This is a genomic window from Limnobaculum xujianqingii, from assembly GCF_013394855.1.
Lineage (GTDB): Bacteria > Pseudomonadota > Gammaproteobacteria > Enterobacterales > Enterobacteriaceae > Limnobaculum > Limnobaculum xujianqingii.
On record NZ_JABMLK010000002.1, the window covers coordinates 748,967 to 1,210,339 of the forward strand.

The following is a 461,373-nucleotide window of genomic DNA, read 5'->3' on the forward strand; positions in this document are numbered from 1 at the left end:
ACGTTCATGGTACTTCCACTCCGGTTGGTGATGTGAAAGAGCTGGGTGCAATTCGTGAAGTGTTTGGTGATAACACACCGGCAATTTCATCGACTAAAGCGATGACCGGTCATGCATTGGGCGCAGCTGGCGTACACGAAGCTATCTATACTTTACTGATGGTAGAACACGGCTTTATCGCTCCAAGCATCAATATTGAAAACCTGGATGAACAGGCTGCCGGTATGAACATTGTGACCAAGACAACTCGTCGTGAATTAACTACGGCAATGTCTAACAGTTTCGGCTTTGGTGGTACTAACGCCACTCTGGTAATGCGTAAATACAGCAAATAATCTTTTCAGTTTATCTGTTAAAAAACAGCCGGTGAGATAATCACCGGCTGTTTTTATTTTATCGAATGGGGTAAAACCCCTCAGGTTATTCAGGTATCATAGTGGCTATTCTGGCCCAGCCATCCTTAGTTTATAAAAGCTCTTTCGGTTAATTGGATTACCGAAGGACGGTTAATTATTCCTATGTCTTTGAAAGATAAAAAATCATCTGTATTAGTGCCCATTATTTTGCTGCTTATTGCCATGTTATCTATTCAGGGCGGTGCATCGCTGGCGAAAACCCTTTTCCCTGCGGTTGGTGCTCAGGGCGTAACGGCTTATCGTCTGTTTTTAGGTACTATTATTCTGATGATATTTTTACGCCCGTGGCGTAAGCAAACAACTCGTACACCTGCTCCCGGTGCGCGTTGGTGGCTGGTGGCGTATGGCCTGTCTCTTGGTGGGATGAATTTGCTGTTTTATATGTCTTTGCGGACGGTACCGCTTGGGATTGCTGTTGCATTAGAGTTTATCGGACCGCTGGCAGTAGCCATGTGTTCTTCCCGTCGTGTGGTGGACTTCCTGTGGATTGGCTTGGTGATTGTCGGGCTGGGCTTACTGCTCCCGCTACGTCAGTCGGTGAACGGTATTGATCCGGTAGGTGCCTGTTATGCGTTAGGCGCTGGTTTCTTCTGGGCGTTGTATATCATATTTGGTCAACGCGCCGGGGCTAACTACGGTACCCGTTCTGTTGCGTTAGGCGCACTGGTGGCAACTATTATCGCAGTACCTATCGGCGTTGCTCATGCGGGCAGCGATCTATTTGCCTTATCGTTATTGCCGGTAGCGATTGGTGTGGCGATTCTTTCTACCGCACTGCCTTATTCATTAGAGATGGTTGCTTTGACCAGGCTTCCAGCCCAAACCTTTGGTACTCTGACCAGCCTGGAGCCAGCAATTGGTGCGCTATCCGGTCTGATTTTCCTTAATGAAACTCTTTCCTGGATGCAGTGGATGGGGCTGTTTGCGGTCATTGTTGCTTCGATGGGAGCTTCGTTGACGATTCGCCGTAAGACGAAGCTGGAGACGGTGGAGATAGAGAAGGGCGATCCTTTATAAACCTGGTTCCTTTTGAACGAATACCCATGGTGTGGGGACAAGTGGCGTTGGTTTTTTAACGCCTCTTGCCCGGCCATTAGTATAACGTCTTAAAGATCCAGCAATAATCCCTGATATTCACTTAAATCCCCAAGATTCTGCTTCACCCACTCAGGATTATAATAAGTATCCAAATAGCGTTCCCCACTGTCACACAGCAGAGTCACTATTGCGCCGGTCTCGCCTTTATCGCGCATCCGTTTCATCAACTGTAACGCACCCCAGACATTGGTGCCGGTAGAAGCACCGGTTTTACGGCCGAGGATCTTTTCCAGCCATAGAATGGTGGCGATGCTTGCGGCATCAGGAACCTGTATCATTTCGTCAATAACTTGTGGAATAAATGAAGGCTCAACACGTGGGCGACCAATACCTTCGATGCGACTACCACAATGGCCGGAGGTAGTACGATCTCCGGTTTGGTAATAGTTGTAAAACACTGAGTTTTCCGGATCGACTACCACCAGTCGGGTATCGTGTCCCTGATACCGAATGTAGCGGCCTAATGTTGCGGAAGTACCACCGGTACCGGCACTCATTACAATATAGTCAGGGATGGTATGGGGCTCGCGTTGCATCTGACGAAAAATACTGTCGGCGATATTATTATTACCACGCCAGTCGGTTGCCCGTTCGGCATAGGTAAACTGGTCCATATAGTGACCATTAAGCTCTTTCGCTAAGCGTTCTGATGCTTCATAAATTTCGGAGGGATGTTTCACAAAATGGCAGCGGCCGCCGTAAAACTCAATTAACTCTATTTTACGTTTGGCGGTACAGTCCGGCATCACGGCAATAAACGGCAGGCCCAACAAGCGCGCAAAGTAGGCTTCAGATACCGCAGTGCTGCCCGATGAAGCCTCAATAATAGTGGTGTCCTGTTTGATCCAGCCGTTAGACAAGCCGTATAAGAACAGAGAACGAGCCAGGCGGTGTTTCAGACTACCGGTAGGGTGGGTACTCTCATCTTTCAGATAGAGATGAATACCCGGAAATTGTGGAAGCTGCATACGGATTAGATGCGTATCGGCGGAGCGTTGAAAGTCTGCTTCGATTTCGCTGATAGCCTGTTTTACCCATTGGCGATTCATATTTTTTGTCCTTTGACAGCCTGTAAATAACCTGCCAGGCAGGTTTGATTCTATACTGATAGATTAACTGTGATGACAGAAAAAATTATTGCTATTTTTTCTGTATAATAGACATATGGTAGAAAATATTTCTCTCTGAGGCTGATGTGTTAGATAAAATTGACCGAAAAATGCTGACTTTGTTACAAAAGGATTGCACCTTGTCACTTCAGACGCTGGCAGATGAGGTCAGTCTGACTTCCACGCCCTGTTGGAAACGCCTGAAAAGGCTGGAAGATGAGGGATATATTCGCCATAAAGTTGCACTGCTGGATGCAGAAAAACTGGGGTTGAGCCTGACGGCTTTTGTATTGATAAAAACCCAGTGTCACAGCCGTGACTGGTATCAAAGCTTTGTGGATTGCGTGGAGGATATGCCAGAAGTAATGGCCTTTTACCGCATGGCCGGTGAATATGATTATCTGATGCGCGTTCAGGTTGCCGATATGAAGAGCTTTGACAATTTTTATAAGCGTCTGGTCAATAGCGTCAGCGGGCTTAGTGATGTGACTTCCAGTTTTGCAATGGAAGAAATCAAGCTGACCACCTGTTTACCTATTACTGAATAGGATAATTTTAGCAGCCAAATGAGAAATAATTTCATTTGGCCTGGCTGGAAATGGTATCCTTTCGCCGCTGATTTTATTGAATTTAAACTAATGCAGTCACCCTCCGATGATTGCCTGATGACCGGATTAATATAGTGAAACTGTTCTCTCAATTGCGCTGGTTTTTTGTTTTACAGTGGAAACGCTATTTAGGTGCAGTGACACTTCTTATCACCATTGCCCTGATGCAGTTATTGCCACCCAAGCTGGTAGGTACGATTGTCGACGGCATCACACATCGCCAGATGGATGGTTATACCGTGATGATGTGGATTGGTCTGATTGTCGGCACCGCGGTAGTCATCTATTTGCTGCGTTACGTATGGCGCGTACTGCTATTTGGTGCTTCCTATCTACTGGCTGTTGAGCTACGTAATAAATTTTATCGTCAACTGAGCCGTCAGCATCCCAATTTTTACCTGCGTCACCGTACCGGCGATTTAATTGCCAGAGCAACCAATGATGTGGATCGGGTGGTATTTGCCGCCGGAGAAGGGGTGCTAACACTAGTGGATTCGCTGGTGATGGGTTGTGCGGTATTGGTGGTAATGAGCGTTCAAATCAGCTGGCAATTGACCCTGCTATCCTTATTACCGATGCCAATTATGGCGATTTTTATTAAACGCTATGGCGATGAGCTGCATAACCGTTTTCGGGTCGCTCAGGCCGCATTCTCATCATTAAACGATCGTACTCAAGAGAGCCTGACCAGCATTCGAATGATCAAAGCATTTGGTTTGGAGAATTATCAGTCAAAGCTATTTTCTGATGTTGCTACTGATGCAGGCAACAAGAATATGCACGTTGCCAGAGTGGATGCTCGCTTTGATCCCACTATTTATCTGGCCGTTGCCTGCGCCAACATGCTGGCGATCGGCGGTGGTAGTTGGATGGTGATCCATAATCAAATGACATTGGGGCAGCTAACCAGTTTTGTGATGTATTTGGGCCTGATGATTTGGCCGATGTTAGCGCTGGCATGGATGTTTAATATTGTTGAACGGGGAAGCGCTGCCTATGGGCGTATTTCCAGCCTGCTGGAAGAAGCACCGGAAGTTGTGGATGGGGATTTAGATTTACCTCCCGGTCGTGGTGTACTGGATATTAACATTCAACGTTTTCACTATCCGCTGACAGAAAAAGCATCGCTGGAAGATGTGCATGCCCGACTGGAACCCGGAAAAACTCTGGGTTTATGTGGTCCAACCGGTTCCGGTAAAAGCTCACTATTATCACTGATTCAACGCCAGTTTGACGTTACCGAAGGGGATATTTGTTATCACTCATTACCGCTGCGGCAGGTCAAGTTGGACGAATGGCGTGCTCGTTTATCTGTGGTGAGCCAAATGCCGTTCCTGTTTTCCGCCACCATCGCAGAGAATATTGCGCTGGGCTATCCGCAGGCTACACAGGATGAGATTGAACAGGCTGCGGCGTTGGCCTGTGTACATGAAGATATTTTGAATCTCACGCAGGGGTATCAAACCGAGGTCGGTGAGCGTGGGGTTATGTTATCTGGCGGACAGAAACAGCGTATAGCTATCGCCAGAGCGTTATTAATGGAAAGTGAAATACTGATCCTTGACGATGCACTTTCTGCGGTAGATGGCCGTACCGAATATCAGATCCTGCAGAATTTACGTCAATGGGGGAAAGACCGTACTTTAGTCATCAGTGCGCATCGACTCTCAGGATTGCTGTATGCCAATGAAATTCTGGTTCTGCATGATGGTCGTGTAGCTCAACGAGGCTCTCACTCAGAACTGGCGGAGCAGGCTGGATGGTATCGCAATATGTATCGCTATCAGCAACTGGAAGCTGCACTGGATGAGTAATATGACAACCAGCAAAAATCAAAAATTCCGCCAATTATGGCCAACGTTGAAACGCCTGTTGGCTTATGGTGCTCCTTATCGTAAACCATTAAGTCTTGCCGCTTTATTGTTGTGGTTAGCCGCAGGGGCGGAAGTTTGTGGGCCGGTATTGATCAGCTATTTTATTGACCATATGGTGGCAAAAAATATTATGCCGCCCGGCAAAGTAGCTGCGTTGGCGATAGTGTTTTTATTACTGCAAATACTGGCAGCAACGCTGCGCTACAATCAAGCTTTACTGTTTAACCGTGCTGCCGTTGGTGTAGTACAAACTATCCGTAGTGATGTGATGGACGCCGCGCTAAAACAGCCTATCGCTATTTTTGATACCCAGCCGGTAGGTCAGCTTATTTCAAAAGTAACAAACGATACCGAAGTGATTAAAGACTTATATGTCACCGTGGTTGCGACAGTATTGCGTAGTGCGGCATTAATCAGCGCGATGCTGATTGCTATGTTTAGTCTGGACTGGCGTATGGCGCTGGTCGCTATGGCGATATTTCCGGTAGTACTGGTTTTGATGAGTATTTATCAACGCTATAGTACGCCAGTTATACGTCAGGTGCGCAGTCTGTTAGCGGATATCAATAATCGCTTTAATGAAGCTATCAGCGGCATGGTGGTATTGCAGCAATTCCGTCAACAGGTCCGTTTTGGTGAGCAGTTGGGAGAAACTAACCGCGCTCACTATATGATGCGCCTGAAGACCTTACGTCTGGAAAGCTTGCTGCTGCGCCCGCTACTAAGTTTGATTTCTGCACTGGTTTTGAGTGGGCTATTAATGTTGTTTGGCTTTAGTCCTGAAGGTTCTATCGGTGTGGGGGTGCTGTATGCCTTTATTAACTATTTGTCGCGGCTGAATGAACCACTGATTGAGCTGGCCTCTCAGCAGGCGATGTTGCAACAGGCCGTTGTTGCCGGTGAGCGTATTTTTGAGCTGATGGATGGTGAACAGCAGAAATACGGTGATGATAATCAGCCACTGCTGTCAGGAAAAATTGATATTTGCGATCTGAGCTTTTCCTATAACCGAAGCAAAACGGTTTTAAGCGATATTAATCTGTCCGTTGCATCCCGAGATTTTATTGCTTTGGTTGGCCATACCGGCAGCGGAAAAAGCACATTGGCTAATCTGTTGATGGGTTACTATCCGCTTGCTAAAGGTGAGATTTGCCTTGACGATCGTCCTTTACAAACCCTGAGTCATCAAGTACTGCGTACCGGTGTGGCGATGGTACAACAGGATCCTGTGGTACTGGCCGATACGGTTTATGCCAACGTGGCTTTGGGGCGAACAATTAGCGAAGAGCAGGTATGGGAAGCGTTACGTATTTCCCAATTGGAAACGCTAGTGAAAGCCATGCCCTCTGGTATTAACACCGTGCTGGGTGAGCAGGGGAATAATCTTTCGGTAGGGCAGAAGCAGCTTCTGGCCTTAGCTCGGGTTTTAGTGCAAACACCAGAAATTCTGATTCTGGATGAAGCTACAGCAAATATCGACTCGGGTACCGAGCAGGCTATTCACCGTGCTTTAAGTGCTATTCGGCATAAAACCACACTGGTGGTAATTGCTCACCGTCTTTCTACTATCGTGGAAGCTGATCAAATAGTGGTACTCAATAGAGGCCAAATTGTTGAGCGTGGCACACATCATCAATTATTGATGCAAAAGGGACGTTATTATCAGATGCATCAGTTACAACTGGCCGCGACGGAATTAGAAACTCAGGCTTAAATATAAATGTATAAGTGGGGGAAGAAATAACTAACCCACTTATACATTGTATTATTTATTAGGTGATTAGTTGAGATGAATACCTTTTTCTTATTTTTCGCAATGGGAAAATAAACTTAATATATCGACAAACTATTAATACAGTTACATTTTAACTTTATTTCTGTAGTTTTATTTTTCTATGAATAATCAATGAGTAATAAATATCTCGCATATTAAACAAATGACTGAGTTTACCGTTTTTTCTTCTGGTTTGACCTGATATTTTATAACAAAAATATTCAATCAAAATTCTTTTATTATTTGATTTTTAATGTTTTTTCTCCTCTGGCTGTATGAATGGAAAGTGACGGTTATTGGTTACATTTAATTTACATTGCAATTACTTAGCTCTTACTCTCACTGACAAAATAGAGATTATATTTATTTCAGATTTAACGAGATACGAAGCTAAATCACCAATAAGCATCCGGTTCGTTTACGCCTGCTGAGTTATCAAACGCAATTGAATTAACAATCCTGAGGAATTATCAAATGAAAAAATTATTACCTTTAGCCGTTGCTTCTATGTTTGTTCTGTCTGGTTCTGTATTTGCTGCTGATACTGTTGCAACTACCCCAACTAATTCTGCACCAACTGCTACTGCGCAACACAAAATGGCAGATAAGAGCAAACAGCATAAAAAACATGCTAAAAAAGCTGAAACTAAACAATCAACTCAAGAACCAGCAGCTAAGTAATTAGCACTGATAACGGATACCAGGGTGTACCAAATGAAAAAATTACTCTCAATGGCCACAGTCGCTTTATTTGTTCTGTCTGGCACAGCCTTTGCGGCTGGTAGTAATACTCAACCGGTAAAAGATGCTCAGCAGGTTTCCGCTACTGCACATAAAGCAAGTAGCAAGGCGAAGCAGCATAAACAACATGCTAAAGCTCAACCTGGCACCAAATCAGTAGGCCAACAGCCGACGACTCCGGCGGCCTGATATCAGGTTTGTCACATGCGTTAAAAACCCCGGTTTCCGGGGTTTTTTTATGCCCTCAGAAATAGATCAATTTTGTGCAATAGAGAATAGTTAAAAATTAGATTGCATCAAATTACTCTTTATTACGCACTGTTTTAGTGCGAGCTAATAATCCGGTTAATTTTATTTTTGTTGATTGAATGAGTTTCTCCTTATTATTCAGCCGTTATATTTATTCTTTTATTGATCATTTTTTAATGGTGAAAATCTCTCTGGAAATATCTTCATTTTCTCCTGAAAAAACCATGTGTTGGATATATTTATTGACGTATTTTTAAATCTGCTTTAAGACCCTAATGTTTTTTTAATAAGTATATTTATTGAAAGAAAAGTAGGGTTCATTTCTATTTTGGCATGCTAATTGCTCCTGTCTGATTGTGGATCATTTATCAGTTAACCATGACTAATCGTTAACCCTTAATCGAGGAGAGGCATATGAAACTTGTCACCGTAGTGATTAAACCCTTCAAGCTGGAAGATGTGCGCGAAGCCTTATCTTCAATAGGAATCCAGGGATTGACGGTTACAGAAGTTAAGGGATTTGGCCGTCAGAAAGGTCATGCGGAGCTATATCGTGGTGCAGAATACAGCGTTAACTTTTTGCCAAAGGTGAAGATTGATATCGCAATGTCTGACGATCAGGTTGAGGGCGCGATTGCGGCAATAACTCAGTCTGCTTATACCGGCAAGATTGGTGATGGAAAGATTTTTGTTACTGAATTACAGCGAGTTGTACGTATACGCACCGGCGAAACAGACGAAGACGCTCTGTAAGTCATAAATACTCAACATGTGAGAAGGATGAATAGAGATGAAAAGATTTTTATCCGGAATAGCGATGAGTCTGCCGGTTATGTTTCCTGGTTTTGCCATGGCTGCCGAGAGCGTCGCCGATAAAGCTGATAACGGCTTTATGATGATAAGTACTGCACTGGTTCTGTTTATGAGTATTCCTGGTATTGCGCTGTTCTATGGCGGATTACTGCGTTCTAAAAACGTACTTTCTTTGATGACTCAAGTGATTGCGACTTTTTCTTTAGTCAGTGTGCTTTGGGTGATTTATGGCTATACCCTGGCTTTTGGTGAGGGGAATGATTTTTTTGGTAACTTTAATGGGTTACTGCTGAAAGATGTTCACTTAACCGATGTGACAGGTACGTTTTACAAGTTAATTCATGTTGCTTTTCAGGGATCGTTTGCCTGTATTACCGTAGGATTAATCGTTGGAGGATTCGCGGAGCGGGTTCGGTTTTCTGCGGTAATTCTTTTTGTTTTCATCTGGTTTACGCTGGCCTATCTGCCAATGGCTCATATGGTATGGGGAGGCGGTTACCTGTTTAAAATGGGTGCTATCGATTTTGCTGGTGGTACCGTGGTACATATTAACGCGGCGATTGCAGCTTTAGTGGGTGCCTACATGTTAGGAAAACGCAGCGGGTTTGGTCGTGAAGCGTTTAAACCTCATAACCTGCCAATGGTATTTATTGGTACTGCGATCCTCTATATCGGCTGGTTTGGCTTTAACGCCGGTTCTGCCAGCAGTGCGAACGAAATTGCAGCACTGGCCTTTGTTAACACCGTAACCGCAACAGCAGGGGCGGTACTGGGTTGGTTAGCCGCCGAGTGGATGATTCGTGGTAAACCTTCTTTACTGGGTGCCTGCTCCGGTTGTATTGCTGGTCTGGTTGCCATTACGCCTGCTGCCGGTTCTGTTGGTATCGGTGGCGCACTGATTCTGGGCATTATCGCAGGCATTGCTGGCCTTTGGGGCGTGGTAGTACTGAAGTCATGGTTGAGAGTCGACGACACCTGTGATGTGTTTGGTGTGCATGGCGTATGCGGTATCGTTGGTTGCATCGGCACCGGCATATTGACCTCTGCCGCTTTGGGGGGAACAGGCTACGCTGAAGGTGTGACTATGCTGAAGCAAGTGGGTGTTCAGGGAATAAGCATTGTAGTTTGTCTGCTGTGGTCAGGCATCGTCGCTTTCGTAGCCTACAAAATTGCCGATATCCTCCTTGGTCTGCGAGTACCGGAAGAAGTGGAACGCGAAGGTCTGGACGTCAACTCGCATGGTGAGAGTGCGTATAACCAGTAATCATACTTATAGAGTTATTAATATAGAAAAAGACGGCTAATGCCGTCTTTTTCCGTTTAATAGAGCCAATTGTCGGGAGGGGCTCCCGTGGGGGTCGACTTGGCGTAAGCCAACGAAGTGCCCGTAGGGAGACCAGGCCCGACACGCACTGAAGCCAAATACAAACGATCTTCCGGTCGAGCACAAAGCTAATATAAGCACTTAATATTTTACGACCGGAATATACATTAATGTCGATTTAAACCATTAACCAACAAATCAGCTATGCAAACAGCGTATACAAAATCGCTGAAATCGCAACCAGCCCCATCAACACCACAAAAACATTGCTCATATGGCCACGGTATTTCTGCATAGCCGGAACTTTATAGATCGCATACATCGGCATGATAAACAGAATCATGGCGATAACCGGGCCACCTAAGGTTTCAATAATACCCAGAATACTTGGGTTTAGCGTAGCGATGATCCAGCAGGTAATAATCATAAACACTGCAGTAATGCGTTCCAGTTTTTTGATTTGTACCGGCTTGCCGTTAGAGCGCAGTGACTTAATCATTAGCCCTTGCATACCTTCGCTTGCACCAAGATAGTGCCCCAGGAATGACTTGGTAATCGCCACAAATGCAATAACGGGCGCAACATACTCAATAAGCGGGGTTTGGAAGTGGTTAGCCAGGTAAGACAGAATAGAAATATTCTGTGCTTTAGCTTCTGCCAGGTTTTCAGGAGACAGGCTTAACACACAGCTGAATACGAAGAACATAACGGTAATAACCATCATCAAGTGTGCATATCTTAAGATACGGCCACTTTTCTCATCGGCATTTTTACCATAAGTTTCTTTTTGGCTAACGGCAAATGAAGAGATGATGGGGGAGTGGTTAAATGAAAACACCATGGTTGGAATAATTAACCACAGCGTTAACAGCAGTGTTTTAATGCTGCCTGCATCAAAGCTGGTGTTAGCCTGTTCAAAGATGGCACCGCTCCACTGAGGGATCAGATACAGCGCCAGCAGCATCAGAACAGTAACAAACGGATAAACCAGAATGCTCATGGCTTTAACTACCATATCACGACCAAAGTGAACGATAGTCATCAGGCCAAGGATCAGAACGATAGACAGTAACCAGCGCGGCGGTGCCGTCATACCCATCTGAACTTCAATAAAACTGATAGTAGTATTAGTAATACCCACGCTATAAATCAACAGAATAGGGTAGATAGCAAAGAAATAGAGCAGGGTAATTAATGCCCCGGCAAATTTACCAAAATGTTCTTCTACTACTTCTGTAATGTCACCACCGCGTGATGAACCAGACAGAACGAAACGGGTTAAGGCACGATGAGAGAAATAGGTCATTGGAAAGGCGATGATCAACATGATCACCAAAGGCCATATACCACCCAGACCAGCGTTGATCGGCAGGAAAAGAACCCCTGCTCCGATAGCCGTGCCGTATAAACCCAACATCCACGTTGTATCTTGTTTTTGCCATTTAGATGTTTGAATACCCGTGTCCGTATCAGGTATCGATACTGAGATGTCTTTAACCGACATTTATAACCCTCATATGAGTAAAAAGTAGAATATTAAAAAACGCGCGTATTCTAGGGGCAGTTATTGCAGGAGGATATGTGTTTGATCACACAATCAGCATTTAAATCGCCCTGAGAGGCTGAATAGCAGTGAATTAGTTTATCATTTAACCAATCGGCATTGTGAAGTTTTTTGATGAAAAATTAATCAAAAACTAACGACCTGAATTCAGGCCGTTAGTTTCCAGTAAGTTATCAGAATAAAAAGCTTCAGTTAGCCTTTATGAAAGCGCATTACGCCTTCCTGGCAGGTAGAGGCAACTAACAGGCCGCTACGGGTAAAAAATTGACCACGCACAAAGCCTCTGGCGCCTGATGCAGAAGGGCTTTCTACCGAATACAGCAGCCAGTCATCCATCCGGAAGGTACGGTGAAACCAGATCGAATGATCAATAGTAGCTACCTGCATACCGGGTTGCAGTAAAGCGATACCATGGGGCTGAAGAGCGGTTGGCAAAAAGTTAAAGTCAGAGGCGTAACCCAGTAGATACTTATGAATACCCGGATCGTCTGGCATGGTGCCATTAGCCCGTAGCCAAACGTGACGAATCGGCTTATCTATTTCTGCTTTCAGCAGATTATGGTATTTAACCGGCCGCATCTCGATAGGCATTTCATTACAGAAAACGCTTTTCATTGGTTCTGACAGTAAATGCGCAAATTTTCTGGCGATATCGGTTTCTGAAACCAGCGATTCCGGCGGTGGAACATCGGGCATAGTGGCAGCCTGATGGTCAAAACCTTCTTCATAACTTTGGTACGATGCAGTCATATAGAAAATGGTGTGGCCATTCTGTATGGCGCTGACTCTACGGGTGCTGAAGCTGTTACCATCGCGGATGACTTCTACTTCATAATCAACAGACTGATGGCTATCGCCGGGGCGTAAAAAATAACTGTGACAGGAGTGCACCTTACGCTCGGGTAATACGGTTTGTTTCGCTGCAGAGAGGGCCTGACCGACAACCTGCCCACCAAATAGCTGCTTTAGCCCAAGATTCTGACTCTGTCCTCGAAACCGATGCGTATCAATTTTTTCCAGATGAAGTAGCGTTAGTAGATTTTGTAAAACGTCGCTCATGGCGGGGAAGTCCTGTCTGATGGCCTTTTGGCTTTGATTTGTATAAATAATGTAATGGTTTAATGGATCTATTTTAGTTGGGAATGCTTCGAAAGGGGAGTTTTTATCAAGGAAATACAAACTCAGATTATAATGGTGATAAATTCCTACAATACCAGTGTTTAGGTGGTCTTTGTTAAAATAATTAGATGACTAAACTGATTTTTTGATGATTTTGAGTTAAAATTATGTTTGATACCGACAATGTTCAGGAGGTAAATATGAGTTTTTTAAAATTATTGAGTAGTGCGGCTTTGACCGTTGCATTGGTTGGGTGTAGTAGTTCTGCTACACAAAATGAGAAGGAAAACGCTATCAATAGTGCAACCACCGTTAGCGGTAGTGTGATCTATCGCGACAGAATGGCTTTACCTGAAAAAGCGACGATTACTGTCACGCTGGCCGACGTATCGCTGGCTGATGCGCCTGCAAAAGTCTTATCGACGGTCACGATTCCGTCAGAAGGTAAGCAGGTTCCTTTTATGTTTAAACTACCTTATAACAATCAACAGTTAGCCGGAGCTCAACGAGTTTCGCTGTTTGCTACCATCTCTGTTGATGGCAAGTTGTTATATACCACCACCTCAATGAATGAGGTTCTTACCAATGGACAGCCTGCCCATGCGGATCTGATTCTGGATCGCGTTCAGCATTAATTGCTCTGTCTGTTGGCGGCTGGCACAACCTGATATTGAAGTATGTTTTGTACTTATGGCTGTGTCAGCCAACCATAGATTTTAAAATTGATGCGATCTGAGCGAGTAAAAAGAACGCCATCGGCCAGCAGCGCCTGTTTCTGGCGAATATAATCCGGTCCGGTCAACGATATTTTCCCCTGGGAATTAACCACCCGAAACCAGGGCAGTGTACTTCCCTCTGGCAAACGACTTAAGATGATCCCCACATGACGAGCAGCTCCAGCCGCTCCGGCTAAACGTGCAATCGCACCGTAGGTGGTTACTTTTCCCGGGGGAATTGAGGCAACAACGGTATAAATTCGGGTTGGGAGCGATGGTTCATCGTTTTCCATCCGCAGGGTTCCTTGTATAGTTGATATTGCAGATTTTTAGCATAAAGAGTCGGCGACTAATTCTGCCATAAATTGGAGAACTGGGTAAGAAAACATCGCTTAGTGTCAGGAGCCTTGCAATTGAACGGCCCATCCACGATAATGCCTGCGCTTCATGAGAATGAAGCCGTCAATGGGGGCTCTGTTGGTTCTCCCGCAACGCTAACTTGTGAACTCGGTCAGATCCGGAAGGAAGCAGCCGCAGCAAGCGTCGTGTGTGCCGGGATGTAGCTGGCAGGGCCCCCACCCAATTTTGGGGAACCCTTTCTCAACAATCTTAATATCCCTTGCTGTAATGACTTTGGTCGTCAAGATGATAAAAAAGATCCTTCGCAGGCTATTTTGCACTATTGCTCTATTATTCTCAGGCATCATTTTTGCTTTATGTGGCTATTATTTAGTTGAGATCGAACCCCATCGCAGTGAAATTACTTCATTATCTCAGTCTCTGAATCAGGCTCCACACCATAATCCTCAGGTTGATCCATTGCTTTCTGTTATTTATCCAACGCAATCGATTTATGCCTCTGCGTCCCGGGACCTGTTTTTTCATTTCCATCAGGGGCAACGAATTTCTCAGGGAAAATACCATCTGCACCATGCGCTATGGCAGTTGTGGTTAACGGTTTTGTACAATCAGTCGGAGATAAATTCTATCTGGCTAGCTGAGGCCTATTTCGGCTCTGATAATGGAAACCCTGTTTATGGTTTAGAGCATGCGTCACAGGTGCGTTTTTCTGCACAGGTCTCTACATTGAATTGCTCACAGCTCGTTGAGCTGTTGGCAATGTTGCATGCCCCTTCGTTATACAAGGCGAAGCCCGAGTTATTTAAGAAAAGGGTGGAGAAATTGGAGATGAAGGGGTGTTCAGAGCAGAAAGTGAAGCAGGAATAGCAAAACTGTTGACGGGTTAATTATCCGGGCAGGATCATGATAATAGCTTTGCCTTATGAGCTTGTTGGTTTTTGCTAAGTATATATTTAGATGTTGCTTAGTTTTAATCGTATGGTAGCTGCAAGGAGTGGCTGATACTATAAGCCTGATGGTGTAGTTTTAGATTGATGGGTAACCATTGGTTATTTTGTTGTTTAACGATGGATAGCAATACTGGAAATTATCTGCATGTATCTTTCTTATGGAAAAAGTGAGTAATGAACTATGTTGCCTATTTTCAAAAAATTAATTCACTCTCCGTTTCCACTCGACAGCGAATGGCCGCCATCTATTTTCAATGTTATTCCGGTAGTGATACTGAACGGTTTTTCCTCGATTTAGACAATAAAGATGAAGTCCTGATTTTAGAGCACAATCAGGAGATCGTCGGGTTCAGCAGCCTGCAATTTTATCCTTATCAGCATTCAATGATTGTTTACTCAGGCGATACTATTGTGATGCCAGAACACTGGCAACAGCAGGTATTACATAAGGCCTGGATTCAGCGTATGGGGTTGTTTAAACAACAGCATCCCGGGAAGCCCTTATATTGGTTTCTTCTGGTAAAGGGATATCGGACATATAAATATTTGGTGGTGTTTGCCAGACAGTTTTATCCACACTGGCAGTTACCACAACCTGAACTTAAACAGCTTGCAGACCAACTGGCCGGGCAAAAATTTGGCACATTATATAACTCACAACGGGGTGTTGTTGAATGCCCTCCTGATTATGGTTTTCTGGCGGCAAAGCTGGCTACAATACCGCCAGTCAGCCTGACAAAGCCAGATGCACAGTTTTTTCTGGCTAAAAATCCTTATTATGCAGATGGTCATGAACTGGTGTGTTTATGTGAAATTAGTACAGAGAACTTGCCCTTACGCTGTCGTTCTTTGTTATTAAACCCTATGGTTGAATATCGTGAATAACGCTCCCTGGGATCAATTTCGTCGCCATGCGCGACATGAAAATTTGTCGGTAACAGAACGGCAAACTACTTGGTTGCATGATTGTCTGAAACACAACCAAAATTCTGCCTATGGTCAGTTATATGGTTTTGAGCATATCCAGAGCGTACAAGATTTTCAGCAACAGTTACCCATTGTGGATTATGACAACCTGAAACCCTGGATTGATAAATGTGCCTCAGATGAACGCTATCAACTGTTTGCGGGTGAGGTCATTGCGTTTGAAAAAACCGGGGGAAGCCATAGCGGTGGAAAACTGGTCCCTTACTCTGAAAAGGGGTTGGATGATTTTCGGCATGCACTGTCAGACTGGTTAGCTCAGTTGGTTGAACAATTTCACATAGATCGGGGAACTGCCTATTGGGCACTGAGCCCGGCGATGACTCAGTCGACAGAAACTATAGAAGGGATTTCTGTTGGAGGTGGAGATGCGCTCTATCTAGGTGCGGAGTATTTAAGCGCATTTGCACAAATTTCAGCCGTTCCTTTGACATTATCGCAGGTAACTAATGTTGATGACTGGCAACTGCTTACTCTCTACTATCTGGCATGTCGCCGTGATTTAAGATTATTTTCAGTCTGGAGCCCCAGTTTTTTAACTCAGTTATTGGAAGGGTTACAACACCGTCAACGTAGCCTGTCAGAGCTATTGCAATATGGAGGCGAGATAGCAGGTCATCAGCTACAAAAAGATCAGGCAACTGCGGATATTTATCAATGTTATCTGGAGTCTGGTGACACCAGTATTTTATGGCCCCAGCTTGATGTTATTAGCTGTTGGGCTGATGCTTCATCAACAACATTAGCGTCTCAATTGATGGGCTATTTTCCCTCAATTACTTTACAGCCGAAGGGACTGCTGGCAACAGAAGCCATTATTACCGCCCCAAATCGACAAAATCAGCCACAGCTGTGTGTTGATAGTAACTTTTATGAGTTTATCGATGAACAGGGCGATATTCAGTTAGCAGATAGTTTAAAGATTAACCATAACTATCAGGTAATCATCACCACCAACAGCGGGCTATACCGGTATCGTATTGGTGATATGGTGCAATGTATTGGATTTCAGGGCGATGTGCCGTTGTTGTGTTTTACCGGCCGGACGGGTGTTGTCAGCGATTTAGTTGGTGAAAAGCTTACGGAGAGCTTTGTGAATTACTGTCTGTCACCTCTAAAAGGTTTTGCCATGCTATGTCCGGATAGCAAGTCATTAGGGTATTGTTTGCTGCTGGATAAACGATATTTGCAAGACAATAAAAATGCTGTTGGCATAGTTGAACAACGATTAAATGAAAATCCCCAATATGCCTACGCCAGAACATTGTCTCAACTGGTGCCATTATCCTGCTTGCCGCTTGAACAGCCTGAACGCTGTTATTTGGCCTGGCAGTGTGCGCAGGGAAAACGTCTGGGAGATATTAAAATACCCAGCCTGATGCATAACGATAACTGGCGAGAAATATTTCAAATAGTGGAATAGGTACCGATATGGAATCTCATGTATTTACTCACGAACGTAAAATGAAACTGGTGCTTATTTCACCAAAAGGGCCACTGTATCGCAAACGCGGCGGTATTTTTAAACGTTCTTTACGCTATCAGCCCCTGACACTGACTACTCTGGCGGCTCTGACACCCAAAGATTTACCCATAGATGTGACGTTGATTGATGAAAGCGTCACGGAGATTCCGGCAGATTTAAAAGCCGATTTGATTGGTTTAACCGTTATTACCGGCACTGCTTCACGAGCTTATTTTCTGGCCGATCGGTTTCGGGCAAAGGGAATGAAGGTAGTGTTGGGTGGTCCACATGTGACACTACTGCCCGACGAAGCGGCAGAGCATGCGGATACGATTTGTGTTGGTTATTCTGAACAAAGCTGGCCGCAGCTATTACATGATTTTATCTCAGGTCAGCTGCAAAAGCGCTATCAGCAGGCACCAGACTTTAATCTTGATGACCCCAATATGCCTTTCCCTGAGCGACATCGTTTTAACAGCGAAGATTTCCTGACTCAGGCAGTATTTGAAGCGACGCGAGCCTGTACCCATAACTGTGAGTTCTGCGTAGCGCCAACGGCATGGGGACGAAAGCAGTATCAGCATCCGGTTGAATGGGTAGTCAATGATATTCGTCAGTTTGTGGAACGTACCGGCAAGCGAAAGTTAATTTTTGTTGACCTGAATCTGGTATCGGACATTGGCTATGCTAAGGCGCTGTTTACCGCGCTGATCCCTCTTAAGATTAAATGGTTTGGTCTGTCGACAGTATTGATTGCCCATAATGAAGAGCTGATGGAATTAATGGCCCGAAGTGGCTGTAAAGGCTTATTGCTGGGGCTGGAGACAGTAACTACCGGTAGTCTGGGTGATGCTGGCAAGAAGTTCAACTCATCAGTTAACTACAAAGAGCTGGTGGCTAAATTACATAAACTGGGTATTTCCATTCAGGGCTGTTTTGTCTTTGGCCTGGACCACGATACGGTAGATACTTTTGATGCTACGGTTGAACTGGTCATTGATGCCGGTATCGATCTTCCCCGTTTTTCTATTCTGACGCCTTTTCCGGCTACGCCGCTGTATCAACGACTGGAGCAGGAACAGCGTATTCTGACTAAAAACTGGGAGTTATATGATGCCCAGCACGTAGTGTTTCAGCCCAAATTGATGACGGTAAAAGAGCTGGAAGACGGGCATGAAAGAGCCTGGAAAAAAATCTATCAGTACAACAATATTGTTCGTCGTTTATGGAATGCAAAAAACTTCCAGCCATTAGCGATTACTGCGAATCTGGGATATCGATTCTATGCTCACAATCTGCATAAATTTTATACCTGTGACTGGCCGATTGAACATCATCCGGCGAAAAGCAGAGGGTAGAAAATCATGCGTTTAACCTTTATCCACCCGGCGATTGGTCATCGAGCAAATGAATCTTATTTGCGCTCCTGGCAAATGGAACCCCTTCCGATTGCAACCCTAAAGGGGCTAACGCCAGCGCATATTGAAACGCGTTTTTATGACGATCGTATGGAGGTTATTCCCTACGATGAACCAACGGATGCGGTAGCTATTTCGGTAGAAACTTATACTGCTAAACGAGCTTATCAGATTGCCAGTGAGTACCGCCGTCGTGGCGTGCCGGTGATCATGGGTGGATTTCATGTAACGTTGGTGCCTGAAGAGGCGGCTCGTTATGCCGAAGCCATCATGACCGGTGAGGCGGAATCCATATGGCATGAGTTATTAGACGATTTACAGCATCAAACCTTAAAACCTCATTATCGTGGAGAGCAAACAGATCTCAGCCATGTACGTGTTGACCGAAGCCTGTTTCGCAACAAACGTTATTTACCGATAGGGCTGGTAGAAACGGGACGAGGTTGTCGTTTTCCCTGTGAATTTTGTGCGGTACAAACTTTTTATCAACGTAAGTATCGTCGCAGGGATCCTGATCAGGTGTTAAGTGAGTTAACAGAACAGAAAAAATATAAGAAATTGTTCTTTTTTGTCGATGATAACTTCGCTGGTAATATCAACGAAAGTCGCTTATGGCTTCCTGATTTAGCGAAACTGAATATTCGCTGGATTACTCAAATGAGCATTAATGCTGCTCATGATGAGAGTTTCTTAAAGCAACTGGCTCAATCCGGCTGTAAAGGTGTGCTGATTGGTTTTGAATCGCTTAATGAAGCCAACCTGAAGCTGATGAATAAAAACTTTAATACCATGAAAGGCGGGTTTGTTCAGGCGTTAGCCAACTTACGCAAATATGGTATTGCGGTATATGGCACCTTTGTTTTTGGTTATGACCACGATAATGTCGACTCTTTCCAACAGGCGGTGACTTTTGCTCAGCAACAGGGAATGTATATCGCTGCTTTTAACCATATGACACCATTCCCCGGCACGCCACTTTATGCTCGTCTGCAACAGGAAAATCGCCTTCGTTACCAAAGCTGGTGGTTAGATGATAGTTATCGTTATAACGAGCTGCCATTTTTCCCTACCCAGTTAACACCCCAGCAGGTCACTCAAGGCTGCGTTGAGGCTCGTAGAACGTTCTATGGCTGGCGGTCTATTGCTAAACGTAGCTGGAATAATCGCCATGACTTCTTTATGTTTCGCAACTATTTTCCCATTAATGCGTTACATCATAATGAAATCAGTGCCCGTAATGGCTATCCACTAGGTGATGAAACCTGGCAAGGCTCTCTGCTGGAGGTGAGATAGTGCGTTTCCAGACAGCATCGCGACAACACAGCTGGTCGTTATTACAACTGCTGGAAGAGAACGCGATGCAGGGGGCGATAGACATGGTGATGACCCGACGGCCTGACTACTTCGCTAATCTGCACTATTTTGGTACAGAGTATCCGGTGTTGGCAGAGGAGCACGATCGGGTAGTGGGAATGTGCCAACTCACCAAACATAATGGATTTATCAATGGGCAATTACAGCCCTTGGGATATCTGAATAGCTTACGTATTAGCCATAGCTATCGAAATCGTATTCGCGTATTGAAATCAGGCTTTGACTATCTTAAACAACACCTGTCACCGCCGCAGTATTGTTACACCAGTATTGCCAGCGATAACCTGACGGCAAGAAAACTGCTGGAAAAAGAGAATACCGGATTGCCCCGTTACCACCCATTAGGCGAGCTCAATACGCTGGCAATAAGCACTCAGCGAGGCCGTTATTTGGGACTGTGGCAAAATCAGACAGTAGAACAATACCCGGAAGTAGTAGAGTTCTACCATCAACAGGTAATGGACTATCAGCTTAGTCCACAGTTAAGCGTTGAGTGGCTGATAAATTCAGGTTTACCGGTATGGGGCTATCGGGTGAACGGTAAGTTGCAGGCCTGTGCTGTGTTATGGAATCAACAGGCGTTTAAACAAGTGATGGCACTGGATTATCATTCAATCTGGCGTGCTATTAAACCGATTTACAATGGTTATGCCAGTCTGATGAAACGAGTTGCACTACCAGCAAAACAGCAGACTCTGGATCAGAGTTTGCTGGCTTTTTTTGCCGTCGCAGATCGTCAGGATATGCTTTCTCTGATTGATGATGCCTTGTCCCGCTGTACCACGAAAGTTTTAACCTTTGGACTCGCCAGCAGCCATCCGATGTTGAAGGCGGTGATAAAACGTTTCCGCCCGCTGAGTTATAAAACCTGTTTATATGGCGTTGATTTAGCTGCCAGCCCCGTATGGCCTCAACAGACAATTGCCCCTGAAGCGGCTATTCTATGAAAATTGTTCTGTTGCGCCCCAATATGGGAGATTATCGCACGACTGATGCCATGCCGCCTTTGGCTATGGGGATTTTGGCCGCGCGTTCTGCGGGACATAAAATCATTTTTTATGACGATCGGGTAGAAGAAATTCCTGATACTTTGCAGGCTGATTTGATAGCCATTTCGGTAGAAACTTTTACCGCATTGCGAAGTTATCTATTAGCCGATCGCTATCGTGCTCAGGGAAATACGGTAGTTATGGGGGGATATCACCCTACGTTTTTGCCGGATGAAGCACTGGAGCATGCCGATAGCGTCATTATTGGTGATGCAGAAGGTGCCTGGGAAACGTTATTACAGGATAAGCAACAGGGAACATTACAGCGTTATTACCATGGTGACCATAGTTTACCGCTGAATGATTATCTTCTCGAACGTACTATCTTTAGCAGTAAAAAATATGCCCCGATTGAACTGGTCCAATATACTCGGGGATGTCGTTTTGCCTGTGATTTCTGTTCTATTCATGGTTTTTATCATTCCACCGTTCGGGCTCGCCCTGTAGCACAACTGCGTGAAGAATTGATGGCGCTTGATCCCCGTCGGTTTATTGCATTTGTGGATGATAATTTGTTTGGTAACCGGCTTATCCTCGAAGAGCTGTTGACCATGCTTAAACCACTGAAGCGGCGTTGGGGCTGCCAGATCAGCATTGATGTGGCAAGAAACACCCAACTTTTGGATCGGTTGGCACAGGCGGGATGTCGTTTTGTACTCATTGGTTTTGAGAGCCTGAATACACAAAATTTGAAGCAGATGGGTAAGTCGTGGAATCGTGTAGCCGGTGATTATGATGAGGTAGTGAAAGCACTACATACCCGGGGTATTAGTATCTATGGCACCTTTGTCTTTGGTTATGACGAAGATGATGAACAAACTATTCAGCAATCTATTGATTTTGCTCTGCGCAATAAACTGGAAATTGCCAATTTTAATCTGTTAATTCCTACGCCGGGGTCAAAACTTTACCAGCGGCTGAAAGAAGAGGGGCGGCTGATATCACCGTTGTGGTGGAAAGATCCTGACTATCGTTATGGCGATCCAATTTTCCGGCCTAAAAAGATAACGGCGGAGCGGCTAACGGCTCTTTGTTTTTCAGCTAAAAAGCAGTTTTATAGTTACCCTTCAATCGCTAAACGGTTATTGAGTTGGAGCAAACGGACCTATTGGAAGGATAGAGGTGTTGCGCTGTTAGCCAATATTATTTCGCATCGGGAAATTATCAGGAAACAGGGTAAACGGTTAGGGAAAAGGGATGAAACTAACGCTAATTAAACCAACCATTGGGCGTATGGAGCACAGTCTCTATATTGATGAAGGCCGAATGGAACCGCTGATGCTGGGGATTTTAGCTGCGCTGACGCCGGATGACGTAGAAGTGGTGATGTATGACGACCGTATGGAACAAATCCCCTTTGATGAACCTACGGATTTAGTGGCTATTACGGTGGAAACCTATACCGCCCGCCGTGCTTATGAGATAGCCAGTGAATACCGTTCTCGTGGAGTTAAAGTTGTCATGGGCGGGATCCATGCCAGCCTGTTGCCGGAAGAGGTGATGCAATATGTGGGGAGGTGATTAATTCTGCATAGGTGGAATGGTGGTCCTGATGGCGCGCCGGGCGCTTGTGATAAGGGATAGCGGTAATTTAACTATTTTGCATAACTTTTTTAAGAATGGTCAAAAATATGATTTTTTGCACTATATTTTGCATAGGTATAATCATAGATTAACTGACTTTTAAACACCTTTTAAAAATTATTACCATAAAGGAGCAAAAACGGGAAAAGAAGGTTATTTCATTATCTTTCTTTGTGGTAGCTCCCACCTCAAAAATAAATGAATGTTAAATGTTTAGCCACAGGCTACGCGTTAGCCCGCCTTTTTATTATGATCTTGTTTGTCATTTATGGCATCCTGGGACGTACCATCGCGTTCATGTGTCGCGTGCTGAGATAATATCTCTCTCGCTTGCGCCTCCGGCAACGAAAACAACATACTTATTGTGGATATTCGTTTTCTATCGAATCCCATGCTTATGAGTGTTTCTTTTAATTGACCTCGCATTTCCTCATTAACCCACGGCACACTTGAATCTGAAGTTTCTATGGATTGGCTATAGTGCGTCCCTATCTGCATACGCTCTGAAATCAGCCGTAAAAGGCTGTTTAACCCTTCTCTCTGAACAAAATCAACGATAAGTTTTTTTTCTGCCTGAGTTAATCTATTGAAAACAATGTCAATTTCTTCAATATCTCTTATATCGTACTTTTCGACAGTCTCTCTTGTGTTTTTTTCGCTATATATTGCGAATTCATTGCCGGTTACAAGCCAATCCACAGGGCATGTACACGCCTCTGAAATCGATAAAACCTTATCTAATCCAGGGTAGCTTCTCCCACTTAAATAGCTTCTGATTGCCGATTCTGAAATATCACAACGTTTAGCTAACTCAACATTTGTAAGGCCGTTCATCGCAATTTTAAGACGCTCTGGAAAACGGTTTATTCCCGGCATAGGAATAAACCGTTTTACTGCATCTTCGGTTTTTTCGGTTTTTTCCATGTAACACCATGATAAATAATGTTTATTTTAAAAAATAATTAACCAGTACAATTTTGCGAATAAACCGTAAAAATAACTTGCAATCGGTTTATTGTGCGATTACATTTATCATTATCGATAACCGTTTTTGATTATCGAAAACGATATAAAACCATAGAGGATCACACAGTGTTAGCGCATAAACAATACCTCACGCATTTATTTGTCGATAGTGGCCGGGATTGGTCTAGCAAGGCGATTCATGCTGCGCTCGACCAGTGCGGAGTGGACCTTAGTTCACTGGAACAGGAACTAGGTCTTAAAGCTGGCTCAATGCGTAACGTGTTTTATCGCCAGTGCCGGAGCTATGAAAAAATTATCGCGAATCGTATCGGTGTTTCCCCCGCGATAATCTGGCCTAGTCGTTATTCGGATAGGGTAGCGTGATATGACTATGTTCTGGGTGACAGCAAAAGAATGTGTCGATTTACCAGGTATGCCCGGTAGAGAACACAATGTGCGTAACCGCTTGGATAAAGTGGTTGCTGATAATACTGAAATGCGTCGTCGCCGTAAGGGAGGCAAAGCCTTTGAATATCATATTGATTGTCTGCCAACGGAAACCCGCGAAGCGGTACTGGCTCGCCACTATAATTCAGTGTTAGCTGATGTTAAAAGCCCTGTTAAACCAGTTATTAAAGCAAGATGTGCAGTTGGCCATAATGAAAGTTTGGCGTTAATGCGCCAGTGTCCGGCTTTACTGGAACAGCAAACCGCACAATTAAACGATAAACAACGGGCGATTGCTGATGCTCGATGTGCCCTGGTTAATGAGGTGTTACGTCTTGAGTCTGCCGGTATGTCTCGGATTAAAGCAATCCATTTTTTGTGTACGCAAATTTCTTCGAGTAGCCTGCCTGTCGTGCTTCAGGCTCACGCCGATGCCGCGAACGCTAAAAAAGGTTCCCGCGTTGGTATCAGTGCCAGGTCGCTGAATGGTTGGGTTGTAGATTATTGTCGTGCCGCAGACGGCGCAGAACGCCTGGCACTTTTAGCCCCCGGTCATCGTAAACCAGTGAAACCAGAACAGATCGGCTAGTTTCCTCTATTTCTTGCACACTGGCGCAATCTAAACGGGCCAAGCCTCACCGCAGCATACAGCTCATTTTGTGATGAATGGGCGGAAATATACGCTGACCAACCGGCAATGATTGCGGCTTGCCCCTCTTATATGAGCGTTCGCCGGGCTATGAACAAACTACCCCGCCGCGAAAAAGCACGCGGCCGTCTTACTGGTTCTGCCGCTAAGGCTCTAGAAACTTATAAAAAACGTGATTGGTCGACCATGCCTGTTAACGGCTGTTGGATAGCTGATGGTAAATCTTTGAATATGAAAGTAGCTCACCCTATCCACGGTCGCCCGTTTACACCTGAGCTAACGCTGGTTATTGATGGCCGTAGCCGCTACGTCGTTGGTTGGAGTCTGGCGCTATCCGAAAACGCTATCGCTGTTGCTGACGCCTACCGTTACGGAATGGAACGTCACGGTAAACCCCTGTTTGTCTATTCAGATAACGGCGGCGGTGAGACTAACAAAATGTTAGATGCGGATATAACCGGTATTTTTCCGCGACTGGGAATTACTCACATGACGTCCATCCCCGGCAACCCGCAATCGCGCGGTATTATCGAGCGCTTAAACGGCGTAATACCCCGTGCTATAGCACAAAAGTTTCCTACTTATAACGGCCTTGGCGCTGACCGCGAGAGCGTTCGCGTTACCGGTCGTACTATTGAGTCAGCGGTTCGCGCTATTGAAAACAAGCGCGACCTGAAAGCGGTACAGAAAAACGCGATCGTTAAACTACCATCCTGGAATCAATTATTAGATGTGATTACCGAGGAGGTAGAAAAATACAACACTCAACACCGGCACAGTGAACTACCCAAAATTGACGGACATCACCTGACACCTGCCGAGGCGCGGCGACTGGCGCTGGAAACCGAGGGGGATGATATCGAATATCTGACCGAGGTTGAGTTACGCGATATGTTCAAACCAGAACAGGTTCGTGTAGCTCAGCGCGGCTGGCTGGAACTAATGAATAACCAGTACTTTTCTGAGGCGCTAATTAATGTGGACGGTGAGGAAGTCCGAGTAGCGTATGACATTCACGATGCCAGCCGGGTGATTGTGCGCCGTATGAATGGCGACTATGTCTGTGATGCTATCTGGAACGGTAACAAACAGGCTGCAATTCCGGTTAATGCAATGCAGGACGCGATGGAAAAACGCCGCATTCGTCGCCTGAAACTCAATGACGACCACCGCCGCGAGATTGAGGCCGAAGGCCGTCCAGTTCTGGAATCTAAACCAGTCCAATCCTTTAGTGAGTTCCTGGGTACGCCTGAGCCGGTACCTGTCGAAAAACCTTTCTTTTTCTTAGAAACCGATCGTGATGAATATCTGAGAAAAAACGGCACGCATCATAAATAACGGGGTAACACCATGATTAAAAATGAATTATCTGAATTAATGAGCGCTAAGGGCTGGTCTCAGTCTCAAATAGCGCGTGCGATTGGCAAATCACCCGCCGTGATTAACCAATATTTGCAGGATAAATATCAGGGCAATATCGCCGCGTTGGAGGAAGACCTTCGCCAGTTTCTGAATCGTGAGACTGAAAAATCACGTTCTCAGAAGTTGTGCGCTTGTTTCGTGCCAACAGTTACCGCACGCCGGGCGCTGGAGGTGATTCGTATGGCTCACCTGGACGGTGAAATCAACGTTATCTATGGTGATGCCGGTATGGGAAAAACCATGATTATGCGCCAGTACGCTGCCGAGAACCGCGATGCAGTGCTGATTGAGGCTGACCCTGGTTATACCGCTCGCGTAGTGCTGGAAGAGCTGTGCTCTAAATTAGGACTAAACCGCCGTGGCAACATTCATGAGCTGAGTGATTCCTGTGTTAACGCATTGCGTGATTCCGGTCGTCTGCTGTTGATTGACGAAGCTGAAAACCTGCCCTATCGGGCGCTGGAAATGATTCGCCGTATTCACGATAAAGCCGGTATTGGTGTCGTGCTGGCGGGGATGCCTCGTCTGATTATCAACCTGAAGGGAAAGCGAGGTGAATATAAGCAGCTCTACAGTCGCGTGGCCTTCGCACTACCTCTGGGTGATGTACTGCCGCGTAATGATATCAACGATATCGCCGTTAGCGTCCTACCCGATGCCGCAGAGCCTGCCGTCAGTGATGAACTGTTTAACGCCTCTCGCGGTAATGCACGGCGGTTATTCAAACTACTGCGTGGTGTTCACCGTCATAGTCTGATTAGCGGCGAAACTGTCAGTACTGAAGCAGTACGTAAGATGTCAGAAATGCTGATTAATTAAGAGGTTGCTATGCAAGTTTATTTAAGTAATGAAGCGTTAATTTCTGCGGTCATTCGTATGAAATTGGTGATGGAATCACTGAGCGAAAACGGTGTGACCATCAAAAATGTCATGCTGAATGGTGGCTCTCCTGTTATTCGAGTAGCTCGTTGTTCGTACTGTGACCAAATGGTACGCGATGGTCGCGCTCAGTTTGTCTCATTTGGTTGTGGCCCCTGTGGGCATTTCAAACAGGGTATTTTCATTCTGGACGGCTGTAAGGTCGTGTGGTCGGAGTCGTTACATTGAGGAGGAAACGTGGCCGGAGTCCTGGAAATCGAGGTCATTTGTGATGAAGAAACAGGTGCAGTCATGGTGAAGTACCGCCAGGGCGGAACGGAGGATATCAACAAGTTAGAACTTAACTTAATCAACAAATCACAAGCCCACTGTGAATATCTTTTTCAGCAGTTATCGAGTGGGACATATCAACTGATAGACGCAAAAATCATTCAATAGGAGTTTATTATGTCAGAAAAAACCAGTATTCCGGTCGTTGCCATTCCTGAAGGCTATATGATGGACCGTAAGCAACGCCTTGTTCTTATCTCTCAAGTACCAGCCTACGATTTAGAAATGGATGCATTTGTCCGTGCTCAGATTGCTGCTGCTAAAAAAATCCAGGTGCAATTAATGGATTTCAAAACATCAGCCTTCTCCGATTGTTATGCCTGGTTAGATTTAGTGGCTGAGAAATATAACCGTCAGATGGGCGGGGTTAAGGGGAACGTCACGTTTTCCTCTTATGATGGCTCTCAGCAAATTCAGATAAAAGTTCAAGACACCTTAGTGTTTGGGCCGGAATTACAGGTTGCGAAAGAGATTATCGATGAGTGTTTGCACGAATGGTCAGAGGGTGCGAACGCTAACCTACGCGCTCTGGTTACAGATGCGTTTGCCGTTGATAAAGAAGGTCAATTGAACACTGGCCGCATTCTGTCGCTACGTCGTATCAAGATTGATGATGAACGTTGGTTACAGGCTATGGATGCAATTGCGGACTCTCTACTGATAGCAACGTCAAAAACTTATATTAATTTTCGTGAAAAAGCAGCTGATGGCAAATTAATTGCGATCCCATTAGATATTGCGGCGGTGTGATATGGCCGCTCAGGAATTTAATAAGAAATATCCTGTTGGTTCGGGCTTTATTTATCAACCTAATAAAATCTTGCGTGGTGGTCGTGCTGTCCGAACGCTTGATATTGCAAGAGATTTAACGGATTCCACAGTAGTCGAAATAAACTGTGAACCACATTGGGTAAAAATAGAGACGCTGACTCCAGCGGGTTAATTTAAAAACTTATTAATAACTCTTTAAATATGGCGTAAACCCGCCGGGGCGGCGTTACGCCTAAAACAGGAGGTTTTATATGAAATTATTTATTTATGGTAACGAACCTGGAGATATTGCAGCACACGGTGAGTATCAACATGGTGTCGATGCATCTCTGTTGCCATGTCCATTTTGCGCGTCAGATGAATTAACTGTTGATAATTCATGGACGCCTTACTACAGCGTTGAATGCCAGTGTTGTGGCGCATCTATTCCAGGTAATTTTGAACCTAATACTTTCCGTTTTAATAGTAAGGAAGAATGTCGCTGCGCTCATGAGCAAGCGTTTAATTCTGCAATCAACTGCTGGAATAGTCGATTAGAAGAGGTACCTACCAATGGTTGAGAATTTATCTAAAACAGAATCTTTACGCCAGTCGTTACGGATATTCGGCGAGTCTACTGGTTACGAGTTATTTCAGTATACCGGTATACCGGTGGATTGCGTGGCATCGCTTTTACAGTATGACGTAGCGCAGGGATTAATCGTCAAAGGCTGGAAAGGCAAGCGTCGCAGCTACCAGTTGGCTCTTAGTTCGCCGAAGAAAGTTAAAAAGTATCACCGCGATCCTGCGAGTTATCGAAATGCCGTACCGGTATTGGTTGAATCAATCGAACGCCGTTTTATCTACATCGCGGTTCAGGCGACGGAGCTGGAGAAAAACGATGATTTTTTTGAGGCCATCAAACTGTGGATGAAAGCAGCCGGTTTAGCAGCATTAGATATCAATGCTGATTATTGTCGCCGCCGTGCGAATTACTGTCAGGCGGCAGTTGATCGTGGCTGGTCAAATTTGAATAACGGAGGCACAGCATGAGCGATAAAAAGCCTGTTGTATTTATTTCCGGACCAATGACCGGAATAGCCAATTTTAATCGTACAACCTTTAACTCATTGGCTGAAGTGCTAGAGGAACAAGGGTTTGTTGTTCTTAATCCTGCCGTTCTTCCCGATGGTTTAGCTCATGAACAGTACATGAAAATCACGTTAGCAATGCTTGAAGAGGCGGATGTGATGTTTCTGCTTGATGGATGGGATAACAGCAAAGGTGCAAAGCAGGAATTTATTAAGGCTAAACGCTTAGAACTGCTTTTTATGTATGAATCAAACGTGGCGCTAAAAGCCGCCGTAGAGAGTAGCCGCCATTTTAACGCGGTTGCGCGTGAGGCAAAAGTGGAGAATTCAATATGTTATTAAGCGTAACCGGCTGTGAGTACCAGCAAGATGGTGCAAAACGGATTTATACCATGACCAACAAATCCGTCGCCATAGAGTATCCGGCATACCCGAAGAAATCACAACTTCGCTTCTATGACTCTCGTGGCTATGCCATCAATAAAGCCAGTCTTAAAACTGAGATGAAACAGGCGGTCGAACGCCATAAAGCTAAATTCGGAGTGAAACCATGAAAAACGTATTACGTAATGTTACGGCTGCCCGTTTTAACGAACGTTTTCCTGTTGGCTCTCTGTTTCATTATTACCCGATGATGGGTATCCCGGACTATGAAGAAGTCATCACGCGCTCTGAGGCTTGGGAGCTCGGTCACGGTGCCGCAGTAGTATCGGTTATTGGTCGTGCTGGCGGTCTTTCTGTTGACCATCTTGAACCTATCAAAGCCGCAACCTGTAGCCAGTGTGGCTGTGATGACCATCATGCTTGTGTAAGCGAGCAGGGACAACCATGCCATTGGGTACAGGTCAATCGCGTTACGGGTGTAGGTATTTGTTCTCACTGTGCGGAACACCTCAACCAAATTAATACATTTGGTGAACCAAAATAATCGGATTGGTGCTGTATGAAAAACGAATTGGTAGGAATGGCAGGTTTTAGGCAACTGGTGGAGAGCGGCGGTATTGATGAGTTCGTGGTCCAGCGCTTTAACGGACTATATCACCTGTTCGCAATCAACCGCAACTGTGGTGTGTCGTATTACCTGCGCGAACGGCGTGGTGATTACAAGACCTGGACAACGTTGGACAGAGCCGCCGCGTTTTTGTACAGCATCAATATTACCTGTTTTTCTGTTCGCTGTGCCTGATTGATAAGGGAACTGAAATGAAAAATACACTTGAAGACCTTAATAATCATCTATTCGCTCAAATAGAGCGACTTGGAGATGAAGACCTAACGAGTGAGAAACTGGAAACTGAGTTAAAACGCTCTCGTGAAATCGCCAATATAGCATCAAAAATTGTGGATAACGGCCGATTAGCGCTGGATGTTCAAAAAGCGTTAGGTTCTGGTTCGGCTGAGTTCGCCCCTCGCTTTCTGGAGGTCACGAAAAAATGAAACGCTTCGTTTACACTCCCGCGATGCGAGCATGGCTGAGAATTAATTATATGTTACCTCTGCCACAGTTAACATCCATGTTCAATACAGCATTTGGAACGAATAGAACTAAAGAAGCTATAAACGGTTTTCGTAAAAACTTGAATCTCAAAACAGGCCGTTCAGGGCAGTTTGCTACAGGGAATAAACCGTTTAATGCTGGTACTAAAGGGGTTATGAAAGCCAATGCCGGGTCATTTAAAAAAGGTCAGTTGCCACATAACCATTTGCCAGTTGGCTCGGAAATTCTCAACAAAGAAGGATATCTGGAAATCAAGATAGCTGAGCCTGACCAGTGGAAATTTAAGCATCGTCTACTGTGGGAACAGGCTAACGGCGAAATACCCGTAGGAATGATTGTTTCCTTTTTGGATGATAACCGCCTGAACTGCCGCCTTGATAACTTGGAGTTAGTATCACGTCAGGACCATGCTGTCTTTAATCGCTGGTACGGTAATACCCCAACTGAATATAAAAAGATTGGCCGTTCTATTGTTGCACTGCGTAGAACTGTAGCCCAAAAACAAAAGGAGACAGACCGATGAAACTATCACTGGGTGCTAAATTGTTTGTTATCAGCTTATTTATTGCATTGATTGGTCTGATTATTTTATTACTGGCGGTTATATGAAAAAGAAACTAATCAGCGCAGTTAAAGCCGGTCAAGCTGCATTAGGTTGGGACGATGCAACCTACCGTTCAGTTATCTCCCGTTTAACGGGCGGTAAAACCAGTGCAACAAAATGTACTTTTGAAGAACTGGAGAACATTAAAGAGTACATGCACGGACAAGGGTTCCCGCGTAAATCATCAAAAAAACATGGTCGTACACCTAATGTGGCCATGAGCCGCAAGGCGATTCAGGGAAAGATTGAAGCCCTGTTATCAGAAGCTGGTCGCCCGTGGCAGTATGCTGAGAGTATGGCTCTCCATATGTTTAAACGACAGGCTATTGAATGGCTGACCACGGCGGAATTAACCAAACTGATGCAGGCATTAATTATCGATGCTAAACGTCACGGCCGGAGAACATCATGAAGCTATCATTCAATCGTGACGAACTGGAACGGTTAGAGTCGCTATTACCTGAGTCTGCGAAGTCATTAGTATTAATCCTTGGTTATGCCGCCACTGCACGTTTGATTAGCCGTTTTGGTGGTGTTACGCTGTCAGCGAAAACGGGGCTGGCTAAAGAGCGTAGCGGTGGTGTTCATTCTATGCTGCGTGATGTGCTCAACGATGATGAGTTGAAAAAATTGATTGATTATTTAGGTGGCGATCAGTTTTATATTCCTCGTTGTGAGGTAGCATTCAGGAAGTTACGAGACGCCAGATTTGTTGCGGCCATTGCTGAAAATCTGGATAAAGGGCTATCAACTCGCCAGGCAATGGCTCGACTCTGCCCTGAGTTTAATATTAGCGACCGTCAGGGCTGGAAGTTGATACATCAATACAATGCAGATAGCAGTAATCATCAACAGAATTTATTTTAAGGTGAATAATCCATGATTAAAAAATTGATACTTGCAACTATTGTTGTTGCTTCATTTTCAGGTCATGCAGTCAGTGCTGAGGAATTTCCTGGTGCACTATCATTACTACCTAAAGCACTTGCTGGAGATTATATTAGCCAGAGAAATTTAGCTTACGCATATATGAATGGTTGGGGAAAAGAAGGTGATGGTAGTTATATCCCTAAAGATCAAATTAGTGGTTGTGCATGGCGCAAACTTATTTTATTAACCAATAAAAATGCTGATATTGGTGACGCAGGAAATGAATCTATTGATTGTAGTAAAATACATCCAACAGATAATGCAAAAGTATGGGAAAAAGTTCATGCTGGTATCCAATTAATGTCTAAATTGAATGATATTAACAATAAAGGGCACTGATGGTAGGTTACTATTGGTTAATTAAATCCTATTGAACATTGTTCTTGGTTAAGTCAATATCCAATCTTGTAAGATAAATTAGAAAGCGCTGAACCCCTTCCACCGCTTCATTAAATAGTAATCCCCCATGATAACTCCATACTGAAACTATGGAGTTTTTTTATGGCTGACCCAATTGGAACCTCTACGACAGCCACTGCTAGCGTATTGACCGGTGCGACCCTTGCAGGATTGTTATCAGGTATTGATCCGGGCGTTATCATCGCCGCGTTCGCAGGGTCTGTTATCTTTGTTCTGTCGGCTATTGATTTCCCGCTATGGCAGCGTGCATTTCTGTTTTTTGTGTCAATGGCGCTGGGTATTTATGGCGCAGATTTTGTTGCTCACATCATTTCTACCATTCTGTCAGTACCTCTACGTTCTCAGATAACGGTCTCAGCGCCTGTCGGTGCTGCTGTATCGTCAGCGTCCTCGGTTCGGATACTGATGGTTTTCAGTAAAAAACCGAATGAAGGGGAATCAATTTGGGACAGATTTCGATTTAAGAAGAGTAGTAAAGGAGAGGATGAACAATGAGCCCACTTCTCACCCTTAATGTTGTGATTTGCCTTCTAATCATTATCCGCCTGGCTACGTTCCGTCGGCGTGGTAAATCACATAATCAGACTCAATCGTATCTGTCCTATTTTCTGATAGTGGCCTGTTTTGTGGTGATTGTTCGCATTGTCTTTAAACAGTACGTCTATATCGACTGGGCTGAAACCTTATTGAACTCGGTTTTATGTATCGCCATTTATGCTGCTCGCGGCAATGTCTCCGAGCTGTTTAAAACACGTCGCAGAGGTGTGAAATGACTAAGAAAACTGAGCCGCGCTGGTTAACCCTGGCTCGTCAATTTCTGGGGTTACGTGAAATCAAAGGTGCTAAACATGCGCCTGAAATCGTCCAGTTCTGGCGGGACATTAAGCGTGGCGGTATCAAAGATGATGAAACGCCCTGGTGCGCCGCTTTCGTCGGTGCCGTACTGGAACACTCTGGTATTAAGTCAAGCCGATTCGAATCGGCCAAATCCTATTTAAGCTGGGGCGTTAAACTGCAACAACCTGCTGTGGGTGCTATTGCGGTCCTTAGCCGCACTGGTGGCGGTCATGTGGCGTTTGTCGTAGGCCAGAATAGCAATGGCGATCTGTTGTTACTGGGTGGTAATCAAAACGATGCGGTTAATATCGCCGCGTTTTCACGTAATCGCGTGGAAGAGTACCGATGGCCTACGGATGAACCGTTGCCTGTTGGCGGTCCATTACCGCAGTTTAATGCTGCGAACTCAACACGGGAGTCGTGATGTCGTCGTATCGCTATTTATTGCTTATTGGCGCGTTTCTTTTACTGGCGCTGGCGGCGTTTACCTTTTTCAGACAGTCACAACGACTGGCTGATGAAGTGCAGCAGGTAACACGCGAACGGGACGCGGCAAAGGCTGCGCAGACCGCACAGGCAAAACAATTCAATCGGGAAGCGGAATTTTCAGCGCTGGCAGGATTATCAGCGTTATCAGGCGAGATTAAAACGGAGCGGGTAAAAATTGAAATTCGAGAAAAAGTCAAAACTCAGCCATGTGCCAGCGAGCATATTAATAGTGATGCTGCTCGCCAGTTGTGGGATATCTCAGGACGGGGCCGCGCCGCCATACACACCACTTCCCGCAAATCTGACAGCAACAATATTGCCACCGCAACCGGGAAGTGAACCGGGTGCATTAACCTGGGGTGAATCGCTGGAGTTAAACGTGGTGTTATACGGCGTTATTACACGGGTAAATTGCGAGAGAGCGTTAATCAGGCAAATTGAAAAACAGCGGCAAGACCCTGCCGCAGACAAACCAGTCGTATTACCGGTTGAGTGTGAGGAATAGAACACATGGCATGGCCGCAGGAAATCAGGGAAAGCGTAAGACACAAGTACATTTTTAATCAACTGACGCTTGAACAAGTGTCGGCTGACTGCGGCGTACCATTTGACACGGTTAGACGTTGGAAAGCTCAGGCTTTGGCTAAGGGCGATGATTGGGAAAAACTCCGTACAGCTCACACCATTGCCGGTGGAACGCTGGAAGATATTACCCGGACCGTATTAACCAGTCTGGTGATTAAGTTCCAGAGTGTGATTGAACGCATTAATAGCAATCCCGACTTGCCTCCGGAACAAAGTGTAGAACTGTTAACCAGTATTGCAGACGCATTCAGTAAGGCTACGGCAGCAAGTCGCCGTGTATTACCGGAGACGGACCGATTAGCAACAGCCCTGGAAGTTGTTCAACTGTTGGGTACGTTTATTCAGGAACGGTACCCCGCGCTTCACGTCCAGTTTCTGGAAGTTTTAGAGAGCTTCGCCCAGAAAATGGAGAATGAATTCAAGTAAGGGCTGACGATGCAGATTCAAACTATTGGTAACGCAACGCTCTATTGTGGCGACGCATTAGAGATTCTACCGACCTTAACACCGATGTACGACGCGTTAGTGACCGACCCGCCATACAGTAGTGGCGGGCTACATGCCAGTGCCAGAACGGCATCACCCGGTGCTAAATATATGGGACATCAGCATTACGCCGATTTCAGTGGTGATAATCGTGATGCCCGTAGCTGGGCTTTCTGGAGTGTTCTGTGGATGAATCAGGCCAGTCGCCTCATTAAACCAGGCGGCTATGTCATGGTTTTTACTGACTGGCGACAGTTACCTGCAACAACCGATGTATTCCAGGCCGGTGGCGCTATCTGGCGCGGAATTATTCCCTGGGATAAAACGTTATCGTCCCGCGCTCCACATACCGGCTATTTCAGACATCAGTGTGAATATGTTGTGTGGGGCAGCATCGGTGCGTTAGGTAAGTGCGCTCATGGTGGCCCGTTCCCTGGTCTAATGACTCAACGTGTTATCCCTGCTCAAAAGTTACATCTTACCGGTAAGCCTGTACCACTGATGAATATGTTGACAGGACCACTGGCTAACGATGCGCATGTGCTCGATCCGTTTATGGGTAGCGCATCAACCGCTATTCCTATTTTAAAGCGCGGTGGATCATTTACCGGCATTGAGCTATCGCAGGAATATTTTGATATCGCTTGTGCGCGTATTGAGCAAGCGCTGAACGAAAACAGATAAGGTGCCCTGTGGCAAAGAATAAAATATCCCTGAAAGAATTTAGGGAGTCCTTACAAGAGTATATTGCCAGCCTTCGACAAACGATTGAGGCCGAGTGTATTGGTTTTGATACGGATGTCAGGGCTTCGGCTGAACGTCGCGCCAGGGTTATTGATAAGGAAAATGGTTTTGCTTTCTTTGTTCAGACTTATTTCCCACATTATATTCGTCATGATTCGCAGAGTGAATTACATCGCTATCTGTTTAAGCGTCTGCCACAGATTGTGGCTAGCGCTAAAGGCGAAAGCGACGCGATAGCTGCACCACGTGGTGAAGCCAAATCGACACTGGTCAGCCAGCTATTTTCGCTGTGGAATATCATTATCGGAGCCAAGCATTACCCGGTCATCATAATGGATTCTATAGACCAGGCTTTCCCCATGCTGGAGGCCATCAAAGCGGAACTGGAATTTAACCCCCGTTTAAAGCTGGATTATCCTGATATTTGTGGTCAGGGCCGCGTCTGGCAAATGGGGACCATTGTCACCCGTAATAATATTAAGGTGACGGTAGCCGGTAGCAATAAGAAACTCCGGGGATTACGGCACGGCCCATATCGACCAGATCTGGTTATCCTGGATGATATAGAGAATGACGAATTGGTTCGTAATCCGGACCAGCGAGATAAGCTGCAAAACTGGTTAACGAAGACGGTAATGCCACTGGGTGAAGCCGGAGGTAAAACGGATATCGTCTATATTGGTACCATTCTGCACTACGATTCTGTCCTTTCTCGTACCCTGAATAATCCATTGTGGACGATAGCCAGATTCAAGGCGATCGTTCGCTGGCCGGTCAATATGAAACTTTGGGATACCTGGGAAGAGTTGATCCGTAACCGTCAACCGGAAGCAGCAGAACAGTATTACCAGGATAATGAAGTTGAAATGCTCGAAGGTGCGGTGGTGTCCTGGGATGCCCGACCATTATTGGCATTGATGCTCATTCGGGCACGGGATGGTCACTCTACGTTTGATTCAGAATATCAAAACGACCCGGTAAGCGGTGAGGATGCCATTTTCACCGGCTGTATTAATTTTTGGGTTAATCGTCTGAATGAGTGGATATTTTACGGTGCCTGTGACCCCAGTCTGGGTAAAGCTGGTGCAAGTCGTGACCCTTCCGCATTACTTGTGGGTGGTTTCAATCGTTACACCGGCATTCTGGATATTGTTGAGGCAGACATTCGTCGCCGTCTACCGGATAAAATTATTGAAGATATTATCCGGTATCAGGGGCAATACCATTGTCTGGCCTGGTCATTTGAATCCGTTCAGTTTCAGGAATTTTTAAGAACCGTATTAGTCCAGCGCTCAGCCGAGCGTGGTATTCCGGTTCCGGCCATCCCGGTTATCCCCAGTACCGATAAATTGTTGCGCATAGAATCATTGCAGCCTCATATGGCCAACGGTCTCATTCGATTACACCCGTCACAGCAAACGCTGATTGACCAGTTACGTCATTTTCCTAAAGCCGATCATGATGACGGTCCGGATGCGCTTCATATGCTGTGGTCTCTGGCCGTTTCTCGTGCCGCCAAATTTGAAATTCATACACCGAACCGTAGCCGTGATAACGATGCCGGACGATTTGACAGAGGAGCGTGGTAACAATGCCACAAATCGTAGATCAGTATGGGCGTCCGTTAAAATCAGAGACGCTGAAAACCCAACAAACGGTGAAGACCGCCGATATTTCGCGAGTCTATCCCGATCATCCGTCCCGTGGATTAAATATCCGCAAGCTGCCGCGTATTTTACAACAGGCGGAACAAGGCAATTTAACGGCGCAAGCCTGTCTATTCGGCGATATGGAAGAGCGTGACGGCCATTTGTTTGCGGAAATGGAGAAGCGTAAAAACGTCCTGCTGACATTAGATTATTCCATTGAGCCTCCGGAGAACGCCACAGCGGAAGAAAAGAATCTGGCGGCCGCCGTCAGCGAATGGATTAAAGGCATTCCCAATCTGGAAGACGTTATTTTAAATGGTATGACCGCGATTGGTTATGGATTCTCGTGTCAGGAAATCGCCTGGGAAATGCAGGAAAAAATCTGGGTGCCTGAGTCGCTCATGCTACGTCCTCATTACTGGTTCAATACTCGACCAGAGGACGGGGATAAAATCGTACTGGATGATGGTACCTACCAGAACGGCCAGAGTGGTAGCGAGTTATGGCCGTTTGGCTGGCTGGTTCATCGTCATAACGCTCGCTCCGGGTTTATTGGCTCTTCCGGATTATTCCGGGTATTAGTCTGGCCATACCTGTTTAAAAACTTTGCGTTACGTGACCTGGCTGAATTCCTGGAGATTTATGGTCTACCGGCTCGCATCGCGTATTATGCTCAGGGTACCAGTGATGAAGACCGGGATAAGATATTAAATGCCCTGGTTCGTTTAGGCCATGACGCGGTAGCCGCACTCCCGCAGGGAAATGAAATCAAGTTTGAAAGCGCGGCCTCCGGAGGGAGTGAGCCATTCCAGGCGATGATTGACTGGGCTGAACGCACGGTTTCTAAAGTGGTATTGGGTAGCACACTCACGACTCAGGCCGATGGTAAAAGCTCCACCAATGCATTAGGAAATGTTCATAACGAAGTGCGCCATGACCTGATGACATCGGATGCTCGCCAGTTAGAAGGCATGTTTAAGAGCCTGATATCTATGCTGGCGGCATTAAATGGTTATGGTGATATCAGTTACCGCCGTTTACCTCGACTGGTATTTGATACGCATGAAGAAATTGACCTGTCTGATTTTGCGGATAGCGTGGCGACATTGGTTAATGATGTTGGCATGGACGATATTCCGGTTTCATGGGTGAGGAAAAAAACCGGTATCCCGGCGGCGAAAAACGGCGAACCGGTATTAAAGCCACGGGTGACCATGACACCTATCCCGGCCGCACTGAATCAGTCCATTTTAAAACTGGCCGCGCTGAACTCTCCGGTATCAGAGAATGACGACCCCGCCATGATAACGATGGAGAACGCCCCATTACCGGCTGAACAGATTAACCAGGCGATGAGCGAATTACTCACCCCTATGATTGAGGCGTTAAGTGCAGGTAAAAGCGCTGACGAAGCCATGAATATTATTGCGGCCAGCTACCCGGCGCTGGATGATTCAACATTACGTCAGGTTCTCAGCCAGGCATTTTTTGTTGTTGATATCTGGGGGCGGCTCAATGCCAACACTTAATGCGGCTGAACTGGGATATGCATTTACGTTAAAACCCGAAGAGGCTATCCAGTATTTTGAAAGTAAGGGGTATGTCATTGGTTTTAACTGGCATGATGTTGAAGCTGATGCACATGCCCGTGCGTTCACCGTTGCTGGTGTCATGAAGCTGGATGTTTTAGAGGATATTAAAACAGCATTAAATGAGTCGTTAAAAAACGGTGAAACCTACGAAGAGTTTAAAAAGAACCTGTTACCTACCCTGGAACAAAAAGGCTGGATAGGTAAAGGACTGGTCTCCGACCCGGAGACGGGAGAACTGCAAGGTAAGCAGCTTACCCCTCGGCGTTTGAAAACCATTTTTGATACCAACAATGCCACTAACTATAACGCGGGTCGCTATGTTCAGCAGATGGGGGATGTGGCTAACCGTCCATACTGGGAACGCGTAGAGGTCATGGATAATCGTACCCGCGCCTCGTGTGCAGCTGTTCATGGATTTACTGCGCGTTATGATGATCCTGTCTGGAACTTCCTATACCCACCCGGCGGTTTCGGTTGTCGTGGACGAGTCAGAGCGCGTTCAGAGTCAGATGTAACGCAGTATAATCTAACGGTTCAGTCCAGTGATAACCGCCTGGTTGAGGTCGAGCAACCCTATGGTAATACCACTATCCAGTCAACCGGGCTACGACTGACCAGTAACAAGGTGTATGTTCCCGATCCGGGTTTTGGGTTTAATCCTGGTAAGGTGGCCTGGCAACCTAATTTAGAAAAGTATGATTACCAACCCACTCGCCAGTATGTTTCCCGTTCGTTAGCCGGTCCGGATTTTGCCAGAGGACTCAATAACGTTTCATCACTGGCTCCGCAACAGCAGTACCCCGTCGGCGTACTCTCTCCGGAACAAATGAAAGCCACCGGTATGCAGCAGCAAACTGTTACGGTAGCAGCGCCACAGATGCAGCAGTTTGCTGAACAGGACATGACACGGGCCGATTACATTTGGGTTCAGTCTGTTATTGATGAACCAGACCAGGTGATAAGCACCGGTACCGGCGTTAAGTTTTACCGGAAAAATGGAAACCAGTGGGATGTTGCAACCGTCATCAATAATCTTCTGATGGATTTCACCCGCGTTAACAGTCCGGAGCCGGGGAAATAACCCGATGTTTCATTTAAAAATCGATGTTTCCCTGTACGAAAAATCCCTGGCTAAATTACTGGAAGGTACCCGTAACCGCCGTGAGCTGATGGGTCAGTTAACCGGTGATATGTTGGATGCGGTAGAGGAAAACTTTAAACAACAGGGTCGTCCGGCCTGGCTGGGATGGTCTCCCGCTTATGCTAAAAAGCGTGAAGGCGGAATGATACTGCAAAAGTCAGGACGACTGGCTGCCAGTATTCGCGGTATCCATGATAATGACCGCTCAGTTGTGGGTACCAATGTTAAGTACGCCAGGATTCACAATCAGGGCGGCGATATTAGGCAGAAAGCCCGAACCACGTCACTGTATTTTAAGCAGTCTAAATCGGGTGAGGTTGGAAATCGGTTTGTCCCGAAACGCCAGTCTAACTTTGTGCAGAACGCCCATGTTGGTGCGTATACGGTCAGTATGCCAGCACGACCATTTTTACAGTTGATTGATAGTGATATAGATAGAATGAAAGAAACGGCACAGCGGTACTTTAGAGGGCTGGTTGACTGAGTAGGTGAAAATGCGCTGTAATCTCTCTGGTGCGTTTCTTCGTTTTTTCTGTATCATGGTTGCACTGTGTTTGTTTAAATCGCTTTTAAACGTTTTTAAAAGGGGTTTAACAGCGGTTGTATCATTACCCCATATTCATTGTTTATTTTCTCCTGATATTCCACTTATCGCTGAACCCTGTCACCCGCTCGTTGCTGTGTAATATCGCTATTTTTGCGGTATGAAAACACGTATTGCAGCACTCACCCTTAAAATTAATCAGGCTACTGCGAATGAGATCCAGCTTTTTCCGGCGGGTGAATTTGCAGCGGTAGACGGCCGTCCCCACGATGTTGAAGGTGGTCAATGGACATTAACGGCTGAGCTGGCATCCGTACTGATTGAACAGGTGGCCGCATCAACAAACCCGTTCGTGATTGATTATGAACATCAAACATTACGTGCCGTCACTAACGGACAACCTGCACCGGCCGCCGGTTGGTATAACGCGCTGGAATGGCGCGACGATGGTTTGTATGCCATCAACGTCACCTGGACAAAAACAGCCGCTACCATGATTGATAACGGTGAATACCGTTTTATCTCCCCCACTTTTTTATACAACAAAAAAGGCGAAGTCGTGCGCCTGTTGCACGCGGCTTTAACTAACACCCCCGCGCTGGATGGAATGGATGAGGTGATGTTAGCCGCAGCCAGTCGTCTGGCATCCCTATCAACTTCACCGGAGAACCTCACCGTGGATGAAGAACTACTGGCGAACCTGCTGCAATCATTGCGCTGGACGCTAAATCTACCAGCAACCGCGACCGCCGAAGATATTGTGGCGGAACTGCAAAAAATCATCGATGCCGTCTCTGCGGGTCAGGGTATGGCAGCGACCAGTGTTGGTCTGCTAGCTCTGCTGACGCAAAAAGACGAGCAGATTGCCGCGCTGACCGCATCGGCTTACGACCCGGAGAAGCACGCGCCAATTGAAGTCGTTAACGACTTGCAAGCCAAACTGGCGGCGGTATCAATCACTTCCACCGATAGCATCGTTGATGGTCTGGTAACCGCCGCATTGTCTGACGGCCGTCTCCTGCCGGTTCAGGAAGCCTGGGCAAAAGACCTGGGTAACAAAAGCGTCGACAGTCTGAAAAGCTTTTTAGCTAAAGCGCCCAAGATTGCCGCACTAACCGGACAACAGTCTGATACCCAGACTAAACCGGACGTGGATAAAAAGAACCTGATTATGACCGAACTGGATGCAGCGCAACTGGCTATCTGTAATCAGTTCGGTAATGACCCGGCCGAAATCGCCAAGTTGCTACAGGAGGAATAACCCATGGGCGACAGAAATACCTGGATTAAAGATGGCGTTCTTATCGCCGTTCCTGTTGATGCCGGAGCACTCATTCACGCCGGTAATATCGTGTGTGTTAAGTCCACCGGATTTGCTACCGAAGGTGGCGACGCTAATACCACCGCTATTGGTATGGCACACGAAACCGTTGATAACAGTACCGGTACGGCCGGTGAGCGGGCTGTAGTGGTCATGCGTGGCAAATTGTTTTTCCTGGCGAATGACAGTGCTGCACCCGTCACCGGGGCATTAATCGGCAAGTCCTGTTATCTGCTCAATAGTGTCACCGCCACGGCGACCGCAACCGGGCACCCGGTTGCCGGTAAAGTTTTTGAAGTGAATCCCGATGGGGTGTGGGTGCTGATTGCGTAAACCTTCGCGTCAACCGCTCAATTTTTAAGGAACAATCAAATGATCGTGAACAAGAAAAATATCGCCGTTTTCTTTTTGAATCTGAAAACGACGTTTCAAAATGCGCTAAAGAGCGCACCAAGCCAGTGGCAAAAAATTGCCATGAAAGTCCCATCCAGCGGCAAGGTGAATGATTACAGTTGGCTGTCGAATTTCCCGGCTATGCGTAAATGGGTCGGTGATAAAGTGCTCAAGGCGTTGTCCGCGTTTAAATACACGGTCGTTAACGACGATTGGGAGGCAACTATCTGGGTTGACCGCAACGATCTCGAAGACGACCAGACGGGCCAATATGCGCTACAAGCTAAATCGGCCGGAGAATCAGGGGCTCAATTACCTGATGATATCGTTTTCGATTTGGTGAATACCGCATTTAACAGTGTGTGTTACGACGGTCAGTACTTCTTTGATACTGATCACCCTATGGGTAGTGGCACCTTCTCCAACCGCAGCACGAAAGCGCTGTCCACTGATAGCCTGGCCGCAGCAAAAGCATCATTTGGTGCAGCTCGCACCCAAATGCAAAAAGTAAAGGATGACGATGGCCGTGCGCTGAACGTTCGCCCTAATATTTTGTTAGTCCCCGTGGCCCTTGAAGATACGGCGCGTGCATTGATGACGGTTGAACGTTTAGAAGATGGTAAAGCCAATATCTATAAAGGTGCCTGTGAAGTAGTTGTCGAACCACGATTAACGTCAGACACCGCCTGGTACCTGCTGGATACCAGTAAACCGCTGATGCCGTTTATCTACCAGGAGCGTAAAGCGCCACAGCCGGTCGACACAGCAGACGGAATGACTGACGACGAGTTTAATCGCCGGTTATTAAAATTCGGCGTCGAAGCGCGTGCGGCAGGTGGTTACGGCTTATGGCAGCTCGCGTATGGTTCAACCGGAACAGAGGCGTAATCAGTCATGGAAAAAGTTATTCAAATTACCAGTAAACGTGACGGATTCCGCCGCTGTGGTATTGCTCACAGCGAGGCGACAACCTCCTACCCGTTAGACCGGTTCACCAAAGATGAACTTGAACGACTTCAGAATGAGCCGATGTTGATTGTGCATATTACCGAGCCAACCAACAACGCCAAAAACGATGAGTTAGCTGAACTGAATGCCAATGTACAGGCGCTTTATCAAGACGTTCTGGATGGTCAGTCTAAGAACGATGAGCTGACGCAAAAACTGGCTGATGCGTTGCGTGAAAACAACGACCTGCAAGCACAGTTGGCGGCCGGTACTAAGACTCTCACCGATGCTGAAGCTGAGATAGCGCGGCTTCATGCTGAACTGACAGCATTAAAAACACCCGAGTCCGACAAGCCGGGCACTAAGGCGAAGTAATGAGCTACGCAACCGGAGATGACATGGTGACAACGTTCGGTGAGCGCGAATGTATTTCGCTCACCGACCACAATCACACCGGCGAGATTGACCAGATCGTCATGGATAACGCGCTATCGCGTGCCAGTGCAGAAATTGATGGTTATCTTGTTGGTCGTTACGCCACTCCCTGGCCGGATGCACCGCGTATTTTAGTCGGGCGATGCTGTGATATCGCCCGCTATCAACTCGCCAGTGCGGAACGGACTTTATCGGATGAGATTAAGTTGCGCTACGACGATGCCATCCGTTTCCTTGTTCAGGTCGCCAGCGGCAAGATTAGCCTGGGACGTACTGATACGGGTTCAGTTATTCAGGGTTCGTCTCAGGTGAAAATCTACTCTGGCTCTCGCCAGTTTGGGCGTGACTCGACGGGAGGCGGCGCATTTTGATTACGGATATTGAAACAGCGTTGGTTGCCCGACTACAGGCGGGTCTGGGTAAGATGGTCCGGGAAGTCGCCAGCTATGCCGGTGAGCTGGACGATGATGTTGGCCGTATCGTCAGCGTCTTCCCGGCTGTCTGGGTGACGTTTGGCGGTATTACAAAAACTGAACCGTCGGGAACATCGCACCAGAAGTATAAAACACATGGCCGGTTTGTTGTCGTGGTGGGTGATTATAACCCCCGCAGCGAAGCCTCTACCCGCCAGGGTGGAGTCAATAAAAACGAAGTTGGCAGCAACCTTCTGGTGCAGTCTGTTCGCCGACTCCTTATCGGTCAGGACTTAGGACTTGCGGTTAAGGAGTTTATGCCTGGTCGGGTGAAAACCTTGTTTAACACCGCAACCCGTGACCGGGGGTATTCCGTTTATGCGTGTGAGTTTGACACCTACTGGATGGAGAGCGCACTGGAAAATGGTAAATGGCCGTTACGTACTGATGACCCCAACGACCAGGATGCACCATTTAATACGTATCACGGTCGTCTATCTGACCCTGACCCGGATTTAACGAGCATTGGTACTCGCTATCATCAGCCAGGAACAGACACCAGTGCTGACGTGTTAGGCAATATCAAATTAGGAGAGCAGGATGACAACGCTACTGGTTAAGGCTCGCGCCGGGTTAAAAATCCCGCTGGAGCATAATCCTAAAAAGTACATTACCACCGAGCCGGTACCCGTGGAGAGCTCCGCGTATTACCGCCGGGCATTGAAAGATGGTGATTTGGTTCTCTGCCAGCCGGAGTCTACCAAGCCGGTCAACGAGCCCGCACCCGGTGAACCCGCTCACGAGGAATCAACGCCTACGGTAAACCGAGGAAAAGCAAAATGACCCAGATTGATTTCGATACCATTAAAAACAGCATTCGTAAACCGGGTGTATACACTGAGTTCAATACCCGAACGGCGGTAAATACACTGCCCGGTAATCCTCAGCGTATGTTAGTTATCGCCCCCATGCTGGTTTCCGGTAGTGTTCCGTCATTAAAACCGGTACCGGTATTCTCTGACGTTGAAGCAGAGAACTACTTCGGTGCCGGTTCTCTGGCGCACATCATGACGCGAGCGGCTATCAAGGCGAACGCCTATCTGCAATTAGATGTGATTGGTTTGCCAAATGATGGCGCAGGCCAGGCCGCTACCGGCACCCTTAAAATCACCGGTACGGCAACGAAAAGCGGAACTCTGAGCGTGTGGGTATCCGGTGAGCGCGTGGATATCAGCATTGATAATGCAACAACGGCGGCAACGGTCAGCGGCGCCCTGGTCACTGCGTTAACGCAAAAGACCGACCTGTTAGTATCCGCCGCGCTGGCAACCGATACCATTACTCTTACGTGTAAAACTAAAGGCGCATGGGGTAATGATATTCAACTGCGAGCCGTCACAACCGCCACCGGATTAACGCTGACAGTGGCCGCAATGACGGGTGGCGAACTGGACCCGGATATTCAACCGGCGTTGGATGCCGTTTTTGCTGCCGGTCATCACGTTCTGGCCTGTCCGTTCAGTACCGAAACCGCATTGAACGCGCTTAGTGATCATCTTACTTCCACCGGTAGTGCGATGGAACAACGTGGTGCAGTCGGCTGTGCCGGGTGGACAGGTACGTCAGGTACCGGTATTACCCTTGCCAGTTCGGTCGATGATGGCCGTATCAGTATGCCCTGGTATCGCGGCTCTGAAAAACTACCGGCCATCCTGGCATCGGCTTACGCTGCCGTTCTGGCCGCTGAAGAAGACCCCGCCCAGCCCTTCGATAACGTTGAAATCGTCGGTATGGATGTGGTGGCGCTGGAAGACCGTATCAGTCGTAACGAGCAAGAAATGGTGCTGTATAACGGCCTGACACCCATTCAGGTTGGTCCGGGCAATGCGGTGCAGATTGTTCGCGCCATCAGTACCTATACCGTTAACCCTGCGGGTATAGCAGACCCGGCGTTACTGGATATTACCACTATCAGGACGCTGGATTATGTTCGTACATCCTGTAATACCCGTCTGGGATTACGGTTCCCGAACAGCAAAAAGACAAACCGCACGCGTGCTCGTGTCTGGTCTGAACTCTACGATGTGCTGCTGAAGTTAGAAGATGCAGAGATTATCGAAAATGTGGAGGCCAATAAAGGTTACCTCATCGTGCAGGAAAATGGTCAGGATGTCAGCCGTTACGACTGCGTTATTCCGAGTGATGTGGTTAACGGGTTGCATGTTATTGCGTCCCGCATCGATTTATACCTGTAACCCAGGGAGATAAAAAATGGCTATTGAAGAGTATATCGGCTCCATTGTGATGGAAGTCGATAGCCGGGAGGTTGAAATAACTGACCTGGGCGAACAGATTAATACCGGTAAGAAAATCGTTAAGACCATGAACAGTAAAGGCGTGGCAAAGGGATTTTCGCGGGGTATTGCAACGTATGATCTGGATATTTCCGCCGTGGTACCGCTGGACGGTGACATTGACTGGGAAAATCTGGAAGGTGTGAAAATTACTATCACCCCACTCAGTGGTAGCGGTGGTCAACGGTACTCTTATCTGGACTGTTTCACGTCTGAAGTCGGGCGTAAGTATACCGTCGATAATGAAGCCAAGATCGACATCAAAATGTCGGCAATGCGTAAGGTGTATGAGTCATGACCGAAAACAAGAAAACCGAAAGTGGCCGTCTGAAAAACGACATTCTTTATAATGATACGCTTCATTATGAGTTTGAAATCCGTCTGCCGGTGATGCGCGATACCAGTAGTGCATTAGAACAAACTGAAGAGGCGTATGGCCAGATTGAAGGTTATACAGCAAATACCTTCTACCGTCAGGCGGTTCTGTCGTCTGCCATCGTTAGCCTGGGCGATATTCCGAAAGACGATATCACACCGGTATTGTTCATGGAGGAGCTAACGGAGGACGATTACGATGAGTTTCAGTCCGCGATTGCTCGTCTTAAGGTAAAGCGCAACGGCGGGAATCCAGCCTCGCCGGACTCCGTATAGCGGTTCTGGCATTAGGTCGCTGCGGATTGTCTGAGGAACGGGTCATGAATATGACCCGTACTGAGTTAGATGGTTTTATCGCGGCGCTGGGTGTACTAAACGGGAAGAAACCACCGGCGGATAAAACCGCTGTCCGTAAACTGAAATCAATGCGTCAGAAGCGGCCTAAAAAGAAGAGGAATAAATAGATGTCCGGTGATTTTAAAGCCTCCATGACGCTAACGGCCGATGACCAGGCATCAAAACAACTGAGCACGGCCATTAAGGGCACCACGAAAGCGGTCACTGACGCTGAAAAAGCGGCCGCGAAAGCGGGTAATGTTCAGAAGAAAACCGCTGAACAATCTGTCCGTTCTACCCGTACTGCTGCTGAAGAGTTTCGCCGTGCTGCCAAGGCGCGCGAAAATCTTGGTATCCGCTCCGAACAAACCATTCAACGCGAAATCGCCCAAACTATTGCCAGTTATAATCGCCTGGCTAAAAGTGGCGTGATGTCTGCACGCGAGCAGGAACGTGCGTACGGCAGCATGAAACAGCGCGTCCGTGAGTTAAAAAGTGAAATGCAGGGTGTGGGCCGTGCCGCTCAACGGATGGGAAACCTTAAACGTTGGGGTGGAAACGCGATGAGTTTAGCGGGCGGTTTAGCAGCCGGTGCGGCGGTCATTGCCAAACCAATCTCAAATCAGATGACCTATGAACGCTCGCTTACTTATATGGCAAACACCGCATTTGGTGATGAAGACCTTGCGGGGCGACGCACCGGACGCCAACGGATCGGTAATTCTATCCGTAATGCCGTTACTTCCGGCGGCGGGACAAAAGAGGATGCAGCAGATGCATTAAATACCATGCTGGCTTCGGGTGCGGTGACGTTTGATACCGCAGAAAAATGGCTTCCATTAATTACTAAGTATGCAACAGCAAGTGGCGCATCATCCACTGAACTGGCTGGAATAGCTGTTAAAGCTAAGCAAGCGTTTGGTGTTAAAGATGAAGATATGGACTCCGTCTTTAATATGGCGTTCTCAGCCGGTAAAGGCGGTAGTTTTGAATTACGGGATATGGCGAAGTGGCTCGCGCAACAAATGGCTAATGCCAGCAAGGCCGGGATGAAAGGTCTTGATGACTTTAGTCAAATTCTGGTGGCTAACGAAATGGCTGCTATGACAGCGGGTTCCAATGATGAGGCAGGTAATAACGTCGCTAACCTGTTAGCCAAGTTAACGAGCGCGGACACGATTAAGGCGGCTGAAAAAATAAAGGTTAATGGTAAAGGTATTGATTTAGTCGGGACATTGGTTGGCGCTCGTGAGAGGGGTATTAACCCTTTAGAAGCATTCTCATTTTTGATTGATGATATTGTCAAACAGGATAAGCGTTTCCAGGCACTTCAGAAAAAACTAGCCGCTGCTAAAAGTGATGAAGAAAAGACGGCAACGTTGGAATCTATGAGTGCTATCGTTGAAGGTTCTGCATTAGGGCAATTGATAGCTGACCAGCAGGCAACTAAAGCCCTGGTGGCATATCGTTATGATGATGAATACAAAAACCGTCTTAAGGCGGATATTAATGCTCAACGGGGTTTAAAAGAAGGTGAGCGAGCCGGTGATCTGGACTTTCAGATGATAGCTGAAACCCCAGATTTCAAAGTCGAACAAGCCAAGAACGTAGCTGACTTTGCTCAGATGGACAGTATCAAGCCGTTATCAGATGCTATCGGTAATGCCTCCAGTCGCCTGACTGAACTGGGTGTGGAATATCCTGAATTGGCCGCAGCCGCTGCCGGAGCGGCAACGGCCATTCAGGCGATGACGGCTGCTGCACTCGCCTTTGCCGGAATGAAGTTCTTAACCGGTGGTGGTGGCCTTGGTGGTGCCGTTTCCGGTGCGGCGGCGGGGGCTGGTGCGGAATCCGTTGTAGACAGTCTGGGTGATATGTCTGATGTGGCCGGAGCTGGCGCGGTTTTAGGTGGTGTGGTGAAACTGGGTGGTCTGGCATTGGCGGTCACCTCAATGGCAACCTTTAATACCGATGAAGAAGAAGACGAGTTAAAAAGTGGTGAGGCAAAATGGGCTGAACTCCGCGCCAAATATGGTCAAAATACGATTGATGCGGCGCGTGAGAAGTATCAACCCTGGTACCAAATCGGCAGTGGCTACGCGGCTGAAAACGAGCAATGGATTCAACAGTACCTTCAGGATAGCGATTCTCCACTCTCTCCCAATGCCGCCAGTGTTTCATCAGATGCCATTGTGGCCGCATTGAATGGCGAAAAATCGGCAAATGCTGCATCAACCCAGGCACCACCACCGGCACCGTTAAACCTGACCACGCAACTGATGATAGATGGTCAAATGGTTGCAGAACTCGTTAATCAGTACAACGTGCAGGACGGTACACGTACTACCGGGGGAGCAAATTACTAATGGCCTGGTCAGAAAATTTACAGCGAGCCTCATTTCGCGGGGTAAGGTTTGAGGTTTTAGATGTCACCGATTCTATTGGCCGCGCTCATGCTACCTATGAATATCCGTTTGTTGATGGTGGTGACCTGAAAGATTTAGGCCGAAAACCGCGCCGTTATAAGTTCACCGCCTTTTTTTGGGGCGATGATTATGATGCCCGGTTGCAACGTTTTACTACCGCATTAGATGAGCCTGGGCCGGGTGAGTTAGTCCATCCGGTTTACGGCTCTATTCCTCACGCACTGGCAATTGAATATGAAATTAAGCATGAGGCGGATAATGTTGATAGTTGTGTTGTGGACCTGACGTTCCTGGAGGACCGTACCGGTACAACATTATTTAATCAGCAGCTTCCGGAACAACTGGGTGCGGCTATCTTCGATCGCCTGGATGAATTAGTCGAACAGGTGGCCAGTTTTTTTGATGCCATAATGGCCCCGATTAATAAGGTTAAAAGCCTTTTAAAACGAGGTCGAGCTATTGCTAACACCTTGTTAAATACGCTGTTCATCTTTAAATCTGACATCCTGACGAGTATTGATGATTTTGAGGGTTTTCTTAAATATCCGTCTCAGTTTGTCCGGGAGTTCCAGCGCCTGCTGGAGATGGACACCAGTAAAACCGGCAGTAGTATTCCGGCTCTGCGTAATAACACAACGTCAATTACAATAGCAAACCAACCCTTACGGCCAGTTAGTCCGGGCATGAATACCGCTGCACCTACTGATATCACCGCCACACCAACCACGGTTATCCCTGTCTGGAACAGTATCCTGGAAAGTATGGATGCGGTGGTGACGTTACCGGCGGACCTGATTAATGGTGATGTTCCGGCAACTATCCCGGTACCCGCCCAATCGGCTCCGGAGGACGTTATTGATGTTACCGTACTCTATGCCGTTCAGTCTGTCGGCGAGCTGGCGAACGCGGCAACCGCCATTTTGAGTGATGATATTCAGACGGCGGTGTTATCTCCGGATGATATTGAAACCATTGTTGACAGTGTTCGCGAGCGTATGCAGGGCACTATCGACCGGATACGTCATCAATATGAACCCGCGCAGGAAACGATTAGCTCGGACACCACGCCGATCGGTCTGCTGTGGCAGCCGGTCGTGGCTCAATTAAAAAATGTGGCATTAGACCTGCAAAACTTAGGGTTAACGGTTATTGCTAAACGTCCGCCACTCACTAAAAAAACCGTGATAAGCGATAGCTGTTTGCGTTTATTAGCGCATCAATGGTATGGCGATCATTCCCGCGCCGTCGAATTACAGCGTCTGAATCCCCAATTACGTAACCCGAATAAGGTGAATGCCGGAGACGTTATTAATGCCTACACCCGATAATAGTCAGAACAGCCAGGCCAATGAAGCGGCGGTGAGTGACGATAAAATCACCCTGCTGGTTGGCGGTAAGGCTCACAGCGACTGGTCAAATTACCGTATCGACAGTGATTTTCTGAAAGCGGCGGATGCCTGGCAACTGACATTAGGGCTTCCGGATAGCGTATTTCCTGAGAATGTGGCCCGTGGTGCGCGTGTTTCTGTCCGCGTGGCTAATGATACGGTATTGTCCGGCCGTATCGATACCGTCACCCGGACGGTATCTCGCGGTGCCTTTTCGTTGGCGCTGAACGGCCGTGATGATGCCGGTATCCTGGTTGACTGTGCCGCACCTATTTTTTCAGCCGCACAGTTAGCACTGGAGGAAGTCATTGCCAGGATAGTCCGACCGCTGGGTATCACTAAAATTCGCATCCAGGCAGAAAGTTCATCACGTAATGATAAGGCATCCATTAATCCTGGGGAGCGTGCCTGGGATGCATTAGCGAAAGCCGCCGCCGGTCGCGGCCTGTGGCCGTGGTTTGAACCGGACGGCACTCTGGTTGTAGGTGGCCCAGATTATAACGCGCCACCGGTGGCCACATTAGTGATGAACCTGAACGGTGAAGGAAATAACCTGTTATCACTGGAAGAAAGCAGCTCTATTCAGGGGTGTTATTCCGAGTTAACCATTTTAGCGCAAGGACATGCCCGAACTGTCACCAGTACGACCGGTGAGTCAGTGGATATCTGGGATGATGAGTCCGCCGGTAAAACCGGGCAGAACGATTTTAAATCAGTGGCCGGTGACCCGACGATACCGTATTACCGTCCACAAATCATTGTCGTGGGCGATGCCGATTCATCAGAACAGCTTAATTACCGGGCTAAAAAAGCAATGGCTGACGCCAGATTGTCCGGGCTGGATTTGGTTGCTGAGGTTAAGGGCCATCGCACACCTGATGGTGTTCTTTGGGCTCCAGGTCAGCGGGTCAGAATAAAGAGCGAGCCACACGGTATTGATGGTATTTACTTTTTGATGGGGCGGACGTTCAGCTTGAGTCGCCAGGATGGCCAGCGGACCTCTTTGCGCTTTAAAGAGGATGGTATCTGGCTTCCGGATGCGTACCCACGCCGGAAAACCCGCCACAAAGGCGGTCGCAAAGGTAAAGATGATATTGCTGTTGTTCCAGTTTGGGAGAGAAAATAATGTGGAATCAGGTAAACCAAAAAATTAACCAGGCATTAAGTGGCGTTCGCCAGGCATTTCGAGTCGTACTGGGGGCCAGTAATAGTAGTGCAAAAGTTCAGACAAGTCAGGTTAAAGGGCTTTCCGGTGAAGATGTTCCAAGCTGTGAGTTGTTTCAACATTATGGTTTTACGTCTAACCCGCCAAGTGGAACAATGGGTATTGCGATTCCGTTGGGTGGTGTAACATCACACTCCATCATCGTGGCCACCGAGCACGGCACATACCGATTAAAATCATTAGTCAGTGGTGAAGTGGCTATTTACACCGATGAAGAGACCCGGATAGTATTAAAACGTGGACGCATTATCGAAACCGATTGTGATGTTTACCGAATCAATTGCAAGTCATTTGAAGTGAATGCCGAAACCAATGCCGATTTTAATACTCCGATGGTGACGGCCAGTCAGGAAGTAACTGCACAGGCTAAAATTACGGGTAACGGCGGCATGGCCATCAGCGGCAGCGGTGGTAGCGGCCCAACTGCCACTTTCACCGGCACCGTTCAGCAAAATGGCGGGGATTATCTGACCGATGGCGATGTGAAAGCCGGTACTGTGTCGGTCGTCAGCCATCAGCACCCTAATGGTGAAGGTGGAAGCCCAACCGGCGAACCCATTAAGTAGTCGCTGAACCCTGTCATCCCCTCCTTATATTGACATCCTGCCACACTGAGCATCATGGACCAGTTAATATCAGCATCAACCGGTGATTACACCGGTACCCGCAGCCAGTCATTAGAGAACCCGGTTTATCTGCGACTAAAAACTCCTGTCGGCAGTTACTGGGCCGACCCGCTTTTAGGGTCCAGATTACATGAGTTGGCGCAGGAAAAGGACGTGAACCGTGTCTACATGCTGGCGCGTCAGTACGCCGAACAGGCATTACAACCTTTACTTAATGATGGTCGAGCCAAAACCATCACAGTGACCGCCCAGCGCATCCGCTCCGGATTCCTGTTATTGCTGATTGATGTAGTGGATGCTTGGGGAAAAAACAGACGTTTAAACATTCGGTGAGGGTCGTCTGATGCCGTTTAATGTACCTACGTTTGAACAAATCCGCGATGCGCAACTGCGTGATATTAAAAACCAGCTACCTGATGCGGATACCGGAACAGATTCAGATTATGGCGTTCGTGCTGCATCCGTTGCCGGTGTTGCCGATGGCCTGTATCAGAATCAGAGCTATATTGTCCGTCAGATATTCCCGGATACGGCCGACTCTGACAACCTGGAACTTCACGCCAAAACCCGTAACGTTGTGCGTAAAAGCGCGACATATGCAACCGGATTAGCGGATATCACGGGTACGCCGGGTAGTACCTTGACTGCTGGCGCAGAAATGCGCGGCGCAACCATCGCCTGTTCGACGACAGAAAATGCGATCATTGGTGATGATGGTACGGCAACCGTTAAGGTTCAGGCCGCAACAGCCGGGGCCGCATTTAATGTAGAAACCCCCAGTAGTGTCGTATTAGTGAGCCCACCTTATGGCATTAACTCTGCGGCTAATGTGCAGTCGTTAGCCGGTGGCACAGATGTCGAAACCGATGCCAGTCTGTTATCACGTTATCTTGAATTACTCAGACGGCCACCGGCCGGTGGCAATAAATACGATTATAAACGCTGGGCGTTGGAAGTGGATGGCGTTACCGCTGCGTATGTTTACCCCTTACGTCGTGGACTGGGAACGGTTGATATCGCCATTACGTCATCGAACGCGTTACCATCACAAGACTTGATTAATACCACCCAAGCCCATATCGATGATGTCCGCAACGTCACGGCCAAAAATGCACTGGTACTGGCCCCCTCCATTAAACTAGTCGATTTTACTGTGTTAGTTAGCCTGGACGGACTGACACTGGCAGAGGCTACACCGTATGTTATACAGGCGGTGCGAGATATCACCGACAGAATTGAACCAGGGCAACCCTTGATTTTGTCACAGGTTGAAACTCAGGTATCACTGGTTGCTGGTGTTACCGATCGGGATATTATCGAACCTGTCGGAAACGTTGAAGCTATCGTGAATGCAGAGACGTTAGAATGGATACAGGCTGGCAATATCATCGTGAGGTTAATAGGCGATGAAGACCAGTAATCTGTTAAAAACGTTATTACCACCGGTAAGTTATGAACCAAATGGTGAGCGCCTATCGGTTGAAATTGATGTTCAGGCTACCGTATTGGATGCCGTTGAACTTTCAGCACAACAGGTGGCTGATGCGGTAACGCCGTTCTCTGCGGGTAATCTGTTAGCTGACTGGGAACGCGTTTACGCAGTACCCGTTCGTGCCGGAGCAACCTATCAAGAACGGTTATCGAATGTTTTAACCAAGATGGCCGAGACGGGTGGCGTATCCATTCCTTATTTCATTCAATTAGCAGCCTCAATGGGCTACACCATAACGATTGATGAGTTACAGCCATTTATCGCTGGAGTTAACCGTTGTGGGGACACGCTTTATACGGAAGATATTATCTGGGTATGGCGAGTAAATGTGTTTAATTCACAAACGCCGCTTTATTACTTCAGAGCAGGAGTATCAGGTGCCGGAGAACGCTTGTTGGCGTTTGGTGACTCGCAAATTGAAACGGTTTTTAATGACTTAAAGCCAGCCGAAACACTGTGTATTTTTACGTATCCAAAATTACCAGATTTATCTCCGATTGATTTAACTACAGTAATATTAGACCGTCGGGTCAGCTATCAATGTGCCAGCGAACATGCATGTATGGGAGCTGATGGGCTAATTCACTATGTTGGTCCCAATGAGTATCCTGTCGAATATATTAATGGTGTAGCAGTTGGCAGGCATGAACCGGAGGCTCAGAGTACAAACTATTTTCCCAAAACAGCCACGCCGGAAAAAGCGCCAAGTTCTAGTTCCGGTGCAGGTTCGGCTTTTTCTTCATCAAGAAAGGCTATCGAAGGAATTCCTACTGCGACATATAACTTTACGACTGCATCAAACTTAACGACCTCATATTCGTTAATTGGTGGCACTAATTTTTTATCTGGTGGTGGAAAAATAATATATTCAGTTTTCGTCAGCACGGGACAGACAAATAAATCTATCGTTATGTATGCTGACATAACCGATTACACCCCCATCCCTATATCGAGCACCCAACAGCGGCTTATTATTAAGCGCGATCGACCAGAAGGGCAACAGCGCTTCTGTTGGTTAGGACTTCGTGGAATAGCAAGCACAGTAACGGTGGATGCGGCTGGTTTTCAGATTGAGGCCGGGGATATATGTACCTCTCCTATCCTGACGAGCTTATCAGCAGCAACACGTGAACAGGCTGATGTTTTCATCCAGGCCGTTGGTGCCAAGGGTATCCGGCTGATTTTCACCAATGGTGACGTAGAAGAACACCCACACGATGGTGAGAATGAGTTCCAATTACCTCACTCCACTCTCGACTGGGGAACCAGATACTGCAAACGAGTTGAATTTATTACGAATTAAGCAAGGAGTATCATATGAACAATATTATGCCACCTATTAACACCCCAGACAGTAAATTTCACGATGGGAATCCATTAACAGGCGTTCAGGGAACGATAGTCACCGCTGAATTTATGAATAACACACAATCATCAGTGATTAATGTTCAAACCGAATTAAAAAGTATATTAACAGCCGCAAATATCCAAATTAATGATAACCAAACAAATCAAGTATTGCAATCGCTGCAAGCGTTATTTATGCAACGTAGTAATAATTTAAATGATATTCCTGATATTCCTGTGGCTCTACAAAATCTAGGTTTAAAAGGCGCAGCTAAACGAGATGTTGGTAATGGTGTCAACCAAATTCCCGACATGTCCAGTTTTACATCAAGTAGGTCTACAAATGGATACATCAAGCTTCCAGGAGGTTTAATTATTCAGTGGGGAACTGCAATACCTGATTCGGGCGGAGCAGCAACTATTTTGTACCCCTTAGCATTTGTGCAAACCCCGTATTCAATTTTATTTGGTTATCGTCAAAATCAGGCTCCTAATGGTATGCAGTCTGTAATTATAAATGATCCAACGAGCACTAATACAGGGTGTGCAGTAAGGGCTTATAGATACGATTCAGGCGGTTTGGCTGTTAGCCAGAGCGCATTTTATTGGTGTGCATTGGGGGCAATTTAATGATCTATTACAGCAAAACGACTAATGCTTTTTATCTTGAAGAGAGTAAGGAAAATTATGAGACCGCCGGAACATGGCCTGCTGATGTGGTCGATGTTCCTCTCGATATTTTTAGTGAATTTTCAGGTTCGCCACCGGAAGGTAAAATTCGCGCGGCCGGTGAGGATGGTTTACCAGTATGGCAAGCCACCCCCTCTCTCACGAAAGAGCAATTGTTATCACGTGCCGAAGAGGAAAAACAGCATCGTATTATCACGGCAAACGAGTATATAAACAATAAACAATGGCCAGGTAAAGCAGCTATTGGACGTCTGAAAGATAATGAGCTGATACAATATAACTTGTGGTTAGATCACCTTGATGAGTTGGAAGCAACCAATACCTCTGGCTACCCCGATATCGATTGGTCTACCCCTCCGGAAACATAAACTTATTAATGTTTTTGGTTAAAATATGACTATTTACGATTTATTTTGCATTGTGCAAAATGCATGCTGTTTGTATTGTGCGATTATGCAAAATATTGTGTAAATCTATGCAAATAAAATCGGCGCGCTACAATATGCGGATAGTCTGTTTACCGGTGATGCGGAAACGCTCTGGCATGAACTGATCAATGATGCTCGCCACCATCGCTTAAAAGCACGTTATGATGCACCAGTTGGCACCGGGCAAATAACTCATTGTGGATCAAGCGTACTACCGCGGCGTGATATCTTTCGGGGAAAGGATTACTTGCCTATTTCTCTGATGCAGTTTTCTCGCGGTTGTCGTTTTGCCTGTCAGTTTTGCGCGGTAACTCAATATTTTGGACGTAAGCATTACTTAAGAAAAATTGATGATGTAGTGCGGGAAATAGAACAGCAGGAACGCAAATTTATCTTCTTTGTGGATGATAATATCGCTTCAGATCAACCAGCCCTGATAGAACTCTGTCATGCGCTCACGCCTTTAAAAGTAAACTGGATTAGCCAGGCCAGTTTAGATGTCACTAAGAACCGTCAACTGATGTCTCTGATGCAAAAAAGCGGCTGTTGGGGAAATGTGATGGGTTTTGAATCCATCAATCCATTGAGCCTAAAGGATGCCAGAAAATCACCTAACATGCGGAACTTCTCGCATTATACTGATGAGATTGCAGTACTACGGGATCACGGCATGCAGACCTGGGCTGCTTTTACGCTGGGTTACGACCACGATACTCTGGAAAGCATTGAACAAACGGTGGAGTTTGCATTGAAAAACCGTTTTGCGTTTGCTGCATACAATATTCTGATGCCTTATCCCAATACCCCACTTTATACTCAGCTCGAACAGCAGGGCAGGTTACTTTACGATCAGAAGTGGTGGCTGCATCCTGAGTATCGTTTTAACCAGGCAGCGTTCAATCCTAAATTAATGACGGCAGAACAACTGACAAATGCTTGCCATCAGGCCCGCAGCCAGTTTAATAGCTTACCCTCAATTATCCGACGCTTTTCCGATATCAGAATGACTCTGCAGTCTTTATCAAGAATGGCTTCATTCTGGCGTTATACGCTACTATTCCATAAAGAGGTGCATAAAAAGCACCAGATGAGATTTGGCCTGAAGTAACAAGTAATTCAGGTTATTTAGCCGGGAGTTATGAGACTATAACGCTATGATTATTTATTCGATTTAGATAAATGGAATTACCCCTGGAACCTTTTACCAAACGCCTGAAGACGTATTTAATTTACTCTTGTTGGGTAGGCGTGTTCTTTTTTGGGCTGTATCCCACCATAAACTGGTTTACCAGTACGCGTAGCGATTTTTTTGCACTGTATATGCAGGCAGAACTGGCAATTCCCTTTATTCCTGCTTTTGTCTGGTTTTATCTCTCAATGTACCTGGTGTTTATGCTGCCGGTATTTTTCCTGAACTCCCCTGAGCTAAAGCGATTATCCAGTGAACTTATTCTGGTAACTATTGCTGGTGCGATAATTTTTTTGTTGTTTCCTGCACAGTTAGGATTTACCCGTCAGCTACCGGAGAGTGGCCTTTATCGGGGGATATTTGAATATATTTTTGCATTAGATAAACCTCATAATCTGGTGCCCTCACTCCATGTGGCCTATTCTGTCACTATTGTTCTGGCAATCGTACGGAATAGCCGATCTCTGGTTCGTTATGGTCTGATAATTTGGCTATCAGGTTTAATACTTTCTACGCTATTTACCCATCAACATCATCTGTTGGATGTTTTCTCGGGTGGACTGCTGTCGTTTTTCATTTATCAACTTATGGACAGACGTTATGAAAAAATTACTGATTCTTGTCGTGATGCTGTTTAGCATTAATGTACAAGCAGAAGAGCAGGACAAAGTTATTCATGATGAGCTACGTCAAACGTTAAAAACGGTGACCGATGCCATTAACAGCGGTGAATATGAAAAGATGCTTCCGGTATTGAGTAAAGAGATTAAAGCTACACCGATTACTCAGGAATTTATCAATGGACAGCAGCAGGTTGTACCCTATTTTCATAAGTGGTTTGGCCCTGAACGTTTTTTAAAGAAGTTAAATATTACGTTTGTGCCTGATGTTGTTACGGAGCTATCACCGGATAAAACCTGGGGTGTGGTTTATGGAACCGGTATAGAGAAATATAGCCTGAGCGATGGGCGTAGCTATGATTTTCATACCCGTTGGACAGCTACTCTGGTAGTAGAAGATGGGCGTTGGAAGATAAAAGCCATCCATATTGGTACTGATTTTATGGATAATCCTCTGTTAAATGAAGCCCGCGACACCATCATGAAAAGTGCGATTGGTGGTGCCGTAGGCGGGATATTATTGGGGGTATTATTTGGTTTCTTTGTTTTCCGGAAAAAGAAACGCTAAGTCTGCCGGGGCACCCATCGGTGGTGCCGGGCGAATACCTTTCCACAGGCTAAAATAGACGCGCCAGAAACTGGGTTGTTGTGCCTGATGGTCAACTAACGAGGGTAGTTGATACCACGGGGCCTCCGGTTTCTGGTGGTGGGCCAGATGATAATGGTAATTTAGCGCAAGCCAGCGTGAAACAGGTAGTACCTTTAAATTCCAGGCCCCATTTTTGACATCTCTGCTACTCCAGGCGTGGTCAACGTACTGTAATGCTGACCAGTGAAGGGCAAAAGCAATTTGGCAGGCGAGATAGCCAAGCCAGTTTAAATCTAACAGCCAAAACAGTAGCACCTGATAGCCAAACGACATGGCAATTTCATACCACACCCGAAACGCAGGTAATTTAACCAGTTCTGCAACCTGGGGGCCAAAGCCTAATACCGGCGCTATCTTATGAACGAACAGGTTTGAACGGTAGAATCCGCAGGCGAACAGGTATATGACGTTGCCTAATACCACGAAAAACCAATAAAAACCTAACAGGTTTCCCATATAAAGCCAGGTACTACGTAGCCATTTTGACTGTTGAGGCAGGTAATAGTCATATAGTTCTTCATCAGTTCTGTTACGGCGGTGATGGTCAAGATGAGCCTGTTGCTGTAATAAAAAAGAGGTGGGGAAAGCCCAACTGGCGATGGTACCAATAATACGATTTCCTCGTTCGGATTTGGCTGCGACACCATGCACAGCCTCATGCATCACGGCAAATGGCATATTATTGATGAGTGAGAAAAACCAAATGGCGGCAATTGCCCAATACCATTGGCTATGACTGGCAATCCATAGACAAGCAGCCGAAATGGCTAACGATATCAGTAATAAGCTAAAATTTAAGGCAAATCTCATCCGGTGTGATCCAATCCATATTTAACTATTGGCGGATGATATCGAATATTGGGAGAAATCATCAGGGGATTGATCATAAAAAAAGTAAATATCAACGGGAATAATATCTGTCAGCAATAATTACTCTGTTGGTACTTCAATCTGTGGCGCATAGGTAACCACTCGATCTTTTCCGGTTGTTTTAGCATGGTACAGTGCTTTATCTGCGCGATTAATCGCATGATTAATGCTGGAGCGATCGGCAAGTTCGGTAGTACCAATACTGATAGTGAAATAGACTTTTTCTTTTTCTGATTCAGGAACAATAACCGAGAGATAGCGGGTTTTCTTACATAGCCGTTCAAGGGTTTTTTGCGCCTGCTGATTATCACAATCGTACAGTAAGATGGCGAACTCCTCTCCACCATAGCGGCAAAACAAATCTTCTTTTCTAAAAAAAGCTTTCAGCAGTCGGGAGAATTTCATTAATACTTCATCTCCACAGCTATGACCAAAGCGATCGTTAATACGCTTAAAGTTATCAATATCTATCAAGGCCAGAGATGCTTTGTATTGCTGTTCTGCGGGTAAATATCGAATAGCATCCAGAAATGCCCGACGGTTAGAGATACCGGTGAGATAATCAGTGGTGGCACTTAGCTGTAGCTTGCGGATTAACTCTTTATTGCGATTTTCCAGTCGATACTTTTCTATCTGAATTTTTTTCAGTTTAGTCAGTGATTGAATAATGGATTCCAGCTCAAAACTAAAGCGGCTTTGATTTTCATTAAAATTAATATTCAGGTCATTATTGGAAAGCTGTGTAACGGCTTTCTGAACCAGTGTAAATGCACCACTAAGTTTAAAGATCATGACTGAAATAGGCAGAATGGCAAACAGAAAGAAGATCGCCAGAAAGCACACTATGCTATAGATTTTGATTCTGGACAGGTAAATTTGATTAGCCGATATTTCAATGGCCTCGCTCAGTAATATTTTATTTAAGGCTGAAAGATGGTCTTTTGCCTGAAAATAGGAGTGATTAACCCGTTGCAACCCAATATCATTACTATCAGTATGATCAAAATTATTGTAAATAAGATGGTTTATTTTAATGGTGTCATGGCTGAAAACTTCGCTGACTAAGGCGTCAATTTCTTCACTCTTATTGCTGTGCTTAAGATAATTTTTCTGTATCGAGACCAGCCGGCTCTCTGTTTCATCAATCGCACCCAGCAGTTTGATGGCTTTAATTGCCGAAGATTCATCCATGCTGTGAGATACCTCAATATCGATCAGTTGATCGATAAGCTCGGTAAAAAAACTATATAACTGAGTGGTTAATCTGACGCCTTCAATGGCAATCATAAACTCAGCCGAATGGTTTTGAATCTGAATAATCTGATATTCAATAATCGATTCCAGTCGATTAAAAGAGTAAGAGCTGGCAAAGCGTTTATCTTTTCTTATTTCTTCCGATAACCGGTTAACTTCTAAAGCTGCATATTTATCGTGAGGGAATTCATTTTTTTTAGGTTCTTGTTCAGTGAATTCGAGCAGATTATTAATTGCTGTATTAACCGGGTGATAATTTATCGGGCCGGCAATTTGATAAAAAGAGGCCATTTTTGATGTCTGGTGTTCATCGTAAATACGTTCACCGGCTATCAATAATAGCTGGAGATATTTAATTTTATTTTGTTCTTTGATGTTAGCTCGAAGGTCGGATAAATCACCGCTAATGGTAGAAACGAAAAGAATACTCAGTGATGTAATTATGAATAAGATAATAAAAATAAAGAAATTTCTAATTTTCATCATTAAGGTTCCGTATGAAACTCACAACCTCAATGTCATGATAACTAATTGATTCCATTTTAGCATAGTTTAACAGCGAGGCAATTTGCCTGCCGTTACTGAATTATCGCCAGATAAAGGCACGATTGTGATTTATCAACAATACTTTACCGGTAGCTGGCTGGCATCGTTAAACCAAAAATGCATTTTCCGGCTACAGAATAAATCCATTTTTACAGTATCAGGTAATCACAATGAAAAAATCTATTTTGGTCTCGTTATTCTTGTTCTTCATATGGGGAGCGGTTATTGCAGCAGAACCGGTTAGCCATAGTGTGCATCAGCAAGTAAGTGCAATGGACAATAGTTCTCTGACTCCGGCAGGCAAAGAGTATGCCGCCGCCATGAGCATGATGCATGAGCCAATGATGGCTGCGATCAGGGAGTCTGATCCAGACGTAGCATTTGTGAAGGGAATGATTCCCCATCATCAGGGAGCGATTGAAATGGCCCGTATTGAGCTGAAATACGGTAAAAATCCTGAAATTCGTAAACTGGCGGAAGCGGTGACTAAAGCTCAGGAAGGAGAGATCGAGATGATGAATCGTTGGTTGGCAGAGCATAATAAAAGCGTTAAATAATGATAAGAATAACCATAACGCGGCCTGTTTTGGGCATCGTTATGGTTATCTCAAAATGAAAAAGTTACGAACTACCAATAACCAGTCCGGTGGCGAAAACCAGCAATCCACCTACAACTACCTGAAAAGCAGCCTGTAGAAACGGCGTATCCATATAACGATTGCGGATCCAGGAGATAGCCGCCAGTTCGAATATCACCACCACGCCTGAAACGATCATTGCCGTCCAAAAGTCACTAATCAGGAAGGGAAGGGTATGTCCCAGTCCTCCGAGCGTTGTCATAACCCCACAGGAAGCACCACGTAACCATGGATTTCCCCGTCCGGTTAATGAACCATTGTCTGAAACTGCTTCAGCAAATGCCATAGAAATGCCTGCACCAAGGGATGCGGCTAAGCCAACCAGAAAGGCCTGCCAACTGTCTTTGGTTGCCAGCGCTGCTGCAAATACCGGTGCCAACGTAGAAACTGAACCATCCATTAAGCCGGCCAGCGAAGGCTGCACAATCTGAAGTACAAACAGGCGATGGGCAGACTTATTCTCTTTTTCCTGCACTTTCGGATTAATTAGCTGCTTTTCCAGCTGTTCTGCCCGCAACTGATGGCGGTGCTCTTCTGCTGCAAGATCGTCTAACAGCTGACGAACGGCAGCATCCGTAGTTCTGAGAGCAGCCTGATAGTAGAAGTTCTGGGTTTCTATCTCCATCACTTCTGACTGTTTTCTGACTTTATCAATACTTAATGGACGGCTAAGCCAGATAGGTTTGCGTTCAACAAAGCCCTTTACATCCTGTCGACGAATTAAGGGAATGTGGTTACCAAACTTTTCCTGATACAGCTTAATTAAACGGTGGCGGTGTCCATTTTCTTCCAGAGACATAAGCTCGAAAATTTTTGCCGAATCGGGGTAGGTTTCCCGTAATCCTTCTGCAAATTCGTTATATATCTTGTGATCTTCTTCTTCTAACGAGATGGCCAGAGCCAGAATTTCCTTTTCTGAAAGCTCGGAGAAATTCTTCATGATGCCTCCGGAAATTTACCTGATGTGTAGCTAAGATATTAATCCCTTATTTGTACGATGTAAAAAACAGGGGCCGCAATTGCGGCCCCTGAGGAGAAGTTAATTCAATCTTAACTTAGGATTTATGTTCAACTGCATGTGAATGCTCGATATCTTCACCGCGCTTACTAAAGCGGCGACGCACTACCACAAAGAACACCGGTACGAAGAAGATTGCCAGTATAGTCGCACTGACCATACCACCCAGAACCCCGGTACCTACCGCGTTCTGAGAGCCGGAGCCCGCACCGGAACTGATTGCCAGAGGTAGAACCCCGAGCATAAAGGCTAAAGAAGTCATCAGAATTGGACGTAAACGCATACGTACCGCATCCAGAGTTGCTTCTATTAAACCCTTACCTTCTTTATCCATCAGGTCTTTGGCGAACTCTACAATCAATATGGCGTTCTTCGCCGAGAGTCCGACGGTGGTTAACAAGCCTACAATAAAGTAAACGTCGTTCTCCATACCGCGTAAGGTAGTTGCCACCAGAGCACCGATAACCCCAAGTGGAACAACCAGCATAACTGAGAACGGAATCGACCAGCTCTCATACAGAGCAGCCAGACACAGGAATACCACAATCAGTGAAATGGCATACAGTGATGGTGCCTGGTTACCTGACAGACGTTCCTGATAGGACATACCGGTCCAGTCATAACCGATACCAACCGGCAACTGGGACGCTAAGTCTTCCATCAGTTTCATGGCATCGCCACTACTCTTGCCTGGTGCCGCTTCACCCAGAATTTCCATGGAAGGTAAACCGTTATAACGTTCCAGACGTGGAGAACCATACTGCCAGTGTGCGCTGGAGAAGGCAGAAAGAGGAACCATCTGACCATTTGTACCGCGCACAAACCAGTTATCAATATCCTTTGGCACCATACGGAATGGTGCGTCAGCCTGTACGTAAACTTTCTTCACACGACCACGATCGATAAAGTCGTTTACGTAAGATCCACCCAGAGCGGTTGACAGAGTTTGGTTGATATCACTAATGGATACGCCCAATGCCTGTGCTTTTTCCTGATCGATAGTCAGTTTAAACTGAGGCGTATCTTCCAGACCGTTTGGACGAACCCCAACCAACATATCAGGATGTTTAGCGATCATGCCTAATAGCTGATTACGTGCTTCAGTTAATTTTTCATGTCCTAAACCTGCCTGGTCAATCAACTGGAAGTCAAAACCAGAAGCGGTACCCAATTCGACAATAGCCGGAAGGTTAAAAGCAAACACCATACCATCTTTAATCTGAGAGAATGCTTTGGATGCCCGACCTACAATGGCTGACACTTTATTATCAGCGCCCGGGCGTTCATCCCATTCTTTCAGTTTAATAAATGCCAGACCGGTATTCTGACCTTGTCCGCTGAAACCGAAGCCACCAACGGTAAATACCGAAACAACGTTGTCTTTCTCGTTGGTAATAAAGTAGTCGCTAACTTCATCCAGAATTTTTTGGGTTCTTTCCTGAGTTGCGCCCTGAGGCAATTGAACTGCCGCCAGGAATACACCCTGATCTTCTTCTGGTAAGAAAGAAGAGGGGAGGCGAATAAACAGTAATGCCATACCCACAACAAGAACCAGATAGATCAGAATATAACGACCAGTACTACCCAGAATGTTAGAGACACTATTGGTATAGTGGTGGGTATTCTTCTCAAACATATTGTTGAACCAACCAAAGAACCCGGTAGTAGCGCCATGGCTACCTTTTGCTACCGGCTTCAGAATGGTGGCACACAACGCTGGGGTCAGAATCATCGCTACCAATACCGACAGCACCATCGCCGAAACAATTGTAATCGAGAACTGACGGTAAATCGCACCGGTAGAGCCGCCGAAGAAGGCCATTGGTACGAATACTGCCGACAGCACCAGAGCAATACCTACCAGAGCTCCCTGAATCTGCCCCATGGATTTCCGAGTGGCTTCTTTTGGTGGTAAGCCTTCTTCCACCATGATCCGTTCAACGTTTTCTACTACCACGATGGCGTCATCAACCAACAGGCCGATGGCGAGCACCATGGCGAACATCGTCAGGGTGTTTATCGAATAACCAAATGCTGACAGTACCGCGAAGGTTCCTAATAACACCACTGGTACTGCCATGGTAGGGATCAGGGTCGCACGCAGGTTCTGCAGGAACAGGTACATTACGATAAATACCAGTAGAATTGCTTCTACCAGCGTTTTGATTACTTCGTTAATAGAGATCTTAACGAATGGTGTTGTATCGTACGGATAAACGATTTTCAGGCCAGCAGGGAAGTATCTTTCCAGCGCGGTTAATTCAGCTTTAACCGCCGCTGCTGTGTCCAGTGCGTTAGCACCGGTCGCCAGCTTAATACCCAGACCAGATGCTGGTTTGCCATCGAAACGTGCGACCACGTTATAGCTTTCACCACCTAACTCAATCGTTGCCACATCTTTCAGACGAACCTGTGAACCATCGGTATTAATCTTTAACAGAATCTGACCGAATTGCTCCGGGGTTTGTAAACGAGTCTGCACGATAATAGATGAGTTCAGTTGCTGGCCTTTTACTGGTGGTGTACCACCTAACTGACCTGCAGCAATCTGGTTGTTCTGAACTTTAATGGCGTTATTAACGTCAAGTGGTGTCAACGAATAGTTATTCAGCTTATTAGGATCTAACCAAACGCGCATTGCGTATTGTGAACCAAACAGCTGTATGTCCCCAACGCCGTTGGTACGGCTGAGAGGATCTTTAACGTTAGAACCCACATAGTCAGCGATATCTTCCTGACTCATGGAGCCATCTTCAGAGATAAAACCGGCAACCATTAAGAAGCTACTGGTGGCCTTTTTAACGCTGATCCCCATTTGCTGTACTTCTTGCGGTAACAGTGGTGTCGCCAGTTGCAGTTTATTCTGAACCTGTACCTGAGCGATATCTGGATCCGCTTTAGAGTCAAACGTTAGGGTGATAGAGGCGTTACCGGCCGAATCACTGGTGGAGGACATATACATCAGGTTATCGATACCATTCATATTCTGTTCGATAACCTGTGTGACAGAGTCCTGTACTGTTTGCGCATCGGCACCCGGATAAGATGCAGATATAGAAACAGCCGGTGGTGCAATCGTAGGATATTGCGATACCGGTAGTTGGACTAACGCCAGAGCCCCCGCCAACATAATGATTATGGCGATTACCCAGGCAAATATAGGGCGATCAATAAAAAATTTAGCCATCTGCTACACTCAATCTCGTTTATGATTTCGCTGCTGGTGCGTTTGGTGCATCATCTTTCGATTTTTCTGCATACTCTTTAGCACTGACAGATGCGCCTGGTCTGATCTTCTGTAGGCCCGTTACAATCACACGATCGCCAGGCTCAAGGCCTTGGGTTACCAGCCAGTCAGCGCCAATAGCCTGACCGGTAGTAATAACGCGTGATTCAACTTTTTCCTCTTTGTCGATAACCAGCGTTGTGGCTTCACCACGTTGGTTACGAGTGATTCCCTGTTGAGGAACCAGCATCGCGTTAGGTTTTACCCCTTCGTCAACACGAGCACGAACAAACATGCCTGGAAGTAGTTGATTGTTTGGGTTCGGGAAAACAGCACGCATGGTAATAGAGCCAGTGGTTTCATCAACAGTGACGTCTTCAAACTCCAGAGTGCCTTTTTCCTTATAGACGCTACCGTTATCAAAAACCAGACTTACCGCTGCTTTGCTTTCCTTTTTCAGTGAACCGTCAGCCAGCTCTTGCTTCATACGCAAGAAATCATTGCTGGATTGGGTGACATCAACATAAATAGGGTCTAGCTGTTGTACGGTTGCCAGAGCATTTGCCTGATTTGCATTAACCAATGCACCTTCGGTGACGCTGGATTTGCCAATCAAACCGCTGATAGGGGACATCACCTTAGTGTATTCCAGGTTGATGCGGGCGGTTTCCACTGCAGCTTTTGCTGCCTGTACGCTGGCTTCGCCCTGACGTGCATTAGCTACGGCAGTATCGTAGTCCTGGCGGCTAACAAAGTTATTTTTCAGCAGTGGTTGATAGCGTTTCACCGTTAAACGTGTCAGGGTCGCGTTAGCTTCTGCTTTAGCCAGATCGGCAACGGCACTGTTATAAGTCGCCTGATAGGTTGCCGGATCGATTTGATAAAGAGAATCGCTCTCTTTGATCATGCTGCCTTCAGTAAACTGACGTTTAAGTATAATTCCGCTTACCTGAGGGCGTACTTCTGCAATACGGAAAGCAGATGTTCGACCAGGAAGCTCAGTAGTGATATTGATTGGTTGTGTTTTTACCTTTACAAATTCAACTTCTGGAGCTGCGTGTTGGGCGCCCGCGTCGGATTTATTATCGCATCCTACGAGTACTAAACCGCTTGAAAGCATTAGCACCGCTGCCAGAGGCATCACCCCTCTGTTTCTACTCATAGATCAACCTCAACTCAATATTTCAATATCAGTTACCGTTATAGTTAAACTCAGGTAACCACACGGTTATTCTCAAAAATTTAGTGTGCTATAATACAAACATTCATGTATGTATGTAAGTAATTACACAACACACCGCACATAAAGCATAAAAATTATGGGCCGCAAAACTAAGCAACAATCCCTGGAAACCCGTCAGCATATTCTTGATGCCGCCATGCAGGAATTTGCCCGGCGGGGAGTATCCAGTACATCGCTGAATGATATAGCCCTGGCGGCAGGAGTGACGCGGGGTGCTATTTACTGGCATTTCAAAAATAAGGTCGATATTTTCAATGCAATGTGGACTCAAATAGAGTCTAGCATTGATGACGTAGTGCTGCGATACAGAAATGAATTTCCCTCTGAACCGCTGTTAGCATTACGTCATACACTTATTTTTGTTCTCCAGGCGACTGTAACGGATCCTCGCAGAAGAACTTTACTGGGTATATTATTTCATAAGTGTGAGTTTGTCGGAGAATTGCTCTCATTACAACAAATTCATCAATCTTTATACCTTGAAAATTATGAAAGAATTGAGAAAGATCTGCGATTGTGCGTTCAGCATAAACAATTGGATGAACAGCTGGATATCAGCCTTGCAGCCATCACTTTACGGGCATATATTTGTGGTCTGATTGAGAACTGGCTTTTTATGCCGGAATCTTATTCATTAGAACAGGAAGCCCCACGGCTAGTAGATGCTTTTATTGACTTAATGAAACATAGCCCCTCGTTAAAGAAAGAGTGTTTTTAGCCTCAGGGTGAGTTTATCCCATCACAGGAAATAACAGATGCAACGTATACTGGTTATCGCTAATGGCGCGCCTTATGGCAGCGAACTCTTATTTAATGCTTTACGCCTGTCTATCGCTATTCGCGAGCAGTCGCCAGATTGTGAATTAAAACTATTCCTGATGTCAGACGCGGTTAGCGCCGGAATTCGCGGTCAGAAACCTCATGAAGGTTATAATCTTCAGCAAATGCTGGAGATCCTGACGGCTCAAAACGTCGAAGTGAAATTATGTAAAACTTGCACTGACGGTCGTGGTATCAGCCAGTTACCTCTGATTGAGGGGGTAGAGATAGGTACATTAGTCGAGCTGGCCCAGTGGACACTGGCAGCAGATAAAGTGCTGACATTCTGATGAGTGATATCATTTATCAGAACGGGTCTAATTAATGACCCATTCCCGTTCTGTTTTTCGTTCTTCGCCAGTGGCATTCATCCTCTTACTATTGATGCTGGTAGGGATTTTGCCGTTGTTAAGTCAGGTACTGGCTTATTTTTGCCTGTTACTGATGGATTCCAGCGCCTGGTTTAGTCGTGACTTAGTACTGAGTGAAGGATTTACCATTAGCCGGGTAAGCCTGCTTCAAATAACTCGCTGGTTTTGTCTGGCGGTTTTTTGTCTGGGATTATTGGCGATGGGGCATGTTTATGGCCGCTATATGCCTTTACCCCGGCAGCGGTTATGGCGTTATATTCTTTTTTTACTTTTTATTCTCTACGCACAGGTCGTTTGCACGCTGGTGTTATCGGCAGGCGGAGAACCGATTCTTGGTTACCAGCCCTATGATTTTGCTTTGCTGGTCTGTTTTTCTTTTCATTGGGTAGCCCCTTACCTGAAAGAGCCGCAATGGTTGCCGGTGTTAATCATGCTAACTTACACTCTGTTTAGTGCGGGAGTATTTACTGCCCATCAGCAAAATAAGTAATACGGGCAATTTCAGTCATGCAGCTGTTCTTGTTCTGCTTTACGTAAAAAGTCCTGTTCAACAATTTTCAGTGCAGCCAATACGGTTTTTGCATCAATTTGGTTGCTCTCCAGCAGATAAATAAGGTCGACAGCCAGCTTGACCTCTTCAGGAGCTTGTTCCAGTGACATCGATAAACGCCTCGGATAAGAGTTAATGGTGTTGCTATTGTAGCGACTTTTTCTACAGTCAGTTATTCCTGATATCGATAACCGGTACCGTGTATGGTTTTAATCAGTATGGGAGTAACCGGATCTAACTCAATAAGTTTACGCAACTTAGATACGTGCTGGTCGAGCGTGCGGCTGTTAGGCAAATGGTCATATCCCCAGGCACAATCAAACAGCATATCGCGAGTGACAACTTGATTTTTGTGCTGCCACAGGCACATCAGAATTTTAATTTCACGCAGCGATAACTCAATGATCTGTTGTCCGCGTTTGGCGCAGAGTTCTGCCGGAGATACCTGCAGATCGCCAAATTGAAACATTTGATCGGGTGAGTTTTGTTTGGCTTTCAGGCAGCGGCGAGCAATGGTTTTAATTCTGGCGCGTACTTCATGAATACCAAAAGGCTTATTAATATAATCATCAGCACCCAGTTCCAGACCCAATACTTTGTCGATCTCCTCTCCTTTGGCAGAAAGAAAGACGATTGGCGTATGTTCATCACTTTTTCTGATTTCTTTGCACACCGAGTAGCCATCCAGCTCTGGCATCATAATATCCAGAATAATGAAGTCAGGTTGCTCTTGTTGATATTTCATTAATGCAACTTTACCGTTTTCAGCGGTAATAATGCTGTAGCCTTCGCGGGAGAGCATATCGCTCAATCCATTGCGAATATGAACGTCGTCTTCAGCAATTAAAATTTTCATGGTTATTTATCCGTATTATGTTGCCCGTTGCTTTTCAGGTACGCGGAATACATAAAGTAAATTCCAGTCCGCTATCACAATTTTCAGCTATCAGGGTGCCAGACAAGCTCTGAGCCAACTGAAGTGCGATCGTCAGGCCAATACCGGTTCCGGTAACCCCTTCGGTAATCTCTGATTTCACTCGATAGAACGGCTGGAAGATATGTTTCAGCTCTTTGTCAGACAGGCCTTTGCCATAATCCCGCACGCGGATATAAATACTTTCATCATCCTGGCTGGCACTGAGCTGGACTTTCTTGCCTTCGGCGGCATACTTTTCCGCATTGCTAAGCAGATTGCTGATGATTTGCGTGATCCGGTCAATATCGCTGTGGGTATTCAGGTGTCCTTCAACCGTCAAGGCCAGATGAATTCCTTTTGCCTCAAATACTGGCGTGAAGATAGTATGAATTTGTGCCAGTAACTGGTTGATATCCACCGGCTGTAGATTGATTTTCGGTGATTTGGTAAACGTCAGCACATTTTGGATCAGGCGTGACAGGCGTCGGCTTTCACTGATGATCACTTCCAGATAGTGAGTATTTTGACTATCTTCTTCCTGCTCCATCTCTTTAAGCATTTCTGCGTACAATGTGATATTGGTGAGCGGAGTTTTAAGTTCGTGGGATACTTGACTGACAAAACTAACCTGTTGACTGGCCAGACGGGTTGCCCGGTTAAATTCACGATACAGCGATAACGCAATAGCACCTACCGCCAGAATGGCGATAGCTAACAGACCAATGGTGAAATAATAGAGTGAGTAGTTACTGTTGTTACTGGCGTAATAGTCAATCTTCCAGGCATGAAGCGGGAAGGGCAGTGCCTGATTATAAGTTGGCTGTTTGGTTTTATCATAAGCACGGGTCAGTGACTGATACAGCACCTGACCGTTATCGGAGATCACCAGACTGTCTGGCTCATAGTTGAAATCGATGCTGGAAACGATATCTGACAGCAATTTTACATAGGACAGTTTAAACCCGATAGTTCGGTCGTTGAGGCTATGCCAGTAAATCAGTACCGGTTGTTGTTGCTCTTGCATCACATACCAGCCGGAATCAGGTCGTTTATCGTCAGACTGATGCTGTTTAGCGATAAGAATGGCCGGATCCTGAATAATCGGTGTGATTAGCTCAATAAAACGGGATTCTTTTTGATTTAGCGGGTTGTAGGCATCCGGAAATACCAGTTTGTTATGTTCCAATACAAACAGTGCTTCAATATCACTATCCTGAGCAATCAGCGTATTGAGCGACAGTGGGTCCAGTTTCAGGTAGGCCAGAATGGCACTAAAGCGAATTTGTTTTTGTCCCAACTGCTGCAAAATGAAATCCTGAGTTTGCGCTACCCGGGTTTTCGCCAGTTGTTGGGTTTGGTATTCATTTAAGGTACTTTCCTGTGACAGAGTACGGTATCCAAAATAGCCAATCAGTCCAATAATCAGGACAGTGACGACCATAAACAGATAAAGAAACTTTTTAGATTTCATTCCATACCCAATTATTTAATTGATAAACCTGAGATTAGATTACCTAATCTCAGGCTGCTGATAAACCAAATAAATTAGCACCTACTCATATTCCGACCGTAAAAACAAAGTGCTTATATCTGCATCGGTAATGGTCGGTAAACCATCGGTACTTAGCTGTGGAGTGCGTCGGGCCTAAGCTGCCTACGGGCACTTCGTTGGCTTACGCCAAGTCGACCCCCACGGCACCTTCTCCCTCCGATTGACTATCTTAAGGTACAAAACTCAACCAACAGACTTTGTAATCAATTGGAGATTAGATTACCTAATCTCCGGTGAAAAAAGTGTTACTTAGTTTTTAGATTGCTGTTTTTGTGTCTTATAGGTGCTCTCTTTCATACTCTTACGGGAAACTGCTTCAGACTTGCTATCTAAATCTTCAGATAGCTTTTTATTCTCAACCGCACCTCCGCTGGCTTTAGCTCTGGCTGACGGGCTGCTGACAGAACTGGATAATGCGTCCAGAGTAGAGGCGTTTTGTTGAATAATTCTGTTAGCTTCGTCTTTTTTGCCTTCATCCAGTAATTTAATCGCTTTCTCATTTTCAAGGTTGGCTTTTTGAATTGCCGAGTCAACCACGATCTCTTCCTGAACCGCTTGCTTCACTGCCTGTTCTGATTTGCTGTAAGCAATATCGATACGGTTTTCCAGATTATCTTTTTTGCTGGTTTGTAAGTTGTCGTAGCTGATAACCACATCGGCTAATGGCTTCTTCTCATTCTCTTTGCCTTTAGGCGGAATAACTTCTAGCAGGACATATTTTTCCTGATTGGAGTACAGCTGGTTCATTTTGACCGTAACGTTATTGCCTTTAATATCACCTTCACGGCCCAGTAGACGAACTGGTTTAACGCCGTCTTGCAGACGAATGGTGACAGTCACTTCCTGAGCAACAACCGACATGACATCTTTAAATTCACGCACAAATGCAGCTTCCAGATCGGCCGATTTCTCAACAAAAGCATGGTTGCCATCACTATAGCTGGCCAGAGCGGTCATCAGATCTTCGTTATAGCTGGCTCCTAAACCAATGGTAGTAACGGCGATACCTTGTTTAGCCGCAACAATACCTAAGTCCGCCAGCTCTTTGGTGCTGCTTGGCCCTACGTTAGCCTGACCATCAGACAGCAGAATAATACGGTTTACCTGATCTTTTTTATGGAACTTGTTAACTTCTTTAATGCCTTTGCTGACGCCGGCAAACAGGGCTGTCCAACCCTGAGGGGTGATTTTGTCATTAATGGTTTTAATCAGCTTTTGCTTGTTATTGGCTTTGGTAGCTGGGATAACCACATGGGCATCGTTGTCATAGGCAATAATTGAAATGATGTCATCATCTTTTAGCATATTGATTGCCAGTATTGCGGCTTCACGTGCTTTTTCGATGCGATCGCCGGACATAGACGTAGAGCGGTCAATAACCAATGCCAGATTGATTGGGGTGCGTCTGTCGGTGTCTTGTTTGGTACCCGTCAGTGAAATCTTCAGATAGTTATGCTCCTGTGAGCCTTCCAGAATAATGGGGGACGACAGTTCACTTTTGGTTATGACATAAGGCGTTGGGGTAATCGATGTGGCAAAAGCCGAACCGGATAAAAGGGCCAGGGCAGAAAACAGATACTTTATATTCATCACATAACTCCTGTAATTGGTGGTGTTCCGTCATTATTGGTGAATTAATTTTTGAGTTGTGTGTTTAATGCATAAGAATGTAACAAATTGTAACTTACGCCTGAAGGCGCAATTACAAACCTGATTCCCGACGTTCAATCTGTTTTTCAATTCGTTTAAGAGCCTGCCGACAACGCATCAAACGACCTTCCAGCGCAGCCAGCTCTTTTTGAATTTGCTGCTGAGCCTGTAAAGTAGTTTGCTGAATAAGCTGGCTTTCTTTGTCTCTCAACATCTCTTGCAGACGCCGCTCATAGTCCTGATGCTGGGCCAGGGTTTGGTAAATATCGCTGTTGGTTTTTATCGCCGTAGTATTGCTTTTACGTAGATTGAGGGTTGCCAGTTCACGCTGAAGTGCAGTGATTTGCGCCACGATCCGCTCGGCCAGAAAGGCCACCTGTTCCAGACGATTTTTATCCACTTCCTGTTTTAGCTGCTGCAAATTTTTCTCTACTTCAGTCAGGTAGTGGCTCAGACGTGAGTCGCGCTGGTTAAAAAGCTGGTCGTCAAAACGGGGAGGCATCACGCCAGAGGCCGGGGCATCAGCTATGGCCTGAGCCAGTTGCTGTACCTGATGCTGTAAAGCCTGTAATAAAGCGCCGGTGTTCATAGGCATCCCTGATTGGTGTAAGGTGGCAATAATGTTCAGACGATAGTTTTTGCCGGAGATCGTGATGACATCTTATATCAGCGGGCGTTTGAATAAAAATGGGATAGAGAACTTGGCTGAAATTGCACCGATTGTGCGAGAATGACTATCATTACGTTGGGGTGAGGGCTATTTTTGATTAGACTAGCTTCAGGGTTTTCATAACGGGCGGAATTATGTATCGATGGTTTCTTCTCTGCCTTGGCTGGCTGGCGATGGGGTTAGCCTGTCTTGGCGTTATATTACCAGTGTTACCAACAACTCCCTTTTTACTGTTGGCGGCCTGGTGTTTTGCCCGTTCGTCACCACGTTTTCATGACTGGTTATTGTATCGTTCATGGTTTGGCCCTTATCTACGCCACTGGCAGACCTATCGCGGGTTACCTCCGGGAGCGAAGAGTAAAGCGATTTTGTTGATCGTTATTACGTTTGCAGTGTCATTATGGCTGATCTCATTGCTGTGGGTTAGAGTGCTGTTACTGGCAATTTTGCTGGTGTTGCTAATATTTATGTTGAGATTGCCGGTTATTGATCCATTGCAGCAAAAAAGTGATTAATTCCTTTATTGTGACAACTACCAGTTGCATTTCCTGCGTGCTTTGCATAGATTTGAGCGTTTTTCGCCGCTGTCCCCGCGTTTATTGATGGAAAAATAGACCCCGACACCGGCGTTATGGAATAGAACCGTTAGTTAACCGGGTATATATTTATGACGACGACAGAACAGCAGCTAACGCTGATCAAAGATAGCATTATGACTATCCCTGACTATCCAAAAGCAGGAATCCTTTTCCGTGACATTACTACGTTACTGGAAAACCCGGCTGCTTTTGCCGCAACCATTCAGATGATGGTTGATCACTATAAAGATAAAGGTATTACCAAGATTGTGGGTACCGAAGCCCGTGGTTTTCTGTTTGGTGCTCCGGTAGCCTTAGCATTAGGTGTTGGTTTCGTTCCGGTACGTAAAAAGGGCAAACTGCCTCGCGAAACGCTGCAAGAAACCTATGATTTAGAATACGGCACCGACGTGCTGGAAATTCATACCAGCAGCATTCAGCCAAATGATAAAGTGCTGATGATTGATGATTTGCTGGCAACCGGCGGCACTATTAGCGCTACGGTAAAACTGATTCGCCGTTTAGGTGGTGAAGTAAGCGATGCGGCTTTTGTTATTGAATTACCTGAGCTGGGTGGCCGGGCACGTTTAACCGCTCAGAACGTTGAAAGTTATAGCCTTGTCTCGTTTGACGGTCATTAATCCAGAACAAACGTCGTCGCGAATCATCGGCTGTGGTAAGATGTTTCACCTATTTTAATCGACTTTTCTGGTACCAATGAGCTATCAAGTTCTGGCCCGTAAATGGCGCCCACAAAGCTTTGCAGATGTTGTCGGTCAGGAACACGTTCTGACCGCCATTTCTAATGGTTTGTCCTTAGGACGAATCCATCATGCTTATCTTTTTTCTGGCACCCGTGGCGTAGGCAAAACTTCGATAGCTCGTCTGTTGGCGAAAGGTCTGAATTGCGAAAGCGGTATTACCGCCACTCCCTGTGGTAAATGTGGTAATTGCCGTGAAATCGAAGAAGGGCGCTTTGTCGATCTGTTAGAGATTGACGCCGCTTCGCGTACTAAAGTTGAAGATACCCGCGAATTACTGGATAACGTTCAATACGCGCCAGCGCGTGGTCGTTTCAAAGTCTATTTGATCGATGAAGTTCATATGCTCTCCCGTCACAGCTTTAACGCACTGCTGAAAACGCTGGAAGAGCCGCCAGAGCACGTCAAATTTCTGCTGGCAACTACCGATCCGCAAAAACTACCGGTAACCATTCTCTCCCGTTGCTTACAGTTTCATCTGAAAGCACTGGATGTGGAGCAGATAAAAGGTCAGTTAGATAAAATTCTTCAGGCTGAACACATTCAGTCCGAACCCAGAGCTCTGCAACTGTTAGCCCGTGCAGCGGAAGGCAGTATGCGTGATGCTCTCAGCCTGACGGATCAGGCAATTGCCATGGGTGATGGCGTCGTTGCTACCGAATCCGTTAGCATGATGCTGGGTACACTGGATGATGAACATTCGCTGGCGCTGGTTGAAGCATTAAATCAGGCGGATGGCGAAAAATTGATGTCATTAGTGACTCAGATTGCGGCCAAAGGCGTCGACTGGGAAACTCTGCTGGTGGATATGCTGGCCTTGTTACATCAGGTAGCCATGGTACAGTTATTGCCTTCTGCGCTAGATCCGCTACAGCAAAATGAACAGCGGATGCGTGAGTTAGCACGGCAAATGGCTCCGCAAGATCTACAGCTCTACTATCAGACCCTATTAGTGGGTCGTAAAGAATTAGCCTATGCGCCAGATCGGCGAATGGGCGTTGAAATGACGCTGTTGCGGGCACTGGCTTTTCACCCTAAAGCGGTGATAAAAGTGCCAGAAACAGTAGCGCAAAATACCAGCGCGCCTGCATCTCCGGTTTCCCGACCGACTGTACCAGCTTATGAACCGCGCCACGAATCACAAAGCGTACCTGTTTATACCCCTCGTGATATGCCTACTTCTGCTACATCAGAACCGCCTGCAACAGTAACGACTGTGCCTGTAGCGCAAACGTCAGCTCCGGATCCGCAAGAGGATCAGATCGCGGCAGGTTTGTCAGAAACTACTGCACAGATGTTACAGGCTCGCAATCAACTGCGACGAAATCAGGGGAACCCCGAGTCAAAAAAGGGTGAACCGGCGGCACCATCAAAAGTGAAGCCGGGATCTTCGGTGCTGGAACGTCTCGCTTCGGCAACCGAAAAGGGGGCTGTCGCCCGTAGTAAAGCGCCGTCATCAGCTCCGACCAAAAAAGATAGTTATCGTTGGAAAGCGCAAAACGATTTTGAAGCGGTTAATGAGCCGGTGGCAACACCAAAAGCTTTGCGTTCCGCCCTGGAACATGAGAAAACCCCTGAACTTTCGGCTAAGCTGGCGCAGGAGTCATTAACCAGAGATCCATGGGCGGCAGAGATAAATCAAATGCCGTTGCCTAAACTGGTTCAACAACTGGCATTGAACGCCTTTAAACAACAGCTGTCTGAGAATGAAGTCTGTCTGCATTTGCGACCTTCTCAGCGTCATTTGAATTCGGAGTCTGCTCAGCAGGTATTAGCTCAGGCTATCAGTCAATTAGCCGGACATCCGGTTACGCTGACCATTGTTGAAGATGAAGATATGACGGTTAAAACGCCGCTGGAATGGCGTCAGGCTATTTATGAAGAGAAATTAACTCAGGCTCGGGAATCAATAGCCGCAGATCAGCATATACAGACGCTGTGCCGCTATTTTGAAGCCGAGCTGGATGAAGACAGTATTCGACCCGTATAACCGATCGCCGTGAGCATAGCGAACGACGATGATTGATTTTTACCCATAGCAAAGAGAGAGATAACCATGTTTGGTAAAGGCGGCCTTGGCAATATAATGAAGCAAGCTCAGCAGATGCAAGAGAAGATGCAGCAGATGCAGGAAGAGATTGCAAAGATGGAAGTTACCGGTGAGTCTGGTGCAGGTATGGTTAAAGTCACCGTAAATGGCGCTCATAACTGCCGTCGCGTGGAGATCGATCCAAGCCTGATGGAAGATGATAAAGAGATGCTGGAAGACTTGATTGCTGCCGCATTTAACGATGCAGCTCGTCGTGTTGAAGAGACACAAAAAGAGAAAATGGCTCAGGTTTCTGGCGGTATGCAATTACCCCCTGGCTTTAAGATGCCGTTCTGATGCAAACCAGTCCACTGTTAGAATCTTTGATGGAAGCCCTGCGCTGTTTACCCGGCGTAGGGCCGAAGTCTGCACAACGTATGGCTTTTCAACTTTTGCAGCGCGAACGCAGCGGCGGTATGCGTTTAGCTCAATCCCTGACCCGAGCCATGTCTGAAATTGGTCATTGCCGGGACTGCCGTACTTTCACGGAAGAAGAAGTTTGTACTATTTGCAGTAATCAACGCCGTCAAAATAGCGGCCAAATCTGTGTGGTGGAAAGCCCAGCAGATATTCACGCCATTGAGCAAACCGGTCAGTTTGCTGGTCGATACTTTGTGTTGATGGGGCATCTTTCTCCACTGGATGGTATTGGTCCGAATGATATTGGCCTTGATCGTCTGGAAGAACGTCTGGCATCAGAAAAAATTAATGAAGTGATTCTGGCGACTAACCCAACGGTGGAAGGTGACGCGACCGCTAACTTTATCGCTGAGATGTGCGGTATGTATGGCGTGATGGCCAGCCGTATTGCCCATGGGGTACCGGTGGGTGGTGAGTTAGAGATGGTGGATGGCACCACACTTTCGCATTCGCTGGCGGGAAGGCAGCAGATTAAGTTTTAGATTTAGCTCTGAGATAGTTTCGTCCACCATTAGTCCTGTGCCTGAATCAGCGCTTGTGCGGGTGGCCGAGCAAGAGGCGCTATGGCGAGCGCCTCCTGCACCTCCGCGCCTTCGCACACGAATCCAGGTCGCCTGATGGCGACTGCCTTCCTTCTTCATTCGGGCTTACGCACCGGCGCAGAGCCGCTCCTTACGTCGCTGCGCCTCGACTGACATCCATGTCAGTCGTGCTACCCTCATTCAGTCGTCAGCTGAATTCCAGTGCTCCTGAAGGTCAAAAGCTTAAAATCAAAAGACTAAGGTCAAAATATTAAAGGCGGAGGGACAAAAGCAGCTTCGTTGTTGTTACTTTAGCCGCGGTTATTATGTTTTTTCACCAATAATCTCATCATTCTCTTGAAAAACCTCACTATGATCCCCATCTGTTAACCATTCCCATAGAGTCCAGGGCATGTAGAAATCTGCCTGAGTAAAACCAAGTAATTGAGGTAAGTAATGAGCATGAAAAGTCAGGAAACCAGAGGGTTTCAGTCAGAAGTTAAGCAGTTACTGCATTTGATGATCCACTCTCTCTACTCCAATAAAGAGATCTTTTTACGTGAATTGATATCGAACGCCTCCGATGCGGCAGATAAATTACGTTTTCGTGCGCTTTCTAATTCGGATTTATATGAAGGTAACGGCGAGCTTTGCGTGCGGGTGTCAGTTGATAAAGAGAAACGTACTCTGACGCTGAGTGATAACGGTATCGGTATGACCCGGGATGAAGTGATTGATAACCTGGGTACCATCGCTAAATCAGGAACTAAAGCGTTTCTGGAGTCGATGGGTAGCGATCAGGCAAAAGACAGTCAATTGATTGGTCAGTTTGGGGTTGGTTTCTACTCGGCTTTTATTGTTGCGGATAAAGTAACTGTTCGTACTCGTGCGGCGGGTGCAGCAGAAGATCAGGGCGTTTTCTGGGAATCTGCAGGCGAAGGTGAATACACCATTACTGATATCAGCAAAGCCGATCGCGGTACTGAAATTACTCTGCATCTGCGTGAAGGTGAGGATGAGTTTCTCGATGACTGGCGCGTGCGTTCCATTATCAGTAAGTATTCCGATCACATTGCTTTACCGGTAGAAATTCAGACTACTGAAGAGAAAGAGGGTGAAGAGCCAGTTGTTACCTGGGAAAAAATTAATAAAGCTCAGGCACTGTGGACCCGCAATAAATCAGAAGTGACTGACGAAGAGTACAACGAATTCTACAAGCATGTTTCCCATGACTTTAGCGATCCGCTAGCCTGGAGCCACAATCGGGTAGAAGGTAAGCAAGAGTATACCAGCCTGCTGTATATTCCTTCTCAGGCTCCGTGGGACTTATGGAATCGTGACCATAAACACGGTCTGAAACTGTATGTACAACGCGTATTCATTATGGATGACGCCGAACAGTTTATGCCGAACTATTTGCGCTTTGTTCGCGGCTTGATTGACTCTAATGACTTACCGTTAAACGTATCTCGTGAGATTTTGCAAGACAATCGTATTACTCAAAGCCTGCGCAGTGCCTGTACTAAGCGAGTTCTGCAAATGCTGGAAAAACTGGCTAAGAATGATGCTGACAAATATCAGCAGTTCTGGCAGCAGTTTGGCCTGGTGTTGAAAGAAGGCCCGGCAGAAGATGGCGCTAATATTGAGACCATTGCCAGCCTGTTGCGTTTTGCCTCTACTCATAGTGACAGCGATGCGCAGACCGTTTCTCTGGCTGATTACATCGGTCGTATGCAGGAAGGTCAGGAGAAGATTTACTACATTACCGCGGATAGTTACGCAGCGGCGAAAAACAGCCCACATCTGGAACTGTTCCGTAAGAAAGGCATTGAAGTTCTGCTGTTATCCGATCGCATTGATGAGTGGATGATGAGCTATCTGACCGAGTTTGATGGTAAATCTTTCCAGTCGGTTAGCAAAGCTGATGAAGCACTGGATAAACTGGCGGATGCGGAAACCGAAGAGCAGAAAGAGGCTGAAAAAGCGCTGGAACCTTTTGTTGACCGTACCAAAACGCTGTTAGGCGATCGGGTAAAAGAAGTTCGTCTGACTCATCGCTTAACCGATACTCCGGCTGTGGTGACGACTGATGCTGATGAAATGTCGACTCAAATGGCTAAATTGTTTGCCGCCGCAGGTCAGAAAGCGCCAGAAGTTAAATATATCTTTGAACTGAATCCGGACCATGCATTAGTTAAGCGCGCATCAGAAGTTACCGATGACGCAACGTTCGGCGAGTGGATTGAATTACTGTTAGATCAAGCGCTACTGGCAGAGAAGGGCAGTCTGGACGATCCAAACAGCTTTATCCGTCGTATGAACCAACTACTGTTGAAGTAATGATGACAGAACGTTAGCAGTACAAAACAGGCCGATAGTCCATGTCGGCCTGTTATTTTTTACTCATTTGAAAACCATACGGGCAATAAAACCGGTAAGAAATTCAAAAATAGTATATTTATTTCAGTAAGTTAATATGTGTTTTTGTTTGTCAGGGCCTTTATCTCTGCGCAATCTGCCTCTTGAGCATCCTGACGTAGGGTGATAAGGTTCGCTGGTTTTCCATAATTTATATATAAAAGCTAAAATTCTAGGGGATTTACGCAATGCGTATCATTCTGCTTGGCGCTCCCGGCGCCGGTAAAGGCACTCAGGCTCAATTCATCATGGAGAAGTACGGTATTCCGCAAATCTCCACCGGCGACATGCTGCGCGCAGCAGTAAAAGCAGGATCTGAATTGGGTAAGCAAGCAAAAGAACTGATGAATGCCGGTAAGTTAGTGACCGATGAACTGGTTATCGCTTTGGTGAAAGAGCGTATCGCTCAGCCAGATTGTAAAAATGGCTTCCTGCTTGACGGGTTCCCTCGCACTATTCCTCAGGCAGATGCGATGAAGGAAGCGGATATTCAAGTTGATTACGTGCTTGAATTTGATGTTCCGGATGAAATCATTGTTGAACGCATTGTTGGTCGTCGTGTACATGCTGCTTCTGGCCGTGTTTATCATATTAAATTCAACCCATCTAAGGTTGAAGGTAAAGATGATGTTACCGGTGAAGAACTGACTATTCGTAAAGACGATCAGGAAGATACCGTGCGTAAACGCCTGGTGGAATACCATGCGTTAACCAAGCCACTGATTAATTACTACAGTGCTGAAGCAAAAAGCGGCAACACCAGCTATTTCAAAATCGACGGTACTCGTAAAGTAACCGAAGTTAGCGACGAACTGGCTAAAATTCTGGGATAATTCCTGAATGATTTGAAGAACAAAGGCGACTCAGGTCGCCTTTGTTGTATATTAAACTGGATGTGTGTCAGATAATTTAAGGATAAATTAATGGCTCAATATATTCGTCTGCTGATCGTTGTCGTATTGTTAGCCGGTACCAGCGCATGCAGTTCCGATTCTGAAGACGGACTAACGGAAGCGTTACCCGAGGTGTCGTCTTGTGTATCCCCTGAAGAAGATGATAGTACCGCTGACTGCGTTAATTATGCTGATCCGAATGAACGTTATAGTAGTGATTCTGTTGGGGTACAGGATGCGGTGGCAGATGCTGCAGTAGCTGATGCCGTCAATTAAATTAACCTCAGACTATCGCAACGGGTGTCATAATCAATCAAAACAGGACAGCAAGTCGTTGAGCGAGCCAGTATAATCTTAACTATTCGCTGCTAACCATTATCCCAGGAAATTATGTCATCAGAATTCATAACAGATCGCACTAATTCCCCGCTGAATCAGCCTAAAACAGGCATATTACTGGTTAATTTGGGTACGCCTGATGCGCCAACTGCTGCGGCGGTAAAACGATATCTAACCCAATTTTTACAGGATCGCCGGGTTGTCGATCTTAATCCACTGATATGGTCGTTGATACTGAAGGGTATCATTCTGCCGCGTCGGGCTCCCAGAGTGGCGAAACTCTATCGTGAAGTATGGATGGAGGAAGGTTCCCCACTATTGGTTTACAGCCAACGCCAGCATCGAGCATTGGCCGCTCGTTTACCACAGGTGCCGGTAGAGCTGGCAATGACCTATGGCTCTCCTTCCGTTAAGCAGGCTCTCGACCGACTCCAAAGCCAAAATATCAAGCGGCTGGTGGTCTTACCGCTCTATCCACAATACTCCAGTTCAACAACAGCAGCTGCCTGGGATGCGCTTTCAGCCGAATTGGCTAATCGTCGTGACCTGCCAGAAATTTCGTTTATTCGTGATTACGCTGAACATCCTTTATATATTGCGGCATTAGCGCGTTCTATTCAGATGTCGTTCGAACTTTATGGCAAACCAGATTTGCTGTTGTTCTCTTATCACGGCATTCCACAGCGCTATGCGGATGAAGGTGATGATTATCCTCGACGCTGCGAAGCGACGACTGCTGCTGTTGTTACGGCTCTGGGACTGAAGCCTTCACAGTACAAAATGACTTATCAATCGCGCTTTGGTCGTGAAGTCTGGTTAAAACCCTATACCGACAAAACCATGCGGTTGCTACCTTCGCAGGGCGTTAAATCCATACAGGTAATTTGCCCGGGCTTTGCGTCGGACTGTCTGGAAACCATTGAAGAGATTGAACAACAGAACAGGGCTTTCTTTCTGGAAAATGGAGGAGAGAGCTATCACTATATTCCTGCATTGAATGATAGTGCTGACCATATCGATTTATTTGAGGCCTTGGTTACTGAACGCCGATTGTAGCTAATGGTGTATAAAATAAAGGCCAGTGCGTGCCAAACGGCAGGTCACTGGCCTGATAGTCATGGTAGAAGATTAGATCGGGCAGCCTTCCATAATGGTATCTTTTTTACTTTCTCTGTCCTGCTTTAGCTCATCAAGCATGCCTTGCGCAATTTCACGCTCACCCATAATCACATGGTTTGCACCACGCTCCGAAATGTATTCCACTTCGTCATCATAATGGGCGCGGGCAATAATCATCAGGTCAGGGCGTTGAGAACGGGCATAAGCCACAATCTCACCAGCCTCATAACCATTAGGCGTGGTCACCAGCAGACAGCTGGCGCAGTCCAGTCGTGCCAGTGTCATAATTTCATGATTACCGGCATTACCCAATACGGTACTGATATCCCGCTCCCGCAAAATTTCTACTCGTGACAGCGAATTCTCAACCACCACTAATGGAATATCTTTATCGTGCAGGCGCTCGCAAAGAATATTACCAACCCGGCCATAACCAACCAGAATCACATGATTACACATATCCACCGGAACCTGTGCCACTTCTTCTTCCACCACTTCTTCAATAATTTGATCTTCAATGGTTTCAGTTTTCGCCAGATATTTCCCAATCAGGTTAAACACCAGTGGGTTAAGCAGAATAGAAAGAATTGCACCGGCCAGAATTAAACTCTGACCATCTTTGTTCAGAACCCCTAACGCAACCCCCATACTTGCCAGAATAAAGGCAAATTCCCCAATTTGCGCCAGACTGGCAGAAATGGTCAGCGCGGTACGTTTTGAATGGCCAAACATACGTACAATCAGGAAAGCAGCGATAGATTTACCCAGTACGATAATCACTAATGTACCGAGTACGGCTAATGGTTGATAGATGAGCGTCATTGGCTCAAACAGCATACCGACGGAAACGAAGAACAGTACCGCAAACGCATCGCGTAACGGCAGGGTGTTTTGTGCAGCCCGGTGGCTCAGCTCAGATTCGTTAAGCACCATACCGGCAAAGAACGCGCCAAGGGCAAACGAAGCACCAAACAGCTGTACAGAGCCGTAGGCGATTCCCATAGCGATAGCCAGAACTGAAAGGGTAAACAGCTCGTTAGAGCCGGTACCGGCGCTTTTTGCCAGTAACCATGGCACTACCCGACGGCCCACGACTATCATCAGTACGATAAAGGCAATCACTTTACCAAGGGTTATGCCCAAAGAAATGGCCAGGTTGGTAAAGTCACTGTGTCCTTGCTGCATAATGCCAGTGATTGCGGGTAATAATACCAGCGCCAGCACCATGGCTAAATCTTCTACAATCAGCCAGCCAATTGCTATTTTCCCCCGCTGGCTTTCAATCAGTTGTCTCTCTTCGAGCGCTCGTAATAGCACCACGGTACTGGCGGTAGAGAGACAAAGCCCAAACACGATACCCGTCATCATATCCCAGCCTAATCCATAAGCCAGGCCCATACCGAGTAGTGTTGCGACGGCTATTTGCACAATAGCGCCAGGAATGGCGATCTTTTTAACTGAAAGAAGGTCTTTGAGCGAGAAGTGCAAACCTACACCAAACATCAGCAGGATAACGCCAACTTCGGCTAACTGATGGGCTAGGGCTTCATCAGCGACAAATCCTGGAGTGTGTTTACCTGCGACAATCCCTGCAATCAGATACCCTACCAGAGGGGAAATTCGCAGACGATTAGCAATGAGGCCGAAAATAAAGGCCAGTACCAGGCCTCCGGCAATGGTGGTAATGAGTGGTGTAGAATGATCCATCAACGCTCCTTTTTGTTGTGGGGGAAAAGGGGACGTTTTAATTTTATGGTATTTATCGTACTTTTGCTTGGGAATATTTGCTATTTATGAAAAAAAGTATCAATTAATTACTGAATCGATTAAAGAGAGGCGTTTATACAATATTGAACCATTATCATCATGCTCCATAAGGTTTTTCCCTGCGCAGAAAAATTTTTTCTACGCAGGAGTCAGCCAGATTACTACACCTTATGCTCAATATTTGGTAACAGAGCGGTCAAAATACCCAGCAGAGGAAGGAAAGCACATATATGGTATACCGTCTCGATGCTGGTCTGGTCAGCTACATATCCTAGTGCTGCGGCTCCCAGACCTCCCATGCCAAAAGAGAGGCCGAAGAATAAACCGGAAACCATACCTATTTTCCCCGGAATCAGCTCTTGTGCATACACTAAAATGGCGGAAAAGGCAGAAGCCATGACCAGACCAATAATCACGGTCAAAATGCCGGTCCAGTAGAGTGATGCATAGGGTAAAATGAGGGTGAATGGCGCTGCACCAAGGATAGAGGCCCAAATAACATATTTACGCCCAATCTTATCACCAACAGGCCCGCCAATGATGGTTCCGGCGGCAATAGCAAATAAGAAAACAAACAAATGTATCTGAGCATTTTGCAGAGTAACGCCAAATTTATGCATCAGATAAAAGGTGTAATAACTACTTATGCTGGCCAGATAGAAATATTTTGAGAAAATCAGTGAAAGTAGAATAAACAGCGAAAAGGCAATGGTGCTATTGGGCAGTTTCTGTGCAGTTGACGGTCGTAATGGTTTTCCGCCATTACTGCGTTGCTGAGCCTGATACCAGCGACCGATTTGTAATAACACCACAATAGCCAGTAAAGGCGCGATAGCGAACCAGGTTAATGTGCCTTTGCCATATGGGGCAATAAATGCTGCCGCCAGTAGAGGCCCCAGCGACGCGCCAAAATTGCCTCCAACCTGAAAGATCGACTGCGCCATGCCGTGGCGACCACCGGAAGCCATGCGGGCAACCCGCGATGATTCAGGGTGGAACACTGAAGAACCTGTACCAACCAGCGCAGCAGCTAATAAAACCATATGAAAGTTTGAGGCATAAGCCAGCAATATCAGGCCAACCAGGGTAAATGCCATTCCCACCGGCAGTGAGAAAGGTTTAGGGTGTTTATCAGTATAGAGCCCGATTAACGGCTGTAATAATGAAGCGGTTAATTGGTAGGTCAGTGTAATTAAGCCTATCTGACCAAATGACAGTGAAAACTCCCCTTGTAGCATCGGGTAGATAGCAACAATCAGCGATTGCGTCATGTCATTAAGCAAATGGGAAACGCTGATAGCGCCTAATATGCGAAATGATGTCTTGCGTGAATTATCCACTGCGGGTGGCAATGTATCGGTACTGGTTTGATTTGTCATGGTATTCGTTACTTTTGCTAAAGATGCCCTGGAACATAGCCCTAACCCAAAGCACAACCGATAAAGCCCAAAGCTGGACTTTATCGGTTGTGCTTATGTTAAATGGGTGTGAAGCCAGTATAGCGTGGTGGCGGTGAGCAATAAAAGCGTTATTGTGTGCTAAATAGCCATGTTGCCGAGGACTAACGACCTTCGGCTGCAATAGGGGCGAAAGTGGCAGAGGTCAAATGACACAGGTCTGCTGGTGCCAGTTCAATATCTAACCCACGTTTTCCACCAGAGATATACATGGTAGGAAACGCTTCTGCTCCCGCATCGATAACAGTAGGCAGTCTTTTCTTCTGCCCCAGTGGACTGATACCACCAATCAGATAGCCGGTAACTCGCTGGGCCTGCATCGGGTCGGCCATTTCTACTTTTTTAGCCGACAGCGCTTTGGCCATTTTCTTCAAATCCAGCATACCGGAGACTGGTACCACCGCTACGGCTAACTGTTTGATGTCACCATTTATGCTGACTAACAGGGTTTTGTACACGCGTTTAGCATCCAGACCCAATTTATTTACCGCTTCATCACCAAAATTGGTTTCGTTAGGGTCGTGATCGTAAGGATGCAGTGTATGACTTACTTTTTGTTTTTTTAACAAATCAACGGCGGGTGTCATAGAAAATACCTTTCAAGCTAACTATCAGTAAAATCAAAATAATGGGTTAAATTTGAGTGGCATTATCATAACTTGTAACGCCAGCATTTTCTTTTAATAGCTGTAGCAAATTATGTTCACCAAACAGGTGTAAGGCTCCAACCACCACCACATATTTTCCTTTCGGCAAAGCCAATAGTTGCCGTTCCCACTGGCGATTACGATCGGCAACCATCAAATCGTAAAGATCGCCGCTCATACCATAGGGTAAGCTAAGGGGCGTATTGCTGGGATGTTGATTTAACCACCAGCCAACCATGATTTGCATCAGCTGTTCGTTATCCTGCCAGTGAGTCAGTGAATCCTGCAATAAGGGCATACCATTATTGGGAAGCTGTTCTAAAAGGTCGAGCTGCTTTTGGGCGCCTTCCAGTTCAATAATCGGGATATCATGCTGGTTTGCCAGCTGTATTACCTGATAGTCAATACCATACTCACCTTGAAGGCCAAACTGTTGAGCCTGGGTATTTTGTAATACCAGTGCTGCCTGCCAACCTGATTCCGTGGCGATATGCTTAATGTCGAGTTTTAGCTGCTGGCTGATTTTAGTCAGTTCCAGATACTCTGGCTCACTTAGCCGTTCAGAGAGATGGGGATAATCGCTACGGCCGTTAAAATTAACCGGTTTGGAGATATCGACTTCAACAATTATTCCATCAGCCTGTTTTAACTGTTTCATCAGGGAGGCAGGGAGGGGAGACATATCTTTAGTTCCCATATGAATACTCCCTACCAGATGCAGTTGGCTACCGTTGGGCATCGCCATATCATAAGCCGGATAAGCACAGGCCAGCGGCGGCGCTAAACCCAAAATAATAGCCAGTTTTCGCAAAGTTTTAATCATTAGCACTCTCAAACAGGAATGACATAAGTTTATTAAGCATTAGCTTTGGAGGTTAATCAACAACAGGGTGATATTTCTTGTTTTTCCTGCTGAATAGCCTTGTCAGGTAAAATTAGAAGCGTTGGTTTTATCTGATGTATCTAAAATAATTCAGGGTAAGTTCGGAGTAATCGCCTCTGTTACTGGCTGCGAGTTACGTCTGGTTAGCCTTTACGGAATGGGTTACTCTCTGAGTCAGATAAATAACGATACTATTAATAGAATCAGCTTTGGTAGTGGAAGATATAGCCCAATGCATTCAACGGTAAATAATAAAAACGGGTACTCATGAAACGTAAAGATGCAGTTTGCCAGGAGTTAGAACGACTGACGCTTACTCTGAAGCGCGAGGCTTTGGGTGGTACGGTGGGATTTGATGCGGACACTATCGGTTTTAATCTTGGGCTGGCCCGAAATTCAGTCAGTAAAGAGCTAAACCAGCTCTGTACTGAAAAAAGAGTGATTAAAATTAAATCCCGACCGGTACTGTTCTTGCATCTGGCGGTGATTGAGAAACTGCTGAATATTAGTTTTAGTCATGATGCACTATTGGAAGTCAGAACCTTAGCGGAACTGCTGCCAATAGCGGAAGAAGAAAACTCAACGGATACCGATCCTTTCCATTCATTAATTGGTTATGACCGTAGTTTGAGACTGGCGGTAGAAAAAGGCAAAGCGGCAGTGCTTTATCCGGGAGGGTTACATGTGCTGCTTACCGGACCTTCTGGTGTAGGTAAAACTTTTTTTGCTGAAATCATGCATCAGTTTGCTGCTGGTCAATTAACTCATTCGACGGTTCCTCTGGTCTATTTCAACTGTGCTGAATACGCCAATAACCCGGAATTACTCTCTTCCCATTTGTTTGGTCATAAACAAGGGGCATTTACCGGCGCCAGTGAAAATAAACGAGGATTGATAGAGCAGGCTGACGGTGGTTTTTTGCTGTTGGATGAAGTGCACCGTTTGCCCTATGAAGGGCAAGAAAAACTATTCTCCATTTTGGATAAAGGGGAATATCGTCCGTTGGGGTCAAGTGAGAAGGCCCGTTCTATAAGCGTTCGGTTAATTTGTGCTACTACAGAAAGCGCCGATTCAACGCTATTACGTACTTTCTTGCGTCGAATTCAGGTGACGATTGCCATTCCTGCGCTACGAGATCGTTCGCTGGAGGAACAGGTTGAAATCATCATTGGCTTTATTCAACTTGAAAGTCGAAAAATTGACAGAACCATTCGTCTTGATAAGGGATTATTGCTGTATCTGCTGGAGAAACCGTTGGCAGGTAATATCGGTCAGCTAAAAAGCGATATCCAATTTTTGTGCGCTCAGGCCTGGGCAAGTGGCATGGGATCTCCACAACAGCATCCAATACTGATTCTGGATAAACGCCTGACCGATAGCCATGTTTCTGCTAACGCCAGCAGCCGGTTACTGGTTGATGGGTTATTTGGTCAGAAAGAATTTATTGATATCAACGCCCAACCATTCGCTCAACTAAAGCAGCATCTGATTGCGCTGAGTTCTGAGCAGGATAGCGATCTGTTTTATACCTATCTGACACGTGAGTATGTCAATTTACGCAATAGCAATGTGCCGCCACAAGAAACGCTATCCATTCTGAAAAATAAGTTACGTACTATTTTTGAGTATGGGCTTTACAGCCATAATGCCGGGGATGCGGACGAACGCTATTACGGTGGTCAGATTGAGCAGAGAATTGCGCTACTTACCGGCTGTATTGAACAGGTTCTGGGTTTTCCATTGCCGCAGAATATGGTCGGGCATCTGCGTAAACACTTTCTGGCGCTTCTCTCCTATGTTCAAAAAGGGCTGATCCCGAATCTTTATTCTAATAGCCTGATTTTGGATTACTGCAAAGATGAGTATGAAAATGCCACTCAGCTATGCCAGAAGATTAATGAAATTTTCCATATTCAGTGCCCATCAACTGAAATCGTCTATTTATGCCTGTTCTTAAAAGAGTGCCGTAGTTTTCGTCAACGTAAAGATGTTAATCCGGACTGTGGTGTGATGCTGATCGGTCATGGCTCCACCACGGCAAGCAGTATGGCGAACTATGTGAACCGGGTACTGGAGCGAGAACTGTTTACCGCTATCGATATGCCATTTGAACAATCGGTTCATGACACTCTGGAATTGTTGATTAATGAGGTGCGTGAAAAACATTACCAGCGATTGGTGTTGATTGTTGATATTGGTTCTCTGGTTCATTTTGCCAGTACGGTGAATAAACTGTTTCATATCGATGTATTGCTGATTCAAAACATTACGCTGTCATCATTGCTGGAAATAGGTTTGGACTTAACTTATGAAACCAGTGAGTTTGAGCCGTTAATGGCTCTGATGAACAGTAAAGGCATTCCTTTTCATCTGTGCGATCGGCATGAGGAAGAGAGCGGAAAAGTACTGGTTATCTCCTGTATTACCGGTATGGGTACCGCAGTGAAAATCAAAAAGGTGCTGGAAGAAAGCTTTGGCACGTTAATGTCAGATGATACCAAACTGATTGTGGTTGATTATAACGAGGTTCGTAGTCTGGAACGATTGCGTAATGCCATTGGTGGCAATGAGCGTTTAGTAGGTATTGTGGGTACTTTCCAGCCAGGATTGCCTGATATACCTTTTATCTCGCTGGAAGAGCTGTTCTCTGAACAGGGGCCTGAGTTAGTGCTGAGTTTACTGACTCCGGATTTGAATAGTGCAGAGCGCCAGTTAGAAGTTGAACGTAGTTCAATGCGTTTTATCAGTGCCCTGACGCTGGAAAGTATTATCAACCATATTTCTGTGCTGAATCCTCAACGAATTTTGCAGGAAATGGAAGGCGTATTGCATTTAATTTGCCGTACACAGGATATCCATCCAACCCGTCAGGTGACACTTCGTTTCCTCATCCATTGCTGTTGTATGGTTGAGCGTATCGTTTTAAGCCATAAACCGTTACAGATCGCATTGGATGCCGAGCAGGATTTAGACCAACAGGCGTTTTCTGTCATCAAGAATGCTTTTTTACCCATAGAACAGGCATATTCCATTCGCCTTTCTGACGCCGAATACTTTTATATCTACGAGCTGCTTTACCGCTAACCCTTCTGTAGCGGGGATTTAATGCCCCGCACCTCCATGATGATCCCTGACGTGCCACAAAGCTGGCACGTCAATTGCTATATCCAGAGTAATACTAAATTTAGCAATTTATTTTCAGGGAAAATCAGGAGGTTCTTTTGTCTTTAACACCACAAATTTTACTGCTTACTCACGGTGGCTGGGGAGCGCAACTACGTGAAAGCGTTCGCATGGTGATCGGTGAAACCGACGGTGTGTTTGATATCGCTTTAATGCCGGTTGATACCCTTGATGAGTTTTATCAAAAAGTTAAGCAACAGGTTTCTGTTATGCCTGCGGGCTCAGTGATTCTGACGGACTTTATTGGTGGAACCACCTCCAATGTCGCTGCCCGTCTGAGTGCAGACTACCAAATTGGCGTGATCTCTGGCTTGAACGCCACGTTACTGCTAGCGGCTATTGATTTACGCGATCGGGGCGCACTCACTGACTCTATTGATGAGTTAGTCGAGTTAGGTCAGAAGAGCTGTATTGACGTCGTTAAGCATATTAAATCAATAACATCAGAGGAATAACATCATGGCTAAAATCGTACTGTGCAGAATTGATAGCCGCCTTATCCACGGACAGGTCGTTACTAAATGGGTTGGACAATCTCAGGCTAATCGTATTGCCGTTGTCAGCGATGAGCTGGATGCCGATCCTTTCATGAAAAGTATTTATTTAATGGCTGCGCCTCCTAATGTGAAAGTGGATTGTTATAGCAACCAAAGCTTTGCAGCAGCCTGGAATGAAAATCAACTGGGTGTGGGCAACGTGCTGGTGTTGTTCCCGAATCTGGCATCAGTACAAAAAGCGGTAATCGATGGTTTTAACGTTACCGGCATTCAGGTTGGCGGATTAGGTGGTGGGCCAAACCGCAAAGCGGTATTCCAGAATATTACGCTGGATGAAGCCGATGTCATCGTGTTACGTGACCTGCAACAACGTGGCGTGAACGTTATTTTCCAAACTATTCCTGAGGACAAACCTCAGGCGTTGGAAGATGTATTAAAAAAATTCTGACTCCACGATAGCCAAAGTAACAGAGGTTGCCGCTAACGCTGATGCAACTTCAAACAATAAAAATAGAACATCTTAGGAGTAACACTATGGATAACTTAACTGTTGCCATCTGTATGGGACTGTACTACTGGTTTGCCCGTTTGCGTTTGGGGTACACCTTATCGGGCATGTTAATTCAGCCTATTGCGATTGCCGTATTTGTTGGTTTGTTACTGGGCGATATGAAAACTGCGATGATTATTGGCGCAGGAATGCAATTGGTTTATCTGGGCGTAACCTCCACTCCCGGTGGTAATGTGCCATCAGATCCGGCATTAGCTGCCTGTATCGCTTTACCGATTGCGGTTAAAGCCGGCATGGACCCTAATCTGGCCATCGCACTGGCAATACCGTTTGGGGTGATCGGCGTGTTTATTGACCAGCTACGTCGTACGTTGAACGCTATCTGGGTTCATATGGCGGATAAGTATGCTGAACAGGCAAATATGCGCGGCATCATGATGTGTGCATTCTTGTATCCGGCGTTGCTGGGATTAGTCATTCGCTTCCCGGTCGTGTTTGCCGCCAACTATTTTGGTCAGGGCGTAGTCGAAAAATTCCTGGCATTAATGCCTCACTGGTTAACCCATTCCTTTGAAATCATGGGCGGCATCCTGCCAGCACTTGGTTTTGCTATCACCATTATGGTTATCGGTAAAAAGAGTTTACTGCCGTACTTTATTGCAGGTTTCTTCGCCGTTATTTACTTAAAGGTCGACATCATGGCTATGGCGATTTTCGGTACCTGCGCGGCGTTCTTAGTAAAAAACATGGCGAAGAGTGAAGGAGCATAATCATGAGCACCACAGATAACGCAATGATGGATCATGAGCTGGTTGAAAGAGCTCGTCAGACGAATGTACTGACCAAAAGAGATATCACTAAAGCCTGGTTTCTTTACTGGCTGGGGGCTGAGGTTTCTAACTCGTATGAACGTCTGCAAAGCCTGATTTTCTGCGCCTCCATGACGCCGATTATTAAAAAACTGTACCCACAAAAAGAAGAGCAGGTTGATGCCCTTAAACGCCACCTGAATTTCTTTAACAGTGAACAGACCTTTGGTGCCGTGATTCAGGGCGTTGCCATTGCAATGGAAGAACAAAAAACCCGTGGTGAAGCCATTACCGACTCTTCTATTACCGGTATTAAAACAGGTCTGATGGGACCATTAGCAGGTATTGGTGACTCAATCGTATGGGCAGCTATTATGCCATTGCTGATTGCTATCTTTATTCCTTTTGCCGCAAGCGGTAGCGCATGGGGCGGTATTATGCCGGTAGTACTGTATACCGGTATTACACTGGCAATTAGTTATGGTTTAGCACACAAAGGCTACACCCTGGGGCGTGAGTCAATAATTAGCTTACTGCAGGGGGGGAACATCAAAGAACTGATTTACGGGGCCAACGTACTGGGCCTGATAATGATGGGTGCCTTGTCTGCCAGCTACGTTAAGATCACCACACCATTGAAAATCAGTGCCCTGGAAGGCTCGGAAATTGTCGTTCAGCAGATTCTGGACTCGATTGCTCCCGGTCTGTTACCTCTGGCGGCGGTATTCTCTATTTATCTGTTCTTACTGAAGAAAGGTCCTCGCTATACCACTATTTTATTCTCGGTAGTGATACTTAGCCTGTTCTGTTCTTTGACTGGCCTGCTATAAGGAAATCTGGATGAATATCTACCAACGACTGGGGTTGAAGCGAGTGATCAATGCCAGCGGGAAGATGACGATTCTTGGTGTCTCCTCCGTTGCGGCGGAGGTGATGCAAGCCACCGCCGAAGCCGCAGCTTCGTTTGTTGAAATTGATGAACTGGTCGATCGCGTCGGCCAGTTAATATCGCAACATACCGGAGCAGAAGACAGTTATGTCACTTCATGTGCGTCAGCAGGAATCGCTATTGCCGTTGCCGCTGCGGTTACCCGTGGGGAACCCGACTTGGTTGCTCAACTTCCTGACAGTCAGGGATTGGCTAACCAAATCGTTATGCTACGTGGACACAATATCGACTATGGTGCTCCGATTACCACCGCGATTCGCCTGGGTGGCGGTAAAGTGATTGAGGTAGGGCAAAGTAATCTGTCTTATCGCTGGCAGTTAGAAAAAGCCATCAGTTCCGATACCGCCGCTTTGCTATACGTCAAATCTCATCATTGTGTACAAAAAGGGATGGTAGCGCTGAAAGACTTCGTCGAGGTTGCTCAAAACCACCATCTCCCATTGATTGTTGATGCAGCCGCAGAAGAAGATTTACGCGCCTATGTAGCTGCGGGTGCCAGCATGGTGATTTACAGTGGCGCTAAAGCACTGGATGCACCTACTTCAGGATTTATTACCGGGCAGGAGCAATGGATTCGCCACTGCAAAGCTCAACATAACGGTATTGCCCGTGCCATGAAGGTCGGCAAGGAAAATATGGTCGGACTGGTGATGGCAATGGAACGTTATCAGACTCATCAACCTGACTGGGCGCAGCAATTGCCCGAGCTTAAGCAGGTTGCACAAAAGATATCTGCTATTGCTGGCTTTCAGGCAGATATTGAACAGGATGAAGCCGGGCGTGCTATTTATCGCATTCGGGTAAAAGTCGACGCCTCCCAACTGGGGCTAAATGCTGTAGAGGTTGAAGAACTGCTGCGTACGGGAGAAGTTGCCATTTATACCCGTCACTATTTTCTTCACCAGGGAGTATTCAGTTTTGATCCACGTGGATTAAAAAATGATGATTTCGCCCTGATTGTGGCTCGTTTGCAGGAAATATCTCAATTATCCGGAGCTCAGCATGCAGCAAATTAATTTTTATCAGCAACGGGTTGCCCTTAATGTGCTGGCTAAAGATGTGGCAAATGCGGTTGATGTGTATCGGGCTGCGGAAGGTCATGCCGTAGTGGGAATTATTTCCGCACAGTTCAATACGGTTGAAGAGGGAGTTGCGGAAGTAAAACGATGGATGGAACAAGTGCCTGCTATTTCCGTTGGTTTGGGTGCCGGGTCAGCACAGCAGTTTTATAAAGCCGCGATGATTGCAGCGCAAACTGCTCCAGCTCACGTTAATCAAACCTTTACCGGCTGTGGTTTTGCTGCGGGTGCACTGGCTGCGCGTGGTGTAACCAATACTCGTATTAATGCATTAATTTCGCCTACAGGTACACCAGGGAGCGTGATTATTTCTACTGGTGTGCATAGCAGTCAGGGATTACCCGCCATTGTCAGTTGTGATACGGCAGTAAAAATGATTCAGGATCTTGGTGGTCACGCGGCGAAATTCTTCCCGATGGGAGGGATGAAGTCATTACCAGAGCTCAAAGCACTGGCTGAAAGCTGTGTACGTAACGGTATGACGATGATTGAACCTACGGGGGGCATTGACCTGAACAACTTTCGTCCAATTCTTGAAACTTGCCTTGAAGCTGGCGTTGAGCAAGTTATGCCGCATATCTACAGTTCAATTATTGATGCTGATAGTGGTAACACGCGTATACCAGATATGGTGAAGTTACTGGATATAGTGAAATCCGTCATGAAGTCGTTTTGACCGCATTGGGTAATATGTTGAATCAGCCGGTCATTAAAATTGCTGATTATCAGTAGCTTTAATGACCGGAACTGAGTTTTAGACTAATTCGTTTTCGGCTTAGGTATTCAGCCATCCACGATGATTATTTTTTAGGCTTAAACCGCAACAAACGGTTGGCATTGCCCACTACAGTAATAGACGATAACGCCATGGCTGCACCGGCCACCACCGGACTGAGTAACGCACCGGTCAATGGATAAAGCACACCCGCTGCAATCGGAATACCCAGAGAGTTGTAAATAAAGGCACCCAACAGGTTCTGCTTCATATTGCGTAATGTCGCTTTAGATAATTCCAGCGCATCGGCAACGCCGCTCAGGCTATGGCGCATCAGGGTGATAGCAGCGGTTTCAATGGCAATATCGCTGCCGCCTCCCATGGCAATACCCACATCGGCACAGGCCAGTGCCGGCGCATCATTAATGCCATCACCTACCATGGCAACTTTATGTCCTGCCTGCTGTAGCTGTTTAATGGCATCGGCTTTACCATCAGGTAATACGCCAGCGATAACTTTATCAATGCCAGCTTCTTTAGCGATGGCATTGGCAGTAACATGATTATCTCCGGTTAGCATCACCAGTTGATAACCCTGTTGATGTAAGCGCTGCAATGCCTGAATGCTGTCGTTTCTTAATGGATCGCGAATGGCGAACACGGCGACTAATATGCCGTTTGCTGCCAGCAATACCGGTGTTGCCCCTCGTTCTGCTTCAGTGCGGATAGCTTCAGTTGCGGCGCTGATATCGACTTGCTGTTCTGTCATCAACCGATCGTTACCCAGCAGTAACACAGCCTCACCAACGGACCCACTAACCCCTAAACCTCGCAGAGTGCGAAATTCACTGACCTGCGGCAAACTTATTGCTTCAGCTTTAGTGATGATCGCGTGAGCTAATGGATGGCTGGCACCTTGTTCTAAGGCTGCTGCCCATTCCAGTACCTGAGCTTCAGTTGCCTGATTAAAGGTATGAATGGCGGTAACCTGTGGTTTACCTTCGGTTAGCGTACCGGTTTTATCAAAAATCACCGTATCAACGGCACTGGCCTGTTGCAGCGCATCGGCATCACGTACCAGTACTCCTAATTCAGCGGCACGACCAACGCCGGAGATAATCGACATTGGCGTAGCCAGACCCAGCGCACAAGGGCAGGCGATAATCAGTACCGTGGTAACAATCACCAGGGTATACACCAGCTGTGGTTGCGGCCCAACCAGATACCAAATCAGTCCGCTGATTAATGCGATAGCAACCACTACCGGTACAAATACCGCGGAGATACGGTCAGCCATACGGCCGATTTCTGGCTTACTGCTCTGAGCCTGACGCACCAGCTTAATAATACGAGCCAGCGTGGTTTGGTTACCGATAGCACCTGCACGGAACAGGGCACTACCATCCTGAACCACAGTACCTGCATGAACGCGATCCTGTGCTGATTTCTGCTGTGGCATGGCTTCACCGGTCAACATAGCTTCATCCAGCCAGATCTCGCCCTGTATCACTTCGCCATCCACCGGAACCCGATCGCCAGTGGTCAGTCGAATTGACATGCCCACCTGAACTTCAGACAGCGGGATGACTTTTTCACCCTGTTCGGTAACCACTTTGGCGGTTGGTGGTGTCAGATCCAGCAATCGTTCCAGCGCTTTTGACGAGCGTTGTCTTGCCCGCTGTTCCAGCGCATGGCCTAAATTGATCAGACCGATAATCATAGCGCTGGCTTCAAAGTAGATATGCCGGGCAGCCATTGGAAAAATCTGTGGCCAGATAGCAACGCTGATGGAGTAAATCCAGGCGGCACCAGTACCCAATGCAATCAGGGTATCCATAGTGGCGCTGCGGTTCATCAGGCTACGCCAGGCATTCACATAGAAATGCCCTCCGGCAGCAATTATCACTGCCAGCGTGATCAGTCCGGTCACAATCCAGTAAGGTTGGTTATCAGCCGTCACCATCATGGTGCCACCAAAAACGCCCCACAGCATAAGTGGAACACCTAATGCCAGCGCCAGTGCGGATTGCCAACGGTATTTACGAATGCTTTTTTGTGAAGTTTCGTGCTGACGGGCGCGGCGTTGATCTTCATCCTGAATGATCTCCGCACCATAACCCGCTTTTTGTACTGCATTGATCAGCTCAGCTTGCTGTGGTTGACCAAACACCATGGCGCTGCGCTCTGCCAGATTGACCCGAGCCTGTTCAACGCCGGGAACACTTTCCAGCGCTTTCTGAACTTTGTTAACACAACTGGCGCAGCTCATACCGCTAAGCAGTAGCTGCACGCTATCATCATTATCGTCTGGCACTATCGTTGGTAATGCGTCTGCCGGATGGCTGTTCTCCGCCGCTGTCATTGGCTCCGGCTTTTCTGATACTGACAGCGGCTCAGTTTTTGGGTGAGCGGTACCGGTACTCAGGCTGGCTTCATAGCCAGCTTGTTTAACGGCTTCGATTAATACCGAAGGTTCCGCACTACCGTAAATCTCGGCTTTATCTAAAGTTACATCCGCCGCCAGTACACCATCAACGGCTTCCAGCGCTTTGGTGGTTGCGCCGGTGCAGTGACCACATGAGAGGCCTGACAGATCTAACGTCACGTCTGGTTTGGCAGTCTCAGCCTGATAGCCAGCCTGCTCAACCGCAGCAATTAACTCAGCGTCAGACAGTTCACTGACTACTTTAGCCTGAGTAACATTCACATCGCTGGACTGTACACCGGGCAGGGCATCCAGTGCTTTTTTAACTCTGCCGGCACAACCCATGCAGGACAAACCGGTCAGTTGCAGAATAGTAGTGTGTTGCATAATAGACTCCTGATTACTTGCTCAGATTTTTCTACCGTAATTGGCTTTTCTTAGCTGTAATGAAGTTTAAACCTTCCAGCAACGGGAAGGTCAAGGGTTGTTTTAAATCTGTTGTGATTAAAATTCCGGAATGATTTTTTAGCCGTATACAACCCAGGCAGAATAAGTACACTGAGTACCAGGTAGGGGTAAACGATGATAAAGCGTCCCCGGACAGGCTAATAGTGATAAGGATATTTGATGAATACCGCTAATATTTTGAAAGCGTTAGAAAAGCTCGATCATGATCAACGTTGGAAATATATGATTGAGCTGGGGAAAAAGGCTAAAAATTATCTAACGCTATCTCAGTCATTAACTTCCCTTTCTGTTTCTGATGTTCACTATCACCGGGTGATAGCTCTGATGTCGGCTCACGGTTCTCACGATCGTGCCATGATAGCCAGAGCGCTTGAGGATGCTTCCAACTTACACTTATCCTCCGCCATTACTTTAGCCGCTCAACACTTAGATGCTGACCAGATAGTGGATTTGGTTCCCGGACTATCAAAAAAGCGCCGCCATTTGATGTTTATGGCGTTATTACGCGTCAGAAGAACAGAGGTTAACGATCGTTTGTATAACCTGTTGGGTATTCATGAGAAACGTCAGCTTATCTCTTATACTTCTGAAACCTTTGTTCGCAGTCTGGATGCTTCACATTTTGACGGACTGGATTCATCACAGTGGGCGCGTTTAGCCTCGCGTTTTCCTTCTCTGACACAGCAGCTATTATCGGAACGTCTGAGTTCAACCCTTGAACCTTCGTGGTTATTGCAATCTTCGGTGACATACGTCTTGCATCGAATGTTTCGTTTTTCTCCAGATACCGGTCTGATATTACTGAAACAGGCCATGACACGCATGGAGCCACGACGCTTGCCCTTTAGCCTTTATGCTAAGCGGTTTGCTTCAGACATATCTACGCTGGTGCTGGCTAATCAGGGTTCGCTAAGCGTCACTTTTCCGCTCAATGCGTTAAAGCGTTTAGACAACGGTACATTGTGCCAACTAGCTCAGGCCGGTACGCTGACAAATCTGAGTCATGTATTTGCGAAGTTACTGCCTGAGCAGCGTATGGCGCTCTATGCGTCAGTGGGTGAGGCATGGCGAGATGCCAACGGAGCCTTGCCATTAAGCTATGTTAAAGCGTTATCCGAAAATCAGCGTGAAGCGGAAGCAAAACACGTATTTTCCTTGCCGCTGCTGGCTTCTCAACCTCTGTTACGTCTGCCTTATCTTGGGGTGTTATCTTTTCCTCAGGCTCTGGTGCTGGCGGAACCTTATCTGTCTCAGCCGGAAGGTGACTTGCGGGCAGCTGCAGTGAAATCATTGGTAGAAGGGGGGCGCTATCATTCGGATCGGCTTGGTGCCATTCTGGATTTCTGTTTAAAACGTGAAAACGAGCAGGACCCGGTACGATTAGCCATGATCGATGCGCTGGCCAGCCTGCCACCATCCCGCTGGTCATCTGCTCATCTTACGCAGCTTAAGGGCATTATTGATGCCGCTCTGCGTGCCCGTGACTGTTCTTTCCAGAGCATGGCCGAAGCTGCCCGTCTTCTGATGAGCATGGTTGTCTATCAGACGGACTTCGTGGTAGCGGAGCTGCCGGGGTTGGTAGAACGTATGGGGCGGCTTAACACCTTATCGTTGGAATCACGCATGACAGATGCGCAAATGATTCGATTGGCTCCGGTGTTAATTCCTTTGATGAAGGTATGGATAGCGCGTAATCATCACGAGCTGGCGCTGGGGTTAATATCTTGTTTTGGGCGACGGGCTAAGGCAGTACCTGAGTTTGCTCAGATGATGATAAAAATGACCTCCGATCAACGAGGCCATGTGGCTCGATCCGGACTGAATAGTTTGATCCGAATGGAGTTTAAGCCGCAGGTTGCAGAACTTATCCCGGCGTTAATTAAACAGGATGAAGGCTGGATTCAAGTCAGAGAAGTGGCTGAATACTTGCATCGTTATCGCCAGAGTTTATTAACGCCATTTTTAACTTATCGCGTTTATAAAGGGCGTTTTAGTTCTGGTTCAACGGCAACCATCCCCGGGTTCTATAATGGCTTTGCCCGCTGGACCGAGAGCCAACAGCAGCAATACGCTAAAGCTTTGCAGGGAATTATTAACAGCAGTAAACGCAATGCCTGGGAGCTGTATCAGGTGGTTAATCAGTTAGCAGCAATGCCATCCATTGATTTATCACCTTTGATTAAACTTGCGGATGTAAGAACCAGCGATGCTGCCTTACGGGATAAATCCCTTGAGGCATTAGGGCGTGCAGATGCTGGTCGCGGTGTGGCTGCATTGCTTGATGCATTAGACGATGCTCGTGCCCGGGTTGCTATTTATGCTTTGCGGCGTTCATTGCTCAATATGCCAGGCCGACAGGCATTAAACCTGTTGAGCGCGGTAACCAGTACTAAGATTACTGTAGTAAAAGAGGTTATCCGCCTGGCGGGTGAATTTGAAGGCGAAGAAACCTATACTTTTCTTCGTCGCTTTGCCAGAACAGAAAACTTGCATCCTGATGTTGAGATCGCTCTGCTACGCGCTTTCTGGGGATATCTCAATCATGATGAAGTCTGGGCAGATTTTCATGCCGCAGCGCGTAATCCGCGGGCTGCACTGGCTCGAAGTACTATTCGTATACCTCAGGAAGGACTTTCAGTTAAGGGCCAACAGCAATTAGCCATACAGATGATGCTGCTACTTGGACATACGGATGCTCAGGTTCAGCGTGAAACACTGGAACGTCTGGTGTTTATGCCGTTAGGATTCCCTGATACAGGGCTACGCAATGCATTAATTCCTCTGCTGGAAAATATCGACCCATCAATTTGTCAGCTTGTCGCGCAGGCTTTGCTGGCAATGTATGCCAGTGATAACGATGCTGAACTGGTGAATACCTTTGCCGGAGTGACTCAGGCGCAGTCGCTGGTGGCGATTGTCAGTGCATATGCGCAAAGAAAACAGATTAATTCATATGGTTTAGCCTGGTCAGCTCAGCAGTTAGGGGAGCGATTGTTAGCCCGCCGCTGGCAGCCAGGGCAGGCAATACGGCTGGCCATAATGATGCTTAATCCTTCTGTCAGTCTGGCTTTTATTCAGCAGATTCAACAGTCTGAGTTGTTGCATCCCGGAGCGGTAGAAGCCGGTTTAACCACGCTGAGAAAGATGGCGATAGCCAATACCCGACGGGAGTTAGAACTGATTGAGTTTGCATTGCGGTCAGCTTCTGATACGGGATTGCGTCGCCTTGGGTTAGGATTATTGTGTGAATTAGCCGATAAATATGGCTGGAATAAAGCGCTGCGGGAGTCTCTTCAGGGCTACCGGATTGACCCATCTCTGTGGATATCCGATGTGGCCGAGCTGATTATTCCACCACCAACACTGCCTGAGGCTGAAAGTATAAATTGATACGGTTAACCATCAGATAAGTTACTAATAGCGCCATTGGATTAAGATATCCAGTGGCGCTACCTCCCCATATGCCTTTTTATTATTTGTTATGTCTATCCATTCTTTAATCTAATGAAACCAGCGGGATACTCTTAGACAGAATAATTCTAAAGGATCCGCATACCCATGTCAGATAAGGCTTTACCTGTCCCGGTTTTACCGTTGTCACAGGAACAATTAGAACGGTTGAAGACTGCTACTTCCGGCTTGACGCCAGTACAGCTTGCCTGGGTATCAGGCTATTTGTGGGGATTAACCGATCGGGAGATCAATACGCTTACTGCGGCAATACCGTCATCAACCTCTGCTGCTACAGCTCGTCCGGTCACGATTTTATCCGCCTCGCAAACCGGTAATGCACGCCGACTGGCAACCCAGTTGCGTGACGATCTTAGCCATGCCGGATTATTTGCAACCTTAGTGAATGCCGGTGAGTATAAGTTTAAGCAGATCGATCAGGAACGGCAGCTTATTGTGGTGGCCTCAACTCAGGGAGAAGGTGATGCGCCGGAAGAGGCGATTGCATTGTATAAATACCTGTTTTCCAAAAAGGCTCCGGCGTTGAGTCAGACGCAGTTTGCGGTTTTTGGTCTGGGGGATACTTCTTATGAAAACTTCTGTCAGACCGGTAAAGATTTTGACCGTCGTCTGGAAGAGCTGGGAGCTAAACGCTTGCTGGCGCGAGTGGATGCAGATGTTGATTATCAATCGCTGGCTGAGCAATGGCGCCATCAGATTGTTGAACGCCTAAAGGCCGAAGTGCCTGCTTCGCTGCCGTCATCCGCTGCCCATACGCAGGGTATCAGTGAAAACCACAGTAAATACACCAAACAACAGCCGCTGATCGCCTCGTTATCGGTTAATCAAAAGATTACTTCACGGAGTTCCGATCGCGATGTGCGCCATATAGAAATTGATTTGGGTGACTCAGGGCTAAGTTATCAGCCAGGGGATGCGTTAGGCGTCTGGTTTCAGAATGATGCTGAATTAATTGAAGTTTTACTGTCAGAGCTGAGCATTGACGGTGATACTCAGGTTGAAGTTCAGGGCAAGCCACAACCGCTGAAAGACGCGCTCAAATATCACTATGAGCTGACACAAAATACTACCGCCATTGTAGAGTTTTATGCCAATTACAGTGGCGACTCACGTTTGGTTGAGTTGTTAACGAATAAAGCCCGACTACAAGAATATGCCCATAACACACCAATTGTAGATATGGTTCGCCATGCGCCTTCATCAATGGATGCTCAGACTTTGTTAACTATGCTGCGTCCTATTACTCCACGCCTTTACTCTATTGCTTCATCACAGGAAGAAGTTGGCAGTGAAGCTCATCTCACCGTTGGTGTGGTGCGCTATAACGTGGATGGAAATTCTCGTACCGGAGGCGCATCGGGTTATCTGGCAGATCGTCTGGAAGAAGAGGGCGATATTGCGGTGTTCATTGAACACAACGATAACTTCAGATTGCCAGACGATCCTTCTACCCCAGTGGTTATGATTGGGCCAGGAACCGGTATCGCACCGTTTCGTGCTTTTATGCAACAGCGTGAAGCGACCGGAGCAGAAGGCAAAAACTGGCTATTTTTTGGTAATCCTCATTTTACTTCTGATTTCCTCTATCAGGTGGAATGGCAGCGCTATGTAAAAAGCGGCTTGCTAAACCGTATTGATTTAGCCTGGTCAAGAGATCAACAACATAAAGTGTATGTACAAGATAAGCTGCGGGAAAACGGCAGCGAACTGTGGCAATGGATTCAGGATGGCGCCCATCTGTATGTCTGTGGTGATGCCAATCGCATGGCAAAAGATGTGGAACGTGCATTACTGGACGTTGTGTCAACGCACGGGGCTATGGACCCTGAGCAGGCCGACGAGTTTTTAAGCGAACTGCGTATCGATAAACGCTATCAGCGAGATGTTTACTAATGAGCAATGATTCAGAGATTAAACTGTCTGACAACGAGCGGCTAAAACGTGAGAGTAATTTTTTACGTGGAACCATTGCCGATGATTTGAAAGATGGCCTCACCGGCGGATTTCGCGGTGACAACTTTCAGCTGATCCGTTTTCACGGTATGTATCAGCAAGACGATCGTGACTTACGCGCAGAGCGAGCGGAACAGAAGCTGGAACCACTATTAAATGTGATGCTGCGTTGCCGCCTGCCGGGGGGGATTATTACTCCTCAGCAGTGGTTGGGTATCGACCGCTTTGCCGCTGAAGATACGCTGTACGGCAGTATTCGCCTGACGACACGGCAAACTTTCCAGTTTCATGGCGTCCTGAAAAATGATATCAAACCAATGCATCAATTGTTGCATCGGTTAGGTATGGACTCCATTGCCACGGCCGGTGACGTCAACCGCAATGTGTTATGTACCTCTAATCCCGTTGAGTCGGAACTGCATCAGCAGGCATACGAGTGGGCAAAGAAAATTTCTGAACACTTACTGCCAAAAACTCGCGCCTATGCTGAAATCTGGCTGGATGGGGAAAAGCTGGAAACTACCGACGTAGAACCGATTCTCGGTGCGACTTATTTGCCGCGTAAATTTAAAACCAGCATAGTGATTCCACCGGATAATGATGTGGATCTGCATGCTAACGATCTTAACTTTGTTGCCATTGGTGAGAATGGTCAGTTGGTCGGTTTTAACGTACTGGTAGGTGGTGGTTTGGCGATGACACACGGGGATAAACTGACTTATCCGCGTAAGGCCTCCGAGTTTGGTTATATCTCGTTAGAACATACTTTGGCGATTGCGGAAGCTGTGGTGACCACCCAGCGCGATTGGGGCAACCGTTCTGAACGTAAAAATGCCAAGACCAAATATACTCTGGAGCGGGTGGGTGTTGATGCCTTTAAGCAAGAGGTAGAGAAACGGGCCGGGGTGAGTTTTGCTCCTGTTGTTCCTTATCATTTCACTCGCCGTGGCGATCGAATTGGTTGGGTAGAGGGTATTGATAAACAGTGGCACTTAACGCTGTTTATCGAAAATGGTCGTCTGCTGGATTATCCCGGTAAGTCGCTAAAAACAGGCATGGCTGAAATTGCCAAAATCCATAAAGGGGATTTTCGCCTGACTGCCAATCAAAATCTGATTGTGGCGGGAGTTGCTGCTAAAGATAAAGCCAAAGTAGAGAAACTGGCTCGCCAACATGGATTAATTAATGATGGAGTATCGGAGCAGCGCAAAAATTCTATGGCCTGCGTTTCGTTTCCGACTTGTCCGTTGGCGATGGCTGAAGCAGAACGTTTCCTGCCAGATTTTATTACTCAGGTAGAGCAGGTAATGGAAAAGCATCAGTTGCCTGATGAACACATTATTCTGCGAGTGACCGGCTGCCCTAACGGCTGCGGACGGGCAATGCTGGCAGAAGTCGGGCTGGTGGGCAAAGCGCCGGATCGTTATAACCTGCATATTGGCGGCAATCGTGAAGGTACGCGGATTCCGCGTATGTATCGTGAAAATATTACTTCAGCACAAATACTGTCTGAGCTGGATGGTTTGATTGGCCGTTGGGCCAGCGATCGTCAGGAGCAGGAAGGGTTTGGCGATTATGTTATCCGCGCCGGAATTATCAAACCGGTGGTTGATTCGGCTCGTGATTTCTACGATTAAGGAGACATTATGTCGCACCTGAATTTAGCCCGGTTAAATCAGCTAACGGCAGATGAGCAGAAAGCTGAACTGGCGGAGGTGAACCGCCAGTTAGAATCGCTATCTGCTGCCCGGCGTGTTGCATGGGCGCTGGAGAATTTGCCAGAAAACAAAGTGCTTTCTTCCAGCTTTGGTATTCAGGCGGCGGTTTGTCTTCATTTAGTGACCCGACAGCAGCCAGAAATACCGGTGATTCTGACGGATACCGGTTATCTGTTTCCTGAAACTTATCAGTTTATCGATAGCCTGACGGAGCAGCTTAAGCTTAACTTGCAGGTTTATCGTTCTCCTTATTCTCCTGTCTGGCAGGAGAGCCGCTACGGCAAGTTATGGGAGCAGGGTGTTGAAGGCATTGAGCGTTATAACCAGCTAAATAAAGTTGAGCCAATGAATCGGGCGTTAGCGGAATTACAGGCACAAACCTGGTTTGCTGGTTTGCGTCGTGAGCAATCCAGCTCCCGGGCTCAATTACCGGTACTCGCTATTCAGCGTGGGGTATTCAAATTTTTACCGATTATTGATTGGGATAATCGTCAGATTTATCAATATTTGACGGATAACGGTTTGAATTATCATCCTTTATGGGAGCAGGGCTATTTATCGGTGGGGGATACTCATACCACTCGTAAATGGGAGCCTGGTATGAGTGAGGAGGAGACGCGGTTTTTTGGGTTGAAGCGGGAGTGTGGGTTGCATGAGGGGTGATGACCAAGAACTGGTGAATCTCATTTATCGAATTCAGAGGACATTCCGGTCGTAAAATCTGAAGTGCTTATATAGGATTTGTGCTCGACCGGAAGACCGTCTGTACTTGAAATCGGAGTGCGTTGGGCCTGGCCGGGCTACGGGCACTTCGTTAGCTTACGCCAAGTCGACCCCCACGCCCGTCCCTCCCAACGATTGGCACTGCTAACAGACAGATAGAGCACTCCGTTGGCTTACGTAAAGTTGACCTTCACGCCGTCCCTCCCGACAATTGGCACTGCTAACAGACAGATAAAGCACTTAGTTGGCTTACGCCAAGTTGACCTCCACGCCGTCCCTCCCAACGATTGGTATTGCTGACAGATAGGGCACTTCGTTGGTGTGCATCAAGTTGATTCCCTTGGTATTTTTATTGCGTATTGCTTCGCAACTTAATGATATGTGAATGGATTGCGTCAGGCTGTTTGGATAGCATTGATGGCAGTTAATGGAATGGTTTAATAATCAATTCATTGATTGTGTTATCGGGGTTATAGATAAGCAGGGTTCTTTACATCCCAGTGTTAATCGGTCAATATATGTGCCGATAGCACGTGTTTATTACAGGGGTGAAAAATGATAAAGACCCATGCAAAAATAACTAAAAAGACGGTCAGTGTGACGTTGGATCCAATCTTGTATCAAAAGGCTCGCGATATGGGTATTAATTTCTCAGCAGTATTGACTCAGGCTATTGAGGTGCAGTTGCAGGCAGCATCGGTTGCTCAATGGAAGCATGAAAACCAACAGGCGATGGAAGAGCTGAACCGGATTAGTGAAGAGGGTGGTTTACTTTCCGATGAGTATCGGGCGTTTTAATGGTGCAATATACCGTCTATCGTAATACGGGTAATAACAAGGATTACCCGTACTTATTGAATGTACAAAGTCATCTGATTGATGCGTTAACCACGCGCTTGGTGATTCCTCTTTTCCCTCGTAGTCGGTTTAAGGGGAAGGTGCCTCAACATCTGTGTCCGATATTAACCATTGGGGAGGCTGAGTATCTTTTGATGACTCATGAAATGGCCAGCGTGCGTCAAAGTATGCTGGGTGACGAAGTATGTCAGGCCCAGCATTATCGTGAGGTGATTAAAGCTGCCATTGATTTTATGATTGATGGGTTTTAGTGCCATCAGCAGATATTAAATACTTCCTGAACCAGGCCAGGGTTCTTTCCCAGGCAAGTTCTGCTGCATCTTTGTCATAGCGTGGCGTTGAGTCATTGTGAAAACCATGATTAACGCCGGGATAAATATAGGCTTCATAAGTTTTATGATTGGCTTTCAGTGCAGCTTCATAAGCTGGCCAGCCTTCATTAATGCGGGAGTCTAACTCCGCATAGTGCAACAATATTGGCGCTTTGATGTGCGGTACATCTTCCGTTTTGGCCTGTCGGCCATAGAACGGAACCGCAGCTGCCAGTTCCGGATAGGCCACTGCGGCAGCATTAGCCACACCTCCACCGTAGCAGAAACCGGTCATACCTACTTTTCCTGTTGTTGCATCGTGATGCATTAAAAACTCAATGGCGGCAAAGAAGTCATTCATTAATTTTGTGGGATCGACCTGCTGCTGTAACTCACGTCCTTTATCATCGTTTCCGGGGTAGCCGCCTACTGAGCTTAACCCATCCGGAGCTAGTGCTATGAATCCTGCTTTTGCCAGTCGTCGTGCTACATCTTCAATATAGGGATTGAGTCCACGATTTTCGTGTACCACAACTACTCCGGGTACTTTACCGCTGGCTTTCGCCGGACGGACGAAATAACCCCGAACGCTGCCGTGCCCCAACGGTGATGGATATTGGATATATTCAGCGATAATCTCAGGATCGGTAAACTCCACCTGTTGTGCATAACTGTAGTCGGGCATCAGCAATGACCCTAATGCAGCTGCCGATACGCCCCCTACCACCATCTTAGTCGCCAGATCGAGGAACTCACGTTTACTGATGCGCCCATGTACATAGAAATCAAAATACTCAAGTAGTGCAGGGGGAAAATCTTTTGCGGTGAGACGAGTCATATACTGGCTCCATGTTTGATAGTATTTGGTAAGTATAAATAATGGTCTGTTATTGGCTGTTTTGTAAACATAAGGTCCAATAATCTTTTCCCTATTCCATTCAGCTATATCAAATTCCATTTGGTGATTTCATTCGTTAGCAACGACTCTCTATAGTCAGGTTATTGTTTTGTTAAGAACCTGAAGGTCATTGTGGATTATTTACCCCTGTTTGCCGATTTGAAACACCGTCCGGTACTGGTTGTTGGCGGTGGTGAAATTGCTGCCCGTAAAATTGGCCTGTTATTAAGTGCCGGAGCGGAAGTGTTTGTGGTGGCTAAAGCGCTTGGTGCTGAGGTAAATAAACTGTATCAGGAAAAGGCGTTGCACTGGCTGGCTCAAGAGTTTGACACCCATCAGTTAGACGACATTTTTTTAGTGGTGGCTGCAACCAATGACAGCACGTTGAATGCCAGAGTATTTCAGGCGGCTAATCAGCGCCGTCGTTTAATTAATGTGGTGGACGATCCTGCGCGTTGCTCATTCATTTTTCCTTCAATTATTGACCGCTCACCGTTGGTCGTTGCGATTTCTTCTGGTGGTAAAGCACCGGTATTAGCCCGTTTGTTACGGGAGAAGCTGGAGGCGTTATTACCCGCCAGTCTCGGTCAGGTTGCTGATATAGCCGGTAACTGGCGTACCAGGGTTAAACAACAACTTCATTCATTAAGTGAACGCCGTCACTTCTGGGAACGTCTGTTTGATGGTCGCTTTGCTTCGCTGATAGCGGCAAATCGAGTCGAAGAGGCAGAGGTTGAGCTTGAACAACAGCTCTACCATCCCGCGTCAACAGCAGGTGATGTTACCTTGGTTGGCGCTGGTCCCGGAGATCCAGGGCTACTGACATTAAATGGGTTACGAGCCATTCAACAGGCCGATGTGGTACTGCATGATGCGCTGGTTACGCCAGATATACTGGAACTGGTACGTCGTGATGCCACGCTAATTAGCGTAGGAAAGCGTGCCGGAGCGCATTCAGTACAACAGGAAGAAACCAATCAATTACTGGTTGAATTAGCCCGACAGGGTAAACGCGTTGTACGCCTGAAAGGTGGCGATCCCTTTATTTTTGGTCGGGGGGGTGAAGAACTGGAAGTACTGGTAAATGCAGGAATTCCCTATCAGGTTGTTCCGGGTATTACTGCTGCTGCGGGAGCGGCAGCTTATGCGGGAATTCCTCTGACTCATCGCGATTATGCTCAGAGTATTACGTTTATTACCGGGCACTGTAAGCCTGAATCTGACGGTCTTAACTGGTCTCAATTGGCTCAGGGTCACCAAACACTGGCAATTTATATGGGAACGGTAAAAGCCAGCGATATCCAACAACAGCTGATAAATCATGGTCGTTCAGCGTCTACTCCGGTGGCAGTCATTAGCCGGGGAACACGCAGCGATCAGAAAGTACTAACCGGCACGCTCTCACAGCTGCATGAGCTGGCCCGTGAAGCACCAACTCCCGCATTGCTGGTGATTGGTGAGGTTGCGGCACTGCATCAGCGGCTGAACTGGTTCGGTGAATCTGCTCAACCATCATTAACATCACAGAATAGTCCGGCGCAGTGGCAGTCGGTAGTCAATCTGGCCTGATGGCCTTCAGACAGAGAATTGAGGTATTGAACGTGGACCAAAAACGACTGACTCACTTACGCCAACTGGAAGCAGAAAGCATTCATATTATTCGGGAAGTGGCTGCTGAATTTGCTAATCCGGTCATGCTTTATTCCATTGGAAAAGATTCATCGGTAATGCTGCATCTGGCGCGTAAAGCCTTTTTTCCCGGTAACTTGCCGTTTCCTTTACTGCATGTGGATACCGGCTGGAAATTTCAGGAGATGTATCAGTTCCGCGATCGCACGGCCAAAGCTTATGGCTGCGATCTGCTGGTGCATAAAAATCCGGAAGGAGTAGCCATGGGAATTAACCCCTTTGTGCACGGTAGTGCGAAGCATACCGATATTATGAAAACCGAAGGGTTGAAACAGGCGCTGAATAAGTATGGTTTTGATGCCGCCTTTGGCGGTGCCCGTCGCGATGAAGAGAAATCCCGGGCCAAAGAGCGTATTTATTCGTTCCGCGATCGTTTCCATCGCTGGGACCCTAAGAATCAGCGCCCTGAACTGTGGCATAACTACAACGGGCAGATTAACAAGGGAGAGAGCATTCGTGTATTCCCGCTCTCTAACTGGACTGAACTGGATATCTGGCAATACATCTTTCTGGAAAATATAGAGATTGTTCCTCTGTATCTGGCAAAACCTCGGCCGATTCTGGAACGTGACGGCATGCTGATGATGATTGATGACAACCGCATTAACCTGCAACCGGGGGAGGTGATTGTCAAACGTAAAGTCCGTTTCAGAACTCTGGGATGCTGGCCGCTAACCGGAGCGGTTGAGTCCGAAGCGGAAACCCTACCGGAAATTATTGAAGAAATGCTGGTATCAACCACCAGTGAACGTCAGGGGCGGGTTATCGATCGGGATCAGTCAGGCTCGATGGAATTGAAGAAACGTCAGGGTTATTTCTGAGGAATAGATGATGAGTGAAGTAATTAATCAGCCTGTTAACGTGAATGAGGCTATTGCCAGACAAATCGCGGAACAGGGCGGCGTTGAAGCTTATCTTCACGCTCAGCAAAATAAGAGCCTGTTACGTTTTCTTACCTGCGGCAGTGTTGATGATGGTAAAAGTACCCTGATTGGACGATTACTGCATGATACCCGCCAGATTTATCAGGATCAGCTTACAACACTGCATAATGACAGCAAACGTATCGGTACTGCCGGTGAAAAACTGGATTTGGCACTGTTGGTCGATGGCTTACAGGCAGAACGCGAACAGGGCATCACCATTGATGTGGCCTATCGCTATTTTTCCACTGAAAAACGTAAATTCATTATTGCCGATACTCCAGGGCATGAACAATACACGCGTAACATGGCAACCGGGGCATCCACCTGTGATGTCGCCATTTTGCTAATTGATGCACGTAAAGGCGTTCTGGATCAGACGCGTCGCCATAGCTTTATTGCTACGCTACTGGGGATTCGTCATCTGGTGGTGGCGATAAATAAGATGGATTTGGTGGAATATCAACAGTCGGTTTTTGAGCAAATACGTACCGATTACCTGACGTTTGCGAATCAACTTCCGCAGCAAACGGATATTAAGTTCGTACCGCTCTCCGCTCTGGATGGGGACAACGTCGCCAGTGTGGGAACTAATATGCCATGGTATTCCGGCGCTACATTGCTGGAGATTTTGGAAACGGTAAATGTGGTGGCAGAACAGCAGCAGAAGCCACTGCGTTTTCCGGTTCAGTATGTTAATCGGCCTAATCTGGATTTTCGCGGCTACGCGGGTACCTTGTCTTCTGGCGTGATTGAAACCGGGCAGGCAATTAAAGTGCTACCTTCCGGGGTAACCAGTCGGATTAAATCCATCGTTACTTTTGACGGTGAGCTGCAAAAAGCCTGGCCGGGAGAGGCAATAACTCTGGTGCTGGAAGATGAGATTGATATCAGCCGGGGGGATCTGCTGGTGGCAGCAGAAGATAACAGTTTACAACCGGCTACCGGAGCTACGCTGGACGTGGTTTGGATGGCGGAGCAGCCACTGCAGGCTGGTCAGAGTTACGATATCAAAGTTTCCGGTAAAAAGAGCAGAGTACGTATAGAGCGTATTGTGCATCAACGGGATATCAATTCTCTGGAACAGCGTCCATCAGAGAGCTTGCCTCTGAATGGTATTGGTGTGGTTGAAGTGCTCTTTGATGAACCGCTGTTGTTTGATAGCTATCAGACCAATCAGGAGACTGGGAGCTTTATCTTTATCGATAGATTAACCAACGTAACCGTAGGTGCCGGCCTGGTTCAGAAAACCGACACCGCCCAAAAACAGCAGACAAACTTTAACAGTGAATTTGAACAGGAGCTGTTCGCCCTGATTCGTCGTTATTATCCTCACTGGGATATCAATGGAACCACGAACAAAGGGTGATGGCAGATGGAAAATAATATTGTCTGGCATGCTCATCCGGTTACCCGGATTGAGCGGGAACGGATGAATGAACATGGTGCCGTCGTGGTTTGGCTCACCGGGCTATCAGGCTCCGGTAAGTCTTCTATTGCCGGTGCACTGGAGCAGGCGCTACATCATCTTAATGTTCATACCTATTTGCTGGATGGGGATAATGTACGCCACGGTCTTTGTCAGGATTTAAGCTTTTCCGATCGGGATCGGAAAGAGAATATCCGTCGGGTGGGGGAAGTATCCGGCCTGATGATGGATGCCGGATTAGTGGTGATTACGGCTTTTATCTCCCCTTATCGTGATGACCGCGAGAGCGTCTCTTTACGGTTACCGGCAGGGCACTTTATTGAAGTGTTTGTTGATACGCCGATTGAGATTTGTGAACAGCGCGATCCGAAAGGGCTGTATAAAAAAGCCAGAAAAGGAGAGATCGCTCAGTTTACCGGTGTTGATTTACCCTATGAAGCACCGCTAAAACCAGATGTGCATTTGGATGGTCAGCGGCCAGTAGAAGAGCTGGTTGTTCAGCTTATTGGTTATCTGAAAGGGCGAGGAATTATTCAAAGCTAAATTCTTTGTTTTTTGATAGAAAACAAGGCCAGTATGGGTTCTGATTCATACTGGCCTTGTTTGCTGATAACCTGATAATTCAGCCCCCGCCAAAACTTCATTATCTTTTTAGGCCTGTATATGCTATTCCCTTCAAGCTATTGATTCTGTATTTTAGATCTCATCCATCAGCGTATCCCCCGCTAATTAAGGAATATCATGAAAGACTGGAATCCTGACCTCTACTTGCAGTTTGAAGCAGAAAGAACACGTCCTGCAGCAGAACTTCTGTCACGTATTTTTCATCCGGAAGCAAAACATATTAGCGATCTCGGCTGTGGGCCAGGGAACAGTACTGAATTACTCTATCAGGCCTATCCAAGGGCGAATGTGATCGGTGTGGATAGCTCTGAAAGTATGCTGATACAGGCTAAACAGCGCCTACCAGCCTGCCATTTTCAACTGGCCAATATGAGTACCTGGCGACCGGATATCCCTCAGGATATTATTTACGCTAACGCATCATTGCAGTGGGTACCGGATCATGATGAATTGCTTCCCCATTTATTGCAGCAGCTTTCCGATCGTGGCGTTCTGGCCTTTCAGGTGCCGGATAACCTGGAGCAGCCTTCCCATGCATTAATGCGTAAAGTGGCAATGGAGGGAGTCTGGTGGGAGAAATACAATGAGCAGGTATTTAAACGCAGCCCGCTATTGAGCACGGAAGGATACTACGACTTGCTGGCTGGTCATGGCTATCAGGTTGATATCTGGCGTACTACCTTTTATCACGTATTGCCATCGGTCTCTTCCATTGTTGAGTGGGTGAAATCAACCGGGCTTCGCCCGTTTCTTTCGCCTCTGAATGAGATGGAACAACAGCTGTTTTTACTACAGTATCAGGCAGAGCTGGAGAAGGTGTTTACATCCCGTCAGGATGGGCATGTTTTGTTGCCTTTCCCAAGGCTGTTTGTCATCGCCAGTAAAAAGCGGTCGGTGATACATTAATTAAATAGTTAATCGCCTGAGGCAAAACAAATACCTCAGGCGATAATGATTAGCGCTTGCTGATTTGATCGAAAATACCATCCGTTGAAAAATGTTCTTTTTGTGCTTTTTGCCAGCCGCCAAAAATCTGGTCAACGGTAAACAGGCTTAACTGTGGGAAGTTAGCAGAGAATTGCTTCAGTACTTCCGGATCCCGTGGTCGATAGTAGTTTTTAGCGGCAATAGTCTGACCTTCTTTAGTGTAGAGATACTTCAGATAGGCTTCTGAGACTTCACGAGTGCCATTTTTATCCACCACGCTGTCTACCACGGCAACCGTTGGCTCAGCCAGAATAGAGACGCTTGGCGTGACGATTTCAAACTGATCTTTGCCTAACTGCTCAATGGCCAGTAGCGCTTCATTTTCCCAGGCAATCAAGACATCACCAATACCGCGTTCAACGAAAGTAGTAGTAGAGCCGCGAGCACCGGTATCCAGTACCTGAACATTGCTATACAGCGCTTTAACGAATTCCTGTGCTTTAGCCCGATCGTTATTATTATGCTTCAGTGCATAACCCCAGGCAGCCAGATAGTTCCAGCGAGCACCGCCGGAAGTTTTAGGATTTGGTGTAACTACATTCAGGCCTGGTTTAATTAAATCGTTCCAGTCATGTATTTGTTTTGGATTTCCTTTACGTACCAGGAAAACGATGGTTGAAGTATAGGGAGCGGAGTTATCCGGTAAATGGGTGAGCCAGCTCTTATTTAATTTGCCATGTTCTGCAATAGCATCAACATCATAGGCCAGTGCCAGAGTCACTACATCGGCTGAGATACCGTTAATCACGGACGATGCCTGTTTACCTGAACCACCATGGGATTGCTTAATCGTTACCGTATCGCCTGTTTTATCTTTCCAGTAGGTAGAGAAAGCTTGATTGTACTGCTGGTATAGCTCTCTGGTAGGATCGTAAGAGACATTAAGCAGATGTATATCTTTTGCAGATACGCCTGTCGCAGTAAGAAAAAGCAGTATGCCGATATTCCAGTTACGCATGGGTGGTTGCCTCATTAAGTGGTTAGGTAATTGACGTATTGAGACTGCCAGAAAATGTAATTAGACAATAAAGAATAAAAAGATACTTTTTATAACAATAAGGAATATCTCATTTATTTACTTTTAGCCTACGGGGTAGCATGGTAGTGACCATGACAAATTGGGGGTGGGATGAATGAAAGGATTTCTGCGTATATTACGCTATCTGGTTTTGGTGATAGCGGTGGTTGCAATATTTTTTACCTGGCAATGGTATTCATTGAAGAAAGAAGCTGAAGCGGCGTTCAACCATAATCCAGTGATTGAGCAATATTTAGGCAAAGTCAGCGTTGAAAAAATGGGCTTAAGCGTATTTGCAGCCCAGTGTCCTAGCGGCTGTGAGCATTACCTGATGAAGTTACGCGGTGAAAAGGGCAATGCGATGGCAGTATCGGATTTATCTAAAGGAAGTGAAGAGCTTTCTTATGCCATTTTGTGCCTGTCCAGCGGTGAGAATATTGCGCTAACTAAGGATGCGGAGCTGATTGTGGCAAATGGACGTGAGTCAGCCTGCCAATAAGCAATACTGACTGGAAAAACATAAGTTAACTGAATAGAAATAATGAAGAATAAACAATGGTTATATGCGGTGGTGTTTTCAGTTTTTAGCCTGAATGCTTATGCTGAACTGGATTGTAAAAATGCCAGAAATACACTGGAAATTAATGCTTGCGCCGAGCAAGAGCAACAAATAGTAGAAAAAAAGCTGAATCAAACTTATCAAGCGGTGATGCAGATGATGAGTCAGCCCGATTTGCCGAGTATGTCTTTTGCTGCGGTGAAGAAAGATTTGCTGGAGAGCCAGAGAGCATGGATAACGTTCCGCAAAAAAGATTGTGATGCGCTTTATGATTTCTATATAGACGGTTCAATTCGCAATGTGGTGTATATCTCCTGTATGAAAAAGCATGCTGAAAGGCGAATTGATGATTTAGATCGTTATCTTACCGGCTCCACTCTGAAGTAACGAATTGATAAGCGAGTGATGTTATGAATATCAGTCAGGTTGCAGAAAAAACGGGTTTAAGCAGCAAGGCGATTCGTTTTTATGAAGAGAAAGGGTTGATCACTGCGCCCAATCGCTCACTGAATGGCTACCGAACGTATAATTTGCGCAATATTGAGGAACTGACGTTATTGCGTCAGGCCCGGCTGGTGGGATTTACTCTGGAGGAGTGCAAAGAGCTGCTGGCACTATTCCATAATGCCGATCGCCGTAGTGCAGATGTGAAAGCGCGCACGCTGGAAAAAGTCGCTGATATTGATAACCATATTGCTGAGTTGACGCAGATGCGGGAGCGATTGATGGAGTTAGTTGAGCTTTGTCCGGGGGATAATGGGGCGGATTGCCCGATTATTGATAGTTTTACAGGGTGTTGTAAGCAGGGTAAGGAAGAGTAGTTTAAAAACAAAATTTAGCCTTGAGCCAGTTTCGTCCACTATAAGTGCAGTGTACGAATAAGCTATTGCGCAAGTGGCCGAGTTAAGGGGGTTAGCGAACCCCCTTAACAATCCCGCGCTTTCGCCCCCAAATTCAGGTCGCCGTAGGCGACTTCCCTCCGCCTTCATTCGGGCTTACGCACCGGCGCAGAGCCGGAATACTCGCCTCATCCATGAGGCTCGGCCCTTTGGGCCAGCACTTCGTGCTGTTCAAAATTGCTCCTGCAATTTTGTCCGGCGTCGCTGCACCTCGACTGGCCTCCATGCCAGTCGTGCTACCCTCGTTCAGTTGTCGGCTGAATTTCAGTGCTCAATGGGCAGGTCAAGGGCCAGATAAATAGCAAAAGCTAATGACTCTGGTTATCTTTGGCTGCTTCAACAATCAGTATGATGCTTTCTACCGCGATGATACGAATTTCTGTTCCCTGCGGCAGGTCTTCTGAACAGCGAACAGGCCAGCTGCCGTCTGCCAGGTTGATTCGGCCTGCGCCGTTAATAATCGGGGAACTCAATACCATCTTCCGGCCAATTAACAGTTTGTCTGGCTGATTCAGGTGTTGATTTTCACTGACTGTTCGGGTTTTTAGCCAGTACCACCAGATAATCGCTGTCACCATGGTCAGGATGGCGAAGTTAACCCATTGCCAGCTCCAGTCCATTGGAACTATCCAGGTTACTGCACCAATAATAATCGCAGATACGCCACTCCAGAGCAGATAACCATAGGTTCCCAGCAACTCAGCGGCCAGCAGCAGGCCACCGAATATTAACCAGAAACGGTATGGGTAAGCAGCCATGTCCTGAATAATATCCATTATTTTTTCGGCTCGCCTTTAAGTAACTCAGTGATACCGGCAATACTTCCCAGCAGGTTGCCAGCTTCTAATGGCATCATCACCACTTTGCTGTTGTCCGCAGAACCAATAGATTGCAGTGCATCGGTATATTTCTGCGCCACGAAATAGTTGATTGCCTGAATGTTACCGTCGGAAATAGCATCAGAGACCATTTGGGTCGCTTTTGCTTCGGCTTCTGCAGCACGTTCACGAGCTTCCGCCTGTAGAAATGCGGCCTGTCTTTCACCTTCAGCTTTCAAAATTTCAGACTGCTTTTGACCTTCAGCGCGCAGAATGGCTGCCTGACGAATACCTTCCGCTTCCAGAATATCAGCACGCTTATTACGTTCGGCTTTCATTTGGGCGTTCATAGCAGCAATCAGTTCTGCTGGTGGGCGAATGTCGCGAATTTCAATACGGGTGATTTTGATACCCCATTGGTTAGTGGCTTCATCAACCACCTGCAATAATCGGGTATTAATATGGTCGCGCTGGGAGAGCATTTCATCCAATTCCATGGAGCCCAGAACAGTACGGATATTGGTCATGGTCAGATTGAGAATGGCTGCTTCAAGATTACTGACCTGATAGGCGGCCAGTGCAGAGTCTCTAACCTGGATAAAGCAAACGGCATCAATAGTTACGTTGGCGTTATCTTTGGAGATAATCTCCTGAGAGGGGACATCCAGCACTTGTTCCATCACGTTAATTTTACGACCTACCCGATCCATAAATGGAATAATCAGGTTCAGGCCCGGCATTAACGTTTTGGTATAGCGACCAAAGCGTTCTATCGTCCATTGATAGCCCTGTGGCACCACTTTAATGCCGGCAAACAGCACAAATAGAACTAACAATACCAGAATGGCAATCACAATGGCTGAAGCGTTAGGCAACATAATATCCATCCTATAATCCTTTAAAGTTTGTATAAGTTAAGTCTACGCGAAAATTAGTATTAGGGAAGTCGGAATGCGTTAGGGAAGAGCTGTTGGGCTAAGATTATTTCTGAAGGTTTTTATAAAAATAGTCATAAATAATGATGTGAATAAATTTTTTCAACCATGAATGAAAATATTTATATCAAAATTATTCGTATTGGTTATAATCAGAAGGTTTGACTACACCTCTTCAAAAATCAATAAATTTGTTTTGTTTTCTATCGCCTTTGGTCGTTAAACCAATAGGTGCTCCTATTCCTGCGCCCAAAAAATGAGGCGAGAGGGTAGTGAGAGGGCTAAATACAAATGGCTTAGCCTAAACAACTCATTGATTAATTTAAAGTCAGGGTAGGAAAACGTCCAAATAGTAATAACTGATGACGATATAATTAAAAGGCGGAATTAACAGTGACCAACGAAGTGATTAACCTGACAGAAAGCCAAAAAGTGCCGGTTGTCGAAGAGGCAAAAAGAAGAAAATATGCCTATAAAGCGGTTATCGCTTCTACTGTCGGTTATGCGATGGATGGATTTGATTTACTCATTCTTGGTTTTATTCTCAATGCAGAAGCGCTGGGCTTAGGGTTAACTACCAGTGAGGCCGGATCGTTGGTCACCTGGACGCTAATCGGCGCGGTAATTGGTGGTCTGGTATTCGGTGTTTTGAGCGATTATTACGGTCGGGTAAAGGTACTTACCTGGTCAATCGTTTTATTTGCTGGTTTCACCGGAATGTGCGCTTTGGCACAAGGATACTGGGATTTACTGATTTATCGTACCATCGCGGGTATAGGCTTAGGCGGTGAGTTTGGTATCGGTATGGCGCTGGCTGCTGAAGCATGTCGACCCAATGAGCGGGCGCGTATGTCTTCATATGTAGGTATCGGATGGCAGGCAGGTGTTCTGGCGGCAGCACTGTTAACTCCGCTGTTACTACCGGTCATTGGCTGGCGCGGAATGTTTGCAATTGGAGTGATTCCGGCACTAGCCTCTTTCGTTATTCGCCACTACATTGGTGAACCAGAAATCTTTGTTAAAAAGAGCAAAGAAAAACGTAAAGGAAATCCATTTAAAGCGCTGGTCTCCGATCGCGAAACCATCAAAGCCAGCATAGGTATTTCGATTCTTACCTCAGTTCAAAACTTTGGCTACTACGGCATCATGATTTGGATGCCATCTTACCTGAGCCAGCAGTTTAACTACTCCTTAACCAAATCAGCCATGTGGACCGCCGTAACCGTAGTAGGTATGGCTTTCGGTATCTGGCTGTTTGGTCAACTGGCTGACCGTTATGGCCGACGCCCGATATTTCTTATCTATCAGGTTGGTGCAGCACTGATGGTATTAGCCTATTCACAGCTAACCGACCCGTTTAGCCTGTTGATTGGTGGCGCAGTAATGGGAATGTTCGTTAACGGCATGATGGGAGGATATGGCGCATTGATATCAGAAGTCTACCCAACTGAAGCCAGAGCAACTGCACAAAACGTCCTGTTCAACATCGGACGCGGCATCGGCGGCCTGGGACCACTGGTAGTCGGATTGATAGTCTCCCTTTACTCCTTCCAGACAGCCATTGCACTACTGGCTTCACTATACGTACTGGACATCCTTGCCACACTATTCCTGATCCCAGAAAAAGCCGGCAAACCGTTGGAGTAATTTTGGTCACGAATTGGATCTTTGCAAAGGCCAATTGTCGGGAGAGGGTGCCGTGGGGGTCGACTTGGCGTAAGCCAACGAAGTGCCCGTAGGCAGCCTAGGCCCGACACACTCCAGACGCCAGTACAAATGGTCTTCCGGCCGGGCACAAAGTCTATATAAGCACTTTACCATTACGGCCGGAATATCCTCTGAATCTAATTAAATTCAATCTAACCAACATCAATACAACAACGAATACAACCGACGCCTAAACTTCGCCGCCAGTGCATCACCGGTTCCCAGCGCCGCCAGAATATCCAACATGGTTTTCTTAGCGCTACCGTCTGCCGCATCCAGCGAATGAGTCAAATGTTTCATCAGCAGAATTAATGCTTCTTCATTACGTCCAACGGTATGCAACTGCAACGCTAATTGAACTGCCAGTTCGGCATTATCAGGCTGAGCTTCAACCTGCAGCTGTAGCTGCTGAATTTCCGGAGTATCAGCCGCTTGCTTCAACAGTTCAATTTGAGCTACCAGCCCCTGATAGCGGGTATCACGGTCCTGAAGTGGAATCGTCGCCAGCACGCTTTCTGCTTCATCGCTGCGATTCAGAGCAATCTGTGTTTCTGCCAGCATCAGACCAATATCGCTGCGTTGATTGCTTAGCTGCCAGGCATCTTTCAGTAATGGCAGCGCATCAATGTATTTACCTTCACGCATCAGCTCATCCGCTTCAGCGGCTTTCAGCTCTTCTTCTTTAGGCAGAAAACGGTTCAACAATTCACGGATAGCTTCTTCCGGCTGCGGCCCCTGAAAACCATCGGCAGGCTGACCGTCTTTAAACAGATAGACAGTAGGAATAGCTCGAATACCAAACTGACCTGCAATCATCGGCTGAGTATCACAGTCAATTTTTGCCAGCGTAAACTTACCGGCATATTCAGCCGCTAATTTTTCCAGAACCGGGTCCAGCAGCTCACAATGTTGACTGCGGGGTGACCAGAAATAGAACAGTACCGGTATCTGCGATGACTGCTCCAGCACTTGCTGAAAATTAGACTCGTTGACGTCAATGATGGCATTAGTGGTCATAATAGATTCTCTTTAATCGCTTCTTCTGTGAGAGTTATTAAGCAAATATATATGGGCATTATTACTAGCTTCAAGCGTTGCTAACCTTTATTTGCCAAAATCTTATCCATTAAGCGATCGGGCAACAGGCGTTTGCAAATTGCCATAACTTTTGTCACCAAAGTAACCCGATAGCGAATTTTTGCACGTGGGCTTTCCAACGCATGACGAACGATGGGAATCAGCGCCTCCGGAGGCAGCGTAAAACGTTTAGCCACCGGTGGATTTTTTACCGGACTATCGCTTCGGGTTTGGTTAACGTTATCGCTAAAAGCGGTGCTAATAGGACCAGGTTCAATCAGACTAACCTGAATACCACTGCCGTATAGCTCAAGCCGCAGCGCATCGGACCAGGCTTCCAGCGCATATTTACTGGCAGCATATAGCCCACGTCCCGGAGTGGAGATAACTCCCATTACTGAACTGGTTTGAATAATGCGACCTTCACCCTGTTTCAACATCGATGGCAGAAGCAATTGGGTCAGCTCATGGGCACCAAATAAATTGGTGGAAAATTGCTGCTCAAACTGACGGCGTGAAATGGTATTCAGCCGCCCATAGACACCATATCCACCATTATTGAACAGTGCATAAAGTTTACCCTCAGTCATGGCCAATACTTCGGCGGCAGCTTGCTGAATACTTTCACTGTCATCTAAATCCAGCCTGACCACTTCAAATCCTTTTTGCCGAAGCATGTCTATATCTTCTGGTTTCCGGCAGGTAGCAATCACCCGATAGCCACGCTGTTTGAGAGCGGTTGCCGTCACTAAACCAATGCCGCTGGAACAGCCGGTAATTAAAATCGCCTTTTGCATAACTTTACATTCTCCGTAATCGGGCTTATTTCGCCTGTTTTTCAGCAGCAAGACCAACATAGGGAGCCAGGGTTTGCTCCATTAAATCGGTAATTTCCGGCTGTGCTTCGGCAGTAGGGTGCAGGCCGTCAGGCTGCATCAATTCAGGCTTAATGGCGATTTTTTCCATGAAGAAAGGAAGTAACGGAATTTGATGTTGTTGTGCTAATTTAGGGTAAATTGCTGTAAAGGCATCGGTATATCGACGGCCATAGTTTGGGCTGATACGTATTTGCATTAACAGCGGCTGTGCATTAGCTTGTTTCACTAATGTAATAATATGTGTTAAATCCCGTTCAATATCGGCCGTCGGAAAACCTCGTAAACCATCATTTGCGCCCAGTTCAATCAGAACCCAGCGCGGTTGGTGCGTTTTCAGTAATTCCGGTAAGCGGGATAGCCCTTGCGCAGCGGTATCACCACTGATGCTGGCATTGATCACCGCGGGAGCTTTTGGATTCAATTTCCAGCGTTCATCCAACTGTGTGGCCCAGGCCTGTTGGATAGGAAGCTGATAACCGGCGCTTAAACTGTCGCCCAGAATAAGTAGCGTATCCGCAGCTGCGATACGTATTGATGACAATCCCAGTAATAAAAGGATCGGGATATGCCTGAGAATAATGTTCTTGAAGTTCATCATTTAAATAAATTTGTTGGTGAAGGAGAGCATAAGCTCAACATCCTTACCGGAGTTGAGTTAGTTGTCAAATCTGCTGAAACAATAGCACTAATTGGTGAGTCAGGTTCAGGTAAATCGACATTGCTGGGTATTCTTGCTGGCCTGGATGATGGCAGCGATGGGGATATCAAGCTATTAGGTCAGTCACTGCCAGGGCTGGATGAAGAGGCCAGAGCCGCATTGCGCGCTCAAAATGTGGGGTTTGTGTTTCAATCATTTATGTTGGTACCAACCCTGACCGCGTTAGAGAATGTTCAATTACCTGCATTGTTGCGCGGGGATAATGAACGCAGCAGTAAAGAGCAGGCGACTCAACTGCTGGAACAGCTTGGATTAGGTCAGCGTATTGGACATTTACCCGCGCAACTTTCCGGTGGTGAACAGCAACGGGTGGCCATTGCTCGCGCTTTTATTGGTCGTCCTAAAATTCTGTTTGCTGATGAACCTACGGGAAACCTTGACCGTCAGACAGGAATAAAAATTGCCGACCTGTTGTTCTCTCTGAATCGTGATTATGCCACTACGCTGGTATTGGTTACTCATGATGAAACGCTGGCAGCACGCTGCCAACGCAGACTGCGCTTACGCGACGGTAAGCTGTGGGAGGAGTCATGATTTGGCGCTGGTTTTGGCGGGAGTGGCGTTCCCCCTCGCTGTTGATCGTCTGGTTCTCTCTGACTTTGGCAGTAGCCTGTGTACTGGCTCTGGGCAGTATCAGCGATCGAGTGGAAAAGGGGCTAAGCCAGCAGAGTCGTGACTTTATCGCAGCCGATCGCGTTTTAACCGCCAGCCGTCCAGTATCGGTTGAGTGGCTGCAGCAGGCAGAAAAAAATAAGTTGACGGTAAGTCGCCAACTGTCATTTATGACTATGGCTTATGCCAACGATGTGCCTTTGCTGTCATCGGTTAAGGCCGTCGATCTGAATTATCCGCTGTACGGTAAATTAGAAACAGCACCCGATAATCTGCGTCCGGAAGTGGGTAGTGTTTTAGTGGCACCGCGTTTGTTGGCACTGCTAAATGCACATCCGGGAGAAATGCTGGAAGTGGGTGATGCGACTTTTCGTATTGCGGGGGAAATTCGTCAGGAACCGGACTCAGGATTTAATCCTTTCCAGACGGCACCGCGTATTTTAATGAATTATGCGGATATTGAGAAAACCGGAGCAGTTCAGCCGGGCAGCCGGTTAACTTATCGTTATCTGTTCGCGGGTGCAGAGCAGGATCTTAACCGTTTTGGTGATTTTATAGCTCCTCAGCTTCGTCCGGATCAGCGCTGGTTTGGTATGGAACAGTCCGGAACTGCAGTTGGTAAGTCGCTGCAGCGGGCTCAAAACTTCCTGTTACTGTCGGCTATTTTAACCTTGTTATTGTCCGTTGCCGCGGTAGCCGTCTCAATGAGCCATTACTGTCGTAGCCGTTATAACCTGATTGCCGTGTTGAAAACTCTGGGTGCCGGACGACAGTCGCTGCGCAAATTGGTGATCGGGCAATGGTTATCGGTACTGCTTTTGGCTGCCGTAGTGGGTTGCTCTATTGGTCTGTTGTTTGAAAGAGGCTTAATGGTGCTGTTGGCACCGGTTCTGCCAAAAGCATTGCCTGCGGCAGGTTTATGGCCATGGTTATGGAGCCTGGGAACATTACTGTTTATTTCAGTGATTGTTGGGTTACGTCCTTATAAGCAGTTATTAGCAACCCGGCCTTTACGAGTACTGCGTGAAGATGTGGTTAGCAATGTCTGGCCACTGAGGTTCTATTTACCGATTATTAGCGTGGTAGTGGTGTTATTGCTGGCTGCGCTGGTTGGGTTTAACCCTATGTGGTGGGGGGCGCTGTTTGGTATTCTGGTGCTATCTTTGCTGCTGGGAGCCCTTGGTTGGTGCAGCTTGTTACTGTTACGGCGCATTACGCTCAAGAGTCTGGCATTGCGTTTAGCGGTTAATCGTTTATTACGCCAACCCTGGATAACAACCAGTCAGCTTTCTGCTTTTTCATTCTCGTTTATGCTATTGGCTTTGCTGTTTATGTTACGGGGCGAACTATTGGAGCGTTGGCAGCAGCAGATCCCACCGGGTAGCCCAAATTACTTCGTAATGAATATGACTAAGCAGCAATTGCCTGAGCTGGAACAGTTCTTTACCAGCCATCAAATTGCGCCGGGCGAGTTTTATCCGATTGTACGGGTGCGGTTAACCCAAATAAATCAGCAGGAAGCGACTAAACTGGTGAAAGAGGACGATCCGGGAGGTGAGGCGGTCAATCGTGAACTGAACCTGACCTGGCTGTCTATTAATAAGCCATCACCAAACGAGATTACTAAAGGAACCTGGCCGCCGAAATCGGGTGAAGTGTCCATTGATGACGGTCTGGCGGAACGTTTGAATCTGAATATTGGTGATAAGCTGACTTTTAGTGGTGATACCCAAACCTTTGAAGCTACGATCTCCAGCCTGCGGCGGGTTGACTGGGAGAGTCTGAAGCCTAACTTCTATTTTATCTTCCCGGAAGGCTCACTGGATAGTTTACCGCAAACCTATTTAACCAGCTTCCGCTATCAGCAAGAGGGACCGGCACTGGTTCAACTAAACCGCCAGTTCCCAACTTTGAGCCTGATGGATATTGGCAGCATTCTTAAACAGATTTCTACCGTATTCCAGCAGGTAGCTCAGGCACTGGAAGCAATGGTGGTGTTGGTAGTGGTTTGTGGTGTGTTACTGCTGTTAGCTCAGGTACAGGTAGGAATGCGTCAACGGCGACAGGAACTGGTGGTCTACCGTACTCTGGGAGCTGGCAAACGCCTGCTGCGACGTACGCTGTGGAGTGAATTTGCTTTACTGGGATTAGCTGCGGGTATTACGGCTGCTATCGGCGCTGAAGTCTCTCTGTGGTGGTTACAGTATAAGGTGTTTGATTTTCCATGGCAGCCAAACTACCTGATGTGGATTGTACTTCCGCCTCTGTGCGCAGCATTGTTATCGTTATGCGGTGGATGGTTAGGGATAAGTTTGCTGAAAGGAAAGGCGCTGTATCGACGCTACCAGGAGTAGCAATTTCTGATAGTTAAGAGGGTTTCGTTCTGGTGTGAACGAAGCCCTCTGTTAAGCGATTCTGGTTAACTTAATTTATCTAAAGCCCAGTCAATGCCGGACCAGTAAACTTCGTCCATCATCGGTTTTAACTGCAATAATGATTGTTTTAATACCTTAGTGTCAGGATGATTCAGGTTTAAATGTCCAACCTTTCTACCTTCCCTAACTTCTTTGTCGTACCAGTGCAGATGAACCAACGGCAGCGATAGCCACTGTGGATTGACGCCGGTACCGATCAAATTGACCATTATCGATGGTGTCGCTACATCTGGTTGCGGCATTGGCAGGTCCAGAATTGCGCGTAAATGAAGCTCAAACTGGCTAATGGAGGCACCATTTTGTGTCCAGTGTCCACTGTTATGCACTCGGGGAGCCAGCTCATTAATCAGCAGATTATCACCAACAATAAAGCACTCCATTGCCATCACACCAACGTATTTTAGCTCATTGAGGATAGCGCTAAGCATCTCTTCAGCCTGCTGCTGTAAGTGAACATTGGGTTCTGGTAACGCAATGCTGGTACGCAAAATACCTTCTTCATGCAGGTTGTGAGTCAATGGATAGAAAACGCATTTCCCCTGATGGTTACGGGCACCAACCAGAGAAACTTCTCCGCTAAAGTAGATGCCTTGTTCAACAATGCACTCGCCATAAACTTCATCAGGTAGATGTTGTTCGTCACCGGGTTTTACCCGCCATTGGCCACGACCGTCATAACCACCAACCCGGCGTTTAACGATGGCCAGTGACCCAAGGCGGTTGAGAACCGCAGGCCATTCGGTTGCCGCGTTTAGCGGCTGCCAGGGAGCCGTTGCCAGATTAAGCCTATCCAGTAATTGCTTTTGCGTCAGGCGATCAGCCAGCAGAGGAAAGATATCCCGATTAACAAAACCACGGTGGTTTGCCAGTACCTGAGTTAATGGTGTATCTGGCCAGCGTTCGATTTCAGCAGTAATCACTGCATGCTGGTAAGGAACGGCTTCGGGTTCTGCATCCAGTCCTACGGGATAAACGGCAATTCCCAAAGGTTCTCCCGCCTGACGTAACATTCGGCCTAACTGACCATTACCTAATACGCAAACGGGTTTCATGCCGGTTCCCTCGGATCGGGATTATCCAGTACTTCATCGGTTTGTTTACGTCGCCATTCTGCCAGACGAGTAGCAATGGGCTCATCATGTAGTGCCAGTATCTGAGCGGCCAGCAGGGCGGCATTGGCTGCACCAGCTTTACCAATCGCCAGCGTACCAACCGGAATGCCACGTGGCATCTGAACGATGGAGTACAGGCTATCTATACCGCTTAAGGCCGCACTTTGCACCGGAACACCAAGTACGGGCACCAAAGTTTTAGCCGCCAGCATTCCCGGTAAATGAGCTGCACCGCCAGCACCTGCGATGATTACATCAAACCCATTGTTTTGCGCTTGCTCAGCAAAACTGAATAGCTTATCAGGGGTACGGTGTGCAGAAACAACTTCGGTATGAAAAGGGATATTTAAAGCGGTCAGAATATCGGCGGCAAATTGCATGGTAGCCCAGTCACTTTTGGACCCCATAACAATAACAATTTTGGCCTTGGCAGCGTTGGCTGGCATAGGTGTGATGCTCCTGTGTTAGTGCAGGCAGTAATTGAAATCTTAGGATAAAACATAACGCGACGACATACGGTTATCAACCAACGAGCGACAATATGTTGATACTCTCGGTATGAGGGCGTAGAGGATACCACGGCTTGCGGGTAAGGAAAACGTTTGCGTGGTGTAATTTGTTATAATTATTGTGGAAAAATCAGCAACAAGATGACGGGAGTGTCGGTTTCAAAAAATCAGAGGGGGAAGCTTGCCAACTCAATCTGGTCGTCAGGATTGACGCGTAATACTGAACCACTTTCATGCCAGGCTCCCAGAACTGCACGTTGAGATAATCGCCCGCCAATGGTCATATCATGAATAGCAGGTCGGTGGGTATGACCATGTATCATATGTATCACCTGATGATCTTTGAGTGCTTTAATGACCGCCAGTGGGTTGACGTCCATCATCAGTGAAGATTTGGTGCGGTTACTTCTTTTACTTTGACGACGCAGCTTTCCCGCAATTTTTTGACGTAAAAACAGCGGCATAGACAGGAAAATTCTCTGAATAATTGGATTGCGAATATAACGGCGAAAACGCAGATAGCCGGGGTCGTCTATACACAGGGTATCACCATGCAGAATCAGTACTTTCTGACCATAAACGTCGATGACGCACTCTTCCGGCAATAACACCATTTTGCTACGTTTGGCGAAATCTTTACCGATAAGAAAATCACGGTTGCCATGAATAAAATAGCACGGGACTCCTTTATCGTGCAGTTCGGCCAGCGCCTGAGCTACAATATCGTGGAGTTCATTAGGGTCATCATCGCCGATCCAAAACTCAAACAGGTCGCCCAGAATATAAAGCGCATCTGCATGAACAGCCTCTCTTTGCAGAAAGGCGAGAAAACCGGCAGTGATTGCCGGCTCATTGTCACTGAGGTGAAGATCGGCGATAAATAGTGTGGTCATCGATGGCTATTATTCTTCGTCTACGGTGACGCTATTAATAATTACATCTTCAACCGGAACGTCCTGATGCATGCCAGAGCGTTTAGTTTTAACACTTTTGATCTTATCAACCACGTCCATACCTTCAACCACTTCAGCAAATACACAATACCCCCAGCCGTCGCCGCTTTCTGAACGGAAATTCAGGAAGTCATTATCTACCAGGTTAATAAAGAATTGTGCTGTTGCAGAGTGAGGTGCAGCGGTACGAGCCATTGCCAGAGTACCTCGGGTATTTTTCAGCCCGTTGTTGGCTTCGTTTTTGATGCTGTCGTTAGTATTTTTCTCATCCATACCTGAGGTGTAACCGCCGCCTTGAATCATAAATCCATTGATCACGCGGTGAAAAAGGGTTCCGTCATAGAAACCACTACGGCAATAATCTAAAAAATTTTGCGCAGTAGCTGGTGCTTCTTTAGTGAAAAGCTTTATCGCAATATCGCCGTGGTTGGTATGAAGAGTAATCATTGAATATCCTGAAATTTAGTAGTTAATCAATCAACTGTTTATTGTATCTCAAGGTGCTTATTGCTGCACCCATTGGTTTATAGCATTTTGAAATTGTTTACCAGTACTTTATTCTGGTTTTGTCACTAAGACTGAATTATTAATTTATTAACCGACGATTAATATCGATAATTGTGACTGTCTGCATATAAATATGGGAATTTCGAGGCAATCTTCCCATTAAAACTATCCGCCAGTCACCTGATTAATAGTTAATAATTATAGTTTTATCTCGCGTATTGTAGAAAGAAGTTGAAGGGCTAAAGGATGTAACTCTTTCTGCGTATCAGGCAAAAAACCCATCATCACGGCTGCGCCAATCAATCGTCCCGATGCACTAAATATAGGACAAGAAATTGCTCGAGCGCCGGGAATACCTTCAGTTTCTGTTAAACGGATTGAGTAACCCGATTGAATTATTTGCTGTCGTTCTTCTTCGCTTAAGACTTTTTCATACTTATAGCTTTCGTCATAAGTTAAAAAGATTTTTCCTGCCGCGCTATTGGTCAGTGGGATAGGGGTATTATCTTTATAGTCAATCTCAATATTCTTATTGCTACGATTGTACTGAACCAGACTGATCGAGTTGCCCTTTTGGATAGCGAGGCCGGTGGAGATATTGAGTTTATCCCTGAGTAAGGATAACGCATTATTGATGGCTGTTAATGTACCATTCTGCTTTTGAGCAGCAGTGCCCAAAACGGATAGTTTATTACCAAGAGAGTAGAGGCTGGTTTCTGGATCCTGATAAATCATATCGCACCGACTTAATGATACCAGATACTTATGTAATCGACTTTTTGACAGTCCGGACAGGCGTGCAATATCAATTGCTCTGGCTGGCTTATCGTGTTCAGCCAACGCTTCCAGAATAGTAATTGCAATTTCTACAGAGTTTATACCCTGGGTATCTGACATCCGAAATGCGCCTCAACAAACATATGAATACAAAATGACCCGAGAGTTTACCTTTTTTTAGCCGGTCTGACCAGAATAACCCCTATAACACTAACTCGAAAGGGTAGTGACCACGTTTTCCTATGCCTAATGCTAAGTAAGCATAAAGAGGTAAATTGATCTCGATCAGTACACCATAAATTAACTATGGTTAATTTATGGTGTCTTTCTTGCGTTATTTAATAGAAAGGCGGGCAAATGTGAGGATGACCATAAAACATAAGATGTGGCGGAAACATCATGAAAAACATATCGGATATCAGACTGAATCGTCGAACCTTATTAAAAGGATTGGGGGTTATTGGCCTGGCCAGTATTTCGCCTTGCGCGTTTTCACTGGTTAGTGAGGATAAAAAGCCATTACCACGAGTTCGCTTGAAGCTCAGCGATTATCAGACTTTTCGCTCCACCTGCGCGATGGAGTGTTTACACTGCAATTTAACGGCCTATGTCTATCAGGGTGAGCTGAAGAAGATTGAGGCCAGTAAAGATTTCAATGTGAAGTGCTGCCTACGGGGAATGAGTCGTACTAAGTGGGTTTATCATAAACAGCGAATAAAAACACCGCTGCTTCGGGTTGGTGAAAAAGGGGAAGGCAAATTTAAACCGATCTCATGGAATGAGGCGCTGGACCTGATTGAGAAAAACATTCGTGACACTATTGCTACTCATGGCAACAAAGGAATGTTGATTTCTACCCATGCAGGCAATATGGACTCGATCAAAAATGACATGGGAAAAGCGTTTTTTGACTATCTGGGTGGTTCAACTAAACAAGCAGGCTCTCTTTGTTGTTCTGCGGTAACCGCAGCCATGATGCCAATGGTAGGGCTGCGTTATGCGGATATGCGCGATACGATTGCAGATAGTCGCTATATCCTTTGCTGGGGGAATAACCCGGCAGTGACCATGCAGGCCTATTTTAAAGAATACATTAAGGCACAGGCCAATGGTGCCCGCCTGGTGGTAATTGATCCACGTTTTAATGAAACGGCGGCGAAAGCCGATGAGTGGATCCCTATTATACCGGGTACTGATACCGCGCTGGCGCTGGGTATGATAAAAATCATTATGGATGAGCAACTGTATGATGCTGATTTCTTACGTCAGCATACAGGTGCCGTCTATTTAGTTGATGCTCAGAAAAAACAGCTGCGGGAAAAACCAGATGATGCGGAAAGCTATCTGGTATATGACACCTTAACGCAAAGCACCGTTCGCCATGATGCGCCAGGCATTGTTCCTGCGCTAACCCAAACCGAGCTACCTGCTAATGCTGAATACACCACGGTATTTGAGCTGATCCGCACCGAGTCACAACAGTGGGATTTAGCTAAAGTAGAAGCTGAAACCGATGTGCCAGCGGCCACAGTACTTCGTCTGGCAAGAGAGTATGCCAGTAATAAACCGTCGATGATTGTACAGAATATGTCCGGGGCACAACGTACTGAATTTGGTACTTATGTGGCAGCGGGTCAGTTCTATCTGGCATTGTTGACCGGCAACATGGGTAAAGCCGGTGGTGGAGTATGTGATGCCGGTGGTGTGCGTCAGATGATGAAAATCAACGCACCGTTACCAGCACCAAAAGACGTACAAAAGATCCCACCAATTCCGGTATCAAAAGTGGGCGATTGGATTGTTAACGATCGGCCGCATCCAATCAATTTCTGGTGGATTATGACCATGGGCGTACTGACCCAGTTGCCTAACACCAATATGGTGAAAAAAGCGCTGAAGAAAGTGCCTTTCGTGGTGGTTGCCGACAACCTGATGACATCAACTACGTTGTATGCTGATTTAGTCTTACCTGTGACTACCATTTTTGAAGATGTCAGTCTGATGGCTGGGGTTCGTAGCCACTATGTGCAATTGATGGAAAAAGCGGTAGAGCCAGTCGGTGAGGCAAAACCAGATTATTGGATTTTTGCCCGACTGGCAGAACGTTTTGGCTTTGGTGAAGTGTTTAATCAACCGATTGAGCATTACATTGAAAACTGTCTGGCTGGAACCGGAATCACTATTGAGCAACTGCGCAAGGGGCCGATTAAGCCCGTTGATGCGCCATGGATTCCATTTAAGGACGGTATTTTCCGTACACCAACTAAAAAAGCTCACTTCTTTATTGAAGAGTGGCAGAAAAAGAACTTCGCACCCATTGTCACCTATATGCAGGTGAAAGAGTCGCCAAAGGGATCCCCTGATCTGGCTCAGAAATACCCACTAATGGCAGTTCAACGCAAACTGGCGCGTAGCATTCACTCCAGCCACGGTATGAATGAGTGGATCCTCGAGGTTCAGCGTAATCAGCCTAATATTCTGATTCATCCGGATGACGCGGCCAGCCGTAATATTCGTGATGGTGAATGGGCAATTGCTTTTAACCATCGGGGAGAACATCGGGCACTGGCGGTTGTTACCCGTCAGATTAAACGTGGTGTTGTCAGCCTGGATAACGGCTGGTGGGAACAGCAGGGGGGCAGCAGTAGCCATGTGACTAACGATTTGATTGAAGTACTGGGAACAGGTCATAGCTGTAACAGTACCTTAGTCGATGTCAGAGCGGAGGCGTAATCATGGTCAGACAATATGGATTTTTAGTCGATATGCGCGGCTGTTATGGCTGTAAAACCTGTTCAATGGCCTGTAAGTCAGAAAATGCTACACCTACCGGTGTCTTATGGCGTCGCGTCAGGGAGTTCAATTTTGACGATCCTAATGGCATGGCATTTATCAGCATGTCATGTAACCACTGCGACGATCCTCAGTGTATGAAGGTATGCCCTGCAGATACCTACAGTAAGCGGCCTGACGGCATTGTGGTTCAGGACCATGAAAAATGTATTGGTTGCCGGATGTGCATTATGGCTTGCCCGTATAACGCACCGGTATTTGATCCGGTGGAAGGGAAAACCAGCAAGTGCAACCTGTGTGCAGAACGGCTGGATGAAGGATTGAAGCCTCGTTGTGTGGAGTCTTGTCCGGCTGGTGTATTGCAGTTTGGTGATATTGATGAGTTACGTAAACGCTACAGTGCTGATTTATCACGCATTGAAACGCGTTATAAACTGCCGGATCACCGTATCAGTCATCCGAACATTGTAATCATCCCCGCTGGTGATAAGGAATAAGGAGATACCATCATGTCTGAATATGAACTTCCTTTAGTCTTTTTCACCGTACTGTGTCAGTGGGCCGTTGGCTCCATTATTGCTATTACGGCATTAATGACGGTTCAACCGGTATGGTTGAATGAAGAGACGCGTTTTAACCGGTTGCGCTATATGGCACTGGTTATTTTAGTTATTAATATTGTTGGTTCGTTTTTGTCACTGTTACATCTGGGGTCTCCGCTGGGAGCCTATCGCGCCATTTTAGGTCTTGGGCACTCATGGCTAAGTCGTGAAGTGGTGGCCTTCTTCTTACTGAATGGCGTGGTATTCATCTGGGCTGTTGTGATGTTTCGTTTTAACCGCAATCGCTCTCTGGTAAAAAGTGCCAGCTTTGTCGCTTCTCTGGCGGGTATTGCAGCGATTCTGGTTTCGGCTCAGGTTTATTATCAAATGGCCAGCCACCCAATGTGGCATTCACTGGTAACACACCTCAGTTTTATTGCTACGGCATTATTATTGGGATTTGTCACCATTAGTCTGATGGTGGCGGTCTATCATTATCGTCAACAAGCGCAGCAAAGCAAGATTCCGGGACTCATGCTGACCGGTATTCTGTTGGGTGTGTTGCTTATGTTATGCGTGGTGCTGTGGTACAGCCATGGTCTGAATGGACAAGGCCAGATGGTTGGTAGTGCTATCGCTGTATTAGGCTCAGGTCTGATGGGATGGTTAATCTTTGGTGGCTTAATCACCGGAACCGGCGTTGCTACATACCTGTATAAGCAATCATCTGTTTCCATGGCAAAAGCTACACTGTTGATGTTGGTGGTGCTCTCTGCCGCCGTTTGCGGACGGATGCTGTTTTATAGCGGAGTAATGAGCCAATCACCCTGGTTTTAATTTGTACTAACTGAAGCTGCCCGATAATGTAGCTCGGGCAGCTTTTTCATTATCAAATTGAGAAATAACCTATAAGGATATTTTGATGCTGAAGAAAACCTGTTTGTCTGTTGTGATGGCGACCGTATTGCTATCTGTTGGTGTGGCTCAGTCTGCGGAACGTAATGTGGTGATGCCTGAAGGTACTAAACCTTCAGCGCTTTTCTCTCCGGCTATTGAAGCTAATGGCTTTGTTTTTACTTCCGGCCAATTACCTATTGATCCTGCAACTGGAAAAATGGTGGAAGGTATTGAAGCGCAAACCGAGCAGGCGATAGCTAACTTGCGTGCGGTATTGGAAGCGGGTGGTTCATCTCTGGATAAGCTGGTTAAGGTTAACATCTATCTGAATAATATTGATGATTACGCCAGTATGAATAAGGTTTATGCCAAGGCATTCAAAGGTACTCCTCCAGCGCGAACTGCTTTACAGGTAGGTAAGATCCCTCTTGGTGCTTCGATTGAAATTGAAGGTATTGCGGTAAAATAGTGCTTTCTGATTAGCTGAACTTTGTTAGCAGCGGAGGAGGTAACCCTCTGCTGCAACCCACCATAGTGATATATACCTCATGAATCATGGGGTTCCTCTTGCAATGCCCTGATAATCAGGTTTCAATATATCTTTCCAATCAACTAATCAAACGGTAACAGGCTTCCAATGCTAAAGATTTTCAATACCCTGAGCAGACAAAAAGAAGAATTTAAACCCATTCATGCGGATAAAGTCGGCATGTATGTATGCGGGGTAACCATTTATGACCTGTGTCATATCGGGCATGGACGTACTTTTGTTGCCTTTGATGTTGTGTCTCGCTACCTGCGTTTTTTGGGTTATAACCTGACTTATGTAAGAAATGTGACGGATGTTGATGACAAGATTATTCGTCGGGCGACAGAAAATAAAGAGAGCTGCGAGCAGCTAACAACCAGAATGCTGGCCGAAATGCATGCCGATTTTGATGCATTAAACATTGCTCGTCCTGATTTAGAACCGCGTGCGACTCATCATATCGCTGAAATTATTGAGCTGGTTGAACTGTTATTGCAGCGTAATCATGCCTATGTGGCAGATAACGGTGATGTGATGTTTGCGGTCGATACCGATCCTGATTATGGTTTGTTATCCCGTCAGGACTTAGAACAGCTTCAGGCTGGTGCCCGAGTTGAAATCGCCGATGTAAAACGTAATCCAATGGATTTCGTACTGTGGAAAATGTCTAAACCGGGTGAGCCAAGCTGGGAATCTCCATGGGGTGACGGCCGTCCGGGTTGGCATATTGAGTGTTCAGCTATGAACAGTAAACAGCTAGGCGAGCACTTTGATATTCACGGTGGTGGTTCTGACCTGATGTTCCCTCATCATGAAAACGAAATTGCTCAGTCGACCTGCGCTCACGATGGTCCTTACGTTAATTACTGGATGCATTCCGGTATGGTGATGATCGATCGGGAAAAAATGTCTAAATCACTGGGTAACTTTTTCACTATCCGTGATGTGTTGAAACATTATGATGCTGAAACAGTGCGTTATTTTCTGATGTCTGGTCACTATCGCAGCCAACTGAATTACAGCGAAGAAAATCTTAAGCAGGCAAGAACGGCGCTTGAACGTTTGTATACCGCGTTGCGTGGTACGGATGAGGCGGTAAAAGCACAGGGTAACACTGAGTTTGAGGCTAGATTCCGTGAAGCAATGGATGATGACTTTAATACCCCGGAAGCCTATTCCGTACTGTTTGATATGGCTCGGGAAATTAATCGCCTCAAAGCGGAAGACATAACTGCAGCCAATCAACTTGCTGCAGAACTGCGTTGTTTATCGGGTGTATTGGGCCTGTTGGAACAATCACCGGAATCTTTCCTGCAGGGCGCAGGCCAAAATGCAGATGACAGTGAAGTTGCAGAGATTGAAGCATTGATTAAGCAGCGTAACGATGCTCGTCAGACAAAAGATTGGGCTATGGCGGATGTAGCGCGTAATCGCTTAACCGAGATGGGCATCATTCTGGAAGATGGTCCGCAGGGTACGGTTTGGCGTCGTAAGTAACTATTTGAATAGATATAAAAAAGCGCCTGAAGGCGCTTTTTTATATCTGTCAGCATCACATCGGATCGTGATAAAGCTCGCAAGCCTGTAAGGTATTTTGCATTAGCGTAGCCACTGTCATAGGGCCAACACCACCGGGGACCGGGGTAATCCAACTTGCGCGTTCAGCAGCGGCTTCATATTCCACATCACCGACCACTTTTCCGCTTTCTAACCGGTTAATACCCACGTCAATAACGATAGCGCCAGGTTTAATCCACTCTCCGCGCACAAAGCCAGGACGACCAACGGCGGCAACAATCAAATCAGCCTCTCTGACTTTCTTTTCCATGTTGGTGGTAAAGCGATGGGTGATTGTGGTGGTACAGCCAGCAAGCAGCAATTCCAGCCCCATTGGACGACCAACAATGTTTGAGGCTCCAATAACCAGTGCATCTAAGCCGTAAGTATTGATCTCACAACGTTGTAGCATGGTAATGATACCGCGAGGTGTACAAGGACGAAGTTTTGGCGTGCGTTGGCACAAGCGACCGATATTATAAGGATGGAAGCCATCGACATCTTTTTCCGGAGAGATACGTTCCAGAATCTTGATGTTATCAAAGCCCTGTGGCAGAGGTAATTGAACCAAAATACCATCAATCAGCGGATCGTTATTCAGGGAGTCAATGAGTTCAAGCAACTCATTTTCAGTGCAGGTCATATCCAGATTGAATGAGCGAGACAAAAAACCAACCTCTTCACAGGCACGGCGTTTGCTATTGACATAAATCTGCGATGCGGGGTTCTCACCAACCAGAATAACAGCCAAACCAGGAGCGCGTTTACCTGCCTGAAGGCGTTGTTGAACACTTACGGCAATTTCAGTTCTTAGTTGTTGAGCTATTGCCTTACCATCAATAATCTTTGCTGACATCTGAGAATAGATCCATTTTTTAACAACGGGTGTCATATTCTGTCAGAAGCGAAGCGTTCTGTCAGGGAGAAGTTGTGATTAATTAGAAAAGTAGGGAAATCACTGATGCTGAAGGGTATCGAACCGTTTGGATTTGCATATCATCACCTGACCCAGCCCATCCAGATGGCTACCATATAGAAAACCGTGCAGAGAATAATAAAAGAGGCTGCATATTTGATCTTTTCCATACCTGACTTTCACTCCTTATTATTTTATTTCGAAGTAAAAGATAGCATTCAAATCTTAACTAATTCTTAAATGATGGGATTGCTCAGGAACAACAGCCATTTATTAGAGGACTCAGTGCGAAAAGAATGGTTTCGCACTGAGTTATCAATAAAAACTTAATGTGAGCTATAAATAGTACGTTTATCGTTAGCATCAAAGGTCATGACTGAATAAGCCTCTTTCTCATAACCGTCATCCATCCCAGGACTGCCGCCAGGCATTCCAGGTGTACTCAGGCCAATAATATCCGGGCGTTCTTTCAACAAACGCTTAATATCATCTGCAGGTACGTGACCTTCAATCACATAACCATCAACCATAGCGGTATGGCAAGACATATACTCCATAGGGATCTTATGCTTTTGCTTAAGCTGATAGAATTCGCGGTCGTTGTTTATCATTACCGTTTCTACTTTAAATCCACCTTCCTCCATCTTTTTAGCCCATAAAGAGCAGCAACCACAGGTAGGCGATTTATACATAGTTATGCTGGTTGCCAGCGCAGAGCCTGAACTGAACAGTAAAATTAAAGCTAATAAGCCAGATTTCATTGGGATCTCCAAAAAATATTTATCACATTAATAAATCAAGTAACGAACTTAATTGAGCGAAAAATATCCGGAGCTATTCTCGAAAACGGCAAAAGCGAATCTCAGCCGTCAGCTCCTGTATTGGTGGAGCAAGGCAGTTTAATGAGGGAACTGATTTTGTTAATGGTGAATAAACCAGCGGCTGGGTAGTTTCAGGTATCAGTGCGACAACGACATGGTTACCCGAATCGATTTGTGTTGCGTCAGGTAAACAATGTTTTTCACATAGAGGAGAAAGATGCTCATTACTCTGTTTTTCAGATAATGATTGCACATGTTGGCTGTGTAGTGCCTGGACTGTAGTTTCAGGATCTGCCACCCGGCAATCATGACTGGCAATAGCAAGCTGTGTGCTTAACAACAAGCAGGAAAAAGTAAGTATCCATACAAGGGAACGTTTACTTAAGCGACTTATGAGTCGTAACAGTGAATGATTTTTAGTCATTATTTGATTCATGTTATAGGGGCTTCAAAGCCAACTAAGCCGAAAAGCTATAGTAAAGTAACTTAAATAGCAATCATGTCTGGCCTCAATAAATCAAATACTATGCAGTAACTTAAATATATGACGAACTTAAGGAAGTAAATGAGAGAAAACAGATGCGATTTATTCAACGTTAAAAATGCATGTTGTAGGTAATGGTGATGATAATCTAAAGTGGCGCCCCCAGAAGGATTCGAACCTTCGACCTACGGCTTAGAAGGCCGTTGCTCTATCCAGCTGAGCTATGGGAGCGTAGAAGAAATTGCTATAACTAAAAACACCTTCAGATGCTTTAGTGGGGTCGAATTATACGGCTCTTGCGAACTCAGTCAATGGGTTTTACGCGTTAATTCGGGTGGAATGCTATTTTCATCAGTATATTGAATATATATTAACCAATTACCTTGATTTTCATTATATAATTTCTTGCAGCAGCACAATAAAGTGAGGGCTATTGGTTAAATTAGTTAGCTATTTTTGAACGGTATTTAAAATAAGGAAGGTAATATATTTACCTTTTGTAATACCAAGTAATGTATCACCAGTCAGAGCTAATGTTACTGCTTTGTTAATTTGTTTTTTATATGATAAACATGCAATTGGTTAATTATATTGTGAAATTGAATTCGAATACCTTTATCTGAATTTTTGATTGAGTTATAAAAATAATTAATAGTGAAATTTCAAAGTCAATACAACTAATTTATTAAACTATCAATAAAAAATTAATTTCATAGTTAATTGTTTTTGTGGTGTTTTTTCTGGTTGGTTTCCGTGACTCCACTTATGGTTTTATTATGATGTTTTTTTAAATTATTGTGTAACATATTTTCACTCCTATTATTTACATCATGATAGCTCTGATTAATATCATCATGATTTTTTTGTTTTTAATTTTTAAGCTATAAGAATTAGTCATACATTCGTGTGATTATGAATATTCAGGTTATATTATTTTAAAAAATAAAATCCGTTTAAATGAACTAAATTAATAGTGTTGCTTGATATTGGGTGATGAAGTGCTTGTCATATGTATTTACTTATTAAGGTAAGAGGTAACACTATGCATTTAAAAAAATAAAAATTATAGGGGGGACTTACTGCTGCAATAGTATTCAGTACGTTCTCTGCTCATGCGGTACTTCAGGTAACCAGTACTGCAACGCCATATACGATTAATGCCAGCGACCTGGACAAAAAGGAAAAGGAGCTGACTAAAGATCCATTAATGCAGAAAGTGAAAGAGTCCATCCGTACCGCCAGCAATGATGTTGTGGATCAAATTGCGGCAGGGCGATCTACTAACCCGGATAACGTGAAACGCGTAGAGAAAATTATTTCTCCGGAAGCCTGGAATTACCTGTTTCCTTTGCGTGCGCCAGAATATACCTATGAAAACTTCCTGAAGGCTATTGGTAAGTTTCCTGCTGTGTGTGGGACTTACAGCGATGGGCGTGACTCTGATGCCATTTGCCGTAAGGGGCTGGCAACAATGTTTGCCCACTTTGCTCAGGAAACTGGCGGGCATGAAAGCTGGAGGCCTGAAGCTGAATGGCGGCAGGGGTTGGTTTGGTTACGTGAAATGGGCTGGAAAGAAGGAGAGCCAGGTGGCTATAACGGAGAATGTAATCCGGATGTGTGGCAAGGGCAAACCTGGCCCTGTGGTAAAGATAAGAATGGTCAGTTCCTGAGTTATTTTGGTCGGGGAGCTAAGCAACTTTCTTATAACTACAACTATGGACCATTTTCTGAGGCCATGTTTGGTGACGTTCGTACACTGTTAGATAAGCCTGAACTAGTTGCCGATACCTGGTTGAATCTGGCCAGTGCAGTTTTCTTTTATGTTTATCCGTAGCCACCAAAACCAAGTATGTTGCATGTTATTGATGGAACCTGGCAACCAAATGCTCATGATAAAGAGAGCGGGCTTGTTCCGGGATTTGGTGTAACGATCCAAATTATTAATGGTGGTGTAGAGTGCGGTGGCCCAACTGAAATCGCTCAGTCATTAAATCGTATTGCTTACTATCAGGAGCAGACTAAATATTTGAAAGTACCGGTTCCGGCATCGGAAGTTCTTGGCTGTAAAAATATGAAGCAGTTTGATGCTGGTGGTGCGGGTGCCTTACCTATCTATTGGGAACAGGATTGGGGGTGGAGTCCCGATACGCCTGATGGAAGTACTTACGCTTGCCAGTTGGTTGGATACCAAACACCATTTACTGCCTTTAAAGAAGGCGATTATAGAAAATGTGTTGAGCATTTCTTTAATGTAAAAGTTGTTGGTGGTAGCGAGCCAACTCCGGAACCAACCCCAACTCCAATACCGGAACCAACACCGACACCGGAACCAACACCAGAACCAACTCCAACACCAGAACCAACTCCAACACCGGAGCCAACTCCAACGCCTGAACCTGAGCCAGAACCAATACCGAATGCAGCACCTGTTGCGGTTTTAACCGGGCCAACTGGGCCGGTAACCAGCGGAGCTCATGTTGTATTGAATGGTGCAAACTCCAGCGATCCTGATGGTGATAAGTTGACTTACAGCTGGATTATACCTGATGGTCAAATTATCAGTGGAGAGGATAAACAGAGCCTGTCATTTGTTGCTCCAGAATTAACTGAAGGAAAACAATATCAGTTCACCCTGACGGTTACGGATGGCAAACTGAGTAGTGCAGCAGAATATACACTGACAGTAATGCCAGTGGCTAAACCTGATCCAGTTCCTGAACCAACACCGAGTCAATATCCTGCATGGACTGCGAAAAAGACCTGGAAACCAGGTGATATGGCGACTAACCGCGGGAAAACTTATCAGTGCCGCCCGTTCCCGAATGGAGCGTGGTGTAATGTTGCTCCTGCCTATTATGAGCCTGGAAAGGGCTTAGCATGGCAAGATGCCTGGACTCTGAAATAAGTTACTTTCGGTCATTGTTATTTAACCTTTACGCCAGCAATATTGCTGGCGTGAATTTAAACGTCAGATAGATTAGGGCAATAAAACGATGAAGATTGATGCAGAATTTTTTTGTTTTAAAAGCTAATTCCAGTACCTATACCAATACTTGCACCAGAACTACCGCCGGAGCCGCTGACACCAGCTCCCTGATATGAGGAACAAGCCGTAAGCAATAGGGCTAGTATCACTGGCATAATTCTCTTCATCTGTTTGCCTCTGTTTAATTACAAAGTTTGGTGGTGAATTTTTGGCTTCTGTAGTGAGTTATGCATAGATTTTGTCATGACAGAAGTTGTCGAGTCATTTAATAATTTTTAACTTATTTTGTATAGGGGGCAGGCGATCATTTTGCCTGGTTGGTGTTATAACCTGAATAGATACTATTAAGACACGATTTTATTTTATGTGTATCACTATATAGTCGGGAAATTTGGATGTAAATGTTGAATTTCTATCTAATCAGAGATGGTAGTTAAAGAGAATAATTAAGAATTTCGAATGAATAAAGTTAGTTAGAATAGCTCATTCGCTCGGTACTGAGGTACTAGTGAACTATTCTGACATTGAGATTGAGTTGGCTTGTTTCAACACTTTATTTTTATATAACTCATGGTGTAGTTCTACGATAGCTATCATGTTAGATATTGATGCTTTATAAGGGCCATAGGGGCCATAAGGTCCAATTTGGGTCCCTGGAGCATACATTTTGTCTAATGCCCATATAGCACAACATTGGTTATTGAATTCAAAGACGATGGCCTCTTCAGTCGTGTCAATAACACATCCTTTGTTCAGTAAAGTAGTGATAAACTCGTCATAATCACGATCATATTTCTGTTTGTATCGACACCCATATACAAGGTGGTAGAAGATTTTTTTTAACATAGTGTTTCTATACTGTATTGATTTTTCTTAGCATAGTTAACATTTTCATATTATCAACTATGGATGGAATATTTTTTTATACGGTTAATACAACGTCCTACGTTCTGATATACCCAGTATGTGTTGTATACAGGCTAAAAGTGAGTTTGTTCTCTAAGCTCAACTTGAAAGATTACACTGTAAAGCGTTGCTGTTTATATAATAAAAAAACAAATTGTAAAATTAAATTTGTTTGAAAAAACTCTTTATGGTAATTATTTTATAAATTATTGCCCATCGTCAGGTAAGAGAAGTCTGGTTGTTATTAAAGTGTCAATTTAGTTAAAAATATGTAGTGAATCTTTAAGTTTTTTGACTGGTACTAAACATTCAAATTATAAATAGACTAATCAATTTAATTGAATAACTAAATAAAATATATCCTTATTATGATGAAGGTATAACATTTACATACCATTCAATTCTTTTTGGTTTTTTACTAAGCAATATGTTATTCATATATTAATTTACTGAAAATATACTTTGAGAGATAATTTTATATAAAACAGCAGGCAATCTTAATTACCTGCTGTTTGACTATCTATTATTTCTTAAATGCACCAAATGGATCTTTTAGCATATTAACAATAGATGCACCAATCCACGGAAGTTTACCTAAAGTAGCCTCAATGATTTTGTTTTCAAAATTATTGATAGATTCTGCAGCAGCACCCAGACCTAGTTTGCCTAAAGCTGAACCGAAGATGCCAGCACCATTGACTTGTTCAATTTCTTGTTCTGTCAGATTTCTCATTGTCATATCCTTATATTTTTCGGAGAGAAAAATTATATTAAGATTTATATTTAATTTAACAAAAGCGTTTTAATGATTCATGCAGTTTTAATTTCTGCACAGGTGTAATTTAATGGCTATAGAATATTAGTCAATGGTGTATTTATACGATCGTGTTGTTTATTTATCGTTGGTTACTTTTATTAAGTCTTATCTTATTTTTATTTTATATTAAATTGAGTATTGTTTTATTTTTATCTAAATTATTAGATTGCAACAATATTATTAGTAATGAAATTATTTTAATTTTTATTGTTGGAGCTTTTTGATTTGGAAAAGTGAAGAGGTAATAGAATAAAACCCAAATATAATTAGCGGATATAGTTAATAATATCCGCTTTAAGCAAGAATTAAACGATACTAATCCCAATCAGGCGCCAGTCCTTCCGGGCTTACCAGACGGCCTGAACAATCTAAATTGGCTATTTCAGCCATATCTTTTTCTGACAGGCGAAGCTGTTGGGCTAAAAGATTGCTGGCCAGATTTTCACGTTTTGTCGAAGAAGGAATAACGGCGTAACCTGATTGCATGGCCCAGGCAAGGATAACTTGCGCTGAAGTAGCGTTGTGACGAGTCGCGATATTTTTGATGACTTCATCTTGTAATGCTTTGCCGTAAGCTAGTGTCATGTAGGAAGTAATACTGATGTTATTCCTTTGGGCAAATTCAACAACTTGCTTATTTTGTAAATAAGGTGAGAGTTCAATTTGGTTAGTGGCAATATTTTCTGCACCAACGGCATCTATCGCATTTTGCATTAGTGCAATAGTAAAATTGGATACCCCAATCTGGCGAGTTAACCCCAGCTCTTTTGCCTTAATCAGCTCTGCCATATATTCAGCCACTGAAACTTCATCATTGGGAGAGGGCCAGTGAATCAATGTGAGATTGACATAGGAGGTTTTTAATTTTTCCAGGCTTTCACGCAGACTGGGAATTAGCTTTTCTTTACTCAGGTTAGCTATCCATATTTTTGTAGTAATAAAAAGCTCTTCGCGGTTGATGCCACTTTGGCTGATGGCCGTGCCAATTTCAGCTTCATTCTCATAAATTTGTGCTGTATCGATAACGCGATATCCTAAATCGAGCGCATTACGGACTGAATCAATGACCACTTCATTTTGAAGACGGAAAGTACCTAATCCAAATACAGGAATATTCATATCATTTTCTCTTTTGTACGATAAGGGGAATGTAATAATTTTGTTACTATTTGGTCATCATGGCAAAAAAGAGAGAGTAGAAAAAGTTACTTTGCAGCATAACTGTTTTGCTTTAGCAGCAAGGATCGTTTGAGTTAAGAAGATATATCAGGATAAATTGAAAAAATAAAAAATATCCCCGTCAACAGACAGGGATAATCATCTTGGTATCTAAATATTTTGTTATTGTAATAGTAGCAGTGACATGATGAACGCCGCTTTGATTACAATGGCATATGCCGGTTCGAACACCAAATTAATAATAGTGATAATAAATTCTTTTTGTTAAGCACTTCTTAATTCTCTGACAATAATAAACAAACTAAAGTAAATCATTTTTACTAATCATAGATAAAAAATAAAATCATAGATCTTATTTTTATCCTTTTAATTCAATGGAATAAGTCTTTTTGATTTTGTCTTTATGATTTTTTCTCGTTAAATTAAGGTGTTGTTCATTTATCAAGGCTGTTTTTAAATCATAAAATGTCATCTTAGTGAAAATAAATGGAAGAAATGATTGTGTAATCTAACTAAGTGTGGCTTAATGATTACCGGTTTGTAGTACAGACCTATTTATGTATAGTAATTTAAAGCAGTTCGCCATTTAGCGTTATCTCTGATATCACTTCTTCAAGAATTCCTTCTAATTAGTTCCCATAAGTAAAACTGACAAACAGACCATCAAATAATTTATGGTAATTTAATAAGAGTTAGAGGAATACACGATGTCTAATACAATGACTGGTTTAGTAAAGTGGTTTAACAGCGATAAAGGTTTTGGTTTTATTTCTCCTAAAGATGGCAGCAAAGATGTATTCGTACATTATTCAGCTATCCAGGGTACAAACTTCAAAACTTTGGAAGAAGGTCAAGAAGTATCTTTCTCTATCGAGAACGGTGCTAAAGGCCCATCAGCGGTTAACGTTGTTGCTTGCTAATCAGCATTTCTGATAATTCATTATGTAGATTGGCCCGATGGCTTAACGCATAACGAGTTATTAATAAAAACCTGGGATAATTACCCGGGTTTTTTTATGCTTGAAATTCATTATATCTCCGTAAAATCCCCTCATGTTACCGCACAAAAAGACTAAAAAATGGCGTTTATAATCCCCGTTTTAGCACAACCTGTTTGTCATTAGATGAAATATTGAGCTATGTTTAAAAAGTAAACATAAATTTGATAACAGAAAATCATCTGAAGATGAGCATGATAGGGGAAATTGAAATGATTAAAAAATTAACAATGATTTTATCGAGTCTGGTTTTAGTATTTGGTCTTTCTGCATGTGCCAGCGACTATGTAATGACGACCAATACCGGTCAAATTATTATTTCACATGGAAAACCAGTTTTAGATAAAGAGACGGGCATGACCAGCTATGTCGATCAGGATGGGAATGAACATCAAATTAAATCAGACGAAATTTCAGAGATGGTCGAAAAATAGAGCTTTATAGCTAATTCAGTGAGTTTATATAACATCAAGGCCCCGGCATTATACTGGGGCCTTGATGTTATATAAGTAAATAATCACCAGCAGTAATTGATTGTGTGATTTATAGTTATTAATGTCCTGTCAGGTTGAGTTGGTGATTTACCGGCTTGAGAGATATCAGTGAATAGGGGTCTATTGATGAGAAAAATGATAAAGGTAGCGTGTATTACATCAGGGCTATTTGTCGCTGCACTGATTCAAGGGTGTTCTACTGGCTCAAAAACACAGGATGTTTCTGCCATTGGTGGGCAAGGAAATCCCGCTGATACATATTGCACCAGTGTTGGTGGCAAAGTTCAGCCAAGGCAAAATGCCAAAGGCAGCTATTCAGTTTGTTCTTTTAAAGACGGTTTACAGCTTGATACATGGGAACTCTATCGTGCCAATCATAAGAGTTAATGCTGACTTTCCACATGGATATAAGGATCAATTCGGCTGTCGTCAGGGTTATACCTCAAATTTGTTATTGACTTAATATATCGTTGTATATTAATTTATATAGCGATTGAGCACATCCTCACCGAATGGCTTGATTAGATGTACTGTTAAATTGCTCGCTTCGCCCTGATCGCCATCAGGGCTTTTTCTTTTCTGAGTTCAGCTAAAGCTATTTCCTTTGTTATTTGAGTTCTGGATAGCGCGTTCTTGCTAAAAATTCATATCAAAAAATTAATCTCAGCAATGTGTCCTGGAAATTTCGCTGTAACGGAATTCTTGCCGAAGATATCTGGTAAATATTTTTTTCAACATGCTAAAGTTAAAGCGTTTGAACAGGAATAATTGTTAACAAGGGATATTTTATGAAAAAAGCCGTATTTGCATTAGCTATGTTTATGAGTTTGCCTGCACTGGCTGAAGACAGCTCTGTGGTGAAAGACAGTATTAAGAGTACTGTTTCCGGAGTGATTGCTGCGGGTAAAGATGCGCTTAGTGGTGTGAAAGATGGTGTCGACGATGGTCGTCAGTCAGGTAGCAGCATTGACGGTGCTGTTATTGTGACAGATAAAGAGAATCTGACTAAATATGTTACTGTCTCTGTTTTGTCAGCGGAAAAAGTAGCAGACCAAGAGTATAAATTGACGCTGGCTTTACGTAATAACACCGATAAAATTGTTCGGCTGTCGAATCTTAATGAAAGTAAATCACTCATTCTTATCGATAAGGACGGGTTCATTTCCTCTTTAAAAACGCCCCTAACACCAGGTGAATTTGATATCACGATTCCGGAAAATGCTGGTGTTAAGCAACGCTATGTTTTTGGTGGTGTTGAAGATGTTCCGGCAACACTGCGTCTTTATGGTATGGATATCGCAGTACCAGCCCCCGCTGCTAAGTAAACTTTTCTAATTAGTATTTTCTGTTTTACTATTCAGTACATCATGTTTCCGACGATATTATAAAATATCGTCGGAGTCTTTCTGTTTTGAGTAATCATAGCGATGACATTTGATCTGTTTGAACATCTTGAACCACCAGATGTAGTCCGGGAAGAATTGGCACCTGGTGCTGTGATTTTACGTCATTTTGTTCTTCCACAGGCGAAAGTGATACTTGCTCAGGTAGCGACAGTTGTTGGATGTTCACCATTTCGCCATATGACTACGCCAGGTGGCTATGGTATGTCAGTCGCAATGACTAATTGTGGCGATTATGGTTGGGTAACCGATCGTCAGGGATATCGTTACAGCGAAGCAGATCCCCTCACCGGTAAAGCATGGCCACCAATAGCACCATTACTTTATCAACTGGCTGTAGAAGCGGCTGAACAGGGTGGTTTTTCTGATTTCCAGCCGAATGTTTGCTTAATTAATCGTTATGCTATTGGCGCGAAGATGTCGTTACATCAGGATAAGGATGAAAAGAACTTTAATTATCCTATTGTTTCAATGTCGTTTGGTTTACCCGCCGTATTTCAATTTGGTGGGCTTTCACGCAGCGATAGCGTACAGAAATGTTCACTTACCCAAGGGGATGTGGTGGTTTGGGGCGGCGTTTCACGTTTGGCCTATCATGGGATTTTACCGGTAAAATCCGGTCATCATCCTGATACGGGCGATTGCCGCATTAACCTTACTTTCCGCCAGATAGACTGAGGTGGCTTTTCTGCTGGTTGAGTGAGTAATGCACTTTACTTGAATAAGCCTTTTTTAGGTCAATAGTGAATACAATTTATGAAATGGCAATATTTATTTCTTGTAAACCTGACGTATATTAATTAGTCAGTTACGAAAGTATGAAGAATAGCGCTAATTAACTCAAGGGTGATAACGTGTCAGATGTATTCAATGCCTGGTTAAATGGGTACCGACAGATTTTTGACTATAAGGGTAGAGCGAGACGACGAGATTTTGCCTGGTTTCTGCTATTACAGTTAGTCGCCTTTTTTGCTGTTGCCAGCGTAACCAGTATCCTGTTTGGTAATAGTGGAATGATAACGGAAACTGTTGCCAGCGCGCTAATGATGGTAACAATCTTGACTACCTTGTCGTATAACGTACGTCGTTTACATGACTGCGATCAGAGCGGGTGGTGGTGTTTTGGCTATTTGATTCTTGCCGGAGTCTTCATTGTTGCCTCGCTAATGCTCAGGCCAACGGACGGAAGTAATCAATATGGTCCGGATCCCAGAGCTACAACTCGTTAATTTTACACTATAATAAAAGAGTAGCTTAAAGTTGCTCTTTTATTACAGGTGTTTCAGATGGCCGGTTTACCGCTATTAATTTTTATTATTTTTCCTGCCGGGTTGGCGTTGTTGATACGTTTTTTTTCCCGGTTAGCCGGGAAAAATGTGCGATTTTTTCCGATTTTTTTATTACTGGTAATTATCAGTTTTTCCCTGTCGGTGGCTTATATGGTTTATCACTATGGCTTCCACAAACTCAACTGATATTGATAGACAATCACCATCAATTTCTATTTTTATATAGAAATGCGTAGCAATACCTTAGTGAAATTTGAATGTATAAAGTTTCAGGTGGGGGAAAGGGTAGCAAACAGACTAACTAATGAGAGTACAAGAATGCCTAACAGGATCTCCAGTACGGTAAATAACACGAAATATCGCATCGCATTACTGCCTTGCTGATTCATTTCTGGCACTAGTCTATAGCGGTTATACAGGGCAATCATAACCATCATCATTACCAGAAAAACTTTAATGCCGAGTAGTTGCAGATAAGCCGATGACCAGTTAACTGGCCAACGTTGCAGAATCAGGACGCTATTGATGATGCCGGTGAATATCACCAGTATGACGGCCAGATGACCTACCTGAGAAAATCGAATTAATGTGCTAATAGCATCAGAACGATAGTGTTCAACGGACAAATAGCGCAGGCAAACTAATAAAGGAATCAGCGCACCTAACCAGTATCCAGCGGATATTAAATGCAGAGCATGATTTGCCCGATGTAACCAGCCAATAGCACCGCTATGTAGAGTGGTATGACCTACAAATCCCAGTGAGATTAATAATAAAAAGGCCAATAGGGTAATCAGGCTAAAACGCCAGTAGATGGGAAGAAGCAGGCAAATAGTCGCAGTGAATGTAAATATGATTTGCCAACGCCAGGCCATACCAAATGAGGTTGAGAGCACATCAGTGATAATGCTTCCTTTAATGGTATCTGGCCAACCATCGCCCATTAAGCCACTCTGTATAGCGATTATCCCGACTGAGGTTAACAGTGCTATTAACAAGCTATAAGTCAATAACCTGCGGAGATCGTACTGAAGTGATAGTCGAAACTTTCCATGGCTCAGACAACTGACGAACAGGGTGATACCAAACAGCAATGTCACCGCAGAAAAATGCAATAATCTGAAAAATATATGAAAAGCGTCCAGGCTCATTAATCAGGCTTTACTATAAACTGAAATTTGCCTTTAGTCTTATGGCCATCAACAGAGACTACGTGCCAGTTGACAGTATATTGCCCAACTGGCAGTGAGGCTTTTAGCGGTGCGACCATACGGGTGTTATCAGTAGCATCCAAAAACAAGTTATCAGTAGGTATTACTTTGTTATTTGGATCGAGTAACTCAATTTTGCTGAATTTTACTTCGATACCTTCTGAATACTTTAATGATATTTCTTTTGGTGACGTTGTCAGGATACTTTCTGCTGCGGGCATTTGCTGTTTCAGATGGGCATGGGCCAGTACCAATGGTGAGGTTAAACTGAATAATATAACTAACAGGGAAGCCAATAAGTGGGGCAAACGAAGATACATAACTAACCTCAAAGGCAAGAAACCAAATAATGGATCAAAATGTTAACATTGTTCATTTTGTCTGTATAGAATTGATAACAATTCTCATTGATTGTAAACCAAAGAGTTCATAAAACTTTCCATAACTATCCAATAAATCATTATTTATTTTTTAGAATGAGCAATTCTTCTTTTTTATCTGAAATTAAATTTAAATTGGATTTTTATTCTGTATTTTAAGTTTAATTTATATCTTAATTGCTGGTTTTTTATTTAATTTATGGTTTTAAATTCTTTTTATAGAATTTGATTTTAGTTTATTTGTCTGTATATTTCTAATTCAAGGCATTCTGGCTGTTATTACCTGGATAGATATGGGGTTGAAGGTTTGTCCGGGCAAGTTTTCTGTTTGGTGGAGCGGATACGAAAATGCTTGAAAATTTAGGTGTAATAAACCTCTGGACTTATGTTATTGGTGTAATTTTCATTACATTAATACCCGGACCTAATTCTATTTTTGTACTGACCAGTAGCGCTAGACATGGCGTAAAAGAAGGCTATAAAGCTTCTTTTGGCGTGTTTTTGGGCGATGCTACCTTGATTTTTCTGGCATTTATTGGTGTCGCTTCACTGGTTCGCACATCACCACTATTCTTTAGCATTGTTAAATATGCCGGAGCGGCCTATTTACTCTATCTGGGTGGACGCATTCTCTATACGACTTTAATCAAAAGAGAAGGGCATACCGTAGCTGAAACGCCAAAAGCGACCAAAGAGCATACTTTTAGAAAAGCGCTGTTATTAAGTTTAACCAATCCTAAAACGATTATCTTTTATGTTTCCTTCTTTGTTCAGTTTGTTAGTCCTGACTATCCCAATACGGCAGTTCCTTTCTTTATTTTGGGTAGCATATTAGAAGCATTTAGTATGTTGTATCTTTCTGTCTTGATTTTTGGTGGGGCTACACTGGCTTCTATGTTCCGCCAGCGTTATGGACTGGCTAAACTATCCAACGGATGTATCGGTACATTATTTTTGGCATTTGGACTTAAGTTAGCATTAGCAACTTCCTGATTCTAAAGGGCATATCAGCACTTAATGTCAGTTCTCATTTAACCATGAGAATTGACATTTTTTTGTTAATAAATTGAAAGTCTGCTTGAGATAAGGGAGATTAGCTGATATCAAAGATTAATGTGTTGGATAACGGGAAGTTATCTAAAATATGATCGGTTTTGATAACAGATAATCAGTAAGCGAAAGGGAATCATTAAAATGAAATATAATTTGCAGACATTGCTAGCCATTACTGCTGTGGCAGTAATCTTTAATTTGCCAATGGCTCAGGCCGAAAGCTATCAGGTTTGTGTTGATAAATATACTGATGCTTCAGGTAATAGAACTGCATCCCTCAGTGATTGTCATGGGAATGACTATGTTATTCGTCCTCAGTCGATGAGGCCTAACTCGGTTGTTTCCGGTTCCGATCGCCGTATGTATTCTTCAGGCAGAGAACGTTCATCTGGTCGTTATCAGGTTGATGAGTCTACTTATGCCAGCGATCGTTGGTGTGATGATAGTGGGTGTTACCGTATCCAAAATAAGCGTAATCTTTGTGTGCTGGAAGTCACGGGTGAATTGGTCGACTGCAATTAATTTATCTGTATTGATAAGCTGCAATTGCGGTGGCCTGGTTAATAAGGAAGAGGGCAAAATGGTTAAGAAGATTATGGTATTGGTTATGCTCTCTTCATTTCTCTGTGGTTGTGGTAGCTTTGCCAGTCGCTTTGAGGGCGGATACCATGATGAATATTATTCAGGCGTGAAATATTCAGTACATCAGGCTGACAGAGGTTATGGGTTTTACTATCTTGACGTTCCCTTTTCTTTTATCTTTGATACTGTGATGTTACCAGCAGATATTATTCGGATAGAATCAACTCATTAACTGTTTGTAAAATGATCAATTCATTAAGTGCTCCTGATGCAAAAAAATTATTTTTAGCACACTTTCATTTTTCACAAAAACATTGTTATGAGATTGATAAATAATTTCACTCGAATAGTAAAATAACACTATGAGTTTTTATATTTCTCTATTTTTAGCGTAAAATAATTAGATAGTTATCTTTTGGCTATATGGAAAAAATGGGTAAGAGACCGGTTGATATCGGATTGGTATAACATAATAAAATTAATTGATATCTATTATCATCAAGGTGTTGGAACGCTTGGGATTACTTTTCTTTGTATAATCAGTTGAATACGCTTTATCTTATGCTCGGTAATATCATGAATACCTACAGGTTTATAGCATTCAGAACATATTGAGCCATAAATATCATCGAAAGATTCTACCTGTTGGTTGGAGCGAAATGATGTGTTGCCACACCTTGAACATTGAAATTTAAAGTCAGGACACATAATCGCCCCCAATAGGTTTAGCTAATAATTTCTTAAATAATTTATACCATATTTATTATATTAAAATAGGTGTTCTTTAGTACACTAAATTAAGATAACTGTTTCAGTTTGTGTTTTATCTTATGTTTTAGTTATCTTTATAATGTTCATATAATATTTAAAATAAATTTGATTGCGTTTTTATGTTTGTCTAATTAAAAATATATAAAAATAATGTTATAAAAGTTAATTGTTAGTTAATTAATGTATTGTAGTGATTAAAATGGTGATGTTTCATCTTCTGTTATTCACTCTTTTTCTGGCATTATTTTTGTTTGTCTCCTTACCGGGTATCCGTTAACCTGCGGGCCTGATTCAATGACTTCAGATACAGAACAATATGATTGGGTATAAATGGTGGGTTAGTACCCTCAGTCTGCTTTTTTTTCCATTATATGGGTTGGCAGCAAAACCAGACGCAGTAGAGCCTATTAGCTTTAGTAAGGCAAAGCAGCTGGCAATAGAGATCCACCGGGATGCAAGCCAAAGCTTTTATTGTGGTTGCTCAATTCAGTGGTTTGGCCGCAAAGGCGTACCCGATCTGGAAGGGTGTGGATATCAAATTAGGAAAAATGTTGAACGGGCGGGTCGTATAGAGTGGGAACATGTGGTGCCTGCCTGGCAGTTTGGTCATCAGCGGCAATGCTGGCAAAAAGGCGGTAGAAAAAATTGCACGCAAGATCCGGTATATAACGTAATAGAAACCGACCTGCATAATTTACAGCCAGCCATTGGCGAAATTAATTACGATCGTTCTAATTTTCAGTTTGGCCAGTGGAATGGTCCTGCAACTCAGTATGGACAATGCCAAATGAAAGTAGATTTTAAGAACAAAACGGTGGAACCACCAGAGAGAGCACGGGGTATGATTGCCCGAACCTATTTTTATATGCGCGATCGCTATCATTTCCGTTTGTCAAAGCAACAAACAGAACTGTTCGAAGTTTGGAATATGTTTTATCCCGTGACAGAATGGGAATGCGAACGGAATCAACGCATATTGAAGGTTCAGGGTAATGACAATCCATATATCTCGACATTATGTGAAAAAAACGAGATAAAATTACTTAAATAGATTATCGATAGTGTTTAGTTTTTATATTTTAAATTTTGGTAAGATTTTGTTTTATTAAGCATATAAAAAATTTAAAAATAAGAAATCAGTGTGTTGCTTTTTATTTTTTATCACGCCGTTAAAAACTACTCATAGATATTTTTTGATGATACAATTTAGGCTGAACAATCATGATGTTGTTCCAAGTTGTTGTTATTTTTATAATTAAATTTCAAGGAAATGAATAAATGAAACCTTCCCGCGTTCTTCTTTCTTCCGTTGTTGCTTTTTCTTTACTGGCTTTAAGTGGTTGTGGTGAAAAAGAGCCTGCTAAGGCTGCGGATAATGGTTTACCAGCTGAGTGTAATGAGTATGTTAATACCATTACTACTTGTGTAAACAAACTGGGTAAAGACAACAAGGCTATGGCCGATCAGTTTAAAACTCAGATGGATGCTGCAACTGAATCCTGGAAACAAATGAGTGACAAAGAAGCTCTGAAAAACAGCTGTAAAGCTGCTATGGATGCATTCAAACCTACTCTGTCTCAATTAGGTTGTTAATCTAATTAATATCACGCCGTAGTTATATAATTACGGCGTGGTGTTGTAGAAATTAATTTCCTAATAGTTCAATTAATTCCACTTTCTTCTATTTCAAACTATCAGTTTTTATACCTCATTATACTGATTTAAAATTCATTCCTTTAAATACGCGCAGGGGATTTCCCCGTTCTATTTGATGATGGAACATACGGCGCTCCGCTTTTAGTTCAGCTCCGGCCTGCTGGCGCAACTGTTCCAGACGGTGTGCTATCAATAATATCGCCAGGCGTTTATTAGCATGTTGACTTCTTTCTGATTGAACTTTGACGCTGATTCCTGTCGCAATATGAGTTGCCCGAATTGCTGAGTCAGTCTTATTAACGTGTTGTCCGCCAGGGCCTGAAGCACGTAATGATTCAAATTGAATTTCACTCTCCAACTTCGGATTGTTTTGTTCAAATTGAGCAATGCCAATAAACCAATTCTTACGTTCATGGTTAGGTCGATAGGGACTACTACATATCCATAATATCGAACCGCACCAGTTATCAGCCAACTGTGTCGCAGCCGTTCCGCTAAGGGAAATCAGTACTGAACGAAATCCATCTGGTCGTCGGGAGGGCTCAGTTTCCAGACATTCAACCTGCACATTTATCGCATTAGCTTCTTTTATCAATTGTTTTAGCGCTTTGCCAACGGCCAGACAGCATTCATCTGGCCCCTGAGCAGAAGAGATCTGCAATAGTATCATTCGCTTTTCCCTCCACTGGTTTTATAGGTTAAAACAGGTTTCAGCCGCGCCAGAATTTTGATTAATCCTGCTCCAACCATGCTATCGATCACAGTCTCAATCGATTTATAAGCCTGTGGCGCTTCTTCATAAATCAGTTGGCGATCCTGACAGATAACCCGGCTTCCTAATTCAGTACGGCTTAACTGAATCGGAGAAAAACGCTCAGACAAGCGGCCTTTACACTCAGTCCGCATCCATTTTCTACCCGCACCGTGAGCCAGTGAGTGAAGACTGATATCTGATAATGTTGGCATGACCAGGTAGCTATAATTGCCGCGTGAGCCCGGTATAATCACCGGTCCCTTATTGGCAGGGCTGGCACCTTTACGGTGCAGCCAGCCATTAGCCCCATTAATCTGTGCTGCTTCAACCAGATTATGGTTAATATCCAACAGACATTCTCCGGTTGTCTTGATTTGTTCCAGCAGTCGTTGAGCTATAAGGCGGCGATTTAGTTCGGCAAAGCTTAGAGCCTGATGATGCTCATTCAGGTATTCTTTCGCTTCGGGAGAACCTGTTATTACACCCCCATGGTTAAAGCGTTCAACATGACGACGTAAAATTGCCTGACCTAATCCTCGCGATCCGCTATGCACTAATAGCTGAAGTTGTTGTGGGATCAGCCCTAATTGATTGGTTATATCAGGATGATAAACCTGATCTACCTGCTGTAACTCTGCAAAGTGGTTTCCACCGCCAACAGAACCGAGAGCATCAGAAAAAGGCGAGTTCATCATTTCATCAGGGAGATGCTGCTGTAGCCATTCTGAGCTGGCAAAGTCTCTCATGCGAGAAATACTTTTTTCTAACTTATCCAGATTTGGCCGTTTAGTTTGTATGGTGGTTTGCCATAAGCCCATTCCACAGCCAATATCATTACCCACTAAAGCGGGATAAAAACGGTTTACTGAAAAAAATGCTGCACCAACCGGATAGCCTCTGCCGGGATGCAGGTCTGGCATGCCTACTACCTGAACCATATCCGGCAGTGAGGCGGTTGTATTTAATTGTTGGATCGCGTTGCTTTCGATCCAGGTGTCATCCGACGCGATATAAGATACGCGTTCAGATAAAGGACGAATAAAATTGCCCATATACCAATCCATATATTGGAGAAAAAATAAAATCGAATTGGCAGGCCGAAGCCAGGGAGTATAACGGGTAGGGTTAGTCCTGGGTACGCCTGCAAAGGGTATTTAATTGAATTTGTTGCATGATATACCTCCTTTGTCAGTGAATTGTGGGTTGAGTAAAAACGGCGGCATCATAGACCCCCCTCTAATAAATAGCAATATCTATTATTTTAAATTTACGACGTCATTTCTTTCCCACTAGCGTTAAAAGTGGTGAGTCAAATATTGCATCGGGAGATATAACGGTCTCATCCAATGGAATCGATGAACCGTATCGTTCTGCCAGTTTCTTTTTCACCGGGGAGGAGGTGAGATCAAATTCTCGTAATTTTTGCAGATCGCCAATTTTCATGCCAAGCGCATTAAAATAGATTTTCCATACCAGTTCAGAGCAATATAGCCGCTCATCTGACCATGAAAAACTCAAATCATAGGGGGCATTGGCATATCGCTGTGCGGTTTTTTGTATTTGTTGCTGTTGTTCGACCGTCAAAGGGTGCTTGAGCCTTTTTATCACATATTTACCGTTGGTACCTCGTTCAATCCATTGATTTAACGGTGTGTATTGCACTTGTTTAGATGCTTCATATACATAAGGTTTTTTATTTTTAAACAGAATGATCCCCATATGGCTATAAGGCGAATGCGTTGCTAATTGAATAGCCTGACTTTGAGATGACCGGGAGGTGTGAAATATGATGTCTCCTGACTGTGGCTGATAACCATAGCTTTTTGGCAGAAAGATAAATAGCGACGCTACAATAATAATAGCTAGCGCTGTCAGTAAGATAGGAAGTCTGGTTCTGGTCATAGATTAACGAAGCTCAGTAAAAGGATAGACTCAGAATAACGGGGATTAATGAAGTGAGTGTGAAGTGATTTACAGGACTCATAACAGGCCCCATGCAGAGAAATGTTACAAATTAATTTATGCTACAACATAAGATCCGGGTAGTTTTTGGTTGATTAGCATCTGGGGGTACTGTAGCGTGACTCACACATAGTAAGGTGTTGTTATTAGCGGTCACAGGGATTTATGACTCTATACGATCTTAAGCCACGGTTTCAGGCTTTATTGAGACCTCTGTTAAAGCGTCTTTTTCGCGCTGGTGTAACGGCTAATCAGGTTACGCTGGCCGCCTTGATAGCATCGGTTGCTATCGGAGTGCTGCTCTTCTTTTTTCCTCGTCCGGTTCTATTTCTGATTCTTCCCATATTCCTGTTTATTCGTATGGCGCTAAATGCCATTGATGGTTTACTAGCTCGGGAATATAACCAAAAATCAAAACTGGGCGCATTGCTAAATGAAACTGGTGACGTGATTTCTGATGCTGCGCTCTATTTGCCTTTTGCGCTGTTGCCGGGTGCAACGCCGTGGCAGGTTTTGCTGGCGGTATTGTTGTCTATTCTGACCGAATTTTGCGGCGTACTGGCTCAAACGATTGGTGCCTCAAGACGTTATGATGGGCCAATGGGGAAAAGTGACCGAGCACTGATTTTTGGTGCCTATGCTCTGGCTATTTTTATTTGGCCAGTGTGTATGGAATGGAGTTGGATACTGTTTTCTGTGGTATCTGTTTTATTGGTATGGACCTGCCTGAATCGCTGTCGCAGAGCATTGGCAGAGGTTAACTCATAACCGGGGAACCATAATATGAGCCCAATACTCATTCGTGCGTTAATCATCATGTTTGCTCTGCTGATTATCGCCAGCATTACTATCCGAGTGATGTCTCTACGTTCACCAGAACGTGACTGGATAGAATTGCGTCAGAGAATTAACACCTGGTGGTGGATTGTTATTGTTTTTGCATTGGCGATTTCCACCCCTCGGGTAATCTCTCTGACGATTTTTGCCATTATTAGTTTCCTGGCGTTAAAAGAGTATCTGACGCTAATACCAACCCGGCGTACCGACCATATGCCTTTATTATGGGCTTATATTGCGATCCCTATTCAGTATTACTGGATTGGCATTGAATGGTACAGCATGTTCCTGGTATTTATTCCGGTTTATGTTTTCTTGTTCCTGCCAATGCGTATGGTGCTGATTGGTAATAATAAAGATTTTCTCCATTCGGCTTCGATGTTGCATTGGGGAGTAATGACAACGGTATTTGCTATTAGTCACGTAGCCTATCTGACAGTGCTGCCCGGTAAGCCTGAAACCGGGCCTTTATTAGTTATTTTTCTGGTGGTTTTGACCGAGTGTAATGACATTGCTCAATACTTATGGGGCAAATCGTTTGGTCGTATCAAAGTGATTCCAAAAGTCAGCCCGAATAAAACCCTGGAAGGTTTAGTGGGTGGGGTGATGACAACCATGTTTTTGGCCTGGTTATTGGGTGGAATATTAACGCCTCTAAGTGGCTGGGAATCAGTGCTGGTTGGATTATTGATTGGTATTACCGGCTTTATAGGTGATGTAGTAATGTCCGCGGTTAAGCGAGATATCGGCGTAAAAGATTCGGGTAAATTACTGCCAGGACATGGTGGTATTTTAGACCGTCTGGATTCACTGATTTATACCGCGCCGCTGTTTTTTCACATTTTATACTATTTACACTATTAACTCGCGATGGAGGTCAGAATGAACCGACTATTGCGTTTACTGTTTGTGGTGGTAATTGCTTATCCGGTGGTGTTGGCATGGTTGGGGGTTTCCGTTGCTAATCGTAAACGCCTACCAACAAAAGGACCGGGAATTATCATTGCTAACCATAATAGTCATTTGGATTTATTAACGTTATTAACGCTATTTCCTCTATCAAAGGTGCATCTGGTGCACCCGGCGGCGGCAGCTGATTATTTTCTGAAAAACCGCTGGGTAGCCTGGTTTGCTACCCGAGTGGTTGGGATAATTCCTGTCGTACGGGGTGGCGATCCAAAACAGAGCGATCCTCTGGCTGGATGCGTTCAGGCACTACAGGAAGGAAAGATATTAGTATTGTTTCCCGAAGGTACCCGTGGAGAACCTGAACGTTTATCTGAATTTAAATCCGGGCTCTGGTATTTGTGTCAGCAATTTCCAGAAGTACCGGTAACCCCAGTATTTATGCATGGGCTGGGGCGAGCTATGGGGAAAGGACAATGGATACCGGTACCTTTCTTTATTGACGTCTATGTTGATGAGCCTGTTTATTGTCGCTCAGACAAGTCGGTCTTTATATCGGATTTAAAACAGCGATTTGAATCGCTGCAAAATAATGCACAAGGGAGATAGTCATGAGTTTAGCGCAACCTCGGACCGCAACGGAGAATTGGTTTAAAACTTCTGATGGAACGGAATTATTCTATCGTTGCTGGCCTCAGCATGAAGGCATTGCCGATAAAGTCATTGTGCTTTTCCATCGTGGACATGAACACTCCGGCCGTTTACAGCACATTGTTGATGAACTGAATATGCCAAATGTTCCGATGTACGCATGGGATGCCCGAGGCCATGGTAAAACAGCGGGGGAGAGGGGCTATAGCCCAAGCATAGGAACGTCAGTACGAGATGTGGATGAGTTTGTACGCTATGTTTCCGCAGACAGCGGTGTGCCGATGGAAAACGTCATCGTGATTGCACAGAGTGTTGGTGCGGTACTGGCTGCTACCTGGGCTCATGATTATGCGCCAAAAATTCGGGGACTGATTCTGGCTTCTCCGGCATTTAAGGTCAAACTGTATGTTCCGTTTGCCCGGGCTGGATTGGGGTTAATGAAGAGCTTCCGCGGTTTGTTCTATGTGAACTCCTATGTTAAAGGAAAATATCTGACTCACGATCAAGAGCGGGTTGACTCTTTTAATCAGGATCCGCTGATCACCCGGGCTATTGCGGTCAATATACTGTTGGAGTTGTACAGCACTTCTGAACGCATTGTAGCAGACGCCTCTGCGATCACTATTCCAACCCAGTTACTGATCTCCGGCGATGATTATGTGGTACATCATAAGCCTCAACATCAGTTCTATCAGCGCTTGAATACCTCGGTTAAAGAGAAGCATATTCTGAGTGGATTTTATCACGATACATTAGGTGAGAAAGATCGCCATTTGGCATTTGATAAAATTCGGGCCTTCATCGATAAGTTATTCACTATAGCACCCCAACGCCACGATTATAGTGAAGAGGATCGCTGGAGTGCCAATGCGGACAAGTATCGTGAGTTAATGGCTCCATTGCCGCATTATTCGATAAAACGTTACTATTATCGCGGGCTCACGTCAGCCATGTCCTCTTTGGGCAAAGCATCAAAAGGTGTACGTCTCGGTTTTGAAACTGGTTTTGATTCAGGCAGTACGCTGGATTATGTTTATCGTAATCAGCCGGAAGGCAGTAATAGCTTTGGGCGTTTTATTGATAAACAGTACCTGAATAGCATTGGCTGGCGAGGAATTCGTCAACGTAAGATAAATATTGAAACCTTAATTCGTCAGGCCATTGGCGATCTTAAACAGCGTAATATGCCGGTACGTATTGTTGATATTGCCGCAGGCCACGGTCGTTATGTATTGGATGCGATAGGGGATGCGCAGGATGTTGAGTCTATCCTTCTGCGGGATTACAGTGAATTGAATGTGGAACAAGGCAAAAAGATGATTGCCGAGCGCCATCTGTCAGAGAAGGCTGATTTCGTCGTGGGTAATGCTTTCGACCGTCAAAGTCTGGCTGAATTGAATCCAAATCCAACACTGGGAATCGTTTCCGGATTATATGAGCTATTTCCTGAGAATAAAGATGTTCAGGCTTCATTATTAGGGCTGGCAGATACCATCCCTGAAGGTGGATTGCTGGTATATACCGGTCAACCATGGCATCCACAGCTTGAAATGATAGCTCGCTCCCTCACCAGTCATCAAAGCGGGAAGCCTTGGGTCATGCGTTGTCGTACACAGGGAGAGATGGACAGTATGGTAGAACATGCCGGATTTGAGAAAAAAATTCAGTTGATTGATGACTGGGGAATTTTCAGTGTTTCAATTGCAGTACGGGTTAAATAGTCTTTAAATAATATATTTTTCTGAGGCCCTTATTTAAGGGCCTTTTTTATTGCCTGAATTTTATTTTTTAATAAGTAATGGCTCGTATTTAATGTCCATTTCATTATGGGGTAATGCGCTTTAATTTATTTCAACTTAATTCTAAGTGGTGTTATGTGCATAACTTAACAAAAAACATTATTTTGTGAAAAAATTGTTTATCTTAATATGTTTTATATGTTAAAAAATAAATATACAAAACGAAGCTTGCTAACTTAATTAAAAGAATTATTTGTTGGTTGAATTTCCACCAAATAATAATGGGTGATTATTCTTAATAAATAATCATTAATATTAAATAAATAGTTAGTAACTAAGATAGATCGCATACAGCGATTTTGTATATGAAAGGAGATTTACCATGAGAAAATTAACCGTAGCAGAAATTGAATCTGTATCTGGCGCAGGAATCTTTACTGATGCTTTTCGCGATTTTGGTCAGGGGATCGGCGATGCTATTGATATCGGTAATACTCCAGGAAATAAAGGTGAATACGGTGCCGCTATTGGAACTGCGATTGGAGCATTAGCCGATGGTGGACTGAATTTAATCAAAGGTATTGGCGATTTTGGTGTGAATGGTATTGCTCAAATAGGCGCACCAGTTATTGATTCGGTTTTTAATGGTGTTGCGGCTATTATTAAAGCTATCAATCCATTAAAAATTGGCTAATTAAATAACCATGACTCTCACCGGGAAGATACAGTTTTATTTCCCGGTGGGGGCAGGATAATAGTTCCTTTCTCTTGCTTTTTTCTCTTTGTTTTTTATATCAACTTTGTAGTTTTTCATTAATCACTTTAGTTTTAAGTAAGGTGCTATTGATATAAATAATATGTACCATCTTTAATCTTAAAAATTAAAGAAAATATAGTGCTATTTGGATAATAGCTACGTGAAATATTTTCTGACAAAGGAAAACGACAAACATTATCGAAAGAACTTTCTAAATCAGCATGATTGGTTATCATAACGCCAGAACAACGCAATAAAAACGTTGAGAATGCAAACGATAGTGCCGGGTGACGGCGTATCATGGACTGAGTGCGTCGAATGAATGAACTAACGTTAAATCCAGACTCTCGCCGGCAGCTTTGGTTACGTGCTGGTATCTGGCTGCTGTTTTTGGCACCTTTCTTCTTTTTAACCTATGGACAGGTGAATCAATTTACTGCAACGCGAGATGATGTTGGAGTACTGGCATTTAGCTGGGAATCATCAATTCCTTTTTGGCCATGGACCATTGTTCCTTACTGGAGCATTGATCTGTTGTATGGCATTTCACTGTTTATTTGTACTTCTCGTCGTGAGCTGATGGTGCATGGCCTGCGTCTGGCTGTTGCTTCCGTTGCGGCTTGTGTCGGTTTTTTGCTTTTTCCGTTGAGATTTAGTTTTGTCAGGCCGGTAAGTGACGGTATGTTCGGTTGGCTATTTCAGCAATTGGAGATGTTCGATCTTCCCTATAATCAGGCCCCGTCACTGCATATAATTCTGCTTTGGTTGCTCTGGTTGCGCTTCTATCCCCATACTTCTTCAAAGTGGCGTTGGCTGTTACACAGTTGGTTTACCTTAATCGGTATCTCAGTGTTGACCACCTGGCAGCATCATTTTATTGATGTGATTACCGGATTATTTGTCGGCGTTATTATTAGTTATGCCTTACCTGTCGCTTCCCGTTGGCGCTGGCAACCAAGTCAGGATCCTTTTGCCCGTCGATTAGCGGTTTATTACTCTTCCGCAGCCTTAGTTTTAACAACTCTGGCCTGTTGGTTGGGAAGTGGTTTTTGGATACTGATATGGCCAGCGGTTGCATTGCTGATGGTGGCATTAGGCTATAGCGGGTTGGGAAGTGCGATTTTTCAAAAAAATGCGGCGGGTAATATGTCACCTTCGGCACGTCTGCTACTAGCGCCTTATCAAATTGGAGCATGGTGTTCATTCCGTTATTTTAGTGCTAAATACGATCGAAATAATCAGATTACTGAAGGGATCCTGCTAGGCAGTTATCCACGCCACAATGTGTCGGCAAATGCCGTGCTGGATATGACTTCGGAGTGGCAAAGAAGTGCTCGTATTCCAGCGGTTGCCTATATTGCTTGCCCGCAGCTTGATTTACTGGCACCGAGTGAAGAGGAACTACAGCATTCCGTACAGGCGCTTAATGAGCTATATCCCCATGGACAAGTGTTAGTACATTGTGCATTGGGGTTATCACGTAGTGCAATTGTGATAGCAGCCTGGTTGTTACAGCAACAGAGAGTGACCAGTGTTGAAGAGGCTGAGGCGATGATTCGTCAGGCACGCCCAAAGATTATTTTTAGAGAGTCTCACCTGAATGTTCTGAATTGCTGGGCTAAGCGTTACTTAGTTTAATAACCGGAAAGGTAACTGAATGATGATTGAGCATCCGATAGCAGGAAAAGTGTTAGTCATTACGCTAAATAGCTGGCGTTATTTTGCGGCGCTTTCTGCATTTGCCATGTTATTTACATTGCTTATGCTATTTTTCGCTGATTATTCAGTGGTGATACTGGCTATTTCTTTAGTGTCTGGACTTGCTTGCCACTACTATTGCTGGCGCCTGTGGATGGACTCTCATCTGTTCAATATTCTTTACCGTTTTCCTGAAAAAACTGAGGTTTTTGATACGGCGATCAATATGTGCTGGGGAAAGAAAGGAGAGAATAACCGCAGTCTGGATTCCCGCTGGACAGGTGCTCGTCAATTGCTGCACCGGGCAGCGCTTTTAGTATTAGTTCAGTGGAGTATGGTTATTCTGACGGTTCTGTTTTCGGGTGTTGAGTAGATATCAGCAAGTTGATAAATACGGATTGTTTTAATCTGTTACATTTCAAAATTGTGATTGCCTGATATTTATCGTACAAAGAAAGTAGGGTTAATTATGTCGACGAAATCGACAGCAGATAAAGTAAGAAGGTTTATATGGCTGGTATAAGCATTACTAAATTGTTGATCATCGGTGCGCTGATTGTTCTGTTATTTGGTACTAACAAGTTACGTACATTAGGTAGTGATTTGGGTGCGGCAATTAAAGGCTTTAAAAAAGCGATGGATAATGATACGCCATCCGCAGATGTAACCAATGAAGCGGCTCCACAGGTAGAAAATAAAAAGTAATTATCTGATTGGCCTGTTTTCCAGGGTTAATAAATGAAAAAGCGTGCAATGAATTGCACGCTTTTTTATGAGATTGTTTTGCTGACTTGGCGTGGCTCAGCCAATTATTTTACTTCTTCACCTTTTGCTTGCATGTCGGCATGGTATGAAGATCGAACAAAAGGTCCACAGGCTGCGTGGGTGAAGCCCATTGCCATAGCTTCAGCCTTCATCTCATCAAACTCAGCAGGGCTCACATAACGCTGAACCGCAAGATGGTGGCGGCTTGGCTGCAGATATTGTCCCAGGGTTAACATGGTTACACCATGAGCTCGTAAATCACGCATAACTTCGATGATTTCCTGATTAGTTTCTCCCAGACCTACCATTAATCCTGATTTGGTTGGAATATCAGGATGGGCCTGTTTAAAGCGTTCTAACAGCTTTAGTGACCAACTGTAGTCAGCGCCCGGACGTACCTGCCGATAAAGGCGAGGAATGTTCTCCAGATTATGGTTAAACACATCTGGCGGAGTAGCTGTGAGTATGTCTAATGCACGATCCATTCGGCCGCGAAAATCGGGGACCAGAGTTTCAATCTTAATGGTGGGGTTTTTATCACGAATTGCGCTGATACAATCAGCAAAATGCTGTGCTCCGCCATCCCGTAGGTCATCACGGTCAACTGAGGTGATAACTACATAGCGTAGTCCCATATCCTGTATGGTTTGTGCCAGTTTTTGTGGTTCATTAGCATCTGGCGCCATTGGGCGACCATGGGCTACGTCGCAGAAAGGGCAGCGACGGGTACAAATTGCACCGAGAATCATGAAGGTTGCCGTACCGTGGTTAAAACATTCTGCCAGGTTAGGACAGGAAGCTTCTTCACAAACAGAATGTAATCCGTTCTTGCGCATTGCGGCTTTGATTCCCTGAATACGGCTTGAATCTGCGGGTAACTTAATTTTCATCCATTCAGGTTTGCGTAGCATCTCCTGACGCTCAGTCTCCACCGACTTCACTGGGATTAGTGCCATTTTGTCGGCATCACGATACTTGATGCCGCGTTCCATCTGAATTGGTTTACTCATAATCGTTAATATTCCAATAGATTGGCTCGGGGTGCTGATAACCGAGTAATTGTGTAAATTCCTGTATCAGGACAGGATGAACATGTTCAAAGCGGACTGATTCAGTTAACTGTTTTACCTGCGTCATTTGCATACCGGCGTAGCCGCAGGGATTAATACGGGTGAATGGTTCAAGGTCCATATCGATATTCAAGGCTAATCCATGCAGAGAGCACCCACGACGGATACGTAATCCGAGGGAACAGATTTTATCATGATTGACATAAACACCGGGAGCATCCGGGCGGGCCTTCGCCTGAATATCAAAATGAGCCAACGTTCTAATGACCGTCTGTTCCAGGGCAGTAACCAGCTCTCTGACACCCATCTTTTTTCGCTTTAGATCAATCATGATATACATCACTTGCTGGCCCGGCCCATGATAGGTGACCTGGCCCCCGCGATCGCTCTGTATTACCGGAATATCACCGGCAGCCAGAACGTGTTCGGCTTTGCCTGCCTGACCCTGAGTAAATACCCGAGGATGCTGAACTAACCACAGCTCATCAGATGTCGTATTTTCTCTACGGTCGGTAAAGGTATGCATCGCCTGAGATACGGGTAGATAAGGCTGTACCCCAAGTTGACGTAATATAATGGTGTCTTGTTGCAAGGAGGTCATCATAACGTTGCAAAAATGGTAAAAACATTATACCCACCGTTTTGGGAGACCACCAGACGAAATAGGAAGATTCGGTCTTTTAAAGCAATAGGAGGGAGCCACACTATCGAAGTGTTGAGTATTATTGGTGTTAACCCGGCACCAATCAGGTGCCGATTTCGCTCATTATCATCCAGCCCACGCCATATCGATCGGTGAGCATGCCAAAACCACTGGACCAGAAAGTGCGCTGAAACGGTAAATTGACTTTCCCCCCTGAGGAAAGTGACTTAAATAAGCGTTCAGCGTCGGTTTTACTGTCTGCTTTCAGGGAGAGGCTAAAGCCGTTGAACTCAGGGTGCATGCGATCGCATTGACCATCCGAGGCCATAAATTGTGTATGGCCCACGTTGACATTGGCATGCATAATCTTATCTTTCCATTCATCGGGAACCGGGGTAAGCAGTGCATCGGGCGATTCACTGTAACGCATGATCAGAGTGATTCTGGCACCAATGCTGCGCTGGTAAAACTGTAATGCCTCTTCACAGTTACCAGCAAAAAACAGATAAGGCTGGACTTCCATCATATATCCTCTCTCTATAGTTTGAAGTAAAACGGTCGATGGTTTTCCTTATTTCAAGAATAGTGTTGACGACTCAGTTCTGCCACTGATAGCTGAGGTAGCTATGACAAGATATTTAATAGAAGAATAAAGCGCTTAATATAAAGAAGAGAGGATCTGTTACGGAGAGTTACATAATGGGCTATTTGACCCAATAAAAAACGGACAGAAATATTCTGTCCGTTTTATTCATTACGTATTTTTGTTGGCTAATTACAGCACCATACGCACAATCTCGATATCACCCAGCTCTTCATATAGCGTTTCTACTTGCTCAATATGCGTTGCGTTAATAGTGATAGAGACGGAGTGGTAGTTTCCTTTGCTACTGGGTTTAACCTGAGGGTTATAATCGCCAGGCGCATGGCGTTGTACCACTTCCACTACCTGGTCGACCAGCTCAGGTTGTGCCAGGCCCATCACTTTATAAGTAAAAGAACATGGGAACTCGAGCAGTTCATTCAGTTTCGTTTTCATGGTTGCTCCAACAAAAATTAAAAAAGAGTGTGGCCTATAAAAATTATAGCTCCCGCTGTGAGGGGAGCTATATATCATCAGGCTTATTTATTATATGGGGCCTGAAATTTGTATTTCAAGGGGACTAGCCGAACCAGCGATGGAACAGCAATTTGATATGGTCAACCATGCGACCAAAGAAACCGCCTTCCTGAACTTCGTTTAATACCACTAATGGACGCTGTTCAATGGTTTTGCCATCCAGTTGGAAATTAATAGTACCAACAGCCTGACCTTTCGCCAGAGGAGCGTTAATTTCACTGTTAGTCAGAGTATAACTGGCTTTCAGGTCGTTAAGACGTCCGCGCGGAATGGTTAATGAGGCATTTTTGTCTACGCCTAATTGAACGCGATCGGTATCACCAAACCAGACAGGTTCTGAAGCAAACTCTTTGCCTACTTGCAGTGGAGTAACGGTTTCAAAGAAACGGAAGCCCCAGGTCAGTAATTTTTTACTTTCAGCTTCACGGCCTTTAAAGGTACGTCCACCCATAACAACGGAGATTAAACGCATATTACCTTCGGTCGCAGAAGCAACCAGGTTATAACCTGCGGCTGAAGTATGACCGGTTTTTATGCCATCAACATTCAGGCTGGTATCCCACAGTAAACCATTACGGTTTGGCTGTTTGATATTATTGAAGTAATACTCTTTCTCTTTATATACCGCATACTCTTCCGGTACATCACGAATCAGCGCCTGACCGATAATGGCCATATCCCGGGCCGAACTAAACTGACCAGCAGCATCTAAACCATGTACGGTGCCAAAGTGGGTATTTTGTAATCCCAGAGCCTTTACATAGTTGTTCATGATATTAACGAAAGCATCCTGGCTGCCGGCAACGTGTTCAGCCATGGCTACACAAGCATCATTTCCTGATTGAATAATAATACCGCGATTAAGCTCAGAAACTTTAACCTGAGTTCCGGGTTGTAAGAACATCAGGGACGAGCCTTTAAATACCGGATTTCCAGTAGCCCAGGCTTCTTTACTGATGGTGACATTATCATTCAGGCTGATTTTTCCCGCTTTAATACTCTGACCGATAACATAACTGGTCATCATTTTAGTCAGGCTGGCCGGGTCTCTGCGGGTATCCGCATTCATTTCTGCCAGTACCTTGCCTGAGTTATAGTCCATCAGAATATAGGCTTCAGCATCGATTTGAGGAACGGCTGGAATGATAGTGGTAAGATTTACATCATCAGCTTTAACGACGGAAGTCGTACCCAGAGCGATGAATGCGCCCAAAGTCAGACTTTTGAGCAGAGTATGGCGAAATGGTTTTGTAGATAGCGTCTGTTTCATAAGCGGGACAACAATATCCGTAGAAAGTTAATAACGGCCACAGTATAACAGGTGACCAGCCAAGGGGCACCCAACGCGTGTTGTTTTATGGGTATCCGGTGCCGCTGAATTTTTCCATGTCTGTAAGACGATAAGGTGACAACTCGCTGATTAGCGTGATGCTACCAAGATAATACTATTAGGCTGTCCCTGGCTTGCTAAACGTTGTTGCAATTCTTGAGCTTGTTCTCTGGTACTGAAAGGGCCTAACTGGATGCGATAGTACGCTCCGCCAGCAGACACCATTCCTGGTACGTTCAGTTGGCTACTTAATCTTTTTTGTACTTCAACGGCTCTCTGGTGGTCATTCACTGCGCTAACCTGAACCAAAAAACCAGTAGAAGTCGCACTCACCGATTGAGCATTATCCCTGTCGGGAGATGCCGGTACGTTGACGGTTGAATTTGGTGTTGCAGGAATACTTACTCTTTCAGACTGTGCTGGCGCACTAAGCAATAGGTTATGGTTATTATCCGCAGGGGTAGGTATTGCTATCCGATTGTCCGGTTGTGCAGGAATATTCACTTGCACTTCCTGCTGAGCGCTCAGACTTTGTTGAGGTGTTGAAATTACCTGATTGCCAATTAATGGACGGTTTTGAAGCTCATAGGAGCGTTTTGCAACCGTTGAGCCGATAGTTCCCGGACCAGATAGCTGACCGTTTGGTGACACGACGATGACATCCAGCCTGACTTTAGTTTGGCCGGTAATATTCAGACGATCGGCTGCAGCTTTAGATAAATCGATGACCCGGCCTTTAGTAAAGGGACCACGATCGTTCACGCGCACAACTAACTGACGACCATTACTTAAATTAGTTACTCGTACATAGCTGGGAAGAGGCAGAGTAGGATGTGCAGCGCTTAACTCGTAGGCATCAAAGATTTCGCCGGTGGCGGTTTTATTTCCGTGTAACTCCTGACCATACCAGCTTGCCAAACCTTCTTCGCTGAAATTCTCCGGCTGAGTGATAATACGGTAATTTTTACCTCTCACCTTATAATCTTTCATTGTGCCAATATTATAAGGTTCGTAGCGGGGTTCAACACCGCTAATTTCTGTTGCTGGTCCGGAATGAGGCAGCGGTGGCAATGTCGGTGTTTTAGGTGGTGGGGGCGTTGACTCACAGGCCGCCAGCATGAAACCCATTGCACAAATCCATAGCCACTGTTTACGCATCAACTCGTCCTTAAACGTTTTTCGAAAGTAGTTTTCTGTGGGTATGTATCGACATAACAATACCCATCCCGGCCATCAGCACAATTAATGCAGAACCACCGTAACTGATGAACGGTAACGGTACGCCAACTACTGGCAAAATTCCACTAACCATACCGATATTGACAAAAACATACACACAGAGAATCATCACTATCCCGCCAATCAGCACACGGCCAAAACTGGTCTGGGCATGAGCCGCCAGCATAAATCCACGGATAATGACGCATAAATAGAGCGCTAGCAGTACCAGCACGCCAATTAATCCCAGCTCTTCAGCCAGAACGGCAAAAATAAAGTCAGTGTGACGTTCTGGCAGAAACTCCAATTGTGACTGAGTTCCATGTAGCCAGCCTTTACCCCATAACCCACCAGAACCAATGGCAATCTTTGACTGAATAATATGATATCCAGCTCCCAGGGGGTCACTTTCCGGATCGAGCAACATCATCACTCGCCCTCGCTGATAATCATGCATCAGGAAGAACCAGAGAACCGGAATAAAGGCGGCCACGGCCAGAGCGGCAACAAGTATTAGTCGCCAGCTCATACCTGCCAGAAACAGAATAAATAGGCCAGATGCGGCAACCAGTATTGATGTTCCTAAATCAGGCTGGGCAGCCACCAGCAGAGTAGGGAAGAAAATTATTACCAGAGCAATACCGGTGTTTTTCAATGAGGGAGGGCAGGAGTCACGGTTTATATAGCGGGCAACCATCAGTGGAACCGCTATTTTAGCAATTTCTGACGGTTGGAATCGCACCACCCCCAAATCTAACCAGCGCTGTGCTCCTTTACTGATCTGACCAAAAACGTCTACCAGAATCAGTAAGATAACACAGAAAATATACAGGTAAGGAGCCCAGTTTTCATACACTCGGGGGGGAATTTGAGCCATCACCAACATCACACCAAACCCAAGAATAGTCTGGCTGATTTTACGTTCCATCATCTCCGGATCTTGCCCGCTGGCGCTCCACAGTACAAAAAAGCTATAGGCCAGCAGCACCAACAGTAAGAAGGTCATAATGGGGTCAATATGGATTTTGGTCCATATCGTTGGTTTTTTGTTATCGCTCATTGGTTATTTATCAGCCACTGTCAGTCACCATCACTGTGTGATGCATTAAGTTCAGGCATTGCTGTGTTCTGATCGTTCAGCAATATATGGTCAAGAATACGGCGTACAATTGGACCTGCATTACCGCCGCCGCCGCCGCCGTTTTCAAGAATCATTGAAACAGCCACTCTCGGACTATCATAAGGAGCAAAGCCAACAAACAGTGCGTGGTCACGCAGGTGTTCTGAAATCTTTTTAGCGTTATAGACTTCATTTTTCTTCAAACCAAAAACCTGTGCGGTTCCTGATTTACCTGCCGCTTTATAAGGTGTACCCGCAAATACGCGGCGAGCCGTACCGTTAGGACGCGATACCACTCCATACATACCATCTTTGGCGATTTCCCAGAAACCAGATTTTATGTCACCAATATGGACATTTTCTTTCTGCTGATAGGGCACTAATTTACCATTAATCTTTGTGCCGCTGAGCAAATGAGGTGTTTTAACTAAACCATCGTTAATCAGCGTCACCAGTGATTTGGACATTTGAAGCGGAGTGGCGGTCCAGTAGCCCTGACCGATACCCACAGGAATAGTATCACCCTGATACCACTGTTTTTTATGGCGTTTCATTTTCCATTCGCGGGTTGGCATTACGCCAGGATACTCTTCAGCAATATCAATACCGCTATATTCACCATAGCCAAATTTTCTCATCCAGCCTGATAGACGGTCGATTCCCATGTCATAGGCGACCTGATAGAAATAGGTATCAGCAGACTCTTCCAGTGCACGAGTAACGTCCAGATGACCATGGCCAGAACGTTTCCAGTCGCGATAGCGTTTATCCGTGTTAGGGAGTTGCCACCAACCGGGATCGTAAATCGAGGTTTTCTTAGTAATAACCCCTTCAGATAGTGCAGCGACGGCAATATAGGGTTTCACTGTTGAAGCTGGAGGGTAGGTACCCTGAGTGGTACGGTTGATAAGCGGTCTGTCCGGATCGTTTAACAGTTTTTGGTAATCACTGTAGGCAATGCCATCAACAAACATATTTGGGTCATAGCTTGGGCTGGAAACCATAGCTAATATTCCACCATCGCGCGGATCGCTGACAACCACAGCGGCACGACGGGTACCCAGTAATTCTTCAATATATTTTTGCAGACTTAAATCAACGGTCAGATAGATGTCTTTACCCGCCTGAGGTGGCTGTTCATTTAGCTGGCGAATGACCCGACCACGGCTGTTAACTTCAACCTCTTCATAACCGGGTTTACCATGCAGCACTTCTTCGTAATATTTCTCAATACCCTGCTTACCAATATCATGTGTGGCAGAGTAATCTTGCAGCTGGTTGCTGGCAGCCAGACGCTCTAAATCTTGCGTATTTATTTTTGAAACGTAACCAACAACATGGGTCAGGGCAGAACCATAAGGATAGAAGCGGCGCTGATATCCTTTTATCTCAATACCAGGGAAACGATATTGATTAACGGCAAAGTGAGCAATCTGTAGCTCTGTAAGTTTAGTTTTTAACGCGATGGGTGTGAAACGGCGTGAGTTTTTACGCTCTTTTTCAAAGTTAGCTATATCATCATCATCTAAATCAACAACGGAGCGTAGTTCTTCCATTATGCCTTTTAGATTACTGATTTTTTCCGGAACTAATTCAAGCTGATAGATAGTTCGGTTTTCTGCTAACACTACACCATTACGGTCATAAATTAATCCGCGAGTAGGGGCAATAGGAACCAGCTTAATCCGGTTGTCATTAGAACGGGTCTGATAGTCTTCAAAACGTTTAATTTGGATGTTGTAGAGGTTAGCAATAAGAACAGCAATAAGAATAATGACACCAATAAGAGCAACCAGTGCCCGGCGTATAAATAAAGCAGATTCTGCCGTGTGGTCACGGAAGGCGTTAGGTTCTTTTTTCATCCAAAAACTATTTCATTCAATTTGCTATTCACGGTGATAAGGATGATTTGTTGTGATACTCCATGCACGATAAAGGCTCTCTGCCACCAAAACCCTTACTAATGGATGAGGTAAGGTTAATGGTGATAAGGACCAACTCTGCTCGGCAGCACTTTTACAGGCAGGGGCCAAACCTTCCGGCCCACCAATCAGTAAACTCACATCGCGCCCATCCTGCTTCCATAACTCCAACTGTTGTGCCAGTTGTGGTGTCTCCCAAGGTCGACCGGGAATGTCTAAAGTGACAATTCGGTTACCTTTACCCACAGCAGCCAACATGAGTTCACCTTCTTTTTCCAGAATGCGTTTAATATCTGCATTTTTACCGCGCTTTCCAGCGGGGATTTCTGTTAATTCAAAGGGCATATCTTTGGGGAAACGGCGGATATAATCATTAAATCCGGTTTGCACCCAGTCGGGCATTTTTGTCCCTACTGCGATAAGCTGCAGTTTCACCCGTTAACTCCAGAGTTTTTCTAGTTCATACAACTGGCGACTATCAGCCTGCAATACATGAACTATGACATCGTCCAAATCAACTACCACCCAATCACCGGCATTTTGACCTTCAATACCAAGAGGTAACATACCCGCCTGACGAGCAGATTGAACAACATGATCGGCAATAGACTGAACGTGTTTGCTGGAGGTGCCGGTACAAATAATCATACAGTCAGTAATACTGGATATTTTACTGACGTCAATTCTGACAATGTCCAGACCTTTCAGATCTTCTATTTTATCAATAACAAATGATTGGAGCTCACTACCTTGCAAAGGTTCCCCCTCCGGATAAAAATCTCTTCATATTATAAGGAATAATCTACTATTTTACGGACATGACAACATCAGTGTTAATCACCGTAATATAATAAAGTGAATTTAACGGGTTTTTGTATTTTTAACCGATGGCGGATAATAGCATGGTTCCAGCCTTAACGGTATAAGCCCTGTTGTTCTATATACTGTTGTACTGTTGGTGGCAGTAGGTCATCGAGACTAATACCATTATGCTTGCGTCGGCGAATATCGGTGGCAGAAATATCTAATAGTGGCGTATGGGCAAGGTAGATTAAACCGTTAGCCTGTTGCTTTAAGTTATCAATATTGGTGGTGCGATGTTGTTCCAGCCAATACTCCAACTCCGGAGTATCCAGCTTATCGGTATATCCCGGGCGGGCACAAACCAAAAGATGGCAGTAATCTAAGAGTGATTGCCAGCGGTGCCAGTAGTGCAATGTCAGCAGAGAGTCCTGACCGATAATAAAAGCTAACGGAATCTTTTCCCCTTGTTCATGGCGAATTTCTTCCAGAGTATCGATGGTATAAGACGGAGCGAGGCGATGTAACTCTCGTTCGTCAACGGAAAACAGCGGATTACCAGCCACTGCCAGTTTAACCATTTCCAGCCGTTGTTGAGTATTGGCTTCCGGCTGTGGTCGATGAGGCGGTACATGGTTAGGTAATAGCGTAATACGATTAAGACCCACTTCCTGAGCTAAAGCTTCAACGGGTTTTAAATGCCCGTAATGAATGGGATCAAAGGTACCACCAAATAAGGCGTGAATAGCCTCGCCGCTTTCTATCCTGTCAGACATCTAAACGCGCCTCAGATAAAGGTTTACCGCATAGCAGCATCATCAGACTTTCCAGACCATCCCAGATAGACTGCCCAAAGTCCTGTTTTACAATTAACTCAAGCTGAGTGAGCAGGGCAACAGCTTGGTTCAGTTGAACCGCCGTTAACCGTTGTAACGCTTGCGTTAACAAAGGGCGCCGATTTTGCCATATCTTTTGTTGATCGAATAGTGTTCTGAGGGGAGTTTGCCGCATTTTTCTTTGTAAATTCAAAAGATGCAGTAATTCTCGTTGCAGGGTGCGAATCAAAATCAGAGATTCGGTCTCTTCCAGACGTAACTGGTGGAGAATATGAAACGCTCTTTTGGCTTTTCCTGCCAGAATGGCATCAATCCAATGGTAAGGGGTAAAGTGAGCAGCATCGTTAACCGCCTGTTCAACCCTTGGCAAAGTGAGCTTCCCATCGGGATAAAGTAGAGAAAGGCGTTCAAGTGCCTGTGAAAGCGCCAGCAGGTTGCCTTCATAGCAGTAGGACAAGAGTTGGATTGCTGCTTCATCGATTGTTAACTTAAACGTTTTTGCCCGTTGAGCAACCCAGCGAGGTAAGTGGGCCTGTTCCGGCGTTAAGCAACTGACATAAACGCTATGTTCACCCAATGTTTTAAACCAGGCGCTGTTTTCCTGAGCTTTGGTAAGTTTAGGTCCACGCAAAATAAGCAAAATGTCAGGATTCAGCAGCGTTGCTAATTGTTTAAGTTGTTCACCAATAGTCGCATTAGCGCCATTCTCAGGAAACTGAAGGATAAATATTTTTCGGCTGGAGAAAAGACTGAGCGACTGGCATTCGGTGAAGATAGATTCCCAATCAGTTTGGGGGCCAATATCGTAGCTAAAACTTTCACTAAAACCTTGAGCTAATGCCGCGCGACGAATGGCATCCTGACTCTCTTCCAGCAATAAAGGTTCGTTACCATACAGTTGATAGCAACTACGCAGCCCCTCATGGAGCTGCGCATTAAGTTGCTCAGGATAGAGTCGAATCATTGAACCGTAACGGCACCGCGAGCAGGTGTGACCGGCTGGCTGTCTGATTCATCTTCTGGTTGTTCGGTGGTTTGAACAGTGATCAATTTACGTACCAGCTGTTGCGCCAGTTGTTCTCTCATTTCCTGATAAAGCATATCCTGCTCAGCATCTTTTGCTAATGCGGTTAATGGGTTATCAAAGAAAGAGCGGAATACTTTTGCATTAATTGGATAAATACCTTTTCCAGGGATCATTACTTGAGCGCTGGCAGACATAACCATTTGATATTCAGCAGTGGTACCGTTTTGGAAAATAGAAACGGTATCCTGACCAGAAGCTACACCGCCCAGCCGTAAAGATGGCGTACTTTTTAGCGTATCTTTGTCAGTCGTTGAACTATCAACAATAGTTACACCATTTTGGCGTAACTGGCTGCGTACCGCTCTGGTCATTGGGCCATAAGGGTCGGATGTATCCAGAATCAGCGTTTTTAACTCGCCGGGGACACTGGTCGTACCGCGTAAGTTAAACCCGCATCCGGCAGTGACCAGCACTGCCATAGCAACGATGATTGTTACAATAGGATGTCGCACATATACTCCTTGGCTTAACCTACAACCAGATTTAAAAGTTTCCCTGGAACATAAATCACTTTACGAATAGTGACGCCATCCAGATATTTAGCAATTTGAGGATCGGCCATCGCAATCGCCTTAACCTGTTCTTCGGTAATATCGGCGGCTACGGTGATTTTGCTCCGGACTTTACCATTAACCTGAACCACCACCAACTTCTCGTCTTCAACCATAGCGGCTTGGTCCGCAACTGGCCATGGTGATGAATCAATATCACCCTGACCACCCAGCGATTGCCACAGAGTGAAACAGATGTGTGGGGTAAATGGATAAAGCAGACGAACAACTGCCAGCAGCGCTTCTTGCATCAGTGCACGATCTTGTTCACTCTCTTGCGGCGCGCGGGTTAACTTATTCATTAACTCCATTACGGCAGCAATCGCAGTGTTAAAAATCTGACGGCGACCAATGTCATCATTCACTTTAGCGATGGTTTTATGCAGATCGCGACGCAACGCTTTTTGCTCGTCGTTCAGAGCGCTAACATTCAGCTCTGCAACAGCACCTTTTGACAGATGGTCATAAGCCAGACGCCATAAGCGTTTCAGGAAGCGGTTAGCGCCTTCAACGCCAGACTCTTGCCATTCCAGCGTCATTTCTGCAGGAGAAGCAAACATCATGAACAGACGCACGGTGTCCGCACCGTATTTTTCAACAATATCCTGTGGATCAATACCGTTATTTTTAGATTTCGACATTTTAGCCATGCCACTGTAAACCAGTTCACGACCCTCTTTATCGAAAGCTTTAATGATGCGTTGTTTATCATCACGTTCTACGGTGACTTCGCTTGGTGCAATCCAGATACGCTCACCAGTACCAGATGTGTAGTAAAAGGCATCGGCTAATACCATTCCCTGACATAACAGGCGTTTAGCTGGTTCATCGGAAGTAACCAGACCAGCATCACGCAGCAGTTTATGGAAGAAACGGAAATACATCAGGTGCATGATGGCATGTTCAATACCACCAACATACTGGTCAACTGGCAGCCAGTAGTTCGCTGCTGCCGGGTCCAGCATGCCTTTATCATATTGAGGGCAGGTATAACGTGCGTAATACCAGGATGACTCCATAAAGGTGTCAAAAGTGTCGGTTTCACGCAGAGCTGGTTGTCCGTTATAGGTTGCTTTAGCCCATTCCGGATCGGCTTTAATTGGGCTAGTGATACCATTCATGGTGACATCTTCTGGCAGGATAACCGGCAGTTGATCGTCAGGTGTCGGTACCACGGTACCGTCTTCCAGCGTCATCATTGGAATTGGTGCGCCCCAATAACGTTGACGGGATACACCCCAGTCGCGTAAGCGATAATTGATTTTACGCTCACCCACGTTCATTGATACCAGCTTATCTGCAATGGCATTGAAACCGGCATCAAAATCCAGCCCGTCGAACTCACCAGAGTTAAACAGTACGCCTTTTTCAGTGCTTGCCTGTTGGCTTAGATCTGGCTCAGTGCCTTCGGCGGTTAAAATAACCGGTTTAATCGGCAGATTATATTTGGTGGCAAATTCCCAGTCGCGCTCGTCATGTCCCGGAACTGCCATAACGGCACCTGTGCCATAATCCATCAGCACAAAGTTAGCGATCCAGACAGCCAGTTTTTCACCCGTTAAAGGATGAATAACATATAAACCAGTAGCAACCCCTTTTTTCTCCATGGTGGCCATTTCGGCTTCGGCTACTTTGGTATTCCGGCATTCATCAATAAATGCATTCAGAGCAGGGTTATTTTGCGCTGCCAGAGCAGCCAGTGGGTGACCAGCGGCAATAGCAACATAGGTCACGCCCATAAAAGTATCAGGGCGAGTGGTATAGACAGACAGACTGTCAGCAGAACCCTCAACAGCAAACTTGATTTCCACCCCTTCAGAGCGGCCAATCCAGTTACGCTGCATGGTTTTAACCTGCTCAGGCCAGCTTTCAAGGGTATCCAGATCGTCTAACAGTTGATCGGCATAGGCCGTAATTTTAATAAACCATTGCGGGATTTCTTTACGTTCAATCGGCGTATCACAACGCCAGCAGCAGCCATCAATAACTTGTTCGTTAGCCAGTACCGTCTGGTCATTTGGACACCAGTTTACTGCGGAGGTTTTTTTGTAAACTAAACCTTTTTCATACAGCTTGGTGAAGAACCATTGTTCCCAACGATAATAATCAGGATCGCAGGTGGCCAATTCACGACTCCAGTCATAACCAAAACCTAACAGCTTTAACTGGTTTTTCATGTAGGCAATATTTTCGTAGGTCCAGGGTGCCGGAGCAGTGTTATTTTTAACCGCAGCACCTTCAGCAGGAAGACCAAACGCATCCCAGCCAATTGGCTGCAGTACGTTTTTGCCCTGCATACGCTGGTAACGAGAAATTACGTCGCCGATAGTGTAGTTACGTACGTGGCCCATATGTAGTCGCCCCGAAGGGTAAGGCAACATGGAGAGGCAGTAATATTTTTCTTTTGTTGGGTCTTCAGTGACCTGAAAGGTTTTGTTTTCTTGCCAATGGTTTTGTACGTGAGATTCAATATCTTCCGGGCGGTATTGCTCTTGCATGGCGACGCATCGTCCTTCTGTTTTAATTTGCTAAATGACTAGCAGTAGCATTTATCTGCAATTGGGAAATAGATCCCCATAGGATAGCCGATAAGCGTCGGCCTCAACAATACTCAAAAGCATGGTAAATGATTTTTATGTTAAATATTTATCGCAAAGCAGGGGATGACCTTCAGTTATGGGGTACTGAAGGTGAGTTTATTGATGATGTGCGATGTTCCTGATAGTAAAACAGGCTGGAAATCAGGCAAAGAGAGTAGCCAAATAGTTCCGCACCTTCTTCAACGGCTGCTTTGATGTTATACATTAAGAAGCGCGACTCTTCCGGATGAAGGTTGTACCATAAGAATTTCATGCCAAATAGCCGGGAAAAAATCAGAATACATACCAGACCGGAGATCATAAAACCATAGTTGGACGACCGGGTGAAGTTAACCAACTGCACCAGTGTGCTTTTGATATTAAAAGCGGCGTAAAGTATACAGATGGCGGCAACCAGTAAAGCAGGATAAAGCCAAAATCCGTGATGAATCATATCTAAAACACTATCGAATTCACGAATAAGCATACAGCTAAAAAAACCAGCAATCAGTACACTCGAATTTCTGATATCAATTCTCTTCCATGCCAGCCGCAGAAATAACAGAATGCTAATCAGCAACATGCTTTCCTGAGAGATCTCAACAAATGAGAGCTCATCTAATTGATTACCTACCAGAGTAATGTCGAGAAACATCATTCCAGTCGCTATTGCAGCAGCCAGAGAGTAAAGCAGAAATTGTTGTATGGCACGATACAAGATCGAGAGTTCAGTTTGCATAGAAAATCACAATCATTAATGGGCGCTTTGGCATGATAAGAGAAGGCGAGAAGTGTATCAAAGTGGTGTGTTTATACAGGACTTAATGTGCTGTTAGGGATGTTTTGTAGGCTGATTGTATAAAGGCTCTGCAAATTGCAGAGCCTTTAAGTATTGAGAAATCATCTTAATGCAGGATTTTCGCCAGAAAATCTTTGGCACGATCGGATTGAGGATTATTAAAGAAGTCATCTTTTTTGGTGTCTTCGATAATTTTGCCTTCATCCATAAACAGAATGCGGTGCGCAACTTTTTTAGCAAAGCCCATCTCGTGCGTAACCACCATCATAGTCATTCCTTCGTAAGCCAGCTCAACCATAACATCCAGAACTTCATTAATCATTTCCGGATCGAGTGCAGAGGTTGGTTCATCAAACAGCATGGCAATTGGATCCATACATAAAGCACGGGCAATAGCTACACGCTGCTGTTGCCCACCAGAAAGCTGGCTTGGAAACTTGTTAGCATGGCTGGTTAATCCAACGCGATCTAACAGTGCCAACCCTTTCTTTTGTGCTTCATCTTTACTGCGATTGAGCACTTTAATTTGAGCCAGCGTCAGGTTTTCAATGATTGACAGGTGGGGGAACAATTCAAAATGTTGGAACACCATACCAACCCGGGCACGTAACTGTGCCAGATTGGTTTTAGGATCGTTAACCGCAATACCATCAACCAGGATAGTACCTTGCTGAATTGGCTCAAGGCCGTTAACCGTTTTAATCAGGGTAGATTTACCGGAACCGGAAGGGCCACAAACTACGACCACTTCACCCTTGTTCACTTCGGTTGTGCAATCTGACAACACCTGAAAACGGTCATACCATTTAGAAACATGTTTTAAGGAAATCATCAAACTGTCGTCCTTTTTTTCAAATAAGTTACAAGTAAGGAGGCGGATAAACAGACAATAAAGTAGACGAAACCAGCAAATAAAACCATCTCAATTTCGGTACCAGAGGTCTTACCAACGTTAGTTGCGCTACGGAAGAAGTCTGCCAGGCCGATAACGTACACCAGTGCGGTATCCTGAAACAGAATGATGCCTTGAGTCAGCAACAGTGGCGTCATGGCTTTAAATGCCTGAGGCAGAATGATCAAACGCATGGATTGCCATGGGGTCATGCCTAATGCCAGTGCAGCGGAGTTTTGTCCGCGGGCAACACTCTGTAAACCAGCACGAATAATTTCTGAGTAGTAGGCCGCTTCAAACAGTGAGAAGGCGATAACAGCAGAAATAAAACGAATATCCGTTTGTGGTGACAGTCCCAGAAACTTTTGTAGTATCTGAGGCACAATCAGGTAAAACCACATCAGAACCATAACCAGCGGTACGGAGCGGAAAGTATTAACGTAAGCCGCAGCAATCCAACTAATCCAGCGGAAAGGTGGAGGTGCCAGTCGGAAAATCGCTAATGCGGTTCCCCAGGCGATACCAAAAACGATCGCGCTGATAGCTATTTTCAGCGTAACCCACATGCCCTCCAGCAGATAAGGCATGCTTGGAATAATAGTACTCCAGTCAAATTCAAGCATCATTATCCTCCAAAGGTGCCAGGCAGACGGGTTTTCTTCTCAACCAGCTTCATCAGTCGCATAACTACGATGTTAATCAATACGTAAGCGACGGTGACAGCAAGGAAGGATTCGTAAGCGTAGCCGGAGTACTCCAACAGCTTGTTTGCCTGCGCAGAAAGTTCAATCAGACCAATGGTTGATGCCACAGCGGAGTTTTTCACCATGTTAAGCATTTCAGAGGTCAACGGTGGAATAATAATGCGGTAAGCGTTAGGTAACAGCACGTGGCGATATGCCTGAGGCAGGGTTAGCCCTAATGCCAGCGCAGCGCCTCTTTGTCCACGAGGAAGTGACTGAATAGCAGTTCTGACTTGTTCACACACACGGGCACCAGTAAAGAAGCCCAGACAGCAGACAGAGACCACAAAGAATTGGATATTTGGATCCAGATCGCCTTTAAACCAATCACCAATAGATGCCGGTAATAACTCAGGCACCAACAGATACCAGATAAAAAATTGTACAATTAATGGAACGTTACGAAATAGTGCAACGTACAGGGTTCCCATACCGGAAAGTACACGGTTAGGAACAGTGCGTAAAATACCAAACAGCGATCCCAGAATAAACGCCAGAATCCATGAGCATATGGACAGTGCTACCGTGACCTGAAAACCAGCCCACAGCCAATCCAGATAGGTAGTATTTCCAAACGGGGCTTGTTCTAAGAATATTCCCCAATTCCAGTTTCCAAACATAACTTAGCCCTTATTATTTCTTTTTATCGGCATCCCTTTACGCCGAATTGAGCGTAAAGGGAGCCAACCTAGAGCCGATAACTGCGATGTAACTCTGTTAGTTCAGGGCTTTATCGTTCGGTGCTTTAAACAGTTTCTTCATATCTTCTGACAGTTCGAAGTTCATGTTCAGATTCTTCGGTGGAATAGGCTGTTTGAACCATTTGTCATAGGATTTTTCTGCTGCGCCAGAGGTTTGCGCTTGAGCAATAGTTTCGTCCATCAGCTTTTTAAACTGAGCGTCGCCTTTGCGCAGCATACAACCGTAGGCTTCAAATGATTGTGGTTTGGCAACAATTTCCCACTGATCCGGTTTCTTAGATTTTGCTCTTTCACCGGCCAGTAATGCGTCATCCATCATGAAGGCAACTGCACGACCGCTTTCCACAGTACGGAATGCATCACCATGGTCTTTAGCACTGATGATTTTCATGTTTAATTTGTCGGAATCGTTCAGCTTGTTCAGGATAGTTTCTGAAGTGGTACCTGAGGTTACCGCAACATTTTTATCTTTCAGATCGGCAAACTCTTTAATGCCAGAATCTTTTTTGGTCAGAAGACGAGTACCGACGACAAACAGAGTGTTAGAGAAATCAACTTGCTTTTGACGCTCTACGTTATTGGTGGTTGAACCACACTCGAAATCAAAAGTACCGTTCTGCAACAATGGAATACGGTTTTGAGAGGTAATAGGAATTAATTTGACCTGAAGGTTTGGTAAGTCCAGTTTCTTTTTAACCGCATCAACAATCAGGTTGGAGTAATCTTGTGAATAACCGACAACATTCTGCTGATTATCATAGTAAGAGAAAGGAACAGAAGATTCCCGGTGACCAACGGTGATGACTCCCGTGTCTTTAATCTTCTTCAGTGTACCGTCCAAATCCTCTGCGTGGAGCGCCGTACTTGTCAGACCCATTAAAACTAGCGGTAGTGCTAACTTGCGTAATTGCATGACTTACTCCTTCATTGTTATCAGTATGATGTTGTAACCGTTTTTTGTTGCCCATCAGTCAGTCTGAAGACTGCCAATGATGTAATTAAAATGTAGTTTAATGCTGTGTTTGTGTAAAACAATTAACACCTTGTTTACCAGTAATTTGCACCATTAGTGAGCGAATTCACAGATATGCTTGCTTTTAGTGCAAATTTGCACCTTATTGGTGCATTCCATCCTTAACAACCAGAAATTTCAGGATTATTTTCACCTTTTATCTGGCCTCAATAGATATGTAGCAAGGTACGTGCCAAGTCTGAGATATGTTAATTTTTTGTATAACAGAGGTGGGATTGATAAAAATGACCAGAAACGGATTGATTACAGAGACAAATATCAAAACGGAGCTGGTCAATATTTGATCTGATATATGATGTACTGAGATATCATATATCAGCTCAAGCAAGGGGAGGTTTTTTCAATTAGTTTGGTATCTCATTTCCTGACAATAAGAAAGAGGATAGTGAGATATGGAGAGACAAACTGATATTCAGATCGGCAGGGATACATTAAAAACCATAGGAAGGCATATTATTCCTTTTGCCTTTATTCTTTATTTTTTCAACTATATGGACCGAGTTAATATCGGTTTCGCCGCTTTACAAATGAATGTCGATTTGGGGATTTCCAGCGTTCAGTTTGGACAACTTGCATCGGTATTTTTTATTTCTTATCTGGTGTGTCAGATACCCAGCAATATGATGATTCAGAAGTTAGGAGCCAGAAGATGGATTGGCTTTATTCTGATTGCATGGGGCGGGGTAACAACACTGCTGTTTTTTGCCCAAAGTTTCGAACACCTGCTGGCGGCACGTTTGCTGTTAGGGGTATTCGAAGCCGGTTTCTTCCCCGGGATGATTTACTATCTTGCCTGTTGGTTTCCAGCCAAAGAGCGTGCACGTGTCACTGCGCTATTTATGATGGCAATCGCGGTTTCGTCTGTGGTGGCTGCACCCATGTCCGGATGGATTATCCAGCATGCCAATTTCTTTGATCATGCCGGTTGGCGTTGGTTATTTGCCATTGAAGGAATACCGACTGTTCTGCTTGGGGTTCTGACCTTTTATGTACTTTATGATCGCCCTCAGGATGCCCCTTGGTTAACTGACAAACAAAAATCATGGCTGGTTGCTGAGTTAAACACGGAAACTCAGGGACAACCTGCGGGCAATTCAATGACGTTTTGGCAAATTGTTCGTAATCCGATTTTATGGCGTCTGTCGTTTGTTTATATGTTTGTTCAGGCTGCTTCTCAGGCCAGTAATTACTGGTTGCCGGGGCAGGTAAAGGGATTTACCTCCGGCCTGACGGATACTCATGTTGGTTTGATTATGGCGGTACCTTTCCTGTGTGCCATGTTTGCTATGCCTTTATGGGGAGCGCATTCAGATAAGCAAGGTGAACGAAAATTCCATGCGGCACTTCCTATGCTACTGGCTGGCGCGGCGTTTTTAGTTATCGCTACCGCTGATTCTATGTCGATTCGTATGTTCGGTATGGTGTTGTTTGGTGTCGGTATCCTCAGTTATTACGGTCCTTTCTGGGCTATCCCTTCCATGTTGTTATCACCAGCCGGTTTAGCTATCAGCATTGCGGTTATTAACTCTTGCTCCAGCCTGGGAGGATTCTTCGCCAATTTAGGATTGGGGTATGTGGCTAAATCCTATGGTTCTTATGGTGTCTTTGTGGTGGAAGCAATCCTGTGTGTTATTTCCAGCGTGTTGCTCATCACCATGCGAATTCCTCGGGTGAAAGCCAAAGAGGCTAAAGCCGTAACGGCATAAATTCCCCTGTAACCCATTATTTATATGACAGGACGGAGAGTTGTATGAAAATTACCAGCGTTGAAATTTTTGATTGTGAGGTTAATCGCCGGGATCCGAGAATGGCGCGTTTTAATCCGGTAATGGTACGTATCAACACCGATGCCGGTATTAGCGGTATCGGGGAAGTAGGTTTAGCTTATGGTGCAGGGGCTAAAGCCGGTGTCGGTATTTTGCGTGATTTGGCACCGAGAATAGTAGGCAAAGATCCCATGAAGTCAGAGGCTATTTGGGAGAATTTGTTTAGAGCTACATTCTGGGGAATGGGCGGCGGTAACGTCTTCTATGCCGGTATGAGCGCCATTGATATTGCATTATGGGATATCAAAGGCAAAGTACTGAATGCGCCGATCTATCAGTTGCTGGGAGGCAAGACCAATGAGAAATTGCGCGCCTATGCCAGCCAATTGCAGTTTGGCTGGAGTGATACTTTCCAGATGTTAACCACGCCGGAACAGTATGCCGATGCGGCCCGTAAAGCTATTGCAGAAGGGTATACCGCGATTAAAGTCGATCCATTACAGGTCGATCGTAATGGGGGGCCACCGTTAGATTGGGAGATTAACCAGAACTATTTTGGTCTGTTGCTTACCGATCAGCTGCGTATGGGGGAAGAGCGTATTGCTGCTATGCGGGAAGCCGTTGGACCCGATGTGGATATCATCGTGGAAATCCATTCTCTGTTGGGAACCAACTCTGCCATTCAATTTGCCCGAGCTATTGAGAAATACAATATCTTCTTTTATGAAGAGCCGGTTCATCCACTTAATAGCGATAATATGGCGCTGGTTGCTCGTAGTATCAATATTCCTGTGGCCACGGGAGAGCGTTCATATACCCGTTGGGGATATCGGGAATTATTTGAGAAACAGAGCGTAGCCGTAGTACAGCCTGATTTGTGCCTGTGTGGAGGCATTACCGAAGGTAAGAAGATTTGTGATTATGCCAACATTTATGATGCAACGGTTCAAATTCACGTTTGTGGCGGGCCTGTATCGATGGCGGCATCATTGCATATGGAAGCGGCTATCCCTAACTTCATTATTCATGAGCACCATACCCATGGTTTGAAAGCCTGTATTCGTGAGCTTTGTACCAACGACTATCAACCGGTTAATGGCTATTACTCTATTCCCGATCTACCCGGGTTAGGGCAGGAGCTTAATGAGAATATTGTGAAGGATTATCTGGCCTATACCATTACGGCTTAGTTGCTTGTTTATCATCTGCCCCGCCCGGATTCTGTGGGTGGGGCGCTTATTCTGAAAGTATGATGCCATCGCTATATTTTCTTATCGCATAGTATATGATTCGCCTGATTGACAGATAAGAAGATAGTTTCGTTACAGGTCTTGGCGATCCAACCAGTCGGACGGCTTCAAGGCTGAAACATAGCAATCATTGACAAGATAGCTACAGCGAGGTCGACTATGCATTTAGAGATCCCAAAAACGTTAACCGAAATAGCTGCGGATAAAATTCGTCAGATGATCATCTCCGGCGAGTTTGAGTTTGGGCAACAGGTGACGGAAAGCCAACTTTCAGAACTGTTTGGATTAAGCAAAACTCCTGTCCGCGAAGCATTATTACGCCTTTGCTCTGAACATTTAATTGAGATTCGTCCACGCTGTGGCACTTTTATCTGTCGTTTGACTGCGGAAGAAATTGATAATATTAGCGAATTAAGAATTGCCCTGGAGACTTGTGCGATTCAAAGTGCGTTAAATAAGAACCGCGAAAAGTTGCTTACCGAACTACAACAAAATATTCAATGTTGTGAACCTTTTTTACTAAAACCCGATCGTGAAGCTTATCTGGCTTTAGATACCGCTTTTCACCGCTCATTGCTTAAGTTTGCCAATAATCCCTATTTAATGGATATGCATCGCAACACCACCACCAAGGTATTAGCCATGCGTAACCGGCTCACATTCTCTCAGGAATATATAACCCGATCGATTCAGGAACATAAGGAAATTGTTGAGGGATTGAGCAGTAATGATTCAGAGCAGGCATGTAGGGTACTTAAACAGCATATCAACAGCGGTTTTACCGTACGGGCTAAACGATTATTGAGTGATGTTGCAGAATAGCGGGCTACAGAAATAACGAACCTGTAGCCCGCTGAGGCATTCTACTTTGAACGGCGGGACAACAGCCAGGAACCACCAGCCAGCAGTAAAGTTATTAACCATACTGGTAATGATCCCCAACGGGCATAAGGTGTCATACCCGTTGTTGGTGCGACCTTCACTTCCAGTACCTGACGTTTAAATTGTGGAATCTGGTCAATCACATCACCGCTGGCATTAATTGCCGCAGTCACGCCATTGTTAGTACCACGCAGCATTGGACGACCCAATTCTAATGCTCTCATGCGCGCCATCTGGAAGTGCTGTAATGGGCCAATAGAGTCGCCAAACCAGGCATCGTTGGAAATGGTTAACAGGAAGTCGGTATCCGGTGTGAAGTTATCTCTTACTTGCTGACCAATGATCACTTCATAGCAAATAACGCTGGTGATTTTATATCCGGCGACATCAATCGGGGCTTGCAGATAATTACCTTCGCTGATTGATGACATCGGTAAATCAAAGAAAGCGGCCAGCGGGCGAAGAATTGACTCAAAAGGTACATATTCGCCGAAGATAACCAAATGGTGCTTATTGTATCGGTTAGTACCGCCGTACTGATAAGGCTGCTGGTTGCCCAATACAATCAGGGTATTGTAGTAATCAGAACGCTGTGGCGTGGTTCGATAATCGATAATACCGGTGATTAGCGTTGAGTTATTTTCACGGAAAGTCCTATCCAACGTGGATAAGAATGAAGCCTGTCTGGTTTCTATATCCGGAATTGCCGCTTCAGGCCAAATAATAATTCGTGATTTGCCAATATAAGGTCTGGACTCATTTACATAAGCTTCCAGAGTAGGCAGCAGATGGTTAGGGTTCCATTTTAATGACTGGGCAATATTTCCCTGCACTAAAGCGATATCAACGGCACGTTCCGGCTGTTCGGTAAACCATTGCACCTGCTTGAGAGGCCAGGGTAGCAAAATGCAGAGGATGGCGATAATGGCGGGCAAAATCCGCCGCTGACAAATAGCCAATACCAGCAGGCCGCTGGTAGCAACCATCAACATATTGATAGCATCAACACCCAGCAGTGGTGCAATGCCTTTCAGCGGTCCATCGACCTGACTGTAGCCAAATTGTACCCAGGGAAATCCGGTAAAAACCCAACCGCGTAAAAATTCGGTAACCTGCCAGAGAGCAGGGGCCGCCAAAGCCAGACGCCAGACGGTAGTTTTTGGCCAGAAACGTGCCAGTAACCAACCAAATAGCATCGGATAAAGGGACAGATAGGCTGCCAGCAGTAATACCAACCCGATACTGATTGGCATCGGCAGACCACCAAACTGGTCAATGCTGACGTAAACCCAGTGAATGCCGGACAGGAACAGACCCAATCCCCAATAAAAACCAACCGACATGGCCTGCCTGGGCGTACGGTTTAGCGTCAGGGCTAATAAGCCACATAGCGAAATCAGCGCCACAGGCCACAGGTCGAAAGGGGAAAGTGAAAGGGTGCCACAGGCACCTAAAATTAACGCCAGCGGTAATCTAATCCGCTGGCGGTCAAAAATATGGGCTACAGCCATGTGATATTTAATCTTCTAACTGTGGTTGTGGTGATTCATTAGGAATCGTGACGTGTACCTGAATAATGCGCCGGCTATCAGCCATAGCGACTTTAAACTGGTAACCCTCAATAGAGATGATCTCTCCCCGTGATGGCAGATGACCAAAGGCTTGCATCACCAGACCACCGATAGTATCGACCTCTTCATCACTGAAGTTGGTAGAGAAAACCTCATTAAACTCTTCTATCGGCGTTAAGGCTCTGACGGTGAAAGTATGCTTGCTCAGTTGGCGCACATCCCGGTCTTCCACATCATCATATTCATCCTCGATTTCACCAACAATCAACTCAAGAATATCTTCGATGGTAACCAGGCCAGAAACGCCGCCGAATTCATCAATCACAATCGCCATATGGTAGCGTTGTGAACGAAACTCTTTCAGCATGCGGTCAACACGCTTACTTTCTGGCACCACTACCGCCGGGCGAAGAACCTGATCGATAGTAAAAGGCTGAGAATCTTTACTCATAAATGGCAATAAATCTTTTGCCATTAAAATGCCTTCAATATGGTCTTTGTCTTCGCTGATCACCGGGAAGCGGGAGTGGGCTGATTCGATAATCACCTCCAGACACTCTTCCAACGGTTGATTACGTTTTAAGGTAATCATCTGGGAACGTGGGATCATAATATCGCGAACGCGTTGTTCAGCGATATCCATGACACCTTCCAGCATATCGCGGGTATCAGGATCGATAAGATCGTTTTGTTCTGAATCGCGGATAAGTTCGACTAAGTCGCCGCGGTTTTTAGGCTCGCTATGAAAAAACTGGCCAAGAATCAGTGAAAAGAAGCCCTTTTTGGGTCCAGGGCTATCGTTACTTTGTGAATGATCGTCGCTCATGCATTCTTTATTAGTTAGTTAGACTGCGTCTTTTTCTGAGGCATAAGGGTCAGGATAACCTAACTCTTGCATAATCTCAGTCTCTAAAGACTCCATTTCTTCTGCATCATCATCAATGATGTGATCATACCCTAACAGATGGAGGCTACCATGGACAACCATATGAGCCCAATGTGCGAGTAAAATCTTATTTTGTTCACTTGCTTCCTTTTCGACTACCTGGCGGCAAATGATCAAATCCCCCAACAGCGGCATTTCCATGCCGGGTGGAGCCTCAAAAGGAAATGATAGCACATTGGTCGGCTTATCCATGCCTCTGTAAGTATGATTCAGCTGGTGGCTCTCTTCAATATCCACCAGACGGACGGTGACTTCGGCTTCTAACTGAAAAGGAAGCACCGCTGCATCCAGCCAGCGTTGAATCTCTTGCTCATCAGGTAGCCCCTGAGAGTTCTCACAGGCTACCTGCAAATCTAAAATTACATGATCCATATCTGCCTTCAATTATTGCGCACCAGACTCAGAAGTTTGCTGATATTCGCGTTTACGCTGCTCTGCCAGTGCGTCTTTACGTTTTTGGTCTTCTGCTTCCCATTCTTCATAGGCGATAACGATACGGGCAACCACCGGGTGTCTGACCACGTCTTCGCTATGAAAGAAATTAAAGCTGATTTCATCAACGTTGGATAATACCTCAATCGCATGACGCAATCCGGATTTTTGATTACGCGGCAGGTCGATTTGCGTTACGTCACCGGTGATCACTGCTTTAGAGTTAAAACCGATGCGGGTCAGGAACATCTTCATTTGCTCAATGGAGGTGTTCTGGCTTTCATCCAGAATAATAAACGCATCGTTCAGCGTACGACCACGCATATAAGCCAGAGGAGCAACTTCAATAACGTTACGCTCCATCAGCTTTTCGACCCGTTCAAAACCTAACATTTCAAACAGTGCGTCATATAATGGTCGCAGATAAGGGTCAACTTTCTGACTTAAGTCACCGGGCAGAAATCCCAGTTTTTCTCCCGCTTCAACCGCAGGGCGGGTGAGTAATATTCTGCGAATTTCCTGACGTTCCAGCGCATCAACTGCGACAGCAACTGCCAGATAGGTTTTACCGGTACCGGCAGGGCCAACACCAAAGGTAATGTCGTGATCGAGAATATTAGCAATGTACTGAGCCTGATTTGGCGTACGTGGTTTAATCATTCCCCGTTTGGTTTTGATGATCACCGCTTTGCCGTACTCAGGTACCGAATCGGCAATTTGTTCTAAAACGCCGGATTCTTTAATGGCTAAGTGTATTTGGTCGGGTTCAATATCAGCAATGAGCCCACGCACCGGTGCGGTATCCACATAAAGCGTGAGAAGAATATCTTTAGCAACTTCAACACAGGCGGCTTTTCCAACCAGAGTGAATCTATTATCGCGACGGTTGATTTCAATACCAAGGCGTCGTTCCAACTGTTTGATATTGTCATCAAATGGACCACATAAGCTTTTCAGGCGCTCATTGTCTGCGGGTTCCAGTGAAACTTCCAGAGTATCAATCTTCAAGTAGTACCTCTTAATCTCGCGATGTGATTAATGAATAAGAACAGTTTTTGTACAGCTCTATTTATCTTTAATTATAGATAACTTACATCATTATTCATGTGGGATCTCAAATTCGCAACTATTGAGATAAATTCGATGAAATCACGTTTATCGGGGGAGTGAAGCAACTTAATGACCGCCGCCGGTAGCCGCTATGCATTGATAGAGAAACCAGCCAACTGAGCAGGCGGCGGCGGCAGCCAGAATAAACAGAATGACCAGCACAGGGGATGAACGTTTATTTATGTAGAACAGAAGAACACCCAGAATCAGGATTAGAATACACAGTAAGCCGATGGTTGGTAGAATGATCATGCCCATTTTTTACTTTCCCTGTGTCTGATTAATACTAATCGCAATGAAGATAGCGTTTGTTTTTCATAGCATCATGGTAATCAGGTTTACTGTTTACCATGATGCTTTCATATGAAAAATTGACTTTATTGAGGCTGGTAAACACCTACACCTAAATCATCTTCTTTACGGGTACGAACGATCATCTCTTGCGGTGAAGCCTGAACCCGCAAGTTCATCTGATCTTCCGTTCTTACCAGCTTGCCGCGCAGGGAGTTGGTATAAACATCGACAATTTCAACGTCAACGAATTTACCAATCATATCCGGAGTACCTTCGAAGTTAACCACGCGGTTATTTTCGGTGCGGCCAGACAGTTCCATAACGCTTTTACGCGATGTGCCTTCCACTAAAATACGCTGAATGCTGCCTTGCATACGTCGGCTATACTGCATGGCCTGCTGGTTGATTCTCTCTTGTAAAATATACAGACGCTGTTTTTTCTCTTCTTCTGGTACATCATCTACCATGTCGGCAGCTGGTGTTCCCGGACGAGCAGAGAAGATAAAGCTATAGCTCATATCAAAATCAACATCGGCAATCAGCTTCATGGTCTGTTCAAAGTCTTGCAGGGTTTCCCCCGGGAAGCCAATGATAAAGTCAGAGCTGATTTGCAGGTCCGGACGTGCCGCACGCAGCTTGCGAATAATGGCTTTATATTCCAGTGCGGTATGTGTTCTGCCCATCATATTTAACACGCGGTCAGAACCGCTTTGTACCGGCAGATGCAAGAAACTGACTAATTCAGGCGTGTCTTTATAGACTTCAATGATATCGTCAGTGAATTCAATCGGATGGCTGGTAGTAAAGCGAATACGGTCAATGCCATCAATGCTGGCGACTAAACGTAACAGGTCTGCAAACGAGCAGATGCCACCATCAAAAGCAGGTCCACGGTAAGCATTAACGTTTTGCCCCAGCAGGTTTACTTCCCGCACGCCTTGTGCCGCAAGCTGTGCAATTTCAAATAATACGTCATCGCTTGGACGACTCACTTCTTCACCACGGGTATAAGGCACCACACAGTAAGTACAATATTTATTGCAGCCTTCCATAATGGAGACAAAAGCGGTAGGGCCTTCGGCTTTAGGTTCCGGTAAACGGTCGAACTTCTCGATTTCCGGGAAGCTGATATCAACCACCGGACTACGCGTGCCGCTGGCTTTATTGATCATCTCTGGCAGGCGGTGCAGGGTTTGTGGCCCAAAGATGACATCGACAAACGGTGCGCGTTGACGAATGTGATCCCCTTCCTGAGATGCCACGCATCCACCTACGCCAATAATAATATCGGGTCTGGTATCTTTAAATGACTTCCAGCGACCAAGCTGATGGAATACCTTTTCCTGCGCTTTTTCACGAATTGAGCAGGTATTCAGCAATAGAACATCCGCCTCTTCAGCATCTTCAGTCAGCTGATAGCCATGGGTACTTCCCAGTAAATCGGCCATTTTAGATGAATCGTACTCGTTCATCTGACAGCCCCAGGTTTTTATATACAGTTTCTTGGTCATAGATTCGCTACTCAGTACAGGTTAAAACCCTATGCAGGGCGCGTATTGTAATGGTTTGTTGTTCCCGTGACCAGCTTAAGCATCGCTTCAACGCTGAAGGAATTGTAAAAATCCGGTACACTCTGTGACAGTAAGGATTAGCGCGGTGTGATAACAAGATGAAAAAAACGATAAAACAGTATGATGCGATTGTTGTCGGCGGTGGAATGGTTGGCGCAGCGGTTGCCCTTGGATTAGTACAGGCAGGCTGGTCGGTCGCGGTGATAGAACATGATAGTCCGGTAGCTTTTTCCTCAAATAGTGAGCCTGATGTGCGAGTTTCTGCCATTGGTTGTACTTCGGTTAATCTGCTAAAGCGATTGGGTGCATGGGATAATATTGCGTCAATGCGAATTACACCTTATCGCAAGCTGGAAACCTGGGAATGGAATGAGTCTAAAGTGGTATTTGATGCCGCCTCGTTATCGTTGCCTGAATTGGGGTACATGGTAGAGAACCGACTTATTCAACTGGGTTTATGGCAACAGTTTGAACATTGGCCGTCATTAGCATTGCATTGTCCGGCACGTTTAGTGTCGATTATGCCATCAGAGTCTGACGCTAAATTAAAGCTGGTAACATTGGATAATGGTGAATGCCTGAGTGCGCCATTGATCATCGGTGCGGATGGTGCAGATTCTGCGGTAAGAAAGTTTGCCGGTATCGGATTAACTGGCTGGCAGTATCGTCAGTCCTGTATGTTGATAACCGTTGAGACTCAACAACCTCCGCAAGATGCGACCTGGCAGCAATTTTATCCTTCAGGCCCTCGTGCGTTTTTACCGCTATTTGGCCAATATGCTTCGCTGGTGTGGTATGACTCACCGTCCCGCATTCGCCAGTTACAGTCTCTTTCTCTGCCTGAATTAGAAAAAGAAGTGCTGCGTGAATTTCCGGAACGTTTGGGGGCGGTAAAAGTAAAAGCCGCAGGTTCATTTCCGTTAATTCGCCGCCATGCTCAACGTTATTATCAATCTGGCATGGTGCTGGTGGGGGATTCAGCACACACCATTAATCCTCTGGCTGGTCAGGGAGTTAATTTAGGCTATCGTGATGTGGATTGCTTATTACAGGTGTTACTGGAGGCTCGTAAGCAAGGGGAGGAGTACGGTTCTGATAAGGTTTTAAGCCGTTATCAGCGCAGGCGCTATCCGGATAACTTACTGATGCAGTCCGGAATGGATTTATTTTATAAAGCGTTTAGCAATCAGCTGCCACCGCTGCGTCTGATGCGTAATCTGGCGTTAATGGCGGCGGAACGCTCTGGCAAACTCAAGCAATGGGCATTGAAATATGCATTGGGGCTGTAATTAGTGGCAAAGTTATGCCGAACGTGAACGACAGATATAAAAAAACTCGCTAATGCGAGTTTTTTTATATCTGGATAACCATACCCGATAAGAGAATGGCTGGGGTACCAGGATTCGAACCTGGGGATGACGGGATCAAAACCCGTTGCCTTACCGCTTGGCGATACCCCACCAGTTATATTGTCGCTGAAGGAAAATGGTGCGGAAGGCGAGACTTGAACTCGCACACCTTGCGGCGCCAGAACCTAAATCTGGTGCGTCTACCAATTTCGCCACTTCCGCAAAATGGTGGCTACGACGGGATTTGAACCTGTGACCCCATCATTATGAGTGATGTGCTCTAACCAGCTGAGCTACGTAGCCAAATACTTTTTGCTTAACCTTCAACGGCGTTAAGGAGCGCATTATGCGGATATGTGTCGTTTTCGTCAAGGTTTTGATCTGCTCATCAGGTCGAAAACAGGCAGATTTAAGGATTAAACTATTTGATTGATGAATTTTTAAACAATAAGTGAAGATAGGGTCAAATTAAAATAGGGATCAAAACAATGGGAGAAAGATAAAGCTGCTAAAAGGAGGGAAGGAAATGGCTGGGGTACCAGGATTCGAACCTGGGGATGACGGGATCAAAACCCGTTGCCTTACCGCTTGGCGATACCCCAATAGGAGATAATTTCCAAAATAACTTACAAATATAAACAGAAAAATGGCTGGGGTACCAGGATTCGAACCTGGGGATGACGGGATCAAAACCCGTTGCCTTACCGCTTGGCGATACCCCACCCGAGCATTGTCATTGAAGGAAAATGGTGCGGAAGGCGAGACTTGAACTCGCACACCTTGCGGCGCCAGAACCTAAATCTGGTGCGCCTACCAATTTCGCCACTTCCGCAAAATGGTGGCTACGACGGGATTTGAACCTGTGACCCCATCATTATGAGTGATGTGCTCTAACCAGCTGAGCTACGTAGCCAAATACTTTTTGCTTAACCTTCAACGGCGTTGCGGGGCGCATTATGCGTATCTGAGCCACGATCGTCAACTAGTTTTTTCTCATAACGCACTCAGTTTTGTCTGATTGTTTGGCTAATAACCGATATGTCGATAAAAGCGACAAAAAAAGCACCTGTTTGATGAAAGAACGGTTAAAAATGTTTTTTATTTGAGACTGCTGACGAGGTCTCATTTGCTCAATTTCGTGTTTAAATATAGTCCATTGTCGGGAGGGGCTCCCGTGGGGGTCGACTTGGCGTGAGCCAACGAAGTGCCCCTAGGGAGACCAGGCCCGACACGCACTGAAGCCAAGTACAGATTGTCGTCCGGTCGAGCACAACGTCAATATAAGTATTTTAGATTTTACGACCGGAATATTTACTGAAGCTAATTTATCTGGTTTGTAAGCAGGCAGGGTTAAAAATATTATTTATTTCCATAGCAAAACGGACCGAAGTGGCCCGTTTTTTTAACCATAGATTAGCGAGTAGTTTTATACAACCAATTAGCTTTTATACGCGGATTGGTGAACTCCTACCGCACGACCAGATGGGTCATCCAGTTTTTTGAAGGATTCATCCCATTCAATGGCTTTAGCTGAAGAGCAAGCCACTGAAGGGCCACCTGGAACGCATTCTGCAGCGCTAGGCAGTGGAAATAGCTCTTCGAAGATTTCACGGTACAAATAGGCCTCTTTAGAGGTTGGCGTATTATACGGGAAGCGGAAGCTGGCATTCTGCAATTGCTGGTCGCTGATTTGTTCGGCAGCAGTGGCCTTCAGGCTGTCGATCCAGCTATAGCCAACGCCGTCAGAGAACTGTTCTTTCTGACGCCACGCCACGCTGGCAGGAATATAAGACTCAAAGTTCTTACGAATAACGTATTTTTCCATCTTGCTGTTACCGCACATTTTATCTTTTGGATTAATACGCATAGCAATATCGAGAAACTTTTTATCCAGGAAAGGTACCCGAGCTTCTACACCCCAAGCCGCCATAGCTTTATTGGCGCGGGCGCAATCATACATATGCAAAGCCAGAAGTTTTCTCACGGTTTCTTCATGGAATTCTTTTTCATTTGGCGCTTTATGGAAATAGAGATATCCACCAAATACTTCATCAGCACCTTCGCCGGATAGCACCATTTTGATCCCCATCGCCTTAATTTTGCGTGCCATCAAATACATTGGAGTTGATGCGCGAATAGTGGTCACATCATAGGTTTCGATGTGATAAATCACATCGCGAATGGCATTCATTCCTTCCTGTACGGTGAAGTGAATTTCATGGTGAACTGTACCCAAATGACGCGCTACCTCTTGTGCAGCAGCCAGATCGGGAGAACCTTCCAGACCAACGGCAAAAGAATGAAGCTGAGGCCACCAGGCTTCGCTACGCTCATCATCTTCGATACGGCGAGCGGCATATTTTTTGGTAATTGCAGAAATAACTGAAGAGTCTAAACCACCGGACAGCAACACACCATAAGGTACGTCGGACATCAGATGGCTTTTTACTGACTCTTCCAGCGCATTGCGCAGTTCATATTCATCGGTGGCATTATCTTTGACGTTATCAAATTCCATCCAGTCACGCTGATAATAGCGGTGGATTTTATGGTCGCTACTGGACAGATAGCTACCGGCAGGAAATTCTTTAATCGTCTTACAAACGGGCACCAGAGCTTTCATTTCTGATGCGACATAGAAGTTTCCATGCTCATCATGACCGGTATACATCGGGATAATACCAATATGGTCACGACCTAGCAGATAACTGTTATTGGTGCTGTCATACAGAATAAAGGCAAACATTCCCTGAAGGTCGTCGAGGAAATCGATACCTTTTTCCTGATACAAAGCCAGAATAACTTCACAGTCTGACTCGGTCTGGAATTCATATTTATCTTTTAGCTGACGACGCAGTTCCTGATGATTATAAATTTCACCGTTAACTGCCAGTACATGGGTATGTGCTGCGTTATACAGAGGCTGTGCGCCATTATTGACGTCGACAATGGATAAACGTTCGTGAGCGAGTATTGCCGTGTCAGATGCGTAAACGCCAGACCAGTCAGGGCCACGATGCCGCATCAGGCGAGACATCTCTAATGCTTTTTTACGCAGCTCAATTGGATCGGACTTAATATCGAGTACACCAAATATTGAACACATTGTTATCTCTCTTATTCCGTTGTCATTGAAGTTACTTAAATTCGATCATATTTACTTAAGCAAGAATTAAGCCAGATTTTTGGTCAGGTGGCAGAGCAAATACCGCCTTAATTCAGGGCGATACTTTTTAGCATAGCAGCAGTTTTGCACCAGGTTAGTGCGAAGACAGGTTTATTTCAGTGCAATGCTTTTGAATAAAACATTACACTGATTTCAAGATGATGTGACAGACGTTAAGCAAAAAAACTTTTAGAACCGTAATCAATATTAGTCGTTACTGTCACCCAGCAAATGCTGTAACAGGACACCATTAAGCATTGAGCGTTTTACCAACGCAAAAGAGCCAATGGCAGACCGATGGTCCAATTGAGTTGTCACCAGAGGTAAGTTTTGTCGGAAGTTAATCAGAACCTGATTATCAATACAGCGCTGAATTGAGGATAACAAAACTTTTTGTGCTTCTGTGATATCGCCGGAAATAACGACTTTCTGTGGATTAAACAGGTTAACGGCAATAGAGATCGCTTTACCCAATTGATGACCCACATAATCAATCACATTAACGGCTAAATCATCGCCTTTATTGGCAGCTTTGCAAATAGCAGAAATGCTACAGTCATCCAGCGTTAACTTACTGTTATAACCCTGACTGAGAAGATTACGTACCCGCTGTTCAATGGCAAAGTTCGAGGCTACGGTTTCCAGGCAACCGAAATTACCGCAATAACAGCGCTCACCCAATGGATCGATCTGGATATGACCGATTTCACCAACGTTACGATTTTTTCCCAGAAAGATTTGACCGTTGATAATAAAACCGGCGCCAGCACCACGGTGGACGCGGATAAGCATTGAGTCTTCACAATCCTGAGTGGCACCAAAATAGTGTTCTGCCAGTGCCAGGCTGCGAATATCATGGCCAATAAAACAGCTGATATTAAACCGTTCGTGAACCACTTTACCCAGTTGCCAATCCGATACTGAAATGTGCGGCATGTATTTCACCACGCCATCTTCAGGGTCTACCAGACCAGGAAGGGAGATAGCAATTGCAATTAATTCACGGATTTTACTGCTGAAGGTGTCAATAAAATGGGCAATAGCCTGAAGGAGACCCTTTTCCAGTGCTTCCTGAGTACGTTCAGGTAAAGAGTAGGGCTCTTCTATCAGTGCTTTACCGCTGAGGTTATACAAAGTGATAGTGGCGTTATTACGCCCTAAACGCACAGCAACAGTATGAAAGTTTTTGTTTTCAGTAACAATAGAGACCGCCCGACGTCCTCCGGTTGAAGCCTGCTGCTCAACTTCTTTAATCAGACCTCGATCCAGAAGTTGTCGGGTGATTTTGGTGATGCTGGCTGGGGCCAGTTGGCTAAGTTCAGCAATCTGAATACGCGATATGGGACCTTGCTGATCGATTAAGCGATAAACTACCGCCCCATTTAACTGCTTTACCAGATCGATGTTACCAATTTGACCGCCTGTCGTCATCGTTACCTCTGTTACTATTGTTGAATCATGGTTATTGCTTTTTCAATAATCCATTGACCCATGTATGTGTGATTTTAAAATCATGAGTAAACGCGGTGAGATTGGCAACCTTACCGGTTTCAATGCTGCCTAAAGCGTTAGAGACACCCATTGCCCGAGCAGGGTAGAGTGATGCCATACGAAGCGCTTCATCAAGAGGTATACCAATAAATTGAACGCTGTTGGCTACGGCTTCAATCATGGTTAAAGCGGAGCCGCTTAGGGTTCCATTTTCATCTACGCACATTCCGTTGCGGTAATATACTGGTTTACCTGCGAAAATAAAATGATCAATATTGGCACCGGCTGGTGCAGTAGCATCAGTCACCAGTACCAGTTTGTCACCTTTCAGACGCTTAGCATTACGAATACTCGCCCAGGCAACGTGGTGACCATCAGCAATAACACCAGTATAGATTTCAGGCGTATCGAAGATAGCTCCCATCAAACCAGGTTCACGACCGGTTATATAAGGCATGGCATTATATAAATGTGTCGCAAAGCTGATGCCGGCAGCAAATCCGCTGCGAGCCTGCTCGTAATTGGCATTTGAATGGCCAGCAGAAACAACAATTCCTGCTTCAGTAAGCTGGCGAATAACCTGACTGTCAACCTGCTCTGGTGCCAGAGTAACCTTAGTAATGACATCTGCATTTGCACACAGATAATCAATCATTGCTGCATCAGGTTTACGGATGAAGTCAGGGTTATGTGTCCCTTTCTTCGCTACGTTGATATAAGGACCTTCCAGATGGAGACCCAAAGCCTGATGATCATATTTACCAAGATAACTACGCATTACTTCAATAGCATGCTTCATCATCTCATCACTGGAGGTGATAAGTGTCGGCAGGTAGCTGGTACAGCCTGACCTTTCGTTAGCCTGCTGCATGATTTCAAGAGTTTCAACAGAAACGGCTTCCATAGAGTCGTTAAACTGAACGCCTCCACAACCATTAAGTTGAACATCAATGAAACCCGGTGCCAGAATGGCACCTTGTAGATCCTGAACTTCGATATCTGATGGCAACTCACTTTGCGGGCATACACGCTGGATCAATCCATTGGCAATAATAACCGCGTGATTATCCAGGATATCGTGGCCGGTATAGATCCGGCAGTGGGTTAAAGCATACATCACACACCCTCGCAGTAGTGGCTTAAAGAGCTTTAATATTTTCCGCCTCTAATTCACGGAAGTATTTAACAGTTTTAATTTTTAGTTCCATAGTGGAAGGCTCATCACAAACCATAATGGCTTTTGGATGCAATTGCAGAGCAGAAACAGTCCATAAGTGATTCACATAACCTTCAACGGCGGCCTGCAACGCCTGAGCTTTGTTCAGACCAGTCACCAGAATCATCACTTCTGCTGCATCCATCAAGGTACCAACACCAATGGTTAAGGCATATTTCGGTACTTTGTTCATATCGTTTTCAAAAAAACGCGAGTTAGCAATACGGGTCTCTTCCGTCAATGTTTTAATACGGGTACGAGATGACAGGGAAGAAGCAGGTTCATTAAATGCAATGTGACCATCATTACCCACACCGCCCATAAATAAGTTTATCTGGCCGTATGACTTAATTTTATCTTCATAACGCTTACATTCAGCCTGAACATCGCTGGCGTTACCATCCAATAAATTAATATTCTCAGGTTGAATATCGACATGGATAAAGAAGTTATTATGCATAAATGAATAATAACTTTGTGGATGATGTTTCTCTAAGCCAATATACTCGTCCATATTAAATGTAACGACCTGTTTGAAGCTAACTTCCCCGGCCTTATAGAGTTCAATCAGGCGAACATAGGTGTTCAGTGGCGTGCTTCCTGTTGGCAAACCTAATACAAAAGGGCGATCGGCGGTGGGTTTAAACGCATTAATGCGGTTTGCTATATGGCGGGCGGACCATAACCCAACGTCTTTTGCACTTTCTAATGGAATAAGTCTCATGTCAAAACCTCTTGGTTACATAACACTGGCTATACTCATACGTGAAGGATAACGTGACATATTGAAATTAATGACTATAACTATAACGCACGTTAATGCAACACGCCTCTGATACTCTGTGAAGCTGATATTTTATATGATAAAATAAGTTGCGGTGTATAGCTAGTATTGTCATCCCGATATTAATCTTTTTGGTGATAATTATCACAAATCTGGAGGTTTTAATTTGCGATGCGAAATATATTTTTTACACTATGAATTAGATTGTGCATGAGTTGTGTCTTGTCTATCGACGGTAGCAGAGTTGTACGGTAGGCGCCTTATTGTTGAGTATAAAAAATAAGTCCTTTCTTAAGGACATGCAGGGGGAAACAAGGTGAATATACTTGGATTTTTTCAACGACTAGGGCGATCGCTACAGCTACCGATCGCCGTATTACCCGTAGCGGCATTGATGTTGCGCTTCGGTCAACCCGATTTACTGAACCTGGCGTTTATGGCTCAGGCCGGTGCGGCAATCTTTGACAACCTGGCGCTGATTTTTGCTATCGGTGTGGCAGCAACCTGGTCTAAAGACAATGCGGGTTCTGCTGCATTAGCGGGTGCGGTTGGTTTCTTTATCTTAACTAAAGCAACGGTCACCATCGAAGCCACCATTAATATGGGCGTGTTAGCCGGTATTATTTCTGGTCTGGTTGGTGGTGCTGTTTATAACCGCTGGTGTGATATTAAATTACCAGACTTCCTGTCATTCTTCGGTGGTAAGCGTTTCGTTCCTATCGCAACAGGTTTCTTCTGTCTGATTCTGGCAGCTATCTTTGGTTATGTATGGCCTCCAATTCAGGCAGCAATCCATAGTGGTGGTCAGTGGATCGTTGAACAGGGCGCATTAGGTTCTGGTATCTTCGGTTTTGTTAACCGTCTGTTGATCCCAACAGGTCTGCATCAGGTTCTGAATACCATTGCATGGTTCCAGATTGGTGAATTCACTAACGCAGCAGGTCAAGTATTCCACGGCGATATCAACCGTTTCTATAATGGTGATGGCACTGCCGGGATGTTCATGTCAGGCTTCTTCCCAATCATGATGTTTGGTTTACCGGGTGCTGCATTGGCAATGTATTTTGCTGCAAAACCTGCGCGTCGTTCCGCGGTAGGTGGTCTGTTACTGTCAGTTGCGTTAACCGCATTCCTGACGGGTGTAACTGAACCACTTGAATTTATGTTCATGTTCCTGGCTCCGTTACTGTATTTAGTACACGCCATTTTGACTGGTATCAGCCTGTATGTTGCTACTGCTTTAGGTATCCACGCTGGCTTTACCTTCTCAGCAGGCGCAATCGACTATGCGTTAATGTTTAAACTACCTGCAGCCAGCAGCAACGTTTGGATGCTGTTAGTCATGGGTGTGGTAGCATTTGTTGTCTACTTCCTGCTGTTCTCTTTCATTATCCGCGCATTCAACCTGAAAACGCCGGGTCGTGAAGATGAAACTGAAGAAGAAGCAATGCCGGATAATAGCAATACCAGCGATGGTCTGGATGCTTTAGCCAGCAGCTATATCGGTATTATCGGTGGTAGCGATAACCTGACCGGTATCGATGCATGTATTACCCGTTTACGTTTAACGGTAAAAGATTCTGGTATTGTTGATAGTGCCGCCGCTAAGCGTTTAGGTGCAGCGGGTGTTGTTAAGTTAAACAAACAAAGTATTCAAATTATCGTTGGTGCTAAAGCGGAATCTATTGCTGACAGCATGCGTAAAGTGATTGCTTCAGGCGTTGCGCCAAAGTTTCAGACAGCAGCAACAGCAGCCCCTGTTCAGGCAGTAGCGAACAAACCCGCTGAAGTGAAAAAAGAAGCCTCAGTAAGCACACTGATTTCTCCAATCACTGGTGAGATCGTGGCACTGGAAGCAGTACCTGATGAAGCATTTGCCAGCAAAGCCGTTGGTGATGGTATTGCGGTTCGCCCAACCGGTAAAACTGTAGTTGCACCAGCAAATGGTACTCTGGTTAAGATTTTTGGTACTAACCATGCATTCTGTCTGGAAACTGAAAACGGTGCTGAAGTAGTGGTTCATATCGGTATCGATACGGTTAAACTGGATGGCAAAGGCTTCACGCGTTTGGCCGAAGAAGGTGCAACGGTGAAAGCGGGCGATCCGGTACTGGAGTTAGACCTGGATTATCTGTCAGCTAATGCCGCTTCTATCATCAGCCCGGTAGTTGTCAGCAACATTGATGACTTCTCTGGTATCACTGATGTAGCGACTGGTACTGTGGTTGCAGGACAGACTAAGCTGTTTGATATCAAAGGATAAGATTAGATTCTTGTCTGTAGATAGTTAAATCTTAAGCGGGAAGGTGAATAACCTTCCCGTTTTTTATTTGTATTGATTTTAATGTAAAATAATCCGCATTAATGCGGCATATAACCTCTTTAATTCAGCACCCTCTGTTCTGACGTCGGATTCATGCAACTAACAGTTGTGTCCTGCGTGCGGTTGTTAGAAGATAACAGGTTATACGTTGTGAACGCTTTTGCATTTTTGCATAGAGGAAAAAGTAAATGAGTGAGGCTGAAGTTCGCCCGACTAACTTTATTCGTCATATTATTGATGAAGATTTAGCATCAGGTAAACACACTACCGTAGTGACCCGTTTTCCACCTGAGCCAAACGGATATCTGCATATCGGTCACGCGAAGTCTATCTGCCTGAATTTCGGGATTGCACAGGACTACAAGGGTCTGTGCAACTTGCGTTTTGATGATACTAACCCGGTTAAAGAAGACATCGAGTATGTAGAATCAATTAAGCACGATGTTGAGTGGTTAGGTTTTCACTGGGATGGCGCGGTACGTTACTCATCTGATTACTTCGATCAACTGCATCAATACGCTGTTGAACTTATTAGTAAGGGGCTGGCTTATGTGGATGAGCTGTCTCCTGAAGAGATGCGCGAATATCGCGGTACTCTCACTCAGCCAGGAAAAAATAGTCCTTATCGCGATCGTAGCATTGAAGAAAACCTGGTTTTGTTTGAAAAGATGAAAAACAGTGAGTTTGCAGAAGGTAAGGCTTGTCTGCGTGCCAAAATCAATATGGCTTCCTCATTTATCGTAATGCGCGATCCGGTGTTATACCGTATTAAGTTTGCCGATCACCATCAGACTGGTGATAAGTGGTGCATCTACCCGATGTATGACTTTACCCACTGTATTTCCGATGCGCTGGAAGGGATAACCCATTCTCTGTGTACACTGGAATTCCAGGACAATCGCCGTCTGTACGACTGGGTTTTAGATAATATCACCATTCCATGTCATCCACGCCAGTATGAGTTCTCTCGTCTGAATTTAGAGTACGCGATTATGTCTAAGCGTAAGTTAAATTTACTGGTGACAGAGAAAGTTGTGGAAGGTTGGGACGACCCGCGTATGCCGACTATTTCTGGTCTGCGTCGCCGTGGATATAGCGCCGCTTCTATTCGTGAGTTTTGTCGCCGTATCGGTGTGACCAAGCAAGACAATAACGTGGAAATGGTAGCGTTAGAAACCTGTATTCGTGAAGATCTGAACGAAAATGCCCCAAGAGCGATGGCGGTTATCGATCCGGTTAAAGTGGTGATTGAGAATCTTCCACAAGGCCATGAAGAGATGCTGACGGTAGGCGCACACCCGAATAAACCAGAAATGGGAACCCGTGCCGTACCATTTAGCAGCGAGATCTATATTGACCGTGCTGATTTCCGTGAAGAAGCTAACAAACAGTATAAGCGCCTGGTGTTAGGTAAAGAAGTTCGCCTGCGCAATGCTTATGTTATTAAAGCTGAACGGGTAGAAAAAGACGACCAGGGCAATATCACGACTATTTATTGCCAGTATGATAGTGAAACGCTGGGTAAGGATCCGGCTGACGGGCGCAAAGTAAAAGGCGTTATTCATTGGGTATCTGCATCTCATGCATTACCGGCAGAATTTCGGTTATATGAATGCCTGTTTAACGTGCCTAACCCGGGAGCTGCTGAGGATTTCTTATCAACCATTAATCCTGAATCACTGAAAGTAGTGCACGGTTTTGTCGAACCAAGTCTGGCGCAGGCTAAACCTGAGTTCGCTTATCAGTTTGAGCGTGAAGGCTACTTTTGTGCAGACAGCCGCCACTCATCACCAGAGCATTTAGTGTTTAACCGGACCGTCGGTCTGCGTGATACCTGGGCTGCTCAGGTAAGCTAATTTTTAGCCTTGATTAAAAACGGTTAATATCAAAAAGCCTGTCAGAGAAATTTGACAGGCTTTTTAAACTCCAAATGGATATGTTTTATACGGAGATATTATGGGACAACTGGTTGTGGTTGCTCGCTACTCTTATCCCCTTGAAGCCCAAATAGCAAAAAGCAATCTGGAGTCAGCGGGAATTAGTGCTTATATAGCCGATGTACATACCATCAATACCAACTGGCTTTACTCTAATGCTTTAGGCGGCGTGAGGCTGATGGTTGACAGAGATAACGTGCAGGAAGCTGAAAAGATACTTGGTCAGGACTTTTCTCAGGCGGTGATTGAAGAGGCCGGGGAAGATGAAGCAGAGCGTTCACAGTGGTGCTGTGCTTATTGCGGTAGCAATAATGTAGTTCCTTTTACTAAAGGTAAGAGGCCGGCATTTGTGGTATTTATTTTGTTAGGATTTCCGTTGTTTAAGTATCAACACGGAATAAAGTGTAATGACTGTGGGGCATTTAGCCAAAAATAAAGCCAGCAATGATTAGTTGCTGGCATATTCAAACCTTAAGCTATGATAGTCGCTTATTTAGGGTCGTGTAGCGTTTCATCTTTACGGCAATCGCCAGAGCTACATTTTCCATACAGGTACAAGCTATGGTTGGTTAACTTAATATTGTATCTTTCTGAAATTTCACGCTGACGTTGTTCAATAAACTCATCGCTAAATTCAATTACGCGTCCACAATCCAAACAGATTAAGTGGTCGTGATGATGTTTTTGCGTCAATTCAAATACTGATTTACCGCCTTCAAAACTATGGCGGGTTACAATACCTGCGTCATCAAATTGGTTTAGCACGCGATATACGGTAGCCAGTCCAATTTCTTCGCCCATATCAATCAGTCTTTTATATAAATCTTCCGCGCTAACGTGATGGTTATCAGGCTCCTGAAGTATTTCCAGAATTTTAAGCCGTGGGAGCGTAACTTTCAGTCCAGCCTTCTTCAGTGCGATATTATTATCAGTCATGCAGATGTGTTCCTAAATTCGGGGCGCCATGAATCGCTAGCGAATGATTAACATAATTATAATATACCATTATAGAGCCAGACATATGAAATGAAAACCTTAGGGAGTCAGTTCAAATTCGATAGAATCGATAGGCAGAATCATAATTCTGGCGATATTCAACCGTTATCCGATATGTTATTAGTTAACGGCATTTGAAACAGCCGTGGCTAAAAATTCATTTCTTAATGTCTCAACCGGTAAATTACGCCCAATAATAACTAATAGCGTCTTACGGGATTCTTCCGCAGTCCATTCGGTTCCATAATCGAAACCAACAACTTTATGAACACCTTGTACAATCAGGCGACGAGGTTCACCCTCGATTGCCAGAATACCTTTATAGCGTAGCATGTCATTGCCATATTTTTCGATGGCAGTTTCCATAAATGCGCCAATCAGCTTGATATCAACCTCTCCGGTTTCAAAAACTTGGGAAGTAATATCATCATTCCATGAACGGGCAAGGGGTTTGGATGTTTGATTTAAAGGGCGGAAGTTTGTTGGCGCCTGAGAAGGTGCAGTGGAAGCAACAAAAGTTCCATTAAGATCAAAAGAGTCATCCATATTAAATGCCTGAATGCCAATCCATGCAGCTTTCTCCAGCTTGCCGTGCCGGGCCTCACACACCAGAGCCTTGGCGTTAATGTTACGTAAACGCTCTAACAACAGTGTTTTTGCATCGCTATCGATGCGATCTAATTTGGTTAAAATAAGTCTGTCAGCAAAACCAACTTGAGAAACCGCAACCCGATGTTCAGTGAGCTGTTTCTGAGCATGTTCACTGTCGACTAAAGTAATAATGGCGTCTAACTGCAAACGCTCACGTAAAATATCATCAACAAAGAAAGTTTGTATCACTGGAGCCGGGTCGGCTAATCCAGTGGTTTCTAGCAGCAACCGATCAAAATTAAGCTGACCCGCATCCCGCTGCTCCAAAAGGTTCTTTAAGGCTTCAGTCAGTTCTCCGCGAACGCTACAACACACGCAGCCATTGGTTAATTCAATAACCTCAATACCGCTGTGCTGTCCCAATAGTCCACCATCTACGCCAACAGCGCCAAATTCATTTTCAATGATAGCGATCCGTTCACCGGGATAGTTTTCTAACAAATGGTTAATCAGAGTAGTTTTGCCTGAGCCGAGAAAGCCGGTTAATACTGTCACCGGTAACTGAAGTGGGGTGGTCATAACATGTTGCCTTTTTTACTTTAACCATACGCATTATTGCGTTGGTAAAATATCTGGTGTGTCACAAAAAAATTAATGCCTAGCAGCAAGAGCCATTACCGCTGCCGTAGCGAGCCTGCTGACGCTCACGAAAGAATTCTTCATAAGTCATCGCTTCCTGATCCGGATGAGTGATGCGCATATGCTGAACATAGTTATCATAGTCAGGGACGCCAACCATCAAACGAGCCGCCTGACCAAGATAGCGACCGACTTTTGCTAAATCTTCAAACATAAGTGACTTCCCTTAATCAGGATGGCAGTAACAAGCGATTCAATAACCCGATACTGCCATCTTTTTACTATTAATGTCTATCTAACAACAGGATTACTTAACCGTTGCCGATGCAGGCATAGGCTCATAAGGAACCTCGTTCGCTGTTGGTGCCGGATTAGAACGTGCTTTAAACGCAGTACGTAAACCAAACACCACCACACTGATCATGACTAACATAAACAGTATAGTCAGACCTGCGTCCAGCTGGTTGTTAAATATCAGTGCGCTCATTTGATCCAGAGACTTAGCCGGAGCCAAAATCTGTCCCTGATCCAGTGAGGCTTGGTACTTCTTAGCCAGAGCCAGGAAGCCAACGCGTGGGTTATCATCAAACACTTTTTGCCAGCCGGCAGTCAGAGTACAAACCAGCAGGAAGATGGTTGGTACAACAGCAACCCAGGCGTATCTTTCGCGCTTCATTTTGAACAGCACAACCGCACACAGGGTAAGTGCAATGGCTGCCAGCATTTGGTTAGCAATACCAAACAGAGGCCATAGGGTATTGATACCACCCAATGGGTCAACCACGCCTTGGTACAGGAAGTAACCCCATGCAGCCACACATAAGCCCGTTGCTGTGATGTTGGCAACAAAAGAGTCGGTACGCTTCATGGATGGAACAAAAGTGCCCATTAAGTCTTGCAGCATAAAACGACCAGCACGGGTACCGGCGTCAACCGCAGTCAGAATGAACAGTGCTTCAAACAGGATGGCAAAGTGATACCAGAAAGCCATCATGGTTGGGCCAGTCAACTGACTCAGAATGTGTGCCATACCTACCGCCAGAGTAGGGGCACCACCTGCACGCGATACGATAGTGGTTTCACCAACGTCTTTTGCGTATTGAACCAGAACTTCCGGTGTTACGGTAAAGCCCCATGAGCTGACAACACTGGCTGCTGATTCAACAGTTGGCCCAAGAATAGCCAGAGGGCTGTTCATCGCGAAGTACACGCCCGGGTCGATAACCGATGCAGCGATTAATGCCATGATGGCAACGAATGATTCCATTAACATGCCGCCGTAACCGATAAAGCGAGCGTGGGTTTCATTCTCCAGCATCTTAGGCGTAGTACCGGAAGAGATCAGCGCGTGGAAACCAGAAATCGCACCACAGGCAATGGTAATAAACAGGAACGGGAACAGATCGCCAGCCCAAACCGGACCAGTACCATCAATAAACTGAGTAGTTGCTGGCATTTCCAGGCTAGGGGCTATGATGACAATACCGATAGCCAGACCAACAATGGTACCAATTTTCAGGAAGGTCGACAGGTAGTCACGTGGAGCCAGCAATAACCATACCGGAAGAACAGAGGCGATACCGCCATAAATGATCAGAGCCCAGGTAAGTTGTACACCATCCAGAGTGAAGATAGGTGCCAGAGTTTCACTCTTAGCCACTTCTCCGCCATAGATAATCGCCAGCATCAGTAAAATGAAACCAATAACTGAGATTTCACCGATTTTTCCCGGACGGATATAGCGAGTATAAACTCCCATAAACAGCGCAATAGGAATGGTTACGCCAACCGTGAAGGCACCCCATGGGCTGTTAATCAGTGCTTTAACTACGATTAATGCCAACACCGCCAGGATGATGATCATAATCATAAAGGCACCAAACAGGGCAATAATACCCGGTACAGTACCTAACTCACCTTTCACCAGATCGCCTAAAGAGCGGCCATCACGGCGAGTAGAAACAAACAGAACCATAAAGTCCTGAACGGCACCGGCGAGAACCACCCCCGCCAGAATCCAGATCATACCCGGCAGGTAACCCATTTGTGCAGCCAGTACCGGGCCAACTAAGGGACCTGCACCAGCGATAGCAGCGAAGTGGTGACCATAAAGCACATATTTGTTAGTAGGAACATAATCCAGACCATCATTATGACGATAGGCTGGCGTCATTCGGGTTGAATCAAGCTGAAGAACTTTATTTGCTATAAACTTGCTGTAATAACGATAGGCAATCAAATATACCGATACGGCAACGACAACGATCCAAAGCGCATTAACTTTTTCACCATTGTTTAAAGCAATGATAGCGAGCCCACAGGCGCCAAGAATAGCGACAGCGAACCATATAATATAGGACGCCATGCTGCGCATAAGCGTTCCTCCTCATTTATTAGAAGATAAATTATTAAATAGGGAATTATTATCGGGCACCCTAAAACAGACATTTATATGATGAATCAATAAAGTCGATATGGGCATTGCGATTAGACAATGCAGGGCTCTATTTTAAATAATATGTCGTATCAGTTTATCCCCTCTATTTATTATGGTTATGCGTCGTATATAACGTTAATTAGTTATATTCAGTATTTGCCGTATGAGCTATTTCTAATTTTATTAATAAGTTAGATGTATGTAATGGTGTGTAATATCTGTGTCATAAAATATTTTTTTGTATCTGATGACAACTAGCCTAATTATAGTAATGAGTTTGTGAATTTTTCCAATGAGTTTAACAAATTGACTTTGCACTCGATCACAGGTTGATGAAATTTTTATTTTAATATGTGATTTATATCCACATTAATTTTATGGGGACAATTTTATTAGATTATTAGGGAGTTAAAAGTATGGCGGGACATAATAACCACCAGTACAGTTCTGGTGGTTATTATGTATTTGATTATTTAGTATTGTGTATTACTTATTTTATTAAGTAATACAAATTTGGTGGGATATAGAATTAAGCGAGATTCATTTCAGCAGAGATTTGTTTAACCCAGGCAGAAACACGCTCAGCGGTTAACTCTGGCTGGCGATCTTCATCGATAGCTAACCCAATAAAATGTTTATCATCCGCTAAGCCTTTAGAGGCTTCAAAATGATAACCTGCAGTTGGCCAGTTACCAACAATGGTTGCGCCATGAGGTTCAATAATATCGCGAACGGTACCCATTGCATCACAGAAATACTCTGCATAGTCTTCCTGATCGCCACAGCCGAAAATAGCGACAAGTTTACCTTCGAAATCGATCTCTTCCAGAGTAGGGAAGAAGTCATCCCAGTCACACTGGGCTTCGCCATAATACCAGGTTGGAATTCCCAGCAGCAGCGTATCAAAACGCTCAATATCTTCTTTACTGCTTTTCGCAATGTCGTGAATTTCTGCAACTTCTTTACCAAGCTGCTTTTGAATCATTTTGGCAATGTTTTCAGTATTGCCAGTGTCGCTACCAAAGAAAATACCTACGGTTGCCATAACGAGTTACACCTTTAATAAATATTAATACGTCGTATTCAATAATATACCATTGTTGATGCTGGTTGGCATCGTTAATCTGTGCTGCATGGCACAAGGGCCTGACAGTAGAACACTGATTTTATGACGGTCTGGTACGCTGCTTTTTATTCTCATTTAATAACAGGATTTCTATTAATTCACTGCGATTGATTCCCTGACGGTCAGCGAGCTGATCCAGAACATCCACCGCATCCTGCGACAATTTCAATTCCACGCGCTTCAACCCACGAACCCTGTCACGTCGTAGCTGATTGCGTTTGTTGATGCGCAATTGTTGATCGCGGGATAACATGCTGGTTTTAGGACGACCCGGACGGCGTTCATCAGCGAAAAGATCCAGCGTGGTACGATCTAATTGTTCTTTTGCCATAAAATCAGAATACGAAACCAGATAAAAATAAGTTTAATCATTCAGTTTAGGTGACAGCGGTTGTTACAGCAAAACTCACATCCTGCAATGTCACGTAGCCGCGGATGATAACGCAGTAAAATCGGTCAGCCAATGGTTAAGCTTGCTAATTCAGCAAATAATTAACTTTCTAATCATCGGGTATCATCACACCTGCAAAAATTTACGCACAATTCGGATAACGTGTTGTGGCTTTTCTGCATGAACCCAGTGACTGCTCCCTGCTACAACATAGGCGCGGGCAGAAGGAAACTGACGTGCAATCGCCTGACGATAGCTGTCCTGAATATAAGGAGAAAGCTCTCCCCGGATAAAAATCATTGGATGTTCCCAGGCAGGAACCTCATGCCAGCCAATAATTTCAGCATAACGTTGCTGTAATACGGGAACATTAAATCGCCATTCACCCTGATGAAACGATTTAAGTAAAAACTGAATCACTCCTTCGTGCAGGCCCTGACCCCGCATAATTTCTGCCGCTTCTGTTCGCTGCTTAACGCCTGATTGTGTGACGGCATTCAATGCAGCAAAAACATCATCATGGTGATTTTCCTGATAGGCGACAGGGGCGATATCAATAACAACTAACTGAGAAATACGTTCTGGCGCGATTTCAGTTAGCTTCATTGCGACTTTTCCCCCCATGGAGTGACCGATCAGAATAACTTGTTGCAGATTGAGTTCATTGAGTAAAGCCAGCACATCTTCAGCCATTGCCCGATAATTCATTTCATCGCTACGGGGCGATAGGCCATGATTACGCAGATCAATTTGTAGGGTTTGGTAATCTTGCTGAAGATCGCGCGCCAACACACCAAGATTATCCAGACTGCCAAACAGGCCGTGAATCAGCACAATAGTTTGACCATTTCCCTGAAGGCGATAGTTTAATTTCATAACAATGTCACATATTGGGTTGCTTTGCGTTAGAGTATCACGAGATGAACTTGTATAATTCCCCATGAATAACTAGCAAAGAATTATAGGACAAAGATGAAAACTATCGAAGTTGATGAAGAGCTTTATCGTTATATTGCCAGCCACACGTTGCATATTGGCGAAAGCGCTTCTGAAATTTTACGTCGGATGCTTAATTTATCTCCGACAGTGGCCGCTTCGAAACAGGAAGCAGAAGTAGTCATCCCGGTAGCGGTAACTACACAGGCCGATCGTATTCACGATGTTCAAGCATTACTTGATTCCGGAGAATTGATTTCTCAGAAAAAAGCCGTGGATCGTTTTTTACTGATATTGTCTACGCTATACCGTGTTGATCGAGCCAGTTTTGCTGACGCGACAGAGTTATTGCATGGCCGCACCCGGGTCTATTTCTCTCATTCGCAGCAAACACTGTTAAAAAACGGCAAGCATACTAAGCCAAAAAGTATACCGGATACGCCATATTGGGTGATTACTAACACCAATACTGAACGTAAGCGCAGTATGGTTGAACAGATTATGTTATCAATGCAGTTTTCGGCTGAGTTGACAGCCGCTATCTGCCTAACTATTTAATTTCTACTGAACTTCAGGGAGAGTGTGATGGGTAACCATTCAAGAGCCGGGCAATTAGCCCGTCAAAGCGATCTGATTAATGTTCCGCAGCTGGTTTCTGAATATTATGTTTTACAGCCTGACAGTGATAATCCTGCACACTCGGTAAAGTTTGGTACTTCCGGACATCGTGGTAGCGCTTGCCGTCAGAGCTTTAATGAAGCGCATATTTTAGCCATTGCTCAGGCAATCGCGGAGAATCGTGCAGCTAATGGTATTACCGGACCGTGCTATGTTGGTAAAGATACCCACGGTTTATCTGAACCCGCTTTTGTTTCAGTACTGGAGGTATTAACTGCCAACGGTATTGATGTGATCGTACAAGAAAATAATGGTTTTACGCCAACTCCAGCTATTTCTCATGCCATTCTTTGTTATAACCGCACAGGAAAAGCACAGGCTGACGGTATTGTTATTACGCCATCACATAACCCTCCTGAAGATGGTGGCATCAAATATAACCCACCGAATGGTGGCCCGGCAGATACAAATCTTACCCAATGGATTGAAAACCGGGCTAACGATTTGTTGAAAAATGGTTTGCAGGGTATTAAGCGTCAAACCCTGGTTGCTGCGAATAAAAGCGGTCATATTCATGCTCAGGATTTGATTCAACCTTATGTTGAACAATTAGTACATGTTGTCGATATGCCAGCCATTCAGAATGCCGGACTGGCCATTGGTGTTGACCCTCTGGGTGGCGCTGGCATTGAATATTGGCAGCGTATTGCTGATGTGTACAAACTGAATCTGAAGCTGGTTAATGACGCGGTAGATCCTTCTTTCCGTTTTATGCATCTTGATCACGATGGTGTGATTAGAATGGATTGCTCATCAGAGTATGCAATGGCAGGGCTGCTGGCATTGCGGGATAAGTTTGATTTAGCTTTTGCTAACGACCCTGACTACGACCGCCACGGTATTGTGACCCCTAAAGGATTAATGAATCCTAACCATTATCTGGCAGTCGCTATAAATTATCTGTATCAGCACCGTCCGCAATGGAGCAAAGATATGGGTGTTGGTAAAACACTGGTTTCCAGTGCGATGATCGACCGGGTTGTTGCCAGTATCGATCGTAAGTTGGTTGAAGTGCCTGTTGGTTTCAAGTGGTTTGTTGATGGATTATTCGACGGTACCTTGGGCTTTGGCGGTGAAGAGAGTGCTGGTGCTTCTTTCCTGCGTTTTGACGGTAAGCCATGGTCCACGGACAAAGATGGCATCATTATGTGCCTGTTAGCGGCTGAAATCACCGCAGTAACCGGTAAGAATCCACAGGACCATTACGAGCAATTGGCTCAGCGTTTTGGTGCACCAAGCTATAACCGCATTCAGGCTCCGGCAACTCATGCTCAGAAAGCTATTCTTTCCCGTTTGTCTCCGGAAATGGTTACTGCTGATACTCTGGCGGGTGACAAGATTACAGCTCGTCTGACAAAAGCACCGGGCAATGGCGCTTCAATTGGCGGACTGAAAATCATGACCGATAATGGCTGGTTTGCTGCTCGCCCTTCAGGAACTGAAGAAGCCTACAAAATTTATTGTGAAAGCTTCCTCGGCAAAGAGCATCGCGAGAAGATTGAGCGTGAAGCAGTAGACATTGTCAGTGCAGTTTTGGCGAAAGCCGAATAATAATGATTTAGCCTGACAGGCTGATTGAGAAAGGGCGTGGTAAGTAATTACCACGCTTTTTATTTGCCTGACAACCAGATAATACGAAAGGGATTAATATTGAAATGCCTACCCTAAAGCAACCAGCAGGGCACCCACAGATATCAGCCCAATACCGATACCGGTAAATAATGTGACTTTTTCACCAAACAGGATCACCGCCAGAATAACGGCAAATACCACACTGAGTTTATCTATAGGAGCAACCTGAGAAACAGTACCATTCTTAATGGCCATAAAATAGAACAGCCATGACAGAGCCCCCGCTACGCCACTAAGAACAATAAAGAATAGTGCTTTGCGATCGGCCATAATTTCGCCAATCATCTCCAGTTTTCCCTGAACTACCACGACACCAACCAGAAATAGCGCCATAACGATGGAGCGAATGGCGGTTGCCGTATTGGCATCCAGATGTTGTAAACCGATTTTGCCAAAAATCGCTACCAGTGCAGCGGTGATGGCCGAGAGCAGTGCGTAGATTAGCCAGGTACTCATTATTAATCCTTCAATATCATATGGAACATGCGCAGATAGTTAAGTGATATTACGACTAATTCTCAATAACACACAAGTTTCTGAATAATAAAACCAAGGTTGATTAGCATTATCTGAATGCATTACGCAATTTTGTTAGCTGTCGCTGGTGAAGCTGAAATTAGCTGATTATGTTACTCGTACAAGTAATTTATATCAGGAGATCGTTATGGAAAAGCGGCAGGAAATAGATCAGCAAGAGCGGTTTATTCAACATCATTTTTATCAGAACTTACACCATTCAGCGCTACAGGCTGCCCTGAAAGGGATGGATGACATTAGTTCTTCCAGAGTCGTATTACAGAAAAAATTGAGAGGGCGGATTAGTAAGCGATAACAGGAGCACCGCCATGTCTCAAGGATACCAATTACATTTCACCCATCAATTTATTGATATGCTGACCGAGGCCGTCAATCAATCCACTATTAGCGTTCACTGGATACAGAAGTCTGTATTACCTGATATTGCACGATATCCATGTCAGGGGCGTCTGTTTCTTAATCGTGTGGCAACCAACAGCGATAATCAGCGGCTGAGATGGCAGCTGGCAAGGCGTTTTAATTGCAATGAGTTGAGAGAATGGAGTGAAAACGGCTGGTTGATTATCTATCTGAATAAATTACCACAGGTTTATTTTTTGGCATTAATTTCGTTATCAGCAACGGGGAGTAATAAGATGGAAGAGATCTGGCAGATAGCTAATTAATATTTCATTTAACTGATCGGACCAGTTGAAAGTGTAGTTATTATGACGTAATATAAATCACAGTTAATCGGTGATTTTTCACCACGGGTCAATTGCTGTTACTAAATAAGGGGAGGGGCAAGTAATGATGTATCAGAGGTATCCACTCTACCGTATTTTATTACGTCGCACTGGTGTCGTGTTGCTAACCATTATCACACTGCCATTTATGACATTTAGTCGTGATAAGAGTCGTTATTATAGCTATTTGCATCGAGTGTGGAGTAAAACCAGCACCAAACCTGTTTGGTTGTCCCTGGCTGAAAAGGCACCTAAAGATTTTTATTAACTAGATGTCGTGATTTCCTCATAATGACAAAATGCCCTGATATTTTATCAGGGCATTTTTGTATCTGTCGTTTAACTATTTCGTGTTGTTACTAATCCGGTATTTTCCGGGTAAAACATACATTCATTGAGGCTGAGAAAACAAAATTTTCAGGTGGCCGGTGGAGATAAAAGCCTAAATAAAACGCATTCAAATCGGGTGACTCGTTTCACCATTGGATAAAGTGCGGTGACAACAATAAAATTATTCACCATCTTAACAGTTTTGATTTTCAGGGTTTGCTATCGTGGAGAATAATGAACATTATCTCCCTATTTCACACAGACCATGCAGATATGATTAATATTGCTCTGATTGATGACCATATTGTGGTGCGTTCCGGATTTGCACAACTGCTCTCACTGGAAGAGGACATTCGCATCGTCGGTGAATACAATTCCGCCGCACAGGCATGGCCTCATTTGTTGAAAGATGGGTGTGATATTGCCATTCTGGATATCTCAATGCCGGATGAAAGTGGTTTGAGTTTATTACGGCGTATTCGCCAGGCTCGTCCCGGTTTTCGCGCGATTTTTCTCAGTATTTATGATACCAACGCTTTCGTGAAAAATGCGGTAGATGCCGGGGCATCCGGCTATCTGACTAAACGCTGTGGGCCTGAAGAGCTGGTGAGAGCTATACGTGCTGTGCATGGTGGAGGCTTTTATCTTTGTGCTGACGCACTACAGGCATTACGCCAGACGGCTACCATTCCCAAAGAGCTGCAAATGTTAACGCCACGGGAAAAAGAAATTTTTGATCTGCTGATTGTTGGCTTAAGTGCGAAAGATATCGGGGAGAAATTATCGCTGAGCCATAAAACGGTCCACGTGCATCGGGCTAACGTGCTGGCAAAGCTGGAGTGCGACAGTATCATTGAGCTGGTTCATTTCGCCCTTGAACATCAGTTATTGGCAGAAAAGTAGATGGTATCGCGGCTGGAAGCGCTTCACTCTACCGGGTTAAACCTGTTCGTGATGCTTAGTTTCACGCTGGGTTGGGTTGCTCTGTGGGGGATAAGTTTTTATCTGAATGCGGATGCTCAACTGGCGGTATTGATGTTCCCTCAGGCATGGACATTGACGCTGCTGATTTTGATCTCCAGACGATATTGTCCAGTGGTGATGTTGTCAGCCTGTCTGATTATCGGCTGGTTGCAGTACGAAAAATTGCTGGGTACCAATGTATTACTGGCTTCCCCCTGTTTGTCTCTGATTGTTGCGCTGATTGCCCGTCGTTTCTGGCACTATTTTACCCTTTACTGGCAAAAACTACTTATGCTGCTGGCGGCAGTCATGGGTAGCACTATTTTGCATGCGGTGTGCCTGGTTCACTGGCTGGATGTTTCATTGTCTGAAATGCTACTGACTACTTTTACCGGTGGTGTATTGCTGACGCCGTTTATCTATTTGCTGTATGAATATCTGAAACAACAGAATTTACAAACCTTGCTACCCACAGAACATATTACGCCACCATTGCGTACTTCCTTACTGATTTGGTGTTCGCTGTTTTTTGCCATTGGTATCAGCATTCAACTGATGTTAACGCCAGAAATTGAACGATTACTGCTGATCTTTATCTTTTTGCCTAACGTATTTATGGCCTATCGCTTTGGCTGGCAGGGTGGGGTTCTGGCTACTCTGTTAGGTAGTGTATTGTTAATTGCCACTCGCCATGCCAGCGGTTCTGAATACAATCCCATGGAGCTAAAGCTGTTTCTGTCTATTCAGGCATTACTGAGTCTGGGACTAGGTATTGCCGTCAGCCGTCAGCAACAATTGGTAGAGCGCCTGGAACGTTATCGTAATCAGTTGGAACGAGAGTTGGATACCCGTCGGCAACTGACAGAACGGCTGGTGCATACGGAAGAACAAGTACGTAAAGACATCGCCCGGGAACTTCATGATGAGATCGGGCAAAACATTACCGCGATTCAGATTCAGGCCGCTATCGTCAACAAAACGACGGATTCACCAGTTTCCCTGCAGTCAGTGCAAAAAATTACTCATCTGTCTCAACGTATTCATCAGGCGACCCGACAGCTCTTACATCAGCTTCGACCACCTGTACTGGATGAGATGTCATTGAAAGATGCGTTGACCCATTTGGCTCAGGAATTCTCCTTCGCCGAACGCGGTATTGAGTTTGAACTGAATTATCAGTTAAACGATCGGCAACTCAGTGACACAGTCGTGTTTACCTTCTATCGTCTGGTACAGGAACTGTTGAATAACATTAATAAACATGCACAGGCCAAAACCATTCAGGTATCGCTTCAACCGGGGGAGAATCAAATGATGACCCTGATAGTTAAAGATGATGGTATTGGTATGCCTGAACAAACCGGCGGTGGCTTTGGTTTGCGCGGTATCGAAGAGCGAGTAAGGGCGTTGGGCGGTTACTGGTTGCTCTCTCGTCAGGAAGGAACTTGCATAACTGTTAACCTCCCCACAAATTCGATAATTAAAGACCTTTAATTAGGAATTTTTCCTAGCTGTTTAAACCCTTGTCTCATTCATTTTCTACTGCGTTTACCTACACTTCAAACTAATCAAGGGGCATCGAGGCTCACTATGTCACTGACTGATGCACAGATAGAACAGCGTTACCGCTACTGGCGACCCCGGCTGATGATGTCGATGATTATTGGTTATGCTGCGTTTTATATGACGCGCAAAAGTGCCAACTTTGCTATGCCGGTGATGCAACTGGAGCTGGGTTTGACCAAGGACGATATTGGTCTGATGGGAACTCTGTTTTATCTGGCCTACGGTATCTCCAAATTTGTTTGTGGCATGTTGAATGATAGCCGCAATATGCGCTGGTTTATGGGGGCAGGATTAGTCATAACCGGGATATTAAATATCCTGTTTGCCTTCAGTTATTCATTACCGGCACTGTTACTGATTTGGACGCTTAATGGTTTTTTTCAGGCCTGGGGATGGCCGCCCTGTGCGAAATTGTTGACCCGTTGGTACTCCCGTAAAGAACGGGGATTCTGGTGGGGGTGCTGGAATATGTCCATCAATTTAGGTGGTGCAGCAGTACCGCTGCTTTGCGGTTGGTTAGCGATGGATTATGGCTGGCAGGCCGCTCTGTTAGTGCCGGGATGTATTGGTATTGTGCTGGGCCTTTGGCTCTGTCAGCAACTATATGAAAGCCCCCAACAGCAAGGGTTACCTTCCGTAGGGCAATGGTTTCATGACCCGCTGGAAATCCGACAGGAGCAGTCCAGCCCACCGGCACCGATTTTAGTGATTTTTCGGCGGGCTATATTGTTTAACCCGACTATCTGGTTACTGGGCGTTTCATACATATTGGTTTATCTGGTACGGATTGCATTAAACGACTGGGGCAATATTTGGCTGGCAGAGAGCCATGGTATTGGATTACTGAATGCCAATATGACGCTCTCTCTGTTTGAACTGGGAGGTCTTGCCGGAGCACTGTTTGCCGGATGGGGTTCGGACTTACTGTTTCGGGGTCAGAGAGCGCCAATGATCTTACTGTTCAGCATTGGCCTGTTTACCACCATGACTTGCCTGTGGTTGTCACCGATTCACCATTATGGGCTGCTGGCAATTGGCTTTTTCGGCGTAGGATTTTTTGTTTTTGGTCCACAAATGTTAATTGGTCTGGCGGCGACGGAATACACCCATAAAGATGCTGCCGGAACCGTAACCGGCTTTTTAGGCATTTTTGCCTATGTGGGGGCAGCACTGGCCGGGTGGCCGCTGGCTCAGGTATTACATTTTTATAGCTGGTCAGGATTTTTCACCCTGTTGACGTTAGCCACGGCGTTAATAGGTATGTTACTGATGCCTTTGCTGATGCTGGGTGTGGCGAAGAATGATTTTAATGTTTCGGCATCTCGCACTACCGAAACACCTTAGTAAACCAAAATGACAAGTTGTATGGCTATTTCGTCATCTGAAAACAACACAAGGATCTACATAATGAAAAAAAGTACCCTGTCTGTTCTTATTGCAACTGGTCTGGCCGTAGCGACTCTGGCTACTGGCGCTATGGCTAAAGGTCGTCTGGTGATTTATTGCAGCGCCATGAACTCTATGTGTGAAGAAGAGGCCAAGGCGTTTGGCGAAAAATACGATGTCAAAACCTCTTTTATTCGTAATGGTTCCGGCAGTACGCTGGCAAAAATCGAAGCAGAAAAGAAAAACCCACAGGCAGACGTTTGGTATGGTGGTACGCTGGATCCTCATTCACAAGCGGGTGAAATGGATCTGTTACAGCCGTATAAGTCACCCAATCTGGCACAGCTGATGCCGCAATTTCAGGACCCGGCTACCCGTAAAGGCAACTACTCCTCAGCAATTTACATTGGTATTCTCGGCTATGGCGTAAATACCGATCGCCTGAAAGAGAAAAACCTGCCGGAGCCGAAATGTTGGAGCGATCTGACCAATCCTGCTTATAAAGGCGAGATTCAAATTGCCGATCCGCAAAGCTCAGGTACCGCTTATACCGCACTGGCAACATTCACTCAGTTATGGGGTGAGGATAAAGCTTTTGACTACCTGAAACAGCTAAATACCAACATTTCACAGTACACCAAGTCTGGTATTGCTCCGGCTCGTAATGCTGCGCGCGGCGAAGCCACCATTGGTATTGGTTTCCTCCATGACTATGCGCTGGAAATCGAGAAGGGTGCACCAATTAAGCTGGTAGCCCCTTGCGAAGGTACCGGCTATGAAATTGGTGGTGTCAGTATTCTTAAAAATGCCCGTAATCTGGAAAATGCCAAACTGTTCGTTGACTGGTCTCTGTCAAAAGAAGCTCAGGAACTGTCATGGAAAAAAGGACAGTCTTACCAGATCCTGACCAACCTGACGGCGGACCCTGCTCCAAACTCACTGAAATTGAGCGAACTGAACCTCATCAAGTACGACATGGATAAGTATGGTGCTTCAGATATGCGTAAAACGCTGATCTCGAAGTGGCTGAATGAAGTGAAAATGGGGCAATAAACCTCATCACGTCTCAATGGCTGTAGCAGTGGCTACAGCCTTTTCACCGCTACTGAGGTCGCGTTATGTCACAATCGCTAACTCTGCACGCTCGTCGTGTATGGGATCCCGTATTCTATTGGTTGCTGTTAATAGTCGCTTCTTTTGCACTATTTCCGGCTTACACTCTGGATTATGGCCTGTTTGAGTCAACATCCGACGAACTGTTGGTCAGCTATGCCTGGCACAGTGGCGGAGTTGGCTGGCTGTGGTTTTTACCACCATTGCTATTGTTTATTCGTCCAATTTCACCATTGTCTCAGGAACATCGCGGTCGTCATCTGTTTGATGCGGGTTATGCACTGTTCTGCGTTCTGCTAACAATTGCGACTTCCTGGTGGACACAGCAAGGTTTAGGCTGGGCTACCGTGCCACTGTTTTTTGCACTGGGTGCCATCATCACTTTAGCCTGTGTACGTATGGAATGGATGGGCGGGGATCGCTTTGTGATGGGCTCACTGGTAGCTATCGTAGCCCTGATTACCGTATTTATTCTGTTTCCGAGCATCGCCATTTTTGTTCCGATGTTCAAAGATGATAGTGGTGCTTTTGCGCCGTTAAACTTCATTCAATTACTGACTCAGTCCCATACGGTAGAAGTGATTATCAACTCTATCGGGCTGGCTGCCGCCGTTGGTGCGGGTTGTACCTTCTTTGGTTTGGTATGCGCAATTTATACTACGCGTATTGCTAAACGCTCTGCTTTTGTCAGTCGTATCTTCTCTATTTTGCCTATTGTTACCCCTCCATTTGTGGTCGGGCTGGGGGTTACCCTGATGATGGGCCGCTCCGGCTATGTTACCAACTGGATGGTGACTTATATGGGGTTGGAAAATACTAACTGGTTGTATGGTTTTACAGGGATCTGGATTGCTCAGGTGCTGGCGTTTACCCCGATGTCATTTATGATTCTGGATGGTGCCATAAAGACCATTCATCCATCGTTAGAAGAAGCGTCTTACACCCTGCGTGCTAATCGTTATCAAACCTTCTATCGGGTCTTTTTACCATTGCTGAAACCCGCACTGGCAAACTCGTTTCTGATCGTTATTGTGCAGTCACTGGCAGACTTTAGTAACCCATTAGTTCTGGGGGGTAACTTCGACGTACTGGCTACCCAGATCTACTTCTATATTACCGGGGCTCAGCTGGATTATCCGGCGGCCAGTACTCTTGGTGCTATCTTACTACTGTTCTCCCTGTTTGTTTTCTGCATCCAATACATGTGGATTGGTAAGCGTTCTTACGTCACCATTTCCGGTAAGTTCTCACGCGGTGATGTACAGCCGCTGCCGCCAACGCTGCAGTGGGGGATCTCTCTGACGTTATACCTGTGGATTGCCTTTAACGTTCTGCTGTACGGCAGCATCTTCTACGGCAGTTTCACCGTTAACTGGGGTGTGGACTATACGCTGACGCTGGAAAACTTCGTTAAGCTGTTTGGGCAAGGCTTTAGTGATGGAGCATGGCCTTCATTAATTGATACCCTGATTTTTGCCGGTATTGCCGCGCCGATTACCGCCTTCTTTGGTTTGCTGATCGCCTATATTGTGGTACGCCAGCAGTTCCACGGTAAGAAGACCATCGAGTTTATTACCATGTTGTGTTTTGCCGTACCGGGAACCGTTGCGGGTGTTTCTTATATTCTGGCCTTTAACAGTGCGCCAGTTTATCTGACTGGAACGGCAGTGATTGTGGTTATCTCAATGGTGATGCGTAACGTTCCGGTTGGTATCCGCGCGGGTATTGCCGGGTTGGGACAGTTAGATAAATCACTGGATGAAGCATCTCTTAGCCTGAGGGCAGGATCGCTGCGGACCATTATCTATATTCTGTTGCCACTGTTGCGCCCGGCAATTCTGTCAGCACTGATATACAGCTTTGTGCGCGCCATGACGACCGTTAGCGCCATTATTTTCCTGGTTACGCCGGATACCCGGGTAGCAACCTCCTACATTCTTAACCGTGTAGAGGATGGAGAGTATGGGATCGCAATTGCCTATGGTTCTATTTTGATTGTGGTTATGTTGGCTATCATTCTGATATTTGACTATCTGGTTGGTGAAGCTCGCATTGCACGTTCGAAAGCCAAGAACGCCGATTAATCACGGAATGGATACATTGAATATGACCAATCAACCGTCTAAAACAAACTTTGTAGAACTGAAGAACATCAATAAAAGCTTCGGTAAGAACACCGTGATTGATGAACTGAACCTGTCAATTCCTCAGGGAAATCTGGTGACGCTGCTCGGGCCTTCCGGCTGTGGTAAAACCACCATTCTTCGTCTGGTGGCCGGGCTGGAAAAGCCAACTTCAGGGCAGATCTTTATCGATGGTGAAGATGTGACCGACAGAGCCATTCAACAGCGGGATATTTGTATGGTGTTCCAGTCCTATGCGCTGTTTCCTCACTTATCCCTGGGGGACAATATTGGCTATGGCCTGAAAATGCTGCGTTTACCCGCGGATGAAATTCGTCAGCGGGTTAAAGAAGCGCTGACCCTGGTGGATTTGGAAGGATTTGAAGATCGCTTTGTTGACCAGATATCGGGTGGTCAGCAGCAGCGAGTCGCCTTAGCCAGAGCGCTGATCCTGAAACCGAAAGTGCTGCTATTTGATGAACCGTTAAGTAACCTCGATGCTAACCTGCGTCGCAGTATGCGGGATAAGATTCGGGAACTTCAGCAACAGTTCAATATTACTTCTTTGTATGTAACTCACGACCAGAGCGAGGCCTTTGCTGTGTCGGATACTGTGCTGGTCATGAATAAAGGTAAGATCATGCAGCTTGGTGAGCCAAAACAGCTTTATCGCCAACCGGCTTCACGCTTTATGGCTAACTTTATGGGCGACGCTAATATCTTCCCGGCAATCCTGATGGCCGATGGTGTCGATGTGTTTGGTTATGTAGTACCAAAACCAAAAGAGTTTGGGCAGGCCACGGGAAATTACACCGTAGGTGTCAGGCCGGAAGCTATTGCGCTGGTACGTGAAGGACAAGACAGCCAAAAGTGCCAGGTAGTGAGCGTTGCCTACATGGGACCTCAATATGAGGTTACGGTTAACTGGCACGGGCAAACATTATTGTTACAGGTAAACGCAACTCAACTTGAACCCTCTGCCGTGGACCATTACTATCTGCATATTCATCCTCACGGTATGTTTATCTTACCGGAGGAGTGATTTTTCAATACAAATTATTCAGGCCCCTAAGGGCCTGAATAATTTGAGACTGCTGACAAACCTAATAAATCAGCACCTCCGAATATTCCGACCGTAAAAACAAAGTGCTTATATCTGCCCCGATAACGGTCGGTAAATCGCCAGTACTTAGCTATGGAACGCGCCAGGCCTGGCCGGGTTAGGGGCGCTTCGTTGGCTTACGCCAAGTCGACCCCAACACCCGTCCCTCCTGTCGATTAACTATCTTAAGGTGAAAAATTTGAACTGCCAGACTGTGTCTGCGGATTAAAATGGTTAAAAAACAGATATACTTTGGAAAATCATGCAGGGCTACTGTTGCCGGTAAATTTATTTTTGCTTTAAAGAGGTCATCATGCTGAACAGAGAATTAGAACGGTTGCTGAACGATGAGTTGAAAGTCAGACAGTTCCGCGATTATGCCCCGAATGGATTGCAAGTAGAAGGGCGCGCTCAGGTTAAACGCATTGTGACTGGAGTGACTGCCTGTCAGGCATTATTGGATGCTGCTGTTGAGCTTAAAGCTGATACGGTATTAGTTCATCATGGTTATTTCTGGAAAAACGATGAACCCGTGATTACCGGTATGATGCATAAACGTTTGAAGACGTTGTTGAATCACGATATTAACCTGTTTGGTTATCATCTTCCGCTGGATGGGCATCCAACACTGGGGAATAACGCACTGTTGGGTGACATATTAGGTTTTCATCACACCAGTTCGTTAGATCCTCTGAGCCCTGACTGTTTAATCTGGCAATCTACGCTGGATACTCCCTTGACCGGCAGTGCTTTGGCTGAACGAATTGCTCATCGTTTAGGTCGGGAACCGCTTCACTGTGGCGATAATGCACCGACTGAAATTCGTCGGGTAGCCTGGTGTACCGGCGGCGCTCAGGATTATATTAAACAGGCAGCTGAAAACGGGTTTGATGCCTTTATTACCGGAGAGGTTTCTGAACGTACTATCCATATTGCCAGAGAGATGGGTATTCATTTCTATTCTGCCGGTCATCATGCAACAGAGCGTTATGGCATTAAAGCGCTTGGAGAGTGGTTGGCAGAACATCACCAGTTTGATGTGACCTTCATTGATATCGATAATCCGGTTTAATGCATATCGGTTATGACCTAACGATGCTCTGCACTATTTATGCAGGGCATCTTTGTTTTGAGGAGTGGATATGCCGGAAGGACCTGAAATTCGTCGGGCAGCAGACAAATTGGTGGATGCAGTGGAAGGTAAAGTACTGACCTCCGCCTGGTTTGCTTTTCCTGAACTGAAAGAATTTGAAGTACAGTTGCCAGGGCAAACGGTAACTTCAATCGAAACCAGAGGCAAAGCATTACTCACTCACTTTTCTTCAGGTTTGTGCATGTATAGCCATAATCAGCTGTATGGCATATGGAAAGTCGTGGAACCGGGCAAACGGCCTGAAACTAAACGTGACTTACGGGTAGCACTGGAAACGGCTGATAAAGCCATTTTGCTTTACAGCGCCTCGGATATTGAGCTGGGGCCGCTTGAAACTATTCTTCAGCATCCATTTTTACAGCGCATTGGTCCCGATGTACTGGATATGACGCTAACTGAAGCAAACATTCGTGCCCGACTGTTGGACAAAGCATTCCGTCGCAGACAACTGGGTGGCATGTTATTAGATCAGGCTTTTCTTGCCGGATTAGGTAACTATCTGCGTGCAGAAATTCTATGGGCAGCGGAATTGCTCCCCCATCATAAACCAGAATTGCTAACCGAGTTGCAACTGGATAAGCTGGCGCACGCTTTGATTTCTATTCCACGGCTTTCTTATCAAACACGGGGTGAGGTGAATCCTGACCATCATCATGGTGCGTTGTTTGCGTTTCATGTGTTTGCCAGAGAAGGGAAGACGTGTGAGAGATGCGGAGCGGTGATTCAAAAGACGGCGCTGTCGTCGCGGCCGTTTTATTATTGTGGTGGGTGTCAGGAGTAATTGGGTTATACCCGAAGAGCTATTTATGTAGCCAGGTGTAACCATAGATGTGGTAGGTAGAACCGGATAGGGTATTGAGAAAGTTTCGTCCGCTAATGGTGTCGAGTTTGGCTTTATTATCGTGCGGCGGCCGAGCAAGAGGCGTTAAGGCGAACGCCTCCTGCACCTCCGCGCCTTCGCACCCGAATCCAGGTCGCTACGCGACTTCCTTCCTCTTTCGTTCGGGCTTACGCACCGGCGCAGAGCCGCTCCCGGCGTCGCTGCGCCTCGACCAGCATCCTTGCTGGTCGTGCTACCCTCTCTCAGTCGTCAGCTGAATTCCAGTGCTCTTAAAGGTCCAAAGGAACAGGTCAAAAGATTGTTTAGTATTCAGGGTGTTGCCCTGAATATTTTTGTCTTTGTCTTTGTCTTTTAGCCAAAGCCCATCGGAGGGAGAGGCCGCCGTTGGGGTCGACTTGGCGTAAGCCAACGAAGTGCCCCTAGGGGGACTAGGCCCGACGCACTTTACAGCTAAGTACAGATGGTTTCCCGGCCGAGCACAATGTAAATAAGAGCAGATTGCTATTACGGCCGGAATATCCTCAGAACTAAATCTATATATTTCCCCAATCCCAATCCCAAACAAAAACCCCAGAGCATTACCCCGGGGTTTCCAATCTAACTAAAAGAACTTAAAACAATCTTTACGATTTATCCTGTCGCTTAGGAATCTGAGAGTGGAACTCTCTCTCAGTGTAACCATTATACAACTGACGTGGACGCGCAATACGGATGCCGTCGGTGTACATTTCATTCCAGTGGGCAATCCAACCGATAGTACGGGCGATAGCAAAGATCACCGTAAACATACTGGTTGGGATACCAATCGCTTTCAGAATAATACCGGAGTAGAAATCTACGTTTGGATAAAGTTTCTTCTCAATAAAGTACGGATCGTTCAGAGCGATATGCTCCAGCTCCATAGCGATATCTAACAGCTCATCACTAAGATTCAGCTCTTTCAGGACTTCATGGCAGCTCTCACGCATTACAGTAGCGCGTGGGTCGTGATTCTTATATACACGATGTCCGAAGCCCATCAAACGGAATGGATCGTCCTTATTTTTTGCTTTTTCAATGTACTCAGGAATACGGTCAACGCTGCCGATTTCTTCTAACATTTTCAGACAGGCTTCGTTAGCACCACCGTGAGCAGGTCCCCACAAAGAAGCAATACCCGCAGCAATACAGGCAAATGGGTTGGCACCGGATGAACCAGCGGTTCTCACCGTTGAGGTTGATGCATTTTGCTCATGGTCCGCATGCAGAATCAAAATACGATCCATTGCGCGTTCAATAACCGGATTCACTACATACTCTTCACACGGAGTCGCAAACATCATATGCAGGAAGTTACCGGCATAAGAAAGATCGTTACGTGGATAAATAAATGGCTGACCGACAGAATACTTGTAACACATCGCCGCGACAGTTGGCATTTTGGATAACAAACGGAACGCCGTGATTTCACGGTGACGTTCATTATGCACATCCAAAGAGTCATGATAGAAGGCAGCCAGAGCACCGGTCACCCCACAAAGCACCGCCATTGGGTGCGAGTCACGGCGGAAACCCTGGAACAGACGGGTAATTTGCTCATGAATCATGGTGTGGCGCGTAACAATCTCTTTAAAAGTAGCAAACTGTTCTGGTGTTGGGGTTTCACCATACATCAGAATGTAGCAAACCTCTAAATAAGTTGAGTTCTTTGCCAGCTGGGCAATAGGAAAACCACGGTGTAAAAGAACACCTTCATTACCATCAATAAAGGTGATTTGAGATTCACAGGACGCGGTGGATAGGTAACCCGGATCATAGGTAAACAGTCCTTTTGAACCCAATGTTCTTACGTCTAAAACGTCTTCGCCCAGGGTACCTGATAATATGGGTAGCTCAATACTTCTGCCATCATCAAAGACTAACGTTGCTTTTTTTTCTACAGCCATGATTGTCTCCATAATTAATTCAGGTTAAGGGATTCTGGCAATTTGTTAGCGGTGAAACTGCCGATTGCCTTTCCTATAAACAACTTGCTAATACAGTTGCATAAATTTAGACCATCGTGAAGATTAATTTTACTTTTTTTTTACAATTTAATGCTGCGTTAGCATTTATTTAACATATTAGATGATGTCTTTCACATAAACTTATTGTTTTTAATGGTTTTTTTATGATTGTGATCGTTGTCACTATTTAAGTAAATTGTTATCAATCTGTTTTTATTTGAATTGTATTTGTAAAATGAGGCTTCTATACTCATGGACACTTCCTGGGCGGGGTGTGCAACCTTTAGTCAGAAAAAGTGGGTTGTACCTCGTTAGTTGGATATCTGGCAAAGAGTGATTTTTTGAACATAACAATTGATATCACAAAGGGTTATGTTCAGAGAGATAATCTGTTTTAATAGGGGAACGTGATTGTAATGAGGTGCTAAATTTCGTTGCAATACGTACCAATTGTAAGCAGCAACAATCGTTTTACCAGTGCTGGATAAAAGTGGATCAAACAACTCTCTTTTAACAGTTCATTAAAATAAGCTTGTTAGCTTTTAGTAACAACGCGTTAGAGAAGAGAGTAGCGGGTTCATGTCGCAACACATACTGAAGCATGAAGCTTAAGAGGTCATAATGCAGAACGGCGCAATAAAGACTTGGTTAGACTCATCCTACCTTGCTGGTGCAAACCAGTCTTACATAGAGCAGCTCTACGAGGATTATCTGACGGATCCTGATTCTATCGATGAGAGCTGGAGAAAAATTTTCGATAAACTGCCTACTGATGTATTAAGCCCGGATCAATTCCATTCAACCACACGTGATTATTTCCGTCGGTTAGCGAAAGATGCCAAACGTTACACCTCTAACGTTAGCGACCCGGAGAACGACGCTAAACAAGTTAAAGTACTACAGCTTATTAACGCCTTCCGCTTCCGCGGCCATCAGAATGCCAATCTTGACCCTATTAAATTACGCTATAAAGAGCCGGTGCTCGAGCTTGACCCTGCCTACCATAATTTAACTGAAGAAGATATGCAGGAAACCTTTAACGTTGGCTCTTTTGCCATCGGTAAAGAGACCATGAAGCTCAGCGACCTTTATCAGGCTCTGAAACAAACCTATTGTGATTCTATTGGTGCAGAGTACATGCACATTACCAACACAGAAGAGAAACGCTGGATCCAACAGCGTCTGGAATCTGTTGTAGGTCGTGGTACTTATAGTAAAGAAGAAAAGAAATGCTTCCTGCAGGAACTGACAGCAGCAGAAGGGCTGGAGCGCTATCTGGGTGCTAAATACCCTGGAGCCAAGCGTTTCTCGCTGGAAGGTGGTGATGCGCTGATTCCAATGCTGAAAGAGATGGTGCGTCACGCAGCCAGAAATGATGCCAAAGAAGTGGTTCTGGGCATGGCTCACCGCGGTCGTCTTAACGTATTGATTAACCTGCTGGGTAAACGCCCGGGCGATCTGTTTGATGAGTTTGCCGGTATCCATAAAGAGCATCTTGGCGCTGGTGACGTTAAGTACCATCAGGGTTTCTCATCTGATTTCGAAACTGACGGCAACCGTGTCCACCTGACGCTGGCATTTAACCCATCGCATCTGGAAATCGTAAGTCCGGTAGTTATTGGCTCGGTTCGCGCCCGTCGCGATCGACTGAATGCCACTGGCAGCAGCAATCAGGTTTTACCTATTACTATCCACGGTGACGCGGCGGTGATTGGGCAGGGCATCGTTCAGGAAACGCTGAATATGTCTCAGGTTCGTGCCTATGAAGTAGGTGGAACCGTACGTATCGTGATTAACAACCAAATCGGCTTTACTACCTCATTCCCTCAGGATGTGCGTTCAACAGAATACTGTACCGACATCGCTAAAATGATTCAGGCACCGATTTTCCACGTTAATGCTGACGATCCTGAAGCGGTGGCGTTTGTGACGCGTCTGGCACTGGATTACCGCAATACCTTTAAACGTGATGTGATGATCGATTTGCTGTGTTATCGCCGTCATGGTCATAACGAAGCGGATGAGCCAAGTGCAACCCAGCCAATGATGTACACCAAAATCAGAAAACAGCCTACGCCACGTAAGGTGTATGCCGATCGACTGATTGAAAATAATGTGGTTACCGCGGAAGAAGTCACCGAAATGGTGAACCTGTATCGTGATGCGTTGGATCGCGGTGAGTGTGTGGTTGAAGAATGGCGTCCACTGAGCACCCATTCAATGACCTGGGCACCTTACCTGAATCACGAGTGGGATGAAGAGTATGCCAATACCGTTGAGGTGAAACGTTTGCAGGATCTGGCTCGCCGTATTAGTCAGGTTCCTGAAAGTGTTGAACTTCACCCCCGGGTTGCCAAAATTTATGAAGATCGTGCTCTGATGGCTGAAGGTGAAAAGCCATTTGACTGGGGCGCTGCAGAAAATCTGGCTTATGCAACATTGGTTGATGAGAGCACACCGGTGCGTATTTCAGGTGAAGACTCTGGTCGTGGCACTTTCTTCCATCGCCATGCGGTAGTGCATAACCAAAAAGATGGTTCCTACTATATTCCTTTGGCCAACATCCATAACGGTCAGAGCGAATTTCAGGTATGGGACTCAGTACTGAGTGAGGCTGGTGTTCTGGCGTTCGAATATGGTTATGCCAGTGCAGACCCTCGCACGCTGACCATTTGGGAAGCGCAGTTTGGTGATTTCGCCAACGGTGCTCAAGTAGTTATCGACCAGTTCATTAGCTCCGGAGAGCAGAAATGGGGCCGTATGTGTGGTCTGGTAATGTTACTGCCGCACGGTTATGAAGGTCAGGGTCCTGAGCACTCCTCTGCGCGTCTGGAACGTTACCTGCAACTCTGTGCCGAACAGAATATTCAGGTTTGTATACCGTCTACACCGGCTCAGGTTTATCACATGTTACGCCGTCAGGCACTGCGTGGTATGCGTCGTCCACTGGTGGTGATGTCACCGAAATCACTGCTGCGTCATCCATTAGCGATCTCTTCGCTGGATGAACTGGCAAATGGTTCGTTCCAACCGGCTATTGGTGAAATAGATAATCTGAATCCGAAACAGGTAAAACGCGTGGTAATGTGTTCCGGTAAGGTTTATTTCGACTTGCTGGAGCAGCGCCGGGCGAGTGGAAAAAGCGATGTGGCGATTATCCGTATCGAGCAGCTGTATCCATTCCCTCATCAGGCCATGCAAAATGCTTTACAGGATTACGCCCACGTCAAAGATTTTATCTGGTGTCAGGAAGAGCCTTTAAATCAGGGAGCCTGGTACTGTAGCCAGCATAATATTCGTGACGTGATCCCTGAAGGTGCAACGCTGAAGTATGCCGGACGCCCTGCATCCGCTTCTCCGGCAGTAGGTTATATGTCCGTGCACCAGGAACAGCAAAAGAAACTGGTTGAAGACGCGCTTAACGTAAAATGAATAAGGATAAAAAATGAGTAACATAGACATTCTCGTTCCAGACCTTCCTGAATCCGTTGCGGATGCTACTGTTGCGACGTGGCACAAAAAACCAGGCGACAGCGTTGAGCGTGATGAAGTACTGGTTGAGATTGAAACAGATAAAGTGGTACTGGAAGTTCCTGCTCTGGAATCCGGTGTGCTTGATGCCATCGTAGAAGAAGAGGGTGCAACCGTAACCTCTCGCCAGCTGCTGGGACGTTTACGTCCGGGCGATATTACTGGTCAACAAGTTACCGGTACGCCTCAAGTGACAGAAACGACACCGGCTCAACGCCAGACTGCCAGTCTGGAAGAGGGTAGTAACGATGCCCTGAGCCCGGCAGTTCGCCGTCTGATTGCTGAACATGGTTTGGATGCTAACACCATTAAAGGTTCGGGTGTTGGTGGTCGTATCAGCCGTGAAGACGTTACTCAGCACATTGCTCAACAGAAAACCGGTGCAGCTAAACCTGCAGCCAGTGCAGAAGCTAAAAAAGCTGACAGCAGTGCTTTATCGCATCGTAGCGAAAAACGCGTACCAATGACTCGCTTACGTAAGCGTATCGCAGAACGTCTGCTGGAAGCGAAAAACAATACCGCGATGTTGACTACTTTCAACGAAGTGAACATGAAACCGATCATGGATCTGCGTAAGCAGTACGGTGATGATTTTGAAAAACGTCACGGCGTACGTTTAGGTTTTATGTCCTTCTATCTGAAAGCGGTAGTTGAAGCACTGAAGCGTTTCCCTGAAGTTAACGCCTCTATTGACGGTGAAGATGTGGTGTATCACAACTACTTCGACGTCAGTATTGCGGTATCAACACCGCGTGGTCTGGTAACTCCGGTACTGCGTGATGTTGATTCGCTCAGCATGGCTGATATTGAGAAAAGTATTAAGGATCTCGCGGTTAAAGGCCGTGATGGTAAGTTGACCGTAGAAGACTTAACCGGAGGTAATTTCACTATTACTAACGGCGGCGTTTTTGGGTCATTAATGTCTACACCAATTATTAACCCACCTCAGAGTGCTATTTTAGGTATGCACGCTATCAAAGATCGCCCAATGGCGGTTAATGGTCAGGTTGTGATTTTACCCATGATGTATTTAGCGCTCTCTTATGATCACCGTCTGATTGATGGTCGTGAGTCGGTGAGTTTCCTGGTGGCAATCAAAGATATGCTGGAAGATCCTACTCGTTTACTGTTAGACGTTTAGGTCTTATACCGGTTTAAGCGTTAAGTCGACACATATGTAGCCACGGGATTTGTGGCTACATAGCTACATTAAGTTAAGGACGATAGGTACCTATTCTCTGAAGTGTAATGAGAGTACATATCAGAATGAGTGTGTTTTCGAACTGAGTATTCGCTCAGCAAGCGGTATCTTTAGTGTCGAGAGGCGCAGTTCTTTAATCCCTACAATAATGGATAGAACATCATGAACCTACATGAGTATCAGGCAAAACAGCTTTTTGCTCGGTATCGCTTACCGGTACCAACAGGCTATGCCTGTAGTACGGCACAGGAAACGGTCGAAGCAGCAGAAAAGATCGGTCAGGGTCCTTGGGTAGTTAAGTGTCAGGTACATACCGGTGGTCGCGGTAAATCCGGTGGTGTAAAGCTGGCTAAAACGAAAGAAGAAGTTCGTGAATTTGCCGATCGTTGGTTAGGCCAGCGTCTGGCAACTTATCAGACTGATGCAGCAGGCTTACCGGTGAACCAGATTCTGGTTGAAACGGCTACTGATATCGATCGCGAGCTTTATTTAGGTGCGGTTATTGATCGCAGCTCTCGTCGCGTAGTTTTCATGGCTTCAACGGAAGGTGGCGTTGAAATCGAGAAAGTTGCGGAAGAGACACCACATCTGATTCACAAAATGGTTTTAGATCCATTAACTGGCCCGATGCCTTATCAGGGCAGAGAGCTGGCGTTTAAACTGGGTTTAACCGGTAAACAGGTTAATCAATTTACTAATATCTTTGTTGGTTTAGGCAATCTGTTCCTGCAATGCGATCTGTCTCTGGTGGAGATTAACCCACTGGTGGTTACCGGTTCCGGCGAGCTAATCTGTCTGGATGGCAAACTGGATGTGGATAGCAATGCGCTATATCGCCAGCAAGAACTGCGTGATATGCGCGATCCAAGCCAGGAAGATGAGCGTGAAGCGCATGCAGCGGAGTGGGAGTTAAACTACGTTGCTCTGGACGGTAATATTGGTTGTATGGTCAATGGTGCTGGTCTGGCGATGGGTACCATGGATATCGTTAAGCTTCACGGTGGCGAACCGGCTAACTTCCTTGATGTGGGCGGTGGCGCAACCAAAGAACGCGTTAGCGAAGCATTTAAGATCATTTTGTCAGACGAAAAAGTAAAAGCGGTATTCGTTAATATCTTTGGCGGCATTGTTCGTTGTGACCTGATTGCTGACGGTATTATCAGCGCTGTTGAAGACGTTGGTGTTAACGTACCGGTAGTTGTTCGTCTGGAAGGTAATAACGCTGAACTGGGTGTTAAAAAACTCAGTGCCAGTGGCCTGAATATTATTGGTGCAGCCAGCCTGACCGATGCGGCTCAGCGTGTGGTCAGTGTAGCAGCCGGGGAGGTTCGATAATGTCCATTCTGATAGATAAAGATACTAAAGTCATTTGTCAGGGTTTTACCGGCAGTCAGGGTACATTCCATTCTGAACAGGCACTGGAATATGGTACTAAGTTGGTTGGCGGCGTGACCCCGGGTAAGGGCGGCACCACGCATTTAGGGTTACCGGTATTTAATACCGTTCGCGAAGCAGTTGAAGCCACAGGCGCTACTGCATCAGTAATCTATGTACCGGCACCATTCTGTAAAGACTCTATCCTTGAAGCCGCTGAAGCAGGTATTAAGCTAATCATCTGTATTACCGAAGGTATTCCGGTGCTGGATATGCTGACGGTAAAAGTAAAAGTCGATCAGTTAGGCGTGCGTATGATTGGCCCTAACTGTCCGGGTGTGATTACACCGGGAGCCTGTAAGATTGGTATTATGCCAGGCCATATTCATAAACCAGGTAATGTGGGTATCGTATCCCGTTCAGGTACATTGACCTATGAAGCGGTGAAGCAAACTACTGATGCCGGATTTGGTCAGTCAAGCTGCGTAGGCATTGGTGGCGATCCAATTCCAGGCTCTAACTTTATTGATATCCTGAAGCTGTTTGAACAAGATCCACAAACTGAAGCCATTGTAATGATTGGTGAGATTGGTGGTTCTGCCGAAGAAGAAGCGGCTCATTACATTAAGCACCATGTTACCAAACCGGTCATTGGCTATATTGCCGGCGTCACGGCTCCTAAAGGTAAACGCATGGGGCATGCGGGTGCCATTATCGCTGGTGGTAAAGGTACTGCTGATGAGAAGTTTGCTGCACTGGAAGCGGCAGGCGTACGTACTGTACGTAGTCTGGCGGACATCGGTGAAGCAGTCAAAGCTTCGCTGGGAGCTCATGCAGCAAAAAAGATCTCCGCTGAAGTGAATTGATAATAAAAATCACTTCATGACCGTTTGTAAAAAAGCCGCTTATGCGGCTTTTTTATTGTCTCTGATTTACTATTTTTGGGGTACCCATGTTAGTTTTACTATAAAAATCAATAAGGATTACTCAAATTATATTATTTATTATAATAATCTTTTGAAGTTATATAATTGTTTATAATAATATTTGTATGTAAGTGTTCATAATTTGAGACGTAAAGCTCATTTTTTGTAGGCGACATATTAGGTTGCAACTTTTATCAGAGTCCATGATAAGGATTGTTATGAGTAAGTTATTAAAGCAGAAGTTGGCCGCTCTTTTTATTACCGCTTATCGGCTAACTGGCTTTCGGGTTAAAAAATATCAACAACCTTCAGATATCTCTGATCTAAAGAATATTGCTATTTTTTCAACTACAGCATTAGGGGATTTTCTTCTCAATACGCCAGCAATTGCAGCTATTCGAAAAAGATATCCTGACGCCAATATCACAATGGTTGTTCACCAACGAAATGCTTTACTGGTTGAAGGCAGTGATATGTTCAGAGATGTCCTCTATTGGGATGGTAAACTGAATGGGTTACTGAAATTAGTTAAAGCATTAAGACTCCGTCATCTTGATGCGGTGTTTCTACTGCACTCCAGAGCGCCTTATGACATTGTGTCAGCAACGCTGGCAAATTCAGAAATTATTGTTAAAGACGTTTATTACAACGATTATTTAGGACGACCAACCTTTTATCTCAATTCTTTTTTATCAGTGCCAGGCCATAAACGGTTTAATGATGTGCATCTTATCCATAAAAAAGCGGAGTTACTGGAGAGTATTGGAATCAGCTTTCCTTCAGTAGAAATGATGATCCCCGTTGAATATATTCCTGAGAAAAAAATAGAAAAACTGTCGGAATTCATCCAGGTGCCTCTTCAGCAGAGCGATGCTGGCCGATTGAGTCATTTGCTATTGTTGCCACACAAATTCTGAATAAGTTTCCTGATATTGATATCGAACTTCTCGGTGGGGCGGGGGAGATTGAACGCAATAATCAGCTAATACAACTATTACTTCCCTTTAGTGAACGAGTAATAAATTCAGCCGGAAAAACAAATTTGAAGCAACTGGTTGAAAAGATAGCTTCTCTTCAATGCCTGATTGTTGGTGATACGGGTCCTTTACACATAGCTATTGCGGTTAAGACGCCAACTGTTGTTATGTTTCGGGGTATGAAACATGCTGCGGGTACCAGGCCATTGCAGGATTTAGCTTTGCATAAGGTATTGATTGCTGAAGAGGGGGCAGATTTATCATCAATTAAGCCAGATGATATTCTGAAAGAAGTTTATGAAATAATATCATCTGAATAGTTTTTTATTTCACTATTACAGGATGTAAAATCACGATATCCATTTTACTGCTGCTATCTTGCTATTACAGGGTAGGATTACAGCAGTTTCCTCGCATTCTACTATTCTTTTTCTATTGGTATTTTAATTTCTATCCAATAGGGTCGCTTATTAATTTGAACATCAATTTTTAATGAAAAGCATTAAATGTTGCTTTAATGTTTAAGATTGTGTTTTTATGTTAATTTATTGTAGTGAATTAATCTTTTTATTTAGTATAAATCGCCAAAATAGTAATTAAATGGAATTGAAAAATATTAAATCTATGGTGTAATTAGCGAAAATTGTTCTACATCAATTTTTATGCATGTGTGTTACATACCGATTTTGATTTGAGTTCACAATTCTGATTTTATTGTGAAATACCTATTTATTGTAAGGGATTAGAAGCGTAGTATTTAACGTGTGTTATTGGGTTGTATAAGTTAATAGGTGTTTATGTTCAACAGGGCACAGCGTGGATGGATAGTTAAACGCTGTATGACTATTAGAATAGTTGATGAAACAAATATTGCTTACAGATTGATGTAAATTGATTTTTTAAGGCATTCACCTCTGGTGAGTAATGGGTGTAAGACAACAGGTACAGCAGCAGTTTGGGTTGTTATTGTTTGTCTTCCTGAGGAGCAAGGAGTCAAGATGTTTGATATCGTCGAACTATCACGATTACAGTTTGCCCTGACGGCAATGTACCACTTCCTGTTTGTCCCACTGACGCTAGGTATGGCGTTTTTGTTGGCAGTCATGGAATCGGTATATGTGCTGACAGGTAAGCAAATATATAAAGATATGACCAGATTCTGGGGCAAGTTATTCGGTATTAACTTTGCTCTGGGTGTGGCCACGGGTTTAACCATGGAGTTCCAGTTTGGTACAAACTGGTCTTACTATTCTCATTATGTAGGGGATATCTTCGGTGCGCCTCTGGCGATTGAAGGTCTGATGGCGTTCTTCCTGGAATCAACGTTAGTCGGTTTGTTCTTCTTCGGTTGGGATCGTTTAAGTAAGGTTCAACATTTAGCAGTAACCTGGTTTGTTGCTTTAGGTTCTAACCTTTCTGCACTGTGGATTCTTGTGGCAAACGGCTGGATGCAGAATCCAGTTGCATCAGAATTTAACTTTGAAACCATGCGTATGGAAATGCTTAGCTTCTCGGAGCTGGTATTAAACCCTGTTGCGCAGGTTAAATTCGTTCATACCGTCTCTGCTGGTTATGTAACCGGTTCGATGTTTATTCTTGGCATTAGCGCATTCTACTTACTGAAAAAACGCGACCTGCCATTTGCCAAGCGTTCATTTGCTATCGCTGCCTGTTTTGGCCTGGCTTCAACCCTGTCAGTTATCCTGTTAGGAGATGAATCTGGTTATGAGTTAGGTGATGTACAGCGCGTGAAGCTGGCTGCTATTGAAGCTGAATGGGAAACACAGCCTGCTCCGGCAGCATTCAACATCATTAGCCTTCCGGATCAAAAAGAGATGAAGAACCACTATGCTCTCGAAATCCCCTATGCTTTAGGGATTATCGCGACGCGTTCTTTAGATCAACAAATCACCGGTCTGAAAGATCTGATGACAGAAAACGAGTTACGTATTCGTAACGGCGTTACTGCTTATCAAATGCTGGAAAAAATGCGTGCAGGGGATAAAGACCCGGCAGTACGTGCAGCCTTTGACCAGACTAAAAAAGATTTGGGATACGGTATCCTGCTGCAAACGCAAGCTAAAGATATCAACAACGCAACAGAGGCTGAAATTAAAGCCGCTGCTGCCAGCACTATTCCAGAAGTGGCTCCGCTTTACTTCTCATTCCGTATCATGGTTGCCTGTGGATTCCTGATGCTGCTGATTATCGGCATCGCGGTATACCAGGTTGCACGTAACCGCATCGGTGAGAAACCATGGTTGCTTCGTTTAGCACTGTACGGTATTCCATTACCGTGGATTGCTTGTGAAGCCGGCTGGTTCGTTGCTGAGTATGGTCGTCAACCATGGGCGATTGCTGATGTTCTGCCAATTGCGGCGGCAACATCACACCTGACTACGGGTGACTTGTGGTTCTCAATCATCCTGATTTGCGGACTGTACACACTGTTCCTCATTGCGGAAATGTACTTAATGTTTAAATATGCGCGTCTGGGCCCAAGTAGCCTGAAAACAGGACGTTACCATTTTGAACAAAGCAGTGCCGCATTAGCGCAAGAAACACGGTAAACAGGAGTCCAGACATGTTAGATTACGATACATTACGATTTATCTGGTGGCTGTTGGTTGGCGTGTTACTGGTAGGTTTCGCCATTACCGATGGTTTTGATATGGGCGTCGGTATCCTTGTTCCTATTATCGGTAAGACCAATACTGAACGTCGTATTATGATTAACAGTATTGCTCCTCACTGGGATGGTAACCAGGTATGGCTGATCACCGCTGGTGGTGCGCTGTTTGCTGCATGGCCACAAGCTTACGCTGCTGCGTTCTCCGGTTTCTATATTGCGATGATTCTGGTTCTGGCGGCGTTATTCTTCCGTCCGGTTGGTTTCGACTATCGCGGTAAAGTTGAAGATCAACGTTGGCGTAACCTGTGGGATGGCGGCATCTTCTTTGGTAGCTTCGTCCCGGCACTGGTGTTCGGTGTGGCCTTTGGTAACCTGTTACAGGGCGTACCATTCAACATCGACAGCATGTCCCGTTTAACTTACACCGGTAATTTCTTCCAACTGCTGAATCCGTTTGCACTGGTTGCTGGCGTGGTTAGCCTGATGATGTTAGTGACTCAGGGTGCTGCATGGTTACAGATGAAGACTACTGCAGAGCTGCGTTTACGCGCTTGTGCCGCAACGCAAATTGGTGCTTTAGTGGTACTGATTGCTTTTGCAGCAGCAGGTGCCTGGGTGGTTTATGGTATCGATGGTTATGTAGTAACCTCGGCACTGGATTATACCGCTCCTTCTGATCCACTGAACAAGCAAGTTGCCGTTCAGGCGGGTGCATGGCTGATTAACTATAACAACTATCCAATTCTGTGGGCTGTGCCTGCGTTAGGTGTGGTGTTACCGTTACTGACCATCATCAGCTCTCGTTGTAACAGCAGTGGTATGGCATTCCTGTTCTCATCATTGACCATTGCTTGTGTTATCTTTACGGCGGGGATCACCATGTTCCCATTCATCATGCCGTCAAATATTAACCCAAGCGTTAGTCTGACTATGTGGGATGCGACTTCAAGTCACCTGACTCTGACAGTAATGACCTTTGTTGCGCTGATTTTTGTTCCAATCGTGTTGATTTATACGATTTGGAGTTACGTGAAAATGTTCGGTCGTCTCGATAAGAAACATATCGAAGACAACCACGCTTCACTGTATTGATATCAACATAAGGAGCAAAACAATGTGGTATTTTGCCTGGAGTCTCGGTACGTTGCTTGCCTGTGCATGTGGTATCATCGGTGCAGTATGGTATGAAACTAACAACGGAAACAAAGACGAATAAATAATGGGTACTGTGTTTAATAAACTGTACGCTATTATGGACAAGGGCCCGTTTCGGGCCCTTTCTTTAATCTTAGCGTTTTCACTGGCTTTTTGTGTTTTCTGGGATCCTGCCCGGTTTGCAGCGAAGACCAGTTCTATTGAGATATGGCAAAGTTTTCTGATCATGTGGGCCATATGCACCGGGATTATCCACGGGGTAGGGTTCCGCCCCCGGAGAATTCGCTGGAAAGCTGTTTTCACACCGCTTCCTGCAATTGCGATCTTGATCGCAGGTTTGGCTTACTTTTTGTCATAAGCTCATTTCCACATAGCAAAAATAATGGTCAGTTTTTCTAACTGAGAATTATTTTGCTCTCATCAGCAGCTTCCCATTCCCAAGAGGTTTGCTCTTGCGTATAGTATCAGTCGGTTAGTTATAGAGTCAGACTGGATATATTTGTGAGTAACTTGCTGTTCAAATGGCCCGTTCGGGTCTATTTTGAAGACACTGACGCAGGCGGTGTAGTTTATCACGCCCGTTATGTGGCCTTTTATGAAAGAGCGCGCACTGAGATGCTGCGCCAATACAATTATAATCAGCAACAATTGCTGAGTGAGCATGTCGCTTTCGCTGTTCGTCGTATGGCCGTTGAGTATATTTTTCCTGCTCGTCTTGATGACATGCTGGAGATTGAAACTGAAGTCGTGGCTATTGGCGGCGCATCCCTTACGTTTGCACAACGCATCTTTGACCAACATGGTAAATTATTAAGCCAGGCAGATGTGTTAGTAGCATGTGTTGATTCACACTTGATGAAGCCAATGAAGCTTCCCAGGTCTATTGTCGCGGAGTTAAAGAAGTGACTGACATGAATATCATGAGCCTGTTCCTTGAGGCTAGTTTACTCGTAAAATTTGTAATGCTGATCCTGGTTGGATTTTCAATTGCATCCTGGGCCATTATTATCCAACGCACCCGTATTTTAAGTACGGCGAGACGCGAAGCGGAAGCTTTTGAGGATAAATTCTGGTCTGGTATTGATTTGTCTCGTTTGTATCAGGAAAGCAACACCCGTCGCGATGAGTTGGGTGGTTCTGAACAAATTTTCTATTCTGGTTTTAAAGAATTTGCTCGCCTGCACCGCGCTAACAATCACGCGCCGGAAGCAGCTATTGAAGGGGCAACCAGAGCAATGCGCCTTTCTCTGAATCGTGAGCTTGAAAATCTGGAAAACCATATTCCATTTCTTGGTGTGGTAGGGTCTATCAGCCCATATATCGGTCTGTTTGGTACCGTATGGGGCATTATGCACTCTTTTATCGCACTGGGCGCAGTAAAGCAGGCTACCCTGCAGATGGTTGCTCCGGGTATTGCCGAAGCATTGATCGCGACTGCGATTGGTTTGTTTGCCGCAATCCCTGCCGTAATGGCACATAACCGCCTTAGCTTACGTGTATTTAAGCTCGAGCAGAATTATGACAACTTTATGGAAGAGTTCACCACAATTCTCCATCGTCAGGCATTCTCTACAGAGACTAAATAAGTAAGGGGGCTAGCGTGGCGTATAAACGTACATCTCGGCGCAGTAGCACGGGTAAAACGGCGGAAATAAACATTGTTCCGCTGCTAGACGTATTGTTAGTGCTGTTGTTGATTTTTATGGCAACCGCACCAATTATTACCCAAAGTGTAGAGGTCGATTTACCAGATGCATCCGACTCTAAAGCAGTCTCTACGGATAATAAACCGCCTGTTATTGTCGAAGTATCTGGAGTGGGGCAATATGCATTAGTGGTTGATAAAGAACGTATTGAGCAAATCCCTGAACAACAGGTGATCGCGGAAGCACAGGCACGGTTAAAGGAAGATCCAAAAACAGTATTTTTAATCGGTGGCGCTAAAGAAGTTCCCTATGATGAAGTTATTAAAGCGTTAAATATGCTTCATCGTGCAGGTGTAACCTCTGTTGGGTTGATGACTCAACCGATATAATGGTGAGTCTGGCTTAGTTAAGCTAGCGGTCTTGTCAGTTCATTTGTTTTTTGGAAGCAGCGAGTGGTAAAGGCAACAGAGCACGAAGATAAATTAAACCGTTCCGTAATGGTTTCGATAATTTTGCATATCCTGGTGATTGGCTTATTGGCGATCGGCGCGTTTATGCAAAAAGATATCCTGACCGGCGGGGGCGGTGGTGGCTCAGTTATTGACGCTGTGATGGTCGATCCTAATGCGATGGCGCAACAGTACGAACGCCAGCAGCAACAAAAATCAGATGCCAAGCGGGCAGAGAAGCTCAGACAGCAGGAAGTTGATCGTCAGGCTGAAGAGCAACGTCAACAGCAGGCCGCAGAGCAGCAACGCCTGAAGCAGTTGGAAAAAGATCGTCTGGCTGCTCAGGAAGCAGCAAAGAAGCAGGCAGATCAACAGCAACAGGCTGAGCAGGCAGCGAAAAAAGCTCAGGAAGTACAGAAGCAAGCCGAGGCTCAGGCAGCTCAAGCTAAAGCAGAAGCAGAAGCTCAGCAAAAAGCTACGGCTGCCGCCGCAGAAGCAAGAAAGAAAGCGGAAGCTGATGCGAAAAAAGCCGCGGATGACGCTAAAAAACAGACAGAGGCATTAGCCAAACAGAAAGCAGCCGAAGATGCCAAACAAAAAGCTGCTGATGAAGCTAAGCAAAAAGCCGCTGATGATGCGAAAAAAGCGGCCGATGCTAAAAAGGCCGCAGCGGACGCTAAAAAAGCTGCCGCAGAGGTTGATGATATCTTTGGTGGACTGGCTTCCGATAAAAATGCACCATCAGCCAATGGCGCTTCCGGGGGGGGGACTAAAGCAGGAGCCACCGGTCCGGAAGTTGATGCCTATATGTCGCAGATTCAATCTGCGATCATGCGAAATTTTTATGATGCGCAACTGTACAGAGGCAAAACCTGTACGCTGCGAATCAAGTTAGCACCAGATGGAACCTTGTTTAGTGTTCAGGCAGAAGGTGGGGATCCGGCGCTTTGTCAGGTTGCATTAGTTGCAGCAAGGCAAGCGAAAATACCGAAACCACCATCAACTGCTGTGTATGAAAAGTTTAAAAACGCACCAATCGATTTTAAACCACAGTAACTGGAAGATAGATAAAGAGAAATTACGTTTTAGACTTGATTTCTGATTGGTTATAGCCAATATTTGAACGGTTTAAACGTTGTCACTTTGTTACAAACGAGCAATTTATCAAGGTCGTCAGACCGGGATAAGGGAGAGAACATGAAGCATGCATTTCGACTAGCCATGGGTTTGCTGATTTTGTGGGCATCTGTGCTACACGCTGAAGTCAGAATTGTTATTACTCAAGGCGTGGATTCAGCCAGACCAATTGGTGTGGTTCCATTTAAGTGGACTGGTACTGGCGCAGCGCCAGAAAATATCGCTGATATTATTGCTTCTGATTTAAGAAACAGCGGCAAATTTAATCCATTGGCGGCTGAACGTAACCCTCAATCACCCACCACCGTTTCTGAAGTAACTCCGGCAGCATGGTCTGCTTTAGGTATCGATGCGGTAGTGGTTGGACAAATTCAGCCAAGTGCTGATGGCGGTTATCTGGTCTCTTATCAATTGGTTGATACTTCAACGGCCAGCCCAACGGTTTTATCGCAAAACCAATATAAGATCACTAAACAATGGTTACGCTTTGCGGCTCATACTGCCAGCGATGAAACCTTTGAAAAATTAACCGGTATTAAAGGCGCATTCCGTACTCGTATTGCTTATGTAGTGCGTAAAGCGGGTGGTCAATTCCCTCATGAGCTGCGTGTGTCAGACTACGATGGTTTTAACCAATCCGTTGTTCACCGTTCACCAGAGCCGCTGATGTCTCCGGCCTGGTCTCCGGACGGTAGCAAAATTGCTTATGTAACTTTCGAAAGTGGTCGTTCTGAATTAGTGGTTCAGACATTATCCAACGGTGCAATTAAGCGCGTTGCTGCTTTCCCTCGTCACAACGGTGCTCCGGCATTCTCACCTGATGGTTCTAAACTGGCTTTTGCATTATCAAAAGATGGCAGTTTGAACTTATATGTGATGAACTTAGCTTCAGGCCAAATTACTCAGGTGACTCGCAGTCGTAGTAACGACACTGAGCCATCCTGGTATCCGGATAACCAAACTCTGGCGTACACTTCTGACCAGGGTGGACGTCCACAAATTTATAAAGTGAATATTAACGGCGGTGCGCCGGTTCGCGTTTCCTGGGAAGGTGCTCAAAATCAAGACACGGATGTATCACCAGACGGTAAGTTTATGACTATGGTGAGCTCCGCGAATGGTCAACAGCACATCGCTAAATTAGATCTGGACACAGGAGCGGTGCAAGTATTGACCGAAACCTTCCTGGATGAAACGCCGAGTATCGCACCTAACGGAACCATGATTATCTATAGTGCCACTGAAGGGCCGGGTAGCGTGTTACGTTTAGTTTCGACCGATGGGCGTTTTAAAGCGCGTCTTCCGGCAACTGAAGGTCAGGTTAAATTCCCTGCCTGGTCGCCGTATCTGTGATGCATGTTGTTAAAAATGTATGGCAATCTTATTTATTAAAGGATCGAGAAAAATGCAACTGAATAAAGTGCTGAAGGGACTGATGTTTGCGTTACCTGTTATGGCTCTGGCTGCATGTAGCAGCAGTGGTTCTGACACTGATGGTAGCCAGTCAGGTATGGGTGCTAATGGCGGTTACGGTATGGGTGGCAACAGTTCATCTCTGGATGAGCAAGCGCGTCTGACTCTGCAACAACTGCAAAGCAACAACATCGTTTACTTCGATTATGACAGCTACGATGTGCGTTCTGATTTCGCTCAAATGCTGGATGCTCATGCAGCATTCCTGCGTTCAAACCCGTCTTACAAAGTGACTATCGAAGGTCATGCGGATGAGCGTGGTACTCCGGAATACAACATCGCACTGGGCGAACGTCGTGCTAATGCGGTGAAGATGTATCTTCAGGGTAAAGGCGTATCTGGTGAGCAAATGGCTATCGTCTCTTATGGTAAAGAGAAACCTGCAGTGTTAGGTCATGACGAAGCTGCTTATGCTAAAAACCGTCGCGCAGTACTTGTTTACTAAGAGAAACTCATGAACCGTAATTTCAGATATCGTTTATTAGGTCTGTCGTTACTGGTTGGCATAGCAGCCCCTGGGGCTGCTATTGCTGCGTCAGATGATGAGCGCCTCACTCAGTTGGAGCGTATATCTAACGCACATGGGCAGTTGCTGACTCAATTGCAGCAGCAATTGTCCGATTCGCAGAGAGATATTGATAGTCTGCGTGGCCAGATCCAAACCAATCAGTATCAATTAGAACAAATTGTCGAACGACAAAAGATTATTTTGCAGCAGATAGATGAACTGGGCAGTAAAGGCGCTTCATCTGCGGCAAGTACTGCCAATACGTCATCAGCCAGTACGGCTGCGACCGCAGGCGCAACAGCAAGCACTTCAACCGGTGCCGCGGCGGCCAGTAGTGGCAATGAAAAACAGGATTACGATAATGCTGTAACCCTGGCTCTGGAGAAGAAGCAGTATGATGATGCTATCACTGCTTTCCAGAGTTTTGTAAAACAGTATCCCAATTCCAGTTATCAACCGAATGCTAATTACTGGCTTGGACAACTGAATTACAACAAAGGCAAAAAAGATGATGCGTCATACTATTTTGCTACCGTAGTAAAAAATTATCCTAAATCACCTAAAGCTTCTGAATCAATGCTGAAAGTCGGCATTATCATGCAGGAAAAAGGGGAGAAGGATAAAGCTAAAGCGGTGTATCAGCGTATTATTTCCCTGTATGCGAACAGCGCCAGCGCTAAACAAGCAGAGAAACGTTTAAGCGCTCTGTAAGCTTTTGGTTATTATAATCTGCCTGTATTTTTATCAGATTGGCTATTTTATGAGGTCAGATGGGTAAAGATCAGGCAGTTAGATGCCGAAAGGGAAAATTTTTGTTGCACAAATTCCAGAAGTGATTAATATAAGCCGCCGTTGCAGGGGATAACTGGATACAGCATCCGCATGTAACAGATAGCAAATTAGTAAAGATAGTAAAGCTTAGGGTCGTTAGCTCAGTCGGTAGAGCAGTTGACTTTTAATCAATTGGTCGCAGGTTCGAATCCTGCACGACCCACCATCTAAGCCATTTCATCTTGATTTATTTCGTTGTTATCACTATCAGATATCAATAATGGGTCGTTAGCTCAGTCGGTAGAGCAGTTGACTTTTAATCAATTGGTCGCAGGTTCGAATCCTGCACGACCCACCATTATTGAACAGGCGCTTATGGCGCTTTTTTTTATGTCTGAAAATCGTGGGGATGAAGAACCCAGGGTTCGAGTCGAACGTAGTGAGACAACGTTGCCAACGGCAACGGCCCGAAGGGCGAGGCCACAGGCCGAGTAATCCTGCACGACCCACCATTATTGAACAGGCGCCTAAGGCGCTTTTTTTATGTCTGAAAATCGTGGGAAGCATTATCCCTGCAATATTTTTATTTGTTAACCTTGCCAATACCTAACTTGTATAAGCCTTCTGCGAACTGAATGGCTCTGTCAGTGTTTGTTGTCCTGAAGAGATGAATTGTATCTCTTACATTCTTTAAAACGCTCAGAAATGGAATAGAAGGCTGTCAGCTGGTATGTGTTGAATAAACAGCAAACTGATTTATTAATTACAAGAAGTAGAGGTGCAGTTTGAGCTGCACCTCCAATGGTCAAGGCACCAATATTTGACTATTGGTTATCTAACTGAGGGCGAACCGCTCGTAACCCAGCCATGGTAATGCGGTAAGGCTGACTGTTAACTGATTTGATCAGCTTTTTACGTTTCAGTTTACCGAAAGTATCCAGAGAGCAGTCGCTGAGTAAATATCCCTCACGGGAATAACATTCAACGGAAGTGACACGACCAGAAATGTCGCGAATATAAGTGATACGTCCACCTTTAGCGAGAACGTGAAGGGTACGTTGTTCTTGACGAGAAATATTCATACTGGAAAAACCTGTTAATCATCATGGGCAAACCTGCAAAACACAAAGTGTTCGCATCCTGTTTTAGCGCATTGATAATCAGCCCGACGTAAGGTCGCGGGTGTCTGATTATCTGATGATTACATTCTCCAGCATCAAGCCTCTAATTGAATTTAAAAGGTATTTACGGGGCGCATAATAACACAGGTTTTTTGTGTGGGAAATCTGGCTAATAAGAGATTGTGAGCCAGATTACAGGTTAAACCGTTTGTTTTTGCAGCTATGGAACGTAATTTCAGAATGCAATTTTCAGTTTTTCAAACACATTGCCACTAAAAGAACGGCTTTTTATGGTGCTTTAGTTTATAAGGCTCATCTTTGACTATACAAAACCACACTATTGCTGACTTTTACCATGTAATTATCTTTAATAAATAATGTCTGTTTATCCGGTTGTTTGAAGGCAGGGGATTGTTGTAGGCTGTAATATTGTTGTTTGATTAGACACCGGATGGGTAAAAATGAACTACCAAAATGATGATATAAGAATAAAAGAGATTAATGAGCTGTTACCTCCGGTTGCGTTACTGGAGAAGTTTCCTGCTACGGAGAAGGCTGCTTTAACTGTCGCTGCTTCCCGCGAGGCGATCCATAATATTCTGGCGGGTGAAGACGATCGCCTGCTGGTGGTGATTGGACCTTGCTCTATTCATGATATTGATGCAGCCCTTGAATATTCCCGTCGTCTGGCAGAAGTGCGTAAGCGTTTAGATAAAGACCTGGAAATTGTTATGCGAGTTTATTTTGAAAAACCGCGTACTACTGTGGGTTGGAAAGGATTAATTAACGATCCTAATTTGGATAACAGCTACCAGATTAATGATGGTTTACGTATTGCACGTAAGCTATTGCTGGATATAAATGATAGTGGCCTGCCAACCGCCGGTGAGTTTCTTGATATGATCACACCACAGTATCTGGCGGATTTGATGAGCTGGGGAGCTATTGGTGCACGTACTACTGAGTCACAGGTTCATCGTGAATTGGCATCGGGTCTATCCTGTCCGGTTGGTTTTAAGAATGGAACCGACGGCACAATTAAAGTGGCGATTGACGCCATCAATGCTGCCGGTGCGCCACACTGTTTTCTGTCCGTGACCAAATATGGTCATTCGGCTATTGTGAATACCCGTGGTAATCATGATTGCCATATCATCCTGCGTGGTGGTAAAGCGCCAAATTACAGCCCTGAAGACGTGAAGAACGTTAAAGAGAGCCTGAATAAAGCGAAGTTACCGCTCAACGTCATGATCGACTTCAGCCATGCTAACAGCTGTAAACAGTATAAAAAACAGATGGAAGTGTGCGAGAGCGTGTGCCAGCAAGTTGCCGGTGGTGATAGTGCAATTACCGGGGTGATGGTTGAAAGCCATTTGGTGGAAGGTGTTCAAAACCTGGAAAGCGGCGAACCATTAATCTATGGTCAGAGTGTTACCGATGCCTGTATCGGCTGGGATGATACCGAACTTCTACTGCAAAATCTGGCGTACGCGGTTCAGGCCCGTCGCGGTAAGTAATATCACGTAGGTTAATTTTGTTTCAGTAGGAGAACATTAGTTCTCCTACTTTTATCGTATTAGTGTCAATCGTTGGGAGAGGGTGCCGTGGGGGTCGACTTGGCGTAAGCCAACGAAGTGCCCGTAGGCAGCCTAGGCCCGACGCACTATGAACTTAAGTACAATGGTTTTCCGGCCGAGCAAAAAGGTAATATAAGTACTTTGTTTTTGCGGCCGGAATATCCGCTGAAATTGAAGTAAATTAGTTTATTAACGATACGGCAGGAGAGCGATAACTCCTACTTAGCATGATAAACTAATGTGATAATAACTACTTCGCCTTACCCTGATTAGCCACCGCCGCAGCCTTCGCTGCAATCTCATCTGCATCACCAAGATAGTAGTGCTTAATCGGATTCATATTCTCATCAAACTCATATACCAAAGGTACGCCGGTTGGAATATTGAGTTCCAGAATTTCATCCTCAGTCATATTATCCAGATATTTCACCAGAGCACGGATAGAATTACCGTGAGCAGCAATAATCACACGCTCGCCACTGGCAATACGCGGTTTGATAACGTCACTCCAGTAAGGGATCACTCGCTCAATGGTGGTAGCCAGACTTTCAGTGACCGGCAATTCGGCTGGTTTTAGTTTGGCATAACGCGGGTCGTGGCCAGGATATCGTTCATCCTCTTTGGTTAGCTCCGGAGGCGTAATGGCAAAACCACGACGCCAAAGCTTAACCTGTTCGTCACCATACTTTTGTGCGGTTTCCGCTTTATTCAGCCCTTGCAGAGCACCATAGTGACGCTCATTCAGCTTCCAGGATTTCTCAACAGGCAGCCACTGGGCTTCCATCTTATCTAAAATGCTCCACAGCGTATGAATTGCTCTTTTCAACACAGAGGTATAAGCAAAATCAAAGGCAAAACCTTCCGCTTTTAACAGCTCACCGGCCTGGGCGGCTTCAGCTCTGCCTTTATCGGAAAGTTCTACGTCAGTCCAACCGGTAAAACGGTTCTCTTTATTCCACTCACTTTCACCGTGTCTGACGAGAACTAGTTTTGTTACAGCCATCGTTATCTCCTTTCCATATATTTACTAAATGATAATGATTATCACTATACTCTTATTAAAATAAATTCAAATAGAAGGGTATGACTTAATGATAGATGAAGTTATCCATAACGAGGCAAATCAGAACAGCAAAAAGCCCGAAATCATCAGTGATATCGGGCTTTTTGCTTAGAGGCTAACCATAGTGATAGTTAAGCCAAATCAAATTGATAGACAGTTGAAGAGCGGTAGGTTTGCTTTGGTGCGAGCCAACAGTCAGGCTGTGGCCATTCAGGATGATTAGGACTGTCTGGCAAAAATTCGCTTTCCAGAGCGACACCGGCAAAGCTGTCATAAGTTTTGCCATCACGGGACGGTGTGCCCTGCAAAAAGTTACCGCTATACAGCTGAAGTGCAGGTTTAGTGGTGAATACGCTCATCTTCACTTTATTATCTGCCGACCACAATAAAGCAGCGGGATGTTCCCCACTATGACATTCCGGAGATAACAGGTAAGCATGGTCATAGCCGCTGACTTTTTGCTGGTATTCATCGGTCAGGAAATCTTGCATCAGAGTTTTAGGCTGACGAAAATCCATACTTAAGCCATTAACCTGCGTAAGATCTGCATCAGGAATGCCTTCACTATTTACGGGTAAAAAGTAGTCAGCATTAATTTGCAGTCGATGGTGACGACTGTCCTGATTTTTACCGTCCAGGTTGAAATAGGCGTGATTGGTAAGATTGACCGGGCAATCACGGTTGACAGTAGCCAGATAGCTAATCTCTATGCGATTGGTTTCCGTCAGAGTATAGGTAACTTCTGCAGTAAGGTTACCCGGATAGCCATTGTCGCCATCGGCAGAATAGATCTTAAACGTTACCGATTGGTTACTCTGGCTTTCAATCGTCCAGCGGCGCTGATCAAAACTGCTGGCTCCACCGTGCAACTGATGAGTTCCCTGATTAGCAACCAGCGTGGTTTGAATACCCTGACGACTCAACCTTGAATTAGCAATCCGGTTGGCGTAACGGCCTACGGTAGCGCCAAGATAGGCACTTTGATGCAGGTAATCTTCTGGTTTACTGCAACCCAGAAGTAATTCACGTACTGAACCATCGCCCATAGGCAGGCGAAAAGAGAGCCAGGTCGCTCCCCAATCCATCATTTGAGCCTGAGAACCCGATTGGTTCGTCAAGGTAACAATATGGAATGGCTGACCATCTGGGGCCAGCGCCGCAGTTGTTTCTAACATGTTCCAGCTCCTTCGGACGCCCGGCAAATATAGAACACTTCTTTCATACCGGTTTGCTGATGATATTGTTGATGTACTGCCTGGCGGATTTCATCCACTAAAGTCTGTGGGGCCAGCGCCACAATACAGCCACCGAAACCACCGCCGGTCATACGTACACCACCGCGGTTGCCAATAATTGGCTTAATAATCTCCACCAGAGTATCAATGGCAGGAACAGTAATTTCGAAATCATCACGCATTGAAATATGTGATTCAGCCATCAGGCGGCCCAGTTTCGGTAGGTCACCCGCGGCCAGAGCATCAGCAGCAGCCAGAGTACGGGCATTCTCAGTGATGACATGACGGGCTCGTTTAAATACCAACGGATCCAGATTGGCTTTAGCGGCATTCAACTGTTCAATCGTTACATCGCGCAATGCCGTTACATTAAAGAAGTCGGCTGCTGCTTCACACTGTTTGCGACGGGTATTGTATTCACTATCAACCAGCCCACGCTTTACGTTGGAGTTGATGATAATCACCGCCATGTCATCAGGCATAGAGACCGCTTTAGTCTTCAGACTACGGCAATCAATCAGCAGGGCATGATCTTTTTTGCCCAGAGAAGAGATTAGCTGATCCATAATGCCACAGTTACAACCTACAAACTGATTCTCAGCCTGCTGGCCGTTCAGCGCCAGCGCTACGCCATCCAGCGGTAATTGATACAGCACCTGAAAAGCTTTACCAACGGCTACTTCCAATGAGGCAGAAGAGCTTAAACCTGCCCCCTGCGGTACATTACCACCGATCACCAGATCGGCACCACCAAACCCTGGTGCACGTTGTTGCAGAAACAGAATCACTCCGCGGATATAGTTAGCCCACATATATTCAGGATGGGAAGCAATATCCTCACCAAGAGTAAAGCTATCCTGCTGATTGTGATAATCAGCAGCAACTACCCGGACTAAATTATCATCGCGTTTAGCACAACTAATTACCGTTTGATAATCAATGGCACAAGGCAGAACAAAACCGTCGTTATAATCGGTGTGCTCACCGATCAGATTGACCCTTCCCGGTGCCTGAATAGTGGTATCAGGGAGATAACCAAACTGTTGTTGAAAAATAGCCTGGGTTTTTTGCTTTAAATCACTCATTTGGGCTCTCCTGACTCATTGTAATGCACATCGCTAACTGCTCTCAGGCGTTCTGCTGCCTGCTCCGCGGTAAGGTCACGCTGTGACTCTGCCATCATTTCATAACCCACCATAAATTTACGCACCGTAGCTGAACGCAGCAACGGCGGGTAGAAGTGAGCATGTAATTGCCAGTGTGGATTATCCTGTCCGTTAAACGGCGCACCATGCCAGCCCATAGAGTAAGGAAAGGAGCACTGAAACAGGTTATCGTAACGACTGGTGAGCTTTTTCAATGCCAGCGCTAAATCCTGACTCTGTTCAGCACTTAGTTCACCCATCTGACGAACCTGAGCCTTAGGTAATAGCAGGGTTTCAAAAGGCCAGGCGGCCCAGTAAGGAACCACTGCCAGCCAGTATTCAGTCTCTACAACCGTGCGGCTACCATCGGCCATTTCTCGCTTCGCATAGTCCAGTAACATGGGGGAATGTTGCTGTTCAAAATATTCTCGCTGCAGACGATCTTCCCGTTCTGCCTCGTTGGGCAGAAAACTGTTAGCCCAAATCTGCCCATGGGGATGGGGATTAGAACACCCCATTGCCGCGCCTTTATTCTCGAAAATTTGTACCCAGGGATAACTTTTTCCTAAGTCATCCAACTGCTGTTGCCAGGTACGAATAATTTCTTCTAAAGCGGGAAGGGATAACTCCGGCAGGCTTTTACTGTGGTCAGGAGAAAAGCAGATCACCCGACTGGTTCCCCGTGCACTTTGGCAGCGCATAAGCGGATCGCTGGATTGTTCCGCGTCAGGGGTATCCGGCATCAGTGCGGCAAAGTCGTTAGTGAATACATAGGTGCCGTGGTAATCGGGGTTCACGTCTCCGGTTACCCGCGTGTTTCCTGCGCATAAAAAGCAGTCAGGATCGTGAGCTGGCTGACGGGTATGATCTACTGATTCTTGTTGCCCCTGCCACGGGCGTTTAGCCCGATGGGGAGAGACTAAAATCCACTGTCCGGTTAGTGGATTAAACCGACGGTGTGGATGATCAACCGGATTAAAACCAACAGAATTGGTGTTACTCATCGGGATACCCTTGAGGATTCATGGATTGCCAACGCCAGGTATCTGCACACATTTGGTCCAGGTTCAGTTTTACCTGCCAGCCTAATTCATTTGCTGCTTTGGTTGAGTCTGCCCAGTAGCTAGCCAGATCGCCATCACGACGAGCAGCAAACTGGTAAGGAACAGGTTTGCCACAGGCTTTACTAAAGGCATTGACTACATCCAGTACGCTATAGCCAAAGCCAGCACCCAGATTGTAGATATAAGTACCAGGATGATTGGTCACTTTATTCAGTGCGGCAACGTGTCCATCAGCTACGTCAACCACGTGAATATAATCACGTACGCAGGTGCCATCCGGCGTTGGGTAATCGTTTCCAAAGATAGAGAGCGATTCACGGCGACCAACGGCTACCTGAGCAATAAATGGCATCAGATTATTAGGAATACCTTGTGGGTCTTCTCCCATCAAGCCGGAAGAGTGTGCTCCAACCGGATTAAAGTAACGTAACAAGGCTACGCTCATGTCCGGTTGTGCTTTTTGTATATCTTCCAGACACTGCTCGATAATCAGTTTGCTGTTGCCATAAGGGCTGGAGGGGCGACGGGTTTGCATGGTTTCCACATAAGGGGTAACCGGCTGATCGCCATAAACAGTTGCGGATGAACTAAAGATAAAGTTCTTAACGCCGGCCCGGCGCATGGCATCTACTAACGTTAAGGAGCCATGAATGTTATTGTCATAGTATTCCAGCGGCTTATTAACGGACTCTCCAACCGCTTTTAGCGCGGCAAAATGGATGACCGAGTCAATGCGATGTTCTGCAAAAATTTTATCCAGCAAAGTAGCATCACGAACATCACCATTGTAGAACGCAGGCTTATGGCCGGTTAGCTGTTCAATACGTTTAAGTACGCTGGCCTTACTGTTACATAAGTTATCGATAATCACCGGGGTATGTCCGGCCTCAATTAGTTGAACGCAAGTATGACTGCCTATGTAACCGATACCACCTGTAATCAGAACATTCACAAGATTCTCTCCGCATATAAAGTAATTGAGGCAATGATAGCACAACAAAAATAGGGAAAAAGGTGATCAGGATAAAAAAATGAAAGCGTTTACATTTTTGGTGAAAATAATATAGATGTCCATGATAAAAGATGCCCCGCGTAGTTAGCGCAGGGCAATCAAAAAGATAAAACAGGAATAACTTGATTATGAAACGCTATGTTCCTGCCACTGCATGCTGGTCGTGATTTCAGTTAATGGTGTCAGGGATTGCATACTTTGTTGATGGAGTTCCGGGGAAGCGGCGGCACACAGATCTTCCAATACTGTGACTTTAAACCCCAAATCGTGAGCCTGACGGGCGGTGCTCTGGATAGCCATCAGAGAACTGACACCTCCTAACAGGATATGGTCATATCCCCGGCCGGTTAGCCAGTCATAAAGATTGTTGCCAGCAAAGGCGGAAACGGCTTTCTTAATCACGACTTCATCTTCTGGCTGCACATCTAAGTCTTTCACCCATTGGCAACCAGGATCGCTCAGGCGCAGAGCACCATTTTTTTTCGCCAGATTGAACAATGGCGAATAGGGCGGGATATCGTGATAGTCATCGGCAAAGCCAACTTTCACCCAAATAACGGGGATATGGTGTCGACGGGCGAAAGCCACAGCCTGATTGGTTAATGGAACCAGACGGCGTTCTTTTACTTGCTGATGACTACTGTTAGAGCGTCCGTGTTCACCGACAATCTCTTCAATAAGGTCAATGATAATTAAAGCACTGGACATAAGGTTTCCCTGTAGTTATTTGCGGACATAATGTTTTTTCAGTCACTAGTTTTAAGCATAGTCGACGAACCACAACCCGTTAGATGTTCTATGGCGTAAGCATAGCTATTGCCGGTAGGAATAAAGCTCAGACGATGAGTTATGCACTCAGGCGCATCTTCTGCATGGTGAGAAACAAACAGCAATTGGCTGTTACCTTCACTCATCAATACGTCAATCCAGCGTCTGACCAACTGGCGATTGAGTGGATCGAGCCCTTGCAGCGGTTCATCAAGAATCAACAGAGTGGGATGTTTTACCAGCGCTCTGGCAATCAGCGTTAAGCGTTGTTGTCCCCATGATAGCGAGTGAAAAGGGCTATCTGCCTGCTGGCTGAGGCCTAACATATCCAGCCATTGCTGAGTGAGTTTTTCCTGAGTATCAGAAGTTGCCTGATAGATACCAATAGAATCCAGATAGCCAGAAAGAATGACATTACGTACGCTGGCGCTAACCCGATAGTCCTGATGCAGGCTACTGCTGACATAGCCAATATGTTTTTTGATATCCCATATGGTTTCACCACTGCCACGACGACGGCCAAACAGCGTCAAATCATTACTGTATCCCTGTGGATGATCGCCGGTAATTAAACTGAGTAAGGTAGATTTACCTGCACCGTTAGGGCCAACAATTTGCCAGTGTTGATTGGGTTTAACCTGCCAGTTAAGGCCATTAATAATGGGTCGGTCATTATAGGTAATCAGGCAGTTATTCAAGGTTATCAGGGGAGTATTGGCAGCAAAAGTTCGTTCGGTGATGGTTTCCGGGGGTGGCAGAGAAACTCCCGCGATCCGTTCGCTCTGAGCCAGTTGGGCAACCAGAGCTTCTGACAGAATTTCCTGACGGGAACCTATGCGAGTCAGATGACAATCTGCCAGTACGCCAACGTGAGTAATAAAGTCGGGAATTTGATCAAATCGGTTCAGAACCAGTACCAGCGTCAGCCCATTGGTTGACAGTTCTGCCAGTAGGTTGGCTAACTGCTGACGTGAGGCCACATCTAATCCATCGAAAGGTTCATCTAAAATTAACAGATCGGGGGAGGATATGAGCGCCTGACACAGTAATGTTTTTCTGGTTTCCCCGGTAGAGAGATATTTAAACCGGCGGGTAAGCAGGTGGCTAATACCAAACATCTCTGCCAGCTGCTGGCATTTGTCTTCATCATGATGTTCTGACTGAATAATTTCAGCGGTAGTTCGACCAGTATCGTCTTCCCCTTCACTTAACAGGTCGGTGTTATTACGCTGCCATTCTTCTTCAATAATTTTTTGTAGTTGTTCAAATGACAGACGAACAATATGTTGAAAATTATTATGGCGGGAGCCGTTAAGCAGGATGAGCTCATCAGACAAGGCTCTGGCCAGTGCCGATTTTCCACTGCCGTTAGATCCGACAAAACCCCAACTTTCTCCTTCAGTTAAAGTAAGTGCTGGCAGGGTGAGGGTTTTGGTATCGCTTAACCGGAAGCATCCATCAGTAATAGTTAACTGTTTCATATCACGACCTTTCTACTTAGATATCAGTAAGTTCTTATTATTTTCTATGATGTGACTATAGCTGTTTATAAGCATCTCAAAATAAAAGCGAAATGACACCACATAAAGTGCTGCTTTTTAGCTAAACGGCAATTTTTTGTTAGAAAGGAAAGTGAATTATGCGATGTGAATAGAGGATTATAAATAGTGATGGTTAATCTTTGGAGAATGAGCCTGTGAATTTTAGCTCTCACAGGCTTTTTATTAACTAAAAACCAATTAGAAATTATATTTAACCGAATAGATAATGCCGTCCTGCAGGAAGCTTTCCCCAAGCTTATTATCAGCATAGCGGTACTGAACCCCGGCCGTAATGGATGGGTTCGGTTTCCACCACAGAGCAACGGCACCGTTAGTACCTTCTTTTCCCCCGTTACCGGCGGCGTAGCGCGCTGCACGGTCAAACTCATACTCAGTCCAATTGGTCAGCGCGAACTTTTCGTTCCACAGGTTAAAGTCATATCCGGCTACCCAGCCAAATACGTAACCGTTATTGCCGCTGTAATAGGTTTGGTCGGTATAGCGTTTAGCAATAAAAGGTTTAAACCAGAATTGGTCCAGCTTAAGGTTATAGCCTAAACCGTAAAGGGCCATAACATCATGAAAGTTTCTACCGTTTGGTGAGCCGTAAGTGCCATAAACATGACCGTACAGGTTAAGGCCAGTATCTCCAAGATAGATGCGGTTGGTGTTTTTAAAGGTGTAACGCTGCTCGCTACCCGGTTTGTCGTGTCGGTCATTGAAAGGGTTTTCCCAGTCAAAAAAGCCGTAGGTTTCACCCCAGGTAAAACCAGCACCGCCTTCCAGTTCCAGATAGGCAAAGTCATCTTTATGGGATTTATTTGAGGTTCGATGAGTGGTGTGGGATGTCCAGTCAAGATAGTGAATACCGATGTCAGCAAAACCCCAGAGATAATCAGCCTGAGTCGCAGGGCTGACAGCAACAGCGGTAAGAGCAACCATGCCGGAGAGATATTTTTTTCATTAATGTTATTCCCTTTGTCCAATAAGCGTATTTTGGGAAGTTATCCCGAATAGAATTTGATTGTTGTTATGCCGGAATAAAGTGATGGCGCTGTATTATTAAAGGGGGCGAAGAATTAAAACCAATATTCAATTTTCAGTTATCAATATAATTTTAATATGAATGGGAATTAGCCTATTTAAAACAGGCTATTGTGAATGGAAATCAAATCAGGATAATTTGATTAGAAATAATTATGATTCATTTTTTGTGATGGGAGTCAAAATATATAATAGTAAAGGGTAATTAAATTACAGTGAGAACTAATTCAAAATGAAATGGTTATTATTTTGATGTTGCAGTGGGTAATTAATTTTCTAATTAAATAAAGAGCCGTTTTATAAATATTTTTTACAGATTTAAAATAAATTAAGTATTAAATAACAGCGAGGACGTTAAATATAAACGTCCTCGATTATTAAGCTTAGATTATTGATTCGTCAGAAATAATATTTCTGAAAACAGAGTGTTATCGGGAGATGGCCTTGTTCAGAAAACTGTTGCCTTCATTGAATAGTGGTAGTTCAAACCAGGTGGCCAGGCTTTGACCGATATCAACAAAAGACTCCCTGACTCCCAGACTGCCGTTTTGTACTTGTTTACCATAAACCAGAACCGGAATGTGTTCACGAGTATGGTCGGTGCCCGGCCAGGTTGGGTCACAGCCGTGGTCAGCGGTGATAATGACGACATCGTCATCACGCAGCAATGGATAGAGTTCCGGCAGGCGGCGATCAAACAGTTCCAACGCTGCAGCATAGCCAGAAATATCACGACGATGACCATAGTTTTGGTCAAAATCAACAAAGTTGGTCATTATAATGCTGAAATCATTGTCCTGCGCCGTTGCTTCTAAGGTAGCGTCCCACAAAGCATCCAGACCGTTAGCCTTAATTTTTTGACTGATACCAACCCCTGCATAGATATCGGAAATCTTACCAATCGCAATCACAAAACCACCGGCATCGACCAGCTTTTTCAATACGGTATCTGCGGGTGGTTCCACTGCCAGATCATGGCGGTTACCGGTGCGAGTAAAACCGCTGCTGACATCACCTACAAACGGACGAGCGATAACCCGACAAATATTATAAGGATCAACCTCTTCACGGGCGATTTCGCATAGTTGGTAAAGGCGTTCCAGACCAAATGTTTCTTCATGGCAGGCTATCTGAAAAACTGAATCCGCCGAGGTATAAAAAATGGGTTTACCGGTTGCCATATGCTCTTGTGCATATTGGTCAAGAATCACGGTACCGGATGAGTGGCAGTTCCCCAGATAACCGGGCAGATTAGCTCTGCGTACCAGATTGTCGAGTAAGGTTTGTGGAAAAGTATTGGTTGGTTCGCTGAAGTAACCCCAATCAAAACGCACCGGAACACCTGCCAGTTCCCAGTGGCCAGAAGGGGTATCTTTGCCGGAAGAGGCCTCTTTGGCTGCGCCATAGGCAGCGCGAATAACCGGAGTCGGGTTAAATCCTGCCGGTAAATTCCCCGTAGCCAGTTGGCCCGCCAACCCTAATCCCAACTGCTCCAGATTAGGCAATTTTAATGGGCCATGACGCCCCAACTCTGCCCGACCCGTTGCACAATATTCAGCAATGTGGCCCAGAGTATCCGAACCGGTATCACCAAACGTATCTGCATCGGGAGTTGCTCCCACGCCAAAGGAGTCCATGATTAAAATAATCGCGCGCATATTATCTCCGAATAATAATTCAGTCAGTTAAATTATATAAATTTATATATAACAGGAATTGATTAGCGCAGGTGAATTTAATCAATATTAAATCCGTATTGATCCTGCGGGAAAACAATATTGGATAAAGTGATTTGGCAGTCGGTATAAATAACAGGATTAAAAAGAAAAGCTTTATTGCGATTAAAAACTAAAAAAACTCAATCAATGAGGAAAACTGTTATGTCACAAATAGAATTATCTCAAAATCCATTTTATGCTGCGGACATTATTCGTAAATATAAACCTGACTTTACACCGAGAGTGGCTTTTATTTTAGGTTCCGGGCTGGGTGCGTTGGCTGAACAAATTGAAGATGCGGTTGCTATCTCTTATGAAAAATTGCCAGGTTTTCCAGTTAGTACTGTTCATGGTCATGCCGGTGAACTGGTGTTAGGAACACTTTCCGGGGTACCGGTAGCCTGTATGAAAGGGCGTGGGCACTTTTATGAAGGTCGCGGAATGACCATCATGACTGATGCTATTCGTACTTTTAAGCTGTTGGGCTGTGAACTGTTATTTTCAACCAATACTGCGGGTTCTTTACGACCTGAAGTTGAACCAGGCAGCCTGGTTTCTCTGAACGATCATATTAATACCATGCCGGGCACACCGATGGTTGGTTTGAACGATGAACGCTTTGGTGAGCGCTTCTTTACACTGGCAAATGCTTATGATGCTGATTACCGCGCGGTACTTCAGCAAGTGGCGAAAGAGTCTGGTTTCCCGTTGTCCGAAGGGGTTTTTGTCTCTTATCCGGGGCCTAACTTCGAGACCGCAGCAGAAATACGCATGATGCAGATTATTGGTGGCGATGTAGTTGGTATGTCAGTGGTGCCGGAAGTGATCTCTGCTCGTCATTGTGGATTAAAGGTCGTTGCGGTATCTGCAATCACCAACCTGGCAGAAGGACTAGGCAAAGTGACGTTGTCCCATGCTCAAACGCTGGCGGCAGCCGAACTTTCTCGCCAGAACTTTATCACCCTGATTTGCGGTTTTTTACGCAAGCTGGCTTAAAACAGAAAACATCCATAAGGAGACAGGAATGTCTGTACTAATGAAGTTATCTGTGATGTTACATAATGCGGTATTACCCGCAATAAGCCAGCCATGCGGCGGGACGGGAAAACAACATGGGAATTAAAAATCGCTTAAAAATCATGTCGTTTTTGCAGTATTTCATCTGGGGAAGCTGGCTGGTGACGCTGGGTTCTTACATGATTAATACGCTTCACTTCAATGGTGCATCAGTTGGTGTGGTATATAGCACCAAGGGTTTGGCTGCGGTACTGATGCCAAGTCTGATTGGTATTATTGCCGATAAGTGGATGAGGGCCAACCGAGTCTACACCTTATGTCATTTGGCATGTGCAGTGGCGTTGTTTTATGCCGCGAGTATCAACGAACCCGGTCTGATGTTTTGGGTAATGTTGATTAACGCCATGACATTTATGCCAACCATTGCGCTATCTAATACCATCTCTTACTACTGTCTGGAAAAGGCAGGGTTGGATACGGTGAGTAATTTCCCACCGATTCGGGTATTTGGCACCATTGGTTTTATTGTTGCCATGTGGACCATTAGTTTGTTGGGCCTTGAGCTAAGTAATATGCAGTTGTATATCGCTTCGGGGGCTTCACTGCTACTGGCTGCCTATTCATTAACTTTACCTTCCATTCCGACGGCGAACAAAAAGCAAAATCAGACCTGGGTCAGTATGTTAGGACTGGATGCCTTCGTGTTGTTCAAAAAACCAAGAATGGCAGTGTTCTTTCTGTTTGCCATGCTGTTGGGCGCGGTATTACAGATTACCAACACCTTTGGCAGTCCGTTCCTGCACGACTTTGCGCTGAATCCGGAGTTTAAAGACAGTTTTGTAGTGAAGTACCCATCCATTTTGCTGTCGGTATCACAAATGTCAGAAGTGCTGTTTATTCTGGCGATCCCGTTCTTCCTTAAGCGCTTTGGTATTAAAACCGTCATGTTATTAAGCATGGTGGCCTGGTGCCTGCGCTTTGGATTATTTGCCTATGGCGATCCTTCCCCGGTGGGCTTTGTACTGCTGATGATGTCAATGATCGTTTATGGCTGTGCTTTTGACTTCTTCAATATTTCCGGTTCGGTGTTTGTTGAACAGGAAGTCAGCTCGGATATCAGAGCCAGTGCACAAGGGCTGTTTATGACCATGGTTAATGGCGTTGGTGCTTATGTTGGTGCCATTCTGAGTGGTAAAGCTGTGGATTACTTCTCGGTTGATGGGGTTAAAGACTGGCAAACCATCTGGTTGGTATTTGCTGCCTATGCGGTTCTGCTGGCAGTAGTCTTCTTCTTTACCTTCCAGTACAAGCATCAACCAGAAAAACTGGCTCAAACTTCCGCTTTGGTGCTTCCAGTCTGTTGGCGAGCTTACTGGCCACGCTGGACGATAAACAGTCCGTTATCTCTCAAAATGGCTATTGATGGTTAATTTGTCATGGTGAGGTTCTGACTGGCGGTAACATAAACTAACTATAATAAATACCCAGGACAGGAGTCGGTGTGGATTCAATTGAACGCGTTTATCGTACTGACCTGAAGCTATTGCGCTATTTTTTAGCGGTAGCGGAAGAACTTCATTTTGGCAAAGCGGCGGTGCGCCTGAATATGTCGCAGCCGCCGCTCAGTATTCATATAAAGGAGCTGGAAGCTCAGTTAGGAACCATGCTGTTTATTCGCCATTCCCGCAGTGTTGCTTTGACCCATGCGGGAAAGGTACTGATGGAAGAAACGCGTAACCTGCTGGCGGCGACCAATCAGGCACTAGCCAGAGTTGAGCAAATAGGTCGCGGAGAAAGAGGGCGCATAGAACTGGGCATTGTTGGAACCGCGCTGTGGGGGCGATTAAGACCGATTCTGCATAATTTTATTAAAGCCAATCCTACCGTTGATATTATCTTTCGTGAAAAATCCCCCGGTATACAAATGGCTATGTTAGAACGCCACGAAATTGATGCCGGTATCTGGCGGATGGTTTCTATACCACCTCAAGGATTAACCAGCCTGAGATTACAAGAAGCCTCTTTTCTGGTGGCTTTACCGAGCGAACATCGTTTGGCCAGATATGACTCTATTCCTCTGCATGAGTTAAGAAATGAAGCTTTTGTAACGTTACCTGCGGTGCATTCGGACTGGTCATTTTTACAAAAAGTATGTAATAACGCAGGTTTTTCTCCCTATATTGTGCGAGAGGCGGTTGAGCCACAAACGGTGCTGGCATTAATCAGTATGGGATTGGGAATTACCATGATAGCGGACAGTTATGCCCAAATGAACTGGCCGGGGGTGATTTTTCGACCACTGGAGGAGCGAATTCCTGCTGATTTGTATGTGGTTTATGATGAGTCACAAATCACTCCGACAACCCTAAGGCTAATTGATGAGCTAAAGGTCGTTTCGGCGTAATACCTTCCATTATTGAGTAATATGGGTGCCAATTTGAATCCTCTGGAGTTAGTGGGGTAATTGGCACCTGAGTTGATTGACTAAAACCTATTCTGCCGATTTAGCATAATGTAGCAATAATGACGCTTTCGGCGCTAAAGGTTGCCCATAACACTTGTCCCGTCTGAACAGATAATGTCTTTGCCTGCTGGTTAGAAATGGTAGAGCAGAGGGTTTCTCCCCCATCTAACTGTAGTAATACTTCACAGCGGTGTTCGCTGGTATTCACTGAGGTTACCGTACTACGCAGACAGTTATCACTGGCTGCAGGCGGTTGCTGGTGTAAATCAATCAGCGGCGCTTTTATCAGTGCTAATACTTCTTTTCCCTCGGTAAGTTGCAGTCGTTTTATGCTTTGTTGAGTCAGGGAGGCATGAATCTCGGTTTTGCCATCGTTCATTAGCAAAGTAACACAGTCTGGCTTATTGGTTGGTTGCCGATCGAGAATGGTGCCAAAGAATTGATTACGGGCGCTGGTTTGTAGCGAAAAACGGGCGATGGCAGCTAACAGGCTGTCCAGCGGCATGGAGTCATCCTGTAATACATCAAATGCTTTTTGCTGTATTTTTTCCAGCAAATCATACAATTGAAGCAGACGTTTACCGTAAGGAGTCAAATGGGCTCCGCCACCACCTTTACCGCCGGTAGCACGTTCTACTAACAGATTGTCGGTCAACTTATTCATCTCATTGACTGCATCCCAGGCGCTTTTATAGCTGATCTCTGCCAGTTTGGCACCCTGACTGATTGAACCGGTATGTTCGATTTGTTTTAGCAAAGCGATACGACGAGGGTCAGCGAACAGATGGCCTTGCAATTTCAGAGTAAGTAAGATTTCAGCATTCATCGCGAATAGTGTCCGTTTGGTAAAGGCATAAGCCATTGTCCTTCATTTTTATCATTCTGCCAAATTGTCAGGCAGCACAGATAGATGAAAATTATCAGCAGATAGCTGATAAACTCTGTGTTATATTGATTAATAACATTGGTAATAAAACCATTGCGAACATGCGTCAGCATGGATAGTTAAATGAGGAACTTATGTTTGAATTATTAAAAAGTCTGGTATTTGCCGCCTGTATGGTTCCCGTGGTGATGGCAATTATTTTGGGGTTAATTTACGGTCTGGGTGAAGTGTTTAACTTTATCTCAAAACTTGGTCCGAGCAAAACCCGCAATAACTAATTCCTGTTGGCGTTAGTGTAAATCTGAATATCATATGGCACCGGCCTGCAATAAATGCAGGCCGGTGTTTTTTGTTGCTGCGATACCTCTTTTCGGTAGTTCTTTCATAAATCAAACATCAGTCAATGACAAGTAAACGGGAAAACGTTATATTTCTCAGTATATATCGAAGGGCAATATTGCCTGATATTATTGACAATAAAATAACGAGGCTGAAATGAAGAACAAACTGAAACTCACTCTGGTTGGATTGTTAGCTGCTACTCTGCTACAAACTGCATCAGCAGCGGAAAAAATTACCGTATTTGCTGCTGCATCGTTAACTAACGCACTGGAAGAAATCGCAACAGATTATAAGAAAAAAAGCGGTGTAGAGGTTACTTCCTCCTTTGCTTCTTCTTCAACGCTGGCCCGTCAAATTGAACAGGGTGCTCCGGCAGATATGTTCATCTCTGCTGACCAACAGTGGATGGATTACGTAGTTGAAAAGAAACTGATGGACGATAAAACTCGCGTAACCTTGCTGGGTAACGATCTGGTTCTGGTGGCTCCACTCGATAGCCCGTTAAAACATGTCAATGTGAATAAAGTCACTGACTGGTCATCTTTACTGAAAGATGGGCGTCTGGCAGTCGGCGATCCGGACCACGTTCCGGCAGGTATCTATACTAAACAGGCATTAACTTTCCTTGGCGTTTGGGATCAACTATCACCAAAAATGGCTCGTGCAAACAACGTACGTGCTGCACTGGCATTGGTTGAGCGTGCTGAGGCTCCGTTGGGAATTGTGTATGGTTCAGATGCGGTAGCCAGTAAAAAGGTAAAAATGGTTGGTATTTTTCCGGATGACAGTCATTTACCGGTAGAATATCCAATGGCGACAGTAAAAGACCATTCAACTCCAGCCGTACAGGAATTTGCTAAGTATCTGTCTACACCGGAAGCTACTGCAGTATTTGAAAAATATGGGTTCAGTCCACGTATTAAATGATGTTATCTCAATATGAGTTAGAAGCCCTGCTACTCAGCCTTAAGGTGGCTGGAGTGGCAGTGGCTTTCAGTTTACCTGTCGGTATTTTTGTTGCCTGGATTCTGGCTCGCTGTCAGTTTCCGGGCAAAGCATTACTGGACAGCATTATTCATCTTCCACTGGTGCTACCTCCAGTAGTTATTGGCTATTTACTGTTAATCGGCTTTGGTCGCAGAGGCATTATTGGTGAATGGCTATATCAGTGGTTTGGTTTTAGCTTTACTTTTAGCTGGCGTGGAGCGGCCTTTGCTTCTGCGGTTATTGCTTTTCCTTTAATGGTCAGGGCAATTCGTCTGGCGCTTGAAGCGGTTGATACCAAGCTGGAACAAGCCGCCAGAACGCTGGGGGCCGGTTTCTGGCGAGTGTTGTTTACCGTAACCTTACCTTTGGCTTTTCCCGGTCTGTTGGCTGGGGTAGTGCTGGCCTTTGCCCGCTCGTTGGGGGAGTTTGGCGCTACTATTACCTTTGTCTCTAATATCCCCGGTGAAACCCGAACCATCCCTTTGGCGATGTATACTCTGATTGAAACGCCTGGTGCGGAAGGGGATGCGGCTCGCCTGTGTATTATCGCTATTTTGCTGTCGTTAATATCGTTGCTGATGTCTGAATGGCTGGCACGCTGGAGTCAACGGAGGCTGAAAGGCTGATGTTAAAGCTCAATTTTAAACAGCGGCTGGGGGCTCTGGAGATGGATATCTCGGTTGAAGTTCCTGGCGATGGTATTACCGCAATTTTTGGTCTGTCCGGCGCAGGTAAAACTTCACTAATTAATGCAGTAAGTGGGTTAACGCGTCCTGACAGCGGCGAAATTATTTTGAACGACAGGGTGCTGGTAGATTGTTCCCGTGGAATTTATTTGCCGCCAGCAAAGCGCCGTATTGGTTATGTGTTTCAGGATGCACGTCTGTTCCCTCATTACAGCACCAAAGGTAATTTACAGTACGGTATGCAACCACAAATGCAACACCAGTTTGATGATATTGTTGAACTGTTGGGTATTGGTCATCTGCTTAAACGTTTTCCTGTGACCTTATCCGGCGGCGAAAAACAGCGAGTTGCTATTGGTCGTGCTCTATTGACCGCTCCTGAATTGTTATTGATGGATGAGCCTCTGGCTTCGCTGGATGTACCACGTAAGCGGGAACTGATCCCTTATCTGGAACGGCTGGCTAAAGATGTGAATATTCCCATTCTGTATGTGACCCACAGTATGGAAGAGATTCTGCGTCTGGCGGAACAGGTGATAGTGCTGGATAGTGGCAAAGTCAGAGCCTCCGGGGAACTGGAGAGCGTATGGGCCAGTGATGCCATGACGCCATGGCTACAGCAGGATGAGCAGAGCAGCGTACTGAATGTGACTTTGTTGGAACAGCATGATAAATATTCGATGAGTGCGTTGGCGTTAGGAGAACAGTGCCTGTGGGTTAATCGGGTAGATGTAGCACAGGGGCAAAGATTACGTATTCGTATTAATGCGGCGGATGTCTCTTTAGCATTAACTAAACCGCAGGATAGCAGTATCCGCAACGTGTTGGCTGCTGAGGTGATAGAAATTTATTCCTCAGACGAGCGCATAGATGTGAAACTGTCGGTAGGGCAGCATGCCATTTGGGCCAGAATTACACCCTGGGCTCGGGATGAGTTGAATATCAGTGTGGGGCAGTCGTTGTTTGCGTTGGTTAAGGCGGTGTCGATTAGTCGTGAGGCATGGTGATGAGGCCATTTTTAATAGGTCTAATCTAATAAATCATCGCCTGTGTACGTTCCGACCGTAAAAATAAGGTGCTTAAATGGGCTGAGAGTACGGTCGGAAGACAATTTGTACTTAGCTACAGAGTGCCCCGGGCCTGGTCTGCCTACGGGCACTTCGTTGGCTTACGCCAAGTCGACCCCCACGGCAGCCCCTCCCGGCGATTGACTATTTTTAAGCATACATGTTAAGCCGCCAGATATTGTCATCGATTAATAATGCCTCCAATTGGGAGGCATTTTCATGATGCATTATTCTATTTACTGCTGCAAAACACGTTCGCGGATGATATTTGCGATGGTTGGGGTGTCGTTTTCTCCGGCTACCAGATTGGCGTGCATTTTTACTTCGTCGCTGCTGTTACCCATGGCGACGCCTAATCCTGCCTGAGATAGCATGCTGACGTCGTTCAGGTTATCGCCGAAGGCAATGACGTTATTCATGCTGATTCCCTGAGATTCGACCCACTCACGCAGTCTGTTGCCTTTACTGTTGCCTTGTTGAGCCAGATCTATCTGGTTATGCCATGAGCGTTCACAGGCGAGTCCCAGCTCTTTTTCTACCAGGTTACTGAAGTGGTTAAGAGCATCTTCGTCATCGCTGGAGGTGGCGAACTTCCATACGTTATTTGCCTGGTCGATCGCCGTTTCGAATTTATCCACATGGAGCATGTTGGGGCGTTGGTTCTCCGGCAGGCGAGCGGCCCAGGCGTACCAGCGATCGATGCTGTCATCTTTCTGTTCAAAAGTCATGGCGTTATCAATGTACATCAGGCTTTGAATTGGATGATTACGCAGTAATTGAGCCACACGGGTTGCCTGAGATTTTGTCAGCGGCGTTCCGGATAGTACCTGTTGTTTTTGATAGTGATAGGTATAGGTACCGTTACAGCAAATAGCGGGCGTATCCAATTGCAGTGCCTGATAGAAGGGATGGATAGCAACGTGATGGCGTCCGGTAACGATAACCACTTTAATGCCTTGTTGACGGGCAAGGGCCAGAGTATCGAGAGATTCTTGTAAAATCTGCTTGTGTGAGTTGAGTAAAGTACCGTCGAGGTCGAGAGCAATAATCTGATATTTCATGGCGGCTATATTGTCTGCTGTTAACGTGATGGGAGGGAGCGGAAACCTCAATTCGAGCATAAAACCAACAGATTATCAAAGTTTATTGCTGACTCTATTTTTATGGATGGGATGTAACATTTCTGTAACTAAACTTGGGTACTCTAACCGGTGGGTAATTTGCGTAGTGATTCAGAACAGGGCGCGATCGCGACTTTTAGAGTGATAAGACGAAAGTTTAGGGTAAATAACAGAGATCTTTATTCTGAACAGAAAGAAGAATATAGCTGGTGAAAATATTAGCTAAAAGCGCGTCTGTAAAATTTTTTTTCAATTATTTTTAAGAATAAATCTCTGGTAAACAGGATAAAAAAATTTTTAGAAGAGATGTTTTTAACTGAGTTTCTGAAAAAGGCACCGGACGCAATGCAGCAGTATTAGTAGGAAAATTTTACTTATCCACCATTCCTGTGGATAACCTTGTGTATTACCGTTAGAAAAATCATCTCATCCCAGCCCTGATGCGGCTTTTCCAGTTTTTGTTTGCATTCTCGACGCCAGTGGAAATGTTATTTTTATCATTAAGTTAGCTAAAATCAATAGGCCAATATTGGACGGCAAATGGTTCAGTGGATATGACTGAAAAAATGCGCTGATTTGAGAAATGTCAACACGTTCTTGGGGATAAATTACATTTCTATAACTTGACTATTAGCCCTTATCGATATACCCGCGCTATTGGAGCAATAGTTGTTTTAAAATTAAACAGTTACTCAAATTAGGTTTTTTACTGGTTTAATATACAGTATAATGGAAGTGGTAAAATACTGTCCAGCTCCACATAATAGAAATTGCGATCTTCATCGAACTTTATTTTCAGGTAGCGTGAATCATGAGTAAAACATTCAAACTAAACTCCGCTTTCCAACCCGCAGGCGATCAACCCGAGGCTATCAGGCGGTTGACTGAAGGGTTAGAGGATGGATTAGCTCACCAAACGCTGCTTGGGGTAACTGGCTCGGGTAAAACATTCACTATTGCTAACGTGATTGCCGAATTAGAAAGACCTACCATGATACTGGCGCCGAATAAGACGCTGGCGGCTCAGTTATATGGGGAGATGAAAGCCTTTTTTCCTGAGAATGCGGTGGAGTATTTCGTCTCTTATTATGATTATTATCAGCCGGAAGCTTATGTTCCCAGCTCGGATACCTTTATTGAAAAAGACGCATCGATAAACGAACATATTGAGCAGATGCGGCTGTCGGCCACCAAAGCTTTGTTGGAGCGGCGGGATGTGGTTCTGGTAGCTTCGGTATCTGCTATCTATGGTTTGGGCGATCCGGACGCCTATCTGAAAATGATGTTGCACCTGACGCGCGGCATGATTATCGATCAGCGTTCGATTTTGCAACGTCTGGCGGAATTGCAATACACCCGAAACGATCAGGTCTTTCAGCGCAGTACTTTTCGGGTGCGCGGTGAAGTAATTGATATCTTCCCGGCGGAGTCGGACGAGTACGCTCTGCGTATCGAATTGTTTGATGATGAAGTGGAGCGTCTGTCGGTTTTTGACCCGTTGACTGGTCAGGTTCAGCAGGTGGTTCCCCGTTTCACTATCTATCCTAAAACTCACTATGTCACGCCGCGGGAACGCATACTGGAAGCTATTGAAGGTATTAAAGTTGAACTGGCAGATCGCCGCCGGGTACTACTGGCAAATGACAAGTTGGTGGAAGAGCAGCGTCTGAGTCAACGAACCCAGTTTGATATAGAGATGATGAATGAGCTGGGCTATTGCTCCGGCATCGAAAACTATTCACGCTATCTATCGGGGCGTGGAGAAGGTGCACCACCTCCAACTCTGTTTGATTACCTACCGGCGGATGGCTTGCTGGTGATTGATGAATCTCACGTAACCGTGCCTCAGCTAGGCGGTATGTATCGAGGTGACCGGGCGCGTAAAGAGACGCTGGTGGAATATGGCTTCCGTTTGCCTTCTGCATTAGACAACCGTCCGCTGCGATTTGAAGAATTTGAACAATTAGCTCCGCAAACCATTTATGTGTCTGCTACACCCGGAAATTATGAGCTGGAAAAATCCGGTAGTGAAGTTATCGATCAGGTAGTACGTCCTACGGGGTTATTGGATCCACTCATTGAAGTACGTCCTGTTACTACTCAGGTGGATGACTTACTGTCTGAAATTCGTATTCGGGTGGAGAAGAACGAGCGGGTGTTGGTCACTACGCTTACCAAACGGATGGCAGAAGATTTAACCGAATATCTGGAAGAGCATGGAGAGCGGGTACGCTATCTGCACTCGGATATTGATACTGTTGAGCGGGTGGAGATTATTCGCGACCTGCGATTAGGTGAGTTTGATGTACTGGTAGGGATCAACCTGTTGCGGGAAGGTCTGGATATGCCAGAAGTTTCATTAGTGGCGATTTTAGATGCAGATAAAGAAGGGTTCCTGCGTTCTGAACGTTCACTGATTCAGACTATTGGTCGTGCGGCGCGTAATCTAAACGGCAAAGCGATTCTCTACGGCGATAGAGTGACTAACTCGATGGCGAAGGCCATTGATGAAACCGAACGTCGCAGAGCGCGGCAGATAGCCTATAATGAGGCTAACGGAATTGTTCCACAAGGATTGAATAAATCGATTGAGGATATTCTGGAGCTGGGTCAGGGATTAGGTACGCTGAAACATGCTAAAGGCCGGGGTAAGAAGAAAGCGGCAGAGCCAGAGGCTGATTACACAGCACTGACACCGCAGGCATTGGATAAAAAGATTCGCGAACTGGAAGGCAAAATGTATCAGCATGCGCAGAATCTTGAGTTTGAAGATGCGGCTCAGTTACGGGATCAGTTACAGAAGCTGCGGGAGCAGTTTATAGCGATATCGTAATCATTGATTGGTCGGTCCGTGTAAGCGATTAAGGAGAAGTAATGTCGTTTCCAATGTTTAAATATCATCCGGATCCTCTTGAGACCGGCAGCATTGTTCAATCTGATGTTGAATGCATCTGCTGTGGTCAGGCTCGAGGTTATATTTATACCGGCCCGGTTTATGCCATTGAAGAATATGATGAATGTCTGTGTCCCTGGTGCATCAGTGACGGTTCCGCACATAAGACATTAGATGTCAGCTTCACCGATGAAAGTGGTATTGGTGGTTATGGTGATTGGGATGATATTCCTGATGAGGCAGTAGAAGAGGTCGCATACCGTACGCCAGGTTTTTCTGGCTGGCAGCAAGAACAGTGGTGGACTCATTGTGGCGATGCAGCACAGTTTATCGGACGAGTTGGTCAAAAAGAGCTGAAGGCGTTTGGTACTCAAGCGATTACTGCAATTCAAGACTCTACCGGATTGCCTGATGGCCCTGAATGGGATAACTTTTTCTCCGCGTTAGATAAAGATGGCTCACCGACGGCCTATCTATTCCGGTGTACCAAATGTGGCGAGTTAGGCGGTTATCAGGACTGCGACTAAAAATTTTGAAATGAATAATTAGTGATTGTATCCGGACATACCAGAATTTTAATGTGTGTGATGCTAACTTAGTCTGATTATCAATAAAGGCGGCCAGTTGGCCGCCTTTATGCACGATGATGTTATCTAAAATGTCGGAATCCACCAACCCGTCCCTGAAACCCATGAGACAGGTTGCCTCGATCGAACTGGTGCATATTCTCCATGCGGTTTCCTCCACCCTGGAATTGCCCGCTACCTAAACGACTGCCGTCAAAGTTTTGATTACTATTCTGACGTGTCTGAATACGATTTTGTCGGTTTTGTTGGATGTTACTCCGGTTAATATCAGCAGAAGAGGAGTAACTGCGATCTTCTGTACGTTGATTAGCTCGGGTACGGGCCAATTGGTCGCGATCTACCCCGGCATTTGATGGCGGTGTGACTTGTTTAAGCTGACCATTAGACTGAACCTGCTGCCAACCCTGACCCTTATCATAGCGATAAACATGACCATCTTTACCTGCGTAGAAGCCATTATCAGTATTGACGTGTCCACCATGAGTAATTTGACCCGTGCTGGCATCATAATGCACATAGCCCGAACCATGAGCATTACCGGCAATCCCCTGACTGTTAAACGCGCGAGCGGAAGTCGCTCCCTGATCGGTACGGGTGGCCACATGAGCATTGTCAGTTACGCGGCCTGTACGCGTATTGACGCTGGTTCTATTGTTGGCGCCAATGGCATTTCCGGTATCCGGGTTGGCGATAGCTGCGCCATGAGAGGCAACAGCTCTGCCAGTTTGTGGGTTATAACGCACGTTGCCAGCAACCCCTGATTTAATTCCGGTGTAATCATTGATATTGCGGGCAGCGTAACCATAGCCATGAGTGCCAGTAGCCTGATTGTAAAAACTGCCTCTGACGCCAGTGCCATAGTTTCCGGTCCACGGATTGGACCAGTCGGTACGAACGCCTTGTGCAACAGTATTTCCCCAACGGCCATATACATTACTGATGGCAACAGAAGGGCCGTCATACCATGGCGTAGGGCCATCCCAGTCATACCATGGTCCCCATGATGGACCATACCAGGCGGATGCCCATGCCCACCCGGCAATAAAGCCAACGGACCAGCCAACGTAGGGGTCATAACCAAAAGCAGCATTATAACCATAGGTGGCAGGGCAGCCGTACCAAACGTTACCAACCCAGGCATTGCAGGGATAACCAGTTCCATAAACCACCACGTTATTACTGACTACAGTACCGTAATAACCAGGGGTATAACCAACATACACTATGCTGGTTGTGTGACCATATACATGAACATAGGTGACATAGTGAATGGGTGATGAGGCAGGGATGGTATAAATTATCGCCGGAACCGACAGCGCTACAGACCAAGGTCCGGTAGATGAAGTAGCCGTAAACCAAATACCGTTTTGTACTGCATAAAACAGATTAGGGCTCACTTCAATCACTGGAAGGGCGCTATTGGCGGCGTAGTGAAGGGTGGTGCCATCAATTGATTTAAACTGTGCTTTACCACCGTCATAGCTCACATTAAGTTTTGCCTGCTGAATATTAACGCTGGCGGTTTGTGGTATTGAATTAGCGATAAGTGATTCTTTTGCTTCAGGGGTTCCCGGTATTGACGCCAGTACCGCACTTTTTGGACTCAGCGACGGTATTTTAGCGAAATCCGCCGGTAATTTTTCGCCCGGAACATAGGTCCAGGGGCCTTTAGTGGAATCAGACGTAAACCAACGACCAGACAGTAAAACATACCAGGCATTATTGGTTGCTGAGTCAACAAACACATCGCCGCTGGTATTGGTTACATACATCAAGGCAGTATTTTCAATCGGGGCAAATTGAGGATCGCCATCAACCGTAATTAATTCTGTTGGTGTGGTTGCGGTATAAATAGTGGGGTATTTCCCTTCCGCTAACGATTTTTTCATTACATCGCCAAGTTTATCCATTACATCTACTGCCTTAGCTTTAACCGCTTCTTGCATCACTTGCTGAAATCCATCGGGAATGGTGGTCAGCGGTTGCCAGTTGCCATCCAGTTTAGCGGCAGACATCCAATGATTAGCAAAATAGATATACCAGCGGCTATCTTTTTCCAGCAGCAATGAGCGGGTATTTATCACCCGGCTGATACTTTCAATGGAAGTTGGTTTGGTAACTGGTTCACCGTCAACCAGCACTAACAGTGCAGGGGTGAGCGAGAAAATAATCTGTGGTGGTTTATTATCTACTGCAATACCGACCTGTTGATTCTCTGCCTGATTAATCGCCAGCGAAGCTTCGATCTGATCCAGATTAACCATCAGGTTTTTCTGTGGTAGCGCCTTTTTTACTAACGCCAGATAGTCATTTTGTTTATCCGGGGCGGTTGGAAAATTGGCTTTATCAATGCTGATATCGTGCAGTTGCGCCGTTCGGGCTGCCGTATTGGTATCAATCAGCGCTGAAAACCAGACTACGCCATAGTCTAACTGTGCTCTTTTTTTACCATTTTTATCCGTAACAGAACCCTTATTAACCGAGATTGCCAGACGGCCTTTCAAGGTATTACCTTCCAGACTATCCAGTTGTGGCTGGTAGAAAATGACGGGTATCTTGTCGATGGTATAGTTGTGTGGCCAGGGCGCCGTTTGTGCGCTGGTGTTTAGGTCGGGTGCTGGTGCTGTTTTTGCGGCCTGAACCGGAATCGCGACAGCAAGAGACAGACTAAGTAGTAAAGTAGTTAATCGGTAAGAACGAGAGAGAAACATAATTGTGCCTCATTGAAAAGCCAAAAGCGTTGTAGTTAACTGCGTGATTCATAATCGTATTTAACATATAGCGTACAAAGATGCTTTACTAGTTTCTTATGGTTATTTTTACCTTATTAATTATTTAAGCTTTAGGCATAAAGTGACCTTGGGCCAACGGCTTGTTATACTTAAACTTCGTCGTCAGCACAGGTCGTTAATTTTATTATGCAACATCAATCAAAAGATCCTCTCCACGGCATAACCCTCGAACGTCTGCTGACGATTCTGGTGGATAAATTCGGTTGGGAAGCATTGGCTCGTGAAGTCAATATCAACTGTTTTAAAAACGATCCCAGTATTAAATCTAGTCTGAAATTCTTACGCCGTACCCCATGGGCACGTAAACAGGTGGAAGATCTGTATATTCATCACCAGTTGAGTAATCAGGTAACTAAAGGGGATGAGGTGGAAAGTCCTTGGGGGAAGTGGGAGAAGTAGTAAGTTTTTTGCTACTGTCTACAAAACCAACAACTCTTCCTGATTGGCAATTAATCGATCCTGCGACGACACTAATCCCTCAATAAGCTAAACATCTGATTCACCTGTCGTTTAACCTGCTAATCCATATGGTTTTCAGGGTGATATAACAATTTACTGTTATACTTATTTAATTCACCTGACAGGAATGTCTACGTCGGTGTATCAGGATTGATAGCAGACAATTAAGTCTAAAAGGGAGAATCAACATGAAATCAGCATTTATCAAAACACTGGGCGTCGCTTGCATTGTATTAAGCATGGCAGGGTGCGCATCGAATATCTCTTCAAGTTCATACAATGATAAGCAAGTAGGGCAGGCCAGTCGCACTTATGCGGGAGTAATTGTCAGTTCAAGAGTGGTTGATGTAGAAGGTAACAGCAGTATTGGCGGGCTGGTTGGTTCAGCGGCCGGTGGTGTGGCTGGCTCTGCTATTGGCGGCGGTTTCCGGGCTAATGCGCTGGGAGCGATCGGCGGTGCTTTACTGGGGGGAATGCTGGGTTCATCTCTGGAAAGCAGTGCTTCTAAGCAACAGGCAATTGAGTATGTAATTCAAACCGAAAGCAACGGCATGATTACCGTAGCTCAGGGCATGGATCAACCGTTGTCTAACGGTCAAAAAGTACTGGTCATTGAAGGTAAACCAACTCGCGTTGTGGCAGATACCCGTACTCAGAAATAATCGAATAATTGAAATAAAAAAGTGCGAGAGATGAATAATCCTCGCGCTTTTTTATGTTGTGTTATCTGCCGAATTTTTGCAGTGCCGCTTCCAGCGCTTTATGTAGCATTTCACGATCGTGACGGTATGGGATATCTTCCGCTTCCAGAGGCTGTTGAACAATGACCTTATCGGTAATGCCTTCCGGGCTGGTGTGCGGACCAATAATTATACCGTCAATTTTTCGTCCACCGATGGCTTGCTCGATGATATCCATTTTATCTTTCAGGCGAAGTGCCGCAGCGGCCGGGCTTAGTTCTTTAGCCAGATTGCCAATATAAATAATCTTAGCTTTACTACGATGCAGCGCCTGAGCGATTTCAGTGAGTAACAATGGCGGCAGTAGACTGGTCATAAAGCTTCCGGGGCCGATTAAAATCAGTTCTGCTTCATCAATGGCTTCGATGGCTTCGCGGGTTGCCGGAACATGAGGTTCCAATAACAGTTGTTCTGGCATCTGTTTCAGACTGTCGACATTCACTTCGCCGTAAACCACATTACCTTCCACATCGACGGCAGCCAGATCTACAGGATGCTCCGACATGGGGATCAGATAGGCTCGTACTTTTAACAAATTACGAATCAGATTTATGGCTTCTAAAGGGCGAACGCTAAGGTTATCCAGCGCCTTAAGCATCAGATTACCCAGATTATGTCCTGCAAGCTCACCGTTGCCGCTAAAGCGGTATTCAAACATGGTGGAGGCTACGCTGGGTTCAGTAATGAGCTGATTAAGGCAGCTACGAGTATCGCCCCAGGCAATTCCGCCTTCTGATTTGCGGATGCGTCCTGTTGAGCCACCGTTATCGGTAGTGGTCACAATGCCGGTAAGACGAGAGCCTAAAGGAGAGAGTGCCGACATTACCCGGCCTAAACCATGTCCTCCGCCAAGCGCCACCACATGTTCCAGATCGCTTAAGGTGCGATTACGCATAACATTCCTTTTTGTGAAGCTTATTTTTGCGGCATAAGTTAACCGATTTTGAAACAAAAGGCGAAATCTGCGTGATTTTGCATGACATGGGTCAACATTGACCTATATCAAGCTGCATCATTGGGTTTTTCAGTAAGGTGCTTGCAAATAAATTGAAGAATAAACGTTGTATAAATAATTACATAACGATTTATAATTCTGGCAGTAAGTGAAATTACGCATTAGTATCTATATATTGCTCTGTTAATCACTCAGTTGTTAGTCATCAACCGATTTAGAGCATACAATGAAATGAAACTCTGAGCTGCTTCGACCTAAGTCAGTCAATGATATGGTGCTGCAGCCGTGGCTTAACGTCACCAGGGTGTATGGTAGAAATGCCTGCGCCTCCCGATATTGGAAAGGTGTTTTATGGTATCGCAATTGACCGATGCTTTTGATCGCAAATTTTATTATTTGCGCTTATCTATTACCGATGTTTGCAACTTTCGTTGCAACTACTGTTTGCCTGATGGTTATAAACCAAATTCAAACAAGCGGTTCCTTACTCTTGACGAAATTAAACGCGTTGGCCGTGGCTTTGCTGAACTCGGAACGGAGAAAGTCCGTCTGACCGGTGGCGAACCTACATTACGCCGCGATTTCGTTGATATCGTTGCAGCAATCCGTGAAAATTCGGCTATTAAAACACTGGCGGTAACCACCAACGGTTATCGGATGGCAAGAGATATTCAGAGCTGGAAAGATGCGGGTTTAACCTCGGTGAACGTCAGCGTCGATAGTCTGGATGCGCGTCAGTTTCACGCTATTACCGGTCAGGACAAGTTCCGTCAGGTGATGGAAGGTATCGATGCCGGTTTTGCTGCCGGATTCAAAAAAATCAAAGTAAATACTGTGTTGATGCGTGATGTGAACGATCGCAGCCTGGCTACTTTCCTCGACTGGATTAAGCATCGTCCAATTCAACTACGTTTTATTGAACTAATGGAAACCGGAGAAGGAACTGACTTGTTCCGTAAACATCATGTTTCCGGTGAAGTGATCCGTCAGCAACTGCTGGAAAGAGGCTGGCAACAAGCTATCCGCAGCCGTAGCGATGGTCCGGCACAAGTATTTAACCATCCTGATTATCAGGGCGAAATCGGCCTGATCATGCCTTATGAAAAAGATTTCTGTCTGAGCTGTAACCGCCTGCGGGTTTCTGCGGTAGGTAATTTACACCTTTGCCTGTTTGGTGAGCACGGTATTTCACTGCGCGACCTGCTGGAAGAGGATAATCAGCTCGAAGCGTTAAAAGATCGCATTCAGGAAAAACTTCAAACTAAAAAGCAGACACACTTCCTGCATCAGGGTAATAGCGGCATTACGCAAAACCTGTCATTTATTGGCGGTTGATAACTCGCAAAATCGGGTTATCAACAGACATTATGATTTAAGGAGCCTACATGGGACATGCAGCCAGCGAATTTATTCCAGTATCCATTGCGGTATTAACCGTTTCTGATTCCCGTGGGGAAGCAGAGGATACTTCTGGTCATTATCTGGTGGAAGCGGCCAAACAGGTCGGCCATCAGATGGTTGATAAACGTATTATTAAAGACAATATCTATCAAATTCGAGCAGTAATTTCTGGCTGGATAGCCGATGAATCTGTGCAGGCGGTAGTGATTACCGGCGGCACCGGTTTTACCACCAGAGATAATACTCCGGAAGCTATTCTACCGCTGTTTGATCGCGAAGTTGAAGGCTTTGGTGAGCTGTTTCGAATGATGTCTTATGAAGACATTGGGACTTCGACTATTCAGTCCCGCGCGTTGGCCGGTATTGCTAATCAAACTATTATTTTTGCAGTTCCTGGTTCAACTAATGCCTGCAAAATGGCATGGGAACGCATCATTGTCGAACAGTTGGATGCCTGCCATCGACCGTGTAACTTTTTACCTCACTTGAGCAAAAAACAGAGATAAGTCACGACATGTCACAATTAACCCATATTAATGCTTCTGGTGAAGCGCACATGGTGGATGTTTCCGCAAAAAGTGAAACGGTCAGAGAGGCCCGAGCTGAAGCATTTGTTGAGATGAAAGCAGAAACTCTGGCAATGATTATGCAGGGTAGCCATCACAAGGGTGACGTATTTGCCACCGCGCGTATCGCTGGTATTCAGGCTGCAAAAAGAACCTGGGAGTTAATCCCGCTTTGTCATCCACTGTTACTCAGTAAAGTGGAGGTTTCTCTTGAAGCACTGCCGGAAAGTAATCGGGTACGCATTGAGTCATGTTGTCGCTTAACAGGGAAAACCGGGGTTGAGATGGAAGCATTAACCGCCGCCTCGGTAGCCGCTCTGACGATTTACGATATGTGTAAAGCAGTCCAGAAAGATATGGTTATTGGCCCGGTAAGACTGTTGGCGAAAAGCGGCGGCAAGTCCGGTGACTTTTTGGCTGAAGGTGGGGCAGTAACAAAGGAAGATAAAACATCATGATTAAGGTGATATTTTTTGCTCAGGTCAGAGAGCTGGTGGGAATCGAACGGTTGGATCTTGCGGCGGAATACCCAACGGTAGAGGCGCTGCGTCAGGCACTGTGTACCCGTGGTAATAAATGGCCACTGGCGCTGGAGCCGGGAAAATTGCTGATGGCGGTTAATCAAACTTTAGTAACAGCCGATCATCCAATCGTTGATGGCGATGAAGTGGCATTCTTTCCACCGGTTACCGGAGGATAATAAAATGTCAGATATTAACAGCACTCGTATTACCGTAAGTCCGGCAGCGTTTCAGGTTGGCGATGAGTACCAGTGGTTGTCCCAGTGCAACGATGATGGGGCAGTGGTGACCTTCACCGGTAAAGTACGCAATCATAATTTAGGTGACAGCGTCAGCGCGCTAACTCTTGAGCACTATCCGGGCATGACAGAAAAATCATTGGCTGAGATTATTGAACAAGCCCGCCAGCGCTGGCCTTTACAGCGAGTTAGCCTGATTCATCGTATTGGTGAACTGTTTCCCGGCGATGAAATTGTGTTTGTCGGTGTAACCAGCGCCCACCGTAGTTCTGCTTTTGAAGCGGCAGAATTCATTATGGATTATTTGAAAACCAAAGCGCCTTTCTGGAAGCGGGAAGCGACTCAGGAAGGGGATCGCTGGGTTGAATCCCGCGATAGTGATAAGCAGGCCGCTGAGCGCTGGTAATAATCAGCCATATATTTAACGCTAAAAGCGTGCAGGGGAGAGGTTTGAAACGCCAATGACGTTTGAGACCAAACTATCTCCCTAATTTCCATCACATTCCCCGTTAAAAATGATATAATCTCCCGGTTTTATAAGCCTGTCTGAAGTTTATGGCAGGCTTTGTTTTTTTAGTTCTGAAGAGGTTTTGATGGCACGTATAGCAATGGTGTATCACAGTGGATACGGACATACGGCAAAAGTTGCCGAAGCAGTAGCAAAAGGATTAATGGAAATCAGTGGCACACAGGTTGATATATTGCCCATCGATGCAGAAGGAAATTTGCCAGAACAGGCATGGGTTATTCTTTCAGTTGCAAATGGCATCATCTTTGGCAGTCCAACCTATATGAGTGGGCCTTCCTGGCAGTTTAAGAAGTTTGCCGATGCCTCTTCTAAACCCTGGTCTGCACTATTGTGGAAAGATAAGCTGTTCGCCGGGTTTACCAACTCCGCCAGTATGAATGGTGACAAGCTCAGTACGCTGGACTATATGTTTCATCTCTCTCAGCAGCATGGCGGTATTTGGGCTGGCATGGGCATGCTGCCGTCCAACACCAAGGCGGCAACTCGTCAGGACGTTAACTATATTGCCGGTGTTTCCGGATTAATGACGGTTTCTCCGGCAGATGCTTCAGTAGAAGAGGCTCCGTTGTCTGGTGAACTGGAAACCGCTCGCCTGTTTGGTCAGCGTATTGCTCAGTTGGCGCAGCGCTGGTCGAGAGTGTAAATCATGTTCAGATGTCTGGTTAAAGGGGGGATTTCCATCTATCTTTACCAGACATTACGAAATTATTTTTGCCATCAGGTGTCATAATATGTGATAACCTTGGGTAAATTTAGTTGTTTTCACCCCTGTTTTTTGACTTATGAGATAAGAAGGACAAAATTAATGGATCCACGTCACAACGGTACTATCGTAGAACACGCCAATACCGGTATTCAGGCGTTTATGGCTCAGGTCTACGGATGGATGACCTGCGGTCTGTTATTGACTGCATTTACTGCCTGGTTCGTTACCGGAACTGCGCTTCAGTCGTTCATTTTCTCCAGCAATATCACCTTTTTTGGTCTGATTATTGTGCAACTGGGCGTGGTATTTTTCCTGTCCGGTATGCTTAACCGTATTAGCGGCTCTTTAGCCACGACACTGTTTATGCTCTATTCGGTTCTGACCGGATTAACCTTATCCAGTATCTTTATTGCTTATACCAGTAGCTCAATTGCCAGTACTTTCTTTGTTACTGCCGGTACTTTTGGTGCCATGAGCGTATACGGATATACCACTAAGCGTGACTTAAGCAAGTTAGGCAGCATGATGATCATGGGCCTGATCGGTATTCTTCTGGCTTCTGTGGTAAATATTTTCCTTAAGAGCCCGGCTCTGACCTGGGCTATCACTTATATCGGTGTGATTGTGTTTGTTGGCTTAACTGCTTATGACACACAAAAACTGAAAGCGATTGGTGAGCAAGTTTCTATTGATGACAGAGAAGGTTACCGTAAGTCTTCTATTATGGGCGCTTTGACGCTGTATTTAGACTTCATCAACCTGTTCTTAATGCTGCTGCGTATTTTAGGCGACCGTCGCTAATATCATCAGTAAAATTATATTTAATAAGGGCGCGATTTCGCGCCCTTATTGTTTTTAAAAAGTCGATAATCAATCGTTAATTAGCGAAATCCTGAATAGTTACACTAACTGAAGGAAGTTCTGTTATACTGACCGCATTCGGCGTACTTCGGTCTACGCCATATTCCTCGCGGTAATGCCTCAACGTCATTCCTCGTAATAATAATCTCGTCAGGACCGTAGCAAACGACTATTCCTCTACGGAATGTTTGCCGGGCGAGTCTGGAGTTTTTCCTTATATGTCTTTTAATTCACTCGGCTTAAGTGCCGATATTTTGCGCGCGGTTGAAGAACAGGGTTATCGCGATCCTACACCTATTCAACAGCAGGCGATTCCTGTTGTTTTATCGGGCCGCGACTTAATGGCCTGTGCGCAAACGGGAACGGGTAAAACCGCTGGTTTTACACTCCCTCTGTTACAGCGTTTAACGGCAAGCGGTGAAGCAGCTCGCGGCCGTCGCCCTGTCAGGGCTCTGATTTTGACCCCAACTCGTGAGCTGGCTGCTCAGGTTGGTGAAAATGTGCGTGATTATAGCCGCCATTTAAATATTCGTTCTTTGGTGGTTTTCGGTGGCGTTAGTATTAATCCACAGATGATGAAACTGCGTGGGGGTGTCGATGTACTGGTGGCGACACCGGGGCGTTTGTTAGATCTGGAACATCAGAATGCCGTTGATTTATCTAAAGTCGAAATTCTGGTACTGGACGAAGCAGACCGCATGCTGGATATGGGCTTTATTCACGATATTCGTCGTGTTTTAGCTAAACTGCCTGCCAAACGCCAGAACCTGCTGTTTTCTGCGACCTTCTCTGATGAGATTAAAGGACTGGCATCTAAATTGCTGCACAATCCAGCTTCTGTCGAAGTGGCAAAACGTAATACGCCATCAGAACTGGTGGATCAGAAAGTCCACTTTGTTGATAAAAAACGTAAGCGTGAATTGCTGTCACAAATGATTGGTGAAGGCCAGTGGCAACAGGTGCTGGTATTTACCCGTACAAAACACGGCGCTAACCATTTGGCAGAACAGCTGAATAAAGATGGTATTACTGCTTCAGCTATTCACGGTAATAAAAGTCAGGGCGCCCGCACCCGCGCGTTGGATGAGTTTAAGAACGGTAAAATTCGCGTACTGGTTGCTACTGATATTGCTGCTCGTGGTCTGGATATCGATCATCTGCCTCACGTAGTTAACTATGAGCTGCCAAACGTACCGGAAGATTATGTTCACCGCATTGGTCGTACCGGTCGTGCAGAATGTACCGGAGAGGCAGTTTCTTTAGTTTGTGTTGATGAACATAAACTGCTGCGTGATATTGAACGCTTACTGAAGTTTGAAGTTGCGCGTATCGCGTTACCGGGTTATGAGCCAGATCCAACTATTAAAGCCGAACCGATTATCAATGGTCGTCAGGGCAGAGGTCAGGGACAAGGACAAGGTGGACGTCCAAATTCAGGTCGCTCTCGTCCGGCAACTGGTCAAACAGCAGGTCGTAGTGACAATAGTCCATGGGGTAATAAATCTGAAGGACGAGGTGACAATAAGCCACGTAATCAGAAGCCCCGCTCGGATAAACCTGCTCAACAAAGACGCGCTTCGTTCGCTGGCGCTCGCCGTTCGGAGTCAGCGGGTAGTTAAATACTGCTAGTAAATTTGATGTAGAAAGGCCACAGGCATATACCTGTGGCCTTTTGGATAAAGATGAAGCCTGATGGCTTACTTTTGTGTCTTAAAATAGCTAATAGTCCGGCCAGGCCCGACACGCACTGTAGCTAAGTAGATGGCTCTTCCGGCCGAGCATGTTGTTGATATGGGTACGTAGATTTTACGACCGGAATATCCATTGATGCTATGTAATAGTAATCAAAAAGGCCACGAACATAAATTGTTGGTGGCCTTTATTATTGTGTACAGACTAATCAGTTATTAATTCCCTGACTACGCAAGTAATCATCATAATTACCGCTGAAGTCGGTGACTTTCTCTGGTGTAATTTCGATGATACGTGTTGCCAGTGAGCTAACAAATTCACGGTCGTGAGAGACGAAAATCAGCGTTCCCTGATACAGCTCCAGCGCCATATTCAGTGATTCGATAGATTCCATATCCAGGTGGTTGGTTGGTTCGTCCATAATCAGAATGTTAGGACGAGTCATCATCAGTTTACCAAACAGCATGCGGCCTTTTTCACCACCGGACAGAACTTTGATCGACTTCTTGATATCGTCCTGAGAGAACAACAGACGACCTAATACGCTGCGTACCGATTGTTCATCATCGTTAGGCTGCATCCACAGGCTCATCCAGTCAAACACGGTCATATCGATTTCAAAATCAGAGGCGTGATCCTGAGCATAATAACCAATGCTGGCGTTTTCAGACCATTTCAGGCGTCCTGAATCTGGCGTTAGTTCACCCATTAAGGTTTTCAGCAGGGTAGTTTTACCCACGCCGTTGGTACCCAGTACCGCAACTTTTTCACCCACTTCCAGCATCATATTGATGTTTTTGAACAGTGGGGCGTTACCGTCATAACCTTTTGACAGGTTTTCCACTTCTAGCGCATTACGGAATAGTTTCTTATCCTGTTCAAAACGGATAAATGGATTCTGACGGCTGGAAGCCTTCACTTCTTCCAACTGAATCTTATCTATTTGACGTGCACGGGATGTGGCCTGACGAGATTTTGAGGCGTTGGCACTAAAGCGGCTAACGAAAGATTGCAGTTCGTTAATCTGAGCTTTTTTCTTAGCATTGTCTGCCAGCAGACGCTCGCGAGCCTGAGTTGAAGCGGTCATATACTCATCATAGTTACCCGGATAGACACGAAGTTCACCGTAGTCCAAATCGGCCATGTGGGTACATACCATATTCAGAAAGTGACGGTCATGGGAAATGATGATCATGGTGCTGTTACGGTCGTTCAGCGTTTGTTCCAACCAGCGAATGGTATCAATATCCAGGTTGTTGGTTGGTTCGTCGAGCAGCAGAATATCCGGATCGGCAAATAGAGCCTGAGCCAGTAATACCCGCAGTTTCCAGCCGGGAGCGACTTCGCTCATTGGGCCATAGTGCTGTTCTACCGGAATACCGACACCTAATAACAGTTCACCGGCACGGGACTCCGCAGTATATCCATCCATCTCACCGTATTGAACTTCCTGATCGGCAACTTTTAACCCATCTTCTTCACTCATTTCTGGCAGATTATAGATGCGGTCACGCTCTTCTTTGACTTGCCAAAGTTCAGAGTGGCCCATAATCACGGTATCCAGCACACTGTACTCTTCATAGGCGAACTGATCTTGTTTCAGTTTACCTAAGCGTTCGTTTGGATCGAGGAATACGTTACCGCCAGAAGGGGCTAAGTCTCCACCCAGAATCTTCATAAAGGTGGATTTACCACTACCGTTAGCACCAATTAAACCGTAGCGATTACCGCCGCCAAATTTGACCGAAATGTTTTCAAACAGCGGCTTGGAGCCAAACTGCATAGTAATATTATTGCTAATTAACAAGACGAATACTCATAGTTGAAAGTGTGATATTAGGCACATTATGCCACAGATTGCGGTCGTTTAGGCATCCCTGTGAGCAGACTATTTTTTCTGCATATTTTTGGAGTATTTATAACAAGGAATAATTAAATTCTATAAATAGAAAAAGGGGCATCAATTAATTTCATATTTTATTATTTTATTGTGTTTATCTACTGAACCCATTGTCAGACAGCGGTCTCAGCAATATGATGCACCGATTATAGCTATTATTTTATTTTTGGCAGGGAGTGCTGAAATGCCGGTCATTCTGGTTGTACTTATTCAAATCATGTGTGGCGTTCACGTGGTGAAAACCGGGCAGGAACGTTATTGGTTATATCTTATCATTGGTTTACCGGGTATTGGTTGTGCGGTATATGCACTGGCAATTTTATTACCGGACCTGTTAGGCAGTCGCGATGGAAAACGGCTGATAGGCAAAGCTCAGGATAAAATGGATCCGGAGCGTCATGTGCGTATGCTGCGTGATGAACTGGTGATTACTGAAACCAGTCAAAACTATGTGCGTTTAGCGGATGAGCTGTTACGTATTGGCAGAGCGCAGGAAGCGGCGACAAATTATCAAAAAGCCTTAACCGGCATCTTCGTTCAGGACCCCGATATTTTAATTAAGCTGGCTCAGGCACAGTTTGATAATAACGATCCGGTCTCCTGTCAGAAAACTCTGGAAATATTAATTGATGCTAATCCTGATTATCGCTCTCAGGATGGTCATTTGCTGTATGCCAGATCGCTACAGCAAATCGGCGATCTTGATAAAGCAGAAGATGAATTCAGAGTATTGGTTGAGTACTACACCGGACCAGAAGCGCGTTTTCGTTATTACCAGTTACTGGTCGAGAAGGGCGATAAGCTGGAAGCTAAACATCAGCTGGAAACCATTGCCGTTATGGCCCGCCGCGCTAAACCGCACTATCGTAAAATGCATAAAGAATGGCTGACGAAAGTGAATCAGGAGTTGAAGGCGCTGGGGTAATGCTGGATTTTTTACTTAATGAAGTAGTCTGTAGTTGTGGTATGAGAATGCTGGTGTATTTGTTGGTTTCAGTGAATATTCCGGCCGTAAAAACTATATGTATATATCAGCACTGTGCTCGGCCGGGAAACAATCTGTACTTAAGCCCAGAGTGCGTTGGGCCTAGCCTGCCTAGGGGCGCTTCGTTGGCTTACGCCAAGTCGACCCCAACGGTAGTCTCTCCCAACGATTAAGTTTTTAAATGTTGTTTTAATAAAATAGCCCGCGATGCGGGCTATTTTGCTTTTATCTTATATCAGGCGAACCGTTTACGTCTTTGTCCCTCGGCGTCAGCCGCCCTTAACGCCGCCAGTACATTTTCGGGGGTAATCTCATGTGGTTCGTTATGGATGGTTTCTCCATGACTGCATGAGGCTTCAGCTACTTTCATCAAATCGTCATCGCTGACCTGTTTTAGTCCGATATCTTCCAGCGTAGTTGGCAGTCCGACATCACGGCAGAAGTTATACACCGTATTAATCACTTCGGGTTCCCGGTCGGTGAGCATTAGCATTGCCAGTGTGCCAAAGGCGACTTTCTCGCCGTGCCAGTAGCTGTGAGTTTGTGGCAACACGGTTAATCCATTATGAATAGCGTGTGCCGCAGCCAGACCGCCACTTTCGAAACCTAATCCGGAGAGCAGGGTATTAGCTTCAATAACGTGTTCCAGTGCCGGAGTGACCTGCTGTTGTTCGCAGGCGGATTTTGCCAACACACCATATTGCAACAAAGTGTCATAACATAAACGTGCCAGACCATAAGCTGACATAGGGCCAGGGCGGCCAGTCATATTGCCTGCCATTTTTATGCGGCAATCTTCTGCTTCAAACCAGGTTGCCAGCGCATCGCCAATACCAGAGACCAGAAAACGTACCGGTGCCTGTGCGATAATTTTTGAATCAACCAGTACCACATCAGGGTTACGAGGGATCATCATATAACGCTTGAATTTTCCTTCCTGAGTGTAAATCACCACTAAAGAGCTACAGGGTGCATCGGTAGAGGCCAGCGTAGGGACAATAGCAATAGGTAATTTAAGGAATGCGCCGGTTGCTTTAGCGGTATCCAGCGTTTTCCCACCGCCAATACCAACAATCACCTCAGCACCATAGTTTTGTGCTAATGCCGAAATACGATCGATCTCTTCATCAGAACATTCGCTGTTAAATACCTCAACCTGACAGGCGATTTTACCTTCCAGCGCTTTAGCAATATCACTGCCCAGCTTTTGATGAACGACGGGATCTTGCAGAATTAAAGCCTTCTGGCCTAAACGTGATAACTCATCACCCAAACATTTCTCAACAGCCCCGGAACCTTGTACATAGCGACCGGGGAAAATAGCAGTAGTAATCATTTTAGCTCCTTAATAGTGATAAAAATGGTTACCAATGCTTTTTGTTCTTTATATGGAACTAATGTTCTGTATGTAAGTATGTTCTTCCTGAAATTATTCTTCGTCAACTTCAGAATGATGAAAGTTGCGTCAGCTCACAGATATTCAACTTTGACAATTTACCCCATTGACTCTTTTATACAGCACGAGGAATATTGTTCTGTATATTGAATGTTTGTTCTATATACAGAACAAATTGCGTAACAATGAATAACAAACAACTAACGTACTCACGTTTTTTTATCATTTAGCGGTTGAACCAAGGAACATAGTAATGAGCACAGATTCAAGTAAACCTATTCCTAAAGGGCGCTGGATGCATATCATTCCGGCAACCATTTTGGTCTATATCGTGGCTTATATGGACCGAACCAATATCGCAATCGGTATTGCCGGTGGTATGGATAAAGACTTAGGCATGACGGCATCGTTCGCCGGACTGGTGGCAGGAATATTTTTTATTGGTTATATCTTCCTGCAAATACCCGGCGGTCATATTGCAGAACGCTATAGCGCCAAGAAGTTTATTGCCTGGACGATTGTCGCCTGGGGAGGATTTGCCCTGCTAACCGGCTTTGTGCAAAACCCGACTCAGCTATTAATTATCCGTTTTATTCTCGGGGTTGCTGAAGGTGGGGTGTACCCGGCCATTCTGGCATTAATTGGTCACTGGTTTCCTAACGAAGAGCGGGCCAGAGCCATTGCCTTTTTCCAGATGAACCTGGCGGTTGCCTCGATTATCACAGGTCCACTGTCTGGCTGGCTAATTGAGCTGCACGGCTGGCGTGAAATGTTCATCATTGAAGGGGTATTATCACTGGCACTGCTGTTTGTCTGGATGCCACTGGTATCTGATCATCCTCATCAGGCGAAATGGCTGGATCCACGGGAACGTGAGTGGATAGAGAAAAAGCTGGAAGAAGATCGTATGGGAGCTTCCATTGATGATAAAGCCAGCATCAGTACCATCATTCGTAGTCCAAACCTCTGGAAACTGATTGGTATCTATTTCTTTGTTCAGGTCGGATTCTATGGCTTCGCACTGTGGATGCCTAATCTGATTAAAAACCTGACGGGTAGCGGTATGACTATGGTGGGCATGTTGACCGCTGCGCCTTATGTGCTGTGTATCTTCGGTCAATACTATATCGCCAAATGGTGTGATAAAACCATGAACCGTCGCCTGTATACCGCGATTCCTCTGGTTGGTTTTGCTGTTTGTTTAACCCTTTCTCTGTTGCTGAAAGAGAGTATCTGGCTTTCTTATGGCGTAATGGTGCTGTGTGGCTTCTTCTTGCAGGCTTATGCCGGCCCATTCTGGACTCTTCCACCACTGCTGTTCCCATCCAATGTATTAGGCGGTGTGCGTGGCACTATAAACGCACTGGGTAATCTGGGCGGATTTATTGGTCCATATCTGGTGGGTCTGTTAACCATGACCGTTAGCCAAACAGCAGGCATGTTTGTACTGGTTGCCGCTTTAATGATAGCCGTCTTCCTATTGTTTACGCTGCCAGCGATTACCGCCCGGCCGCTGAAGAAATAATTAGTAATGTCGTGATGAATTAATAAATAAAGGAATCTCAAAATGAAACAGAAATGCCAAGGCGCACGTGATTTATGGTCGCAGTTGGATGCACTGCGAATGGGAATGAACTACAGCAAAGAAGATACTCAAAAGCCTCAGGTGTTGATTGATGACTGTTATGGCGAAAGCCATCCGGGAAGTTTTCATCTTAATGAGCTGGGTTATGAAACCATGCTGGGTGTTCATGAAAGCGGCGGCCGTGCAGTACGTCATCATGTTACCGATATATGTGATGGTTGGGGGCAGGGGCATGATGGTATGAACTACATTTTGGCCTCGCGGGAAGCGATTGCCAATATGGTGGAGATTCATGCATCCGTGGTGCCTTATGACGGTGCCGTGTTGATTTCCAGCTGTGACAAATCAGTTCCGGCCCATTTGATTGCTGCCGCTCGTCTGGATATGCCATTGATTCATATTCCCGGCGGTTCTATGCGTCCGGCTCCGAATATGAGTACTTCTGATTTAGGCGGTCTGACGGCTAAGCTGAAGAAAGGTGAGATTAGTGTGAAGCAGGTGGAAGCGCATCAGCAGTGCGGCTGTCCTACTGCCGGTGCCTGTCAGTTTATGGGAACCGCCAGCACCATGCAGTGCATGTCGGAAGCCTTAGGTATGGCGTTGCCGGGTAGTGCAATCATGCCTTCCACTATGTCAGAGATCCGCCGGGTTGCTCGTGCGGCAGGACATCAGGCGATGTATCTGGCGGAAAAGAACATCACCTCAGCAAAAATATTAACGCCAGCGGCGTTTGAGAACGCGATTAAAGTACACGCGGCTATTGGCGGTAGTACCAATGCGCTGATTCATTTACCAGCCATTGCTCATGAGTTGGCTGGGAACTTAAGCCGGAAATTTTTGACCGCATCAACCATGACATTCCTTATCTCACCAACATTCAACCAAGTGGCGAGTACGTCACTGAGTTGTTCTGGTTTGCCGGTGGTGTACCAATGATTCAATGGTTACTGCGCGACAAACTGGATCTGGACGTCATGACGGTAACGGGACGTTCACTGGGAGATAACCTGGATATGCTACAGCAATCAGGATTCTTCGAACGTAATCAAGGCTATCTGGCTAACCATAAAGTGAAACCAGAAGAAGTGATTAGAAAGCCGGAGTCAGCCACCAAGAAGGGTTCCATCGCCATTCTTAAAGGCAATATTGCGCCAGATGGTGCAGTTATCAAATATGCCGCCTGTCGTGCCGATATGCATCAGCACGTGGGCCCGGCCAAAGTGTTCAACTCAGAGGAAGATGCACAGCAGGCAATCATTCATAACCGGGTGAATCCGGGGGATGTGCTGTTTATTCGCTACGAAGGACCGAAAGGTTCTGGCGCACCGGAAATGCTGATGACTACTGATGCCATTGTATATGACAACCGCCTGGATGGGCGAGTGGCACTGATTACCGATGGTCGTTTCTCCGGAGCTACCAGCGGTCCGTGTGTGGGACATGTTTCACCTGAAGCGGCTGACGGTGGGCCAATTGCGCTGGTGGAAGATGGCGATTTAATCGAAATGGATGTGCCGGCCCGTAAGCTGAATATCGTTGGTATTAATGGTGAACATAAAACCCCAGAGCAGATTGAAGTCGTTATGGCGGAACGTCAGGCTAAGTGGGTACGTCCGGACTATTCCCACCGTAAGGGTGTGTATAAGCAGTTCACCCAGCGTGCGGCTTCGTTAATGGCTGGTGCTTATACCAGTTAAGCCTCTACCAAAGTGGCTGGGTAAGTAAGGCTTCCGTCACTGTAAAAGGTGATGGAAGCAAAGTAATAGAGATGTAATTCATTAGCGATAAGACAGGATAATACAATGACTGACCTGAATAAGTTTAGAGGCGTTTTTCCTCCGGTGCCGACGATTTTTCATGCGGATGGACGACTGGACACCGTGGGAATGGGTGCGCTGATTGATAAATTAGTCAATGATGGCGTAGATGGCATGCTGATCCTTGGCAGCGGCGGTGAGTTTTGCCATATGCCAAAAGCACAGCGTTTTGAAGTGGCTGAGTTTGCGGTAAAACATATTGCCGGTCGGGTACCTGTATTATTGGGCATTAGTAGTCCGAGTACTCAGGAAGTGATTGAGTTTGGTCTGCATGCGGATAAGTTAGGCGTGGATGCAGTACTGGTACTAAACCCTTACTATGCATTACTTAACGATGAGTATATGTATAACCATTTCCGTACTGTAGCAGAGAGCATTCGTTCCCCGGTTATTCTGTATAACTTCCCTGCGTTAACCGGTCAGGATATCAGCGTGAATTTAATTGCCCGTCTGGTAAAAGAGGTGAGTAATATTATCGGTATTAAGGATACCGTGGATAATATTAGTCATGTACGTGAGGTGATTAATCAGGTGCGTCCGATTCGTCCGAACTTTGTGGTGTTCTCTGGCTACGATGAATATATGATGGATACCCTGATTATGGGCGGTAATGGCGCGATTCCGGCAACCTCTAACTTTGCCGCTCAGATTACTTGTGGAATCTATCGGGCGTTTAAAGCGAAAGATTATGAAACCATGTTTGAGCTACAGCGTCAGCTATCACGATTATCAACGGTATACAGCTTAGAAACGCCGTTCTTTGGCGTGATTAAACAAGCAATTAAACTTTGCGGATTGAATATTTCCACCGACGTTTTAGCACCAGTGCAAAAATTATCGGAAGAGAAAAAGCAGCAACTGATCAAGGTGTTAACTTTTTCCGGAGTAGCACATCAGGATCGCTAGTTCTTCTCTGTAGTAAAAACTGTTATTGAGAAAGCAATCAGACTTTCGCTTACCGGCGAAGGTCTGATGTTTTTTTGGAAAGCGTTATTGGGGAGCGTTATTCAGGTTATTTTAGCTGTTGAGCCAGCTGCTGTCCGGCTTCCATCACCAAAGATGCCAGGTACTCTCGCTTATCGTCCGGGATTTGGAAGGCTACGCCGGAGGTACTGATAGCGGCAATGGCTTTGCCTTGAGAGTTGAGCACCGGAACGGCAATACAGCGAACGCCCTGACTATCCTCTTCATTATCATAGGCCCACCCACGCACACGAATTTCTGCCAGTTCAGCTTTCAGCACATTAATGTCGGTAATGGTGGTATCAGTGATACGGGTGAGAATTTTATCTTCAGGCAAAAGAGCATCTACTTCTTCATCGCTTAAATGAGCCATCAGCGCTTTACCCAGGCCAGAGCTATACAGCGACAAACGTTTACCTTCCCAACTGCGGATAATAATTGCCTGTGGGCTTTCCAGTTTAGTCAGATAGATAGGTGATGATCCTTGCAACACCCCTAAATGGCAGGTCAAATTAGTTTTATCACGCAACGCAGTCAGCACCGGTAACGCGATTTTTTTGATGTCATATTGCTCAACGGCCTTATTACCAAGCTCATACAATCGCAGGCCAAGATAGTATTTATCATTGTCCTGACGCAACAGACCGTGGGCTACCATGCCGTTGAGTAAAGAAGATGTACTGCTTTTTGCAATGCCAACTCCCTGATAAATTTGGCTAAAGGTGGCACCATTTTTATCAGATAAAAAGTCACAAATACGAACAACTTTATCCAGCGCAGGAATTTGTGTAGTGATTGTTTTCATCGCGGCACTTATACAATAGGCATTGTTTAAAGGAGCTGAACAGAATTCAGAGTAGCCTATAGTATAACCAGTATATGGAATTAAATAAAACAGACATGAGAATCAAAGGGATATGACTACTGTTTCCCATGTCTGTTTTATGGTTAACCGATCAGTGGTGCAATGCACTATAACCATGTATCCCCATATAAATACCAACCGCGAAAATTAACATACCGGATAGATAAGGTGCTCTTCGCGCAATGCTGTTAAAACCACTCCAACGCTTAGCGGCCTGATGAATACTGATGGCAGCACCGACACCAACGCTAACCAGAGTAAGTGCCAGCCCGATGCTAAAGCAAACAACCAGCGTTGCACCCAGCGTTAGTGCTTTTAACTGGATACAAATTAGTAAAACAGTAATTGCGGCAGGACAGGGAATTAATCCTCCGGTCAGACCAAAAAGTAAAATCTGAAAGTTGGTCACTTTAGCGGTAATAAAACGACGTTTAATATCATTGGCGTGGGCCAGCGCATGGGCATCCTGATACTCTTGTGAGCTGTCATCTAAACCATCTGGTGTTGAGTGATGGTGGTCATGTTCATGAAATTCAAGCGAATATTCCTGCGTGTCATTATCGGGAGAGTAGGTTAGGCGTACCTGAAAGTCATGTGGCTCAGGTATGGGAAGGGTAGATAACATATCTCCATTTTGTTCTTCAAACCAAAAGGTTTGAGAATCACCGAATTCGCGTTCGGTTATCAGAGATAAATGATGCACTTTCCATGGTGTTCCACCAAGGGTACGCAAACGCCAATAGGGACCTGTTCCTTCCTCATCAATGGAGAGTTCGATACTTCCTTCTGTGGTTTCGATTATACGAGTTTCATCATGAGAATGATGATGACCTTGTTCCAGTTGCCACAATTTCTCACCGCGCCAGGTTCTCCAGATCATCCACACTGCAGTAGTCAGAATGATCGCTGCTGAAATCATTTGCAGCCAGGGTTCTACCGATTCGGCTGTAAATTTATTACTGATATACATGCCGCCAAAAGCGATAAGCCACACAATGGCCGTATGTGAAACTGTGGCCGCTAATCCCAGCATAATAGCCTGGCGAACGGTACCTTTAATCGCAATGATGAATGCTGCCATCATGGTTTTTGAATGACCAGGCTCAAGTCCGTGAAGTGCACCCAATAGAATTGCGCTGGGTATGAAAAACCAGGCATTACCCTGCTGTAATAAGGCGGTAAAATCTGTCATGAGAATAACTCTGGATGGTAAATAGCGAGTTTTCAAATTCTACTCCCCCCCAGTATAAAATACTACCCCCCAGTATGTGTTGGTGCTATAACAGCAATAAGAGATAGTGAAAGTGGAGATTGACTGTGTCACATACTATTCGGGACAAAGATAAGCTGAAGGCCAGAGCCAGTAAGATCCAGGGGCAGGTAACTGCACTTAAAAACATGCTCGACAGAGACCATGAATGTGCTGATGTTCTTCAACAAATAGCAGCTATCAGAGGTGCGGTTAACGGTTTGATGCGCGAAGTAATCAAAGGGCATTTGACTGAACATGTAGTACATCAGGATGATGTTACCCAGCGGGAAAACGATTTGGATGTGGTATTAAAAGTATTAACTACCTATATCAAATAGATATCCATTGTTAAATACCGGGCTTAGTTTCGGCTAAACCCGGTAGTCTTATCAACCAATGGTCATTAAACTGGCATTACCACCGGCTGCAGCAGTATTAATACTTAGCGCTCGTTCCAGTATCAAACGTTCCAATAAGATGTTGGTATCCCCATGGGCGAAACCCTGTACTGATAATATAGGTCCTTCACGTCGGGCGATTTGCTCACTGATGAGCTGTAATTTGTCGCTATCACCGTGGTAAAGCACACCATCGAACGCCACTTCGGTATTGTGCCAGTCGGCAACAAAACCAATTTGTGACTGAACCTGCTCTGGCAGGTTTTTGTGTAATGAACGGGTAAAATTATGATCTACCCACAACACCTTAGAACCGCAGGCCAGAACGGCTGCCAGTTGAATTAGCGCATCATGCTCTTCGTGATGTAAACACAAAATACGATGGCGAGGCATTAAGGCATAACTATTGCGTTCACCGGTAGGGCCGGTTAACAGGCGGATGGTTCCTGCCTGTGAATAGTTAGCATAGCTGTCACACAGGGCCGCCAGTGGACGATTCTCTTTCTTTAGCGCCCATTCTTTAAAGGTATTCAGTGGCTGCAATAACATTTCTTTGGTGCGAGTATCCACCAGACGCTCCCGATCGCTGCGGGATAGCGCTTTAGTAATGGCATCATCCGGGCGATGGGAGAGCAGGCGATAAAGATAGAGCGGGCCACCGGCTTTAGGCCCGGTACCGGATAAGCCCTCACCACCAAACGGTTGAACGCCAACCACAGCACCAACAATATTACGGTTTACATACAGGTTACCCACGGCTGCCCGCTCGGTAATTTGAGCGATGGTCTCATCGATGCGGGTGTGAATACCCATGGTTAATCCGTAACCCGCCGCGTTAATTTGTTCAATTAACTGAGCTACATTTTCGCGCTGATAACGCACTACATGCAAAACAGGACCAAAGACCTCTCTGGTCAGCTCGTCGAGGCTCTCCAGTTCAATCAGGGTTGGCTGTACAAAGGTGCCTTTTGTCAGCTGATTATTATCTGGAATACAGTCAAATGATGACTGATAGACTTTACGGCCTTTAGAATGCATGGTTCGAATATGTTGTTCAATATTCTCTTTTGCCTGAGCATCAATCACCGGACCGATATCTGTTGATAAACAGTCAGGATTTCCCATTTTGCATTCACTCATTGCCCCTTTCAGCATGGTAATAGTTTTGTCAGCGATCTCTTCCTGAAGGCATAGAATACGTAGGGCAGAGCAGCGCTGTCCGGCACTATCGAAAGCGGAAGCAACCACATCGTTAACCACCTGTTCTGTCAGAGCAGAGGAGTCAACAATCATGGTATTTAAACCGCCAGTTTCGGCAATTAACGGAATAGTATGACCTAAAGTATCAAGCCTTCCGGATATGTTACGTTGTAACGTCATCGCCACTTCGGTTGAACCAGTGAACATTACGCCGCGAATACGTTTGTCATTAACCAGTTTGGCACCAATAGTTTCACCTTTACCGGGCAGCAGTTGAACGGCTCCGACAGGAATACCTGCCTGATGCATCAGGCGAATAGCCTGAGCGGCAATTAATGGCGTTTGCTCTGCCGGTTTAGCCAATACGGTGTTACCGGCAGCCAGTGCGGCAGCAACCTGACCGGTAAAAATAGCCAGCGGGAAGTTCCACGGGCTAATACATACCACCGGGCCTAATGGGCGATGGGTTTCATTACTAAAGTCATGCTGTACCAGTTCGGCGTAATAGCGCAGAAAGTCGATGGCTTCACGCACTTCAGAAATGGCATTACTTACGGTTTTGCCGGCTTCTCTGACCAACAGGCCAATCAGCGGTTGAAGCTGATTTTCCATCAAAGATGCGGTACGGTTTAACAGTTCTGCACGTTGCTCAGACGGCGTTGCTGACCAGATAGGTGCGAAGTTTACGGCGCTGTTAAGCGCCTGTTCGACATCCTGTTCTGTTGCCTGTTTAACCCGCCCAACGCAGTCACGATGATCTGCCGGATTGAACACTTTTTCTGCTGCTATATCACTGCTGGCTTCACCATCAATCATTGGCTCTGCACACCAGGAGTGGGAAGCCCCCGCCAACAGTGCAGATGACAGAGAGGCCAGACGCTGTTCATTGGAAAGATCTAACCCATTAGAATTCAAACGTACGTTGCCATACAGGTTGCGTGGCAATGGAATTTTAGCGTGGGGTTTGCCCAGCTCACCTTCCGCTACGGATTGAGCTTCAATCACTTTAACCGGATCGGCCACCAGTTCATCAAGGGTAATGCTGTGGTCGGCAATACGGTTAACAAAAGAGGTATTGGCACCGTTCTCCAACAGGCGACGAACCAGATAAGCCAGCAGAGTTTCATGAGTACCCACTGGCGCATAAATACGGCAAGGGCGCTGTAACTTACCGTCGCTGTGTTTACCAACTACGTGATAGTAGAGTGGTTCACCCATACCGTGCAGGCATTGGAATTCATACTGACCAGGGTAATAGTTGTGGCCTGCCAGATGGTAAACCGCTGCCAGAGTATGAGCATTATGGGTAGCAAATTGCGGATAAATAGCCTCCGGTACCGCCAACAGTTTACGCGCGCAGGCCAGATAGGAAATATCGGTATACACTTTGCGGGTATACACCGGATAGCCTTCAAGCCCGTCGATTTGTGCGCGTTTGATTTCGCTGTCCCAGTAGGCGCCTTTGACTAAACGAATCATCAGACGGTGCTGACTGCGATGAGCCAGATCGATCAGATAGTCAATCACATACGGGCAACGTTTCTGATAGGCCTGAACCACAAAGCCGATGCCGTTCCAGTTAGCCAGGCGGGGTTCAAAACAGAGTTTTTCCAGTAAGTCTAACGAGATTTCCAGCCGGTCGGCTTCTTCAGCATCAATATTCAAACCAATGTCATATTGACGCGCTAATAGCGTCAGTTCCAGCAGGCGAGGATAGAGTTCACTCATTACCCGTTCATATTGTGCCCGGCTGTAGCGCGGGTGGAGTGCTGACAGTTTAATCGAGATCCCCGGGCCTTCGTAAACACCGCGACCATTGGCCGCTTTACCGATTGCATGGATCGCCTGTTGGTAAGAAAACAGATAACGTTGAGCATCGGCTTCGGTGAGCGCCGCCTCACCCAGCATGTCATAGGAGTAACGGAAACCTTTATCTTCTTGCTTATGGGCATTGGCTAAGGCTTCAGAAATGGTTTCACCGGTAACAAACTGTTCCCCCATCAGACGCATCGCCATATCCACCCCTTTGCGGATAAGCGGTTCACCACTCTTGCTGATAATTCGATTAAGGGATGAAGAGAGTTGGGATTCGTTATGGGTGGAAACCAGTTTTCCGGTTAACAGTAGTCCCCAGGTAGCAGCATTAACAAACAGAGAAGGACTTTGTCCCAAATGGGAGTGCCAGTTACCGTTACTGATTTTATCTCTGATAAGTGCGTCACGAGTGGCTTTATCCGGAATACGCAGTAGCGCCTCAGCCAGACACATTAACGCCACGCCTTCAGAAGAGGAGAGTGAAAATTCTTGTAATAATCCTTGAACCATACCGGCACGGCCAATGGCGGTTTTCTGCCCGCGTAGCTTTTCAGCAAGTTTATAAGCGAGTTGGTGTGCCGCATTACTTTGATCGGCGTTCAGACGTGCTTGTTCTAACAGGCGTGGAATAATTTCGGTTTCCGGCGTGCGGTAGGCAGCAGTGATGGCGGCACGGTTAACGGACTGAGGTTGCACGTTTTCAGCAAACTCCAGAAAAGGCTGGCAGGCTTGCTCGGGTTCTGGCTCAGGCAGAGTATCGTCATCTTGCCGATTGTCTTGCTCATTGGCTGACAGCTCGAAAGGGATATTACCCTGTTCCAACTGCTCTAAATAATTGAAGATAGCCTGTTTAATCAACCAATGAGGAGTACGGTCCAGGGTTTGGGCCGCTTTTTTTATTCGGTCGCGTGTCGCTTCATCCAGCTTGACGCCCATGGTGGTCATTCCCATTTTGTTTCCTCTACGCCTGTCATCAAAAAATCAGGTGGTTATCACTAAGCTTCCTTCATCTCATGTCGCTGAATAACTCAGAATGAAAGAAGCATAAAACATCGAAAATAGATAAATGGTTATGCTGAATTGAAAAATTGCCGCTCACTGAGAATAGGCAGTAAAACCTCAATGTTGCAACTTTGTTTTAATATGGTTGCACCTATTATGTGATCTCGATCCATGATGGTGAATAATTCTATTTAAACGCTATTTTTTGGAATATATGACAGAAACTTGTAATCCATTGATAAGATATGGATAATTTCGGGCTTTTGCGCATTATGGTTTGGCAGGAAATTTTGTTGCAGACGGAGTAATAATTTTATAAATGTGATCCGTTGTAACATAAATGTAATTTAATTGTTAATTATATTGTTAATGTTTTATTTTGCTGGCTAGGATTGTAAGACGTACTGAATTACAGGTGACACTTTAAATTCACGTTTTAATCTATATCACGCGCGCCGTCTTCTGGCAGTGGTGAGGTTTCGGGATAGTTTCGGCCCGCTTCTGTTTAATCAGAACCAGCTAAGAGCCACCCGTAACAGTGATGAAAAACGCCAACCGAATATTTTAAAATAATGAAAGTGGAGAGTTGCATGAGCGCCAGCATGCCAATGTTAGTGACCTTTGTGGTCTATATCGTGGGAATGATTGTTATTGGATTAGCGGCCTATCGGGCAACCAATAACTTTGGTGATTACATTTTAGGTGGTCGCCGTCTGGGAAGTTTTGTTACCGCGTTATCTGCCGGTGCTTCAGACATGAGCGGTTGGTTGTTAATGGGGTTACCGGGAGCCGTTTATCTGTCGGGGATCTCGGAGAGTTGGATTGCTATCGGTCTGACCATTGGTGCTTACCTGAACTGGCGTATTGTTGCCGGCCGTTTACGGGTACATACAGAGATTAACCATAATGCCTTAACACTACCGGATTATTTTACCACTCGCTTTGAAGATAAAAGTCGTATTTTAAGAATTTTTTCTGCGGTAGTGATTTTAATTTTCTTCACTATTTACTGTGCTTCCGGGGTAGTTGCGGGCGCCAGACTGTTCGAAAGTACCTTCGATATGGACTACGGAACAGCATTATGGGTTGGCGCGGCGGCAACTATAGCCTATACCTTTATAGGAGGGTTTCTTGCTGTTAGCTGGACAGATACCGTTCAGGCATCGCTGATGATTTTTGCTTTAATTCTGACGCCGGTGATGGTGATTATCGCGGTGGGTGGTATCGACAGCTCAATGATTGTGATTGCAGCGAAAAACCCGGAATACCTGGATATGTTTAAGGGTTTGAACTTTGTTGCCATTCTCTCACTGTTAGGTTGGGGTTTAGGTTACTTTGGACAGCCGCATATTCTGGCACGTTTTATGGCAGCAGACTCTCACCATGTGATTCATAATGCCCGCCGTATCAGTATGACCTGGATGATCTTCTGTCTGGGTGGGGCGGTAGCCGTTGGCTTCTTTGGTATCGCGTTCTTCTCTAATAACCCAACGTTGGCAGGGAATGTGAGTGAGAACGGCGAGCGAGTGTTTATTGAGCTGGCTAAATTATTATTCAACCCGTGGATTGCTGGTATTCTTCTGTCCGCTATTCTGGCGGCGGTAATGAGTACTCTGAGTTGCCAGCTGTTAGTGTGTTCCAGTGCATTAACGGAAGATTTCTATAAGGCATTTTTGCGTAAAAACGCCAGTCAGAATGAGCTGGTGTGGGTTGGTCGTCTGATGGTATTGCTGGTTGCGGTGATTTCTATTGCGTTAGCTGCTAACCCTGATAATCGGGTATTAGGTTTGGTGGCTTATGCCTGGGCAGGTTTTGGTGCCGCTTTTGGCCCGGTGATTCTGTTGTCGGTTATCTGGTCAGGTATGACAAGAAATGGTGCCTTGGCCGGTATGGTGGTTGGTGCAGCAACGGTACTGATCTGGAAACAGTATGGGTGGTTTAACCTGTATGAAATTATTCCGGGCTTTATCTTTGCTTCTATCGCAATTGTTATTTTCAGCAAGATTGGCAGTCAGCCAACTGAAAAAATGATTGCTCGCTTTAATGAAGCTGAAAAAGAGTTTCAGAGCGAAAAAGAATAATTCATTGATGTGCTTTATTTATGGCGCCAGATGGCGCCATTTTTTTTATCCAAAATATGAGTTACTTATCTTTAACAGGCATATAGATATCGGTGATCAGATCGGCTTCGGGCGTATCGTAAGGGCTGTTAATATAAATTTCGAACGGTGGCAGGTCTGCACACTCATAGCCGCTATCAGGCAGCCATTGACCATAGAAGGTATTGTAAGCCTGTTCCAGCGTGTTATAGGGACCCGTATGGCGGTATCGTGCATAACGTCCGGCGGCCAGTTTTATAGTGCGGATATTTTTGTCTTCAGGCTCATTTTCCAGCGGCTGAATAAACTGAATACAGGCATCGGACTGACATTTTTCCGGTGCGGTAGTAATCGGGTCATTATAGTAAATACCGATTCCGCATTTCCCCTGTGACTCAAGATGATTGGCAGTAACCCACTGCCATAATTGATGGAAGGCCTGTTGAATACCGGTGTAGGGGCCGATATGCCTTACGCCATATACAATTGCTTCTTCGCGGGTTTCGATGGTGATATTCATTTTAATGATCTCCGTGCAGATAGGGGGATAGATTGAAACAGGAGCCTGACAGTCAGGTTGTGTTCCCGCTTTACGATATTGGGCGGGTGATAAAGAAAACTGATGCTTGAAAGCGCGAGAGAAAGACTGCGGTGTTTCATAGCCAGCTTCCATTGCGATATGGGTAATAGGGAGTGAGCCTCGGGCGATCTGAGCGGCAGCCCGATCCAGACGTAATCGACGGTGTGTATCTGCTACGGTTTCTCCCATTAAAGCAGTATAAATACGATGGAAGTGATACAGAGAAAATGCGGATGCTTTTGCCAGCGTCGCGATATCTACCGGTTCATCTAAGGATGCGGCAATCAGGCGATGAACTTGTTGAACCCTGCGGCGATAATTTTGTTCAGTTTTGGATTTCCGCATAACATATTGTTCCATTTAAGTATTTATAATTCCTGAGGGGGATTATAACGGGGGATAAGAGGAATACTTATCATGGATTGCGGAAAAGTGGTTATTTCTATAACAATAAAATTAATATTGTGATCGTCGTTCGTTGTTCTGACCCTTTTTTAGAGTATGAATTTAATCGTTTGTTTTTATTGATTTTTAATGTTTATCTTAGAAAAGGGTAAATCGGTTTAAGCAGGTGGAAATTTTATTCAAAATAATGGGTAGTGATACATTGCTCTGGTTGACCGCCGCATAGGCGGCCCAAAGCATCAATTCTTCCTATTTCGTAGGTTCCCGCAATATTCCAAAGGCAAAAGGTCTACCCAGATTATTTCCCCGTTACCGGAAAATAGAGATCGGTTATCAGCTGATCTTCCGGCGTCTCCATTGGATTATTTCGATACACTTCAAATGATGGCTGGTTGGTTTTCTGGAAGTCACTGGCAGGGAGCCAACTGTTATAAAACTCGTTATAAACCGGCTCCAGCGCTGAATAAGGACCGATATGGCGATAGGTGGCGTAGCATCCACCGGTTATTAATACGGGCCTGACAATCTCAGAGAGCTGTTGGTCTGGCAAAGGATGTTCAAACTGCAAACAGGCATCAGAACGGCACTGTTCCGGGGCTTTAACCTTCGGATTGTCGTGATAAACCGCAATGGCCGCTCTAACCTGAGCGGTGAGATCTTCCGCCAGTGCCCAGTCCCAGAGTGCATTAAACGCCTTATTGATTTCAGGATAAGGGCCACAGTGCCTGATGCCGTAAACAGTGATGGTGTCGCGATTTTCGATAGTAATATTCATAGTGTATCCCTAAGATTATTAGCCAGTAGTAGTAAAGTTAACCACACTCATCGCGTATTTGGATAGAATTCAATGTGCTGTTAAAAATAATAGCTCAATGACACTCTGACTGTTTATTAATCCGGCGCTAATTCTGATTAATTTTACTGCTAATAAACGCGGTAACGCTCTGGTTATCTGACTGAGTCATTTCCTTAGGAATACCAATGTATCCTTCATTGGTAATAATAAAAATATATTTGTCATGAGTTATAACGGATTTAACAAAGCTCCATTTAAGAGCAATAACGAACTGTGCGCGAATTTGGTTGATACCATGTTCACCGATCTCAATGATTTCATCGTGTTCCGATAAGGCTGTTTGACGGTGTTGTTTCATTTTTTGGGATAGGCAAAAGTTATAACGAATACCTTCAAAATAGATGCCGAACATGAACGCTAAGACCAGTTTGACCCAGAGATCATAGCGTTCGGGGATTGCATCCCACATCATTGCGACCACAATTAAACAGAAGTAGAAAATAACATTGGCAATGCGCTGAAAAATACTCCGGCGTTTATGACGGTTTAACGCCAGAAACAGACGCGTAGCTTCTTTGTGATCCCGATAGGACATGGCCGGGATAGTATATCTGTAAGTTATATTGCCAATATTCCCATCAAATGCATCTGATTTATCGATCATTCCTGTTATTTCCGCGGGTAAAAAAATCCCCTGTCAAAACAGGGGAGTTAATTTCAAAATAATATCACAATATGTTCTGGTTATAGCTTCGTAGGCTTAATTTCCCAAATTTCTTCCGCGTACTCCTGAATGGTACGGTCAGAAGAGAAGTAGCCCATATTGGCTATATTTAGCGCAGCTTTGCGTGCCCAGAGGTTTGGCTTACGATAAAGTTTATCCACCTCGTCGTGCATATCCACATAAGAGCGGTAATCTGCCAGGAGTTGATAGTAATCACCGAAGTTAACCAGTGAATCAAACAGAGCACCGTAGCGATGAGGATCTTCAGGATTAAATACCCCGGTGGCGATTTGGTTTAATACCTGATTCAGCTCCGCATCCTCTTCGTAAATTTTACGTGGGTCGTAGCCATGAGCCCGTAGCGTTTCAACCTGCTCGGTGGTGTTGCCAAAAATAAAGATATTGTCATCACCTACATGCTCTTTCATTTCCACGTTAGCACCATCAAGCGTACCAATGGTTAACGCGCCGTTCATGGCAAACTTCATGTTACTGGTACCTGATGCTTCTGTTCCTGCCAGAGAGATCTGCTCAGACAGATCGGCTGCAGGAATAATCATCTGCGCCAGACTGACGCTGTAGTTAGGTATAAATACCACTTTCAGCTTGTTCTTAATGCGCGCATCGTTGTTAATCACTTTCGCCACATCGTTGATCAGATGAATAATCAGCTTGGCGTTAACGTAAGATGAAGCGGCCTTACCGGCAAAAATTACCGCTTTAGGCACCCAGTCAGCATCCGGAGATTGCAAGATACGGTTATATCGAGTGATAACCTGCAGTAAATTAAGTAACTGGCGTTTGTACTCATGAATCCGTTTAATCTGCACATCAAATAGCGCATTAGGATTAAGAATCACATTAAGGTTTTCTGCCACATACTCTGCCAGCTTTTTCTTATTCTGTAATTTAGCTTGTTTGATTTGGTCAATAAAGGCCGGGAAGTCGACAGCTTCATTCAGATAAGAGAGCTTACTCAGATCGGTACGCCAGGTTTTGTCGATGGTTTTATCCAGCAGCTCGGAAAGAGGGCGGTTGGCCAGCCCTATCCAGCGTCTTGGCGTTACGCCATTGGTTTTATTACAGAAGTGGTGAGGGAAAATCTTGGCAAAATCGGCAAACAGTGATTTCACCATCAGATCGGAATGCAGTGCTGAAACCCCATTGACCTTGTGACCACCAATAACCGCCAGCCATGCCATTCTAATCCGACGACCGTTAGATTCATCAATCAGAGATACGCGGCTTAATAAACCAGGATCGTCCGGATAGTGCTCTTTAACCACTTTCAGGAAGTATTCGTTAATTTCAAAAATAATCTGCAAGTGGCGAGGCAGAATTTTGCCCATCATATCCACCGGCCAGGTTTCTAACGCTTCACTCATCAGAGTATGGTTGGTGTAGGAGAATATACGAATTGTCATCTCCCAGGCATCTTCCCATTTGAAATTGTGATTATCGATCAACAAACGCATTAATTCAGGAATAGCCAGAACCGGGTGGGTGTCATTCAGGTGAATGGCAACTTTCTCCGCCAGGTTATCGTAGGTTTCATAAGCCAGCCAGTGGCTATGCAGAATATCCTGCAGCGTGGCGGAAACTAAAAAGTACTCCTGGCTCAGACGCAGTTCGCGGCCAGATGAGGTAGAGTCGTTAGGGTAGAGCACCCGGGATACGTTCTCGGAATTGTTTTTATCTTCCACCGCCGCAAAATAATCGCCCTGATTAAACTTACCCAGGTTAATTTCGTTACTGGCACGTGCCGACCATAAGCGCAGGGTATTGGTCGCATCTGTATCATAACCCGGAATAATCTGGTCGTAAGCACAGGCCAGAATCTCCTCGGTTTCTACCCAATGAGAGGTTTTACCTTCAGTTTGTACTCGTCCACCAAAGAACACTTTATAACGGACATTATGGCGCGGGAATTCCCAGGCATTACCATATTCCAGCCAGTTATCCGGTGATTCTGCCTGCTGACCATCGACAATATTCTGTTTAAACATGCCGTAATCATAACGAATGCCGTAACCGCGAGCCGGTAGGCCTAGCGTGGCCAGAGAATCCAGGAAACAGGCCGCCAGACGGCCCAGACCGCCGTTGCCCAGACCCGGATCGTCCTCTTCGTTAATTAATTGCTCCAGATTGAAGCCCATGCTGTCGAGAGCCTGCGCCAGATCGTCATAGATGCCGAGGTTCAAAAGCGAGTTAGACAGCGTTCTGCCAATCAAAAATTCCATCGACAGATAAGAGACGCGACGACCAGACTGGGAGAAGTGCGCGCGAGTAGAACGCAACCAGCGTTCTACCATCAGATCCCGTACGGAAAATGAGATAGCGTTTAGCCAGTCATGTTCAGTAGCCAGCGCGGGTTCTTTACCAATAACAAACTTCAATTTTTCCTGGATGGAATTTTTTAAATTCCGGATGCGTTCTTCGGGTGTTTCAAAATTAAATTGTGAAGACATAAGTCTCGTCCATATTGTGTATGTGTCAGCGTTAAGGGCAAATCCATTTTTTGCCAGAGGCCCTGTGAATTTTTAATTATCAATAATTGGGTTTCATGGTTTGAAACCCAGCTTGGTTTTAAGTGGTATATCCATGCGGTCCATATTTAAGTTATCGTTCAATATTTCAGCAATGCAAGAAAAAGCTAACTTAAATGTTGGTACATGGTTAAGTATTTCTCGGCGGCAATATCCCAGCTAAAGTCCATCGCCATAGCCTGACGTTGTACTCGACGCCACTTAACTGGCTCAGCCCAAAGGGCAAACACCCGTCGAATAGCATCGTTTAATTCATTGACCTGACTGTCGCGGAAGATAAAACCGGTAGCTAATTTATCCGCCAGATTTTCCAGCGAGCAGTCAATGACGGTATCTGCCAGGCCACCGGTATATCTGACCAGCGGGAGGGTGCCGTATTTCAAGCCATAAAGCTGAGTTAATCCGCATGGCTCAAAGCGGCTGGGAACCAGAATGACATCTGCTGCGCCGATGATGTTGTGGGCCAGTGCTTCGTCATAACCAATATGTACCGCTATCTGTTTAGGGTACTGTTTGGCCATATCCAGCCAGGCATCCTGTAGGTGGGTATCACCACTACCCAACAGGACCAGTTGCCCCCCCAGTTCCAGCAGTTTTGGCAAAGATTCTAACAGCAAATCCAGACCCTTTTGACTACTCAGGCGACTTACCACACCAAACAGCGGCGCATCAGGGGTGACTGTCAGAGCCTGTTGATACTGCAGCGCTGCTTTGCATGCTGCTTTACCCGCCATCTTTCTCGGATGGTAATTTTCCGGCAGCAGTGGATCGGTTAATGGATTCCATATTTGATAGTCAACGCCGTTGAGAATACCGGTTAACTTACCGTGATATTGACGCTGCTCAAGCAGGTTTTCCATACCAAAACCGTACTCTGATTGGGTTATCTCTTTGGCATATGTTGGGCTGACGGCGGTGATCATATCCGCGTAATACAGACCCGCTTTGAGATAGGAAATTTGCCCGTAGAACTCCAGCCCGTCAGGTTGCATAAAATGAGAGGGAAGATGAAGCTCATGCAAATGTCGGGCAGAAAATTGTCCCTGATAGGCCAGGTTATGCACGGTAAATACCGAGCGAGCCGGATAGCCACGAGCAGCTAGATAGGCACCTGCCAGTCCGGCATGCCAGTCGTGGGCGTGAACAATTTCAGGCTGCCAGTAAGGGTCAATCGCGCAAGCCAGTTCACAGGCAACCCAGCCTAATAACGCAAAGCGTTTATAGTTATCAGCATACTCATGCTGGGCACCATCGTGGTAAGGACTGCCAGGACGATCGTAAAGATGCGGTGCATCAATCAGATAGATTCCCACGCCATTATAAGTGCCATAACGTAGGGTTATTTTACCGGCAAAGGTCTCTTGTTCGGCGACCAGTGAGGTTTCTCCAATGCCTTTCATCAAGGCGGGAAAGCCGGGCATCAGCAGGCGAACATCGGCCCCTGCGGCAATCTGAGCTGCGGGAAGGGCACCGAGTACATCAGCCAGTCCTCCCGTTTTTAATAGCGGGTACAACTCAGAACATGCGTGTAAAACTCGCATCCTAACTCCTGTCTGAAAATAGAAACATCCCGGTTTGCGATGATCCGCGAAACCGGGTTAAATATTAAACATAGTGAATGTTCACCAGACTTTTGGGGCATCCAGTTATAATTTCGCCAGCATCTCTTTGGTGATTAAAACTATACCCCCTTCTGAGCGGTGGAAACGGCGCTGATCTTCTTCCACATTTTCCCCCACCACTAAACCTTCCGGTAAGTGGCAGCCCCGGTCAATAATACAGCGACGTAAACGGCAAGAGCGGCCAACGTACACATCCGGTAGCAATACGGTGGAGTCAATGGTACAGAAGGAGTTAATCCGAACTCTTGGGAACAGCACTGAATTCACCAGAACCGAACCGGAAATAATACAACCAGCGCTAATCAGCGAGTTCATGGTCATGCCGTGACTGCCGGAACGGTCCTGTACGAACTTAGCCGGTGGTAGTGGCTCCATATAGGTACGGATTGGCCAGGTTTTGTTATACATGTCTAACTCAGGGGTAACCGATGCCAGATCGAGGTTAGCACTCCAGTAAGCGTCAATAGTTCCAACGTCACGCCAGTAAGGTTCAGCATTTACGTCAGACGTTACGCAGGAAAGATTAAATGGATGTGCCCATGCTACGCCCTGAGAAACGGCTTTAGGGATTAAATCTTTACCAAAGTCATGATGGGTTTCCATGTTCAGGCTCTCTTCTTCCAGCAGTTTGTAGAGATACTGAGCATTGAATACATAAACCCCCATACTGGCTAAAGACATATCCGGCTGATCGGGCATCGCCGGTGGATTCGCAGGTTTCTCCAGGAACTGAAGAATGCGTTCATCTTCTGCTATATCCATGACGCCAAATTCAGAAGCGGCTTCACGCGGTACGGCAATACAGGCCACGGTACACTGGCTGCCTTTTTCTACATGGTCCAGCAGCATGCGCGAGTAGTCCATCTTGTAAATATGGTCACCAGCCAGGATAACAATATATTCAGCCTTATAGCGGCGGATAATATCCAGGTTTTGATAAATAGCGTCAGCGGTGCCACGGTACCATTCTTCATGGTCTTCGCGTTGCTGAGCCGGTAGCAGGTCAACAAACTCATTCATCTCTTCATTCAGAAATGACCAGCCGCGTTGGATATGTTGTACCAATGAATGGGAATGATATTGGGTCAGAACGCCAATACGACGGATCCCTGAGTTCATGCAGTTCGACAAAGCAAAGTCGATAATGCGGAATTTTCCGCCAAAGTGTACTGCGGGTTTTGCTCGTTTGGAGGTTAAATCCTTCAGGCGTGACCCACGTCCTCCGGCAAGTATCAATGCCACAGACTGCTTAGGCAATTGTCTCGCTAGCATAAGTTGTTGATTGGTATTCTGCTTAACCTCTTTTCCTGCAGCCATCTTAAAATCCTATGTAATCAAATGAGTCAATAAATACCGATACCGGTATGGTTAAATTTATGAGTTTCTATTGCGTAACACGCTAATACTGCGAGGTGACGCAATACATTTGGTATCGCCCACACCAATATCAGCAACGGAGAACGGCGGGGCGATATGCCATTGTCCGGAAGGTAAATTCAGGGTTTGTAGTTGGTCGGTACGATTAATGACAACAAGCCATGCCCCGGACAGTAAAATCTGTAGCGGAGGTGGCTCAGCACGTTCCCATTCATCCGCTGACATGGGGTGTCCCTGTGCGTTAAGCCACATCACGTCTTGATTGCCGTTTGTTGATGTGGCTTTGCCTGTCCACCATGCTTCGGTAGTTAAGGCAGGGATCTGCTTACGCAGCGCTATCAGACCAGAGGTAAACGTCAGCAGCGTTTGATCGGCCTGAATCCAGTTAAGCCAGGTCAGGGGAGAGTCCTGACAGTAGGCATTGTTATTACCCTGCTGACTATTGCCCAGTTCATCACCGGCCAGCAGCATTGGTGTTCCCTGTGATAACAACAGGGTGGTTAGAAGTACACGAGCGCTGGCGTTACGGCGCTGTAATGTTGCTTCATCCGCCTCCAATCCTTCGATACCGTGGTTATAGCTGTAATTATTGCTGTTGCCATCACGGTTCTGTTCACCGTTTGCCTGATTATGTTTTTGATTAAAACTAACCAAATCTCGTAGGGTGAAACCATCGTGGGAAGTGATTTTATTAATCGATGCGTATGGCAAACGCTGATGGTGTTGAAAAACGTCGCTGGAGGCAGCATAGCGACGGGCAAAAAGCCCCAGCGCTGAAGGCTGCTGTAGCCAGAAACTGCGCATATTGTCGCGGAAGTGGTCGTTCCATTCGGCCAAAGGCGCGGGAAAATGACCCGACTGATAGCCGCCCTGACCAATATCCCAGGGTTCTGCAATCAGTTTGAGTTTTGACAGAATCGGATCGTGCTGTAATTGCGTCAATAGCGGCGATTCCGGGGAGAAATCGGGAGTTCTGCCCAATACAGAGGCTAAATCAAAACGGAAGCCATCAACATGGCATTCGGTAGCCCAGAAGCGCAGACAATCTAATACCCATTGCATGGCGGCTGGTTGTGTGAGCTTCAGGGTGTTACCGCACCCGGTCCAGTTATGATAGTCACCCTGTTCATCAAGCCAGTAATAGCTGGCATTATCAATGCCGCGCAGCGATAGCACCGGCCCGAGGAGGTCCAACTCTGCGGTGTGGTTAAACACCACGTCCAGAATGACTTCAATACCTGCCTGATGTAGCGCTTTCACCATATCGCGGAATTCTGACAGTGGCGTAGAGTCAGGGCGCTGAGACCAGTAACCCGGCTCTATGGCAAAAGGTGCCAGCACGTTATAGCCCCAGTAATTGGTTAAACCAAGCTGTTGCAGACGAGGTTCATCAACATGAAGTTGAACCGGCAGCAGTTCCAGTGCCGTAATTCCCAGCTTTTTTAGATATTGGATCATCACCGGATGAGCGATACCTGCGTAGGTTCCCCGCAAAATTGCCGGAATATCCGGATGGGTTTTGGTCAGGCCGCGAACGTGGGCTTCATAAATGATGGTTTCAGACCATGGTGTTTGCGGTAGTGCATCATTTTGCCAGTCATAACTTTCGCTGGTCACTATGCTTTTGGGCATAACGGAGGCACTGTCTGCGCTGTCGGGATGATCGTTAGCATCGCTCAGCAATGGGCTATCCATTACTGAGCCATCCAGTGCCTGAGAATAAGGGTCGATTAGCAGTTTGTGCGGATTGAAACGGAATCCTCGCTGAGGATCCCAAGGCCCATGCACCCGGTAGCCGTAACGTAATCCGGGCACTCCGGTTGGCAGATAGCCGTGCCAGATATCACCGGTTCGCGAAGGTAGCATCAGGCGCTGTTCTTCACCGTTCTGGTTAAACAGACACAGCTCAACGTTTTCAGCCTGTGCTGAATAGAGCGCAAAATTGACACCCTGACCATCAAAATGGCTGCCAAGAGGATACGGGCTACCTGCCGCTAAAGTGACCGTCATGCTATTAAGCCTCCCGTTGCAGATAAAGGGTAGAGAGCGGTGGCAATACCAGGCTTAACGAGTGCGCCCGATTGTGCGACGGTATCTCTTCACTATGAACACCACCAAGATTACCGGCATTACTGCCGCGATAATATTCAGAGTCGGTATTCAGAATTTCCTGATACTGCCCCGGCAGGTTAATGCCGACACGGTAGTTTTCCCGCAGTACCGGGGTGAAGTTACTGATGACAATCACTTCATTGCCCGATTCATCGCGACGTATAAAGGCAAAGACAGAATTCTGATGATCGTCGACCACTAACCATTCAAACCCATTTTCAGCATAGTCCAATTGAGACAGCGGAGCCTGCTGTTGATAGCAATGGTTAAGATCGCGGACCAGATTCTGTACTCCGTTATGCCAGCCGCCGTGAATAGGGTCTAACAGATGCCAGTCAAGGCTACCGTCGTGGTTCCATTCGCGGCCTTGAGCAAATTCGCCCCCCATAAACAGCAGTTTCTTGCCGGGATGGGCCCACATAAAGCCGTAGTAAGCGCGCAGGTTAGCGAATTGCTGCCAGGTATCACCTGGCATACGCCCAAGCAGTGAACGTTTGCCATGTACCACTTCGTCATGAGACAGAGGGAGAACAAAGTTTTCCGTATGGGCGTAATACATGCCAAAGGTCATTAAGTTGTGGTGATACTGGCGATATACCGGATCCAGCTTCATGTAGTCCAGCGTGTCGTGCATCCAACCCAGATTCCACTTGTAGTGGAAACCTAATCCACCGGCTTCCGGCGGTAAGGTGACACCGGCAAAATCGGTAGACTCTTCTGCCACGGTGATAGCACCAGGACATTCAATACCAATGGTTTTATTGGTATAGCGAATAAATTCAATGGCTTCGAGGTTTTCATTGCCGCCGTACTGGTTTGGTATCCATTCGCCTTCTGCCCGGCTGTAATCCCGATAGACCATGGAAGCGACGGCATCAACCCGTAGCCCATCAATGCCAAATCGTTCCATCCAATAGAGGGCATTACCAGCCAGATAGTTTCTCACTTCATGGCGGCTATAGTTATAAATCAGGGTATTCCAGTCCTGATGGTAGCCTTCTCGCGGGTCGGAATATTCAAACTGTGCGGTACCATCAAACTGTGCCAGACCGTGATCGTCACTGGGGAAGTGGGCCGGAACCCAATCCAGCAGAATATTTATGCCGGCCTGATGAGCGGTTTCGATCAGGTAGCGAAAATCCTCTAAGGTGCCAAAACGGCGGGTTGGAGCATACATGCCAACCGGCTGATAGCCCCAGGAACCGTCAAACGGGTGCTCATTAATCGGCAGAAGTTCGATATGGGTAAAGCCCATATCTTTAACATAAGGTATTAACTGCTCGGCCAGTTCACGGTAGCTAAGCCAGCTATTATCGTGCAGGTGACGCCGCCAGGAGCCCAAATGAACCTCGTAGACAGACATAGGCGCAGTAAAGTCATTTGCCTGGCGGCGTTGTTGGGTCATTGTCACTCGTGATGGCAGTTGGCTAACGCGAGATGCGGTATCAGGACGCATTTCGGCAGCAAAAGCATAAGGATCGGCTTTCAGGCGTGTGACATTATTGCAGTCGATAATTTCATATTTATACAGCTGACCTTCATGTATATGAGGAATGAACAACTCCCAGATACCACTTTCTCTGCGAAATCTCATTGGGTGCCTGCGGCCATCCCAGAAGTTGAAGTCGCCAACTACCGAAACCCGGGTAGCATTAGGTGCCCAAACGGCAAAAGTGACGCCATCTACGTTATCCAGACTGGTGAGATGCGCGCCAAGTCGTTCATAAGGTCGTAGATGGGTGCCTTCTGACAGCAGCCAGGCATCCATCTCCTGTAATAAAGGACCAAAACGATAGGGATCTTCAATGATCTGCTGGGCATCACCCCAATCAATCATTAACTGGTAGCGGTAGGGTGTCTCACTGGGGGAAAGAGTACCGGAGAAAAAGCCGGTCTGATCGGTTTGCGTTAGCGTAAGCAGTATCTTTTGCGTGTCTTTGTCCAAAACGCTGACCTGAGTAGCATCAGGAGCAAAGGTGCGGATGGCATAGCCATCTGCGGTTTTATGAATCCCCAAAATCGAGAATGGGTCTGCATAATGGCCGGAAGTTAGTTGTTGGATCGTGCCTCTGTCAATAGTGCCGGACATCCATATTCTCCCAATATGTTATTTATTGGCTCAAATAAAAGACCAGCCAATAAAAAATATAATATCGCTAATTAATCGGCGCGATATTAAATAAGTGCCTTGTTTTACCTTACTGAATCATCAGATTAAAACTGTGAGTTAGTTCTTGTAATTCATATAATAGCAGACATACCGCTCATTCAGCCAAATAGATATCTCTCATTTATTATAACTAAGGGTATCAATGACAGACGGTAAATAAGATATCAATCTTAAGTTTTCATATGAAATTTGGTGATAAAACCCTTTTAAATAATAATACTTGAGTTTCATTTTTTAAATTAAATCAATATAAATCAATCGGTAATGATTTTATTAATGTGTTTTGTATTGTACTGGTTACCTGAAGAATTTATTAACATTCCCGATGCTCCAATAAATACTATTGATATTGGTGATGATTAATTCAGGTACCAATACTTTGACTGATAGCTTAATTAATATATTCATACTTATTATTAGCATAACCACCTTTTCAGCTGCTGCCAGCCTGCAATTTTATATTGTCTGACAAATAAAGCCTGTTTTGATGTCACGTCATTATTTTCTGTTATGTAACAGTTAATTCTTTATGATTATTTTTAGTCAGATTACCGTAGGAATTATCTGGCATAATGGGATGAATGCGTGCGGTTAATGCACTTTAATGAGTGAATTAATTCATTTTTGATTACATGTAATCAAAAATGATAGAAGTGTTAGCAGGGTCACAGTATGATAGCGGTGATTAAATATAATCATAACTGACCAATAAAAATCACTATGCTGAGGATACAATGAATATTAAAAAATCGATAGAGAAAATCCCTGGCGGCATGATGGTGGTTCCATTAGTTTTAGGCGCCATTATCAATACATTTATACCGGAAGCACTTCAGATTGGTGGGTTTACCACGGCACTGTTTAAGGGCGGGGCAGCACCACTGATTGGCGCATTTCTTTTATGTATGGGTGCGGGGATAAGCATTAAAGCTGCTCCTCGTGCTTTGCTGCAGGGCGGTACTATTACATTAACCAAATTGCTGGTTGCGGTTGCAATCGGTCTTGCTGTTGAGCGTTTCTTTGGTGCAGATGGTATTTTCGGGTTAACCGGACTGGCTATTATTGCTGCAATGAGTAACTCAAACGGTGGACTGTATGCAGCATTGGTAGGGGAGTTTGGTAATGAGCGTGATGTTGGCGCGATTTCCATTCTGTCACTGAATGATGGTCCTTTCTTTACCATGATCGCATTAGGCGCGGCCGGTATGGCCAACATCCCTATGATGGCACTGGTAGCGGTACTGGTTCCATTAGTAGTAGGAATGATTCTGGGTAACCTTGACCCACAAATGCGTGATTTCCTGACCAAAGGTGGTCCGCTGCTGATTCCTTTCTTTGCTTTTGCATTAGGTGCGGGTATCGATCTGCATATGTTGCTGAAAGGCGGTCTGGCAGGGATCGCACTGGGTGTTCTGACCACATTGGTTGGCGGCTTCTTCAATATTAAAGCGGATCGTTTAGTCGGTGGTTCTGGCGTTGCCGGTGCGGCGGCGTCCAGTACGGCAGGTAATGCGGTGGCAACACCGTTGGCAATAGCCACGGCTGACCCATCGTTGACTGAGATAGCCAATGCGGCAGCGCCATTAATTGCTGCATCAGTTATTACCACGGCTATTTTGGTTCCTATTCTCACCTCTTGGGTGGCGAAACGTAACGCTCGCTTAGCTGGAGAAAACTAAGATGAAAATGCTGGTCATTGCAGATGATTTTACCGGTGCCAACGATACGGGCGTTCAACTGGCTAAAAAAGGTGCCCGTACAGATGTGCTGTTGCATGAAAAACCATTACGTAGCCATAAAGCAGATGTTTTGGTCATCAATACGGAAAGTCGAGCTGCAACTGCCCGGCAGGCAGCGGAGAGCGTTACCCGGGCTATTAACGCCCAGCTCTCCGCTGATAGTTCAGCACTGTTAGTGTATAAGAAGATTGATTCTACTTTTCGAGGTAACGTTGGCGCCGAAATTGAGGCCGGTATGAAGGCCAGTGGTGCAAAAATTGCACTGGTGGCTGCCGCTATCCCTGCGGCAGGCCGGGTTACGCTCAATGGATTATGTCTGGTGAATCGTATTCCTCTGGTAGAGACCGAATTTGCCAGTGACCCCAAAACGCCAATTCACTCATCACGTATTCGGGACATCATCGCTGAACAAACCACATTACCTATTCATGAAATTTCCCTTGTTCAGGTACGTTCAGGCAAGTTAGTCGGGGTCATTAAGCAACTGGCTCAGGGGCCGGAATGCATAGTGGTGTTAGATGCTGAAGTAGAGAGCGATTTATCTGCCATTGCCGATACGCTTATCACTCTGGATCAGCCTTATTTACTGGTGGGTGCGGCAGGATTTGCCGGTGCTTTACCTTCCGAACTCTACCTTAAACCACGGGAACGACTGCCGGTCCTGGTTGTTGCAGGCTCAATGAGCGAAGCGACACGTAAACAAATTATGTATGCCGAGAGGGAGAAGTCTCTGGCGATCGTTGAGGTAGACGTTGAAAAGCTGCTCGGTGCAGAGAGCCAGAGCGAAACGAAACAGATTATTACGCAGGCGGCAGAGGTATTGCGTCAACATCAACACTGTGTGTTGCGCACCTGTAGGGATGAGGCCGCCCGTCAGAAGATTGACCAACTGTGTGAACGCTATCAACTTAGCCGTCAGCAGTTAGGTGACAAAATTAGCTCAATCCTGGGGACGATAACGCTTGAACTGCTGGCCCTGTCGCAAATTGGCGGACTATTCCTGACCGGTGGGGATATTGCCATTGCCGTTGCGCGAGCGCTGAATGCAGAAGGTTATCGTATTTCCGCTGAGGTTTCCCCTTGTATCCCTTGTGGCACATTCGTTAACAGCGAAATTGATGACTTGCCGGTAATTACCAAAGCAGGGGGATTTGGTGCGGATAACGCCCTGAGCGACGCCATTTATTTTATCGAGGAGATGTATCATGGGAAGTAAAACCATTGCCGTCACTATGGGAGATCCGGCAGGGATCAGTCCGGAAATTATTATCAAAGCGCTGGCTGGCGGCAGTTTATCCGGTGCACCGGCAGTTGTGATTGGCTGTCTGCATACTTTACGTCGCGTGCAGGCATTGGGTATTGTTCCCGCAGTGGAACTGCGGGAGATTCAGCAGGTATCAGAAGCTCAATTCACGCCGGGAGTTATTCACGTTCTGAATGAACTATTGGCAGATCCGGAAGCGCTGGTACCAGGTAAGGTTCAGCCGCAGGCGGGTGATTTAGCCTATCGTTGTATTAAACGTGCAACAGATCTGGCTCTGGCTGGAGAAGTACAGGCTATTGCTACCGCGCCATTGAATAAAGAAGCATTGCATTCAGCTGGTCATCTCTATCCGGGACATACCGAACTATTGGCTAAGCTGACTAATACTCGTGATTACGCCATGGTGTTGTATACCGATACCCTGAAAGTGATCCATGTGACCACCCATATTGCACTGCGTAAATTCCTTGATACGTTAAATCGCGACCGGGTTGAGACGGTGATTGGTATGGCTGATACCTTCTTAAGACGCGTTGGTTTTGATCATCCACGTATTGCCGTTGCTGGAGTAAACCCACATGCAGGAGAGAACGGCCTGTTTGGCGATGAAGAGATCAAAATATTAACTCCATCTATTGAAGCCATGAAAGCTAAAGGCATTGATGTTTACGGTCCTTGTGCACCTGATACCGTATTTTTACAGGCTAATGAAGGTCGCTATGACATGGTGGTTGCCATGTATCACGATCAGGGGCATATACCGCTGAAGCTATTAGGTTTTCATGATGGGGTAAATATCACCGCCGGATTACCGTTTATTCGGACTTCCGCCGATCACGGTACCGCATTTGATATTGCGTGGACAGGTAAAGCCAAATCTGAGAGCATGGGAATATCCATAGAGTTAGCTCTGAAACTTGCCTGATATACGAGTGCCATGAAAGGACAAAGCCGTCTGGACCAGATTATGGACTATTTAAAAAGTCATAATCTGGTCACCGTTGAACAGTTAGTTGCGGCGATTGATGCCTCACCGGCAACCATTCGTCGTGACCTGATTAAGCTGGATAAGCAGGGTGTGATTATTCGTAGTCATGGTGGTGTGACTCTTGATCGCTTTATTCCCGACCAACCCACCACTAACGAAAAGATTCATCGTAACCAGCATGAGAAGCAAGCTATTGCCCAGTATGCTGCCGGTATGGTGAAAGCCGGTGATTCCGTAGTGCTGGATGCCGGAACCACCATGATGGAGCTGGCGCGTCATTTGACTCATTTACCATTGCGAGTGATCACCACCGACCTGCATATCGCGCTGTTTTTGTCTGCGTTTAAGCAAATCGAAGTGACCATTATTGGTGGCAGAATCGATGACAGTAGCCAGTCCTGTATTGGTGACCATGGTCGTCGACTGCTGAGAAATATCTATCCTGATGTAGCCTTTGTCAGCTGTAATTCCTGGAGTCTGGAGCGGGGTATTACTACGCCAACGGAAGAAAAAGCGGGATTAAAGCAAGATTTAGCCGCCAATGGCCGCAAGCGAGTTTTACTGGCAGATAGCAGCAAATATGGTGCTTATTCGCTGTTTTGCGTAACACCACTCAATACGCTGACGGATATTGTCACCGACAAAGGATTAACGCCTGAGGTTCAGCATAAATTACGACAGCAGCCATTTGTATTAAAGCTGGTGTAATCAGTGACTATTCTGTGTCAAACAGAATAGTCACTATCAATGCTATTTATCTCAGGCCCGAATATCCTGATATTCAGGGGTAGTATCAAACTCATGTTTAGCGAAAGGGCATAACGGAATAATCTTCCGATGTTCGCCGCGCATCTTCTCCACGACTTTATATACCAGTTTCTTGCCTACACCCTGACCCTTTAGTTTTTCATCAACATAGGTATGGTCAATAATAGTCAGCTTCTCCCCGGTGGGAACAAAGGCCACCTCCGCCAGCATGTTGCCGTCTTTGTCATTGACATAGAAACGATTTTCACCTTCAAGAATGTTAATTTCCATACTATTTCTCTCTGTATTGCAGGGCACCGCTCGGGCAGGTATCAATCACGCGTTTAACTTCTTCGACGCTGGCATTATCCGGCATAATCCAGGGTTTGCGAGACAGTTTGAAAATGTTGGCATTTCCACGCACGCAGTTGCCTGAGTGCTGACACATGGTGGTATTAAAATAGACATCGATTTTTTCGCCGGTATAGCAGCGATAGCCTTTCTCTATTAGTTCATTGCTCATAAAATGCTCACTTAATTTATTGTGATTATCTTGCTACCTGTTAAGTATAGATAACTGTTTTAAAAAGGCATTAGGATTTATTCAGAAACAAAGAAGGGGCGAAATCGCCCCTTACTGACAGAGGATGACGATCACCAGAAGTGGGAGCCGTATCCCCACATTAATACCGTAATGGCTAATAAGGCTTCCAGCACCAGTATGCCTAAGGCCAGCGTTGAACTGGAGAAGATAAATCCTTCGCTACGATCGATATTCAGAAAAGTTGGGATACCTGAATAGAGCAGGTAGGCGCAATAACACAGGCCAATAATGCCTGCTAACAGACAGAGCCATACTAATGGGTAGACTGCAACTAACCCGCTCAAAAACATAGGGGTCGCAGTGTAGCCAGCAAAAATGATACAGCGCTCAAGACTGGGAGATTGAGCATAGCGACGAGCCATCAGATGGATAATCCTGCCGACAACGGCCACCGCAGCCAGCAACATGCCATAAAAGATAATGGCAATATAAGCGGCAGTGAATAGCGATACCTTTACAGGAGGCTCATCACCAACCATCCAGCCAAACTGAGTAGTTCCTATAAATGAGCAGACAACAGGAACGGCTGCCAGAACCAGAAGATTACGGGTATAGAGATGGGAAACGGTTTCCTTCTCTTGACTGATTTGTTGGAATTCACGGCCAGGATGGGCCAGAAGTCCCCATACATGATTGAACATCATATGACACCTCCGAGCTTACTGAAAACTCTGTCAGGTAAGATAGCCAGTCTGAGCATTCAGGTTTCTTCTACGGTCACTTGTTAAGTATATAAACCGGGAGATGAAATGGTGGGGGTGTGGGGAATAATTGTATTTCAAATCTTATCAACCAGCCGGGAGACGGCAGGTTGATAACAGAAGGATCAGCTTGCTTTTTCAGCGTTTTTCTTTGGCTTAAGTTTGCCAAGCAGTGTAACTACCAGTAACACCACGGCACCGGCAACAACGCCAAACAGCATATTGAGAACGGTAGGAGTCAGCATATTTAGAATGCTGCCAACGGTTGGTAAAGTTAATACTGAAACTGATGCGCCCTCAATAAGGTGGTGAATCATCGGTAATCCATGGGTAAGAATACCGCCGCCCACCATAAACATTGCCGCTGTACCAACGATGGATAAGGTTTTCATCAGATAAGGGGTAACATTAACCAGACCATTGCCAATTAAGCGGGCAATACTGGCCTTTTTACGGCTCAGATAGAAACCCACATCATCCAGTCTGACAATACCCGCGACTAAACCGTAAACACCAACTGTCATCACAATAGCAATGCCGGACATCACCAGAACCTGTTGTAAAAAACCGGTATGTGCAACGGTGCCCAGAGTAATAGCAATGATTTCTGCGGATAAAATAAAGTCGGTTCTGATGGCGCCTTTAATCTTTTGCGTCTCATAGGTAGCAATTTCTTCAGGGGACAGGGCTGGCGTCTCCTGATGCTCACTTTCTGTACTGGCTGTTTTAGGATGTAGAAACTTATGGGCTAACTTCTCAAAACCTTCATAACAAAGGAAAGCACCACCGACCATCAGCAACGGAGTTACCGCCCAGGGGATAAAGGCACTGATTGCCAACGCTAATGGCACCAGAATCAATTTATTCAAAAATGACCCTTTGGCTACGGCCCAGACTACCGGTAATTCTCTGTCTGCCCGAACGCCGCTTACCTGTTGTGCATTGAGCGCTAAATCATCACCCAGTACACCAGAGGTTTTTTTTGCGGCGACCTTGGTCATTAGTGCAACGTCATCCAGAACAGCTGCAATATCATCTAATAATGCGAGTAAACTACTTCCTGCCAATTTAAAAACTCCTGCAAAAAGGGAATCAAAGTGTCCTTACTGATAATGGAGGCAAAGCTTACCTGATGGGATGTTGGCTGCCTACAGAAAACTTCCAGACTACTACCTTTGAGTAGTCTCCAGAGACTTCTGTTTTTTATAATTCTTCGCGGCGGCAGGCACTGGCGGAGCCTCTCCGGTTTCCATCCATTTGCGTAAACGGTTTGCGTCGGCAAAATGAGTGTATTTACCAAATGCGTCCAGAACGACTAAGGTCACATCCCGATTAGCAATGGTGGTGCGCATCGCCAGACAATGCCCGGCTTTGTTGGTAAATCCGGTTTTAGTGAGTTGAATATCCCAGTCGCCTTTTTTTACCAGATAATTGGTATTACGGAAATCCAGGGTGTAAAGCGGGTTCTGGAAGGTGACGGTTTTTTCCTGCGTGGTGCTTAACTGACTAAGCAGAGGGTAGCGCTGAGAAGCAAAAAGTAATTTTGTCAGGTCGCTGGCAGTCGAGACATTCTGTTCAGACAGCCCCGTAGGTTCGACATAGTGGGTATGGGTCATACCCAATGCTTGTGCCTTATCATTCATTGCCTGAATGAAAGCATGATAACCACCAGGGTAGTTATGGGCTAATGCCGCCGCTGCCCGGTTTTCCGATGACATCAACGCCAGCAGCAGCATATCTTCACGGGAGATTTTACTACCCACTTTGACTCGAGAGTAAACGCCTTCCAGCTCATGGGTTTGACTGATCGTCACTGGAATAACTTCAGATAATAGTAGCTGTTTGTCCAGGACTACCATCGCTGTCATTAGCTTGGTAATTGATGCAATAGGAACCACTTTATTTGGCGCAGCAGAATAAATCACCTGACGATTCTTCATATCAATCACTAAAGCACTACCGGAGGCAATTTCAGGTTGAGACAAAACGGCTGGTACTGTAGATGATTGCGAATTGGCCAAAGCTTGAGGTAATGAGATTGTACCAATAGAGCACAACAATAAACCTAACAGGGAATAACGAAATTTTATGCGCATAGTGACCAATATTATTTCAGAGAAAGGGTTGGGATGATGTTAATTGTGGCAAGTATAAATGAGGTTATTGTTTTTCGCCTATGGGGTGATATGTAATTAATTGTTTTAAACCCAAAGCATAAAGGCTGGGTTGAATAATCAAACCAGCCTTTATGCATTTAAATAATAATATTACCCCTGACGAACCTTCTGTTTTTTAGTGTTTTTACTGGCATCAGCAACCGGTAGCGACGGGGTAGTTTCTATCCAACTACGTAGTCGGTTAGCGTCAGCAAAATGGGTATATTTGCCATAGGCATCTAACATCACTAATGCCACTTCCCGATTACCAATAACGGTGCGCATTGTCAGACAGCGGCCTGCTTTATTAGTAAAACCAGTTTTAGTTAACTGAATGCTCCAGTCATGGTCACGAATCAGATGGTTAGTATTGCGAAACTCAAGGGCATAGCGTGGGTTTTCAAAAGAAACCATTTTCTCCGGAGTGGTGCTAAGCTGGCTAAGCAGAGGGTATTTTTTTGTCGCCATAACCAGTTTGCTGAGATCACGGGCGGTTGACACATTCTTCTCTGATAATCCGGTAGGCTCTACATAACGAGTGTGAGTCATTCCCAGCGATTTAGCCTTTGCATTCATTGCACGAATAAATGCTTTATAACCACCAGGATAATTGTGCGCCAGACTGGCAGCTGCACGATTTTCCGATGACATCAATGCCAACAGCAGCATATCTTTACGGGTAATTTCACTACCCACCTTAACTCTGGAGTAAACCCCTTTTAATTCAGCGGTTTGATTTATTCTGACCGGAATAACCTGAGTTAACGGCTGCTTAGCATCGAGAACTACCATGGCAGTCATTAACTTTGTAATAGAAGCAATCGGAACAACTTTATCCGGATTGGTGGCATAAATAACCTTACGGGTATTTATATCTACAACCAGCGCGCTTTGGGACGAAAGACCTATTTGTGGTGATGAAGCTGTTGATGCTGCTTTATTGCTTTTAGCCATGGCCTCGGGCATTGCCACGACGCTGGAAGACAGGATGAGCAGGCTCAATAAAGAAAATCGAATTTTTTTTTGCATAGTTTGCTGACTTCCATTGAGTTATCGGTATAGAACAGGATGTTCTGCTGCTGAAATTATAATTTATAGTTATGCAATTCGCACAGGCAATTTGTGGCATATCGACATAATAAAAGGGCAGTTATTTGTAAAAAAATGTATGCGTGTACTTTTAGGAAATATCATCCTTTAAGCATAATTAAGTTGTTAACAGCATCAGAGACAACCTTCATATATTTAGTCTTATCCAATTTGAAAACAAGGAAGGGTTTTATTTAAGGATTAATGAGATTCATTAAGCATGATCTTTTATTATTTTTTTGCAATTTCTTATTAATTTTAAGTAATTGAAAATTTAATTTAAATGTTAATAAATTAATATTCTTCTTTATTTTAATTTAAATTATTTAATGTACGCTTTTTATTAAATAAATCTGAGTTATAAAGCGTTGCATTTATTTTTTTATTAATATGTATTTAGTTGTTTTTGAATCTTATTTTTTCTGTTTTTTCATTTTTTCTTATTAAATATCAGTCCTGTATTGGAATGTTTGTGATATTGACTTGAATGTGATGAATGACTGATTATGGCGGTATTCAAAGAGACATGGGGTGTGTGGTTTCGTTTTTTTGAATATGGTTTTTATTTTGGTTGCTTAGTTTTTATAAGTGTTTATTTAAATAATTAGTTATGGATTTTTGGGCGATATAAATCATCACTCTTTAATTCTGAATGTAATAATGGATTAGGACATTGATATGAAAGTTGAAATTAAAAAAGTATTACTGATTGCTGCACTGCTGACTGCAATTCCATCATCAGTTATGGCTGGAACTATTACTTTTAAAGGTAAAGTTATCGATGCTGGCTGTACAGTTGATGTTGATGGTAATACCGACGAGACGATTGATTTAGGTTCAACACCTAAAGGTGATTTGACTAGTGCTGGTGTGACTGGTGCACCAAAATCTTTCGTTATCAATTTAAAAGGTTGTCCGGTAGCTGGAACAGGTGTTCCAACAATGGCATACGTTAAATTTAGTGGTACCACCGATGGTAAAAACTCTTATTTTAAAAATAGCATAACAACAGGTGCTACTAACGTTGCCGTATTGCTGAAAGACGAAGCGGGTAACGAAATTGTCAACAACGATGGCAATGAGGCGATCGCTATTCCAACTACGGGTGGCGATATTGCGGTGAACTACACAGCACGTTTAGTTGCTACCGCTACCGGCGTTACATCAGGTGACGTTCAATCTGTGGTTACTTATACCGTTAGCTATAACTAATCACCCGTTGATACCTACAGTTTTGGGCCAGATTACCTCTGGTTCAAAACTGCTTCTAATCTGAAGTTCACTCAGTTTCTATAGATATAAAAGGATTTAATGATGAAATCATTATGGATGTCTGTATTTTTTTCTTTGCTTATGACTACTGTTTTTCCGGCAAGTGCCAGCGTAGTTATTGGTGGAACTCGCGTAGTTTTTGATGGCAGTAAGAAAGAAACCTCCGTGTCATTAGAGAACAAAGATAATGTCGCTAATTTGGTTCAGTCCTGGATTACTCCTGCGGATGCAGATACACCCAGCAAAGATGCCATTATCATTACGCCACCGCTATTTCGGTTAGATGCCGGTGATAAAAATGTATTGCGTATCGTTCGTTCAGGAATGCCAATGCCAGAAGATCGTGAGTCGATGTATTGGCTGAACGTGAAAGGTATTCCATCTACGGCAAAAGCTTCATCAAGCAATTCTCTACAAATTGCCGTTAATTCACGAGTCAAACTGATTTATCGCCCGGCAAACCTGCAAGATACTCTGCCTGAATCATTAACTCAGCAACTGGTATGGGGAAAGAGCGGTAACAATATCACCGTAAATAACCCAACGCCGTACTACATGAACTTTGCCCAAATTAAAGTTAATGGCAAAGAGATTCCCGAAGTGACTTATGTTGCGCCTTGCTCTCAGGCTGTTTTTTCATTACGCCAAAATGCAAGTAGTGGAAAAGTGACATGGCGAATTCTGAATGATTTCGGCATGGCCGGCGCGGAGCATTCAGCCAGTTTCTAATTTGCATTCTGTTTGTAATGCCGTGATGTGGCTTAAAGGATTAGTTCACCCACATCGTGCTCAGGGATTGATAGAAACAGTTAATGGTGTAAGCAAGATGGACATTTGTAAAAACTATCCACGCAAATCGATAATTGCGGTAAGTCTGCTGTCGGCGTTATGTATACCTTATGCCGAGTCACAGGATTACTTTAATCCTGCATTGCTTGAAATGACCAGTACTGCACCTCCTTCTGTCGATTTGTCTTCTTTTGAAGCAGGTACTCAGGCGCCGGGCACCTATCGTGTTGATGTTTTTATTAACAAGCAATTAGTCGATACCAAAGAGATTGAATTCAAGCAGGTTGAGACTGAATCGGGGAATAATCAGCTTCAGCCATGTCTGAGTGTGGCGCAGTTAAAAAGCTGGGGCGTTAAAACAGAAAATTATCCTGACCTTGGTGATATCAAGGCCCCGTGCGCTAAGCTGTCTGCTATTCCGCAAGCTATTGCTGAATTTAAATTTAACGATCAGCGCTTAAATTTGAGTATTCCGCAGATTGCCATTGTTTCGTTCGCCAGAGGTTATGTTCCACCGGAGCAGTGGGATGATGGTATTAATGCGCTGTTACTGAATTACAGTGTGTCGGCTTCTACTACGGTCATGCGCAATGGTTCTGGCGGTACGCAGAATAATCAATATGTTAACTTACGTCCGGGGGTGAACTTTGGTGCCTGGCGGTATCGTAACTACTCGACCTGGAATCATAGTGACGATGGGCAGAACAACTGGAATTCTGTATATAACTATGTTACTCGCGACATTAAATCATTAAAAAGCCAACTGATATTAGGTGATAGTGTTTCACCTTCTGATGTATTTGACAGCGTTGCCTTTCGCGGTGCTCAAGCCTCTTCCGACGATGATATGTTGCCGGATAGCCAAAAAGGTTTTGCGCCCGTCATTCGGGGCATTGCGCGTAGTAATGCAGAAGTTACCATCGAGCAAAATGGCTACACCATCTACAAAACTACCGTCCCACCGGGCGCATTTGAAATTAACGATATGTATCCTACCGGCGGTTCAGGTGATATGACGCTTATCATTAAAGAATCCGATGGTAGCGAACAAAGTTTAGTCATTCCTTATGCTTCTTTACCGGTATTACAACGTGAAGGGCGTCTTAAATATAGTCTGACCGGTGGACAAACCCGCTCTAATGATAGCAACAATCAAAAACTGAATTTTGGTCAGATGACGGCGATATATGGTATTCCCTGGGGCACAACAATTTATGGCGGTGCGCAGCAGGCTGATAACAGATATACCTCAGTTGCATTGGGGACTGGCATTAATTTGGGCGATATCGGCGCACTATCGATGGATGTCACTCAGGCCTGGTCAAAGTTATCAGTTGAAAACGACTCATCGTCATTCGAACAGCGAGATGGCCAATCTTTGCGGGTGCGTTACAGTAAGAATATTGCCAAAACGGGAACTAACTTCAACGTGGCTGGCTATCGCTACTCTACCAGCGGTTATTACACTTTGCAGGATACGTTGAGTAACTATCACGATAATTTTGATAATAATATTGGTCGCCGTCGTAACCGTACTGACGTCTCTTTATCACAAGATGTGGTGTTTGGCTCTGTATCACTGAGTTTGATTAATGAGGACTATTGGGATAAAAACCGCATGAGTTCGGTTAGTGTTGGTTATAACAATAGTTGGAAAAGCATTAGCTACGGTTTTAACTATACCTACAGCAAGAATTCAAGAGGTAGCAGCGATGATAACGATAATAATCAGAAAAACGTTGATCAACAGTTCTCTTTTAATGTCAGCATTCCATTAGATAAATGGTTAGCAGGCAGTAGTGCAACCTATAGCCTGAACAGTTCTAAAAACCGATCGACTACCCATAACGTTGGCCTCAACGGTACTGCACTGGAAGATAATAACCTTAACTGGAGTGTGCAAGAGGGCTACGTTAGTGACGATCAGGCTAATACCGGTAGTGCCAATGTTACCTATCAGGGAACCTATTCCAAACTTAACGCAGGTTATGGTTATGACGACTATGCCGATCGATTTAGCTATGGCATTCAGGGTGGGGTAGTGGTGCATGGTGATGGTGTAACGCTTTCTCAACCACTGAGCGATACCGTGGTGTTGGTTAAAGCGCCAGGGGCCAAAGACGTACCGGTTAATAACCAAACCGGGGTGAAAACAGATTCCCGTGGCTATGCCGTTGTGCCTTATGCCTCACCTTATCGTAAGAGTGATATCTCTCTAAATACCGAAGACATTAAAGATAACAATCTGGAGTTGGATGATACCAGTAAAAGCGTTGTGCCAACACGCGGAGCAGTAGTGCGTGCTGAGTATATGACTCAAACCGGATTCAGGGCCTTGATTACTCTTGAGTATGCGAATGGCGTTATTCCTTTTGGTGCCATTGTTAGCAATACCAATACTGGCAATACAAAGGAATCGAGTAAAAGCAGTATCGTTGGAGATGACGGTCAAGTCTTTGTGGCTGGTTTGCAGGAAGAAGGTCAGCTTCAGGTGAAGTGGGGGAAATCAGCTAATGAACAATGCACGGTAAATTACCGAATTTCTCCGCAAGAAACTACATCTGGCGTATTAATTTTGCGTGAAAAATGTCTTTAAAGGCAAGGAGCATAATCATGACAGGAATCGACAGCAAGAACGTTAAAGGCAGCCATTGGCGCCACAAATTATGGTCAAAAGGATATCTGTTTCTGGGGTTGATGGGCATGGTTTTTAATGCCGCAGCATACAACGATTCTGACTCGGTACCTTTTAACGTCACGGGTTCTATATATGCATCGTCATGTACCGTTACTTTCCCGGGTGATATAAATCTGGGTACTTACTATCGACAAAATATATCTATAGCAGGTGCGAATACATCGGATGTTCCGGTCACGGTTAACCTGACTGATTGCTCACCTTTTATCAGTAAAGCTACTGCAACCTTTAGCGGAACCTCTTATACCGAAGACTCTGGCTATGGAGCCATTCTGTATGCCAATAGTATCGCGGATGGTGCTCAGGATCTGGGATTACAGCTATTTAATAGCGACCCGGTGGTTCCTCTAGGCAACAATACTACATATGTCGTCAATATTGACCCCGTAACAAAATCGGTCTCATTAAATATGACCGCCCGTATGTATACCCCACATGGTGCTCCAACCGCGGGTGATTTTAGTGCTGCTGTCACCATCAACTTTACTTATCAGTAAGTTTTGTTATGGCTTGAGATGAAATGGAAGTCTTATGAAAAAATATTTATTTTTAGTTCTGGTTTTGTTTGGTTCAATCACTGAGGCTCAGGCGGTTTGTGAGCGCGCCTGGTTGACTGATATTGCAACGTCAAATCTGACCTTACCTAGACAAATTGTGGTAGAGAGCCGTAATTATCAGGGTGGAGAAGTAATTTATTCATCCGGATGGCCGGGTTCCAGACCTTCGAGTGCGCAGATTAACGGTTGTGGTAGCAACTATGTTGTTGGTTTTTATTATATGAACCCACCACAATCCAATGGAACGCCTATGGGTGATATGGTGTTTCCGACAGGCCTTGCCGGGCTTGGAGTGAAAATTTCCACCATGAACCAGGCCGGTCCCTATGATTATGTCAGAGCGATTGATAATAGCTTTCAGCCTGGGGATGGAAAACCTAAACATAAGTTAGATAACCCCAGCTATAATTTTCAATTGATCGCGACAGGTGGACCTATCAGCTCAGGAACGCTCTCGTTTGGTTCGCCGGTAGCAAGGGTTGATTTTCGCGATAGTCCTGGAAAAACCTTAGGAGAGGCATCAGTAGGTTCTCAATTAACAGTATCTACCAGTATGATTACCGTAAGAGCGATGGGATGTAACGTTACCGGTTCCCCGGTTAATTTACCGTTAGGCAATATTAAACTGTCTGATTTTGATTCTAATACTAAAGTCGGAACGGCTTCAGCGCCATTAACTTTGGATTGTGAGCAGGGAACCAACGTTACGTTATCCGTTGCTGCTCCTCAGGTTACTTCAGGGGACACCGCCAATAATACGATTATTGCCTTAACTAATGCTGGTTCTCCGGGAGTTGCCAGCAATGTTGGTGTACAACTTGGGATTCAGTCCAGCGTATATAATACCAACAATAATGGCCTGCCGTTGAATACACCCATTGCACTGGCGACCTCTAAGCGCACCAGTGATGGTAATGGTACGGTTAATATTTTTGGTGGAGCACCAGCCTCAATACCGATGACGATTACTGCGACTTACTATAAAACGGCAAGCCCGGTTGGTCCTGGTTTGGCAAATGCCACAGGAACATTGAATTTTACCTACAACTAATGTATAGCGGACGGGGCATAATAAAGATTATGCCCAATGAAAAGTTATTTGAATGGAATAATGGCGCTGGATAGCTGCTGTTTATCAGTAATTGTTCTGACGATGGCAAACAATTCAGATGCTTCATCATATTCTTTGCGCAAATATCCTAACCATTGCTTAGTTCTGGCAATGTTATACAAACCTGTATCAAATGGATTTTCAGTCTGAACGTATTTTTTTAGTAACTGCAAGACCTGTTCCCAGGGCATCTTATCTTGTTGCTGCTTAATCACTGCGCCTAAATTTGGGACGTTCAATGCACCCCTGCCCACCATCAGATCCTGACAACCGGTTATCTCCAGACAGCGTTGAGCGTCTTCAATACTCCAGATTTCACCGTTAGCAATGACCGGAATGGATAAGCGCTGGCGAATATCGCCAATAGCCTGCCAGTTGATTTTGTCTGCTTTATAGCCATCTTCTTTAGTACGCCCGTGAACCACCAGTTCGCTGGCACCACCTTGCTGTGCTGCATCAGCAATTTCAAAACGATGGTCGATAGATTCCCAGCCCAGACGAATCTTCACCGAGACGGTTTTATCGGAGGCAACCGCCTGACGCATAGCTCGAGTGACCTGATAGATAATTTCTGGTGTTTTTAGCAGGCTGGCACCACCATCACCGCCAACTACGCGCTTGGCAGGGCAGCCACAGTTAAGGTCAACACCATGAGATCCCAACTCAGTTACCCGAAAGGCATTTTCCGCCATCCATTGCGGGGAATTACCCAATAACTGAACGCGTACTGGTGTACCGGATTTGGTTCGGCCACCGTTACGCAACTCCGGACAAAAACGATAGAAAGCTTTGGCTGAAAGTAGGGTATTCACCACCCGGACAAATTCGGTGACGCAAAGGTCATAGTCATTAATCTCTGTGAGAAGCTCACGAACAAAGGCATCCAATACACCTTCCATTGGAGCTAACATTACACGCATGGGATCACCGAATAATAGATAAAAAGAAGCGGGTGCATTCTGTCACACCCACCTCAGAGATATCAATGCTGTCAGACTACTCTTGGTCTTTTTTCACTACCTCTTGTCCTTTTTCATTATAGGTAGCGCCGTTGTACTGGGTATAAGTCGCTTTGTCGCTATCCTGACGGTTGGTATAGCTGGATAATGAATCCGTAAAGGTGTGAATAATCTGATTATCGGCATTAATTAGAAGAGAGCTGCCGCCTTTTTCAACTTTGGCACTGCCACCCTGAAACATTTCTGCCGATCGATATATCAACGGAATAACCACCTTGCCTGACGTATTGATATAACCATATTCATTCTTGATTCCTTTCACTGCAGCCAGACCGTTAGAGAAAGGATAAATAGTTTCGAATTTGCTGACATCAAGACCTGCATTCTTTCCATTACGGTTAATATAATAACGTTTACCGTTGGCATCAGTTACCGGCATCAGCCCATCTTTACCAAAGCCGGAAAAGCTATCCAACTGATAATAATGACTGTCATTGAGTTTTTTTCCATTTACATCGTAAATATCATAATGTTGATACAGGTAATATTTATCATTTTCAATGGCATAGTATGGGGTATTACCTTTTAGCGGTTCAATAGTGCGAGTGGTGTATTGGGTAATGATATTGTTACCGTCAAAGGTAACCTGATCAAAAGTACCTTTTAGAATAAGTCGAAGGTCATGGCTATTATATATTTCGTAGTTACGATCAAACTTTTTATTATTGACGTTATAAGCACCGAAAAAATTCTCGGTTATATCAATACCATAATATTTAACGGGTAATATGATTTGATGAGTTTGTATATTCAACAGCCCGATAATACGATGGCGATCGTTTTCTTTAGTAATATCAATATATTTATCTTGCTTTGGTTCAGGTTTGTATTCGGTAAAAGCAAAAGGCTGAGGTTTAAGACGTTTCTCGTTTTTTTCCAATAGATGGACTGAGGCATCATTTACACTTTTATGTGCCTCTGCGGCGTAATAATAATCACCAACAGCGTGCTCAAGACGGCTATAGCCAGGAGCAATAATCCATTCACCCTGTTCGGATATCAATCCATATTTTTTCCCGGTTTTATCTTGAGCACTGATCATGCCATTAAAGTAACGTTGTAGACTTTGCGTTAGCTGAAAAGAATAGATTTCTCTTTTTGATTCCGGACGCATAAATAAGTTAATGGCCGAAACCTCCCCCTGGAACTGATAAGTAGCAATGAAACTTGGCGGATGGGTTTTATGTGCCTGTTCCTGAGAAGGGTAGTTATTGATAAAAAACTGCAGTAATGCCTCTTTATCCTTAATTTGATGGCTTTCTATTTGTTGCAGAGCCCGATCGGTAAAGGTGTGGAGCAGAGCGACATAATAATTATCATTGCTATAAGATGAAGACCCAAGCGGTTTTAATGCCAGACCACTACTATCCAATCCTTCAACATGCAGAATATTTTGATGAACGGATTCGGGTAGCTTAAGTTCTACTTCGTGGCCAGACATTTGCACCAGTTCTATTTGTTCCTGAATAGATTTATCACCATGATTAAAGTGCAATTGTTTTGGCAAAAGTGGCAACGTGTAGCTTGCGGTCATTGAAATACTGGCAATGCGTTTGGTGCCATTAAACGTTCCTTTAGCTTCAGTATCCGAATCATTTACTGCTACGGTAGTACCATCAGTAAAGGTGATACTGGTAATTTTTAGTTCGTTGTTGGGATAGTTGTAATCATCATATCTTTCAATTAATTGTGGAAGATAGTAGGAGCGGTAGTCGGTTATAATCGAGGATAAATCGCCAGTGATGGAGCGACTAAATGACAAATTATTTAAGTACTCATGGTATTTATTGTTTATTTCTATAGCAGATAACGGCATAAATTTATCAATATGCTCAATCTCCTGACTCGTTGATGAACTGGAGGAAATACGCATTGAACCAAAATCCTGATACTTTTTCAGACTATCGGACTGTTCACGCAGCATTTTCTTTATCTCAGGAAAGCTGTGTTTTTTAAATTCTTCGCGAAGTTCCGCTTCCATTTCAGGGGTTATTGCATGCTCTTGTGCCAGTAAATGAGTGCTACACAGTAAACTCAGTGAGAGTAAGGCATATTTCAACGGAGAGTGAAAAAGCATTTTTGACATAGGGAAAAAATCCTTTTAATACAAATTAAGCAGGCTGTTCTGAAATCAGTTATTCCTGATGGTGATTTTGCCATGATATCGATAATTCTTTATTAAAAATAAATTCAACCTGTGTGATTTATCGAGTAAGCAAAATTAAATATTAAACACAGCATTATTTATCCTAAACAAACCTGATAATTTTATTCGTAATCGTCCAATCTGGTACATACTGTTTATATTCTTTTTACTATTTTAGAATCCAACAGGAAAGCAGCCATGCTCAGACAAAATAAGGTCTTTAAGCCTTTGTGTAGCGTTTATCAACGATTAATGGGTGTTCTGGCTGTAACCCTGATATTACTTCCCTTAGGGTTGGTTCAGGCCGCGGAAGACAATGCCAGTGTTTCTTTTGCCGGTAATTATCGAATCGTCGATCCTGAAAGCGGTGAAGTATCACCACCAATATTACGCATTAGCCCATATCAGAAAGGTGAAGAAGAAAACCTGACAGAAAGCCAGCTGAAAAAACGTGCCTGGGTTGCCGAAGATATTGAGACGAAAGAAAAAGTATTTTTTGACCGAATGGATGAAAAGGATAGCGAAGTAGCTGCCGGGCTGAAAGCTCACGGTTGGGAATGTACTGTTTCTTCTCATTTATTGCTGTGTGGCGGTAAAGCGGGTGAAAAACCGTTTGATGGTGAAGATTTTATCAGTCAAACCGGTTGGTTATTAATTGTGTTGCATCAGGGGCCGGTAGAGTTAATTAAATGTGGTGCAGAAAGCTGCGACGAACCATCGGAACAACAAACACCAAATAATGATGACAACATTCTGTAATTGCGGCATCTGAAGGGTTTCTTAAATAACAACTATGAGAGGATATCAATAGAATCTATTTAATTTGAAATTAAGCATAAGGACTAAAGCATGAAAAAAAGAGGGCTACAGGATAAAGTAAAGCTTAATAATGGTGTACTTATGCTTCAACATGGATTTGGGGTATATAAAATCGATAATCAGGCAGATGCTGAAATTGCTATCAGTAAAGCGTTGGAAGTAGGGTATCGTTCATTTGATACCGCTCAGCTTTATCACAATGAAGGTATTTTGGGTAACTTGTTGCAGCAGAGCGGCATTACCCGAGATGAACTGTTTATCACCACCAAAATTGGTGATGAGAATCAAGGCTATGATGCAACACTGTCATCCTTTGAACAGTCAATGAAGGCACTTAAACTGGATACGCTGGATTTACTGCTAGTACACTGGCCCAGCCAACAACATTTTTTCGATACCTGGCGAGCTCTGGAACGGCTATATAAAGAGATGCGGGTACGTGCTATCGGCGTTTGTAACTTCAATGCCAGCCACCTCGATAGGTTAGCCAATATGGCAACCGTAGTGCCAGCTGTGAATCAAATTGAATGTCATCCTTATCTGACACAATACCCACTGAAGGATTATCTGAAACAGCATAAAATGATTGCTGAAGCCTGGAGTCCTTTAGGTAGGGGAATTGTTCTTGACGATCCGCTACTAAAAACCATTGCAAATTCTTATCATAAGAGCCCGGCTCAGGTAGTGCTCCGCTGGCACCTACAGCAGGATATGGTGATTATTCCTAAATCAGTTACTCCATCCCGTATTGCAGAAAACGTTGATATTTATGATTTTGCATTGTCAGAAGAACATATGACAATGATTGATGGGTTAAATCGTGATTATCGCACCGGACACGACCCGGACGATGTTTATCTGAAAATCTGATTGGCTTTAGACTTGAAGTGAAAGTCTTGAGGCGGATAGATATTATCCGCCTCAAAAATATTAGGCGCTGGTGCGACAAACCTGACAGTCAGGATCCCGCGGTAATTTCATTTCCCTGAACTGCATGGTCATTGCATCAAGCGTTAACAATTTCCCTGCCAAAGGCGTGCCAAATCCGGTCAGAACTTTGATCGCCTCAGTAGCCTGCATCGCCCCAATAATACCTACCACCGGCGACATAACGCCTGCTTCAACGCAGGTTAACGCTTCACTACCAAATAGCCGGCTGAGACAGCGATAACAAGGTTCATTTTGTTGATAGGTAAAAACGCTGATTTGACCTTCCATACGAATGGCCGCTCCGGAAACCATGGGTTTACGCAGCGCAAAGCAGTGTTGGTTTAAGCGATTGCGAATATCAACATTATCGGTACAGTCCAGTACGATATCCACTTGAGCTATCAATGCCTGAAGTTGGTTATCGTCAAGATTTTTATTGACCGTATGTAATGCCACATTCGGGTTGATATCAGCCAACGTCATTCTGGCCGATTCTACCTTTGCCATACCAATACGATCGTCACGATGTAAAATTTGACGCTGCAGATTAGACAGAGAGACCGTATCAAAATCCAGCAGGGTTAACGAACCAATACCCGCCGCACACAGATACTGGGAGGCAGGGCAACCCAATCCTCCTAAACCAACGATCAACGCGGAAGAGGCTTTTAGCTTCTCCTGACCATCAAAATCAAACCCTCTCAGGATAATTTGGCGGTTATAACGTAGCGTTTCGGCATCGCTTAATTCCGGCAGCATGTTTTAACTCTCCAGCAGAGGATTAAATGGCTCGACGGTTACCCATTCACCGGCAGCCACTGAGCCGCGTTCCTGTTCCAGTACGATAAAACAGTTCCCCTGACTGAATGAGCTAAACACATGAGAACCCTGATGGCCGGTAGTTTTTACTTCCAGCTCTCCCTGCGCATTACTGGATAAAATACCGCGTTGGAAGTCCATTCGGCCCGGCGTTTTTTTCAGGGAGCTTGTGGTCTTCACTTTTATCTGACGTGGTTTTTGCCACTGGCTGTAACCGCTAAGCTTCATTAATAATGGCTGAACTAATTGATAGAAGGTCAGGGCAGCGGAAACCGGATTTCCCGGCAAGCCACAAAACAGGGAATGGCTTAACTGGCCGAAAGCAAAAGGCTTACCCGGCTTAATCGCCAGTTTCCAGAAGCTGATTTTACCCATTTCATCCAGAATTTGTTTAGTGTAATCCGCCTCACCCACGGAAACCCCACCGCTGGTGATGACAACGTCTGCCTGCGCATCGGCTTTGGCAAAAGCTTCACGAATAGCGGCTTCATCATCACGAATAATACCCAGATCGATAACCTCACAATCCAGTTTTTCCAGCATTAAACGTACGGCAAAGCGGTTAGTATCATAAATCTGGCCTTCCTGTAGCGGTTGGCCGATGGCTTGCAACTCATCACCAGTAGAAAACAGCGCCACTTTAAGGCGACGATAGACGGTAACCTGATCCACGCCCAGAGACGCTAATAGCGGAAGCTGAGCCACACCCAGTTTTGAACCAGCAGGTAATACTTCGGCCCCGTGACGGATATCTTCACCGGCTAAACGGATGTTTTCACCGGGCTTTGGCATGGAAGTAAAACGCACACCGTTTTCCTGGACTTCAGCCAGCTCCTGCATGATCACTGCATCAGTACCTGCGGGAATGGGGGCACCAGTCATAATGCGAATACAGCTGCCCGCGGGCCATTCCCCATGAAACGGCTGACCGGCAAAAGCTTTACCTGCAACGGGCAGCACTGCAGACTCGGTAACTTCGCTACGGCGAACGGCATAGCCATCCATCGCGGAATTATCAAACGGCGGTACGTTCAACGGTGAGGTTATTGCTTGTGCGGTAATGCGGTCGGCAGCCTGAATTAAATCGATCTGCTCAGTTTGGCCAACCGGTTCAACCTGAGAAAGTAATTTATCTAAAGCCTGGCTCAGCGTAAGAAGTGAGGAAGAAGTAGAACAACAGTCCATCTGACGGCTCCGTTACAAACCGGTAAGGTTTGGGGTGAGGATATAGAAAATATCGGCTTATTATGCCCGAACAACCGACATCTAACAATTTATTGAGATGCCGGTTTCGTCAGGGAATATCCCTGAAGTCGGTGTGAGTAAACAGGAATTGCCCGAATTTCAGGCTAAAGTCCAGTTTAAAACATCCACTTATTTAACAATATTTCTACAGAGTGCTGGATAAACCTCGTCGGCTAAATTACAGTGTCTGGCTTAAGGTGTGATCCTTATCAAAGATATTGCCATAGATAGTTTGGAGAGAGACGATGTCATCCCTGAGTAAAGAAGCGATGTTAGTTCATGCAGCATTAGAAGCCAGAGGATTAGAGACCCCGTTACGTGGTCAACCTGTGGATGCCAATACGCGCAAACAGAAAATTGAAGAGCATATGACGTCGATTATGCAGTTGCTCAATCTGGATTTGTCCGATGACAGCCTGGCAGAAACGCCAAAGCGTATTGCAAAAATGTACGTGGATGAGATTTTCTCCGGTCTGGATTATGCAAACTTCCCTAAAATCACCTTAATTGAAAACAAAATGAAAGTGGATGAAATGGTGACCGTTCGGGATATCACCCTGACCAGCACTTGTGAACACCATTTTGTGACTATTGATGGTAAAGCGACAGTGGCTTACATCCCTAAAGATTATGTGATTGGCCTGTCAAAAATTAACCGTATCGTTCAGTTCTTCTCCCAGCGCCCTCAGGTGCAGGAGCGTTTAACTCAGCAAATTCTGCTGGCGTTACAAACTCTGCTGGGAACCACCAACGTTGCGGTATCTATTGATGCTATCCATTACTGCGTGAAATCCCGCGGTGTATGTGATGCAACCAGTTCCACCAGTACCACTTCAATCGGTGGCATCTTTAAAAGTAATCCAAGTACCCGTCAGGAGTTTCTCCGGGCAGTACGCCATTCCCCACATCATATCTGATTCTGCATTGTCCTATGCAGCACGATGAAAACCTGTCAGTACAGAATAACGGGAAGGCATTAACGCCTTCTCGTCGTTTTGAACAGTTAGATAGCGCTCGTGGGTTAGCGCTGTTAGGTATTCTGGTGATGAATATTGGTGGATTTGGCTTGCCTAAACCTGCCTATATGAACCCTGCCTATATCGGTATGCCATCTTTTAGCGATGGTTTAGTCTGGTCGTTACTCAGTACTTTTGTGCAGGGCACCTTTCTGGCGATGTTCGCTATGCTGTTTGGTGCAGGCTTGCAGTTATTGAGCAAACGCAGTGCCGGATGGAATGCTTCACGCTTGTTTTGGCTGGCATTGCTTGGTTTTTGCCACAGTGTTTATTTGTGGGATGGCGATATTCTGCTGACTTATGGTCTGGTAGGCCTTGGTAGCATGGTTATCATCCGCACCTCCTCCACAACCCGTAGCCTGATGTATACCGGCATTCTGCTATATATTATTGGATTAGCCATCATGCTATGGCTGGGGTCGCTACCGGGTAGTGGATTCAGTGAAGACTGGACACCCTCCGCCAAAACTTTGGCCTATGAAACTGCATGGAAACTAACCGGAGGTGAGCTGGCTCACGCTGAACGCCTGAAAATGACGTTAATGATTCAGTTTTCAGTGGTTCTTCAGTATGGCTGGGAACTGGCCGGATTGATGCTAATTGGCGCAGGCTTGCTGCATAGTGGTTGGTTATTGGGCAAGGCGTCACTAACCGATTATCGTCGTCAGGGATGGATTCTGTTCGTACTTTCGCTGGTAATACATATTCCCGCCATGTTAATGCAGTGGTGGGTAGAGTGGGATTTTATTATTGCCGGATATTATCTTCAGGTTCCTAAAGAATTTGCCGCTACGCTGCAGGGAATAGCCTATCTGGCATTATGGTATGGCTACGGGCAGTCAATTAGCTGGTCAACAGCCAACGCAGTTTTGTCGCAGGTAGGGCGCATGACGTTGAGTAACTATCTATTACAAACACTGATCTGTACTACGTTGTTTTATCACTATGGCTGGTTTAACCATTTTGATCGTTTACAGCTACTGGCAATAGTACCGGCTATCTGGTGTGTGAATATATTGTTCTCAATACTATGGCTGAAGTATTTTAAACAGGGGCCAGTGGAATGGTTATGGCGACGGCTGACCAGTATCGTGGCTGTGGAGTGATTAATTAAACAGAATGAATGTGTTATCAATAAATGAGATTATTCCAACCGAAGTGAACTAACTATTTACTATCTAATGTCCCGATGCTCTGGCATTTCGTAACGGCGGCACCGTATTCAAATCTTCCAGTTCAAATAGCTGTTCCGGTGATACCGCAGGATAGTCCTGCACGTCGCCTTCCAGACTATATGGAGTAGGAATTGGCACCATTGGACCAAGGAAACGTGGTTCACGTTTCAGAATGTAGAGATCGGTCAAAGCACCAAGTCGGGCCACCACTTCACGGGCGCGCACCATAAACATATTTTTAGGTGAAGGAACCGCATAGCATTGAGCTTTAATACCGCTATGCAAGGCGATAAACAAAGCGCGCTCGCAATGAAAACGTTGAGTGATGATAGTGAACTCATTGGCACCAAATACTTTGCGGGTACGAATAATTGAGTCCAGAGTCCGAAAACCCGCGTAGTCGAGCACGATATCCGATGCGGGAACACCAGCCTGTATAAAATCCTTACGCATAGTAATAGGCTCGTTATAGTTTAGCTGAGCATTATCACCACTGAGTAACAGGTAGCTGATTTTATTACTGTTATATAAATTAACCGCACCCTGAATACGGAATTTATAGTACTGATTGATCACGCCAGTACGCACATACTTGGAAGTACCCAACACTACGCCAACGTGGCTTGCGGGCAGTTCTTCAATATTTTCGTACACATAGGGGGCAGTTCGCCAACTAATCCAGCGATCGAGCAGCAGAGCGGTGCAGAGCATTAATGCCAGCAACACTAACAGGCTATATATCAATCGTTTCAATATCATAGTTGGTTCATAGCTGATAAATTTAAAATGAACGGCAGCCTCCAAGGCTACTTTACGGCAAGACCGAAAACAAGATGGCCTAAACTAAAAAATTGCTAAGCAATAAGTAAATTATTCGTAATGGGTGAGCAAAACAGTATTCTTTCAACACTGTTTCAGATTCTGATAGTTCATAATTTATACCTAAAAATAGCCAATCGGAGGGAGAGGCTGCCGTTGGGGTCGTAGCAGCTTTAGCTGCCGGAGCGCCCCTAGGCTGACTAGGCCCGACGCACACTATAGTCGAGTACTGATGGTTTACCGACCGCACTCGGAGTAGATATAAGTACATTGTATTTACGGTCGGAATATCCTCAGTAACTAATTTATTAAATCAGGCAACACCTCAATGAATAACGGCCCTAAATCAGAGCCGTTATCAAACAACAATAAAATCAGAACGAAGTTCGCTTATACCGGCGATACTGCGGATCCCAGAAGTTATTATCGATTTCTTGCTGCAAAGCTTCATCAGAAGTTACAACCGCAACGGATTCCAGCTGTGCCATTTTAGCCACTTTCAGTGCGATATAGCGGGAAACCTGCTGAATATCATCCACTTCAGGCAACAGAGCACCTTCGCCATGCTTAGCTAATGGTGAACAGTCTGCCAGTGCGCGGCTGGCGGCCATCAGCATACCGTCAGTAACCCGACTGGCTTTAGCGGCAAGCACACCAAGGCCAATTCCCGGGAAGATATAAGAGTTATTACACTGGGCAATTGGGAACACTTTCTCTTTATACATTACCGGAGCAAAAGGACTACCGGTAGCAACCAATGCTGCACCATCGGTCCAGTTGATAATATCTTCAGGACGACCTTCAACCCGCGAAGTCGGGTTAGACAACGGTAGAACAATCGGACGGGCACAGTGCTTGTGCATTTCACGAATGATCTCTTCAGTAAACAGACCTGCCTGACCCGATACGCCAATCATTACCGTTGGTTTTGCGTTACGTACAACTTCCAACAGTGAAATAGCTTCATTTTCGGTATGCCAGTGGTTGAGTAACTCATGCTTTTGCACCAGTTTAGACTGGAACTCAAGCAGATTTGGCATCTTATCGGTTAATAAGCCAAAGCGGTCAACCATAAACACTCGCTCTCTGGCTTCGCTTTCACTTAAGCCTTCGGCGATCATTTGGGCAATGATCTGTTCCGCGATACCACAACCAGCAGAGCCCGCACCCAGGAATACCACCGTCTGCTCTTTCATCTGACTACCGGCAGCACGGCTGGCGGCAATTAAACTACCCAGAGTAACGGCAGCGGTGCCCTGAATATCATCATTAAAACAACATAGCTCATTACGATAACGGTTAAGCAGTGGCGTAGCGGTCTGCTGTGCGAAGTCTTCAAATTGCAGCAGAACGTTTGGCCAGCGGCGTTTTACCGCACAAATAAAGGCGTCAACAAATTCGAAGTATTCGTCACCGGTAATACGTGGATGACGCCAGCCCATATACAGTGGATCGTTCAGACACTGTTGGTTGTTAGTTCCCACATCCAGAACGACAGGAAGGGTATAGGCCGGGCTGATACCGCCACAGGCACAGTAAAGGGAGAGCTTACCGATAGGAATCCCCATACCGCCGATGCCCTGATCCCCAAGGCCAAGGATACGTTCACCATCGGTTACCACAATAACTTTAACGTTTTGTTTAGTGGCATTCTGCAACATGTCATCAATATTGTCTTTATTCGGATAGGAGATGAACAGGCCACGGTGGCGACGATAAATATCAGAGAAGTGCTCACAAGCCTCGCCAACGGTTGGCGTGTAAATCACCGGCATCATTTCGCTCATGTGATTTTCGATCAGGCGATAGAACAGGGTTTCGTTAGTATCCTGAATATTACGCAAGTAGATATGCTTATCGATATCCGTTTTGAACCCTAAAAATTGCTTATAGGCGCGCTCAGCTTGTTCTTCGATGGTTTCAATTGCTTCAGGCAGCAGGCCGTGGAGGTTAAAGTTACTGCGTTCTTCCTCGGTGAAAGCGCTACCTTTATTCAGTAGTGGAGTTTCAAGCAGGGCAGGACCAGCATAGGGGATGTACAACGGACGTTTACTTTCGTGTTCCAGTTCCATGAAATTGGCTCTTTTAGATCAGGTAAAAGGATAGTCGGGCAACTGCGACCCGTAATCGTCCGCCGATTTTAGGAAACTCAACACAAATGTACAATCAATGTTACTAATATATAGATATTTTGTTGAATATTGAGATCCAAACGACATTAATCATGAGTTGGCGATTTCGGGTCTTAGGGCGCTAGTCTACCTGAAAAATTTCCTTTTGTTCGGCCTAAGCTGTGAAAAAATGTAAATAAAATAGGGAAATAGCAATTCCCGTTGTTTCTATTGTTTTTAGTAATTTAGGAAAATATTTAGCGGGAAAAGTTAATTATTTGAGGAAAGAAATTAGGGGTATGAAAAAACAATATAATTTCATCCATACCCCTAATGATGTTTATCAATCAGGCAAACAGTTTTACTAACACTGGAAAAACAAAAGGTGCGGCCAGAGAAGTAATAATACCGCAGATAACCAGGGCTAAAGAACTATAAGCGCCTTCCTGATAATCTTCTTCAGCGCAACGTGCTGTTCCGAGGGCGTGAGCAGTTGAGCCAATAGCCAATCCTCTGGCGGACGGTGTTTTTATCTTCAGCATATTGAGTATTGGGTGACCGAACACTGCCCCAAATATTCCTACAAACATAACGCAAATAGCACTGATGGCTGGAATACCGTGAATAGATTCAGCGGTTGCCATGGCAATTGGTGTGGTGACTGATTTAGGTAATACCGAAGCGGCAATTTCCGGGGAAGCACCAAGTAATAATGCAGCAGCGGTACCGGTAATCATAGCAACCAGACTACCAACCAGACAGATAGTAATAATTGATTTCCAGCGGGCCCGTATCTGATGCAATTGCTCATACAATGGGAAAGCTAAAGCCACCACGGCAGGCTGCAACAAATCGTTGAGTAGTGAACTGCCGGCAAAGTAGCTGTCGTAGCTGGTATGGGTCAGTAACAAAACAGGAATAATAATAAACAGCGAAATCAGCAGCGGATTAAGCAATGGCTGCTTTAACTTAATCGCAACCTGGCGGGCACCATAAAAGGCCACCAAAGTCAGAGGAATAGCCCACCACATTATGATGATTCCTTATCAGATTTCATTCGTCTGATGCCGTGCATATAGTGTGAAGAGTAGCCGACCACCAACATGGTGATTAAGCTGCTGATCAAACAGGAAATCACCAGCGGGCCAAACTGGCTGACTAGTTGAGGATAATACTTTATTACCCCTACACTAATCGGCACAAACAGCAGGGCCATATGGCGAATAAATAGATAACAACCCGGCTTTACCCAATTGGATGGCAATATCTGAGTGGAGAGCAGAGTAAAAAGCAACAGCATACCAATAATGCTACCCGGAATTTTCAGGGGGAGCAGGGTAGAGATAGCGTTGCCCGCTAGCAGACAAAGATAAATCAGAACAAAGGCTCGGAGGTATTGCCAGCAGAGTCTCAGGAACGACAGCATAAAAAGTCCCTCTGCATTAGAATTGGATTTATCATACAATTAAATTTTATTAATGTGCTATGGATCACACAATAAATGTAATGAAAGATCGTTTCAAATCATTTCTGTAAAGCATCAAATTGATCATTTCCGTTATCAGTATAAAACAAAAAATTAACCGGTAATTATTTACTGAATTAGTCTGTTTAATTAGTTGTTTATTAAAGGTTTTTTTAATTCCTTCTCCATGGGTGAAAAATATTTATTTTGCACTATTGGCAAGGGGATTGTTGTGGTGCAAAATGCACCCAATAGTGAATAACCGGCGTAAAATGACGTCGGTTATTTTTTTGCATCAGACCAGAGAAAAATGGTTATAAATCTTAAACATATTAGATTTATAGGGCTTATTCCGAGGTTAATAAATATTCACGTATACCGCTTAATTTTGGTAACTTATTGAATAAGGAATAAAAATGAAAAATTCCCTTCTCAAACCACCTCTCTGCGTCGGTGATCAATACCGCCGCAGCGACTATGGCGCACGGCAAATTCAACGCCTTACCAACCGATGTTATACCCCTTTAAATTTTAGCCGCTCGCTATGTTATTCCCCTGCGGCCTCTCTGCTTTGTGTGTTATCGAGTAAAAAAGTTGAGAGTATGGGGGAATACGGCTATGTCTATTAGTCTTTCTGCAACCTCTATACCTGTCGCTAACCGCGTTCAACTCAAACGTTCACTAAAACTGTGGCAAATCGTCGTTATCGGTTTGGCGTATCTGACGCCAATGACCGTATTCGACTCGTTTGTGATCGTTTCCGGTAAGACAGAAGGCCATGTCCCAAGCGCTTATATTCTGGCATTAGTCGCCGTGCTGTTTACTGCTATCAGCTATGGCAAATTGGTGCGTCAGTTTCCGGAAGCAGGCTCGGCATACACTTATTCGCAAAAGGCGATAAATCCTCATGTAGGCTTCATGGTGGGCTGGTTATCACTGATGGACTATATGTTCCTGCCCATGATTAACACATTACTGGCAAAAATATATTTGTCAGCACTGTTCCCTGAAGTTGCTTCATGGATATGGGTTGTCGGCTTTGTATTTGTTATGACGGTAATCAACCTGCGTAGCGTTAACTGGGTGGCAAACCTGAATATGGTTCTGGTGTTTTTCCAGATCGCTATTCTGGTGGCGTTTGTCTATCTGGTTTGGGAAGGATTGCATCTTGGTGATGCGGGAAGATCCCAGGTTGATATCACCAGACCGTTCTTCTCCAGCGAAGCACAAATGGTGCCGATTATTGCCGGGGCAACAGTACTTTGCTTCTCGTTTCTTGGCTTTGATGCAGTAAGCACGCTGTCAGAAGAGACACCAGACCCTAAACGTGTGATCCCTAAGGCCATCTTCCTGACGGCGCTGTACGGTGGCATTATTTTCGTTACGGTTTCTTTCTTTATTCAGCTCTATTTTCCGGATTTAACTGTGCTGAACGATCCGGATAATGCAACGCCAGAAATTGCACTGTACGTTGGCGGTAAGATGTTCCAGTTCATTTTGCTGTGTTGTACGGTAGTAGGGGCGCTGGCATCAGGTCTGGCTTCTCATGCCAGTATTGCCCGTCTGTTATATGTGATGGGGCGCGACAATGTGCTGCCGGAAAAAGTGTTTGGTTATGTGCATCCTAAATGGAAAACACCAGTAACCAACATTTTACTGGTTGGCGTAGTAGCTCTGGCCGCGCTGTTTCTCGATCTGGAAAGTGCCATTTCACTGATTAATTTTGGTGCACTGGTAGCTTTTAGCTTTGTGAATATTTCAGTTATCTGGTTCTTCTTTGTGCGCCAGAAACGCAATAAAAGCGCTAAGGATATTTTCAGCTTCCTGATCCTTCCGCTGATTGGCGCGATCATGATTGTTATTCTGTGGCTGAATCTGGAAGAAGATTCTCTGCGGCTGGGTCTGATTTGGGGCGGATTGGGTCTGTTGTATCTGGTTTATATTACCCGTGGATTCCGTCGTCCGGTACCGACGTTGGGAGCAAACCGGGGTGCTACACCTACATTATTGCCTGATAATGGTGATAATACGGTAACTGAAGTTAAATAATCCGCAGTGGTTATCTGAGAGGGCGTCGAAATGTATGGCGCCCTTTTTAGTTCCCATTTACCTGCATGACTATTCCAGATTAGGACGCCGATCGATATTGGTGAGAAAGTCGGCAATCTTTTCATCATTACGTTTAAATAATGAAACAATTTCCCGAACTGCTTTGCCTGTGTGCTCATGATGACTCCAGGCCAGAGAGAGTGGAGAGGGTTGGCGCTTATTTTCAACTTCCTTCGTTACTAGCTGACCGTTATCAATAAAACGCTGACACAAGTTTTTAGGTAGAAAACCGATACCCATCCCTTGTAAATGGCACTCCAGTTTAGTGTGTAAATCCGGAACTTTAATCTCTTTCTGACCGGGAAGTAGCCAGGCTACCCGTTTAGTGAGTTTGAGAGAAGTATCTTCAATATTGATTGCCGGATAGGCGCGCAACATGTTATCGGTAAGGATTCCATTTCTTTTGGCCAATGGATGACTGGGAGAGAGGACAAACACCCAACTCACATCGCCAAAGGGTAGCAGTCGAATGGTATTGGAAAGCGATTCTGAACCAGTAACGCCAATTGCGAGTTGAAAATCATCATGCAGCATGGCATCCCAGACTCCCATATAAACCTGACGTGAAAGTCGGAATTGAGTAAAAGGAAAACGCTGGTGTAGCCAACTAAGCAGTTTTGCTGCGGCGCTGGCGTTATACAGCAGGTTATTTACTACCAGATTAACCTGACGCTCAACACCATCATTGATTTGATTAAGCTCATCCGGCATACCATCTATCCAACTCAACCATTGATGGCAGCGCTCCAGCAGATGATTACCTGCCGGGGTCAGAGAAACGGTACGAGTAGTACGCAAAAATAGCTGGGTGCCCAGACTCTCTTCCAGCATCTTGATGCGATAGCTGATTGCAGCAGGAGTTTTATGCAGATTCTCTGCTGCTTTGGAGAAACTTTTGCTTTCAGCCACTTTAATAAACGTTCGTAATGTTTCCTGATCGAGCATAACAAAGATCCTTCTGGAAGTTTAACCTGAGCCAGCAAAGTGCAATGTGCATACCTAGCAGAGTATCCGCACCTGAAGTGTGACCATGCTGTAATACCTTATCTACAGCGTGTTTTGTCATGGGGGAAGAACGAGCTAAACAGTGTAATAAATGCGTTAGGGATGATGAGTAATGCCCGAGTGTAGCATGATGTAAATAACAAGCACTGACTTCAGTGGTTAATAAACTTAACGCTTTTATTGAACTATCAATTAGTAGCCGCTGTGGTAAATAGTTCGCTGATTCCGGGATACAGTGCAAAATAGCCATTGCTCCAATTAACATATCGTCACCACTGGGGGTTAGGCCGGGCCCCAGCCCAATGATAGATAGCCAGTGAGGTGATTGCCCCTGAAACCAGTTAGTCAGTTGTTGATGAATATCAGCGATCAAAGGAGAAGAAGTAGACACCGCTTTATTCAGGTTGCCCAATAATCCCGTAGAATGAGTTTTGCTAAGTAAGAGTATTGATAAGTTGTGCCAAACGGCAGGCGATAGAATCGGGAGGCGTAATCTTATATAGCGTTGGGGGAAAATGGTAAAGCCGTATGGAGTGCAGAGCCTGTCTCGCTGCATAGTGAGAGGATCGCCGACTTTCAATTGTTGATATAGTTGGTCAAAATCCTCCGTGCGTAATAGCCATCCCATAGGACTGAAGCCATGTCCATAACGATGCAGAGTTAATAGCTCACCTTTGGTGTTTTGCAAATTGATCGCCTGACTGAAGCGACTATGGCAGGTCAACTTATCGGGTTGTAATGGAGAAAAGGCACTGACTGCCAGAGTGAAACGAGGCATATTGATTTCTCCCATACCGGATGCCCTGAGACATCCGGTAAAGATAGTGTTACCGCAGCTATTCAACCTGAATGTTCATCGATTCTGCTAAGGCCTCCAGAGCAAGCTCAAAGCAGGGTAGCGGTGCGCGTACCGTTCCGGCGCCTACCTGACCAACGCCAGCTTCTTTATGAGCAATACCGGTATTGATTAATGGGGTAATTCCGGTTTCCACAACCCGACGAATATCCAAACCTACACAAGCTCCCTGAAAGTTCCACGATGGAATTTGCAGTAACGGATTATGTTGTAAGTATATTTCGCTCATTTCTTCCGAAGTTTCCTGAGCTGCCTCCATTCCGCCAGCACCAACAAACCGGGTAACGCCAGGCGCGGCAATCATCGCTGCACCGCCCACACCAAAGGTTTCGGTAATGGCGCTGTCACCGATATCAGGGTTAGCATCATGTTGACTAAAACCGGTAAAGAACAGTCCCTGAGGTGTATTGACCGGAGCTGTAAACCAGCGGTCACCTAATCCACTAACCCGAATGCCAAAATCACGACCGTTACGAGTCATGGCGGTAACGATGGAGCCTGCTTTGATATCAGCAGCGGCATCCATCACTGCTTTACAGTAAGCCATTGCCAGATTGAGAAAGAATTGATCGGTTACGCTAAGGAATTGCAACACTTCACTCAAACGTGTTTTATCACCTTCCTGGCAGGCGATAGAAGGCGCCAGAATTCTCATCAGCAATGCCGATGCGGCAATATTGCGTTGGTGAAATTCGTCTCCCATGGTGATGGCCTGCGCCATCAGTGAATTGAGATCGACACCATCCTCCATTTCACTCAATGCTTGTTGTAGTACCGGAGCCAGAGTATCGCGCATCCAGCGTAAGCGCCGTTGTACATCATCACCATAGGCACCAAAACGCATCACTTTACCAATACCCTCATTCAGATTGCAGTAAGCGGTATTGCCATGAATTCTGTTTTTTACTTCAACAACCGGCATATTGGCTGAAGTGATCCCTCCCATTGGCCCTACGGCATTGACATGGTGGCAAGGGATAAATTTAATTTCTCCCTTCTCCAGCAGGTTTAGCGCCTGTTGTTCATTCTCTGCCCAGCCTTCAAACAGGCTGGCTCCAATACAAGCCCCACGCATTGGCCCGGTCATATCTTGCCATTGAATGGGAGGTCCGGCGTGCAGCAGTACTTTTCCCTGAGTCAGCTCAGGAATAACCTCGCGAGCAGGGCGTACACCAACCCAGTATGGGCGGGCTTCTTTAATACGTTCAATAATGGCGGCATTGGCCTCAGAAATAGATGCATACATAATTCGGTACCTTCTTATTAATTCGATGTCATTAATTTAATTTTTTCAGCAGGGCGGCCAGATGTTGATTGCCACCAGCAACAGGAGCCCACTGGTAATGAACAACCGGGCAACCGGAGGTCTGTAAGTCTTGAGCGAAGCTACGCAGACCGGCATTAATCACTTTTACCCCTTGCAGCAATGGAGGTATTGCGTTTTGCTGATGAGATGGCTGGCGGGTTATCAGATGATGTGCCAACAATACTGCTTCTTGCAGGGTATTCATCACCACAATATCGCCATTGATTAGGGCATCAATTTGTTCTGCACGCGGTTGAGGATCTTGCTGGGTTCCGGTAACTGTCGCTATCACCACTAAAGGATGCTGGTTTTTCCGGGCGGCCCGAACCTGATTGACTGCTTCGACAACGGCGAAAGCCGGATCGTCACAGGCGCCATAGCCCAATACCACATCTAACAGCAACACACCCACTTCAGGTTGGTTTGCCAGTTTCAGGATTTCTAATGAGCGAGTTGTAGGGTCAATCATCGGGTGTGGGCGACCCACTGTATATGCGTCATCTCCCAGATCGATCAGTTTATGTCCTTGTGCATTAAGCATAATGCCTTGGTGGTGATGTTTATCTGTTTCTGCTCCGATCTGATCTGCCAGCAGCATTGCCGCTTCAGCGGCTAATGTTCCCCCCGCGTACAGACCAAGAATTTTTCTTTCTGCTACATTGGGTTGATTAGTGGCGATTTCCTCCACATTTGCCAGCATCACTGTTAACTGTGCAGCTTCTGCCAGAGAACTGGCCAGCCATACGTTGCCTTCATGACGTTTTTCTGGCCTGGAGCCTAAAAACAGGGCGACTACCGGTTTGGCAATGGATTTCATTGCTGCCAGCACTTTCAGACGAACGCTTTCTGCCGGTGGTTTGGAGACAAAAGCCAGAACTTTGCTCTGGTTATCTGCTGCCAGCATCTCAAGAGCGCTCAGTGCGCTGATTCCACCAACTTCTGCACTCAGATCGCGTCCGCCCAAACCTAATGCATGGGTTACGCCCTGATGTAGTAATGCAATCTGTGAGGTGAGTTCCTGAATGCCGGTGCCTGATGCACCGATTACGCCAATACTGCCTTTAGGCAAAACATTGGCAAATGCCAGAGGCGCGCCAGCCACCATGGCGGTACCGCAGTCTGGCCCCATCACTAACAGTCCTTTGGAACGGGCACTTTTTTTCAGCGCAATCTCTTGCTCAAGAGGAACGTTATCGGAAAACAGCATGACATTTTTACCGTCATCTAACCCTTGTTGTGCCAGCTCAGCGGCGTATTCACCGGCAATGGAGATAAGCAGCAGGTTGGCATCGGGCATTTTTTGCAGTGAGCTTTCCCAACGGCGTGCCTTTTGCAGATGTTGTCCTCCACTCTGACCTTGAGCGATGGAATTTAACTCGTTTTCCAGTGAGGTACGGATAACATCGACAATTTCCGGCATCTCTTCATGGGTACGAATAGCTGCACATATATCGTTTGGGGTTGCAGTAGCGAAGTCTGAATGCCAGAAGCCCGTAGCTTCTAACAGCGCCTTATTTGCCGGAGTACCCATCATCACAGAGACTTCATCTACTCCCTGAGAAGCGCTTAATTTTCGGGAGATCAGCATCAGGCTAACGGAATCCTGAAAGCTCCCTTTTTTTACGAAAGCGTAAATCATTGTGTTACCTCAGATTGTTTCTTTTCTTTTAAGAACAACATGCCAATTAAACCGATGACCAACAGAATGGCAGAGAGATAAAAACCAGAAGCCAGACTACCGGTAATATCACGGGCGGCGCCGGTAATGATTGGAGCCAGAATGGAGGAACTCATGCCGATAAAGTTGAACAGGCCGAATGCGGTACTGTAGTTATTTTCATCGACGCTATCGGCAACCAACGCCACCAATACCGGATCGAGAGCCAGCTTGCCGACCAGACCATAAATGCACAGAGCGATCACTACGCCAGTCATACTTGGCATCCAGACAATGGATAGCAGGCTCAGAGTGGCAAGGGGAACCAGAATCAGAATTAGTGGTTTGCGTTTACCTAAACGATCGGAAATAGAGGAGAACAATAAGGCTCCCGGAATGGAGATCCAGGCAACTAATGAAGAGATAAAGCCGGTTTCGTTGCCCGGAATCCCGCGTTCACTTTGCAAATAGTAGGGGAGCCAGGTCAGAATGACGAAGAATCCAAACAGGCTGCAAAATACCATCAGGTAAACGCGCAATAAGTTACGGTTTTTCAACAGATCGCTGAGTTTACCTTTTTTAACCGGTACACCATCGGCACTGATTTGCGCTTTCTTTTTCTCTTTAATAAAAAACCAGATAGCTAAGCCAGTTAAAATACTTGGGATGGCCATCACATAAAATGGCATACGCCAGCTGTAACCCTGATCGTAAACCAGCCAACTGGAGGACATCAGACCCAAGGCAATACCAAACGCCATACCGCTATTAATAATGGCACTACCAAGAGAGCGATACTTTTTTGGAATCTGTTCAGAAGAAAGGCCATATTGGGGGCCATAATAGGTGCCTTCTCCTGCACCGGTTACCACCCGGGCAAATAATAACGTTGTCCAGCTTTTTGCCCAGCCGGTAACAGCGGTAAATGCGCCAAATAGTAGGAAGCCTGGAACCAGTACCTTTTTCTTACCGATTTTGTCACCCAAAACCCCTGCAGGAACTTGTAATAGAGCATAAGAGAAATAGAATACTGAATTCAGAATACCGAGTTGAGTTCCGGTTAAACTAAACTCTTTTTCTAATTCCCCCATGACAGGATTTAATATTGTTCGGTCAGCATACATAAATATCCAACCTAACCAGAATAGAAAAATAGTTACCCACCATGCAGGTATTCCGGTTTTTTGTGGTGTTGCCACATCATTGACTGAGTCTGACATATATATACTCCATGTTTTAATATTATTTAACCTATTTAATAGTCATATTTATTTTTTCGATTAATAAATTTATGACGCTGTGTAAAACAGGTTCTGTCAGGGAAACTATATGAATTATTGATACTTTCAGGTGAAGTACGTCACATTTATTTTATTGTGAGGTAATTTTATTTATTGGTGTTTTTATTATTAAAAAATTTTTAAAAGTGATTTATTAAATAAATTTAAATAAAGTGACCGATGTTGTATTTAATTATAAAAGACTTTTTTGGTTATTAATTAATTTCTATCGGGATCACATTTTGTTTTTATATTAAATATATTTTCTCTGTCTGGAATTATTTCTGGTTATGAGGGTTTAAATGAAAAAGACATTAGTGATTGCATTAGGCGGCAATGCATTATTACAACGAGGCGAAGTATTATCTGCCCAGAATCAATATAAAAACATTGAGCAAGTCGCCAGCGTTGTTGCTGCACTTGTAGCAAAATACCGGATAGTTATTGTGCATGGTAACGGCCCGCAGGTGGGTTTATTAGCACTACAAAATCAGGCCTGCGATCTGGCTCCTCCATATCCATTAGATATTTTGGTGGCGGAAACTCAGGGGATGCTGGGTTATATGATCGCTCAAACATTGGGGAAAATGCTGAACATGCCGGCTATCAGCAGTTTATTAACGCGTATTGAGGTTGATCCAACAGATATTGCTTTTAACGATCCCAGTAAACTTATTGGTCCGGTTTACCAGCCCTCACAGGAACAGGAGCTGGTGGCTAATTATGGCTATAGGATGAAGCGAGACGGGGAATATTTACGTCGGGTCGTTGCTTCCCCCAGGCCGCAGCGTGTACTGGAAATAGATGCAATTCGTCATTTGTTGTCTCAGGGAAATGTGGTGATTTGTGGCGGTGGTGGTGGCATACCTGTGGCTCACGATGAACAGGGTTTTGTTGGCGTGGAAGCCGTGATAGATAAAGATTTAGCCGCGTCGCTACTGGCAAAAGAGCTACATGCTGAATACTTGATGATATTAACGGATGCCGATGCGGTATATCAGAATTGGGGAACGCCACAGGCTCGGGCTCTACGTAACGTAACGGTAGAAACCTTACGCCCGTTTGCCGCACCCGATGGTTCTATGGGGCCTAAAGCCCAGGCCGTCATTGAATTTGTCGAACAGACGGGAAAAACAGCTTTTATTGGTGCTTTGAAAGATGCCGCGGACATTTTAAAGGGAAATAAAGGAACAAAAGTAATCAGTACACAGGAAGCGATGGTGAGTTAACCAATGATTCTTGCCGCATTATTCTTATGCCAAAAGGATGAATAATGCGGCAGGAGGTTCTGTTCAGGCTAAAACGCTTCCGGTTTTGATTGATTGTTCTGCATGGCAAGAGCTCCGCGTCGTCTCTGCAAGATCCACCCCTTAAGTAACCCCGACATACAAAACAGCAATCCAATCCAAATCAAAGTAAAGCTTACGCCTTTCACTTTATCGAAAGCCTCATTGAACAAGAAAATCGCCAGTAAGAACTGAATGGTGGGTTCAATATATTGCGATAATCCAATCACGGTTAAGGTGGTGCGTTTAATTGCGGCAGCGAAAAAGAGTAAAGGCAGCAGGGTGACTGGAGCCGTCAGGGCATAATAAATGCGGGTTGTTATATCGGCATCGGTTAATACACTTTCCCCGCTGGTTGATAACCAGATGGTTAAACCAATGGAGACGGGAAACAGCCACAGAGTTTCAACGGTAAGGGCAGTAATAATGTCAAAACGGATAAACTTACGAATCAGGCCATACAGGGCAAAAGCGCTGCCCATAATTAAAGCTAACACCGGCAACTGACCGTATTGCCAGAGTTGATAACTGACACCGGCAAAAGCAAACAGCACTGCCAGTTTCTGGCTGAGGCTCAGCCGTTCATGCAAAAAAATCATGCCCAGCAAAATAGAGAACAGTGGATTAATAAAGTAGCCAAGACTGGCGGCTAAAACCTGATCGTGGGTAATAGCGTAAGTAAAAGTACACCAGGATATAGCCATAATGCTGGTACTCAACAGGCAAAATAACAGGGAGCGCTTATCCTGCCAGACCTCTCGCCAACGGGTACGTTGTTTTATCAAAGGACGAACTAACAATAACAGAGGAAGAGACCATAAAACCCGTTGAGCCAGCATTTCAAGGGGTTCGGCACCGGGCAACAGGCGATAAAACAGTGGGGTAATGCCCCACAGTATAAACGAGAAGATTGCCAGCGCGGCCCCAGACCTGACTATCATAGTGCCGATGTCCTGCTTTAAACGGGTGATGAAGTTATGATACACCGGTATAAAACAGAGATATAGCAGACTAAATCAAGAAAAACGCCATATATCAGAGAGTTCTGCTATATAGCGTAGAGTGGTTAGAGAAATTAGCCAACTAACTGTTCAGCGTAGCGGAACAGTGCCTTAAGTTGAGAGACTTTATCTGCATTATCACTGTGCAGTTGAGCCAGTTGTTCAATTTTGGCAACGTACTTCTCCAGGCGCTCCGGACTTAACATCTCCTGACGATGTGCTAACCAACGGCGCTGTTCTGCATCATCCAGAGTTTTAGGATAGTTGCGGGCGCGGTAGCGGAACAACAGGGTTTCCAGTCGGTTATCATTAAAGGCCAGAGTTAGTGCCGGCAGATTTTCTGGTTTAGTTTTCTGGATTATGCCAATGGCCGCGCGATCCGCATCGCTGAAGAAGCCGTCATATAATCGACCATCCACATCAGTTGGCGGCGTAAACGGCGTAGCTTCGCTATAGATAGCAATCACTTTTTCCCGCAGATCCGGGCTCTGACGTAGTAATTGAAGATTGGCCAGACAGCGTTGACGATCGATACCCAAACGGTCGGCATTTTCCGGCAGTAGCGTTTTGGCCGGGGCTAACACCGGACACTTATTGGTATGGACCAGTTTTAACGGAACCGGTGGCTCACCCTCACCAAGTTCATCACGACGGGTGTAGAGGCGTGCACGTAATGTATCAGCATCCAGCTCCAGCAATGGTGTCATATCACCGGCTAAATCACAGACAATCACCGCGTTATTGTTATCCGGATGCCAGGCCAGTGGTGCAATCCAACTGGTATTTCCCCGCAACGCTCCAAACATGCCGGACACATGAACCAGCGGAGTCATTTCGGCAATATCAATCAGATTAGCGACTTTGCGCTTATTTCTTAGCTGGTACAGATAGTCAAACAGCTTCGGCTGGGCTTGTTTTACCAGCTTCGCCATAGCAATAGTGGCGTAAACATCGGACATTGCATCATGAGCGTGGGTATGTTCCACACCGTTGGCTTTGGTGAGGTGTTCCAGCTTAAAACTGGGTAAGCCATCGTCATTCAATGGCCATTGAATACTATCAGGACGCAGGGCATAACAAGCCCGCATAACATCCAGCAGATCCCAGCGAGAATTGCCATTTTGCCAGCTGTAAGCGTAAGGATCGTAGAAGTTGCGGTAAAAAATATTCCGGCTCACTTCATCATCAAAGCGAATATTGTTGTAACCCAAAATACAGGTATTCGGGGTACTGAAACTATCGTGAATCTGACGGGCAAACTCCGCTTCAACCATGCCTTTACTAATAGCTTCCTGAGGCGTAATACCGGTAATCATTACTGCATCAGGATCGGGCAGGTAGTCATCCGCTGGCTTACAATAAATGACTAATGGTTCAGCAGTAATATTGAAATCACTGTCGGTACGGATGCCGGCAAATTGAGCAGGACGATCGTAGGATGGACTAATACCGAAAGTTTCATAGTCATGAACGTAAAAAGTTGGCTGGTCTGCTGGGTTTTTCATCTTACGAATAGTCTTTAGTTGTCTGCCGGTTATCTGATTTCTGGTTGGTAAGGATAACATCAAAAGCTGAATCAATCGGCAGATTTTATCGGTGGCGAATTAATGTTGCGAGAAAGCCCGAGCTTATTGGTGTTATAAGCATTCAATCAAAGAATAATTGTTGTTATTGATATAATTACAATGATTAATTAAATGATATAACTGACTACATTATCTGTTTTAGTTCCATCACTATGGTTGGTACATTTTATGTCTGAAACTGTACATTCTTATGATCAGACTAAACGCCGGATTTATCTGCGGTGTTTTAGCATCAAAACCCCAATGGGAAAAGCCGTCTCTCTGTTTTGGGGGGGAATTGCATTACTTATTGTATTGACTGAATTTATGCGCATGGGGGGATTGGGGTTTAATTTTAATCACCCTGGGTTTTACCATCAGATGGATATCATTTTTGTTCTGTTATTTTCCTTTGAATATCTGATGCGACTTTGGGTCACGCCTAAGTTTATGAAGTATCCCACCTCAGTTATGGGCTTGATTGATTTAATTACTACGCTCAGTCTTTATTTGATTTTATTCTTTCCTGAGTTGGTGGGGCATTATGAGAATTTTATGAGGTTGGGCCGTATTCTCTGTATTTTGCGCCTGTTTAAACTGTTGGGTGTGATGGATGATGTGGCGTTTTTTCAGCGTTGTATTTTAAAAGCCAGAAGCAAGCTCTTACTGTTTTTATTCTGTATTGTCATTGTGGCCATGATGAGCGGCGGTATTATGTTTGTAATCGAAGGCCCACAAAATGGATTTACTAATCTGGGTTCTTCCATCTACTGGGCGGTAGTGACACTGGCTACCGTTGGATATGGGGATATTACGCCTCACACCATGCCAGGACGTATTATTGCTTCGATGTTGATTATTCTGGGCTATCTGTCACTGGCGATACCTACCAGTATTCTTTCGGCATATGTGATGGCAGAAAGGGGGCGTAAAATCTCTTTTCGCTGTCCGATATGTAAACAGGTGGGGCACGAACGTGATGCCCGGTATTGTAAACACTGTGGTGGTAAACTGAGTAATAACAATTGATGTAAAGAAAAAGCCCTTCAGGTGAACTAAAGGGCTTTAGTATCAAGTTAATACATCAATTAATAGATCGAACGATACAGTACTTTAATCTCTTCTACGTTAGTATCCCGCGGATTACCACCGGTACATACATCGTCAAAAGCGGCTTGAGCCAGCGCATCAATATCACTCTCTTTCATGCCTACATCACGCAGTCTGGCTGGAATACCAACATCTTTGCTCAGTTGTTTCACTGCATTAATAGCGGCTTCACGCACTTCTGCCAGCGGCATATCTGCCGCACCTTTAACACCCATAGCAATCGCGATAGCACGGAACTTATCACCGGTGAAATCAGCGTTGTACGCCATGATGTGCGGTAGCAGAATGGCGTTAGCCACACCGTGAGGGGTATCGTAAAAAGCGCCTAATGGATGAGCCATACCGTGAACCAAACCCAGACCAACGTTAGAGAATCCCATGCCAGCAATATATTGGCCTAAAGCCATGTCTTCAACGCCGGCAGGTTCACCTTTTACGGAGGCGCGTAGAGAACGGGCGATAATCTCAATCGCTTTAAGATGCATCATATCCGTCAATTCCCAGGCACCTTTGGTGGTATAACCTTCGATGGCATGGGTCAGGGCGTCAATACCAGTTGCGGCTTTTAATGAGGCGGGCATGCTGGCCATCATCCCGGAGTCGATAATAGCAATAACCGGAATATCATGTGGGTCAACGCAGACAAACTTACGGCGTTTTTCTTCGTCAGTAATTACATAGTTGATGGTAACTTCGGCAGCGGTACCCGCAGTGGTAGGAATAGCAATCATTGGAACACTGGCTTTTTTGGTTGGCGCTACGCCTTCAAGGCTTCTTACATCAGCGTATTCAGGGTTGTTGATGATAATACCAATGGCTTTACAGGTATCCTGTGGAGAGCCTCCACCAACGGCAATCAGATAATCAGCCCCGGACTGTTTAAACTTAGCTACCCCTTTTTGTACTACGGCAATGGTTGGATTAGGGATAACTTCATCAAAGATTTCGTAAGGTAGTTTGGCTTCATCCAGCAGTTTGCTTACTTTTGTTGCCACACCGAATTTAATCAGGTCTTTATCGGTGACCAGTAACGCTTTTTTAAATCCGCGTTTTTTCACTTCGTCCACAATATGGGAAATGGCTCCGGCACCAAAATAGGAGGTTTCATTGAGGATCATTCTATTTGCCATGTTATAGCTCCATAAGATTGTTATATTTAAAAACGATTAAAAATGAATCAATTCTTGAGAACGTCTAAATTGGCAGTTCATGCTGTATTCCAACAGGCTGAACCGAACTCCATGTCTATGAACTTAGAGTAATTAACTTTCTCGCCAGAAAATTGATATAGGTTAGGAAAGGGGGGGAACAGTTTTTTTTGGTTATTATTTCCAGAAAAAAAGAATAAACCTTGATGTAAGGCCACAAAACAAAATATCTGACTCTAGCCCAATGGAACGGTTGGCAATGGGGTGATGATTCGGTATGTTTTATTCGTTTTCTAATGTCTACTATCAGGATAATCATTTTTGCCATTATGAAAGTTACCCGACTACAGAGTACTAATGACGCGCTTTTTCCAACCTTTGAACGCCTTTATCGCATCTCTTTTCCGGAGTTTGAGCAGCGTACCTTTGAGCATCAGGCTAAAGGATTAATGGCGGAAAACTATTTTCTTCACTGTTATGAAGAGAACTCGTTGTTTGTTGGATTTGTAGCGTATTGGGAGTTTGCTGACTATCTGTATATCGAACATTATGCCATTAGCGACCAGGTACGTGGTCAGGGCTATGGAACCCGTTTGCTTGGGGAGCTAATTGCTTCAACAAACAAAACGGTGATTCTGGAAATCGATCCGGTAGTGGATGAGATCTCGCAAAAGCGTTTACGTTTTTATCGGGCATTAGGCTTTGTGGAAAACGATTATTCTCATGTTCATCCACCTTATCAAGGGAAGTTCCACGGGCATCCGCTAAAAATATTAAGCAGTGGGCGGGCGATTACTGAAGTGGAGTACCAGCGATTTAATCAGGATCTGAAATTAATAGTGATGGAAAAGTAACCAATAAAAAAGCCAGCGAAAGGCTGGCTTTTGGGATAGAAAGGTTTGTTGCCAGCTATTACTTATGCCTTTCCCGCAGTCGATTAATCACAGAACTTAAATTCAAATCCTGATCCTGTAACAGAACCAGTAAGTGATAGACCAAATCGGAGGCTTCATTAGTCAGTTCTTCCCGGTCATTCACCGTTGCGGCCAGTGCAGTTTCAACGCCTTCTTCACCAACTTTTTGAGCAATACGCTTGGTTCCACTGGCATACAGTTTAGCGGTGTAAGACGTAGCCGGATCCGCTTGTTTACGTGAGGCCAGCAATTGTTCTAACTGATAGAGAAAGGTCCATTCGGTTTCTGCAGGGGCAAAGCAACTGCTGGTACCGTTATGGCAGGTAGGGCCAACCGGATTCGCCAGAATTAACAGGCTATCGTTATCACAGTCCGGTGTCATGCTGACAACATTCAGGAAATTGCCGGAACTTTCTCCCTTGGTCCACAGGCGCTGTTTGGTTCGTGAGAAAAAAGTCACTTTACCGCTCTGTTCAGTAGCGTGCAGGGCTTCCAGATTCATATAGCCCAACATCAGAACTTCACCGGAAACCGCATGCTGGACAATCGCAGGTATCATGCCGTCGACTTTTTCCCAATCCAGCTGGCTATGTTGCTGTTGCGTTAACATGTTCTGATCTCCACTTGGTTATCGGCAAGATAGCGTTTTAGCTCACCGATATTGATAATTTGCTTATGGAACACCGATGCGGCTAATGCGCCGTCAACATTAGCCACGTTAAAGGCGTCGAGAAAATGTTCCATTGTTCCGGCACCGCCGGAGGCGATAAGCGGAACTTTACAGACCTGACGTACCAGTTTCAGCTGTTTCAAATCATAGCCGTTACGAACGCCGTCCTGATTCATCATATTTAGCACAATTTCACCGGCTCCGCGCTTTTGCACTTCCTGTACCCAGTCCAGCGTGTTCCAGGCAGTAGCTTTAGTACGGGCTTCATCACCGGTAAATTGATAAACCTGATAGCTTTCTTGCCCGGCGTTATACCAGGTATCAATACCTACTACGATGCACTGTACGCCAAAACGATCGGCTAACCGGGAGATCAATGATGGATTAGCTAATGCCGGGGAGTTAATGGAGATCTTATCCGCCCCAAACGAGAGAATCTGACCGGCATCTTCAATGCTTTTAATACCACCGGCAACGCAGAACGGGATATCAATCACTTCTGCCACTTTAGAAACCCAGCTTTTATCCACTACGCGGCCATCAGAAGAAGCAGTAATATCGTAGAATACCAGTTCATCTGCACCTTCTTCAGCATAGCGTTTCGCCAGTGGAACAATGTCACCAATGATTTCATGGTTGCGAAATTGTACGCCTTTCACTACCTGACCATCACGAACGTCCAGACAGGGTATTATCCGTTTTGCCAGCATGAAATGGCCTCCTCTACGTTAAATTTACCGTCCAGCAGGGCGCGACCAACAATCACACCTTTCACACCGCTGGTGCGCAGGGCAGCAATATCATTCAGGCTGCCAATACCCCCGGATGCCTGAAATGCAATGTCCGGGTAGCGCTGGCTAATTTCACAATATAAATCGACGTTAGATCCGGCGAGGGTACCATCACGGGAAATATCGGTACAGAGCACGTGTTTTAAGCCATAAGGAAGATAGCGTTCCACTACCTGTTCCAGCGTTTGGCTGGAGTTTTCCTGCCAGCCGCTAATGGCAACGTTTTTATTGCCATTATCGTCAATGCGCACGTCTAATGCCAGCACCAGAGCATCGGCACCAAAACGCTTAAACCATTGTTCAACCATTTCAGGCTGGCGCACGGCAGTTGAACCGATAACTACCCGACTGGCACCGGCGTCAATTAAATCGCTGACGTCTTTTTCTGTGCGAATACCGCCGCCAATCTGAACCGGAACCGACACGCCGGCTAACAATTTGCGCAGTAAAGGAAGCTGACGCGCTTGGGGATCTTTAGCACCGGTTAGATCAACCAGATGCAATACCTGAGCACCTTGCTGTTGATATTGTTGCAGGCGTGGTAGTGGATCGTTGCCGTAGTCGCGTTGTTGTCCATAGTCACCCTGATGCAGGCGCACCACGCTACCGTCAATCAGGTCTAATGCAGGAATAATCATCTCAGTTACATCTCCAGAAAGTTTTTCAGCAGTTGTGCGCCGGCCTGACCAGAACGTTCTGGATGAAACTGTACGCCGAAGAAGTTGTCTTGCTGTACTGCGGCGGTGAATGGCTCGCCGTAGGTGGAGTGCGCGATAGTGGCTGAACATACGGGCATAGCGTATCCATGTACGAAATAAAAATAAGCACCGTCCTCGATGCCGCGAAACAGATGATGACCCGCCAGTGGATTCACGTTATTCCAGCCCATATGCGGAAGCGGCAGGTTGTGTGCTTTCATCTGTTTGATCGGAGCATCAATAATGCCCAGAGTATCCGTTGAGCCTTCTTCACTGCTTTTAGCCAGTAGCTGCATGCCGAGGCAAATGCCTAAAACCGGTTGAGTACAGGCTTTGATTAAAGGAATTAACTCGCGCTCGTTAAGTATTTTCATGGCGGCAGAGGCGGAGCCTACACCGGGAAGAAATAGCTTGTCAGAACGCAGGACAATGTCAGGATCCCGACTCACTACCGGGTTATAGCCCAGGCGCTTAACCGCATAAGCCACCGAAGCCAGATTGGCGCAGCCGGTATCTAAAATCACTACTTCCATTACAGCACCCCTTTTGAACTCGGTAGGGTATTACCCTCCACGCGAATTGCCTGACGCAGGGTACGACCAAATACTTTAAACAGGCTTTCTACTCTGTGGTGGTCGTTCTTACCCTTGGTTTTCAGGTGTAAGGTGACTGCCATTGAGTAAGACAGCGAGTGGAAGAAGTGCTCCACCATCTCAGTACTCATATCCCCAACGCGCTGGTGGGTAAACTCGGCTTTATACTCAAGGAAAGGGCGACCGGAAATATCCAGTGCACAGCGAGCCAGACATTCATCCATCGGCAGCGTAAAACCAAAACGGCCAATACCACGTTTATCACCTAATGCTTTTTTAAGTGCTTCACCCAGAGCCAGACCGGTGTCTTCAATGGTGTGGTGATCGTCAATAAACAAATCGCCTTTTACATTGATATTCATACGAAAGCCGCCGTGGGTGGCAATCTGGTCCAGCATATGATCAAAGAAGCCAATGCCGGTGTGAATTTTGCTGTTGCCTTCGCGATCCAGCCATACTTCCACATCAATGGAAGTTTCTTTGGTGGTGCGAATAACATGGGCATGGCGGTCTGACTGGGTTAGCTGTTCGACTATCTGGTTCCAGCCTAAGGAATCACGTTGGTAGCGAATGCCCTTAATACCCATATTTTTAGCTAACTGAATGTCGGTTTCCCGATCGCCAATTACCCAGGAATTGTCATAATCCATTACTGCTTTGTGCATATAGGCCGCCACCATTTTGGTTTTAGGTTTGCGGCAGTCGCATTTGTCTGCCGGCATATGTGGGCAGATCAGGGTTTCTTTGAAGCAAATCCCTTGAGAGGTCAGGATCTGCATCATCAGGTTGTGCGGTGGATCGAAATCTTCCTGCGGAAAACTGCTGGTTCCCAGTCCATCCTGATTGGTGATCATCACCAGTTGATAACCGGCATCCTGCAATTTCAGCAGGGCAGGAATGACCTGTGGCTCTAATGCCAGCTTATCTAACCGATCTACCTGAAAATCTTCAGGTGGTTCGGCGATGATGGTACCGTCGCGGTCAATAAACAGATATTTTTGGCTCATGGCGGCTGTTTTCCTTAAAAGTTTTTCAAAGCGTCGGTGACGGCATCGCATTCACGCTGAGTACCAATAGAGATGCGCAGGCATCCTTTCAGTCCCGGCTGTTTGTTTTGGTCTCTGAGTATAATTCCTTTATCCCAAAGTGCCTTAAAGGCCTTTTCGGAATCTGTCAGGTTAAATAACAGATAGTTGGTTTCACTAGGGTAAACCTGAGTTATGCAGGCGCATTCAGCTAAGGTGAGTTTCAACTGGTCACGACGGGCATTAAGTTCTGCCACACGCTTACGCATGGTGGAGATACCCGTTTCACTCAGTGCCTGAGCGGCGATGTCGGCCACCGGTGTGGATAATGGATAAGGAGCAATGACTTTCAGCAGCAGGTTGATAATTTGTTCGCTGGCGAGGGTGAAGCCACAGCGTAAACCTGCCAGTGCAAAGGCTTTGGACAGAGTGCGTAGCACCACCAGATTAGGGTACTGGCTGAGCCAACTCACTACGCTGGCCTCAGGACAAAACTCAATATAGGCTTCATCAACGACAACTAATGCACGTCCGGCAGTCATGGCTAACAGTTCACGAATGTCATCCGGATTGATCAGGTTTCCGGTTGGGTTGTTTGGACTACAAACATAAACCAGCTTTACGCCTGCCAGTGCGGCATCAATAGCAGGCAAGTCTAACTGCCAGTCAGCTTTGCTGGCGACAGTGCGACGTTCCACACCAAGCGTTTCAGCACTGACGCTATACATGCCATAAGTTGGCGGACAGTAGAGTACCGCATCTTTACCCGGTTCACAGAAAGCACGCATCAGTAATTCAATGCCTTCATCAGCACCACGGCTAACGATGACCTGTTCAGGTTTTACGCCAGCATAAGTAGCATAGCGTTGAATTACCTGAACCGGTTGGCATTCCGGATAGCGGTTTAGATTTTGTTCGGTAAGCTGATAGCTGGTAGCCTCCGGATATTCATTGGCATTCAGCCAAACGTCGCCGTTACCGCCAATGCGGCGAGCCGATTGGTAAGGCGTTAACTTTCTTACATTATCGCGGGCTAATTGTTCAATACTCATTTACGCCTCCGGATTCAGTTGTTTTAGTTTGGCGACACGTAAAGAGACGGCCTGCTTATGGGCGGTCAATTGCTCTGCCTGTGCCAGAGTTTCAATCGTAGGGGCCAGCGCCATAAAACCCTGCTGGGTTAACTGCTGAACGGTCATACGCTTTTGGAAATCCGATAAGCCTAGGCTGGAGCTGGTAGCGGTATAACCGTAGGTTGGCAGTACGTGGTTGGTTCCTGAAGCGTAATCACCGGCAGATTCCGGTGACCAGTCACCCAGGAACACCGAGCCCGCGCTGGTAATACGCTCCACCATAGCTTCAGGGTCGCGGGTCTGAATGATCAGGTGTTCAGGTCCATACTGGTTGCTGATATCAATACATTGATCCAAATCTTTCGTCACAATTAAGCGGCTTTCAGCCAGTGCCTGACGGGCAATATCTTGTCGCGACAGCGTCATTAATTGCTTTTCTAACTGTTCAGAAACGGCCTCAGCAATATCTCTGTCCGGAGTAAGTAAAATAACCTGAGAATCCGGACCGTGTTCTGCCTGTGACAGCAGATCGGAAGCAATAAAAGCAGGGGTTGAACCGCTGTCTGCAATTACCAGAACTTCTGAAGGGCCGGCTGGCATATCAATAGCCGCACCGCCAATGGCCTGACTCACCTGACGTTTAGCTTCGGTGACATAGGCGTTACCCGGCCCGAAGATTTTATCCACTTTAGGTACGGTTTCGCTGCCAAACGCCATAGCGGCTATGGCCTGAGCGCCACCCAGTTGGAAAACGTTTTTAATACCGCACAGTTTTGCCGCATACAGAATTTCATCGGCAATGGGTGGTGGTGAACAAAGCACGACTTCTTTACAGCCCGCCAGACGAGAAGGGATGCCTAACATCAATACTGTTGACGGTAGTGGCGCAGTGCCTCCGGGAATATACAGACCAACGGATTTAATAGGGCGGGTAACCTGCTGGCAACGTACGCCAGGCTGAGTTTCGATATCTACAGTTGGCAGTACCTGAGCCTTATGAAAGGTCTCAATATTGCGAGCTGCGATAGCCATTGCCTGTTTGATTTCGTCACCCAAACGTTCAGAGGCTGCATTGATTTCTTGCTCGCTGATACGCAGGCTGGTGGTTTGTATTTTGTCAAATTTAGCATTGAGCAGGGTTAGCGCTCGATCGCCACCGGCTTTCACTTGCTCGATGATTTCGCTCACTGCGGTACTGATACGATCGGATGCATTTACCGCCGGACGAGAAAGCAGTTCTTGTCGCTGCTGCTTATTGCATTGTTCCCAGTAGGTCAGTTGCATGGTGGTTACTCCATCATTTTTTCGATTGGTAACACCAGAATTGAACTGGCACCGAGTTTTTTCAGGCTTTCCATGGTTTCCCAGAATAGCGTTTCGCTACTAACCATGTGCATTGCCACGCGGTTTTTATCACCGGCCAACGGCAGAATGGTTGGACGCTCGGCACCAGGGAGCAGGGCCACAATCTCTTCCAGACGGTCGTTAGGTGCGTGCAGCATGATATATTTGGATTCTCGGGCCTGAATCACCCCTTGCATACGAGTCAGCAGTTTATTGATCAGCTCTTGTTTCTCATCGGATATTTCACCATCACGCTGGATTAACGTCGCTTTAGAGCGATAAATAACGTCAACTTCACGCAGGCCGTTGGCTTCCAGTGTTGCTCCGGTAGACACTAAATCGCAGATAGCGTCAGCTAAGCCTGCACGCGGGGCCACTTCCACAGAACCATTTAACAGACAGGATTTAAAACGAACTTTTTGTTCGTCCAGATAGCGTTTTAGCAGGTGAGGATAAGAGGTCGCGATACGACTATTTTGTAAACATTGTGGGCCGGTATATTCAGCATCCAACGGCATGGCGAGAGAGAGACGACATCCGCCAAAATCAAGGCGACGCAGAGTGATGTAGCGAGGATCTTCTCCCTGAGCGCGGCGGCTTAGCAGCTCTTCTTCCAGTACGTTTTCACCGATAATACCGAGGTCTACCACACCGTCCATCACCAGGCCGGGAATATCGTCATCACGTACACGCAGAATATCAATAGGCATATTTTCTGCGAAGGCAATCAGACGTTGTTGCTGGAGGTTTATTTTAATACCACAGCTGGCGAACAGCTTTTGGGATTCATCACTTAAACGACCTGATTTTTGCATAGCTATTCGTAAACGGCTTTTATCTAACATGGTAATCCTCTTATCTCTCTAATTTATTCTTCTTAAATCGTGGGCATTAAAAAAGCCCTCGGAAGGATTCTTCCGAGGGCTCTCTTTAACATTCTGTTCGCCACTGGAAGATCCGTTGATCGTCTTCCAGCACCAAAGGCCTGAAGACTAATCAGGGTGATGGTGATGATGGTGGTTAAACAGAACGTTATTCATAATATTGTGCGCCTTGAATCAGATAATTTATTTGTGTCGCTGACAAGTAACCTACCCATTGTTTAACAGAATGGCAACTACTTTTTTAAATAATTATGCAGAATGTAGAATAGGTAAGAAAATCAGGATTAAACAATCTGCTTTAAATTCTAATCTGCTACCGAATTAAACAGGTAAGGCAGTTAGTTTTGGCTTATATTGTATAGCGTTATTTCAGTAAACTGAGTCATATATACCTACAGGTAAAATGCAGATGAAGAAGGTTTCCATAATTGGTTTAGGCTGGCTTGGAATGCCGCTGGCACTTTCATTGTCAGGACAGGGATATATTGTCGCAGGTAGTAAAACCACACTGGATGGCGTTGAGGCAGCTCGTATGTCTGGTGTTGATGCTTATCCTTTAGTGATGACCCCATCACCAGAATGTGAAGCTGAGGATTGGGAGCAACTGCTGAACTGTGATGTGTTAATTATTACATTACCCGCCAGTCGCGATCCTGAGCGTGCAGACATCTACCGTCAGTCGGTACAGCTGTTAGTGGATAGCGCACTGAGTAAACAAATTTCCCGTATTATCTTTATCAGCTCTACCTCAGTGTATGGACCGGGGGAAGGGGAAATAACGGAAGAATCTGCTCTCAAGCCCGAACGCGTTTCTGGCAATGCGTTGGTGAGCATAGAGAACTGGTTACATGACTTACCCCACCTTCAGGTGGATATTCTGCGTCTGGCGGGTTTAGTCGGGCCGGATCGTCACCCGGGACGTTTTCTTTCCGGTAAGCAAGAATTGCCCGAAGGTAATTGTGGTGTAAATCTGGTTCATCAGGAAGACGCTATTGCCGCGATTCAACTGCTGTTAAAACAGCCGCAAGGTGGACATATCTATAACCTGTGCGCACCACTGCATCCACGTAAACAAGATTATTATCCGCAGATGGTAAAAAGAGTGGGCATAACACCGCCGCAGTTTACGCCAACAGATCGCACATCGCTGGGGCGAATCATCAACGGACAAAAGATATGCAAAGAATTAGGATTCAAATACTGCTTTGAAGACCCGGCATTGATGCCGTTGCTGTAATTAGTTAGATCTGTATGGTTTAAGAAAAATAAAAATTTCTGTTTAGTACTTTTTCTTAATGACAGAGTTTGATGTTCTAGTTTTTGTGTGTAAAAAGCTAATCGTTGGGAGGGACGGGTGTTGGGGTCGACTTGGCGTAAGCCAACGAAGTGCCCCTAACCCGGCCAGGCCCGACGCACTCTGATATTCAGTACAGATGTTCTTCCGGCCGAGTTCAGTAGAAATATAAGCACATTGCTATTACGGCCGGAATATCCTCAGATGCTGATTTATTGATAAATAAAAAACAAAAAAACTATCAGCGATGCTCAAACGCCAGCGCTCTCTTCTCGATCATCCGCATCATCAAGGTAAGTAACCCATTAACACACAGATAGATAACACCTGCCGCACCATACACCATCACATCGTAGGTTCGACCATACATCAACTGGCTGTAACCCATGACTTCCATTAGCGTAATGGTATAGGCCAGGGAAGTACTCTTAAAGACCAGCACGACTTCGTTGGAATAAGAAGAGAGTGCACGTTTAAAAGCATAGGGTAAAAGAATACGCAGGGTCTGCGCTTTAGACATACCCAGCGCCGAGCAGGACTGCCACTGACCTGATGGAATGGCTCTGACGGCACCGTGAAACAGCAAGGTTGAGTAAGCCGCACTGTTTAAGGCCAGCGCAATCATGGCGCATAACCAAGGCTCAGACAGCAATTGCCATAACACCGGGAATTGTTTGATACCTTCAAACTGGCCGGGACCGTAGTAAATCAGGAATATCTGTACCAGCAACGGGGTGCCGGTAAATAGCGTGATATAGCCTTTAACTATCCAATTAATAACCGGGGTTTTTAATGTCAAAACTACGGTAAACAGAATAGCCAGAATCAGCGCCACAATCAGAGAAACTAGAGTCAGCGTCAGGCTGGTGTGTAGTCCCTGTAGGACATCCGGTAGATACTGAAACATTATGATGCCTCCCGTTCAAAGCGCGTAGTGCGTTGCTCAATCAGGGAGAGAATATGCTGGCTAATCAGGGTAATGGCTAAATAAATCAACGCGGCAATCATAAACCAGGTGAAGGGTTCCTGAGTGCGGATGGCAATACTTTTGGTTTGCAACATTAAATCATTAACACTAATCAGTGAAACCAGAGCGGTATCTTTTAGCAGAACCAGCCACTGATTACCTAAACCGGGCAGGGCATGACGCCACATTTGCGGCATGATCAAACGAAAGAAAATCGCACTTTTACTGATGCCCAGCGCCTGACCCGATTCCCATTGTCCACGAGGAACGGCCTTTAATGCACCACGCAGAGTTTGCGAACCATAAGCGGCATACAATAATGACAGGGCAATCACACCGCACAGGAATGGACTGACATCAAAGTTTTCAATATTCAACTGAATGGTGACGCCCAGCACGGTAAAGCCATCAGCCAGGGTCATCAACAGCTGTGATGCGCCAAAATAGATAAACAATACCACCAGAATTTCCGGTAAACCGCGCAGGATCATAACGATACCGGTGGCGACATAGCTGACGAATTTCAGGCGAGATGACTCCCATACGGCGAAAATCATAGCCAGTATCAGACCCAACACCAGAGAGCATACTGCCAGGCCGACGGTCATACCGGCGGCGCTGGCTAACGGGAGAATTTCATTCATTATTTGTCAGATTACTTCTGGAACCATTTGTTATAGATAGTCTGATAGGTACCATCTTTCTTGATCTTATCCAGTGCGGCATTCAATTTGTCGCGCAGATCGGTATTTTTCTGGTTTACTGCAATCGCAAAACCGGTGCCAAAGTAAGCATTATCTGTGACCCTGTCACCAACACTGGTTAAATCATCATTCTTCTTCAACCATTCAGCAACTACGGCCGTATCGCCAAATACTGCATTAATGCGACCACTTTTTAGGTCAAGAATAGCATTCTGATAGCTATCATAGGCAACCGGAGTGATTTCGGTATGCTTCTCCAGCAGATATTTCTGGTGAGTAGTACCGTTTTGCATACCAACCTTTTGTCCTTTCAGCGCGGTCAGATCGGCAACTTTGCCTTTGATAGCAATAAACTGAGCGGAGTTATCATAATAGGTATTGGTGAAAGCAACTTGTTCCAGACGCTCAGGTGTCACATCCATTGCGGCAATGGCTGCATCAAAACGGCGGAATTTTAAACCCGGAACCAGACTGTCAAAGCCCTGATTGGCAAAAGTACATTCAGCCTGAAGCTCTTTACACAGCGCATTAGCCAGGTCGATATCAAATCCCTGAATCTGATTTTTTGCATCAACAAACTCAAATGGAGGATAGGAGGCTTCGGTAGCAAAACGGATTTTTTCTGCTGCGGCAGCAGAAAGGCTAAGGCTTGCAAGCAGAGTAGCGACCAGTAATTTTTTCATATCCAGACTCCAGAGAGACTTAATGGGAGAGATAACCTGCAAACTCTTTGGTTTGCGGGTGAGTAAAGGCATCGGCGGTGCCATATTCCACGACACGGCCTTGTTCCATATAGACCACGCGGCTGGCAGTCTTTTTGGCAAACTCCACTTCATGGGTCACGATAACCTGAGTAATGCCGGTATCAGACAATTCACGAATGATGTTTACCACCTGAGCGGTAATTTCCGGGTCCAGTGCTGCGGTTGGTTCATCAAATAACAATATTTGAGGTTCCATCATCAAGGCTCTGGCAATCGCTACGCGTTGCTGTTGTCCACCAGACAAATGTAATGGAAAACGATCGCTAAATTCCTGTAAACGCAAACGTCCCAGTAATTTCTCTGCCCGACCGATAGCCGCCACCTTAGATAGCCCTAAAACCCGGCAAGGAGCTTCAATTAAATTCTGCATTACCGTTAAATGTGGCCACAGATTATATTGCTGAAATACCATACCGACATTACGACGTAATTCGCGAATGGCACCTTCTGATGGTGGCTGACTAAAATTAAAGTTGTTACCGGCGATGGAAAGCTGCCCGGAAACCGGCATTTCCAACAGGTTCAATACTCTGATTAGTGAGCTTTTACCTGCACCACTAGGGCCGAGTAACACTAAAGTTTCTCCGCTTGGGCAGTCCAGTGTGATGTCAAACAGCGCCTGATGGCTACCGTAGAAACAGTTTATCGCTTTTAAATGAATACTCATGCGCCAATACTGAATAGTAATTAATGCGTTAATGGTAACGTTGACCGGATGGGGATGCAATCAAAGCCGCATAAAATTTGCAACGACTTCACAATTAACAGAAAACACGACCACCAACTACCGCCTGTTTGCCGACAAATCATGCAGTTTTAGTTTAAACCATGTTTAAAAATAGTGTTGAAGAAGATAATAAACAGCGGGGAGAAGGGAAACTGTTGGCTGCCAAAGACAGCCAACAGGTGTTGCTCTGCAATCAGTTCAACTACAGAATTGCGCAATAAACCTCATAGGCCGCCCAGCCCAGAACAGCGCCAGCAGGTAAATCGATAATATAGTGCTGTTTGGTAAACATGCAGGAAAGCGCAATTAAAACCGGGAACAGGAAGACCCAAGGACCAAGGGTGCTGTAAGCCAGTAACGCGGTTAGCGTGGCAACGGATACGTGCATGCTTGGGAAGCAGTTAGATGAGTCATCAAATTTTTGCACAAATAACAGGAATTTTTCAGACCAGCTTTTACCGGTGTTCATACTGCGCCAGTGGGATGGGGTAGATACCGGGAACAGCATAAAGAATGTCATCTGCATAACCAGAAGAACGATATAGCTGAAAACAATCATAATGAAGTGACGGGAGTCTTCCACAATCCAGTTGATATACAAAATAGCAGGATAATAGAGAAAGCTGTAAATCCATGACCAGGATGGCCAGAATGGGATTTTTTCATCAATGGCGGAGCTAAATTCACGAACTTTGGTGATCGTATGGCGTTGAGTAAAAAAGTAAAACTGATAGACACCAACAATAAGGATGCCGCTTAAAATAAGATTGATAACGTAATCGATAGGACTCATGGGTTATTCCCTTAACTGATTCAATACTGGATATTGTTGTTATATTGGTCTGATTAATAATAAAGGGCGATAGTATATAAATTAAATCGCCTTGTGTATCTCAAAGTCTGCATAGTCGGCGATTATCGCAACATAATTTGTATCAAACTATGAAAATGTTTCAGATTTACGGCCGGTTAATATAATTGTTTTTGAAACTAAATAATCGCTTCCTGGATACTAAAAAATTAACGCTGCTTTCTGAGTAACTATTTATATCAATTATCAACCTATTGTTTTTATGAGCATTATTTAATTTTAATGTGTACTGATAAACATGCTCAACCTCGACGCTTCAGGACTTTCCCGTTATGATGGTTTCAATATCTGATTGATACCTTTGGAGAACGGTGATGCAGCGTATAACGATTTCTATTGATGACGACCTGATGGAAGAGATAGATAACATTATCAAGCAGAAAAACTATCAAAACCGTTCGGAAGCGATCCGGGATTTAACCCGCACTGGTATTCAGAATTCCTCTTTAGTGGTTGAAGGTAATCCTCCCTGTGTAGCGGCGCTGGTCTATGTTTATGACCATGAATCCCGTGAACTGTCTAAGCGATTGACCCGCACCTTCCATGAGCAACATGATTTAACATTAGCCAGCCTGCATGTTCATCTTGATCACGGTAGCTGTATGGAAGTTTCTATGCTGAAAGGTGATGCTGAGCGAGTAGGACAGCTGGCGGAACAGGTCATTACTGAGCGGGGCGTAAGGTATGGCAAGCTGGTGATGGTTCCGGATAATAGTGGCGGGCATTCTCATCATCATCATCATGACCATGGTGAAGACGAACATGTTCATCATGATTGATTGCAGTTTTTCTTTAATATGAAAAACAAACCAAGATAAAAGTCAGGGCTAATTGAGCCTGTTGATAAACCTAATCAATTAGCTTCAATTGATATTCCGGCCGTAAATACAATGAGTGAATATAACCTACAATACCTGGCCGGAAGGGCCAGGCACTTGGCTTCAGTGAGCGTTGGGCCTAGCCGGGTTAGGGGCGCTTCGTTGGCTTACGCCAAGTCGACCCCAACACCCGTCTCTCCCAACGATTAAGTTTAGTCATTTTGCTATTAATATAACCCTCAGATAATTATCTGAATTTTATGTATTACTAACAAAAAATCAATTTAAAGTGCTGACTCGTAAATTTTCTGGCTGTCGGCTAAGGTGATGTCGCGGTGCTCGCCGAGTTGGGTCATTCCGTGTTTCTTTAGCTTTTCGATCAACGCAGGAATCGAACTACCATCCAACTTATAGTCAGACAGGCGGGTTGGGGCTCCCATTTGCTGGAAGAAGTTTTCAGTGGCCTTAATTGCTGCCTCGATACGTTGATCTTCGGTACCAGTATCAATGTTCCATACGTGCTCTGCGTATTGCAGTAGCTTTTTCCACTTCTGTGCTTTTTTGGCTCGCATAATAGCAGGCAGAATAATGGCCAGCGTTTGTGCGTGGTCCAGACCATGCATCGCGGTCAATTCATGACCCAACATATGGGTGGCCCAGTCCTGCGGGACTCCTGCACCAATTAAGCCGTTTAATGCCATGGTGGCACACCACATGATGTTTGCCCGAACGGCATAGTTTTCTGGTTCTTTTAGCGCTTTAGGACCTTCCTCTATTAGGGTCAGCAACAGGCCTTCAGCGAAGCGATCCTGTACTTTTGCATCAACCGGATAGGTGAGATATTGCTCCATGGTATGGATGAAAGCATCAATCACACCATTGACGATCTGACGTGGAGGAAGGGTATAGGTAGTGACCGGATCAAGAATAGCAAACTGAGGCATTACAAACGGAGACATAAACGCTTGCTTATCGCCTGTTTCACGACGGCTGATAACCGCGCCGTCATTCATTTCAGAACCGGTAGCCGGTAAAGTCAGTACTGAACCGATGGGTAGTGCTTTAGTGACTTTCTTACCGCGACTGGTGACGATTTCCCAGGTTTCACCGGCATAATCAGCAGCAGCGGCAATAAATTTGGTACCGTCCAGTACCGAGCCACCACCGACGGCAAGCAGGAAATCGATTTTATTGTTATGTACCATTTCTACCGCTTGCATCAGCGTTTCATAAGTAGGGTTAGGTTCAATGCCGCCAAATTCAAACAGAGAGTATCCCTTCAGAGCATGATGAACCTGCTCCAAAACGCCGTTACGTTTAATACTGCCGCCGCCGTAAGTAATCAGTACCCGGGCATTTGCAGGAATAACCGTAGGGAGTTGAGCAATCTGACCCTGACCAAACAAAACTTTTGTAGCGAGATGAAGGCTGAAATTATTCATAGTGATAGATCCCGATGGAAACATGATGGATAAGAAACAGTAATTTTTCGTTTCGGAAATGCTTAACAAGATACTTTATTAACATTAACATAAAACCGATGGGTAATTGGTCTGTTTAATGTAAATGAGTGATTCATGGATGAGGCTAACTTACTGAGTAACAGAATATTCTGTCATTCAGGGTTTTAACCAAAGCGTTAGATATTGAGTATACTAATGTTATCCACAAGTTTTTTACGTGCAAAATCACAAGCTTGAATAATACTGTTAGACAGTGCTTTGAAAGTGATAAAGCCACATCTGAAATAACCCGTTGGGAGATATTGAAATGCAAAGACTAAGAATTAAAGAGTGGGCTAAGATTCGTGAAACATCCGTCGAAATTGCAGAAGCTATTTTTGAACTGGCTAATAACGATGAAGTAAAAGCACAGCAAATTTGGGATGAGGGCAGCGATGAAGTTCTGCCACTGGCATTCAGCAAAACTGATGCCGATCGCCTCTACTGGGGTGAAGAAACCATCGAGCGCAAAAACGTCTGATAGCTTTTCAGATGCTTCAGGCATAACCAATAACGTCGCATCAGGCGACGTTATTGGTGGTTGCATGGCGGAGCACTAACTTCATATAAAACACATATAAATCAATTAAACTCAGCGCTCAGATTTAGTTAACGGATTAAATAACCATGCGTAGACCGCTCTCCTCATATCATCCCTTGCTTTACTGGCTGCGGGTACAACAACGACGTTTGTTTCGCCAAATAAGCTGGCGACTGGGCTCTCGTCATTACACCAATCGATTGAAGCCAGAACAGCGCCTGGAATATCGCTTTATCAAGCACACCTCTAAGCTTATTCGTAAGCTGGGCAACAGTGATATCGCCTTACAACATAACAAAGTGATTAATCTTAAGCTGGCGACGGCAGCAACCAGCGGTATTGTGATTGCTCCAGGGGAGTATTTTTCGTTTTGTCGTCTGGTAGGGAAACCGACGGAAAAGCGCGGGTTTGTTGAAGGAATGGAGCTCTCTTATGGCGAAGCACGTCAGGGAATTGGCGGTGGAATTTGCCAGTTAAGTAATCTTATACACTGGATGGCGATTCATTCACCGCTAGTGGTAGTAGAGCGAGCTAACCATAGCTTTGATCCTTTTCCCGATGAAGGGCGAATTTTACCTTTTGGTTCTGGTGCGGCAATTTTTTATAACTATATCGATCTGGTTTTGCATAACCCAACGCAAGACACCTTCCAACTGGTATTTAATGTGGCAGAACACCAATTGGAAGGGGAATTACTGTGTGATAAGCCCAGGGAAGTGAAATACCATGTTTATCAGCAGGCGCATCGGTTTGTACGTCGGGGCGATCGGGTATGGCGACAAAATGAGATCTGGCGTGATATCTCAACCAAAGGTCAGGAGCCGGTAATCTTACAGTCAGAATGTTTGTATCGTAATAACGTGGTGGTTAAATATCATGTAGATACAGAACGACTGGAATCAGGGCAGCCATCAGTTTGAAGGTAACAGCAGGCACAGGGTTATCCACGGCACTAAATTAAAGAGCAGAATACCAATTTTATATATCGCCATGCCGGAGTAATGAATGACGTCAAAACTGGTGTCAGGAAGCTGAAACCAGCGGCGATGCAGACGATAAATCGACGTTCTTGCTAACAGTATGACCGTAAACCAAATGAGCAAAATGGCGTAATTAATTACTGTACAGTAAAGCAATAATTGTTTAATCAGATAAAGATCCATTGCCTTTTCCTGTGCCTTTGCTTGAACAATAGCAACGCCGAATGTTTGCAGTAGCCATTCGGCGTCAGCAAATTATTTTTTCTTTCTTAATTCAGTCACGGGAAATCCACCAATACCCCAGTTATCCATATCTACTTCATCAATAACCACTACAGTGGTTGCCGGATTTTTATCCAGAACATTGACCAGTAGTTGTGTCACTCCTTCGATAAGCTGCTTTTTTTGTTCTGCAGTAGCGCCTTCTTTAGTAATTTTTATATTGACGTAGGGCATGAGTAAATTCTCCAGATTGTTTATTCAGAGGTTTTTTAAGGCGTTGATATTAAATTATGGGCAGCATCAGTCATTTTTACCAGCAGCGATTTAACGATAGTTGAGTGCTGGCGCAAAAAGGCGCTATTCTTAACGCCAACCTGTGTTGATGTGGCTATTTTGAAGATGAATCAACCAATAATTGTATGCAGGACAACTCATTATGATTTTGATTACCGGTGGTGCGCGCAGCGGAAAAAGCCATCTGGCTGAACGGATAGCTAATCAGAAAATCGCAACATGTGGAGGAAACGTACTCTATATTGCCACCTCGCTGGCTACCGATGATGAAATGTCGCGACGCATTGAGCAGCACAAATTAACACGCCCGGCACAGTGGCGTACTCATGAAGGTTACCGGCAGTTAGGTAATGAAATTCGCCAGCAATCAGCCTTTTTTGCTGTTGTGGTGCTGGAGTGCATCACCACCATGCTGACTAATCTGATCTTTGACTGGGCTGGCGATAACGATCCTGACCATCTTGATTATTTGGCGCTTGAACGTTGGCTGGAACCGCAGATTGATGACTTGCTGAAGGCCTGTGCAGGGAGTCAGAGTGAAATTATTATTGTGACCAATGAATTAGGCTGCGGTATTGTGCCGGAATATCCATTGGCACGACATTTTTTAGATATTGCCGGACGGGTGAACCAAAAACTGGCTCAGCAGGCGAATGAAGTACACCTTGTGGTGTCTGGAATTGATGTGAAAATTAAAGGTTAATCATGAAATTTATTAAGCTTTTTTTGGTCTCTTTGCAGTTTCTGACTCGAATTCCGGTTCCGGGGCGTTATACCGACGGTATTGAAGTCAGCGATTATCGCCGTATGGTAATGGCTTTTCCTCTTGCCGGATTAACCGTTGGTTTGATTAGTGCTTTTGTTTTTATATTCACTCAGATGTGGTGGGGAAACTTACTGGCTTCTGCCTGTGCGGTTTTAACCATTGCCATGATTACCGGAGCATTTCATCTGGATGGTTTAGCGGATACAGCAGACGGCATATTTTCTTCCCGTCCGCGGGATCGCATGCTGGAGATTATGCGTGATAGCCGCATTGGTACCCAGGGTGCATTAGCGCTGATATTTAAAATCTTGTTACATGTACTGGTGATATATCAGTTGGCTGAAAATCAGGCTTCAATTGTCCATTTGTTGATTGTGGCGCCGGTGGTTGGGCGCTCATTGAGTGTGTTGTTGATGTATCGACAAAACTATGCCAGAGAGAGCGGTATGGGAAATCTGTTTATTGGTAAGATTGAACGGGGAGAGTTCTATACGGCATTGCTGATTGGTCTGGTGTTGGTATTTTTGTTTGCCGGTGGATATGGCGTATTAATGGCTGCTGTAGCTGGCGTACTGCTATTGGTTTACCGGGCGCTGATTCAAAGCAAATTGGGGGGACAAACCGGAGATACGCTGGGTGCTGGTATTGAAATCGCTGAACTCCTGTTTTTGTTACTTATGGTTCATTAATTGATGCGTTTATATTTGGTGCGTCATGGCGAAACAGAAGTCAATCAGCGCAGGGTTTATTCTGGCTCTACCGATCACGAGCTCAATTCCCGGGGCATTGCACAGGCAGAGCTATTAGCCCGGGCGCTATCCGGGGTTCAATTTGACCGGGTAGTGACCAGTGGATTAAAGCGAACTCAGCAAACGGCAGAATACATCTCCGGGATAAACCGGCAGCAACACCAGCAATTAGAGGGATTGAATGAGATCCATTTTGGCCTCTGGGAAGGGCGTCACTATCAAGAGCTGGAGCAAAATGATAGCCAGAATTATGCCAACTGGTGTTCAGACTGGAAAAATTATCCGCCACCGGAAGGGGAAAGTTTTAACCAGTTTAATCTGCGAATTCATCAATCCTTCACCGACTGGTTAAGTGAGGCTGAAACGACCGATCTGGAAAATATTCTGTTTGTCGGCCATCAGGGAACTCTACGTTGTATTTTACTCTCTCTGCTGAAAATGCCATCCGAAGGCTTTTGGTATTTTACATTCAGGCATGATGCTTACAGCGTTATCGATATTCATCAAAGGCATGCCGTGATCCAGCAACTGAATGTTCAGGCCTGATCTATTTATTTTGTCATAACGACAACTATCAAAAGGTAATTATTGTTTATGCAACGCTTAAACCAAATCATCGCCCGGATACGCCCTCTGGACAGGCAAGTAATGGATGAGATGTCCACCAGGCTGGATGGTTTAGTGAAGCCTGTAGGCAGTCTGGGTAGATTGGAGCAACTGGCTATTCAGCTAAGCGGTATTTACCGTAGCCTGAATATCAGTGCCTCCCATAAACAATTAATTGTCATGGCGGCAGATCACGGAGTCTATGCTGAAGGTATCACTCTGGCGCCTCAGGCAGTAACTCATCTTCAAATGTTGAATATGGTAAAGGGCGTATCTGGCGTTTGTGTACTGGCAAAACAGATGGGGGCTGATGTTTTGCTGGTGGATGTTGGGATCGACTCACCACCCATTGAGGGAGTGTTAAACCATAAGGTTCGTCGCAGCAGTGGAAATATTGCTACTCAGGCAGCCATGAGTCGTGAAGAGGCAATAACACTGTTGGAACGTAGCGCGAATCTGGCCATCGGACAGGTTAATCATGGTGTCAGAGTAATCGGTACCGGTGAGCTGGGGATGGGAAATACCACGCCAGCCGCAGCGATTGTCAGTGTGCTTTGTAATGCAGCACCCGAACAAACTGTAGGTCTTGGGGCTAATTTCCCGCAGGACCGTATGCAACATAAGATTGAGGTGGTCAACCAGGCGATTACCGTTAATCAACCGAGTGCGGATGATGGTATTGATGTATTAGCAAAGGTTGGTGGATTTGATCTCGGTGGTATGGCGGGAGTAATGATAGGTGCGGCAGCAGCAGGAATACCTATAGTTCTGGATGGTTTCCTCTCTTGTGCGGCGGCGTTGGTTGCTGTGAAAATTGCGCCACAGGTTCATCCTTATTTGATACCGTCCCACCGTTCTGCTGAGAAAGGCACTCATTTGGCATTAGAAAAGCTGAAACTTATTCCCTATTTGGAAATGTCTATGAGACTGGGGGAAGGTAGTGGTGCGGTAATGGCATTTCCAATAATAGATGCTGCCTGTGCGATTGCGAATAAAATGGGGAGCTTGACGGAATCCAATATTTCATTATCAGATTGATTTAATATTCATCAAATTGCAGGTAAAATTAGACTATAGTATTATTTTGTTGTGGTATTAAATGGAATATAAATTATAAAATAATAAATCGATAATTCTGCATAGTTATAGTTTTTTGATTATTTATTTCAGGTGATTATTAGGCTTGTAAGTAAAGAAATAATGAAACATTATTCTGATTGTGTGGTGTCAGAACCAAAAGCTAGTTTAAATAGAAAATAACCGGGCAGAATTCAGCGAATAATATTATTGTAATTCTGATTATTTATAACAGATTGAGTACCATTGCTTTAACTGTTGCTGCAGTTTTATTGGATACAGATAGTTTTTTAAGAATATTATTTACGTGGAAATTAACAGTTCTGTCGCTGATAGACATCAGCATAGCAATTTCATTTGAGGTCTTGCCTTCAGCAGTCCAGCGTAGAATATCTTTTTCTCGTTTCGTTAACTGGTAATCAGCTTCATGGTTTTCTTGTGGTAACAGGTATTCTGCCAGACGATTGTGCGCAATTTGAGAAAGCCAGATAAGTGAAGGGGCTTGAACTAACAAGGTTTTAGCCGTGTAGTGTTGATCGGGGCTGGCAAAGGTTAACATCCCGACACGACCAGTAGAGTCTTTCTGAGCCTGAGAAATTCCGTGATTAATGCCAAACGCTTTAGCTTCTTCCCAAAAATAAGGGGATGTTCTGTATAAGTCATCCTCCCAGAATAGTGCCTGGGTAGAACGCAAGCCATGCTGAACGGTCGGATCTATCTCAAAATAGTTATTGGATTGATAGGCCTGATTCCAGCCGGTAGGGTAGTTATTAATAACTTGTGGCGGCTGAGCTGATAATGGGTATATGGGTCTTACTCCGTAAGCGCAATATTCAAATCCCAAATCGCTGGCTGCTTTTTGTAATGTTTTAAAGAAGGATTCTTTATCTTTGGTTTTTGATAAATTTTCATAGGTTCGATATAAATTAATTTTCAAAACCGCTTCCTTCGATAGCAATACATTTAGAAACAAACCGACGGGAAATCGATATCGTTTAACAAGGCAACGACATGATAAATTTTTATACACTTAATTATAATATATACACGGAGCCCGTCAGGTAGCCAGTGCGCAATATAAATTATAGTTAAACAACTGACTGATTGTAGTAACTAGTATACTAATATCATAATTTTGAGCTGTAAATAAAATATGTTGTACTTACCAAGCTTGAGCACAACTTAAGATACCAAAGTTTAACACTTAAGGAGATGTGTGTGCAGAACAAGAAAGACATTAATATGGGAAATCATGATAAATACCATACTGCTAGTGTGGATTACCGCGTTAAAGTCGATCTCGATTTTTTTAAAAATGTTGTATTTACCCATCTTTATTCTGCGGCACATGCGGAACCTGAAGAATTACACTTTCAGGGAGGGGTGATAACTGCCATTACGGGTTATACTGAATGGGTAAGTCAGGTATCTCCTGTTTTATCAATAGGTTGGGATTGGGAGTTGCGTTATGAAAATGCTAACTGCCAGTATGTGAAAATTGGCCCGGTTTTTAGCAATATCGCCTTTCATATGGACGAAAATCTACAGAATGAAATAGACGAAGAAGAGTATGTACAGCGGCAACTTGACAATAAAATAGCTGAAATTGATTGGAACGAAAAAATATTTCAGTCTATCACTCAGTAATCCTGGTGGATAGCTAGTAGATCTGTCAGGTTACGCTCGGTAATCCAATGTTATTAATATATTTTTCCAATAAATCTACAGTGTGGGAAAATATATCATGGAATTTTTATCAGGTTCGCCGAGTAACTTACCTTCTGGATTAGAAAATGAGCTTGCTGCATATCGTTATAAGGTTTTTGTAGAGAAGCTGGGTTGGGAGCTGAATACCCCCATTGGATATGAGCGAGACCAGTTTGATAAGCCTGATACAGTGTATGTTATCGCCAGAAACAGTCAGAAAGAGATTATTGGTTGCTCCCGGTTGTTACCGACTACGGAGCCCTATTTGTTAAGTGAAGTGTTTCCTGAACTTCTCAATGGAAACCACCCGCCAAGTTCACCTTATATCTGGGAAATCTCCCGTTTCTCGGCGCTGGATTTAAACTCGTCCGCGCTGGAGAAGCAGCGGGGTAGTCTTTCATCGGTTGTTGCTGCTGGTTTATTAAAAGAATCAATAAATTATCTTGCCCAATATAATGTGAAAACTATTGTCACGGTTTCCCCATTAGCGGTGGAACGATTGATAAAAGGATTAGGCTACAACGTACACCGGGGCGGGCCGCCAGTACTGGTTGATGGTCATCCGGTGATTGCCTGTATCATTGATGTGAGATAGCAATATAACTCCATCCACTGGTTGTTTCTGTATTCATAGCCAATAAGTTATATTGAAAATATTATTTATTGGCTATTTAGCTTTTTTTGCTGTTTTACCAGTCAATTCCCTGTCTCGCCTGTAATCCCTGATCAAAAGCGTGTTTTATTGGGCGTAGTTCGCTAACGGTATCTGCCATCTCAATCAGTGTACGATGACAGCCTCGTCCGGTAATGATGACGGTTTGTCCTTGTGGGCGGCTTTCGAGCGTCTGTATGACCTCATCCAGTTCGATATAACCATAAGTAATCATGTAGGTCAGCTCGTCCAGTACCACCAGATCTAATAACGCATTGGATAGCATACGTTTGCCATGTTGCCATACTTCTTGCGCGGCTAAAGTATCACTGGCCTTATTTTGTGTTTCCCATGTAAAGCCAGTAGACATCACTTGAAACTCTACACCATGCTGAGATAACAGATTACGTTCACCACACTCCCAGGTACCTTTAATAAATTGAATAACCGCCGCTTGTTGCCCATGACCAACGGCTCGGGCTGCGGTACCAAAGGCGGCAGTGCTTTTACCTTTACCATTTCCGGTCAGTATCAGCAGGAGTCCCCGATCCTGGGTAGCGGCAGCGATTCGTTCATCAACCTGCTGTTTAATTTTTTGTTGGCGTTGCTGATAGCGTTGGTCGTTTTGAGTGGTCATGGTGGGTTTACTCTTTGGTTAATCATAAGGGCTAAGCTTAGCAACGATTTTTACCTGTTATCCAGAAATATCCCTATTGAATAAAAACAGGATAATCCTGCTACTGGCGAGTTTTTTACTTTCAGGGTAATGTGGAGGGAGTGATAAGCCAGATTCTGGCGCGATTGATTTATATTGATTCTATTGGTTCTGGATTGTTTATATATTTAATATAAAAAAAGAATGTAGTTTTCCATTTTGATCAATTATTTATCAATGCCTGTACAGAGAAGCGCATAGCCAACTTAAGGGGTAGGGAATGTTTCAACACGTTAATGCATATGCCGGAGATCCAATTCTTTCTCTGATGGGAGAGTTTTCTAAAGATAAGCGTGAGTCAAAGGTAAACCTGAGTATCGGCCTTTACTATGATGAACAGGGGCGAATTCCGGTTTTAGATTCGGTATCTCAGGCAAGAGAAAGACTATTTAAAACTAATCACGATCCTTTAGTTTATTTGCCAATGGACGGTATGCCTGTTTACCGTACGGTAACCCAGCATTTATTGCTGGGAGAGAATAATCCTGCATTGGTGGCTAATCGTGTGGCAACCATTCAGACGCTGGGTGGTTCAGGTGCATTAAAAGTAGGGGCAGATTTTCTGCATACCTATTTCCCTGAGTCAGAGGTTTGGGTAAGTAATCCAACCTGGGATAACCACGTGGCGATTTTTGAAGGGGCGGGCATTAAAGTTAATCGTTACCCCTATTTTGACAGTGAAACCCGCGGTGTTGCTTTTGAGCAGATGCTGGCAACCCTAAAGACATTACCAACAAAAAGCATCGTGTTGTTGCACCCTTGTTGTCATAACCCAACAGGAGCCGATCTGCTGCCTGAGCAGTGGGATAAGGTGGTAGAGGTATTGGCGGAACGTGAACTGATTGCCTTTATGGATATTGCTTATCAGGGCTTTAGCAAAGGCTTAGATGAAGATGTATACGCCATTCGTGCCGTGGCGAAAGCCGGTATTGCCTGCTTACTGTCTAACTCCTATTCAAAGAACTTCTCTATTTATGGTGAACGTTGTGGAGGCCTTTCGGTTTTTTGTGATAACGCAGATGAAGCGACCAGAGTGTTGGGGCAGCTTAAAGCGACAGTACGCCGTAACTATTCAAGTCCACCATTAAGTGGCGCGCAGGTTGTTGCTACCGTTTTGTCCGATCCCCAGCTAAAAGCAATGTGGATGGGAGAAGTGGCAGAGATGCGCACCCGCATTTTGCAAATGCGCCAAAAGATGGTTGAGGTGATGACTCAGGCATTGCCGGGACGTGATTCAAGCTATCTGGTGAAGCAAACTGGTATGTTCAGTTATACTGGCTTAACGCCGGAGCAGGTTGATCGATTGAAAAATGAATATGCTATCTATCTGGTGAGAAATGGCCGTATGTGCCTGACTGGATTAAACGGTGCAAACGTTGAGCGAGTCGCCAAGGCATTTTCTGAAGTATTGTAGTTAATAAAAAAATACGCCCGATAATCACATCGGGCATATTTTTATCAGTTAGTTAGAGATTAACACCGCTCTTTAGACAGGCTATACGCGATATACCGTCTTCCCGCCAACGACCGTACGTAATACTTTTACGTTTTCGATATCTTCCGCAGGAATATTGAACACATTGCGATCCAGAACAATCATATCGGCAAATTTACCTACTTCCAGCGAGCCAATAACGTCTTCACGGTGTTGGGCATAGGCTGAATCGATGGTGGCGGCGCGTAATACTTCAGTAACGGTCAGGTTGCGATCATTGTCCAGTCTTGGTGGAGTGATGCCATCCACTGTACGTCCCTGACGGGTAGCAGCTACTTTCAGATCGTACCATTCATCTAATCCATCAATTGGCCAGTCGCTACCAAAAGCGACAACGGCTCCTGCATCGATAAATTTAGCAATAGGTTCCAGTTCCTGAAAACGCTTCTCTCCCAGCATATGGCGCTCTGCAATAACCAACTCAGGCGTTGGGGCTGCCCACTGGAAAGAAAGGCAGGCAATGGCTCCCAGACGGGCAAAACGGGCATAGTCTTTAGCGCTAACCAGTTCGTTATGGGCCAGACCGGGGCGAATGTCTTTATCCGGATGGGCTGCCCGCATTTTTTCAATGGCATCCAGCGCGATGGAAACCGCACCTTCACCGACGGTATGCAGATGTGGGTCGAAACCTGCGGCGGCAATCTTCTCCATCAGTTCATCAAGAATTTCAGGGGTAAAGTAAAGGTCACCATAGCGATCGGTAACTTGCCAGTTGGGTTCAGTTTCGCTGCCTTTATTGATGGTATAAGGTTCCAGCAGAGAGGCGGTCATGGTTGGTGGCTGTAATACGCCATCAACAAACATTTTGATATTACGCAGGCCAATTCCCGGCTCCGGTTGCCACTCGGCCTGATGATAGCGGTTTGCAAACTCAACGGCTTTGTCTACGGCTCCGGCAACGGCTGCTACACTATGGGCGTCATCCGGGGTAATTTCACGGGCAGCCTGAAAACGTACGCTAAGCTGACCTTGTTTTTGCAGCTCGCTAAAGGCATCCAACTGTTTGGCAGAAACGCGTGCATCCATAACGGCAGTGACGCCTTGAGCATTAAGGGCATCTTGTACCAGTGCCGCTACTTTTACCGCTTGCTCAGCCGTCAGGGAAGGAATACTGTCAACTGCGCGCATTGCCGGAGCATCTTCCAGTATGCCGTTGAGTTCACCATTTGGGTATTTACCTATTTTGCCATCGCTTGGTTCTGGTGCATTTTTATCAATATTGAACAGCTCCAGTGCACGGCTGTTAGCCAGCATGGTATGACAATCGTTAGAAAACAGTATCACTGGCCGTTGGGTATTCAGGCGATCCATATCGGAACGGTACATATCGGAACGGTACATATCGGTACCGGCAGGGATCATGCCCTGACGCAGCCAGGCGGTTACTTTCAGCCAGTCGTTTTCACCTTTTAGTACATCTTTATCCAGATGTTGCTGAACGCGCTCCAGAATCTGTTCGATGGTCAGCGATTCATAGTTCAAATGACAGCCAGACAGCTGCTCACCGCCCCAGAATGGATGCATATGACCATCGATGATGCCTGGCATCATCATTTTTCCCTGTAGATCGATTTGTTCGGTTTCTGCACCAATATAGCGTTGAAGCTGTTGAATATCGCCACAGGCCAGAACTTTACCGCCTGCAATCGCGATAGCATCAATGACGCTGTTTTGGGTGTCTGCGGTGTAGATATATCCATTAAAATAAATGACGTCGGCTACGATATTACTCATCGGCAATCATCCAGTTGTTGATTAAAAATGTTACGGGCTGATGCAATTAATCGCATCAACCAATGTTCAATTCCCGCTGTTGTGCCTGCTATATCTCTAGTTGAGGTATTAGCAAGAGGACAAAAGGGGAGGTTAAAAATAACAAAACGGGGAGAATTAAATTCTCCCCGCTCAGGCGGCTCCTGAAACCCATTGTTGGGTAACCTTAGCCGATAATCAGATCAACCTCTTCAGAGGAGATTGCCGGAGGCGTTTTACTAAAGCCCCGGGTAATAAATGCCAGATAAACCGCACCAATCGATAACCAAATCAGACCAACGGTAAGGGCATAGCCGTCCAGACTGGTCCATAACCACAGGGTTAACAGCACCCCAATAGATGGCAGAATCAGGTAAGTGAACAGTTTCATGGCATTGTGAGGTGTTTTGCTGTCAATGACAAAGTGCTTAATTACCGTCAGGTTAACGAAAGTAAAGGCAATCAGTGCGCCAAAGCTAATCATTGACACCACCATATTGAGCGACAGCACCAGAGCAAACAGTGAAGTCACCCCAACAAAGATAATCGACAGCACCGGCGTTTTTAAACGTGGGTGAATGTAGGCGAATACCGATTTAGGCACCACACCTTCACGCCCCATCGCATAGAAGATCCGCACAATACTGGCTTGAGAAGTCATCGCGGAAGCAAACACCCCAATGACATAAGCAAAGGTGAAAGCCGAAGCCAGCAGCGCGCCGCCAACTTTACGCATCACCGCCAGAGTTGCGGTATCGGTGTCAGGAAGGAAATCCTGCCATGCCGGATAAACCAAATGAGAACAGTAAGAGATGATGATAAACATCACGCCAGCAATAAATACGGTGTACATGATGGCGCGTGGCAGAGCACGTTTGGCATCTTTAGTCTCTTCTGCCATGGTTGAAATGGCATCAAAACCCAGAAAAGCCAGACAAAGTATGGCGGCACCAGCAAATAATCCGGATGTCTGCCCCTGCACCACGGTAATTGGCGCCATTAGGGTTTCGATATCAAAATCAATAGGTGTCTGGAAGCAGAGATAGAGAAACAGTGCAATAAAGACTAATTGCATAACAATGATTAGCATATTCATAGAGCTAACCAGTTTGATTCCTAGAATATTTAACGAAGTTACGATAAATATAGTGGTACAAATAATGGCCCACATTGGAATCGCCGGGAATTCAGCATGCAAATAGATACCAATCGCCATATAGTTGATGATTGGCAGAAACAAATAATCAAGCAGCTGTGTCCAGCCCACCAGAAAGCCAAGGTTGCCGCCAAATGTTTTTTGAACATAAGAGTAGGCAGAACCCGAAAGAGGCAGGGCGCTGGTCATTCGACAGTAGCTGAGTGCTGTAAAAAGAACGGCTGCTAAGGTGATAACATAAGCAACAGGCAGGTGCCCTTCGCTGAGTACAGTAACTTGACCATAAGTGGTAAAGATACCTAAAGGAACCATATAGGCCAAGCCAAAGAATACTAACGCAGGGGTGGTTAATACTCTTGTCATACGTACCGCATTGTGTTGCATTATTTTCCAAGCCCTTCCCAAAAGCCCTGACCAATGCAGCCTATATTTAGTTGATATAGCCTCTGCACCTGAAATAATCGATGTTGCGCTCATTTTCAGTGAAACTCTTAAATCAAAGCGGCATTAGAATTAATGTCTGATTAAAGAGCGCTCAATGAAACGTTGAAAAGCCACACGCTTTTCATCCGCTGGGGTGAACGCAGGGGGCGTACCTTATAGCACTTAACCCCCGTTTGGCAATAATTAGTCGTTGCACGGTCAAATTTTATCATAACTAAATTGGAAAAGGCCAGACGTGACAAGGCTTACAGGACGGTTCAATGTGGTGAGTATTATTGATTTAATAAGATAATGTATTGTATGTTTTTTGTTATTTAGATGAATGATTTAGTTGCTATCGATAATACCTTTTATAAGAACTGAATATTCAATAATGTGATGCCCTTTTGAAGATAGAAAATAACAGAACACGCAAAGCGAATAACCATTTCTGCCGTTCTACTTGTACAACTGAAAAACAGTTTGTTAATATAAACACTCTTACCTGACTGGAGTTTGCGCCTGAATGAATAAATAACCCTGAGTTGCCGATGACAGATATCCATCTTTTTTGAGGCAGGGTTATATATGCGCAAACATCACCATCTTTTTTTTGCCCATCGTTTTTTAGCATATTGATGCTCTGTCTTATCGCCATATTGATTTTCGAGGTGATAAATGACTGTAATTTCTCTTCACCAACTGCATTTTCAGTTCAGCAGTGACAAGGTGATTTTTCAACAACTGAGCCACAGTTTTTTACCGGGTAAACACGGTATTGTCGGTGATAACGGCAGTGGCAAATCGGTGCTGGCGGCATTGATTTGTGGTCGCTACCTACCTGATACAGGTACTTTGATTGGTCCTGCATCCCCAGGATTTTTAACGCAACAACATTATTCAGCAGGTATCACTATTGCTGATTTTCTTGGTTATGGAGAATGTTTATCTGCTCTTCGGCGGGTAATTTCTGGTCATTTTAGTTCGCAAGATTTGTTGTTGGCTGAAGATAACTGGCTGTTGGAGGAGCAACTGACGCAGCTATTAGCCAGCATTAATATTACAGCCGATCCACAAAGGGAGCTGGTATCTCTCAGCGGTGGAGAACAAACCCGACTCATGTTATTGAAGCTATTCACTGGCGATCACGACTGGTTGATTCTGGATGAACCGGGTAATCATCTTGATTTAGCTGGTCGCCAATGGCTACAACGTGAAATCGAGCGTTATTCAGGAAATTTATTACTGATTAGTCACAATCGCGATCTGTTGGAGCAAATGCCACAAATTCATGAACTGTCAGACGGCAAACTGATGAGCTATGGCGGAAATTATAAGGTATACCAACAACAAAAACAGGAACAGCACTCGGCACAGTTACGGCAACTGACACACCAGAAAGAGCAGCTTAGAACATTGCGTACAGCACAACAAAACAGTATTGAGCGTGCGGAAAGGCGAGCTAAAAGCGGTAAGAAATTACGTGATAGCGGCAGTCAGTGCCTGTTGTTGCTGGATAAAATGAAAAACAGTGCAGAAATGCGTCGCTCTTCAAGCTTGCGCCATGCAGATCGTAAAATTGAGCAAACTCAAACCAGCATTACTGATATACAACAAACACTACAGCAGCCTAAAGCGTTGAGTATGGTGATTGATACTCACAGCAAAAAGAGTCGTTTTGCCATTCAGATCGATAAGTTAACTATGCCTTATGGTTATCGGGGAGAGATAACCCAAACCATCTATCCTGGAGAACGTTACTGGTTACAGGGAGACAATGGCAGTGGTAAGTCGACCCTATTGAAAATGCTGGTGGGTGAGATAACACCATTATTCGGTATGGTGAAAATGCATGGTCGGGTTGCCTATTTCGATCAGCATCAGTCATTACTACTGGATTCGTTATCGGTTTTGGATAATCTGCGTTCTCTGGCTCCGGGCATGACTGAGAGTGAATACCGAACTCAGTTAGCTAATATCGGCTTTCGACGAGAGAGCGTATTTAAACTGGCCGGTTCTCTTAGCGGTGGGCAGCGGGTCAGACTGGCGTTACTGGCAATAACCAGTGGCCCTCAATCCGCCTCAATATTATTGCTGGATGAACCGGATAACCATTTAGATTTACAGGCCCGACAGATGTTTGAACAAGCGATAGCCGGTTATAACGGAACGCTAATAGTCGTCAGCCACGATCGGCATTTTATTGATAATATCGGGATAACCCACAATTTTACGCTAATGTCATAAGCGTAAGTCATTTTCTACCAGGGTTGATACCATTGATACCATTGGTGCCATCTGCTTTTTCTGTTTGTTAAGGCAGGTGGTTTAACTATAAGATATCAGGCAGACAAGGTTTTGATTTTTTAATCTGAAGGTTTTATATGGCCTATATACCAAAAAACTACGCCAAACTTGAAAATGGCTATCGTGAAAAAGCGCTGAAGCTGTTTCCCTGGGTTTGTGGCAGATGTTCCCGTGAGTTTGTCTATTCCAATTTAAGAGAGTTGACGGTGCATCATATCGATCACGATCACTCTAATAATCCGGAAGATGGCAGCAACTGGGAAATGTTATGTCTGTTTTGTCACGATCATGAGCACTCGAAATATACCGAAGCGGATATCTATGGTTCGACGGTGGTTGCCGGGGAAGATGCTCAACAGGATCAGGGATTAGCAACCCATAACCCATTCGCTAATTTGCGTGATTTAATGAATAAAAAATAGTCAAAGCGACAGTGTCACAAACGATCGTTCATCAAACAATTTAAATATTGATGACCGATCGTTTTTATTTCTGGTGGCTAAACAACCGTAATGAAAGGGGCCGCCATTTGCTGTAGCCGCTCACAGACTTCATTAAAGGTTTGGTGATTCTTTAACATGCTTTTCAGAATGCGGTACTTACCATGACTGGTGGTAATTTCTAACGCTTCATTGTGCTGAGCATTGACCCGTTCCAGTTCACGAATATCACCATACATGATGGTAATCACTTTTGGCCTGATATGACCCTTGGGATAATTGACGGAATCGGAAGTAAAGATAACGTTCTGACGATCGGAAAAGCTATTGAGCAATATGATAAATGCCATCAACGTCAGCATGGCAAAAATCAACGCAGTCGCTGAAAGCAGATATCGGGCCTGCTCAGCCGTCACCGAGGCGGACTGTCCAACAACCAGCCATTGTTCAGTATTATTGATTTGATTATATGAAAACCAGGCTAGCCAGCCGAAAAAACCGATACCCATCAAAATAAAAAAACGATTTATTTTGTAGGGATACTTTACGATATCCATGCATTGTTCCTGTCAGCACTGCGATAGGTTAAAAACCATAATGCCGGGGTGTTAGAGAAAGCCAGAGAGTACCCCAATTTACACATTAGTGCCATTTTGTGTCGATTTGTGTGAATGATAATGTAAGTAATTCCCGCCATTTTTCCTCAATACTCTTGAACGTTAACTATTTCACTGCTTAATGATATGGTATGACACACATTTAATAATTTATAATTCATTTAATTATCAATTAATTATAATGTTAAATGCTTTTGTTTACTTCCGTTTGCTTCTGATTTGGGTTTGAGTGTATGACTGTAATCACCCTCTGTATTTTTATCATTAACTACTATTACCTTTGCATAGAGGAGGGAACATGTTTTTAGAAGAAAGAAGAGAGAAAATTCTAACTTTTTTAGATAAAAACGAACGGGCAACGGTAAATCAGTTGGCCGCCATGTTCTCTGTTTCTAAAGAGACGATACGTTACGATTTAAGAGTATTAGCTCAAAAAAGTTTGCTGTTGCGCTGCCACGGTGGTGCACAAGTGCTACGAAAAACGCTGCAATCGGATCTCATTACCCCGTCATCAGATATGGATATTGCCTCATTACTTAAAAAAATCGGCAAAAAGAAAAAGCGGGTTCCATTGGCGCGAAACAGCCAGACTACTCAGGGTAATGTTTGTATCTTAGGCTCGTTTAACGTTGATATCGTAGCAAAAGTAGAACGTTTTCCTAAAGGCGGTGAATCGCTGATGGCCATTAATAGTACTCTTGGCCCCGGAGGCAAAGGTGCAAATCAGGCCATGGCAGCGAGCAACGCCGGTGCAAAAGTACATTTTGTCTGTAAAACAGGCAAAGATCAGTTTAGCCAGTTTGCGTATCGTCATTTAAGTGATTCTGCCATCCATTCTTTTACACTGTATCAATCGGATGATGCGAGTACTGGTAATGCGGTTATTTATGTCTCTCAACAGGATGGAGAAAATATGATTGCCATCTATCCGGGAGCGAATAAAACCATTACTGAAAGTGAAATTATTGCCATTAGTGAACAGCTGAAAAAATCTGATGTACTGCTGGTTCAGCTGGAAAATAATTTTGATGCCACATTCAATGTGATGAGGCTGGCTAATGCTCTTGGGGTCAAAATTATTCTTAACCCGGCGCCATACTCGCACGAAATACTACAGTTCATTGAGTTAGCCAATATTATCACCCCTAATGAAACGGAAGCCTCGCTGCTGTCCGGTGTTGAGGTGACGGATATTGCCAGTGCACAACAGGCTGCACGTGAAATCGCTCATAAAGGGGTTCAGACCGTTATCATTACACTGGGAAGTAACGGAGCGCTGCTTTATGAAAATAATCAATTTCAGCACATTCCGGCATTACCTGCCGTTGCGGTAGATACCACCGGTGCGGGCGATGCTTTTACCGGCGCGCTCACGGCAGCCATTGCTTCAGGACAAAATCTGGGGTGGGCAGTGAAATATGCCACGGCTTTTGCCTCTTTAGCGGTGGAACGGGAAGGGGCTTCCAATATGCCTGTTCATCAACAAGTATTGCATCGGCTTTCGCTAAATGCCGATTTTTAATCACATGTTCAATTCAGGAGTATCAACAACATGGTAAAAAAAATTATTCTGGATTGCGATCCCGGTCATGATGACGCAATCGCTATGTTACTGGCTCACGGTAACCCTAATATCGAATTACTGGCGGTGACCACCGTAGTCGGTAATCAGACCTTAGAGAAAGTCACCCGTAATGCATTGGCGGTGGCGCGAATTGCCAATATCACCGGGGTTCCTTTTGCCGCCGGTTCTGCTCGCCCTCTTATTCGCCAGATAGAGATTGCACCGGATATTCATGGTGATTCTGGTCTCGATGGCCCGGTACTGCCGGAACCAGCATTTGATGTGGATTCACGTCATGCGGTGGATTTAATCATTGAAACCATTATGTCGCATCCACCTAAAACGGTAACCATTGTTCCAACTGCAGGTTTAACCAACATCGCATTGGCTGCCCGTCTTGAACCGCGAATTGTTGAGCGGGTAAAAGAGGTGGTATTGATGGGAGGTGGTTACCACGTGGGGAACTGGAGTGCGGTAGCAGAATTTAATATCAAAATTGACCCGGAAGCGGCCCATATCGTTTTCAATGAAAAATGGCCGTTAACCATGGTCGGGTTAGATCTTACCCATCAGGCACTGGCAACACCTGAAGTTGTAGAGAAAATCAAAGCGGTAGGAACCAACCCGGCTAAATTTGTTCTGGAGCTACTTGAGTTTTTTGGCACCATGTACAAAAGCGCGCAGGGATTTGATTATCCACCAGTACACGATCCTTGTGCGGTAGCTTATGTTATCGACCCTTCAGTCATGACCACCCAAAAAGTGCCGGTTGATATTGAGTTGACAGGAACGTTAACGCTGGGCATGACCGTTGCTGATTTCCGTTCACCACCACCAGCGGATTGCCACACTCAGGTAGCCGTAAAGCTTGATCATCAGCGTTTTTGGGATCTGATCGTTGATGCTCTTGAGCGTATTGGTGAGGTAAAAGTATGACCAATGCCTCTTCTGGATCTTCAACGGTAAGTGTAACGGTACTGATGACTGCGTTGCTGGCAGCCTGTATCGCCTTTCAGCTGAATGCCAGTATGCTGGGTCCGGTGTTGGTCACCATTGCTGAAGAATTACATTCTGATGAGGCGGCGGTTTCATTATCTCAGACCGCTTTTTTCACCTCCGCGGCACTGTTTTCGCTGTTCTTGCCTCGCCTGAGTGACATTAAGGGACGTAAAAAAGTACTGGTCTGGATGCTGGTGATTATGACCGCAGGGACTATTCTGGCCGCCGTAGCGCCGAACATTGAAACGCTTTACGTAGCCCGAATTATTCAGGGGGTTTCTGGTCCGGTAGTGCCTCTATGTTTATTGATGTTGCGCCATGAAATATCCGATCCAAAAGTTTACGGCACCATGATGGGAATTGTGACAGCGGTAAATGGTGGCATCGCAGGCATTGACGCTATAGCTGGTGGTGTACTGGCGGCTAACTTTGGGTTTCGTTCGGTCTTCTGGGTGATTACTGCGGTAGCGGCGATCTCTACCTTACTGGTCATTAAATGGGCACCAGAATCTCGCCCTTCAGCCGGAATAAGAATGGATTGGCCTGGCGTTATCTTACTGGTGTTCTCTTTAGCTTCGATGCTGATAGCATTAGGTCAGGCTGGCAATATCGCCGCAGTAAACTGGCCGCTGGTGATTGGTCTGGTCATTTTCTCTGTGGTGATGTTTATCTCGTTTTGGCAGGTTGAAAATCGCAGTCAGCATCCGCTGGTAACTACGTTTTACCTTAAACAGCGCAGTACCTGGGCGCTGTTGCTGACCACTATTTTGACCATGACAGGGATTTTCGCCATCGTAAACGGCTTGGTCATGTCTTTCGCTCAAAACCAGTCGGTAGGCTTTTCTTTAGGAGCCGATACTGCGGCATTAGCGTTTCTTACACCTTATGCATTGATTGGCTGGTTGGTTGGACCTTTCTCTGGTCGTCTGGCACCAACCCTCGGTTATAACAACGTACTGCGTATTGGTTTGTCAGGAAGTATTGTGGCGATTCTGCTAATGATGTTTATTGGCTTGCACTCTTTACCGGTACTGATTGCCGCAGTATTACTGATAGGTATGACCTATGCGGGTATCGCCAATATTATGCTCAATGGGTTAGGGATTGTGTTATCGCCTAAAGATAACCCTGGCTATTTGCCGGGAATGAACGCAGGAGCATTTAATCTGGGCGCGGGACTGAGTTTTGCACTGCTGCCTGCGGTTCAAATTATGACTACACCAGAGGGCGCGACATCACCAGTAGGTTATTTCAATGGAATCACGCTGGGATTAGCGATTACTGTTCTGGCGTTATTGGTGTCGTTTTTAATTCCAAGGCCAGTTAGCGCGGAAGTAAAGTCATGATCATATATGGATTTGTATGCATCAGCCAATCAAGAACAGGGTAATCCTCAATTTAGATTGATGACAAAGTTAGATAATTCAGTTTGTACCTTAAAATAGCTAATCGTTGGGAGGGACGGGTGTTGGGGTCGACTTAGCGTAAGCCAACGAAGCGCCCCTAACCCGGCCAGGCCCAACGCACGCCATAGTTGAGTACAGATGGTTTACCGACCGCTCTCGGTGCAGATATAAGCGCGGTGTTTTTACGGTCGGAATATTCACAGGTATTGATTAGGTTTGTTAGTAATCTGAGAGCCGGGATTATCCCCGGCTCTTTACTTATGTGGAACTGATGTGGCTTTACCCCATAACCGCCTGCGGTGTAGCCCGTGGTGCTTCGCGTTCGGTTTTTTCCTGCTCATCGTCTTCCTGTTGGAAACGTTCAGCTGCCGGGACTGAGATTTTAATGGCGATAATCACCGCCAGGAATCCTCCTACCAACTTACCTAACAGAATAGGAATGACTAAGGTTGGCTGGAAGTTCGCGGTAAAGGCCAGATGATCGCCAATGGTTGCCTGTGCACAGACGCCAAAAGCGACGCACAATACTTTGTCACGGGCACGCATATTGATGAATAAGTGGTAAGTAGCAATAATGTTGGCTAACACCATAATGAATGCCAGTGCGCCAGTATCAGTTAACTTCAGCACTTTGCTCAGTGCGCCAACCATACGTTTGCAGTATTTCTGGAACAGGTAACAAATAGGGAAAGTACCTGCCAGCATAATACCGATATATCCGGCGATTTCGATGGCTCTGAACAGCTCTTTCTGATCGGCAAACATTGGATCAAATCCCCATGCACCAAATACTTTGGCAAACACGCCGGTGAAGTGTTCGATAATAGAACAGGCCAGAACCAGTTTGATAAAGGCATCCATAATTTTACCGAATACCAGGAAGCCAGCCACCATCAGTTGAGGTCGATACTTCAAGCCAGCGGCCAGCAGAAAACAAAACACAAACAGCGGCGCCAGATATTGCAGCATGGTAATAAAATCCAGCGTCAGGTGATGTAATGCCGGAGAGTTTGTAGAAATAACATCGCGCACTGGAATATTGTTAAAGGTAATCAGCAGTAACGAAGCCAGAACCCCAAACGGAATGCTGATTAACCCGGCCATGGCACCTAACGCCAGATATTTGTGATCCTGACGATTAAGCATGGTCAGTCCAACCGGAATCAGATACACAATGGTTGCCCCGGATGTATAACCAATCAACATGGCGGTAATCCACATATCGCGGTTAGAGGTTAGGGCATCGGCTAACTGATAGCCGCCCATATCAACGGCGATAATCGATAGTGCAGCGATAGAAACATCAGAACCAACTGCGCTGAATACCGGCCCCAGCAAATGTGAAATGGCCTGAGACAGTAAAGGCACCGCAGTCATGATACCGGCCTGAGCCAGAAACACCGGGCCAATAGAGTGTATGCCGTTAACAAACTCTTTTCCCAGCCCGCTGTCTGGTTTAATGATGGAAGCCAGCGCGCCGACCAGCGTTCCCACCATTATAAGATAAATAACATAATTGCCGAACTCAGCCATGGGGTATCCTTTTGAATTTATTATTTTATTAACTGCGTAAGTTGCGTGAACGGGCAATAATGTCTTGATACTTTTCCATTACGCCGGACATGGAACTGCGGTTTGGTTTAGTAATTTGGGCATCTTGTTTAAAGCTAATAGGGCGTTCGATTCCCAATCCTTTTCGTGCCAGCATGGCAGCACCCAGCGCCGTAACTTCACGGTTTGCGGGGGCTACAATGTTTTTCTGAATCAGATTGGCGAGGAACTGTTTGAAATATTGATTAGATGACAGGCCACCATCGACAGAAATAGCGTCACCCAATGGAGAAAGCTTATCCATAGCCAGAATCACTTCTGCCGAGCGCACTGCGATGCCTTCCAGTACCGATTGCAGAAGATCTTTTCTTTCGATATCCAATGATAATCCAGCCCAAACACCGGCCGCAGAACGATCCCAGTATGGGCAAGCCAAACCAGATAAAGCAGGTACAAAGGCCAGTCCGCGAGAAATAGCGGAATCTTTACTGAAGTCGCTGAGCTCATCAAAATCATCAAGCAGACCGATTTTCTTCACCCAGTTAATGGCCGATGCAGCGTTATACACACCACCATCCAAACCAAAAATTGGCTCCTGACCGGGAAATTTCCAACATAAGGTGGGTAGCAGGCCAGAGCCTTTAGTTTCTGCGATGGTGGTTCCGGTTAACGATTGCAGAAATGCACCGGTACCAAATGTGACTTTGGCATCACCCTGATTGCGACAGCCATGACCATAAGTTCCGGCAAACTGATCGACAATTACGGCAGTAACGGGAGTAATGTGTCCATCCAGATTAATACTGCCAAAGTCACCGACGGTATCGCGAATTTCTGGTAGACAATGGATAGGAACGCCGAAGATTTCACACAGTTCAGGATCCCAGGTGAGGGTGTGGATATTGAACAGTGAAGTACGGGATGCGGCATTATAGTCAGTGCAATAAGTGCCACATAAACGGTCAAGAAAGAAGGCATCCATGGTGCCGATGCGCAGCTTTCCTTTATCTGCCAGCTGTTTTACGCCAACAATATTCTCAATAATCCAGTTCATCTTACTGGCGGAAAAGTAGGGATCGAGAGGCAAACCGGATTTTTGTTGCACTAAAGGTTCCAGCCCCTGATCTTTCATGTGCTGAATACGTTTTTCGGTACGCATGTCTTGCCAGATAATGGCGTTATACAACGGCTTTTTACTGTCTGCATGCCAGGCCACAATGCTTTCGCCCTGGTGGCAGATCCCAAGAGCATCAACCACTTCACAGCCAGATAAACACTTCATAATGTTAGCCAGAATTTCTTCCGGATCGTGTTCAACCCAACCACTGTTTAGTGTGATTTGTTTATGTGGAATGCTCATCGGGGAATGAGAGCGACCATTTTCATCAAAGACCACGATTCTGGTTCCGGTGGTTCCCTGATCGATGGCAGCATAACGTTGGTTAAGCATTGTTCACTTCCCTAAATATTATTGTTGTTAATTGGAGTGTTTTTTTGATTATCCCGATCAAACGGAAATAAAATCCACAAATATCTCACATTGTGTTTCCTATATGTGATAAACGTCACAACAAATTAACATTGTGGCGTTGTTTTTGTTATTAGTGGTTATTAATGTTGTTTGTGATGTTGATATTGTGGATTTGATGTGGTTTTATGTGTTCAGGAAACAAAATTTATCGGGATTACCTGAATATGAAAAAGCAAAATGACCAGATTTGGGATGTGATAGTCATTGGTGGTGGTGTAGTGGGTTGTGCGGTTCACCGTAAGTTTGCCTTGATGGGCGCTAAAACACTGCTGCTGGAAAGAGGGGGTGATATTCTCTCTGGTGCCAGTAAGGCCAACAGCGCTTTGTTACACACGGGATTTGATGCACCGCCAGAAAGCCTGGAATTGACCTGTATTCAAAATGGCTACCGTGAATTCATGGATATCAAAGATAAAATGAATTTACCGTTGTTGCAAACCGGTGCTTTGGTTGTCGCCTGGAGCGATGAGCAACTGGCTAAATTGCCGGGTATTGTTGAACAGGCTCATCGCAATGGCGTGATGGATGTTGAACTTATTGATAAAGAAGAAGTATATCGTCGGGAGCCTAAACTGGCTGCCGGTGCACTGGCGGCAGTGAGCGTACCCGGCGAAGCAGTAATGGATCCATGGAGTTCACCTTTAGCCTATCTGACTCAGGCGGTGAAACACGGTGCGGCTTACCAATTCCATTGTGAAGTGGAGAGTGGGGCACTGGAACAGGGGATGTGGGTTTTACAGACTAAAAAAGGTGAGTTTCGTGCCCGTTTAGTGATTAACTGTGCCGGTATTAATGGGGATATTGTTGAAAGCATTTGTCACCCATCACCTTTTCAAATTAAGCCCAGAAAGGGCCAATTCCTTATTTATGACAAAGCGGCAGCAGAAGACATCAACGCTATCATCCTGCCGGTACCAACGGCTATTACAAAGGGCGTTTTGTTAACTAAAACCATTTTTGGCAATTTACTGCTGGGGCCAACGGCCGAAGAGCAGGACGATCGCTGGAAAGCGGAAGTGAAACAAGAGGTGCTGGAAGATCTGATTCGGCAAGGCAGCAAAATGTTACCCAGCTTGTATAACTATACGGTAACCGCCACCTATGCAGGATTACGTCCGGCAACGGAAGAGAAGCATTATCGTATTGCTGACTACCCGGAAAAACAGTGGATTTGTGTAGGCGGTATTCGCTCTACCGGGCTGACTTCTGCTTTAGGTGTTGCCCAACATATTGCCAGTCTGTATCTGCAAAACTTTTCACCACTGTTTGAATTTAATCCACCACAAGAGATTATCTGGCCACAAATGCCGGTACTGTCTGAATACCATCAACGTGATTATCAACATGAGCACAATGGCGGCATCGTTTGTCACTGTGAGCTGGTAACCCGACGAGAAATTGAAGCGGTATTTGATTCTGATATTCCGCCAGAATGTCTGGGTGGACTATGCAGAAGAACCCGGGCCATGATGGGACGCTGCAATGGATTCTTCTGTAGCAATAAAGTGGCAGAAATTATTAACGATCGCTTTGAGAATACACTGGCTGTGGAGGTACTGAAATGAGACTAAATTATGATGCGATCATTATTGGCTCAGGACCTTCTGGCATTGCTGCCGCTACCGAACTAAAACAGCAAGGCATTAACAATATTGTGGTTTTGGAGCGTGAATCACAGGCTGGTGGCGTTCCCCGCCACTGTCAGCACGCAACTTTCGGTTTATTAAGTTTTAAACGGCCGATGAAAGGTGGTGCATTTGTAGAGAAGATTTTATCGCTTAGCGCTGGCGTACCGGTAATGACCAATACCACCGTGGTAGAGCTTCGTCCGGAAGGAAAGTTGCTGGTTTCCTGTGATAAGGGGCTGGTTGAAATGCAGGCGAAACGGGTGTTGATTGCCACCGGAGCGCGTGAAACGCCGCGTCATCCGCGTTTAGTTTCCGGATTACGGCCTCAGGGTGTATTGACTACCGGCGCATTACAACAGTTTATTTATCTTAATCGTCAGAAGCCTTGTCGTAATCCGGTGATTATTGGCAGTGAAATTGTTAGTTTCTCCGCTATCTGGACTTTACGCAATGCCGGTATTAAAGCCAGAGCGATGATTGAATCTCAGCCTCGCATAACGGCCAATCGCCCCTTGAGTCTGTTTCCTGCTGTAATGGGAGTACCGCTACATTTAAATAGCAAACTGGTTGAGATTGGCGGATTAAACCGGGTGGAGTATGTGGTGATTGAACGTAATGGTCAAACGGAACGTATTGAGTGTGATGCGGTTATTTTTACCGGGGAATTTACCGGCGAAAATACCCTGATTAGAAAAAGTCATCTCGATTTTGTTGCCAATACGGGTTGCCCGGTGGTGGATACTAACGGTCGCTGTTCTGATGCTACTTACTATGCGCTGGGTAATATGCTGCATCCTGCCGATATGGGGGACCAGTGTTACCTTGAGGGGAAAGTGATTGGTGAAGCCGTTGCCAGAGATCTGCATCAGGAGAATGTATCGACCGCTAACCGTATTACGATCCAACATGATAACCACATTTTGTTTACCGCTCCGGGCTGTGTGGATAAAAAAGCGGCCAATAGCCAGTTTAACCTGAACATTCGGGTAAAGCAGGCGATCAGTGGACAGGTCACGGTAAAAGCGGGCAGTACCATTTTATATCAGGGAAATCACCGCTGTATGCCGGGGCGGCGAATCATGTTGAAAAATGTGAACGCAGAATTGATACCGCTAAATGCTACAGAAATTAGCGTGAGTATCGTATAGTTGAGTGAAAGTTAACTACTTAATAATAGGGTACAAAAATATATGGCTGAAGGACGTTCATCTAATTTCCGGCATCAAACGATTCTGGAACAGCTATCCTCTAACGGTCAGGTATTTGTTCACGATTTAGCTGAGTATTTTAATGTTGCGCAGGAAACTATCCGCCGCGATTTGACAAAACTGGAGTCGCAAAAGTTACTGAAGAAAGTTCACGGTGGTGCAGTGAATATTCAGTCTAAATTTGAGCGAAACTTTTCTGAACGGGCCAAGGTGGCCATTGATGAAAAGAAAGCTATTGCGGTAAAAGCGGCGGGAGTGATTAAGTCTGGCGATACGCTGTTTATTGATTTTGGTTCAACTACGGTTGAATTCAGTCAAAGCGTGAAGATGATTAATAACCTGACGGTGATAACTAATTCACCGGTGATTGCCAGTATTATGCAAGAGAACCCAACCATAGAGACCATCTTAATTGGCGGTCAGTTTATTGGTTCTCAATATGCCTGTCTGGGGGCGATTGCCCTGAGAAATATCGGCGAGCTGTTTGCTGACTATGCAGTTATCGGTGTGGGAGCCATTGATGTCAATCGCGGCATCATGGACCAGAATGTTGATGAAGCTGCGGTGGCCAGAAAAATGTTGGCAAACAGCGATAAACTTATCGTATTAGCAGATTCATCAAAAGTGAATAAGCATGCGATCAATCTGGTTACCGGCTGGGAAAATGTCGATATTTTAGTTACCACCAGTAAAGATTTTAAGATTGCCGATAAAAGTAACGCGATTAAAACCAAGATTATTCTGGCTAATACCGGAAGTGATGCGGAATAGATAAATAGTATTTCGCATTAGTTAACTAACGTTTTTTGTATTCAATGTCAGGCCATTAAATAGATGGCCGGCATTCCCTTACGCCTGATTTAAGGTGTTGAATTATTATCTGACTGATTTATTTACATAATATTAAGGAACAATAATGAAGCTCTATTTTATTGCCTGTCCCTATTCAGACCCAAATCCGGAAATTGTTGAGCAACGTTTTAACCAGTGCACGGAAGTGGCGGCGAAGCTGTCATTAGCCGGATATGCGGTATATAGCCAGATTACTATGACTCATCCGATTAATGAGGTGGTCAACAAACAGGGCAAAAAGATTACCTGGACACCAATTGATGAAGCCTATATGGCGCGTTGCGATGAGCTTATTGTATTAACGCTACCGGGTTGGGATAAAAGCAGCGGCGTAGCAGGAGAGATTGAATACTTTCAATCGCGCGGAAGGCAAGTATGGACATATGATGAGTTTGCGCAAGAGTATGATATATAAACCGCGTTTTCTTGCTGCCAGTCAGTTGGTTTAAAAGAATCCACGCAATAGCGTGGATTCTTACCTTATTAACGCGGGTATTGGCTCTCGGTAACTTTTTCCATCCAGGTCACACTACTTCCCTCCAGTGATTCAGATATGGCAATGTGAACCAACGGTTGACTGGCTGATGCACCATGCCAGTGTTTAACCCCTGGCGGAATCCATACCACATCACCGGTTTTGATGGATTGAATTTCGCTGTTCCATTGTTGTACCCAACCGGTTCCGGAGGTAACCATCAAGGTTTGACCAAGAGGATGAGTATGCCAGGCCGTTCGTGCCCCGGCGTCAAAAGAGACAACACCACCGCCAATTCGGGCAGGGGAACTTCGTTGAAAGCGAGAATCTACTTTTACCGAACCGGTAAAATAATCAGCTGCGCCAATGGTGGTAGGTTGAGAACCAGCAGAGGTTACTATTACGACGCTATCTTGAGTTGCCATCGCTGTAGCAGGCAAAAACAGTGCAGTCAGCGCAATGATAATCGTTTTTATCATAATTGATTCCTGTAATGATGTTTTACTGCCCGAAAATGTATTTATTTATTTTCTTTAAAGACATCTTGGGCGATCGCAATGGCGGTAACAGAATTAGGCCAGCCGGAATAGAAAGCCAACTGAGTAATGGTTTCAACCAGTTCCTCCTGCGTTACACCGTTTTGACGTGCCAGGCGAAGATGCGAACGTAACTGATCGGGGCGATTCATGGCCACCAAAGCGCTAACCGTGATTAGGCTTCGATCTCTTTTGGAGAGCTGTGGACGCTCCCAGATATCCGCATATAACACATCATCAGTAAGCTGGGCCATTTTGGGCGCAATATCTCCCATCAGTTGCTGTGCGCGGGAAGGTGTTTTATTTGGCGTGGTGGTATCTTGTGCATAGGAATAGGGGGTGATTGAACTGGTAAATATAACCGCCGTACAAATTAACGATCGCTTAATCATTTTTTTCATTGTTCATTTCCTTTGTTATCGATGAAGTTAAATCTGGATATCAATGAAGATGAAACAATGTTACCGAATGACTGATGTCATCAGCCTGACAGCACACTGACATATTTGTCAGAAACAATATATTGATTAAATTAATCAGAATTAATTGCCAGCGTCAGGCCAAACGTATTTAAACCGTCGTGGCTACTGGCAAATACATCCCCCCGATGCATTAATGCCACTGCCCGAACAATAGAAAGTCCCAGACCATGGTGCGTATTACTACGCGTTCGCGATAAATCCATGCGATAAAAACGCTCAAACAGGCGAGCTAAATGCTCAGCAGCAATGGCGTCGCCGACATTGGTAACGGCAACAGAAGCAAACCCATTTTCCTGGCTGATAGTTATTTTAACGGTAGTGTTTGGAAAAGCATGACGGGCACTGTTTTCTAACAGATTTGCCAGTGACCGATGAAATAGTCGTTTATCGATGCGTGCTGTGATATCACCCACCACCTGAATATCGAGGTTTTTTTCAGCAAATGAGGGCTCTACATATTCTGCGGTTTTAATCGATTCTTCACGTAAGGAGACATCGGTTAGTTGTGTGGCATGTTCACCGGCTTGTGCATGAGATAGAAAAAGCATGTCATTGACGATGGATGTCATTCTTTCCAGCTCTTCCAGATTGGATTCCAGTAACTCTTCAAGTTCGTGAGTTTCTCGTTTCCGTGACAAACTCAATTGTGTTTGTCCAATAAGATTGGTGAGTGGCGTTCTTAGTTCATGAGCTACGTCTGCGTTAAAACTTTCCAACTGCTGCCATGCAACTTCCTGGCGCTTAAGCACACCATTAAACGCTACCGCCAGCTTTTGTAATTCATCCGGTAGTGTAGTGGTATCCAGACGTTGCCCTTGAGTACCGGGAGCAAGTTGATGAGCCTGCTCACTAAGATGATTGACCGGGCGCATACCAAATCTTGAAATGGCATACCCCATTAGCGCCACCAGAAAAGCACCAAAAACCGTAATCACTATCAAAGTACGGGTAAATTCGTTTAGCGTGCCCATATAGGGTGTGGAGTCAATAGTGACAACATAGCGTAATGCAGGGCGTTCTCCGGCTGCGGGAATGTCAGTAATTAACAGAAACAGAGAACAGGCATCCTCTGTGGCACCGGCAACTTTACTGAATCCATTATCTAAAGAGGCCCAGCTTACTCCCGCCGGGGCAGGCCCTCCCACCTGAAATCGAGAATCATCGCTGAGAACCCAATACTGGACGCGTCCTCCCTCGGCAGACGCGAGGTCGGTAAACTTGGTTGCCAGCGTTTGCCAGCCATCCAGCGTAGTTCTGGCTTGAATCCATGGTTCCATCAGGGAATGACGGAACAACAGCTCATTGTGCATTTGCCTTTGCAGTGAATCATGCAGAGAGCTTCTCAGCACAAGACCTGATGCGGAAACAATCAGAATGGAAGCTAAAGCAAACATCAATGCCAGTCGGCCAGAAATAGAACGTTTCATCATTAAAGTTTTCACTATTTTGCCGGGGACTCAGGTCTGGTCTCAAGAACGTATCCCATACCTCGTACGGTATGCAGTAATTTTACCGGATAGGGCGTATCTATTTTGGCTCTCAATCGTTTAACCGCGACCTCTACCACATTGGCATCGCTATCAAAGTTCATATCCCAAACCTGTTCGGCAATCATCATTTTTGACAGGATCTCCCCCTGATGACGAGCCAGAAGGCTTAACAGGGCAAACTCTTTAGCGGTTAATTCCAGTCTGTTTCCGGCCCGGGTAACTCGTCGCGCTAACAGATCGAGGTGTAAATCATGAAGTTGCAGCTGAGTAACATCGGCACCATCACTGGGGCGGCGTCTTAGTAGCGCTTGAATGCGCGCCACCAGTTCAATCAGAGAGAAGGGTTTAGGCAGATAATCATCGGCTCCATGACGTAATCCTTTAACTCGCTCATCCACTGAGCCTCGGGCAGATAGCATCAATACCGGCGTTTGCTTACAGGCTCGTAACCCTTCCAGAACGCCATAGCCATCGATTCCCGGCAACATCACATCCAGCACAATAGCATCGTAATCATATTCAAGAGCAAGATGCAGACCATCTGTCCCGTTAGCGGCTACATCGACGGTAAATCCCAGTTCACTGAGCGCCCGGTTAATGTAAGAGGAGGTTTTCTCCTCATCTTCTATCAGAAGTAATCGCATATTTGCTTCTCCCTTTACCCTTCAGGGCGATATGACATTTATTAGCACTATCTTAACTGCTCATCGCCAACATGTAGCTGACATTTTCCTGACATTTCTGTCAGAAAACTTTGGATTTTAAACTGACAGAAATGTTATCTGACGGTCATGCTGATGTCAGCCAGCGCTCTTTAGACTACCTGAAGGTCAATTTCCTTGTTTTGAAGTAACAGGGAAAGTCCCGGGAATATTCAATGGTTATTTCCATATCAGGAGGTCTTTCTAATGAAACATCACGTTTTCAGAGCAACATTATTAGCATCAATGATAAGTATTTCATCAGGCGCTGCACTGGCAGCAGACTATAAACAAAACCCCTTTACGCTAACTTATGAAGGAGCCATTACTGAAAATGTAACCGGTAAAGTTAATATTCATCCGGTTAGCTATCAGCTAAATGGCATTGATATTGCTGCCAATGTTTATACCCCGGCGAACTATGACAGCAGCAAAAAGTATCCAGCGGTCGTCGTCGCTCATCCTAATGGAGGTGTAAAAGAGCAAGTAGCGGGCCTGTATGCCCAGCGACTGGCAGAGCAGGGATATATCACCATTACTGCGGATGCTGCCTACCAGGGAGCAAGTGGTGGTTTGCCTCGTAATGTCGATAAACCAGCTCATCGTATTGAAGATATTCACGGCATGGCTGATTTTATCAGCCAGTATGCTGGTGTTGATATTGATCGCTTAGGCCTACTGGGTATTTGCGGCGGCGGAGGCTATTCGCTAAAAGCGGCACAAACCGATAAACGTTTTAGCGCCATTGCTACCCTAAGTATGTTTGATTCAGGTCTGGTAAGACGCAATGGCTATGTTGATTCCCAAATTTCTACCATACAGCAGCGGTTAAAACAGGCTTCTGATGCACGGGCACAGGAGGCCGCGGGTGGTGAGGTTATCTATACCGGTGATGCCAAATTGACGGATGAACAGATCGCTAAATTACCATTTGATTTGTATCGACAGGGGTTTGAATACTATGGGAAAACCCACGCGCATCCTAATTCCACTTTCAGATATACCCTAAGTAGCTTGCTTGACTTAATGAGCTTTGATGCCAGCAGCAATATGGATTTAATCGATAAGCCATTGCTCATGATGGCGGGTAGTAAAGCTGACTCTTTATATATGACAGAAAGCGCGTTCAGCAAGGCAATAAATGTAAAAGATAAACAGCTGTTTTTGATCGATGGCGCAACCCATATTGAAACCTATTGGCAACCGCAATATGTCAATCAGGCGATGGGAAAACTGGAGCAGTTTTTTAGCAACAATCTCTAACAGATACAACCTAATATGACTCGCTGGTGTCTGGCTGTAGCTTATTACTCTTGTTTGGCGGTGATACTCAGAACCAGCGAGGGTTAATCCCTTTTTAACATTGGTAAAGGCTATGAAAAAAATCTTCATTCTCTTGCTGGCAGTAACTTTCAGCAGCCTGAATGCTATTGCGGAACCGGTAAATAGTCATGCTCAAAGAACATTAATTGTCTATTTCTCTCAACCAGAAAACGTCAAATTAGACGGTGTAGATGGCGTATCAGGTGCGAGTATTTTACAAAAAAATGGTCAGATATCAGGTAGCACACAATATCTTGCTCAAATTATTCAACGCTATACGGGAGGAGAATTATTCCGCATTGAAACCGTTACCCCTTATCCAACACAACATGAACCGTTACTGCGCTATGCGGAACAAGAACAGCGAGATAACCGTTATCCTGAATTGAAAACTAAGATAGATAATCTGACTGATTACGACAGGGTTTTTATTGGTTATCCCATATGGTGGTACAAAATGCCGATGCCACTGTATAGCTTTTTACAGCAACATGACTTGAGTGGCAAAACCCTCATTCCTTTTACTTCACATGGCGGTAGTCGCTTCTCTGACTCTCTTCGCGAAATTAAACGCCTGCAACCTGATGCCCGGTTAGTGACTCAGGGATTGGCTATTTCCAGAGATGATGTTGCTGATGACGGCACGGTAACCAGAGTCGGTGACTGGCTGAATAAATTGACCAGCGTTCAGCAATAACAGGCTTGATATGAGAAGAAAATATCAGTGTCAGGTTCTGTCAGATGTGATTATGTTATTCATTTTATTATCGTTGATGGGGTTTCATCTGTGGAGTGAATATATCCATGAATGGCTTGGAACAATATTGTTTCTGATGGTTATGTTACATGTGGGTTTGAATACCCATTGGTTGCAGAAGCTATTTCAGGGAGAATACTGCGCTTTTCGGATCTTGCAGCTGTCAATAAATGCATTATTGCTGTTGCTGTTTTTATCCGCGGTGATAAGCGGGGTAATGCTTTCTCGACATCTATTACCAGACTTGGTTATACATAGCTCGTCCGATCTGGTCAGAAAAGTTCACATGGCTAGTGTTCATTGGCTGCAAATCATCATTGCTTTACACCTTGGTATTCACTGGAGAATGCTGGCTAATTTCTTTTGTAAGATTTGGCATATTTCACCCGTTTCTGTATTGATGACACGAATTCTTCCGCTGATTTTTAGTGTTATTGCTGTTTATGGTATTTACGCATTCATGCAGCGGGAGAGGTTGCCTTATTTGTTCTTTCAGGTCGATTTCGCCTTTTTCGATTTTGATGAATCAATGTTCTTATTCTATTGGGATTTTTTCGCGATTACGCTTTCCGGGGCTTATTTGAGCCAAATTTTGATATGGCTGATGACATTCAGGCAACGTGCAAGGCGCTAAATATTATCTGACTGGCAAAAAGAGACTAAAGTCTTCAAATAATCAAAGCGGCACTTGTTATTCAAGGTATCATTCGATATATAATAATTTATATATCGAAATGAGAGGATCTCAAATGACACTTTTATCTCCCCGTCTGGCGCTTGCCAGCCTGACTTTGCTTATCTCTTTTTCCACTTTCGCCGATCGTCAGGTTACTGACCAGATTGGCCGAACGGTAACCATTCCTGATCGGGTCGATAGGGTGGTGGTTCTACAACATCAAACATTAAACCTGTTGGTACAAATGAACGCTACCGACAAGATTGTCGGCATTCTGGCCAACTGGAAGCAGCAACTGGGTAGCAATTATGCCACTCTGGTGCCTGAGCTAAACGATAAAGCATCATTGGGTGATTTAACCCACGTGGATGCTGAAAGCCTGGTGGCGCTGAAACCACAGGTAGTTTTTGTCACTAACTACGCTCCTCAGGAGATGATCGATAAGATTAGTGCCTTGGGTATTCCGGTACTGGCTATTTCATTGCGCCATGATAATCCGGGAGAACAGTCCAAAGTTAACCCGGCCATGGATGACGAAGAGCAGGCTTATAATTTGGGCCTCAGGGAAGGCATTGAACTGATTGGTAATGTGATAAATAAACCCGAAGAAGCCAAGGCGCTGGCGGATGCTGCTTTTGCCGGTCGTCAAATAGTTACCGATCGTCTAAAATCACTGGCGGAACAACAGCGTGTACGAGCCTATATGGCCAATCCTGACCTGAGTACCTATGGTTCAGGCAAATATACCGGATTGATGATGAATCATGCCGGCGCACTGAACGTGGCGGCGGCGACGGTAAAAGGCTTTAAACAGGTTGCATTAGAACAGGTTATTGTCTGGAATCCTCAGGTGATTTTTGTTCAGGATCGTTATCCTAAAGTGGTGGATGAAATCAATAATGATGCAAAGTGGCAAACCATCGATGCGGTTAAGAATCATCGTGTGTGGTTGATGCCTGAATATGCTAAAGCCTGGGGCTATCCGATGCCGGAAGCCATTGGCTTAGGTGAGCTGTGGATGGCAAAAAAACTCTATCCGGAAACTTTCAGCGACATAGATATGCGTAAAGAAGTCGATCGCTGGTATCAACGTTTCTACCGTACTCAATATCAAGGCATTGATTGATGTTAAAAATACTGGCCGCGGGCAGTTTGCGTCGGGTGTGGGCTCCATTGATGGCGCAGTTTCAGGCTGAAACTGGCATGACATCAGAGACTCAATTTGGGCCAGCAGGATTGCTACGCCAGCGAATCGAGGCTGGTGAAACCTGCGATTTCTTTGCTTCAGCCAGTGCCAATCATCCGGCTGCATTAATCTCAGCCGGGCTTGCTTTGGGTAGCATCCCTTTTGCCTCTAACTGTTTGTGTCTGAGCGTAGCACGACGGATTACTAGCGGGAGTGATGATTGGTTATCACTATTGAGTAACCCAGAGTTACGTCTGGCAACCTCTACGCCGGGCAGCGATCCTTCAGGTGATTATGCCTGGCAACTGTTTGATAATCTGGAGCGCTATCAACCCGGTTTAGGGGAAAGCCTTAAAAATCGGGCGTTATGCTTAGTGGGTGGTGCCAATAGCCCGGCGGTTCCGCCTGGAGAGATGGCGGCCAGTTGGCTTATTCGTAGTGGGCAGACTGAGATGTTTCTTGGTTATGCCAGCTATGCTTCAAACCTGAGGCAACATGCTGATATATTCGTTTATGATATCCCTGAAGAAATGAATGTAGTTGCGCATTACGTTTCTGCGATATGTACTGAAATGGGGATGGCACTGGGGGCGTTTCTTCGTACCCCAATAGCAATGGATATCCTTAGAGAGAATGGATTTGGGGTCGGACTCTCTCCTGGTTCAGATTGTTGAATTCTCCCGATCCGCAGTAAACACCTTCTATTGTTTGATAATCAGTCAGTGTGGATATACCAGAAATACCTACTTAGGAGGTATTTTCTTAGCTTAAAAATCGTTATATATTTATTTATATAACGATATCCAAAACACAAAAGTGAAAGATGAAATATGAGTAATTTTTTTGGTATGGGATTGATCGCAGGTATCAACAGTCAGGAACCCTATAGTTCACAGCATATAACGCGTTACTGTGAGGATTTCAGACGCGGCTATGTTATTGGCTATACCCATTCGTTGATGCAATTAAGCGGTGATAGCGAATTAGTCACCAGAGTTGCAGGGAGTTTGACGCAAAAATACGGCCTGAATAAAGAGATGATGATGGAGATTTATACTGAATTTCAGCAGGACTCCTCCACTAACTCATTTATTTCAGGCTATACGGCGGCGGCTCAAACTTAATAAATATATTCGGAAGTCTTGCAGTAGTGGCGATACTAAATGGCTTGTAAGTACAGAAGATAAGGATAACCGGATGTTTCTTTATATGTTTTACCTTGGTGGTAATGCGGGTAAGTCTAACATTGAAGTCCATGATATTCAGTTTGTTGTGGCAGAAAAACCAGAAGATGCATGGCCAGTTTTACGTTCAGTCTGGTTTGGTGATGCGGATAAAATTCATATCGATGGCTACGCAAAAATCACCTGGGTTGATGGGTATTCGGTATCTCTTTCGTTAACGCCTTCAGGAAAAGAGAATCGGTTATTTTTTGTGAATGCAGGAGGTTACCATCCTTCTACTCTGGCAGAGCTCCATGCTTTCGATCTTTTTGTTGCCAGAAATAGGGAAGAAGCTAAAACCAAAGGGCTTCAATGTCTTTTGAGTGGGGCTTCACAGCAGCATAAAGATAATTTAAAAGACGTTGATGATTGCCTGCTGTTAGACAGAGTAGGGGAGTATTATATCCACCTTGAGCCCTGTTCAACAGGGTCGCACTTTAGCCCTGAATGGCAAGGTTACCAGCCTATCGGCTAATAATAACGGCAACAACATCGATCCTTATCAATAGAAACAGGCGCCCTAACTAAGGCGCCTGTTTCTATTGTGTGCAATTTTATGGCTTTAAGGAGTTGTTTTTCGATATGGATGTGCGGATTAGATGAGGTTGATACAGCTTGTTTTACTATGACTTTGCCTGTGTTATACCCATTCCTTATTGATATAATTAATAATTTTTTAAGGAGTGGTTTAGGTTATTGATTAATACTGCGGGTGTAACTTTAATTATTAAAGACTTTCTTATTATTTTGATATGATTTTTGAATATTTTATAATCATTTGTTGGTTAATTTATTGATATTTAAATAATTAATTTACATGAGGTGGTTTTGAAATTGTGTTTTTATAAAATCATTCATGTATTGATCTTTATCATTAAACGGGTGTTTAGTGTATCTTTGATTAAATTTTCAACATTTCCTATTTACAAAATTAATGAAATGTATAGGATCTGAAATCCAGATTAAATGGATAAATGTTATCAGGATGAGTCATTATGGATAATAGATATAAAGGTTATTATTTAGGAGAGAATACCTCAAAACCTAAAACTAACGCAGCGCTACAAAATTTACGCCATCACACCAGTCAAAATCCCTTTAATAAAACCCTGCTTGCAGGTGCTATCTTTTTTGCTGCTAACTCCGCTTATGCCGCAGGCCCTTGTGATTATGTGAGCCCAAGCCCTGAAGCCAGTTGTGTGCATGTTGATAATCAATTAAATATTAATATTCACTCTGATATAAATAAACAAAATAATAATAACCCAGCTTATCAATATGAAACTGATTATATGACTACGGATAAATCAGTGATTAATTTAGAGGCGGGTAAAACAATTACGTCAGATGTAACGGGAATACAGGCTCTGGGTTATAGCACCTCTGAAATTGAAGTGAGTACCTCTGGCAATATTTATACCGGTAAAACCACCGATGTTGATGCTCAGGACCCGCAGGCACCAATAACCGGGCCTTCTGGTGGCATCATCTATGAGAAAACCAACGTTAGGGAGACCCAACACGCCAGCGTTTATCTGGCGGGGGCATCCGGTGGTCTTCTGGCTTTAGGGGCCGTGACCCAAAATGCCGATAGTCAAATCATTAACCAGAGTGCCAGTAAAGATACGGCTGCAATATATTCTCAGGCACTGGAATCTCGGGTAACCACCTCCGGTGTTATTCGATCTCAGGTTGGGGATGCGGTTCGTTTACAGGATACCGGCCCTGAATACACCTATAGCAGCGGCGGCTATATTATTCTCGATCCTGAGAGTGTGTTTGATGTTCACTTGCAGGCGGGTAGTGTGTTTGATGTTCACTTGCAGGCGGGTAGTGTGGTTGACGGAGGCTCTGAAGGGGCGGGTATTAAAACCATCGGAGGCGCTACTTCCAATATTACTATTGATGAAGGGGCAACGCTGGGGGCGCTGTCTGATATAGCAATTAGCGCTACCGGTTATGATTATTACGATCTTAACTATGGTAGTAATCCATCAGGCATTGATACATACCAATACACTGGTGCGGCTACCAGCATTACTAATGCGGGAACCATTAACGGCGTTATTCAACTGACCAGTGGTCAGGATACGATAGTGAATGACACCACCGGTGTCTGGAATGTTCGTCAGTGGTCTGATTCTGACCGGGATGGCGTCAGGGATAGCGTTGCCGCTGTAGCAACCAGTGATTTTGGTGGCGGAACTACAGAACTGGACAACCGCGGCCAAATTATACTGACGGCCAATGCCGACGGCAGTGCAAATAGCGCACTATTGCAAAATTTGAACACCTTTAAAAACCAGGGGCGTTTAATACTCACCAATAACGTGGTTGGCGATCGTTTTACCATTGACGGTGATTATGTGGGGAATAACGGCACCATTGAGCTGGATACTTATCTGGGGGATGACAACTCTACGTCAGACTTGGTGATCATAAATGGTTCAACGTCCGGACAAAGTTATCTGGTGATTAATAACCTCGGCGGTACAGGCGCTCAAACCAGCGAAGGTATCAAAGTTATTGAAGTCAACGGTGATTCATCCGGTGAATTTACCCAACAAGGCCGTGTTGTCGGTGGGGCTTACGAATATTATCTGCACAAAAATGGTGTGAGCAATCAGGATGGTAACTGGTATCTGCGTTCACAGCTTCCTGTGGTCACGCCAGAAGACCCCGATCCTACGCCGGACCCTAAACCTGAACCTGAAAATATCAATCGGCCAGAACCCGGCAGCTATATGTTTAACCATATGGCCGCTAATAGCCTGTTCCTGATGCGTCTTCACGACCGTATGGGGGAAACTCAATATACAGATGCCCTGACCGGTGAGCAAAAGGTGACCAGCCTGTGGTTGCGCCAGATTGGTGGTCATAATCGTTCTCGTGATAGCAGCGGCCAGCTAAAAAATCAGGGTAACCGTTATGTCGCTCAAATGGGCGGTGATGTTGCTCAGTGGAGCTCCAATGGTTTAGACCGTTGGCATCTGGGATTAATGGCAGGGTACGCTAAGCAAAACGGCAATACTGAGTCGAAATATTCTGAATACCAATCACGGGGTTCTGTTGAAGGCTACAGTGCTGGTTTCTACGGTACCTGGTACGCCAATGATCAAGAGAAAACCGGCAGCTATATCGATGCATGAGCGCTGTACAACTGGTTTGATAATGAAGTGAAAGGCGATCAATTAGCAACGGAAAAATATAAATCTCGCGGCGTTACGGCATCCATTGAAGCTGGCTATACTTTCAAACTGGGTGAACGAACCTCTGATGGAGCGAAATATTTCCTGCAGCCTAAAGGGCAACTGACCTGGATGAACGTTCGGGCCAATGACCACACGGAACACACCAGCAGTGGCAGTTCACGGGTTTCCTTTGATGGTGATGGTAATATTCAAAGCCGTCTGGGGATTCGGACCTATGCTAACGGCCATAGCGATATTGATAACGGCAAAGATCGTGAGTTCCAGCCATTTATTGAAGCCAACTGGATCCACAATACGCATAATTTCGGTGCAACCATGAATGGTTATCGCAACAGTATTGATGGCACTAAAAATATTGGTGAACTAAAAGTGGGTCTTGAAGGGCAATTGTCCCGCAGTCTGGATCTGTGGGGTAACATAGCACAGCAAATGGGTGACAGCGGCTATAGCGATACTCAGGCTATATTGGGCATCAAATATCGTTTCTAGTTAGTGTTCATCATTAAATGAAAGCCTGTCCGTGTTCTTCAACCGGCAGGCTTTCTGCTTCACATGATAGAGAGTAAGAGAGCCCTCTGCTGATATCTGTCGCGTTTGATAATAGGATCTGACATGCAACCACGAGTTTTAATTGTTACTACTGAAGCCCCGGACGTGCTGTTTAGCGGCCTTGGTTTTTTTAATCAACACTTTTGGGCAGAATTAAAACGTCGTCATTATCCGTTTAAAGTGTTGTACCTGAATAACCAAAAGACACAACGCTCTCAGTTAGCGGATTATGAAATTGCGGTAGAGCCTGCGTTACCCTTCGACTCATCGCTGGAGTCGCTTAGCCTTAATGTGGCCTGGAGTACATCTCAAAAAATTCAGCCGATATTAAATGAGTTCAAACCCGACATTATCTCGGTGCATGAAAACTCACCGCTGTTACCGTTCTTTTTTGAGCTAAATCGGGTGCAGTTTACCCTGCATTCAAGCTATATCGGCATGCAACATTATCTGACCCGTACGCAAAAAGGGATGCAACATTACTGGGAACAAAGGATTGCGGTGCGACAAAGTGGGGCGGTGGTTCTTCATAGCAATTGGGCCTATCGTTCTATTATCCAGCATGTGTCTGCAGATATCGTTACGCCCAATATTTTTCCTATAGGGGTAGATTTTGCTGACTACCCGGCGGATAAAGTTATCCATCCCGAAGGCAAAGTGGTGATTAGCTTCTTTGGTCGTTTTACCGATATCGTGAAGAACTTTCAGATTTTTCGCGATGCCATTAAGACGCTTCCTCCATTGTATCGGGAGCGTGTAGAAGCCCGGGTTTATGGCCCTGAAAAAATCCCAGACTATCTGGAACAGGAAGGTTTTAAAGGCTTAACCTTTGTTCAGGGAGAAAAGAAAAAACAGGCGTTGGCGGAAACGGACATTGTGGTTTTTCCGAGCATGCAGGAAAGCTACGGGATTGTCGGGCTGGAAGCCTTGCTATCGAACTGTGCGCTAATTGCCACGCCGGGATTAGGTATGGATAGCTATATGCAGCCGGAATACGCCTGTGAACCAACGGTTGCCGCAATACAAAACCGAATTATTCATTATCTGTCGAATGTAGAACAATTGCGTAAAGACCAGAAGGCGCAAGTATTCCGCAATAGCGTTAACCGACCTGAGTTTACCTTAGGCAAGATGACCGAATCGTATATTGAGGTTTGGCAGGAATTGTATAAGAAGTTACAGCAACAACAATGACGGTTTAACTCGTCGCTATGCATTGTGGTTTGTTATCTTTAGTTAAAACAGGGCCTGATAATTAATCAGGCCCTGTTTTATTCTGACACGCTGATTATTTCCATATTTATAACATCTCTCCTATTGCCTTAAATTATCCCTACATTATCTACGGCTAATCTGGTCGCCTTTTTTTGCCAATCTGGTGCTTATTCAACCGATCCCCCCTTGTTATGGTGTTTTCAGATAAAGGTGATACCACCTTTGAACATGTCTAAAAGCCAATATGATGAGGAAGCATGATGACCAGAAAACTAGAAGGAAAAGTGGCGCTGATAACCGGTGGAGCATCCGGTATTGGTGAAGCGATTGCCAAAATTTATGCTAAAGAGGGCTGCAAAGTCGCTCTGCTTGATATTGATGAACCGCGCCTGAAGATGGTCGCCGGTGAAATGCTTAATCAAGGTTTTGATATTATCTCCATGGTTGTGGATGTAGTGGAAGAGCAACAGGTTATTCAGGCGTTTAAAACTACCGTCGACCGTTGGGGCAAAATCGATCTGGTGGTGAACAGCGCCGGGCGCGATTCACTCTCTCCACATATTTCAGAAACCACCTTGGAAGAGTGGAACAAAACCATTGGGCCAAACATGACCGGCGTTTTCCTGTGCTGTCGTGAAGCCTTCCGGGTGATGGAAAAACAGCAAAGCGGTGGTCGTATTATGAACATCGGCTCTTCTTCCGCCAAAATGGCCTCTTGCCCGGGCCATAGCCCATACCGCGCATCGAAGCACGGCATGATGGGCTTAAGTAAAAATATTCTGCTGGAAGGCATGAACAAAAATATCGGTGTCACGGTAATTAACCCTTCCCACGTAAAAACCCCAATGACAGAAGTTCTGGACTCCGGCACCTATGACGGTGGTGTAGTTCATACCGATGGCTGGCTGGATGAGAAAGAGCTGCGTGAAGGCATCTACAACAGCTGTATTGATGTGGAAAACGTGGCAGAAATCGCTCTGTATATCGCCACCAGAACGCCGGACGTCACCGTTCCTACCGTCGCGTTCTATCCAACCCACAAAGCTCATCGTTACGGCATGGAAGTGTAGGAATATCACCATGAAAAAGTTAACTACTGCGCAATTAGCAAAATATTTTGACCACACCCAATTAAAAGCATTCGCCACGCAAGAGGACTTCAAAGTCTTGTGTTCTGAGGCCAGACAGCACGGTTTTATGATGGTAGCAATTAATTCAGTGCCTGTTGCAACCTGCAAAGCGCTGTTAGCCGGTACCGATGTTCATGTTGGTGCAGCTATTAGTTTTCCTTTGGGTCAAACCACCATTGAAGTGAAGTGTTTCGAGACCGAGCGGGCGATTATCGAAGGTGCCGATGAAATCGACTATGTCATCAATATCGGCAAGCTAAAAGAGGGCAATTACGCCTACATCGAAGAAGAGATGAAGGCGATAGTAGCGCTCTGTCGTCAGGCTAATGTGTGTTCCAAAGTGATTTTTGAAACCTGTTACTTAACCAAAGAAGAGATTGTGCGCGTTGCCGAAATTGCCAAACGGGTGAAGCCGGACTTTATCAAAACTTCAACCGGTTTTGGTACCGCGGGTGCAACGGTTGAAGACGTAGCGTTGATGAAGCGCACCGTGGGTGAGGGTGTCAAAGTGAAAGCATCCGGAGGTGTTCGTGACCTGAAAACCTGTCTGGCCATGATCGAAGCCGGTGCTGAGCGCATTGGCAGTTCGAACAGCGTCAGGATTGTTGAGGAATACGCCGGACAGTACGCGTAATAAGGAGGTGCTCATGTCGTTAAAAATGGTTGTCACCGATCTGGATGGCACTTTGCTGACATCCACAGATCGCCTGACTCAGGCTTCGGTAAACGCTTTTGTCAGCTTAAAGCAGCAGGGGATATTGCCGGTGGTGGCTACCGGAAGAATGTTGAGTGAAGCTCAGTTTGCCGTTGAAGGCATTGGTGCTACCAACTACTTCATGGGGATGAACGGTGCGCAAACCGTGAATCTACAAACACAGGAAACCATTTACCAGAAAACGCTGGATCTGACGACGGCACAGGCGTTGACAGACATTCTCGATGAGCTGGGTGTGTTTTATCAGATATACAGTCACACCTCGGTTTATACGCGCCAGCACTGGTTAAGTGACATGAGTGCCTCAGGGATGAAGGCCGAATATATCCGGCGCTTTGCCTCATCTATTTTGCCATTTTCTCAGGTAGACCAACTGGGCGCGGTAAAAATGTTTGTGATATGCAAAGACGCGGATAAACAACAGGTGATGCGTGAACGCCTTGCTGCTCTGGAGTCCGTCATTCTGGTCTCTTCTTACCCCAACTATTTTGAAATTTTGCCGAAAGGGCTGAACAAAGGCGATGCGCTACTGCGCCTTTGTTCCCACCTCGGCATTGCACTGCATGAGGTCGCCGCCATTGGCGACAGCGATAACGATATCGAAATTTTATCTCAGGCTGGCGTAACCATTGCCATGGGAAATGCCTATCAACGGATAAAAGAGGTTGCCGACCACATCGCTCCGAGTAATGACGATGACGGGGTGGCATACGCTTTAACCCACATTATTCCACAATATTTATAAGTAACGAGGCCCAATATGAAAGCCGCTTATTTTCACGGTGTTGGTGATATCCGTGTAGAAAGTCAATCCATGCCGGAAGCTGGTTCAGATGAACTGGTGATTAAAATGAAGGCCAGTGCCATATGTGGTACTGACCTGCGTATTCTTAAGTTTGGTCACTTTAAAATTCCTACCGGAACTAAACGTGTATTAGGTCATGAAATCGCCGGAGAAGTGGTGCAGGTGGGTAGCAATGTCAGCCAGTTTAAAGTGGGAATGCGCGTTGCGTTACCACCAAACATTGGCTGCGGTTCCTGCGCCATGTGTCGTAAAGGCTATACCCAGCTTTGCCCAACTTATGAAGCCTTTGGAATTAGCTATGACGGTGGTTTTCAGGATTATGTTAAAGTCCCTGCACAGGCTATACAGCGCGGTAACGTGGTGATCATTCCTGACCATATCACCTACGAAGAAGCGGCGATGGTTGAGCCATTCTCATGTGCCTATCATTCTTATAAAGCGCTGAATATCAAACCGGGCGACAGCGTAGTGATTATTGGTGCTGGGCCGATTGGCGCCTGTCATGTACTGATGAGCCAGTTAGCCGGTGCGTCAAAAATTATCGTTGCTGACGTTCAGGATAATCGCCTGGAAGAGATGATGAAACTGGGGGTGGATGTCACGGTTAACTCAGCTCGCGAAGACCTGAAACAAGCCGTGCTGCGGGAAACCGATGGCGAAGGCGCCTCTGTGATTATCACCGCCTGCTCAATTCCTGAAATTCAGATGCTTTCAATGGAAATCGCTGCAACTCATGGCCGAATCAATCTTTTTGGCGGTATGCCAAAAGGCAAAGAGATTGTGCCATTAAACACTAACCTGATTCATTACAAAGAGCTGACGGTGCTTGGTACTACAGGTTCCAGTATCAATGATTATTGTGAATCCATGGCACTGGTTGCTTCCGGCAAACTGCAATTACTACCGCTGGCGACGGCACGTTTTAACGTCGCAGAGATCAATCAGGCGTTTGAATATGCGCTTTCCGGTCAGGGTATGAAAACGCTGGTGGTGGAGGGCTGATGATGACGATATCAACCATGAAGGCTGCGGTGCTCCATGCACCCGCCGATTTACGGGTACAGGACGTGCCGGTTCCGGCCTGTGCGGATGATGAAGTTCTGGTTCAGGTTAAAGCCGCAGGGATTTGCGGCTCAGACCTCGACCGGGTGATGGTGACGGGAACCTATCGTTTCCCAACCATTCCAGGCCATGAGTTTAGCGGTGTTATTGCGGCTACCGGCCGTAAAGTGACTAAGTTTTCACCCGGAGATCGGGTAGCCGTAGCGCCAATCCTGCCTTGTTTTAGCTGTGATTTTTGCCAACAGGGTCATTATGGTCAATGTAATAACTACAACTATCTTGGTTCCCGTACCGATGGTGGATTTGCTGAGTATGTCGCGGCACCAGAAAGAAATTTAGTCAGGCTGGCAGACAATATTAGTTATGAACATGGTGCGATGGTAGAGCCAGCGGCAGTTACCCTTCATGGGGTAATGCGAGCAGGAATTAAAGCCGGAGATAGCGTAGCGGTACTTGGTTGTGGTGCTCTGGGGCTTTTTGCTATTCAGTTCGCTCGTATTTTAGGGGCAACGCGCATCATCGCTACCGATATCGCCGAAGATAAACTGGCTCTGGCTCAACAGGTTGGCGCTACCCAGGTGATTAACAGTAAAAACTGATGATGCAGTGAAAGCGATTCTGGCCAGCGGAGCGGTTGATGTCACCATTGAAACGGCAGGGGGTGGCAGCCACGCAGGTACAGGCATTGGAAGTGCCCCAAAAACACGGCAAAGTGCTGTATTTAGGCACGGCACACGCGGATGTCACCATTCCTCCCCATGTTTTTGAACACATCATTCGTAATGAACTGACGTTACTGGGGGCCTGGAACTCATTCTCTGCTCCATTCCCCGGTCGGGAGTGGTTTGCCATTATCGATTATATCCAAAATGGTTCATTAGTGATGGAACCATTAATTACCCACACCATAAAGCTTGAAGCGCTTCCCACCTTTGTTAAGGACATGAAAAAACGAGTTGTTTCCTACAACAAAGTCATTATAAAAATGTAATAACAAAATACGAGGAACATCGTATGACTTTTTTTGAGCTAAAGAACTATTCCAATCCTTCAATTAGTCTGGCCGAACAGCGCCGCCAGTGGGGAATGCAATTCCTGAAAGCCTTTCTGGCGGTGTTTTTAGGCTATATGGCTATGTACCTCATCCGTAACAACTTTAAAGTTGCCGGACCTTTATTAAAAGAACAGCTGGATATGACAACCACGGAGCTCGGCCTGATAGGGCTGAGCTTTTCGATTACCTATGGCGGCTGCAAAGCACTGGTCGGATTCTATATTGATGGTAAAAACACTAAAAAGTTTCTGGCAGTTTTATTAGGACTATCGGCACTTTCCGTAATGGCAATGGGGCTGGTAATGAGCCATTTCGGTTCGCCTATCGGTATCCTGATGACCCTGTGGGGACTGAGTGGCCTGTTTCAAACTTCTGGCGGACCGGCATCCTATTCGACCTTAACGCGCTGGACGCCTAAAGAAAAGCGCGGACGTTTTCTTGGCTTATGGAATATGTCGCATAACGTCGGTGGTGGTTTAGCCGGGGTGCTGGCCCTATGGGGTGCCAATACCTTCTTTGACGGTAATGTAGTGGGTATGTTTATTTTCCCTTCTTTTATTGCCCTGGCCATTGCTGTTGTGACTTTTTATCTCGGTAAAGGTGACCCCAGAGAGTTGGGCTGGAATCGGGCAGAAGAGATCTTTGACGAACCGGTAGCCGAAGTAGATCAGGAAAACAGTGAAAGCAAATGGACCATAGTGAAAAAACACGTTCTGTTGAATCCATTTGTCTGGATCCTCTGTCTGTCAAATATCTTCGTCTACATCATTCGTATTGGTGTCGATAACTGGGCTCCACTGTATGTGGCCGAACACTTCAACTGGAGCGGTAGCGATATGGTTAACACTATCCTCTATTTTGAAATGGGCGCATTAGTGGCCAGTTTATTGTGGGGATATGTTTCTGACTTACTGAAAGGTCGTCGGGCGATTGTGGCGGTAGGATGTTTTGTATTGATCATTTTTGCCTTACTGAGCTATCGCTATTCCACCTCGGTATTTATGATTAACGCTTCGCTGGCGGCTCTTGGATTGCTGATTTTTGGGCCTCAACTGATGATTACTATCTCCCTGGTGGACTTCGTGCCCAAAAATGCCGTTAGCGTAACCACCGGATTGTCGGGCGTATTTGCCTATTTACTGGGTGACTCTATTGCTAAAGTCTATCTGGCAATGATTGCCGATCCGGAGAAACCGGGAGTGCGATTCTTTAATACTACGCTTCACGGCTGGCATGACATTTTTGTGATTTTCTACTGTTGTGTATTTGCGGGAATTGTCTTGTTGTCCATTGTTGCGGTCGCTGAAGAGAAGCGCATTCGCAAAGAGAAGAAGGTCGCATTACTCAAAGCTGAAATGGTTGAGGCAAAAGCGAATTAATTAGCTAAAGAGCTCAATTTAGAGATCAGCGTTTCAATGCTGGATAAAGAGTCTGCCGCACAGTACATATAGAGCGAGTTGGCAAAATTTTTATCCAGCGTTTGCAACGGAAGTAAACTGATTTGCTGGCCCTGCATTTTGATAATGCTTCTTTCATTCAGCGGGGTTGGAAAGGTAATTAACCGGCTGATACTTGGCATTCCGTGCCAGCTGGCTTTTCCTGCCAGATGCGTAGATAAAATATTCTCTACACCGTCATTTTGCTGTCGGACTTTAGCTTTCAGCTCGGATAAAAACTGTTCATAGGCACCGCTGCGCAACATCTCTTCCGCGTAAATCTGAATCAGCGTACTGACCCTTGGTTCAACCTGCGATTTCACTTCCAGCAAACGTTTGACAGTATTACGCGGTGCCACAATCCAGGCCAGACGCATGCTGTGCCCAATGGTGTTAGTAAAGGTACCAACATAAATCACATTGGAAGCACTACCGGGATAGGAACGCATAGGCAGAGGAGCATCAAACAGCCCACGCATGGCATCGACTTCAATAATCGGATTATCGTTAGTACGACAAATCTCATATTGCGCACGTTTGTTCGGCTCGTCGGTCATGTGACAGGTTGGCCAGTGGCACAGGGGTGTAGTCAGATAAAAAGCATAACGGTTTTTCATTAATACTTTTTGCAGGCTGTCGGTGCTGATTCCGCCTGCACACATTGGCAAAGGAATGGCAGAGGCACCTAAACTGGTTAAGATCGGCTCGTAATAGCCGGGAGATTCATACACCACCGGCGATAAACGGCTAAAAAAGGTGGAGGAGATAATATACAGCGCATTAGAAATACCGCTGGTAATAACAATCTCTTCCGGAGAGCAATCAATGGCGAGAGTGGTTTTTAAGTGACTTGCCAGTAATTCCCGCAATTGATGAAATCCGATATCGTCATAATTCATTAAGTCTTTACTGGCGATACGTCTGGAAACCGCATCAGAAACCGCCATTAGCGGCATTTGTGGTGAAAAATCCATGCCGGGCCACAGCAGCATACTTTTACTGTAGGAACGGGCTGAAGAGTATTGAACGTCATCCTGTATGCGCGAATGGCAGGCTTTTTGAATCAGTAATTGCCAGTCAATACCTTGGGCACGTAAGGTGGAAATGGCCCGTGACTTTTCCCGAATACTAATAACCTCCTCATCCTGCAACAGATTAAAGGCTTCAACCACGGTAGTTTTACTGACGTTTAGCTTCAGGGCGATAGCGCGTTGAGAAGGGAGCTTGTGACCGGCAGGGTAATTTTCTAAATACTTCTTAATACTGCTGGCTACCTGAAAATAGAGTGGAGTACCTGCCTTCTGATCGATAGGTGTTAACATGAGCTTATTCCTTGTTCAGCGGCAGATAGCTAAGGTAATGCGTTGCATCCAATATAATCGCAGAGAAAGCAGGTAGTCAAAGCGGTGAAAGCATAATTGCTGGTGAGATAACAAAGATTTGGCAAGTTATAGCTAAAGCATGTTTTAGATATTGCCTCCGGAGTATGTTTTCAGATTATCCGTCAGGATAAGCAATGGTTTGAATAGGGTTAATTATTACTCATTAACCTAAACGGAAGTGTGAAAATAAGGCTTTATAGCGTGTTTATTAAGCAAATCAGGCTAATAGTTAGCTGGCTGTTTATTTATGCAGTTTGAATAGATAATAATTAATTTGCAACTCTCTGAGGTTTGAATTTTTCTAATTATTTAATCTATTAATAATTAACCAATTTTAATGAAATAAAAATTTGCCATTAATTTGTTTATTATTATTTTTTCTTTGAAAACAATATGGTGACTCATTTTTGTGAAGGCTTAACACATTGTCCTGATTGTATTTTTTGAGCAGTTTAGTCTGACCGTTGTGATTTCAAATGCAAACATAGTCTAAGATTAATTATGTAATTATGGGTAAATAGAAGCGGCAGTAGAATAATGCACGGTCTGTTTACTCTCATGATTTATATCAATGTAGATTAATTAAACAGTTCAAATGCAGCTGACAATTTAAATAACTTAATACATTATGCAGAATGTTTTTGATTTCTTATCTCTGCAAATAATAACGATAAGGTGATACAGATGGATCTCTTTTTAGTACAACTCGCTGTCGTGTTGTTATGTATAGCTATTGGTGGAAAGATTGGTGGAATAGGTTTGGGTGCCGCCGGGGGAATGGGGCTGTTTGTGCTGGCATTTCTGTTTCATCTGGAGCCCGATTCACCGCTGGTTAGTGTAATGCTGATTATTATTTCGGTTATTACCTGTATCACTATTCTTCAGGCTGCAGGTGGGCTGGATCTTCTGGTATCGCTGGCGGAGAAAATGTTACGTACCAGGCCTAATGCCATCACTTTTTTAGGTCCATTTGTCTGTTATATCTTTACTATTATGTGTGGCACTTCTTACATTGCTTTCTCGGTTTATCCGGTGATTGCGGAAATCGCCACCGATGCCAGAGTTCGTCCGGAAAGAGCGATGTCCATGTCGGTTATTGCGGCTAATATGGCTCTGGTTGCCAGTCCGATTAGTGCGGTGGTGGTTGGGATGCTGGCTAAGGCGGCTTCATTAAACATCACGTTGTTGGATATTCTATCTATCACGGTGCCGGGTACGCTGTTGGGTTGTTTAGCGGGTTGTCTGTTTGTGTATAAGAAAGGCGCTGAGTTGTCTGATGATGAGGAGTTTGTTCGTCGTAAGCAGGCAGGAGAGTTTGATTTAACTACGCTGTCAGCGGCAAAAATTGGCAATCTGACTCAGGCTAAAACCGGTCTGGCTATTTTTGCTATCGGTGTACTTTTAATCGTTGTTTTAAGTTCTTTTAAGCAGATGAGACCAGAATGGCATGGTGAGGTGATGTCAGTTTCTACCACCTTGCAAATACTGATGCTAACCACTGCCAGTCTGATTATGATTTTTTGCCGCATTCCGCCAGAAAAACTCCATGAAGGTTCTACTTTTAAGTCAGGTCTAATTGGTGTGGTTGGGATCTTTGGTCTGTCGTGGATGACCGGTACTTTCTTTGGTACCTATAACGATCTGTTTATTACTAACTTCTCTCATATTCTTAATGAATATCCGATGGTGTTTGGTCTGGTGTTGTTTTTCCTGTCGATACTGATTTATAGCCCGGCAGCCACTATTATTGCCCTGATGCCGCTGGGGGTTGCCATGGGGCTTCCGGTGTATACGCTGATAGCTTTATTACCAGCCGCCTGTGCGGTGTTTATTATTCCCGGTGGGGCTCAAATCGCCTGTGTGGCCTTTGACCGAACCGGAACTACCCGGTTGGGTAAGTATGTTATTAACCACAGTTTTCTGCTGCCCGGTATGGTATCGTTAGTGATGTCGGTTGTTTTTTGCATGTTGATTGCTAAAACATTCTACTGATTTGCCGACTATATAACTTATATCTTATTGAATTAGCGAAGTAAGGGAGCTGTTAATGGGTTCTGAATCGGTTTTTTTTGAAAAAGTGCGCTCGCATATTTTAGAGCAGGCAACTTTAGGCGAACGAATTGAAACAGAAACTGAGCTGGCGGCACGTTTTAATGTTACACGTTATCAGATAAGAAAAGTTTTGACCTCGCTGACTCAGATGGGAATTTTGGATCGGTCGCCCAAAAAAGGCAGTGTGATTCGTCAGATAAACACGGATACGTTGAGCGATCAGATGCAGATTCAGTTTGGCGCGGCGGGGTTTGATATTAATGAGTTTTTAGAAGCGCGGGTATTAATTGAGTGTGCGATTCTGCCTTTAGCTATTAAGCGTATGACGCCGGCACTGATGGGGAAATTAGAAAATACTCTGAATCAGATGGAAGAATTTGCTCATATCCCTTCTAAAGCAGATCAGTTTGACCGGGATTTTCATCTGTTGATATTGCAGGCCTGTGGTAATCGCGTGTTGCAGGTGTTTTCTGATGTGTTGATTACTTACTTTGATAAAACCTCTGCGTTACTGAACTCGTTTGGTGCGGAATATTTTGTTGATATCGCCCGGCAGGAAAAAGCTATTTTGAGTGCGATTAAGAATGAAGAGGTTGAGCTGGCGGTGAAGTTATTACGCGAGCATTTGGTGAGTACTTCACAGACTTTGCCGCCGGAGGGTAAGCCGAAGGCTAAGCGAGTTGGTAAGAAAGAGGTTAAAGGGTAGGGAAGTTGGTTTTGGTTTTTGGTGGATGGGAAACTACTCGTACTTAACATTGGAGCGCGTCGGGCCTAGTCCACCTAGGGGCAGTTATGAAACACCTTGCGGTGTTTCACCCTGACGGGCCAGCGCAAGCGCTGTTCAAACAGGCTTTGCCTGTTTGTCCGGCAGCTAAAGCTGCTACGACCCCAACGGCGGCCTCTCCCTCCGATTGGTTATTTTAATGTGTAAAAATTAGCATTCTATTTTGTAATTAACCAAAAACCGACAAATGAGAGTTTGTCGGTTTTTTCGTGGTTTAGTTAGAAGACGATTTGAGAAATAAAATAGCCTGCGATTACTGCTGATATGACCATCACAAAACCTGGTCGCAGGTAGCTGTGGTTTATTACGTATTTACCTAAGCGGGTGGTTCCGGTTCGGTCAAAGGCTACGCAGCCAATTTGGCCGGCGCCGGGGACGATGAAGTCGCCGCAGGTTGCAGGGTACATGGCAACCAGCAGTGCAGGGGGAATTCCCATTGCGGCACCCAGAGGCATTAGTGCGGCTACTGTGGCAGACGGGCTGAAGATAACCGCTGAGAAGCAGAACAGGATTAAACCAAACAGCATTGGCCATGATTCCACCATGTGTTTGAACAGTTCTTCAAATAATGGACGGTAAGCATCGAAGAAGGTACCGGTCATCCAGGAAATACCAAATACCCCAACTACGCCGATTAAACCAGAACGGAACACTGAGCCGGAGGCGAATTTATCGCTGGGTACTTTGCTAAAGATAATGATAAACAGCGCTGCGGCCAGCATGACCATTTGGATCAGGGCTGGGGGTGGCTAAAGGTACCATTTTCCCGCCCACTTCCCATGCAGGCAGCAGTGATTTGACGGAACCAAACAGGATTACAGTAGCAACGCCAATGCCAAAAATCAGTACCCCAATTTTCGCGCCAACCGTTGGTTTGTAAGCCTGTATCTCTTTTTGTTCAACGTGCAGTGACTGGTAGTCACCTGCGGCTATTCTGCGCTGGAATTCAGGATCGTTTTCCAGCTCTTTTCCGCGTTTAAATACCGATAAGCATCCGCACAATGTACCGATAATGAATGCCGGGATGCTCACTCCAAGGATCTGGATGATAGAAACATCATACATCGATAGCGCCGCGATCATGCCTGCGGTTGCCGCACTCATTGGGCTGGCGATAACGGCTATTCCGGCGGCGATAACGCACATGGACATCGGCCGTTCGGGTCTGATTTTTGCCTCAGCGGCAACTTCTGCCACCACCGGATACACGGCAAAAGCCACATAAGCAGTACCGCAAAACATAACGAATAACGAACAGATGAAAGGTCCCAGGAAGGTGATGGCACTGGGTTTTTTACGCAGCATTTTTTCAGCGACACGTACCAGAAAATCAAGACCACCGGCACCCTGTAATACGCTGGTGCAGGCAATAACTGCGATGATAATTAATAATACCGCAATAGGTGGAGAGGCAGGCTGTAAGCCGAATAGCAGCGTCAGTATACAGACGCCTAATCCCCCGGCAGCACCCAGTCCAACCCCACCATAACGCCCACCCACACCAATACAAACAAGTACAACTAACAGTTGAACCCAGAATAATTCAGACATAAGACTCCCTCCTACAACATGCAAAAGCACGGCAGTCATATAAGTTATTTTTATTTAAGGCATCAGCGCAGAGTGATGAGCCGATGCCCTATGACATGATTAAGTCAGTTCAGGGCTATAACAGGCTCTTAGCCAGAGCGATCTGTTTAGTCACCGCATCTGGTGCGGTTCCGCCGTAGGACTGTCTGGCACCGACTGAGGCTTCCAGCGTAATATCGTCATAGATATCGCTTTCAATTTGTGGATGGAAGCTGTGGTATTCATCGAGGGTCAGTTGATTAAGCTTTTTGCCATGTTTAATGCAGTAATTCACTGCGCTACCCACTACGTGGTGAGCATCGCGGAACGGGATACCTTTACGCACCAGATAGTCGGCCATATCGGTAGCGGTAGAGAAGCCCCGGTCTGCTGCATCCCGGGTTTTATCTTCATTAATTTTCATTTTCTCAATCATTGGCGCGATGATCTTAAGGCCAGCTTGCAGGGTATCCATTGAGTCATAGACCGTTTCTTTGTCTTCACTCATGTCAGTGTTATAGGAAAGAGGCAGTCCTTTCATAATGGTGAGTATTGCCATTAAGTTTCCATAAACCCGACCGCCTTTACCGCGCATTTTTTCTGCTACGTCAGGGTTTTTCTTTTGCGGCATAATGCTGGAGCCGGTACAGAAATCGTCCGACAGTTCGATAAACTTGAAGTCCTGACTGGAGAAAAGTACCAGTTCTTCTGAAATACGCGTCAGGTGCATAAAGCACATGGCGGCCGCTGCATTAAACTCAATCATATGGTCGCGATCGTTGACGGAGTCGATACTGTTTGGCGTTGGCTCATCAAAGCCCAGTTCTTTGGCAGTGAACTCCCGGTCGATAGGGAAGGTAGTACCGGCCAATGCAGCAGCGCCTAACGGGCACTGACCCATACGGCGATACAGATCGTTAAAGCGGCCATAGTCACGCTGTAACATCCAAAAGTAGGTCATCACCCAGTGAGAGAACAGAATGGGCTGTCCGGTTTGCAAATGGGTGTAGCCTGGCATGATGACATTAAAGTTTTGTTCTGCTTTAGCGACGATGGTTGTCTGTAGTGCGCGAATATTCTGCTGAATCTCCAGAATGGTGGCACGCATATGCATTTTGGAGTCCAGCGTGGTTTGGTCGTTTCGGCTTCTTCCGGTATGCAGCTTTCCACCCACTGGACCAACGATCTCGGTCATTCTTTTTTCAATCGCCATATGGATATCTTCATCAGCGGTGCTGAAAACAAACTGACCATTTTCGATCTCTTGTTCAACTTTTTTTAGCCCGCTAATGATGGTTTCTGCATCACTTTGGCTGATGATATTTTGGCGCCCCAGCATGGTTGCATGAGCAATACTGCCCTTAATATCAAATGGACATAGCCGTTGTTCAATCATGATCGTTGCATTGAACTCTTCGACCAGTTTGTTGGTTGGTAAATCAAATCTGCTGCCCCATAGTTTTGATGACATGTTACTTTTCCTCATTAGATTATTTTTTATACATAAACAGCGTAATTAATCTGAACTACAACACACAGCTATATTGTCGACAATTAAGATAATAAAAACGACAATATGGATCACATAATCGACAAATGATTTTTGACAGAAAGTTATTGTTGTTCTTTTGGTGTGAATTTTTTGTTTAATAATTTGATGAAATGGTGAGGACCGACGGTTGATGCATCCGTGTTAAAGAAATAGTTGGCAGTTTTTTTGAGTTAATGGTCAGCCAGCTATTTGAAGTGAAAACGCAGAGTAGTTCAGATAAAAAATAACAGCGAAGTATTTAGAGTTGTGGATAAACACCCTTTGAAAGCTTATAGATTTATGTTTTCACCCGACTATATTTTTGCAGATAAGGCTAATGGAGATATGATGATTTTTTTGATATTACAGAAACTAAACTCTAAGTTTTGCACTTAAATGTGTCATCTGTTGATATTTTCAGGCAAAAGAACCCGACACTATCACCTATCATCCTGACTACATTAAGTATGAAAAATGGTATGTGATGAAAAAATTATTGATAAAGACTAAATGCCATTAGAGTAACAATTCAGAAAACCAATAAGGAGCCCCTGATAAAACCATAAGTCAGATAGGGTTTATAGTTGCGAATTTATAATTACTCCTGAATGTTTAATGCTAATGGTTGTGATTACTGACCGAAAAAGTTATTGTAATATGTGTTTTATTTAACGAAAAAGTATTTTTTATCTGCTCATTTCATCTTTTATAAATGCAGGATTTAATCTCGTTCAAATCATTTATATATGTAACTATTTCTTTGGTTATTATTTAAAATAAAAATGAATCTTTAACTTTAAATCAATAATATTTGTTTTAAATTCATGTAATTACATTTTGATCTTATTATATTTTGGTTATTTTATTGATTTCAATCAAGTCAAATCAGATTTTTAATCTATTAGAAATTGCCAATTTAGGATTTAGAATAATTATAATTAGCAATGTCATTATTTTATTTTAATCACATGATTGATGTTCTATTTATGTGATGAGAATCATTAATGCTATTAATGTGATTTTTTAAATTTCAAAAAAATAGGTGGATTAAAAAAAAGTTTTATCAGCTATATATTCTAATTATTCATATTAATTATCTTATTCAAATACTACACATTGGCTTTATTGATCGTTTTACATAAATGTTTTGGTTTATATGTCTATTTTGCATGCGTTGCACAACATTATTGATCGTGTTTTAATGTTTAAAAAGCAATAAAAGGTGGTTTTTAGTTGTTTTATTGAATAATTAACTAAATTTGTTTTTGCGGTGTGGAGGTGATTTTCACTCTGGATTTATAACTTTTTTTGACATTTAGATGACAAGAAAACAATTTCAATAAGCTAATTTACTCTCATTAACTTATTTTGAAAGACGAATTCTCACGCCTGTAAAAAAGGTGAGGATATTTACGTGAGCAGAGCATGGATAGCCGCTTTCACAGGCCATCTATCTTTGTCTCATAGCATGAAAATATAACCAAAATACACATTGGTTATTTAATTTAGATGGTGAAATACCAACATGGAGTTTGTTATGAAATTGAATAAATATCTTTTGGCAACGGTTGTAGCAACGGGTACCCCGATTTCAGCCACGCTGACCTTACCGCCAGTGACCACTACTACGCTGAACGCTGCGACAGGCACTTATGCTGGTCAGACTCCGTTCTCTATCCAGTTAACCGGATGTGAGGCAGCCACCGGATTGAACAACGTGCGCGCACTGTTCACCACTTCTAACACCCCCGGCTGGTGATGCCCATGTGATGGCGAATACTGCTGCGGCGACACCGGCAACCAACGTTGCGGTTGCCATCATGCAACAAAACGGCACTACGCAGATTGACCTCAATGGCGGTACGGCAACCGATCCGGGGGCTGCATTACCGGTTGCCGGCTCTACGGGTCCACTTAATCTGCAATATAAAGCGGCTTATAAGTCACTGAATACCAGCGTAACCGCCGGTAACGTGACCGGTGTGGCTGATTTCGTTATCTCTTACTTCTGATAATCAAATCGCAGCATTTGGTAGCAATAACAACCACCACGACAGTGATTGTCGTGGTGGGTATGAAATGACTTAACGGACTGAGAGAAAGTCAAAATGATAAAGTTATCTAAGCGAATGATCATAAATAAACAATGTACTTTATCGGTTATTGCAGCGTCGATTTTACTGTCATTTTCTTCTGGCGTGTGGGCAGAAGAAAATGACAGTGAATTTGAGAGTGCGTTTTTGCGAAAAGACAAAAATGGTGCTTCGCCAGACATATTTCTCTACAAAAATGCCATTGCACCCGGGATGAAACGGGTAGAAGTGGTAGTCAATGATCGGGTTACCGATGTGTATGAAGTGAACTTTGTTCCTCAGCAGCAGGGAGGACAGGTGGTGCCCTGTCTGAATCGCCAGTTGTTGAATGACGCAGGTGTTAAAACCGAACTGTATGGTGACTGGCTGACTTCGCTAAAAAATGAAGAAACGTCTTCGGAAGTGTCGGCTGTTTGTGATGATCTGGAGCAGCGTATTCCGGCAGCCAGCGTATTTTATGATGATGCGCATCAGCAACTGCGGCTGACTCTGCCGCAGGAAGCGGTGAATAGTCAACGCTTTCAGATGATTTCACCTAAAGAATGGGATGACGGTACACCAACATTACGTACCGCTTATAACGGCTATTTCTACCATTCGCGCCAGAAGAACAGCGACGGTGATGGTGGCCGAAATATTAACAACAGCGCTTTTGTCAGCCTCAATAGCATTGCCAGTTTTGGTGCCTGGCGGGTCTACAGCTTTGATACCTTTAACAAGAATGCGGATCAGGGCTGGCAGAGTAACCACGACCGGTTGTATGCCGAGAGAAACATTGCTTCGCTGAGTTCTAAAATATCGGCAGGGGATATTTATACCTACACTCCCAGCAATATCATGGGTGTAATCCCTCTGCGGGGTTTCACTATGGGTACTAATGAGCGCATGTTGCTGGAGTCGCAATTTACCTATGCGCCGGTTATTCGGGGAACTGCCCGTACCAACGCCCGTCTGATTGTTCGTCAGCGGGGGAATATCATATACAGCAGAACGCTGACGCCGGGTGCATTTGCTATTGATGACCTGTACACCGCGCAGATGGGGGCCGATCTGGATGTGACGCTAGAAGAGACTGACGGTAGCGAGCAAAAGTTCAGCGTTCCCTATACTTCGCTTCCCAATATGATACGCCCCGGAGCACTACGTTATAGCCTGTCAGTCGGGGAGTACCGGGATAATCAGTCGGATAAACCCGTGATGGGAGCCCTGAGCATTGAGCGAGGATTTGAGTCATTTACTCTGAATGTTTCCGGTCTGGGATCGGATGATTACCAGTCAGTTGCTGTGGGGGCAGCCTGGAGTATTGGCAATATTGGCGCATTTTCATTGGACATGGCGCAGGCTCGCTATACCTATGATCGTGTATCCGGTCAGTATGATAAAGAGACTAAAAACGGAACTGCGCTGCGTCTGCTGTATGCCAAACAGTTTGATAGCACGGATACCGGATTACGTATTCTGGGTTATCAGTATCGTTCGGAGCATTTTCTCTCATTTTCAGAATTCAACAGTCGAAATTACCATCGCCGGGAAGGATATGACAACGACTATGAAGATGGCGATAGCCTGTGGAACAAACGACGTCGCAGCCGCCTTGAAGTCAACATTAATCAGGGAATGCAGGATTACGGCAGTCTGTACATGACGCTGAGTCAGGATCGTTACTACGGTACTTCAGAGAAAACCACCTCGGCTTCTGCCGGCTACGGATTTATGGCAGGACCGGCCAGTATCAGTCTGGCTTATACCTACAGTAAAAATGGCAAAGGGGATAACGATAACTCACTCAATCTGGGTGTCAGCATACCTCTGCGATGGGGGGAGCGGGACAGAAATTATAACTCAGTGAACTATAACCTGACCCGCAATAAGGATAACCGTTACAGCCAGTCTGTTGGCCTGTCGGGCAGTAGTCAGGATAGTCCGCTGTCCTACAGCCTGAACGTGCAGCGGGATTATCAGGAAAAATTCAGTGAGTCCGCTTCTCTGAGCTATGACTCCCGTCTGGCGATGCTGAATACCTCTATCAGCCACAGTGATTATTCGGATCAGTTTTCGGCGGGTATATCTGGCGGTTTAGTGTTGTATAAGGGCGGTCCTATTTTGACCCCGCGTATGGGAGACACTATCGCTATTGTGGAAACCCCTGGGGCATCAGGTATAGGCGTTTCAGGCAGTAATAATCAAACCGACTACTTCGGGCGGGCGGTCGTCAACTACCTGAGCCCTTACCGTTATAACACCGTCAGTCTGGACACCACTAATGCACAGTCGGTGGAGCTGAAAGAGTCAGCCAGAAAAGTAGTACCTACGGAAGGAGCCGCAGTATTACTGCGTTTTGCTACCCGGGTGGGGCGTCGGGCGATGGTTATTGTTCAGGGAACACAGGCGATTCCAGTTGGGCTATTGTCACCGCAGAAGGACAGGATGACGAAGCAGGCATTGTGGGCAATAACGGACTTGCTTACCTGACCGGGCTGGACGCCCGCAAAGATGAAGTGCTGACCGTCTCCTGGGGCCGAAATAATCAGCAGTGTCAGTTTACTTTACCTAAATTAGCAGATGCCGACGATAAATCGCAATGGCATCAGAGAATCCCGGTGGACTGCCGCTGACAGTCAGACATAACGCAGAGTAATAGTCAGATATTCAAAAATGATGAATTGAAAGGAAGTGGAAAAATGATGTTGAACAGGCTGAATAACATGAAACGCACAACGTTCGCCGCACTGGCTTTGGGAACTCTGTTGCTCTCGGCGCAGACTTTCGGTGCTGTTCGTCCACAGCTAACTCGTATTGTGGCCTATGCGGCCGATAAAGAGACACCGATTGAAGTGATTAATGAGAGTCAGGAAACCTACCTGATTCAGTCCTGGCTGGAGGATTTAAAGGGTAATGAGAATAATCTGCCGTTAGTGCTGACCCCGCCGGTAATGAAAATTGCCGGTAAGCAGGAAGGGAAATTGCGCTTAGTGGTGTTACCGGCAGAAATTCCACAGGATCGGGAATCGGTGTACTGGTTGTCGATTCAGGAAATTCCACCTAAAGCGAAAGACAATGAGAACAATAAACTGGTACTGGCTATCCGTAGTCGTTTGAAGGTGTTTATTCGCCCAGAAGGATTAGACGGCAGTAAAGCAGCCGATGCGGTGAAATCGTTACAGTGGGATGTAGAGCGAGAGGGCGGAGAGGTATGGCTGAAAGCGACCAATCCGACTCCCTATTACATCAGCTTTGGCAAGCTGGAACTGAAGGCGGGGGGTGCAAAAGGTACCACGCTGGAAAGTAAAACGGAGATGCCAGCACCGATGAGCAGTCAACGCTATGCGGTACCGAAGAGTTTTAAAGGCAAATCAGTAACGCTGACCTACAGTGCGGTGAATGATTATGGTGGGGAGACTGAGGTGTTGAGTACGGGGGTAAGATTATGAAAAAACCGTTAAAATCATTTATTGCTATCGGTGTGTTGAGTCTGATGGCAGGGAATGCATTTGCTTATACTGTAAATCATACATTTACTTGGGTTACCCCAGACTGTCCAAAATTGTCGGGTTCGGGGAATGTAGCAAATCCTGCCCTAAATAAAAGTGCGGGATCTTGTACCTTTACATATCCGGATAATAGACCGTTTAACCAGGCAAGAACATTAATCGTAGATAACCATTTGCCTAATGGCTCGGTGCTCTATTCTTGGGGCTATGATAATTTTCTACCCAATTTGGGCTGGTCATGTACAAGCTCGGGAATTAAACAATGCGCAAATACTGTAAAATCTAATACAGGAGTAACCGTCAATAATATTCCATATAAATTAAATATGACCTATTTATCCAGTGCCACACAGTTATCCCCCGGTATTTATAAAACTTCAATAGAGGGTATTGGTATAAAGTTTTACCTGAAAGTATCAGGAGATACATCTTATAATTTCGGTACCTGCAACAACTCAACTAGTAGTTACCTTGACGCAAGTGGTAATAGTAGTAACCCTGCGGCAGGCAGTGAACTGATTCTGGGAGGAAGCACCTCCGTTAATAGTGGTTTTTATGCATATATGCATTGTGACTCCAACACAGATAACAATATTCCAGGCCGCAATCTGCATTTACTTAAAGGAAAAGTGAGTTATTCCATCAGGGCGGAATTGATAAAAACGGGCGATATTACGACCTCAGGGTCGTTAAGCGTTATAGGCGCAAGTAGTGGTTCTTCAAATATATTTCCAAACCCTCTGAATTTAACGGTTCCAGTGAGTGCTTTCCTTGGTGGTGATGCTATCACGATACAACAACCAGCGTGCCGATTACGCGGTGCAACAAATTATCAGATTAATTTAGGCCGCTGGGTCAATATGGCCGCCAGTTCTATTCAGCCAAATGTGAGTTTGCCTGTTAGTGGAAATATAAAATCTGTAGGGCTGAATCTTGAATGCACTGGCAAGCTTAATAATGTTGAATTCAGTTTTCAGGATACCGGTGCGTCGCCATTAACCAACCGTAATATTAGTCTTTATGACAACATTGGCGGACAAAAAATTGAAGGGCTGGAAGTGGAAATGCTTTATAACGGTACTCGCCTGAATGTCCATAAAATGGGCGAAGCGACGACGACCTATAAAACGAATACCGGTGCCCACGGCAGCATAAAAACCAATCCATCCGATTTAACATACAATAGCCAAAGCAGTGCTTCATTCGGAGCCCGCTTTGTTCAGCGTAGCGCTATTAAACGTAACGGAGTGGCTTATACCGGCCCGGTAACCGGAAAAGTTAATATGTTTGTCACCTACTATTAATATAATAATAAATACCAAGCCGAAATAACTCACGGTTAAAAATTAAGTAAATATCTATTCTCAATCTATTTTTGGGAAGCCACTAACACAAACTTAATTTATAAAAATTAACTGTTAATCTTTTAACATAATTCAAATTAAATCTATTTAATTCATCAGTATTTGCATATTTATTTAAAAGTGAAGTTACAGGAGAAAATATCATGTTCAATAAAAAAGTACTCTGTCGATATTGCTTTAGAGGTAACGCAGTTAAAAAACATGGCACCGCACCTTCAGGCTATCAGCGCTATTTATGCGGTCATTGCAAACGAACTTTTCAGGGGGAATATATTTATAACGCTTATAAGCCACCTGAAGAATTAGAAAAAAAGAGAGAGTATCTAAATAAAGAGCGACTCTCTTTACTCAAAACCCTGTCCAATATTGATAAGCCGGGCATGGTTAATTAATTGAAGGTATTACCCGCAATGTGATAGTGATTTTGATTAAAACAGGCTGCTAACTTAACGGTAGCCTGCGTAACCCATCATGTTGATAACACCAATAATAATGAATAACAGGAGTAGCATCATGTTAAATAAAAATCAATTTTCAGTACGATGCCCGTTTTGCGAAGGGAGCAATTTCAGACGTTATGGCTATAGCAAAGCCAAAGCTCAGCGTTATTTATGCTGTGACTGCAATAAGACGTTTCAGCATAAATATATTTACGTGATTAACCGATTAAAAGCCGCAGAGGCCGTACCAGGATAATTTGTGTGATTGGATGTTTTAAAAACAGGGAGTTATCAAAATGAAAAAACGAATGTGTAACGGGTTTATTGCTCTGGGCGTGATTATTTTTGTGGTCGGACTGGTTTTTTCAGCCGGCAGTGGTTATGCCATCTGGCGTAGTTATGAAAGTATCGGCATCTATACCTTTACTTCAACCGGTGAGGTTATGGTGAAAGAAGAACGGGAACGTACCGGGCGCAGAACCAGCAAGGTGGTTAATCGTCATTATGCGGTGTTTGCATCCGCAGATGGGCAATACCGTAACGAGGAAAAGATCTCGTTATCGCTAAAAAATGGTATCACCCGGGGAGGTAAATATAACCTTGAGAGAGAAGTGTTTGTTGACCGAACCGGAGATTACAAAGTAACCCCTCCACAAAGCAGTGATACCCATGACAAGCGCGTTCGGACTAATTTTATGGTTGCTGGTCTGATTAGTCTGTTCGGTGGTGTGATGGTTTTTGTTGCCTGGCGTATCAGGCGGCAGCATATCTTAAATTCCATGTAGACAGCCCCAGGTTGGCACCTCAACCATTGTCTTAAATGAGAGGGAATAATGTTCAGGGATGAAACAGGAATGTTTTTGTTTTCTTTAGGTATTGATATCGCTATGGCGGCAATGGTGGGTTATGTGATGGTGACTTTGGTTATCTTAGTGGTCTCAGGCTGTATTGGTATTTTGGGGCAATGTGACCGAAAAAAGTAATACCGTTTTTATCCATTCATGCCCGTTACTGATAAGTCGCTATTTAGTTGTCTGTGATAGATTCAAATTCATTCGTGATTTTGTCGTTTATCACTCAGGCATTAATTAGCTGATAGATAATAAGTTTAAATGATGTAAGGCATTATTGCTGGAGTATATATTTATTACAACAGGCTTTAATTTTAGCTTTTATATCACCATCGAAAATGACATGAATTCAGATAAATGACTTTAAATATATGACAGGAAGAAATATGAAGATAAAGACATTATTAGGGATGGCGATGGTATTTTTCACCTTAGTAACGGTGAGTGGCAATAGCTATGCGGATACCAAAACAAGGTCGGTATTCAATGGAAAAGTCCGTATGGAGCTCCCTGCTGAGTATCAAAAAATGCCTGATAGTAAGTTGAAAGAGGCCTATTCAAGCTCTGGTCGTCCAAAAGAAGCCTGGTATATGACGGATCGGAATACGGGCGCAATGATAACTTTTAGCGTGTTTGAAATGAAAGGTAAAAAGATGGCTGAGTCCAATCTGCGTGCCGTGGCTGAAGGGATGGCAGAAGAGTTCGGTTCCTCTCCACCAACGATGAGAGAAGGTAAGGTCAATGGTCGAAAAGTGATCTGGCTGGAATTACAAAAGATGAGTATAAAGTCATCGGGAAAACGTGCCTCTATGATGCAATTATCTGAATATCGGGGAAGTTTGTTGGTCACGACCCTTATTGTCGATAACGATAAGGGAGACAGACATTATAGTGCTGGTAAACGAGCCTTGAAGACATTGTCTTATTAATTGAGCTGAATACCGCCCGATGAATGTGGCGGTATAACTTCCATTATTAAAATCGGCTCACTATCGGTGGTGTAATGAAAAATGAAGGAGAGTATTTATGCCAGCTTATCAGCAGAGTATTAAAGTTTTAGAATCATTATTTGCAAAAGACAGCTTTTTTGCCTTTGCCACATCAAAAGATAACGTCCCATCCGTCAGAATTGTTGATGCGTTTTATGATGACTATTGCTTTTATATTGTTGTTTCCGGAAGGACTCAAAAAATAAGAGAAATAGCGCTAAATGAAAATGTCGCGCTCTGTCATGAGATGTATCGTTTCACGGGTAAAGCTTATAATATCGGGCATCCACTGCAGCCAGAAAATAAACTAATTAGAAGCAAGCTGATTAAAGTGTTTGAGCCATGGTACTTTGCTCACAATAATGAAGACAGTGAAGAGATGTATTATATTAAAGTGGAGCTGGTAAAAGGATTTTTCCATAAAGATGGGACAGGATATAAGGTGGATTTTATCAATAAGAGTGCAGAATCAATGCCGTTTCAATTTGGTGATTGAGTCAATTTGAGAGTAGTTAATTTCTGCCTGGCTATCGATAGACAAAAATTAATTCAGTACTTTAGTTTCCTGGTTAAATAAAAAGGTCCACGCGATGATGTGGACCTTAAGTATTTTTACTGGTAGCGGCTTAACTAAAATAGATATTTAAATCCAATCATAGCTTGTGTATCACTATAGCCATTATCCCCAATTTGTTGGCCAACGTTTGTCCACATATTAAATTGTTTTGACCATTGGGCTTCGACACCCACTTTAATTTCGCCAATATTTTTGGTTCCAACAATTTCATTGCGTACGTCGTTCATCGTTACGCCAAAATTGCGGGTGTTATGTATCCAGTTAGCCTCAATAAACGGTTCAAACTCACGATCTTTTCCATTATCAATATCATGATGGCCATGCATATAAGCACGTAAACCTAAGCGAGTCATTATGTTGCCATCACCTTCCGAAGATATGCGAGTGCCGTTGTTTTCAACATGATCTTTGGCTCTAACGTTCATCCAGATCAGTTGCGCTTTAGGTTGCAGAAAATATTTCACGTTATCAGATTCTCTTTCGCCTAATTTAAAGGTATATCCGGCTTCAATAGACGCCGTCACGCCGCGAGATTTGTATTTTTCTGACTCAAGATATTCGCCTTTAACGGTATTATCAAACCAGTTATACAACACCCAACTATCTACATAGCTGCCACTTTTATCCTGCTCGTTGGCATACCATGTGCCATAAATACCAGCACTGTAACCGTCAACAGAACCATCAGAGCTATAGCGTGAAACTTTGGAACGGGTATTGCTGTGTTGATTCGCATAACCCGTCATTAACCCTACATGCCAACGGTCTGCACCATCAGAGCTCCATTGGGCGATATCGCCACCAAGTTGAACAATATAACGATTGCTTTGTGTCTTCAGCTGTCCACTACTGTCACGGGAGCGATTATGGCCGCCAACGTGACGCATCCACATGCTGGTTACTTTTTCTTCCCCAGTCAGCATATCGGTGTATTGTGTTTCACCTAAACGGTCGTGAAGACGGGTAATGAACAACGTGTTCGCTGCCATTTGGTTAGCCATATAACTGCCAGACTCTGGGCGATATTGATGTTCCGGTTTTGGTTCTGGATCGGGGGTAGTTGGCGGAGTGGGGCCTTCTGGCTCTGGCTCCGGCTCTGGTTCTTCAGGTACTGGTGTAATTGGTTGTATCTCACTGGTGAGATACCAGTTTTTGTCTTTTTTAACTAATTCATATTCGTATTGACCAGCTACAATACGAGTATTATCCATCTTTTTAAATGTTGCTTCAGAAAGTCCCTCAACCGTGATGATTTCAATACCTCGGTCGGTTAAGGCTCCATCTCCACCAGCTTTATTCACTACAACGTTGGTGGTACCTGTTTCAGCATCACCTAAAATGACCAGTTTATCGGTCAGGGAGTCATCACTATTCAGGACGGTGTCCAATAATAAAACGCCACCATCCCCTTTATAGTTTCCACTTATAGTCAAAATATCACCAGCGACACCATTATTGCTTAACGTCATTTGTCCGTTGTTTTCGACATTGCCATATATCGTGCGGGTAGCTGCGGTTTGAGTATTTTGATGGATTAGGCTGGAGGTAGCATCAATGAATAATGAGCGTTCACGGGTTTCAGTCGATTCAAAAAGGTTATCTGACATCGTCAGTGCGGCACCATTATTTAACGCTATGCTATCCCAATTGGTAAAGTTAGTACCTTCGCGGCTATTGCCTGCGAGTGACGTATATCCTGTAAATTGCAACCCATTAGCTTCTAACTGATTGTTTTCCTGATCGGTTTGGGTGAACATAGGATCATGACCGTTGGCTTTTTTCAGGTTACTAATATCAATGCCCTGATTAAGAATAAGTGTATCGCTACCCCGGCCCATAATAATTTCACCATCAATCACACCACTATTGGCGGTTATGATGTCGTCACCGCGATCCATATTGATGATGCCGTAAATTTGTCCACCATCAACCGTTACGTGTTCAGCACCCACACCATTACCTGCAATTGCATTACCATTTCTGACGTCCAGCAATCCTTTAACGATAATATTCGTCACGGGTGTTAGGGCGTTACTTGTTATGCGTATTCCGGTGGCACCCTCTCTGGAGGAGGTAATATTTGCATTACTGCCGATATTGACCAATGCACCATTACGATTATTCAGTTGTTCTTCAATAGTAGTTTGGTTTTCGCCCAGGCTAATTATGCCATTGGCACTATTGCTACCAGGAACGGCATTTACATTCAGAATAATGCTCTTATCACTATCAATGGTGGTGGTTCCACGTGAGACAATAGCGGCATCACCACTCACCGTAAGGTCCATACTTTGACCGCTGGAGCTGATTTTCAGCTCGTTGAACGAAACAATGCTATCTCCTTGAGCCATAACGGAAATGGTAGAGCGAGCAGGGTCCGGGTGGTGGTTAATTTCTGTTTTACCATTAAAATTTAATCTGATTTGGTCTGTTGAGCTCATTGGTGCAGTCGTGATACCCGTTGAGGCCTGCATATCATCTTTACCAATCGTTAATAAAGTGTCTCCACCAACGTTTAGTGTGCCACCCGTTGCATAAATTAGTGAGTTATCAAAATTACCGGAGATGGATAAGTTATTAGCGACATTAACCGTACCTTGAGAAGACAATAGAATGCCGTAATTTTGAACTGGATTATCACCTTTCATTTGTATATTCAAATCGCCGGCGAAATTAATCTCTCCACCATTATATGCATAGACGCCTCTTGAATTATTTCCTCGATGATTGATGATATTCACGCTATCCGCAGTGAAATTTATCTTTGAGCCGACACCCGTTGCAGAAACTTGGGTTATTTCTGAATTAATCGCAGCGTTATTCTCAATCAGCGAGTTGTCATAGGTACATTGACTGGCACTGTTAGCAACAATGCTACTCATTGCGCCATCAGGACCATTATATAAAGGTTTACAAGCAGCCCGACTTTCGGTGGAGAATCCTAACGTGCTGATAAACAGAAGGGTAATAGCGTTGAATTGAAATAATACTTTTGTAGAATGACTTTTGTACATATACGTTCCCTGTTATGTGTTTCTCTAACTTTCAATTATCCTTATAAGAATTACCAATCATAATAATGATAATTTTTCATTTTTCAATGCAACACTTTTGAATTTTCTGTTTTTATTTATTTTGAATTTATGCTTTTTTATTTAACCATATGTTTTTATTTGAATTTAATTATTGGTTTTATTTGTTTTAATATTGATTTCATTTTTGAACTATTCATTTTTTAACGTTATTTATTCATTGAATTAAGTTTTATGTTTATTTTTACAACTTATTGGTATTTAAGATTATTTATTTCAATGTTAATGAGTGGTTATGATTCTCATTATGAAGATAATAGGCGATTTATTATAAATTCATAGTGATAGCAATCTGTTGTATAAAAAATGTGAAAATTGGTGAAACATCAGAGAAAGAGTTGAGGGATTAAAATTTGAATGATACCCAAAAGATATTTTTATATTTTAAGTGGTCTGGTAAAGATAGGGTGATTGTCGAGTTTGTTATTTAAGAGGGAGTGAGGATCAGAATATGATAAAAAAACCACACGTTTGTGTGGTTCTTAACCGTTTTATAGCCTCAGTAAGGGAGCACTTGATGTTTGAGGCCTTCAAAATCAATCAGACGTTAAACAAGAAATTCATCACATCACCATCTTTAACGATGTAATCCTTTCCTTCTGAACGCATTTTACCGGCTTCTTTAGCGCCTTGTTCACCTTTATAGGTGATGAAATCTTCAAACGCGATAGTTTGAGCGCGGATAAAGCCTTTTTCAAAGTCGGTATGAATTTTACCGGCAGCCTGTGGGGCAGTGGCACCAACAGGGATAGTCCAGGCACGAACTTCTTTTACCCCGGCGGTGAAGTAGGTTTGCAGATTCAGCAATTCATAACCGGCGCGAATTACGCGGTTTAAACCTGGTTCGGTCAGGCCCATTTCAGCCATGAACTCATCACGTTCTTCGTCATCCAGTTCGGCGATATCGGATTCGACTGCAGCACAAACGGCAACGACAACTGAACCTTCAGCCGCGGCAATTTCGCGTACTTTATCCAGATATGGGTTATTTTCAAAACCATCTTCATTGACGTTAGCAATGTACATAGTTGGTTTTAAGGTCAGGAAACTTAAATAGCGCAGAGCCGCTTTTTCTTCACTGTCCAGACTCAGAGCGCGCAACATACCGGCATTCTCTAAATGTGGCAGACATTTTTCTAATGCAGCCAGCTCAATTTTGGCATCTTTATCGCCACCTTTGGCTTTTTTCTGTACGCGATGAATGGCTCGTTCACAGGTTTCCAGGTCGGAAAGGGCCAGCTCGGTATTGATAATATCGATGTCTTCCGCCGGATCTACTTTGCCTGATACGTGAATAATATTGTCGTTCTCAAAACAGCGAACAACATGACCGATAGCTTCGGTTTCACGAATGTTAGTTAAAAATTGGTTGCCCAGACCTTCACCTTTAGAAGCGCCTTTAACCAGACCAGCGATATCCACGAATTCCATGGTAGTTGGCAGAATGCGCTGTGGCTTAACAATTTCAGCCAGTTGATCGAGGCGCTGATCGGGCATGGGTACAACACCGGTATTAGGCTCAATTGTACAGAACGGAAAGTTGGCCGCTTCGATACCCGCTTTGGTTAACGCATTAAACAGGGTTGATTTACCCACGTTAGGTAATCCAACAATGCCGCATTTAAATCCCATAACTCATCTCACCTTAAAATTGTTTAATATCAGCAAGTTAAGACATACCTTGCTCAAAGCGCTCTAAATTGATGCGCTATTATACACATTATGAGATTTTTATCGCTAATTGGGTATGTAGATGGATAACAATGGATGAAGAAAGTGCGTTTAAAACATCTGGCTTGTATCCCTTTGAAGACCTAAGTTATCAACGATGAAAATAATGGTAAGACTGTGATGCAGATGATCCTCTGCTTTATATAAAGATGTTTTAATAGACAAAATGTATCAGGAGGTCAGTTAATGGAGCAGTTTTTGTTAGAGCTTAAAGCCGGAATTCTGAACGCGCAGTGGTGGAACGTATGGCTTCAGCTTGCCATGTTGGCACTGTTTTTAGTCGGTTATCTGTGGTTTATTCGTTTGAAATCTGGTGCTGAGTTTAAAGCCATGAAGGATAATTTTGCTGAACTGATGGAACAAAACCGTCGATTAACTCAGGAAACTGAACAGATCAAACGCGAGTTGGAGAAAGGAACCATTGCCTATCAGATTAAGCTGTCAAAATATCATGACCGGGCAATTGCTTCGTTAGATGAAGTTTATTCAGCGCTATATTCCATCGTTTCGGCCGCCAGGCAGTTTTGTTCTTCATCCCATCCTGACTCTAAGGCATTCTACGATATTGCTCATAATGTTAAAGCCTCCGTCAACCGGCATCGTTTATGGATCGATGAAACCCTGTATCAACAAATGATGGTATTTATTGAACAGGCTAAAGAGAAAGTTTCAAGCTCTATGATAAATGAACTTCAACTGACGAATATTGAAGCGGGCGAAGAAAGCAGGGCAGAATTTCTGGAGATGAAAGGGGAGTCAATATCTCGTTTCTTAACAGAAGAACTGGATGGAATTATGGGCCAGTTAAAACTGGAAATTCAGCAGCATCTGAAACCAGAATAATTAATTAGCAGTAACACACAGACCCTCGACAATATAGTGAGGGTCTCTATCTGTATTATTTATCAATTGAAACTAGTAGGTACTTCTTTGTATCGCTTCACCACCTGCTTCAATATCCTGCCCAACACCACGGGTGGTATTGCAGGCAGACAGCAGGCCACAGAAAAGGACTAATGAAAGAATGGCAATAGCACGTTTCACTAACATTGGCTTTATCCTCCGTAGAAAGAACAAGGGTGTATGGTTAAGGTTAGTTGAAAACTGAGTGATTACCATTAAAGAATAAAAATTTTAGGCTACCGGTTATTAACTATAATTTATGTGAATAAATATCTCGGATATAGCTGATAAAATATAATCAAGGTTTTTTAATGATATTTTAGTATCAAAATGCTGGCTAATTGAATGATTTATCAGGTAAGGCAATCATATTGTTGAATTTATTGATTGCTTTGTTAAGTAGGTAAGCAAACCTGTCGAACTGATAATACGGCTTGATCGAATTAAATTAAACTGTATATAATTCCCGACCGGTTTATCATTCGTTTTTATGAACATTATTGTATTTTCAGTTTAGTTGATAATTAACTGAATGGTAGCGATGTCTGGGATATAAAAATAAATTTCTGTAAAAGATAATGCTTTTTCTCTTTACTCCAGGTATGGAGAAAGATGGCTGTCTGACAATAATACTGGTAATGGATGCATATTTTTTAAAAAGGAGGTTATTATGGAAGTGAGGCAGTTAGTTTGTCACCATTGTAATGTACCCGGCAGGATAAGACGCCATGGTCAGGCGCGTTCCGGAATTCAACGTTATCTTTGTGTTTTATGTAAGAAGACATTTCAGGTTTCCTATATTTATCAAGGTCATGAAACAAATATTGCTAAACAGATTAAATCTCTGTTGGCTGAAGGGCAAAGCCGTGAACAAATATCTCGTTCATTAGGTGTTAGCCTGAAAAATATAGATCGTCATATTTATATGCTGGAAAGTGAAGCAATATAAAAATACTCCAATTCTAATTTCTATCATATTCAGCGCTCTTTTTACTAAGAGCGCCGTCTTTCATATTAATAATAATTTTAATTATGTATTTAAAATATTATTAATTAATGCGTAAGTAATTTAAATAAAGTCTTAATAACCATTCAATGTATGTTTTAATTTATTTAAATAACTACTTATTTTCTGCCATTTAAATAAATATGACTATCTCATTCTGAATCATTTATATATATTTCTTTAGCGTCATGAATGGCTGCATTGGTGCTATTTGTGTACAAATCAAGATTATTTTAAGTAATATTATTACCTTACTAAGGATTCAGGATGAGAGAACTATCAAATATAGAAATCGAGCAGGTAAACGGAGCAGGAATTTTTACTGACATAATATGGGACGCAATTCATTTAGCCGTTGATGTACCATCACGTCTTGCCGGAAATGTTGTAGGCGATAAGATCGGTGGAACCATTGGGACCATTATTGCAACACCAATAAACTGGATTTATTCCCTGTTTAATAAGAAATAATTTAAGGACGAAATAATGAGAGAACTAAGTGTTGTAGAAATAGAACAGGTTTCTGGTGCCGGCTTTATTCAAGACTCAATGGCTTCTGTTGGTGGATTTTTAGGTAAAACTTTTGGTGATACTGGAATTACCGTAGTGAAAGGTATCGCTAATAAATTCTCTCCTGTGCTAGGAGCCGGTCTTGATCTGTTGGCTTCAACAGGAATTGTCAACGGTGAAAATGCAGGGCATCTGGCTGGCTATACCGCAGGTGCATTTGTTGAAGGTGCGATCAGCAGTATCGGTAGCAGTTTTAAGAGCAAATTTACTTTCTGGAAGTAATATCAGAAACCGTACTTAAGTAATCAAGTGCTCTGTAGTCAGGTAATAACTTAGAATGACAGAGAGACTGGGGTACTGTGATTGTTGTTATAGTGTCGCCAGTAAAAAATTCCCGGCAGATAGCCGGGAATTTTTGTTATACCAATAAGTTATGCACTGATTTAAGCGCTTTCACCTTTTGGTGGATCAAATGCGGTTAACGTCAGAGCCGGTCCGGTGTATTTCTCAATGGAAATTAACGCAGTATTACCAGAACAACCATTAGCTAACTGAGACGTTGGAATATCAAGCGTCAGTACGTTAGCACCACCGTTTTTACAAATGCCGGTAGCCGGATCCAGATCGGGCCATGCGCCTTCGTGAATACAGACGATACCTTGCTTAATGCCATCAGAAACAACCGCCCCAACTAGCACCTGACCACGGTCATTAAAGGCTCTGACCAGATCCCCATTAGCAATACCACGAGCTTTTGCATCTTCCGGATGAATAGTGATTGGTTCACGGTTAGCCACTGCATACTGCTCGCGCAGTTTTGCATAGTTAAGTTGGCTATGCAGACGATGAGCAGGGTGAGCGGTTAATAACTGCAACTGACCTTCTTTAGCGTTACCTTTCCACTCAACCGGTGCGAGCCAGCTTGGGTGTGCAGGACAGTCAGCATATTTAAATCCTTCGATAGTTTTAGAGAATATCTCAATTTTACCGCTTGGTGTTCCCAGAGGATTCATGATTGGATCGGCCCGGAACTCGGCAAAACGAATGAATTTCTCATTCTTATCGTTTTTGCGCATCTCAATCAGTTTATTTTCTTGCCAGAATTGATTGAACTGCGGCATAGCAACACGCTGAGCACGGGCACCTTTTTGTGCTGCATCATAGAACTCGCGTAGCCAGTCCATCTCTTCCTTACCTTCGGTATAGACCTTACGGCCTCCGGCTTTCAGTAGTTCAGACATGTCAGCAAATACATCGAAGTCATTACGTGATTCAAACTGAGGTGGAACCACTTGCTTCATTGGCACCAAATGCTGGTTACTGTAGTCACCGGTCATGGTCAGATCGTTACGTTCAAACGATGTGGTGATTGGTAAAACGATATCCGCATGTTTAGCGGCGGCAGTCCAGTAACATTCGGAGATAACAATCATCTCTGGTTTCTGCCAGGCTTTGATTAGACGGTTAGTATCCTGATGGTGAGTAAAGTTAGCACCACCGGCCCACCAGATCATTTTAATATCAGGGAAGGTCATTTCATGACCATTGTGCTGATATTTGCTACCGGGTTTTTCCAATGCTTCAACAATTCGTGCCAATGGGAAGCTATTTACCGCGTCGGAGGCTGCCCAGTCGTTACCGGCAGATGAGGTACCTGCTACGGAAGCAGAAATAGCAGAAAGGACACCACCGCTACGAGTTGGGTTACCGCCGTTAGAGTAATGGTAAGAGAAACCAAAACCTCCACCTTCACTACCAATTTGTCCCAGCATGGCTGCCAGAGTAACCATCATCCAGTGTTTTTGCTCACCATACTGTTGGCGCTGTATACCCCAACCACCCATCAACATAGTGCGGTTTTTGCTGAAAATTTCGGCCAGTAACTCAATTTGTTTGGCCGGAATACCACAAATCTCTTCCGCCCAGGCTGCTGTTTTTGGCGTTTTATCGTTTTTGCCTAACAGATATTCTTCAAAACGGTCATAGCCGGTGGTGTATTTATCCAGGAATGCTTTATCGTGCATGGATTTGGTGACCAGCGTATGGGCAATACCCAACATCATGGCTACATCGGTACCCATATTAGGTGCCAGCCACTGAGCTTTGTCACCAAAGAACTCAATGGTTTCTGAACGCATAGGGTCAATGGCGATAACCGTTTTGCCGGAGCTTTTTAGCTGATTAAAGAACTCGATACCTTGTTCGTCAGTGCTGCTCCATGCAATTTTCAAGGTATTCAGTGGGTTGACGCCCCACAAAACAACAACCTGAGTGTGTTCCAAAATGACCGGATAAGTGGTTTGCTGCTCATAAACCTCAACGGAACCTACCACATGAGGCATGATCACCTGAGCTGCGCCGGTTGAATAGTCGCCCATATGACCAGAATAGCCACCGGCAAGACTCATATAGCGTTGCAATAATGTCTGAGCTTTGTGTAATACTCCACTGGAGCGCCAGCCGTAAGAGCCAGCAAATACTGATGCTGCACCGTGCTCTTTACGAATACGCATATGCTGCTCATGAATCAGTTTCATGGCATCATCCCAGGATATTTTTACAAACTCATCGCTACCGCGTTTGCCATCAGGTTTGCCCGGTGCGGCTAAAAAGCCTTTACGCACCATCGGGTATTTCACTCTGGCATTGGTGTGTACCTGATCTGGCGCGGTGGTTTGCAGGCTATTAGGTATGGTTTTTGCCAATGCCCCTTTTGATGAAATCACTTTGCCATCTTTGACTTCAACTTGCATCGCACCCCAACGGCCAGCCGTCAGGATAGTACCAACAGGAGCATCAGCCCAGGCCGGCAATGGAATTGCAGAGGAGATCGCCATCGCCCCTGCGGTAACACCTGCACCTTTAATAAAACCTCTACGAGTAAGATTCATATGCCATCCTCTTTTATTAGTGACTGTTTATATCTTTGGCGTTGTATTGGAAATACTTGGTTAAAATATCCAAATCCTGTGGAGAGATATCCGTTCTGGCTCCCATGCCTTTGGCCACAGCAGGCCAGGCGTTAACGGTATAGTGTTTGGAGGAGATTTTGGCGTGACAGCCAGAACAGTAAACGTTGTCCAGATTTTCGGCGTAGCTCCATAATGGTGTCAGGTCGGACAGGACTGGGTCCGTTATGGTGGCGGTTAACGTTACCGGACGCCATTCATTGTCGTACTCATCTTTAGTGAAGTCGGCGTTAATTTTTAGCGCGTTTTCACCTTGTTCTGTCAGCGTTGCGAGAATCAGGCGCTGGCCTTTTTCCAGATAGATAACCTGCTCGGCACCTTTCATTTGGCTTCCGTTCAGTTCAATTTGTCGGCCAGAAGCGTCTGATTTCAGCACTTTTAATGCAGTAGCAGGGTAGGCGGTACCAAATTCATTTAATTTGATAGGTTGAACCGGATAGACCAGCTTTGCATCCTGAGTGGTTTGTTTGGCTTCACTTAGTAAAGAATCCAGTGCTTTTTCATCCATTTTGATTTCAGGAGGGAAGTGAGCAACGCCCTTGTGACAATCAATACAGGTTTGCTTTTCTTTTATGCCCAGGTTGTGCATTTTTTGGGCATCGGCGCTTTGGGCCTGAATATCCATCGCATCAAACTGGTGACAAGAGCGACAGGTTGCCGAGTCATTTTGCTGCAACTGATGCCAAACTGTCTGTGCCATAGCTAAACGGTGTTCTTCATATTTTTCAGCGGTATCGATTTTTCCTGTAACAAACTGATGATAGACATCTTTACTGGCTTTCATTTTTGCCAGTAAGAAATCCACAGGAGCCTGTGGAATGTGGCAATCAGAACATTCAGCCCGAATACCTTTCTGGTTTTTAAAGTGAACTGACCCCTGATATTCCTCATAAGCTGCCTGCATGGTATGGCATGAGAGACAAAAGCTGGTTTCTGAGGTTTTGTGCAAGACGTAGCTACCACCGCTAAACGCAAATAACCCCAACACAAGTGCTGAACAAATAAATAGAAAAAATTTCGACTTCCTTCCAGCCATGATAAATAACCATCCTTATTATCAGATTCAGTAAATTTTGTTATTGGTTTTTTAATAAAAATAGCCACTACCTATTTTTAATTATTAAGGATGATAATAATTTCCATTAAAAATGTATATGCATTGAATCACATTATTTTTATAAGCGAACAGATAATCGATATGTAATAAAATACATATCGAAAATGTTTTTATTATATTGAAATGAGTATTTTTTATTTATAAAAGTAGTTTAAAATTCATGAGTTGTTTTTATCAAAAAATTCACAATACAGGTGATTTTATTTTACATTATTAATTTTTTTGTCATTATAAGATTAACTTCGATGATTTTAATTAATTGATATTTAAAGTTATTATAAAGTAAAGTCTTATTTTATAGATTTGTGTCTTGGTGGTTTTTAGATTTGAAGATTTTTGTTCGGATATTTTAAATTTAAAAGTATAAATTATTGATTTTGTTTTATGTCATTTTCTGTTTATAAGTCAATAATTGTTTTGTTTTTATAAATTTATTTAAATCAAAAAATAATGATGACTTTTTATAGATTAATGCTATTGGGTTATGATTGTTTTTAAAAATCGCTATTGAACTATGGCTTCGGTGATGGGCAGTTCAATAATTGAGTTTGGATAAATTACGTTTTTTTATCATTTATGAGAAATGATTTATTTGAAATAAGATAATGGTAACTCTGGTTATTATTTTGATGGTTTCTATTTTGTTTGTGATATTTTGTAAAAATTGGATGCTTTTACGGAACGTAAATGAAAAATGGTACACCAATAACAAGTAGTCTCTGTATGGTTGAATGAGGCTGACCTTTTTTGATGTACTGCAAAATTACGCAATATTTATTGCTGTAGAGCAGAGAGTTTTGACGGGTAAGACTACACTTATCCAAAAGTATTGTGATGCCAGGAAAGGGTATTTATGCATAGCGAGAAAATCCCGTTTTATACCAAGAATATTATTAAGGATTTGATTCCACGAGTTTTGTTTCGGAGAAATATTCATCGGTTACTTGAGAATATTAGTGAGTCTAAACGGGACTATATTGATTATCGGGTTAATTACTACAATAAGCTCAATACACCTTTTATTTTGGATGAATCAGCCGTTGAATGCGGTAAATTGACGGTTAAAGGACACCCCAGTACCTATTATTATGATTTAATGGAGTCTGCTCGCTATTTTGATCCTCATCTCCGTTTTAATTATTTTCTCGGTGATATAAAGCACATACCTGATAAGCCAACGTTGCTGAAAACACGACCGATTGCCGGAGATAATCAAAACTCAGTGCTGTTGAAGCTAAATAAAATACGTCATTTTCGTCTGTTTAATGATCTTATCCCCTTTGAACAGAAGCTGGATATGGCGGTGTTTCGGGGAGCCTGCTATCAGGATGCCAGAAAGCAATTACTCGATAACTATCATAACTCTCCGTTGGTAGATGTGGCAGATACCGGGCGATATGGTGATGCAAAAATAAAGAACCTGATGTGTGAAACTGAGCAAATGAAGTATAAGTTTATTATCAGTATCGAAGGAAATGATGTTGCCACCAACCTGAAATGGATAATGCACTCTAACTCGCTTTGTTTTATGCGTAAGCCACGTATTGAGAGTTGGTTTATGGAAGGGACATTGGTTCCTGATTTTCATTATGTGCAATTGAACGATGACTTTTCTGATTTGGAAGAAAAAATAGCCTACTACTCTCATCATATTGATGAGGCAAAAATGATTATCCATAACGCGAATACCTATGTGTCACAGTTTCTGGATAATGTGCAGGAGAGGGCGATTTCTCTGTTGGTGATGAAGAAGTATTTTTTTCTTTCAGGGCAGTAGATTTCTGTGCTGTTGTAAAAATAGAGCGGTGGATCGCTACCATCGCTCTATTTTTTTAATGTATCGATATATACAGATCTGTAGAGTAGGCATGAAATTAATTTAACATCAGGAATTATATTAAATAATTTATTAGCGTTATTTTTTCATTTTAAATATTTCATTATAAATTAGATGAAGTGTGTTATTTTTTTGTGGTCGATAAATTTTTACGCTTACTAATAATAATTCATATAAGTTAATATATTAAAAAACATTTATTATCACTATGTTACCCTGAATTTAGGTTGATATTCTTTAATTTGGAAAACACTTTCAGATTTGATTTATTTCATAATATTTCTTTTTATTTCTGCCAGTTACATGGATTTCCTGACTAAATTCCTTATTTTTCGTCGCTAAGGCTACCAATCCGCCGAATGTGTGTGTGTTAGCATTTACATATAGTCTCTTAATTAATGTTTAGCTAATGATCATTTTTTGATTTTTTGGCGACGCATTCATTTTTTGAGATATTGAATTAAGGGACGCATTGGATACGGCCTTCAACCAAAGGGAATTAGATTATGAAACTTAACCCGCTTGTACTGGCGCTGCCAGCGCTATTTTCCTTATCGGCTACTGTTCAGGCAGCAGCATTCCCTCAAGATCCGTTTGAGCCTAAACAAAAATCACCTGTTGTAGCGGATATTCTAAGTAACGCTGCTTACTCTGATGATGGAGAGCGTATATCGAATGTGTGGGACTCGGTGTATCGGGCAAAAATTGACGATTATAAATATATCTATGACCGTGAAATTGTCAGAACCCGTCTGGATGCGATGGGGCAGATACTGACCATCTCTAATAATTCATATAGCTTAAATACCACCATTAATTCTGTGCAGTTTACGATGGAGAGCGACAGTATTGCTGTTGGTACGGTAGTAAAAGGCACCGTTAGTGACGGTTCGAAAATACTGGGTGGCTTTTTACAGCTCAGCAGTACCTCAAAAGCTTTTGATACTTTGGTTGAGAGCGATGGAAGCATATCAGTTCGCAACGGAGCCGAAGCTTATAATACGACGGTAATGGCCGGTGGAATACAGGTTGTTGGCGATGGCGGTTATGCTCAGGCTAACCTGATTGATGGCGGTACACAGCAGTTATCCGTAATGAGCACGGCTGTTGTTGAAGATACTCTGGTAAAAAATGGCGGAGAGCAGATCATTTATGGTGGTACCGCTACTAATTCGCACATTGGTAGCGGCAGCTATCAATTAGCCAGTGGCGTAGCGATCGACACTAAAGTCTACGATGGTGGTTTCCAGTTAGTTTATGCCGGTTCTGGTGATGAAAAGATATCCGATCAGGATGGGACAATTTATGCCGGCGGGCGTCAACTGGTTCAGGCCGGTATTTCTGACGGAGCGCAGGTGTATGGCTGGCAGTTAATTACTGCAGCTGATGGAAAATGGCAAAACGGTGACTGGGTTATGGATGGCACTTCGGTGTCGCGTCAGCAAAAGTCGACTAATGCCACCATTTATGCCGGTGGTCGCCAACAGGTACAAACCGGTATTTCTGATGGTGCAAAAGTTTATGGTCTGCAGGTTGTCAGCGGCAGCAAAGGCGGGTGGGTTAGTGGCCAATGGGTTGACCAGGATGAGTGGATAGGTAAACGACCTCTTGTTCAGAATGCCACAATCTATAGCGGTGGTGAGCAGCGTGTTGATTATTATGGTGAGGCCAAAGGTACGTTGATTGATGGCGGTTCACAATTCGTCGATGAACGCGGCCATGTTGAAAACACCACCATTCAGGGAAATGGTCGTTCGACTATCACTTATGGCGGTTATTCTACCGGAATCATGGATGTGAATGACGGCTCTTTAACTATGATTGGCGGTGATAGCCATAGCTGGACCGGGAATTTAGGTAAAGGTGCTTATGCCAGCAGTGTAAATCTGAACGGTAAAAATTCACGTTTGTACGTTCAGCATAATGACATGACCTCTGAATCGACGGCCACGGTAGCCGATTTAGCCATAAACAGTGGTTCGGTTATTTTCGGTCGTCAGGACGGTAGTGATGCTGGCAAATATAGTCGTCTGGAATTAGAAACGCTCTCAGGCAGCGGCACCTTTGTGATGAACACCAATATCAATGGTGGCGTGGGTGATTTCCTGAATATCAGTGATTCTATCAGTGGCGCTTTTAACGTTAATGTCAGAGACTCTGGTCAGGAGTTAAGAGCGGTAGCCGCGGGTGTTGACCCTCATCATTTGATTTTTGCTAATGGAAGTGCAACGGATAGCTTCACGCTGGTCAATGGTAGCGTCGATCTGGGTGCCTATAAGTATTATTTAGTACAAGGGGATGCCGGGGATCAGGACAACTGGTATCTGTCACCAACGGCGGTTGAACCTGAGGAACCAGGTCCTGTCGATCCGGAAGAACCGGGCCCAGGGCCTGGACCTGTTGATCCGGAAATACCAGGAGGTGAAAATCCGGGTGGCGTTTCACCAAATCCAAAACCTGAGCTATCAGATAGTGCAAAATCGGTAATTGCGTTAGCTAACGTGACTCCAACTATTTGGGATGGTGAGCTATCAACATTAAGAGCGCGTTTAGGGGATTTGCGTGATAACCGTGGGCCACAAAACGGTGCCTGGGGTAAATATATTACCAACCGTTATCGTGTCTCTACCGATAATGTCAGCTATAAGCAGGACATGAACGGAGTCATGCTGGGTGGTGACCATGGGATTGAGCTGGATGGTGGTCGACTGATTATTGGCGGGCTGTTCTCTTATACCCATTCTGAACTGGATTCCCGCAGTGGTGACGGTAAGGTGGATAGCTATGCTTTAGGTTTGTATACCACCTGGCTAATGGATAACGGTTATTACCTTGATGGTGTGTTAAAAGCCAACCATTTCAGAACGGAAAATAATGCCCGATTTAATGATGGTAAAACCAAAGGCACTGATAATACCAATGGTATCGGTATCTCTCTGGAAGCCGGTAAGCATATCAAACTGGATAGCTACTTCATTGAGCCTTACCTGTTAGGTTCGGCTTTCCATGGTGGCAAAACCAGTTATAAGCTGGATAGCGACATGAAAGTGAAGGCGGATTCTGCGCAGTCGTTGAAAGTTGAAGCAGGTACCACATTTGGTAAGTCTTTTGTTTTAGCAGACGGCACTATCATCAAGCCTTATGGCCGATTAGCCGTTAGTCATGAGTTTAAGAAAAACAATGATGTTATCATTAATGATACTGAACGTTTCACCAATGATATGTCTGGCACGGTAGGGAAATATGGTGTTGGTTTTACCGCACAGTTTAACGACCAGTGGTCAACCTATGCGGAAATAAACTACGCTAATGGCAGTCATATTGAAATGCCATATAGCGGCCATTTAGGTGTTCGCTATAGTTTCTGATGTAGTTGAATAGCAGAAATGAGAAACGCCATTCTGAAAGGAATGGCGTTTTTTTGCGTTATGGTTTTGCTAAAAGAGTATTCAGTCAGAGAACCAGATTTGCCAGCATAAACCCTACCGGAATGGCACAGACAATCCCTAACAGACCGGGCAGAAAGAAAGGATGGTTGATAATAAAGCAACCATTCCACTTTTTACTCAAAAATGAGCCGGTGTCATCGGTTGCAATAGCGAATGCCGTTGTGGGATAGATATTGGTGATATACAAAGCGCTGACGGCAACAAAGCTGGCTAAGATTGTTGCGGCATCTACGTGTAGCGATGCGGCGATAGGAATTAATAACGCGCTGGTAGCTCCCTGACTAAACAGCAGGGCGCTGGTAAAGAAAAACACCACCGCCAGCAGCGCAGGATAATCCTGCAGTATTTCTCCAGCCGCGACTTTTATTTCAGGAATATGGACGCCAATAATGGTCGCACTTAGCCAGACGATGCCCAGTACCACAATTAACGATTCTGCGCCGTCCTGAAAAATAGGTGCTTTCTTTATGGTCGTTAGCTCTACTTTGCAAACTAATACCATAATGAACGAGGTCAGGAGCATAGTAATGACAATGATATCCTGAGATCCCAATTTGTGACCGATAAGCGGTTTAAACAGTAGCATCAGGACAATAAATGAAACTCCTGCCAGAAAGATCCACACTGAACGTTTGGCTTCTTTAGTGGCTTCAACCAGTTTTATTTCTGGCGGTATAAAGTTAACTAATCCCTTATTTACACGTTCAATATAGATAGGGTCGTCTTTAAGCTCGATCCCCTGACGGCTGGCAACAAACGCAGCGACGGCAGAACCAAATATTGCCGCAGGCATAATAACGCATAAAGCCGAACCAAAACTGACGCCCATTTGTTCAACTACCACATACATGGCGGCTGTAGCTGCTGATATTGGTGAGGCGGTAATGGCGATTTGCGAGGCGACCACCGCAGAGCTTAGCGGCTGACTTGGGCGAATACCGTTTTCTTTAGCCACCTGTTGGATAACGTTAAGTACCGACATGGCGGTATAACCCGTTCCCGCCAGCGTGGTTAACACAAAGGTCGTTGCCGGTGCCAGAATATTGATATAGCGAGGGTGCTTTCTTAATAATTTTTCGGCGCATTTAACCATATAGCCCATGCCGCCTGCCTGTTGCATGACGGATAGTGCCAGAATAACTGACAGGATAATTAGCATCACCGCGATGGGGATATCTCCTGGCGGTAGCCCAAGGATAAAAATGACAATGGCTAATCCGAGTCCTCCTGCTAATCCTACGCCAATGCCCCCCAGGCGAGCGGCTAAAACTATCGCCCCAAGCAGTATGACTATCTCAAGTATTAACATAATGATTTTCCTTATTATTGTTATAATTTAGTGGCTGTGGAGACGCCCCTTAACAGGGGCCATCTGATCTTATGAATTTTCCTGGTGATAACGATGAATGGCAGCGGCACTGGCTGCGGGATCGCACATGGTCATTGGGTCGAGCAAATAATCAGCTTGTGATTCGGTCAGGATTTTTTCAGCAATCACCACTTCGCGAACGCTCAGGTTCTGCTCAAAAGCCTGAATAGCAACCCGACTGCCGACTTTGTATCCAAACAGGGTTGAGATCACGGTGGCTAACGCGGTGCTTTGTTCGGCATAACGGCGGCACACCTCAATATTGGGTTGCAGCTCCAGCAAACATTTATCGATAAGAATAGGGATGGCATTGGTTAACAGGCCGCAGGATTCAAAAAGGGCTTTAATAATGACCGGTTCCCATACGTTGAGATCCAGTTCACCACCTTCAACCGCCATAGTGATGCTGAGATCGTTGCCAATCACCTGATAGGCAATTTGGTTAATTAACTCAGGAATAACCGGATTAATTTTCCCCGGCATAATGGAGGAACCTGGCATAACGGCGGGTATTAATAGCTCATTAAAGCCAGCTCTGGGGCCGGAACCCTGCAGGCGAAAATCCGTCGACATCTTAGACAGAAATACCGCCAGCTTCTTAATTTGTGCGGCTACTTCAAGGTAACTATCGCCATTTTGTAAGCCATCGAAGAAATTCTCTTCAGCAACAAAGGGTTCTCCGGTGATTTGCTGTAACAGAGGATAAACGTGCTCAAGATATCCCTGCTGGGTAGATAAACCGGTACCAATGGCGGTGGCACCTAATGGTAACGGGAAGGTTTGTTTACGGGCTTCTGTCAGCGACTGGTGCAGGCGCTTAATCTGGTGATAATAGCCACTAAATTGCTGGCCTAGTGTCATAGGCACGGCATCTTGCAGGCAGGTTCTTCCCAGCTTAACAATGTGAGCGAACTGCTTAGTTTTTTGTTCCAGTATCTCTTCGAGGTGACTCACTGTAGAGATTAAATCCACCAGATTCAGGCAGCAGGTAATTTTCATTGCCGCAGGGATCACATCGTTGGTTGACTGGCACATGTTGACGTGAGTATTAGGGTGAACAACGTCGTAACCTTTGCTACCGGTCAGAATTTCATTGGCCCGGTTCGCAATCACTTCATTCATATTCATGTTGGTAGAAGTGCCGCCACCGCCCTGAAAAATATCGATAGGAAACTGGTCATCGAACTTGTGTTCCATGACTTCGGTTGCAGCCTGAATGATAGCTTTAGCAATGGTCGGATCTAACGCACCAATTTTGCTGTTGGCTTCGGCGGCAGCACGTTTTATTGCCGCAATGGACCAAAGATAATTAGGTACATCCACCGCTGTTTTACCGGATACCGCAAAATTTATCCGGGCCCGCTCCGTTTGAATACCGTAATAGGCATCATCCGGTATCATCATATTTCCTAATAAGTCTGTTTCGGTTCTCATAAATAAACTCCTGCTTGAATTGACAGGGTTCATTATGTGGCAGGGTTTTTATCGAAAATGAGAGGGAGATCGGCTACGGAACAGCAGTTAAGAATATAATGATTACTATTAAAAATATTAATAATAGGCGTAAATATGAAGAAAGTTACCTTTGATTTACATCAGCTAAGAGCCTTTATTACGGTGATTGATACCGGATCTTTTAGCGCTGCTGCCCGTCAGCTAAATCAGACACAATCTGCTGTTTCACAGCTTATCTTGCAGTTGGAAAAATCATTAGATAGCCAATTGATCGATCGCCGAAACCGCCCGGTGAAGGCGACATTATTGGGGCATGAATGTTATCGTTTTAGCATGAAAATTTTGTCCGAATGCGGTGAAATGCAAAACTGGTTGCATACTATTGATAGTGGAAAACTACCGCGTTTACGACTGGGATTGGTGGATTCAGTGGTCGCCATTGCCGGGCTGCAAATTTTAAAATACTTGCAGCCTAAAGTGGATAAGGTGAGTCAGATAACCGGTACGGCACCTGAACTGCTGGCCGCCTTACAGTCCGGCAAACTGGATGTGATTGTCACCATGATTCATGGTGATGTTCCAGAGTCGCTTTCTTTATATCCGTTAATCACCGAAAGATTCTTTGCGGTAACGCCAATAGGCTGGCCGGAGCAGACTCTGGAACAGCTATGTAAACGTCACAACTATATTGCCTATGCAAACTGGACACCGACAGGGGCACAAACCCTCAACTGGTTGAAATGGCGTAACCTCAAGCCAAATATTCAGTTTGAGCTGGCGCGGGCGGATCACATTTTGTCCATGATTGCCTCCGGACAGGGATGGACGCTGGCAACGCCCATGTTTCTTGCTAATGACTTTAGCCTGCTGTCATCGCTGAATTGCAATCCACTGCCAGCTCCCGGTTTGAGTCGCAAAATGGCGATATTATGCAGGGAAGGGGAACTGGAAAGTTTTATCCCCTCATTTACAACAGATATTAAGCAACTGGTTGAAGCGACGATTGATGAGTATATGGCGGAGCGTTGGCCGTGGATGTATCCACGGTGAGATTTTTTGCTGCCATATGATGTGATTTGCTTTATTTGAATGAGTACATCTGTTTATATTGAGAATTGATGATTATCCTGACCCTTCCCTTTTCACGGTATTCCACACTTCGTTTCTGCGGCAATAAGGAGGTTCCATGCGGTTGAGTTCTTTGAGTCTGAGTTTTCTGGTTCTATTCTCTTCTCCGGTATTTCTGTCTTCGGCCAGTGCTGATACTTCACCACCGTTAAAGCGGGTAATGTTATCCAGCGCCGGGGTTGGTTATTTTGAGTATGAAACGGATGTCGAGGGGCCAACAACGCTGACACTCTCCATTCCGCGCGATCAAATAGATGATGTTTTGAAAAGTATGACTATTGATGGTGCTAACGGTGGCGCTGTATCCGTACGTATGCCGGATAATGAGCCTCTGGAAAAGGGATTTCGTGATTTTCTGTTTACACCGGCCTCACTGGAATCTCCGGCACGTTTGTTGAGTGAGTTACGCGGTGCCGAGGTGTCAATTGAAGGCCCCCGTTCGATAAAAGGGAAGTTAATGTCGGTAGAAGCTGAAACGGTGGCACTGGATGATAAGGGAGGTACGCAGAACCGCTATCGTGTATCACTGATTACTGACGAAGGGTTAAAACAGGCTATTTTACAGGATGTTCAGTCTCTGCGTTTTGAAGATGAAAAACTTCGTAATCAAATTAATCAGGCTTTAACACTGACGGCAGCAGCTCAGGAAAGTGGGCCGCGCCAGCTGGATATCGTTCTGTCCGGCAAAGGTAAGCGTCAGGTGAAAATTGGCTATGTTGCCAGCACGCCAATCTGGAAAGTCGCCTACCGAGCCCAGTTGGGTAAAGATGACCGTGCTCATTTGCAGGGCTGGGCGATTTTGGAAAATACCAGCGGACGAGACTGGAAAGACGTTGAGCTTACTCTTCTTTCCGGAAACCCGATCGCATTTCGCCAGCCGCTTTATCAGTCCTACTATGTCAATCGCCCGGTGGTTCCCGTAGAAACGCTAAATCAACAGCTTCCCGTTATCGATAGTGGGGAACTTGATGGCAGAATGGGGCAGGGCCGCTACAACAGGCTTGTCCGTACAGAAGAAAAACAACTTCAATTAAATAGTGGGCAGTTTATGGCTGCGCCGGCTGCTCTGGCGGCGCGTGATGAGGCCGCGGAAGAAAGAGAGATAAAAGAGACCTGGACCTCTCAGGCTGCCCCTCAGGCAGAAGCGATAGAAAATCAGAGTCAGATCGTGCTTAAACTTCCTGAGCTCCAGACGATTGCTTCTGGTCAGTCCATGATGACGCCAATTATCGATCGCGATATTCCAGCAGTACGTCATACCTTGTTAAACAATAATAAACCTATTGTAGCCGTTGAAATTGCCAACCAGAGTACAACCGGACTTCCTCCGGGGGCTATTACTTTTTACGATGGTGTCGGAGACACTACATACTTAGGCGATGGGCAGATTGGTGCGTTACCCGTGGGTGAGAAGCGGTTAGTGGGCTTTGCTTCTGATTTAAACGTTCGTATTATTCGTGATGCACCGACCACCAAAGACCTGTATTCGGCTTCAGTGAAGAATGGCGTGGTACAGATTAAGAATTCTGTACGCCAGACCACAACTTATCGAATGAAGTCGTCGGCCAAAGAGAAGCGTATTGTGGTGCTTGATATACCGCGTCGTGCAAATGAAACACTGGTCGAACCCAAAGCGGATGCCAGTGGTATTAGCCTGATTCAGAACGGATATCGCATCAGACATTCCCTTGATGCAGGTAAGGAAGAGACGCTCAATATTGTCACCGAGTCGGTCAAGCTGGAGTCTCTCAGTTTTGAACAGATGCAAAGTATCGATCGAAACAGTCTGGATTTTTACATGAAGACCATTATCCATAACGGGTCAATGGATGATGGTACTAAAAAGATATTCAGTCAGATTGCCAATATGCGCCAGCCATCTATTGATGCTGATGAAGCGATTGCCGGCTTGCAAGACTCGCGTGAAGTTATTATTTCTGAACAGCAACGACTGCGGGAAAATCTTGCTCAGGTACCCAATGGCAGTGATTTGCAAAAACGTTACCTGAAGCAGATGGAGCAGCAGGAAGATAAAATGAGTAGTTTGCTAAGTCAGATAGAGGCAGAGAAAGACAAAAAGGCTAAAGCAGATGTAGCATTAAAAGTCTGGTTAAACAGCAATTAAACAAGGGTAATGCGTTAATTATCCGGTTATTACATCAGGCTCCGAACCGCCATAATTTACTTTGTGGCGGTTCAGTTTTTTATGGTATCTAGCTAATGGTGTTGAAACAGTAAAACACCATCGCTACACCCTCAATTTATTGCATCTGTAACTTAAAGTGCACGCCTTCCCAGCCAATAACTGCCGTTTTATTATCATCCAGCGAAATAAATCTCACTGAATCATTCAAACAGCTGAAGTTATTTACCGCAATAGTGTCAGTTTTTAAATTGAGAGAGGTGATATAAGGGTTATTATCCAGCCATTCAACAAATGGCTCAATTTCATAGTAATAACTTAAACCACAGGAATTCAGATTAACAAAAGGCGACAGGTAGGAACCTTGGGTTATCTGAATAATTTTTCCTTTGTACGTGCTAATTTGAGCATTATCCATGGTACAGACTTTACCACAAACACCATCAATAATTTTCCACTCACCAAGTACGTTAGGAATATATACGTATCCAGCACTTCCTGGTTTGTTGAAATTGATAAACATCTCTTTAATAGAAGGATTCATCTTCTGCAAAACATCATTATTGGAACTGAAATCCTCACTATCACTCATAATAGTTGCGAGTTCAGCATTAGAAATACGTCCATATGCATCATAATCATTAAATCGGATAAATAGCATATTGGTATATTTAGACAGCACGCCTTTACCATAGCTGGTCACTGCACCGTCCTCATCCCATTCATACCCGGAAAGCCTAAAGCTGGATTGGTTGATTTGTTCCATCTCTTTCAAGGAAATACCCGGATGAATACCCTCAGGTGTTTTCCATACAGTACCTATAATCTGAACCGAACCAGGAGTGATGAACGGTGTGTTCCAGAAGATCTGAAGCTCTTTTTCACTATTGCCAGGAAAAAGAACGGTAACTTCCATTTTGTCATTCTCGGGTAATTCGATCTTCTCTCGTTTAACCTGTTCTTTGCCCAAAAGTGCAATCAAATCAGCTTCAGAAGTCAGGGAGGTTACCGGGCCAACAGAAACGCCCGGAATGATGTCCAGTTCATAAGCCAGTAACGTACTGCTATATAACAGTGCAGATATCGCTAAGCCATATATGATTTTCATTTTTTATCCCTTCAATGAGTTCCATGACACCGGCACTGTCATTTGCTTAAGTCAGTTTTGGTACACGAAAATTTCATCAGTAAAAATGTGCTGATGAAATGTCGTCGTAGTTTGAGTGCAATTAAACAGAGTGGCGTAAACATCCCATGTCAGACAGGTTCTATGTAGTCCTTCATGGCTGTTTTTGTATCATGTACAAAGTGACAAATAAATAGGCTTATATAAGAGAATGAAAATAAACCAGTAGGTTATAGCTTCAGAAACGAAAAAGACCTGCTAAAAAGCAGGTCTTTAAATATGGCGGTGAGGGAGGGATTCGAACCCTCGATACGTTGCCGTATACACACTTTCCAGGCGTGCTCCTTCAGCCACTCGGACACCTCACCAAATTTTGTGGTTACAGCAAGGATTATTCACTGCAACGGGGCGCTACTATAGGGAGAAGGCGGAGTTCGGTCAAGTATAAATTCAAGTTCTTGAGCTATTTGGTTAAGCTATCGGCAAATTGACGTTTATGTCTGCGGACAGAATCAGGTAGATTAGGGGAGTGCTACACACTTACCCTCTGATTCTGCAAATTTTTTATCTTCTGGAGCTGCCATGAATATTCTCTTCTATCACCCTTATAATGATGCAAAACCCTATCTGGAAGGCATTCCTGCTCGTTTACCCGGTGCAAAAATCAGAGTGTGGCAACCGGGAGACGATCAACCGGCAGATTACGCCATTGTCTGGCTGCCGCCCTATGAAATGCTGGCGGGACGTAAAGATTTAAAAGCAGTTTTCAGTTTAGGAGCAGGAGTCGATGCCATTGTCGCTCAGTTGAGAGAGCGCCCTGAGATGCTGGCATCAGGTGTTCCGCTGGTTCGTCTGGAAGATGCGGGTATGGCAAGCCAAATGGAGGAGTATGCCAGTGCGGCAGTATTACGCTATTTCCGTCGTCTGGATGATTATCAACGACTACAGCAGCAAAGTCGTTGGCAGTTTCTGGAGCCGCATAGCTATGAAAATTTCACCATTAGTGTCATGGGGTTAGGGATTTTAGGCGCCAGTGTGGCACAACGATTGTCATCCTTTGGTTTTTCAGTACGCGGTTGGAGCAGAAGCAAAAAGCACATTGATGGCGTAACCACATACAGTGCAGAACAGTTGCCTGAGTTTCTTAACCAAACCCGTCTTATTGTGAATTTATTGCCCAGAACACCGGATACTCAAGGTATACTGAATAAAGCGTTGTTTGACCAATTACAGAAAGGGGCATATCTGATCAATATTGCCCGGGGAGCGCATTTGGTTGAGGCTGATTTATTAGAAGCACTGGATAGCGGCCAGTTAAAAGCTGCAACGCTGGATGTTTTTGCCTCAGAGCCATTATCC

The 461,373-nt window shown here is 45.1% G+C and carries 435 protein-coding genes, 11 tRNA genes, 2 other RNA genes, 6 pseudogenes, 1 riboswitch and 1 other annotated feature (2 of these 456 only partly in view); of the genes and pseudogenes, 276 read left to right on the forward strand and 178 right to left on the reverse strand.

Going from position 1 to position 461,373, the window contains the following annotated elements; all coding sequences use genetic code 11:
* Together fabB and rhtA are read left to right on the forward strand one after the other, a co-directional pair.
* Positions 1 to 335, forward strand: partial view of a beta-ketoacyl-ACP synthase I gene (gene fabB / locus GOL65_RS17280; RefSeq protein WP_140918227.1) — the end only. The gene continues 880 nt to the left of window position 1, outside the view; only the last 335 of its 1,215 coding nucleotides appear in the window; the start codon falls outside the window, past its left edge; it ends in the stop codon at positions 333 to 335.
* 183 nt (positions 336 to 518) lie between these two features.
* Positions 519 to 1,433, forward strand: a complete 915-nt coding sequence (gene rhtA, locus GOL65_RS17285; RefSeq protein ID WP_140918226.1) for a threonine/homoserine exporter RhtA — start codon at positions 519 to 521, stop codon at positions 1,431 to 1,433.
* An 89-nt stretch (positions 1,434 to 1,522) separates the two neighbouring features.
* Here the strand turns inward: rhtA and GOL65_RS17290 are convergent, their stop codons facing one another.
* Positions 1,523 to 2,563, reverse strand: a complete 1,041-nt coding sequence (locus tag GOL65_RS17290; RefSeq protein WP_140918225.1) for a PLP-dependent cysteine synthase family protein — start codon at positions 2,561 to 2,563, stop codon at positions 1,523 to 1,525.
* A gap of 146 nt (positions 2,564 to 2,709) precedes the next feature.
* On the opposite strand from GOL65_RS17290, the gene GOL65_RS17295 reads away from it, so the two are divergent.
* The 7 genes from GOL65_RS17295 to amtB all read left to right on the forward strand — a co-directional run bounded on the left by GOL65_RS17295 (position 2,710) and on the right by amtB (position 9,946).
* Positions 2,710 to 3,171: an Lrp/AsnC family transcriptional regulator gene (locus GOL65_RS17295; protein WP_130591926.1), complete on the forward strand. Its 462-nt coding sequence runs from the start codon at positions 2,710 to 2,712 to the stop codon at positions 3,169 to 3,171.
* A 134-nt stretch (positions 3,172 to 3,305) separates the two neighbouring features.
* The gene (locus tag GOL65_RS17300; RefSeq protein WP_140918224.1) at positions 3,306 to 5,045 is read left to right on the forward strand and encodes a SmdA family multidrug ABC transporter permease/ATP-binding protein; all 1,740 of its coding nucleotides are present in this window, start codon (positions 3,306 to 3,308) and stop codon (positions 5,043 to 5,045) included.
* 1 nt (position 5,046) lies between these two features.
* Complete coding sequence (locus tag GOL65_RS17305; protein ID WP_140918223.1) at positions 5,047 to 6,819, forward strand: SmdB family multidrug efflux ABC transporter permease/ATP-binding protein; 1,773 nt, start codon at positions 5,047 to 5,049, stop codon at positions 6,817 to 6,819.
* A gap of 534 nt (positions 6,820 to 7,353) precedes the next feature.
* Complete coding sequence (locus tag GOL65_RS17310) at positions 7,354 to 7,560, forward strand: hypothetical protein (protein WP_140918222.1); 207 nt, start codon at positions 7,354 to 7,356, stop codon at positions 7,558 to 7,560.
* A 33-nt stretch (positions 7,561 to 7,593) separates the two neighbouring features.
* Positions 7,594 to 7,809, forward strand: a complete 216-nt coding sequence (locus GOL65_RS17315; protein ID WP_140918221.1) for a hypothetical protein — start codon at positions 7,594 to 7,596, stop codon at positions 7,807 to 7,809.
* A 474-nt stretch (positions 7,810 to 8,283) separates the two neighbouring features.
* Complete coding sequence (gene glnK / locus GOL65_RS17320) at positions 8,284 to 8,622, forward strand: P-II family nitrogen regulator (protein WP_130591921.1); 339 nt, start codon at positions 8,284 to 8,286, stop codon at positions 8,620 to 8,622.
* Between the two features lie 37 nt (positions 8,623 to 8,659).
* Entirely contained in the window at positions 8,660 to 9,946 is a 1,287-nt protein-coding gene (amtB, locus tag GOL65_RS17325; protein ID WP_179038470.1) for an ammonium transporter AmtB, read from the forward strand.
* Between the two features lie 262 nt (positions 9,947 to 10,208).
* On the opposite strand, the gene GOL65_RS17330 is transcribed toward amtB, so the two are convergent.
* Entirely contained in the window at positions 10,209 to 11,510 is a 1,302-nt protein-coding gene (locus tag GOL65_RS17330) for an HAAAP family serine/threonine permease (protein WP_140918219.1), read from the reverse strand.
* Positions 11,511 to 11,762: 252 nt separating this feature from the next.
* Entirely contained in the window at positions 11,763 to 12,629 is an 867-nt protein-coding gene (gene tesB, locus GOL65_RS17335) for an acyl-CoA thioesterase II (RefSeq protein ID WP_140918218.1), read from the reverse strand.
* 260 nt (positions 12,630 to 12,889) lie between these two features.
* On the opposite strand from tesB, the gene GOL65_RS17340 reads away from it, so the two are divergent.
* Complete coding sequence (locus tag GOL65_RS17340) at positions 12,890 to 13,324, forward strand: YbaY family lipoprotein (RefSeq protein ID WP_179038471.1); 435 nt, start codon at positions 12,890 to 12,892, stop codon at positions 13,322 to 13,324.
* Between the two features lie 53 nt (positions 13,325 to 13,377).
* Here the strand turns inward: GOL65_RS17340 and GOL65_RS17345 are convergent, their stop codons facing one another.
* On the reverse strand, positions 13,378 to 13,698 hold the full coding sequence (locus GOL65_RS17345) for an MGMT family protein (protein WP_140918216.1): 321 nt from the start codon (positions 13,696 to 13,698) through the stop codon (positions 13,378 to 13,380).
* A gap of 182 nt (positions 13,699 to 13,880) precedes the next feature.
* Between GOL65_RS17345 and ffs the strand changes: the two genes are divergently transcribed.
* From ffs to GOL65_RS17390, 9 genes are all read left to right on the forward strand, one after another.
* An RNA gene (gene ffs / locus GOL65_RS17350) (signal recognition particle sRNA small type) lies at positions 13,881 to 13,977 on the forward strand.
* Positions 13,978 to 14,050: 73 nt separating this feature from the next.
* On the forward strand, positions 14,051 to 14,632 hold the full coding sequence (locus tag GOL65_RS17355) for a transglycosylase domain-containing protein (protein WP_179038472.1): 582 nt from the start codon (positions 14,051 to 14,053) through the stop codon (positions 14,630 to 14,632).
* A gap of 257 nt (positions 14,633 to 14,889) precedes the next feature.
* On the forward strand, positions 14,890 to 15,600 hold the full coding sequence (locus GOL65_RS17360) for a hypothetical protein (protein WP_140918214.1): 711 nt from the start codon (positions 14,890 to 14,892) through the stop codon (positions 15,598 to 15,600).
* Positions 15,593 to 17,122: a GH3 family domain-containing protein gene (locus GOL65_RS17365; protein ID WP_228723147.1), complete on the forward strand. Its 1,530-nt coding sequence runs from the start codon at positions 15,593 to 15,595 to the stop codon at positions 17,120 to 17,122. Before GOL65_RS17360 ends, GOL65_RS17365 begins: the two co-directional genes overlap by 8 nt.
* A gap of 8 nt (positions 17,123 to 17,130) precedes the next feature.
* Positions 17,131 to 18,522: a B12-binding domain-containing radical SAM protein gene (locus GOL65_RS17370; RefSeq protein ID WP_140918213.1), complete on the forward strand. Its 1,392-nt coding sequence runs from the start codon at positions 17,131 to 17,133 to the stop codon at positions 18,520 to 18,522.
* A gap of 6 nt (positions 18,523 to 18,528) precedes the next feature.
* Positions 18,529 to 19,875 (forward strand): B12-binding domain-containing radical SAM protein, encoded by a 1,347-nt coding sequence (locus tag GOL65_RS17375; protein WP_140918212.1) that lies wholly within the window; start codon positions 18,529 to 18,531, stop codon positions 19,873 to 19,875.
* Positions 19,875 to 20,903 (forward strand): GNAT family N-acetyltransferase, encoded by a 1,029-nt coding sequence (locus tag GOL65_RS17380; RefSeq protein ID WP_140918211.1) that lies wholly within the window; start codon positions 19,875 to 19,877, stop codon positions 20,901 to 20,903. Before GOL65_RS17375 ends, GOL65_RS17380 begins: the two co-directional genes overlap by 1 nt.
* Entirely contained in the window at positions 20,900 to 22,222 is a 1,323-nt protein-coding gene (locus tag GOL65_RS17385; RefSeq protein WP_140918210.1) for a B12-binding domain-containing radical SAM protein, read from the forward strand. The genes GOL65_RS17380 and GOL65_RS17385 overlap by 4 nt, the downstream gene beginning before the upstream one ends.
* Positions 22,203 to 22,526: a hypothetical protein gene (locus GOL65_RS17390; RefSeq protein WP_228723148.1), complete on the forward strand. Its 324-nt coding sequence runs from the start codon at positions 22,203 to 22,205 to the stop codon at positions 22,524 to 22,526. Before GOL65_RS17385 ends, GOL65_RS17390 begins: the two co-directional genes overlap by 20 nt.
* 294 nt (positions 22,527 to 22,820) lie before the next feature.
* Here GOL65_RS17390 and GOL65_RS17395 read toward each other — a convergent pair whose 3' ends face one another.
* Positions 22,821 to 23,513 carry a helix-turn-helix domain-containing protein gene (locus tag GOL65_RS17395; protein ID WP_140918209.1) on the reverse strand — a complete coding sequence of 231 codons (693 nt, stop codon included), beginning with the start codon at positions 23,511 to 23,513 and terminating at the stop codon, positions 22,821 to 22,823.
* 168 nt (positions 23,514 to 23,681) lie between these two features.
* Here GOL65_RS17395 and GOL65_RS17400 point away from each other — a divergent pair, with 168 nt between their 5' ends.
* The 52 genes and pseudogenes from GOL65_RS17400 (at position 23,682) to GOL65_RS17650 (ending at position 59,216) form a co-directional block, all read left to right on the forward strand.
* Complete coding sequence (locus GOL65_RS17400) at positions 23,682 to 23,939, forward strand: helix-turn-helix domain-containing protein (RefSeq protein ID WP_179038473.1); 258 nt, start codon at positions 23,682 to 23,684, stop codon at positions 23,937 to 23,939.
* 1 nt (position 23,940) lies between these two features.
* A complete protein-coding gene (locus tag GOL65_RS22485; RefSeq protein WP_322091082.1) occupies positions 23,941 to 24,591 on the forward strand; it encodes a DNA-binding protein in 651 nt (216 codons plus the stop codon).
* A 150-nt stretch (positions 24,592 to 24,741) separates the two neighbouring features.
* A complete protein-coding gene (locus tag GOL65_RS22490) occupies positions 24,742 to 25,989 on the forward strand; it encodes a Mu transposase C-terminal domain-containing protein (RefSeq protein WP_322091081.1) in 1,248 nt (415 codons plus the stop codon).
* Between the two features lie 12 nt (positions 25,990 to 26,001).
* Positions 26,002 to 26,892: an AAA family ATPase gene (locus GOL65_RS17410; protein WP_228723149.1), complete on the forward strand. Its 891-nt coding sequence runs from the start codon at positions 26,002 to 26,004 to the stop codon at positions 26,890 to 26,892.
* Positions 26,893 to 26,901: 9 nt separating this feature from the next.
* Positions 26,902 to 27,180 (forward strand): hypothetical protein, encoded by a 279-nt coding sequence (locus GOL65_RS17415; RefSeq protein ID WP_140918207.1) that lies wholly within the window; start codon positions 26,902 to 26,904, stop codon positions 27,178 to 27,180.
* A 9-nt stretch (positions 27,181 to 27,189) separates the two neighbouring features.
* Positions 27,190 to 27,390 carry a hypothetical protein gene (locus GOL65_RS17420; RefSeq protein WP_130590947.1) on the forward strand — a complete coding sequence of 67 codons (201 nt, stop codon included), beginning with the start codon at positions 27,190 to 27,192 and terminating at the stop codon, positions 27,388 to 27,390.
* Positions 27,391 to 27,399: 9 nt separating this feature from the next.
* The gene (locus tag GOL65_RS17425; RefSeq protein WP_228723150.1) at positions 27,400 to 28,032 is read left to right on the forward strand and encodes a DUF3164 family protein; all 633 of its coding nucleotides are present in this window, start codon (positions 27,400 to 27,402) and stop codon (positions 28,030 to 28,032) included.
* A 1-nt stretch (position 28,033) separates the two neighbouring features.
* The gene (locus tag GOL65_RS17430) at positions 28,034 to 28,225 is read left to right on the forward strand and encodes a hypothetical protein (RefSeq protein WP_130590948.1); all 192 of its coding nucleotides are present in this window, start codon (positions 28,034 to 28,036) and stop codon (positions 28,223 to 28,225) included.
* A gap of 79 nt (positions 28,226 to 28,304) precedes the next feature.
* Positions 28,305 to 28,613, forward strand: a complete 309-nt coding sequence (locus tag GOL65_RS17435; protein WP_140918206.1) for a Lar family restriction alleviation protein — start codon at positions 28,305 to 28,307, stop codon at positions 28,611 to 28,613.
* Positions 28,606 to 29,085, forward strand: a complete 480-nt coding sequence (locus tag GOL65_RS17440) for an ANR family transcriptional regulator (RefSeq protein WP_140918205.1) — start codon at positions 28,606 to 28,608, stop codon at positions 29,083 to 29,085. Before GOL65_RS17435 ends, GOL65_RS17440 begins: the two co-directional genes overlap by 8 nt.
* Positions 29,082 to 29,465, forward strand: coding sequence for a DUF4406 domain-containing protein (locus GOL65_RS17445; protein ID WP_140918204.1), 384 nt, complete (start codon positions 29,082 to 29,084; stop codon positions 29,463 to 29,465). Before GOL65_RS17440 ends, GOL65_RS17445 begins: the two co-directional genes overlap by 4 nt.
* Entirely contained in the window at positions 29,456 to 29,677 is a 222-nt protein-coding gene (locus GOL65_RS17450) for a hypothetical protein (RefSeq protein ID WP_140918203.1), read from the forward strand. Before GOL65_RS17445 ends, GOL65_RS17450 begins: the two co-directional genes overlap by 10 nt.
* Positions 29,674 to 30,051: a hypothetical protein gene (locus GOL65_RS17455; RefSeq protein ID WP_179038474.1), complete on the forward strand. Its 378-nt coding sequence runs from the start codon at positions 29,674 to 29,676 to the stop codon at positions 30,049 to 30,051. Before GOL65_RS17450 ends, GOL65_RS17455 begins: the two co-directional genes overlap by 4 nt.
* 36 nt (positions 30,052 to 30,087) lie before the next feature.
* Positions 30,088 to 30,309: a hypothetical protein gene (locus GOL65_RS17460; protein WP_228723151.1), complete on the forward strand. Its 222-nt coding sequence runs from the start codon at positions 30,088 to 30,090 to the stop codon at positions 30,307 to 30,309.
* Between the two features lie 17 nt (positions 30,310 to 30,326).
* Positions 30,327 to 30,560 (forward strand): hypothetical protein, encoded by a 234-nt coding sequence (locus GOL65_RS17465; protein ID WP_140918201.1) that lies wholly within the window; start codon positions 30,327 to 30,329, stop codon positions 30,558 to 30,560.
* On the forward strand, positions 30,557 to 31,144 hold the full coding sequence (locus GOL65_RS17470) for an HNH endonuclease signature motif containing protein (protein ID WP_140918200.1): 588 nt from the start codon (positions 30,557 to 30,559) through the stop codon (positions 31,142 to 31,144). Before GOL65_RS17465 ends, GOL65_RS17470 begins: the two co-directional genes overlap by 4 nt.
* Before the next feature lie 82 nt (positions 31,145 to 31,226).
* A complete protein-coding gene (locus tag GOL65_RS17475) occupies positions 31,227 to 31,637 on the forward strand; it encodes a gp16 family protein (RefSeq protein ID WP_140918199.1) in 411 nt (136 codons plus the stop codon).
* Positions 31,634 to 32,092 carry a Mor transcription activator family protein gene (locus GOL65_RS17480; protein ID WP_140918198.1) on the forward strand — a complete coding sequence of 153 codons (459 nt, stop codon included), beginning with the start codon at positions 31,634 to 31,636 and terminating at the stop codon, positions 32,090 to 32,092. The genes GOL65_RS17475 and GOL65_RS17480 overlap by 4 nt, the downstream gene beginning before the upstream one ends.
* Positions 32,093 to 32,104: 12 nt before the next feature.
* Complete coding sequence (locus GOL65_RS17485; protein WP_228723152.1) at positions 32,105 to 32,494, forward strand: hypothetical protein; 390 nt, start codon at positions 32,105 to 32,107, stop codon at positions 32,492 to 32,494.
* A gap of 162 nt (positions 32,495 to 32,656) precedes the next feature.
* Positions 32,657 to 33,070 (forward strand): putative holin, encoded by a 414-nt coding sequence (locus GOL65_RS17490; RefSeq protein WP_140918197.1) that lies wholly within the window; start codon positions 32,657 to 32,659, stop codon positions 33,068 to 33,070.
* On the forward strand, positions 33,067 to 33,348 hold the full coding sequence (locus tag GOL65_RS17495; protein ID WP_140918196.1) for a phage holin family protein: 282 nt from the start codon (positions 33,067 to 33,069) through the stop codon (positions 33,346 to 33,348). The genes GOL65_RS17490 and GOL65_RS17495 overlap by 4 nt, the downstream gene beginning before the upstream one ends.
* Positions 33,345 to 33,836 carry an NlpC/P60 family protein gene (locus GOL65_RS17500; protein ID WP_140918195.1) on the forward strand — a complete coding sequence of 164 codons (492 nt, stop codon included), beginning with the start codon at positions 33,345 to 33,347 and terminating at the stop codon, positions 33,834 to 33,836. The genes GOL65_RS17495 and GOL65_RS17500 overlap by 4 nt, the downstream gene beginning before the upstream one ends.
* Positions 33,836 to 34,240 (forward strand): hypothetical protein, encoded by a 405-nt coding sequence (locus GOL65_RS17505; RefSeq protein ID WP_140918194.1) that lies wholly within the window; start codon positions 33,836 to 33,838, stop codon positions 34,238 to 34,240. Before GOL65_RS17500 ends, GOL65_RS17505 begins: the two co-directional genes overlap by 1 nt.
* 171 nt (positions 34,241 to 34,411) lie before the next feature.
* On the forward strand, positions 34,412 to 34,912 hold the full coding sequence (locus tag GOL65_RS17510; RefSeq protein WP_140918192.1) for a DUF1804 family protein: 501 nt from the start codon (positions 34,412 to 34,414) through the stop codon (positions 34,910 to 34,912).
* 9 nt (positions 34,913 to 34,921) lie between these two features.
* Complete coding sequence (locus tag GOL65_RS17515) at positions 34,922 to 35,656, forward strand: DNA-methyltransferase (RefSeq protein ID WP_140918191.1); 735 nt, start codon at positions 34,922 to 34,924, stop codon at positions 35,654 to 35,656.
* 8 nt (positions 35,657 to 35,664) lie between these two features.
* The gene (terL, locus tag GOL65_RS17520) at positions 35,665 to 37,305 is read left to right on the forward strand and encodes a phage terminase large subunit (protein ID WP_140918190.1); all 1,641 of its coding nucleotides are present in this window, start codon (positions 35,665 to 35,667) and stop codon (positions 37,303 to 37,305) included.
* A 2-nt stretch (positions 37,306 to 37,307) separates the two neighbouring features.
* Positions 37,308 to 38,894, forward strand: coding sequence for a DUF935 domain-containing protein (locus tag GOL65_RS17525; protein ID WP_140918189.1), 1,587 nt, complete (start codon positions 37,308 to 37,310; stop codon positions 38,892 to 38,894).
* A complete protein-coding gene (locus GOL65_RS17530) occupies positions 38,881 to 40,038 on the forward strand; it encodes a phage head morphogenesis protein (RefSeq protein ID WP_140918188.1) in 1,158 nt (385 codons plus the stop codon). Before GOL65_RS17525 ends, GOL65_RS17530 begins: the two co-directional genes overlap by 14 nt.
* Before the next feature lie 4 nt (positions 40,039 to 40,042).
* Positions 40,043 to 40,582, forward strand: coding sequence for a phage virion morphogenesis protein (locus tag GOL65_RS17535; protein WP_140918187.1), 540 nt, complete (start codon positions 40,043 to 40,045; stop codon positions 40,580 to 40,582).
* Positions 40,583 to 40,802: 220 nt separating this feature from the next.
* Complete coding sequence (locus tag GOL65_RS17540) at positions 40,803 to 41,903, forward strand: phage protease (protein WP_179038475.1); 1,101 nt, start codon at positions 40,803 to 40,805, stop codon at positions 41,901 to 41,903.
* 3 nt (positions 41,904 to 41,906) lie between these two features.
* Entirely contained in the window at positions 41,907 to 42,296 is a 390-nt protein-coding gene (locus GOL65_RS17545; RefSeq protein WP_140918185.1) for a hypothetical protein, read from the forward strand.
* A 39-nt stretch (positions 42,297 to 42,335) separates the two neighbouring features.
* On the forward strand, positions 42,336 to 43,244 hold the full coding sequence (locus GOL65_RS17550; RefSeq protein WP_140918184.1) for a Mu-like prophage major head subunit gpT family protein: 909 nt from the start codon (positions 42,336 to 42,338) through the stop codon (positions 43,242 to 43,244).
* A gap of 6 nt (positions 43,245 to 43,250) precedes the next feature.
* Positions 43,251 to 43,679, forward strand: a complete 429-nt coding sequence (locus tag GOL65_RS17555; RefSeq protein ID WP_140918183.1) for an HI1506-related protein — start codon at positions 43,251 to 43,253, stop codon at positions 43,677 to 43,679.
* Entirely contained in the window at positions 43,679 to 44,110 is a 432-nt protein-coding gene (locus GOL65_RS17560) for a gp436 family protein (RefSeq protein ID WP_140918182.1), read from the forward strand. The genes GOL65_RS17555 and GOL65_RS17560 overlap by 1 nt, the downstream gene beginning before the upstream one ends.
* Positions 44,107 to 44,772, forward strand: a complete 666-nt coding sequence (locus GOL65_RS17565; RefSeq protein ID WP_140918181.1) for a DUF1834 family protein — start codon at positions 44,107 to 44,109, stop codon at positions 44,770 to 44,772. Before GOL65_RS17560 ends, GOL65_RS17565 begins: the two co-directional genes overlap by 4 nt.
* The gene (locus tag GOL65_RS17570; protein ID WP_140918180.1) at positions 44,753 to 44,995 is read left to right on the forward strand and encodes a DUF2635 domain-containing protein; all 243 of its coding nucleotides are present in this window, start codon (positions 44,753 to 44,755) and stop codon (positions 44,993 to 44,995) included. Before GOL65_RS17565 ends, GOL65_RS17570 begins: the two co-directional genes overlap by 20 nt.
* A complete protein-coding gene (locus GOL65_RS17575) occupies positions 44,992 to 46,407 on the forward strand; it encodes a phage tail sheath C-terminal domain-containing protein (protein WP_140918179.1) in 1,416 nt (471 codons plus the stop codon). Before GOL65_RS17570 ends, GOL65_RS17575 begins: the two co-directional genes overlap by 4 nt.
* A 16-nt stretch (positions 46,408 to 46,423) precedes the next feature.
* Positions 46,424 to 46,804, forward strand: coding sequence for a phage tail protein (locus GOL65_RS17580; protein WP_140918178.1), 381 nt, complete (start codon positions 46,424 to 46,426; stop codon positions 46,802 to 46,804).
* Positions 46,801 to 47,157: a hypothetical protein gene (locus tag GOL65_RS17585; RefSeq protein ID WP_140918177.1), complete on the forward strand. Its 357-nt coding sequence runs from the start codon at positions 46,801 to 46,803 to the stop codon at positions 47,155 to 47,157. The genes GOL65_RS17580 and GOL65_RS17585 overlap by 4 nt, the downstream gene beginning before the upstream one ends.
* 44 nt (positions 47,158 to 47,201) lie before the next feature.
* Positions 47,202 to 47,345: a hypothetical protein gene (locus tag GOL65_RS17590; protein ID WP_179038476.1), complete on the forward strand. Its 144-nt coding sequence runs from the start codon at positions 47,202 to 47,204 to the stop codon at positions 47,343 to 47,345.
* Positions 47,346 to 49,583 (forward strand): phage tail tape measure protein, encoded by a 2,238-nt coding sequence (locus tag GOL65_RS17595; RefSeq protein WP_140918176.1) that lies wholly within the window; start codon positions 47,346 to 47,348, stop codon positions 49,581 to 49,583.
* Positions 49,583 to 50,971 (forward strand): DNA circularization protein, encoded by a 1,389-nt coding sequence (locus GOL65_RS17600; protein WP_140918175.1) that lies wholly within the window; start codon positions 49,583 to 49,585, stop codon positions 50,969 to 50,971. Before GOL65_RS17595 ends, GOL65_RS17600 begins: the two co-directional genes overlap by 1 nt.
* Positions 50,955 to 52,157 (forward strand): phage baseplate assembly protein, encoded by a 1,203-nt coding sequence (locus GOL65_RS17605; RefSeq protein WP_140918174.1) that lies wholly within the window; start codon positions 50,955 to 50,957, stop codon positions 52,155 to 52,157. The genes GOL65_RS17600 and GOL65_RS17605 overlap by 17 nt, the downstream gene beginning before the upstream one ends.
* Positions 52,157 to 52,822: a phage baseplate assembly protein V gene (locus GOL65_RS17610; protein ID WP_130590978.1), complete on the forward strand. Its 666-nt coding sequence runs from the start codon at positions 52,157 to 52,159 to the stop codon at positions 52,820 to 52,822. Before GOL65_RS17605 ends, GOL65_RS17610 begins: the two co-directional genes overlap by 1 nt.
* 54 nt (positions 52,823 to 52,876) lie before the next feature.
* Positions 52,877 to 53,226 (forward strand): annotated as a pseudogene (locus tag GOL65_RS17615) (phage GP46 family protein).
* Complete coding sequence (locus GOL65_RS17620; protein ID WP_140918173.1) at positions 53,226 to 54,302, forward strand: baseplate J/gp47 family protein; 1,077 nt, start codon at positions 53,226 to 53,228, stop codon at positions 54,300 to 54,302. The pseudogene GOL65_RS17615 and the gene GOL65_RS17620 overlap by 1 nt, the downstream one beginning before the upstream one ends.
* On the forward strand, positions 54,289 to 55,677 hold the full coding sequence (locus tag GOL65_RS22495; protein ID WP_218652054.1) for a YmfQ family protein: 1,389 nt from the start codon (positions 54,289 to 54,291) through the stop codon (positions 55,675 to 55,677). The genes GOL65_RS17620 and GOL65_RS22495 overlap by 14 nt, the downstream gene beginning before the upstream one ends.
* A gap of 14 nt (positions 55,678 to 55,691) precedes the next feature.
* A complete protein-coding gene (locus GOL65_RS17630) occupies positions 55,692 to 56,351 on the forward strand; it encodes a gp53-like domain-containing protein (RefSeq protein ID WP_140918172.1) in 660 nt (219 codons plus the stop codon).
* Positions 56,351 to 56,779, forward strand: coding sequence for a tail fiber assembly protein (locus tag GOL65_RS17635; RefSeq protein ID WP_140918171.1), 429 nt, complete (start codon positions 56,351 to 56,353; stop codon positions 56,777 to 56,779). Before GOL65_RS17630 ends, GOL65_RS17635 begins: the two co-directional genes overlap by 1 nt.
* Positions 56,780 to 57,086: 307 nt before the next feature.
* Positions 57,087 to 57,947 (forward strand): B12-binding domain-containing radical SAM protein, encoded by an 861-nt coding sequence (locus GOL65_RS17640; protein ID WP_228723153.1) that lies wholly within the window; start codon positions 57,087 to 57,089, stop codon positions 57,945 to 57,947.
* A gap of 71 nt (positions 57,948 to 58,018) precedes the next feature.
* Complete coding sequence (locus GOL65_RS17645) at positions 58,019 to 58,666, forward strand: phosphatase PAP2 family protein (protein ID WP_140918169.1); 648 nt, start codon at positions 58,019 to 58,021, stop codon at positions 58,664 to 58,666.
* Positions 58,629 to 59,216: a YybH family protein gene (locus tag GOL65_RS17650; protein ID WP_140918168.1), complete on the forward strand. Its 588-nt coding sequence runs from the start codon at positions 58,629 to 58,631 to the stop codon at positions 59,214 to 59,216. The genes GOL65_RS17645 and GOL65_RS17650 overlap by 38 nt, the downstream gene beginning before the upstream one ends.
* On the opposite strand, the gene GOL65_RS17655 is transcribed toward GOL65_RS17650, so the two are convergent.
* Both GOL65_RS17655 and GOL65_RS17660 read right to left on the reverse strand, forming a co-directional pair.
* Positions 59,178 to 60,107, reverse strand: a complete 930-nt coding sequence (locus GOL65_RS17655) for a fatty acid desaturase family protein (RefSeq protein WP_140918167.1) — start codon at positions 60,105 to 60,107, stop codon at positions 59,178 to 59,180. The genes GOL65_RS17650 and GOL65_RS17655 overlap by 39 nt on opposite strands.
* A gap of 120 nt (positions 60,108 to 60,227) precedes the next feature.
* Positions 60,228 to 61,907 carry a GGDEF domain-containing protein gene (locus GOL65_RS17660; RefSeq protein ID WP_140918166.1) on the reverse strand — a complete coding sequence of 560 codons (1,680 nt, stop codon included), beginning with the start codon at positions 61,905 to 61,907 and terminating at the stop codon, positions 60,228 to 60,230.
* A 311-nt stretch (positions 61,908 to 62,218) separates the two neighbouring features.
* On the opposite strand from GOL65_RS17660, the gene copM reads away from it, so the two are divergent.
* The gene (gene copM / locus GOL65_RS17665) at positions 62,219 to 62,524 is read left to right on the forward strand and encodes a CopM family metallochaperone (protein WP_407657525.1); all 306 of its coding nucleotides are present in this window, start codon (positions 62,219 to 62,221) and stop codon (positions 62,522 to 62,524) included.
* Between the two features lie 64 nt (positions 62,525 to 62,588).
* Here the strand turns inward: copM and mbfA are convergent, their stop codons facing one another.
* From mbfA to GOL65_RS17680, 3 genes are all read right to left on the reverse strand, one after another.
* Positions 62,589 to 63,545: an iron exporter MbfA gene (gene mbfA, locus GOL65_RS17670; RefSeq protein ID WP_140918164.1), complete on the reverse strand. Its 957-nt coding sequence runs from the start codon at positions 63,543 to 63,545 to the stop codon at positions 62,589 to 62,591.
* A gap of 115 nt (positions 63,546 to 63,660) precedes the next feature.
* Positions 63,661 to 66,810 (reverse strand): efflux RND transporter permease subunit, encoded by a 3,150-nt coding sequence (locus tag GOL65_RS17675; protein WP_140918163.1) that lies wholly within the window; start codon positions 66,808 to 66,810, stop codon positions 63,661 to 63,663.
* A 19-nt stretch (positions 66,811 to 66,829) separates the two neighbouring features.
* Positions 66,830 to 68,011, reverse strand: a complete 1,182-nt coding sequence (locus tag GOL65_RS17680; RefSeq protein WP_140918162.1) for an efflux RND transporter periplasmic adaptor subunit — start codon at positions 68,009 to 68,011, stop codon at positions 66,830 to 66,832.
* A gap of 157 nt (positions 68,012 to 68,168) precedes the next feature.
* Here GOL65_RS17680 and acrR point away from each other — a divergent pair, with 157 nt between their 5' ends.
* Genes acrR through GOL65_RS17695 form a run of 3 tightly spaced genes read left to right on the forward strand, consistent with a single transcriptional unit; the run spans position 68,169 to position 69,772 of the window.
* Positions 68,169 to 68,810, forward strand: coding sequence for a multidrug efflux transporter transcriptional repressor AcrR (gene acrR, locus GOL65_RS17685; protein ID WP_140918161.1), 642 nt, complete (start codon positions 68,169 to 68,171; stop codon positions 68,808 to 68,810).
* A gap of 37 nt (positions 68,811 to 68,847) precedes the next feature.
* Complete coding sequence (locus GOL65_RS17690; RefSeq protein ID WP_140918160.1) at positions 68,848 to 69,201, forward strand: DsrE/DsrF/TusD sulfur relay family protein; 354 nt, start codon at positions 68,848 to 68,850, stop codon at positions 69,199 to 69,201.
* A gap of 34 nt (positions 69,202 to 69,235) precedes the next feature.
* Entirely contained in the window at positions 69,236 to 69,772 is a 537-nt protein-coding gene (locus GOL65_RS17695; RefSeq protein WP_179038477.1) for a hypothetical protein, read from the forward strand.
* A gap of 11 nt (positions 69,773 to 69,783) precedes the next feature.
* On the opposite strand, the gene rsmS is transcribed toward GOL65_RS17695, so the two are convergent.
* From rsmS to priC, 5 genes are all read right to left on the reverse strand, one after another.
* On the reverse strand, positions 69,784 to 69,942 hold the full coding sequence (gene rsmS, locus GOL65_RS17700; RefSeq protein ID WP_140918158.1) for a pleiotropic regulatory protein RsmS: 159 nt from the start codon (positions 69,940 to 69,942) through the stop codon (positions 69,784 to 69,786).
* Between the two features lie 62 nt (positions 69,943 to 70,004).
* The gene (locus GOL65_RS17705) at positions 70,005 to 70,688 is read right to left on the reverse strand and encodes a response regulator transcription factor (protein ID WP_140918157.1); all 684 of its coding nucleotides are present in this window, start codon (positions 70,686 to 70,688) and stop codon (positions 70,005 to 70,007) included.
* A 34-nt stretch (positions 70,689 to 70,722) separates the two neighbouring features.
* Positions 70,723 to 72,219: a sensor histidine kinase gene (locus tag GOL65_RS17710; protein ID WP_140918156.1), complete on the reverse strand. Its 1,497-nt coding sequence runs from the start codon at positions 72,217 to 72,219 to the stop codon at positions 70,723 to 70,725.
* Between the two features lie 330 nt (positions 72,220 to 72,549).
* Positions 72,550 to 73,890 carry a vWA domain-containing protein gene (locus GOL65_RS17715; protein WP_140918155.1) on the reverse strand — a complete coding sequence of 447 codons (1,341 nt, stop codon included), beginning with the start codon at positions 73,888 to 73,890 and terminating at the stop codon, positions 72,550 to 72,552.
* A gap of 112 nt (positions 73,891 to 74,002) precedes the next feature.
* Positions 74,003 to 74,539, reverse strand: a complete 537-nt coding sequence (gene priC / locus GOL65_RS17720; protein ID WP_140918154.1) for a primosomal replication protein PriC — start codon at positions 74,537 to 74,539, stop codon at positions 74,003 to 74,005.
* A 215-nt stretch (positions 74,540 to 74,754) separates the two neighbouring features.
* Between priC and GOL65_RS17725 the strand changes: the two genes are divergently transcribed.
* The 9 genes from GOL65_RS17725 to hemH all read left to right on the forward strand — a co-directional run bounded on the left by GOL65_RS17725 (position 74,755) and on the right by hemH (position 83,695).
* Positions 74,755 to 75,135, forward strand: a complete 381-nt coding sequence (locus tag GOL65_RS17725) for a DUF454 family protein (protein WP_140918153.1) — start codon at positions 74,755 to 74,757, stop codon at positions 75,133 to 75,135.
* Positions 75,136 to 75,287: 152 nt separating this feature from the next.
* Positions 75,288 to 75,839 carry an adenine phosphoribosyltransferase gene (gene apt / locus GOL65_RS17730; protein ID WP_140918152.1) on the forward strand — a complete coding sequence of 184 codons (552 nt, stop codon included), beginning with the start codon at positions 75,288 to 75,290 and terminating at the stop codon, positions 75,837 to 75,839.
* A gap of 76 nt (positions 75,840 to 75,915) precedes the next feature.
* Complete coding sequence (gene dnaX, locus GOL65_RS17735) at positions 75,916 to 77,949, forward strand: DNA polymerase III subunit gamma/tau (protein ID WP_140918151.1); 2,034 nt, start codon at positions 75,916 to 75,918, stop codon at positions 77,947 to 77,949.
* Between the two features lie 66 nt (positions 77,950 to 78,015).
* Positions 78,016 to 78,345 carry a YbaB/EbfC family nucleoid-associated protein gene (locus GOL65_RS17740; protein WP_130593684.1) on the forward strand — a complete coding sequence of 110 codons (330 nt, stop codon included), beginning with the start codon at positions 78,016 to 78,018 and terminating at the stop codon, positions 78,343 to 78,345.
* Complete coding sequence (gene recR, locus GOL65_RS17745; RefSeq protein WP_140918150.1) at positions 78,345 to 78,950, forward strand: recombination mediator RecR; 606 nt, start codon at positions 78,345 to 78,347, stop codon at positions 78,948 to 78,950. Before GOL65_RS17740 ends, recR begins: the two co-directional genes overlap by 1 nt.
* 501 nt (positions 78,951 to 79,451) lie before the next feature.
* Complete coding sequence (gene htpG / locus GOL65_RS17750) at positions 79,452 to 81,329, forward strand: molecular chaperone HtpG (protein ID WP_179038553.1); 1,878 nt, start codon at positions 79,452 to 79,454, stop codon at positions 81,327 to 81,329.
* Positions 81,330 to 81,595: 266 nt separating this feature from the next.
* Positions 81,596 to 82,240: an adenylate kinase gene (adk, locus tag GOL65_RS17755; protein ID WP_140918148.1), complete on the forward strand. Its 645-nt coding sequence runs from the start codon at positions 81,596 to 81,598 to the stop codon at positions 82,238 to 82,240.
* Between the two features lie 90 nt (positions 82,241 to 82,330).
* Complete coding sequence (locus GOL65_RS17760) at positions 82,331 to 82,576, forward strand: hypothetical protein (protein WP_140918147.1); 246 nt, start codon at positions 82,331 to 82,333, stop codon at positions 82,574 to 82,576.
* Between the two features lie 153 nt (positions 82,577 to 82,729).
* The gene (hemH, locus tag GOL65_RS17765; protein WP_140918424.1) at positions 82,730 to 83,695 is read left to right on the forward strand and encodes a ferrochelatase; all 966 of its coding nucleotides are present in this window, start codon (positions 82,730 to 82,732) and stop codon (positions 83,693 to 83,695) included.
* A gap of 72 nt (positions 83,696 to 83,767) precedes the next feature.
* Here the strand turns inward: hemH and ybaL are convergent, their stop codons facing one another.
* The 4 genes from ybaL to GOL65_RS17785 form a co-directional block, all read right to left on the reverse strand.
* On the reverse strand, positions 83,768 to 85,465 hold the full coding sequence (ybaL, locus tag GOL65_RS17770) for a YbaL family putative K(+) efflux transporter (protein WP_140918146.1): 1,698 nt from the start codon (positions 85,463 to 85,465) through the stop codon (positions 83,768 to 83,770).
* Between the two features lie 221 nt (positions 85,466 to 85,686).
* Positions 85,687 to 86,904, reverse strand: a complete 1,218-nt coding sequence (locus GOL65_RS17775; RefSeq protein WP_140918145.1) for an MFS transporter — start codon at positions 86,902 to 86,904, stop codon at positions 85,687 to 85,689.
* A gap of 182 nt (positions 86,905 to 87,086) precedes the next feature.
* The gene (gene ybaK, locus GOL65_RS17780; protein WP_140918144.1) at positions 87,087 to 87,569 is read right to left on the reverse strand and encodes a Cys-tRNA(Pro)/Cys-tRNA(Cys) deacylase YbaK; all 483 of its coding nucleotides are present in this window, start codon (positions 87,567 to 87,569) and stop codon (positions 87,087 to 87,089) included.
* A gap of 46 nt (positions 87,570 to 87,615) precedes the next feature.
* Positions 87,616 to 88,452, reverse strand: coding sequence for a TraB/GumN family protein (locus GOL65_RS17785; protein WP_140918143.1), 837 nt, complete (start codon positions 88,450 to 88,452; stop codon positions 87,616 to 87,618).
* 327 nt (positions 88,453 to 88,779) lie between these two features.
* On the opposite strand from GOL65_RS17785, the gene dagR reads away from it, so the two are divergent.
* The 7 genes from dagR (at position 88,780) to dagF (ending at position 96,216) form a co-directional block, all read left to right on the forward strand.
* Positions 88,780 to 91,596: a transcriptional regulator DagR gene (gene dagR / locus GOL65_RS17790; protein ID WP_140918142.1), complete on the forward strand. Its 2,817-nt coding sequence runs from the start codon at positions 88,780 to 88,782 to the stop codon at positions 91,594 to 91,596.
* A 137-nt stretch (positions 91,597 to 91,733) separates the two neighbouring features.
* A complete protein-coding gene (locus tag GOL65_RS17795) occupies positions 91,734 to 92,150 on the forward strand; it encodes a PTS sugar transporter subunit IIA (RefSeq protein ID WP_140918141.1) in 417 nt (138 codons plus the stop codon).
* A 4-nt stretch (positions 92,151 to 92,154) separates the two neighbouring features.
* Positions 92,155 to 92,640, forward strand: a complete 486-nt coding sequence (locus GOL65_RS17800) for a PTS system mannose/fructose/N-acetylgalactosamine-transporter subunit IIB (RefSeq protein WP_140918140.1) — start codon at positions 92,155 to 92,157, stop codon at positions 92,638 to 92,640.
* Between the two features lie 86 nt (positions 92,641 to 92,726).
* Positions 92,727 to 93,473, forward strand: coding sequence for a PTS mannose/fructose/sorbose/N-acetylgalactosamine transporter subunit IIC (locus tag GOL65_RS17805; RefSeq protein ID WP_130591880.1), 747 nt, complete (start codon positions 92,727 to 92,729; stop codon positions 93,471 to 93,473).
* A 23-nt stretch (positions 93,474 to 93,496) separates the two neighbouring features.
* Positions 93,497 to 94,342 (forward strand): PTS system mannose/fructose/sorbose family transporter subunit IID, encoded by an 846-nt coding sequence (locus tag GOL65_RS17810; protein ID WP_407657526.1) that lies wholly within the window; start codon positions 93,497 to 93,499, stop codon positions 94,340 to 94,342.
* Between the two features lie 4 nt (positions 94,343 to 94,346).
* Entirely contained in the window at positions 94,347 to 95,477 is a 1,131-nt protein-coding gene (dgaE, locus tag GOL65_RS17815) for a D-glucosaminate-6-phosphate ammonia lyase (protein ID WP_140918138.1), read from the forward strand.
* On the forward strand, positions 95,464 to 96,216 hold the full coding sequence (gene dagF, locus GOL65_RS17820) for a 2-dehydro-3-deoxy-phosphogluconate aldolase (protein WP_179038478.1): 753 nt from the start codon (positions 95,464 to 95,466) through the stop codon (positions 96,214 to 96,216). The genes dgaE and dagF overlap by 14 nt, the downstream gene beginning before the upstream one ends.
* A 124-nt stretch (positions 96,217 to 96,340) precedes the next feature.
* Here the strand turns inward: dagF and copA are convergent, their stop codons facing one another.
* Positions 96,341 to 99,067, reverse strand: coding sequence for a copper-exporting P-type ATPase CopA (gene copA, locus GOL65_RS17825; protein ID WP_140918137.1), 2,727 nt, complete (start codon positions 99,065 to 99,067; stop codon positions 96,341 to 96,343).
* 240 nt (positions 99,068 to 99,307) lie between these two features.
* On the opposite strand from copA, the gene GOL65_RS17830 reads away from it, so the two are divergent.
* From GOL65_RS17830 to GOL65_RS17855, 6 genes are all read left to right on the forward strand, one after another.
* Positions 99,308 to 102,538 (forward strand): hypothetical protein, encoded by a 3,231-nt coding sequence (locus GOL65_RS17830; protein ID WP_140918136.1) that lies wholly within the window; start codon positions 99,308 to 99,310, stop codon positions 102,536 to 102,538.
* A gap of 168 nt (positions 102,539 to 102,706) precedes the next feature.
* Positions 102,707 to 104,512: an NADPH-dependent assimilatory sulfite reductase flavoprotein subunit gene (gene cysJ, locus GOL65_RS17835; RefSeq protein WP_140918135.1), complete on the forward strand. Its 1,806-nt coding sequence runs from the start codon at positions 102,707 to 102,709 to the stop codon at positions 104,510 to 104,512.
* Positions 104,512 to 106,209, forward strand: coding sequence for an assimilatory sulfite reductase (NADPH) hemoprotein subunit (cysI, locus tag GOL65_RS17840; protein WP_140918134.1), 1,698 nt, complete (start codon positions 104,512 to 104,514; stop codon positions 106,207 to 106,209). Before cysJ ends, cysI begins: the two co-directional genes overlap by 1 nt.
* A gap of 9 nt (positions 106,210 to 106,218) precedes the next feature.
* On the forward strand, positions 106,219 to 106,953 hold the full coding sequence (locus GOL65_RS17845) for a phosphoadenylyl-sulfate reductase (RefSeq protein ID WP_140918133.1): 735 nt from the start codon (positions 106,219 to 106,221) through the stop codon (positions 106,951 to 106,953).
* Between the two features lie 615 nt (positions 106,954 to 107,568).
* Positions 107,569 to 107,811: a type II toxin-antitoxin system CcdA family antitoxin gene (locus GOL65_RS17850; RefSeq protein ID WP_140918132.1), complete on the forward strand. Its 243-nt coding sequence runs from the start codon at positions 107,569 to 107,571 to the stop codon at positions 107,809 to 107,811.
* A 2-nt stretch (positions 107,812 to 107,813) separates the two neighbouring features.
* Entirely contained in the window at positions 107,814 to 108,122 is a 309-nt protein-coding gene (locus GOL65_RS17855) for a CcdB family protein (protein ID WP_140918423.1), read from the forward strand.
* Here the strand turns inward: GOL65_RS17855 and yghX are convergent.
* Positions 108,103 to 109,020, reverse strand: a complete 918-nt coding sequence (gene yghX / locus GOL65_RS17860; RefSeq protein ID WP_140918131.1) for a YghX family hydrolase — start codon at positions 109,018 to 109,020, stop codon at positions 108,103 to 108,105. The two genes, GOL65_RS17855 and yghX, sit on opposite strands and share 20 nt — an antisense overlap.
* 192 nt (positions 109,021 to 109,212) lie before the next feature.
* Here yghX and cysG point away from each other — a divergent pair, with 192 nt between their 5' ends.
* The 5 genes from cysG to tam all read left to right on the forward strand — a co-directional run bounded on the left by cysG (position 109,213) and on the right by tam (position 114,651).
* Complete coding sequence (gene cysG / locus GOL65_RS17865) at positions 109,213 to 110,649, forward strand: siroheme synthase CysG (protein WP_140918130.1); 1,437 nt, start codon at positions 109,213 to 109,215, stop codon at positions 110,647 to 110,649.
* 32 nt (positions 110,650 to 110,681) lie between these two features.
* Entirely contained in the window at positions 110,682 to 111,590 is a 909-nt protein-coding gene (gene cysD, locus GOL65_RS17870) for a sulfate adenylyltransferase subunit CysD (RefSeq protein ID WP_140918129.1), read from the forward strand.
* 10 nt (positions 111,591 to 111,600) lie between these two features.
* On the forward strand, positions 111,601 to 113,061 hold the full coding sequence (cysN, locus tag GOL65_RS17875; RefSeq protein WP_140918128.1) for a sulfate adenylyltransferase subunit CysN: 1,461 nt from the start codon (positions 111,601 to 111,603) through the stop codon (positions 113,059 to 113,061).
* A gap of 6 nt (positions 113,062 to 113,067) precedes the next feature.
* On the forward strand, positions 113,068 to 113,664 hold the full coding sequence (cysC, locus tag GOL65_RS17880; RefSeq protein WP_140918127.1) for an adenylyl-sulfate kinase: 597 nt from the start codon (positions 113,068 to 113,070) through the stop codon (positions 113,662 to 113,664).
* 198 nt (positions 113,665 to 113,862) lie between these two features.
* On the forward strand, positions 113,863 to 114,651 hold the full coding sequence (gene tam, locus GOL65_RS17885) for a trans-aconitate 2-methyltransferase (RefSeq protein ID WP_140918126.1): 789 nt from the start codon (positions 113,863 to 113,865) through the stop codon (positions 114,649 to 114,651).
* Positions 114,652 to 114,700: 49 nt separating this feature from the next.
* Here the strand turns inward: tam and GOL65_RS17890 are convergent, their stop codons facing one another.
* Positions 114,701 to 115,690: a sulfate ABC transporter substrate-binding protein gene (locus GOL65_RS17890; protein WP_140918125.1), complete on the reverse strand. Its 990-nt coding sequence runs from the start codon at positions 115,688 to 115,690 to the stop codon at positions 114,701 to 114,703.
* Between the two features lie 175 nt (positions 115,691 to 115,865).
* Between GOL65_RS17890 and GOL65_RS17895 the strand changes: the two genes are divergently transcribed.
* The 3 genes from GOL65_RS17895 to cueR are packed head-to-tail and all read left to right on the forward strand — an operon-like array spanning position 115,866 to position 117,130.
* Entirely contained in the window at positions 115,866 to 116,249 is a 384-nt protein-coding gene (locus tag GOL65_RS17895; protein ID WP_140918124.1) for a hypothetical protein, read from the forward strand.
* A 42-nt stretch (positions 116,250 to 116,291) separates the two neighbouring features.
* Complete coding sequence (locus tag GOL65_RS17900) at positions 116,292 to 116,696, forward strand: lysozyme inhibitor LprI family protein (RefSeq protein ID WP_140918123.1); 405 nt, start codon at positions 116,292 to 116,294, stop codon at positions 116,694 to 116,696.
* Between the two features lie 23 nt (positions 116,697 to 116,719).
* A complete protein-coding gene (gene cueR / locus GOL65_RS17905; RefSeq protein ID WP_140918122.1) occupies positions 116,720 to 117,130 on the forward strand; it encodes a Cu(I)-responsive transcriptional regulator in 411 nt (136 codons plus the stop codon).
* 386 nt (positions 117,131 to 117,516) lie between these two features.
* Here the strand turns inward: cueR and GOL65_RS17910 are convergent, their stop codons facing one another.
* Both GOL65_RS17910 and GOL65_RS17915 read right to left on the reverse strand, forming a co-directional pair.
* Positions 117,517 to 117,978, reverse strand: a complete 462-nt coding sequence (locus GOL65_RS17910) for an NfeD family protein (RefSeq protein WP_140918422.1) — start codon at positions 117,976 to 117,978, stop codon at positions 117,517 to 117,519.
* Positions 117,979 to 117,983: 5 nt separating this feature from the next.
* Positions 117,984 to 118,904, reverse strand: coding sequence for an SPFH domain-containing protein (locus tag GOL65_RS17915; RefSeq protein WP_130593681.1), 921 nt, complete (start codon positions 118,902 to 118,904; stop codon positions 117,984 to 117,986).
* A gap of 489 nt (positions 118,905 to 119,393) precedes the next feature.
* Between GOL65_RS17915 and GOL65_RS17920 the strand changes: the two genes are divergently transcribed.
* Complete coding sequence (locus tag GOL65_RS17920) at positions 119,394 to 120,608, forward strand: MFS transporter (RefSeq protein WP_235893718.1); 1,215 nt, start codon at positions 119,394 to 119,396, stop codon at positions 120,606 to 120,608.
* A gap of 222 nt (positions 120,609 to 120,830) precedes the next feature.
* Here GOL65_RS17920 and GOL65_RS17925 read toward each other — a convergent pair whose 3' ends face one another.
* The 3 genes from GOL65_RS17925 to tesA form a co-directional block, all read right to left on the reverse strand.
* Positions 120,831 to 121,685, reverse strand: a complete 855-nt coding sequence (locus tag GOL65_RS17925) for a co-chaperone YbbN (protein ID WP_140918121.1) — start codon at positions 121,683 to 121,685, stop codon at positions 120,831 to 120,833.
* An 80-nt stretch (positions 121,686 to 121,765) separates the two neighbouring features.
* On the reverse strand, positions 121,766 to 122,542 hold the full coding sequence (locus GOL65_RS17930; RefSeq protein ID WP_140918120.1) for an SDR family oxidoreductase: 777 nt from the start codon (positions 122,540 to 122,542) through the stop codon (positions 121,766 to 121,768).
* A 25-nt stretch (positions 122,543 to 122,567) separates the two neighbouring features.
* The gene (gene tesA, locus GOL65_RS17935; RefSeq protein ID WP_179038554.1) at positions 122,568 to 123,218 is read right to left on the reverse strand and encodes a multifunctional acyl-CoA thioesterase I/protease I/lysophospholipase L1; all 651 of its coding nucleotides are present in this window, start codon (positions 123,216 to 123,218) and stop codon (positions 122,568 to 122,570) included.
* Here tesA and ybbA point away from each other — a divergent pair.
* A complete protein-coding gene (gene ybbA, locus GOL65_RS17940) occupies positions 123,189 to 123,875 on the forward strand; it encodes a putative ABC transporter ATP-binding protein YbbA (protein ID WP_140918118.1) in 687 nt (228 codons plus the stop codon). The genes tesA and ybbA overlap by 30 nt on opposite strands.
* Positions 123,872 to 126,307 (forward strand): putative ABC transporter permease subunit YbbP, encoded by a 2,436-nt coding sequence (gene ybbP / locus GOL65_RS17945; RefSeq protein WP_140918117.1) that lies wholly within the window; start codon positions 123,872 to 123,874, stop codon positions 126,305 to 126,307. The genes ybbA and ybbP overlap by 4 nt, the downstream gene beginning before the upstream one ends.
* 65 nt (positions 126,308 to 126,372) lie before the next feature.
* On the opposite strand, the gene purK is transcribed toward ybbP, so the two are convergent.
* The 5 genes from purK to GOL65_RS17970 form a co-directional block, all read right to left on the reverse strand.
* Entirely contained in the window at positions 126,373 to 127,440 is a 1,068-nt protein-coding gene (gene purK, locus GOL65_RS17950) for a 5-(carboxyamino)imidazole ribonucleotide synthase (RefSeq protein WP_140918116.1), read from the reverse strand.
* Entirely contained in the window at positions 127,437 to 127,946 is a 510-nt protein-coding gene (gene purE, locus GOL65_RS17955) for a 5-(carboxyamino)imidazole ribonucleotide mutase (RefSeq protein WP_140918115.1), read from the reverse strand. Before purE ends, purK begins: the two co-directional genes overlap by 4 nt.
* 230 nt (positions 127,947 to 128,176) lie before the next feature.
* Positions 128,177 to 128,902, reverse strand: a complete 726-nt coding sequence (gene lpxH / locus GOL65_RS17960; protein ID WP_140918114.1) for a UDP-2,3-diacylglucosamine diphosphatase — start codon at positions 128,900 to 128,902, stop codon at positions 128,177 to 128,179.
* A gap of 9 nt (positions 128,903 to 128,911) precedes the next feature.
* A complete protein-coding gene (gene ppiB, locus GOL65_RS17965) occupies positions 128,912 to 129,409 on the reverse strand; it encodes a peptidylprolyl isomerase B (protein WP_130591852.1) in 498 nt (165 codons plus the stop codon).
* Positions 129,410 to 129,667: 258 nt separating this feature from the next.
* Positions 129,668 to 130,366 (reverse strand): IclR family transcriptional regulator, encoded by a 699-nt coding sequence (locus GOL65_RS17970; protein WP_140918113.1) that lies wholly within the window; start codon positions 130,364 to 130,366, stop codon positions 129,668 to 129,670.
* Positions 130,367 to 130,645: 279 nt separating this feature from the next.
* Here GOL65_RS17970 and GOL65_RS17975 point away from each other — a divergent pair, with 279 nt between their 5' ends.
* The 5 genes from GOL65_RS17975 to cysS all read left to right on the forward strand — a co-directional run bounded on the left by GOL65_RS17975 (position 130,646) and on the right by cysS (position 136,504).
* On the forward strand, positions 130,646 to 132,979 hold the full coding sequence (locus tag GOL65_RS17975) for a molybdopterin-containing oxidoreductase family protein (RefSeq protein ID WP_140918112.1): 2,334 nt from the start codon (positions 130,646 to 130,648) through the stop codon (positions 132,977 to 132,979).
* A gap of 2 nt (positions 132,980 to 132,981) precedes the next feature.
* The gene (locus tag GOL65_RS17980) at positions 132,982 to 133,536 is read left to right on the forward strand and encodes a 4Fe-4S dicluster domain-containing protein (RefSeq protein WP_179038479.1); all 555 of its coding nucleotides are present in this window, start codon (positions 132,982 to 132,984) and stop codon (positions 133,534 to 133,536) included.
* A 12-nt stretch (positions 133,537 to 133,548) separates the two neighbouring features.
* Positions 133,549 to 134,418, forward strand: a complete 870-nt coding sequence (locus tag GOL65_RS17985; protein WP_140918111.1) for a dimethyl sulfoxide reductase anchor subunit family protein — start codon at positions 133,549 to 133,551, stop codon at positions 134,416 to 134,418.
* Positions 134,419 to 134,503: 85 nt separating this feature from the next.
* Positions 134,504 to 134,947: a RidA family protein gene (locus GOL65_RS17990; protein WP_218652055.1), complete on the forward strand. Its 444-nt coding sequence runs from the start codon at positions 134,504 to 134,506 to the stop codon at positions 134,945 to 134,947.
* A gap of 168 nt (positions 134,948 to 135,115) precedes the next feature.
* Positions 135,116 to 136,504 carry a cysteine--tRNA ligase gene (gene cysS / locus GOL65_RS17995; RefSeq protein ID WP_179038480.1) on the forward strand — a complete coding sequence of 463 codons (1,389 nt, stop codon included), beginning with the start codon at positions 135,116 to 135,118 and terminating at the stop codon, positions 136,502 to 136,504.
* A 55-nt stretch (positions 136,505 to 136,559) separates the two neighbouring features.
* Here cysS and folD read toward each other — a convergent pair whose 3' ends face one another.
* The 4 genes from folD to GOL65_RS18015 form a co-directional block, all read right to left on the reverse strand.
* Positions 136,560 to 137,420 (reverse strand): bifunctional methylenetetrahydrofolate dehydrogenase/methenyltetrahydrofolate cyclohydrolase FolD, encoded by an 861-nt coding sequence (gene folD / locus GOL65_RS18000; protein WP_130591847.1) that lies wholly within the window; start codon positions 137,418 to 137,420, stop codon positions 136,560 to 136,562.
* Positions 137,421 to 137,806: 386 nt separating this feature from the next.
* Complete coding sequence (locus GOL65_RS18005) at positions 137,807 to 138,241, reverse strand: DUF411 domain-containing protein (RefSeq protein ID WP_140918109.1); 435 nt, start codon at positions 138,239 to 138,241, stop codon at positions 137,807 to 137,809.
* 73 nt (positions 138,242 to 138,314) lie between these two features.
* Positions 138,315 to 138,725, reverse strand: a complete 411-nt coding sequence (locus tag GOL65_RS18010; RefSeq protein WP_140918108.1) for a hypothetical protein — start codon at positions 138,723 to 138,725, stop codon at positions 138,315 to 138,317.
* A gap of 214 nt (positions 138,726 to 138,939) precedes the next feature.
* A tRNA-Arg gene (locus tag GOL65_RS18015) sits at positions 138,940 to 139,016 on the reverse strand.
* 856 nt (positions 139,017 to 139,872) lie between these two features.
* On the opposite strand from GOL65_RS18015, the pseudogene GOL65_RS22500 reads away from it, so the two are divergent.
* A pseudogene (locus GOL65_RS22500) lies at positions 139,873 to 141,690 on the forward strand (glycoside hydrolase family 19 protein).
* A gap of 1,510 nt (positions 141,691 to 143,200) precedes the next feature.
* On the opposite strand, the gene GOL65_RS18030 reads toward GOL65_RS22500, so the two are convergent.
* Both GOL65_RS18030 and dkgB read right to left on the reverse strand, forming a co-directional pair.
* Positions 143,201 to 143,410 (reverse strand): hypothetical protein, encoded by a 210-nt coding sequence (locus GOL65_RS18030; protein ID WP_140918107.1) that lies wholly within the window; start codon positions 143,408 to 143,410, stop codon positions 143,201 to 143,203.
* Between the two features lie 399 nt (positions 143,411 to 143,809).
* The gene (gene dkgB, locus GOL65_RS18035; RefSeq protein WP_140918106.1) at positions 143,810 to 144,613 is read right to left on the reverse strand and encodes a 2,5-didehydrogluconate reductase DkgB; all 804 of its coding nucleotides are present in this window, start codon (positions 144,611 to 144,613) and stop codon (positions 143,810 to 143,812) included.
* A 767-nt stretch (positions 144,614 to 145,380) separates the two neighbouring features.
* Here dkgB and cspE point away from each other — a divergent pair.
* The 6 genes from cspE (at position 145,381) to GOL65_RS18065 (ending at position 148,797) form a co-directional block, all read left to right on the forward strand.
* Positions 145,381 to 145,593: a transcription antiterminator/RNA stability regulator CspE gene (gene cspE / locus GOL65_RS18040; RefSeq protein ID WP_108899827.1), complete on the forward strand. Its 213-nt coding sequence runs from the start codon at positions 145,381 to 145,383 to the stop codon at positions 145,591 to 145,593.
* A gap of 293 nt (positions 145,594 to 145,886) precedes the next feature.
* Positions 145,887 to 146,105, forward strand: coding sequence for a YgdI/YgdR family lipoprotein (locus tag GOL65_RS18045; RefSeq protein WP_130593676.1), 219 nt, complete (start codon positions 145,887 to 145,889; stop codon positions 146,103 to 146,105).
* 195 nt (positions 146,106 to 146,300) lie between these two features.
* Positions 146,301 to 146,552, forward strand: a complete 252-nt coding sequence (locus GOL65_RS18050; RefSeq protein ID WP_179038483.1) for a putative hemolysin — start codon at positions 146,301 to 146,303, stop codon at positions 146,550 to 146,552.
* Positions 146,553 to 146,953: 401 nt separating this feature from the next.
* Entirely contained in the window at positions 146,954 to 147,490 is a 537-nt protein-coding gene (locus tag GOL65_RS18055) for a hypothetical protein (protein ID WP_140918104.1), read from the forward strand.
* Between the two features lie 102 nt (positions 147,491 to 147,592).
* Complete coding sequence (gene alkB / locus GOL65_RS18060; protein ID WP_140918103.1) at positions 147,593 to 148,246, forward strand: DNA oxidative demethylase AlkB; 654 nt, start codon at positions 147,593 to 147,595, stop codon at positions 148,244 to 148,246.
* Positions 148,247 to 148,422: 176 nt separating this feature from the next.
* Positions 148,423 to 148,797, forward strand: coding sequence for a DUF805 domain-containing protein (locus GOL65_RS18065; protein WP_140918102.1), 375 nt, complete (start codon positions 148,423 to 148,425; stop codon positions 148,795 to 148,797).
* Between the two features lie 329 nt (positions 148,798 to 149,126).
* On the opposite strand, the gene copD is transcribed toward GOL65_RS18065, so the two are convergent.
* Together copD and copC are read right to left on the reverse strand one after the other, a co-directional pair.
* Positions 149,127 to 150,008, reverse strand: a complete 882-nt coding sequence (gene copD, locus GOL65_RS18070) for a copper homeostasis membrane protein CopD (RefSeq protein WP_179038484.1) — start codon at positions 150,006 to 150,008, stop codon at positions 149,127 to 149,129.
* Complete coding sequence (copC, locus tag GOL65_RS18075) at positions 150,008 to 150,388, reverse strand: copper homeostasis periplasmic binding protein CopC (RefSeq protein ID WP_140918100.1); 381 nt, start codon at positions 150,386 to 150,388, stop codon at positions 150,008 to 150,010. Before copC ends, copD begins: the two co-directional genes overlap by 1 nt.
* 408 nt (positions 150,389 to 150,796) lie before the next feature.
* On the opposite strand from copC, the gene leuE reads away from it, so the two are divergent.
* The 5 genes from leuE to GOL65_RS18100 all read left to right on the forward strand — a co-directional run bounded on the left by leuE (position 150,797) and on the right by GOL65_RS18100 (position 154,447).
* Positions 150,797 to 151,441 (forward strand): leucine efflux protein LeuE, encoded by a 645-nt coding sequence (gene leuE, locus GOL65_RS18080; protein ID WP_140918099.1) that lies wholly within the window; start codon positions 150,797 to 150,799, stop codon positions 151,439 to 151,441.
* Between the two features lie 201 nt (positions 151,442 to 151,642).
* Positions 151,643 to 152,023, forward strand: coding sequence for a hypothetical protein (locus tag GOL65_RS18085; RefSeq protein WP_179038485.1), 381 nt, complete (start codon positions 151,643 to 151,645; stop codon positions 152,021 to 152,023).
* Positions 152,024 to 152,081: 58 nt separating this feature from the next.
* Entirely contained in the window at positions 152,082 to 152,315 is a 234-nt protein-coding gene (locus GOL65_RS18090) for a YceK/YidQ family lipoprotein (RefSeq protein WP_179038486.1), read from the forward strand.
* Between the two features lie 855 nt (positions 152,316 to 153,170).
* Positions 153,171 to 153,905, forward strand: a complete 735-nt coding sequence (gene endA / locus GOL65_RS18095) for a deoxyribonuclease I (RefSeq protein WP_140918097.1) — start codon at positions 153,171 to 153,173, stop codon at positions 153,903 to 153,905.
* A 227-nt stretch (positions 153,906 to 154,132) separates the two neighbouring features.
* Positions 154,133 to 154,447 (forward strand): hypothetical protein, encoded by a 315-nt coding sequence (locus GOL65_RS18100; protein WP_130591832.1) that lies wholly within the window; start codon positions 154,133 to 154,135, stop codon positions 154,445 to 154,447.
* Positions 154,448 to 154,565: 118 nt separating this feature from the next.
* Here GOL65_RS18100 and prfH read toward each other — a convergent pair whose 3' ends face one another.
* The 3 genes from prfH to GOL65_RS18115 all read right to left on the reverse strand — a co-directional run bounded on the left by prfH (position 154,566) and on the right by GOL65_RS18115 (position 157,166).
* Positions 154,566 to 155,180 carry a peptide chain release factor H gene (gene prfH / locus GOL65_RS18105; protein WP_140918096.1) on the reverse strand — a complete coding sequence of 205 codons (615 nt, stop codon included), beginning with the start codon at positions 155,178 to 155,180 and terminating at the stop codon, positions 154,566 to 154,568.
* Positions 155,177 to 156,316 (reverse strand): RNA ligase RtcB family protein, encoded by a 1,140-nt coding sequence (locus tag GOL65_RS18110; RefSeq protein WP_140918095.1) that lies wholly within the window; start codon positions 156,314 to 156,316, stop codon positions 155,177 to 155,179. Before GOL65_RS18110 ends, prfH begins: the two co-directional genes overlap by 4 nt.
* Before the next feature lie 223 nt (positions 156,317 to 156,539).
* On the reverse strand, positions 156,540 to 157,166 hold the full coding sequence (locus tag GOL65_RS18115) for a YiiX family permuted papain-like enzyme (protein ID WP_140918094.1): 627 nt from the start codon (positions 157,164 to 157,166) through the stop codon (positions 156,540 to 156,542).
* Positions 157,167 to 157,391: 225 nt separating this feature from the next.
* Between GOL65_RS18115 and GOL65_RS18120 the strand changes: the two genes are divergently transcribed.
* The 8 genes from GOL65_RS18120 to tatA all read left to right on the forward strand — a co-directional run bounded on the left by GOL65_RS18120 (position 157,392) and on the right by tatA (position 164,519).
* Complete coding sequence (locus tag GOL65_RS18120) at positions 157,392 to 157,994, forward strand: CDP-alcohol phosphatidyltransferase family protein (protein ID WP_140918093.1); 603 nt, start codon at positions 157,392 to 157,394, stop codon at positions 157,992 to 157,994.
* Positions 157,995 to 158,009: 15 nt separating this feature from the next.
* Positions 158,010 to 158,927 (forward strand): phosphatidate cytidylyltransferase, encoded by a 918-nt coding sequence (locus GOL65_RS18125; protein WP_140918092.1) that lies wholly within the window; start codon positions 158,010 to 158,012, stop codon positions 158,925 to 158,927.
* An 18-nt stretch (positions 158,928 to 158,945) separates the two neighbouring features.
* Positions 158,946 to 159,578 carry a lysophospholipid acyltransferase family protein gene (locus tag GOL65_RS18130; protein ID WP_140918091.1) on the forward strand — a complete coding sequence of 211 codons (633 nt, stop codon included), beginning with the start codon at positions 158,946 to 158,948 and terminating at the stop codon, positions 159,576 to 159,578.
* A gap of 2 nt (positions 159,579 to 159,580) precedes the next feature.
* Positions 159,581 to 161,341, forward strand: a complete 1,761-nt coding sequence (locus GOL65_RS18135; RefSeq protein WP_140918089.1) for a bifunctional alpha/beta hydrolase/class I SAM-dependent methyltransferase — start codon at positions 159,581 to 159,583, stop codon at positions 161,339 to 161,341.
* Between the two features lie 400 nt (positions 161,342 to 161,741).
* Positions 161,742 to 162,053 carry a hypothetical protein gene (locus tag GOL65_RS18140; RefSeq protein ID WP_140918088.1) on the forward strand — a complete coding sequence of 104 codons (312 nt, stop codon included), beginning with the start codon at positions 161,742 to 161,744 and terminating at the stop codon, positions 162,051 to 162,053.
* Between the two features lie 381 nt (positions 162,054 to 162,434).
* The gene (locus GOL65_RS18145; protein WP_140918087.1) at positions 162,435 to 163,754 is read left to right on the forward strand and encodes a phosphatase PAP2/dual specificity phosphatase family protein; all 1,320 of its coding nucleotides are present in this window, start codon (positions 162,435 to 162,437) and stop codon (positions 163,752 to 163,754) included.
* Positions 163,755 to 163,773: 19 nt separating this feature from the next.
* Positions 163,774 to 164,187: a hypothetical protein gene (locus GOL65_RS18150; protein ID WP_140918086.1), complete on the forward strand. Its 414-nt coding sequence runs from the start codon at positions 163,774 to 163,776 to the stop codon at positions 164,185 to 164,187.
* Between the two features lie 137 nt (positions 164,188 to 164,324).
* A complete protein-coding gene (gene tatA / locus GOL65_RS18155; RefSeq protein WP_140918085.1) occupies positions 164,325 to 164,519 on the forward strand; it encodes a Sec-independent protein translocase subunit TatA in 195 nt (64 codons plus the stop codon).
* A 104-nt stretch (positions 164,520 to 164,623) separates the two neighbouring features.
* Here the strand turns inward: tatA and lipA are convergent, their stop codons facing one another.
* From lipA to GOL65_RS18250, 19 genes are all read right to left on the reverse strand, one after another.
* Complete coding sequence (lipA, locus tag GOL65_RS18160; RefSeq protein ID WP_130591820.1) at positions 164,624 to 165,589, reverse strand: lipoyl synthase; 966 nt, start codon at positions 165,587 to 165,589, stop codon at positions 164,624 to 164,626.
* Positions 165,582 to 166,253: a lipoyl(octanoyl) transferase LipB gene (gene lipB, locus GOL65_RS18165; RefSeq protein ID WP_140918084.1), complete on the reverse strand. Its 672-nt coding sequence runs from the start codon at positions 166,251 to 166,253 to the stop codon at positions 165,582 to 165,584. The genes lipA and lipB overlap by 8 nt, the downstream gene beginning before the upstream one ends.
* A 142-nt stretch (positions 166,254 to 166,395) precedes the next feature.
* Positions 166,396 to 166,818 carry a VOC family protein gene (locus tag GOL65_RS18170; RefSeq protein WP_228723154.1) on the reverse strand — a complete coding sequence of 141 codons (423 nt, stop codon included), beginning with the start codon at positions 166,816 to 166,818 and terminating at the stop codon, positions 166,396 to 166,398.
* A gap of 249 nt (positions 166,819 to 167,067) precedes the next feature.
* Positions 167,068 to 167,331, reverse strand: a complete 264-nt coding sequence (gene ybeD / locus GOL65_RS18175; RefSeq protein WP_140918083.1) for a DUF493 family protein YbeD — start codon at positions 167,329 to 167,331, stop codon at positions 167,068 to 167,070.
* A gap of 124 nt (positions 167,332 to 167,455) precedes the next feature.
* Positions 167,456 to 168,682, reverse strand: a complete 1,227-nt coding sequence (dacA, locus tag GOL65_RS18180; protein WP_130591817.1) for a D-alanyl-D-alanine carboxypeptidase DacA — start codon at positions 168,680 to 168,682, stop codon at positions 167,456 to 167,458.
* A gap of 150 nt (positions 168,683 to 168,832) precedes the next feature.
* A complete protein-coding gene (gene rlpA / locus GOL65_RS18185) occupies positions 168,833 to 169,900 on the reverse strand; it encodes an endolytic peptidoglycan transglycosylase RlpA (RefSeq protein WP_140918082.1) in 1,068 nt (355 codons plus the stop codon).
* A 10-nt stretch (positions 169,901 to 169,910) separates the two neighbouring features.
* Positions 169,911 to 171,020: a peptidoglycan glycosyltransferase MrdB gene (mrdB, locus tag GOL65_RS18190; RefSeq protein WP_140918081.1), complete on the reverse strand. Its 1,110-nt coding sequence runs from the start codon at positions 171,018 to 171,020 to the stop codon at positions 169,911 to 169,913.
* A gap of 20 nt (positions 171,021 to 171,040) precedes the next feature.
* The gene (gene mrdA / locus GOL65_RS18195; RefSeq protein ID WP_140918080.1) at positions 171,041 to 172,942 is read right to left on the reverse strand and encodes a peptidoglycan DD-transpeptidase MrdA; all 1,902 of its coding nucleotides are present in this window, start codon (positions 172,940 to 172,942) and stop codon (positions 171,041 to 171,043) included.
* A gap of 24 nt (positions 172,943 to 172,966) precedes the next feature.
* Complete coding sequence (gene rlmH / locus GOL65_RS18200) at positions 172,967 to 173,437, reverse strand: 23S rRNA (pseudouridine(1915)-N(3))-methyltransferase RlmH (RefSeq protein ID WP_140918079.1); 471 nt, start codon at positions 173,435 to 173,437, stop codon at positions 172,967 to 172,969.
* Between the two features lie 3 nt (positions 173,438 to 173,440).
* The gene (gene rsfS / locus GOL65_RS18205) at positions 173,441 to 173,758 is read right to left on the reverse strand and encodes a ribosome silencing factor (RefSeq protein WP_140918078.1); all 318 of its coding nucleotides are present in this window, start codon (positions 173,756 to 173,758) and stop codon (positions 173,441 to 173,443) included.
* Between the two features lie 158 nt (positions 173,759 to 173,916).
* A complete protein-coding gene (gene nadD / locus GOL65_RS18210; protein WP_140918077.1) occupies positions 173,917 to 174,579 on the reverse strand; it encodes a nicotinate-nucleotide adenylyltransferase in 663 nt (220 codons plus the stop codon).
* Positions 174,572 to 175,603 carry a DNA polymerase III subunit delta gene (gene holA, locus GOL65_RS18215; protein ID WP_140918076.1) on the reverse strand — a complete coding sequence of 344 codons (1,032 nt, stop codon included), beginning with the start codon at positions 175,601 to 175,603 and terminating at the stop codon, positions 174,572 to 174,574. The genes nadD and holA overlap by 8 nt, the downstream gene beginning before the upstream one ends.
* Complete coding sequence (lptE, locus tag GOL65_RS18220) at positions 175,600 to 176,178, reverse strand: LPS assembly lipoprotein LptE (RefSeq protein ID WP_140918075.1); 579 nt, start codon at positions 176,176 to 176,178, stop codon at positions 175,600 to 175,602. The genes holA and lptE overlap by 4 nt, the downstream gene beginning before the upstream one ends.
* Positions 176,179 to 176,192: 14 nt before the next feature.
* Positions 176,193 to 178,775, reverse strand: coding sequence for a leucine--tRNA ligase (gene leuS, locus GOL65_RS18225; protein WP_140918074.1), 2,583 nt, complete (start codon positions 178,773 to 178,775; stop codon positions 176,193 to 176,195).
* A 172-nt stretch (positions 178,776 to 178,947) separates the two neighbouring features.
* Complete coding sequence (locus tag GOL65_RS18230) at positions 178,948 to 179,595, reverse strand: hypothetical protein (RefSeq protein WP_140918073.1); 648 nt, start codon at positions 179,593 to 179,595, stop codon at positions 178,948 to 178,950.
* A 166-nt stretch (positions 179,596 to 179,761) separates the two neighbouring features.
* Positions 179,762 to 180,487, reverse strand: a complete 726-nt coding sequence (locus tag GOL65_RS18235) for an amino acid ABC transporter ATP-binding protein (protein ID WP_108899792.1) — start codon at positions 180,485 to 180,487, stop codon at positions 179,762 to 179,764.
* A complete protein-coding gene (gene gltK, locus GOL65_RS18240) occupies positions 180,487 to 181,170 on the reverse strand; it encodes a glutamate/aspartate ABC transporter permease GltK (protein ID WP_130593673.1) in 684 nt (227 codons plus the stop codon). Before gltK ends, GOL65_RS18235 begins: the two co-directional genes overlap by 1 nt.
* A 2-nt stretch (positions 181,171 to 181,172) precedes the next feature.
* On the reverse strand, positions 181,173 to 181,910 hold the full coding sequence (locus tag GOL65_RS18245; RefSeq protein ID WP_140918072.1) for an amino acid ABC transporter permease: 738 nt from the start codon (positions 181,908 to 181,910) through the stop codon (positions 181,173 to 181,175).
* Between the two features lie 97 nt (positions 181,911 to 182,007).
* Positions 182,008 to 182,904: a glutamate/aspartate ABC transporter substrate-binding protein gene (locus GOL65_RS18250; protein WP_140918071.1), complete on the reverse strand. Its 897-nt coding sequence runs from the start codon at positions 182,902 to 182,904 to the stop codon at positions 182,008 to 182,010.
* Between the two features lie 512 nt (positions 182,905 to 183,416).
* On the opposite strand from GOL65_RS18250, the gene GOL65_RS18255 reads away from it, so the two are divergent.
* The 3 genes from GOL65_RS18255 to GOL65_RS18265 all read left to right on the forward strand — a co-directional run bounded on the left by GOL65_RS18255 (position 183,417) and on the right by GOL65_RS18265 (position 186,862).
* On the forward strand, positions 183,417 to 184,730 hold the full coding sequence (locus GOL65_RS18255; RefSeq protein WP_140918070.1) for an MFS transporter: 1,314 nt from the start codon (positions 183,417 to 183,419) through the stop codon (positions 184,728 to 184,730).
* A gap of 44 nt (positions 184,731 to 184,774) precedes the next feature.
* Positions 184,775 to 185,980: a mandelate racemase/muconate lactonizing enzyme family protein gene (locus GOL65_RS18260; protein ID WP_140918069.1), complete on the forward strand. Its 1,206-nt coding sequence runs from the start codon at positions 184,775 to 184,777 to the stop codon at positions 185,978 to 185,980.
* Positions 185,981 to 186,199: 219 nt separating this feature from the next.
* Positions 186,200 to 186,862 (forward strand): GntR family transcriptional regulator, encoded by a 663-nt coding sequence (locus tag GOL65_RS18265; RefSeq protein WP_140918068.1) that lies wholly within the window; start codon positions 186,200 to 186,202, stop codon positions 186,860 to 186,862.
* A 41-nt stretch (positions 186,863 to 186,903) separates the two neighbouring features.
* Here the strand turns inward: GOL65_RS18265 and lnt are convergent, their stop codons facing one another.
* The 6 genes from lnt to miaB form a co-directional block, all read right to left on the reverse strand.
* On the reverse strand, positions 186,904 to 188,433 hold the full coding sequence (lnt, locus tag GOL65_RS18270) for an apolipoprotein N-acyltransferase (protein WP_140918067.1): 1,530 nt from the start codon (positions 188,431 to 188,433) through the stop codon (positions 186,904 to 186,906).
* Between the two features lie 7 nt (positions 188,434 to 188,440).
* A complete protein-coding gene (gene corC / locus GOL65_RS18275) occupies positions 188,441 to 189,319 on the reverse strand; it encodes a CNNM family magnesium/cobalt transport protein CorC (RefSeq protein WP_140918066.1) in 879 nt (292 codons plus the stop codon).
* An 18-nt stretch (positions 189,320 to 189,337) separates the two neighbouring features.
* On the reverse strand, positions 189,338 to 189,811 hold the full coding sequence (gene ybeY, locus GOL65_RS18280; RefSeq protein WP_140918065.1) for an rRNA maturation RNase YbeY: 474 nt from the start codon (positions 189,809 to 189,811) through the stop codon (positions 189,338 to 189,340).
* Between the two features lie 12 nt (positions 189,812 to 189,823).
* Positions 189,824 to 190,879 (reverse strand): PhoH family protein, encoded by a 1,056-nt coding sequence (locus tag GOL65_RS18285; protein ID WP_140918064.1) that lies wholly within the window; start codon positions 190,877 to 190,879, stop codon positions 189,824 to 189,826.
* A 168-nt stretch (positions 190,880 to 191,047) separates the two neighbouring features.
* Complete coding sequence (locus GOL65_RS18290; protein ID WP_140918063.1) at positions 191,048 to 191,239, reverse strand: hypothetical protein; 192 nt, start codon at positions 191,237 to 191,239, stop codon at positions 191,048 to 191,050.
* A 119-nt stretch (positions 191,240 to 191,358) separates the two neighbouring features.
* A complete protein-coding gene (miaB, locus tag GOL65_RS18295; protein WP_140918062.1) occupies positions 191,359 to 192,786 on the reverse strand; it encodes a tRNA (N6-isopentenyl adenosine(37)-C2)-methylthiotransferase MiaB in 1,428 nt (475 codons plus the stop codon).
* A gap of 158 nt (positions 192,787 to 192,944) precedes the next feature.
* Here miaB and ubiF point away from each other — a divergent pair, with 158 nt between their 5' ends.
* A complete protein-coding gene (gene ubiF, locus GOL65_RS18300; RefSeq protein WP_140918061.1) occupies positions 192,945 to 194,135 on the forward strand; it encodes a 3-demethoxyubiquinol 3-hydroxylase in 1,191 nt (396 codons plus the stop codon).
* 96 nt (positions 194,136 to 194,231) lie between these two features.
* Here ubiF and GOL65_RS18305 read toward each other — a convergent pair.
* The 11 genes from GOL65_RS18305 to nagB all read right to left on the reverse strand — a co-directional run bounded on the left by GOL65_RS18305 (position 194,232) and on the right by nagB (position 200,792).
* A tRNA-Gln gene (locus tag GOL65_RS18305) sits at positions 194,232 to 194,306 on the reverse strand.
* Between the two features lie 26 nt (positions 194,307 to 194,332).
* Positions 194,333 to 194,417: transfer RNA gene (locus tag GOL65_RS18310), tRNA-Leu, on the reverse strand.
* A gap of 4 nt (positions 194,418 to 194,421) precedes the next feature.
* Positions 194,422 to 194,498 (reverse strand) — tRNA-Met (locus GOL65_RS18315).
* Between the two features lie 224 nt (positions 194,499 to 194,722).
* Positions 194,723 to 194,797: transfer RNA gene (locus GOL65_RS18320), tRNA-Gln, on the reverse strand.
* 45 nt (positions 194,798 to 194,842) lie between these two features.
* Positions 194,843 to 194,917: transfer RNA gene (locus GOL65_RS18325), tRNA-Gln, on the reverse strand.
* 25 nt (positions 194,918 to 194,942) lie between these two features.
* Positions 194,943 to 195,027, reverse strand: a tRNA-Leu gene (locus tag GOL65_RS18330).
* Between the two features lie 4 nt (positions 195,028 to 195,031).
* A tRNA-Met gene (locus GOL65_RS18335) sits at positions 195,032 to 195,108 on the reverse strand.
* Between the two features lie 525 nt (positions 195,109 to 195,633).
* A complete protein-coding gene (gene asnB, locus GOL65_RS18340) occupies positions 195,634 to 197,301 on the reverse strand; it encodes an asparagine synthase B (protein ID WP_179038487.1) in 1,668 nt (555 codons plus the stop codon).
* 267 nt (positions 197,302 to 197,568) lie between these two features.
* Positions 197,569 to 198,792, reverse strand: a complete 1,224-nt coding sequence (gene nagC / locus GOL65_RS18345) for a DNA-binding transcriptional regulator NagC (RefSeq protein WP_140918059.1) — start codon at positions 198,790 to 198,792, stop codon at positions 197,569 to 197,571.
* Positions 198,793 to 198,823: 31 nt separating this feature from the next.
* Entirely contained in the window at positions 198,824 to 199,969 is a 1,146-nt protein-coding gene (nagA, locus tag GOL65_RS18350) for an N-acetylglucosamine-6-phosphate deacetylase (RefSeq protein WP_140918058.1), read from the reverse strand.
* A gap of 22 nt (positions 199,970 to 199,991) precedes the next feature.
* Positions 199,992 to 200,792, reverse strand: coding sequence for a glucosamine-6-phosphate deaminase (nagB, locus tag GOL65_RS18355; protein ID WP_179038488.1), 801 nt, complete (start codon positions 200,790 to 200,792; stop codon positions 199,992 to 199,994).
* A 376-nt stretch (positions 200,793 to 201,168) separates the two neighbouring features.
* Between nagB and nagE the strand changes: the two genes are divergently transcribed.
* From nagE to GOL65_RS18370, 3 genes are all read left to right on the forward strand, one after another.
* Complete coding sequence (nagE, locus tag GOL65_RS18360; RefSeq protein WP_140918056.1) at positions 201,169 to 203,115, forward strand: PTS N-acetyl glucosamine transporter subunit IIABC; 1,947 nt, start codon at positions 201,169 to 201,171, stop codon at positions 203,113 to 203,115.
* A 248-nt stretch (positions 203,116 to 203,363) separates the two neighbouring features.
* Positions 203,364 to 205,031, forward strand: a complete 1,668-nt coding sequence (glnS, locus tag GOL65_RS18365; protein WP_140918055.1) for a glutamine--tRNA ligase — start codon at positions 203,364 to 203,366, stop codon at positions 205,029 to 205,031.
* 100 nt (positions 205,032 to 205,131) lie between these two features.
* On the forward strand, positions 205,132 to 205,548 hold the full coding sequence (locus tag GOL65_RS18370; protein ID WP_218652056.1) for a putative signal transducing protein: 417 nt from the start codon (positions 205,132 to 205,134) through the stop codon (positions 205,546 to 205,548).
* 53 nt (positions 205,549 to 205,601) lie between these two features.
* Here the strand turns inward: GOL65_RS18370 and fur are convergent, their stop codons facing one another.
* The 7 genes from fur to ybfF all read right to left on the reverse strand — a co-directional run bounded on the left by fur (position 205,602) and on the right by ybfF (position 212,168).
* Positions 205,602 to 206,048, reverse strand: a complete 447-nt coding sequence (fur, locus tag GOL65_RS18375) for a ferric iron uptake transcriptional regulator (RefSeq protein WP_140918054.1) — start codon at positions 206,046 to 206,048, stop codon at positions 205,602 to 205,604.
* A 180-nt stretch (positions 206,049 to 206,228) separates the two neighbouring features.
* Positions 206,229 to 207,278 (reverse strand): CobW family GTP-binding protein, encoded by a 1,050-nt coding sequence (locus GOL65_RS18380; protein ID WP_140918053.1) that lies wholly within the window; start codon positions 207,276 to 207,278, stop codon positions 206,229 to 206,231.
* A 79-nt stretch (positions 207,279 to 207,357) separates the two neighbouring features.
* Complete coding sequence (locus tag GOL65_RS18385; protein ID WP_130591790.1) at positions 207,358 to 207,552, reverse strand: YbdD/YjiX family protein; 195 nt, start codon at positions 207,550 to 207,552, stop codon at positions 207,358 to 207,360.
* 93 nt (positions 207,553 to 207,645) lie between these two features.
* The gene (locus GOL65_RS18390; RefSeq protein WP_140918052.1) at positions 207,646 to 209,712 is read right to left on the reverse strand and encodes a carbon starvation CstA family protein; all 2,067 of its coding nucleotides are present in this window, start codon (positions 209,710 to 209,712) and stop codon (positions 207,646 to 207,648) included.
* 592 nt (positions 209,713 to 210,304) lie between these two features.
* Positions 210,305 to 210,820 carry a flavodoxin FldA gene (gene fldA, locus GOL65_RS18395; RefSeq protein ID WP_140918051.1) on the reverse strand — a complete coding sequence of 172 codons (516 nt, stop codon included), beginning with the start codon at positions 210,818 to 210,820 and terminating at the stop codon, positions 210,305 to 210,307.
* 121 nt (positions 210,821 to 210,941) lie between these two features.
* Entirely contained in the window at positions 210,942 to 211,232 is a 291-nt protein-coding gene (gene ybfE / locus GOL65_RS18400) for a LexA regulated protein (RefSeq protein ID WP_108899768.1), read from the reverse strand.
* Between the two features lie 186 nt (positions 211,233 to 211,418).
* Complete coding sequence (gene ybfF, locus GOL65_RS18405; protein WP_140918050.1) at positions 211,419 to 212,168, reverse strand: esterase; 750 nt, start codon at positions 212,166 to 212,168, stop codon at positions 211,419 to 211,421.
* A 96-nt stretch (positions 212,169 to 212,264) separates the two neighbouring features.
* Here ybfF and seqA point away from each other — a divergent pair, with 96 nt between their 5' ends.
* Both seqA and pgm read left to right on the forward strand, forming a co-directional pair.
* A complete protein-coding gene (gene seqA / locus GOL65_RS18410; protein WP_140918049.1) occupies positions 212,265 to 212,786 on the forward strand; it encodes a replication initiation negative regulator SeqA in 522 nt (173 codons plus the stop codon).
* A 27-nt stretch (positions 212,787 to 212,813) separates the two neighbouring features.
* On the forward strand, positions 212,814 to 214,457 hold the full coding sequence (gene pgm / locus GOL65_RS18415; protein ID WP_140918048.1) for a phosphoglucomutase (alpha-D-glucose-1,6-bisphosphate-dependent): 1,644 nt from the start codon (positions 212,814 to 212,816) through the stop codon (positions 214,455 to 214,457).
* A gap of 108 nt (positions 214,458 to 214,565) precedes the next feature.
* Here the strand turns inward: pgm and GOL65_RS18420 are convergent, their stop codons facing one another.
* Positions 214,566 to 214,994 carry an EamA family transporter gene (locus tag GOL65_RS18420; protein WP_140918047.1) on the reverse strand — a complete coding sequence of 143 codons (429 nt, stop codon included), beginning with the start codon at positions 214,992 to 214,994 and terminating at the stop codon, positions 214,566 to 214,568.
* A 208-nt stretch (positions 214,995 to 215,202) separates the two neighbouring features.
* Between GOL65_RS18420 and GOL65_RS18425 the strand changes: the two genes are divergently transcribed.
* The 11 genes from GOL65_RS18425 to nei all read left to right on the forward strand — a co-directional run bounded on the left by GOL65_RS18425 (position 215,203) and on the right by nei (position 226,317).
* A complete protein-coding gene (locus GOL65_RS18425) occupies positions 215,203 to 215,370 on the forward strand; it encodes a hypothetical protein (RefSeq protein ID WP_179038489.1) in 168 nt (55 codons plus the stop codon).
* A 13-nt stretch (positions 215,371 to 215,383) separates the two neighbouring features.
* Positions 215,384 to 215,740: a hypothetical protein gene (locus GOL65_RS18430; RefSeq protein WP_140918046.1), complete on the forward strand. Its 357-nt coding sequence runs from the start codon at positions 215,384 to 215,386 to the stop codon at positions 215,738 to 215,740.
* A gap of 127 nt (positions 215,741 to 215,867) precedes the next feature.
* Positions 215,868 to 216,068 carry a DUF2517 family protein gene (locus GOL65_RS18435; protein WP_140918416.1) on the forward strand — a complete coding sequence of 67 codons (201 nt, stop codon included), beginning with the start codon at positions 215,868 to 215,870 and terminating at the stop codon, positions 216,066 to 216,068.
* A 335-nt stretch (positions 216,069 to 216,403) separates the two neighbouring features.
* Entirely contained in the window at positions 216,404 to 217,033 is a 630-nt protein-coding gene (locus tag GOL65_RS18440; protein ID WP_140918415.1) for a response regulator transcription factor, read from the forward strand.
* Positions 217,034 to 218,587, forward strand: coding sequence for an MASE1 domain-containing sensor histidine kinase (locus tag GOL65_RS18445; protein ID WP_456152044.1), 1,554 nt, complete (start codon positions 217,034 to 217,036; stop codon positions 218,585 to 218,587).
* 96 nt (positions 218,588 to 218,683) lie between these two features.
* On the forward strand, positions 218,684 to 220,003 hold the full coding sequence (gene uhpC, locus GOL65_RS18450; protein ID WP_140918045.1) for an MFS transporter family glucose-6-phosphate receptor UhpC: 1,320 nt from the start codon (positions 218,684 to 218,686) through the stop codon (positions 220,001 to 220,003).
* Between the two features lie 63 nt (positions 220,004 to 220,066).
* The gene (locus tag GOL65_RS18455; protein ID WP_130591781.1) at positions 220,067 to 221,098 is read left to right on the forward strand and encodes an ABC transporter substrate-binding protein; all 1,032 of its coding nucleotides are present in this window, start codon (positions 220,067 to 220,069) and stop codon (positions 221,096 to 221,098) included.
* 65 nt (positions 221,099 to 221,163) lie between these two features.
* Entirely contained in the window at positions 221,164 to 223,242 is a 2,079-nt protein-coding gene (locus GOL65_RS18460; RefSeq protein WP_140918044.1) for an ABC transporter permease, read from the forward strand.
* A 22-nt stretch (positions 223,243 to 223,264) separates the two neighbouring features.
* The gene (gene fbpC / locus GOL65_RS18465) at positions 223,265 to 224,323 is read left to right on the forward strand and encodes a ferric ABC transporter ATP-binding protein (RefSeq protein ID WP_407657513.1); all 1,059 of its coding nucleotides are present in this window, start codon (positions 223,265 to 223,267) and stop codon (positions 224,321 to 224,323) included.
* A 373-nt stretch (positions 224,324 to 224,696) separates the two neighbouring features.
* Entirely contained in the window at positions 224,697 to 225,455 is a 759-nt protein-coding gene (locus GOL65_RS18470) for a Nif3-like dinuclear metal center hexameric protein (RefSeq protein WP_179038491.1), read from the forward strand.
* 70 nt (positions 225,456 to 225,525) lie between these two features.
* Positions 225,526 to 226,317 carry an endonuclease VIII gene (nei, locus tag GOL65_RS18475; protein WP_140918042.1) on the forward strand — a complete coding sequence of 264 codons (792 nt, stop codon included), beginning with the start codon at positions 225,526 to 225,528 and terminating at the stop codon, positions 226,315 to 226,317.
* A 292-nt stretch (positions 226,318 to 226,609) separates the two neighbouring features.
* Here nei and GOL65_RS22085 read toward each other — a convergent pair whose 3' ends face one another.
* Together GOL65_RS22085 and GOL65_RS18480 are read right to left on the reverse strand one after the other, a co-directional pair.
* A complete protein-coding gene (locus tag GOL65_RS22085) occupies positions 226,610 to 226,786 on the reverse strand; it encodes a hypothetical protein (protein WP_181377698.1) in 177 nt (58 codons plus the stop codon).
* A gap of 214 nt (positions 226,787 to 227,000) precedes the next feature.
* Entirely contained in the window at positions 227,001 to 228,302 is a 1,302-nt protein-coding gene (locus GOL65_RS18480; RefSeq protein WP_140918041.1) for a citrate synthase, read from the reverse strand.
* Between the two features lie 681 nt (positions 228,303 to 228,983).
* Between GOL65_RS18480 and sucA the strand changes: the two genes are divergently transcribed.
* The 20 genes from sucA to GOL65_RS18580 all read left to right on the forward strand — a co-directional run bounded on the left by sucA (position 228,984) and on the right by GOL65_RS18580 (position 246,654).
* Positions 228,984 to 231,794, forward strand: a complete 2,811-nt coding sequence (gene sucA, locus GOL65_RS18485) for a 2-oxoglutarate dehydrogenase E1 component (RefSeq protein WP_140918040.1) — start codon at positions 228,984 to 228,986, stop codon at positions 231,792 to 231,794.
* 13 nt (positions 231,795 to 231,807) lie between these two features.
* A complete protein-coding gene (gene odhB, locus GOL65_RS18490; protein WP_140918039.1) occupies positions 231,808 to 233,034 on the forward strand; it encodes a 2-oxoglutarate dehydrogenase complex dihydrolipoyllysine-residue succinyltransferase in 1,227 nt (408 codons plus the stop codon).
* Between the two features lie 222 nt (positions 233,035 to 233,256).
* Positions 233,257 to 234,429 (forward strand): ADP-forming succinate--CoA ligase subunit beta, encoded by a 1,173-nt coding sequence (gene sucC, locus GOL65_RS18495; RefSeq protein ID WP_130591773.1) that lies wholly within the window; start codon positions 233,257 to 233,259, stop codon positions 234,427 to 234,429.
* Entirely contained in the window at positions 234,429 to 235,334 is a 906-nt protein-coding gene (gene sucD, locus GOL65_RS18500) for a succinate--CoA ligase subunit alpha (protein WP_130591772.1), read from the forward strand. Before sucC ends, sucD begins: the two co-directional genes overlap by 1 nt.
* A gap of 278 nt (positions 235,335 to 235,612) precedes the next feature.
* Complete coding sequence (locus GOL65_RS18505) at positions 235,613 to 236,311, forward strand: glycosyltransferase family 9 protein (protein WP_140918038.1); 699 nt, start codon at positions 235,613 to 235,615, stop codon at positions 236,309 to 236,311.
* Positions 236,275 to 236,691 (forward strand): glycosyltransferase family 9 protein, encoded by a 417-nt coding sequence (locus GOL65_RS18510; protein WP_235893717.1) that lies wholly within the window; start codon positions 236,275 to 236,277, stop codon positions 236,689 to 236,691. Before GOL65_RS18505 ends, GOL65_RS18510 begins: the two co-directional genes overlap by 37 nt.
* A gap of 678 nt (positions 236,692 to 237,369) precedes the next feature.
* Positions 237,370 to 238,941, forward strand: a complete 1,572-nt coding sequence (gene cydA, locus GOL65_RS18515; RefSeq protein ID WP_140918036.1) for a cytochrome ubiquinol oxidase subunit I — start codon at positions 237,370 to 237,372, stop codon at positions 238,939 to 238,941.
* 14 nt (positions 238,942 to 238,955) lie between these two features.
* Positions 238,956 to 240,095 carry a cytochrome d ubiquinol oxidase subunit II gene (gene cydB / locus GOL65_RS18520; protein WP_140918035.1) on the forward strand — a complete coding sequence of 380 codons (1,140 nt, stop codon included), beginning with the start codon at positions 238,956 to 238,958 and terminating at the stop codon, positions 240,093 to 240,095.
* 22 nt (positions 240,096 to 240,117) lie between these two features.
* Entirely contained in the window at positions 240,118 to 240,219 is a 102-nt protein-coding gene (cydX, locus tag GOL65_RS18525; protein ID WP_130591768.1) for a cytochrome bd-I oxidase subunit CydX, read from the forward strand.
* A 3-nt stretch (positions 240,220 to 240,222) separates the two neighbouring features.
* Positions 240,223 to 240,516, forward strand: coding sequence for a cyd operon protein YbgE (gene ybgE / locus GOL65_RS18530; protein ID WP_140918034.1), 294 nt, complete (start codon positions 240,223 to 240,225; stop codon positions 240,514 to 240,516).
* A 143-nt stretch (positions 240,517 to 240,659) separates the two neighbouring features.
* Entirely contained in the window at positions 240,660 to 241,064 is a 405-nt protein-coding gene (ybgC, locus tag GOL65_RS18535; protein ID WP_140918033.1) for a tol-pal system-associated acyl-CoA thioesterase, read from the forward strand.
* Complete coding sequence (gene tolQ / locus GOL65_RS18540; RefSeq protein WP_130591765.1) at positions 241,061 to 241,744, forward strand: Tol-Pal system protein TolQ; 684 nt, start codon at positions 241,061 to 241,063, stop codon at positions 241,742 to 241,744. Before ybgC ends, tolQ begins: the two co-directional genes overlap by 4 nt.
* A 14-nt stretch (positions 241,745 to 241,758) precedes the next feature.
* A complete protein-coding gene (gene tolR / locus GOL65_RS18545; protein WP_140918032.1) occupies positions 241,759 to 242,193 on the forward strand; it encodes a colicin uptake protein TolR in 435 nt (144 codons plus the stop codon).
* Positions 242,194 to 242,256: 63 nt separating this feature from the next.
* On the forward strand, positions 242,257 to 243,309 hold the full coding sequence (gene tolA, locus GOL65_RS18550; RefSeq protein ID WP_140918031.1) for a cell envelope integrity protein TolA: 1,053 nt from the start codon (positions 242,257 to 242,259) through the stop codon (positions 243,307 to 243,309).
* 141 nt (positions 243,310 to 243,450) lie between these two features.
* On the forward strand, positions 243,451 to 244,743 hold the full coding sequence (gene tolB / locus GOL65_RS18555) for a Tol-Pal system beta propeller repeat protein TolB (RefSeq protein WP_140918030.1): 1,293 nt from the start codon (positions 243,451 to 243,453) through the stop codon (positions 244,741 to 244,743).
* 52 nt (positions 244,744 to 244,795) lie between these two features.
* Positions 244,796 to 245,308 carry a peptidoglycan-associated lipoprotein Pal gene (pal, locus tag GOL65_RS18560; protein ID WP_130591761.1) on the forward strand — a complete coding sequence of 171 codons (513 nt, stop codon included), beginning with the start codon at positions 244,796 to 244,798 and terminating at the stop codon, positions 245,306 to 245,308.
* A 9-nt stretch (positions 245,309 to 245,317) separates the two neighbouring features.
* Positions 245,318 to 246,082 carry a cell division protein CpoB gene (gene cpoB / locus GOL65_RS18565; protein WP_140918029.1) on the forward strand — a complete coding sequence of 255 codons (765 nt, stop codon included), beginning with the start codon at positions 245,318 to 245,320 and terminating at the stop codon, positions 246,080 to 246,082.
* 210 nt (positions 246,083 to 246,292) lie between these two features.
* Positions 246,293 to 246,368 (forward strand) — tRNA-Lys (locus GOL65_RS18570).
* A 56-nt stretch (positions 246,369 to 246,424) separates the two neighbouring features.
* Positions 246,425 to 246,500, forward strand: a tRNA-Lys gene (locus tag GOL65_RS18575).
* A gap of 31 nt (positions 246,501 to 246,531) precedes the next feature.
* A non-coding RNA gene (locus GOL65_RS18580) (RtT sRNA) lies at positions 246,532 to 246,654 on the forward strand.
* A gap of 312 nt (positions 246,655 to 246,966) precedes the next feature.
* Here the strand turns inward: GOL65_RS18580 and GOL65_RS18585 are convergent.
* The gene (locus tag GOL65_RS18585; protein ID WP_140918028.1) at positions 246,967 to 247,224 is read right to left on the reverse strand and encodes a YjhX family toxin; all 258 of its coding nucleotides are present in this window, start codon (positions 247,222 to 247,224) and stop codon (positions 246,967 to 246,969) included.
* 500 nt (positions 247,225 to 247,724) lie between these two features.
* Here GOL65_RS18585 and aroG point away from each other — a divergent pair, with 500 nt between their 5' ends.
* Complete coding sequence (aroG, locus tag GOL65_RS18590; RefSeq protein WP_140918027.1) at positions 247,725 to 248,780, forward strand: 3-deoxy-7-phosphoheptulonate synthase AroG; 1,056 nt, start codon at positions 247,725 to 247,727, stop codon at positions 248,778 to 248,780.
* A gap of 310 nt (positions 248,781 to 249,090) precedes the next feature.
* On the opposite strand, the gene gpmA is transcribed toward aroG, so the two are convergent.
* The 9 genes and pseudogenes from gpmA to GOL65_RS18635 form a co-directional block, all read right to left on the reverse strand.
* On the reverse strand, positions 249,091 to 249,843 hold the full coding sequence (gene gpmA / locus GOL65_RS18595; RefSeq protein WP_140918026.1) for a 2,3-diphosphoglycerate-dependent phosphoglycerate mutase: 753 nt from the start codon (positions 249,841 to 249,843) through the stop codon (positions 249,091 to 249,093).
* A gap of 191 nt (positions 249,844 to 250,034) precedes the next feature.
* Complete coding sequence (gene galM, locus GOL65_RS18600) at positions 250,035 to 251,078, reverse strand: galactose-1-epimerase (protein ID WP_140918025.1); 1,044 nt, start codon at positions 251,076 to 251,078, stop codon at positions 250,035 to 250,037.
* Complete coding sequence (galK, locus tag GOL65_RS18605) at positions 251,072 to 252,223, reverse strand: galactokinase (protein WP_140918024.1); 1,152 nt, start codon at positions 252,221 to 252,223, stop codon at positions 251,072 to 251,074. Before galK ends, galM begins: the two co-directional genes overlap by 7 nt.
* Entirely contained in the window at positions 252,220 to 253,287 is a 1,068-nt protein-coding gene (gene galT, locus GOL65_RS18610) for a galactose-1-phosphate uridylyltransferase (protein ID WP_140918023.1), read from the reverse strand. Before galT ends, galK begins: the two co-directional genes overlap by 4 nt.
* Positions 253,280 to 254,299: a UDP-glucose 4-epimerase GalE gene (galE, locus tag GOL65_RS18615; protein WP_140918022.1), complete on the reverse strand. Its 1,020-nt coding sequence runs from the start codon at positions 254,297 to 254,299 to the stop codon at positions 253,280 to 253,282. The genes galT and galE overlap by 8 nt, the downstream gene beginning before the upstream one ends.
* Positions 254,300 to 254,485: 186 nt before the next feature.
* Positions 254,486 to 255,067, reverse strand: a complete 582-nt coding sequence (locus GOL65_RS18620; protein ID WP_140918021.1) for a cysteine hydrolase family protein — start codon at positions 255,065 to 255,067, stop codon at positions 254,486 to 254,488.
* Between the two features lie 38 nt (positions 255,068 to 255,105).
* Positions 255,106 to 256,608, reverse strand: coding sequence for a molybdate ABC transporter ATP-binding protein ModF (gene modF, locus GOL65_RS18625; protein ID WP_140918020.1), 1,503 nt, complete (start codon positions 256,606 to 256,608; stop codon positions 255,106 to 255,108).
* Positions 256,609 to 256,866: 258 nt separating this feature from the next.
* Positions 256,867 to 257,628, reverse strand: a pseudogene (locus tag GOL65_RS18630) (nucleoside-specific channel-forming Tsx family protein); the annotation flags it as partial.
* Positions 257,629 to 258,140: 512 nt separating this feature from the next.
* Entirely contained in the window at positions 258,141 to 259,370 is a 1,230-nt protein-coding gene (locus tag GOL65_RS18635) for a phosphopentomutase (protein ID WP_140918018.1), read from the reverse strand.
* A 222-nt stretch (positions 259,371 to 259,592) separates the two neighbouring features.
* Here GOL65_RS18635 and xapA point away from each other — a divergent pair, with 222 nt between their 5' ends.
* The 3 genes and pseudogenes from xapA (at position 259,593) to GOL65_RS18650 (ending at position 262,851) form a co-directional block, all read left to right on the forward strand.
* Positions 259,593 to 260,426 carry a xanthosine phosphorylase gene (gene xapA / locus GOL65_RS18640; protein WP_140918017.1) on the forward strand — a complete coding sequence of 278 codons (834 nt, stop codon included), beginning with the start codon at positions 259,593 to 259,595 and terminating at the stop codon, positions 260,424 to 260,426.
* A 116-nt stretch (positions 260,427 to 260,542) separates the two neighbouring features.
* Positions 260,543 to 261,775 (forward strand): annotated as a pseudogene (locus GOL65_RS18645) (nucleoside permease); the annotation flags it as partial.
* A 182-nt stretch (positions 261,776 to 261,957) separates the two neighbouring features.
* Positions 261,958 to 262,851 (forward strand): LysR family transcriptional regulator, encoded by an 894-nt coding sequence (locus GOL65_RS18650; protein ID WP_140918412.1) that lies wholly within the window; start codon positions 261,958 to 261,960, stop codon positions 262,849 to 262,851.
* Positions 262,852 to 262,951: 100 nt separating this feature from the next.
* Here the strand turns inward: GOL65_RS18650 and modE are convergent, their stop codons facing one another.
* A complete protein-coding gene (modE, locus tag GOL65_RS18655; protein ID WP_140918014.1) occupies positions 262,952 to 263,737 on the reverse strand; it encodes a molybdenum-dependent transcriptional regulator in 786 nt (261 codons plus the stop codon).
* 194 nt (positions 263,738 to 263,931) lie between these two features.
* Between modE and GOL65_RS18660 the strand changes: the two genes are divergently transcribed.
* The 4 genes from GOL65_RS18660 (at position 263,932) to modC (ending at position 266,819) form a co-directional block, all read left to right on the forward strand.
* Positions 263,932 to 264,075: an AcrZ family multidrug efflux pump-associated protein gene (locus GOL65_RS18660; RefSeq protein WP_140918013.1), complete on the forward strand. Its 144-nt coding sequence runs from the start codon at positions 263,932 to 263,934 to the stop codon at positions 264,073 to 264,075.
* 217 nt (positions 264,076 to 264,292) lie between these two features.
* Positions 264,293 to 265,066 (forward strand): molybdate ABC transporter substrate-binding protein, encoded by a 774-nt coding sequence (gene modA, locus GOL65_RS18665; RefSeq protein ID WP_140918012.1) that lies wholly within the window; start codon positions 264,293 to 264,295, stop codon positions 265,064 to 265,066.
* Positions 265,063 to 265,752 (forward strand): molybdate ABC transporter permease subunit, encoded by a 690-nt coding sequence (gene modB, locus GOL65_RS18670; protein WP_130591688.1) that lies wholly within the window; start codon positions 265,063 to 265,065, stop codon positions 265,750 to 265,752. The genes modA and modB overlap by 4 nt, the downstream gene beginning before the upstream one ends.
* Entirely contained in the window at positions 265,752 to 266,819 is a 1,068-nt protein-coding gene (modC, locus tag GOL65_RS18675) for a molybdenum ABC transporter ATP-binding protein ModC (protein ID WP_140918011.1), read from the forward strand. The genes modB and modC overlap by 1 nt, the downstream gene beginning before the upstream one ends.
* 296 nt (positions 266,820 to 267,115) lie before the next feature.
* Here modC and GOL65_RS18680 read toward each other — a convergent pair whose 3' ends face one another.
* A complete protein-coding gene (locus GOL65_RS18680; protein ID WP_140918010.1) occupies positions 267,116 to 267,940 on the reverse strand; it encodes a pyridoxal phosphatase in 825 nt (274 codons plus the stop codon).
* A gap of 871 nt (positions 267,941 to 268,811) precedes the next feature.
* On the opposite strand from GOL65_RS18680, the gene uvrB reads away from it, so the two are divergent.
* Positions 268,812 to 270,833: an excinuclease ABC subunit UvrB gene (uvrB, locus tag GOL65_RS18685; RefSeq protein WP_140918009.1), complete on the forward strand. Its 2,022-nt coding sequence runs from the start codon at positions 268,812 to 268,814 to the stop codon at positions 270,831 to 270,833.
* A 41-nt stretch (positions 270,834 to 270,874) separates the two neighbouring features.
* Positions 270,875 to 271,420: a CbrC family protein gene (locus GOL65_RS18690; protein WP_140918008.1), complete on the forward strand. Its 546-nt coding sequence runs from the start codon at positions 270,875 to 270,877 to the stop codon at positions 271,418 to 271,420.
* A gap of 122 nt (positions 271,421 to 271,542) precedes the next feature.
* Here GOL65_RS18690 and GOL65_RS18695 read toward each other — a convergent pair whose 3' ends face one another.
* On the reverse strand, positions 271,543 to 274,191 hold the full coding sequence (locus tag GOL65_RS18695; protein WP_179038493.1) for a hypothetical protein: 2,649 nt from the start codon (positions 274,189 to 274,191) through the stop codon (positions 271,543 to 271,545).
* 207 nt (positions 274,192 to 274,398) lie between these two features.
* Here GOL65_RS18695 and GOL65_RS18700 point away from each other — a divergent pair, with 207 nt between their 5' ends.
* Entirely contained in the window at positions 274,399 to 274,671 is a 273-nt protein-coding gene (locus GOL65_RS18700) for a VF530 family protein (protein WP_140918006.1), read from the forward strand.
* A 248-nt stretch (positions 274,672 to 274,919) separates the two neighbouring features.
* Entirely contained in the window at positions 274,920 to 275,393 is a 474-nt protein-coding gene (locus GOL65_RS18705) for an outer membrane lipoprotein (protein ID WP_140918005.1), read from the forward strand.
* 61 nt (positions 275,394 to 275,454) lie between these two features.
* Here GOL65_RS18705 and yvcK read toward each other — a convergent pair whose 3' ends face one another.
* Positions 275,455 to 276,366: a uridine diphosphate-N-acetylglucosamine-binding protein YvcK gene (yvcK, locus tag GOL65_RS18710; RefSeq protein WP_140918004.1), complete on the reverse strand. Its 912-nt coding sequence runs from the start codon at positions 276,364 to 276,366 to the stop codon at positions 275,455 to 275,457.
* A gap of 285 nt (positions 276,367 to 276,651) precedes the next feature.
* A riboswitch (molybdenum cofactor riboswitch) is annotated at positions 276,652 to 276,789 on the forward strand.
* Between yvcK and moaA the strand changes: the two genes are divergently transcribed.
* From moaA to rhlE, 8 genes are all read left to right on the forward strand, one after another.
* A complete protein-coding gene (gene moaA / locus GOL65_RS18715; RefSeq protein WP_140918003.1) occupies positions 276,778 to 277,761 on the forward strand; it encodes a GTP 3',8-cyclase MoaA in 984 nt (327 codons plus the stop codon). Its footprint overlaps the riboswitch before it by 12 nt.
* Positions 277,762 to 277,811: 50 nt before the next feature.
* A complete protein-coding gene (moaB, locus tag GOL65_RS18720) occupies positions 277,812 to 278,333 on the forward strand; it encodes a molybdenum cofactor biosynthesis protein B (protein ID WP_140918002.1) in 522 nt (173 codons plus the stop codon).
* 8 nt (positions 278,334 to 278,341) lie between these two features.
* Positions 278,342 to 278,851: a cyclic pyranopterin monophosphate synthase MoaC gene (moaC, locus tag GOL65_RS18725; protein ID WP_140918001.1), complete on the forward strand. Its 510-nt coding sequence runs from the start codon at positions 278,342 to 278,344 to the stop codon at positions 278,849 to 278,851.
* Positions 278,848 to 279,093 carry a molybdopterin synthase sulfur carrier subunit gene (moaD, locus tag GOL65_RS18730; RefSeq protein ID WP_140918000.1) on the forward strand — a complete coding sequence of 82 codons (246 nt, stop codon included), beginning with the start codon at positions 278,848 to 278,850 and terminating at the stop codon, positions 279,091 to 279,093. The genes moaC and moaD overlap by 4 nt, the downstream gene beginning before the upstream one ends.
* Positions 279,094 to 279,106: 13 nt before the next feature.
* On the forward strand, positions 279,107 to 279,559 hold the full coding sequence (gene moaE / locus GOL65_RS18735; RefSeq protein ID WP_407657527.1) for a molybdopterin synthase catalytic subunit MoaE: 453 nt from the start codon (positions 279,107 to 279,109) through the stop codon (positions 279,557 to 279,559).
* Between the two features lie 187 nt (positions 279,560 to 279,746).
* Entirely contained in the window at positions 279,747 to 280,325 is a 579-nt protein-coding gene (locus GOL65_RS18740) for a flavodoxin family protein (protein WP_179038494.1), read from the forward strand.
* A 162-nt stretch (positions 280,326 to 280,487) separates the two neighbouring features.
* Positions 280,488 to 281,189, forward strand: coding sequence for a Bax inhibitor-1/YccA family protein (locus tag GOL65_RS18745; RefSeq protein ID WP_130591673.1), 702 nt, complete (start codon positions 280,488 to 280,490; stop codon positions 281,187 to 281,189).
* 278 nt (positions 281,190 to 281,467) lie between these two features.
* The gene (gene rhlE, locus GOL65_RS18750) at positions 281,468 to 282,868 is read left to right on the forward strand and encodes an ATP-dependent RNA helicase RhlE (protein ID WP_140917997.1); all 1,401 of its coding nucleotides are present in this window, start codon (positions 281,468 to 281,470) and stop codon (positions 282,866 to 282,868) included.
* A gap of 281 nt (positions 282,869 to 283,149) precedes the next feature.
* On the opposite strand, the gene GOL65_RS18755 is transcribed toward rhlE, so the two are convergent.
* On the reverse strand, positions 283,150 to 284,748 hold the full coding sequence (locus GOL65_RS18755) for an ABC-F family ATPase (protein ID WP_140917996.1): 1,599 nt from the start codon (positions 284,746 to 284,748) through the stop codon (positions 283,150 to 283,152).
* Positions 284,749 to 285,025: 277 nt separating this feature from the next.
* Here GOL65_RS18755 and GOL65_RS18760 point away from each other — a divergent pair, with 277 nt between their 5' ends.
* Entirely contained in the window at positions 285,026 to 285,766 is a 741-nt protein-coding gene (locus tag GOL65_RS18760; RefSeq protein WP_140917995.1) for a hypothetical protein, read from the forward strand.
* Between the two features lie 295 nt (positions 285,767 to 286,061).
* On the opposite strand, the gene GOL65_RS18765 is transcribed toward GOL65_RS18760, so the two are convergent.
* The gene (locus GOL65_RS18765; RefSeq protein WP_140917994.1) at positions 286,062 to 287,162 is read right to left on the reverse strand and encodes a glycerol dehydrogenase; all 1,101 of its coding nucleotides are present in this window, start codon (positions 287,160 to 287,162) and stop codon (positions 286,062 to 286,064) included.
* A gap of 313 nt (positions 287,163 to 287,475) precedes the next feature.
* Here GOL65_RS18765 and GOL65_RS18770 point away from each other — a divergent pair, with 313 nt between their 5' ends.
* From GOL65_RS18770 to GOL65_RS18780, 3 genes and pseudogenes are all read left to right on the forward strand, one after another.
* The gene (locus GOL65_RS18770) at positions 287,476 to 288,747 is read left to right on the forward strand and encodes an MFS transporter (RefSeq protein WP_140917993.1); all 1,272 of its coding nucleotides are present in this window, start codon (positions 287,476 to 287,478) and stop codon (positions 288,745 to 288,747) included.
* Positions 288,748 to 288,789: 42 nt separating this feature from the next.
* A pseudogene (ilvD, locus tag GOL65_RS18775) lies at positions 288,790 to 290,504 on the forward strand (dihydroxy-acid dehydratase).
* 105 nt (positions 290,505 to 290,609) lie between these two features.
* On the forward strand, positions 290,610 to 291,530 hold the full coding sequence (locus tag GOL65_RS18780) for a dihydrodipicolinate synthase family protein (RefSeq protein WP_140917992.1): 921 nt from the start codon (positions 290,610 to 290,612) through the stop codon (positions 291,528 to 291,530).
* A gap of 106 nt (positions 291,531 to 291,636) precedes the next feature.
* On the opposite strand, the gene GOL65_RS18785 is transcribed toward GOL65_RS18780, so the two are convergent.
* Together GOL65_RS18785 and GOL65_RS18790 are read right to left on the reverse strand one after the other, a co-directional pair.
* A complete protein-coding gene (locus tag GOL65_RS18785) occupies positions 291,637 to 292,392 on the reverse strand; it encodes an IclR family transcriptional regulator (protein ID WP_140917991.1) in 756 nt (251 codons plus the stop codon).
* Between the two features lie 151 nt (positions 292,393 to 292,543).
* On the reverse strand, positions 292,544 to 293,644 hold the full coding sequence (locus GOL65_RS18790) for a nickel/cobalt efflux protein RcnA (protein WP_140917990.1): 1,101 nt from the start codon (positions 293,642 to 293,644) through the stop codon (positions 292,544 to 292,546).
* Positions 293,645 to 293,769: 125 nt separating this feature from the next.
* Between GOL65_RS18790 and rcnR the strand changes: the two genes are divergently transcribed.
* The gene (gene rcnR / locus GOL65_RS18795; protein ID WP_179038495.1) at positions 293,770 to 294,042 is read left to right on the forward strand and encodes a Ni(II)/Co(II)-binding transcriptional repressor RcnR; all 273 of its coding nucleotides are present in this window, start codon (positions 293,770 to 293,772) and stop codon (positions 294,040 to 294,042) included.
* Between the two features lie 51 nt (positions 294,043 to 294,093).
* On the opposite strand, the gene putA is transcribed toward rcnR, so the two are convergent.
* Positions 294,094 to 298,068 (reverse strand): trifunctional transcriptional regulator/proline dehydrogenase/L-glutamate gamma-semialdehyde dehydrogenase, encoded by a 3,975-nt coding sequence (gene putA / locus GOL65_RS18800; protein ID WP_140917988.1) that lies wholly within the window; start codon positions 298,066 to 298,068, stop codon positions 294,094 to 294,096.
* A 641-nt stretch (positions 298,069 to 298,709) separates the two neighbouring features.
* Between putA and putP the strand changes: the two genes are divergently transcribed.
* Entirely contained in the window at positions 298,710 to 300,200 is a 1,491-nt protein-coding gene (gene putP, locus GOL65_RS18805; protein ID WP_140917987.1) for a sodium/proline symporter PutP, read from the forward strand.
* 61 nt (positions 300,201 to 300,261) lie between these two features.
* On the opposite strand, the gene GOL65_RS18810 is transcribed toward putP, so the two are convergent.
* The 8 genes from GOL65_RS18810 to glgB form a co-directional block, all read right to left on the reverse strand.
* Positions 300,262 to 301,143, reverse strand: coding sequence for an AraC family transcriptional regulator (locus GOL65_RS18810; protein WP_179038496.1), 882 nt, complete (start codon positions 301,141 to 301,143; stop codon positions 300,262 to 300,264).
* 358 nt (positions 301,144 to 301,501) lie between these two features.
* A complete protein-coding gene (locus GOL65_RS18815; RefSeq protein WP_140917985.1) occupies positions 301,502 to 301,978 on the reverse strand; it encodes an AraC family transcriptional regulator in 477 nt (158 codons plus the stop codon).
* A gap of 127 nt (positions 301,979 to 302,105) precedes the next feature.
* Positions 302,106 to 302,663 (reverse strand): hypothetical protein, encoded by a 558-nt coding sequence (locus GOL65_RS18820; protein WP_140917984.1) that lies wholly within the window; start codon positions 302,661 to 302,663, stop codon positions 302,106 to 302,108.
* Positions 302,664 to 302,743: 80 nt separating this feature from the next.
* Positions 302,744 to 305,191, reverse strand: coding sequence for a glycogen phosphorylase (glgP, locus tag GOL65_RS18825; protein ID WP_140917983.1), 2,448 nt, complete (start codon positions 305,189 to 305,191; stop codon positions 302,744 to 302,746).
* Positions 305,192 to 305,376: 185 nt separating this feature from the next.
* The gene (glgA, locus tag GOL65_RS18830; RefSeq protein WP_140917982.1) at positions 305,377 to 306,810 is read right to left on the reverse strand and encodes a glycogen synthase GlgA; all 1,434 of its coding nucleotides are present in this window, start codon (positions 306,808 to 306,810) and stop codon (positions 305,377 to 305,379) included.
* 105 nt (positions 306,811 to 306,915) lie between these two features.
* Entirely contained in the window at positions 306,916 to 308,208 is a 1,293-nt protein-coding gene (glgC, locus tag GOL65_RS18835) for a glucose-1-phosphate adenylyltransferase (protein ID WP_140917981.1), read from the reverse strand.
* 57 nt (positions 308,209 to 308,265) lie between these two features.
* On the reverse strand, positions 308,266 to 310,278 hold the full coding sequence (gene glgX / locus GOL65_RS18840) for a glycogen debranching protein GlgX (protein WP_140917980.1): 2,013 nt from the start codon (positions 310,276 to 310,278) through the stop codon (positions 308,266 to 308,268).
* Positions 310,279 to 310,282: 4 nt separating this feature from the next.
* Complete coding sequence (gene glgB / locus GOL65_RS18845; protein WP_140917979.1) at positions 310,283 to 312,469, reverse strand: 1,4-alpha-glucan branching protein GlgB; 2,187 nt, start codon at positions 312,467 to 312,469, stop codon at positions 310,283 to 310,285.
* Positions 312,470 to 313,284: 815 nt separating this feature from the next.
* Here glgB and GOL65_RS18850 point away from each other — a divergent pair.
* Genes GOL65_RS18850 through GOL65_RS18865 form a run of 4 tightly spaced genes read left to right on the forward strand, consistent with a single transcriptional unit; the run spans position 313,285 to position 317,249 of the window.
* On the forward strand, positions 313,285 to 314,229 hold the full coding sequence (locus GOL65_RS18850) for a 2-keto-3-deoxygluconate permease 1 (RefSeq protein WP_140917978.1): 945 nt from the start codon (positions 313,285 to 313,287) through the stop codon (positions 314,227 to 314,229).
* 1 nt (position 314,230) lies between these two features.
* Positions 314,231 to 315,505 carry a D-threonate kinase gene (gene dtnK / locus GOL65_RS18855; RefSeq protein ID WP_140917977.1) on the forward strand — a complete coding sequence of 425 codons (1,275 nt, stop codon included), beginning with the start codon at positions 314,231 to 314,233 and terminating at the stop codon, positions 315,503 to 315,505.
* Positions 315,495 to 316,478, forward strand: coding sequence for a D-threonate 4-phosphate dehydrogenase (locus tag GOL65_RS18860; RefSeq protein WP_140917976.1), 984 nt, complete (start codon positions 315,495 to 315,497; stop codon positions 316,476 to 316,478). The genes dtnK and GOL65_RS18860 overlap by 11 nt, the downstream gene beginning before the upstream one ends.
* 12 nt (positions 316,479 to 316,490) lie before the next feature.
* Positions 316,491 to 317,249, forward strand: coding sequence for a DeoR/GlpR family DNA-binding transcription regulator (locus GOL65_RS18865; protein ID WP_140917975.1), 759 nt, complete (start codon positions 316,491 to 316,493; stop codon positions 317,247 to 317,249).
* A gap of 51 nt (positions 317,250 to 317,300) precedes the next feature.
* Here the strand turns inward: GOL65_RS18865 and GOL65_RS18870 are convergent, their stop codons facing one another.
* The 6 genes from GOL65_RS18870 to pbpG (GOL65_RS18895) all read right to left on the reverse strand — a co-directional run bounded on the left by GOL65_RS18870 (position 317,301) and on the right by pbpG (GOL65_RS18895) (position 321,778).
* Positions 317,301 to 317,573 (reverse strand): GNAT family N-acetyltransferase, encoded by a 273-nt coding sequence (locus GOL65_RS18870; protein ID WP_140918411.1) that lies wholly within the window; start codon positions 317,571 to 317,573, stop codon positions 317,301 to 317,303.
* Positions 317,574 to 317,580: 7 nt separating this feature from the next.
* Positions 317,581 to 317,811: a (4Fe-4S)-binding protein gene (locus tag GOL65_RS18875; protein WP_140917974.1), complete on the reverse strand. Its 231-nt coding sequence runs from the start codon at positions 317,809 to 317,811 to the stop codon at positions 317,581 to 317,583.
* 131 nt (positions 317,812 to 317,942) lie between these two features.
* The gene (locus tag GOL65_RS18880) at positions 317,943 to 318,533 is read right to left on the reverse strand and encodes a Yip1 family protein (protein WP_140918410.1); all 591 of its coding nucleotides are present in this window, start codon (positions 318,531 to 318,533) and stop codon (positions 317,943 to 317,945) included.
* 185 nt (positions 318,534 to 318,718) lie between these two features.
* Positions 318,719 to 319,660: a DUF808 domain-containing protein gene (locus tag GOL65_RS18885; protein WP_140917973.1), complete on the reverse strand. Its 942-nt coding sequence runs from the start codon at positions 319,658 to 319,660 to the stop codon at positions 318,719 to 318,721.
* A gap of 102 nt (positions 319,661 to 319,762) precedes the next feature.
* The gene (gene pbpG, locus GOL65_RS18890) at positions 319,763 to 320,689 is read right to left on the reverse strand and encodes a D-alanyl-D-alanine endopeptidase (protein WP_140917972.1); all 927 of its coding nucleotides are present in this window, start codon (positions 320,687 to 320,689) and stop codon (positions 319,763 to 319,765) included.
* Positions 320,690 to 320,860: 171 nt separating this feature from the next.
* The gene (gene pbpG, locus GOL65_RS18895) at positions 320,861 to 321,778 is read right to left on the reverse strand and encodes a D-alanyl-D-alanine endopeptidase (protein ID WP_140917971.1); all 918 of its coding nucleotides are present in this window, start codon (positions 321,776 to 321,778) and stop codon (positions 320,861 to 320,863) included.
* Between the two features lie 738 nt (positions 321,779 to 322,516).
* Between pbpG (GOL65_RS18895) and GOL65_RS18900 the strand changes: the two genes are divergently transcribed.
* The 5 genes from GOL65_RS18900 to GOL65_RS18920 all read left to right on the forward strand — a co-directional run bounded on the left by GOL65_RS18900 (position 322,517) and on the right by GOL65_RS18920 (position 328,205).
* A complete protein-coding gene (locus tag GOL65_RS18900; protein ID WP_140917970.1) occupies positions 322,517 to 323,050 on the forward strand; it encodes a fimbrial protein in 534 nt (177 codons plus the stop codon).
* 102 nt (positions 323,051 to 323,152) lie between these two features.
* The gene (locus GOL65_RS18905; protein WP_140918409.1) at positions 323,153 to 323,839 is read left to right on the forward strand and encodes a fimbrial assembly chaperone; all 687 of its coding nucleotides are present in this window, start codon (positions 323,153 to 323,155) and stop codon (positions 323,837 to 323,839) included.
* Positions 323,796 to 326,495: a fimbria/pilus outer membrane usher protein gene (locus GOL65_RS18910; protein ID WP_228723156.1), complete on the forward strand. Its 2,700-nt coding sequence runs from the start codon at positions 323,796 to 323,798 to the stop codon at positions 326,493 to 326,495. Before GOL65_RS18905 ends, GOL65_RS18910 begins: the two co-directional genes overlap by 44 nt.
* 17 nt (positions 326,496 to 326,512) lie before the next feature.
* Positions 326,513 to 327,094: a fimbrial protein gene (locus GOL65_RS18915; protein ID WP_179038497.1), complete on the forward strand. Its 582-nt coding sequence runs from the start codon at positions 326,513 to 326,515 to the stop codon at positions 327,092 to 327,094.
* A gap of 34 nt (positions 327,095 to 327,128) precedes the next feature.
* The gene (locus GOL65_RS18920) at positions 327,129 to 328,205 is read left to right on the forward strand and encodes a type 1 fimbrial protein (RefSeq protein WP_140917968.1); all 1,077 of its coding nucleotides are present in this window, start codon (positions 327,129 to 327,131) and stop codon (positions 328,203 to 328,205) included.
* Positions 328,206 to 328,249: 44 nt separating this feature from the next.
* On the opposite strand, the gene dusC is transcribed toward GOL65_RS18920, so the two are convergent.
* Together dusC and GOL65_RS18930 are read right to left on the reverse strand one after the other, a co-directional pair.
* A complete protein-coding gene (gene dusC, locus GOL65_RS18925) occupies positions 328,250 to 329,185 on the reverse strand; it encodes a tRNA dihydrouridine(16) synthase DusC (protein WP_140917967.1) in 936 nt (311 codons plus the stop codon).
* A 76-nt stretch (positions 329,186 to 329,261) separates the two neighbouring features.
* On the reverse strand, positions 329,262 to 331,370 hold the full coding sequence (locus tag GOL65_RS18930; protein WP_140917966.1) for a WG repeat-containing protein: 2,109 nt from the start codon (positions 331,368 to 331,370) through the stop codon (positions 329,262 to 329,264).
* Between the two features lie 258 nt (positions 331,371 to 331,628).
* Here GOL65_RS18930 and GOL65_RS18935 point away from each other — a divergent pair, with 258 nt between their 5' ends.
* Together GOL65_RS18935 and GOL65_RS18940 are read left to right on the forward strand one after the other, a co-directional pair.
* Positions 331,629 to 332,189 carry a hypothetical protein gene (locus tag GOL65_RS18935; protein WP_140917965.1) on the forward strand — a complete coding sequence of 187 codons (561 nt, stop codon included), beginning with the start codon at positions 331,629 to 331,631 and terminating at the stop codon, positions 332,187 to 332,189.
* A gap of 90 nt (positions 332,190 to 332,279) precedes the next feature.
* Entirely contained in the window at positions 332,280 to 333,119 is an 840-nt protein-coding gene (locus GOL65_RS18940; RefSeq protein WP_140917964.1) for an aldo/keto reductase, read from the forward strand.
* A 60-nt stretch (positions 333,120 to 333,179) separates the two neighbouring features.
* On the opposite strand, the gene moeB is transcribed toward GOL65_RS18940, so the two are convergent.
* Both moeB and moeA read right to left on the reverse strand, forming a co-directional pair.
* Positions 333,180 to 333,938, reverse strand: a complete 759-nt coding sequence (moeB, locus tag GOL65_RS18945) for a molybdopterin-synthase adenylyltransferase MoeB (protein ID WP_140917963.1) — start codon at positions 333,936 to 333,938, stop codon at positions 333,180 to 333,182.
* Positions 333,939 to 333,941: 3 nt separating this feature from the next.
* The gene (gene moeA, locus GOL65_RS18950; RefSeq protein WP_140917962.1) at positions 333,942 to 335,183 is read right to left on the reverse strand and encodes a molybdopterin molybdotransferase MoeA; all 1,242 of its coding nucleotides are present in this window, start codon (positions 335,181 to 335,183) and stop codon (positions 333,942 to 333,944) included.
* Positions 335,184 to 335,488: 305 nt separating this feature from the next.
* Between moeA and folE the strand changes: the two genes are divergently transcribed.
* Positions 335,489 to 336,160, forward strand: coding sequence for a GTP cyclohydrolase I FolE (gene folE / locus GOL65_RS18955; RefSeq protein ID WP_140917961.1), 672 nt, complete (start codon positions 335,489 to 335,491; stop codon positions 336,158 to 336,160).
* 14 nt (positions 336,161 to 336,174) lie between these two features.
* Entirely contained in the window at positions 336,175 to 337,365 is a 1,191-nt protein-coding gene (gene yeiB / locus GOL65_RS18960) for a DUF418 domain-containing protein YeiB (RefSeq protein WP_140917960.1), read from the forward strand.
* Positions 337,366 to 337,437: 72 nt separating this feature from the next.
* Here the strand turns inward: yeiB and sanA are convergent, their stop codons facing one another.
* The 4 genes from sanA to GOL65_RS18980 form a co-directional block, all read right to left on the reverse strand.
* Positions 337,438 to 338,190: an outer membrane permeability protein SanA gene (gene sanA, locus GOL65_RS18965; RefSeq protein WP_140918407.1), complete on the reverse strand. Its 753-nt coding sequence runs from the start codon at positions 338,188 to 338,190 to the stop codon at positions 337,438 to 337,440.
* Between the two features lie 437 nt (positions 338,191 to 338,627).
* Positions 338,628 to 340,325, reverse strand: a complete 1,698-nt coding sequence (locus GOL65_RS18970; protein ID WP_140917959.1) for an NAD-dependent malic enzyme — start codon at positions 340,323 to 340,325, stop codon at positions 338,628 to 338,630.
* Between the two features lie 386 nt (positions 340,326 to 340,711).
* Positions 340,712 to 341,395, reverse strand: coding sequence for a CidB/LrgB family autolysis modulator (locus GOL65_RS18975; protein ID WP_407657514.1), 684 nt, complete (start codon positions 341,393 to 341,395; stop codon positions 340,712 to 340,714).
* Positions 341,395 to 341,790, reverse strand: a complete 396-nt coding sequence (locus GOL65_RS18980) for a CidA/LrgA family protein (RefSeq protein ID WP_140917957.1) — start codon at positions 341,788 to 341,790, stop codon at positions 341,395 to 341,397. Before GOL65_RS18980 ends, GOL65_RS18975 begins: the two co-directional genes overlap by 1 nt.
* 657 nt (positions 341,791 to 342,447) lie before the next feature.
* Between GOL65_RS18980 and GOL65_RS18985 the strand changes: the two genes are divergently transcribed.
* On the forward strand, positions 342,448 to 343,878 hold the full coding sequence (locus tag GOL65_RS18985) for an APC family permease (RefSeq protein WP_140917956.1): 1,431 nt from the start codon (positions 342,448 to 342,450) through the stop codon (positions 343,876 to 343,878).
* Positions 343,879 to 343,947: 69 nt separating this feature from the next.
* On the opposite strand, the gene allS is transcribed toward GOL65_RS18985, so the two are convergent.
* From allS to GOL65_RS19010, 5 genes are read right to left on the reverse strand one after another with little or no spacing between them, the layout of a single operon-like run.
* Complete coding sequence (gene allS / locus GOL65_RS18990; protein WP_140917955.1) at positions 343,948 to 344,883, reverse strand: HTH-type transcriptional activator AllS; 936 nt, start codon at positions 344,881 to 344,883, stop codon at positions 343,948 to 343,950.
* The gene (locus GOL65_RS18995; protein WP_218652057.1) at positions 344,849 to 345,721 is read right to left on the reverse strand and encodes a DUF2877 domain-containing protein; all 873 of its coding nucleotides are present in this window, start codon (positions 345,719 to 345,721) and stop codon (positions 344,849 to 344,851) included. Before GOL65_RS18995 ends, allS begins: the two co-directional genes overlap by 35 nt.
* 58 nt (positions 345,722 to 345,779) lie before the next feature.
* Complete coding sequence (locus GOL65_RS19000) at positions 345,780 to 347,045, reverse strand: YlbE family protein (protein ID WP_140917953.1); 1,266 nt, start codon at positions 347,043 to 347,045, stop codon at positions 345,780 to 345,782.
* 31 nt (positions 347,046 to 347,076) lie between these two features.
* On the reverse strand, positions 347,077 to 348,744 hold the full coding sequence (gene fdrA, locus GOL65_RS19005; RefSeq protein WP_140917952.1) for an acyl-CoA synthetase FdrA: 1,668 nt from the start codon (positions 348,742 to 348,744) through the stop codon (positions 347,077 to 347,079).
* A complete protein-coding gene (locus GOL65_RS19010; RefSeq protein ID WP_140917951.1) occupies positions 348,741 to 349,982 on the reverse strand; it encodes an MFS transporter in 1,242 nt (413 codons plus the stop codon). Before GOL65_RS19010 ends, fdrA begins: the two co-directional genes overlap by 4 nt.
* A gap of 362 nt (positions 349,983 to 350,344) precedes the next feature.
* Here GOL65_RS19010 and GOL65_RS19015 point away from each other — a divergent pair, with 362 nt between their 5' ends.
* Entirely contained in the window at positions 350,345 to 351,271 is a 927-nt protein-coding gene (locus GOL65_RS19015) for a carbamate kinase (RefSeq protein WP_140917950.1), read from the forward strand.
* 68 nt (positions 351,272 to 351,339) lie between these two features.
* Here GOL65_RS19015 and rarD read toward each other — a convergent pair whose 3' ends face one another.
* On the reverse strand, positions 351,340 to 352,269 hold the full coding sequence (gene rarD / locus GOL65_RS19020; RefSeq protein ID WP_140917949.1) for an EamA family transporter RarD: 930 nt from the start codon (positions 352,267 to 352,269) through the stop codon (positions 351,340 to 351,342).
* A gap of 134 nt (positions 352,270 to 352,403) precedes the next feature.
* Positions 352,404 to 353,834 carry an exodeoxyribonuclease I gene (gene sbcB, locus GOL65_RS19025; protein WP_140917948.1) on the reverse strand — a complete coding sequence of 477 codons (1,431 nt, stop codon included), beginning with the start codon at positions 353,832 to 353,834 and terminating at the stop codon, positions 352,404 to 352,406.
* 249 nt (positions 353,835 to 354,083) lie between these two features.
* Here sbcB and GOL65_RS19030 point away from each other — a divergent pair, with 249 nt between their 5' ends.
* Complete coding sequence (locus GOL65_RS19030; protein WP_140917947.1) at positions 354,084 to 354,923, forward strand: ion transporter; 840 nt, start codon at positions 354,084 to 354,086, stop codon at positions 354,921 to 354,923.
* A gap of 59 nt (positions 354,924 to 354,982) precedes the next feature.
* On the opposite strand, the gene fucO is transcribed toward GOL65_RS19030, so the two are convergent.
* Positions 354,983 to 356,134: a lactaldehyde reductase gene (gene fucO / locus GOL65_RS19035; protein ID WP_140917946.1), complete on the reverse strand. Its 1,152-nt coding sequence runs from the start codon at positions 356,132 to 356,134 to the stop codon at positions 354,983 to 354,985.
* A gap of 314 nt (positions 356,135 to 356,448) precedes the next feature.
* Between fucO and GOL65_RS19040 the strand changes: the two genes are divergently transcribed.
* The gene (locus GOL65_RS19040) at positions 356,449 to 357,006 is read left to right on the forward strand and encodes a GNAT family N-acetyltransferase (RefSeq protein WP_140917945.1); all 558 of its coding nucleotides are present in this window, start codon (positions 356,449 to 356,451) and stop codon (positions 357,004 to 357,006) included.
* Between the two features lie 58 nt (positions 357,007 to 357,064).
* Here GOL65_RS19040 and hisIE read toward each other — a convergent pair whose 3' ends face one another.
* The 8 genes from hisIE to hisG are packed head-to-tail and all read right to left on the reverse strand — an operon-like array spanning position 357,065 to position 364,105.
* Complete coding sequence (gene hisIE, locus GOL65_RS19045; RefSeq protein WP_140917944.1) at positions 357,065 to 357,676, reverse strand: bifunctional phosphoribosyl-AMP cyclohydrolase/phosphoribosyl-ATP diphosphatase HisIE; 612 nt, start codon at positions 357,674 to 357,676, stop codon at positions 357,065 to 357,067.
* A complete protein-coding gene (gene hisF / locus GOL65_RS19050) occupies positions 357,670 to 358,446 on the reverse strand; it encodes an imidazole glycerol phosphate synthase subunit HisF (RefSeq protein ID WP_140917943.1) in 777 nt (258 codons plus the stop codon). Before hisF ends, hisIE begins: the two co-directional genes overlap by 7 nt.
* A complete protein-coding gene (gene hisA / locus GOL65_RS19055) occupies positions 358,428 to 359,165 on the reverse strand; it encodes a 1-(5-phosphoribosyl)-5-[(5-phosphoribosylamino)methylideneamino]imidazole-4-carboxamide isomerase (protein WP_140917942.1) in 738 nt (245 codons plus the stop codon). The genes hisF and hisA overlap by 19 nt, the downstream gene beginning before the upstream one ends.
* A 5-nt stretch (positions 359,166 to 359,170) precedes the next feature.
* Positions 359,171 to 359,758 carry an imidazole glycerol phosphate synthase subunit HisH gene (gene hisH, locus GOL65_RS19060; RefSeq protein ID WP_130591621.1) on the reverse strand — a complete coding sequence of 196 codons (588 nt, stop codon included), beginning with the start codon at positions 359,756 to 359,758 and terminating at the stop codon, positions 359,171 to 359,173.
* Positions 359,758 to 360,825, reverse strand: coding sequence for a bifunctional histidinol-phosphatase/imidazoleglycerol-phosphate dehydratase HisB (hisB, locus tag GOL65_RS19065; RefSeq protein ID WP_140917941.1), 1,068 nt, complete (start codon positions 360,823 to 360,825; stop codon positions 359,758 to 359,760). Before hisB ends, hisH begins: the two co-directional genes overlap by 1 nt.
* Positions 360,826 to 360,839: 14 nt before the next feature.
* Complete coding sequence (hisC, locus tag GOL65_RS19070) at positions 360,840 to 361,895, reverse strand: histidinol-phosphate transaminase (RefSeq protein WP_140917940.1); 1,056 nt, start codon at positions 361,893 to 361,895, stop codon at positions 360,840 to 360,842.
* Positions 361,896 to 363,200: a histidinol dehydrogenase gene (gene hisD, locus GOL65_RS19075; protein WP_140917939.1), complete on the reverse strand. Its 1,305-nt coding sequence runs from the start codon at positions 363,198 to 363,200 to the stop codon at positions 361,896 to 361,898. It abuts the gene before it with no gap.
* A gap of 5 nt (positions 363,201 to 363,205) precedes the next feature.
* Entirely contained in the window at positions 363,206 to 364,105 is a 900-nt protein-coding gene (gene hisG / locus GOL65_RS19080) for an ATP phosphoribosyltransferase (protein ID WP_140917938.1), read from the reverse strand.
* Positions 364,106 to 364,151: 46 nt separating this feature from the next.
* Positions 364,152 to 364,277, reverse strand: a sequence feature (His leader region).
* A 276-nt stretch (positions 364,278 to 364,553) separates the two neighbouring features.
* On the opposite strand from hisG, the gene GOL65_RS19085 reads away from it, so the two are divergent.
* Positions 364,554 to 365,381: an SDR family oxidoreductase gene (locus GOL65_RS19085; RefSeq protein WP_140917937.1), complete on the forward strand. Its 828-nt coding sequence runs from the start codon at positions 364,554 to 364,556 to the stop codon at positions 365,379 to 365,381.
* A gap of 298 nt (positions 365,382 to 365,679) precedes the next feature.
* Here the strand turns inward: GOL65_RS19085 and artM are convergent, their stop codons facing one another.
* From artM to GOL65_RS19110, 5 genes are all read right to left on the reverse strand, one after another.
* Positions 365,680 to 366,345, reverse strand: coding sequence for an arginine ABC transporter permease ArtM (gene artM, locus GOL65_RS19090; RefSeq protein WP_140917936.1), 666 nt, complete (start codon positions 366,343 to 366,345; stop codon positions 365,680 to 365,682).
* A complete protein-coding gene (gene artQ / locus GOL65_RS19095; RefSeq protein WP_140917935.1) occupies positions 366,345 to 367,049 on the reverse strand; it encodes an arginine ABC transporter permease ArtQ in 705 nt (234 codons plus the stop codon). Before artQ ends, artM begins: the two co-directional genes overlap by 1 nt.
* A gap of 11 nt (positions 367,050 to 367,060) precedes the next feature.
* The gene (artJ, locus tag GOL65_RS19100; protein ID WP_140917934.1) at positions 367,061 to 367,792 is read right to left on the reverse strand and encodes an arginine ABC transporter substrate-binding protein; all 732 of its coding nucleotides are present in this window, start codon (positions 367,790 to 367,792) and stop codon (positions 367,061 to 367,063) included.
* 19 nt (positions 367,793 to 367,811) lie between these two features.
* Positions 367,812 to 368,540, reverse strand: coding sequence for an arginine ABC transporter ATP-binding protein ArtP (gene artP / locus GOL65_RS19105; RefSeq protein WP_140917933.1), 729 nt, complete (start codon positions 368,538 to 368,540; stop codon positions 367,812 to 367,814).
* A 262-nt stretch (positions 368,541 to 368,802) separates the two neighbouring features.
* A complete protein-coding gene (locus GOL65_RS19110; protein ID WP_140917932.1) occupies positions 368,803 to 369,393 on the reverse strand; it encodes a phosphatase PAP2 family protein in 591 nt (196 codons plus the stop codon).
* Positions 369,394 to 369,785: 392 nt separating this feature from the next.
* Here GOL65_RS19110 and nikR point away from each other — a divergent pair, with 392 nt between their 5' ends.
* Positions 369,786 to 370,250, forward strand: a complete 465-nt coding sequence (gene nikR, locus GOL65_RS19115; RefSeq protein ID WP_179038498.1) for a nickel-responsive transcriptional regulator NikR — start codon at positions 369,786 to 369,788, stop codon at positions 370,248 to 370,250.
* Between the two features lie 323 nt (positions 370,251 to 370,573).
* On the opposite strand, the gene yqhD is transcribed toward nikR, so the two are convergent.
* On the reverse strand, positions 370,574 to 371,731 hold the full coding sequence (yqhD, locus tag GOL65_RS19120; RefSeq protein ID WP_140917930.1) for an alcohol dehydrogenase: 1,158 nt from the start codon (positions 371,729 to 371,731) through the stop codon (positions 370,574 to 370,576).
* Positions 371,732 to 372,059: 328 nt separating this feature from the next.
* Here yqhD and GOL65_RS19125 point away from each other — a divergent pair, with 328 nt between their 5' ends.
* Both GOL65_RS19125 and GOL65_RS19130 read left to right on the forward strand, forming a co-directional pair.
* Positions 372,060 to 372,272, forward strand: a complete 213-nt coding sequence (locus GOL65_RS19125) for a YccJ family protein (protein ID WP_140917929.1) — start codon at positions 372,060 to 372,062, stop codon at positions 372,270 to 372,272.
* Positions 372,273 to 372,418: 146 nt separating this feature from the next.
* Positions 372,419 to 373,252 (forward strand): VanW family protein, encoded by an 834-nt coding sequence (locus tag GOL65_RS19130; RefSeq protein WP_140917928.1) that lies wholly within the window; start codon positions 372,419 to 372,421, stop codon positions 373,250 to 373,252.
* Here the strand turns inward: GOL65_RS19130 and GOL65_RS19135 are convergent.
* Together GOL65_RS19135 and GOL65_RS19140 are read right to left on the reverse strand one after the other, a co-directional pair.
* The gene (locus GOL65_RS19135; protein ID WP_140917927.1) at positions 373,244 to 373,495 is read right to left on the reverse strand and encodes a DUF6868 family protein; all 252 of its coding nucleotides are present in this window, start codon (positions 373,493 to 373,495) and stop codon (positions 373,244 to 373,246) included. The genes GOL65_RS19130 and GOL65_RS19135 overlap by 9 nt on opposite strands.
* Positions 373,496 to 373,567: 72 nt before the next feature.
* Entirely contained in the window at positions 373,568 to 373,768 is a 201-nt protein-coding gene (locus GOL65_RS19140; RefSeq protein ID WP_140917926.1) for a 2-hydroxymuconate tautomerase family protein, read from the reverse strand.
* A 202-nt stretch (positions 373,769 to 373,970) separates the two neighbouring features.
* Between GOL65_RS19140 and cobU the strand changes: the two genes are divergently transcribed.
* The 4 genes from cobU to cobT are packed head-to-tail and all read left to right on the forward strand — an operon-like array spanning position 373,971 to position 376,987.
* A complete protein-coding gene (cobU, locus tag GOL65_RS19145) occupies positions 373,971 to 374,531 on the forward strand; it encodes a bifunctional adenosylcobinamide kinase/adenosylcobinamide-phosphate guanylyltransferase (protein ID WP_140917925.1) in 561 nt (186 codons plus the stop codon).
* A 2-nt stretch (positions 374,532 to 374,533) separates the two neighbouring features.
* Positions 374,534 to 375,283, forward strand: coding sequence for an adenosylcobinamide-GDP ribazoletransferase (cobS, locus tag GOL65_RS19150; RefSeq protein ID WP_140917924.1), 750 nt, complete (start codon positions 374,534 to 374,536; stop codon positions 375,281 to 375,283).
* Between the two features lie 3 nt (positions 375,284 to 375,286).
* The gene (gene cobC, locus GOL65_RS19155) at positions 375,287 to 375,889 is read left to right on the forward strand and encodes an alpha-ribazole phosphatase (RefSeq protein ID WP_140917923.1); all 603 of its coding nucleotides are present in this window, start codon (positions 375,287 to 375,289) and stop codon (positions 375,887 to 375,889) included.
* A gap of 48 nt (positions 375,890 to 375,937) precedes the next feature.
* Positions 375,938 to 376,987 carry a nicotinate-nucleotide--dimethylbenzimidazole phosphoribosyltransferase gene (gene cobT / locus GOL65_RS19160; protein WP_140917922.1) on the forward strand — a complete coding sequence of 350 codons (1,050 nt, stop codon included), beginning with the start codon at positions 375,938 to 375,940 and terminating at the stop codon, positions 376,985 to 376,987.
* 265 nt (positions 376,988 to 377,252) lie between these two features.
* Here the strand turns inward: cobT and GOL65_RS19165 are convergent, their stop codons facing one another.
* Positions 377,253 to 377,963 (reverse strand): LuxR family transcriptional regulator, encoded by a 711-nt coding sequence (locus GOL65_RS19165; protein WP_179038499.1) that lies wholly within the window; start codon positions 377,961 to 377,963, stop codon positions 377,253 to 377,255.
* Between the two features lie 281 nt (positions 377,964 to 378,244).
* Here GOL65_RS19165 and GOL65_RS19170 point away from each other — a divergent pair, with 281 nt between their 5' ends.
* Both GOL65_RS19170 and GOL65_RS19175 read left to right on the forward strand, forming a co-directional pair.
* Complete coding sequence (locus GOL65_RS19170) at positions 378,245 to 378,673, forward strand: DUF4902 domain-containing protein (protein ID WP_179038500.1); 429 nt, start codon at positions 378,245 to 378,247, stop codon at positions 378,671 to 378,673.
* Positions 378,674 to 378,770: 97 nt separating this feature from the next.
* A complete protein-coding gene (locus GOL65_RS19175; RefSeq protein ID WP_140917919.1) occupies positions 378,771 to 379,328 on the forward strand; it encodes an acyl-homoserine-lactone synthase in 558 nt (185 codons plus the stop codon).
* 94 nt (positions 379,329 to 379,422) lie between these two features.
* Here GOL65_RS19175 and cobO read toward each other — a convergent pair whose 3' ends face one another.
* Positions 379,423 to 380,022: a cob(I)yrinic acid a,c-diamide adenosyltransferase gene (gene cobO, locus GOL65_RS19180; protein WP_179038501.1), complete on the reverse strand. Its 600-nt coding sequence runs from the start codon at positions 380,020 to 380,022 to the stop codon at positions 379,423 to 379,425.
* 298 nt (positions 380,023 to 380,320) lie between these two features.
* Here cobO and GOL65_RS19185 point away from each other — a divergent pair, with 298 nt between their 5' ends.
* Positions 380,321 to 381,514, forward strand: coding sequence for an amino acid aminotransferase (locus GOL65_RS19185; protein WP_140917917.1), 1,194 nt, complete (start codon positions 380,321 to 380,323; stop codon positions 381,512 to 381,514).
* Between the two features lie 81 nt (positions 381,515 to 381,595).
* Here GOL65_RS19185 and GOL65_RS19190 read toward each other — a convergent pair whose 3' ends face one another.
* Together GOL65_RS19190 and GOL65_RS19195 are read right to left on the reverse strand one after the other, a co-directional pair.
* Complete coding sequence (locus tag GOL65_RS19190; RefSeq protein ID WP_140917916.1) at positions 381,596 to 383,329, reverse strand: amidohydrolase; 1,734 nt, start codon at positions 383,327 to 383,329, stop codon at positions 381,596 to 381,598.
* Between the two features lie 205 nt (positions 383,330 to 383,534).
* Entirely contained in the window at positions 383,535 to 384,887 is a 1,353-nt protein-coding gene (locus tag GOL65_RS19195) for an APC family permease (RefSeq protein WP_140917915.1), read from the reverse strand.
* A gap of 717 nt (positions 384,888 to 385,604) precedes the next feature.
* Between GOL65_RS19195 and GOL65_RS19200 the strand changes: the two genes are divergently transcribed.
* Entirely contained in the window at positions 385,605 to 387,173 is a 1,569-nt protein-coding gene (locus tag GOL65_RS19200) for an ABC-F family ATP-binding cassette domain-containing protein (RefSeq protein ID WP_140917914.1), read from the forward strand.
* 137 nt (positions 387,174 to 387,310) lie between these two features.
* On the forward strand, positions 387,311 to 387,655 hold the full coding sequence (gene yajD, locus GOL65_RS19205) for an HNH nuclease YajD (RefSeq protein WP_140917913.1): 345 nt from the start codon (positions 387,311 to 387,313) through the stop codon (positions 387,653 to 387,655).
* A 77-nt stretch (positions 387,656 to 387,732) separates the two neighbouring features.
* On the opposite strand, the gene GOL65_RS19210 is transcribed toward yajD, so the two are convergent.
* A complete protein-coding gene (locus tag GOL65_RS19210) occupies positions 387,733 to 388,230 on the reverse strand; it encodes a hypothetical protein (protein ID WP_140917912.1) in 498 nt (165 codons plus the stop codon).
* Positions 388,231 to 388,588: 358 nt separating this feature from the next.
* Here GOL65_RS19210 and rbsK point away from each other — a divergent pair, with 358 nt between their 5' ends.
* From rbsK to uriT, 3 genes are read left to right on the forward strand one after another with little or no spacing between them, the layout of a single operon-like run.
* Positions 388,589 to 389,812, forward strand: a complete 1,224-nt coding sequence (gene rbsK, locus GOL65_RS19215; RefSeq protein WP_140917911.1) for a ribokinase — start codon at positions 388,589 to 388,591, stop codon at positions 389,810 to 389,812.
* A gap of 30 nt (positions 389,813 to 389,842) precedes the next feature.
* On the forward strand, positions 389,843 to 390,790 hold the full coding sequence (gene uriH / locus GOL65_RS19220; RefSeq protein WP_179038502.1) for a uridine-preferring nucleoside hydrolase UriH: 948 nt from the start codon (positions 389,843 to 389,845) through the stop codon (positions 390,788 to 390,790).
* A complete protein-coding gene (gene uriT / locus GOL65_RS19225; protein WP_140917909.1) occupies positions 390,787 to 392,199 on the forward strand; it encodes a uridine transporter UriT in 1,413 nt (470 codons plus the stop codon). Before uriH ends, uriT begins: the two co-directional genes overlap by 4 nt.
* A 339-nt stretch (positions 392,200 to 392,538) precedes the next feature.
* Here uriT and eutH read toward each other — a convergent pair whose 3' ends face one another.
* The gene (gene eutH / locus GOL65_RS19230) at positions 392,539 to 393,792 is read right to left on the reverse strand and encodes an ethanolamine utilization protein EutH (protein WP_140917908.1); all 1,254 of its coding nucleotides are present in this window, start codon (positions 393,790 to 393,792) and stop codon (positions 392,539 to 392,541) included.
* 28 nt (positions 393,793 to 393,820) lie between these two features.
* Positions 393,821 to 395,260 carry an FGGY family carbohydrate kinase gene (locus tag GOL65_RS19235; protein WP_140917907.1) on the reverse strand — a complete coding sequence of 480 codons (1,440 nt, stop codon included), beginning with the start codon at positions 395,258 to 395,260 and terminating at the stop codon, positions 393,821 to 393,823.
* A gap of 245 nt (positions 395,261 to 395,505) precedes the next feature.
* On the opposite strand from GOL65_RS19235, the gene GOL65_RS19240 reads away from it, so the two are divergent.
* The 4 genes from GOL65_RS19240 (at position 395,506) to GOL65_RS19255 (ending at position 399,444) form a co-directional block, all read left to right on the forward strand.
* Positions 395,506 to 396,906: an NAD(P)/FAD-dependent oxidoreductase gene (locus GOL65_RS19240; RefSeq protein ID WP_140917906.1), complete on the forward strand. Its 1,401-nt coding sequence runs from the start codon at positions 395,506 to 395,508 to the stop codon at positions 396,904 to 396,906.
* The gene (locus tag GOL65_RS19245; protein WP_140917905.1) at positions 396,903 to 398,117 is read left to right on the forward strand and encodes an NAD(P)/FAD-dependent oxidoreductase; all 1,215 of its coding nucleotides are present in this window, start codon (positions 396,903 to 396,905) and stop codon (positions 398,115 to 398,117) included. Before GOL65_RS19240 ends, GOL65_RS19245 begins: the two co-directional genes overlap by 4 nt.
* 42 nt (positions 398,118 to 398,159) lie before the next feature.
* On the forward strand, positions 398,160 to 398,948 hold the full coding sequence (locus GOL65_RS19250; RefSeq protein WP_140917904.1) for a DeoR/GlpR family DNA-binding transcription regulator: 789 nt from the start codon (positions 398,160 to 398,162) through the stop codon (positions 398,946 to 398,948).
* A gap of 145 nt (positions 398,949 to 399,093) precedes the next feature.
* Positions 399,094 to 399,444 (forward strand): DUF1937 family protein, encoded by a 351-nt coding sequence (locus tag GOL65_RS19255; protein ID WP_140917903.1) that lies wholly within the window; start codon positions 399,094 to 399,096, stop codon positions 399,442 to 399,444.
* A 68-nt stretch (positions 399,445 to 399,512) separates the two neighbouring features.
* Here the strand turns inward: GOL65_RS19255 and GOL65_RS19260 are convergent, their stop codons facing one another.
* The 4 genes from GOL65_RS19260 to GOL65_RS19275 all read right to left on the reverse strand — a co-directional run bounded on the left by GOL65_RS19260 (position 399,513) and on the right by GOL65_RS19275 (position 402,656).
* Positions 399,513 to 399,983, reverse strand: coding sequence for a (R)-mandelonitrile lyase (locus GOL65_RS19260; protein ID WP_407657515.1), 471 nt, complete (start codon positions 399,981 to 399,983; stop codon positions 399,513 to 399,515).
* Between the two features lie 41 nt (positions 399,984 to 400,024).
* Positions 400,025 to 400,441 carry a carboxymuconolactone decarboxylase family protein gene (locus GOL65_RS19265; protein WP_140917902.1) on the reverse strand — a complete coding sequence of 139 codons (417 nt, stop codon included), beginning with the start codon at positions 400,439 to 400,441 and terminating at the stop codon, positions 400,025 to 400,027.
* Between the two features lie 131 nt (positions 400,442 to 400,572).
* Complete coding sequence (locus GOL65_RS19270; protein WP_140918405.1) at positions 400,573 to 401,952, reverse strand: heavy metal sensor histidine kinase; 1,380 nt, start codon at positions 401,950 to 401,952, stop codon at positions 400,573 to 400,575.
* A gap of 11 nt (positions 401,953 to 401,963) precedes the next feature.
* Positions 401,964 to 402,656, reverse strand: a complete 693-nt coding sequence (locus tag GOL65_RS19275) for a heavy metal response regulator transcription factor (protein ID WP_140917901.1) — start codon at positions 402,654 to 402,656, stop codon at positions 401,964 to 401,966.
* Positions 402,657 to 402,920: 264 nt separating this feature from the next.
* Between GOL65_RS19275 and GOL65_RS19280 the strand changes: the two genes are divergently transcribed.
* The 16 genes and pseudogenes from GOL65_RS19280 to uhpT all read left to right on the forward strand — a co-directional run bounded on the left by GOL65_RS19280 (position 402,921) and on the right by uhpT (position 418,999).
* Positions 402,921 to 403,976 carry an alpha/beta hydrolase gene (locus GOL65_RS19280; RefSeq protein ID WP_140917900.1) on the forward strand — a complete coding sequence of 352 codons (1,056 nt, stop codon included), beginning with the start codon at positions 402,921 to 402,923 and terminating at the stop codon, positions 403,974 to 403,976.
* Positions 403,977 to 404,088: 112 nt separating this feature from the next.
* A complete protein-coding gene (locus GOL65_RS19285) occupies positions 404,089 to 404,733 on the forward strand; it encodes a flavodoxin (protein WP_140917899.1) in 645 nt (214 codons plus the stop codon).
* Between the two features lie 10 nt (positions 404,734 to 404,743).
* Positions 404,744 to 405,427 carry a DUF4405 domain-containing protein gene (locus GOL65_RS22505; RefSeq protein ID WP_140917898.1) on the forward strand — a complete coding sequence of 228 codons (684 nt, stop codon included), beginning with the start codon at positions 404,744 to 404,746 and terminating at the stop codon, positions 405,425 to 405,427.
* Positions 405,428 to 405,542: 115 nt separating this feature from the next.
* Positions 405,543 to 406,595 carry an ABC transporter substrate-binding protein gene (locus GOL65_RS19295; RefSeq protein ID WP_140917897.1) on the forward strand — a complete coding sequence of 351 codons (1,053 nt, stop codon included), beginning with the start codon at positions 405,543 to 405,545 and terminating at the stop codon, positions 406,593 to 406,595.
* A complete protein-coding gene (locus GOL65_RS19300) occupies positions 406,595 to 407,329 on the forward strand; it encodes a substrate-binding domain-containing protein (protein WP_140917896.1) in 735 nt (244 codons plus the stop codon). The genes GOL65_RS19295 and GOL65_RS19300 overlap by 1 nt, the downstream gene beginning before the upstream one ends.
* Before the next feature lie 156 nt (positions 407,330 to 407,485).
* The gene (locus GOL65_RS19305; RefSeq protein WP_140917895.1) at positions 407,486 to 407,779 is read left to right on the forward strand and encodes a DUF2623 family protein; all 294 of its coding nucleotides are present in this window, start codon (positions 407,486 to 407,488) and stop codon (positions 407,777 to 407,779) included.
* 73 nt (positions 407,780 to 407,852) lie between these two features.
* Positions 407,853 to 408,353, forward strand: a complete 501-nt coding sequence (locus tag GOL65_RS19310) for a DUF1543 domain-containing protein (RefSeq protein WP_140917894.1) — start codon at positions 407,853 to 407,855, stop codon at positions 408,351 to 408,353.
* Between the two features lie 817 nt (positions 408,354 to 409,170).
* A pseudogene (locus GOL65_RS19315) lies at positions 409,171 to 411,579 on the forward strand (autotransporter outer membrane beta-barrel domain-containing protein).
* A 123-nt stretch (positions 411,580 to 411,702) separates the two neighbouring features.
* On the forward strand, positions 411,703 to 412,833 hold the full coding sequence (locus tag GOL65_RS19325; RefSeq protein WP_140917891.1) for a glycosyltransferase family 4 protein: 1,131 nt from the start codon (positions 411,703 to 411,705) through the stop codon (positions 412,831 to 412,833).
* 281 nt (positions 412,834 to 413,114) lie between these two features.
* A complete protein-coding gene (locus tag GOL65_RS19330; protein ID WP_218652058.1) occupies positions 413,115 to 413,924 on the forward strand; it encodes an SDR family oxidoreductase in 810 nt (269 codons plus the stop codon).
* A 10-nt stretch (positions 413,925 to 413,934) separates the two neighbouring features.
* Positions 413,935 to 414,618, forward strand: coding sequence for a deoxyribose-phosphate aldolase (deoC, locus tag GOL65_RS19335; protein ID WP_140917889.1), 684 nt, complete (start codon positions 413,935 to 413,937; stop codon positions 414,616 to 414,618).
* A gap of 13 nt (positions 414,619 to 414,631) precedes the next feature.
* Positions 414,632 to 415,444 (forward strand): HAD family hydrolase, encoded by an 813-nt coding sequence (locus GOL65_RS19340; protein ID WP_140917888.1) that lies wholly within the window; start codon positions 414,632 to 414,634, stop codon positions 415,442 to 415,444.
* Positions 415,445 to 415,459: 15 nt separating this feature from the next.
* Positions 415,460 to 416,506, forward strand: coding sequence for a zinc-dependent dehydrogenase (locus tag GOL65_RS19345; protein WP_140917887.1), 1,047 nt, complete (start codon positions 415,460 to 415,462; stop codon positions 416,504 to 416,506).
* The gene (locus GOL65_RS22090; RefSeq protein ID WP_218652059.1) at positions 416,506 to 417,165 is read left to right on the forward strand and encodes an alcohol dehydrogenase catalytic domain-containing protein; all 660 of its coding nucleotides are present in this window, start codon (positions 416,506 to 416,508) and stop codon (positions 417,163 to 417,165) included. Before GOL65_RS19345 ends, GOL65_RS22090 begins: the two co-directional genes overlap by 1 nt.
* Before the next feature lie 38 nt (positions 417,166 to 417,203).
* Entirely contained in the window at positions 417,204 to 417,557 is a 354-nt protein-coding gene (locus GOL65_RS22095; RefSeq protein WP_218652060.1) for an MDR/zinc-dependent alcohol dehydrogenase-like family protein, read from the forward strand.
* A 23-nt stretch (positions 417,558 to 417,580) separates the two neighbouring features.
* Positions 417,581 to 418,999 (forward strand): hexose-6-phosphate:phosphate antiporter, encoded by a 1,419-nt coding sequence (gene uhpT, locus GOL65_RS19355; RefSeq protein WP_140917886.1) that lies wholly within the window; start codon positions 417,581 to 417,583, stop codon positions 418,997 to 418,999.
* On the opposite strand, the gene GOL65_RS19360 is transcribed toward uhpT, so the two are convergent.
* Positions 418,996 to 420,378: an aminotransferase-like domain-containing protein gene (locus GOL65_RS19360; RefSeq protein ID WP_140917885.1), complete on the reverse strand. Its 1,383-nt coding sequence runs from the start codon at positions 420,376 to 420,378 to the stop codon at positions 418,996 to 418,998. The genes uhpT and GOL65_RS19360 overlap by 4 nt on opposite strands.
* Before the next feature lie 744 nt (positions 420,379 to 421,122).
* Between GOL65_RS19360 and GOL65_RS19365 the strand changes: the two genes are divergently transcribed.
* The 3 genes from GOL65_RS19365 to GOL65_RS22415 all read left to right on the forward strand — a co-directional run bounded on the left by GOL65_RS19365 (position 421,123) and on the right by GOL65_RS22415 (position 423,414).
* Positions 421,123 to 422,430 (forward strand): anaerobic C4-dicarboxylate transporter family protein, encoded by a 1,308-nt coding sequence (locus GOL65_RS19365; RefSeq protein WP_140917884.1) that lies wholly within the window; start codon positions 421,123 to 421,125, stop codon positions 422,428 to 422,430.
* A gap of 55 nt (positions 422,431 to 422,485) precedes the next feature.
* Positions 422,486 to 423,196: a FadR/GntR family transcriptional regulator gene (locus GOL65_RS19370; protein ID WP_140917883.1), complete on the forward strand. Its 711-nt coding sequence runs from the start codon at positions 422,486 to 422,488 to the stop codon at positions 423,194 to 423,196.
* 86 nt (positions 423,197 to 423,282) lie between these two features.
* Positions 423,283 to 423,414: a hypothetical protein gene (locus tag GOL65_RS22415; RefSeq protein ID WP_267313830.1), complete on the forward strand. Its 132-nt coding sequence runs from the start codon at positions 423,283 to 423,285 to the stop codon at positions 423,412 to 423,414.
* Between the two features lie 78 nt (positions 423,415 to 423,492).
* On the opposite strand, the gene GOL65_RS22420 is transcribed toward GOL65_RS22415, so the two are convergent.
* From GOL65_RS22420 to argH, 3 genes are all read right to left on the reverse strand, one after another.
* The gene (locus tag GOL65_RS22420; protein ID WP_267313831.1) at positions 423,493 to 423,996 is read right to left on the reverse strand and encodes an anaerobic C4-dicarboxylate transporter family protein; all 504 of its coding nucleotides are present in this window, start codon (positions 423,994 to 423,996) and stop codon (positions 423,493 to 423,495) included.
* Complete coding sequence (locus tag GOL65_RS22425) at positions 423,962 to 424,825, reverse strand: anaerobic C4-dicarboxylate transporter family protein (protein WP_267313832.1); 864 nt, start codon at positions 424,823 to 424,825, stop codon at positions 423,962 to 423,964. Before GOL65_RS22425 ends, GOL65_RS22420 begins: the two co-directional genes overlap by 35 nt.
* A 115-nt stretch (positions 424,826 to 424,940) precedes the next feature.
* Positions 424,941 to 426,314 carry an argininosuccinate lyase gene (gene argH, locus GOL65_RS19380; protein ID WP_140917882.1) on the reverse strand — a complete coding sequence of 458 codons (1,374 nt, stop codon included), beginning with the start codon at positions 426,312 to 426,314 and terminating at the stop codon, positions 424,941 to 424,943.
* A gap of 1,597 nt (positions 426,315 to 427,911) precedes the next feature.
* On the opposite strand from argH, the gene GOL65_RS19385 reads away from it, so the two are divergent.
* From GOL65_RS19385 to GOL65_RS19430, 12 genes are all read left to right on the forward strand, one after another.
* Complete coding sequence (locus GOL65_RS19385) at positions 427,912 to 428,133, forward strand: hypothetical protein (RefSeq protein ID WP_140917881.1); 222 nt, start codon at positions 427,912 to 427,914, stop codon at positions 428,131 to 428,133.
* A 10-nt stretch (positions 428,134 to 428,143) separates the two neighbouring features.
* Entirely contained in the window at positions 428,144 to 428,386 is a 243-nt protein-coding gene (locus GOL65_RS19390) for a fimbrial protein (RefSeq protein ID WP_228723201.1), read from the forward strand.
* Between the two features lie 96 nt (positions 428,387 to 428,482).
* Positions 428,483 to 430,939, forward strand: a complete 2,457-nt coding sequence (locus GOL65_RS19395) for a fimbria/pilus outer membrane usher protein (protein ID WP_140917879.1) — start codon at positions 428,483 to 428,485, stop codon at positions 430,937 to 430,939.
* Positions 430,912 to 431,082 (forward strand): hypothetical protein, encoded by a 171-nt coding sequence (locus GOL65_RS19400; protein WP_179038504.1) that lies wholly within the window; start codon positions 430,912 to 430,914, stop codon positions 431,080 to 431,082. Before GOL65_RS19395 ends, GOL65_RS19400 begins: the two co-directional genes overlap by 28 nt.
* Positions 431,083 to 431,148: 66 nt before the next feature.
* A complete protein-coding gene (locus tag GOL65_RS19405) occupies positions 431,149 to 431,898 on the forward strand; it encodes a fimbrial biogenesis chaperone (protein ID WP_228723158.1) in 750 nt (249 codons plus the stop codon).
* The gene (locus GOL65_RS19410) at positions 431,895 to 433,262 is read left to right on the forward strand and encodes a hypothetical protein (protein ID WP_140917876.1); all 1,368 of its coding nucleotides are present in this window, start codon (positions 431,895 to 431,897) and stop codon (positions 433,260 to 433,262) included. Before GOL65_RS19405 ends, GOL65_RS19410 begins: the two co-directional genes overlap by 4 nt.
* Positions 433,263 to 433,465: 203 nt before the next feature.
* Positions 433,466 to 433,714 carry an IS1 family transposase gene (locus GOL65_RS19415; protein ID WP_140917875.1) on the forward strand — a complete coding sequence of 83 codons (249 nt, stop codon included), beginning with the start codon at positions 433,466 to 433,468 and terminating at the stop codon, positions 433,712 to 433,714.
* A 121-nt stretch (positions 433,715 to 433,835) separates the two neighbouring features.
* A complete protein-coding gene (locus GOL65_RS22655) occupies positions 433,836 to 434,018 on the forward strand; it encodes a transposase (protein ID WP_456152045.1) in 183 nt (60 codons plus the stop codon).
* Between the two features lie 40 nt (positions 434,019 to 434,058).
* A complete protein-coding gene (locus tag GOL65_RS19420) occupies positions 434,059 to 434,547 on the forward strand; it encodes a hypothetical protein (protein ID WP_140917874.1) in 489 nt (162 codons plus the stop codon).
* A 69-nt stretch (positions 434,548 to 434,616) separates the two neighbouring features.
* Positions 434,617 to 434,745 (forward strand): hypothetical protein, encoded by a 129-nt coding sequence (locus GOL65_RS22430; protein ID WP_267313833.1) that lies wholly within the window; start codon positions 434,617 to 434,619, stop codon positions 434,743 to 434,745.
* 254 nt (positions 434,746 to 434,999) lie between these two features.
* The gene (locus tag GOL65_RS19425; protein ID WP_140917873.1) at positions 435,000 to 435,542 is read left to right on the forward strand and encodes a hypothetical protein; all 543 of its coding nucleotides are present in this window, start codon (positions 435,000 to 435,002) and stop codon (positions 435,540 to 435,542) included.
* Between the two features lie 97 nt (positions 435,543 to 435,639).
* Complete coding sequence (locus GOL65_RS19430; protein WP_140917872.1) at positions 435,640 to 436,098, forward strand: pyridoxamine 5'-phosphate oxidase family protein; 459 nt, start codon at positions 435,640 to 435,642, stop codon at positions 436,096 to 436,098.
* A gap of 134 nt (positions 436,099 to 436,232) precedes the next feature.
* On the opposite strand, the gene GOL65_RS19435 is transcribed toward GOL65_RS19430, so the two are convergent.
* Both GOL65_RS19435 and ychF read right to left on the reverse strand, forming a co-directional pair.
* Positions 436,233 to 439,193: an autotransporter outer membrane beta-barrel domain-containing protein gene (locus GOL65_RS19435; protein ID WP_228723160.1), complete on the reverse strand. Its 2,961-nt coding sequence runs from the start codon at positions 439,191 to 439,193 to the stop codon at positions 436,233 to 436,235.
* Positions 439,194 to 439,811: 618 nt separating this feature from the next.
* The gene (gene ychF / locus GOL65_RS19440) at positions 439,812 to 440,903 is read right to left on the reverse strand and encodes a redox-regulated ATPase YchF (protein WP_140917871.1); all 1,092 of its coding nucleotides are present in this window, start codon (positions 440,901 to 440,903) and stop codon (positions 439,812 to 439,814) included.
* Between the two features lie 285 nt (positions 440,904 to 441,188).
* On the opposite strand from ychF, the gene GOL65_RS19445 reads away from it, so the two are divergent.
* Positions 441,189 to 441,845, forward strand: a complete 657-nt coding sequence (locus GOL65_RS19445; protein ID WP_140917870.1) for a hypothetical protein — start codon at positions 441,189 to 441,191, stop codon at positions 441,843 to 441,845.
* Positions 441,846 to 441,917: 72 nt separating this feature from the next.
* Here the strand turns inward: GOL65_RS19445 and GOL65_RS19450 are convergent, their stop codons facing one another.
* A complete protein-coding gene (locus tag GOL65_RS19450) occupies positions 441,918 to 442,052 on the reverse strand; it encodes an entericidin A/B family lipoprotein (RefSeq protein WP_130591543.1) in 135 nt (44 codons plus the stop codon).
* Between the two features lie 523 nt (positions 442,053 to 442,575).
* Here GOL65_RS19450 and GOL65_RS19455 point away from each other — a divergent pair.
* The 3 genes from GOL65_RS19455 (at position 442,576) to GOL65_RS19465 (ending at position 443,703) form a co-directional block, all read left to right on the forward strand.
* A complete protein-coding gene (locus GOL65_RS19455) occupies positions 442,576 to 442,854 on the forward strand; it encodes an IS1 family transposase (protein WP_130591542.1) in 279 nt (92 codons plus the stop codon).
* 324 nt (positions 442,855 to 443,178) lie between these two features.
* Positions 443,179 to 443,382, forward strand: coding sequence for a hypothetical protein (locus GOL65_RS19460; protein WP_140917869.1), 204 nt, complete (start codon positions 443,179 to 443,181; stop codon positions 443,380 to 443,382).
* 15 nt (positions 443,383 to 443,397) lie between these two features.
* A complete protein-coding gene (locus GOL65_RS19465; protein ID WP_140917868.1) occupies positions 443,398 to 443,703 on the forward strand; it encodes a hypothetical protein in 306 nt (101 codons plus the stop codon).
* Positions 443,704 to 443,864: 161 nt separating this feature from the next.
* Here the strand turns inward: GOL65_RS19465 and GOL65_RS19470 are convergent, their stop codons facing one another.
* Positions 443,865 to 446,312 (reverse strand): trimethylamine-N-oxide reductase 2, encoded by a 2,448-nt coding sequence (locus GOL65_RS19470; RefSeq protein ID WP_140917867.1) that lies wholly within the window; start codon positions 446,310 to 446,312, stop codon positions 443,865 to 443,867.
* Positions 446,313 to 446,328: 16 nt separating this feature from the next.
* On the reverse strand, positions 446,329 to 447,426 hold the full coding sequence (locus tag GOL65_RS19475; RefSeq protein WP_140917866.1) for a NapC/NirT family cytochrome c: 1,098 nt from the start codon (positions 447,424 to 447,426) through the stop codon (positions 446,329 to 446,331).
* A gap of 934 nt (positions 447,427 to 448,360) precedes the next feature.
* Here GOL65_RS19475 and GOL65_RS19480 point away from each other — a divergent pair.
* Together GOL65_RS19480 and GOL65_RS19485 are read left to right on the forward strand one after the other, a co-directional pair.
* On the forward strand, positions 448,361 to 449,284 hold the full coding sequence (locus GOL65_RS19480) for a glycosyl transferase family 90 (RefSeq protein ID WP_140917865.1): 924 nt from the start codon (positions 448,361 to 448,363) through the stop codon (positions 449,282 to 449,284).
* 566 nt (positions 449,285 to 449,850) lie between these two features.
* Positions 449,851 to 452,712 (forward strand): autotransporter outer membrane beta-barrel domain-containing protein, encoded by a 2,862-nt coding sequence (locus GOL65_RS19485; RefSeq protein ID WP_140917864.1) that lies wholly within the window; start codon positions 449,851 to 449,853, stop codon positions 452,710 to 452,712.
* Positions 452,713 to 452,797: 85 nt separating this feature from the next.
* Here GOL65_RS19485 and GOL65_RS19490 read toward each other — a convergent pair whose 3' ends face one another.
* Positions 452,798 to 454,102, reverse strand: coding sequence for an anaerobic C4-dicarboxylate transporter (locus tag GOL65_RS19490; protein WP_140917863.1), 1,305 nt, complete (start codon positions 454,100 to 454,102; stop codon positions 452,798 to 452,800).
* A gap of 69 nt (positions 454,103 to 454,171) precedes the next feature.
* The gene (locus GOL65_RS19495) at positions 454,172 to 455,596 is read right to left on the reverse strand and encodes an aspartate ammonia-lyase (RefSeq protein WP_140917862.1); all 1,425 of its coding nucleotides are present in this window, start codon (positions 455,594 to 455,596) and stop codon (positions 454,172 to 454,174) included.
* Between the two features lie 135 nt (positions 455,597 to 455,731).
* Between GOL65_RS19495 and GOL65_RS19500 the strand changes: the two genes are divergently transcribed.
* Together GOL65_RS19500 and GOL65_RS19505 are read left to right on the forward strand one after the other, a co-directional pair.
* Complete coding sequence (locus GOL65_RS19500; protein WP_140917861.1) at positions 455,732 to 456,667, forward strand: LysR family transcriptional regulator; 936 nt, start codon at positions 455,732 to 455,734, stop codon at positions 456,665 to 456,667.
* A gap of 136 nt (positions 456,668 to 456,803) precedes the next feature.
* Positions 456,804 to 458,870, forward strand: a complete 2,067-nt coding sequence (locus GOL65_RS19505) for a DUF4139 domain-containing protein (protein ID WP_140917860.1) — start codon at positions 456,804 to 456,806, stop codon at positions 458,868 to 458,870.
* Positions 458,871 to 459,006: 136 nt separating this feature from the next.
* Here the strand turns inward: GOL65_RS19505 and GOL65_RS19510 are convergent, their stop codons facing one another.
* Both GOL65_RS19510 and GOL65_RS19515 read right to left on the reverse strand, forming a co-directional pair.
* Positions 459,007 to 459,996 (reverse strand): hypothetical protein, encoded by a 990-nt coding sequence (locus tag GOL65_RS19510; protein ID WP_140917859.1) that lies wholly within the window; start codon positions 459,994 to 459,996, stop codon positions 459,007 to 459,009.
* A gap of 298 nt (positions 459,997 to 460,294) precedes the next feature.
* Positions 460,295 to 460,382 (reverse strand) — tRNA-Ser (locus GOL65_RS19515).
* A 214-nt stretch (positions 460,383 to 460,596) separates the two neighbouring features.
* Here GOL65_RS19515 and GOL65_RS19520 point away from each other — a divergent pair.
* Positions 460,597 to 461,373, forward strand: partial view of a 2-hydroxyacid dehydrogenase gene (locus tag GOL65_RS19520; protein WP_140917858.1) — the 5' portion only. It continues 162 nt past the right edge of the window; the window shows 777 of its 939 coding nt (coding positions 1-777); the start codon lies at positions 460,597 to 460,599; its stop codon lies beyond the right edge, outside the window.

What these genes read in the sequence shown, in the direction of transcription:
- GOL65_RS18235 (WP_108899792.1), bottom strand. Translation starts at nt 180,487, where the DNA reads ATGATTTCCTTAAAACATGTTTCTAAATGGTATGACCGTTTTCAGGTG.
- GOL65_RS19015 (WP_140917950.1), top strand. Translation starts at nt 350,345, where the DNA reads ATGAAAAAGACATTAGTGATTGCATTAGGCGGCAATGCATTATTACAA.
- cydX (WP_130591768.1), top strand. Translation starts at nt 240,118, where the DNA reads ATGTGGTATTTTGCCTGGAGTCTCGGTACGTTGCTTGCCTGTGCATGT.
- GOL65_RS19410 (WP_140917876.1), top strand. Translation starts at nt 431,895, where the DNA reads ATGAAAAAACCGTTAAAATCATTTATTGCTATCGGTGTGTTGAGTCTG.
- GOL65_RS19235 (WP_140917907.1), bottom strand. Translation starts at nt 395,260, where the DNA reads ATGCTTAACCAACGTTATGCTGCCATCGATCAGGGAACCACCGGAACC.
- GOL65_RS17360 (WP_140918214.1), top strand. Translation starts at nt 14,890, where the DNA reads ATGAACTATGTTGCCTATTTTCAAAAAATTAATTCACTCTCCGTTTCC.
- GOL65_RS18910 (WP_228723156.1), top strand. Translation starts at nt 323,796, where the DNA reads ATGATTTCGGCATGGCCGGCGCGGAGCATTCAGCCAGTTTCTAATTTG.
- fldA (WP_140918051.1), bottom strand. Translation starts at nt 210,820, where the DNA reads ATGGCAACCGTAGGTATTTTCTTTGGTAGCGACACTGGCAATACTGAA.
- GOL65_RS17800 (WP_140918140.1), top strand. Translation starts at nt 92,155, where the DNA reads ATGGCTAAAATCGTACTGTGCAGAATTGATAGCCGCCTTATCCACGGA.
- GOL65_RS19425 (WP_140917873.1), top strand. Translation starts at nt 435,000, where the DNA reads ATGAAGATAAAGACATTATTAGGGATGGCGATGGTATTTTTCACCTTA.
- rlpA (WP_140918082.1), bottom strand. Translation starts at nt 169,900, where the DNA reads ATGCGTAAACAGTGGCTATGGATTTGTGCAATGGGTTTCATGCTGGCG.
- dnaX (WP_140918151.1), top strand. Translation starts at nt 75,916, where the DNA reads ATGAGCTATCAAGTTCTGGCCCGTAAATGGCGCCCACAAAGCTTTGCA.
- galM (WP_140918025.1), bottom strand. Translation starts at nt 251,078, where the DNA reads ATGTTAGAAACAACTGCGGCGCTGGCCCCAGATGGTCAGCCATTCCAT.
- rarD (WP_140917949.1), bottom strand. Translation starts at nt 352,269, where the DNA reads ATGATAGTCAGGTCTGGGGCCGCGCTGGCAATCTTCTCGTTTATACTG.
- tesB (WP_140918218.1), bottom strand. Translation starts at nt 12,629, where the DNA reads ATGAGCGACGTTTTACAAAATCTACTAACGCTACTTCATCTGGAAAAA.
- GOL65_RS18875 (WP_140917974.1), bottom strand. Translation starts at nt 317,811, where the DNA reads ATGAGCAATGAACTAATAGAGAAAGGCTATCGCTGCTATACCGGCGAA.
- GOL65_RS17560 (WP_140918182.1), top strand. Translation starts at nt 43,679, where the DNA reads ATGAGCTACGCAACCGGAGATGACATGGTGACAACGTTCGGTGAGCGC.
- tam (WP_140918126.1), top strand. Translation starts at nt 113,863, where the DNA reads ATGAAAGACTGGAATCCTGACCTCTACTTGCAGTTTGAAGCAGAAAGA.
- GOL65_RS19460 (WP_140917869.1), top strand. Translation starts at nt 443,179, where the DNA reads ATGAGAGAACTATCAAATATAGAAATCGAGCAGGTAAACGGAGCAGGA.
- GOL65_RS17895 (WP_140918124.1), top strand. Translation starts at nt 115,866, where the DNA reads ATGAAAGGATTTCTGCGTATATTACGCTATCTGGTTTTGGTGATAGCG.
- moaB (WP_140918002.1), top strand. Translation starts at nt 277,812, where the DNA reads ATGGGACATGCAGCCAGCGAATTTATTCCAGTATCCATTGCGGTATTA.
- cpoB (WP_140918029.1), top strand. Translation starts at nt 245,318, where the DNA reads ATGAACCGTAATTTCAGATATCGTTTATTAGGTCTGTCGTTACTGGTT.
- GOL65_RS18260 (WP_140918069.1), top strand. Translation starts at nt 184,775, where the DNA reads ATGAAAATTACCAGCGTTGAAATTTTTGATTGTGAGGTTAATCGCCGG.
- GOL65_RS18380 (WP_140918053.1), bottom strand. Translation starts at nt 207,278, where the DNA reads ATGACCACCCCACTTCAGTTACCGGTGACAGTATTAACCGGCTTTCTC.
- dusC (WP_140917967.1), bottom strand. Translation starts at nt 329,185, where the DNA reads ATGCGTGTAATGTTAGCTCCAATGGAAGGTGTATTGGATGCCTTTGTT.
- mrdA (WP_140918080.1), bottom strand. Translation starts at nt 172,942, where the DNA reads ATGAAAAAAGAACCTAACGCCTTCCGTGACCACACGGCAGAATCTGCT.
- GOL65_RS19280 (WP_140917900.1), top strand. Translation starts at nt 402,921, where the DNA reads ATGAAACATCACGTTTTCAGAGCAACATTATTAGCATCAATGATAAGT.
- GOL65_RS19360 (WP_140917885.1), bottom strand. Translation starts at nt 420,378, where the DNA reads ATGTTAACACCTATCGATCAGAAGGCAGGTACTCCACTCTATTTTCAG.
- leuS (WP_140918074.1), bottom strand. Translation starts at nt 178,775, where the DNA reads ATGCAAGAGCAATACCGCCCGGAAGATATTGAATCTCACGTACAAAAC.
- GOL65_RS18140 (WP_140918088.1), top strand. Translation starts at nt 161,742, where the DNA reads ATGAGAAAATTAACCGTAGCAGAAATTGAATCTGTATCTGGCGCAGGA.
- htpG (WP_179038553.1), top strand. Translation starts at nt 79,452, where the DNA reads ATGAAAAGTCAGGAAACCAGAGGGTTTCAGTCAGAAGTTAAGCAGTTA.
- GOL65_RS19390 (WP_228723201.1), top strand. Translation starts at nt 428,144, where the DNA reads ATGGCGAATACTGCTGCGGCGACACCGGCAACCAACGTTGCGGTTGCC.
- priC (WP_140918154.1), bottom strand. Translation starts at nt 74,539, where the DNA reads ATGAACACCGGCGCTTTATTACAGGCTTTACAGCATCAGGTACAGCAA.
- GOL65_RS18430 (WP_140918046.1), top strand. Translation starts at nt 215,384, where the DNA reads ATGTCTCAAGGATACCAATTACATTTCACCCATCAATTTATTGATATG.
- GOL65_RS18230 (WP_140918073.1), bottom strand. Translation starts at nt 179,595, where the DNA reads ATGCAAACTGAACTCTCGATCTTGTATCGTGCCATACAACAATTTCTG.
- lpxH (WP_140918114.1), bottom strand. Translation starts at nt 128,902, where the DNA reads ATGACCACACTATTTATCGCCGATCTTCACCTCAGTGACAATGAGCCG.
- yqhD (WP_140917930.1), bottom strand. Translation starts at nt 371,731, where the DNA reads ATGAATAATTTCAGCCTTCATCTCGCTACAAAAGTTTTGTTTGGTCAG.
- mbfA (WP_140918164.1), bottom strand. Translation starts at nt 63,545, where the DNA reads ATGAAGAATTTCTCCGAGCTTTCAGAAAAGGAAATTCTGGCTCTGGCC.
- glgB (WP_140917979.1), bottom strand. Translation starts at nt 312,469, where the DNA reads ATGTCCGGCACTATTGACAGAGGCACGATCCAACAACTAACTTCCGGC.
- GOL65_RS22095 (WP_218652060.1), top strand. Translation starts at nt 417,204, where the DNA reads ATGTCACCATTGAAACGGCAGGGGGTGGCAGCCACGCAGGTACAGGCA.
- GOL65_RS19510 (WP_140917859.1), bottom strand. Translation starts at nt 459,996, where the DNA reads ATGAAAATCATATATGGCTTAGCGATATCTGCACTGTTATATAGCAGT.
- galK (WP_140918024.1), bottom strand. Translation starts at nt 252,223, where the DNA reads ATGAGTGATTTAAAGCAAAAAACCCAGGCTATTTTTCAACAACAGTTT.
- cysN (WP_140918128.1), top strand. Translation starts at nt 111,601, where the DNA reads ATGAGTGAAGTAATTAATCAGCCTGTTAACGTGAATGAGGCTATTGCC.
- GOL65_RS19010 (WP_140917951.1), bottom strand. Translation starts at nt 349,982, where the DNA reads ATGTCAGACTCAGTCAATGATGTGGCAACACCACAAAAAACCGGAATA.
- GOL65_RS22415 (WP_267313830.1), top strand. Translation starts at nt 423,283, where the DNA reads ATGAAACACCTTGCGGTGTTTCACCCTGACGGGCCAGCGCAAGCGCTG.
- GOL65_RS18420 (WP_140918047.1), bottom strand. Translation starts at nt 214,994, where the DNA reads ATGAGTACCTGGCTAATCTACGCACTGCTCTCGGCCATCACCGCTGCA.
- GOL65_RS18480 (WP_140918041.1), bottom strand. Translation starts at nt 228,302, where the DNA reads ATGGCTGTAGAAAAAAAAGCAACGTTAGTCTTTGATGATGGCAGAAGT.
- ybfF (WP_140918050.1), bottom strand. Translation starts at nt 212,168, where the DNA reads ATGAAATTAAACTATCGCCTTCAGGGAAATGGTCAAACTATTGTGCTG.
- GOL65_RS18055 (WP_140918104.1), top strand. Translation starts at nt 146,954, where the DNA reads ATGAAAAAAGCCGTATTTGCATTAGCTATGTTTATGAGTTTGCCTGCA.
- uvrB (WP_140918009.1), top strand. Translation starts at nt 268,812, where the DNA reads ATGAGTAAAACATTCAAACTAAACTCCGCTTTCCAACCCGCAGGCGAT.
- lipB (WP_140918084.1), bottom strand. Translation starts at nt 166,253, where the DNA reads ATGATGACCTCCTTGCAACAAGACACCATTATATTACGTCAACTTGGG.
- GOL65_RS22430 (WP_267313833.1), top strand. Translation starts at nt 434,617, where the DNA reads ATGTTTTTGTTTTCTTTAGGTATTGATATCGCTATGGCGGCAATGGTG.
- GOL65_RS18790 (WP_140917990.1), bottom strand. Translation starts at nt 293,644, where the DNA reads ATGACAGATTTTACCGCCTTATTACAGCAGGGTAATGCCTGGTTTTTC.
- GOL65_RS17785 (WP_140918143.1), bottom strand. Translation starts at nt 88,452, where the DNA reads ATGATTAAAACTTTGCGAAAACTGGCTATTATTTTGGGTTTAGCGCCG.
- argH (WP_140917882.1), bottom strand. Translation starts at nt 426,314, where the DNA reads ATGTCATCAAAACTATGGGGCAGCAGATTTGATTTACCAACCAACAAA.
- GOL65_RS18505 (WP_140918038.1), top strand. Translation starts at nt 235,613, where the DNA reads ATGAGTAAGTTATTAAAGCAGAAGTTGGCCGCTCTTTTTATTACCGCT.
- GOL65_RS17575 (WP_140918179.1), top strand. Translation starts at nt 44,992, where the DNA reads ATGACCCAGATTGATTTCGATACCATTAAAAACAGCATTCGTAAACCG.
- GOL65_RS17450 (WP_140918203.1), top strand. Translation starts at nt 29,456, where the DNA reads ATGTTATTAAGCGTAACCGGCTGTGAGTACCAGCAAGATGGTGCAAAA.
- GOL65_RS19465 (WP_140917868.1), top strand. Translation starts at nt 443,398, where the DNA reads ATGAGAGAACTAAGTGTTGTAGAAATAGAACAGGTTTCTGGTGCCGGC.
- ybbA (WP_140918118.1), top strand. Translation starts at nt 123,189, where the DNA reads ATGCCTGAGAATAATGTTCTTGAAGTTCATCATTTAAATAAATTTGTT.
- GOL65_RS17725 (WP_140918153.1), top strand. Translation starts at nt 74,755, where the DNA reads ATGTATCGATGGTTTCTTCTCTGCCTTGGCTGGCTGGCGATGGGGTTA.
- glgX (WP_140917980.1), bottom strand. Translation starts at nt 310,278, where the DNA reads ATGACGGTCACTTTAGCGGCAGGTAGCCCGTATCCTCTTGGCAGCCAT.
- GOL65_RS19285 (WP_140917899.1), top strand. Translation starts at nt 404,089, where the DNA reads ATGAAAAAAATCTTCATTCTCTTGCTGGCAGTAACTTTCAGCAGCCTG.
- GOL65_RS17740 (WP_130593684.1), top strand. Translation starts at nt 78,016, where the DNA reads ATGTTTGGTAAAGGCGGCCTTGGCAATATAATGAAGCAAGCTCAGCAG.
- purE (WP_140918115.1), bottom strand. Translation starts at nt 127,946, where the DNA reads ATGCCAGCCAACGCTGCCAAGGCCAAAATTGTTATTGTTATGGGGTCC.
- ybeD (WP_140918083.1), bottom strand. Translation starts at nt 167,331, where the DNA reads ATGAAAACGAAACTGAATGAACTGCTCGAGTTCCCATGTTCTTTTACT.
- GOL65_RS19085 (WP_140917937.1), top strand. Translation starts at nt 364,554, where the DNA reads ATGAAGAAGGTTTCCATAATTGGTTTAGGCTGGCTTGGAATGCCGCTG.
- GOL65_RS17525 (WP_140918189.1), top strand. Translation starts at nt 37,308, where the DNA reads ATGCCACAAATCGTAGATCAGTATGGGCGTCCGTTAAAATCAGAGACG.
- cydA (WP_140918036.1), top strand. Translation starts at nt 237,370, where the DNA reads ATGTTTGATATCGTCGAACTATCACGATTACAGTTTGCCCTGACGGCA.
- GOL65_RS19325 (WP_140917891.1), top strand. Translation starts at nt 411,703, where the DNA reads ATGCAACCACGAGTTTTAATTGTTACTACTGAAGCCCCGGACGTGCTG.
- ubiF (WP_140918061.1), top strand. Translation starts at nt 192,945, where the DNA reads ATGAAAAAAACGATAAAACAGTATGATGCGATTGTTGTCGGCGGTGGA.
- GOL65_RS19135 (WP_140917927.1), bottom strand. Translation starts at nt 373,495, where the DNA reads ATGGATCTTTATCTGATTAAACAATTATTGCTTTACTGTACAGTAATT.
- GOL65_RS18425 (WP_179038489.1), top strand. Translation starts at nt 215,203, where the DNA reads ATGGAAAAGCGGCAGGAAATAGATCAGCAAGAGCGGTTTATTCAACAT.
- GOL65_RS17570 (WP_140918180.1), top strand. Translation starts at nt 44,753, where the DNA reads ATGACAACGCTACTGGTTAAGGCTCGCGCCGGGTTAAAAATCCCGCTG.
- miaB (WP_140918062.1), bottom strand. Translation starts at nt 192,786, where the DNA reads ATGACCAAGAAACTGTATATAAAAACCTGGGGCTGTCAGATGAACGAG.
- cysI (WP_140918134.1), top strand. Translation starts at nt 104,512, where the DNA reads ATGAGCAATGATTCAGAGATTAAACTGTCTGACAACGAGCGGCTAAAA.
- cysJ (WP_140918135.1), top strand. Translation starts at nt 102,707, where the DNA reads ATGTCAGATAAGGCTTTACCTGTCCCGGTTTTACCGTTGTCACAGGAA.
- GOL65_RS18435 (WP_140918416.1), top strand. Translation starts at nt 215,868, where the DNA reads ATGTATCAGAGGTATCCACTCTACCGTATTTTATTACGTCGCACTGGT.
- GOL65_RS18050 (WP_179038483.1), top strand. Translation starts at nt 146,301, where the DNA reads ATGATAAAGGTAGCGTGTATTACATCAGGGCTATTTGTCGCTGCACTG.
- GOL65_RS17970 (WP_140918113.1), bottom strand. Translation starts at nt 130,366, where the DNA reads ATGTCAGATACCCAGGGTATAAACTCTGTAGAAATTGCAATTACTATT.
- hisD (WP_140917939.1), bottom strand. Translation starts at nt 363,200, where the DNA reads ATGCAACTGACCTACTGGGAACAATGCAATAAGCAGCAGCGACAAGAA.
- GOL65_RS18170 (WP_228723154.1), bottom strand. Translation starts at nt 166,818, where the DNA reads ATGATGGAAGTCCAGCCTTATCTGTTTTTTGCTGGTAACTGTGAAGAG.
- GOL65_RS17305 (WP_140918223.1), top strand. Translation starts at nt 5,047, where the DNA reads ATGACAACCAGCAAAAATCAAAAATTCCGCCAATTATGGCCAACGTTG.
- GOL65_RS17540 (WP_179038475.1), top strand. Translation starts at nt 40,803, where the DNA reads ATGAAAACACGTATTGCAGCACTCACCCTTAAAATTAATCAGGCTACT.
- GOL65_RS19260 (WP_407657515.1), bottom strand. Translation starts at nt 399,983, where the DNA reads ATGATAAAAACGATTATCATTGCGCTGACTGCACTGTTTTTGCCTGCT.
- GOL65_RS19345 (WP_140917887.1), top strand. Translation starts at nt 415,460, where the DNA reads ATGAAAGCCGCTTATTTTCACGGTGTTGGTGATATCCGTGTAGAAAGT.
- nagB (WP_179038488.1), bottom strand. Translation starts at nt 200,792, where the DNA reads ATGAGACTTATTCCATTAGAAAGTGCAAAAGACGTTGGGTTATGGTCC.
- GOL65_RS17445 (WP_140918204.1), top strand. Translation starts at nt 29,082, where the DNA reads ATGAGCGATAAAAAGCCTGTTGTATTTATTTCCGGACCAATGACCGGA.
- GOL65_RS18820 (WP_140917984.1), bottom strand. Translation starts at nt 302,663, where the DNA reads ATGATCGATAAATCAGATGCATTTGATGGGAATATTGGCAATATAACT.
- copD (WP_179038484.1), bottom strand. Translation starts at nt 150,008, where the DNA reads ATGAGCCTGGACGCTTTTCATATATTTTTCAGATTATTGCATTTTTCT.
- aroG (WP_140918027.1), top strand. Translation starts at nt 247,725, where the DNA reads ATGAACTACCAAAATGATGATATAAGAATAAAAGAGATTAATGAGCTG.
- modA (WP_140918012.1), top strand. Translation starts at nt 264,293, where the DNA reads ATGAAGAACAAACTGAAACTCACTCTGGTTGGATTGTTAGCTGCTACT.
- fdrA (WP_140917952.1), bottom strand. Translation starts at nt 348,744, where the DNA reads ATGATTTACGCTTTCGTAAAAAAAGGGAGCTTTCAGGATTCCGTTAGC.
- ybaK (WP_140918144.1), bottom strand. Translation starts at nt 87,569, where the DNA reads ATGACACCCGCCGTTGATTTGTTAAAAAAACAAAAAGTAAGTCATACA.
- GOL65_RS19500 (WP_140917861.1), top strand. Translation starts at nt 455,732, where the DNA reads ATGAAGAAAGTTACCTTTGATTTACATCAGCTAAGAGCCTTTATTACG.
- uhpC (WP_140918045.1), top strand. Translation starts at nt 218,684, where the DNA reads ATGTCACTGACTGATGCACAGATAGAACAGCGTTACCGCTACTGGCGA.
- endA (WP_140918097.1), top strand. Translation starts at nt 153,171, where the DNA reads ATGATTGGGTATAAATGGTGGGTTAGTACCCTCAGTCTGCTTTTTTTT.
- GOL65_RS18385 (WP_130591790.1), bottom strand. Translation starts at nt 207,552, where the DNA reads ATGTTTGAAGATTTAGCAAAAGTCGGTCGCTATCTTGGTCAGGCGGCT.
- GOL65_RS17550 (WP_140918184.1), top strand. Translation starts at nt 42,336, where the DNA reads ATGATCGTGAACAAGAAAAATATCGCCGTTTTCTTTTTGAATCTGAAA.
- rhtA (WP_140918226.1), top strand. Translation starts at nt 519, where the DNA reads ATGTCTTTGAAAGATAAAAAATCATCTGTATTAGTGCCCATTATTTTG.
- GOL65_RS17675 (WP_140918163.1), bottom strand. Translation starts at nt 66,810, where the DNA reads ATGGCTAAATTTTTTATTGATCGCCCTATATTTGCCTGGGTAATCGCC.
- GOL65_RS18460 (WP_140918044.1), top strand. Translation starts at nt 221,164, where the DNA reads ATGTCACAATCGCTAACTCTGCACGCTCGTCGTGTATGGGATCCCGTA.
- cysC (WP_140918127.1), top strand. Translation starts at nt 113,068, where the DNA reads ATGGAAAATAATATTGTCTGGCATGCTCATCCGGTTACCCGGATTGAG.
- GOL65_RS17710 (WP_140918156.1), bottom strand. Translation starts at nt 72,219, where the DNA reads ATGAAATCTAAAAAGTTTCTTTATCTGTTTATGGTCGTCACTGTCCTG.
- GOL65_RS18770 (WP_140917993.1), top strand. Translation starts at nt 287,476, where the DNA reads ATGAGCACAGATTCAAGTAAACCTATTCCTAAAGGGCGCTGGATGCAT.
- prfH (WP_140918096.1), bottom strand. Translation starts at nt 155,180, where the DNA reads ATGATACTATTGCAGATCTCTTCTGCTCAGGGGCCAGATGAATGCTGT.
- GOL65_RS22420 (WP_267313831.1), bottom strand. Translation starts at nt 423,996, where the DNA reads ATGCTGGCCGCAGCGCTGTTTATCATTATCTTTAGCAAAGTACCCAGC.
- GOL65_RS22485 (WP_322091082.1), top strand. Translation starts at nt 23,941, where the DNA reads ATGACTATGTTCTGGGTGACAGCAAAAGAATGTGTCGATTTACCAGGT.
- sucA (WP_140918040.1), top strand. Translation starts at nt 228,984, where the DNA reads ATGCAGAACGGCGCAATAAAGACTTGGTTAGACTCATCCTACCTTGCT.
- GOL65_RS17535 (WP_140918187.1), top strand. Translation starts at nt 40,043, where the DNA reads ATGTTTCATTTAAAAATCGATGTTTCCCTGTACGAAAAATCCCTGGCT.
- GOL65_RS18850 (WP_140917978.1), top strand. Translation starts at nt 313,285, where the DNA reads ATGAATATTAAAAAATCGATAGAGAAAATCCCTGGCGGCATGATGGTG.
- ybfE (WP_108899768.1), bottom strand. Translation starts at nt 211,232, where the DNA reads ATGGCAAAAGAACAATTAGATCGTACCACGCTGGATCTTTTCGCTGAT.
- hisH (WP_130591621.1), bottom strand. Translation starts at nt 359,758, where the DNA reads ATGGAAGTAGTGATTTTAGATACCGGCTGCGCCAATCTGGCTTCGGTG.
- GOL65_RS18290 (WP_140918063.1), bottom strand. Translation starts at nt 191,239, where the DNA reads ATGGGCATGATCATTCTACCAACCATCGGCTTACTGTGTATTCTAATC.
- GOL65_RS17480 (WP_140918198.1), top strand. Translation starts at nt 31,634, where the DNA reads ATGAAGCTATCATTCAATCGTGACGAACTGGAACGGTTAGAGTCGCTA.
- GOL65_RS17415 (WP_140918207.1), top strand. Translation starts at nt 26,902, where the DNA reads ATGCAAGTTTATTTAAGTAATGAAGCGTTAATTTCTGCGGTCATTCGT.
- allS (WP_140917955.1), bottom strand. Translation starts at nt 344,883, where the DNA reads ATGCTCGATCAGGAAACATTACGAACGTTTATTAAAGTGGCTGAAAGC.
- GOL65_RS17655 (WP_140918167.1), bottom strand. Translation starts at nt 60,107, where the DNA reads ATGAGATTTGCCTTAAATTTTAGCTTATTACTGATATCGTTAGCCATT.
- GOL65_RS18150 (WP_140918086.1), top strand. Translation starts at nt 163,774, where the DNA reads ATGATGATTGAGCATCCGATAGCAGGAAAAGTGTTAGTCATTACGCTA.
- corC (WP_140918066.1), bottom strand. Translation starts at nt 189,319, where the DNA reads ATGAGCGACGATCATTCACAAAGTAACGATAGCCCTGGACCCAAAAAG.
- fur (WP_140918054.1), bottom strand. Translation starts at nt 206,048, where the DNA reads ATGACTGATAATAATATCGCACTGAAGAAGGCTGGACTGAAAGTTACG.
- GOL65_RS19130 (WP_140917928.1), top strand. Translation starts at nt 372,419, where the DNA reads ATGCGTAGACCGCTCTCCTCATATCATCCCTTGCTTTACTGGCTGCGG.
- GOL65_RS19295 (WP_140917897.1), top strand. Translation starts at nt 405,543, where the DNA reads ATGACACTTTTATCTCCCCGTCTGGCGCTTGCCAGCCTGACTTTGCTT.
- GOL65_RS17975 (WP_140918112.1), top strand. Translation starts at nt 130,646, where the DNA reads ATGAAAAACATATCGGATATCAGACTGAATCGTCGAACCTTATTAAAA.
- nadD (WP_140918077.1), bottom strand. Translation starts at nt 174,579, where the DNA reads ATGTCTGACAGGATAGAAAGCGGCGAGGCTATTCACGCCTTATTTGGT.
- GOL65_RS17845 (WP_140918133.1), top strand. Translation starts at nt 106,219, where the DNA reads ATGTCGCACCTGAATTTAGCCCGGTTAAATCAGCTAACGGCAGATGAG.
- GOL65_RS22425 (WP_267313832.1), bottom strand. Translation starts at nt 424,825, where the DNA reads ATGTCTGAATTATTCTGGGTTCAACTGTTAGTTGTACTTGTTTGTATT.
- alkB (WP_140918103.1), top strand. Translation starts at nt 147,593, where the DNA reads ATGACATTTGATCTGTTTGAACATCTTGAACCACCAGATGTAGTCCGG.
- yvcK (WP_140918004.1), bottom strand. Translation starts at nt 276,366, where the DNA reads ATGCGTAATCGCACCTTAAGCGATCTGGAACATGTGGTGGCGCTTGGC.
- purK (WP_140918116.1), bottom strand. Translation starts at nt 127,440, where the DNA reads ATGAAACCCGTTTGCGTATTAGGTAATGGTCAGTTAGGCCGAATGTTA.
- nei (WP_140918042.1), top strand. Translation starts at nt 225,526, where the DNA reads ATGCCGGAAGGACCTGAAATTCGTCGGGCAGCAGACAAATTGGTGGAT.
- GOL65_RS18085 (WP_179038485.1), top strand. Translation starts at nt 151,643, where the DNA reads ATGAAATATAATTTGCAGACATTGCTAGCCATTACTGCTGTGGCAGTA.
- GOL65_RS18130 (WP_140918091.1), top strand. Translation starts at nt 158,946, where the DNA reads ATGAACCGACTATTGCGTTTACTGTTTGTGGTGGTAATTGCTTATCCG.
- GOL65_RS17330 (WP_140918219.1), bottom strand. Translation starts at nt 11,510, where the DNA reads ATGTCGGTTAAAGACATCTCAGTATCGATACCTGATACGGACACGGGT.
- ybeY (WP_140918065.1), bottom strand. Translation starts at nt 189,811, where the DNA reads ATGGATCATGTAATTTTAGATTTGCAGGTAGCCTGTGAGAACTCTCAG.
- GOL65_RS17385 (WP_140918210.1), top strand. Translation starts at nt 20,900, where the DNA reads ATGAAAATTGTTCTGTTGCGCCCCAATATGGGAGATTATCGCACGACT.
- yghX (WP_140918131.1), bottom strand. Translation starts at nt 109,020, where the DNA reads ATGACTCGTCTCACCGCAAAAGATTTTCCCCCTGCACTACTTGAGTAT.
- GOL65_RS17435 (WP_140918206.1), top strand. Translation starts at nt 28,305, where the DNA reads ATGAAATTATTTATTTATGGTAACGAACCTGGAGATATTGCAGCACAC.
- GOL65_RS17600 (WP_140918175.1), top strand. Translation starts at nt 49,583, where the DNA reads ATGGCCTGGTCAGAAAATTTACAGCGAGCCTCATTTCGCGGGGTAAGG.
- ybgE (WP_140918034.1), top strand. Translation starts at nt 240,223, where the DNA reads ATGGGTACTGTGTTTAATAAACTGTACGCTATTATGGACAAGGGCCCG.
- GOL65_RS17650 (WP_140918168.1), top strand. Translation starts at nt 58,629, where the DNA reads ATGAAAAAATTACTGATTCTTGTCGTGATGCTGTTTAGCATTAATGTA.
- GOL65_RS19000 (WP_140917953.1), bottom strand. Translation starts at nt 347,045, where the DNA reads ATGTATGCATCTATTTCTGAGGCCAATGCCGCCATTATTGAACGTATT.
- GOL65_RS18815 (WP_140917985.1), bottom strand. Translation starts at nt 301,978, where the DNA reads ATGAATATTACTATCGAAAATCGCGACACCATCACTGTTTACGGCATC.
- GOL65_RS17810 (WP_407657526.1), top strand. Translation starts at nt 93,497, where the DNA reads ATGATGGATCATGAGCTGGTTGAAAGAGCTCGTCAGACGAATGTACTG.
- GOL65_RS17410 (WP_228723149.1), top strand. Translation starts at nt 26,002, where the DNA reads ATGATTAAAAATGAATTATCTGAATTAATGAGCGCTAAGGGCTGGTCT.
- GOL65_RS18865 (WP_140917975.1), top strand. Translation starts at nt 316,491, where the DNA reads ATGAAAGGACAAAGCCGTCTGGACCAGATTATGGACTATTTAAAAAGT.
- GOL65_RS18455 (WP_130591781.1), top strand. Translation starts at nt 220,067, where the DNA reads ATGAAAAAAAGTACCCTGTCTGTTCTTATTGCAACTGGTCTGGCCGTA.
- GOL65_RS19265 (WP_140917902.1), bottom strand. Translation starts at nt 400,441, where the DNA reads ATGAAAAAAATGATTAAGCGATCGTTAATTTGTACGGCGGTTATATTT.
- GOL65_RS17355 (WP_179038472.1), top strand. Translation starts at nt 14,051, where the DNA reads ATGATAAAAAAGATCCTTCGCAGGCTATTTTGCACTATTGCTCTATTA.
- GOL65_RS18985 (WP_140917956.1), top strand. Translation starts at nt 342,448, where the DNA reads ATGTCTATTAGTCTTTCTGCAACCTCTATACCTGTCGCTAACCGCGTT.
- GOL65_RS17515 (WP_140918191.1), top strand. Translation starts at nt 34,922, where the DNA reads ATGCAGATTCAAACTATTGGTAACGCAACGCTCTATTGTGGCGACGCA.
- GOL65_RS17465 (WP_140918201.1), top strand. Translation starts at nt 30,327, where the DNA reads ATGAAAAATACACTTGAAGACCTTAATAATCATCTATTCGCTCAAATA.
- GOL65_RS22090 (WP_218652059.1), top strand. Translation starts at nt 416,506, where the DNA reads ATGATGACGATATCAACCATGAAGGCTGCGGTGCTCCATGCACCCGCC.
- GOL65_RS19475 (WP_140917866.1), bottom strand. Translation starts at nt 447,426, where the DNA reads ATGGCTGGAAGGAAGTCGAAATTTTTTCTATTTATTTGTTCAGCACTT.
- GOL65_RS18690 (WP_140918008.1), top strand. Translation starts at nt 270,875, where the DNA reads ATGTCGTTTCCAATGTTTAAATATCATCCGGATCCTCTTGAGACCGGC.
- GOL65_RS19365 (WP_140917884.1), top strand. Translation starts at nt 421,123, where the DNA reads ATGGATCTCTTTTTAGTACAACTCGCTGTCGTGTTGTTATGTATAGCT.
- tolB (WP_140918030.1), top strand. Translation starts at nt 243,451, where the DNA reads ATGAAGCATGCATTTCGACTAGCCATGGGTTTGCTGATTTTGTGGGCA.
- GOL65_RS22490 (WP_322091081.1), top strand. Translation starts at nt 24,742, where the DNA reads ATGAACAAACTACCCCGCCGCGAAAAAGCACGCGGCCGTCTTACTGGT.
- ybbP (WP_140918117.1), top strand. Translation starts at nt 123,872, where the DNA reads ATGATTTGGCGCTGGTTTTGGCGGGAGTGGCGTTCCCCCTCGCTGTTG.
- GOL65_RS17930 (WP_140918120.1), bottom strand. Translation starts at nt 122,542, where the DNA reads ATGCAAAAGGCGATTTTAATTACCGGCTGTTCCAGCGGCATTGGTTTA.
- GOL65_RS17690 (WP_140918160.1), top strand. Translation starts at nt 68,848, where the DNA reads ATGCAACGTATACTGGTTATCGCTAATGGCGCGCCTTATGGCAGCGAA.
- GOL65_RS17850 (WP_140918132.1), top strand. Translation starts at nt 107,569, where the DNA reads ATGATAAAGACCCATGCAAAAATAACTAAAAAGACGGTCAGTGTGACG.
- GOL65_RS17375 (WP_140918212.1), top strand. Translation starts at nt 18,529, where the DNA reads ATGCGTTTAACCTTTATCCACCCGGCGATTGGTCATCGAGCAAATGAA.
- GOL65_RS18445 (WP_456152044.1), top strand. Translation starts at nt 217,034, where the DNA reads ATGGTATCGCGGCTGGAAGCGCTTCACTCTACCGGGTTAAACCTGTTC.
- rsmS (WP_140918158.1), bottom strand. Translation starts at nt 69,942, where the DNA reads ATGTCACTGGAACAAGCTCCTGAAGAGGTCAAGCTGGCTGTCGACCTT.
- adk (WP_140918148.1), top strand. Translation starts at nt 81,596, where the DNA reads ATGCGTATCATTCTGCTTGGCGCTCCCGGCGCCGGTAAAGGCACTCAG.
- ppiB (WP_130591852.1), bottom strand. Translation starts at nt 129,409, where the DNA reads ATGATTACTCTTCATACCAACCACGGCGATATTGCGATAAAGCTTTTC.
- asnB (WP_179038487.1), bottom strand. Translation starts at nt 197,301, where the DNA reads ATGTGTTCAATATTTGGTGTACTCGATATTAAGTCCGATCCAATTGAG.
- GOL65_RS17370 (WP_140918213.1), top strand. Translation starts at nt 17,131, where the DNA reads ATGGAATCTCATGTATTTACTCACGAACGTAAAATGAAACTGGTGCTT.
- GOL65_RS19430 (WP_140917872.1), top strand. Translation starts at nt 435,640, where the DNA reads ATGCCAGCTTATCAGCAGAGTATTAAAGTTTTAGAATCATTATTTGCA.
- cysS (WP_179038480.1), top strand. Translation starts at nt 135,116, where the DNA reads ATGCTAAAGATTTTCAATACCCTGAGCAGACAAAAAGAAGAATTTAAA.
- GOL65_RS18680 (WP_140918010.1), bottom strand. Translation starts at nt 267,940, where the DNA reads ATGAAATATCAGATTATTGCTCTCGACCTCGACGGTACTTTACTCAAC.
- GOL65_RS18980 (WP_140917957.1), bottom strand. Translation starts at nt 341,790, where the DNA reads ATGCTGTCGTTCCTGAGACTCTGCTGGCAATACCTCCGAGCCTTTGTT.
- tesA (WP_179038554.1), bottom strand. Translation starts at nt 123,218, where the DNA reads ATGAACTTCAAGAACATTATTCTCAGGCATATCCCGATCCTTTTATTA.
- GOL65_RS18660 (WP_140918013.1), top strand. Translation starts at nt 263,932, where the DNA reads ATGTTTGAATTATTAAAAAGTCTGGTATTTGCCGCCTGTATGGTTCCC.
- GOL65_RS17510 (WP_140918192.1), top strand. Translation starts at nt 34,412, where the DNA reads ATGGCATGGCCGCAGGAAATCAGGGAAAGCGTAAGACACAAGTACATT.
- cydB (WP_140918035.1), top strand. Translation starts at nt 238,956, where the DNA reads ATGTTAGATTACGATACATTACGATTTATCTGGTGGCTGTTGGTTGGC.
- GOL65_RS18125 (WP_140918092.1), top strand. Translation starts at nt 158,010, where the DNA reads ATGAGCCCAATACTCATTCGTGCGTTAATCATCATGTTTGCTCTGCTG.
- odhB (WP_140918039.1), top strand. Translation starts at nt 231,808, where the DNA reads ATGAGTAACATAGACATTCTCGTTCCAGACCTTCCTGAATCCGTTGCG.
- GOL65_RS17585 (WP_140918177.1), top strand. Translation starts at nt 46,801, where the DNA reads ATGACCGAAAACAAGAAAACCGAAAGTGGCCGTCTGAAAAACGACATT.
- GOL65_RS17760 (WP_140918147.1), top strand. Translation starts at nt 82,331, where the DNA reads ATGGCTCAATATATTCGTCTGCTGATCGTTGTCGTATTGTTAGCCGGT.
- eutH (WP_140917908.1), bottom strand. Translation starts at nt 393,792, where the DNA reads ATGGCTGAGTTCGGCAATTATGTTATTTATCTTATAATGGTGGGAACG.
- cspE (WP_108899827.1), top strand. Translation starts at nt 145,381, where the DNA reads ATGTCTAATACAATGACTGGTTTAGTAAAGTGGTTTAACAGCGATAAA.
- fucO (WP_140917946.1), bottom strand. Translation starts at nt 356,134, where the DNA reads ATGGCAAATAGAATGATCCTCAATGAAACCTCCTATTTTGGTGCCGGA.
- GOL65_RS17915 (WP_130593681.1), bottom strand. Translation starts at nt 118,904, where the DNA reads ATGTTGCCTAACGCTTCAGCCATTGTGATTGCCATTCTGGTATTGTTA.
- seqA (WP_140918049.1), top strand. Translation starts at nt 212,265, where the DNA reads ATGAAAACTATCGAAGTTGATGAAGAGCTTTATCGTTATATTGCCAGC.
- GOL65_RS19270 (WP_140918405.1), bottom strand. Translation starts at nt 401,952, where the DNA reads ATGATGAAACGTTCTATTTCTGGCCGACTGGCATTGATGTTTGCTTTA.
- GOL65_RS18995 (WP_218652057.1), bottom strand. Translation starts at nt 345,721, where the DNA reads ATGCCTCGTTTCACTCTGGCAGTCAGTGCCTTTTCTCCATTACAACCC.
- GOL65_RS18920 (WP_140917968.1), top strand. Translation starts at nt 327,129, where the DNA reads ATGAAAAAATATTTATTTTTAGTTCTGGTTTTGTTTGGTTCAATCACT.
- glgC (WP_140917981.1), bottom strand. Translation starts at nt 308,208, where the DNA reads ATGGCTGCAGGAAAAGAGGTTAAGCAGAATACCAATCAACAACTTATG.
- GOL65_RS18740 (WP_179038494.1), top strand. Translation starts at nt 279,747, where the DNA reads ATGGCACGTATAGCAATGGTGTATCACAGTGGATACGGACATACGGCA.
- GOL65_RS17580 (WP_140918178.1), top strand. Translation starts at nt 46,424, where the DNA reads ATGGCTATTGAAGAGTATATCGGCTCCATTGTGATGGAAGTCGATAGC.
- GOL65_RS17595 (WP_140918176.1), top strand. Translation starts at nt 47,346, where the DNA reads ATGTCCGGTGATTTTAAAGCCTCCATGACGCTAACGGCCGATGACCAG.
- GOL65_RS19200 (WP_140917914.1), top strand. Translation starts at nt 385,605, where the DNA reads ATGACTGTAATTTCTCTTCACCAACTGCATTTTCAGTTCAGCAGTGAC.
- GOL65_RS17610 (WP_130590978.1), top strand. Translation starts at nt 52,157, where the DNA reads ATGTGGAATCAGGTAAACCAAAAAATTAACCAGGCATTAAGTGGCGTT.
- GOL65_RS17530 (WP_140918188.1), top strand. Translation starts at nt 38,881, where the DNA reads ATGCCAACACTTAATGCGGCTGAACTGGGATATGCATTTACGTTAAAA.
- sucC (WP_130591773.1), top strand. Translation starts at nt 233,257, where the DNA reads ATGAACCTACATGAGTATCAGGCAAAACAGCTTTTTGCTCGGTATCGC.
- galT (WP_140918023.1), bottom strand. Translation starts at nt 253,287, where the DNA reads ATGAGTAACACCAATTCTGTTGGTTTTAATCCGGTTGATCATCCACAC.
- GOL65_RS18935 (WP_140917965.1), top strand. Translation starts at nt 331,629, where the DNA reads ATGCTCAGACAAAATAAGGTCTTTAAGCCTTTGTGTAGCGTTTATCAA.
- rhlE (WP_140917997.1), top strand. Translation starts at nt 281,468, where the DNA reads ATGTCTTTTAATTCACTCGGCTTAAGTGCCGATATTTTGCGCGCGGTT.
- glnS (WP_140918055.1), top strand. Translation starts at nt 203,364, where the DNA reads ATGAGTGAGGCTGAAGTTCGCCCGACTAACTTTATTCGTCATATTATT.
- GOL65_RS19395 (WP_140917879.1), top strand. Translation starts at nt 428,483, where the DNA reads ATGATAAAGTTATCTAAGCGAATGATCATAAATAAACAATGTACTTTA.
- GOL65_RS17605 (WP_140918174.1), top strand. Translation starts at nt 50,955, where the DNA reads ATGCCTACACCCGATAATAGTCAGAACAGCCAGGCCAATGAAGCGGCG.
- GOL65_RS19385 (WP_140917881.1), top strand. Translation starts at nt 427,912, where the DNA reads ATGAAATTGAATAAATATCTTTTGGCAACGGTTGTAGCAACGGGTACC.
- putA (WP_140917988.1), bottom strand. Translation starts at nt 298,068, where the DNA reads ATGGGAATGACCACCATGGGCGTCAAGCTGGATGAAGCGACACGCGAC.
- GOL65_RS18780 (WP_140917992.1), top strand. Translation starts at nt 290,610, where the DNA reads ATGACTGACCTGAATAAGTTTAGAGGCGTTTTTCCTCCGGTGCCGACG.
- cobC (WP_140917923.1), top strand. Translation starts at nt 375,287, where the DNA reads ATGCGTTTATATTTGGTGCGTCATGGCGAAACAGAAGTCAATCAGCGC.
- GOL65_RS19490 (WP_140917863.1), bottom strand. Translation starts at nt 454,102, where the DNA reads ATGTTAATACTTGAGATAGTCATACTGCTTGGGGCGATAGTTTTAGCC.
- GOL65_RS19040 (WP_140917945.1), top strand. Translation starts at nt 356,449, where the DNA reads ATGTCTACTATCAGGATAATCATTTTTGCCATTATGAAAGTTACCCGA.
- nikR (WP_179038498.1), top strand. Translation starts at nt 369,786, where the DNA reads ATGCAGCGTATAACGATTTCTATTGATGACGACCTGATGGAAGAGATA.
- cobU (WP_140917925.1), top strand. Translation starts at nt 373,971, where the DNA reads ATGATTTTGATTACCGGTGGTGCGCGCAGCGGAAAAAGCCATCTGGCT.
- cueR (WP_140918122.1), top strand. Translation starts at nt 116,720, where the DNA reads ATGAATATCAGTCAGGTTGCAGAAAAAACGGGTTTAAGCAGCAAGGCG.
- GOL65_RS18635 (WP_140918018.1), bottom strand. Translation starts at nt 259,370, where the DNA reads ATGCGCGCGATTATTTTAATCATGGACTCCTTTGGCGTGGGAGCAACT.
- GOL65_RS17485 (WP_228723152.1), top strand. Translation starts at nt 32,105, where the DNA reads ATGATTAAAAAATTGATACTTGCAACTATTGTTGTTGCTTCATTTTCA.
- artQ (WP_140917935.1), bottom strand. Translation starts at nt 367,049, where the DNA reads ATGAATGAAATTCTCCCGTTAGCCAGCGCCGCCGGTATGACCGTCGGC.
- GOL65_RS19505 (WP_140917860.1), top strand. Translation starts at nt 456,804, where the DNA reads ATGCGGTTGAGTTCTTTGAGTCTGAGTTTTCTGGTTCTATTCTCTTCT.
- GOL65_RS17460 (WP_228723151.1), top strand. Translation starts at nt 30,088, where the DNA reads ATGGCAGGTTTTAGGCAACTGGTGGAGAGCGGCGGTATTGATGAGTTC.
- xapA (WP_140918017.1), top strand. Translation starts at nt 259,593, where the DNA reads ATGTCACAAATAGAATTATCTCAAAATCCATTTTATGCTGCGGACATT.
- GOL65_RS18585 (WP_140918028.1), bottom strand. Translation starts at nt 247,224, where the DNA reads ATGAATATTTCTCGTCAAGAACAACGTACCCTTCACGTTCTCGCTAAA.
- GOL65_RS18255 (WP_140918070.1), top strand. Translation starts at nt 183,417, where the DNA reads ATGGAGAGACAAACTGATATTCAGATCGGCAGGGATACATTAAAAACC.
- GOL65_RS19305 (WP_140917895.1), top strand. Translation starts at nt 407,486, where the DNA reads ATGAGTAATTTTTTTGGTATGGGATTGATCGCAGGTATCAACAGTCAG.
- ybaL (WP_140918146.1), bottom strand. Translation starts at nt 85,465, where the DNA reads ATGGATCATTCTACACCACTCATTACCACCATTGCCGGAGGCCTGGTA.
- copC (WP_140918100.1), bottom strand. Translation starts at nt 150,388, where the DNA reads ATGTATCTTCGTTTGCCCCACTTATTGGCTTCCCTGTTAGTTATATTA.
- GOL65_RS17985 (WP_140918111.1), top strand. Translation starts at nt 133,549, where the DNA reads ATGTCTGAATATGAACTTCCTTTAGTCTTTTTCACCGTACTGTGTCAG.
- yeiB (WP_140917960.1), top strand. Translation starts at nt 336,175, where the DNA reads ATGCAGCACGATGAAAACCTGTCAGTACAGAATAACGGGAAGGCATTA.
- GOL65_RS18915 (WP_179038497.1), top strand. Translation starts at nt 326,513, where the DNA reads ATGACAGGAATCGACAGCAAGAACGTTAAAGGCAGCCATTGGCGCCAC.
- GOL65_RS17680 (WP_140918162.1), bottom strand. Translation starts at nt 68,011, where the DNA reads ATGAGTAGAAACAGAGGGGTGATGCCTCTGGCAGCGGTGCTAATGCTT.
- tatA (WP_140918085.1), top strand. Translation starts at nt 164,325, where the DNA reads ATGGCTGGTATAAGCATTACTAAATTGTTGATCATCGGTGCGCTGATT.
- GOL65_RS18370 (WP_218652056.1), top strand. Translation starts at nt 205,132, where the DNA reads ATGGGACAACTGGTTGTGGTTGCTCGCTACTCTTATCCCCTTGAAGCC.
- cobS (WP_140917924.1), top strand. Translation starts at nt 374,534, where the DNA reads ATGAAATTTATTAAGCTTTTTTTGGTCTCTTTGCAGTTTCTGACTCGA.
- GOL65_RS17590 (WP_179038476.1), top strand. Translation starts at nt 47,202, where the DNA reads ATGAATATGACCCGTACTGAGTTAGATGGTTTTATCGCGGCGCTGGGT.
- GOL65_RS18470 (WP_179038491.1), top strand. Translation starts at nt 224,697, where the DNA reads ATGCTGAACAGAGAATTAGAACGGTTGCTGAACGATGAGTTGAAAGTC.
- dtnK (WP_140917977.1), top strand. Translation starts at nt 314,231, where the DNA reads ATGAAAATGCTGGTCATTGCAGATGATTTTACCGGTGCCAACGATACG.
- hisF (WP_140917943.1), bottom strand. Translation starts at nt 358,446, where the DNA reads ATGCTGGCAAAACGGATAATACCCTGTCTGGACGTTCGTGATGGTCAG.
- lipA (WP_130591820.1), bottom strand. Translation starts at nt 165,589, where the DNA reads ATGAGTAAACCAATTCAGATGGAACGCGGCATCAAGTATCGTGATGCC.
- holA (WP_140918076.1), bottom strand. Translation starts at nt 175,603, where the DNA reads ATGATTCGACTCTATCCTGAGCAACTTAATGCGCAGCTCCATGAGGGG.
- GOL65_RS18440 (WP_140918415.1), top strand. Translation starts at nt 216,404, where the DNA reads ATGATTAATATTGCTCTGATTGATGACCATATTGTGGTGCGTTCCGGA.
- uriH (WP_179038502.1), top strand. Translation starts at nt 389,843, where the DNA reads ATGGTAAAAAAAATTATTCTGGATTGCGATCCCGGTCATGATGACGCA.
- ychF (WP_140917871.1), bottom strand. Translation starts at nt 440,903, where the DNA reads ATGGGATTTAAATGCGGCATTGTTGGATTACCTAACGTGGGTAAATCA.
- GOL65_RS18005 (WP_140918109.1), bottom strand. Translation starts at nt 138,241, where the DNA reads ATGAAATCTGGCTTATTAGCTTTAATTTTACTGTTCAGTTCAGGCTCT.
- GOL65_RS18705 (WP_140918005.1), top strand. Translation starts at nt 274,920, where the DNA reads ATGAAATCAGCATTTATCAAAACACTGGGCGTCGCTTGCATTGTATTA.
- nagA (WP_140918058.1), bottom strand. Translation starts at nt 199,969, where the DNA reads ATGTATGCTTTAACCCACTGCCGGATCTATACCGGCCACGATATCCTG.
- GOL65_RS18970 (WP_140917959.1), bottom strand. Translation starts at nt 340,325, where the DNA reads ATGGAACTGGAACACGAAAGTAAACGTCCGTTGTACATCCCCTATGCT.
- GOL65_RS19420 (WP_140917874.1), top strand. Translation starts at nt 434,059, where the DNA reads ATGAAAAAACGAATGTGTAACGGGTTTATTGCTCTGGGCGTGATTATT.
- modE (WP_140918014.1), bottom strand. Translation starts at nt 263,737, where the DNA reads ATGAATGCTGAAATCTTACTTACTCTGAAATTGCAAGGCCATCTGTTC.
- GOL65_RS18620 (WP_140918021.1), bottom strand. Translation starts at nt 255,067, where the DNA reads ATGTCCAGTGCTTTAATTATCATTGACCTTATTGAAGAGATTGTCGGT.
- GOL65_RS19125 (WP_140917929.1), top strand. Translation starts at nt 372,060, where the DNA reads ATGCAAAGACTAAGAATTAAAGAGTGGGCTAAGATTCGTGAAACATCC.
- gltK (WP_130593673.1), bottom strand. Translation starts at nt 181,170, where the DNA reads ATGCTTGAATTTGACTGGAGTACTATTATTCCAAGCATGCCTTATCTG.
- GOL65_RS17555 (WP_140918183.1), top strand. Translation starts at nt 43,251, where the DNA reads ATGGAAAAAGTTATTCAAATTACCAGTAAACGTGACGGATTCCGCCGC.
- amtB (WP_179038470.1), top strand. Translation starts at nt 8,660, where the DNA reads ATGAAAAGATTTTTATCCGGAATAGCGATGAGTCTGCCGGTTATGTTT.
- mrdB (WP_140918081.1), bottom strand. Translation starts at nt 171,020, where the DNA reads ATGAGCGATAACAAAAAACCAACGATATGGACCAAAATCCATATTGAC.
- GOL65_RS22505 (WP_140917898.1), top strand. Translation starts at nt 404,744, where the DNA reads ATGAGAAGAAAATATCAGTGTCAGGTTCTGTCAGATGTGATTATGTTA.
- acrR (WP_140918161.1), top strand. Translation starts at nt 68,169, where the DNA reads ATGGGCCGCAAAACTAAGCAACAATCCCTGGAAACCCGTCAGCATATT.
- GOL65_RS18905 (WP_140918409.1), top strand. Translation starts at nt 323,153, where the DNA reads ATGAAATCATTATGGATGTCTGTATTTTTTTCTTTGCTTATGACTACT.
- GOL65_RS19470 (WP_140917867.1), bottom strand. Translation starts at nt 446,312, where the DNA reads ATGAATCTTACTCGTAGAGGTTTTATTAAAGGTGCAGGTGTTACCGCA.
- gpmA (WP_140918026.1), bottom strand. Translation starts at nt 249,843, where the DNA reads ATGGCTGTAACAAAACTAGTTCTCGTCAGACACGGTGAAAGTGAGTGG.
- putP (WP_140917987.1), top strand. Translation starts at nt 298,710, where the DNA reads ATGAGCGCCAGCATGCCAATGTTAGTGACCTTTGTGGTCTATATCGTG.
- GOL65_RS17310 (WP_140918222.1), top strand. Translation starts at nt 7,354, where the DNA reads ATGAAAAAATTATTACCTTTAGCCGTTGCTTCTATGTTTGTTCTGTCT.
- GOL65_RS19190 (WP_140917916.1), bottom strand. Translation starts at nt 383,329, where the DNA reads ATGAGTAATATCGTAGCCGACGTCATTTATTTTAATGGATATATCTAC.
- hisIE (WP_140917944.1), bottom strand. Translation starts at nt 357,676, where the DNA reads ATGTTAACGCAACAGCAACATAGCCAGCTGGATTGGGAAAAAGTCGAC.
- folE (WP_140917961.1), top strand. Translation starts at nt 335,489, where the DNA reads ATGTCATCCCTGAGTAAAGAAGCGATGTTAGTTCATGCAGCATTAGAA.
- GOL65_RS17695 (WP_179038477.1), top strand. Translation starts at nt 69,236, where the DNA reads ATGACCCATTCCCGTTCTGTTTTTCGTTCTTCGCCAGTGGCATTCATC.
- hisB (WP_140917941.1), bottom strand. Translation starts at nt 360,825, where the DNA reads ATGAGCCAAAAATATCTGTTTATTGACCGCGACGGTACCATCATCGCC.
- GOL65_RS17505 (WP_140918194.1), top strand. Translation starts at nt 33,836, where the DNA reads ATGTCGTCGTATCGCTATTTATTGCTTATTGGCGCGTTTCTTTTACTG.
- GOL65_RS18760 (WP_140917995.1), top strand. Translation starts at nt 285,026, where the DNA reads ATGCCGGTCATTCTGGTTGTACTTATTCAAATCATGTGTGGCGTTCAC.
- pbpG (WP_140917972.1), bottom strand. Translation starts at nt 320,689, where the DNA reads ATGCGCATAAAATTTCGTTATTCCCTGTTAGGTTTATTGTTGTGCTCT.
- moeA (WP_140917962.1), bottom strand. Translation starts at nt 335,183, where the DNA reads ATGGACTGTTGTTCTACTTCTTCCTCACTTCTTACGCTGAGCCAGGCT.
- rbsK (WP_140917911.1), top strand. Translation starts at nt 388,589, where the DNA reads ATGTTTTTAGAAGAAAGAAGAGAGAAAATTCTAACTTTTTTAGATAAA.
- GOL65_RS19255 (WP_140917903.1), top strand. Translation starts at nt 399,094, where the DNA reads ATGAAGCTCTATTTTATTGCCTGTCCCTATTCAGACCCAAATCCGGAA.
- modC (WP_140918011.1), top strand. Translation starts at nt 265,752, where the DNA reads ATGTTAAAGCTCAATTTTAAACAGCGGCTGGGGGCTCTGGAGATGGAT.
- GOL65_RS19030 (WP_140917947.1), top strand. Translation starts at nt 354,084, where the DNA reads ATGTCTGAAACTGTACATTCTTATGATCAGACTAAACGCCGGATTTAT.
- GOL65_RS19435 (WP_228723160.1), bottom strand. Translation starts at nt 439,193, where the DNA reads ATGTACAAAAGTCATTCTACAAAAGTATTATTTCAATTCAACGCTATT.
- GOL65_RS19300 (WP_140917896.1), top strand. Translation starts at nt 406,595, where the DNA reads ATGTTAAAAATACTGGCCGCGGGCAGTTTGCGTCGGGTGTGGGCTCCA.
- dkgB (WP_140918106.1), bottom strand. Translation starts at nt 144,613, where the DNA reads ATGAATATTCCTGTATTTGGATTAGGTACTTTCCGTCTTCAAAATGAA.
- nagC (WP_140918059.1), bottom strand. Translation starts at nt 198,792, where the DNA reads ATGACGACAGGCGGTCAAATTGGTAACATCGATCTGGTAAAGCAGTTA.
- lnt (WP_140918067.1), bottom strand. Translation starts at nt 188,433, where the DNA reads ATGGCTGTAGCCCATATTTTTGACCGCCAGCGGATTAGATTACCGCTG.
- GOL65_RS18940 (WP_140917964.1), top strand. Translation starts at nt 332,280, where the DNA reads ATGAAAAAAAGAGGGCTACAGGATAAAGTAAAGCTTAATAATGGTGTA.
- GOL65_RS17290 (WP_140918225.1), bottom strand. Translation starts at nt 2,563, where the DNA reads ATGAATCGCCAATGGGTAAAACAGGCTATCAGCGAAATCGAAGCAGAC.
- uhpT (WP_140917886.1), top strand. Translation starts at nt 417,581, where the DNA reads ATGACTTTTTTTGAGCTAAAGAACTATTCCAATCCTTCAATTAGTCTG.
- hisC (WP_140917940.1), bottom strand. Translation starts at nt 361,895, where the DNA reads ATGAGTATTGAACAATTAGCCCGCGATAATGTAAGAAAGTTAACGCCT.
- GOL65_RS18120 (WP_140918093.1), top strand. Translation starts at nt 157,392, where the DNA reads ATGACTCTATACGATCTTAAGCCACGGTTTCAGGCTTTATTGAGACCT.
- GOL65_RS17475 (WP_140918199.1), top strand. Translation starts at nt 31,227, where the DNA reads ATGAAAAAGAAACTAATCAGCGCAGTTAAAGCCGGTCAAGCTGCATTA.
- artJ (WP_140917934.1), bottom strand. Translation starts at nt 367,792, where the DNA reads ATGAAAAAATTACTGGTCGCTACTCTGCTTGCAAGCCTTAGCCTTTCT.
- GOL65_RS19250 (WP_140917904.1), top strand. Translation starts at nt 398,160, where the DNA reads ATGGCTGAAGGACGTTCATCTAATTTCCGGCATCAAACGATTCTGGAA.
- GOL65_RS17705 (WP_140918157.1), bottom strand. Translation starts at nt 70,688, where the DNA reads ATGAAAATTTTAATTGCTGAAGACGACGTTCATATTCGCAATGGATTG.
- uriT (WP_140917909.1), top strand. Translation starts at nt 390,787, where the DNA reads ATGACCAATGCCTCTTCTGGATCTTCAACGGTAAGTGTAACGGTACTG.
- GOL65_RS18900 (WP_140917970.1), top strand. Translation starts at nt 322,517, where the DNA reads ATGAAAGTTGAAATTAAAAAAGTATTACTGATTGCTGCACTGCTGACT.
- modB (WP_130591688.1), top strand. Translation starts at nt 265,063, where the DNA reads ATGATGTTATCTCAATATGAGTTAGAAGCCCTGCTACTCAGCCTTAAG.
- GOL65_RS17455 (WP_179038474.1), top strand. Translation starts at nt 29,674, where the DNA reads ATGAAAAACGTATTACGTAATGTTACGGCTGCCCGTTTTAACGAACGT.
- GOL65_RS18090 (WP_179038486.1), top strand. Translation starts at nt 152,082, where the DNA reads ATGGTTAAGAAGATTATGGTATTGGTTATGCTCTCTTCATTTCTCTGT.
- GOL65_RS19445 (WP_140917870.1), top strand. Translation starts at nt 441,189, where the DNA reads ATGGAGCAGTTTTTGTTAGAGCTTAAAGCCGGAATTCTGAACGCGCAG.
- cobT (WP_140917922.1), top strand. Translation starts at nt 375,938, where the DNA reads ATGCAACGCTTAAACCAAATCATCGCCCGGATACGCCCTCTGGACAGG.
- GOL65_RS17470 (WP_140918200.1), top strand. Translation starts at nt 30,557, where the DNA reads ATGAAACGCTTCGTTTACACTCCCGCGATGCGAGCATGGCTGAGAATT.
- GOL65_RS17715 (WP_140918155.1), bottom strand. Translation starts at nt 73,890, where the DNA reads ATGAATATAAAGTATCTGTTTTCTGCCCTGGCCCTTTTATCCGGTTCG.
- fbpC (WP_407657513.1), top strand. Translation starts at nt 223,265, where the DNA reads ATGACCAATCAACCGTCTAAAACAAACTTTGTAGAACTGAAGAACATC.
- GOL65_RS18785 (WP_140917991.1), bottom strand. Translation starts at nt 292,392, where the DNA reads ATGAAAACAATCACTACACAAATTCCTGCGCTGGATAAAGTTGTTCGT.
- GOL65_RS17440 (WP_140918205.1), top strand. Translation starts at nt 28,606, where the DNA reads ATGGTTGAGAATTTATCTAAAACAGAATCTTTACGCCAGTCGTTACGG.
- GOL65_RS18245 (WP_140918072.1), bottom strand. Translation starts at nt 181,910, where the DNA reads ATGTTTGGAAACTGGAATTGGGGAATATTCTTAGAACAAGCCCCGTTT.
- dagR (WP_140918142.1), top strand. Translation starts at nt 88,780, where the DNA reads ATGAAACGTAAAGATGCAGTTTGCCAGGAGTTAGAACGACTGACGCTT.
- GOL65_RS17805 (WP_130591880.1), top strand. Translation starts at nt 92,727, where the DNA reads ATGGATAACTTAACTGTTGCCATCTGTATGGGACTGTACTACTGGTTT.
- glgP (WP_140917983.1), bottom strand. Translation starts at nt 305,191, where the DNA reads ATGTCTTCACAATTTAATTTTGAAACACCCGAAGAACGCATCCGGAAT.
- GOL65_RS19405 (WP_228723158.1), top strand. Translation starts at nt 431,149, where the DNA reads ATGATGTTGAACAGGCTGAATAACATGAAACGCACAACGTTCGCCGCA.
- GOL65_RS18975 (WP_407657514.1), bottom strand. Translation starts at nt 341,395, where the DNA reads ATGTGGTGGGCTATTCCTCTGACTTTGGTGGCCTTTTATGGTGCCCGC.
- GOL65_RS18695 (WP_179038493.1), bottom strand. Translation starts at nt 274,191, where the DNA reads ATGTTTCTCTCTCGTTCTTACCGATTAACTACTTTACTACTTAGTCTG.
- GOL65_RS18700 (WP_140918006.1), top strand. Translation starts at nt 274,399, where the DNA reads ATGCAACATCAATCAAAAGATCCTCTCCACGGCATAACCCTCGAACGT.
- GOL65_RS19450 (WP_130591543.1), bottom strand. Translation starts at nt 442,052, where the DNA reads ATGTTAGTGAAACGTGCTATTGCCATTCTTTCATTAGTCCTTTTCTGT.
- pgm (WP_140918048.1), top strand. Translation starts at nt 212,814, where the DNA reads ATGGGTAACCATTCAAGAGCCGGGCAATTAGCCCGTCAAAGCGATCTG.
- deoC (WP_140917889.1), top strand. Translation starts at nt 413,935, where the DNA reads ATGAAAAAGTTAACTACTGCGCAATTAGCAAAATATTTTGACCACACC.
- glnK (WP_130591921.1), top strand. Translation starts at nt 8,284, where the DNA reads ATGAAACTTGTCACCGTAGTGATTAAACCCTTCAAGCTGGAAGATGTG.
- GOL65_RS17775 (WP_140918145.1), bottom strand. Translation starts at nt 86,904, where the DNA reads ATGACAAATCAAACCAGTACCGATACATTGCCACCCGCAGTGGATAAT.
- GOL65_RS19480 (WP_140917865.1), top strand. Translation starts at nt 448,361, where the DNA reads ATGCATAGCGAGAAAATCCCGTTTTATACCAAGAATATTATTAAGGAT.
- GOL65_RS19370 (WP_140917883.1), top strand. Translation starts at nt 422,486, where the DNA reads ATGGGTTCTGAATCGGTTTTTTTTGAAAAAGTGCGCTCGCATATTTTA.
- GOL65_RS19310 (WP_140917894.1), top strand. Translation starts at nt 407,853, where the DNA reads ATGTTTCTTTATATGTTTTACCTTGGTGGTAATGCGGGTAAGTCTAAC.
- GOL65_RS18010 (WP_140918108.1), bottom strand. Translation starts at nt 138,725, where the DNA reads ATGACTAAAAATCATTCACTGTTACGACTCATAAGTCGCTTAAGTAAA.
- GOL65_RS17890 (WP_140918125.1), bottom strand. Translation starts at nt 115,690, where the DNA reads ATGCGTAACTGGAATATCGGCATACTGCTTTTTCTTACTGCGACAGGC.
- artM (WP_140917936.1), bottom strand. Translation starts at nt 366,345, where the DNA reads ATGTTTCAGTATCTACCGGATGTCCTACAGGGACTACACACCAGCCTG.
- GOL65_RS17345 (WP_140918216.1), bottom strand. Translation starts at nt 13,698, where the DNA reads ATGGAAAACGATGAACCATCGCTCCCAACCCGAATTTATACCGTTGTT.
- GOL65_RS18115 (WP_140918094.1), bottom strand. Translation starts at nt 157,166, where the DNA reads ATGACCAGAACCAGACTTCCTATCTTACTGACAGCGCTAGCTATTATT.
- GOL65_RS22495 (WP_218652054.1), top strand. Translation starts at nt 54,289, where the DNA reads ATGAAGACCAGTAATCTGTTAAAAACGTTATTACCACCGGTAAGTTAT.
- GOL65_RS18100 (WP_130591832.1), top strand. Translation starts at nt 154,133, where the DNA reads ATGAAACCTTCCCGCGTTCTTCTTTCTTCCGTTGTTGCTTTTTCTTTA.
- GOL65_RS17490 (WP_140918197.1), top strand. Translation starts at nt 32,657, where the DNA reads ATGGCTGACCCAATTGGAACCTCTACGACAGCCACTGCTAGCGTATTG.
- sucD (WP_130591772.1), top strand. Translation starts at nt 234,429, where the DNA reads ATGTCCATTCTGATAGATAAAGATACTAAAGTCATTTGTCAGGGTTTT.
- moaC (WP_140918001.1), top strand. Translation starts at nt 278,342, where the DNA reads ATGTCACAATTAACCCATATTAATGCTTCTGGTGAAGCGCACATGGTG.
- GOL65_RS17340 (WP_179038471.1), top strand. Translation starts at nt 12,890, where the DNA reads ATGAGTTTTTTAAAATTATTGAGTAGTGCGGCTTTGACCGTTGCATTG.
- GOL65_RS19175 (WP_140917919.1), top strand. Translation starts at nt 378,771, where the DNA reads ATGGAATTTTTATCAGGTTCGCCGAGTAACTTACCTTCTGGATTAGAA.
- GOL65_RS17390 (WP_228723148.1), top strand. Translation starts at nt 22,203, where the DNA reads ATGAAACTAACGCTAATTAAACCAACCATTGGGCGTATGGAGCACAGT.
- GOL65_RS18250 (WP_140918071.1), bottom strand. Translation starts at nt 182,904, where the DNA reads ATGCAATTACGCAAGTTAGCACTACCGCTAGTTTTAATGGGTCTGACA.
- GOL65_RS17635 (WP_140918171.1), top strand. Translation starts at nt 56,351, where the DNA reads ATGATCTATTACAGCAAAACGACTAATGCTTTTTATCTTGAAGAGAGT.
- GOL65_RS17425 (WP_228723150.1), top strand. Translation starts at nt 27,400, where the DNA reads ATGTCAGAAAAAACCAGTATTCCGGTCGTTGCCATTCCTGAAGGCTAT.
- GOL65_RS17395 (WP_140918209.1), bottom strand. Translation starts at nt 23,513, where the DNA reads ATGGAAAAAACCGAAAAAACCGAAGATGCAGTAAAACGGTTTATTCCT.
- dagF (WP_179038478.1), top strand. Translation starts at nt 95,464, where the DNA reads ATGCAGCAAATTAATTTTTATCAGCAACGGGTTGCCCTTAATGTGCTG.
- sbcB (WP_140917948.1), bottom strand. Translation starts at nt 353,834, where the DNA reads ATGAAAAACCCAGCAGACCAGCCAACTTTTTACGTTCATGACTATGAA.
- GOL65_RS19245 (WP_140917905.1), top strand. Translation starts at nt 396,903, where the DNA reads ATGAGACTAAATTATGATGCGATCATTATTGGCTCAGGACCTTCTGGC.
- GOL65_RS17925 (WP_140918121.1), bottom strand. Translation starts at nt 121,685, where the DNA reads ATGACCACTAATGCCATCATTGACGTCAACGAGTCTAATTTTCAGCAA.
- hisA (WP_140917942.1), bottom strand. Translation starts at nt 359,165, where the DNA reads ATGATTATTCCTGCATTAGACCTGATTGACGGTAGCGTGGTGCGCCTG.
- GOL65_RS17500 (WP_140918195.1), top strand. Translation starts at nt 33,345, where the DNA reads ATGACTAAGAAAACTGAGCCGCGCTGGTTAACCCTGGCTCGTCAATTT.
- pbpG (WP_140917971.1), bottom strand. Translation starts at nt 321,778, where the DNA reads ATGCAAAAAAAAATTCGATTTTCTTTATTGAGCCTGCTCATCCTGTCT.
- moaA (WP_140918003.1), top strand. Translation starts at nt 276,778, where the DNA reads ATGGTATCGCAATTGACCGATGCTTTTGATCGCAAATTTTATTATTTG.
- cobO (WP_179038501.1), bottom strand. Translation starts at nt 380,022, where the DNA reads ATGACCACTCAAAACGACCAACGCTATCAGCAACGCCAACAAAAAATT.
- dacA (WP_130591817.1), bottom strand. Translation starts at nt 168,682, where the DNA reads ATGAAACAGACGCTATCTACAAAACCATTTCGCCATACTCTGCTCAAA.
- recR (WP_140918150.1), top strand. Translation starts at nt 78,345, where the DNA reads ATGCAAACCAGTCCACTGTTAGAATCTTTGATGGAAGCCCTGCGCTGT.
- moeB (WP_140917963.1), bottom strand. Translation starts at nt 333,938, where the DNA reads ATGCTGCCGGAATTAAGCGATGCCGAAACGCTACGTTATAACCGCCAA.
- GOL65_RS18265 (WP_140918068.1), top strand. Translation starts at nt 186,200, where the DNA reads ATGCATTTAGAGATCCCAAAAACGTTAACCGAAATAGCTGCGGATAAA.
- GOL65_RS18745 (WP_130591673.1), top strand. Translation starts at nt 280,488, where the DNA reads ATGGATCCACGTCACAACGGTACTATCGTAGAACACGCCAATACCGGT.
- GOL65_RS17495 (WP_140918196.1), top strand. Translation starts at nt 33,067, where the DNA reads ATGAGCCCACTTCTCACCCTTAATGTTGTGATTTGCCTTCTAATCATT.
- glgA (WP_140917982.1), bottom strand. Translation starts at nt 306,810, where the DNA reads ATGCGAGTTTTACACGCATGTTCTGAGTTGTACCCGCTATTAAAAACG.
- GOL65_RS19455 (WP_130591542.1), top strand. Translation starts at nt 442,576, where the DNA reads ATGGAAGTGAGGCAGTTAGTTTGTCACCATTGTAATGTACCCGGCAGG.
- GOL65_RS19495 (WP_140917862.1), bottom strand. Translation starts at nt 455,596, where the DNA reads ATGAGAACCGAAACAGACTTATTAGGAAATATGATGATACCGGATGAT.
- GOL65_RS19330 (WP_218652058.1), top strand. Translation starts at nt 413,115, where the DNA reads ATGACCAGAAAACTAGAAGGAAAAGTGGCGCTGATAACCGGTGGAGCA.
- GOL65_RS18390 (WP_140918052.1), bottom strand. Translation starts at nt 209,712, where the DNA reads ATGCGCAGCATGGCGTCCTATATTATATGGTTCGCTGTCGCTATTCTT.
- yajD (WP_140917913.1), top strand. Translation starts at nt 387,311, where the DNA reads ATGGCCTATATACCAAAAAACTACGCCAAACTTGAAAATGGCTATCGT.
- GOL65_RS18110 (WP_140918095.1), bottom strand. Translation starts at nt 156,316, where the DNA reads ATGGGCAATTTTATTCGTCCTTTATCTGAACGCGTATCTTATATCGCG.
- GOL65_RS18880 (WP_140918410.1), bottom strand. Translation starts at nt 318,533, where the DNA reads ATGTTCAATCATGTATGGGGACTTCTGGCCCATCCTGGCCGTGAATTC.
- GOL65_RS17620 (WP_140918173.1), top strand. Translation starts at nt 53,226, where the DNA reads ATGCCGTTTAATGTACCTACGTTTGAACAAATCCGCGATGCGCAACTG.
- GOL65_RS19240 (WP_140917906.1), top strand. Translation starts at nt 395,506, where the DNA reads ATGAAAAAGCAAAATGACCAGATTTGGGATGTGATAGTCATTGGTGGT.
- GOL65_RS17645 (WP_140918169.1), top strand. Translation starts at nt 58,019, where the DNA reads ATGGAATTACCCCTGGAACCTTTTACCAAACGCCTGAAGACGTATTTA.
- apt (WP_140918152.1), top strand. Translation starts at nt 75,288, where the DNA reads ATGACGACGACAGAACAGCAGCTAACGCTGATCAAAGATAGCATTATG.
- GOL65_RS17315 (WP_140918221.1), top strand. Translation starts at nt 7,594, where the DNA reads ATGAAAAAATTACTCTCAATGGCCACAGTCGCTTTATTTGTTCTGTCT.
- hisG (WP_140917938.1), bottom strand. Translation starts at nt 364,105, where the DNA reads ATGTTAGATAAAAGCCGTTTACGAATAGCTATGCAAAAATCAGGTCGT.
- GOL65_RS17830 (WP_140918136.1), top strand. Translation starts at nt 99,308, where the DNA reads ATGAATACCGCTAATATTTTGAAAGCGTTAGAAAAGCTCGATCATGAT.
- GOL65_RS19195 (WP_140917915.1), bottom strand. Translation starts at nt 384,887, where the DNA reads ATGCAACACAATGCGGTACGTATGACAAGAGTATTAACCACCCCTGCG.
- GOL65_RS18135 (WP_140918089.1), top strand. Translation starts at nt 159,581, where the DNA reads ATGAGTTTAGCGCAACCTCGGACCGCAACGGAGAATTGGTTTAAAACT.
- artP (WP_140917933.1), bottom strand. Translation starts at nt 368,540, where the DNA reads ATGAGTATTCATTTAAAAGCGATAAACTGTTTCTACGGTAGCCATCAG.
- GOL65_RS17900 (WP_140918123.1), top strand. Translation starts at nt 116,292, where the DNA reads ATGAAGAATAAACAATGGTTATATGCGGTGGTGTTTTCAGTTTTTAGC.
- moaD (WP_140918000.1), top strand. Translation starts at nt 278,848, where the DNA reads ATGATTAAGGTGATATTTTTTGCTCAGGTCAGAGAGCTGGTGGGAATC.
- GOL65_RS19275 (WP_140917901.1), bottom strand. Translation starts at nt 402,656, where the DNA reads ATGCGATTACTTCTGATAGAAGATGAGGAGAAAACCTCCTCTTACATT.
- GOL65_RS19110 (WP_140917932.1), bottom strand. Translation starts at nt 369,393, where the DNA reads ATGAGTCCTATCGATTACGTTATCAATCTTATTTTAAGCGGCATCCTT.
- GOL65_RS17630 (WP_140918172.1), top strand. Translation starts at nt 55,692, where the DNA reads ATGAACAATATTATGCCACCTATTAACACCCCAGACAGTAAATTTCAC.
- copA (WP_140918137.1), bottom strand. Translation starts at nt 99,067, where the DNA reads ATGCAACACACTACTATTCTGCAACTGACCGGTTTGTCCTGCATGGGT.
- GOL65_RS18145 (WP_140918087.1), top strand. Translation starts at nt 162,435, where the DNA reads ATGAATGAACTAACGTTAAATCCAGACTCTCGCCGGCAGCTTTGGTTA.
- GOL65_RS17980 (WP_179038479.1), top strand. Translation starts at nt 132,982, where the DNA reads ATGGTCAGACAATATGGATTTTTAGTCGATATGCGCGGCTGTTATGGC.
- GOL65_RS17430 (WP_130590948.1), top strand. Translation starts at nt 28,034, where the DNA reads ATGGCCGCTCAGGAATTTAATAAGAAATATCCTGTTGGTTCGGGCTTT.
- GOL65_RS17660 (WP_140918166.1), bottom strand. Translation starts at nt 61,907, where the DNA reads ATGATGAAAATTAGAAATTTCTTTATTTTTATTATCTTATTCATAATT.
- leuE (WP_140918099.1), top strand. Translation starts at nt 150,797, where the DNA reads ATGCTTGAAAATTTAGGTGTAATAAACCTCTGGACTTATGTTATTGGT.
- GOL65_RS22655 (WP_456152045.1), top strand. Translation starts at nt 433,836, where the DNA reads ATGTTAAATAAAAATCAATTTTCAGTACGATGCCCGTTTTGCGAAGGG.
- GOL65_RS19185 (WP_140917917.1), top strand. Translation starts at nt 380,321, where the DNA reads ATGTTTCAACACGTTAATGCATATGCCGGAGATCCAATTCTTTCTCTG.
- pal (WP_130591761.1), top strand. Translation starts at nt 244,796, where the DNA reads ATGCAACTGAATAAAGTGCTGAAGGGACTGATGTTTGCGTTACCTGTT.
- GOL65_RS18860 (WP_140917976.1), top strand. Translation starts at nt 315,495, where the DNA reads ATGGGAAGTAAAACCATTGCCGTCACTATGGGAGATCCGGCAGGGATC.
- GOL65_RS17545 (WP_140918185.1), top strand. Translation starts at nt 41,907, where the DNA reads ATGGGCGACAGAAATACCTGGATTAAAGATGGCGTTCTTATCGCCGTT.
- GOL65_RS18765 (WP_140917994.1), bottom strand. Translation starts at nt 287,162, where the DNA reads ATGATTACTACTGCTATTTTCCCCGGTCGCTATGTACAAGGTTCCGGG.
- GOL65_RS18930 (WP_140917966.1), bottom strand. Translation starts at nt 331,370, where the DNA reads ATGTCAAAAATGCTTTTTCACTCTCCGTTGAAATATGCCTTACTCTCA.
- GOL65_RS17990 (WP_218652055.1), top strand. Translation starts at nt 134,504, where the DNA reads ATGCTGAAGAAAACCTGTTTGTCTGTTGTGATGGCGACCGTATTGCTA.
- GOL65_RS19210 (WP_140917912.1), bottom strand. Translation starts at nt 388,230, where the DNA reads ATGGATATCGTAAAGTATCCCTACAAAATAAATCGTTTTTTTATTTTG.
- modF (WP_140918020.1), bottom strand. Translation starts at nt 256,608, where the DNA reads ATGAAACAGTTAACTATTACTGATGGATGCTTCCGGTTAAGCGATACC.
- GOL65_RS19340 (WP_140917888.1), top strand. Translation starts at nt 414,632, where the DNA reads ATGTCGTTAAAAATGGTTGTCACCGATCTGGATGGCACTTTGCTGACA.
- GOL65_RS19485 (WP_140917864.1), top strand. Translation starts at nt 449,851, where the DNA reads ATGAAACTTAACCCGCTTGTACTGGCGCTGCCAGCGCTATTTTCCTTA.
- GOL65_RS18810 (WP_179038496.1), bottom strand. Translation starts at nt 301,143, where the DNA reads ATGCGGAAATCCAAAACTGAACAAAATTATCGCCGCAGGGTTCAACAA.
- folD (WP_130591847.1), bottom strand. Translation starts at nt 137,420, where the DNA reads ATGTCAGCAAAGATTATTGATGGTAAGGCAATAGCTCAACAACTAAGA.
- GOL65_RS18030 (WP_140918107.1), bottom strand. Translation starts at nt 143,410, where the DNA reads ATGAGAAATCTGACAGAACAAGAAATTGAACAAGTCAATGGTGCTGGC.
- GOL65_RS19415 (WP_140917875.1), top strand. Translation starts at nt 433,466, where the DNA reads ATGTTCAATAAAAAAGTACTCTGTCGATATTGCTTTAGAGGTAACGCA.
- GOL65_RS19140 (WP_140917926.1), bottom strand. Translation starts at nt 373,768, where the DNA reads ATGCCCTACGTCAATATAAAAATTACTAAAGAAGGCGCTACTGCAGAA.